At 70.4% G+C, this 360,435-nt stretch carries 340 protein-coding genes, 6 tRNA genes and 6 pseudogenes; 171 read left to right on the top strand and 181 right to left on the bottom strand.

Going from position 1 to position 360,435, the window contains the following annotated elements; translation table 11 throughout:
• Positions 1-338 precede the first annotated feature (338 nt).
• The 5 genes from G545_RS0106450 to G545_RS0106430 all read left to right on the top strand — a co-directional run bounded on the left by G545_RS0106450 (position 339) and on the right by G545_RS0106430 (position 3,645).
• Positions 339-1,205, top strand: a complete 867-nt coding sequence (locus G545_RS0106450) for an EamA family transporter (RefSeq protein ID WP_027069665.1) — start codon at positions 339-341, stop codon at positions 1,203-1,205.
• A 91-nt stretch (positions 1,206-1,296) separates the two neighbouring features.
• Complete coding sequence (locus G545_RS0106445) at positions 1,297-1,581, top strand: type II toxin -antitoxin system TacA 1-like antitoxin (RefSeq protein ID WP_027069664.1); 285 nt, start codon at positions 1,297-1,299, stop codon at positions 1,579-1,581.
• 1 nt (position 1,582) lies between these two features.
• Positions 1,583-1,873 (top strand): type II toxin-antitoxin system RelE/ParE family toxin, encoded by a 291-nt coding sequence (locus tag G545_RS0106440; RefSeq protein ID WP_027069663.1) that lies wholly within the window; start codon positions 1,583-1,585, stop codon positions 1,871-1,873.
• 55 nt (positions 1,874-1,928) lie between these two features.
• Positions 1,929-2,561, top strand: a complete 633-nt coding sequence (gene upp / locus G545_RS0106435; protein WP_027069662.1) for a uracil phosphoribosyltransferase — start codon at positions 1,929-1,931, stop codon at positions 2,559-2,561.
• Positions 2,562-2,571: 10 nt separating this feature from the next.
• Entirely contained in the window at positions 2,572-3,645 is a 1,074-nt protein-coding gene (locus G545_RS0106430) for a lipid A deacylase LpxR family protein (protein ID WP_231553169.1), read from the top strand.
• A gap of 9 nt (positions 3,646-3,654) precedes the next feature.
• On the opposite strand, the gene G545_RS0106425 is transcribed toward G545_RS0106430, so the two are convergent.
• Both G545_RS0106425 and G545_RS13870 read right to left on the bottom strand, forming a co-directional pair.
• Positions 3,655-3,966: an AzlD domain-containing protein gene (locus tag G545_RS0106425; RefSeq protein WP_027069660.1), complete on the bottom strand. Its 312-nt coding sequence runs from the start codon at positions 3,964-3,966 to the stop codon at positions 3,655-3,657.
• Positions 3,966-4,736 carry an AzlC family ABC transporter permease gene (locus G545_RS13870; protein WP_036136326.1) on the bottom strand — a complete coding sequence of 257 codons (771 nt, stop codon included), beginning with the start codon at positions 4,734-4,736 and terminating at the stop codon, positions 3,966-3,968. The genes G545_RS0106425 and G545_RS13870 overlap by 1 nt, the downstream gene beginning before the upstream one ends.
• Before the next feature lie 118 nt (positions 4,737-4,854).
• Here G545_RS13870 and G545_RS0106415 point away from each other — a divergent pair, with 118 nt between their 5' ends.
• Complete coding sequence (locus G545_RS0106415) at positions 4,855-5,535, top strand: SDR family oxidoreductase (protein WP_027069659.1); 681 nt, start codon at positions 4,855-4,857, stop codon at positions 5,533-5,535.
• Positions 5,536-5,574: 39 nt separating this feature from the next.
• Here the strand turns inward: G545_RS0106415 and G545_RS0106410 are convergent, their stop codons facing one another.
• From G545_RS0106410 to G545_RS13865, 6 genes are all read right to left on the bottom strand, one after another.
• Positions 5,575-7,059, bottom strand: coding sequence for an NAD(P)(+) transhydrogenase (Re/Si-specific) subunit beta (locus tag G545_RS0106410; RefSeq protein WP_036136324.1), 1,485 nt, complete (start codon positions 7,057-7,059; stop codon positions 5,575-5,577).
• Positions 7,056-7,397, bottom strand: a complete 342-nt coding sequence (locus G545_RS0106405) for an NAD(P) transhydrogenase subunit alpha (RefSeq protein WP_027069657.1) — start codon at positions 7,395-7,397, stop codon at positions 7,056-7,058. The genes G545_RS0106410 and G545_RS0106405 overlap by 4 nt, the downstream gene beginning before the upstream one ends.
• 25 nt (positions 7,398-7,422) lie before the next feature.
• Positions 7,423-8,544, bottom strand: a complete 1,122-nt coding sequence (locus G545_RS0106400; RefSeq protein WP_027069656.1) for a Re/Si-specific NAD(P)(+) transhydrogenase subunit alpha — start codon at positions 8,542-8,544, stop codon at positions 7,423-7,425.
• A 94-nt stretch (positions 8,545-8,638) separates the two neighbouring features.
• A complete protein-coding gene (locus tag G545_RS0106395; RefSeq protein ID WP_027069655.1) occupies positions 8,639-9,145 on the bottom strand; it encodes a beta-lactamase hydrolase domain-containing protein in 507 nt (168 codons plus the stop codon).
• A 93-nt stretch (positions 9,146-9,238) separates the two neighbouring features.
• A complete protein-coding gene (gene dsbG, locus G545_RS0106390) occupies positions 9,239-10,027 on the bottom strand; it encodes a thiol:disulfide interchange protein DsbG (protein ID WP_036136321.1) in 789 nt (262 codons plus the stop codon).
• Positions 10,024-10,869, bottom strand: coding sequence for a TlpA disulfide reductase family protein (locus tag G545_RS13865; protein WP_052106587.1), 846 nt, complete (start codon positions 10,867-10,869; stop codon positions 10,024-10,026). The genes dsbG and G545_RS13865 overlap by 4 nt, the downstream gene beginning before the upstream one ends.
• Before the next feature lie 152 nt (positions 10,870-11,021).
• On the opposite strand from G545_RS13865, the gene G545_RS0106380 reads away from it, so the two are divergent.
• Both G545_RS0106380 and G545_RS0106375 read left to right on the top strand, forming a co-directional pair.
• The gene (locus tag G545_RS0106380; RefSeq protein ID WP_027069653.1) at positions 11,022-11,687 is read left to right on the top strand and encodes a response regulator; all 666 of its coding nucleotides are present in this window, start codon (positions 11,022-11,024) and stop codon (positions 11,685-11,687) included.
• A complete protein-coding gene (locus tag G545_RS0106375; RefSeq protein ID WP_027069652.1) occupies positions 11,684-13,021 on the top strand; it encodes an ATP-binding protein in 1,338 nt (445 codons plus the stop codon). Before G545_RS0106380 ends, G545_RS0106375 begins: the two co-directional genes overlap by 4 nt.
• A gap of 10 nt (positions 13,022-13,031) precedes the next feature.
• Here G545_RS0106375 and G545_RS0106370 read toward each other — a convergent pair whose 3' ends face one another.
• From G545_RS0106370 to G545_RS0106355, 4 genes are all read right to left on the bottom strand, one after another.
• Positions 13,032-13,499, bottom strand: a complete 468-nt coding sequence (locus G545_RS0106370) for a DUF421 domain-containing protein (RefSeq protein ID WP_027069651.1) — start codon at positions 13,497-13,499, stop codon at positions 13,032-13,034.
• Positions 13,500-13,627: 128 nt separating this feature from the next.
• Entirely contained in the window at positions 13,628-14,044 is a 417-nt protein-coding gene (locus G545_RS0106365; RefSeq protein WP_027069650.1) for a DUF6691 family protein, read from the bottom strand.
• A complete protein-coding gene (locus G545_RS0106360) occupies positions 14,041-14,466 on the bottom strand; it encodes a YeeE/YedE family protein (protein WP_027069649.1) in 426 nt (141 codons plus the stop codon). Before G545_RS0106360 ends, G545_RS0106365 begins: the two co-directional genes overlap by 4 nt.
• Complete coding sequence (locus G545_RS0106355) at positions 14,463-14,834, bottom strand: MBL fold metallo-hydrolase (protein WP_027069648.1); 372 nt, start codon at positions 14,832-14,834, stop codon at positions 14,463-14,465. The genes G545_RS0106360 and G545_RS0106355 overlap by 4 nt, the downstream gene beginning before the upstream one ends.
• Positions 14,835-14,917: 83 nt before the next feature.
• On the opposite strand from G545_RS0106355, the gene G545_RS0106350 reads away from it, so the two are divergent.
• From G545_RS0106350 to G545_RS0106335, 4 genes are read left to right on the top strand one after another with little or no spacing between them, the layout of a single operon-like run.
• Positions 14,918-15,268 carry an ArsR/SmtB family transcription factor gene (locus G545_RS0106350; RefSeq protein ID WP_052106586.1) on the top strand — a complete coding sequence of 117 codons (351 nt, stop codon included), beginning with the start codon at positions 14,918-14,920 and terminating at the stop codon, positions 15,266-15,268.
• A complete protein-coding gene (locus G545_RS0106345) occupies positions 15,265-16,050 on the top strand; it encodes a sulfite exporter TauE/SafE family protein (protein WP_027069646.1) in 786 nt (261 codons plus the stop codon). Before G545_RS0106350 ends, G545_RS0106345 begins: the two co-directional genes overlap by 4 nt.
• Before the next feature lie 27 nt (positions 16,051-16,077).
• On the top strand, positions 16,078-16,518 hold the full coding sequence (locus G545_RS13860; RefSeq protein WP_052106585.1) for a beta-lactamase hydrolase domain-containing protein: 441 nt from the start codon (positions 16,078-16,080) through the stop codon (positions 16,516-16,518).
• Positions 16,515-17,279: an MBL fold metallo-hydrolase gene (locus G545_RS0106335; RefSeq protein ID WP_197050193.1), complete on the top strand. Its 765-nt coding sequence runs from the start codon at positions 16,515-16,517 to the stop codon at positions 17,277-17,279. Before G545_RS13860 ends, G545_RS0106335 begins: the two co-directional genes overlap by 4 nt.
• A gap of 37 nt (positions 17,280-17,316) precedes the next feature.
• On the opposite strand, the gene G545_RS0106330 is transcribed toward G545_RS0106335, so the two are convergent.
• Positions 17,317-18,237 carry a LysR family transcriptional regulator gene (locus G545_RS0106330; protein ID WP_027069644.1) on the bottom strand — a complete coding sequence of 307 codons (921 nt, stop codon included), beginning with the start codon at positions 18,235-18,237 and terminating at the stop codon, positions 17,317-17,319.
• 155 nt (positions 18,238-18,392) lie between these two features.
• On the opposite strand from G545_RS0106330, the gene G545_RS0106325 reads away from it, so the two are divergent.
• The 10 genes from G545_RS0106325 (at position 18,393) to G545_RS0106280 (ending at position 26,378) form a co-directional block, all read left to right on the top strand.
• Positions 18,393-19,574, top strand: a complete 1,182-nt coding sequence (locus G545_RS0106325) for a muconate/chloromuconate family cycloisomerase (protein ID WP_027069643.1) — start codon at positions 18,393-18,395, stop codon at positions 19,572-19,574.
• Positions 19,575-19,577: 3 nt separating this feature from the next.
• The gene (catC, locus tag G545_RS0106320) at positions 19,578-19,868 is read left to right on the top strand and encodes a muconolactone Delta-isomerase (protein WP_027069642.1); all 291 of its coding nucleotides are present in this window, start codon (positions 19,578-19,580) and stop codon (positions 19,866-19,868) included.
• Positions 19,869-19,890: 22 nt separating this feature from the next.
• Positions 19,891-20,829, top strand: a complete 939-nt coding sequence (gene catA, locus G545_RS0106315) for a catechol 1,2-dioxygenase (RefSeq protein WP_027069641.1) — start codon at positions 19,891-19,893, stop codon at positions 20,827-20,829.
• Between the two features lie 9 nt (positions 20,830-20,838).
• Entirely contained in the window at positions 20,839-21,510 is a 672-nt protein-coding gene (locus tag G545_RS0106310; RefSeq protein WP_027069640.1) for a 3-oxoacid CoA-transferase subunit A, read from the top strand.
• A complete protein-coding gene (locus G545_RS0106305) occupies positions 21,507-22,148 on the top strand; it encodes a 3-oxoacid CoA-transferase subunit B (protein WP_027069639.1) in 642 nt (213 codons plus the stop codon). The genes G545_RS0106310 and G545_RS0106305 overlap by 4 nt, the downstream gene beginning before the upstream one ends.
• A 34-nt stretch (positions 22,149-22,182) precedes the next feature.
• Positions 22,183-23,388 (top strand): 3-oxoadipyl-CoA thiolase, encoded by a 1,206-nt coding sequence (gene pcaF, locus G545_RS0106300; protein WP_027069638.1) that lies wholly within the window; start codon positions 22,183-22,185, stop codon positions 23,386-23,388.
• 13 nt (positions 23,389-23,401) lie between these two features.
• A complete protein-coding gene (gene pcaD, locus G545_RS0106295) occupies positions 23,402-24,175 on the top strand; it encodes a 3-oxoadipate enol-lactonase (RefSeq protein WP_027069637.1) in 774 nt (257 codons plus the stop codon).
• 64 nt (positions 24,176-24,239) lie between these two features.
• Positions 24,240-25,190, top strand: coding sequence for an aldo/keto reductase (locus tag G545_RS0106290; protein WP_027069636.1), 951 nt, complete (start codon positions 24,240-24,242; stop codon positions 25,188-25,190).
• A gap of 94 nt (positions 25,191-25,284) precedes the next feature.
• Entirely contained in the window at positions 25,285-25,686 is a 402-nt protein-coding gene (locus tag G545_RS0106285) for an MbcA/ParS/Xre antitoxin family protein (protein WP_027069635.1), read from the top strand.
• Positions 25,683-26,378, top strand: coding sequence for an RES family NAD+ phosphorylase (locus tag G545_RS0106280; protein WP_027069634.1), 696 nt, complete (start codon positions 25,683-25,685; stop codon positions 26,376-26,378). The genes G545_RS0106285 and G545_RS0106280 overlap by 4 nt, the downstream gene beginning before the upstream one ends.
• A gap of 16 nt (positions 26,379-26,394) precedes the next feature.
• On the opposite strand, the gene G545_RS0106275 is transcribed toward G545_RS0106280, so the two are convergent.
• Both G545_RS0106275 and G545_RS0106270 read right to left on the bottom strand, forming a co-directional pair.
• Positions 26,395-26,805: a hypothetical protein gene (locus tag G545_RS0106275; RefSeq protein WP_036137824.1), complete on the bottom strand. Its 411-nt coding sequence runs from the start codon at positions 26,803-26,805 to the stop codon at positions 26,395-26,397.
• Between the two features lie 26 nt (positions 26,806-26,831).
• A complete protein-coding gene (locus G545_RS0106270; protein ID WP_027069632.1) occupies positions 26,832-27,992 on the bottom strand; it encodes a zinc-dependent alcohol dehydrogenase in 1,161 nt (386 codons plus the stop codon).
• 145 nt (positions 27,993-28,137) lie between these two features.
• On the opposite strand from G545_RS0106270, the gene G545_RS0106265 reads away from it, so the two are divergent.
• The 7 genes from G545_RS0106265 (at position 28,138) to G545_RS0106235 (ending at position 41,306) form a co-directional block, all read left to right on the top strand.
• Positions 28,138-29,595, top strand: a complete 1,458-nt coding sequence (locus G545_RS0106265) for a Wadjet anti-phage system protein JetA family protein (RefSeq protein ID WP_244874616.1) — start codon at positions 28,138-28,140, stop codon at positions 29,593-29,595.
• Positions 29,592-30,239 carry a DUF4194 domain-containing protein gene (locus tag G545_RS0106260; protein WP_027069630.1) on the top strand — a complete coding sequence of 216 codons (648 nt, stop codon included), beginning with the start codon at positions 29,592-29,594 and terminating at the stop codon, positions 30,237-30,239. The genes G545_RS0106265 and G545_RS0106260 overlap by 4 nt, the downstream gene beginning before the upstream one ends.
• Positions 30,226-33,696 (top strand): SbcC/MukB-like Walker B domain-containing protein, encoded by a 3,471-nt coding sequence (locus G545_RS13855; RefSeq protein WP_052347273.1) that lies wholly within the window; start codon positions 30,226-30,228, stop codon positions 33,694-33,696. Before G545_RS0106260 ends, G545_RS13855 begins: the two co-directional genes overlap by 14 nt.
• A gap of 81 nt (positions 33,697-33,777) precedes the next feature.
• On the top strand, positions 33,778-35,286 hold the full coding sequence (locus G545_RS0106250; RefSeq protein WP_027069629.1) for an alkaline phosphatase PhoX: 1,509 nt from the start codon (positions 33,778-33,780) through the stop codon (positions 35,284-35,286).
• Positions 35,287-35,288: 2 nt separating this feature from the next.
• Positions 35,289-37,025 (top strand): sialidase family protein, encoded by a 1,737-nt coding sequence (locus G545_RS13850; protein WP_052106471.1) that lies wholly within the window; start codon positions 35,289-35,291, stop codon positions 37,023-37,025.
• A gap of 154 nt (positions 37,026-37,179) precedes the next feature.
• Positions 37,180-40,002 (top strand): TonB-dependent receptor, encoded by a 2,823-nt coding sequence (locus G545_RS0106240; protein ID WP_027069628.1) that lies wholly within the window; start codon positions 37,180-37,182, stop codon positions 40,000-40,002.
• 191 nt (positions 40,003-40,193) lie between these two features.
• A complete protein-coding gene (locus G545_RS0106235; RefSeq protein WP_052106475.1) occupies positions 40,194-41,306 on the top strand; it encodes an NHL repeat-containing protein in 1,113 nt (370 codons plus the stop codon).
• 44 nt (positions 41,307-41,350) lie between these two features.
• Here G545_RS0106235 and G545_RS13845 read toward each other — a convergent pair whose 3' ends face one another.
• On the bottom strand, positions 41,351-41,950 hold the full coding sequence (locus G545_RS13845) for a lipocalin family protein (protein WP_081677757.1): 600 nt from the start codon (positions 41,948-41,950) through the stop codon (positions 41,351-41,353).
• A gap of 134 nt (positions 41,951-42,084) precedes the next feature.
• Between G545_RS13845 and G545_RS0106225 the strand changes: the two genes are divergently transcribed.
• Complete coding sequence (locus G545_RS0106225) at positions 42,085-42,585, top strand: lipocalin family protein (RefSeq protein WP_027069626.1); 501 nt, start codon at positions 42,085-42,087, stop codon at positions 42,583-42,585.
• A gap of 42 nt (positions 42,586-42,627) precedes the next feature.
• Here G545_RS0106225 and G545_RS13840 read toward each other — a convergent pair whose 3' ends face one another.
• Both G545_RS13840 and G545_RS0106215 read right to left on the bottom strand, forming a co-directional pair.
• Positions 42,628-43,539 carry an acyltransferase gene (locus tag G545_RS13840; RefSeq protein ID WP_052106474.1) on the bottom strand — a complete coding sequence of 304 codons (912 nt, stop codon included), beginning with the start codon at positions 43,537-43,539 and terminating at the stop codon, positions 42,628-42,630.
• A gap of 62 nt (positions 43,540-43,601) precedes the next feature.
• Positions 43,602-44,576, bottom strand: a complete 975-nt coding sequence (locus tag G545_RS0106215) for an NAD(P)H-quinone oxidoreductase (RefSeq protein ID WP_027069625.1) — start codon at positions 44,574-44,576, stop codon at positions 43,602-43,604.
• Between the two features lie 135 nt (positions 44,577-44,711).
• On the opposite strand from G545_RS0106215, the gene G545_RS0106210 reads away from it, so the two are divergent.
• Positions 44,712-45,482: an SDR family NAD(P)-dependent oxidoreductase gene (locus G545_RS0106210; RefSeq protein ID WP_027069624.1), complete on the top strand. Its 771-nt coding sequence runs from the start codon at positions 44,712-44,714 to the stop codon at positions 45,480-45,482.
• Between the two features lie 6 nt (positions 45,483-45,488).
• Here the strand turns inward: G545_RS0106210 and G545_RS0106205 are convergent, their stop codons facing one another.
• The 4 genes from G545_RS0106205 to G545_RS13830 all read right to left on the bottom strand — a co-directional run bounded on the left by G545_RS0106205 (position 45,489) and on the right by G545_RS13830 (position 51,156).
• Positions 45,489-46,352, bottom strand: coding sequence for a glycerophosphodiester phosphodiesterase family protein (locus tag G545_RS0106205; protein ID WP_027069623.1), 864 nt, complete (start codon positions 46,350-46,352; stop codon positions 45,489-45,491).
• Positions 46,349-47,281 (bottom strand): glycerophosphodiester phosphodiesterase family protein, encoded by a 933-nt coding sequence (locus tag G545_RS14985; RefSeq protein ID WP_052106468.1) that lies wholly within the window; start codon positions 47,279-47,281, stop codon positions 46,349-46,351. Before G545_RS14985 ends, G545_RS0106205 begins: the two co-directional genes overlap by 4 nt.
• Complete coding sequence (locus G545_RS0106195) at positions 47,281-50,310, bottom strand: TonB-dependent receptor plug domain-containing protein (protein ID WP_154656522.1); 3,030 nt, start codon at positions 50,308-50,310, stop codon at positions 47,281-47,283. The genes G545_RS14985 and G545_RS0106195 overlap by 1 nt, the downstream gene beginning before the upstream one ends.
• A gap of 96 nt (positions 50,311-50,406) precedes the next feature.
• The gene (locus G545_RS13830) at positions 50,407-51,156 is read right to left on the bottom strand and encodes a PQQ-dependent sugar dehydrogenase (RefSeq protein WP_052106467.1); all 750 of its coding nucleotides are present in this window, start codon (positions 51,154-51,156) and stop codon (positions 50,407-50,409) included.
• Positions 51,157-51,309: 153 nt separating this feature from the next.
• Here G545_RS13830 and G545_RS0106185 point away from each other — a divergent pair, with 153 nt between their 5' ends.
• Positions 51,310-52,260: an SOS response-associated peptidase family protein gene (locus G545_RS0106185; protein WP_027069621.1), complete on the top strand. Its 951-nt coding sequence runs from the start codon at positions 51,310-51,312 to the stop codon at positions 52,258-52,260.
• A gap of 61 nt (positions 52,261-52,321) precedes the next feature.
• On the opposite strand, the gene G545_RS0106180 is transcribed toward G545_RS0106185, so the two are convergent.
• The 11 genes from G545_RS0106180 to G545_RS0106130 form a co-directional block, all read right to left on the bottom strand.
• Positions 52,322-52,747 (bottom strand): MAPEG family protein, encoded by a 426-nt coding sequence (locus G545_RS0106180; protein ID WP_052106466.1) that lies wholly within the window; start codon positions 52,745-52,747, stop codon positions 52,322-52,324.
• Positions 52,744-53,145, bottom strand: coding sequence for a YchJ family protein (locus tag G545_RS0106175; protein WP_027069619.1), 402 nt, complete (start codon positions 53,143-53,145; stop codon positions 52,744-52,746). The genes G545_RS0106180 and G545_RS0106175 overlap by 4 nt, the downstream gene beginning before the upstream one ends.
• A 1-nt stretch (position 53,146) precedes the next feature.
• The gene (locus G545_RS0106170; RefSeq protein ID WP_027069618.1) at positions 53,147-53,380 is read right to left on the bottom strand and encodes a hypothetical protein; all 234 of its coding nucleotides are present in this window, start codon (positions 53,378-53,380) and stop codon (positions 53,147-53,149) included.
• Between the two features lie 72 nt (positions 53,381-53,452).
• On the bottom strand, positions 53,453-53,971 hold the full coding sequence (locus G545_RS13825) for an adenine phosphoribosyltransferase (protein ID WP_052106465.1): 519 nt from the start codon (positions 53,969-53,971) through the stop codon (positions 53,453-53,455).
• A gap of 30 nt (positions 53,972-54,001) precedes the next feature.
• A complete protein-coding gene (locus tag G545_RS13820; RefSeq protein ID WP_052106464.1) occupies positions 54,002-54,484 on the bottom strand; it encodes a GNAT family N-acetyltransferase in 483 nt (160 codons plus the stop codon).
• 83 nt (positions 54,485-54,567) lie between these two features.
• A complete protein-coding gene (locus G545_RS0106155) occupies positions 54,568-55,578 on the bottom strand; it encodes an alpha/beta hydrolase (RefSeq protein ID WP_027069617.1) in 1,011 nt (336 codons plus the stop codon).
• The gene (locus G545_RS15255) at positions 55,575-55,838 is read right to left on the bottom strand and encodes a hypothetical protein (RefSeq protein WP_081677756.1); all 264 of its coding nucleotides are present in this window, start codon (positions 55,836-55,838) and stop codon (positions 55,575-55,577) included. The genes G545_RS0106155 and G545_RS15255 overlap by 4 nt, the downstream gene beginning before the upstream one ends.
• 323 nt (positions 55,839-56,161) lie before the next feature.
• On the bottom strand, positions 56,162-57,322 hold the full coding sequence (locus G545_RS14980) for a GGDEF domain-containing protein (protein WP_052106463.1): 1,161 nt from the start codon (positions 57,320-57,322) through the stop codon (positions 56,162-56,164).
• Between the two features lie 127 nt (positions 57,323-57,449).
• A complete protein-coding gene (gene ligD / locus G545_RS0106140) occupies positions 57,450-59,933 on the bottom strand; it encodes a DNA ligase D (protein ID WP_027069616.1) in 2,484 nt (827 codons plus the stop codon).
• A 300-nt stretch (positions 59,934-60,233) separates the two neighbouring features.
• Positions 60,234-60,308 (bottom strand) — tRNA-Val (locus G545_RS0106135).
• 57 nt (positions 60,309-60,365) lie between these two features.
• Positions 60,366-60,881: a DUF4142 domain-containing protein gene (locus G545_RS0106130; RefSeq protein ID WP_027069615.1), complete on the bottom strand. Its 516-nt coding sequence runs from the start codon at positions 60,879-60,881 to the stop codon at positions 60,366-60,368.
• Between the two features lie 212 nt (positions 60,882-61,093).
• Here G545_RS0106130 and G545_RS0106125 point away from each other — a divergent pair, with 212 nt between their 5' ends.
• Complete coding sequence (locus G545_RS0106125) at positions 61,094-61,465, top strand: hypothetical protein (protein WP_036135625.1); 372 nt, start codon at positions 61,094-61,096, stop codon at positions 61,463-61,465.
• 13 nt (positions 61,466-61,478) lie between these two features.
• Here the strand turns inward: G545_RS0106125 and G545_RS0106120 are convergent, their stop codons facing one another.
• Together G545_RS0106120 and G545_RS0106115 are read right to left on the bottom strand one after the other, a co-directional pair.
• Entirely contained in the window at positions 61,479-61,943 is a 465-nt protein-coding gene (locus tag G545_RS0106120) for a DUF2269 family protein (protein ID WP_027069613.1), read from the bottom strand.
• Positions 61,931-63,217, bottom strand: coding sequence for an NAD(P)H-binding protein (locus tag G545_RS0106115; protein WP_027069612.1), 1,287 nt, complete (start codon positions 63,215-63,217; stop codon positions 61,931-61,933). The genes G545_RS0106120 and G545_RS0106115 overlap by 13 nt, the downstream gene beginning before the upstream one ends.
• 48 nt (positions 63,218-63,265) lie before the next feature.
• Between G545_RS0106115 and G545_RS0106110 the strand changes: the two genes are divergently transcribed.
• Positions 63,266-63,691 (top strand): hypothetical protein, encoded by a 426-nt coding sequence (locus tag G545_RS0106110; RefSeq protein WP_052106462.1) that lies wholly within the window; start codon positions 63,266-63,268, stop codon positions 63,689-63,691.
• 75 nt (positions 63,692-63,766) lie between these two features.
• On the opposite strand, the gene G545_RS0106105 is transcribed toward G545_RS0106110, so the two are convergent.
• A complete protein-coding gene (locus G545_RS0106105) occupies positions 63,767-65,263 on the bottom strand; it encodes an FAD-dependent oxidoreductase (protein WP_027069611.1) in 1,497 nt (498 codons plus the stop codon).
• A 110-nt stretch (positions 65,264-65,373) separates the two neighbouring features.
• Between G545_RS0106105 and arsC (G545_RS0106100) the strand changes: the two genes are divergently transcribed.
• Positions 65,374-65,727 carry an arsenate reductase (glutaredoxin) gene (gene arsC / locus G545_RS0106100; protein ID WP_027069610.1) on the top strand — a complete coding sequence of 118 codons (354 nt, stop codon included), beginning with the start codon at positions 65,374-65,376 and terminating at the stop codon, positions 65,725-65,727.
• Here arsC (G545_RS0106100) and G545_RS0106095 read toward each other — a convergent pair.
• The 5 genes from G545_RS0106095 to G545_RS13800 all read right to left on the bottom strand — a co-directional run bounded on the left by G545_RS0106095 (position 65,722) and on the right by G545_RS13800 (position 70,611).
• Positions 65,722-67,347 carry an FMN-binding glutamate synthase family protein gene (locus G545_RS0106095; protein ID WP_027069609.1) on the bottom strand — a complete coding sequence of 542 codons (1,626 nt, stop codon included), beginning with the start codon at positions 67,345-67,347 and terminating at the stop codon, positions 65,722-65,724. The two genes, arsC (G545_RS0106100) and G545_RS0106095, sit on opposite strands and share 6 nt — an antisense overlap.
• A 56-nt stretch (positions 67,348-67,403) precedes the next feature.
• The gene (locus G545_RS0106090; protein ID WP_027069608.1) at positions 67,404-68,630 is read right to left on the bottom strand and encodes a lytic murein transglycosylase; all 1,227 of its coding nucleotides are present in this window, start codon (positions 68,628-68,630) and stop codon (positions 67,404-67,406) included.
• Positions 68,631-68,676: 46 nt separating this feature from the next.
• Positions 68,677-68,805 (bottom strand) — tRNA-OTHER (locus G545_RS15605).
• 275 nt (positions 68,806-69,080) lie between these two features.
• On the bottom strand, positions 69,081-70,121 hold the full coding sequence (locus G545_RS13805) for a hypothetical protein (protein ID WP_154656521.1): 1,041 nt from the start codon (positions 70,119-70,121) through the stop codon (positions 69,081-69,083).
• Between the two features lie 16 nt (positions 70,122-70,137).
• The gene (locus G545_RS13800) at positions 70,138-70,611 is read right to left on the bottom strand and encodes a DUF932 domain-containing protein (RefSeq protein ID WP_231553143.1); all 474 of its coding nucleotides are present in this window, start codon (positions 70,609-70,611) and stop codon (positions 70,138-70,140) included.
• Positions 70,612-70,989: 378 nt separating this feature from the next.
• On the opposite strand from G545_RS13800, the gene G545_RS0106080 reads away from it, so the two are divergent.
• Genes G545_RS0106080 through G545_RS0106060 form a run of 5 tightly spaced genes read left to right on the top strand, consistent with a single transcriptional unit; the run spans position 70,990 to position 77,472 of the window.
• On the top strand, positions 70,990-71,376 hold the full coding sequence (locus G545_RS0106080; RefSeq protein ID WP_027069607.1) for a hypothetical protein: 387 nt from the start codon (positions 70,990-70,992) through the stop codon (positions 71,374-71,376).
• Between the two features lie 56 nt (positions 71,377-71,432).
• Positions 71,433-72,713, top strand: coding sequence for a TolC family protein (locus tag G545_RS0106075; protein WP_027069606.1), 1,281 nt, complete (start codon positions 71,433-71,435; stop codon positions 72,711-72,713).
• The gene (locus G545_RS0106070) at positions 72,710-73,681 is read left to right on the top strand and encodes an efflux RND transporter periplasmic adaptor subunit (protein ID WP_027069605.1); all 972 of its coding nucleotides are present in this window, start codon (positions 72,710-72,712) and stop codon (positions 73,679-73,681) included. The genes G545_RS0106075 and G545_RS0106070 overlap by 4 nt, the downstream gene beginning before the upstream one ends.
• Before the next feature lie 22 nt (positions 73,682-73,703).
• The gene (locus G545_RS0106065; RefSeq protein WP_027069604.1) at positions 73,704-76,880 is read left to right on the top strand and encodes an efflux RND transporter permease subunit; all 3,177 of its coding nucleotides are present in this window, start codon (positions 73,704-73,706) and stop codon (positions 76,878-76,880) included.
• 1 nt (position 76,881) lies between these two features.
• Positions 76,882-77,472 carry a cation transporter gene (locus G545_RS0106060; RefSeq protein WP_081677753.1) on the top strand — a complete coding sequence of 197 codons (591 nt, stop codon included), beginning with the start codon at positions 76,882-76,884 and terminating at the stop codon, positions 77,470-77,472.
• A 7-nt stretch (positions 77,473-77,479) separates the two neighbouring features.
• Here G545_RS0106060 and G545_RS0106055 read toward each other — a convergent pair whose 3' ends face one another.
• Positions 77,480-77,875, bottom strand: a complete 396-nt coding sequence (locus tag G545_RS0106055) for a MerR family transcriptional regulator (RefSeq protein WP_027069602.1) — start codon at positions 77,873-77,875, stop codon at positions 77,480-77,482.
• Positions 77,876-77,969: 94 nt separating this feature from the next.
• Between G545_RS0106055 and G545_RS13795 the strand changes: the two genes are divergently transcribed.
• Positions 77,970-78,590 (top strand): cation transporter, encoded by a 621-nt coding sequence (locus tag G545_RS13795; RefSeq protein WP_036135634.1) that lies wholly within the window; start codon positions 77,970-77,972, stop codon positions 78,588-78,590.
• A 56-nt stretch (positions 78,591-78,646) separates the two neighbouring features.
• Positions 78,647-79,247: pseudogene (locus tag G545_RS13790) on the top strand (manganese efflux pump MntP).
• A gap of 19 nt (positions 79,248-79,266) precedes the next feature.
• On the opposite strand, the gene G545_RS15250 reads toward G545_RS13790, so the two are convergent.
• Complete coding sequence (locus G545_RS15250; RefSeq protein WP_036135621.1) at positions 79,267-79,698, bottom strand: MerR family transcriptional regulator; 432 nt, start codon at positions 79,696-79,698, stop codon at positions 79,267-79,269.
• Between the two features lie 43 nt (positions 79,699-79,741).
• On the opposite strand from G545_RS15250, the gene G545_RS0106025 reads away from it, so the two are divergent.
• From G545_RS0106025 to G545_RS15940, 3 genes are read left to right on the top strand one after another with little or no spacing between them, the layout of a single operon-like run.
• Positions 79,742-80,098 (top strand): mercuric transporter MerT family protein, encoded by a 357-nt coding sequence (locus G545_RS0106025; RefSeq protein ID WP_027069599.1) that lies wholly within the window; start codon positions 79,742-79,744, stop codon positions 80,096-80,098.
• 9 nt (positions 80,099-80,107) lie between these two features.
• The gene (locus G545_RS0106020; protein WP_027069598.1) at positions 80,108-80,398 is read left to right on the top strand and encodes a heavy-metal-associated domain-containing protein; all 291 of its coding nucleotides are present in this window, start codon (positions 80,108-80,110) and stop codon (positions 80,396-80,398) included.
• A complete protein-coding gene (locus G545_RS15940; protein WP_081677752.1) occupies positions 80,391-80,603 on the top strand; it encodes a GDCCVxC domain-containing (seleno)protein in 213 nt (70 codons plus the stop codon). Before G545_RS0106020 ends, G545_RS15940 begins: the two co-directional genes overlap by 8 nt.
• A 68-nt stretch (positions 80,604-80,671) precedes the next feature.
• Here G545_RS15940 and G545_RS0106015 read toward each other — a convergent pair whose 3' ends face one another.
• From G545_RS0106015 to G545_RS0105975, 9 genes are all read right to left on the bottom strand, one after another.
• The gene (locus tag G545_RS0106015) at positions 80,672-81,775 is read right to left on the bottom strand and encodes an acetate/propionate family kinase (protein WP_036135620.1); all 1,104 of its coding nucleotides are present in this window, start codon (positions 81,773-81,775) and stop codon (positions 80,672-80,674) included.
• A gap of 19 nt (positions 81,776-81,794) precedes the next feature.
• Positions 81,795-83,867, bottom strand: coding sequence for a heavy metal translocating P-type ATPase (locus G545_RS0106010; protein ID WP_231553141.1), 2,073 nt, complete (start codon positions 83,865-83,867; stop codon positions 81,795-81,797).
• A gap of 194 nt (positions 83,868-84,061) precedes the next feature.
• Positions 84,062-86,527 carry a phosphoketolase family protein gene (locus G545_RS0106005; protein WP_231553140.1) on the bottom strand — a complete coding sequence of 822 codons (2,466 nt, stop codon included), beginning with the start codon at positions 86,525-86,527 and terminating at the stop codon, positions 84,062-84,064.
• Positions 86,524-87,438, bottom strand: a complete 915-nt coding sequence (locus G545_RS0106000) for a ribose-phosphate diphosphokinase (protein ID WP_027069594.1) — start codon at positions 87,436-87,438, stop codon at positions 86,524-86,526. Before G545_RS0106000 ends, G545_RS0106005 begins: the two co-directional genes overlap by 4 nt.
• Positions 87,435-88,952: a thymidine phosphorylase family protein gene (locus G545_RS13780; RefSeq protein WP_036135614.1), complete on the bottom strand. Its 1,518-nt coding sequence runs from the start codon at positions 88,950-88,952 to the stop codon at positions 87,435-87,437. Before G545_RS13780 ends, G545_RS0106000 begins: the two co-directional genes overlap by 4 nt.
• Positions 88,949-90,334: an MBL fold metallo-hydrolase RNA specificity domain-containing protein gene (locus G545_RS0105990; protein WP_027069593.1), complete on the bottom strand. Its 1,386-nt coding sequence runs from the start codon at positions 90,332-90,334 to the stop codon at positions 88,949-88,951. Before G545_RS0105990 ends, G545_RS13780 begins: the two co-directional genes overlap by 4 nt.
• Positions 90,331-93,498, bottom strand: a complete 3,168-nt coding sequence (locus G545_RS13775; RefSeq protein WP_052106459.1) for an efflux RND transporter permease subunit — start codon at positions 93,496-93,498, stop codon at positions 90,331-90,333. The genes G545_RS0105990 and G545_RS13775 overlap by 4 nt, the downstream gene beginning before the upstream one ends.
• A 1-nt stretch (position 93,499) precedes the next feature.
• The gene (locus tag G545_RS0105980; protein ID WP_027069592.1) at positions 93,500-94,879 is read right to left on the bottom strand and encodes an efflux RND transporter periplasmic adaptor subunit; all 1,380 of its coding nucleotides are present in this window, start codon (positions 94,877-94,879) and stop codon (positions 93,500-93,502) included.
• The gene (locus G545_RS0105975) at positions 94,876-96,198 is read right to left on the bottom strand and encodes a TolC family protein (RefSeq protein WP_081677750.1); all 1,323 of its coding nucleotides are present in this window, start codon (positions 96,196-96,198) and stop codon (positions 94,876-94,878) included. Before G545_RS0105975 ends, G545_RS0105980 begins: the two co-directional genes overlap by 4 nt.
• A gap of 182 nt (positions 96,199-96,380) precedes the next feature.
• Here G545_RS0105975 and G545_RS15935 point away from each other — a divergent pair, with 182 nt between their 5' ends.
• Positions 96,381-97,379 (top strand): DUF305 domain-containing protein, encoded by a 999-nt coding sequence (locus G545_RS15935; protein ID WP_231553139.1) that lies wholly within the window; start codon positions 96,381-96,383, stop codon positions 97,377-97,379.
• A gap of 37 nt (positions 97,380-97,416) precedes the next feature.
• Here G545_RS15935 and tatA read toward each other — a convergent pair whose 3' ends face one another.
• The 13 genes and pseudogenes from tatA to G545_RS13760 all read right to left on the bottom strand — a co-directional run.
• Entirely contained in the window at positions 97,417-97,644 is a 228-nt protein-coding gene (tatA, locus tag G545_RS0105965) for a Sec-independent protein translocase subunit TatA (RefSeq protein ID WP_027069589.1), read from the bottom strand.
• A gap of 105 nt (positions 97,645-97,749) precedes the next feature.
• The gene (copD, locus tag G545_RS0105960; protein ID WP_027069588.1) at positions 97,750-98,679 is read right to left on the bottom strand and encodes a copper homeostasis membrane protein CopD; all 930 of its coding nucleotides are present in this window, start codon (positions 98,677-98,679) and stop codon (positions 97,750-97,752) included.
• A gap of 9 nt (positions 98,680-98,688) precedes the next feature.
• Positions 98,689-99,072 (bottom strand): copper homeostasis periplasmic binding protein CopC, encoded by a 384-nt coding sequence (copC, locus tag G545_RS0105955; RefSeq protein WP_027069587.1) that lies wholly within the window; start codon positions 99,070-99,072, stop codon positions 98,689-98,691.
• Positions 99,073-99,164: 92 nt separating this feature from the next.
• Positions 99,165-99,479 (bottom strand): four-helix bundle copper-binding protein, encoded by a 315-nt coding sequence (locus G545_RS0105950; protein ID WP_231553138.1) that lies wholly within the window; start codon positions 99,477-99,479, stop codon positions 99,165-99,167.
• A gap of 104 nt (positions 99,480-99,583) precedes the next feature.
• Positions 99,584-100,120 (bottom strand): DUF411 domain-containing protein, encoded by a 537-nt coding sequence (locus tag G545_RS0105945; RefSeq protein WP_231553137.1) that lies wholly within the window; start codon positions 100,118-100,120, stop codon positions 99,584-99,586.
• Between the two features lie 13 nt (positions 100,121-100,133).
• Positions 100,134-100,649, bottom strand: coding sequence for a YybH family protein (locus G545_RS0105940; RefSeq protein WP_052106458.1), 516 nt, complete (start codon positions 100,647-100,649; stop codon positions 100,134-100,136).
• 23 nt (positions 100,650-100,672) lie between these two features.
• Positions 100,673-101,830 carry a copper resistance protein B gene (locus G545_RS0105935; protein WP_027069583.1) on the bottom strand — a complete coding sequence of 386 codons (1,158 nt, stop codon included), beginning with the start codon at positions 101,828-101,830 and terminating at the stop codon, positions 100,673-100,675.
• A 5-nt stretch (positions 101,831-101,835) separates the two neighbouring features.
• Positions 101,836-103,677 carry a copper resistance system multicopper oxidase gene (locus tag G545_RS0105930; protein WP_027069582.1) on the bottom strand — a complete coding sequence of 614 codons (1,842 nt, stop codon included), beginning with the start codon at positions 103,675-103,677 and terminating at the stop codon, positions 101,836-101,838.
• A 100-nt stretch (positions 103,678-103,777) separates the two neighbouring features.
• Positions 103,778-104,203, bottom strand: a complete 426-nt coding sequence (locus G545_RS0105925; protein WP_027069581.1) for a CopL family metal-binding regulatory protein — start codon at positions 104,201-104,203, stop codon at positions 103,778-103,780.
• Positions 104,204-104,321: 118 nt separating this feature from the next.
• Positions 104,322-104,690 carry a hypothetical protein gene (locus G545_RS14975; protein ID WP_052106457.1) on the bottom strand — a complete coding sequence of 123 codons (369 nt, stop codon included), beginning with the start codon at positions 104,688-104,690 and terminating at the stop codon, positions 104,322-104,324.
• Between the two features lie 92 nt (positions 104,691-104,782).
• Complete coding sequence (locus G545_RS0105915; RefSeq protein ID WP_081677749.1) at positions 104,783-107,074, bottom strand: heavy metal translocating P-type ATPase; 2,292 nt, start codon at positions 107,072-107,074, stop codon at positions 104,783-104,785.
• Between the two features lie 32 nt (positions 107,075-107,106).
• Positions 107,107-107,514 carry a fluoride efflux transporter CrcB gene (gene crcB / locus G545_RS0105910; protein ID WP_231553206.1) on the bottom strand — a complete coding sequence of 136 codons (408 nt, stop codon included), beginning with the start codon at positions 107,512-107,514 and terminating at the stop codon, positions 107,107-107,109.
• A gap of 37 nt (positions 107,515-107,551) precedes the next feature.
• Positions 107,552-107,731: pseudogene (locus G545_RS13760) on the bottom strand (lipid-A-disaccharide synthase N-terminal domain-containing protein); the annotation flags it as partial.
• Here G545_RS13760 and G545_RS15235 point away from each other — a divergent pair.
• Entirely contained in the window at positions 107,715-107,921 is a 207-nt protein-coding gene (locus G545_RS15235; RefSeq protein WP_081677765.1) for a DUF4113 domain-containing protein, read from the top strand. The pseudogene G545_RS13760 and the gene G545_RS15235 overlap by 17 nt on opposite strands.
• Positions 107,922-108,204: 283 nt before the next feature.
• Here the strand turns inward: G545_RS15235 and G545_RS0105900 are convergent.
• The 4 genes from G545_RS0105900 to uvrC form a co-directional block, all read right to left on the bottom strand.
• A tRNA-Cys gene (locus G545_RS0105900) sits at positions 108,205-108,278 on the bottom strand.
• A gap of 94 nt (positions 108,279-108,372) precedes the next feature.
• Positions 108,373-108,448: transfer RNA gene (locus tag G545_RS0105895), tRNA-Gly, on the bottom strand.
• A gap of 43 nt (positions 108,449-108,491) precedes the next feature.
• Positions 108,492-109,055: a CDP-diacylglycerol--glycerol-3-phosphate 3-phosphatidyltransferase gene (gene pgsA, locus G545_RS13755; protein ID WP_036137564.1), complete on the bottom strand. Its 564-nt coding sequence runs from the start codon at positions 109,053-109,055 to the stop codon at positions 108,492-108,494.
• Positions 109,052-110,980 carry an excinuclease ABC subunit UvrC gene (gene uvrC / locus G545_RS0105885; RefSeq protein WP_027069578.1) on the bottom strand — a complete coding sequence of 643 codons (1,929 nt, stop codon included), beginning with the start codon at positions 110,978-110,980 and terminating at the stop codon, positions 109,052-109,054. The genes pgsA and uvrC overlap by 4 nt, the downstream gene beginning before the upstream one ends.
• Positions 110,981-111,079: 99 nt before the next feature.
• On the opposite strand from uvrC, the gene G545_RS0105880 reads away from it, so the two are divergent.
• Positions 111,080-112,369, top strand: coding sequence for a DUF445 domain-containing protein (locus G545_RS0105880; RefSeq protein ID WP_052106815.1), 1,290 nt, complete (start codon positions 111,080-111,082; stop codon positions 112,367-112,369).
• 20 nt (positions 112,370-112,389) lie between these two features.
• Here G545_RS0105880 and G545_RS0105875 read toward each other — a convergent pair whose 3' ends face one another.
• The 16 genes from G545_RS0105875 to G545_RS15840 form a co-directional block, all read right to left on the bottom strand.
• A complete protein-coding gene (locus tag G545_RS0105875) occupies positions 112,390-112,869 on the bottom strand; it encodes a low molecular weight protein-tyrosine-phosphatase (protein WP_027069576.1) in 480 nt (159 codons plus the stop codon).
• Between the two features lie 4 nt (positions 112,870-112,873).
• Positions 112,874-113,644, bottom strand: a complete 771-nt coding sequence (gene kdsB, locus G545_RS0105870; protein WP_027069575.1) for a 3-deoxy-manno-octulosonate cytidylyltransferase — start codon at positions 113,642-113,644, stop codon at positions 112,874-112,876.
• 69 nt (positions 113,645-113,713) lie between these two features.
• The gene (lpxK, locus tag G545_RS0105865) at positions 113,714-114,742 is read right to left on the bottom strand and encodes a tetraacyldisaccharide 4'-kinase (protein ID WP_052347272.1); all 1,029 of its coding nucleotides are present in this window, start codon (positions 114,740-114,742) and stop codon (positions 113,714-113,716) included.
• Positions 114,739-116,502, bottom strand: coding sequence for a lipid A export permease/ATP-binding protein MsbA (msbA, locus tag G545_RS0105860; protein ID WP_027069573.1), 1,764 nt, complete (start codon positions 116,500-116,502; stop codon positions 114,739-114,741). The genes lpxK and msbA overlap by 4 nt, the downstream gene beginning before the upstream one ends.
• Positions 116,499-116,930, bottom strand: coding sequence for an ExbD/TolR family protein (locus G545_RS0105855; RefSeq protein ID WP_027069572.1), 432 nt, complete (start codon positions 116,928-116,930; stop codon positions 116,499-116,501). The genes msbA and G545_RS0105855 overlap by 4 nt, the downstream gene beginning before the upstream one ends.
• A gap of 5 nt (positions 116,931-116,935) precedes the next feature.
• Positions 116,936-117,565: a MotA/TolQ/ExbB proton channel family protein gene (locus G545_RS0105850; RefSeq protein WP_081677748.1), complete on the bottom strand. Its 630-nt coding sequence runs from the start codon at positions 117,563-117,565 to the stop codon at positions 116,936-116,938.
• Positions 117,465-120,083, bottom strand: a complete 2,619-nt coding sequence (locus G545_RS13750; protein WP_081677747.1) for a DNA internalization-related competence protein ComEC/Rec2 — start codon at positions 120,081-120,083, stop codon at positions 117,465-117,467. Before G545_RS13750 ends, G545_RS0105850 begins: the two co-directional genes overlap by 101 nt.
• Before the next feature lie 18 nt (positions 120,084-120,101).
• Positions 120,102-120,797, bottom strand: coding sequence for a lipoprotein-releasing ABC transporter ATP-binding protein LolD (gene lolD / locus G545_RS0105840; protein ID WP_043711413.1), 696 nt, complete (start codon positions 120,795-120,797; stop codon positions 120,102-120,104).
• Complete coding sequence (locus tag G545_RS0105835; protein ID WP_027069569.1) at positions 120,790-122,034, bottom strand: lipoprotein-releasing ABC transporter permease subunit; 1,245 nt, start codon at positions 122,032-122,034, stop codon at positions 120,790-120,792. The genes lolD and G545_RS0105835 overlap by 8 nt, the downstream gene beginning before the upstream one ends.
• A gap of 6 nt (positions 122,035-122,040) precedes the next feature.
• Positions 122,041-122,505, bottom strand: coding sequence for a hypothetical protein (locus G545_RS0105830; RefSeq protein ID WP_027069568.1), 465 nt, complete (start codon positions 122,503-122,505; stop codon positions 122,041-122,043).
• Positions 122,456-122,713 carry an FAD assembly factor SdhE gene (locus G545_RS0105825; protein WP_027069567.1) on the bottom strand — a complete coding sequence of 86 codons (258 nt, stop codon included), beginning with the start codon at positions 122,711-122,713 and terminating at the stop codon, positions 122,456-122,458. Before G545_RS0105825 ends, G545_RS0105830 begins: the two co-directional genes overlap by 50 nt.
• A 3-nt stretch (positions 122,714-122,716) precedes the next feature.
• The gene (locus G545_RS0105820) at positions 122,717-123,508 is read right to left on the bottom strand and encodes a succinate dehydrogenase iron-sulfur subunit (protein ID WP_027069566.1); all 792 of its coding nucleotides are present in this window, start codon (positions 123,506-123,508) and stop codon (positions 122,717-122,719) included.
• A gap of 14 nt (positions 123,509-123,522) precedes the next feature.
• Positions 123,523-125,313, bottom strand: a complete 1,791-nt coding sequence (gene sdhA, locus G545_RS0105815; RefSeq protein ID WP_027069565.1) for a succinate dehydrogenase flavoprotein subunit — start codon at positions 125,311-125,313, stop codon at positions 123,523-123,525.
• A gap of 3 nt (positions 125,314-125,316) precedes the next feature.
• On the bottom strand, positions 125,317-125,712 hold the full coding sequence (gene sdhD, locus G545_RS0105810; protein ID WP_027069564.1) for a succinate dehydrogenase, hydrophobic membrane anchor protein: 396 nt from the start codon (positions 125,710-125,712) through the stop codon (positions 125,317-125,319).
• On the bottom strand, positions 125,709-126,104 hold the full coding sequence (gene sdhC / locus G545_RS0105805) for a succinate dehydrogenase, cytochrome b556 subunit (RefSeq protein WP_027069563.1): 396 nt from the start codon (positions 126,102-126,104) through the stop codon (positions 125,709-125,711). Before sdhC ends, sdhD begins: the two co-directional genes overlap by 4 nt.
• Before the next feature lie 81 nt (positions 126,105-126,185).
• Positions 126,186-126,389 (bottom strand): DUF1674 domain-containing protein, encoded by a 204-nt coding sequence (locus G545_RS15840; RefSeq protein WP_052106559.1) that lies wholly within the window; start codon positions 126,387-126,389, stop codon positions 126,186-126,188.
• A 29-nt stretch (positions 126,390-126,418) separates the two neighbouring features.
• On the opposite strand from G545_RS15840, the gene ygfZ reads away from it, so the two are divergent.
• Positions 126,419-127,291, top strand: a complete 873-nt coding sequence (gene ygfZ, locus G545_RS13745) for a CAF17-like 4Fe-4S cluster assembly/insertion protein YgfZ (protein WP_052106560.1) — start codon at positions 126,419-126,421, stop codon at positions 127,289-127,291.
• A gap of 54 nt (positions 127,292-127,345) precedes the next feature.
• On the opposite strand, the gene G545_RS0105790 is transcribed toward ygfZ, so the two are convergent.
• From G545_RS0105790 to G545_RS0105775, 4 genes are all read right to left on the bottom strand, one after another.
• Entirely contained in the window at positions 127,346-129,631 is a 2,286-nt protein-coding gene (locus tag G545_RS0105790; protein ID WP_027069561.1) for a thiamine pyrophosphate-dependent enzyme, read from the bottom strand.
• 55 nt (positions 129,632-129,686) lie between these two features.
• Positions 129,687-130,253, bottom strand: a complete 567-nt coding sequence (locus tag G545_RS0105785) for a GNAT family N-acetyltransferase (RefSeq protein ID WP_027069560.1) — start codon at positions 130,251-130,253, stop codon at positions 129,687-129,689.
• Between the two features lie 56 nt (positions 130,254-130,309).
• Positions 130,310-131,473 carry an acyl-CoA dehydrogenase family protein gene (locus tag G545_RS0105780; protein ID WP_027069559.1) on the bottom strand — a complete coding sequence of 388 codons (1,164 nt, stop codon included), beginning with the start codon at positions 131,471-131,473 and terminating at the stop codon, positions 130,310-130,312.
• A 254-nt stretch (positions 131,474-131,727) separates the two neighbouring features.
• Positions 131,728-132,543 (bottom strand): glycine zipper 2TM domain-containing protein, encoded by an 816-nt coding sequence (locus G545_RS0105775; RefSeq protein WP_027069558.1) that lies wholly within the window; start codon positions 132,541-132,543, stop codon positions 131,728-131,730.
• A 174-nt stretch (positions 132,544-132,717) separates the two neighbouring features.
• On the opposite strand from G545_RS0105775, the gene G545_RS13740 reads away from it, so the two are divergent.
• Both G545_RS13740 and G545_RS0105765 read left to right on the top strand, forming a co-directional pair.
• Positions 132,718-132,969, top strand: a complete 252-nt coding sequence (locus G545_RS13740) for a DUF6116 family protein (protein ID WP_231553162.1) — start codon at positions 132,718-132,720, stop codon at positions 132,967-132,969.
• A gap of 9 nt (positions 132,970-132,978) precedes the next feature.
• Positions 132,979-133,770, top strand: a complete 792-nt coding sequence (locus G545_RS0105765) for a TatD family hydrolase (protein ID WP_027069557.1) — start codon at positions 132,979-132,981, stop codon at positions 133,768-133,770.
• Here G545_RS0105765 and G545_RS0105760 read toward each other — a convergent pair.
• A complete protein-coding gene (locus G545_RS0105760; RefSeq protein ID WP_027069556.1) occupies positions 133,767-134,579 on the bottom strand; it encodes a tRNA threonylcarbamoyladenosine dehydratase in 813 nt (270 codons plus the stop codon). The genes G545_RS0105765 and G545_RS0105760 overlap by 4 nt on opposite strands.
• 82 nt (positions 134,580-134,661) lie before the next feature.
• Between G545_RS0105760 and G545_RS0105755 the strand changes: the two genes are divergently transcribed.
• Both G545_RS0105755 and G545_RS0105750 read left to right on the top strand, forming a co-directional pair.
• Positions 134,662-135,123: a hypothetical protein gene (locus tag G545_RS0105755; RefSeq protein ID WP_027069555.1), complete on the top strand. Its 462-nt coding sequence runs from the start codon at positions 134,662-134,664 to the stop codon at positions 135,121-135,123.
• A gap of 110 nt (positions 135,124-135,233) precedes the next feature.
• The gene (locus tag G545_RS0105750; RefSeq protein ID WP_027069554.1) at positions 135,234-135,695 is read left to right on the top strand and encodes a glycine zipper 2TM domain-containing protein; all 462 of its coding nucleotides are present in this window, start codon (positions 135,234-135,236) and stop codon (positions 135,693-135,695) included.
• A gap of 89 nt (positions 135,696-135,784) precedes the next feature.
• On the opposite strand, the gene G545_RS0105745 is transcribed toward G545_RS0105750, so the two are convergent.
• Positions 135,785-135,994: a cold-shock protein gene (locus G545_RS0105745; RefSeq protein ID WP_027069553.1), complete on the bottom strand. Its 210-nt coding sequence runs from the start codon at positions 135,992-135,994 to the stop codon at positions 135,785-135,787.
• 240 nt (positions 135,995-136,234) lie between these two features.
• On the opposite strand from G545_RS0105745, the gene G545_RS0105740 reads away from it, so the two are divergent.
• The 5 genes from G545_RS0105740 to G545_RS0105720 all read left to right on the top strand — a co-directional run bounded on the left by G545_RS0105740 (position 136,235) and on the right by G545_RS0105720 (position 141,669).
• Positions 136,235-136,720 carry a DUF456 domain-containing protein gene (locus G545_RS0105740; RefSeq protein ID WP_027069552.1) on the top strand — a complete coding sequence of 162 codons (486 nt, stop codon included), beginning with the start codon at positions 136,235-136,237 and terminating at the stop codon, positions 136,718-136,720.
• Positions 136,721-136,836: 116 nt separating this feature from the next.
• Positions 136,837-138,102, top strand: a complete 1,266-nt coding sequence (locus tag G545_RS0105735) for a phospholipase D-like domain-containing protein (RefSeq protein WP_027069551.1) — start codon at positions 136,837-136,839, stop codon at positions 138,100-138,102.
• 9 nt (positions 138,103-138,111) lie between these two features.
• The gene (locus G545_RS0105730) at positions 138,112-139,536 is read left to right on the top strand and encodes a mechanosensitive ion channel family protein (protein WP_154656520.1); all 1,425 of its coding nucleotides are present in this window, start codon (positions 138,112-138,114) and stop codon (positions 139,534-139,536) included.
• Entirely contained in the window at positions 139,533-140,711 is a 1,179-nt protein-coding gene (locus tag G545_RS0105725; RefSeq protein ID WP_027069549.1) for a phospholipase A, read from the top strand. Before G545_RS0105730 ends, G545_RS0105725 begins: the two co-directional genes overlap by 4 nt.
• 1 nt (position 140,712) lies before the next feature.
• Positions 140,713-141,669 (top strand): patatin-like phospholipase family protein, encoded by a 957-nt coding sequence (locus G545_RS0105720; protein WP_027069548.1) that lies wholly within the window; start codon positions 140,713-140,715, stop codon positions 141,667-141,669.
• Between the two features lie 60 nt (positions 141,670-141,729).
• Here G545_RS0105720 and G545_RS0105715 read toward each other — a convergent pair whose 3' ends face one another.
• Positions 141,730-143,289 (bottom strand): fumarate hydratase, encoded by a 1,560-nt coding sequence (locus G545_RS0105715; protein ID WP_052106561.1) that lies wholly within the window; start codon positions 143,287-143,289, stop codon positions 141,730-141,732.
• 100 nt (positions 143,290-143,389) lie between these two features.
• Here G545_RS0105715 and G545_RS0105710 point away from each other — a divergent pair, with 100 nt between their 5' ends.
• From G545_RS0105710 to G545_RS14965, 4 genes are all read left to right on the top strand, one after another.
• A complete protein-coding gene (locus G545_RS0105710) occupies positions 143,390-144,034 on the top strand; it encodes a trimeric intracellular cation channel family protein (protein ID WP_027069546.1) in 645 nt (214 codons plus the stop codon).
• A 139-nt stretch (positions 144,035-144,173) separates the two neighbouring features.
• Positions 144,174-144,896: a DUF4142 domain-containing protein gene (locus tag G545_RS14970; RefSeq protein ID WP_052106562.1), complete on the top strand. Its 723-nt coding sequence runs from the start codon at positions 144,174-144,176 to the stop codon at positions 144,894-144,896.
• Positions 144,897-144,956: 60 nt separating this feature from the next.
• Positions 144,957-146,837 (top strand): ABC transporter ATP-binding protein, encoded by a 1,881-nt coding sequence (locus G545_RS0105700; protein ID WP_027069545.1) that lies wholly within the window; start codon positions 144,957-144,959, stop codon positions 146,835-146,837.
• Positions 146,838-146,903: 66 nt separating this feature from the next.
• Positions 146,904-147,608, top strand: coding sequence for a BON domain-containing protein (locus tag G545_RS14965; protein WP_052106563.1), 705 nt, complete (start codon positions 146,904-146,906; stop codon positions 147,606-147,608).
• Between the two features lie 6 nt (positions 147,609-147,614).
• On the opposite strand, the gene G545_RS0105690 is transcribed toward G545_RS14965, so the two are convergent.
• From G545_RS0105690 to G545_RS0105680, 3 genes are all read right to left on the bottom strand, one after another.
• Positions 147,615-148,490, bottom strand: a complete 876-nt coding sequence (locus tag G545_RS0105690) for a universal stress protein (protein WP_043711409.1) — start codon at positions 148,488-148,490, stop codon at positions 147,615-147,617.
• Positions 148,491-148,500: 10 nt separating this feature from the next.
• Positions 148,501-149,967, bottom strand: coding sequence for a SulP family inorganic anion transporter (locus tag G545_RS0105685; RefSeq protein ID WP_425477183.1), 1,467 nt, complete (start codon positions 149,965-149,967; stop codon positions 148,501-148,503).
• A gap of 93 nt (positions 149,968-150,060) precedes the next feature.
• Entirely contained in the window at positions 150,061-150,615 is a 555-nt protein-coding gene (locus G545_RS0105680) for a DUF488 domain-containing protein (protein WP_027069542.1), read from the bottom strand.
• A gap of 97 nt (positions 150,616-150,712) precedes the next feature.
• Between G545_RS0105680 and G545_RS0105675 the strand changes: the two genes are divergently transcribed.
• The 4 genes from G545_RS0105675 (at position 150,713) to G545_RS13725 (ending at position 158,194) form a co-directional block, all read left to right on the top strand.
• Entirely contained in the window at positions 150,713-152,440 is a 1,728-nt protein-coding gene (locus G545_RS0105675) for an ABC1 kinase family protein (protein WP_027069541.1), read from the top strand.
• A 79-nt stretch (positions 152,441-152,519) separates the two neighbouring features.
• Positions 152,520-153,329: a ferredoxin--NADP reductase gene (locus G545_RS0105670; protein ID WP_027069540.1), complete on the top strand. Its 810-nt coding sequence runs from the start codon at positions 152,520-152,522 to the stop codon at positions 153,327-153,329.
• Between the two features lie 102 nt (positions 153,330-153,431).
• Positions 153,432-155,771 (top strand): Tex family protein, encoded by a 2,340-nt coding sequence (locus G545_RS0105665; RefSeq protein WP_027069539.1) that lies wholly within the window; start codon positions 153,432-153,434, stop codon positions 155,769-155,771.
• A 203-nt stretch (positions 155,772-155,974) separates the two neighbouring features.
• On the top strand, positions 155,975-158,194 hold the full coding sequence (locus G545_RS13725; RefSeq protein WP_081677745.1) for a M3 family metallopeptidase: 2,220 nt from the start codon (positions 155,975-155,977) through the stop codon (positions 158,192-158,194).
• A gap of 138 nt (positions 158,195-158,332) precedes the next feature.
• On the opposite strand, the gene G545_RS13720 is transcribed toward G545_RS13725, so the two are convergent.
• The 4 genes from G545_RS13720 to G545_RS0105640 form a co-directional block, all read right to left on the bottom strand.
• Positions 158,333-159,244, bottom strand: coding sequence for an RsiV family protein (locus G545_RS13720; RefSeq protein WP_154656519.1), 912 nt, complete (start codon positions 159,242-159,244; stop codon positions 158,333-158,335).
• Positions 159,245-159,327: 83 nt separating this feature from the next.
• Entirely contained in the window at positions 159,328-159,636 is a 309-nt protein-coding gene (locus G545_RS0105650; RefSeq protein WP_027069538.1) for a hypothetical protein, read from the bottom strand.
• Positions 159,637-159,703: 67 nt separating this feature from the next.
• A complete protein-coding gene (locus G545_RS0105645) occupies positions 159,704-160,306 on the bottom strand; it encodes a rhomboid family intramembrane serine protease (RefSeq protein ID WP_027069537.1) in 603 nt (200 codons plus the stop codon).
• A gap of 3 nt (positions 160,307-160,309) precedes the next feature.
• Entirely contained in the window at positions 160,310-161,878 is a 1,569-nt protein-coding gene (locus G545_RS0105640) for a POT-type proton-dependent oligopeptide transporter (protein WP_027069536.1), read from the bottom strand.
• 137 nt (positions 161,879-162,015) lie between these two features.
• Between G545_RS0105640 and G545_RS0105635 the strand changes: the two genes are divergently transcribed.
• A complete protein-coding gene (locus tag G545_RS0105635) occupies positions 162,016-163,797 on the top strand; it encodes a M14 family zinc carboxypeptidase (RefSeq protein WP_036136068.1) in 1,782 nt (593 codons plus the stop codon).
• Between the two features lie 45 nt (positions 163,798-163,842).
• On the opposite strand, the gene G545_RS0105630 is transcribed toward G545_RS0105635, so the two are convergent.
• The 3 genes from G545_RS0105630 to G545_RS14960 form a co-directional block, all read right to left on the bottom strand.
• The gene (locus G545_RS0105630; RefSeq protein WP_161625771.1) at positions 163,843-166,053 is read right to left on the bottom strand and encodes a TonB-dependent receptor family protein; all 2,211 of its coding nucleotides are present in this window, start codon (positions 166,051-166,053) and stop codon (positions 163,843-163,845) included.
• 78 nt (positions 166,054-166,131) lie between these two features.
• Positions 166,132-166,773 carry an RNA 2',3'-cyclic phosphodiesterase gene (thpR, locus tag G545_RS13715; RefSeq protein WP_081677743.1) on the bottom strand — a complete coding sequence of 214 codons (642 nt, stop codon included), beginning with the start codon at positions 166,771-166,773 and terminating at the stop codon, positions 166,132-166,134.
• A complete protein-coding gene (locus G545_RS14960) occupies positions 166,722-168,224 on the bottom strand; it encodes a 2OG-Fe(II) oxygenase (protein ID WP_052106538.1) in 1,503 nt (500 codons plus the stop codon). Before G545_RS14960 ends, thpR begins: the two co-directional genes overlap by 52 nt.
• Positions 168,225-168,237: 13 nt before the next feature.
• Here G545_RS14960 and G545_RS16105 point away from each other — a divergent pair.
• Positions 168,238-168,456, top strand: a pseudogene (locus tag G545_RS16105) (catalase); the annotation flags it as partial.
• Between the two features lie 55 nt (positions 168,457-168,511).
• Complete coding sequence (locus G545_RS13705) at positions 168,512-169,210, top strand: catalase-related domain-containing protein (protein ID WP_052106537.1); 699 nt, start codon at positions 168,512-168,514, stop codon at positions 169,208-169,210.
• A gap of 37 nt (positions 169,211-169,247) precedes the next feature.
• On the opposite strand, the gene G545_RS0105610 is transcribed toward G545_RS13705, so the two are convergent.
• Together G545_RS0105610 and G545_RS0105605 are read right to left on the bottom strand one after the other, a co-directional pair.
• Complete coding sequence (locus G545_RS0105610) at positions 169,248-171,146, bottom strand: ATP-binding cassette domain-containing protein (RefSeq protein WP_027069533.1); 1,899 nt, start codon at positions 171,144-171,146, stop codon at positions 169,248-169,250.
• A 40-nt stretch (positions 171,147-171,186) separates the two neighbouring features.
• The gene (locus tag G545_RS0105605; protein WP_027069532.1) at positions 171,187-172,749 is read right to left on the bottom strand and encodes a protein adenylyltransferase SelO; all 1,563 of its coding nucleotides are present in this window, start codon (positions 172,747-172,749) and stop codon (positions 171,187-171,189) included.
• Positions 172,750-172,909: 160 nt separating this feature from the next.
• Here G545_RS0105605 and G545_RS0105600 point away from each other — a divergent pair, with 160 nt between their 5' ends.
• Entirely contained in the window at positions 172,910-174,796 is a 1,887-nt protein-coding gene (locus G545_RS0105600; RefSeq protein ID WP_027069531.1) for a DEAD/DEAH box helicase, read from the top strand.
• A 10-nt stretch (positions 174,797-174,806) separates the two neighbouring features.
• On the top strand, positions 174,807-175,244 hold the full coding sequence (locus tag G545_RS13700; protein WP_036138799.1) for an MgtC/SapB family protein: 438 nt from the start codon (positions 174,807-174,809) through the stop codon (positions 175,242-175,244).
• A 1-nt stretch (position 175,245) separates the two neighbouring features.
• On the opposite strand, the gene G545_RS0105590 is transcribed toward G545_RS13700, so the two are convergent.
• Positions 175,246-175,710 carry a DUF421 domain-containing protein gene (locus G545_RS0105590; protein WP_027069530.1) on the bottom strand — a complete coding sequence of 155 codons (465 nt, stop codon included), beginning with the start codon at positions 175,708-175,710 and terminating at the stop codon, positions 175,246-175,248.
• Positions 175,711-175,907: 197 nt separating this feature from the next.
• On the opposite strand from G545_RS0105590, the gene G545_RS0105585 reads away from it, so the two are divergent.
• Both G545_RS0105585 and G545_RS0105580 read left to right on the top strand, forming a co-directional pair.
• Positions 175,908-176,441, top strand: a complete 534-nt coding sequence (locus G545_RS0105585) for a DUF2058 domain-containing protein (protein WP_027069529.1) — start codon at positions 175,908-175,910, stop codon at positions 176,439-176,441.
• A 183-nt stretch (positions 176,442-176,624) separates the two neighbouring features.
• A complete protein-coding gene (locus G545_RS0105580) occupies positions 176,625-177,407 on the top strand; it encodes a TerC family protein (RefSeq protein ID WP_027069528.1) in 783 nt (260 codons plus the stop codon).
• Positions 177,408-177,421: 14 nt separating this feature from the next.
• Here the strand turns inward: G545_RS0105580 and ada are convergent, their stop codons facing one another.
• Positions 177,422-178,342, bottom strand: a complete 921-nt coding sequence (gene ada, locus G545_RS13695; RefSeq protein ID WP_280513376.1) for a bifunctional DNA-binding transcriptional regulator/O6-methylguanine-DNA methyltransferase Ada — start codon at positions 178,340-178,342, stop codon at positions 177,422-177,424.
• 239 nt (positions 178,343-178,581) lie between these two features.
• Here ada and G545_RS0105570 point away from each other — a divergent pair, with 239 nt between their 5' ends.
• The 3 genes from G545_RS0105570 to G545_RS0105560 all read left to right on the top strand — a co-directional run bounded on the left by G545_RS0105570 (position 178,582) and on the right by G545_RS0105560 (position 180,126).
• Entirely contained in the window at positions 178,582-179,157 is a 576-nt protein-coding gene (locus G545_RS0105570) for a manganese efflux pump MntP (protein WP_027069527.1), read from the top strand.
• Between the two features lie 65 nt (positions 179,158-179,222).
• Positions 179,223-179,771 carry a YaeQ family protein gene (locus G545_RS0105565; RefSeq protein ID WP_027069526.1) on the top strand — a complete coding sequence of 183 codons (549 nt, stop codon included), beginning with the start codon at positions 179,223-179,225 and terminating at the stop codon, positions 179,769-179,771.
• A gap of 16 nt (positions 179,772-179,787) precedes the next feature.
• The gene (locus tag G545_RS0105560) at positions 179,788-180,126 is read left to right on the top strand and encodes a YnfA family protein (protein WP_197050215.1); all 339 of its coding nucleotides are present in this window, start codon (positions 179,788-179,790) and stop codon (positions 180,124-180,126) included.
• A gap of 68 nt (positions 180,127-180,194) precedes the next feature.
• On the opposite strand, the gene arsC (G545_RS13690) is transcribed toward G545_RS0105560, so the two are convergent.
• Both arsC (G545_RS13690) and arsH read right to left on the bottom strand, forming a co-directional pair.
• A complete protein-coding gene (gene arsC / locus G545_RS13690) occupies positions 180,195-180,665 on the bottom strand; it encodes an arsenate reductase (glutaredoxin) (protein ID WP_081677764.1) in 471 nt (156 codons plus the stop codon).
• 11 nt (positions 180,666-180,676) lie between these two features.
• Complete coding sequence (gene arsH / locus G545_RS0105550) at positions 180,677-181,417, bottom strand: arsenical resistance protein ArsH (RefSeq protein WP_231553197.1); 741 nt, start codon at positions 181,415-181,417, stop codon at positions 180,677-180,679.
• A 17-nt stretch (positions 181,418-181,434) separates the two neighbouring features.
• Here arsH and G545_RS0105545 point away from each other — a divergent pair, with 17 nt between their 5' ends.
• From G545_RS0105545 to G545_RS0105535, 3 genes are read left to right on the top strand one after another with little or no spacing between them, the layout of a single operon-like run.
• The gene (locus G545_RS0105545) at positions 181,435-181,785 is read left to right on the top strand and encodes an ArsR/SmtB family transcription factor (protein ID WP_027069523.1); all 351 of its coding nucleotides are present in this window, start codon (positions 181,435-181,437) and stop codon (positions 181,783-181,785) included.
• Positions 181,786-181,787: 2 nt separating this feature from the next.
• Positions 181,788-183,074, top strand: coding sequence for an arsenic transporter (locus tag G545_RS0105540; protein ID WP_027069522.1), 1,287 nt, complete (start codon positions 181,788-181,790; stop codon positions 183,072-183,074).
• Between the two features lie 29 nt (positions 183,075-183,103).
• Positions 183,104-184,327, top strand: coding sequence for a BaiN/RdsA family NAD(P)/FAD-dependent oxidoreductase (locus tag G545_RS0105535; RefSeq protein ID WP_231553198.1), 1,224 nt, complete (start codon positions 183,104-183,106; stop codon positions 184,325-184,327).
• On the opposite strand, the gene G545_RS0105530 is transcribed toward G545_RS0105535, so the two are convergent.
• Positions 184,324-184,731: a host attachment family protein gene (locus tag G545_RS0105530; RefSeq protein WP_027069520.1), complete on the bottom strand. Its 408-nt coding sequence runs from the start codon at positions 184,729-184,731 to the stop codon at positions 184,324-184,326. The genes G545_RS0105535 and G545_RS0105530 overlap by 4 nt on opposite strands.
• A 2-nt stretch (positions 184,732-184,733) precedes the next feature.
• Positions 184,734-184,877 (bottom strand): hypothetical protein, encoded by a 144-nt coding sequence (locus G545_RS15595; protein WP_154656518.1) that lies wholly within the window; start codon positions 184,875-184,877, stop codon positions 184,734-184,736.
• A gap of 141 nt (positions 184,878-185,018) precedes the next feature.
• Here G545_RS15595 and G545_RS0105520 point away from each other — a divergent pair, with 141 nt between their 5' ends.
• Positions 185,019-185,468 (top strand): FKBP-type peptidyl-prolyl cis-trans isomerase, encoded by a 450-nt coding sequence (locus G545_RS0105520; RefSeq protein ID WP_027069519.1) that lies wholly within the window; start codon positions 185,019-185,021, stop codon positions 185,466-185,468.
• Between the two features lie 40 nt (positions 185,469-185,508).
• On the opposite strand, the gene G545_RS0105515 is transcribed toward G545_RS0105520, so the two are convergent.
• Complete coding sequence (locus G545_RS0105515; RefSeq protein WP_027069518.1) at positions 185,509-186,495, bottom strand: LLM class flavin-dependent oxidoreductase; 987 nt, start codon at positions 186,493-186,495, stop codon at positions 185,509-185,511.
• A 160-nt stretch (positions 186,496-186,655) separates the two neighbouring features.
• On the opposite strand from G545_RS0105515, the gene G545_RS13685 reads away from it, so the two are divergent.
• From G545_RS13685 to G545_RS13680, 3 genes are read left to right on the top strand one after another with little or no spacing between them, the layout of a single operon-like run.
• On the top strand, positions 186,656-187,750 hold the full coding sequence (locus G545_RS13685; RefSeq protein ID WP_169449568.1) for an extracellular solute-binding protein: 1,095 nt from the start codon (positions 186,656-186,658) through the stop codon (positions 187,748-187,750).
• Complete coding sequence (locus tag G545_RS0105505; RefSeq protein WP_211220257.1) at positions 187,734-189,359, top strand: ABC transporter permease; 1,626 nt, start codon at positions 187,734-187,736, stop codon at positions 189,357-189,359. The genes G545_RS13685 and G545_RS0105505 overlap by 17 nt, the downstream gene beginning before the upstream one ends.
• Positions 189,349-190,422 (top strand): ABC transporter ATP-binding protein, encoded by a 1,074-nt coding sequence (locus G545_RS13680; protein ID WP_081677740.1) that lies wholly within the window; start codon positions 189,349-189,351, stop codon positions 190,420-190,422. Before G545_RS0105505 ends, G545_RS13680 begins: the two co-directional genes overlap by 11 nt.
• Before the next feature lie 3 nt (positions 190,423-190,425).
• Here G545_RS13680 and G545_RS0105495 read toward each other — a convergent pair whose 3' ends face one another.
• From G545_RS0105495 to G545_RS0105485, 3 genes are all read right to left on the bottom strand, one after another.
• A complete protein-coding gene (locus tag G545_RS0105495) occupies positions 190,426-191,994 on the bottom strand; it encodes a serine hydrolase (RefSeq protein WP_154656527.1) in 1,569 nt (522 codons plus the stop codon).
• Positions 191,995-192,110: 116 nt separating this feature from the next.
• Positions 192,111-193,268, bottom strand: a complete 1,158-nt coding sequence (locus G545_RS14955; protein WP_052106858.1) for a GGDEF domain-containing protein — start codon at positions 193,266-193,268, stop codon at positions 192,111-192,113.
• A gap of 91 nt (positions 193,269-193,359) precedes the next feature.
• Positions 193,360-194,031, bottom strand: coding sequence for a UdgX family uracil-DNA binding protein (locus G545_RS0105485; protein WP_027069515.1), 672 nt, complete (start codon positions 194,029-194,031; stop codon positions 193,360-193,362).
• 180 nt (positions 194,032-194,211) lie between these two features.
• Here G545_RS0105485 and lexA point away from each other — a divergent pair, with 180 nt between their 5' ends.
• From lexA to G545_RS13670, 5 genes are read left to right on the top strand one after another with little or no spacing between them, the layout of a single operon-like run.
• Positions 194,212-194,868: a transcriptional repressor LexA gene (gene lexA / locus G545_RS0105480; RefSeq protein WP_027069514.1), complete on the top strand. Its 657-nt coding sequence runs from the start codon at positions 194,212-194,214 to the stop codon at positions 194,866-194,868.
• Positions 194,868-195,500 (top strand): translesion DNA synthesis-associated protein ImuA, encoded by a 633-nt coding sequence (gene imuA / locus G545_RS0105475; protein ID WP_027069513.1) that lies wholly within the window; start codon positions 194,868-194,870, stop codon positions 195,498-195,500. The genes lexA and imuA overlap by 1 nt, the downstream gene beginning before the upstream one ends.
• Before the next feature lie 9 nt (positions 195,501-195,509).
• Positions 195,510-196,949, top strand: coding sequence for a Y-family DNA polymerase (locus G545_RS15835; RefSeq protein ID WP_027069512.1), 1,440 nt, complete (start codon positions 195,510-195,512; stop codon positions 196,947-196,949).
• On the top strand, positions 196,949-200,068 hold the full coding sequence (locus G545_RS0105465; protein ID WP_043711404.1) for an error-prone DNA polymerase: 3,120 nt from the start codon (positions 196,949-196,951) through the stop codon (positions 200,066-200,068). The genes G545_RS15835 and G545_RS0105465 overlap by 1 nt, the downstream gene beginning before the upstream one ends.
• Before the next feature lie 24 nt (positions 200,069-200,092).
• Positions 200,093-201,031 (top strand): EamA family transporter, encoded by a 939-nt coding sequence (locus tag G545_RS13670; RefSeq protein ID WP_052106905.1) that lies wholly within the window; start codon positions 200,093-200,095, stop codon positions 201,029-201,031.
• A 77-nt stretch (positions 201,032-201,108) separates the two neighbouring features.
• Here the strand turns inward: G545_RS13670 and pnp are convergent, their stop codons facing one another.
• From pnp to prmB, 36 genes are all read right to left on the bottom strand, one after another.
• Positions 201,109-203,217, bottom strand: coding sequence for a polyribonucleotide nucleotidyltransferase (gene pnp / locus G545_RS0105455; RefSeq protein WP_027069510.1), 2,109 nt, complete (start codon positions 203,215-203,217; stop codon positions 201,109-201,111).
• Between the two features lie 133 nt (positions 203,218-203,350).
• The gene (rpsO, locus tag G545_RS0105450) at positions 203,351-203,611 is read right to left on the bottom strand and encodes a 30S ribosomal protein S15 (RefSeq protein ID WP_027069509.1); all 261 of its coding nucleotides are present in this window, start codon (positions 203,609-203,611) and stop codon (positions 203,351-203,353) included.
• A 180-nt stretch (positions 203,612-203,791) separates the two neighbouring features.
• Positions 203,792-204,751, bottom strand: a complete 960-nt coding sequence (truB, locus tag G545_RS0105445; RefSeq protein ID WP_027069508.1) for a tRNA pseudouridine(55) synthase TruB — start codon at positions 204,749-204,751, stop codon at positions 203,792-203,794.
• A gap of 5 nt (positions 204,752-204,756) precedes the next feature.
• Positions 204,757-205,134 carry a 30S ribosome-binding factor RbfA gene (rbfA, locus tag G545_RS0105440; RefSeq protein ID WP_027069507.1) on the bottom strand — a complete coding sequence of 126 codons (378 nt, stop codon included), beginning with the start codon at positions 205,132-205,134 and terminating at the stop codon, positions 204,757-204,759.
• Positions 205,131-207,695 (bottom strand): translation initiation factor IF-2, encoded by a 2,565-nt coding sequence (gene infB / locus G545_RS0105435; protein ID WP_027069506.1) that lies wholly within the window; start codon positions 207,693-207,695, stop codon positions 205,131-205,133. Before infB ends, rbfA begins: the two co-directional genes overlap by 4 nt.
• Positions 207,696-207,810: 115 nt before the next feature.
• Positions 207,811-209,298 carry a transcription termination factor NusA gene (gene nusA / locus G545_RS0105430; RefSeq protein WP_027069505.1) on the bottom strand — a complete coding sequence of 496 codons (1,488 nt, stop codon included), beginning with the start codon at positions 209,296-209,298 and terminating at the stop codon, positions 207,811-207,813.
• Between the two features lie 4 nt (positions 209,299-209,302).
• The gene (gene rimP, locus G545_RS0105425; protein ID WP_027069504.1) at positions 209,303-209,902 is read right to left on the bottom strand and encodes a ribosome maturation factor RimP; all 600 of its coding nucleotides are present in this window, start codon (positions 209,900-209,902) and stop codon (positions 209,303-209,305) included.
• Positions 209,903-210,045: 143 nt separating this feature from the next.
• Positions 210,046-210,122: transfer RNA gene (locus G545_RS0105420), tRNA-Met, on the bottom strand.
• Between the two features lie 53 nt (positions 210,123-210,175).
• Positions 210,176-211,621, bottom strand: coding sequence for an NADH-quinone oxidoreductase subunit NuoN (nuoN, locus tag G545_RS0105415; protein WP_027069503.1), 1,446 nt, complete (start codon positions 211,619-211,621; stop codon positions 210,176-210,178).
• 45 nt (positions 211,622-211,666) lie between these two features.
• On the bottom strand, positions 211,667-213,163 hold the full coding sequence (locus G545_RS0105410; RefSeq protein WP_027069502.1) for an NADH-quinone oxidoreductase subunit M: 1,497 nt from the start codon (positions 213,161-213,163) through the stop codon (positions 211,667-211,669).
• A gap of 40 nt (positions 213,164-213,203) precedes the next feature.
• The gene (gene nuoL, locus G545_RS0105405) at positions 213,204-215,309 is read right to left on the bottom strand and encodes an NADH-quinone oxidoreductase subunit L (RefSeq protein ID WP_027069501.1); all 2,106 of its coding nucleotides are present in this window, start codon (positions 215,307-215,309) and stop codon (positions 213,204-213,206) included.
• Between the two features lie 13 nt (positions 215,310-215,322).
• Entirely contained in the window at positions 215,323-215,646 is a 324-nt protein-coding gene (gene nuoK, locus G545_RS0105400; RefSeq protein ID WP_036137062.1) for an NADH-quinone oxidoreductase subunit NuoK, read from the bottom strand.
• Positions 215,646-216,311: an NADH-quinone oxidoreductase subunit J gene (locus tag G545_RS0105395; RefSeq protein WP_027069499.1), complete on the bottom strand. Its 666-nt coding sequence runs from the start codon at positions 216,309-216,311 to the stop codon at positions 215,646-215,648. Before G545_RS0105395 ends, nuoK begins: the two co-directional genes overlap by 1 nt.
• Positions 216,312-216,320: 9 nt before the next feature.
• Complete coding sequence (gene nuoI, locus G545_RS0105390; RefSeq protein ID WP_027069498.1) at positions 216,321-216,809, bottom strand: NADH-quinone oxidoreductase subunit NuoI; 489 nt, start codon at positions 216,807-216,809, stop codon at positions 216,321-216,323.
• Positions 216,810-216,818: 9 nt separating this feature from the next.
• Entirely contained in the window at positions 216,819-217,871 is a 1,053-nt protein-coding gene (nuoH, locus tag G545_RS0105385) for an NADH-quinone oxidoreductase subunit NuoH (RefSeq protein ID WP_036137064.1), read from the bottom strand.
• The gene (gene nuoG / locus G545_RS0105380; protein ID WP_027069496.1) at positions 217,871-220,099 is read right to left on the bottom strand and encodes an NADH-quinone oxidoreductase subunit NuoG; all 2,229 of its coding nucleotides are present in this window, start codon (positions 220,097-220,099) and stop codon (positions 217,871-217,873) included. The genes nuoH and nuoG overlap by 1 nt, the downstream gene beginning before the upstream one ends.
• The gene (nuoF, locus tag G545_RS0105375; RefSeq protein ID WP_027069495.1) at positions 220,096-221,445 is read right to left on the bottom strand and encodes an NADH-quinone oxidoreductase subunit NuoF; all 1,350 of its coding nucleotides are present in this window, start codon (positions 221,443-221,445) and stop codon (positions 220,096-220,098) included. Before nuoF ends, nuoG begins: the two co-directional genes overlap by 4 nt.
• Before the next feature lie 8 nt (positions 221,446-221,453).
• Positions 221,454-221,981, bottom strand: a complete 528-nt coding sequence (gene nuoE / locus G545_RS0105370; RefSeq protein ID WP_027069494.1) for an NADH-quinone oxidoreductase subunit NuoE — start codon at positions 221,979-221,981, stop codon at positions 221,454-221,456.
• Positions 221,982-222,004: 23 nt separating this feature from the next.
• Positions 222,005-223,306 carry an NADH-quinone oxidoreductase subunit D gene (locus G545_RS0105365; RefSeq protein WP_027069493.1) on the bottom strand — a complete coding sequence of 434 codons (1,302 nt, stop codon included), beginning with the start codon at positions 223,304-223,306 and terminating at the stop codon, positions 222,005-222,007.
• A gap of 8 nt (positions 223,307-223,314) precedes the next feature.
• Entirely contained in the window at positions 223,315-224,058 is a 744-nt protein-coding gene (locus G545_RS0105360) for an NADH-quinone oxidoreductase subunit C (protein ID WP_027069492.1), read from the bottom strand.
• Positions 224,055-224,600, bottom strand: a complete 546-nt coding sequence (locus tag G545_RS13665; RefSeq protein WP_407059628.1) for a NuoB/complex I 20 kDa subunit family protein — start codon at positions 224,598-224,600, stop codon at positions 224,055-224,057. Before G545_RS13665 ends, G545_RS0105360 begins: the two co-directional genes overlap by 4 nt.
• A gap of 20 nt (positions 224,601-224,620) precedes the next feature.
• Complete coding sequence (locus tag G545_RS0105350) at positions 224,621-224,980, bottom strand: NADH-quinone oxidoreductase subunit A (RefSeq protein WP_027069491.1); 360 nt, start codon at positions 224,978-224,980, stop codon at positions 224,621-224,623.
• A 96-nt stretch (positions 224,981-225,076) separates the two neighbouring features.
• A tRNA-Leu gene (locus G545_RS0105345) sits at positions 225,077-225,161 on the bottom strand.
• A gap of 118 nt (positions 225,162-225,279) precedes the next feature.
• The gene (secG, locus tag G545_RS0105340; RefSeq protein WP_036137088.1) at positions 225,280-225,693 is read right to left on the bottom strand and encodes a preprotein translocase subunit SecG; all 414 of its coding nucleotides are present in this window, start codon (positions 225,691-225,693) and stop codon (positions 225,280-225,282) included.
• 29 nt (positions 225,694-225,722) lie between these two features.
• A complete protein-coding gene (gene tpiA, locus G545_RS0105335) occupies positions 225,723-226,475 on the bottom strand; it encodes a triose-phosphate isomerase (protein ID WP_027069489.1) in 753 nt (250 codons plus the stop codon).
• A 47-nt stretch (positions 226,476-226,522) separates the two neighbouring features.
• Positions 226,523-227,479: an isopenicillin N synthase family dioxygenase gene (locus tag G545_RS0105330; RefSeq protein ID WP_027069488.1), complete on the bottom strand. Its 957-nt coding sequence runs from the start codon at positions 227,477-227,479 to the stop codon at positions 226,523-226,525.
• A gap of 18 nt (positions 227,480-227,497) precedes the next feature.
• The gene (gene glmM / locus G545_RS0105325) at positions 227,498-228,865 is read right to left on the bottom strand and encodes a phosphoglucosamine mutase (protein WP_027069487.1); all 1,368 of its coding nucleotides are present in this window, start codon (positions 228,863-228,865) and stop codon (positions 227,498-227,500) included.
• A gap of 40 nt (positions 228,866-228,905) precedes the next feature.
• A complete protein-coding gene (gene accD / locus G545_RS0105320) occupies positions 228,906-229,790 on the bottom strand; it encodes an acetyl-CoA carboxylase, carboxyltransferase subunit beta (RefSeq protein WP_027069486.1) in 885 nt (294 codons plus the stop codon).
• 73 nt (positions 229,791-229,863) lie between these two features.
• Positions 229,864-230,676 carry a tryptophan synthase subunit alpha gene (gene trpA, locus G545_RS0105315; protein WP_027069485.1) on the bottom strand — a complete coding sequence of 271 codons (813 nt, stop codon included), beginning with the start codon at positions 230,674-230,676 and terminating at the stop codon, positions 229,864-229,866.
• Between the two features lies 1 nt (position 230,677).
• Complete coding sequence (trpB, locus tag G545_RS0105310; protein WP_027069484.1) at positions 230,678-231,889, bottom strand: tryptophan synthase subunit beta; 1,212 nt, start codon at positions 231,887-231,889, stop codon at positions 230,678-230,680.
• A gap of 52 nt (positions 231,890-231,941) precedes the next feature.
• Entirely contained in the window at positions 231,942-232,604 is a 663-nt protein-coding gene (locus tag G545_RS0105305) for a phosphoribosylanthranilate isomerase (protein ID WP_027069483.1), read from the bottom strand.
• Between the two features lie 43 nt (positions 232,605-232,647).
• Complete coding sequence (truA, locus tag G545_RS0105300; protein ID WP_052347269.1) at positions 232,648-233,493, bottom strand: tRNA pseudouridine(38-40) synthase TruA; 846 nt, start codon at positions 233,491-233,493, stop codon at positions 232,648-232,650.
• Between the two features lie 6 nt (positions 233,494-233,499).
• Positions 233,500-235,467, bottom strand: a complete 1,968-nt coding sequence (locus G545_RS0105295) for a FimV/HubP family polar landmark protein (RefSeq protein ID WP_027069481.1) — start codon at positions 235,465-235,467, stop codon at positions 233,500-233,502.
• Positions 235,468-235,546: 79 nt separating this feature from the next.
• Positions 235,547-236,578 carry an aspartate-semialdehyde dehydrogenase gene (locus tag G545_RS0105290; protein WP_027069480.1) on the bottom strand — a complete coding sequence of 344 codons (1,032 nt, stop codon included), beginning with the start codon at positions 236,576-236,578 and terminating at the stop codon, positions 235,547-235,549.
• Positions 236,563-237,672, bottom strand: coding sequence for a chorismate synthase (aroC, locus tag G545_RS13660; protein ID WP_052106496.1), 1,110 nt, complete (start codon positions 237,670-237,672; stop codon positions 236,563-236,565). The genes G545_RS0105290 and aroC overlap by 16 nt, the downstream gene beginning before the upstream one ends.
• A gap of 42 nt (positions 237,673-237,714) precedes the next feature.
• Positions 237,715-238,662 (bottom strand): 50S ribosomal protein L3 N(5)-glutamine methyltransferase, encoded by a 948-nt coding sequence (prmB, locus tag G545_RS0105280; RefSeq protein ID WP_027069479.1) that lies wholly within the window; start codon positions 238,660-238,662, stop codon positions 237,715-237,717.
• A gap of 85 nt (positions 238,663-238,747) precedes the next feature.
• Between prmB and G545_RS0105275 the strand changes: the two genes are divergently transcribed.
• On the top strand, positions 238,748-239,398 hold the full coding sequence (locus tag G545_RS0105275; protein ID WP_027069478.1) for an SCO family protein: 651 nt from the start codon (positions 238,748-238,750) through the stop codon (positions 239,396-239,398).
• A gap of 9 nt (positions 239,399-239,407) precedes the next feature.
• Complete coding sequence (gene asd / locus G545_RS0105270; RefSeq protein ID WP_027069477.1) at positions 239,408-240,265, top strand: archaetidylserine decarboxylase; 858 nt, start codon at positions 239,408-239,410, stop codon at positions 240,263-240,265.
• A 57-nt stretch (positions 240,266-240,322) separates the two neighbouring features.
• On the opposite strand, the pseudogene G545_RS13655 reads toward asd, so the two are convergent.
• A pseudogene (locus G545_RS13655) lies at positions 240,323-241,669 on the bottom strand (transglycosylase SLT domain-containing protein); the annotation flags it as partial.
• Between the two features lie 122 nt (positions 241,670-241,791).
• Between G545_RS13655 and G545_RS0105260 the strand changes: the two are divergent.
• The 3 genes from G545_RS0105260 to greB are packed head-to-tail and all read left to right on the top strand — an operon-like array spanning position 241,792 to position 244,373.
• Positions 241,792-243,306 carry a helicase HerA-like domain-containing protein gene (locus G545_RS0105260; RefSeq protein ID WP_027069476.1) on the top strand — a complete coding sequence of 505 codons (1,515 nt, stop codon included), beginning with the start codon at positions 241,792-241,794 and terminating at the stop codon, positions 243,304-243,306.
• Positions 243,307-243,351: 45 nt separating this feature from the next.
• Positions 243,352-243,870 carry a copper resistance protein NlpE gene (locus G545_RS13650; RefSeq protein WP_043711401.1) on the top strand — a complete coding sequence of 173 codons (519 nt, stop codon included), beginning with the start codon at positions 243,352-243,354 and terminating at the stop codon, positions 243,868-243,870.
• Positions 243,867-244,373 (top strand): transcription elongation factor GreB, encoded by a 507-nt coding sequence (gene greB / locus G545_RS0105250; RefSeq protein ID WP_027069475.1) that lies wholly within the window; start codon positions 243,867-243,869, stop codon positions 244,371-244,373. The genes G545_RS13650 and greB overlap by 4 nt, the downstream gene beginning before the upstream one ends.
• Positions 244,374-244,383: 10 nt before the next feature.
• Here the strand turns inward: greB and rimO are convergent, their stop codons facing one another.
• The gene (rimO, locus tag G545_RS0105245) at positions 244,384-245,778 is read right to left on the bottom strand and encodes a 30S ribosomal protein S12 methylthiotransferase RimO (RefSeq protein ID WP_027069474.1); all 1,395 of its coding nucleotides are present in this window, start codon (positions 245,776-245,778) and stop codon (positions 244,384-244,386) included.
• 151 nt (positions 245,779-245,929) lie between these two features.
• Between rimO and G545_RS0105240 the strand changes: the two genes are divergently transcribed.
• The 4 genes from G545_RS0105240 to G545_RS0105225 are packed head-to-tail and all read left to right on the top strand — an operon-like array spanning position 245,930 to position 248,743.
• Positions 245,930-246,355 (top strand): HIT domain-containing protein, encoded by a 426-nt coding sequence (locus tag G545_RS0105240; RefSeq protein ID WP_027069473.1) that lies wholly within the window; start codon positions 245,930-245,932, stop codon positions 246,353-246,355.
• Entirely contained in the window at positions 246,352-247,044 is a 693-nt protein-coding gene (pxpB, locus tag G545_RS0105235) for a 5-oxoprolinase subunit PxpB (RefSeq protein WP_027069472.1), read from the top strand. Before G545_RS0105240 ends, pxpB begins: the two co-directional genes overlap by 4 nt.
• Positions 247,041-248,000, top strand: coding sequence for a 5-oxoprolinase subunit C family protein (locus tag G545_RS13645; RefSeq protein WP_036135825.1), 960 nt, complete (start codon positions 247,041-247,043; stop codon positions 247,998-248,000). The genes pxpB and G545_RS13645 overlap by 4 nt, the downstream gene beginning before the upstream one ends.
• Positions 247,997-248,743, top strand: coding sequence for a LamB/YcsF family protein (locus G545_RS0105225; protein ID WP_027069471.1), 747 nt, complete (start codon positions 247,997-247,999; stop codon positions 248,741-248,743). The genes G545_RS13645 and G545_RS0105225 overlap by 4 nt, the downstream gene beginning before the upstream one ends.
• Positions 248,744-248,758: 15 nt before the next feature.
• On the opposite strand, the gene dcd is transcribed toward G545_RS0105225, so the two are convergent.
• Positions 248,759-249,334 (bottom strand): dCTP deaminase, encoded by a 576-nt coding sequence (gene dcd / locus G545_RS0105220; protein WP_027069470.1) that lies wholly within the window; start codon positions 249,332-249,334, stop codon positions 248,759-248,761.
• 133 nt (positions 249,335-249,467) lie between these two features.
• On the bottom strand, positions 249,468-249,902 hold the full coding sequence (locus G545_RS0105215; protein ID WP_027069469.1) for a DUF2147 domain-containing protein: 435 nt from the start codon (positions 249,900-249,902) through the stop codon (positions 249,468-249,470).
• Between the two features lie 188 nt (positions 249,903-250,090).
• On the opposite strand from G545_RS0105215, the gene apbC reads away from it, so the two are divergent.
• The gene (apbC, locus tag G545_RS0105210; RefSeq protein ID WP_081677738.1) at positions 250,091-251,152 is read left to right on the top strand and encodes an iron-sulfur cluster carrier protein ApbC; all 1,062 of its coding nucleotides are present in this window, start codon (positions 250,091-250,093) and stop codon (positions 251,150-251,152) included.
• 96 nt (positions 251,153-251,248) lie between these two features.
• Here the strand turns inward: apbC and G545_RS0105205 are convergent, their stop codons facing one another.
• Positions 251,249-254,164 carry a TonB-dependent receptor plug domain-containing protein gene (locus tag G545_RS0105205; protein WP_027069467.1) on the bottom strand — a complete coding sequence of 972 codons (2,916 nt, stop codon included), beginning with the start codon at positions 254,162-254,164 and terminating at the stop codon, positions 251,249-251,251.
• 90 nt (positions 254,165-254,254) lie between these two features.
• Positions 254,255-256,282, bottom strand: a complete 2,028-nt coding sequence (locus G545_RS0105200; RefSeq protein ID WP_027069466.1) for an alpha/beta hydrolase family protein — start codon at positions 256,280-256,282, stop codon at positions 254,255-254,257.
• A 203-nt stretch (positions 256,283-256,485) separates the two neighbouring features.
• Here G545_RS0105200 and G545_RS0105195 point away from each other — a divergent pair, with 203 nt between their 5' ends.
• A complete protein-coding gene (locus tag G545_RS0105195) occupies positions 256,486-257,928 on the top strand; it encodes an aldehyde dehydrogenase family protein (RefSeq protein WP_027069465.1) in 1,443 nt (480 codons plus the stop codon).
• Here the strand turns inward: G545_RS0105195 and G545_RS13640 are convergent.
• Complete coding sequence (locus G545_RS13640) at positions 257,918-260,839, bottom strand: EAL domain-containing protein (protein ID WP_052106498.1); 2,922 nt, start codon at positions 260,837-260,839, stop codon at positions 257,918-257,920. The two genes, G545_RS0105195 and G545_RS13640, sit on opposite strands and share 11 nt — an antisense overlap.
• A 138-nt stretch (positions 260,840-260,977) precedes the next feature.
• Here G545_RS13640 and G545_RS0105185 point away from each other — a divergent pair, with 138 nt between their 5' ends.
• Positions 260,978-261,589, top strand: a complete 612-nt coding sequence (locus tag G545_RS0105185) for an IMPACT family protein (protein WP_027069464.1) — start codon at positions 260,978-260,980, stop codon at positions 261,587-261,589.
• A gap of 4 nt (positions 261,590-261,593) precedes the next feature.
• Positions 261,594-263,408 carry an ABC transporter transmembrane domain-containing protein gene (locus G545_RS13635; RefSeq protein ID WP_081677737.1) on the top strand — a complete coding sequence of 605 codons (1,815 nt, stop codon included), beginning with the start codon at positions 261,594-261,596 and terminating at the stop codon, positions 263,406-263,408.
• An 18-nt stretch (positions 263,409-263,426) separates the two neighbouring features.
• Here the strand turns inward: G545_RS13635 and G545_RS0105175 are convergent, their stop codons facing one another.
• From G545_RS0105175 to G545_RS13630, 9 genes are all read right to left on the bottom strand, one after another.
• Positions 263,427-265,061: an acyl-CoA dehydrogenase family protein gene (locus tag G545_RS0105175; protein WP_027069463.1), complete on the bottom strand. Its 1,635-nt coding sequence runs from the start codon at positions 265,059-265,061 to the stop codon at positions 263,427-263,429.
• A 119-nt stretch (positions 265,062-265,180) separates the two neighbouring features.
• The gene (locus tag G545_RS0105170) at positions 265,181-265,387 is read right to left on the bottom strand and encodes a cold-shock protein (protein ID WP_027069462.1); all 207 of its coding nucleotides are present in this window, start codon (positions 265,385-265,387) and stop codon (positions 265,181-265,183) included.
• Positions 265,388-265,497: 110 nt separating this feature from the next.
• On the bottom strand, positions 265,498-266,262 hold the full coding sequence (locus G545_RS0105165; RefSeq protein WP_027069461.1) for an S-methyl-5'-thioinosine phosphorylase: 765 nt from the start codon (positions 266,260-266,262) through the stop codon (positions 265,498-265,500).
• A gap of 4 nt (positions 266,263-266,266) precedes the next feature.
• On the bottom strand, positions 266,267-266,833 hold the full coding sequence (locus G545_RS0105160) for a hypoxanthine-guanine phosphoribosyltransferase (RefSeq protein ID WP_027069460.1): 567 nt from the start codon (positions 266,831-266,833) through the stop codon (positions 266,267-266,269).
• A complete protein-coding gene (nagZ, locus tag G545_RS0105155; RefSeq protein ID WP_027069459.1) occupies positions 266,830-267,825 on the bottom strand; it encodes a beta-N-acetylhexosaminidase in 996 nt (331 codons plus the stop codon). Before nagZ ends, G545_RS0105160 begins: the two co-directional genes overlap by 4 nt.
• A gap of 57 nt (positions 267,826-267,882) precedes the next feature.
• The gene (locus G545_RS0105150; RefSeq protein WP_027069458.1) at positions 267,883-268,374 is read right to left on the bottom strand and encodes a CYTH domain-containing protein; all 492 of its coding nucleotides are present in this window, start codon (positions 268,372-268,374) and stop codon (positions 267,883-267,885) included.
• A 2-nt stretch (positions 268,375-268,376) separates the two neighbouring features.
• The gene (gene rlmD, locus G545_RS0105145; RefSeq protein ID WP_027069457.1) at positions 268,377-269,729 is read right to left on the bottom strand and encodes a 23S rRNA (uracil(1939)-C(5))-methyltransferase RlmD; all 1,353 of its coding nucleotides are present in this window, start codon (positions 269,727-269,729) and stop codon (positions 268,377-268,379) included.
• A gap of 64 nt (positions 269,730-269,793) precedes the next feature.
• Positions 269,794-270,402: a YdbL family protein gene (locus G545_RS0105140; RefSeq protein WP_027069456.1), complete on the bottom strand. Its 609-nt coding sequence runs from the start codon at positions 270,400-270,402 to the stop codon at positions 269,794-269,796.
• 29 nt (positions 270,403-270,431) lie between these two features.
• Entirely contained in the window at positions 270,432-272,474 is a 2,043-nt protein-coding gene (locus G545_RS13630) for a hypothetical protein (protein WP_052106499.1), read from the bottom strand.
• 35 nt (positions 272,475-272,509) lie between these two features.
• Between G545_RS13630 and G545_RS0105130 the strand changes: the two genes are divergently transcribed.
• A complete protein-coding gene (locus tag G545_RS0105130; RefSeq protein WP_027069455.1) occupies positions 272,510-273,208 on the top strand; it encodes a response regulator in 699 nt (232 codons plus the stop codon).
• On the opposite strand, the gene recO is transcribed toward G545_RS0105130, so the two are convergent.
• Both recO and era read right to left on the bottom strand, forming a co-directional pair.
• Positions 273,205-273,963 carry a DNA repair protein RecO gene (gene recO / locus G545_RS13625; RefSeq protein ID WP_052106818.1) on the bottom strand — a complete coding sequence of 253 codons (759 nt, stop codon included), beginning with the start codon at positions 273,961-273,963 and terminating at the stop codon, positions 273,205-273,207. The genes G545_RS0105130 and recO overlap by 4 nt on opposite strands.
• A 4-nt stretch (positions 273,964-273,967) precedes the next feature.
• Entirely contained in the window at positions 273,968-274,876 is a 909-nt protein-coding gene (era, locus tag G545_RS0105120) for a GTPase Era (RefSeq protein ID WP_027069454.1), read from the bottom strand.
• Positions 274,877-275,538: 662 nt separating this feature from the next.
• Here era and G545_RS0105115 point away from each other — a divergent pair.
• The 3 genes and pseudogenes from G545_RS0105115 to G545_RS0105105 all read left to right on the top strand — a co-directional run bounded on the left by G545_RS0105115 (position 275,539) and on the right by G545_RS0105105 (position 279,155).
• Positions 275,539-276,342, top strand: coding sequence for a thiazole synthase (locus tag G545_RS0105115; protein WP_027069453.1), 804 nt, complete (start codon positions 275,539-275,541; stop codon positions 276,340-276,342).
• A 215-nt stretch (positions 276,343-276,557) separates the two neighbouring features.
• A pseudogene (trmB, locus tag G545_RS13620) lies at positions 276,558-277,256 on the top strand (tRNA (guanosine(46)-N7)-methyltransferase TrmB); the annotation flags it as partial.
• Between the two features lie 60 nt (positions 277,257-277,316).
• A complete protein-coding gene (locus G545_RS0105105; protein WP_027069452.1) occupies positions 277,317-279,155 on the top strand; it encodes an SLC13 family permease in 1,839 nt (612 codons plus the stop codon).
• A gap of 4 nt (positions 279,156-279,159) precedes the next feature.
• Here the strand turns inward: G545_RS0105105 and G545_RS0105100 are convergent, their stop codons facing one another.
• Entirely contained in the window at positions 279,160-279,513 is a 354-nt protein-coding gene (locus G545_RS0105100; RefSeq protein ID WP_027069451.1) for a Rieske (2Fe-2S) protein, read from the bottom strand.
• A gap of 72 nt (positions 279,514-279,585) precedes the next feature.
• Here G545_RS0105100 and G545_RS0105095 point away from each other — a divergent pair, with 72 nt between their 5' ends.
• From G545_RS0105095 to G545_RS0105075, 5 genes are all read left to right on the top strand, one after another.
• On the top strand, positions 279,586-279,873 hold the full coding sequence (locus tag G545_RS0105095; protein WP_052106636.1) for a hypothetical protein: 288 nt from the start codon (positions 279,586-279,588) through the stop codon (positions 279,871-279,873).
• Entirely contained in the window at positions 279,870-280,583 is a 714-nt protein-coding gene (locus tag G545_RS0105090) for a fumarylacetoacetate hydrolase family protein (protein WP_407059627.1), read from the top strand. Before G545_RS0105095 ends, G545_RS0105090 begins: the two co-directional genes overlap by 4 nt.
• 66 nt (positions 280,584-280,649) lie before the next feature.
• The gene (gene mscL / locus G545_RS0105085; RefSeq protein WP_027069448.1) at positions 280,650-281,084 is read left to right on the top strand and encodes a large conductance mechanosensitive channel protein MscL; all 435 of its coding nucleotides are present in this window, start codon (positions 280,650-280,652) and stop codon (positions 281,082-281,084) included.
• Positions 281,085-281,156: 72 nt separating this feature from the next.
• Positions 281,157-282,584: a M28 family peptidase gene (locus G545_RS0105080; RefSeq protein WP_027069447.1), complete on the top strand. Its 1,428-nt coding sequence runs from the start codon at positions 281,157-281,159 to the stop codon at positions 282,582-282,584.
• 28 nt (positions 282,585-282,612) lie between these two features.
• Complete coding sequence (locus G545_RS0105075) at positions 282,613-284,352, top strand: EAL domain-containing protein (RefSeq protein WP_081677735.1); 1,740 nt, start codon at positions 282,613-282,615, stop codon at positions 284,350-284,352.
• Here G545_RS0105075 and G545_RS13615 read toward each other — a convergent pair whose 3' ends face one another.
• From G545_RS13615 to flgA, 4 genes are all read right to left on the bottom strand, one after another.
• Positions 284,353-285,624 (bottom strand): ATP-binding protein, encoded by a 1,272-nt coding sequence (locus tag G545_RS13615; RefSeq protein WP_154656517.1) that lies wholly within the window; start codon positions 285,622-285,624, stop codon positions 284,353-284,355. It lies immediately after the preceding gene.
• Positions 285,621-285,977, bottom strand: a complete 357-nt coding sequence (locus G545_RS13610) for a flagellar protein FlgN (RefSeq protein WP_407059625.1) — start codon at positions 285,975-285,977, stop codon at positions 285,621-285,623. The genes G545_RS13615 and G545_RS13610 overlap by 4 nt, the downstream gene beginning before the upstream one ends.
• The gene (gene flgM / locus G545_RS0105060; RefSeq protein WP_027069445.1) at positions 285,974-286,291 is read right to left on the bottom strand and encodes a flagellar biosynthesis anti-sigma factor FlgM; all 318 of its coding nucleotides are present in this window, start codon (positions 286,289-286,291) and stop codon (positions 285,974-285,976) included. Before flgM ends, G545_RS13610 begins: the two co-directional genes overlap by 4 nt.
• 76 nt (positions 286,292-286,367) lie before the next feature.
• Entirely contained in the window at positions 286,368-287,000 is a 633-nt protein-coding gene (gene flgA, locus G545_RS0105055) for a flagellar basal body P-ring formation chaperone FlgA (RefSeq protein WP_052347268.1), read from the bottom strand.
• A 147-nt stretch (positions 287,001-287,147) separates the two neighbouring features.
• Here flgA and G545_RS0105050 point away from each other — a divergent pair, with 147 nt between their 5' ends.
• The 51 genes from G545_RS0105050 to G545_RS0104795 all read left to right on the top strand — a co-directional run bounded on the left by G545_RS0105050 (position 287,148) and on the right by G545_RS0104795 (position 334,335).
• Positions 287,148-288,074, top strand: a complete 927-nt coding sequence (locus G545_RS0105050; RefSeq protein ID WP_027069443.1) for a chemotaxis protein — start codon at positions 287,148-287,150, stop codon at positions 288,072-288,074.
• A 131-nt stretch (positions 288,075-288,205) separates the two neighbouring features.
• Positions 288,206-288,568: a flagellar basal body rod protein FlgB gene (flgB, locus tag G545_RS0105045; RefSeq protein ID WP_027069442.1), complete on the top strand. Its 363-nt coding sequence runs from the start codon at positions 288,206-288,208 to the stop codon at positions 288,566-288,568.
• 11 nt (positions 288,569-288,579) lie between these two features.
• Positions 288,580-288,987 carry a flagellar basal body rod protein FlgC gene (flgC, locus tag G545_RS0105040; RefSeq protein WP_027069441.1) on the top strand — a complete coding sequence of 136 codons (408 nt, stop codon included), beginning with the start codon at positions 288,580-288,582 and terminating at the stop codon, positions 288,985-288,987.
• Positions 288,988-289,006: 19 nt separating this feature from the next.
• Positions 289,007-289,669 (top strand): flagellar hook assembly protein FlgD, encoded by a 663-nt coding sequence (locus G545_RS0105035; protein ID WP_027069440.1) that lies wholly within the window; start codon positions 289,007-289,009, stop codon positions 289,667-289,669.
• 30 nt (positions 289,670-289,699) lie between these two features.
• On the top strand, positions 289,700-290,920 hold the full coding sequence (flgE, locus tag G545_RS0105030) for a flagellar hook protein FlgE (RefSeq protein ID WP_027069439.1): 1,221 nt from the start codon (positions 289,700-289,702) through the stop codon (positions 290,918-290,920).
• 33 nt (positions 290,921-290,953) lie between these two features.
• The gene (locus G545_RS0105025; RefSeq protein WP_027069438.1) at positions 290,954-291,700 is read left to right on the top strand and encodes a flagellar basal body rod protein FlgF; all 747 of its coding nucleotides are present in this window, start codon (positions 290,954-290,956) and stop codon (positions 291,698-291,700) included.
• A 24-nt stretch (positions 291,701-291,724) separates the two neighbouring features.
• Positions 291,725-292,510 carry a flagellar basal-body rod protein FlgG gene (gene flgG, locus G545_RS0105020; protein WP_027069437.1) on the top strand — a complete coding sequence of 262 codons (786 nt, stop codon included), beginning with the start codon at positions 291,725-291,727 and terminating at the stop codon, positions 292,508-292,510.
• A 5-nt stretch (positions 292,511-292,515) separates the two neighbouring features.
• Positions 292,516-293,268 (top strand): flagellar basal body L-ring protein FlgH, encoded by a 753-nt coding sequence (locus G545_RS0105015; RefSeq protein WP_036136823.1) that lies wholly within the window; start codon positions 292,516-292,518, stop codon positions 293,266-293,268.
• A gap of 10 nt (positions 293,269-293,278) precedes the next feature.
• Entirely contained in the window at positions 293,279-294,394 is a 1,116-nt protein-coding gene (locus tag G545_RS0105010; protein ID WP_052106689.1) for a flagellar basal body P-ring protein FlgI, read from the top strand.
• A gap of 6 nt (positions 294,395-294,400) precedes the next feature.
• Positions 294,401-295,498 carry a flagellar assembly peptidoglycan hydrolase FlgJ gene (gene flgJ, locus G545_RS13605; RefSeq protein ID WP_052106691.1) on the top strand — a complete coding sequence of 366 codons (1,098 nt, stop codon included), beginning with the start codon at positions 294,401-294,403 and terminating at the stop codon, positions 295,496-295,498.
• Between the two features lie 2 nt (positions 295,499-295,500).
• Positions 295,501-297,384 (top strand): flagellar hook-associated protein FlgK, encoded by a 1,884-nt coding sequence (gene flgK, locus G545_RS0105000; protein WP_027069434.1) that lies wholly within the window; start codon positions 295,501-295,503, stop codon positions 297,382-297,384.
• Positions 297,385-297,407: 23 nt separating this feature from the next.
• Positions 297,408-298,601 carry a flagellar hook-associated protein FlgL gene (flgL, locus tag G545_RS0104995; protein WP_036136825.1) on the top strand — a complete coding sequence of 398 codons (1,194 nt, stop codon included), beginning with the start codon at positions 297,408-297,410 and terminating at the stop codon, positions 298,599-298,601.
• Positions 298,602-298,833: 232 nt separating this feature from the next.
• Positions 298,834-300,045 (top strand): flagellin, encoded by a 1,212-nt coding sequence (locus G545_RS0104990; protein WP_027069432.1) that lies wholly within the window; start codon positions 298,834-298,836, stop codon positions 300,043-300,045.
• A gap of 225 nt (positions 300,046-300,270) precedes the next feature.
• Positions 300,271-301,620, top strand: coding sequence for a flagellar filament capping protein FliD (gene fliD, locus G545_RS0104985; protein WP_052106694.1), 1,350 nt, complete (start codon positions 300,271-300,273; stop codon positions 301,618-301,620).
• Between the two features lie 34 nt (positions 301,621-301,654).
• Positions 301,655-302,071: a flagellar export chaperone FliS gene (fliS, locus tag G545_RS0104980; protein WP_027069430.1), complete on the top strand. Its 417-nt coding sequence runs from the start codon at positions 301,655-301,657 to the stop codon at positions 302,069-302,071.
• A 7-nt stretch (positions 302,072-302,078) separates the two neighbouring features.
• On the top strand, positions 302,079-302,369 hold the full coding sequence (locus tag G545_RS0104975) for a hypothetical protein (RefSeq protein ID WP_027069429.1): 291 nt from the start codon (positions 302,079-302,081) through the stop codon (positions 302,367-302,369).
• A complete protein-coding gene (locus G545_RS0104970) occupies positions 302,366-302,938 on the top strand; it encodes a PilZ domain-containing protein (RefSeq protein WP_027069428.1) in 573 nt (190 codons plus the stop codon). Before G545_RS0104975 ends, G545_RS0104970 begins: the two co-directional genes overlap by 4 nt.
• An 86-nt stretch (positions 302,939-303,024) precedes the next feature.
• Positions 303,025-303,651 carry a response regulator transcription factor gene (locus tag G545_RS0104965; RefSeq protein ID WP_027069427.1) on the top strand — a complete coding sequence of 209 codons (627 nt, stop codon included), beginning with the start codon at positions 303,025-303,027 and terminating at the stop codon, positions 303,649-303,651.
• Positions 303,652-303,805: 154 nt separating this feature from the next.
• Entirely contained in the window at positions 303,806-305,212 is a 1,407-nt protein-coding gene (gene rpoN, locus G545_RS0104955; RefSeq protein WP_027069426.1) for an RNA polymerase factor sigma-54, read from the top strand.
• Positions 305,213-305,225: 13 nt separating this feature from the next.
• Entirely contained in the window at positions 305,226-305,624 is a 399-nt protein-coding gene (locus tag G545_RS0104950) for a response regulator (protein WP_027069425.1), read from the top strand.
• On the top strand, positions 305,621-307,087 hold the full coding sequence (locus tag G545_RS0104945; protein WP_027069424.1) for a sigma-54 dependent transcriptional regulator: 1,467 nt from the start codon (positions 305,621-305,623) through the stop codon (positions 307,085-307,087). Before G545_RS0104950 ends, G545_RS0104945 begins: the two co-directional genes overlap by 4 nt.
• 76 nt (positions 307,088-307,163) lie before the next feature.
• Positions 307,164-307,538: a flagellar hook-basal body complex protein FliE gene (fliE, locus tag G545_RS0104940; RefSeq protein ID WP_027069423.1), complete on the top strand. Its 375-nt coding sequence runs from the start codon at positions 307,164-307,166 to the stop codon at positions 307,536-307,538.
• Positions 307,539-307,586: 48 nt separating this feature from the next.
• Positions 307,587-309,287, top strand: a complete 1,701-nt coding sequence (gene fliF, locus G545_RS0104935; RefSeq protein ID WP_027069422.1) for a flagellar basal-body MS-ring/collar protein FliF — start codon at positions 307,587-307,589, stop codon at positions 309,285-309,287.
• Positions 309,288-309,309: 22 nt separating this feature from the next.
• The gene (gene fliG, locus G545_RS0104930) at positions 309,310-310,296 is read left to right on the top strand and encodes a flagellar motor switch protein FliG (RefSeq protein ID WP_027069421.1); all 987 of its coding nucleotides are present in this window, start codon (positions 309,310-309,312) and stop codon (positions 310,294-310,296) included.
• A complete protein-coding gene (locus G545_RS13600; protein ID WP_052347267.1) occupies positions 310,293-310,949 on the top strand; it encodes a FliH/SctL family protein in 657 nt (218 codons plus the stop codon). The genes fliG and G545_RS13600 overlap by 4 nt, the downstream gene beginning before the upstream one ends.
• The gene (fliI, locus tag G545_RS13595) at positions 310,946-312,358 is read left to right on the top strand and encodes a flagellar protein export ATPase FliI (protein WP_052347266.1); all 1,413 of its coding nucleotides are present in this window, start codon (positions 310,946-310,948) and stop codon (positions 312,356-312,358) included. Before G545_RS13600 ends, fliI begins: the two co-directional genes overlap by 4 nt.
• Positions 312,355-312,801, top strand: a complete 447-nt coding sequence (gene fliJ, locus G545_RS0104915) for a flagellar export protein FliJ (RefSeq protein WP_027069420.1) — start codon at positions 312,355-312,357, stop codon at positions 312,799-312,801. The genes fliI and fliJ overlap by 4 nt, the downstream gene beginning before the upstream one ends.
• A complete protein-coding gene (locus tag G545_RS14950) occupies positions 312,798-313,907 on the top strand; it encodes a flagellar hook-length control protein FliK (RefSeq protein ID WP_052347265.1) in 1,110 nt (369 codons plus the stop codon). Before fliJ ends, G545_RS14950 begins: the two co-directional genes overlap by 4 nt.
• Before the next feature lie 168 nt (positions 313,908-314,075).
• Positions 314,076-314,588 carry a flagellar basal body-associated FliL family protein gene (locus G545_RS0104905; protein ID WP_027069419.1) on the top strand — a complete coding sequence of 171 codons (513 nt, stop codon included), beginning with the start codon at positions 314,076-314,078 and terminating at the stop codon, positions 314,586-314,588.
• A gap of 9 nt (positions 314,589-314,597) precedes the next feature.
• Entirely contained in the window at positions 314,598-315,602 is a 1,005-nt protein-coding gene (gene fliM, locus G545_RS0104900) for a flagellar motor switch protein FliM (protein WP_027069418.1), read from the top strand.
• Between the two features lie 26 nt (positions 315,603-315,628).
• A complete protein-coding gene (gene fliN / locus G545_RS0104895; protein ID WP_027069417.1) occupies positions 315,629-315,967 on the top strand; it encodes a flagellar motor switch protein FliN in 339 nt (112 codons plus the stop codon).
• Between the two features lie 206 nt (positions 315,968-316,173).
• Positions 316,174-316,626 carry a flagellar biosynthetic protein FliO gene (gene fliO, locus G545_RS14945; RefSeq protein ID WP_081677760.1) on the top strand — a complete coding sequence of 151 codons (453 nt, stop codon included), beginning with the start codon at positions 316,174-316,176 and terminating at the stop codon, positions 316,624-316,626.
• Positions 316,626-317,426, top strand: coding sequence for a flagellar type III secretion system pore protein FliP (gene fliP, locus G545_RS0104885; protein ID WP_027069415.1), 801 nt, complete (start codon positions 316,626-316,628; stop codon positions 317,424-317,426). The genes fliO and fliP overlap by 1 nt, the downstream gene beginning before the upstream one ends.
• A 4-nt stretch (positions 317,427-317,430) precedes the next feature.
• Positions 317,431-317,700 (top strand): flagellar biosynthetic protein FliQ, encoded by a 270-nt coding sequence (locus tag G545_RS0104880; RefSeq protein WP_027069414.1) that lies wholly within the window; start codon positions 317,431-317,433, stop codon positions 317,698-317,700.
• Positions 317,701-317,706: 6 nt separating this feature from the next.
• Positions 317,707-318,495, top strand: coding sequence for a flagellar biosynthetic protein FliR (fliR, locus tag G545_RS0104875; protein WP_027069413.1), 789 nt, complete (start codon positions 317,707-317,709; stop codon positions 318,493-318,495).
• Between the two features lie 42 nt (positions 318,496-318,537).
• Positions 318,538-319,689, top strand: a complete 1,152-nt coding sequence (flhB, locus tag G545_RS0104870) for a flagellar biosynthesis protein FlhB (protein WP_027069412.1) — start codon at positions 318,538-318,540, stop codon at positions 319,687-319,689.
• Positions 319,686-321,764, top strand: coding sequence for a flagellar biosynthesis protein FlhA (gene flhA / locus G545_RS0104865; RefSeq protein ID WP_036137869.1), 2,079 nt, complete (start codon positions 319,686-319,688; stop codon positions 321,762-321,764). Before flhB ends, flhA begins: the two co-directional genes overlap by 4 nt.
• Before the next feature lie 50 nt (positions 321,765-321,814).
• Positions 321,815-323,497, top strand: a complete 1,683-nt coding sequence (flhF, locus tag G545_RS0104860; protein ID WP_027069410.1) for a flagellar biosynthesis protein FlhF — start codon at positions 321,815-321,817, stop codon at positions 323,495-323,497.
• Positions 323,484-324,356, top strand: coding sequence for a MinD/ParA family protein (locus G545_RS0104855; protein ID WP_036137494.1), 873 nt, complete (start codon positions 323,484-323,486; stop codon positions 324,354-324,356). The genes flhF and G545_RS0104855 overlap by 14 nt, the downstream gene beginning before the upstream one ends.
• Positions 324,353-325,105 carry an RNA polymerase sigma factor FliA gene (locus G545_RS0104850; RefSeq protein WP_027069408.1) on the top strand — a complete coding sequence of 251 codons (753 nt, stop codon included), beginning with the start codon at positions 324,353-324,355 and terminating at the stop codon, positions 325,103-325,105. Before G545_RS0104855 ends, G545_RS0104850 begins: the two co-directional genes overlap by 4 nt.
• A gap of 16 nt (positions 325,106-325,121) precedes the next feature.
• Positions 325,122-325,514 carry a chemotaxis response regulator CheY gene (gene cheY, locus G545_RS0104845; protein ID WP_027069407.1) on the top strand — a complete coding sequence of 131 codons (393 nt, stop codon included), beginning with the start codon at positions 325,122-325,124 and terminating at the stop codon, positions 325,512-325,514.
• Positions 325,511-326,116 carry a protein phosphatase CheZ gene (locus tag G545_RS0104840; RefSeq protein WP_027069406.1) on the top strand — a complete coding sequence of 202 codons (606 nt, stop codon included), beginning with the start codon at positions 325,511-325,513 and terminating at the stop codon, positions 326,114-326,116. Before cheY ends, G545_RS0104840 begins: the two co-directional genes overlap by 4 nt.
• Positions 326,117-326,119: 3 nt before the next feature.
• Positions 326,120-327,904, top strand: a complete 1,785-nt coding sequence (locus tag G545_RS0104835; RefSeq protein ID WP_027069405.1) for a chemotaxis protein CheA — start codon at positions 326,120-326,122, stop codon at positions 327,902-327,904.
• A gap of 84 nt (positions 327,905-327,988) precedes the next feature.
• Positions 327,989-328,729 (top strand): flagellar motor protein, encoded by a 741-nt coding sequence (locus tag G545_RS0104830; RefSeq protein ID WP_027069404.1) that lies wholly within the window; start codon positions 327,989-327,991, stop codon positions 328,727-328,729.
• 1 nt (position 328,730) lies between these two features.
• Positions 328,731-329,621, top strand: coding sequence for a flagellar motor protein MotD (gene motD / locus G545_RS13585; RefSeq protein ID WP_036137497.1), 891 nt, complete (start codon positions 328,731-328,733; stop codon positions 329,619-329,621).
• 2 nt (positions 329,622-329,623) lie between these two features.
• Positions 329,624-330,397, top strand: a complete 774-nt coding sequence (locus G545_RS0104820; RefSeq protein WP_027069403.1) for a ParA family protein — start codon at positions 329,624-329,626, stop codon at positions 330,395-330,397.
• Positions 330,394-331,065: a chemotaxis protein CheW gene (locus G545_RS13580; RefSeq protein ID WP_052347262.1), complete on the top strand. Its 672-nt coding sequence runs from the start codon at positions 330,394-330,396 to the stop codon at positions 331,063-331,065. Before G545_RS0104820 ends, G545_RS13580 begins: the two co-directional genes overlap by 4 nt.
• Before the next feature lie 69 nt (positions 331,066-331,134).
• Positions 331,135-331,458 (top strand): STAS domain-containing protein, encoded by a 324-nt coding sequence (locus G545_RS0104810; protein ID WP_052106825.1) that lies wholly within the window; start codon positions 331,135-331,137, stop codon positions 331,456-331,458.
• Positions 331,455-331,820 (top strand): response regulator, encoded by a 366-nt coding sequence (locus G545_RS0104805; RefSeq protein ID WP_027069401.1) that lies wholly within the window; start codon positions 331,455-331,457, stop codon positions 331,818-331,820. The genes G545_RS0104810 and G545_RS0104805 overlap by 4 nt, the downstream gene beginning before the upstream one ends.
• Positions 331,821-331,830: 10 nt before the next feature.
• The gene (locus G545_RS13575) at positions 331,831-333,792 is read left to right on the top strand and encodes a chemotaxis protein CheA (RefSeq protein WP_052106824.1); all 1,962 of its coding nucleotides are present in this window, start codon (positions 331,831-331,833) and stop codon (positions 333,790-333,792) included.
• A 24-nt stretch (positions 333,793-333,816) separates the two neighbouring features.
• Positions 333,817-334,335, top strand: a complete 519-nt coding sequence (locus G545_RS0104795; RefSeq protein WP_052106823.1) for a chemotaxis protein CheW — start codon at positions 333,817-333,819, stop codon at positions 334,333-334,335.
• A gap of 104 nt (positions 334,336-334,439) precedes the next feature.
• On the opposite strand, the gene G545_RS13570 is transcribed toward G545_RS0104795, so the two are convergent.
• Positions 334,440-334,745 carry an energy transducer TonB gene (locus G545_RS13570; RefSeq protein ID WP_027069399.1) on the bottom strand — a complete coding sequence of 102 codons (306 nt, stop codon included), beginning with the start codon at positions 334,743-334,745 and terminating at the stop codon, positions 334,440-334,442.
• Between the two features lie 212 nt (positions 334,746-334,957).
• Between G545_RS13570 and G545_RS14940 the strand changes: the two genes are divergently transcribed.
• The 9 genes and pseudogenes from G545_RS14940 (at position 334,958) to G545_RS0104745 (ending at position 347,908) form a co-directional block, all read left to right on the top strand.
• Positions 334,958-337,648 carry a methyl-accepting chemotaxis protein gene (locus G545_RS14940; protein ID WP_052347261.1) on the top strand — a complete coding sequence of 897 codons (2,691 nt, stop codon included), beginning with the start codon at positions 334,958-334,960 and terminating at the stop codon, positions 337,646-337,648.
• Between the two features lie 177 nt (positions 337,649-337,825).
• A complete protein-coding gene (locus tag G545_RS0104780) occupies positions 337,826-338,617 on the top strand; it encodes an outer membrane protein OmpK (RefSeq protein ID WP_027069398.1) in 792 nt (263 codons plus the stop codon).
• Positions 338,614-340,878 carry a methyl-accepting chemotaxis protein gene (locus tag G545_RS16045; RefSeq protein WP_027069397.1) on the top strand — a complete coding sequence of 755 codons (2,265 nt, stop codon included), beginning with the start codon at positions 338,614-338,616 and terminating at the stop codon, positions 340,876-340,878. Before G545_RS0104780 ends, G545_RS16045 begins: the two co-directional genes overlap by 4 nt.
• 207 nt (positions 340,879-341,085) lie before the next feature.
• Positions 341,086-343,311 (top strand): annotated as a pseudogene (locus G545_RS13560) (methyl-accepting chemotaxis protein); the annotation flags it as partial.
• A gap of 4 nt (positions 343,312-343,315) precedes the next feature.
• Positions 343,316-344,182: a CheR family methyltransferase gene (locus tag G545_RS0104765; protein WP_027069396.1), complete on the top strand. Its 867-nt coding sequence runs from the start codon at positions 343,316-343,318 to the stop codon at positions 344,180-344,182.
• Between the two features lie 2 nt (positions 344,183-344,184).
• Positions 344,185-344,787: a chemoreceptor glutamine deamidase CheD gene (gene cheD, locus G545_RS0104760; protein WP_027069395.1), complete on the top strand. Its 603-nt coding sequence runs from the start codon at positions 344,185-344,187 to the stop codon at positions 344,785-344,787.
• A gap of 8 nt (positions 344,788-344,795) precedes the next feature.
• Entirely contained in the window at positions 344,796-345,884 is a 1,089-nt protein-coding gene (locus G545_RS13555; protein ID WP_052347274.1) for a protein-glutamate methylesterase/protein-glutamine glutaminase, read from the top strand.
• 55 nt (positions 345,885-345,939) lie between these two features.
• Positions 345,940-347,103, top strand: a complete 1,164-nt coding sequence (locus G545_RS0104750) for a methyl-accepting chemotaxis protein (RefSeq protein ID WP_027069394.1) — start codon at positions 345,940-345,942, stop codon at positions 347,101-347,103.
• 25 nt (positions 347,104-347,128) lie between these two features.
• Entirely contained in the window at positions 347,129-347,908 is a 780-nt protein-coding gene (locus G545_RS0104745) for a sensor histidine kinase (protein WP_027069393.1), read from the top strand.
• On the opposite strand, the gene G545_RS13550 is transcribed toward G545_RS0104745, so the two are convergent.
• The 4 genes from G545_RS13550 to G545_RS13545 all read right to left on the bottom strand — a co-directional run bounded on the left by G545_RS13550 (position 347,853) and on the right by G545_RS13545 (position 354,544).
• Positions 347,853-348,701 carry a TrmH family RNA methyltransferase gene (locus G545_RS13550; RefSeq protein ID WP_081677732.1) on the bottom strand — a complete coding sequence of 283 codons (849 nt, stop codon included), beginning with the start codon at positions 348,699-348,701 and terminating at the stop codon, positions 347,853-347,855. The two genes, G545_RS0104745 and G545_RS13550, sit on opposite strands and share 56 nt — an antisense overlap.
• Entirely contained in the window at positions 348,691-350,208 is a 1,518-nt protein-coding gene (locus tag G545_RS0104735; protein ID WP_027069392.1) for an alanine/glycine:cation symporter family protein, read from the bottom strand. Before G545_RS0104735 ends, G545_RS13550 begins: the two co-directional genes overlap by 11 nt.
• A 92-nt stretch (positions 350,209-350,300) precedes the next feature.
• Entirely contained in the window at positions 350,301-353,426 is a 3,126-nt protein-coding gene (locus tag G545_RS0104730) for an efflux RND transporter permease subunit (protein ID WP_027069391.1), read from the bottom strand.
• Positions 353,423-354,544 carry an efflux RND transporter periplasmic adaptor subunit gene (locus G545_RS13545; protein ID WP_244874614.1) on the bottom strand — a complete coding sequence of 374 codons (1,122 nt, stop codon included), beginning with the start codon at positions 354,542-354,544 and terminating at the stop codon, positions 353,423-353,425. Before G545_RS13545 ends, G545_RS0104730 begins: the two co-directional genes overlap by 4 nt.
• A gap of 238 nt (positions 354,545-354,782) precedes the next feature.
• On the opposite strand from G545_RS13545, the gene cysK reads away from it, so the two are divergent.
• Positions 354,783-355,739, top strand: coding sequence for a cysteine synthase A (gene cysK / locus G545_RS0104720; RefSeq protein WP_027069390.1), 957 nt, complete (start codon positions 354,783-354,785; stop codon positions 355,737-355,739).
• 21 nt (positions 355,740-355,760) lie between these two features.
• Here the strand turns inward: cysK and acs are convergent, their stop codons facing one another.
• The 3 genes from acs to pyk all read right to left on the bottom strand — a co-directional run bounded on the left by acs (position 355,761) and on the right by pyk (position 360,388).
• A complete protein-coding gene (acs, locus tag G545_RS0104715; RefSeq protein ID WP_027069389.1) occupies positions 355,761-357,704 on the bottom strand; it encodes an acetate--CoA ligase in 1,944 nt (647 codons plus the stop codon).
• Positions 357,705-357,825: 121 nt separating this feature from the next.
• Positions 357,826-358,836: a class I fructose-bisphosphate aldolase gene (locus tag G545_RS0104710; protein ID WP_027069388.1), complete on the bottom strand. Its 1,011-nt coding sequence runs from the start codon at positions 358,834-358,836 to the stop codon at positions 357,826-357,828.
• A gap of 88 nt (positions 358,837-358,924) precedes the next feature.
• Positions 358,925-360,388 carry a pyruvate kinase gene (pyk, locus tag G545_RS0104705; protein WP_027069387.1) on the bottom strand — a complete coding sequence of 488 codons (1,464 nt, stop codon included), beginning with the start codon at positions 360,386-360,388 and terminating at the stop codon, positions 358,925-358,927.
• Between the last annotated feature and the right edge of the window lie 47 nt (positions 360,389-360,435).

The raw sequence follows: 360,435 nt of genomic DNA, 5'->3' as shown, positions 1-360,435 counted from the left end.
TTCTAACGCCGCCAGCGCCGATGGCTGCACGTTCTCGTAGTCAATCAGCACATAGTTGGTGCGCAAACGAGATACTCTCCTTGGCTGCTAACACCAAGTAGCTGTAAAAGTTGCCGGATAGCGCCTACAGCTCACTGCCCCCGGCACCACATGGAAGCAAGGGACTAGTCGCTAGATCAGCCACTTGCGCGATCCCGTCCCCACGGCCGACTGACCCCCCTGCCGGCAAGTGTGGCAATTTTCCAGTGCTATGTCTTATCACCCAAAAAGTCAGGTGATATCCGACTCGCCAACGCGCCCAGCTACCATGCGCCTCCCCTCCAGCGCCGCGCCCATCAATGCACTTCATCCTCCTCAGCGCCCTCTGCAGCGTCTCGGTAGCCGTCCTGCTCAAGCTCGCGCCGCGCTGGCGCTTGGACATGCCGCAGTTGGTGATGTGGAACTACCTGGCGGCGGGCACGCTGTGCTGGTTCCTCCTGTCGCCGCCGCTGCACTCCCTTACCCAGCCGAGCACGCCGTGGTGGGCGCTCGCCGGCCTGGCGCTGGTCATGCCTTCCCTCTTCCTGGTGCTCGCCGCGAGCGTTCGCGTCGCGGGCATCGTGCGCACCGATGTCGCGCAGCGCCTGTCGCTGCTGCTTTCGCTCGTGGCCGCGTTCACCCTCTTTGGTGAACAGGCATCCACGCTCAAGCTGCTGGGGCTCGCCCTCGGCCTGGCTGCCATTGCAGGGATCGTGGTCCGGCCGGACCGCGGCGGTCCCTCCCCTGCTGGCGGCGGCAACGCGCTTTGCCTGCTGCTGGTCATCTGGGCTGGATTCGCGCTCGTCGACGTAATGCTGAAGCTGGTGGCGCAGTCCGGGACGGCTTCGATCGCGTCGCTGCAGGTGGTGTTCGTGGCCGCCTTCCTGTTGATGCTCGGCTGGCAGCTGGTGCGCCACTGGCGTGGCCAAGTCGAGCTGGATGGGCGCAACCTGGCCGGGGGGCTGGCGCTGGGGGTGCTCAACTTCGGCAACATCCTCTTCTACGTGTGGGCCCACCAGGCGCTGCCAGACAGCCCCGCGGTGGTGTTCGCGGCCATGAACATCGGGGTGGTGGTGCTGGGCACGGTGGTCGGGGTGTTCGCCTTCGGCGAGAAGACCGGGCGCTGGAACCGGCTGGCCATCGTGCTGGCGGTGGTGGCGATCGCGCTGATCGCGCTGGCGCCCTGAGGGTGACCGGCACCTCCGCGGCATTGCACGTGGCAAACCGTGTAGCACATGCGTGGTACATTCCCCGAAGGCACGGTCTTCGGAGCCAGTCATGAGCACCACCACCATCCGTCTTCCTGCAGAGCTCAAGGCCCGTGTTGCCGAGGCGGCGAGACAGGCCGGCACCACTTCGCACGGTTTCATCCTGGAGGCTATCGCGGAGAAGACTGAGCTCGTAGCCCGCCAGGCGGAATTCCACGCAGTGGCGGACCGGCGCTACGCCGAGTTCCTCGAGTCCGGCAAAAGCGTTCCGTGGGCCGAGGCGCGCGCCTGGCTCAAGGGCCGTGTGGCACGCAAAGCGGTGGAGCGGCCACGGGCCAGCGAGCTGGACCCCTGAGGTGACGCGCATCAGGTTGGCGCCCGGGGTGATCGATGATCTCGACCGCATCGTGGAGCACCTGGAGCTGCACGAAGCCGGTGACGTGCACGAACGGACCGGACAGATCATCAGCGCCTTCGACGTACTGTCCGACAACCCGCTCATCGGCCGGCCCGCCGGCGACGACAAGCGTGAGCTTCTGATCGGCCGGGGCACCCGGGGATACGTGGCGCTGTATCGCTACATCCCGCTGGTGGACACGGCACTGATCCTGGCCGTGCGGGCGCAGCGCGAGGCCGGCTACCGCTAAGAGTCCGCCCCCACCTCCGGCATACTTGCGCGCAGTCCACGCAAGGCAGCAGGCAATGAAGGTCGTCGAGGTCTCCCATCCGCTGGTCCAGCACAAGCTCGGCTTGATGCGCAAGGCCGAGAACAGCACCAAGACCTTCCGCGAGCTGTCGGCGGAGGTCGCCACGCTGCTGACCTACGAGGCAACGTCGGACCTGGAGACCGAAGAGGTCGAGACCGCCGGCTGGGCCGGGCCGGTGCGGGTGCGGCGGATCAAGGGCCGCAAGATCACGCTGGTGCCGATCCTGCGCGCGGGCATCGGGATGCTGCCGGGGGTGCTGGAGCTGGTCCCGGCGGCCAAGGTCAGTGCGGTCGGCTTCGTGCGCGACGAGGAAACCCTGCAGCCGACCGCGTACCTGGAACGGCTGGTCGGCAACATGGAGGACCGCATCGCGCTGATCCTCGATCCGATGCTGGCCACCGGCGGCACGCTGATCGCCACGGTCGACATGCTCAAGGCTGCCGGCGCCACGCGCATCAAGGGGCTGTTCCTGGTCGCGGCACCGGAGGGGCTGCGCGCGGTGGAGGCGGTGCATCCGGACGTGGAGATCTACACCGCCGCGGTGGACGAGCGGCTGGACGAGCACGGGTACATCCACCCGGGGCTGGGGGATGCGGGGGACAAGATCTTCGGGACGCGGGCGGACTGACGGCGGCATCGTGAAGCACGCGCTGCCTGCAAGGCGCGGCTGGACCCGGGTAGTTGCCGCGACGCTGCTCTCCACGCTCGCCCTGCCCGCTTGGGCAGCCGACGCCTGCCCCCGCGACAGCCGCCTGGCCGACTACCCGCCAATGGTCAGCCTGCGGGTCGACAACGACCTGTTCGCCGGCCGGGACGAGGGCTACACCAGCGGCGTCGGCCTGACCCTGGTCTCGCCGAACCTGCGCGACTACGTCGACGACCCCTGCCTCCCCGCCCCTGCGCGGCTGGTCAACCGCTATCTGGAATGGCTGCAGCCGGAGGGCTTCGAGCAGCAGAACATGGTCGTCACCGTCGGCCAGGGCATCTTCACCCCCGGGGACGGCACCCGCCGCGACCTGATCGTCGACGACCGGCCGTACGCCGGGGCGCTGCTGGTGGGCTTCGGCTACAACGCGCGGCAGGACAACCGGCTGCGCACCACGCAGCTGCTGATCGGCATGGTCGGCCCGGCCTCGCTGGCGGAGAAGACCCAGCGCCTGATCCACAAGTTCACCGGCTCGGACAACTTCGAGGGTTGGGACCACCAGCTGCACAACGAGCCGGTGCTCAACCTGGTGCACGAGCGCCTTTGGCGTTCGGAAGTGCGCCCGGTTGGCGGAGGCTCGCTCCAGTGGGATGCCATCAGCCACGCCGGTGGCGCGATCGGCAACCTCCACACGCTCGCCAACACTGGTCTGGAGCTGCGCCTGGGCCACCGCCTGCCGGACGACTTCGGCTCCAGCCCGGTACGCCCCGCCGGCAGCAACACCGCCCCGACGCGGACCGGGCCGGAGCTGTCCGGCTGGTCCTGGAATGCCTACATCGCGATCGACGCCCGCTGGGTACTGCGCGACATGACGCTGGACGGCAACACCTTCCGCAGCAGCCACAGCGTCGACCGCGAGCCGCTGGTGGGCGAGGCGGCGGTCGGGTTCGCGGTGACCCGGGGGCGCACCCGCTTCGCGCTGGCGCGCTACTTCCGCACCCGCGAGTTCAAGGGGCAGGACGAGCGGCCGTCGTACGGCAGCTTCACCATCACCCACGCGTTCTGAGGGGCGCCCTCAGCCGATGCCCGCAAGCCGCGCCAGCGCCGCCGTCCCCGCGCCCACGACCACCACGCCCAGGAACGGCACCCGCAGCCACAACGCAATGCCCGAGGCCAGCAGCGCGAGCACGCGCGCGTCCACCGCGAGGCCCTGCCCCGCGCTGAAGGTATTCATGGCCGTGAGCGAGGCCAGCAGGCCGATGGTCAGGGTGCCGGCCACTCGGGTCATGCGCGGGCTTTCCAGCCAGCGCGCCGGCACCAGGTAGCCGGACAGCTTGGTCGCGTAGGCGGCCAGGCTGGCGAGCAGGATCCAGGCCCACATGGACATCAGGCGCGCCCCGCCTGCTGACCGTCCACGACGCCCGCGCCGTCCGCGTGCTCACCGCCGCGCTCGTAGTCGGCCGGATCCACGTCCGGCTCCAGCCCCTCGTCGGCCGGGCCGCGCCCGAACCAGCCCCACAGCGCCGCGACGACGGCCGCCACCAGGATCGGCACCCCCGGCGGTGTCAGCGGTAGCGCAAGCATCGTCACCAGTGCACAGACCACCGCGACGGCAGCCGCGTCTCTCGCACGCAGCCGTGGCCACAGCAGTCCGAGGAACGCAGCCACCGCGGCGCCATCCAGCCCCCAACGGCCCGGGTCGCCCATCGCATCGCCAAGGACCGCACCGATCGCCGTGAACAGGTTCCAGAGGACGAACACACCCAGCCCCGCGGTCCAGAACCCGCGCCGTTGCTCGCCTGGATCCAGCTGCCCGCCGGCCGTGGCGGCGGACTCGTCGATGGTGACCTGCGCGGCAACGAACCTGCGCCATCCGGATGGCCTGAGCATCCGGTTCATCTGCATGCCGTAGACCGCGTTGCGCACGCCCAGCAGCGTCGCCGCACCAAAGGCGGCAGAACCCGCGCCGCCCCCCGCCACCACCCCGATGAAGGCGAACTGCGAGCCGCCGGTGAACATCAGCAGGCTCAGGGCCATCGTCTGCCAGACGTCGAGCCCCGAGGCGACGCTGAGTGCGCCGAACGACAGGCCATACAGCCCCGTCGCCATGGCGATCGAGAGGCCGATCTTCACGGCGGGGGACAGGCGCAGGTGCATCGCCAGGATTGTGCCCGTCGCCTCCCGGGAGATGAAGATGCCGTCGGCCAGCCGCCCGACCGGGCACGGCGCTTTAACCCCGCGGGGCGCAGTCTGGCCGTTCGCAAGGAGTACCCCTATGTCCGAATCCAACCGAGTGGTCCTGATCGGCGGCCACGGCAAGGTCGGCCTGCTGGCGGCCGGTACGCTGGGCGCGGCGGGCTTTGCCGTCGACTCGATCATCCGCAACCCCGACCACGCCGACGACGTGCGCGAGGCCGGCGGCAACCCGGTCGTGCTCGACATCGAGTCCGCCGACGTCGATGCGCTGGCCCGGGCCTTTGAAGGCGCGAAGGCGGTGGTGTTCTCGGCTGGTGCCGGCGGCGGTGATCCGAAACGCACCCATGCCGTCGACTACGAGGCGGCCGTCCGCGCCATGAAGGCCGCCGAGCGGGCCGGCGTCCGCCGCTTCGTGATGGTGTCCTACGCCGGGGCCGACCGGCACGTGCACGAACTGGACCCGTCCGATCCGTTCTACCCGTACGCCAGGGCCAAGCACGACGCCGACGCCGAGCTGCGCAAAACCGGCCTAGACTACACCATCCTTGGCCCCGCCCTGCTCACGCTGGAGCCGGCAAGCGGGAAGATCATGCGGGCCGAGGAAGGCGGCGAAGACTACCCCGAGGAGCGGCGCGTGACCTCGCGGGCGAACGTCGCCGAGGTCATCGCCCACGTGGTCCGCACCGGCGAGGCCAGCCGCCAGACGGTGAACTTCTACGACGGGGAAACCCCGATCGCCGACCTGATCGGCCAGGCATGACCGGAAGGCCCCCGCCGGTCTGGCGGGGGCCGGCGTCACTCAGTCCTGGTCGACCGCCTTGATCATGTCCTCGATGACCTTCTTCGCATCGCCGAAGACCATCATCGTCTTGTCCATGTAGAACAGCTCGTTGTCGAGTCCGGCGTACCCGGCCGCCATGGAGCGCTTGTTCACGATCACGGTCTTCGCCTTGTACGCCTCCAGGATCGGCATGCCGGCGATCGGGGACCCCGGATCCTTGGCGGCGGGGTTGACCACGTCGTTGGCCCCGAGCACCAGCACCACGTCGGCCTGCCCGAATTCGCTGTTGATGTCGTCCATCTCGACCACCTGGTCGTAGGGCACCTCCGCCTCGGCCAGCAGGACGTTCATGTGCCCCGGCATGCGGCCGGCCACCGGGTGGATCGCGTAGCGGACCGTCACGCCGGCGTCGGCGAGCTTCTCGGTCAGTTCCTTCAGGGCGTGCTGGGCACGTGCGACCGCCAGGCCGTAGCCGGGAACGATGATGACCGTCTCGGCGTTGGCCATGAGGAACGAGGCGTCCTCGGCCGAACCCGACTTGACGTTGCGCTGCTGCTGCCCGCCCTCGCCCGCCGTGGCGCCGGCGCCACCGCCGAACCCGCCCAGGATGACGCTGAAGAACGAGCGGTTCATCGCCTTGCACATGATGTACGACAGGATCGCGCCCGAGCTGCCGACCAGCGAGCCGGCGATGATCAGCATCGAGTTGTTCAACGAGAACCCGATCCCCGCGGCGGCCCAGCCGGAGTAGCTGTTGAGCATCGACACCACCACCGGCATGTCGGCGCCGCCGATCGGGATGATGATCAGGACCCCGAGCACGAACGCGATGGCCGCCATCGCGATGAACGGCTCCCATTGCTGGGTGAGCGCGAAGGCGATCCCGAGCCCGATCATCGCGACCGCCAGCGCCAGGTTCAGCAGGTGCTGGCCGGGGAAGACCACCGGCGCGCCCTGGAACAGGCGGAACCGGAACTTGCCCGCCAGCTTGCCGAAGGCGATCACCGAACCGGAGAAGGTGATCGCGCCGACCGCGGTGCCGATGAACAGCTCGAGCTTGTTACCCAGCGGGATCGGCTCGCCCTCGCCGCCGACGATGCCGAATGCCCACGGCTCCGCCACCGCGGCCACGGCGATGAACACCGCCGCCAGGCCGATCAGCGAGTGCATCGCGGCGACCAGCTCCGGCAGGCGCGTCATCTCCACCTTCTTCGCCAGCAGCGTGCCGATGGCGCCGCCGACCACCACGCCCAGCAGCACCAGCCACAGCCCAAGGCCGCCCCCGTCGGAAACCGCCGCGGGATCCGCCGCGGCATCCGCCTGCAGCTTCAGGATCAGCATCACGGTGGTGGCGACGGCGATCGCCATGCCGCCCATGCCGAACAGGTTGCCCCGCCGCGCGGTCGAGGGATGCGACAGCCCCTTCAGGGCCTGGATGAAGCACACCGACGCCGCCAGGTAGAGCAGCGTCACCAGGTTCATGCTGACGAAACCGAGGCTCATCGCCCGCCCTCCCCGCTGCCTTCGGCGTCGGACCGGGCGGGCCGCGCCCGCGGCTCCTTCTTGCGGAACATCCGGAGCATCCGCTGGGTGACCAGGAAGCCGCCGAACACGTTGACGGCCGCGAGCATGACGGCCAGCGTGCCCATCGTCTGCCCGAGCGCGCCCTCGGTGAGCGCGGCGGCGAGCATCGCGCCGACGATCACGATCGCCGAGATCGCATTGGTGACCGCCATGAGCGGGGTGTGCAGGGCCGGCGTCACGGTCCACACCACGTGGTAGCCCACGTAGATCGCCAGCACGAAGATGATCAGGTTGATGACGGCGGGGCCGACTTCCATCGCGGTTCTCCGGTGGGTCCAGGGGTCAGGCGGGTTTGCGCACCACGTCGCCGGCGTGGCACAGCAGGGTCGCGGCGACGATCTCGTCTTCCTGGTCCAGCACGAACCCGCCCTCGTCGTCGACTACCAGCTTCAGGAACTCGAGCACGTTGCGCGCGTAGAGCGCGGACGCGTCGGCGGCGACCAGCGCCGGCAGGTTCGGCTCGCCGATGATGTGCACGCCGTGGCGTGTGACCGTCCGGCCGGCTTCCGACAGCGTGCAGTTGCCGCCCTGTGCCACCGCCATGTCGACGATCACCGAGCCGGGCTTCATCGCCTCCACGGTTGCGTCGTGGATCAGCACCGGCGCCTTGCGGCCCGGAATCAGCGCGGTGGTGATGATGATGTCCGCCTGCCGGGCGCGCTCGTGCACCAGCTCGGCTTGGCGGCGCATCCAGTCGGCGGGCATCGGCCGGGCATAGCCGCCCACGCCTTCGGCGATCTCGCGCTCCTCGTCGGTTAGGAAGGGAACGTCGAGGAACTTCGCACCTAGCGAGTTGACCTGCTCCTTGGCCACGGGACGCACGTCAGAGGCCTCTACCACCGCGCCCAGGCGCCTGGCGGTCGCGATCGCCTGCAACCCCGCCACGCCAGCGCCCATGACCAGCACGCGCGCGGCCTTCACCGTGCCGGCGGCGGTCATCAGCATAGGCATGAAGCGCTGGTACGCATTGGCCGCGAGCATCACCGCCTTGTAGCCGGCGATGTTGGCCTGCGACGACAGCACGTCCAGCGCCTGCGCGCGGCTGATGCGCGGCGCCGCCTCGAGGGCGAAGGCGGTCAGGCCGGCGGACGCGATCGCCTTGGCCTGCATATCGTCGAAGGGATCGAGCATGCCGACCAGGACCGCGCCCGGCTCCATCATCGACAGCTCGTCCGTGGTGGGCGCGCGCACCTTCAGCACCATCCCGGCCCCGAATGCACCGGCGGCGGAGCCCACCACGGCGCCTGCATCGGCGTAGGCCTCGTCGGGCACGCTGGAAGCGATGCCCGCGCCGGCCTGGACGATCACGCGGTGGTTGGCCTTTGCCAGCTTCCTGACTGTTTCCGGCGTCGCGGCGACCCGGGTCTCACCTGGCCGCGTCTCGGCCGGGATGCCGATGTCCATCTGCCCCCTCCTGCCAACTGGTTGGTAACGCGAACTGCCTGGGACGGCGAGGCACTGGCCACCCACCTGCAGGGCAAGCCTGGTCCCCGGTGCATCAGCGGCCGTCCGCCTCGATACGGCGGCGGACGTCTTCCTCCAGCCCCGCCAGACCCCATTCCTTGCCGATGGCGATCGCCTCTTCCGTGGACCGGCCTTCCACCCAGGCGGCCCGCAGCGCGGCCATGGCGCCCACTCGGTTGCCGCTGGCGCAGTGCACCAGCACGGGGCGCTCGGCCTCCGCCAGCATCGTGTCGAAGGCCAACACGTTCTCCCGGGTCAGGTCCGGCGCGCCGGCAAGCGGGAGATTCGAGTAGCGCAGTCCGGCGGCGCGTACGGCCGCCGCCTCGTCGAAGCCGGGAGTCTCCGCGTCGGGCGTCAGGTCGATGACATGGCGGATGCCGGCGTCACGGACCCTCGTGATGTCGCCAGGGCCGATGCGGCCCGCGGCAATGACGCCCTGTTCGGGCGACACCGCGTTGGCCAGCTTCGGTAGCGGTTCGTGCGCCGCGGCGTTGCCCGTTGTTGCGGCGGCGAGCAGTGCGATGAGAAACAGTCGCTTCATGGATGACCTCCAACGAGCGTGCCGGCGTCGTGTGGCGCAGGGCGTGCTTCCCGAGCATACGGCCATCAAGCGATCGGTTTCGACCGACCGCCGCTACCGCGGCCCGAGCACGTTCGGCAGGTCGCCCGGTGCCGGCATCCCAGCACGGCGCTGGATGACGCCCTCCGCGTCCTGGAACAGGATCCCCGGCGTCCCCTGGAACCCGAGTTCATGCATCAGGCGCTGGTTGGCGTCCAGCTGCGTCCTCGCCCGCTGCGGTACGGTGGCCACGCCCTGGATCCCGCCTCGCGAAAAGTCGCGCTCGTTGCGGGCCAGCATCGCCTCGGGTGACGGCGCGGCCAGGATCGCGGCCGCCTTGTTGATGCTGTCGGGGCGGATCACGCCGACCATGACGTGCCGCAGCTGGACCTTGCCGGCCTCCACCCACGGCCGGGCGGCCTCCCAGAACCGGTTGCAGTACGGGCAGTTGGGGTCACTGAAGGTGTAGACCACCCGCGCCGCGTCGTCCGGCCCGTCGGCCACCCAGTGGCTGTCCTCCAGCTGCGCCCAGATCCGCTCGGTCATCGGCTTGGCGACCAGGCGCTGCAGGTGCGGCTGCCCGACGTCCTCGCCGTCGGCGTTGACCAGGGTTCCGACCATCGCGTGGTCGCCGTCGGGGGTGACGTAGACCGCCACCGGCTGCTGGCCGCCCGCCAGGCTGGCGAAGCCGCGCAGGCCGCCGGGCGCCTCGAACTCGCCCAGCACCTCCAGGCCGTGTGCCTCGACCGTTTCGATCACCCTGGGGCGCGGCTCGCCGCTCCCCGGTTCCTCGGCGTGGCTGCAGCTGGCGGTGCCGACCAACGCAAGGGCCAGCAACGCGGACGTGAGCTTGTAGTGGGTCATTGCATTGCCTCGTTCGAAAGTGGTGTGCCGCCCAGAGGTGTCGGGCCGAAGCGCTGCAGCTTCCGGGCCAGGCTGCCGCTGGTCAGTTCGCCCATGTGGACGTCCACCAGCCGGCCGTCGCCCTCGAAGAACAGGGTGACCGGGAGACCGCGTGCGCCGGTCGCCTGGGAGACGCTGGAGAATGGATCGAGCACGACGTTGTCCAGCTCCAGGCCGGCCCCGTCGAGGTACTCGCGGATCAGGTCACCGCCCTCGCCCTGGTTGGCGAAGACGAAGGTGACGTGCGGGTTGGTGGCCTGGCTGTCGGCGAGCACCGGCATTTCGCGCCTGCAGGGCGGGCACCAGGTCGCCCACAGGTTCACCACCTTCGGCTGGTCGCCCATGTCGGACAGCTGGACCGGCCCGCCCTCGAGGCGCGTCAGTTCCACGTCGGGCAAACGCACCACGGCCTGCTGCATCAGCAGCAGCGCGCCGGTGAGCACGCCCCCCACCGCCAGGCCTGCGCCGGTGCCCCACAGCAGCGGCTTGCGCAGTTCCACGGTGCGGCGCGCGCGCCACGCGGCGAACGCAAGGCCGGCGAGTACCGCGGCCCATATCGAGTACCCGCCGTCGCCGAAGCGCAGCAGCGACCAAGGGTCGGCCGCGTACTGTGGCCACCACTGCACGACGAACACCAGCCGGCCCGCGACCAGGCCCACCAACAACATGTCGAAGAACAGGCCGGCCACCGGCACCCGCGGGCCCTCCGGCCGTTTCGCCGCCCAGCGGCCGACCAGCGCCGCCACGCCCAGTGCGAGCAGCAGGATCACCAGCGTCATCGGGACCGGCCCAAGACCAAGCATCAGTACTTGGGCCGTTGAAGGAATGAATGCATGACGGGAAGCGTGGAGGAGCGGGATTAAGAGCAAATTAACAGCGGCAGGGATGCCGTGACGGGCGCATTCACGTACGGTGCCCTGCTCCCCCAGAGCGCTACTATCGCCCCGGAGCACGCATGCGCATCCTCGTGGTCGAAGACGACGACCTGATCGCCCGCGGCATCGCGGCCGGCCTGCGCGCGTACGGCTTCACCGCCGACACCGTCCCTTCCGCGGCGCAGGCGGAGCTCGCCCTGGCCAACGCCGAATGCGACGCCATGGTGCTCGACCGCGGGCTTCCGGACGGCGACGGGCTTTCGCTGCTCGCCCGCCTGCGTGAAGCCGGAAGCACCCTGCCGGTGCTGCTGCTGACGGCGCGTGACACCGTCGAGGACCGCATCGAGGGGCTGCAGGGCGGCGCCGATGACTACCTGGTCAAGCCCTTCGACCTGGGCGAGCTGGTCGCCCGGCTGCACGCGCTGATCCGCCGGGCGGCGGGCCGCAGCAGCAACCTGGTCGAGGCCGGGGCACTCCGCTACGACCCCAGCAGCGGCGAAGCCTGGCTGGACGGCGAACCGGTCGAGCTGTCGCGGCGCGAATCCACCCTGCTCGCCAGCCTGATCCGGGCCGACGGGCGCTGCCTGTCGGCCGAGCAGCTCAAGGACCGGCTGTACGGGCTGGACCAGGAAGTCGCCAGCAACGCGGTCAACGTCCACGTGCACAACCTGCGGCGCAAGCTCGGCGTCGACGTGGTCGAGACCGTGCGCGGGCTGGGCTACCGTTTCGGCTGGGCGCGCCGGTGAGCCTGCGGCTCCGCCTGCTGCTGACCATCGGCCTGGCCCTGGCCGTGCTGTGGGGTGGCGCCGCGGTGTGGATGTTCCGCCACCTGGACCGCAACCTGCAGGAGACGCTGGACGACCGGTTGGCCATGTCCGCGCGCATGGTCGCCGGCCTGCTCGACCAGTCCGGCGGGGCGAGCCTGTCCATGGCGGCGGTCGAGGGCACGCTGTCGGTGCCCGGCAGCCGGGGCATGGCCTGCCAGGTCCGCTCCCTGCGCGGCGAAGTGATCGCCACCACCCGCGGTCCCGACCGGGCGCCGCTGGCGGTCAGCGCACCGGGCTACCGCACCACCGTGATCGACGGCCAGCCGTGGCGCACGTTCACCCTGCGCACCGACTCCTTCGACATCACTACGGCCGACAGCCTGGACGAGCGCGCGCAGCTCCGCCGGCGAATCGCGCTGGCCGCGGGCGTACCGTTCCTGATTGCCTCCATGGGCGGGCTGCTGGCGCTCTGGTTCGGCACAGGCCGCGCGCTTGCACCGCTCGACGGGCTGCGGCGACGCCTGGCGCAGCGACATCCCGACGCCACCGATCCGGTCGACGGCAGCCAGCTTCCCGGCGAACTGCGGCCGTTGATCGCGGCCCTGAACGACCTGCTCGAGCGCATGCGCCAGGCCATCCAGCGCGAGCGCGGCTTCACCAACGACGCCGCCCACGAACTGCGTACCCCCCTGACGGTCATCGACACCCACCTGCAGGTCGCCCGGCTGCACGCCGGCCCTGAGGCCAGGCCGGCCCTGGACGACGCCGCCACGGGCGTGGACCGGATGCGAGCCACGTTGGAGCAGCTGCTGATGCTGGCCCGGGTCGAAGGACGGCTGCCTTTCGACGAGGGCATGCACATCACCGCCGCCGAGGCGGTCTCGCGCGCCATCGAGGTGGCAGGACATGACGCGGCAGCCCGGACCGACGTCCGGATCGAGGGGAACAGCGAAGACGCGGTGCTGGACGTGCCGCCGCAGCTGGCCGTCGTGGCCTTGCGCAACCTGATCGGGAACGCACTCCGGTACTCCCCTGCCGACGCCAGGGTGGCGGTAGAGATCGCCCGCCCCACCCCGGAACTGGCCGGGTTTGCGGTTTCGGATTCGGGGCCGGGCATGGACGTCGAGGCGGTACAGTCGGCGACCCGGCGGTTCTGGCGCGGTGCGGCCTCGCAACCCGGCAGCGGGCTTGGACTGACGCTGGTGGAGGCGATCTCGCAGCGGTTCGGCGGGGAGTTGGCACTGCTGCCCCGTCAGCCGCACGGGCTGAGGGTCGAGCTGCTGCTCCCGGTGCGGCGCGAAGCCGGCCGCTGACGCAGCAGCCTCAGGCCTTGGGCACGATGCTGATCTCACCGGTCGGCTCGACGGTGGCACGGGCCACGTCGCCCACGTCGACCAGGCCGGCGCGGCGGATCGCTCCTTCCAGCTCGGCTTCGGTGATCAGTTCGCGGCGCATTCCCCTGCGCAGCATGCGACCGTCGCGGACGATCTCCACCGGAGCCTCGCACAGCAGTTTTTCGATCCAGGGCACGCGGTACTGCAGCCAATCGATCACCCAGCCCCACACCAGCACCACGACCAGCAGCAGCAGGAAGTCGATCGGGGTTTCCGAGCCCACCGACATCGAGTCCGCCACGAGGCCGCCCGCGATCACGAGCGCCAGCAGGTCACTCGGGGAGTTGTCGCCTATCTCCCGCTTGGGCAGGAGGCGTGTCACCAGCGTCACCGCAAAGAAGATCACCGTGGCCCGTCCCAGCAGGGCCCAGAGGGTCAGTGTCGGCTCCAGTTCCATCGGGCGTTCCCTAATGGCGAACGAGCCCCATTTATGGGGTGCGCGCGTGGGCGGTCCGTGACAAAGCGCGGCGCGGGCCCTTTCGCGGGTCGCGGTCGCGGCGGAGCCGGCACCCTCCCCGGCCGCGGTCAGGCGCGATCGACCAGCCGGTGCAGCAGCATGCCCGCCATCATCGCCGGGACGAACCACAGCGCCTCGACTGACAACATTCCCAGTCCAGCCAGGGCGGGTCCCGGACAGTAGCCGGCGGCGCCCCAGCCGATGCCGAACAGGGCCGCGCCGCCCAGCAGCCGCCGGTCGACCCGCGTGAGATCCGACAACTGGAGCCGGTCGCCGAACAGCGAGCTGCCACGGCGCAGCACCGGCCGGAACAGCAGCACGGTGGTCAGCACCGCCCCGGCCAGGACGAACGCGAGCCTGGGGTCGAAGTCGCCAAAGATGTCGAGGAAGCCGAGCACGACCCGCGGATCGGTCATGCCGGACATCGCCAGCCCCAGCCCGAAGAGCGCGCCGGAGAGGAGGGCCGCGAGGGTGGTCCTGTTCATGCCCAGCTCCACAGGTGGCGTACGAAGAAGGTGGTGGCCACCGCCGTCGCCATGAAGGCCAGTACCGCGGCCAACGAGCGCCCCGACAGCCGCCCCAGGCCACAGACCCCGTGCCCACTGGTGCAGCCGTTGCCCATGCGCGCACCGAAGCCCACCAGCAGCCCCGCGACGATCAGCCCGGCCCGCGGGAAATCCGTCCGTGGCTGCGGCGCACCCGGCACGAAGGCCATGTACAGCCCCGCCGATACGACCAGCCCGACCAGGAAGGCCACGCGCCAGGACACGTCCCCGGCGCGCGGGAACACCACCCCGTTGAAGATGCCACTGGCGCCGGCGATCCGTCCGTTGAGCCACAGCAGGACGGTGGCGGACAGACCGATCAGGACCCCGCCGCCCAGCGCCATCCACCACTCGCCGGTCATCGGGCACCCCCCAGCTGGTTGAGCGGCAGGCGCAGGTAGCGGATGCCGTTGTCATCGGCAGGAGGCAGCTCGCCGGCGCGGATGCCGCGGCCGATGCCCGTCCGGGCGCCGGTCTTGCGCTTGATGTGGGCGGCTGCGGTCAGGTGGTCGGCATGGACGTGGGTTTCCAGCACCCAGCCCAGGGCCAGGCCGCGCTCGGCCACGAAGGCGAGCACGCGGTCGGCGGACTCCGTGGTGACGCGCGCGCTGGCCGGGTCGTAGTCCAGGACCGGGTCGATCACCGCGGCATGGCCTCCGTCGCGGTCGTACACCACGTGGGTGAACGTCGCGGTCGCGGGATCGTGGAAGCTCTTCACTTGCGGGTTCATGGCGTGCCCCTTGCCTACATGTTTAGCTTCGCCTAAATTAGGATCTGTACAATTTATTGTCAAGACGTCCCTAAAATACCCGTATGGGCAATCCAACAGACCAAGAAGCCACCACCCCGGCCACCCCGATGTCCGAGATGACGGTCCACGCCGGAGAGGCGGCCGCGCTGCTGAAGGCACTGGCCCACCCCGCCCGGCTGCTGGTGCTGTGCCAGCTGGTGGAGGGCGAGCGCTCGGTCGGCGAGCTCCAGCCCGTTACCGGCCTGAGCATGTCGGCGCTTTCCCAGCACCTGGCCGTGCTCCGGGAGATGTCGCTGGTGCGCACCCGCCGCGAGTCGCAGAGCATTTTCTACTCGCTCGCCGAAGGGCCGGCGGCAAGCATCCTCGACACCCTCCACGCCGCGTACTGCGCGCCCGGGAAGACCGGCAGTTGACCTCCCTGCAGCTCCTGCTGGGCGCGCTGTCCGGAGGCGCGGTGGGGTTCACGCTGGCCCTCGTCTGTGGCGGCGGATCCATCCTCGCCGTGCCGCTGATGGTCTACCTGGTCGGCGTCGGCGATCCGCATGTCGCCATCGGCACCAGCGCCCTCGCCGTTGCCGCCAACGCGCTGATCGGGCTCGTGAACCATGCCCGCAACGGGAACGTGAAGTGGCGGTGCGCGGTGACTTTCGCCATCGCCGGCTCGCTGGGTGCCTGGTTCGGTGCCATGGCCGGGAAGGCCATGGACGGGCAGCGGCTGCTGGCGCTGTTCGCCGTGCTGATGCTGGTAGTGGCGGGGCTGATGTTCCGCTCGCGCGGCCGCGAGGGCGACCCGGACGTGGTGCTCGACGGCGGAAACGCACCGAAGCTGCTTGGCTCCGGCGCCGCCACCAGGGCGCTGTCCGGCTTCTTCGGGATCGGCGGCGGGTTCCTGGTGGTCCCGGCGCTGATGGCTTCCACCGGCATGCCGATCCTGTTCGCGGTGGGCTCGTCGCTGGTCGCGGTCACCGCATTCGGCCTGACCACGGCCTCCAATTACGCGCTCTCCGGGCTGGTGGCCTGGCCACTGGCCGCCGTGTTCATTGCCGGCGGCGCGGCCGGGAGCCTGTCCGGCACGCGCCTTGCGACCCGGCTGGGTTCGCGCAAGGGCGCCCTCAACACCGTACTGGCCGGGCTCATCACCGTGGTCGCGATATACATGCTGTACCGGACCGCGGGCGAGCTGGGTTGGATCTGACCCCGCCTTCCCACATGGAGCACCCCGATGACCAAGACGACCTGCTACGCCGAAGGACACTACGCCAGCGGACAGCCCTCGCCCGACGAGTTGTCCCGACTGCAACGCGAGGGCGTCCGGACCGTGATCAACCTGCGCGGCCCGGACGAGCCGGTCGAATTCGACGAGTCCGCCGAAGCGCGCCGGCTCGGATTGCGGTACGTCGCCCTGCCGGTCCGTGGAGCGGACGACCTGGAAGCCGACCGCGTGCGCCGGTTCGGCCAGGCGCTCGACGAGGCGCGCAGTGAGGGCGGCGTCCTGATCCACTGCGCCACCTCCAACCGCGTTGGCGCGATGGTCGCCCTGGACCAGGCGTTGAACCGCGGCCAGCCGCTGGACGCCGCACTGGAGCTCGGGCGTGCCGCCGGCCTCGCCGCCCTCGAGCCTGCCGTCGTCGACGTGGTCCGCCGCGAGGAGACTTCGGAATGAAGACCGGCGGCATGATTTTCCAGCAGCTTTTTGAACCGGTCTCCTCGACGTTCACCTACCTGCTCGGCTGTCAGGAGACGGGCGAGGCGGTGCTGGTCGACCCGGTCATGCCGGCCTGGCAGCGGGACCTGAAGGCGGTCAATACGCTCGGCCTGCGGCTGGTGATGACGATCGACACCCACATCCACGCCGACCACATCACTGCCGCCAGCGTCCTCAAGCGCGAGGCGGGAAGCCGCATCGCAATCCCCGAACCCGACGCCCTGCCCTGCACCGACGTGCCGATGCGCGAGGGCGTGCCCCTGCAGGTGGGCGGCGTGCGCATCGACCCGATGCATACGCCCGGCCACACCGACAACCACTTCGCGCTGGTCGCCGGCGACCGGGTATTCACCGGCGACGCGCTGCTGATCGATGGCTGCGGACGGACGGATTTCCAGAGCGGCGATGCGCGCGCGCTGTACGACAGCGTGCGCGGCAAGCTGTTCTCACTGCCCGGCGAGACCCTGGTCTACCCGGCGCACGACTACAACGGCCGGCGGGTCTCCAGCATTGCCCAGGAAAAGCAGCGGAACCCGCGCCTGGGTGGGGACCGCACGGTGGAGGAGTTCGTCGAGCTGATGGACAACCTCGGCCTGCCTTACCCAAAGTTCATCGACTACGCGGTTCCCGGCAACCGCCGATGCGGCGAATGCCCGCCGGACCTGCCCGCGCATCTTCGCGAGTACTGCGAGGAGATGGCGCAGAGCCCGCAGGGCTGACGGCGCGGGCGTCTCGCGCGACGCGCGGTGCGGCGGGTCACGAGGGGCCCGGGTCCGGCTCCACCCACTCCGGCCGGCCCGCGTACAGCTCCTGCAGCAGCTCCTTCACGAGCCCGATATAGGGCGAGTCGTCATTGCGCCGATGGCTCAGGATCACCGGTGAAGTCGCATTCTGGTCGGCGATGAGGCGGTACTTCAGGTCCGCCCGGTGCCGGCTGCCCGCATACGGCACCAGGCACACCCCGACCTCCGCCGCGACCAGCCCCAGCGCGGTCTGCATTTCGCTGACCTCGTGCACCACGGTGGGCCGCACGCCGTGGTCCTCCAGCAGTGCCAGCACCTGGTCGGCGAAGGACGGGCGCGGCGCGCGGGGGTAGATGACCAGTTCCTCGCCGGCCATCTCCTCGATCCGCACGGGTGCATCGCTTTCCGCCAGCCGGGTGCCCGGCGCGACCGCCAGCACCATGCGCTCCTCGCGCAGCACGGTGCGCACCACCGCCGGATCGTTCTTGCGGACGCGGCCGAAGCCGATGTCGATGCGGCCGGTCTTGAGGGCTTCGATCTGCTGGCTGGACATCATCTCCAGCAGCTGGATGTCCAGTTCCGGGGCGTGCTTGCGCAGCTCGCGCACCAGGGCGGGCACGCCGCCGTAGAGGGCGGAGGCGACGAAGCCGATCGACAGCACGCGGCGCTCCTGCTTGCCCACCCGCTGGGTGGCGAGCTTGAGCTGCTCGACGCGGCCGAGGATCTGCAGTGCCTGTTCGTTGAACAGGCGCCCCGCGTCGGTCAGGCGCAGCGGGCGGGTGGCGCGCGAAATGAGCGTCACGCCCAGTTCCTCTTCCAGCAGCTGGATCTGGCGGCTGAGCGGGGGCTGGGCGATGTGCAGCTTCTCCGCGGCGCGGGTGAAGTTGCGTTCCTCGGCCACGGCGACGAAGTAGCGGAGCTGGCGGAGTTCCATCCGGCCTCCCGTTCATCTTCATACCCGGCGTGGGTTCATCCACCTCCAAACCCCGCCACGGATGGACTTAGCGGCACCACTATACCTTTCCGGTATCGCTAAAGAGCAATTCGGTGTTGGACGAAACGGGCTCCCCGGGCCGATAACAGGGGGCCATGAAGACCTCCCCCGCCCCCAAGTCCCCGCCTTCCGCGACCATCGAGCGCGTCGAGACCCTGCTGCTCGACCTGCCCACCATCCGCCCGCACCACCTGTCGGTCACGACCATGGACGGGCAGACGGTGATGCTGGTGCGGATCCACTGCTCCGACGGCGTTGTCGGCATCGGCGAGGGCACCACCATCGGCGGCCTGGCCTATGGCGGCGAGAGCCCCGAGGGCATGAAGCTGGCGGTCGACACCTACTTCGCGCCGCGACTGCTGGGCGCAGACGCCACCCGCGTGCCGGCGCTGATGGCGCAGCTCGACAGCATGATCAGGGAGAACCGCTTCGCCCGCAGCGCGGTCGAGACGGCCCTGCTGGACGCCCAGGGCAAGCGCACCGGGCTGCCGGTGTCGGAGCTGCTGGGCGGCCGCCTGCGCGACCGGCTGCCGGTCGCCTGGACGCTGGCCTCCGGCGATACCGCCCGGGACATCGACGAGGCCGAGCAGATGCTCGACCTGCGCCGGCACCGGATCTTCAAGCTGAAGATCGGCGCCCGGCCGTTGTCCGAGGACATCGCCCACGTGGCCGCGATCAAGCGTGCGCTGGGCGACCGCGGCGCGGTGCGGGTCGACGTCAACATGGCCTGGAGCGAGCTGGAGGCGGCCCGCGGCATGGCCGCGCTGGCCGACGCCGGTTGCGAGCTGGTCGAGCAACCGGTGGCCTCGGCCGCGGCGCTGGCACGGCTGGTCCGGCGCTTCCCGGTCGCGCTGATGGCCGACGAATCCCTGCACGGCCCGAAGTCGGCGTTCGAGCTCGCGCGGGTCGCCGGCGCCGACGTGTTCGCGGTCAAGATCGAGCAGTCCGGCGGCCCCTACGCCGCGCTGCAGGTCGCCGCCATCGCCGGGGCCGCAGGCATCGAACTCTACGGCGGCACGATGCTGGAGGCCGCCGTCGGCACGATCGCCTCGGCCCACGCCTTCGCCACCTTCCCCCGCCTGCAGTGGGGCACCGAGCTGTTCGGGCCGCTGCTGCTGACCGAGGAAATCCTCACCGAGCCGCTGGACTACAGCGACTTCCACCTGACCGTGCCGGACCGCCCCGGGCTGGGCATCGACCTGGACGAGGACCGCGTGCAGTTCTTCCGCCGCGACCGCGCCACCCGCACCGTCAGCGTTGCCAACCAGGAGGCCTGAACCATGCTTTTCCAAGTCCGGATGGACGTCGAGATCCCGACCGACCTGCCCGAAGACGTCGCCGCCGACATCAAGGCGCGCGAGAAGGCGTACTCGCAGGAGCTGCAGCGCAGTGGCAAGTGGCGCCACATCTGGCGCGTGGCCGGCGAGTACGCCAACTACAGCATTTTCGACGTGGACAGCAACGAGGAGCTCCACGGGCTCCTGACCGGCCTGCCGCTGTTCCCCTACATGCGCATCGCGGTGACGCCGCTGTGCCGCCACCCGTCGTCCATCCGCGACGACGACCGCTGAGACCGCGAGGGAGAAAGAACCGATGAGCGTGAAGATTTTCGATACACCCGAAGTGCAGCAGTTCCTGCGGGCCGTTGCCAACCTGGACGGCCAGGGCGGCGACCCGCGCACCAAGCAGATCGTCCACCGGCTGATGTCGGACCTGTTCAAGGCGATCGACGACCTGGACATCACCCCGGACGAGTACTGGACGGGGATCGCCTGGCTCAATGAGCTGGGCACCGCCGGCCAGGCCGGCCTGATCTCGCCGGGCTTGGGCGTGGACCACTTCATCGACCTGCGCCTGGACGCGGTGGACGAGCAACTGGGCGTGGAGAACAGGACCCCACGCACCATCGAGGGCCCGCTCTACGTCGCCGGGGCGCCGGTCGAGCACGGCTTCGCCCGGCTGGACGACGGCAGCGACGAGAGCGGCCACCCGCTGGTCATGCAGGGCACCGTGTACGACGCCGAAGGCAAGCCGGCCCCGGGCGCGCAGGTGGAGGTGTGGCACTGCGACACCCGCGGCTTCTATTCGCACTTCGACCCCACCGGCAAGCAGGCGCCGTTCAACATGCGCCGCACGATCATCGCCGACGAGCAGGGCCGTTACCGCTTCCGCAGCATCGTCCCCAGCGGTTACGGCGTGCCCCCGGGCAGCCCGACGGAGAAGCTGCTGACCGCCCTTGGCCGCCACGGGCAGCGCCCGGCGCACATCCACTTCTTCATCAGCGCCGACGGCCACCGCAAGCTGACCACGCAGATCAACCTGGCGCACGACCCGCTGGTCAACGATGACTTCGCCCACGCCACCCGCGACGGGCTGGTCTGCGAGGTGGTCGAGCGCACCGACGAGGCCAGCATCAAGGCCCACGGCATGGACGGCCCGTTCGGCGAGATCAACTTCGACTTCCACCTGACCGCGCTGGTCGACGGCGTGGACAACCAGATCAACGAGCGCCGCGTCCGCGCGGCGGCCTGAGGCCCCGGAATGATCGACAAGTCGCAATGGACCTGCGCCTCGGCGGTGGCCGACATCCCCGACGGCGCCACGGTGATGATCGGGGGCTTCGGCACCGCGGGGATGCCCGATGAGCTGATCGACGCGCTGATCGAGCACGGCGCCGGCGGGCTCACCATCATCAACAACAACGCCGGCAACGGCGACACCGGGCTGGCGGCGTTGATCGCCAACAAGCGGGTCAGGAAAGTGGTCTGCTCGTTCCCGCGGCAGACCGACTCCTGGCACTTCGACGCGGCGTACAAGGCCGGCGAGATCGAGCTGGAGCTGGTGCCGCAGGGCAACCTGGCCGCCCGGATCCACGCCGCCGGCAGCGGGCTGGGGGCGATCTTCACCCCCACCGGCTACGGCACCGAGCTGGCCGAGGGCAAGGAGACCCGCGAGATCGACGGCCGGCACTACGTTCTCGAGTACCCGCTGCACGCGGACTTCGCGCTGATCAAGGCGCACCGCGGCGACCGCTGGGGCAACCTGGTGTACCGCAAGACCGCCCGCAACTTCGGTCCGCTTATGGCGATGGCGGCCAAGTGCACCATTGCCCAGGTCAACGAAGTCGTCCCGCTGGGCGAACTGGACCCGGAGGCGGTGGTCACGCCCGGGATCTTCGTGCAACGCGTGGTCGACACCGGAGGTGCCGCATGAGCCGACTGAGCCGCGAACAGATGGCCGAACGGGTCGCCCGGGACATCCCCGAGGGCGCCTACGTGAACCTCGGCATCGGCCTGCCGACCAGCGTCGCCAACTACCTGCCGGCCGACAAGGAAGTGTTCCTCCAGAGCGAGAACGGCCTGCTCGGCATGGGCCCCGCGCCCGAGCCCGGGCAGGAGGACCCGGACCTGATCAATGCCGGCAAGGAGCCGGTGACGCTGCTGACCGGAGGCGCGTATTTCCACCACGCCGATTCCTTCGCGATGATGCGCGGCGGGCACCTGGACATCTGCGTACTCGGCGCCTTCCAGGTATCCCAGCACGGCGACCTGGCCAACTGGAGCACCGGCGCGCCCGACGCGATCCCCGCCGTCGGTGGTGCGATGGACCTGGCGATCGGCGCCAAGCAGGTGTTCGTGCTGATGCAGCTGCTGACCCGCAAGGGCGAGAGCAAGCTGGTCGCCGAGTGCACCTATCCACTGACCGGGCTGCGCTGCGTCTCCCGCGTGTACACCGACATGGGCGTGTTCACCGTCGGCAGCGAGGGCGCGCGGGTGCTGGAGCTGGTCGAAGGCGTGACCCTGGACGAACTGCGGGACCTCACGCGCCTGCCGCTGGAGATGGCCGGTTGAGCCACGGCACACGAACAAAGGGAGTGCAGACATCATGAATGCCGCTTTCATCTGCGACGCGGTGCGCACGCCGATCGGCCGCTATGGCGGCATCCTCGCCCGCGTGCGGGCCGACGACCTGGGCGCGCTGCCCATGAAGGCGCTGCTGGAGCGCAATCCGGGCCTGGACCCGGCGGCGATCGACGACGTGTTCTACGGCTGCGCCAACCAGGCCGGCGAGGACAACCGCAACGTCGCCCGCATGAGCGCGTTGCTGGCCGGGCTGCCGACCTCGGTCCCGGGCGTCACCATCAACCGGTTGTGCGCCTCCGGGCTGGAGGCGGTCGGGCAGGCCGGGCGCGCCATAGCGACGGGTGATATCGGCCTGGCGGTCGCCGGCGGCGTGGAGTCGATGACCCGCTCGCCCTTCGTGATCGGCAAGGCCGACTCGGCCTTCGGCCGCAACCAGAAGCTCGAGGACACCACCATGGGCTGGCGCTTCGTCAACCCGGTGCTCGACGAGCGCTATGGCGTCGAATCCATGCCGCAGACCGGCGAGAACGTGGCCCGGGACCATGGCGTCAGCCGCGAGGACCAGGACGCGTTCGCCCTGCGCAGCCAGCAGCGCGCGGCCGCCGCGCAGCAGTCCGGCTACTTCGCCGAGGAGATCATCCCGGTGACGGTGCCGGGCACGAAGCGCGGCGAGACCGTGCAGGTCGACACCGACGAGCACCCCCGCCCTTCCACCACCATGGAGGCCCTGGCGAAGCTCAAGCCGCTGTTCCCCGAAGGCAGCATCACCGCCGGCAACGCGTCGGGCATAAACGACGGCGCGGCGGCGCTGATCGTGGCCAGCGAGGAAGCGGCAACGCGCTTCGACCTGAAGCCGCGCGCCCGCATCCTGGGCATGGCCGCAGCGGGGGTGGACCCGCGGGTCATGGGCATCGGCCCGGTGCCGGCCACCCGCAAGCTGTTGGCGCGGCTGGGACTGGAAGTCGGGGACTTCGATGCGATCGAGCTCAACGAGGCCTTCGCCAGCCAGTCGCTTGCGGTGCTGCGCGGACTGGGCATCCCGGAGGACTCGCCCCACGTCAACGCACACGGCGGCGCGATCGCGCTCGGCCATCCGCTGGGCATGAGCGGCGCCCGCCTAGCGCTGACCCTGGTCCACCAGCTGGAGAAGACCGGCGGCCGCCTTGGCCTGGCCACGCTGTGCGTCGGCGTAGGCATCGGCGTGGCGCTCGCGGTCGAGCGGGTCTGAGGAGAGCGCGCGCATGGCATTCCTGGAGCTCCCGACCCACCGCCTGCACTACCGCGTCGACGGCGATCGCGGCCCCTGGCTGGTGTTCTCCAATTCGCTGGGCACCGACCTGCACATGTGGGACGCCCAGGCCGGCGCGCTGTCGGACTCCATCCGCGTGCTGCGCTACGACCGGCGTGGCCACGGACAGTCGACCGCCCCGCCCGCCCCCTACGCGCTGGCGGACCTCGGCAGCGACGTGCTCCGGCTGCTCGATGCGTTGGAGATCGAGCGCGCCCACTTCTGCGGCCTGTCCATCGGCGGGCTGGTCGGCCAGTGGCTGGGCGTCCACGCCGGTGACCGGCTCGAGCGCCTGGTGGTGTGCGCCACCGCGCCGAAGATCGGCACCGCCGAAAGCTGGGCGGCACGCCGCGACCAGGTGCGCGCGGACGGCCTGTCGCCCCTGGTGGAGGCCACCATCGAGCGCTGGTTCACCCCGGAATTCAATGCGAACCACCCCGGGGTCGTGAAGCGGGTCCTCGACGGTTTCACCGCCACCTCGGTCGAGGGCTATTGCGGCTGCTGCGACGCGTTGGCAGGCGCCGACCTGCGCGCGGAACTGGGCCGCATCACCGTGCCGGTCCTGGCGATATCGGGCGACGACGACCCGGTGTGCACCCCGGACGACCTGCAGGGCATCGCCGATGCCGTTCCCGACGGGCGGCACGTTTCGCTGCCCGGGCGCCACATCGTCAACGTCGAGTCGCCCGGCGGTTTCAACGCGGCGCTGGTCGAGTTCCTCGGCTGACGTGCTCCCCCACGCCGCCGCGCTGGATTAGAGTCCAGCTACCGCGTCCCGCGTGGAGATCCCGATGAGCACCCGCCGTGAGTTCCTGCTGTCCGCTTCCGTGGCCGCCGCCGGTCTTGCGCTCGCGCCACTGGCCCGGGCCGCTGCCGATCCGCTCGGTGTGCTCGGCCACGTCCCCTCGCCCGGTCCGGGCTCGCTGATGACTCGGGCGATTCCCTCCTCGGGAGAGCGGCTGCCGGTGATCGGCGCCGGTACTTCGGGCAGCTACGAGGTCGCGCCGGGCTCGGCCGAGTTCGAAGCACTCAAGGAGACCATCCGGATCTTCTTCGAGGGCGGCGGACGGGTGATCGACACCGCTCCCAACTACTCCAACGCCGAGCAGGTCCTGGGCGCGCTGCTGGAGGAAGGCGGCTGGCGCGACCGGTGCTTCCTGGCGACGAAACTCGCCGCCGGGGACCGCGCGACGATGGAAGCGCAGTGGAAGGCCTCGCTGCGCAACCTGCGCACCGACCGCGTCGAGTTGCTGCAGGTCCACAACATGCGCGCCTGGGAGGTGGGCCTGCCGTTCGCGCGCGAGCTCAAGGAGCAGGGGCTGGTGAAGTACATCGGCTTCACCCACGCCAGCAACGCCGAGCATGCGCGGATGGAGCAGCTGATGCGCGAGCAGAAGCCGGACTTCATCCAGGTCAACTACTCGGTGATGGCACCCGACGCCGCGCGCTCGCTGTTGCCGGCAGCACGGGACCAGGGCGTCGCGGTGCTCATCAACCGCGCCTTCAACGACGGCAAGCTGTTCGCGCGCGTGGCCGACCAGCCCCTGCCCGGCTGGGCACCCGAGGTGGGCGTGGACTCCTGGGCGCAGATGTTCCTGAAGTTCGCCATCAGCCACCCCGCGGTGACCGCGGTGATCCCGGCCACCGGCAAGCCGCACCGGCAGGCGGACAACCTCAAGGCCGGGACCGGGCCGCTGCTGGACCAGGCCCAGCGCGACGAGCTGGTGCGGATGTTCGCCTGAGGACGGTCGCGGCGCGCTGACCCAATCGGCACCAGGCGCTTGCAACGAGTCCCGATCGGGACTATCATGGCTTCGTGCCCAATGGAGCCACGAGATGAGCGCCGCCGTCCATGCCCTGCCCTCCGCCTCGCGCCGGGAACTTGCCGGACCGGCGCTGCGTGCCTTCTTCAACATCACCGGCCTGTGGGACCTCAGCGCCGAGCAGGAGCGCGTGCTGCTGGGCAGCCCCGGACGCTCGACCTTCTTCCGCTGGAAGCGCGACCTCGACGGCGCGCTGCCGCGGGACGCGCTCGAGCGCATCAGCTATTTGCTGGGCATCTACAAGACGCTGCAGATGCTGTTCCCCGAGCCGGCGCAGGCCGATGCCTGGGTGAAAAAGCCCAACCAGGCTCCGCTGTTCGGCGGCCGCAGCGCGCTGGAGCGGATGCTCGGCGGCCAGGTGGCGGACCTGTACGTGGTGCGCCAGTACCTGGACGCGCAGCGCGGGTGGGCGTGAGCGCGATCCCCCGCCGCAAGGTTTCGTGGCGGCCCTCGTACCGGATCGTCTCCAGCCGCTTCCCGCCGGTGGGCCTGTTCGACCGCATCGCCTCGGCGGAGGACCTGGACGCGGTCTTCGAGATCGAGTCGCTGACCAACCCCCGGCTGCGACAGGAATGGGGCGAGCTGTCGCTGGTACCGTCGTCACGCCGGATCTCGGGGCCAGGCACCACGCCGATCATGGCCGCCTTCACCCATGCCAATCCGGAAGGCTCGCGCTTCTCCGACGGGACCTACGGCGTCTACTACGCGGCCCGAGAGCGTGACACGGCGATCGCCGAGACCATCCACCACCGCCAGCGGTTCCTGCGCGCCACCGACGAACCGGCCACCGTGTTGCAGATGCGCTGCTACCTGGCCGACCTCACCGGCAGGCTGCACGACATCCGTGGTGGCTGGCCCGAGCTGCACGATCCCGACAGCTACGCGGCCAGCCAGGCGGCCGCGCGCGAGCTGCGCCGCGCCGGAAGCGACGGCGTGGTCTACGACAGCGTCCGCCGGCGGGGCGGCCAGTGCGTCGCGGCGTTCTACCCGGACCTGGTGGCGCCGGTCGTCCAGGGCCCGCACCTGCTCTACCACTGGGACGGCGAGCGGATCTCGCACTTCACGGTGGTGGAGGAGACCGGCACGGTGGACTCGCTGCAGGGCTGACCCCCCGCGCCCCGCTTCAGTCGCGCCGCAGCAGCCACCAGGCGGCCAGGCCGATGCCGCCGACCACCAGGGCCGTCTTCGCGGGCGAGCGGCGAACGTCGCCGGCCATCCCCTCGACGACGTTGACCCGGTCCGCGCGCATCAGCATCAGCCAGTGGCGCAGGTCGTTCTCGCTGTAGCGGAAGGCGGCGCGCCGGATCATCCCGCTCATGCCCTTGGGCGGCAGCCGGGTGCCGAAGGTGCGCGAGTGGTCCGGGCGCTCGATCGAGCGCAGCACCTCCACCCGCATCGGCTGCCGCGGCGGCGGATCCTCCCAGGGCACGTCCAGGCGCGGCGGGGTGCGCTCCATGGGGACGGCCGGGCGGTTCTCCTTCGGGATGTCGGAACCCCAGCCGGGGATGTTCGGGTGCGGATTCTGGGTGTCCATGGTGGTTCCCTGTTCGTTGCCGGCCATCACGCAGCCCCCATCGCCGACGGCGGGATGAGGACCGGCTTGATGCAGTTGTCGCGCTTGTTGACGAAGATGTCGTAGGCGTCCGCGACCTCTTCCAGCGGGATCCGGTGGGTGATGATCTCGCGCGGGGAGATGTGCCCGGCGCGGATGTGCTCGATCAATCGCGGCAGGTGGCGCTTCACGCTGGCCTGGTTCATCCGCAGCGTCAGTCCCTTGTTCATCGCGTTGCCGATCGGGATCGCGTTGAAGGTCGGGCCGTACACGCCGACGATCGAGACCCGCCCGCCCTTGCGCGCGCTGTTGATCGCCCAGTGCAGGGCGATGGCCGAACCACCCTGCAGCATCATCAGCTTGCCGGTCACGCTGTGCAGCAGGCTGCCGGTCGCATCGCAGCCCACCGCATCGATGCACACGTCGGCGCCCAGCCAGTCAGTCATCTTCTTCAGGTGCACCGCCATGTCGTCGACTTCCCTGAAGTTGACCGTCTCGCAGTGCGCGAACCTGCGGGCGAACTCCAGCCGGTAGTCCTCGCAGTCGACCACGATCACCCGGCCCGCGCCGAAGAACCAGGCACTCTTGGCCGCGAACAGGCCGACCGGGCCGGCACCGAACACGACCACGGTGTCCCCTTCCTCGATGTCGCCCATCTCCGCGGCCTGGTAGCCGGTCGGGAACGCGTCGGTGAGCATCACCGCGTCCTCGATGTGGATGTCGTCCGGGATCACCGTGGGACCCACGTCGGCATACGGCACGCGCACGTACTCGGCCTGGCCGCCGTCGTAGCCGCCCGCGGTGTGGGTGTAGCCGTAAAAGCCCCCAACGGCGCTGGATTGCGAATTGGCGTTCTGGCAGTTGCCGTACAGCTCCTTCTGGCAGTAGAAGCAGCTGCCGCAGAAGATGTTGAACGGCACCAGCACCCGGTCGCCGACCTTGAGGTTCTGCACCGAGGGCCCGACCTCCTCCACGACCCCGACGAACTCGTGGCCGATGATCTGGCCGACGCGGGTGTCCGGCACCAGGCCGTTGTAGATGTGGATGTCCGAGCCGCAGATGCAGGTCCGGGTGACGCGGATAATCGCGTCGTTGGGATGCTCGATTTCCGGTTCGGCGACGTTCTCGATGCGCATCCTGCGCGGGCGACGGTAGGTCGTGGCCAGCATGGGGGGACTCCGGTGGGGGGCGGAAGGCGCCGCGTGGGCGCAGGACCCCGACCTTGGCGCCTGGGCCGTTAAAGGGACGCGTGGGCCGCGTCGTGGCGGCGTGCAGGCCCCCGGCCGGGCGGCCCCAGGCGGTAGAATCGGCCGCTTGACCGCCTCCCGCGCCCGAATGGACTCCACCGCTCCGCCGGACCTGCTCTCGGTCGTGCCCGACGGCGTGTTCGGCCCCCTCGCCTCGCCCAACCGCCGCCACTACTGGCGCCTGCTGTGCCGCCTGTTCGGGGAGTTCTTCGGGCCCGACGCGCCGCTGCCGCCCAGCACCGGCCTGCCGCGGCGCGAGATCACCGCGGCGCTCGAGCGCTACCTGCTGACCGACGATCCCTGGGAGGACGCCGAGGGCGAGTCCCCGGACACTCCGCTTCCGGTCCGCGCGGCCGGCATCTACGAGCGCCTGCGGGCCGCCGGCTGGCTGCGCCAGGAGCGGATCGGCGCCCGCGAGATGGTCTCGATGACGCCGGTGGTCGCCCGGTTGCTGGCGACGCTGCTGGAGTTCAGCGAGCGCGGCCCGGCCTTCCTGGGCGCCAAGGTGCGCTCGATCGAACTGCAGCTGCAGCAGGTCGTGGACGGCCAGGCCGGCGGCGACACGCTGGACGAGGCCGCCGACCAGGCGCGCCAGTTGCTCTCGCATGTATCGGCCATCGGCGTGCAGGTGCGCGACCTGATGCCCGAGCTCAGCCGCGCCGAATCGACGGCGCAGTTCGCCCGGCAGTTGTTCGAGCGCTACGTCGGCGAGCTGTTCGTGGGCGACTACGCCGAGCTGCACCGGGCCGACCACCCGCTGGCGCGCCGCACCGCGATCCTGGCGATGGCCCGCCAGCTCGCCGAATCCCCGCTGCGCGAACGGCTGCTGGAGTGGTACCGCGACCGGGCCACCCACGGCGATCCCGACCGCGCCGCCCAGCGCCTGGAGCGCAGCCTGCGCCGGCTCCGGGAGATCGACCGCATCGACGAGTTCCTGGCCCGGCTGGACGACGACATCCGCCAGGCGAACCGGCGTGCGCTGGCCTACCTGGACTACCGCCTGCGCGCGCCCGACCGGCTCGACGCCCTGCTCCGGCGCGCCTGCCGCGGGGCACTGGCGGCGCCGCCGGGCGAGCTGCGCCTGCCGGCCGCCCCCGGCGGCCTGATGGACGAGACCCGCCTGCGCCCGCCGCGCAGCCGCCCTCGCCCGATCCCGCGCACGGCCAATGCGCAGCAGGCACCCACGCCGGAACAGATGGCCCGGCTCAACCTGCGCCGCGCAATCCAGCGCGCGCGCCTGGTGCTGCCCGACGACCTCGCCCGCTACGTGGACCGGCACCTGGACGGGCGCGAAGCGGTGCCCTCGGACGCCCTGTCCACCGGCAGCATCCAGGATCTGCGCGCCTACCAGACCCTGGCGACGCTGGCGCTGCGCAGCCACCGCCCCGGCGGCCTGCGCCGGGACGACCCGATCCGCCGGATGCTGCGCGGCTTCAGCGTGGAGCTGCTGCCCGGCACCCGCAGCGAACACCCCCACCTGCACTCGCCGCGCTTCACCCTGCGCCGCACGAGGAAGACCGCATGAAACGCTCCTGGGCCACGCTCAGCCAGCTCTCCGGCGGGATGTACGTCCCGCAGGATTTCGAGCGCACCGCCTACCGGCTGGTCACCGAGCAGGTGCTCTATGCCGCCGACCGGCGCTCGCGCAACGCCTACCACCTGGTGGAGACGTACCTGGCCGATTTCACCGCTGCGCTGGAGCCGCTCGGCATCCGCCTGGAGCGCAACGCGCACTACCGCTACGTGGTCGCCCTGCCCTCCCACGGCGAAGGCCTGCCGGTGACGCTGGAGGAGACCCTGCTGGTGCTGGTCCTGCGCCAGCGCTACGACCACGCCATGCGCGAGGGCCAGGTGGAGGAGCACGGCGAGGTCCTGGTCGAGCTGCCCGAGCTGCAGGAGGCCTGGCAGCACATGACCGGCCGGCCGATGCCGGACACCGGCAGCCTGCGCACCCTGCTGCGGACCCTGAGGCGCTGGTCACTGTGCCGCGAAGTCGACAGCGAGCCCGACGACCCGCAACCCTTCCGCATCCTGGTGCGCCCCGCGATCGTGGAGATCGCCGGCCCGCAGTGGCTGCAGCGGCTGGACCAGCACAACATGGACGAGGACGGGGAAGCCGAAACCAGCACCCCGCGCGCCATCGAGGACGAAGACGATGTTCCTGCTTGAGCGCGCCCACCTGGTGCAGTTCTTCCTGTTCCAGGCCCAGACCCTGGAGCTCGACCGCACCACCGCGATCATCGCCCCCAACGGTGCCGGCAAGAGCGCGCTGCTGGACGCGCTGCAGATCGTGATGCTGGGCGGCGACCGCAACCAGATCCGCTTCAACGCCCAGGCCGGCGGCAGCCATCGCGCCCGCACCATCCGCGACTACTGCCTGGGCGTGTACCGCGGTGGCGAGGACGGCCGGGTGCGCGACACCGCAACCACCTATCTCAGCCTGGTGTTCCGCGAGACGGACACCGACGAGGTGCTGACCGCCGGGATCGCCCTGGGTGCCTCCGCCGACGAGCCCGACCACCGCGTGCACGGTCTCTACCTGCTGCCGGGCGTCGCCCTGGAGCTGGAGGAACACCTGGAGCAGCTCGATGGCCGCGAGCTGCCGCTGGAATGGACCACCTTCCGCGAGCAGGCGGTCCGCCGCTGCAAGCAGGCGGGCACCCGCTTCGAGCAACACACCACGAGCGACCGCTTCGTGCGCGACCTGCTGGTGCGCCTGCGGCCCGGCCCGACCGCGTACCTGGACCCGGTGGCCTACCGCAAGGCGTTCCAGAACGCACTCAACCTGCAGCGCGTCACCGACGTCGACCTCTTCGTGCGCACCCTCGTCGCCGAGGAGCGCCCCACCGAGATCGCCCGCTTCCGCGCCCTGCTGGAAGGCTTCCGGCAGATCAAGGCGCGCATCGAGCAGGTCGCCCGGCGAATCGAGGAGGCGGAGCTGGTCGAGGCCCGTTACCGCAAGCTGGCCGGCCAAGCCACGCGCGCGGCCAGCTATCGGGCGCTTGCTGCCGAGTACCGGCGCGATGCCCACGAGGAACAGCTCGAGACCGTCGAGCAGTCGCTCGCCGATGCCCGCGATGCCGCCGCCCACGCCCAGCGCTCGCTCGCCCAGGCCCGCAGCGACCTCCAGGCCGCGACCGAGGAGTCTGCCCAGCTGCAGCAACGACTGCAGGGCATGCGTGGCTACGGCGAGCAGGCCAGCCTGGACCAGCTGGCCGCCAACTGGCGGGACCAGCTCGGCGGACTCAAGCAGGACCTGCTGCGCGAGGCCGGCTCCGTGCGCGAGCGGCTGGCCTCCGCCGGCGCGCTTGGCCTGCCTCGCATCGATCCGGCGGCAGTGCGCGAGCTCGCCCTGCCCTGGCAGGCGCTGTGCGATGAGCTGGACGCGTTGCCCGCGGACGGCGAGATCGAAATCGACCCGCAGGAGCTGCATGCCAGACTCCGCGAGGCCCTTGCCCGCGCCAGGCCGCTCATCGAGGCGGTCACCCGCCACGCCCGCGAGGCGCAGAACGCACTCGACGCCGCCCGTCAGCGCGCCGAGGCCGCGCGCCAGAACCTGGCGCGGCTGTCCGCCGGCCAGTCCGAGCTGCGTGCCGACGTCCTCCGCCTGATGGCCTACCTGCGCGAGGAAGGCATCGACGTACGGCCGGTCTGCGACCTGGTGCGGGTCACCGACACGCAGTGGCAGCCGGCCATCGAGGCCTACCTGCGCAGCCATGTCGAGGCGCTGCTGGTGCCGGCCGAGGACGAGGAGCGCGCCGTCCGCCTGTACCGCTCGCTCAAGGGCGGACGCGCGGTGTACGGGGTGAAGCTGGCACTGGCGAGCCAGGCCCGCCGCGAACGCGGCAAGGCACCGGCCGCCGATCAGGTCGCCGCACTGCTGGACGGGGACAACGCCGACGCCGTCGCCTACCTGCGCCGCCAGCTCGGCGACCTGCGCCAGGTTGAGACCGAGTCGCAGCTGGTGCGCGGCGACCGCGCCCTGAGTCGCGATGGCCTGGTGGTCAAGGGCGGCGGCATCGAGCGCCTGCGCCTGCCAGCCGCGGCCGAGCTGCGCATCGGGGCCAGCGGCAACCGCGAGCGCGCCCGCCTGCTACACGACCAGCGCGAGCAGGCCGAGGCGGAGGTGCGCCGGCTGGAGGCCGAAGGCAAGGCACTGGCTGCCTGCGCCGCCGGATTGGCGCGCATCGACGATCCCGACGCGGTCGCCGGCGCGGCCCACGCCACCCTACTTCGGCACCGCGAGGTCTCCGGTCGTTACCGCGCCCAGTTGCGCCTGCAGGCCGAGCAGTCCGACCCGGACCTGCTGCGGCTGAGCGAGGAGCATGCTGCGCTGAGGGAGCGCGTGGCCGTCTTGCAGGCTTCCGTGGAAAGACTGATCCGCGACGAGACCAAGGCGCAGTCCCAGGCCGAATCGATCGAGGGACTCCTCACCGGACTGCAGGCGCAGAGCGAGGCGATCGCCCGCGCCGCGGTGGACGCCTTCGGCCACGAAGACGTCGACCCCAACCTGGTCGAGCGGTACCGCGATGAACTGGACGAGCGCTTCCCCGAACCCGGCCCGCGCCTGGACCACTGCGACGAACGCGCCACCGCCGCCGAGCGCACGCTCGCCACCCAGCTGCCGGAGGCCTGGTCGGGCCTGGCCCAGTACGCCCGTGACCACGCGCTGTCGCTCGAGTTGGAGCCGGACCAGTGGCGCCCCGCGCACGCGCTGCTGGAGAAGGAGATCGCCCAGCTCAAGGGCACCGAGCTGGTGCAGCACCAGGCGGCCGCCGAGGAGGCCTACACCACGGCAGTGGAAACCTTCCGCGCCAATGTCGCCTCGGCGCTGTACGACAACTTCACCCGCCTGAAGCACCAGATCAACACGCTCAACCGGACCCTGCAGCGGAGCCCCGCGTTCTCCAACAACGAGCGCTACCAGTTCCGGTACGAGGTTGCGCCCGAGCTGAAGTCCCTGCACGACTTCATCAAGCGCGCCGCCGACGTGGGCGAGAGCGACACCCTCTTCGGCACCGCCGGCGAGCTACCCGCCGCCTTCCGCGACATCATCGAGGACCGCGCGACCGGCAAGTCCGGCCAGCCCTCCCCGCTCGATGACTACCGCCGCTTCTTCAACTTCGAGGTGGTGATCCGCCAAGAAGAGAAGGTCATCGGCACCCTGAGCGAGCGCATGCGCTCCGGCTCCGGCGGCGAGCACCGCGCCCCGCTGTACGTGATCGCGGGTGCCGCGCTCGCCGCGGCTTACGGCAAGGGCGAGGGCCTGCAGGGCGGACTGGGGGTGATCATGCTCGACGAGTTCGGCGACAAGATCGATTCCCAGAACGCCCGCGCCACCACCGACTACCTGCGCTCGCTCGGCCTGCAGCTGGTGCTGGCCGCCCCCGACACCGCCCAGGGCACCCTGACGGGCGTGCTCGACAGCTACGTCGAGCTCTTCCGCGACGGGCCACTGCTGCAGATGGAGCGGCACGTGGTGACCGCCGACGGGCGCGAGTTGCTGGCCAGCGATCAGTTCGAGCTGCATCCGGAGCTGCTCGAGCGCGAGATCGAGCGGATCAAGGCGCAACGTACTGCGGAGGAAACGATCAAAGGAGAACCCGGCCCACGCATTTCAGCTTGAGGCTCCCAGGCGCACGACTGTCATCCTCCTGTTATCCCGCTGTAGCAGACTCGCCGGCTCCACAGCAATGAGGGGCACGGCATGGCCGACTTCAACGTTTCCCGCCGCCAGATCCTGAAGGGCGGTGCGGCGGCCATGGCGATCGGCGCGATCGGCAGCCTGGGGGCGCTGCAGGCGCGCCAGGCGCGCGCCGCCACGGCGGGCGCGACCCGGCTGGGGCCGATCCCCGGGCCGTACGGGCCGCTGGCGCCGGTGGCGGACCAGGCGACCGGCCTGGAGCTGCTCCAGCTGCCGCCGGGCTTCAGCTACACCTCGCTCGGCTGGACCGGCGACCTGATGGACGATGGCCAGCCGGTGCCGGACCGGCACGACGGCATGGCGGTGCTGCAGCGCCCGCGCCCGGACGGCGGCGCCGACACCGTGATCATCCGCAACCACGAGCGCGGCATCGGCACCGCCATCCAGGCGCCGGGCATGTATGACACCGCCCGGATCCGCGACGGCGCGGCCGGCGGCGGCACCACCAACCTGACCTGGCGCGACGGCCGGCTGGAGCGGATGGAGGCCAGCCTCGGCGGCACCCTCATCAACTGCGCCGGTGGTCCCACGCCCTGGGGTACCTGGCTCAGCTGCGAGGAGATCAAGACCAACGAGGTCTCCGCCAATGGCAAGCGGCACGGGTACGTGTTCGAGGTCGACGCCGACCCGTCGAAGACCAGCGGCCAGCCGATCGTCGGCATGGGGCGCTTCTCGCACGAGGCGGTCGCACTCGATCCGCGCACCGGCCACGTCTACCTGACCGAGGACGACCGCAACCGAGCCGGCCTCTACCGCTACGTCCCCGACGACACCAGCCGCCGCAACGGGGCGTTGGCCAAGGGTGGGCGGCTGCAGGCGGCGTGCGTGCGCGGCCGGCGCAACGTCGACCTGACCGTCGCCTCCATGGGCGACGAGTACGCGCTGGAATGGGTCGACATCGACGATCCGGACCTGGACAACCTGCCCGCGCCCGCCAGCTTCCCGGACATCGACGCCGGCGGGACGCTGAGTGGCCCCTTTGCCCAGGCCTGGTCGAAGGGCGCGCTGCGGATGAGCCGTGGCGAGGGGATGTGGCACGCCGGCAACAGCATCTTCATCGTCGACACCTCCACCGGCGTCGATGGCGACGGTCGCAAGGGCCACGGAGACGGCGCGGTGTGGGTGCTGGACCTGTCGAGCCAGACCTTGCGCGCCCTGTTCGTCAGCGGCCGCCAGCTGGCGGCCAACAACCCGGACAACATCACCGTGAGCCCGCGCGGCGGCGTGGTGCTGTGCGAGGACGGCGGCGAGAGCGCCGACCAGTTCGGCCCGGGCGCACGGCTGCTGGGGCTGACCGGGGGCGGCGAGACCTTCTACCTGGCCAAGAACAACGCCGAGCTGACCGACACGCAGATCGCCCGCGCCGGCAAGCAGGTGCCCGAGGGCGACTACCGCCGCGGTGAATTCTGCGGTGCCTGCTGGGATCCGGAGGGCCGGACGCTGTTCGTCAACATCCAGACCCCCGGCATCACCCTGGCCATCACCGGCCCGTGGCAGCACGGAGGCCTCTGACCATGCGCCACGCGCCCCTCGCGCTCGCACTCGCGCTTGCCGCCGGCCTGGCCGCCACTGGCGACCTGGCCGCCACCCCGACGGCTTCGCCCGGCAACAGTGCCGCCCAGTGCGCCCTGACCGCGTTCCGCGTGCGCTCCGATTTCGAAGCCGACCTCAACGTCGATGCCGACTGGGCCGGCGCCACCGGCGCGAACGTCCCGGTCGCCACCGACCAGCCGTTCCGCATCCGCCTGGAAGTCGAGGCGGATGATCCGGAGGGCACCCCGCGCCGCTTCTGGCTGCAGTACCGCCACAACGGTGGGGAATGGAGCGACCTGTCGTCCGCCGAGTTCCCCTACCCACTCGCGGCACCGCCGATCAGCGTGGTCGCGAACGAGGAGTACGATCCGGGCGAGGCCACCACCGACCTGCTCGCGGGCTCGGGCGCGCCGTTCCGCGCCGGCGCGGGCGTGGTGCTGGACTCGACCACGCCGACCTGGAACAGCGGACGGGTCCACGGCGAGTGGGAGTGGCCGCTGGTGATCCGCCGCTTCGCCGACGGCGCCCACGCTAACGAGGCCGGCGACACCTACGAGCTGCGCGTGGCCGACACCTCGGGCGCCTGCACGAACGCGGTGGCGCCCGTACTGACCGTGGCGGTGCCCGACGGGCACCTGGGCGGCACCTTCGTCGAGACGCCCGGGCCGATCGGCCCGTGGCAGGCGTCGAACGGCGACCTGTACTTCGTCATCGAACCCGCCGAAACCAGCAACGTCCTGATGATGGTGAAGTCCACCGACGGCGGCCGCAGCTGGCACGAGGTCGACGGCGGCAACCGCCCGGCGGCCGACGACCTGGAAGGCTTCGCCACCACCGTGTCCGGCGACACCGTGTACATGCTGCACCAGACCTCCGACGACGTCTGGCTGCATGCCTTCAACACCTCCGACCACCCCACGGCGCCGGACCGCTGGTCGGTGCGCGACGAGCTCGTCGCCTCCCCGCCCGAGCCGCCGACGCAGGTCGCCGCCCTGGCCGCGCGCTCGGACGGCAGCCTGGTGGGGGTGTACGGCGGACCGGAGCAGATCCACCTGAAGACCCGCACCCCGGATGGACAGTGGAGCGGGGAAACCATCCTCGATGCCGACACCGGCCCGCGACTGTCCGGCCCGATGCTGGTGACCGGCCGCGACGACACCGTCCACCTGGCCTACACCGGCCACGATGGCACGGGCTGGTACCGCACCATCGGCACCGATGGCCAGCCCGGGCCCCGCCAGCAGGTCACGGACCGCCTCGGCACCGGTGAGGGCGACATCGGCTCGATCCTGCCACTGGTGTACCTGCCCCGGGACGACACCCTCATGGTGGTCTACCGCCAGGCGGACGGCCGGCTGCGCGAGCGCCGCTCCGTTGCCGGCGGGCCGCTGGGCGCCGAGCGCGTGGTGACCGACCTGCACGTGGTGCAGAACGCGGTCGATTCCGACCAGGCCGGTGCCGATGCCATCGCCCTGGACGGCACCGCGCACGTGCTCTTCATCGAAAACCACACTGGCCGCCTGTTCCATGCCGCCACCGACGCGGCCGGCGAATGGCAGCCCGCGAGCCTGCAGGCCGACGACGTGGAGGCGCAGTGGGTCCGTGGCCGGCCCGTGCGCCGCGCCGACGGCACCACCGTGTACGGCTACGTCTTCGACGCGGGGTCCAACGGCGGGTCCGGCATGAACCGCTTCGGGGAAGTCGTCCCCACCTCGTAGCACTGGACGACTCCGCAACCTGCCACGCGGAAGTGGCAGGAAGGCGGCAACGGGGTGACAGCTGTCATCGCCGGGTCATGGTCGGGAACTAGCGTTGAGGGATCGGCGGAACGGAGGTCGCCGCATCCCTTCGAACAAGACCGCTGGAGCCCCAATGACGCCCCGTACGCCCCTGCGCCGGCGCGCGCTCGCCTGCGCCGTTGCTACCGCCCTGCCCCTGCTCACCGCCGTCTCCACTGCAAATGCCGCCACCGTTACCGGCCGCGTCACCGACGCATCCGGCATGACCGGGTTCGGTGGTGCCACGGTTCGGGTACTGGAAGAAAACCGCCAGGCGGTGAGCGGGAATGACGGCAGCTTCCGCATCAGCGGCCTGCCCGCAGGCGAATACACCCTGCAGGTCGAGTACGTCGGCGCCAGCCCCCTGCAGCAGGCCATCGAGGTCGGCGAGCCGCTCGCCTCGCTCGGCAACATCACCCTCAGCCCCGCCGCGGCCAGCGCGACCACGCTGGACACGATCCTGGTGATCGGACAAGCCGCTGGCCAGGCCGCGGCACTGAGCCAGCAGCACGCCTCCGACAACCTGGTCTCGATCGTCTCCGCCGACGCAATCGGCCAGTTCCCGGACCAGAACGTCGCCGAGTCCCTGCAGCGCCTGCCGGGCGTGTCGCTGGAGCGCGACCAGGGCGAGGGCCGCTTCGTGGTCGTGCGCGGCCTGGACGCGGCGCTCAACACCACCAGCATCAACGGCATGCGCGTGCCGGGCCCCGAGGACGACTCGCGCGCGGTCAATCTGGACGTGATCTCCTCGGACCTGCTGGAGTCGCTGGAGGTCGTCAAGACGGTGACCCCGGACATGGACGGCGACGCCGTCGGCGGCCACATCGAGGTCAAGAGCCTCACCGCCTTCGACCGCCCGGGACGCAGCTTCAGCGGCCGCCTGGAGGGCAGCCACAACGAGCGCCGCGACACGACCAATCCGAAGCTGTCCGCCACCTGGACCGACCGCTTCGGTGCCAACGACGATTTCGGCGTGGCCGCCTCGGTGAGCTGGTACGAGCGCGAGTTCGCCACCGATGGCATCGAGACCGCCGGCGCCGACTGGCTCGAGGCGCCTGACGGCAGCGAGTACAAGGGCATCGCCGAGGGCGAGCAGCGCGATTACATGATCACCCGCGAGCGCACCAGCGCGAACCTCAACTTCGACTGGCGCCCGGACATGGACAACGAGTTCTACTGGCGCAACCTGTTCAGCCGCTTCAGCGACGACGAGGTGCAGTCCACCAACGTGTTCGTGTTCGACGACGGCGACACCGTGGCCCTGGACGGAACGGGCGGCCGCTTCGAGGACGCCACGGTCGAGAAGCTGACCGAAGCCCGCATCCAGACCCAGGACATCTTCGCCACCACGCTGGGCGGCAAGGCCTACCGCGGCCCCTGGACCATCGACTACAGCGCCGCATATTCCTACGCCGGAACCGAGGAGAGCGACTCCTTCGGCGCGATGTGGGTGCAGGAGGGCCTTGGCCTGGGCTACGACATCGGCGGTGCCGGCAAGCGCCCGCACTTCTTCGGCCTCGACAATGCCGCCTTCACCGACGCCGGCGCCTACGAGCTCGACGAGATCGTGCTCGAGCCGTACACCACGAAGGAGACGGAGACTGCGTTCAAGCTCGACCTGCAGCGCGAGTTCGAGCTGGGCGACACCTATGGCTACCTAAAGTTTGGCGGCAAGTCGCGCCTGCGCGAGAAGAGCGCCGACTTCGACTCCACCGTGTTCGGCGACTACGGTGCCGACTACAGCCTGGCCGACTTCGCCTCCTCGCGCGCCGACTTCCCGTACGCGCCGTTCCACCCGATCGCCGATGCGGGCGACCTGGAGCGCTTCATCGCTGCGAACCGGGGCCAGTTCGAGATCGACGAGGAGGAAACCGCGATCGAGCGCCAGGGCGGCGACTACCGCGTCGACGAGGACATCCACGCCGCCTACGTGATGGGCAAGCTGGACTTCGGCGACCTGCACCTGATCGGCGGCGTCCGCGCCGAGCGCACCGAGTACGACGCGGTCGGCACCCGGATCGAGATCGACGAGGAGTCCGGCGGCGGCGACCCGCTGTTCGTGCCGGTCGGCATGTCCAAGACCTACACCAACTGGCTGCCGGGGCTGCACGCCCGCTGGGAGCCGCGCGAGGGGCTGGTATTCCGCGCCTCGGCCAACAAGACCGTGTCGCGCCCGAACTTCGAGGACGCCGCCCCGTACCAGGTGATCGAGGTCGAGGAGGACGGCGACGGCTTCGAGCGCAAGGCCGAACTCGGCAACCCCGACCTGGACCCCATGAAGGCGACGAACGTCGACTTCTCCGTCGAGTACTACCCGGGCGACGTCTCGCTGCTGTCGGCCAGCCTGTTCTACAAGAAGATCCAGGACTTTATCGTCGTTGCCGACGTGGCCGGTACCGGTGCGTTCGTGGACTTCGACGAGGCGATCCAGCCGCTCAACGGCGAAGACGCCGAGGTCCGCGGCCTGGAACTGGGCTGGACGCAGAAGCTGTCGTTTCTGCCGGGTGCCTTCAGCAACCTGCTGTTCTCGGTCAACCACGCCTGGATCGACAGCGAGTCGAAGCTTCCGTTCCGCGAGGGCGAGTTCAGCCTGCCGCGCCAGTCCGACCGCGTTGGCAACGTCTCGCTGGGCTGGGAGGACGAGAAGCTCTCGCTGCGCGTGGCTGGCAACTACCGCAGCAGGTACCTCGACTCGCTGGAGGAACTGGACGACCCCGCCTTCGACCGCTACGTCGACGACCACTTCCAGCTCGACCTGACCGCGAAGTACCGGCTCAACCCGAACACCCAGCTGTACTTCAACGCCATCAATCTCAACGACCGTCCGCTGTACGCCTGGCTCGGCCAGCGCCGCTTCAACAGCCAGTTCGAGAGCTACGGCCGGACCTTCGAGCTAGGCGTGCAGGTCAACTTCTGACCCGTCGTCCCGCGAACGCGGGAACCCACCTCCGCACCCGTCATCCCCGCGCAAGCGGGGATCCACCCCGCCCGCATCCGTCATCCCCGCGCACGCGGGGATCCACCCCGCGGACACCCCACACCCCAAAACGAGGCCTGTACATGACCTCCCGCTTCTCCCTCCTTCCCCTCGCCGCCGCCCTCGCACTCATGCTTGGCGCCTGCGGCGGCGATGCCGCCCCCGCCTCCGAAGCCGGCACCCCCACTACTGGTGCTGCCACCAGCGCCGCCAGTGCCGGCGCAGCCCAGGCGACCAGCACCCACCCGGCCCTGGCCGAAGTCCCGGTCATCCCCGAGGCGTTCAAGAGCGCGATGACCCCCGAGGACAACATCGACTCCGTCGCCAGCTGGACCCACGCCGACGGCCGCACCTGGGTGTTCGCCACCGCCAAGTCGACCGACCGCCTGGTGGTGTACGACGGCGACACCGGCGAGACCCTGCGCACCCTGGGGGAGCGCGGCGAGGGGGACGGCCAGTTCAAGCGCCCCAACGGGGTCTTCGTGATCGACGACGTACTGCTGGTGGTCGAGCGCGACAACCGCCGCGTGCAGGGCTTCGCCCTCCCCTCGCTCGAGCCGCTGGGACACTTCGGCACCGACGAGCTCGTCAAGCCGTACGGGCTTTGGGTCGACAAGGCCGACGGCGGCTACCAGCTCTACGTCACCGACGCCTACATGGCCGGCGAGGACGCCGAGGGCGAGGACATCCTGCCGCCCTTCGAGGAGCTCGACGAACGCGTTAAGCGCTACAGCTTCACCGTTGACGGCGCGGACATACAGGGCGAGCTTGCCGGCGCCTTCGGCGACACCGGCGAGGCCGGTGCACTGCGCGTGGTGGAATCACTCTGGGGCGACCCGGCGAACGACCGCCTGCTGGTCGCCGAGGAGGACGAGACCTACGCCAACGAGTTCAAGGTCTACGACCTGGAAGGCGACTTCAGCGGCCAGGTCTTCGGCGGCGACACCTTCGCCGCGCAGGCCGAGGGCATCTCCCTGTACACCTGCGGCGACGGCGGCTGGTGGGTCACCACCGAGCAGGCCAGGGACGTGACCACCTTCCACCTGTTCGAGCGCGACAGCCTGGAGCACGCGGGCGCGTTCCGCGGGGAAATGGTCGCCAACACCGACGGCATCTGGCTGCACCAGGAACCCACCCGCAACTTCCCGCAGGGCGCGTTCTACGCGGTGCACGACGACCAGGGCATGGTCGCGTTCGACTGGCGCGACATTGCCCGGACCCTGGAACTGCCGGACTGCCGGTAATCCCCGCCGGCGGGTGGCGCGCGCCGCCCGCCGTTTGCCCCGGGTCAGCCCTGGCCGTCGCCGCCCGATGTCTGGCGCGTGCGGATCACGTCCTCGACCGGGTAGCCCATGGCGTCGGCCCGATCGAGCAGCCGCTGGACCACGTCTTCGTCGAGCCGGGGCTCTCGCGACAGGATCCACAGGTAGTCGGCGTCCGGGGCGCCGACCATCGCCCAGCGGTACTCCGGGTCCAGGTCGATCACCCAGTAGTCGCCCCAGACCATCGGCAGCCAGCCCAGCCACGCCGGAGCGAAGCGGACTTCCAGCATCGAGGTGCTGCCGTCGACCCGCCGGGCGACCGCGTCCGATTCGTCGAAGCTGCCGTCCTCGGCGCGGCAGCGGTTGGTCACCGCGATGGTGCCGTCGGGATTGAGCGCGTATTCGGCGGTCACGTCGCCGACGCACTTCTCCTGGAAGCGCTGCGGCAGGCGCGCCTGCTCGTACCACTTGCCGGCGTAGCGTTCCAAGTCGACGGAATCGACGGCGACGTTCGGCAAGCTGGCCTGGCCTTCTGCTGGCAGGGAGTCGTCCTGGGCGTTCGCTCCCAAGGCAATCGTTGCGGCGACGAACGCCGCGGAAACTCGGTACCTGGCTCGGATGGGCATGGGGGGACTCCGGTTGCGGTCGCAACGATTGTCCTCACCCGCCGCCGCGGGAAGGTGATGGCCGGCGCCGGACACACGGCCACTTCATTCCGTTCCCGCTACACAGGCGTTCCCCCATTCAACCGGAGGCCCGCATGAGCCGCGACGAACCCACTACCGTCCCTTCCGTCGACCTGCAGCGCTACCTCGGCACCTGGTACGAGATTGCCCGCCTGCCAATGCGGCACGAGCCGCCCGACTACCGGGACGTCACCGCCACCTATTCGCTGCAGGATGACGGCAAGGTACGCGTGGCCAACCGCGCGATCGACGGGGATGGAGAGCGGCAGGAAGCGATCGGCGAGGCGACGCCGGTCCGTGGCAGCCACAACAGCAAGCTTGAGGTCAGCTTCCTGCCGGAGGGCATGCGCTGGATCCCCTTCACAAAAGGGGACTACTGGATCCTGCGGTTGGATCCGGAGTACCGCGTCGCACTGGTGGGCAGCCCGGACCGCAAGTACCTGTGGCTGCTGGCGCGCGAGCCACGCATCGATTCGGCGACGCGGCTGGAGTACCTGGCCACTGCGCAGGCGCAGGGGTACGAGCTGGACGAGCTCATCGACACGCCCCAGAGCGGTGCCAAGAGCACCGCGTAAAGGACGCACCTCGCTCGCGGAGGTCGAACAGACGGACGGGACCTACGGGGCCTCCGCAGGCGGCACTTGCCCCGGCGTGCCGCCAAGCAGCTGCTCCAGGTCCTCGTCCTTCTCCAGCCAAAGCCCGTTCATCCACTGCTGGAAGCGGGCACGGAAGGCGCGGTCTTCCTGGTAGTTGCCGGCCAGCAGCTCCGCCGGGATCGGGCGCTGCTTCACCTGCACATGCACCGCGGGCACCCGCCCGGCCATCAGGTCGGTCATCGAAGGGAGGCCGCCGGGGTAGGCGATGGTCACGTCGAGCACCGCGTGCAACCCCCCGCCCATCGCGTCGAGCACGAACGCCACCCCGCCGGACCGCGGCTTGAGCAGGTGCCGGTAGGGCGAGGCCTGCCGGGCGTGCTTCTCCGCAGTGAAGCGGGTGCCCTCGACGAAGTTCATCACGGACACGGGGATCTCGCGGAACTTCTCGCAGGCGCGGCGGGTGACCTCCAGGTCACGACGCCCCAGCTCCGGGTTCCTGGCGATCTGGCTGCGGGTGTAACGGCCCATGAAGGGGAAATCCAGCGCCCACCAGGCCAGCCCCAGCACCGGCACCCAGAACAGCTGCCGCTTGAGGAAGAAGCGCAGCAGCGGGATGCGCCGGTTGAACACCTTCTGCAGCACCACGATGTCGACCCAACTCTGGTGGTTGGCCAGCACCAGGTAGTGCCCGTCGGTCCGCAGGTCGGCTTCGCCCGTCACATGGAAGCGGGTGCCGGTGAAGCGGTCGAGCATGGCGGTGTTGACGCCGATCCAGCTCTCCGCGATCGCCGGCAGCCAGCGGTTGCATGCCCGGCGTACCGGCTGGAAAGGTAGCACCGCCTTGACCAGCGCCACCACCAGCAGGGGCACCGCATGCAGCAGGGTATTGAGCGCGACGGCCACAAGAAGGACGGCCATGCGCAGCCAGGACATCAGGCGCACCGGGGGTCTCACTCCAATACGGGGGCGGCAGAGTAGCAGAGCCCTGCGGAGCGTCAGGGCACCAGGACGACCTTGCCCGTGTGCGCGCCCCCTTCCAGCCAGGCATGCGCCTGCGCGGCCTGCTCCAGCGGGAAGGTCCGGTCCACCACCGCCTTGACCTTGCCAGCCTCGATCCACGGCCACACGACGCGCTCGACCTCCGCCGCCAGCCTGGCCTTTTCGTCCGCATCGCGTGGCCGAAGGGTCGAGCCGGTGATCACCGCGCGCTTGCGCATGATCCCGAATACCGGCACCTGCAGCTCGTTCCCGCCCTGCCCCGCGATGTAGACGATCCGCCCGCCGGTGTTGAGCGCCTCGAGCGTCTGGGCGAAGTACGGTGCACCCACCATGTCCAGCGCCACATCGACGCCGCCGGCCTCGCGCGCCACCTCCGCAAAGTCCTGCGTGCTGGTGTCCACGGCATGGTCCGCCCCCAGCTTGCGCGCGGCCTCCGCCTTGTCGGCGCCGCGGCTGGTGGCGATCACCCGCGCGCCTGCCGCCTTCGCCATCTGGATCGCCGCCACGCCGATGCCCGAGGTAGCCCCGTGCACCAGGAGGGTTTCGCCGGCGCGGAGCCGCCCGTGCTCGAAGACGTTGGCGTATACGGTGAACACCGTTTCGGGCAGCGCGGCAGCTTCGACCGGCTCGAGTCCTGCCGGTAACGGCAGCACATGGCGCGCGTCCACCGCGACGTACTCCGAATAGCCCCCGCCGCCCAGCAGCGCGCACACGCGATCACCCTCCTGCCAGCGACCCGAGCCCTCGACCACCTCGCCCGCGACCTCCAGGCCCAGGGTGCCCGGCGAACCCGGGGGCGGCGGGTAACGGCCCTCGCGTTGCAGGATGTCCGGCCGGTTCACGCCTGCCGCCAAAACCCGCAACAGGACCTCGCCGTCGCGGGGAACCGGGCGCGGCAGCTGGACCACGTGCAGGGACTCGGCGGGACCGGAGCCGCCCCGTACGGCGATCGTCGTCATCATCTGTGGCATGGGAGTAATCCTGTGGCTTGCGGACGCAGCGTTTCCCCCACCGTAACTCCGCGCGCGAGCACGGCGCGATAACACCGTTCGCCGCATCGTGTCGCCCGCGGTACCACTCACTCCATCCCGCAACGGAGGCACGACATGGAACGGCTCCAGGACAAGGTCGCCATCATCACCGGCGGCGCAGGTGGCATCGGCAAGGCGACGGCGCGGCGGTTCCTCGAGGAAGGGGCATCGGTGGTGCTGGTCGACCTGGACCAGGACGCGGTGGACACTGCCGCCCGCGAGCTGGATGCAGGCGAGCGCGTCGTCGGGGTCCAGGCCGACGTCACGGACGAGGCGCAGGTGGAAGCCTACGTGGAGGCGACCATCGAGCGCTTCGGCCGCATCGACGTGTTCTTCAACAACGCGGGCATCGAAGGCAAGGTCGCACCGCTGGAGCAGCAGGACACGGCGATGTTCGACCAGGTGCTCGCCGTCAACGTCCGCGGCGCCTATCTCGGGCTGAAGCACGTGCTACCGCACATGTACCGGGCCGGCCGCGGCAGCGTGATCAACATGTCCTCCGTAGCGGGGCTGGAGGGCAGTGCCGGTGTGCTGCCCTACGTCACCTCCAAGCACGCGGTTACCGGCATGACCAAGGTGGCCGCCATCGAGGCCGCCAGGCACGACGTACGGGTGAACTCCGTCCACCCGTCGCCCGTGAACACCCGGATGATGCGATCGCTGGAGGCCGGCTTCGACCCGGACGATGCCGACGCTGCCAAGGCCGGGATGGAAGCCGCGATCCCGCTGGGCCGCTACGGCGAGTCCGGGGACATCGCCAACCTGGTGCTGTTCCTTGCCTCGGACGAGAGCACGTTCATCACCGGCGCGGCCTACCGGATCGACGGAGGCATGGGGGCGATGTAAGCGGACTCAGCGGCTGGCGCGCCCAAGGTACTCGATCACCCCCACCGGATCATTGGTGAAGATCGCATCGAACCCGTACTCCAGCGCCTGCTTCCAGTCCTCTTCCTTGTCGATGACCCCGGAAAACACCAGCACGCCATCGCGCTGGAATCCCCGCACCTGCTCCGGCGTCGCCTCCCGGGCCGCAAGCACGATGCAGCCGGCACCGAGCTCGCGGACGGTTTGCGCGTAGTCATTGCTGTACCGCGGCACGCCGAGGGGACACGTCCGCACCTGCGGGTTCAACTCGCGCATTGCGCGGATCGTCCGCCAGTCGAACGACTGCAGGATGACGCGATCCTCCAGCCCATATTCGCGGATCAGCTGTTCGAGCTTGGCGGTGTAGAGCGTGGTGTCGATCGGCTCCCCGGGTGCACCCTCCCTGGGCATCTTCGTCTCGATGAAGTACTTGATCCGGGTGTCGTCACGGAAGGCTTCGAACACCTCTTCCAGGCTCGGCATGCCGGCCACCCGCTTCTCGGCATCCGGGTAGATGTCCCGTGACCGGCTGCCGCAATCGAACGCGCGGCTCTGCTCCAGGGTGAGGACGCGCACCGCCTTGGGGACGATTCCCTGTCCGGCCGGTGCCGTGCAGAACCGGGGGTTGATGTCACTGTCGTGGGTCACCAGCAGCTCGTTGTCGGCGGTCAGCTGGAGGTCAAACTCCAGGTACTCGACGCCGGCGTCCGCTGCCCGCTCGAAGGCGTACATCGTGTTCTCGGGCCACAGCAGTGCGCCACCGCGGTGCGCGATGACCTCCGGCGAAGCCGAGGCGGCGAGCGGGAACGCGAGCGATACGGCGGCGAACGCAAGGGATGCAGTGAGCTTCATCGGGATTCCTCCTTCTCACGTTGCAGGAAGGACACCAGGTCCCGGGGCTTGTCGGTCAGGAACATCGTGGCGCCCGCATCCAGCAGCCGGCGGTACTCGGCGTGCCGCTGCGCCGGCGGCAGGTTGTCGATCTCCCACAGGGTTTCGGTGGACAGCCGGGTGCCGGGCGGCCGCTCGGCCGCATTGAAGGCTGCGAAGAACTCCGGCGTGCTGCGGTACCAGAGGAAGTAGCCGGCAGGGTCGTAGCGGGCAAACCCCATCAGGTCCCGCATGTCATTGGGCCGGCACGTGGCAGGGGCCCCCTCCGGACAATCCTGGATGCGCGCCATGATGGCCAGCGCGCGCACGTCCCCGGGATCCGGCTGGTGGCTGTCCTCCGGGGAGCCCGTAACCCAGGCGATGCCCTGCCCTTCCATTCCCAGTCTTTCCACCAGGTCCGCCACCTCGGCGTGGGTGGCGTCCTTGATGTCCAGGTGGACGATGAAACCGTGCTCCCGCGCCGCAAGCAGCATTTCCTCGACTGTTGGCAGATGCTCATCGGTTACCACGACGCTGCGTCCGCCGTTGCCGCGCCGCAGCCGCAGCTCGCGCAGCTCGGCCGCGGTGTGGTCCGCTACCCGGCCGCTGCCGTTGGTGGTGCGGTCGAGGGTTGCGTCATGGATCGCCACCAGCACGCCGTCGCTGGACTTCCGGATGTCGAGTTCGATTCCATCGATCCCCTTGCCGGCGCAGGCATGGATGGAGGAAACGGAAACCTCCGGTGCCTCGCCGACGCAGCCGCGGTGCGCGATCACCACCACGCGGGAGGGGTCGCGGAGCTTGGCCGCCGGATCCTCGGGTGAAGCCGCCTGTGCGAGCCCCCCGCCAGCCTGCATCAGCAGGCCGGCGGCGAGCGCGACGGCGGCAAGGCGCGTCGCATTGGCCGTCATCAGAAGTCCGCCTTGAACGTGAGGAAGAAGTAGCGGCCGACGCCGTCCATGTAGGCCGCGCCGTTGTTGGCGTTGACGCGGTCCGCCGTCAGGTGCGGGCTGGTGGCGTAGGCGCGCAGCACCGGATGCTTGACCTTGCTGTCGGTGGCGTTCTTGATACCGAGCGAAATCGAGTAGTCGGTCGCCGCATCCCAGTCGGGGTGCCAGGTGATGTTCACGTCGTGCTGCCAATACTCCGGCACGTACGGCATCTCGCGCGTCTCCAGCGACTGGTCGTTCACCGCGTACAGGCTCTTGCTGATGTAGCGGGTGTTCACGCCGAAGCTGAAGTCACCCACGTCGTACTTGTTGAGCAGGGTGAACTTGAAGTCGGGGTACTGGAACTGGCCCGCGTTGTCGGTCCCGGCGGTCCCGCGCTGGGAGATGATCCGGCGCTCCAGGTTGCGGGTCGCGCTGAAGCCCAGCCGGTAGTGGCCCGGGCCGAGCCCGCGGGCGTAGTTGAGCCCGAAGTCGATGCCACGCGCCTTGCGGCCGGCCAGGTTGGCGTACTGCGCCTGCACGTAATCGACTTCACCGGCCAGGTGCCCCGGCCCGTCGGTCGGATGACGGTGCACGAACTGGCAGTAGCCCATGTCGGGGCCACCAGAGGCGTTGACGCAGTTGTTCATGATCGTGCCGTAGGCGATGGCGGTGATCACGTTGTCGATGTCGATCTCCCAGTAGTCCGCGGTCAGGTCCAGGCCCGGGACGAAGGAGGGCTGCCACACCACACCGTAGGAGAACGAATCGGAGGTCTCCGGCTCCAGGTCCGGGTTGCCGCCGGTGAACACGCGCGGCGCATTCTGGTTCGGGGTCGGCAGCGGACCGGTCCAGCCCGGCACCGTCGCGGCGCAGTTGCCCGGCCGGTCATCGTCCTGGAGGATGCGGCCTTCCTGGCACGGGTCGCCGATGTGGCCCAGGGTGACCATGCTGATCGGCGAGTACAGCTCGCCGAAGTTCGGCACGCGCGTGCTGAAGCCCTTCACGCCACGCAGGCTGACGGTGTCGAACGGCGACCAGATCAGGCCGAGCTTCCAGGTGTCGGTGGACGGGTTGTCGCTGTAGTGGGAGTAGCGATACGCGGCTTCCACGTCGAGCCGGCGTGCGCCGGGCAGGTCGCTGAGCACCGGGACCACGACCTCGCCATAGACCTCCGAAACGCGGCGGCTGGCGCTCATGTCCGGGTGCAGGCCGTGGTCGTTGCCGGGCGACCAGACGATGTTGTGCAGCTTGACGGTGTCCGGGTCGTCGCGCGTATCCAGCTTCTCCTCGCGCCACTCCGCTCCAGCCGCGAAGCGCACGGTGCCGGCGGGCAGCTCGAACAGCTCGCCGTTCATGCCCAGGCCCACGTTGAGCATGCTGTTCTTCGTGCTCTCGTAGCGCTCATACGGCATGACGTAGTCCAGCCAGTCCTGGCCTGGCATCTCGGTGCTGTAGAGGTTCGTGGGTACGCAGCCGGCGGCCCGCGCATCCGCATCTGCGCAGATGGGGTTGCCGGTCGCGTCCACGGTGACGTCGCGCGCCAGCAGCCACTCATTGCGGCCCACCATGTTGGTGGTGGTGATGTCGTCCTCGACCGTGCCCCAGCGCAGGAAGCCTTTCCAGTCGATCCGGTCGGTCAGGCGGCCGGTGAGGTCGGTGCCGAAGCTGATCGCATCGCGGCGGTGGATCTCGCGCGACATGGGAAGGTGTGAGTAGTGCCGGTTCATCGGCAGCTCGGTCAGGCCTTCGGCCAGCATGTGCTCGCGGAGCGAGTCCGGCAGGAACGGATCATCGAGACGGGCGATGCCGCCCGGGTGCGCGGTGCCGGTCTCGGGGTTGATGCCCCACCAGTTGATGGGCCGCACATCATCGCGGTGCCCTGGCCACTGGGCGTGGCCGCTCACGTAGCTCGACGCGTAGCCCAGGCTCGTGTTCCAGACCACGTCTGGGGTGAGCTGGAACTCGAGGTTGCCGTAGGCCGAGCTCTTCTCCGACTTGTCGCGCAGCAGCATGTAGTCGTAGATGCCGAACGCCGTGTCGGGGCCGCCGTCCTGGGTGCCCGTGTCGTTGTTGGAGATGGTGCGGTAGCTGTCGCGCGGGATGTGCGTGACCTGCCCATCGATCAGCTGGTACCAGTCACCGTCCTTCGCGTTGGTACCGCACGGCGCCGTGCCCTCGAACACGCACCAGGTGGGGTAATGGGAGCGGTAGAACTGGCGGAAGTTGATGATGATGTTGTCCGGGATCCCGTCGTTCGGACCGGTGTTCTCCGGGTTGACCTGGTAGACCTGCCGGTCGGTGTAGCGGTCCAGCAGCGGGATCTCGTCGGTGAGCACGTAGTTGGCACCCACCACCAGATGCGCGCGTTCGTCCAGGAAGTCGAAGCCGGTTGCCACGGAGGCCTGCGTCTGGCGGGCGTCGCCCTCCTCCGCCAGGCCAGTGCTGACCGACGCGGAAGTGCCATCCATGCGCTTCTTCATCACGATGTTGACCGCGCCCGTTACGGCGTCGGCGCCGTAGATCGCGGAGGCACCGCCCGTCACGGTCTCGACGCGGTCGATCAGCGACGAGGGGATCGTGTTGAGGTCCACGGCCGCGGTGCGGGCACCGCCCGACACCCAACGCAAGCCGTCCACCAGCACCAGCGAGCGGTTGGTGCCCATGCTGCGCAGGTCGATGTTGGCCACGCCCTTGTCGTACTCCTGGCCCATCGAGTTCATCTCGCCCAGGCCGGGGCCGATCGCGGGATTCAACATCAGCGCGTCGTACACGGTGAAGCGACCGGTCTCCTTCACCTCGTCGAAGTCCACGACGGAGATGGGCATCACCGACTCGAGTTCCGGACGCGCGATGCGGGTTCCGGTTACCACGAGGGCGTCGAGGTCCGTGGCCTCGGGGGTGGGCTGTTCTGCGGACTCCGGTGCGTCCTGCGCAATGACGGCAGGGGCCTGCATGAGCAGCATCGCCAAGGCGATGCCCGAGGCCAGGCGGGACGAGGGCAAATGCACGTGGAACTCTCCTGGAAATCTGTTGAGCCGGCGGGCGACGGCGCGGACAGGTGTCCAGCGCCGCGCGCAGGCTATTTCCAGGCGATTGCGGGTTCGTTACTGCTGCTTTGCCCTGTAAGGCACTTCCCTCAATGTGCGGGCTGATTGCGTCACGCGAACGGACACAAGCCGGTCACAGCACGGATCATCCCCCGTCCGGCGCAGCAAACGTCCCCACCAGCGCGAGGACCCGTCCGGTTCGACGCGCAGCAGCGTGGCGTGCTCCGGGTTGGTCTCGTTGCAGGCGTTGCAGGTGGAACCGATGCTCACGTAAAGCTTGCCGTCCGGACCGAAGGCCAGCGTGCGGTTCGGATGCTGGCCGCCATCCGGCAGGTCATCGACGAGCAGCTCCGGCTCGCCCAGGCTGCCGTCCGGCTGGATCGGGGCGCGCAGCAACTCCTTGACCGTGGCGATGTACAGCGCGCCGTCGTGCACCTCCAGCCCGTGCACGGCCGGGCGGTGGAGCACCTGGCGCGGCTCGCCGTCCGCCCTGCCGTCCCCGTCCTCGTCGCGAAGCAGCAGCACGTCGCCCTGCTCGCGCCGGGACACGTAGACGTGCCCGGACGGGTCGACCGCCAGGATCCGCGGGTTCTTCAGCCCGGTGGTGAAGGGGGTGATCTCAAAGCCGTCGGGTAGTTCCACCTGCGCAAGCCGCGCGGCGGTTGCTTCGACCGGGGGCGGCTGGAACACGGTGTGGGTCACCGCCGTATCGGTGCCATCGTTCTGCTGGGCCGGGGCCGCGAAGGCCAGCGTGCAAAGGGCCGGGAGGACTGCTGCGGACAAGGCGCGACGGGGGAGGAAGGCCATGGCCCGTACCTGCGGGCGCCGGTCAGCCTGCCCGCCGGTGCGTCGATACCGCGCGAACAGCAGGTCGCAAGCGGCGCGGTAGCTTGGGTGGTCCCGTCCGGACCCGCTCGCTTCGCACGCTGTTCGCCCCGGTTCTGCTAGTCGGAACCCGCCATGTGCTACTCAGCCCAGATCCGCACCGAATACCAGAAGTTCACCCGCCATTTCGGGGCGGAGATCGACCTGGACGAGTACGTGCGCCTGTACTGGGAGCGCGCCGAGGGCGGCAACATCAAGACCCCGCGCGCGCTCGACTTGGCGTTGCGGGAGGCGCCCGGTGAACAGGGGCGCCGGCTGCGCGAGCTGATCGAGCAGCACGACCGCGAGCAGGAGATGGCGCTGGAGCAGGAACTGTTCCGCCAGCGCAAACGCCGGGCCGACGCGGAGCGCAGCCTCAAGACGCGAGTAACGAAGAAGGCGCAGGAGGACCTGCGGATCTCCAACGCCAACGTGGCGCGGATCAAGGCACGCCTGGCCGCGCTCGCCCGTAGCGAGCCGACCGCCGAGGACGCGCGCATCTACCCCGGCATGCACGCGCCGGTGATGATCCGGGAAGGCGGGCGCCGGGTCGTACGGCCGATGCGCTACCAGTGCCGGCCCGCGGGCAAGTCGGCGTTGTTCGACCGCAAGTATCCGGGCACCTACAACGCCCGCCGCGACAGCCTGGGCGGCTTCTGGAGGGACCAGTTCACGCACTCGCATGGGGTACTGGTGATCGGCGCGTTCTACGAGAACGTACGCCGCCCCGACCCGGACGCACCCCTCGACGGCCGCGGCAGGAACGTGGTGCTGGAGTTCCGCCCCGACCCGCCCCGGGACATGCTGGTCGCCTGCCTGTGGTCGCGCTGGCGTGCGCCCGGCGAGACGGACCTGCTGTCCTTCGCCGCCATCACCGACGAGCCGCCGCCGGAGATCGCCGCCGCCGGGCACGACCGCTGCATCATCCCGGTGCGGCCGGAGCGCCTGGACGAATGGCTGGAGCCCGACCCCGCGGCGCCGGAAGCGCAGTACGCGATCCTGGATGACCGGGAGCGGCCGTATTACCGGAACCGGGTGGCGGCGTGAGCCTCGCCTGCAGGGGATGCGAGCCAGTCCGTCCGCGCAGGCGAGAAGCAGGTTCGGGACCTCACGCCGTCAGGAAGGACACCGCGTACGCCACCCACATCCCGCCCAGCAGGAAGAACCCCATCAGGAACACGGGGAAACGATGCATCACCTTGTTGTAGGTGCACTGGATCGCGCTGTGCAGGATGCGCAGCCCGACAAACGCCCACGCCAGCACCGGCAGCCACGCGGGGATGTGCCCAGTGGCGAGCGCGGCCAGGCACAAAACGTAGAACAGCACCGGCAGCTCGAACAAGTGGTTGTAGTTGTCCGAGGCGCGGGCGTCCTCGAGCTTCTGCGAACGCTGCGCAGTGAGCGCTACCGACTGCGGATGGATGCGCCGCGCGCGCATCTCCTGCACGCGGACGACGAACAGGCGGATGCCCACCACGAAGGTGAGCAGCGCCAGGGCAGCGCAGGCAGCGAACAGGTGCTGCTGGGCGGTCATGACGTTCCTCGGGTTACATGCGTGGGGAACTCTCCGTCCACATACAACCAGCGCCCGTCCTCGCGCACGAACCGGCTCACCTCGTGCATGCGTACAGCGGGTGCGCCGCCGACCTTGTAGCGGGCGACGAACTCCACCACCGCGGTGCCATCGCCGGCGTCGGCGTGGCGCTTCACGTCCAGCCCGAGCCAGCGCAAGCCGGTGTTGTCATCCGGGTCGAGCACCGCCGGACAGGTATCGGGATGCCAGGTGGCGCGCAGGTAGTCGTGCAGGCCGAGCACGTAGGCGCTGTAGCGCGAGCGCATGAGGGCTTCGGCAGTCGCAGCCGGGGTGCCTTCGTGCAGGGGTTGGCAGCACCTGGCGTAGGGAGCGGACGGGGTGCAGGGGCAGGACTGCACGTCAGGGCCGGTTCCGGAGGACGGCCCTGCCGCCTGCGAAGCGGAATGCCAGGTATGCGGCGATCAGCGCGAGCAGCACCGACACGCAAAGGACTGCAGGCAGGAGCCATGCCGGAGAACCCTGGAACGCGGCGACGATACGCGGGCCGGCCACGATCCCGGTAATCGAGCCTGCCAGTGCGAACAGGAAGAACACGAAGAATCGGCGGGGCGTGGCCAGGCGTGCGCTGTTCATGGGCTGTCCCGGGCAGGTCGCCCGGCCTTCCTTGTGAGTCGAATGCAGGGTACAACGGGACAAAGTGCCGGCTCAGTACGCTGCCGCCGACAGCAACGGCGAAGGATCGCTCCAGCGCTCCCGTCCGGCAAGATCGCGGATCTCGAACAGGACCGCGGCCCCGGCGACCTCCGCACCCTGCCGGCGCAGCAACAGCAGCGCCGCCTCGAGCGTGCCGCCGGTGGCGAGCACGTCATCGACCACCAGGGCACGAGCCCCCGGCGGAAGCGCGTCGGCGTGGATCTGCAGCTGGTTGGTCCCGTACTCGAGCGCGTAGTCCTGCGAAAGCGTGCGCGCAGGCAGCCGGCCGGGCTTGCGCACGGGCACGAAGCCGGTGCCCAGCGCCTGCGCCATCGCCGCGCCCAGGATGAAGCCGCGGGACTCGATCCCCACTACCGCATCCAGGCCGGCGTCCCGCCAGGGCTCGATCATTTCCGCAATGGCGGCGACGAACGCAGCCGGGTCGGCCAGCACCGGCGTGATGTCCTTGAACAGGATGCCGGGCTTGGGGAAATCGGGGACGTCGCGGACCAGGTGCTGCCAAGCGGTCATCGGGCTGTGGGTTGCGCAGGGCGGTCCATGCTAGCGCGTGCCGCGCGGATCCAGTGTTCCAGCGGCCGCGCTGGAGCGGTCGAGCGGCGGCGTCCACGCCATGTGGATCACACCGTCGTCCACATACCGGGTTTCGAAGCCGAGGCGGAGGTAAAGCCTTGACGCCGGATTCTCCTCATACACCCTCAGCTGGACGCCGACGGAACCGCGCTCCAAGGCAAGCGCCTGCGTTTGGCGCACCGCCCAAGTACCGATCCCCTGCCCTTGCCGCTCCGGAACGACCTGCAGGTCGCGTAGACCGAGGGCTCCATCCTCGTTGCCCAGGCGCAGCAGGCCGACGGGTTCGATGTCGTCCAGGATCAACAGGTTGTCGAACTCTGCCCAACTCCTGCGGAAGCGCTCCGCGTCCCAACGGACTTTACGCACCGCGCGATAGCGGTCCATGTTGCGGCGGTTGAGTGCCTCGCAGAATGGCGCGTCGCCGTTGGTGGCCTGGCGGAGGGAGAGCTTCATGGGATCTCCAAGTGCGTGCCTGGGACACCGTCACCGCCGCGCCGGCGGCATGGCGAGATCCGGCGTGTGCGCTTCAATCACCTTCATCGCCTCGTCGGCGCGTCGTTGTAGTTCGCGCGCCCCCTGCCGACATCATCCCCTGCGGCGGCCGCCGGCGCCACGAACGGCGAACGCGGTGTTCTCGTTTGCTGTGGCGCCTCCGCGACGCTAGTGCGCCTGCCCACCCGAGCCAGCAGGTCCCTCAACGCCGCCCGGAACTCCGGCGACTCCGCCGCATCCATGTGGCCCCGCCCGGGTACCACGACCAGCCGCCGGTCGCCTTCGGGAAGCGGCGCAGACGCGTACAGCTCACGCGAGAACCCCGCGGGTGTCACATCATCCTCCGCGCCCACGACAAACAGCACCGGCTCATCAAGCGCGCCGGCCACGCCGGCATTGCCGAGGCCGGCCAGGCTGGCGTCCGGCTTCACCCTCCACACCAGGGCGCGAATCCACCAGCTCTGCTTGCTCCGGAGGTGGGCCGTCCACGCCTCTGCGGTCGTGACCGAGCTCTCGAGTACCACGCCGTCCAGGCGGCGGGCATCCGCCACTCCACCCGCCATGAAACTGCCAAGCGAATGGCCATGGACGACCACTGGAAGCGCGCCCAGCATGGGATCCACACGTATCGCGTCGTACACCTCGATCGCGTCGGACATCAACGCCGACAGGCTGGCCGAGCCGCCACTGCCTCCGTAGCCACGGTGGTCGACCAGCACCAGGTTGACCGGCAGCTCCCGGTACGTCCCGACGGTCCTTTGACCGTGCCGGGCAATGGTGTATCCGTTTCCACCGAAGTACAGCACGGTGGCGATCGCGTCCTGGCGAACCAGGCGGAGTGAGGACAGTTCCGTCCCATCCGCCATCTGCATCCCAGTCTGCTCGACCCGGTAGCCGGGCCAGGCCTGCTGCAAAACGGCGATTTCAACCGGCGGCGCCGACCGGCTGATGACCACGTTCGATTCTTTGACGTTGAAGGTGCAGCCAGCCAGTACAAGAAGAACCGGGAGCTGCATCAGGCGCATCCATAACCTCGAAAGCCCCAGGAGTCTCATGGCGCTTCTCCATTCAGCAGTTCGGCCATTGCGGCGGCATCCTCCCGGTGAAGAAAGAGATGGCAGAGTTGGCACGATCCGAACTCCCGTTCGAGCTCCGTCATCCTCACCGGATGATTTCCGTACCGGACCTGCCGGCTACCGCCGACGGAGAATGGCACCTTGTAGACGCCATAACTCCGGGGCGAAGTAAGCGCGCCGTCTGGCCTCACCGCGTGCGGCGAGATCGTCTTTTGCTCCAAGGCTTTCTTCAGATCCACGACATCCCTCCTAGCACGCCATCAGCTCGTGGCCGGAACTCACGCGGGTCGAGCTTGGCCAAGCGGTCGTCGCCATAATTGCCGACCCTTGAGCGTCTCCGGCTCAGGGCACCAGAGCGCCTCATGGACGCCCGCGACGCGAGATGATCGCCTCACTCCCCGAAATAATCGCTGTCCACCGCAGGCACGCTGATCCGCCGGGCCGACACTCCGACTTCGTAATCCATCATCAGTCCTGCCAGGGTCACACCGTCCACAAGAACGATCCCCTCGATCGAACGAGCGAACTCCACCGCGTGCCCTGGACGCCCTCGAGGTGCGCCTCAGGCGGCGTCCTGCATCACCCGGTCGCGCCCTGCCCGCTTCGCTTTGTACATCGCCCGGTCGCCGCGCGCCATCAGCTGGCTGAGGGTCTCGCCCGGCCGGTGCCAGGCCAAGCCGGCGCTGAAGGTGATGGGCGGGGTGTCGCCGCCCAGGTCGCGCTGCAGGCGTTCGGCCAGGCGGCGGGCGTCGTGCAGCGACACGTCCGGCAGCAGGCACACGAATTCCTCGCCCCCGATCCGGGCCGCGATGCTGCGCCCGTCCAGCCGTGCCCGGATGGCGCGACCCGTGCGCTGCAGCGCCAGGTCGCCGGCCTCGTGCCCGTGCGTGTCGTTGAAGCGCTTGAAGTGGTCCAGGTCGATGAACAGCAGGCAGGCGGTGCCGCCGTCCCTGCGCATCGCGTCGAGCCTTGCCCGGGCCGCGCTGAGCCAGCCCCGCCGGTTGAGCAGGCCGGTGAGCGCATCGGTGTTGGCGCGCAGCAGTGCGGACTCCACGGTGCGCAGGTGGCCGACGCTCATGTTCGAGCGGGCCCTGCGCAGCTTGAAGCCGGCCACCAGCGCGACGGCCAGGTACAGCAACACGTTCAGCCACTGCACGCGCAACTGGGGAATCAGCAGCAGGTAGATGCCGACCACCGCGATGCAGAACGCGCCCAGCAACAGCGCGGTGTGGCGCCGGACCAGCAACGGCACGCCAACCGCCGGCAGCAGCACCAGGCAGGCCAGGGTCACCCCCGGGTGGGCGAGGTCCCCTCCCGGTACGTCGACCAGCACCACGAGCAGGGCGAGCACGAACAGGGTGGCAGTGAGCGCATCGGTCCCGCGGCTCCGCCCCAGCTGGAACACCGCCAGCGCACCCAGCAGCACGAACAGCGCGCCTGCATACAGCAGTGGAGGGGCCGCGACCGGCCACGCGCCGGCCATCACCAGCGCCACCTTCACGGTCGCCAGCACTGCAAGCATCTGGAACAGGTGCAGCATCGCCGAGCGGGTCCGGACCTCCTGCCACTCCATCATCCGTCCGCGGTCGGCCGGGTGCACGCGGGCCAGGTCGCCGTCGAGCACATACGCGACCCACTCGCGCAGCGCGGCGGCGCGCTGCTGCCAGCTTGCAGGGGCGCTGCCCGCGGTCGCCACCGGCAGGTTGCTGCGGGGAGTATCCATCCCGGCCATTGTGCGGGCCGCGTGTGAAGGACTGCGCGGTGGGATGTGGCCGCAGCCCCTGTTCATGGCGGGAATACCGGGTGGTGTGTGACCGGCGGCCCGGATCCGACTTCCGGGCACATCTGCCTCAGTCGCCCGCGCTCCACCGGCCGAGGTCCTGCTCCACCCGGTCGATCCCCTCCCAGGGATCCTTGCGCCGCCGCTTCAGGCGCCTGGGTACCTCGCGGATGTCGAACTCGTGCCCGCTCTTGAGCCGCGCGAGTTCGTTCCACGAGATCGGCATCGCCACCGGGGCGCCCTCGTGCGCGCGCAGCGAGTAGGAGGCCACGGCGGTCGCGCCGCGCCCGTTGCGCAGGTAGTCCACGAAGATCTTCCCCGGCCGCAGCTTGAGGGTCGAGGTGGCGATGAAGCGCTGTGGCTGGGTCTGCGCGAGCGCCTCGGCGAAACCGCCGGCGAAGGACTTCACCAGGTCCCATTCGCAGCCGGGGTTGAGCGGCACCACCACGTGCAGCCCCTTGCCGCCGGTGGTGCGCAGGAAGCTCTCCAGCTCCATCTGCGCCAGCAGGCGGCGCACGTCCTGCGCGGCCTTCCTGACTTCGGCCCATGGCACGCCGGGACCGGGGTCGAGGTCGAACACCACGCGGTTGGCGCGGTCCGGATCCTCCGCGGTCGAGCCCCATGGGTGGAACTCCAGTCCGTTGAGCTGGACCAGTTCCATCAGGCCCTGATCGTCGCGCACCACCAGGTAGTTGGCGTTGTTGCCCGCCTCTTCCTTGAGCCGGACCAGGTCCACCCGTTCCAGGCCGGGGGTGTGGTGCTTCTGGAAGAAGCACGCCTTCCCGGCACCGTTGGGGCAGCGGATGATCGAGAGTGGCCGGTCGATGATGCCCGGCAGGATGTGCTCCATCACCGCCTGGTAGTACTCGGCCACCTCGCCCTTGGTGATGCCGCGGTCGGGATAGATCACCTTGGTCGGGCTGGAGATCTTCACCGGCGGCCGCTCCGGTTCGGGCGCCTGGTCGCCGTCCCGCAGGTCGGCGGGGTCCTTGTCCAGCCGGATCGCCTTGAGCGAGGCCTGGCGCAGCACGCCGGTGTTGGAGATGCCGCGGATGAAGACCTCGACCACGAACATCGGGTCGAACCACGCCGCGCCCTTCGCATCGAGCGTGGCCCCCTCCGGAATGTGCACGGTGGGCTTGCTCCCGCCCGCGTCGCCGATGTGCGCCTCCAGCTCGCGCAGCTGCTCGCCCGAGAAGCCGGTCCCTACCCGCCCGGCATACACCCAGCCATGCTTCGGGTCGGGACGGGCCAGCAGCAGCGAACCGATGCCCTGCCGGGTGCCCTTGCCGGGCGTGGCGCCGACCACGGCGAACTCCTCGCTCTCGATCCGCTTGGTCTTGCGCCACTCCTCGCTGCGGCCGTGATGGTAGGTGCCCTGCGCCTTCTTGGAGATGATCCCTTCGAACTTCTGCCCCGACGCGACCTCGTAGGCCGCCTGCCCCTGGCCGGGGATGTGCGAGCTGTAGGCCAGGTGCGCCGGCGGCTCGGCCAGCAGCTGTTCCAGCAGCGCCTTGCGCTCCACCAGCGGCGTGCGGGTGAGGTCGAAGCCGTCCAGGTGGATCAGGTCGAACAGCACCAGGGTGAGCATTCCCTGCTGCTCGCCCGACAGGGTGGCCTGCAGCAGGTTGAAGTCGGCCTGGGTGCCGGCGCCGGCGATCAGCTCACCGTCGAGTGCCGCGTGCTTGAGCCCGAGCTGCTCGATCGCGCTGCGGATCTCCGGGACCTTGTCGGTCCACTCCAGCGCGTTGCGCGACCAAAGGCGTACCCGGCCGTCGACCACGGTCGCGACCAGGCGGTAGCCGTCCCACTTGACCTCGTGCAGCCACTGGTCACCGGTGGGGGGCGCGTCGCCTAGCTTCGCCAGCTGCGGCGCGAAGGCCTGGTCCTTGAGCTTCGCCTTGCGTGCGCCGGGGAGCTTCCCGGCCTGCTTCGCCCAGTTACGCTTGCGGCGCTTCGGGGCTGGCGGCGTGGTGAGCTTCTTCTTGTCTTCCTTGCCGCGCCCGGAGCGTTTGAGGTCGGCCTCCGGCGCTGCGGTGACGTCGGCCAGTAGGTCGTCCGCCTCGATGTCCGAGGCGTAGGCATCGTCATCCTTGAACAGCAGCCACTGCGGTTGCCGGGCCGACTTGCCCGAGCGCACCAGGTGCCACCCGCCCTTGAGCTTGTCCCCGAACAGCTCGAAGCGCAGGTGCCCCTTGGCCAGCTGCGCCTCCGCGTCGCCACTCGTGGCCCACACCCCTTGGTCGAACCGGGCCACGTGCCCGCCGCCGTATTCGCCCTTGGGGATCTCGCCCTCGAAGCCGGCGTAGTCCAGCGGATGGTCCTCCACCTCCACCGCCATGCGCTTGACCGACGGATCGAAGCTCGGCCCCTTGGGCACCGCCCAGGACTTGAGCGCATCGCCCACCTGCAGGCGGAAGTCGTAGTGCCGACGGCTGGCGTGGTGGAGCTGCACGACGAAGATGGTGCGCGCCAGCTCCCCACCCGCCTTGCCCGGCTCCGGTTCGCGCGTCTTGTCGAACCGCCGCTTGCGGCGGTACTCGGTCAGGCTCACGTGATGGCGTCGGGAACGGTGGGGTGTGGGACCTATGGTGGTGGGGGGCGATGAAGTTGGCGCGAATTGCCCCCTCTCCCGCTCCGCCGTTCCTCCCCCTCCCCCTCCCCCGCTCGCGGGAGAGGGTTGGGGTGAGGGGCTTTTGCTTTTGCTTTTGCCCCTAAGAAATAAAAGCAACAGCAAAAGCAGCCCTCATCCGCCCTTCGGGCACCTTCTCCCGCAAGCGGGAGAAGGGATGCGCGGGAGGAGAAGGGAACAAACGAAAAAGGCCACCCGCTCGGGTGGCCTTTTCCGTCGTACTGGTGGGCGGTAGTGGGATCGAACCACTGACCCTTGCCGTGTGAAGGCAATGCTCTACCGCTGAGCTAACCGCCCCGGAACGGGCGCGCAGTATACGTCATTGTCCGGGGCTGGTGGCAAGCGCGTGGCTGCCTAGATCGTCGCCTGCGGTTCCGTCGAGCGGACCTCGCGCGGGGTGCGCTGCAGCTCCTCCACGCGGCGGGCGTGCTCGCGCAGCTTGGGCAGGGCCTTCGAGGCGACCTGGGCGCCGGGGCCTGCGTGATCGACGGTCTGCTGGTACAGGCGGATGGCCTTGGCGTGGCTGCGGGCCATGTGGCGCAGCCAGGCGCGGTCGTATTCGGCGCCCTGGTTGGCGTCGAGCTGGCGCAGCATGGCGAGCTGGCGCGCGTCGGGCTGCGGGACCTCCAGGCCACTGGCCTCGGACAGCTGCTGGTTGAGCTCGTTATGGTCGTGCTCCATCTCCTGCGCGAAGCGCCGCAGCTCGGCGGATGCCCCGCGCAGCTGGGCGGACTTCGATGCCTCCACCTCGGCCGCGCCACTGCGCAGTGCCTGCTCGTAGAACGAACCCGGGGCGTGCCGCGTCGCGGCCTTCCAGGCGGCGACGCCGGCGCCGGCGAGCAGTGCGAGCTTGAAGACTTTTCCGATCATTGGGGGACTCCTGGTTGCGCCAGTTCGTGGGGGATTGCGTGGGCGCCCAGAACACCAGCCCGCGGGTCGGGCGCACGTGAAGGCCACCGCGCCGGATTGCGGTGCGTTCACAGTCCCTTTGGCCACCCCGGCTTTCGTGCCCGCTTCACGGCCGTTCCCCGATCCTGCCGTCGACAGGCGGGGCCGCCCGCCATCGACACCGGAGGTCCTTGATGAAGCATCGCCATCCCCTCGCCTGCCTCGCCCTGTGCGCCGTGGTCGCGCTGGCCGCCTGTGACCGCCGCGACACCCACCCGCCCGAGGAGTCGCGCACCACCACCGACCAGGTGAGCCCGCCCGGGGTCCAGGCCGGCCATGTCACCGCGCCCGCGCCCAACAGCGCCGAACGGGACGGCCGCACCGGGCAGGACCGTTGCACCGGGCTGACTGGCGACGCGCTGCAGGAATGCACGCAGCGCGACGGTGGCGTGCCGATGATCCTCACCGACGACGACGCCGTGGACCGCCCGGACGATCCGCGGCAGCCGGCGGAGGATGCGCCCGCGGCCGAGAACCCGACCAGCGACCAGGAAGGCAACCTGTGACCGCCACCGGCCCTCAGGCCGGCTTGGCCACCATCAGGTAGAAGATCGCCAGGAACGCGAACAGCGCCGGGAAGCCCAGCGCGGTCCACCAGCGGAAGTAGCGCCAGTACAGCGGCGGCAGCGCCTCCCCGCGCTCCGCCGCTTCCGCCGACACATCGCGCATGCGCATCTGCAGCCAGACCACCGGCACCCAGCAGGCGACCGCCAGCACGTACAGCCCGACCGACCAGGCCAGCCAGCGCGCCTCCAGCGTGAGCCCCATCAGCCGCATCAGGTACCAGCCGGTCAGCGGCTGCAGCACGATGGTGGTGGCGGTGAAGATCCAGTCCGCGATCACCACGTAACGGCTGATGGTGGCCACCGCGCGGGTGTCCCGTCCCAGGCTGATCGCGAACAGGTAGAAGGCCGTGCCCACCCCGGTCCCGAACAGGACCGTGGAGGTGAGGATGTGGATCCACTTGGCGATCAGGTACTCCACCGGCGCCCCCTCTCCAGTTCGTGCAAGGCGATGATCAGCGCGATCACCGGCAGGTTCTTCAGGATCGGTCCGTACGGATGGAGCCAGAACTCCGGCAGCCTCAGGGTGATGATCACGGTGTAGCCGGCGATCAGCAGCAGCTGCGCGCGGTACAACCACAGTCGTCGCCGCCGCATCGCCAGGGTGGCCACGCCGAAGGCCAGGTCCAGCCCGGCCGCCAGGTACAACGAGGCCAGCGCGAGGCCTCCATGCAGCCCGGTGCGCGCAAGCAGCTCGAGGCTGTCGGCCACCGGGTACAGGCCAAGCGACACCACGCCGGTCACGATCCACATCACCGCCAGGGCGGCCCGCATCACCGGCAGCAGCCACTTGAGCCGCGCGGCCAGGCCGAGCGGCTCCATCGCATGCCTTGGATCGAACGCCGCGACCTCGAGCGGCGCGCGGCCGAGCAGGCGCGTCATCATGCCCGGATCGCCACAGGCGCCGCGCTCGAGCATGTCCAGCGTCTCCGGGTCGACCGGCGGGCCAGGCAGCAGGCCACCCATCCGGCTTCCCAGCCGCACCAGCACGCGCGGGACGGGCAGCACCGGAGCCGTACCCAGCCCCATCAGCGCGCGCAACTGCAGAAGGTAGTCGCGCAGCTCCAGCGGCCGCGGCCCCACCACCTCCACCCGCGCGGGCGGGTCCGGATCCTCCACGCAGGCCCGCAGCACCGCGCATACATCGTCGAGGTGCACCGGCTGCACGCACTGCCGGCCGCTGCCCGGCACCGGGATGACCGGCAGCGCCGCAAGCGCGGCGAACAGCCCGGTACTCGCGCCCTCCGGCGAGAACACCAGCGACGGCTGCACCACCACAGCCGACAGCCCCGAGGCCAGCAGCGCCTGGTCGGCCCGATGCTTGCTCCGGTGGTAGCCGGACGCCGCCTGCGGGTCCGCGCCGGTCGCCGAGACCTGCACGACGCGGCCTACACGGAGCCGCGAACACGCTTCGAACAGCGCAAGCGGCGCGCGCACGTGGATGGATTCGAAGTCCTGGCCAGGGGCCTCGGCGAGGATGCCGACGGCGTTGACCACGGCGTCGATGCCCTGCAGGCGCGGCAACCAGTCGGCGGCCTCGTGGTCACGGGCGAAGTCGACCTCCACCACCTGCACGCCGTCGGGGGCCTTCGCCCGGTCGCGCACGCCGAGGACCAGTTCATGCCCAGCCCGTCCAAGAACTTCCGCCAGCCGCCGGCCGATCAGGCCCGTCGCACCCAGCAGCAGCACGCGCATAGCTCAGGCACTCCCCGGCAGCGGCCGGCGCGCCGGTTCGCACTGCGGGTGCTGTTCAGCGGCAGCCTCGCGAGCGTCGCCTCGATCGCGGCCGCCAGCGTGTTGGCCCGCCGGCAGACCGGGTCCGTGGCCAGTGCGCCCAATGCCACCAGCCACTGGCTGTGGGGCGAGCCGGCCATGCATCGCCACCGCATGGACCTGCGGCATACGCTCGCCGGCTACGCGATCCACCATGCCAGCTCGCTGTTCTGGGCCACCTTCCACGAGGCGGGGCTGGAGCGCACGCGGGTGGCGCCATCGCGGCTCGCGCCTGCGGTCGCCGCGATGGCGCTGGTGGTCGACTACGGGGTGGCGCCCAGGCGGCTCACGCCCGGGTTCGAGCGCCACCTTTCGCGGACCGGGCTGGCGGTTGTCTACGCGGCATTCGCCGGGGGACTGGCGCTGGGGAGCCGGCTGGCGCGGCGGTTGGAGTGAGTGGGGGCGCATTGGGGGAGCCGTGGGTTCCCGCGTACGCGGGAACGACGTGGGTGGTCCTTGCGGGGTGCGCTCTTACCGGTTGACCTGGCGGCGCTCCAGTCCGGTCAGCGCCGGACCCTCGATGACCTGGCCTTCGGTGTCGAAGCGGCTGCCATGGCAGGGGCAGTCCCAGCTCTGTTCCGACTGGTTCCACTTCACGTGGCAGCCCATGTGCGGACAGACCGGTGACAAGGCGACGTAGCGGCCGTCGCGGGTGCGGTGGACGGCGCAGGTTTCCCCGTCCAGGCGCAGCACGCGGCCCCCGCCCAGCGGCACGTCGGCCAGGCCCTCGTCACTGCGCAACGCCTCCACCCGGTCGCCCACCATGTGCTTGGTGACGGTGGTGTTCTCGGCGACGAAGCTCTTCGCGGACTTGACCGGGGTGAAGCGACGCGGGGTAAGCAGCCGGGTGAGCGCGTCCTCGTCGCCCTTCACCAGCCGCTCGATCACGGCGCCGGCGACGGTGCCCCAGGTCAGCCCGTCGGCCCCCATGCCGGTGGCGATCAGGACGTTGTCGTGGGCGCTGCGGCCGATGTAGGGCAGCCCGTCGCCGCTGGTGTACTGCTGCGCCGACCAGGCATGGGTGAACTCGCCGAGCCGGAAGTGCCGTCGGCCGAAGTCACGCAGGCGGCCGAAGTAGTCGGCGTGCTCGTCGCCCTCGCCGGTCTTGTGCTTCTCGCCGACCATGACGATGTAGCGCCGCCCGCCCTGCTCGTGGGTGCGCACGGAGTGCTTGCCGTCCTTCACCCAGACGCTGGCATCGGACGGGCCCTCGCCCTCCAGTGGCGCGGCGACGCCGTACTCGCGGTAGACCTCCATCTCCGCCTGCAACGCATTGAAGCCGGCGGGGGTATGGGTGGCCAGCACGATGTGCCGCGCGCGCACCCTGCCCTCGCGCGTGATCACCAGCCCTTCGCTGGCGTCGATGTCGACCACGCGGCTGTGCTCGTACAGGGCCACGCCACGCTCGCGGAGGGCTGCCATGAGCCCGGCAACGAAGCGGTACGGATTGAAGTGCGCCTGGCGCGACAACGTGTGCACCGCCGCGGGGGACAGCGGCCAGCCGGGAACGGCATCGCCCCACTCCGCCGGCAGGCCCAGTGCCTCGGCGGCCTCGTGCTCTCTCCGCAGCTGCTCGTGCGCGGTGGAACCGGCGTTGAGGACGCACTGGTGCAAGGGCACCCGGCGCAGGCCGCAGTCGATTCCGAGCCTGTTCGCGGTCTCCTCGATCCAGTCGATGGCGGCGGCGCGCGCGGCGGTCGCCAGCCGTGCCTCTTCGTCGTCCCACTTGTCGCGCAGTGTCGCCAGGCCGGTGGACACGGTCGCGTAGAGGTTGCCGGTGGACCGCCCGGTGTTGCCCTCCCCGGCGCTGCGCGCCTCCAGCACCGCCACCTTCAGGCCGGCCTCGGCCAGCCGCAACGCCGTCACCGCCCCGGTAATACCGGCGCCGACGACGGCGACGTCCGCTTCCGCCTCGCCCGTGAGGCAGGCTGCTGGCGAGGGGACGCCGTCGATCCATACACTGTCCATCGCAACACCTCCGGTCGGGATTGGCCGCGCCGCGGCCACGCGAGATCCCGACCCTTGCATGGCCCCGGTTGAACACGCGTGATCGCCCGGCGATCCGCAGGAGAGTCCCCATGAGCGATACCCCCCGCCTCTACCACAACCCCCGCTGCTCCAAGTCGCGCGGCGCGCTGGAGCTGCTGAAGGAACACGGCATCGAGCCGGAAATCGTCCCCTACCTGGAGACCCCGCCCAGCGAGGCCCAGCTGCGCGAGCTGCTCGGCATGCTCGGCATCCCGGCACGCGACCTGCTGCGCAAGGGCGAGGAGGAGTACAAGGCGCTCGGCTTGGACGACCCTGCCATGAGCGAGGACCGGATCATCGCGGCGATGGCGTCGCACCCGCGCCTGATCGAGCGCCCGGTGTTCGTGCACAACGGCCGCGCCGTGATCGGCCGGCCGCCGGAGCTGGTGCTCGGGCTGCTATAGCGACTTGCTCATCCGCATCGACAGCACGTGCGCCGGCGCCTGGAAGGAGTCGGCCCGCGCGTCGGCCCAGTAGTCGCGGAACACCTGGTGGCGGGTCTCGCCGTCGAGCAACTCGCCCGGCTGCAGGAAGCGGTAGAGCGAGGAGAGCGAGCGGATCTCCGTCGCCGAAACCCGGCGCAGGATGTGCTCGGGGCCGATCTGGCCCGGGTTCTCCAGGCCGGCGGCGGCGATCAGTTCGCGCAGCGCGTGCAGGGTGTTGTTGTGGAAGCCCATCACCCGCACCGCCTTGTCCTCGGGGTCCAGGCCCTTCCAGCGGCGCGGGTCCTGGGTGGCCACGCCCGTCGGGCAGCGGTCGGTATGGCAGCTGAGCGCCTGGATGCAGCCCAGCGCGAACATGAAGCCGCGCCCGGAGTTGCACCAGTCCGCGCCCATCGCCAGCGTGCGGGCGATGTCGAAGGCGGTGGTGATCTTGCCGGCCGCGGCCAGGCGGATGTTGTCGCGCAACCGCAGCCCGACCAGGGTGTTGTGCACCAGCATCAGCGCCTCGTGCATCGGCACGCCGACCTGGTTCATGAACTCGGCCGGCGCCGCCCCGGTGCCGCCCTCCGAGCCGTCGACCACGATGAAGTCCGGCAGGATCCCGGTCTCGGCCATGGCCTTGGCGATGCCGAACCACTCCCAAGGGTGCCCGATCGCCAGCTTGAAGCCGGTGGGCTTGCCGCCTGAAAGTTCCCGCAGCTTGCGCACGAACTGCAGCAGGCCTATCGGGGTCGAGAACGCGCTGTGCTGCGGCGGCGACACGCACTCCACCCAGGGCCGCACGCCGCGCGTCAGCGCGATCTCCTCGGTGACTTTGGGCGCGGGCAGGACCCCACCGTGGCCGGGCTTGGCGCCCTGCGACAGCTTGATCTCGATCATCTTGACCTGCGGGTCGTGCGCGTTCTCGATGAAGCGCTCTTCGCTGAAGTGCCCGTTCCCGTCGCGGCAGCCGAAGTAGCCCGAGCCGATCTCCCACACCAGGTCGCCGCCGTGCTCGCGGTGGTACGGCGAGATCGAGCCCTCGCCGGTGTCGTGGTAGAAGCCGCCCATCTTCGCGCCCTTGTTGAGCGCGCGGATCGCGTTGGCCGACAGCGAGCCGAAGCTCATCGCCGAGATGTTGAACACGCTGGCCGAGTACGGCTGGGCGGTCTTCTCGCCGACCAGGATCCGGTAGTCCGGGTCCGACAGCGGCGCCGGGACCAGGGAGTGGTTGATCCACTCGTAGTCGTTGCAGTACACATCCTGCAGGGTCCCGAAGGGCCGGGTGTCGTTGACCGACTTGGAGCGCTGGTAGACCAGTGCGCGCTGCAGCCGCGAGAACGGCACCTCGGCGGTATCGGACTGGATGAAGTACTGCCGCATCTCCGGCCCGATCGACTCCAGCCCGTAGCGGAAGTGCGCCAGCAGCGGGTAGTTCTGCCGCAGGGTGCTGCGAGTCTGGGTCAGGTCGAAGATGCCCACCGCCACCAGCGCCGCCGTCACCGCCACCCCTGCGTACCAGCCGGGCGCGACGAACATCGCGAGTCCCAGGAAGACGACGAGAAGGACGATCGAGGCGGCGAACGGGACGTAGCGCAGCATGCGTGCTCCGTGTCAGGCGGGGAACGGGCAGGATAGCGCCCCTGCCATGGGCGGGCTCACAGGCCCGGGGCCGGTACCGACAGCGCGCGCAGCAGCTTCTGCCCGGCACGCCCGTCCACCGGCATTCCCAGGCGTGCCTGCTCGGCCCGGATCGCCTCGCGGCTGGCACTGCCGATGATCCCGTCCACCTCGCCTATGTCATGGCCGCGCGCGATCAGCAGCCGCTGCAGGTCGCGCCGTCCCTTGCGCGACAGCCCCGGATCATCGGTGGGCCAGGACGCGACCGGGCCCTCCTTCCCGCGCAGGCGGTCGGAGAGCAGCGCGATCGCGAACGCGTAGCTCTCCGCCGCGTTGTAGGAGTAGATCGCGTCGAAGTTGCGGTACACCAGCCAGGCCGGGCCCTCCCTGCCCGCCGGGAGGACCAGCGCGGAGCGGTCGTAGCCGGGCAACGCGCCGCCGTCGATCCGTTCGATCCCGCGGGAGGTCCAGTACGACACCGGCCGCCGGGTGGTGCGTCCGGACACGCTGGTATCGAAGCCGGCGGGCAGGCGCACCTCGTGGCCCCACGGCTGGCCGGTCCGCCAGCCGGACCGCTTGAGGTAGTTCGCCGTCGAGGCCAGCGCATCCGGGATGCTGCCGACCAGGTCGCGGCGCCCGTCGCCGTCGAAGTCCACGGCGATGCGCCGGTAGGTCGAGGGCATGAACTGCGTGTGCCCGAACGCGCCCGCCCAGGAACCGACCAGGCCCTCGGGACGGACGTCACCGTCCTGCAGGATGCGCAGCGTGGCGAGCAGTTCGCCGCGGAAGAAGTCCTGCCGCCGGCCCATGCACGACAGCGTCGTGAGCGACTCCAGCAGCGGGCGCTTGCCGAAGGTGGAGCCGAAGTCGCTCTCCACGCCCCAGACGGCGACAACGGTCTCCGGATCGACGCCGTACACCTCCTCGACCCGCGCGAGCGTGGTGGCGTGCTCCTCCAGCATGGCCTTGCCGTCGGCGACGCGCTCCTCGTCCACCAGGCCGGCGAGGTAGTCCCAGATCGGCGTGCGGAACTCGGGCTGGTAGTCGAGCAGCGCCAGCACCGAGGTGTCGGGCGTGACCGGGCGCACGTGCGCGTCAAAGGTGGCCTGGCTGATTCCTGCGGCACTCGCGTCGCGGGCGAGCCGGTCCACGCAGCGGGCGTAGGCGGCCGTGTCGTAGGGGGGTGGTTCCGCGGCAGGTGCGGCGCCGGTGGCGCCCAGGAGCGGGGCCGCGGCCAGGAGCAGGACTGGGGGCTGGAAACGCATGCGCGGTATCGTCGCGGCGCAGGCGTGAAGCAGTCGTGGCGCGTTGTGGTGCCCGGAGCCGGGGTCGAACCGGCACGGAGTCGCCTCCGAGGGATTTTCGTACCACTTCGGCTTTCGCCGCCGGCGCACGCACCGTTCGTGGTCTGGAGCACGCCTTCACCTTAGCCATCCGGCCTTAGGTGCCCGCCGTCTGCTCTCTACACCTTCCCCCACCAGCTGGGAGGGGCTTGGCTCGGCGTTGGCTCGGCGCAGGGCCAGGGCGTTCACCGAGTTTGACGGGTTACACCCCTGAGGTTTCCCTCAAGGGGCTCAAATTGCTCAAGTCCCTTGTGTCTACCAATTTCACCATCCGGGCAACGATGGGCAACCTCTCAGCTCCCAGTCGTCGGGCATTCTACACACGATGCGGTCGCAGTCCGCAGGGTGACAGATCTACCAACGCAAGCCATGTCACGTGGCGTCGTAAAAGGGGTCGGACTTCTTTACGGACCGGGATGCTGTCACCGGGCTCTGACTCAGAGAGCGTCGCAGCACACCAGCGAGCACGTCCTGGACTTCATTTCCCTTGAACCCCATGGCCGACAACTCGTCCATCGTGGCTATGTGCGATCGGGACCAGTGGGGACCTGCGGCGTCGGCCTGCGCATGTGCACGAATGATGTCCTTTGCCATCGTGATCAGAATTCCGAGCGGATCCGTCACATACGGCTCGCCATCGAACTCGCGCTCCAAGCCCAAGTTCGACGCAAGCGCCTTGAATGAAGTCGCACCGGGGCCGCGCCCCCATGCGTGCTTGGGGTCAATGACACGAAACACGACATTTCGGACTCTCTTGGTCTTGAATGCCCCCCCGTGCCTCGCCAGGAACTTGTCTACCATTTCTCTCGCCGCGCGTAGCCGCTCCTTGTCCTTCGGGGCGTTTCCCCGATGCAGAGCGGCGAGCGTGGCAGAGTACTTCTGGGCGGCACGATAGACATGAAGCACGGCCGGCGCATCGTGCCCGAGCCTGTGCCGATCATCGTCCGGGATGGCCCCAGCCACGAACGCCTTCAGCTCGTCAATGAAGTGGGTCTCCACCACGATGTTGTTGACATCGACCTTGACTTCAAACTCAGCAGCGTGCTGATAGGGGGGCGGGAGAATCCCATCTAAAGGATGTCCGGGGCGGAATAAGACCCTTGATGTCTCCCCCATCGGCCGAATGCACCGAAGAGTCCGGCCAGGTTGGCTCCGAACCAACACACCTGACTCGGCCGTGCACAGCCCCAGAAGAGAAAACCAATGCTGAGTGGCGCTCAGCGTATTACCGAGCGCATCAACCGTCTCCGGCGCCAATTGGAGGAAGCGCAGATCACGCCGGACAAGGGCTTCATCAATCAGCTCGCCTGCCCATTTTAGAGCGAGCGAGCCGTACGAGCGCGCTAGTTTGTACGCCTCCCCAGCCTTCATGGTGGGAAAGCAGACATCAGGAAGTCCCGATGCCCAGGCCACTGTTCACGAAACTTTGCTAAGCCGCACTCCCTCGGTTGCTGCGATACCCCGCGACGGAGTCAAGGAACCCTATCCAGTTCAATGGATTAGGTGTCGTGGAGAACATCGTGCTCTGGCCCGTCTTGGCCAGCGCCCAGAACTTCCGCCCCTGCCGCAGGACGCCGGCCGTCTCCAGCTCGAAGCCGCCGACCTCGGTCAGGTCCCGATAGAACTCCAGGATCTCCCCGGGCTGGACCACCTTGAAGCGCTTGCTGACTACCGACAGGGGGGCTTTGGTGTCAGAGCGGTACAGGACCTTCTGCTCAGGAAACGCGTTAATCGTGCCAATGCCGTTCTGCCCAGTGATGAAGCGGACCTCGGCCTCCTCGATCGACCAGTCCATACCGGCACTTCCCCTCCAGCCATCGATCGACTGATCGGCAGGCAACCTGTTGCCCAAGCCGTGCCAAGGCTTCTCGCCTGCGTACGCCATTGTCTCTACGAGATGCATGTCGAACTCCTTTCAAGCGGCACACAAACCCGAAAGGCCCGGGGGTTCCGGGCCTTTCGCGTCGTGCCTGTCAGTGTGAAATCAAGGGAACTTGGAGGTGCAACCCGCGCACTTGGCGAAGGCGACCAGTACAGCAGCCGTGACGACCAGCACGCAGGTCAAAGTGTCTGTCTTGTGTGGAAACATGGATGTCTCCTACGGGCGTTGCAGCCGGAACGCCGGTACGTAAACACAGGATCCCCTGAGCTCACTTTGGTGATATGTGTCCGAAATCTCCTTCAATCCACTAAGTTCGCTCGTCCAAGCGCGGGTGCGCGGCTCTTGATCTGCACCAATGAAATTGTGTAACGGACGTCCCGTGGGTATCGTGCCGCAGTCATGGTCCACGTGTCCCGCCATCGCTGGTTGCCGTTCCTGCGCGTTCTCGTGCTGGGGCTGTTTTCGCTGGGTTTGGTGCTGCAGCCGGTGATGGCAGCCGCTGGCGAGATGCACGAGTTCACACACGACCCTTCGGGCATGCACAGCCACGGCCTGCACGCCAACGGGCTAGACGCGGAACTCACCGCGGCCGGTGAGCACGACGGGTCAGAGACGTTGCACGTGCTGCTGGATTTTGCACACTGCTGCGGCACGGCCGCGGCAGTGCTGCCCGTGCTGGAACACGTTCCGGCCCTGGCCATGGCCGGACGGTTGGCAATCGCCAAGGCTTCAGCCCCGCCTGCAGTGCGCCTGCCAAACCCCTTCAAGCCTCCGATCTTCGGATGACCGCGCCGTCGGCCTGATGCCGACTCCCGTCAATTCGATTCATCGGAGCAACCCCCATGCGTTTGCGATCAGCGGCCCTGGCCGCCTTCGTCGCCGTGTGTGCCGTGGCATTCCCCACGCACGCCGCCGACCCCCTCAGCCTGGACGAGGCCTTCCTCCGCGTCTCTGAGGCCCATCCCAATCTGCGCCTGTTCGGCGCCCGCCAGGAGGCGCTGGAAGCCGAGCTGGATCGTGCCTCCCTGCGCCCGGCACTGGTCGCTGGAGCCGAGCTCGAGAACGTGCTCGGTACCGGCCCGGCCAGCCGCCTGGATGGCGCCGAAATCACGTTGAGCCTCGCCTCCGTGCTGGAGCGCGGCGGCAAGCTCGATGCCCGGCGCACGCTCGCGCAAAGCCGGATCGATGCGCTGGCCATCGGGCGCGAGGCGCGGCGGTTGGATCTCCTGGCCGAAGTGGCCCGTCGCTACCTGGCGGTGGTCGGTGCACAACGCCAAGGCGAACTTGCGCAGCTGGACATCGACCAGCGCGAGCGCACTGTCGCTGCGGCACGTCGGCGTCACGAAGCCGGCGCTTCGCCCGAGTCGGTCGTGCTCACCGCCCAGGCGGCCCTGGCGCGGGCCGAGCTGGATCACGCCCGAGCCCGGCAACGTGAGGAGGCTGCGCGCCAGCACCTTGCGGCCCTGTGGGGCGAGCGCGATCCCGCATTCGAGATCGCCGGGGGCGATCCGCTGGCGGTGCCCCAGGTCGCGGACTTCGCGGTGCTCGCCGACTGGCTGCAACGCACCCCCGAGCTGGCGCAGTTCGTCGACCAGCAGCGCATTGGCGAGGCGCGCCTGCAGCTGGCGCGCAGCGAGGCGACCCCCGACCTCGACTGGCAGGTTGGCGTCCGGCGGATGACCGATGGCGATGACTTCGGCCTGGTCGGCAGTGTCTCGATCCCGCTGGGCAGCACCCGCCGGGCACAGCCGGGTATCCGTGCCGCACGCGCCGAGCTCACCGCATTGGAAATAGAACGGGAAGCCGCGGGATTGTCGCTCTACTCCACCCTCGCCGAGGCGCATGGCCGCTTCATGGTGGCCCGCCTGGAAGCGCAGCGGCTGGGCGAGGACGTGCTCCCACGTCTGGCCAAGGCCGAAGCCGCAGCCGCCACCGCATACCGCGCAGGCGCCGCCAGCTATCTGGAATGGTCGAGCCTGCAGGCGGAGCACGCCGCCGCCCGGCAACAACAGCTGGAGGCGGCGCTGGAAGCCCAGCGCGCCCTGGTCGAGATCCAGCGGCTGACCGGCCAGGCATTCGTCGCCGGCTCCGGCCCGCAAGACAACCAAGGAGCAACCCCATGAAGCCTGTCCACCTGATCCCGGTACTCGCGCTGGCCTTGCTCCTCGCAGCCTGCGGTGGCGAGCCAGACCAGCCGGCGGAGGACGCTCATGCGGACGAGGCCGCCGACCACGGAACCGAGGCCGACGAACACGGTCATGAAGCGGATGAAGTCGCCAGCACGGTCATCGCTGCGGACGTCGCTGAAAAGTCCGGTATCAAGACCCAGCCCGCCGGCCCCGGCGTGATCGCCGACGAGCATGAGGTGCAAGGCCTGCTGACCCCGGTCGAGGGTCGTGTTGCGCAGGTCACCGCCCGTTTCCCTGGCCCGATCCGTTCGCTGCGCGCCAACGTCGGCGACCAGGTCCGCGCCGGCCAGACACTGGCGACGATCGAGAGCAACCTGAGCCTGAGCACCTACAGCGTCGCCGCGCCGATCTCCGGCGTCGTCGTCGAGCGCAGTGCCTCGGTCGGCGGCCTGGCCGGTGAGGGCGCGCCGCTGTTCGAGATCGCCGATCTCTCGCAGCTCTGGGTCGACCTCCACATCTTTGGCGCCGACGCCCAGCACATCCAGCCGGGCGTGCCGGTGACGGTCACCCGCGTGAGCGATGGCGAGACGGTCCTCACCACGCTCGAACGTGTGCTCCCGGGCATGGCCACGGCCAGCCAGAGCACGGTCGCTCGCGCAACGATCGACAACGCCGACAGCCAATGGCGGCCGGGTACGGCAGTCAAGGCACGGATCACCGTTGCACAGGAGCCGGTGGACCTGATGGTGCCGTTGACCGCGCTGCAGTCGATGGATGGCCGGGAGGCCGTGTTCGTACGTGAAGGCGAAACGTACCTGACGCGACACGTCGAACTCGGCGCCCGCGATGCCACGCAGGTGCAGATCCTATCGGGCCTGAGCGAGGGCGAGGAGGTGGTCATCGCGGAGAGCTACCTGATCAAGGCGGACATCGGCAAGGCGGGTGCGGCGCATGACCACTGACGCCGCAGCCCGCCAGCCCGGCCTGCTGGAGCGGATCGTCCGGTTCTCGATCCGGCATCGCTGGATGATGCTGGTGCTGACCCTCGGGCTGATCGGCGTGGGCATCTGGAGCTTCACCCGGCTCCCGATCGATGCAACCCCCGACATCACGAACGTCCAGGTACAGATCAACACCGAGGCGCCCGGCTACTCGCCACTGGAGTCCGAACAGCGCGTCACCTACCCGATCGAAACGGCACTCGCCGGCCTGCCCCGGCTCGACTACACGCGCTCGCTGTCGCGCTATGGCTTGTCGCAGGTCACCGTGGTGTTCGAGGACGGCACCGATCTGTACTTCGCCCGGCAGCAGGTGGCCGAGCGCCTGCAGCAGATCCGCTCGCAGATTCCTGAGGGGCTGGAGCCCGAAATGGGGCCGATCTCGACCGGGTTGGGCGAGATCTTCATGTACACCGTCGACGCGGCGCCTGACGCGGCCAAGCCGGATGGCACGCCGTGGACCGCCACCGACCTGCGCACCCTGCAGGACTGGGTCATCCGCCCGCAGCTGCGCAACACCCCCGGGGTGACCGAAGTCAACACGATGGGCGGCTTCGAGCGGCAGATCCACGTCACGCCGGACCCGTCCAAGCTGGTCGCACTCGACTTCACGCTGCAGGACATCGTCGACGCGGTGGCCGCGAACAACCAGAACATGGGCGCCGGTTACATCGAGCGCAATGGCCAGCAGTACCTGGTGCGCGTGCCCGGCCAGGTCGGCGGAATCGACGAGATCCGCAACATCGTGCTGGACCGGCGCGACGGTCTGCCGATCCGGGTGGCCGACGTGGCGCAGGTGGGTGAAGGCCCGGAGCTTCGTACGGGCGCGGCCACCCAGAATGGCGAGGAGGTCGTGCTGGGCACGGTGTCGATGCTGGTCGGCTCCAACAGCCGCAGCGTCGCGCAGGCCGCGGCGGCGAGGCTGCAGGATGCGAACCTGAGCTTGCCGGAAGGCGTCACCGCAACCGCGGTCTACGACCGTACCGGGCTGGTCGAACGCACCATGCGAACCATCTCGAAGAACCTGATCGAGGGCGCACTGCTGGTGATCGTGGTCCTGTTCCTGCTGCTGGGGAACTTCCGCGCCGCCCTCATCACCGCAGCCGTCATCCCCTTGGCGATGCTGTTCACCATCACCGGGATGGTGCGCGGCGGCGTCTCCGGCAACCTGATGAGCCTGGGCGCTCTCGATTTCGGGCTGATCGTCGATGGCGCGGTCATCATCATCGAGAACGTCCTGCGCAGGTTCGGCGAAATGCAGCACCGGCTTGGTCGGGCGCTGACACGCGAGGAGCGCAACGACCTGACCGCCACCGCCACGGTCGAGGTCATCCGGCCCAGCCTGTTCGGCATGTTCATCATCGCCGCGGTGTACCTGCCGATCTTCGCGCTGACCGGGATCGAGGGAAAGATGTTCCATCCCATGGCGATCACCGTGGTGCTGGCCCTCACCGGCGCCATGGTGCTGTCGCTGACCTTCGTTCCCGCATCCATTGCGATCTTCATGGGCCACCGCGTCGAGGAGAAGGAGAACCGGCTGGTCCAGTGGACCCGGCGCCGCTATGAGCCCTTGCTGGCCTGGTCGCTCCGCCGGCAGAACTGGGTCCTTGGCGGCGCACTCGCCCTGGTCGCCGTGTCCCTGCTGGTCGCCACGCGCCTGGGCAGCGAGTTCATTCCCAGCCTGGACGAGGGCGACATCGCCATGCATGCGATCCGCATCCCGGGCACGGGCCTGGAGCAGTCGGTCAAGATGCAGCTCGCCGTGGAGGAGCGGCTGATGCAGGTTCCCGAAGTGGAGCGGGTCTTCAGCAAGATCGGCACGGCGGAGGTGGCCACCGACCCGATGCCACCGAACGTCGCCGACACCTTCCTGATGGTGAAGCCACGCGGGCAATGGCCCGATCCACGCAAGCCCAAGGACGTGCTGATCGACGAGATCGAGGCGGCGGTGGCGACGCTTCCAGGCAACAACTATGAGTTCACGCAGCCGATCGAGATGCGGACCAACGAGCTGATCTCCGGCGTGCGTGCGGACGTGGCGGTCAAGGTGTTCGGCGATGATCTGGACACGCTGGTCGAGGTGGCCAAAGAGGTCGAGGCGGTTGCCAGGCAGGTCGAGGGCGCGGCGGACGTCAAGACCGAACAGGCCACCGGCTTGCCACTGCTGACGATCGTGCCGGACCGTGCGGCGCTGGCGCGCTTCGGCTTGAATCCGGGCATCGTGCAGCAGACCGTTGCCACCGCAGTCGGTGGACAGGTTGCCAGCCAACTGTTCGAGGGCGACCGCAGGTTCGACATCGTGGTCCGGTTGCCGGAACAGATGCGTGTCGATCCGACCGCCCTCCAGGATCTGCCGATCCCCTTGTCCGACGTTGCGAACGCGGACCGGTCGAGTCTGGAGCCACGGTGGGCGACCGCGCGGACCGTACCGCTGCGCGAGGTGGCGAAGATCGAGAGCCTGCTGGGGCCCAACCAGATCAACCGCGAGAACGGAAAACGCCGGGTGGTGGTCACTGCCAACGTGCGTGATCGCGACCTGGGCAGTTTCGTCGAAGAGCTGCAGCAGCGGGTGGGGCAACAGGTGAACGTTCCCGAGGGCTACTGGATCGACTACGGCGGCACGTTCGAGCAGTTGATCTCGGCCAGCCAGCGGCTCGCCGTGGTGGTGCCGGTGACCCTGATCCTCATCTTCGGCCTGTTGTTCATGGCGTTTGGTTCGGCCAAGGACGCGGTGATCGTGTTCAGCGGCGTGCCGCTGGCGCTGACCGGCGGCGTGGCCGCACTGGCGCTGCGCGGCATTCCGCTGTCGATCACTGCCGGGGTTGGCTTCATTGCGCTGTCCGGCGTGGCCGTACTCAACGGCCTGGTCATGATCGCCTTCATCCGAAACCTGCGCGAGCAAGGCCAGTCGTTGGACGACGCAGTCTTCAACGGCGCGCTCGGGCGGCTGCGGCCGGTCTTGATGACGGCGCTGGTGGCGTCGCTCGGGTTCGTCCCCATGGCGCTCAATGTCGGCGCGGGCGCGGAGGTGCAGCGTCCGCTCGCCACCGTGGTGATCGGCGGGATCGTGTCCTCGACGCTGCTCACCCTGCTGGTCCTGCCCACCCTCTACCGACTTCTGCACCGCGGCGACGCAGCGAAGCCGCAACTGGAGGCAATTTGACGTGAGCGAAGAGAAGATCGAGATACACGACGCGCGCCAGCGCCGGATCCTGTTGATCGTCCTCGCCCTGAACCTGGCGCTTGCCGCGGGGTTCGGGGTCACGGGCGTCGCCGCCGGCTCAAGCGCCCTGATCGCAAATGGACTGGACAATGCGTCCGACAGCGCCGTCTACATCATCACCCTGCTCGCACTTAGTCGCTCACAAGCCTGGAAACGGTCGGCGGCCAAAGTATCCGGCTGGTTGTTGATCCTGTTCGCCGCTGGGATCCTGCTCGACGTGGGCCGTCGGTTCCTGGGTGAGGCCGAGCCCATTGGCACGACGATGATGGTGACGGCGTTGGGGGCCGGCCTGGTAAACGCGACATGCGTGTGGCTGCTCAAGAAAATCCGGCAGGCCAACGTGAACGTGCGCGCCGCGACCACCTTCAGCACCAACGATTTCATCGCCAACGCAGGCGTGCTCGTGGGTGGCGGACTGGTGCTCTGGACCGGGCAGGCTTGGCCCGACTTGGTCGTCGGCCTCGCAGTGGCGGCAATCGCCCTGAAAGGTGGCATCGAGATCCTGCGGGATGCTCGTGGGGAGGATGCTTGATGTCAGCCTAGGATGGCGGGTGCCGCAGTGTGTCGAGGATGGCGCACTGGCCGCGCTCACCGCCGCTACAGCTGCCGATCACCCGCTCGAGCTCCGAGGCCATCCGCTGCAGGTCGCTGAGCCTGGTCTGGATGTCCAGCAGGTGCTCGCGGGCAAGCCGGTCAACATCCTGGCACGACAACTCGTCATCCTCGGCCAAGCCCAGCAGGCTGCGGATTTCCGCCAGGGAGAAGCCCAACTCGCGGCCGCGGGTGATGAAGCGCAATCGATCCGCGTCGGCGGGACGGTAGTCGCGATACCCGCCCGCCGTGCGCGGCGGGGCAGGCAACAAGCCGATGCGCTCGTAGTAGCGCACGGTTTCGGGATGGCACCCGCTGCGCTCCGCAACCTCTCCAATCTTCATGGGCTTGACCCTGTAGCGACTCCAGGGTTTAGGATCGTCGACCTGGAAGCGGGCCGCAAATCCTCGGACGCCCGCTCGACCTGGAGACATGATCATGAGTGATTCGTGCGGCTGCGGAAGCACGGTGGATGTCCGCGCCCTGGAGGCGGGGCAGCGGCGCGTGCTGATGATCGTTCTGGCGATCAACATCGCCACCTTCGTGATGATGATCACGGCGGCGATCTACAGCGGCTCGTCCTCGTTGCTGTCGGGCAGCCTGGATAACCTCGGTGATGCGTTGACCTATCTGCTGAGCCTGGCAGTGATCGGCGCGAGCCTGCGCGCCAAGGCCAAGGTCGCGCTGGTCAAGGGCTTGCTGATCCTCGGCGCCGCAGTCGCGGTCGCCATCCAGATTGGTTGGCGCCTTGCCCATCCGGAGGTGCCCATCTTCGAGGCCATCGGCATTGCCGCCGTGATCAACCTTGCGTTCAACGCCTTGTGCCTGTGGCTGCTGACCCCGTACCGCTTTGGCGACGTGAACATGTCATCGGCGTGGGAGTGCTCGCGCAACGACGTGTACGAAGGCTTTGCTGTGCTGCTCGCGGCTGCCGGTGTGTGGCTGTTCGATGCGGGCTGGCCGGACCTGGTCATTGGCGCGGCGTTGCTGGTGATGTTCCTGCGCTCGGCATTGCGCGTGCTGCGTTCGGCGTGGCGTGAGTACAGGGCCGAAGGATAGGACACGGTGCGCGTCTGCCGTTCGCGTGTCCGCCCGGTTCCGACCTTCCTGTTGCCATGACGCTGTTCTCCATTGTCCTGCTCGGCCTTGCCATGGCCACCGATGCCTTTGCCGCCGCCTTGGAGAAGGGGGCCGGCATGGCCAGGCCCCGCTGGTCCGAGGCGCTCCGCATCGGGCTGATCTTCGGTGACGTGTAAGCGCTCACGCCGGTCATTGGTTGGCTGCTCGGCTCGGTGGCAGCGCGTTACCTCGAGGCATGGGAGCATCGGATCGCATTCGGCCTGCACATGATCTACAAGGCCGTCCCCGGGAGCGGAGAGGACGAGGAAGATTTCGGATTCACGACAAACGGCAGCCTCCTTGCGGTGGCACTCGCGGGTTTGGCCACGATCATCGACGTCATGGCGGTGGGTGTCGGGCTGGCCTTTGTCGAGGTCAACATCGCTCTGGTTGCCGTGGTGGCCTATGCACGTTCACGCTGGTCACGTTGGGGTGATGGCTGGCCGGGTATTGGGTACGTTGATCGGAAAGCGTGCGGAGATCGCGGGCGGCCTGGTGCTTATCGCTGTGGGTGCGTTGATCCTCAACAGCCATATCAGTGCAGTCAGTGCCGGTGCCGGTGCCGCGATGTCGCTGCCGTTCGTCACGGGGATCTGACTGTGTCGTGCACCGGTGCCTATCGGGAACGCGGCTGATCCAGAGCGACGTTTCCCCCGCTCAGCACGTCAAGGGTTGGGCAGGGCGTTCCCGCGGGTGCCTGGACACACTTGCCGAGTTGCTTTTCCAGATCGGCCTCCAACTTCCGGAGACCGGAAATCCGTCTGCGGACATCGGCCAGCTTGCGCGCGGTGAGAAGTTGCGTCTGCTTGCACGAAGACGCCCCGACCACCTGTTGGAGCGCCTCGATCTCCGTGAGATTGAACCCCATGGCTTTCGCGCGGCAGATGAACTGGAGTCGCCTGACGTCATCAGGACCGTAACGTCGTATGCCGCCTGCCGGACGCTCAGGTTCCGGAAGCAACCCGCGGCGCTGGTAATAGCGGACCGTCTCCACGCTCACGTTGGCGGCCGTTGCGAGCCGCCCAATGGTCAGCGTCAGGATGCCCAATGTCTTGACTCCGTACCATGGTACGGAAGCTACTATAGCCAGCATGTCACGTGCGCGCCCGAAATCTCCGGTCACCGCCCTAGTTGGCGCTGGCCTCGCTACCGTCGGCGCCTCGGTCTGCTGCGTCGTGCCGTTGGTGCTCGTGCTCATGGGAATCAGCGGCGCCTGGATCAGCATCCTTACAGCGCTCGATCCCCTGAGGCCTTGGTTCAGCGCTGTTGCCGTCCTGTCCCTGGCCGTGGCGTTCTGGATGGTGTATCGACCGACGGCACCGTGCACAGTGGATGGCAGCTGCATCGATCCGAGTATCGTGCGACGCAGGCGGCGCTGGCTCTGGCTGGCGACGGCCATCATCGCCCTGTTGCTGCTCTTTCCCTATTACATCGTCTGGATTCTGTAGGTAGATGCAATGCGTAAGTGGATTTTGACCGCGATTGCTGTTTTTTCCCTGGGCTCCGCCCTGGCAGCTGCGCCTGCGACGGTCGTGGTGCTCGATGCCGAGAACATCACCTGCCCCGCCTGCGCCATCACCATCAGGAAGGCGCTGGAAAAAGTACCTGGCGTCACCGATACCAAGGTGGACACCCGGGAAGAATCAGTCACGGTGACCTTCGATTCGAACCGGACGGATACGTCCGCAATCGCGCGCGCGGTCACGGAGGCAGGATTCCCTGCTAAGGCGCGGACCGCAGGTGAGTGACGTCGAACTGGTCAGCACCTTGACCTGCCCGGAATGCGGGCACCGGGCGACCGAGACCATGCCGGTCACGGCCTGTCAGTTCTTCTACGAGTGCACGGGCTGTGGGGTGGTCCTGCGGCCCAACCAAGGCGACTGCTGCGTGTTCTGCTCGTTCGGGACCGTGCCATGTCCGCCCATCCAGCAACGCAGACCATGCTGCGGCTGATCTGATCTGCGGGCAGCGCCACCCGGCGCCTTTCGGATCAGCCCGGTAGTACGCGCGCCAGCGGGCCGCTAAAGCCAGGCCAACGCTGATTCGGCCAGTTCGCGCTCCTCGTCGATCGCGACGTTCCATATGGCCGGCCCGCTCCCGCTGTCGATCCTGGCGGCTCCCGCGTCATTGTCCCCAGCGGCGAGCTTCAGGCCGAGCCAGCCCAGATGCGCGACGATCCGGGCCCGCAGGCCGGGCGCACGATGGCCTATGCCGCCAGAAAACACGACATGGTCGAGACCGCCGATGCCCGTGGCCATGGCAGCGATCGATTGTGCAACCCGGATTGCAAAGAGCTCCACGGCAAGCTGGGCCTGGGGATCGGGATCGGCGAGCAGTACGCGCATGTCGCTATGCCCGGCGATGCCAGCGAGACCTGCAGCGCGGGACAGCTGATCTTCAAGCGTCTGCGCATCCAGGCGCTCGTGCCGCAGCAGGTACAGCAACGCACCGGGATCGATGTCCCCGGACCGGGTGGGACTGGGGATCCCGCCTATCGGAGTGAGCGCCATGGTGGTGTCGCGGCTGCGGCCGTCCTCGACGGCGCAGACGCTGCAGCCCCCTCCCAGATGCGCGAAGACGGCGCGTCCCTGCAAGATTCGGGCGTCGTGGCTGGCCACGATCCGAAGCGCGGAGGCGAAAGCGAGCCCGTGGAAACCGTAGCGGCGGACGCCGAGTGCATCCCATGCCTCAGGGATGGGCAGGCGCCGGCTCCAGGGCGCGAGTGAGGCGTGGAAGGCGGTATCGAAGGCCACGCCTTGGCGGGCGTGCGGCCAATGCATGCGCGCGGCACGCGCGAAAGCAAGGGCCGCCGGCTGGTGCACGGGTGCGAACGGCACCAATGCCTCCAATCGGCTAAGGATGCCATCGTCGAGTTCGCGGGCGTCGCGTAGGTCACCGCCATGTACAAAGCGGTGCACCACCGCGTCGAGGCCGCCAGTCGGCTCGGACAACGCCTCCACCAGGACGGCGAGCCGCTCTTGCGCATCCACGCCGACTGCAATCTCGGCCCGGGACTGCTCGACGACGCGAAGCTGTGCGCCAGTTCGCTCAGCGTTCAACAGGTATGACGCGCCCTTGAGGGTGGACGAGCCCACGTTGAGTGCCAGAAGCCGGCGCGTGGTCACAGGTGTCGCCAGGTCATGTTCATGGGGACCGTACCGCTCGGCGCAACAGCTGCGCGTTGATTGCCACAACGATGGTGCTCAGCGACATGAGCACCGCCCCGAGCGCAGGTTGCAGCAGGATCCCCCATGCGGCGAGAACGCCTGCGGCCAGAGGGATAGCGACGATGTTGTAGCCGGCGGCCCACCACAGGTTCTGGATCATCTTGCGATAGGTCGCCTTGCTCAATCCAATGATCGCCGGCACGTCGCGCGGGTCGCTGCGCACGAGTACGACGTCGCCGGCCTCGACCGCGACGTCCGTCCCTGTGCCGATGGCGATGCCGACGTCGGCCGTGAGCAGCGCCGGGGCGTCATTGACGCCGTCGCCAACCATCGCAACGCGCTTACCCAGCGCTTGCAGTTCCTCGACCTTTGCCACCTTGTCCTCGGGCAAGACCTCGGCGAACACCGTGTCGATATTGAGTTCCTTCCCGACCGCATTGCCGACCGCCTTGGAATCGCCAGTCAACAGCACAACCTCCAGTCCGTTGTCGTGCAGACGCTTGACCGCATCGAACGATTCTGGACGGATGGCGTCAGCAATCGCGAACACGGCGAGCACCCGGTCACCCTCCACCAGATAGCTGGCCGACTGACCGTCGGCTGCTGCCGACTCGGCGGCCCGGCGAAGCGCCTCCGGCGGTTCCACGGCGAGCATTCTCAAGAGCGCTGGCCCGCCAACGTGGAGTGAGCGCTCCTCGACGACCGCGCGTACGCCGCGCCCTGGCATGGACTCGAAATCCTGCGACACCGGAACGTCGATGCCATGTTCCTCTGCGCTGGTCATCAGCGCCTGCGCGATCGGATGTTCAGCGTCGCGCTGGACGGACGCGGCGACGCGAAGCACCTCGTCGTCGGTGAATCCATCGGCGGCGGTGGTCTTCACGACGCGGTGCGAACCGAGCGTGAGCGTGCCTGTCTTGTCGAACACGACCGTGTCCAGGAGACGAGCCTCTTCCAGACCGCGTCGATCGCGCACAAGCAGGCCGTTCCGTGCGCCAATCGTGGTCGAGATCGCAGTCACCAGCGGGATGGCCAGACCGAGCGCATGGGGACAAGCGATCACGAGCACGGTCACTACGCGCTCGATCGTGAAGCTCCACGGTCGACCGAGGAGTGGCCAGACGATGGCGGTGATGGCGGCGGAGACGATGGCGATGATCGTGAGGTAGAACGCCGCCCGGTCCGCCAAGGCCTGGGCGCGAGAGCGCGACGATTGGGCCTGCTCGACGAGCCGCATGATTCCCGCAAGTGCGGTCTCGTCGCCGGTTCCGGTTACCTCGACACGAAGCGAGCCTTGTCCGTTTACGGTGCCGGCGATCACCCGGTCGCCCGCTGACTTGTCCATCGGCTTGGACTCACCGGTGATCATCGCTTCGTTGACGGCGGTGGTCCCCTCCTTCACTACGCCGTCGGCGGGAATGCTTGCGCCGGGCCTGATGAGCAGCAGGTCACCGCGCTTCAGTTCTGCGACAGGGATTTCCTTCGTGGTACCGGCCTCATCCAACCGCACTGCCATATCAGGCAGCAGCTTCGCGAGCTCCTTGAGCGCGCCTTGTGCCTGGTTGATCGAACGCATCTCGATCCAGTGGCCGAGCAACATGATCGCTACCAGCGTCGCCAGCTCCCACCACAGGTCCAATCCCTCGACAACACCGAGCGTGACCAGGGCGCTGTAAAGGAAGGCAACGGTGATCGCAAGCGAGATCAGCGTCATCATGCCGGGCAGGCGGTTTCGCAGCTCGTGGTATCCGCCGCGGAGGAACGGCCAGCCGCCGTAGAAGTACACGATCGTGCCGAATACCGCCGGGACGTACGCCGATCCCGGAAACTGTGGTGCGGTGTAACCGAACCAGTGCTGGACCATCCCACTCCAGACCACGGTGGGGATTGCCAGCAGCAGCGTGAGCCAGAACTTGTCGCGGAAGCTCGCCACGCTGTGGCCAGCGTGCTTGTCGTGACCGGCATGGACGTTGCCATCAGCACCCTTGCGGGAATGCTGCGGCTGCTCACCATGCGCCTGATGTTCTTGATGATGATTGCGTTGCGTCATGGGTCTGCCTTCCTGGATGCACTGATGCACTGGGCATCAGCGGGGAGATCGATCTGTCGTCTGTAAAGGGCAGTCGTTCGGGCCCGCGCCGGCACAGGAGCAGCACGGCGCCCCAGAGCTTCAATCGGGCCCAGGCGATCTGGCCTCCGCCCCGCATCGTGTCCGCCAGCAGCGCGAGGCCCTAGCAGGCCGGCTCACGACGCGTTCCCCGCTTCCGAACGCAGGATGGTGACCGGATCGCCGCGACCATCCACTGCCGCCAGCTCCGCTTCAGACAGCAGGTTGCCGCGGGACTCGCCGAGGACGCCCGCAGCCGCGTCGACGACGTGAGCCCAGGTGCTGCGATTGGCGAACAGCAGGCCCGGCACGTCCAGTGTGCCGCCGCGGTTGATGAAGCCCAGCGCCGCGGTGGTGGCCGGGCCAGTGTCAAGCCGGCGCAGCGCGCCCAGGAACGGCTCGGGCCGGGTGTGGGTGACAAATACGCGCGGCCGGTCGACCGGGAACAGTGCGTGGACCGTGCTGTCGGGGTGCACGTAACGCGCCTCGTCCGGATCACGCGGCGTGCGGAACCGGCCGGGCTCGCCGAGGTAGACGATTGCGGCCGCTACACCACGGTCGACAAGACGCGCCTGCGCGCGGCGCACTTCCTGCAGTTGGTATGCGCCGGTGGTGACCAGCAGGATCACCGCCGCCGCCGGATCGCCGGCCACGCACGTCGCCCCGTTCACGGCCAGCGCCTGGGCCTGCTGTGGCGTCAGCTCATGGGGCACAGGCCGCTTCGGGACCACCAGGGTGGTGATTGTGCCGCGCTGCGCGTAGGCATGGCCCAGGGCAGCCGCGGTGCCGTTGGCGTCCGGGGGGAACACCACACGCGAGATGTCGGCCATCTCGCCGAGCAGTGCCTCGGCCATGGTCGGATCCTGGTGTGACTGCTCGTTCTTCGCGTTTTCCCAGGTATGCGAGGTGAGGACCAGCGGGACGCCTAACCAACCTGGCGGGTGTCCAGCCAAGGCCTGGTGGCGCGCGAAGATCAGCTCCTGGCGCACGGCGCCGAGCATTTTCGGTGCGAACGCCTCGTAGGTGACCACCAGGTTCAGCCCGCCCTTGTTGCCGAGCGCGGCGCAGACCACGGCTTCCTCGTTGAGTGCGGTGATGACCGCCCCAGTCGTCGACTCGGCGACCCCGGGCTCGGGTTCGTGCACCCGGTGCTTCATCGCGTCCAAGGTGCGGTCAAGCTTGTTGCTGCGCAGCTCGTCGGGATTGCCCACGCGCACCCGCAGCCCCGGGTTCGCCTCGGCGATCGCGACGAACTGCTCGTCGAGCGCGGTCATCGGCGAGCTCTCGCCGCCGGCGACGCGGTCGGCGATCGCGGGCACCCAAGGCGGGTCAACCTGGCGATCGGCCAGCGCGTGGTCGCGCTCGCGCAACCGCTGCTGATCATCGTGGCTGTTGAGCGCGGCGATGGCTTCTTCCAGCTCGGGGAAAGCCACGAACAGCGCTGCGGCGCCTTCATTGAAGAGCGCGCGCGCCTCCGCATCCTTCGCCGGGTTCCCGGGCAGCGGCAGGTTGTGCGAGGCGTTGGTCCCGGCGCCGGGGAAGCCGAAGCCCTTCACGGTTTCGGCGATGCCGTAGGGCAACCGCACGTCGGCATCGGGGACGGCGGTGCCCGCCTTCAGGCGAGACTCCATCACGTGGATGCCCCACGCGATGCTGGCCGGATCACGCCCGTCCAGCGCGATCGGATCAAAGCCGTTCAAGCGCAGGTGCCGGTCGAGCCAGCGCTCGCCGCCCTGCTGGGTGATCTGGCTGCGCTGCTCGATGCGCCGCCCGTTGAGGATGATGATCGGGCTGACCAAACCGCTGTCCTCCGCACGCCACCAGCGCGGCGCCCAGTCGCTGCCGCGCTGTTCCTCGAAGGCACCGTCGCTGAGGAAGGCGACCAGGCGCTCGTCCTTCAGCGGCGCGTGCACGTACTGCAGCTCAGCGAAGCCGAGATAGCCGCCTTCCATCACGCCGCCTGCCGTGTGCGCATTGACGTGGGAGCCCAGGGGCGAGGCCGGCGTCCCGTCGGGATTGATTGTGTAGGCGTAGAAGTCGCCGACGAACCGGCTCAGCCCGGCGTCGGACCGGTCATAGCGTTCGGCGTGCCGGTCGGTCATGTTGCCGACAAGCAGGTTGAGCGCGTCGATGGCGGCCACGCAATGCCCCTGGCCCATCATCCAGGCGCGGGTGACGCCATCCAGGGCGTCCATCAGCAGGTAGCCGGCATAGGCCGGCACCATGTTGAGGGACCCGCCGGTATGGCCTTCGGGCGTGGCCTTGAAATCACCGGCCTCCAACGCCGCACCGTCGCTGCGGACCCGTTGGCTGTAGGTCATGTGCGCCACCAGCCACATGCCGGCGCTGGTGACACGGTCGGCCGCGGCAAGCCGCTGCCAGGCGGTGGCGGCATCGGGCGTGCGGCCCAGCGCGACCAGTTCGTCCACCATCTGGCGCACCCGCAGCTGGGTGAGCGGGTCATGCCGGATCACGCCGTAGCCGGCAGCCCAACGCGCGAAAGCCGGGTCGGCATCCCGGTGGGCGGTGGCCAGCCCGGAGACCCGCTGGCGCTCGGCAGCCGACAGCTGGTCGGCAGTGCAGCAGTTCAGATGCAGGTTCATGGGTCCTCCGGGGAATCGGTCGAAACGGTCATCAGGCTTGATGCCGCGGCGGCGAGGTCCGCACCCAGCGCAATTGCGTTCGACGGGTGGGCAATGGTGTCCGTGCTGACGATCCGGGCCAGGCCCGCCTCCTGCAGGCGGGCGTGGGCATCGCCGGCGAACACCGGATGGATGGCGACCAGCAGCGGCGACGGCAGCGACAGCCGGCGCAGGTGCACGAGGGTTTCCAGGATGGTGTGGCCGGACGACACGATGTCGTCGATCAGGACCGGGGTCCGGCCGGCCACGGCCTGCGGGTCGGGCAGGCTCACGCGCACGTCGTAGTCGCCGTGGCGCTCCTTGGACAGCACCTGGTAGGGCAAGCCGGATCGGGCGGCGATGCCGGCCACCCATTGCTCGCTCTCGCTGTCGGGTCCGATCAGCACTGCGTCGGGGACGGTCTCCGCGATCCAGCGGGCCACTGCCGGTGTCGCCGAGACGTGGGCGGTCGGGATCCCATATAGCGACTGCAGGCGCTCGACGCGGTGCAGGTGCGGGTCCACGGTCACCAGCCAGTCGAATGACTCCTCCAGGAACTGCGCGAACAGCGGCGTGCTGATCGCCTCACCGGCGTGGAAGCGGGTGTCCTGGCGCATATACCCCAGGTAGGGTGCGACAAGGCCGACCGATCGCGCACCGAATTCGCGCGCCGTCCGCGCGGCAAACCGCAGCGGAAGGGCAAGGGCATCGGCATTTCGCAGGCTGGCCAGGATCGCTACATCGGCGCCGGACAAGCTGTCGTCCAGGGTGACCAGCGACTCGCCATCGGGGAAATGCCGCCAGGCCACGGGGGCGATCCGCGCCTGCAGGGGCTGGCTCATGGTGCCGGCCAAAGTTGCGTCGGCCGGGAAGGGCATCAGCACACGATTCATGCGACGTCTCCCAGGACAAAGGGTTGCAAGGGGGCGGCGTGCTCCAGGGCATAGTCCAGCTCACCCGGGGACTGTGCATGCAGGGTCAGCAAGGGCTGTCCGCGCTCCACGGTGTCGCCGACCCGCAAGCCGGTTTCCAGGCCGGCGGCAGGGGATGTCGGTGCGCCGGCCAGCTTGGCCAGCCTGGCCAGCCCGCGGTTGTCGATCCCGGCGATGCGGCCCGATGCTGTGGCCGTAACGTCGGCGGTGAATGCCGCGCGCGGCGGTTCGCGAAAGCCTCCCTGGGCCTCGCAGATCGCCAGGAACTTGGCCAGTGCGGCCCCGGAATCCAGCACGTTGCGCGCGCGCTCCAGTCCAGTGCCGGCGCTGCCGTCCGGTGCCATGTCCAGCAATGCCGCGGACAGCGCGAGTGCACGCTGACGAAGGTCGGCCGGTGCATCGGCGGCGTTGCGCAGCACCTTGAGCACATCGTGCGCCTCGAGCGCCGGCCCGATTCCCCGACCCACCGGTTGGCTGCCGTCGGAGCGATGCAGGCCCAGCTGCAACCCAAGCGCGCCGGCGGTGTGTGCAAGCCGCGAGCCGAGGCTGTCAGCCGCGGCGTCGCTGCGCACCTTGGCGGTCGGGCCCACCGGCATGTCGATCAGCACGTGGGTCGAGCCGGCGGCGATCTTCTTCGACAGCACGCTGGCGACCAGTTGACCGTCGCTGTCGAAGTCAAGGGGCCGCTGGACACGGATCAGGATGTCGTCCGCCGGGCTCAACCGCACGTTGCCGCCCCAGACGATGCAGCCGCCCTCGCGCTCCACCACCCGTCGCATCGCCGCCAGGTCGAGCGCCACCGGCGTCATGACCTCCATGGTGTCGGCGGTGCCCGCGGGCGAGGTGATCGCGCGCGAAGAGGTCTTCGGAATGCGGTAGCCCAGCGCAGCCACGATGGCCACCACGATCGGCGTGGTGCGATTGCCTGGCAGGCCACCGACGCAGTGTTTGTCCAGCACGGGCCCCTCGCCCCAGTCCAGGCGCTCGCCGACGGCGATCATGGCCCGCGTCAGCCCGGTCGTCTCCGCATGGTCCAGGCGATCGCCCGCGCTGGCGGTGACAAACGCGGCAAGCTCCAGGTCCGACAGCCTGCTTTCCATCACGTCCTGCACCAGACCGCGGTACTGCGCGTCATCCAATCGCGCCCCGAATACCTTGGCGCGCAGCGCGCCTGCCGACGCCGCGGGTTCCGCATGCCGGACCCGGGCCGGGGTATCCGGCACCGGCTCCAGCAGCGTCCACGCGGCTTCCGACAGCGCCACCTCATCCAGCCCGATGCGGTCGTCGACCACCACGTTCAGCGTCGCCACCAGCGTGCGCGCCCCGACGACGAGCCTGACGCGGGTCATCGCGGCAAAGCCTTCCGACCGGCAGACTTCGCAGTCGCGGTGCATGTAGACCACAGGCTGCTGGTAGGTGTCGATGCCGGCACGGGTGACGCGCAGGCGGGTGTGTGCCGGGGGCTGCGCGATCATCGTGCATCCTCCAGCCCAACGCGTTCCAGGTGCTCCGGCACGCGCGCGCGCCAGCCCAGTTCGCGCTGCACGCGCCCGCGCAGCGTGTCGGCTGCGTCGGGCTCACCGTGGGTGAGATAGACCATGCGCGGCGCGGACGGCGCGGTATCCATCCAGTCCAGCAGCTCTCCGGCGTCGGCGTGTCCGGAAAAGCCCTGCAACTGCACCACCTCGGCGTGGATGGACACCTCGCGGCCGAACATGCGCAAGCTACGTTTGCCCGCCGCGAGCGCGGCACCGCGTGTTCCTCCGGCCTGGTAGCCCGCCAGCAGGATCGCATTGCGGTCATTGGCTCCGAACGCCTCGATGTGATGCAGCACGCGTCCGCCGGTGATCATGCCGCTGGCCGAGATGATGATCATCGGTCCCCGCTGGCGATTGAGCGCCTTGGACTCCTCCACCGTGTTGACGAAGGTAGCCACCTCGAACATCCGCTCACAGTCCTCTTTGGATACGTGGTGTTCGGAATGGTGTGCGTGGTAGTGCTTCGTGGCGTTGATCGCCATGGGGCTGTTGAGGTACACCGGCACGCGAGGGATCTCCCCCCGCTCACTCAGCCGGGCGATATGGAGCATGAGTGCTTGTGCACGGCCTACGGCGAAGGCGGGGATGACGATTACGCCCCCGCGGGCGGCAACGCGACGGATGATGGGCGCCAGCTCGGCTTCCTGGTCGATCGGAACATGTTCGCGATTGCCGTACGTGGACTCGCAGACGAGCACGTCGCAGGCAGGCAGGGGCGTGGGCGGGTTCATCAGAGACTCGTGCTGCCGGCCCAGGTCGCCGCTGAAGTGCAGGCGCTGCCCGTGGACATCCAGGCTGACGTGGGCGGCGCCCAGGATGTGGCCGGCCGGATGGAAGCGGGCCGTAACCCCGGGGGCGACCTCGATGTCGCGCCCGTAATCATGACCTTTGAGCTGCTTCAGGCTCCGCCGCGCGTCGGCTTCGGTATAGAGCGCTCGCGGATCCTTGTGCTTCGAATAACCCTTGCGTGCGGCGTATTTCGCCTGTTCTTCGAGCAGGTGTCCGCTGTCGGGAAGCAGCAGGCCACACAGGGCGACACTGCCGTGGGTGCAGTGGACCCGTCCGCGGAACCCTTGCTTGACCAGTGCCGGCAGGTAGCCCGAATGGTCCAGGTGGGCATGGGTCAGGACCACCGCGTCGATGGACGCGGGCTCGACCGGGAACGGCGCCCAGTTGCGCTCGCGCAGCTGCTTGTAGCCCTGGAACAGGCCGCAGTCGACGAGCACGCGCTGGCCGTTGGCCTCGACCAGGTAGCGCGAACCGGTGACTGTGCCGGCGGCGCCGAGGAACTGGAGCGTGGGGCGGGTGTCGTTGTTCATGTGAGCTCCTGTGGATTGGCGGTTACGCCGCGGTGCCGGGTGCCGGGGGCGTCCTTAGCCAGCTGCCGCTGCTTGATCAGCGAGTACAGCGCCGGAATCACCACCAGGGTCAGGACGGTCGATGAAACCATGCCGCCGACCATCGGTGCGGCGATCCGCCGCATCACCTCCGAGCCGGTGCCGGTGCTCCACATGATCGGCAGAAGCCCGGCCATGATTGCGACCACGGTCATCATCTTCGGGCGGACACGGTCGACTGCGCCTTCGATGATCGCGTCGCGCAGGTCGCCGGCATCCAGAGGCCGGCCTTCCGCCTCGCGTTTGGCGGCACGCGCCTCGAGCGCGTGGTCGAGATAGATCAGCATCACCACGCCGGTCTCCGCAGCCACGCCCGCAAGTGCAATGAAGCCAACAACCACCGCGACGCTGGTGTTGTAGTCCAGCAGCCACATCAGCCAGATACCGCCGACCAGCGCAAAGGGCACCGACAACATCACGATCAGCGACTCGGTCACGCGGCGGAAGTTGAGGTACAGCAGCAGGAAGATCAGTACCAGCGTCACCGGGACCACGACGCGCATTTTCTCGGCGGCGCGCTGCATGTACTCGTACTGCCCGCTCCAGGTCGCGTAGTAGCCGGGTGGGAACTCCACGTGCTCTGCCACCGCCCTTTGTGCCGCCTCCACGTAGCGGCCGAGGTCGCTCTCGCGGGTATCGAGGTAGATGTAGGTCGCCAGCATGGCGTTCTCGGTGCGGATGCTGGGCGCGCCCATCTTTACCTCGATGTTCGCCAGCTCTCCCAGCGGGACCTGGGCGCCGCCCGGCACCGGCACCAGGACCTGGGTCGCGATGCGGTGCGGGTCGTCGCGCAGCTCGCGCGGGTAGCGCACGACCGCGCTGAAGCGCTCGCGGCCCTGGAGGATGGTAGTGACGACCTCACCCCCCAGCGCGGCGGCGACCACGTCCTGCACCTCGCCCAGGGTCACGCCGTACTGGGCCAGGCGGCCGAGGTCCGGGGTGATGTCGAGGTAGTAGGCCCCGGTCAGGCGCTCGGCGAACGCACTGGTCGTCCCGGGCACCTCGCGCACCACCGCTTCGATCTCGGTGGCCAGCGCGTCCAGTTGCTCCAGGTCGGTGCCGAACACCTTGATGCCCACCGGCGTGCGGATGCCGGTGGCCAGCATGTCGGTGCGGGCCTTGATCGGCATCGTCCAGGAGTTGGCCACACCCGGGAACGTCAGCGCCTCGTCCATCTCCGCGATCAACTTGTCGGTGGTCATGCCGTCCCGCCACTCGTCCTCGGGCTTGAGGTTGATGACGGTTTCGAACATCTCCAAAGGTGCAGGATCGGTGGCGGTCAGGGCGCGGCCCGCCTTGCCGAACACCGACTCCACTTCCGGGAAGCCCTTGATGATCCGGTCCTGCTGCTGCAGCAGCTCTGAGGCCTTGGTCACCGACATGCCCGGAAGCGATGTGGGCATGTACAGGAGCGTGCCCTCGTTGAGCGTGGGCATGAACTCGCTGCCCAGGCGAGACGCCGGCCACATGCTGGCGAACAGGGCGACCAGCGCGATCGCGATCGTGGCCACACGGTACCGGAGCACGACATTGATCACCGGGCGATAGGCCGCGACCAAGAATCGATTCACCGGGTTCTTCTGCTCGGGCACGATCTTGCCGCGCACGAACAGCAGCATCAGCACTGGCACCAGGGTCACTGAAAGCAGCGCGCCGCCGGCCATGGCGAAGGTCTTGGTGAAGGCCAGCGGCTTGAACAGGCGGCCTTCCTGCGCCTCCAGGGCAAACACCGGCAGGAACGAGACGGTGATGATCATCAGGCTGAAGAACAGCGCCGGCCCGACCTCGCGGCAGGCATCGATGATCAGTTGGGCCCGGCTCCGGGAGCCGTCGGAGCGCTCGATGTGCTTGTGCGCGTTCTCGATCATCACGATCGCCGCGTCGACCATCACGCCGATCGAGATCGCGATCCCGCCCAGGCTCATGATGTTGGAGTTCATGCCCAGCGCACGCATCGCGATGACCGCGATCAGCACGCCCACCGGCAGCATGACGATCGCGACCAGCGCGCTGCGCGCATGGAACAGGAACAGCAGGCACACCAGCGCGACGATCAGGCTCTCCTCGAGCAAGGTCGTGCGCAGGGTCTTGATGGCGCGCACGATGAGATCGGACCGGTCGTAGACCGCCTGGACGCTGACGCCCTCGGGCAGGCCCCGGGCAAGCTCGTCGATCTTGTCCTTCACCCCGCCGATCACGGCCAGCGCGTTCTCGCCGAAGCGCGAAATGACGATCCCGGCGACGACGTCACCCTCCCCGTCCAGATCGGCGATGCCGCGGCGTTCGTCGGGCACCAGTTCCACCCGGGCGACGTCGCCGATCAACACCGGCGCCCCGCCTTCGGCCCGCAGCACCAGGCTTTCGATGTCTTCGATCCCGCGCAGGTAGCCGCGCCCGCGGACCATGTACTCGGTCTCGGCCATCTCGATCACCCGGCCGCCGACATCGCGGTTGCTGTCGGCGATCACCTCCGACACCCGCGAGATCGGGATATCGAACTCGCGCAGGCGCACCGGATCCACGGTCACCGAGTACTGCCGCACGAAGCCGCCGACGCTGGCGACCTCGGCCACGCCGGGCGCGGTGGTCAGCTGGTAGCGCAGGTACCAGTCCTGCATCGCACGTAGTTCGTCCAGCGAATGCTCATCGCTCTGGAGCACGTACTGGTAGACCCAGCCCACGCCCGAGGCGTCGGGCCCCAGCGCCGGCGCTACTCCCGCTGGCAGGTTCTTGGTGGCGACGTTGAGGTTTTCCAGCACCCGTGAGCGAGCCCAGTACAGGTCGGTGCCTTCCTCGAAAATGACGTAGATGAAGGAGGCGCCGAAGAACGAGAAGCCACGGACATCCTTCGATTTGGGAACCGACAACAGCGCACTGGTCAGTGGGTAGGTCACCTGGTCCTCGACCACCTGGGGCGCCTGCCCCGGGTACTCGGTGAACACGATCACCTGGACATCCGACAGGTCCGGCTGCGCGTCCAGCGGCGTCTGCATCAGTGCGTAGACGCCGCCGGCGACCACGGCCAGCGTCATCACCAGCACCAGGAAGACGTTGCGGACCGACCATTCGATGAGGCGGGCGAGCATGTCAGTGCCCCTCATGGCCGGTGGAGGACGGCGGAGTCATCCCGGACTCGGCCGGCATGGCGTGGCCGGCATGCGGATCGGATGGATCATCGCCCTGCCCTACGCGCGGATCCTCGGCGGCGCCCGGGGGCGTCCCGTGATCTGCATGGCCCGCCAGACCCTCGAACGCGGATTGCAGATTGCTTTCGGCGTCGATCAGGAAGTTGGCGGAAACCACCACCTGCTCCCCTTCGGCGAGTCCATCCAGCACCTCGATGCGGTCGCCGCCGCGTCGGCCCAGGCTGACCTCGCGCGGTGCGAAGCGGCCGGGGCCGGTCTCGACCAGCACCGCCTGGCGCGTGCCGCTGTCGAGCACGGCCGAGCGCGGGATGGTCAGGACCGGTCCGTCCCCCGGCTCCTCGAGCAGCACCGTCCCGTAGAGCCCGGGCCGCAGCTCGCCGCCGGGATTTGGCAGCGCGATGCGGACATCGACCGTGCGCGTCTGTGCATCCACCACCGGCTGCACGAAGGTGACTTCGCCTTCCGTCGCCTGGCCCGGCAGTGCCACGGTTTCAAAGCGGGCCGGTTGGCCGACCATGATTCCTGCCGCTTGCGCGGCCGGTACCTTGGCAATGACCCACACCGTGGACAGGTCTGCCAGACGCAGGATGGTTTCGCCAGGTTCGAAACGGGCACCCTGGACCACCGGCTTCTCGATCACTACCGCATCCGCCGGCGCCGTGAGGACCAGGCCGTTGTTGCGGAGTTGGGAGTCGCTGACTTCCCAGTTGCGCAGGCGGGTGCGTGCGGCATCGCGCAACCGGGCCATCGACGCCGCGCCCGCGGGATCGGATTCGCTCAGCCGGCGAGCGGTCTCATCGGCCAGCCGGTATTCCTGCTGCGCCGCCGCCAGCTGCGGACTGTAGACCGACAGCAGGGGCTGTCCCTTGCGGACCTTCATGCCGGTCTGGTTGGCATACAGACGCTCCACCCAGCCCTCGAAACGCGGAGCGATCGCGTATTGCCGGGTTTCGTCTACCTCGACCGTGCCGCTGGTGCGCATGGTGCTCGCCAGCGCCCCGCGCTTGACCTCCACGGTGCGGACACCCAGCGCCTGCACCTTGTCGGGCGGCATCACCACCGTACCCGGGGCCGAAGGCGGTGCGTCGCCGGCATAGACGGGCACGTAGTCCATGCCCATCGAGTCCTTCTTTGGCACCGGCGAGGTGTCCGGCAGGCCCATCGGGTTGCGGTAGTACAGGACCTCCCGCTCGGCCGGGGCCGCGGCGGTGGTGGACGGGTCGGCAGCGTTGTCGCCGGTCGTGCGGCCGATCGTCCAGCCGAGCGCCATGGCGGCAAGGGCCGCGGCGACCGCGATGGAGAGGGTCTGGACACGGGTCATCGGATGTCTCCTTCAATGGCGCGCACGGCGGCGGCGCCCAGCAGTTCGTCACGCAGCGCGTCGACCCGTGCGAGGTCTGCGCCCTGCCATTCGTTGAGTGCTTCCAGCAGGGTCCCGAAGTCGACCTCGCCGACCTGGTAGCTGGCCAGGGCGGACTGGAAAGTGGCGTCCGCCTGCGGCAGCAATGTGTTTTCGATCAGCTCGCGGCGTTCGCGGGCACGGGTCCACTGGGCCCACGCCGTCGCGCCGCGGCTTTCGACCGTTCGACGCGCATGGTCCGCCCGGGCAAGCGCGGCCTCCTCAAGCAGGCGCGCCTCGCGTTCGCGCTCGCGGCGGGCGCGCTGCTGGAACGGGATCTCGACCTCCAGCATCAGCTCGGTGCTCTCGAGCCCATTGCCCAGCTGCATCGCGCCGATGCCGACGGTCACGTCCGGGAACCGGTTGCGCCGCTGCAGCACGGCGTTTGTGTGCGCGGCTTCGGCGCGCGCCAACTCGGACCGCACCGCCGGGTGCGCGTCCACCGCATCCAGCGCCTCGGCCAGGCGCGGGCTGTGAACCGGCAGTGCGGGTTGGGCGATCGGAGGCGCAAGTGGGGCGTCGCCCGGTCGCCCAAGGAGCGCATTGAGGCTCGCGGTCGCTTCCTGGCTTGCGGTCAGCCGCTCGATCCGCTCGCGCTGGAGGTTGGTCTGCTCCACCTGGGCCCGGATCGCATCCTGCTGCGCCGCCCGCCCCAGGGCATAGCGCACGCCGGCCATCTCCTCGATCTGGCGCAGCAATGCGATGCGGCGGTCGAGTACGTCGACCGCCACGTCGGCATGCCAGTAGCGCACGTAGGCGGTTTCGGCATCGGCGAGCAGCTCGCGTGCCGCGGCGTTGCGATCGAGCCCCGCGGCATCGGCCTGTTGTCCGGCCGCCGTCCGGGCCAATCCACGCTTACCCCACAGAGGAAAGCGCTGGCGCACCGCATAGTCGATTTCGCGCCCTGCGTCGGGGGTGCTCCAGGGCTTGCCGGGGTCGAGGCCACGGAGTGCGATCGAAGCCGATGGGTCGGGCAACGCGCCTGCAGGCAGGACACGGGCCCGGGCGGCTTCGGCCTCCAGCTCCAGGGCGCGGAGCTCCGGGTTCTGTTCAATCAGCCAGGTCCGTACCGATTCAACGGTGTCGCCCGGTACGGGGGGGGAAGCAAGGACCGGCAGGGCCAGCGCGCACAGCGTGCCGGCGATTGCCAGCCGTATCGATCGCGCGCGAAGCCGTCCGGCACGCGAGTCCGTGAGGGGTCGCGGGCTGCCTGCCTCGCGGGGGGTGGGTAGTAATGCCATGTCGAGCATCCTTCGGCGGCGTCATGGGACGCGGCGCAAGGGCCAGGGACATGCCGTGACGGGCACGGCGCGCACACGCGCACTGCGCTGCACCAGGGTGCAGGCAGTGCCGGGGCGGGCATCAAATCAGGAGGAGTGCTGCCGGGTGGGCCGTTGGACGGTTCCAGGAGGCTGTTGGTGGCGTGTCGATCGACGTGGCCGCCTGGGCTGGCACTCCGTTGGCCAGCAACGCCATTGGCGGTGCCAGTGCACTGGCCAACATTGGCGGTACAGGCGGGATCCGGCCGCTGTCGGCCGATTCTTCCCCGGCGCTGCAATGGGCGGCACAGGATGGTTGCCCCGCCGCCGGGATCTCCGCATCGCAGCCATGCTCGAGGGTGGCGGCTTGTGTCGGCACGCTCTGCGCCAGCACGCCAAGGCACTCCACGTGCCCCGCCATTGCCACCTGCGACCACAGCAGCGCCACCATCGTCAGCATGGCGATGCGCAGACACAACGATTGGCGGCGGAGTCGAATCATCGGGGCCAGTTTACGCGTAACCCGGCGAGTGGACCTGATCCAGGTCAAGTCTTGCACAGCACTCATGTCGAACCCCCGTCACAAAACATTCAATGCCGGTTTCACCCGCCGGGAATCAGCACCGCGTCATTCTTGCCTGCGCACCAGGATCATCGATCCCGGCCCGTCCAGCTTTGCCTTGGAGGCTATGAGAATGAACAGGAACCACGGACACACCAAAAAGGGCGCCTACCCAAGCCTTGCATTCCAGACCGCGATCAGCGGCATCATCATGTACCTGGTGATGTTCGTGATGATTGACGAGGCAAGCAGCTTCTACAACAACCTCAACATGTTCTACATGACGCTGATGATGGTCACGCCGATGATGGTGCTGATGATCTTCGCCATGCGCGACATGTTTCCAAAAAAGGCGCTGAACAGGGCACTGGTCGCAGCTTCGATCCTGGTTTTCTTCGGCAGCTTTGCGCTCATCCGCACCCAAACCACGATCGGTGACTCCGCCTTCATTACCTCCATGATTCCGCACCACTCCGGCGCGATCCTGATGTGTCAACAGGCTTCCCTCACAGATCCCGAGCTGATCGCGCTCTGTGACGAGATCATCATCGCCCAGCGCGAGGAGATCGCGCAGATGAAGCAGATCCTTGAACGCCTATGAACCCGCCCCATTCGCAGCAACCGGACGCCCGCAACGCTTAGCGCGGTGGCTTTTCGTCGTTGCGTGCCGCGTCGCGGGCGCCAATTTCGCGGCTCTCATGGCGCAATCGGGCCGGCGGTGACTCCTCGTCATCGGCCAGACCTTGCTTGAAACCCTTGATCGCCTCGCCGACGTCTTTGCCGGCATTCTTGAGCCGTTTGGTGCCGAACACCAGTGTCACGATCACAAGCACGACCAGCCAGTGCCAAATGCTGAAACTTCCCATGAAATCACCACCATGATTGACTGAGAACGCCAGGCACGTCGCCGATAGCCCGGCTGCTGCTTGACCGGCATTCGCCAGTTCACTGCCGTATGCCAAGGGCGGCGGCTATGCAGGACTGAGTGTCCCGAGCACCGAAACAACACCCAGGATCAAGACGGCAAGCGCTGTTTCTGCCGCTACGCTCTGCCGCAGGGCGCGCGCCGCCTCTCGCGGCCCCTCGCTGCTCAGCGCCCGTCCAAGGCGGGGCACCAGCACCCATCGGTGAAGCGCCCCCAGGCCCAGCATTCCAGCAAACAGGGCCAGCTTGAACAACAGCAACTTCCCGTAGTCCGTCTCGATCAGTGCCGAAAGTGACCATGCGGAAAGATCTCCGTAGTGCGCGATACCCGAAACGACCAGCGCGCCCACGAAAACCGTCCCAATGGCCGCAAATCCATGCAGCAGGTCATGTAGCGCGCGGAGCCGTTCGCCTTCGTTGGTGCCTTTACCGCGCAGCAGCATCACCAGGAACAGCAGGACCGCTGCTATCCAACCGCCGGCCGCAAGAAGGTGGACGATTCCGGCAACGAGCCGGACCACCCCTGCTGCGCCTTCGCCTGCCGCCGCGTGACCGTTCCACGCCAGTGAGGCAAGGGCGCCTGCCGCCAGAGCAACCGTAACCGGGAACAACGCGCGGCTGTTTCCGCGGCGACGGTGCCACCACAGGACAAACATCAGCACGGTCAGGAGCACACTCCTCGCCATTGCCGCCCGGCCTGACGAGGTTTCGAGCAGATACCAGCCAAGCGAGGCGCGATCAACCTCGTCGATCGCCATGCCCATGATGCCCGCGGTCTTGAAGATGACGTCGACACCTGTCAGCACGATCGCTATCGCGGCACTCGCCAACAGCGTGCCGACCACGGCCCGCCCCGCCAATCCTTCGCGCAGGGCCGGCCGACCCGAGCCGTACCATCCAAACAGCGGAATACCGAACAGGACCATTAAAGCGAGGTATTCCAGGAACCTCAGCATATAAACCGACACGTCGAACATGCCGATGCTCTAGCGGACAGTGAAGCTGAAGCTGCCCGTCATCGGATGGTTGTCGCTCCCGACCGCCCGGTAATCCACGCGATACTCACCGGCAGTCAGCGGTTGGGATAGCTTGGCACGCAGGGTTTTGCCGTCATTGATGATCTCGGTATTGAAGTTCTCGATGGGCATCGTGGAACTGCCGTGCATCATCAGGATCTCAACGCGCGAGGCGCGCGGCAACAATTTCTCGTTGAACACAAGATCAATTTCCTGCGGGCCAGACACCACTGCGTCCGCTGCCGGCGTTGACTGTTGCAGCGCCGCGTGGGCCTGCGCGACCTGCAGCGAAAGCTGACCTGCGGCGAGTACCAGGAACAGCACGGAGGAAAGAAAGAACTTTGACGACTTCATCTGGAGATTTCTCGTCGGGAACAAGGAAGGGTTAAATAGTTTCTGGAGCAAATTGGGGATCCCGCCGCTTCCGGCGGGATCCCCGCGGCGGATCAGGCCGCCATGGCGCTACAGCTGTCGGCACAGCGGCGACAAACCTCGGCGCAGCGCGCCATCTCGGGGTCGTTCATCGCCTCGCATGCTTCGGCGCACTGGCGGCAGATCTCCGCGCAGGCACCGCAAACGACGTTGTGGGCGCTGGAACCGCGCAGCATCGCATCGGCGCTGGTCGCGCAGATGTCAGCACATGTCGCAAGCAATGCGATGTGCTCAGGCGCCGCGTGTGCGCCACCCTTGGACAGGCAGTAATTGATTGTTTCCAGGCAGATGGCGTGGCACTGCGTGCAGTTGTCGATGCACTCGTTCATCTCCTGGGACCTGTGGGCTGAGGAATGGTGAGTCATGTGGATCTCCTTCTCGCTGACGGACAAGAATTCGGCGTGTCCGCAACACCGCCCCCTGTGGAACACGGTCAGTGGCTGGCAAACGGCTCGGTAGTGCCGTCACGCTTCACAAGTTCGACGGTGAAGGGCCGGCTGCGGCCGTCGGGCATTTCCATGCCGGGCGAGCCCATCGGCATGCCGGGGAGCACCAGGCCCAGTGCGTCCGGCTTCTCTTCCAGCAGGCGCTTGATGTCGGAGGCCGGCACGTGGCCTTCAATCGCGTAGCCCCCCACCTCGGCGGTGTGGCACGAGCCCTTGCCGTACGGGATGCCCAACCGCTCCTTTACCTCTCCGAGATCGTCCATTTCATGGACCTCCACTGGAAACCCGGCTTCGCGCACGTGATCCACCCAGGCGCCGCAGCATCCGCAGCTGGGGCTCCTGTGCACCATCATCACAGGCAGACCGTCTGCGTCGGCGGGGGCCTGGTCGACGTCCTGTGCGGCTGCGACGCCGGCTTCCGGCGTGGCGGCGACCTGGTGTGGAACCGTTTCTTGCGCGCATGCCGCAAGGGCCGCTATGGCAAGGGCAAACCCGACGCTTCGGGCAGCAAATCGCAGCTTCATGTTTCCTCCGTTCTCAACGCTTGGTCCGGGAGGACCAGTGGATGTGGGCGATGCGCCAGCCTTCCGCCGTCTTCCGCAGCACCATCGTTTCGGTGCTCAACAACGTCAGCGGCTTGTCATCGGCCTGGGTGTGCAACTCGCTTTCACTGCCGACCCAGGCGAGCCCGCCCGAGACACGTGCACGCTGCCGCAGCAACTGGCGGTGTGCACCCTTGAGAAACTCGGCGTCGCTCGCGGCGTGGTGACCCAGGTATTCCTCCCGACTGCGCTCCGCGCCGCCGGATTCCAAAACGAGCACGTCGGGCGCCAGGAGCTTCTCCACGGTTTCCAAATCGCCCGATCCGAGTGCGGCATTGAAGCGCTCGACCACGTCCACCGCTGCAACCGCCTCCTGTGGTATGTCCAGCTGGAGCGACTCATTTGATGCGTGGTGCGCGCGTGCCTCGGACGACTGTTGTGGCTGGGCGGAAACCAACGCGGTGGTGCCCACGCCGAGGCACAGCACCAGGCCTGTTGCGATGTACTTCATTCGTATGCTCCGTCGATCAGTAGTCAGAACCACACCCGGACGCCCGCGACGATCCGGGTGTCCTCGATATCCCTGGCCTGTGCACGAAGCTGATCCGCGGTACCGCCGTAGGCGCGCTCCCAGACCACGCCGACATAGGGCGCGAACTGCCGATGGAACTCGTAGCGCAGCCGGAAACCGGCTTCGACCGTGCTCAGCCCGCTGCCAATTCCGACCGCAGGATCGTCCTTGCTCCAGGCTTCGCCCTCGACCAGCCATTGGCCGATCAGCCGGTTGGTGAACAGCATCTCGTACTCGGCTTCCGCGCCGATCCCGACTTGGCCCGAGTCGCCCACGTAGGCGGTTGCCTCGACCTCGAACCAGTACGGGGCAAGACCGATGACGCCAAGCGCGGCATAGGTGCGCGACGGACCGCCGCCAAAGCCGAAGTCATGGCGGACGCCGGCGACTGCGTCCCACCACCGGGCGACGGCCCGGCCGTACAGGACTTCCACGTCCGCCGACTCGGTGGATCCGCCCGCACGCTCGCCCTCGCTGCGCAGCCAGAGCCGGTCCAGGTCGGTACCGATCCAGCCTTGCGCTTCCCAGGCCATGCCGGTGCCGTCCTCATCCGCGTCCCACGCCTCAAGCCGGTCCAGCGCCCAGTAGGAGTTGATCGATTCGCCGTGGATCACGTGCTCGTCGAGGTCCTGGAACGCGCCGGCTCGATCGGCCGGGGTGATAACGGGAATAGGCTCGCGCGGCTCGGCCGTGGCCGGAAGATCCTGGCTGGCAGCAGGCTCATGGCCCATGGAGCCATGGTCCATGGCGGAGTGGTCCATTCCCGAGTGGTCCCGGGAGTGATCCATCCCGGAGTGGTCCATCCCGGAGTGGTCCATCCCGGAGTGGTCCATCCCGGAGTGGTCCATCCCGGAGTGGTCCATCCCCGAGTGGTCCCGGGAGTGGTCCGTGTTCCCGTGGTCCATGGCCCCGTGATCATCGGAACTCGTGTCTGTCGGAGTCGGCTGGTGGCCGGCATGTGGGTCGACAGGCTTGGCCGACGCCGGTTTCGCAGCTGGCTTCGCTTCCGGGTGGTGTGAGGTGTGGTCCGTCTCCTGCGCCCACGCCGGCGCGAGCCCGGCTGCGAGCGTCAGTGCGGATGCCAAGCCGATGGCCAAGGGATGGCGGCGGGAAAGCGTCATGGCGTTCACTCCTCCACCCGCACTTCGCGGAACATGCCCGCTTCCATGTGGTAGAGCAGGTGGCAGTGGTACGCCCAGCGGCCGATCGCATCGGCGCGCACCCGGTAGCTGCGGGTGGTGCCGGGCGGCATGTCGATGGTGTGCTTGCGCACCATGAAGTTGCCGGATTCATCTTCGAGGTCGCTCCACATGCCGTGGAGGTGGATCGGGTGCGACATCATCGTGTCGTTGACCAGCACGATCCGCATGCGCTCGCCGTAGTTGAGGCGCAGGGGCTCCGCGTCGGCGAACTTCACCCCGTCGAACGACCAGGCGAAACGCTCCATGTGGCCGGTCAGGTGCAGCTCGACCGTGCGGCCCGGCGCGCGTCCGTCCGGGTCGCGGAACGTGCTGCGCAGGTCGGCGTAGGTCAGCACGCGGCGGCCGTTGTCGCGCAGCCCGATGCCGGGGTCATCCAGCCTGGGCGTGGGCGCCATCGTCTGCATGTCGACCAGGGGATTGCCGGTTTCGGTGGCAGGGTGTTCCTGCATCCCGCCGGCGCCGTGGTCCATGCCGGCCATGCTCGCACCGGCGGTCGCACCTCCGGCCATCGACGACATGTCGTGGCCGCTGTGATCCATGCCGGCCATCGAACCGTGTGACATCGCAGACATGTCATGACCACCGCCGCCCATCCCGCCGTGGCCCATGTCGTCCATGGTGAGCAGGGGCTTGGGGTCGACCTCGGGCACCGGCGCCCGCAAGCCTTCCCGGACGGCGAGCGTGCCGCTGACGTAGCCGGTACGGCCGCTGTCCTGGGCGAAAATGGTGAACGCATCCTGCCCGGTGGGTTCGACGATGACGTCGAAGGTCTCGGCGGTGGCGATGCGGAGCTCGTCGACCGAAACCGGATGCACGTACTGTCCATCGGCTGCGACCACGGTCATCTTCAGGCCCGGGATCCGCACGTCGAAGTACGTCATCGCGGAGCCGTTGATGAAGCGGAGGCGGACCTTCTCGCCCGACCGGAACAGCCCGGTCCAGTTGCCGAGCGAGGTCGTGCCGTTCATGAGGTAGGTGTAGGTGTTGCCGTTGACGTCCGACAGGTCGGTCGGCGTCATCCGCATCTGGCCCCACATCTTGCGGTCTTCGATCGTGGCGGCCAAGCCGTGCTGCTTCACGTCGTCGAAGAAGTCGCCGACCGTCTGTTTGGCGAAGTTGTCGAAATCCGACCGCTTCTTGAGCCGGGCGAACAGCTGGCGCGGATCGAGGTCGGTCCAGTCCGTCAGCATGACCACATAGTCGCGGTCGTACGCGAACGGCTCCGGTTCGATCGGATCGATCACCAGCGGCCCATAGAGGCCGGCCTGCTCCTGGAAACCCGAATGGCTGTGGTACCAGTACGTACCGCCCTGCACGACGTTGAAACGGTACTGGTACGTCTCACCGCGATTGATGCCATCGAAGCTCAGGCCCGGGACACCATCCATGTTGGCCGGCAACAGGATGCCGTGCCAGTGGATCGATGCCTGGTGGCCATGGATCGAGCCGGGTGGCAGGGCATTGCGGACCCGCAGGTTGACGGTGGTGCCTTCTCGCCAGCGCAGCAAAGGCGCCGGAATAGACCCGTTGACCGTGATCGCTGGCCGCGTGGCGCCGGTGAAGTTCATCGGCGTCTCGCCGATGGTCAGGTCGAACTCGGTGCCGGACAGTACGTTGGGAACCCCTTGGGTGCTGACAGCCCAACTTGAACGGGGCCACAGCCCCAGCGCAGCGACCGCGCCGCCGGCGGCCAGGCCCTGTACGAAGCGCCGGCGCGATGGCGCGGCCAGCCCACCACCGGGCGAGCGGAAGTAATCGGATAACATGGAAACTCCGGGAAGCATCGGGATGCTCGTGGAACGAGCAAATGCCGTCTGCCGCTGAACGCGCGGCAGGGGCTCACGGCGCCATGGGGCGCGACGATGCTTAGGCGATCGGAGGTCGGATCAGGTGAAGAAGAGGGGGCGGCGCATGTGCCGAGGTCAGCGCCCGGACATTCTGGCTATGCGTGGCCCAGGCCGGATTGAAGGCGATGACATGCACCAGCGCGGGGCAAGGGTGCACGCAGGCACCGCAGCCTGCCGGGTCACAGCACTCCTCGGACGACTGCAACTCTCCGTCTGGAACAACATCTGCGGGACCGCCCTGCTCCCCTGACGCTGCCGCCGCAGTCGATTCGTGGCACGTCTCGTGGGACGTGGCACTGGTGCTTGGCGCGACGGACTGGGCGGCAACACCCGCCGCATCAACGACATGCCCCATATGCCAGGCAGCCGCCGCGGCCACGCCCATGCCGTCGACCACCAGGACGACGATCAGGAACAACCGCAGCAGGACGGCGCGGACGGACATGCCGCGAGTATATCCGCGTGACGACCCTGCAGGTGAACGTGCTGTGTAGGAGGTCCCTCATCGAATCGCTGAAGAAAGTTCCGGGATCCGCGCAATCAAAGGTCCAAAAAACCAAAGCTCAAAGGCGTATGCGATCCCCGACCCTCGCTGCGCCCTGGATGATCTCCACGCGCGCGTAGTGTGAGTCGCTCAACTCCGCTACCCGTGCGGTGGCCACCTGCCTGGCCCGGCGCTTGCCCCCGCGCGAGTTGAGTGGAACGCGCTTGTGTCGGAGGATTGTCAGCTCGTCTCCTACCTGCGCTGCACCTTCATTGCCGATGCAGATGAGGGTCCTGTCGGCGATCTGCTCGACGACCTGTCCCCGCATCAGCACGCGGTGGTAAAGCGACGGCTGTGCAGCGTTCGCAGCGCCTGCGACGGTCAACACCAGCAGACCCGCACCAAGCGCCATGCGGTAGCGTGCCCGACCTGCAACCTTCATGACCATCTCCGAAGCTCCTTTGAATCCGTTGACCCGGATGCTAGGCGGCATCCGGGTCGCAGGGATTGATCTGGATCAACGAAAGCGTCGTGCCCTACTCACTCGATCCGGGCATTCCCCAGCCGCAGGGCATTGAACACGACCGAGACCGAGCTGAGGCTCATTGCCAACGCGGCGATCATCGGGCTCAACAGCAGCCCCGTCAGCGGGTACAACACGCCGGCGGCCACCGGCACGCCCAGTCCGTTGTAGAGGAAGGCGAAGGTCAGGTTCTGCTTCATGTTGCCCACCGTCGCCTGCGACAGTTGGCGGGCACGCGCGATCCCGCCCAGGTCGCCCTTCACCAGCGTCACCTGGGCGCTCGACATCGCCACGTCCGTGCCGGTGCCCATTGCGATTCCGATGTCCGCACCGGCCAAGGCCGGGGCATCATTGATGCCATCGCCGGCCATGGCCACCTTGCGGCCCTCGGCCCTGAGGCGCTGAACCAGGTCGACCTTGTCCTTGGGACGCACCTCGCCGTGGACCTCGTCGATGCCCAGCTCGCGGGCCACGGCGTGTGCGGTGGTGACCCCGTCCCCCGTGGCCATGACGATGCGCAGCCCCGCCTCGTGCAGCGCACGGATCGCGGCCGGGGTTGAAGCCTTGATCGGATCGGCCACCGCAACCAGGCCGGCCAGGCTGTCGTCCACCGCCAGGAACATCACGCTGGCACCTTCCTGGCGCAGGCTCTCGGCCTGCTCGCGTAGCGGCGAGGCGTCCACGCCTTCCTCGATCATCAGCTCGGTGTTGCCCAGTGCCAGGGTCCGGCCGCCGACCGTGCCGCGGACCCCGATGCCGGTTGAGGACTCGAAATGCTCTGGCTTCTCCAGATCGAGCTCGCGCCGGCGCGCCTCGGCAACGATGGCGTCCGCCAGGGGATGCTCGCTGCCCTGGTCGAGGCTCGCGGCGAGCCGCAGCACTTCCGTCTCGTCAAAGCCGGCCAGGCCGGCCGCGGTGCGGAACGCCGGGCGGCCCTCGGTCAACGTCCCCGTCTTGTCGACGATCAGCGTGTCGATGCGGCGGAAATTCTCGATGGCCTCGGCATCCCTGAAGAGCACGCCTGCCTGCGCACCTCGCCCGGTGGCCACCATGATCGACATGGGCGTGGCCAGCCCCAGGGCGCAGGGGCAGGCGATGATCAGCACCGACACGGCGTTGAGCACCGCGAACGTCCAGGAGGGCTCCGGCCCGAACAGGCCCCAGACGAACAGGGTGATCACGGCCACCGCAAGCACCGCGAGCACGAACCAGTACGCCGCTTTGTCCGCCATCCGCTGCATGGGCGCGCGCGAGCGCTGCGCTTGGGCCACCATCTGGACGATCTGTGCGAGCACGGTCGCTGATCCGATCTTTTCGGCACGGATCACCAGGCTGCCGTTGCCGTTGAGGGTCGCGCCGATCACCGTGTCACCGGCTGATTTCTCCACCGGGACGGGTTCGCCGGTCAGCATGGACTCGTCGAGATTGGAGCGCCCCTCCAACACCGTGCCGTCGACCGGCACCTTCTCGCCCGGTCGCACCCGCAGCCGGTCCCCCACGTGGACATGGCTCAGCTCGATGTCTTCTTCGGTGCCGTCATCGCGCAGCCGGCGCGCGGTCTTCGGTGCCAGGCCCAGCAGTGCCTTGATGGCAGCGGAGGTCTTCGAGCGTGCGCGCAGCTCCAGCAACTGGCCCAAAAGGGTGAGCGACACGATTACCGCCGCCGCCTCGAAGTACACGCCGACCCGCCCGTCCTCATGGAACGACGCCGGGAACAGGCCCGGCGCGACGGTGGCCACCACGCTGTAGAGGTAGGCGGCGGCAACGCCGATTCCGATCAGCGTCCACATGTTGGGGCTGCGGTTGCGGATCGACTGCACGCAACGCACGAAGAACGGCCAAGCCGCCCACAACACAACCGGGGTGGTCAGTACCAGCTCCGTCCAGGTTTGCGCGTCGACCGACAGCCAGGCCTGGAAGTACTGGCCGAACATGGCCAGCACCACGACCACGATGGTCAGCGGCAGCGTCCACCAGAACCGGCGGGAGAAATCCACGAGCTCCGGGTTCTCCTCGTCGTCGAGGCCCGGCATCTCCGGTTCCAGGGCCATACCGCAGATGGGGCAATTGCCCGGGTGGTCCTGGCGTACCTCCGGATGCATCGGGCAGATATAGATGGCACCCGCCGGCGCGGGCGCCGACCGCGCTGCCGGAGCGGGCGACAAGTGCCTTTCGGGGTCTGCAATGAACTTCTCGCGGCAACGCGCCGAGCAGAAGTGGTAGGTGGTCCCCTGATGGTCCGCGTGATGCGGCGTCTGCTCGGGGTCGACGTTCATTCCACAGACCGGATCGGTTGCCGGGACAGCCATGCACTACCTCCAAGTTGGAAAGACCACGCCTGCTATCGCATTGCTTGGACGGTCATCAACCCCGCCGCGGTCATGATGAACGACCCGAGCGTATGCGCGGCAACCGTCGCCAGGGCCCATGTGAACTGTTGCCGCCCCAGCAGCTGGACGACTTCGGCCGAAAAAGTAGAGAAGGTCGTCAGCCCGCCGAGCAGCCCAGTAATCGCGAACAGCCGCCATTCCGGCGGCACCTCCGGGTGCATGGCAAGCCACCCGACTGCAACGCCGACGCCGTAGCCGCCGATCAGGTTTGAACCCAGGGTGCCAAGCGGCAGCTGCGCGTTGAGCGGATTGAGCCAGGCGCTCAGGCCCCAGCGGATCCACGCGCCGAGTGCAGCGCCCACCCCCACGGCAATGAAGGATGGCAGCAAGAGTATCTCCCGCACGAGCAATGCGATCACGATACATCGCGAACTCGGCGGCAAGTGTCCGGTACGACTACTCCGGAACGCGGTTCTCCACCCTGCGACGATGCCGGATATCCAGCTGCAGGCTGTAGGCGGCGGTGAAGGCCGGGAACAGGTTCTGGATGACCACGACCGAATCCTGGTTGTGCGAGAAGATGAAGTAGGACAGCGTCATCCCGCTGCCCAGCAGGCTCATGTACCAAGCCGACCTGTTCGCGGACGTGGATCCGCGATCCGAAAAGCCCATGGTGGCGCTTGACCAAGCCAATCGGTGCTTCGGCCGGGGGACGGTGGGATTTGCGTCGGCGCACCGGCCAAGGCCGACGCGGTGCTCGATGCGCCGAGAGCACCTGTCGCCGGCCTACACCACACACTGGGACCAGCTGCTCAAGGTGAGATAGGCACACGCACATCGAGGCCGACTGGGTTGGACCCTCTTCTCAACCTCTCGCGAAACGGCAAACAAACGGCAAAGAAGCCATGGCGCACAGAAGACCGCCTCGGGGCATCCCCTTGCCTATAAACCACTTACAGGCCGAACGGCACGCAACTTTGAGGGATTTTAAGTCCGTTGCGTCTACCAGTTCCGCCATCCGGGCGCGGTGTGGAGTGTAGCGGGCGAAGGCGCCCTCCCGCCGGGCGGCGCCCAAGAAAAAACCCCTGACGGTGTCAGGGGTTTGATCCTGGAGGCCTGAGTCGGAATCGAACCGGCGTACGCGGATTTGCAGTCCGCTGCATAACCACTCTGCCATCAGGCCGGATGGCGTTACCGCAAAAAACAAAACCCCGCGAACGGGGCTTTGTTCTGCGCTGCCCCGGTGATCCGGAGCGCCGGCTTTGCAGCCGCTTGTTTGGAGCGGGAAACGAGACTCGAACTCGCGACCCCGACCTTGGCAAGGTCGTGCTCTACCAACTGAGCTATTCCCGCTTGGGAGCCGCCATTTTAGACATGCGGCGGAACCTGTCAACTGTTATTTCACATCTTCCTTCAAAGAGGGCCACGCGGCCCGCAGGTACTCGAAGCCGGACCACAGCGTGAGCAGCGCGGCGCCCGCCAGCAGCCACTCGCCGACGACGAACACCGGCAGCCCCAGGAGGTCTTCCTGGTACAGCAGCATCACCAGCGCGACCATCTGGACCACGGTCTTGAGCTTGCCCAGCGTGGCGACCTTGACCTTCGAGCGCTGGCCGACCTCGGCCATCCACTCGCGCAGCGCCGACACGGCGATCTCACGGCCGATGATCACCGCCGCCCACAGCGCCATCCACACCGTGGGGTGGGCCTGCACGATCAGCATCAGCGCCACCGCGACCATGAGCTTGTCGGCCACCGGGTCCAGGAAGGCGCCGAAGTTGGAGTACTGGTTGTAGCGCCGCGCGATCCAGCCGTCGGCCCAGTCGGTCAGCGAGGCGAACGCGAACAGCGCCGCGGCCGCGAAGTTGGCCCACTTGAACGGCAGGTAGAACACCAGGACCAGCACCGGGATCATCAGCATCCGCAGCAGGGTCAGAATGGTCGGTACGGTCAGTCTCATGGGTTGCTCCGCCCCTGCTCCGCGCCGGGCGGCGGGGCTGTTTCCAGGCCATGAAGGGTGGCATAGATCCGCTCGGCGAGGGCCGCGTTGACCCCTTCCACGCGGGCGATTTCCTCGACGCCGGCCGCCTTCAGCCCGCCCAGGCCGCCGAAGTGCCTGAGCAGGTTGGCGCGCCGGCGCGGGCCGATGCCGGGGATGTCCTCCAGCCGGCTGGTGTTGCGTGCCTTGGCGCGGCGGCCGCGATGCCCGGTGATGGCGAAGCGGTGGGCCTCGTCGCGGACCTGCTGGACCAGCTGCAGGGCCGGCGATTCCGGTCCCGGGCGCACCTTGCGGCCATCGGGAAGGAGTAGCTCCTCGTCGCCGGGGCGACGGGCCGGGCCCTTGGCGACGCCGACCACCGCGATTCCGGTGAGCCCCAGCTCGCCCAGCACCTCGTTGGCCTGGGCGACCTGCCCGGCGCCGCCGTCGATGAGCAGCACGTCGGGCAGCACGCCGCGCGCCTTGTCGGGCTTGCCCGCGGCCGGCGCGCCACCCTCCCCCGCTACCGCCACGGCGCGCCGGAAGCGCCGGGTCAGGGCCTGGTGCATGGCGGCGTAGTCGTCGCCGGGCTCGATGCCACTGATGTTGAAGCGCCGGTACTGGCTGCGCACCGGACCCTCGGCGTCGAACACCACGCACGAGGCCACGGTCGCCTCGCCCATGGTGTGGCTGATGTCGAAGCACTCGATCCGGCCGGGCAGCTCCGGCAGCGCCAGCAGTTCCTGCAGGCCCTCGGCGCGGGCGAGCTGGGCGGCGCTGCTGGTCATCTCGCTTGCCAGCGTGATCTGGGCGTTGCGGGCGGCCATGTCCAGGTAGCGGGCGCGGTCGCCGCGCACCCGGTGTCGAAGCTGGACCCGCCGCTCGCCGGTGGTCGACAGGGCTTCCTCGAGCAGCTCCCGGTCGGGGATGTCGCGGTCGATCACGATCTCCGACGGGGGCAGTTGCTCGCCATAGTGCTGGGACACGAAGGCGGCCAGCACTTCCGCGGGATCCTCCACGCCGTTGGTCTTCGGGAAGAACGAGCGCGTGCCCAGGTTCCGCCCGTCGCGAAAGCTCAGCAGCACCACGCAGGCGCTGGCGCCCTGCATGGCGATCGCCAGCACGTCCAGGTCGGCCGCGCGGCCATCGACGTACTGGCGGGCCTGCAGGGTGCGGATGGAGCTGATCAGGTCGCGAAGGCGGGCGGCCTCCTCGAAGTCCAGCCGGGTGCTGGCGTGCTCCATCTGCTTGCCCAGCTCGTCGGTCAGCTGGTCACTGCGGCCTTCCAGCAGCAGCGTGGCCTGGCGGACGCTCTCGGCGTAGTCGCGGGCATGCACCAGCCCCACGCAGGGCGCGCTGCAGCGGCCGATCTGGTACTGCAGGCAGGGCCGGCTGCGGTTGCGGAAGACGCTGTCCTCGCAGCTGCGCAGCTTGAACAGCTTGTGGATCAGGTTGAGCGTGTCGCGCACCGCGCCGACGCTGGCGTACGGCCCGAAGTAGCGGCCCGGGGTGGAGCGCGGCCCGCGGTGCATGGCGATCCGCGGCCACTGCTCGCGGGTCATCAGCACGTACGGGTAGCTCTTGTCGTCGCGCAGCAGCACGTTGTAGCGCGGCTTGAGCGACTTGATCAGCTCGTTCTCGAGGATCAGCGCCTCGGACTCGGTCCGGGTGACGGTGACCTCCATCCGCACCGTCTGCGCCAGCATCGACATGATGCGGGCGGACTTGGGCGTGGCGTTGAAGTAGCTGCCCACGCGGTTGCGCAGCGCGCTGGCCTTGCCGACGTACAGCGCCTGGTCGTCGGCGCCGATCATGCGGTAGACGCCCGGCGCGGTGCTCAGCTCGCGGGCGAAGGCCTTGCCGTCGAACGGCGGCGGATCGGGCGTCGGGGGCGGCTTCTGCTGCATGGATGGCGGCCATTATCGCCCGTCCGGGCCCACTCCCGCCTGCGCCGTTCAGGCGGCGGCGGGTGGCGCCCGGCCCTCGTGGGCTGCAATGATCCGGCCATGGCGCCTGCCGAACCGACCTCCCCCCGCGCGCTCGCGCTGGCCCGCCGCAAGCGCATCGCCGTCGCCATGCTGGTGGCGGCCGCGCTGGTGTTCATCGCCGGCAGCTGGCTCGAGCTGCGGTCGCCGCACTGGGGCTTCAGCCTGGTGGTCGCCATGGCCGAGGCGGCGATGATCGGCGGGCTGGCCGACTGGTTCGCGGTGGTCGCGCTGTTCCGCCACCCGCTGGGCCAGCGCTGGATCCCGCACACCGCGATCATCCCGCGGCGCAAGGCGCAGCTGGGCCGCGCCCTGGCCGACTTCATCTGCGAGCACTTCCTGGAGCGCCGCGAGGTGGTCCGCAAGCTGGAGGAGTTCGACCCGGCCTGGAGGATGGCCAACGCGCTGGCCGACCCGCGGCACGCGCAAAAGGCGGGTGCCCTGGTGGTCCAGCTGTCACCGCACGTGCTCGCCCTGCTCGACAGCGAACGGCTGCACGGCTTCCTGCAGCGCCTGACCCGCGAACAGCTGCAGCGCATGGATCTGGCCGGCCTGTCGGCGCAGGTGCTCCGGCTGATGACCCACGAGCGCCGGCACCAGGCCCTGCTGGACAGCGTGCTGCGCGATCTGGGCGCCTTCCTCGCCGACCCCGCGACCCAGGAGATGGTGGCGGCGCGGATCAGTCCGCAGATGTGGTCGGTCCTGCGGATCACCGGGTTGGACGAGCCGGTCGCACGCAAGCTGGCCGGCAAGGTCGTGGCCGGGGTGGCCGACCTGGTCGCGCAGATGGCAGCCGACCCGCACCACGAGATGCGGCTGCGCTTCGACCACTACGTCGAGGATTTCATCGAGCGCCTCCACCACGACGATGCCCTGCGCGCCCGGGTCGGGGAGCTGCGCGACCGCCTGCTGGACGACCCCGCCCTGCCCCGCTACATCCACGGCCTGTGGAACCAGCTCCTGGCCTGGCTGGAGGCCGACCTCCAGCGGGAGGATTCGCGCATCGCGGCCCGCGCCACTCGCGCCGCGCAGGTGCTGGGCGAGCGGCTGGTGGAGGACGCGGCGATGCGCGAGTGGATCAACCGCTGGCTCGCCGACACCCTCGGCCCGCTGGTGGAGCGCTACCGCGGAGGGATCCGCGACTTCATCGTCGAGCGCGTCGGGCGCTGGGACACCGATGAGCTGGTGCGCGAGCTGGAGCTGAGCGTGGGCAGCGACCTGCAGTACATCCGCTACAACGGGACCGCGATCGGCGCGCTGATCGGCGGGCTGCTGTTCGGGATCGTGCAGCTGCTTGCCTGGCTGGCCTGAGCCGGGGGTCAAGGCCGCCGTCAGCGGCCGCGCAGTTCGTCGCGCAGGCGGTGGACCACGCCATCGGCGGCCTGCTGCAAGAGGTCCCAGACCTGCTCGAAGTGCTCGGGCCCGCCGGTATACGGATCCGGGATCTCCCCATTGCGCCGCGCCCCCGACCAGTCCAGCAGCAGCGCGGCCCGGCGGCGGGCGTCCGGATCCGGGGCGAGCGCCTGCAACTCGCGCAAGTTGAAGCGGTCGGCGCACAGCAGCCAGTCGAAGCGATCGAAATCGCGCGCGTCCACCTGGCGCCCGCGCAGACCCGAGATGTCGATGCCGTGGTCCGCGGCCGACCGGATCGCGCGCGGGTCGGGAGGACGACCGACGTGCCAGGGACCCATGCCGGCGGAGTCCAGCTCGACCCGGTCGGCCAGGCCTTCCCGCTCGATGCGTTCGCGCAGCACGCCCTCGGCCATCGGCGAGCGGCAGATGTTGCCCAGGCAGACGAGCAGCAGCCGCACGGGCTCAGCCATTGGCCGAGATCCGCGCCTCCGCACGGGCGAGGTCTTCCGGCGTGTCCACGCCCGGAGGGAACGGCTCCGGGGTGATGCCGACGGCGATCCGCAGGCCCGCCTCCAGCACGCGCAGCTGTTCCAGGGCCTCGATCTGCTCCAGCCGCCCCGGCGGCATGGTGGCGAAGCGCTGCAGGAAGCCGGCGGTGTAGCCGTAGATGCCGATGTGGCGCAGCCAGTGGCCACCTTCCGGCATCCGGTCCGGCGCGCTGGCAAAGGCATCGCGCGGCCATGGCACGGGCGCGCGGCTGAAGTACAGGGCATCGCCGGAGGCGGCGCGGACCAGCTTCACCGCGTTGGGGTCGCGCAGGGTCTCGAGGTCCTCGACCGGAGTGGCGAGCGTCGCCATCTCCGCCCCGCTGGAGGCGAGCAGAGCCGCGACGGCACGGATGCCGGCCGCGGGCGCGAACGGCTCGTCGCCCTGCAGGTTGACCACCACCTGGTCGTCGGCCCATCCGGCGACGCGGGCGCACTCGGCGAGCCGGTCGGTGCCCGAGGCGTGGCCGCCGTCGGTCAGCGCGACCCGGACGCCGCTGCCCTCCAGCGCGCGCACGATGCGCTCGTCATCCGCGGCAACCCACACCTCGCGGGCACCGGACGCCAGGGCACGGCGCGCGACATGCAACACCAGCGGTTCGCCGGCCAGCAGGCGCAGGGGCTTGCCGGGCAGGCGGCTGGCGTCGTGGCGGGCGGGGATGGCGACTACGAAATCGGAGGTTTCCATGCGGGGGATTCTTGCATGTGCCGTCCGCCCGGCACGGCGCAATACGCCGCTGGGCGCGGCTATTGCGCCCTACGGGGTGCGCAGGGCGTCGAGGCGGTCGAGGAGCTTGACCCAGAACGCCTCTGGCAACTCGGCGCGCACCGGGACGGCGTAGAAGGCGTCGGTGGCGAAGCCCGCGCACTTGACCGCGTCCTTCTCCGTCATCAGCACCGGCAGCGCGCTGCCGAACTCGAAGTCGGACTCGCGGTAGCGGTGGTGGTCGGCGAAGGCGTGCGGGACCACGGCGATCCCCATGTCGCGCAGCATGCCGAAGAAACGCTCCGGGTTGCCGATACCCGCCACGGCATGCACGCGATGGCCGACGAAGGACTCCAGGCTGCGGGGGCGCCCGCCGCGCACCGGGACCGCACGATCGAAGACCAGCCGCATCGGCCATTCGCCGAACCCGGTGCCGGGCCCCTCGCCGTTCTTCGCGCCGGCGACGTTGACCACCCGGAAGTCGCAGCGCGCGGCGCGCGCGGGGAGCTCCCGCAGCGGACCGGCCGGGAGCAGCCGGCCGTTGCCGTAACGGCGGCGGGCGTCCACCACTTCGATCTCGATGTCGCGCTCCAGGCGGTAGTGCTGCAGTCCGTCGTCGCACAGGACGATGTCGCAGCCCGCTTCGGCCAGCGCGGCCGCCGCGGCGGCGCGGTCACGGTCGGCGCGCAGCGGCACGCCGGTACGTCGGGCAATCAGCACCGGTTCGTCGCCGCCCTGCTCCGGCGGCGTGTCGGCCTCGACCCAGGTCGGCCGGGAGGCGTCGGCGCGGCCGTAGCCGCGGCTGGCCACGCCGGGGCTCCAGCCTTCCGAGCGCAGGCGCTCGGCCAGGGCGATGGTCAGCGGCGTCTTGCCGGCGCCGCCGGCGGTGATGTTGCCGACCACCACCACCGGCACGCCTGGGTGGCGCCGGCGCAGCAGCCCCGCGGAGTACATGCGCCGCCGGACGCCGCTCAGCGCACCGTAGACCGGGGCGAGCAGGCGCATGTGGAGGGGAACGGGTGCCTCGCTGTACCAGTAGTGCGGCTGGTGCTCGCGGCGCACCGCAGGGGGCTGGCTCATTGCGCCTCGCGGAATTGCATGCGGTGCAGGTGCGCGTACAGTCCGCCGCGCGCCAGCAGTTCGGTGTGGGTGCCACGCTCGACGATGCGGCCTTCGTCCATGACCAGCACCTGGTCGGCGTCCTCGATAGTCGACAGCCGGTGGGCGATGACCAGGGTCGTGCGGTCCGGCATCAGTCGCTCCAGCGCATCCTGCACCAGGCGCTCGGACTCGGTGTCCAGCGCGGCGGTGGCCTCGTCCAGGATCAGGATCGGGGCGTCCTTGAGCATCGCGCGGGCGATCGCCAGACGCTGGCGCTGGCCACCGGACAGGCGGCCGCCCTTGGCGCCGATGCCGGTATCCATGCCCTCGGGCAGGCGCTCGACGAACTCCATCGCATTCGCGCCGCGCACCGCCTGCTCGAGCGCCTCCGGGCTCGCGTCCTCGAGCTCGCCGTAGGCGACGTTCTCGGCGACGCTGCCGTCGAACAGCATCACCTGCTGCCCGACCAGCGCGATCTGGCGGCGCAGGTCCGCGAGCCGGTAGTCCTGCACCCGCTGCCCATCCAGCAGGATCTCGCCCGACTCGGGCTCGTAGAAGCGCGGGATCAGCTTGATCAGGCTCGACTTGCCGCTGCCCGAGCGCCCCACGATTGCGGTGACCGTACCCGGGCGCGCGGTGAAGCTGACCCCGTCGATGGCGGCCCGCTCCTGGCCCGGGTAGCGGGCGACCACGTCGCGGAACTCGACCAGCCCGGTGGCGCGCTCCAGCGGCAGCGTACCGCTGTCGACCTCGTCCTCGGAATCGGTGATGGCGAACAGCCGGTCGGCCGAGGCCACCCCGCGCTGCAGCATGTTCTGTACGTTGGTCAGCGAGCGCAGCGCGGGGATGATCGCGATCATCGCCACCATCAGCGCCACGAAATCGCCGGCGCTCAGCCGGCCGGCCTGGGCTTCGTAGCCCGCCAGCAGCAGCAGGACGGCCAGCCCCACGGCACCGATCATCTGCACCATGGCCGAGGAGATGCTGCGGGTGGACTCGACCTTCAGGCTCAGCTTCAGGTGGTGGTCGGCCTGCTTGCGGTAGCGCTGCAGCTCGACGGACTGCGCGCCGTAGACCTTCACCTCCTGCTGCCCGCCCAGCGCCTGGTCGGCCTGCTGCATCAGCGCCGCCCCGCTTTCCTGGATCCGGTGGCTGATGCGGCGGTAGCGCTTGGCGACCTTGTCCATCACCCAGGCCAGCGGCGGCGCCAGCACCAGGATCGCGGCGGTGACTTGCCAGCTGGTCCACAGCATGACGCCGAGCATGACGATGGCCTGCAGCGACTGCTGGATCATCACCTTCATCGCGTCGATCGCGGCCTGGGCGACCTGGTCGCTGTCGGAGCCCAGGCGCACCAGCATCGAAGGCACCGGCTCGGCGTCGAAGCGCAGGCCCGGCAGGCGGAAGTACTTGCCCAGCACCTGCACCCGCAGGTCGCGGGCGATGCCGCGCCCGGCGCGCGCCATGTTGTAGTCGGTCAGGTAGCCGGCCACGCCGCGCAGCAGGAACAGGGCGATGATCACGCCCGGCAGCAGCAGGCTGGATGCCCCGTCCTGCTCGATGAAGGTCTCGTCGACCACCGGTTGCATCAGCCGGGCGAACGCGCCGGCGGCGAGCGCCTCGATGACCATGCCGGCCAGGGCGACCAGCAGCAGGCCGCGGTACGGCTGCGAGAAGCCGACCAGCCGGCGGTAGACCTGCCAGGGCGTCGCCTGGGCGGGAGGCGGCGGAGCGCTCATCCGGCCGCGTCCCCGGCGTCGTGTGGCGCGGTCGCGTTGAGGATGCGCCGGAACCCGAGCTGCCCCAGCGCGTCGTAGGCCGTCACGATGGCCTGCCAGGGCGTGCGTGCGTCGGCGCGCAGCATGACGGGGCGCTCGCGGTCGTCCCCGGCGACCTCGCGCAGGGTCGCCTTGAGCGACTCCACGTCGTCGCGCAGCACCTCGCGGTCGCCGACGAAATAGCGGCCCTGCGCATTCACCAGCACCAGCAGCGGTTGCGCGGCATCCACCTGCTCGCCGTCGGCGCGGGGCAGCTCCAGCCGGATCACCGAGCGCGCGTCGAAGGTCGCGGTGACCACGAAGAAGATGATCATCACCAGGATGACGTCGATCAACGGGACCAGGTTGATCTCCGGTTCGTCGTCGCGGCGATGGTCGCGGATGCGCATGGAGGTCAGCCCTTGGCCAGGGCCGGGGTGATCCCGTGGCTGCCCGGCGCGGTGGGTGCGGGCGCGGGAGGGCTGTCGAGCACGTCCAGAAGGCGGATCGCCTCCGATTCCATGTCGACGATGTAGCCGGCGATCCGCCCGCGGAACCAGCGGTGCGCCCAAAGCGCCGGGATCGCGACCACCATGCCGGTGGCCGTGCACACCAGCGCCTTGCCGATGCCGCCGGCCAGCTCGTTCACATCGCCGATCCCGAAGTCGAGGATCCCCATGAACATCTCGATCATGCCCACGACCGTACCGAACAACCCGAGCAGGGGCCCGGCCGCGGCGATGGTGCCCAGGGTGTTGAGGTAGCGCTCCATGCCGTGCACCAGGTGCCGGCCGGTGTCCTCGATGCGCTCGCGCACCTGGTCACGCGGGCGGTGCCGCACGTCCAGCGCCGCGGCGAGCAGCGCGCCCAGCGGCGCGGTGCCGCGCAGGGTGTCGATGTGCGCCGGGTCCAGCCGGCCGCCGGCCGCCCAGGTACGGACCTCCTCACCCAGGCCCGGCGGCAGCACCGCCGCACGCCGGAGCGTCCACGCACGCTCCACGATCAGCGCCAGCGCCAGCGCGGACAACATCAGCAGGGGGATCATCGGCCATCCGCCGGCCCGGACCAGTTCCAGCACCATCGGTCTCCATTCGGGGCCGGGGCGGCCCTCGATCAGCGCGATAGGATAGCGCGGCGTCCCGTCCGCCCGGCATCCCCGCCTTGCGCCGGCGGGCGTCCCACAGGCGCGGGTGTGTCGCCCGTCGCGGTTCGACCGCGATCCCGTCCGCATCCAGCCGCACCCGCAGCGCCCCGCCCTGCGCGGTCGAGTCCACCCGCGCGCCCGCCTCCCGCCATCGCTCCACCACCTCGGCGCGCGGGTGGCCGAAGCGGTTGCCGTGGCCCACCGACACCAGCGCGTGGCGGGCACCGGTCGCGGCGACGAACGCCGGGCTCGAGGAGCTGGTGCTGCCGTGGTGCGGCACGACGACGACATCGGCCGCGGCCGGCCCGGTCCCGTCGCCTCCGACCGCCCCGGCCACGCGGCCTTCGATCACCTCGCCGATGTCGCCCGGCAGCAGCACCGTGCCGTGGGCACCGCGGATGCGCAGTACGCAGCTCGCATCGTTGCCCAGGTACGGGAAGTGTGGACCGGGGTGCAGGTAGTCGAAGCGCACGCCGTCCCACTCCCAGGCATCGCCCGCGTGGCAGGGCCGCGCCTCCGCGATCCCACTGCCCTCCGGGGCATCCACGCGCGTAGCGGGCATGCCCAGCAGCACGGCGGGCAGGCCACCGGCATGGTCGCCGTGCCCATGGCTCACCACCACCCGGTCCAGCCCGCGCACCCCCAGCGCGCGCAGGGCCGGGAGCACCACCCGCTCGCCGGCGTCGAACCCCTCCGGCACCGCCGGGCCGGTGTCGTACAGCAAGACGTGCCCGGCGGTGCGGACCACGACCGCCAGGCCCTGCCCCACGTCCAGCAGGTGCAGGTCCAGGCCGCCCGCCTGCGGCAAATTCCGGTCGGGCCAAAGCAGCGGCAGCCATAGCAGCAGGGCCAACCCACGCCCCGGCAAGCCACGCGGGAGCAGGATCCAGAACGCGCCCGCCAGCGCCAGCGGCACCGCGAACCACGGCGCCTCCGGCAGCCACCACAACGCCAGCGGGCTGGCCGCGACCCACTCGAACAGCGGCCAGCTGAGGCCGAAGCACCAGTCCGCCGCCCGCCAGGCCCACGCCCCCGAGCCGGCAGCCAGCGCCTCCAGCCCGGTGCCCAGCAGCGACAGCGGCACCACCACCAGCGTCCACCAGGGGATGGCGACCAGGTTGGCCAGCGGTCCGGCCAGCGAGGCCTGGTTGAACAGCACGACCGTGAGCGGCAACAGCCCGACGCTGGCGACCCACTGCGCCTGCAGCAGGTCGCGCACGGGCCGGCGCCCCGCACGCGGCAGGCACCAGACCAGCCAGGCGACGCCCAGGAAGCTCAGCCAGAAGCCGGCCCCGAGTACCGCGAGCGGGTCCACCAGCAGGATCGCGATCGCAGCCAGCGCCAGGGTGTGGAAGGCGCCGGTCCGGCGGCGCGCGATCCGCAAGGCCGCGACCACCCCGATCATCAGCACGGTGCGCACCGTCGGCAGCGCGAAGCCCGCCGCGGCGGCGTAGAGCCCCGCGCCCGCCAGGGCCACGACCGCCGCGGCGACCGGCGCCGGCACCCGCCGTCCCAGCGAGGGCGACATCCACCAGGCCAGGCGCGCCAGCAGGGCGAAGAACCCCGCCACCAGCCCGACGTGGAAGCCGGAGATCGCGATGAGGTGGGTCAGGCCCGTGGCTCGCAGCACGTGCCAGTCCCCGTCGCCCAGGCCGCGGGTGTCGCCCAGGGCCAGCGCGCGGACGTAGTGCACCCCCGGCGGGTCGAGCGCCGCCTCCATCCGCGCGGCCATGGACTCGCGCCAGGCCTGCAGGCCGCGCGGCGGACCGAGCGGTCGCGCGGCGGCCGGCTCGCGCACGTACCCGGTTGCCGCCAGGCGCCGGGCCAGGGCGTGCTTCTCGCTGTCGTGGCCCCCGGGGTTGCGCAGGCCGCCCGGGGCCCGCAGCCGCAGCTCGAACTCCCAGTGCTGGCCGGCCTGCAGCTGGTCGCGACCAGTCGGGGCGCCATCGAATCCGTCGTACCAGGACAGGCGCACCAGGCGGCCGCCGAGGATCTGCCCGCCGGCCCGGCCCTCGTCGATCCGGAACAGGAAACCGGTGCGCCGGCCCCGGTGGTCGGGCAGCCCGGCCACCCGGCCGCTCACCCGGGCATCGAACCGCCCGTCGGCCGGCAGCTGCAGCGACAGCGCGTGCGCCGCGTGCAGCCCGGCGAACGCGAAGCCGCAGGCGAGGACGGCGGCCAGGCGCATGCGCCCTCCCCGCCACCAGCCGGCGAGGCCCGCCGCCAGCGCGCAGAGCAGCAACGGCCACGGCGGCAGCGCCGGAAGCAGCAGCACGCCCAGCGTGCCGGCGAGCAATGCCGCGGCCGTCGCGGGGCCGAACGGCCGCACGCACCAGCGCACCCCGCGCTCATCCGCGCGGGGCTCGCCTGTGCCATCGCTTGTGTTGCCGGACTGCGGCGTCCCTGCCGCTCGTTCCATCGGGGTTCCTTCCCTGGGTCAGTCGTCCTCGTCCACCCACTCGCGCAGGCGGCCGTCGTGCAGTTCCAGCACGCGGTCCATGCGGCGCGCCAGGCCGCGGTCGTGGGTCACCATCACCAGACTGGTGCCCTGCTCGCGGTTGAGCTCGAGCATCATCCCGAACACCTTCGCGGCGGTCTTCTCGTCGAGGTTGCCGGTGGGTTCGTCGCCCAGCACGCAGGCCGGGCGGTTCACCAGTGCGCGGGCCACCGCGGTGCGCTGGCGCTCGCCGCCCGAGAGCTCGCCGGGCTTGTGGCCGAGCCGGTGGCCAAGGCCGACCGCCTCCAGCAACGCCTGGGCGCGGTTGCGCGCCTCCGGGATGCCGCGGTTGGCCAGCATCACCGGCAGCATCACGTTCTCCAGCGCGGTGAACTCGGGCAGCAGGTGGTGGAACTGGTAGACGAAGCCCAGCGAGCGGTTGCGCAGCGCGCCGCGCTCGGCGTCGCTCAGGCCGCTCATGCGGTGGCCGGCGACGTACACCTCGCCGGCGCTGGGGGTGTCCAGTCCGCCCAGCAGGTGCAGCAGCGTGCTCTTGCCAGCGCCGGAGGGTCCGAGGATCGCCACGGTCTCGCCGGCGGCCACCGCCAGCTGCAGGTCCTCGAACACCGGCGTGACCAGCTTCCCCTCGCGGTAGGTCTTGGCCAGGCCACGCGCCTCGATCACCACCTCACTCATAGCGCAGCGCCTCCGCCGGCGGCGTGCGCGCCGCGCGCCAGGCCGGGTAGATCGTGGCCAGGAAGGCCATCGCCAGCGCCACCAGCGCGACCGCGGTGACGTCGCCGTGCTTGAGCTCGGTCGGCAGCCCGGTGATGTAGTAGACGTCGGACGGCAGCAGGGTCACGCCGAAGGCCTTCTCGATCGCGTAGAGGATGTTCTGCAGGTTGAGGGTCAGCAGGATCCCGCCGACGACGCCGAGCACGGTGCCGATCACCCCGATCAGGCTGCCCTGCACCATGAACACGTCCATCACCCCGCGCGGGCTGAGTCCCAGGGTGCGCAGGATCGCGATGTCGGCCTGCTTGTCGGTGACCAGCATCACCTGCGAGGACACCAGGTTGAAGGCGCCCATGGCGATGATCAGCGACAGCAGGATCGCCATCATCGTCTTCTCCATGCGCAGCGCGCGGAACATGTTGGCGTTGTCGCTGGTCCAGTCGGTGACCCGGTGCGGCCCGCCCAGGCGCAGCGCCAGGTCGCTGGCGACGTCGCTGGCCAGGTCCATGTCGTGCAGCCGCAGCCGGACCCCGGTGACGCCATCGCCCATGCGCAGCAGGCGCTGCATGTCGGCCATGCTGGTGAAGGCCATGCCGCGGTCGTACTCGTTGTAGCCGACCTCGAAGATGCCGCTGACGGTGAAGCGCTTCACCCGCGGCATCGCCCCGACCGGCGTGCTGGAAAACTCGGCGACGGTCATGACCACCTCGTCGCCCATGCCCACGCCAAGCCATGCCGCCAGTTCGCGGCCGAGCAGGATGTTGAAGCTGCCGGCCTCCAGGGATTCCAGCTCGCCTTCCAGCATCTTGTCGCCGATGACCGAGACGGTGCGCTCGTCCGCGGCGACCACGCCGCGCACCATCGCCGGCTGCTGGCGCGGGCCGTTGAGCAGGGCCTCCTTCTCCACGTACGGCGCGGCGCCGGCGACCCGCGGGTCGGTGAGCGCCAGGTCCACCGCCCGCTGCCAGCCGACCACCGGCTCGCCCCAGGCGCTGACCGTCGCGTGGGCGGCCATCTGCAGCATGCGGTCGCGGATCTCGGTCTGGAAGCCGCTCATCACCGCCAGCGTTGTGATGAGCGCCGCCACGCCCAGCGCGATGCCGAGGATGGAGGCCAGCGAGATGAAGGAGATGAAGCCGTTGCGGCGCTTGGCGCGCAGGTAGCGCAGGCCGATGGCTACGGGAATGGGCTTGAACATGCGGCGCTATGGTGCCACCGATGCGACCACCGGCGAAGCGCTTTCGTTGCCGGCCGCCAGCCGCAGGCGCCTGCGATCGCGGGGCCGCAGCACGTCGGGCCACCAAGTCCTGCGGTGCACGCGCCCGGCCGCGTCCCGCCATCGCAGGAAGGCCAGTGGCCCACGCCACTCGACCGCGACCGCCGCGACGCGGGCGCCATCCACCTCGGCACGCCCGGGCGCCAGCTCCAGGCCCAGCGGCGGGCGCCGACCCTCGCGGACCGCCAGCCAGCCGCCACGAACGGCCACGGCCGCGGCCACCGGAAAGGCGGCCACGGCCGGGAGTGCACAGTTGAGGACCGCCAGCACCGCGGCGGCGGTGAGCATCGCCAGCACGACCTGCTGCTGGCGCGACGGGTGCCAGGCGAAGGGCTGGCCCGGCTCAGGGCGGGAGCTGGCGGATGTACTCGACGAGGGCGGCAAGCTCGGCATCGGCGGGGCGTTCGCGTCCCATCAACCAGACCCAGAGCTTATCGTCCTCGGTTTCCAGCAGCCGTAGGAAAACCTCCCGCTGCGAGGCGGGACTGCCCCGCCACTCGCGCTCGAGCCAGCGCGTGAGCAGCTGGTCGAGCTCGCGCATGCCGCGCCGGCACTTCCAGCGCAGCCGGCGCAGCTCGACCTCGTCCGCCTGGTCCACCATCGGTCAGAGCGCGCGGCGCTCGAGCATCAGCTTCTTGATCTCGCCGATCGCCTTGGCCGGATTGAGCCCCTTCGGGCAGGTCCGGGTGCAGTTCATGATGGTGTGGCAGCGGTACAGCTTGAACGGATCCTCGAGGTCGTCCAGGCGGGCACCGGTGTCCTCGTCGCGCGAGTCGGCGATCCAGCGGTAGGCCTGCAGCAGGATCGCCGGGCCCAGGTAGCGCTCGCCGTTCCACCAGTAGCTCGGGCAGCTGGTCGAGCAGCAGGCGCACAGGATGCACTCGTACAGCCCGTCGAGCTTCTTGCGGTCCTCGGGGGTCTGCAGCCGCTCGCGGTCGGTCGGGGTCGGGCTCTGCGTGCGCAGCCAGGGCTTGATCGACGCGTACTGCGCGTAGAAGTGCGTCATGTCGGGGATCAGGTCCTTGACCACCTCCATGTGCGGCAGCGGGTAGATCGGCACCTCGCCGTCGCCCTTGCCGCAGTCCTCGATCGCCTTCGTGCACGCCAGCGTGTTGGTGCCGTCGATGTTCATCGCGCACGAACCGCAGATGCCCTCGCGGCAGGACCGGCGGAAGGTCAGCGTCGGGTCGATCTCGTTCTTGATCTTGATCAGCGCGTCCAGGACCATCGGGCCGCACTTGTCGAGGTCGACCTCGTAGGTGTCGGTCCGCGGGTTCATGCCGTCGTCGGGGTTCCAGCGGTACACCTTGAAGGTGCGCTTGCGCGTGGCCCCCTCGGCCGGCCAGTGGCGGCCGTCCTGGATGCGGGAGTTCTTGGGGAGAGTGAATTCGGCCATGGTCTGCGCTGCCCTCAGTAGACCCGCTTCTTCGGCGGGACCACGTCCACCTCGCCGGTGAGCGTGTACATGTGCACCGGGCGGTAGTCGATGCGGGTATTGCCGTCGGCGTCGACCCAGCACAGGCTGTGCTTGTGCCAGTTGGTGTCGTCGCGCTCCGGGTAGTCGTCGCGGGCGTGCGCGCCACGCGACTCGGTCCGGTTCTCCGCGCAGACGATGGTGGCCAGCGCCTGGCCCAGCAGGTTGTCCAGCTCCAGCGTCTCGACCAGGTCGGAGTTCCAGATCATCGAGCGGTCGCTGACCTTGACGTCGGCGAAGGAGGCGTGGATCTCGCGGATGCGCTGCACGCCCTCCTCCAGCGTCTCCTGGGTGCGGAACACCGCCGCGTCGGCCTGCATGGCGCGCTGCATGCGGTCGCGGATGACCGCGGTCGGGGTGTCGCCGCTGGCATTGCGCAGCTTGTCCAGGCGCGCGATGGAGAAGTCGCAGGCGTCCTTCGGCAGGTCGGGCTGGGCGGCGTCGGGCTTGATCGTCTCGGCGGCACGGTTGGCCACCGCGCGGCCGAACACCACCAGGTCGAGCAGCGAGTTGGAGCCCAGCCGGTTGGCGCCGTGCACCGACACGCAGGCCGCCTCGCCGATCGCGTACAGCCCCGGGACCACCGCGTCGGGGTTGCCGTCCTTCAGCTGGACGACCTCGCCGTGGTAGTTGGTCGGCACGCCGCCCATGTTGTAGTGCACGGTCGGGATGACCGGGATCGGCTCCTTCTCCACGTCCACGCCGGCGAAGATGCGGGCGGACTCGGCGATGCCGGGGAGCTTCTCGTGGATGACCTCCGGGCCCAGGTGGGTCAGGTCGAGCAGGATGTGGTCCTTGTGCTCGCCGACGCCGCGGCCCTCGCGGATCTCCATGGTCATCGAGCGGCTGACCACGTCGCGCGAGGCCAGGTCCTTGGCCGACGGGGCGTAGCGCTCCATGAAGCGCTCGCCGTTGGCGTTGCGCAGGATGCCGCCCTCGCCGCGGACGCCCTCGGTGATCAGGCAGCCGGCGCCGTAGATGCCGGTCGGGTGGAACTGCACGAATTCCATGTCCTGCAGGCCCAGGCCGGCGCGCAGCGCCATGCCGTTGCCGTCGCCGGTGCAGGTGTGGGCGGAGGTCGCGCTGAAGTAGGCACGGCCGTAGCCGCCGGTCGCCAGCACGGTGCCCTGGGCACGGAACAGGTGCAGCTGCCCGGTCTCCAGCTCCAGCGCCAGCACGCCGCGGCAGGCGCCCTCGGAGTCCATGATCAGGTCGAGCGCGAAGAACTCGACGAAGAACTGCGCGTCATGCGCCAGCGACTGCTGGTAGAGCGTGTGCAGGATCGCGTGGCCGGTGCGGTCGGCGGCGGCGCAGGTGCGCTGCGCGGCCGGGCCCTCGCCGTACTTGGTGGTCATGCCGCCGAACGGGCGCTGGTAGATCCTGCCGTCCTTGGTGCGCGAGAACGGCACGCCCTGGTGCTCGAGCTCGATGATCGCCGGGATCGCCTCGCGGCACATGTACTCGATCGCGTCCTGGTCGCCCAGCCAGTCCGAGCCCTTGACGGTGTCGTAGAAGTGGTAACGCCAGTCGTCCTCGCCCATGTTGCCCAGCGCCGCGGCGACGCCGCCCTGGGCGGCCACGGTATGCGAGCGGGTCGGGAAGACCTTGGTGATGCAGGCGGTCTTCAGGCCCTTCTGGGCCAGGCCGAAGGTGGCCCGCAGCCCGGCGCCGCCGGCGCCGACCACGAGCATGTCGAACTTGTGTTCCTGGATGGGATAGGCAGGCATGGATCAGGCTCCCAGCGCGATGCGGATGACGGCAAGTACGCTGGCGATGGCAGCGAGGATGCACACGAAACGGTTGGCCAGCTGCAGGAACACCGCCCAGCCGGGGGTATGGACGTAGTCCTCGATGATCACCTGCAGGCCCAGCTGGGTATGCCAGAACATCGCCACCAGGAACGCGATCAGCAGCGAGGCGTGGAGCGGATGGCCGACCGTGGCCCGGGCGGTGGCGAAGTCCGCCAGCCCGCCGGTGACCAGCAGCCAGACCACGTACAGGCCCAGCAGGATCAGCGCGATCGCGGTGATGCGCTGGATGATGAAGTGGCCGGTCCCGTCCTTTGCCGAGCCCAGCCCGCGCGCCACCTTCAGCGGGTGGCGCAGATGGTCGCCCGTGCGCTTCATGCCGCACCTCCCTGCATCATGGCCACGGCCCACACCAGCGCCGTCAGCACCAGGCTTCCGATCACCGCGATCCAGCTGTTGCGGATGAAGCCGGGGATGTCGAAGGACTTGCCGGCGTCCTGGAGCAGGTGCCGGATGCCGTTGATCAGGTGGAACGCGAACGCCCAGGTCCAGCCGAACAGCACCAGGAAGCCCAGCGGCGAACGCGCGGCGGCGGAGAAGTCCGCCCACTGCTCCGGGCCCGCCGCCAGCGCGACCAGCGCCCAGGCGACCAGCAGGCTGCCGACCGCGAGGATGATGCCGGTCGCGCGGTGCAGGATCGAGGTGACCATCTGGACCTGCCAGCGGTACACCTGCAAGTGGGGTGAGAGGGGTCGTTGGTGGTTCGCCATGAGCGGGAAGCCCTCTGGGCAAGGCGGCGACGACGCCGCGGGGGGACGGTGGTGCGGATGCAGCGGTATTGCGGGGGGGGGTCAGAAGTCGATGCAGCGGCCGTTCTTTTCCCAGTCGCCGTAGCGGACGGGGTCCGGGCCTTCCCGGCCACCGTATTCGACCGGCGGGTCGGGCGGCGTGTCCGCGGCCTCTCCGGTGTCCGGCGCCGGCGGCGGGACGGGATCGCTGCCCGGGACGGGCTGCGGCTCGCCGGGGGAGGCTTCGGGTGGGTTCTGACCTATCATCTGGACCCCGGATGTTAAGACTCGGTTCAATGCAACACAAGTCGCACGCTGCCGCGCAGCCCTTGCTGGAGCTGCCTTTTCACCGCCTACTGCGGCTGTCCGGCAAGGACGCGCTGGCATTCGCCAAAGGCCAGTTCATGAACGACCTGGAGGCCCTTGGGGAGGGCGAATGGCACTGGAGCGGGTGGCTCACGCCCAAGGGGCGGGTGATCGCCCTGTTCGCGGTGTTGCGCCAGCAGGACGGTTTGTTGCTGCTGCTCCCCGATGCGGATCCAAGGGCGGTCGGCGCCGCGCTGGCCCGCTTCGTGTTCCGGTCGAAGGTGACACTCGAGCTGCCAGCGGCCCGTGTGACCGGCCGCTTCGCTGCCCCGGAGTCGGCGCAGGGGAACCGCGCGGCGGAGCTGGGGGGCCAACTGGAGCTCGACATGGGCGGCAGCGGCGGTGCCCGGACCCTCTACATCGCGCTCGACGGCGAAGCCGACGAGCGGCCAGCGGAACGGGATGGCAGCGCGGACTGGGCGCGCGCCGACCTGGAGCATGGCCTGCCCCGCCTGCCGGGGGACGCGGAACCGCAGTGGACGCCCCAGCAGCTCTCGCTGGAGCGCCTGCAGGCCTTCAGCGTCCGCAAGGGCTGCTACCCGGGCCAGGAGATCGTCGCCCGCACCCATTTCTTGGGCAAGGCCAAGCGCGGGCTGGTGCTGCTGGACGCCGGGGCGCCCGTGGAGGTCGGCGCCGAGGTGCGCGCCGGCGAGGCCGCGGCAGGCACCATCGCCAGCGTCGCCCCGGCGGGTTCCGGTGCCCTGGCGCTCGCGGTGATGCCGCTGGAGCGGGAGCCGGCGCCGCTGACGGTCGGCGGGGCGGCGGTTAACGCCTTGCCGCTGCGCGAGGGGCTCGCGCGGTAGGCCGCGAGCCGCATACCTTCGGTGCAATACGCCGCCGGCGGCGGCTATTGCACCCTACGCCGTCGCCAGGGCGTCGGCGGCCGCGACGATGTCCTCTTCCCCCGGGATCACCAGGAAGGCAGCGCCCGCCAGCGGGGTGTAGGTGTCCACGCCGACCACGCGTCGCAGCGGGACCGCGCCGAGGCCGCCTTCGACCAGCGCGGTGATCACGCCCTCGCCCACGCCCGCACTCTGCCGGCCCTCGTCGACGACGATGATCCGCTTCGCCCCGCGCGCCTGTTCCAGGATGTACCCGGCATCGAGCGGGACCAGCCAGCGCAGGTCGACCACGCGTGCGGACCAGCCGTGCTTCTCCCGAATCGCCCGGACCGCGCGCAGGCTCATGGGCACGCCGTTGCCGTAGGTGATGACCACCAGGTCGTCGCCCGAGCTGCCGTCCTCCGGCGCGTACACCCTGCCCTCGCCCGGCGGCATGGCCTCGCCCGGCGCCGGGTACTTCGTCAGCCAGCCGCCGTCGCCCGGCTCGTACAGGTCCTTGGTCATGTACAGCGCGATCGGCTCGAGGAACACGCTGACCCGGCCGTCGACCTTCGCCAGCGCGGTGAGCGTGCGCAGCATGGTGGCCGCGTCGTCGCCGCGCGAGGGGCAACCGACCACCAGGCCGGGGATGTCGCGCAGCGCCGTGATCGAGTTGTCGTTGTGGAAGTGCCCGCCGAAACCGCGCTGGTAGCCCAGCCCGGCGATGCGCACCACCATCGGATTGGCGTACTGGTTGTTGCTGAAGAACTGCAGGCTGGCGGCCTCGCCGCGCACCTGGTCGGCGGCGTTGTGCAGGTAGGCCAGGTACTGGATCTCCGGGATCGGCAGCATGCCGACGTTGGCGAAGCCCTGCGCCATGCCCAGGATCATCGTCTCGTCCAGCAGCGTGTTGAACACGCGGCGCGGACCGAAGGCCTTCTGCAGCCCCTTGGTCACCGTGTAGACGCCGCCCTTCTGCGCGACGTCCTCTCCAAAGAGCAGGGTCTCCGGGTACTTGGCGAACAGGTCGTGCAGGGCGTTGTTGATCTGGATCGCCAGGTGCCGCGGCGGCTGGTTCTCGGGCAGCCTGTCCTCGCTGCCGAAGGCCTGCAGGCGGGCCTCGTCGTAGCCGGTCCTCCCGGCCTCGGCGCGCACCTTGTCGGGGGTGTACGGCGCCAGCGGGGCGACCACGTCGGCGAGCCGGTCGAGCTTGGGCCGGCGGTCGGCCTCCTCGGCGGCGGCGAAGCAGCGCTTGCGGGTCGACTCGTACAGATCGAGCACCTCGTCCCTGGTCATCAGCCCGGATTCCAGGGCGATGGCGGCCGAACGCAGCAGCGGGTCGGTCGCCTCCACGGCGCACAGCTCCTCGATCGAGCGCCACTCGATCTCGAAGTCGGTGCCGGCGTGCCCCATGATCCGGGTGGTCTTCAGGTGCAGGAAGGTCGGGCGCCGGCTGCGGCGGCAATGCTCCACCGCGGCCTGCACCTGCGCGTAGCCTTCCGCCAGGTCCAGGCCGTCCGCGTAGAAATAATCCAGGCCGTCCATCTGCCGGAAACGGTTGGCGATCCAGCCGCTGGGCGTCTTGACCGAGATGCCGATGCCGTTGTCCTCGCACACGAACAGCACTGGCGCGGGCAGCTTCTGGTAGGCGGTCCAGGCGGCGGCGTTGAAGGCGGTCTGCGCGGTGGCGTGGTTGGCCGAGGCATCGCCGAAGGAGCAGATCGCGATGCTGTCATCGGGGATCGGCAGCGCGTGCCCGAGCCGCCGGCCGGCTTCGATCGCGATCGCGGTGCCCAGCGCCTTGGGCAGGTGCGAGGCGATGGTCGAGGTCTGCGGCAGCACCCACAACGGCTTGCTGCCCCACACTTTGTGCCGTCCGCCGCTGGCGGGGTCCTCGCTGCTGGCGGCGAAGCTCAGCGCCGAATCCATCACCGGGTCCATGCCCGGAAGCTTGCGGAAGCGCTCGGCCATGAAGCCGCCGGACCGGTAGTGCAGGAACGCCGGGTCGGTATGCCGGGTCAGCCGCGCGACCATCGCGTTGCCTTCGTGGCCGGAGCTGCCAATGGTGTAGAAGACCTTGTTCTGCACCCGCAGCACGCGCGCCATCAGGTCGAGGTGGCGGCTGATGAGCTGGGACTCGAACAGTTCGCGGAAGCCCTGCGCATCCAGCGCACTGCCTTCGAGGATCGCCTCCCCCGGCGCCGGGCGGGCGTCGGCGCGGCCCTCCCAGGCCCGGACGTATTCGCTGAAGTTGACGTCGCAGATCTCCGCGCGGTTGAGGCCGCGCATGCGGGCGGGGATGGGGCTTGCGTGGTTCGACATGTGGTGCGGATCCAGGAGCTTTTGTGGGGAGCGGCTTCGGGGCTGGGACGGGCTCTTACGTCGGCGCCCGGGGCGGGGAAGCGGCACGGTGCGCCATCCACTGCTCGCGGGTCTGGCCCCAGATCTCGGCGTGCCTGTCCCCATAGGGCGGCGGCATCGGGCCGGTTCGCAGCAGGCGCGAACCCAGCCGCTCCGCCACCTTCTTCGAGGCGTGGTTGGCCGGGTCGATGCAGTGGATGATGTCCTGCCAGCCGAGCGTGTCGAAGGCCCAGTCGATGGCGGCGGTGGCGGCCTCCACGGCATAGCCGTGGCCCCAGGCGTCGGGATGCAGCGAGTAGCCGATCTCGTTGCCCGGCCAGCCCTCCGGCCGCCAGGGCCCCATCTGTCCCAGCCAGCGGCCGCTCTCGCGGTCGATCACCGCGAACATGCCAAAGCCCTGCAGGGCCCAGGCACCGGGTTGCCACAGGAAGCGGCGCCAGGCAGCGGCGCGGTCGACGTGGCCGCCGATGTAGCGGGCGGCCCGTTCGTCGGCGTGGAGCTCGGCGAAGCGGTCGAAGTCCTCGCTCCGCGGGAGGCGGAGGATGAGGCGGTTGGTTTCAAGCACTGGACCGGTGTTGGTCATTTCGAGGCCCTCACCCCGGCCCTCTCCCGCAAGCGGGAGAGGGGGCAATGCGCTTTCTAGAAGGCATTGATGCCGGTGAGTTCGCGGCCGATCACCAGCTGGTGGACGGTCTCGGTGCCCTCGTAGGTGATCACCGACTCCATGTTGAGCGCGTGGCGGATGGCGGCGTGCTCGGTGGTGATGCCGGCGCCGCCGAGCAGGTCGCGGCACTCGCGGGCGATGTCGATGGCCATGCGGCAGTTGTTCCACTTGGCCAGCGAGACCTGCTGCGGCTTCATGGTGCCGGCGTCCTTCAGCCGCCCCAGCTGCAGGCTCAGCAGCTGGGCGTTGGTGATGCGCCGGGCCATGTCGGCCATCTTGATCTGCGCGCTCTGGGTCGCGGCGACGGGGCGGCCGAACAGGATGCGCTCCTTGGTGTAGTCCAGCACCTCGGTGAGGCAGGCCACCGCGGCGCCGATCGGACCCCAGGTGATGCCGTAGCGGGCCTGGGTCAGGCAGCCGAGCGGACCCTTGAGGCCCTTGACGTTCGGCAGGCGGTTGGCCTCGGGCACGCGCACGTTGTCGAAGAACAGCGCGCTGGTCACCGACGCGCGCAGGCTCATCTTGTGCTTGACCTCCTGCGCGGCGAAGCCCGCCATGCCCTTCTCGACCACGAAGCCCTGGATGCCGTCGTCGGTCTGCGCCCAGACGATGGCGATGTCGGCCAGGTTGCCGTTGGTGATCCACATCTTCGAGCCGTTGAGCACCCAGTCGTCGCCGTCGCGGCGGGCGTGGGTCTTCATCGTCGCCGGATCGGACCCGCCATGGGCCTCGGTCAGGCCGAAGCAGCCGATCACCTTGCCCGCGGCCATGTCGGGCAGCCAGCGCTGCTTCTGCTCCTCGGTGCCGTAGGCGAAGATCGGGTACATGCACAGCGAGGACTGCACCGAGACGAAGCTGCGGATGCCGCTGTCGCCGCGCTCCAGCTCCTGGCAGATCAGGCCGTAGCTCACCGAGTTGAGGCCGGCACAGCCGTACTCCTCCGGCAGCGAGGAACCCAGCAGGCCCATCTCGGCGATCTCGCCGACAAGCTCCCGCGGGAACCGCCCCTCGTCGAAGGCATCGCCGATGATCGGCAGCACCCGCTCGTCCGTGAAGCGCGCGACGGTGTCCTGGACGGAGCGCTCCTCTTCGGTCAGCAGCGAACGGACGTCGAACAGGTCTACGGGATTCAGGGCCATGGCGCGCTCAGCGAAGTTCAGGTGGAAGCGCGCCATTGTACGGAGCGTGGCCGGAAACAGAACGGGGCCGGATTCCTCCGGCCCCGTCCTCGCGCTTAACCCTCCCCCGCTCGCTCTTCCCCCTCTCCCGCTTGCGGGGTGAGGGGATGCGCTTGCGAGCCACTGGCTCGCCCATCCCAGAACGCCCTCGCGCCCTCGCGAGGGCCGGGGTGCGGAGCAGGGCCGGGGTGAGGGCCTGCAAGTGAAGGCAGCCCCTACCGGAGCGGCCCCTCCGCCTCCAACGCAGCCGTCTGCACCACGACCTCCCCACCCACCACCGGCAGGCGCTCACCAGGGCGGTCGTTCATCCGCACGCTGCGCTCCAGCCCGTCGTAGCGATAGGTCACGTCGTAGCCGACCACCCGGTCCTCGCTGCCCAGCGAGATCCGCTCGCCCGGCTTGCTGCCGGTGCGCATGGTGGCGGTCTGGCCATCGGGGGTGCGGTAGGTGACGTTGTAGCCGACCACGGCGGTCGACTGGGAGGACTCGTTGACGGTGTGGCACTGGGTCTCCACCCGCTCGACCACGCGGCCGCCAACATGGTTGCGGTCCATGCGGTTGCCGACGTAGCCGCCCGCGACCGCGCCGGCCGCGGTCGCGACCTTCTTGCCGCTGCCGCCACCGATCTGGTTGCCGATCAGCCCGCCCACGACGGCGCCGGCGACGGTGCCGCCCACGTTGCCGTCGCGCTCGGGAAGCCGCTCCTGCACCACGACGTCCTCGCACACCTGGCGCGGCGTGGAACTGGTGGTGGTCTCGCGGATCGGGTCGGTGCCGATCACCGTGGCGTACAGCTCGCGCTGCTCGGTCACCGGGATCACGTTCACCACGTCGGCGTAGTCCAGCCCGCGCGTGTCGATGCTCGCGTCGGCGGGCGCATCACCGTCGAGGCCCACCGCGAGGCCTTCCTGCAGCGGATCGCTGGCGGTCGTCGCGCCCGTGTCGGGGGCGGTGAAGCTGTTGTAGGCCGCCACGGCGACGCCGCCCACCAGGAGCGCGGCCACTGCAACGGCGATCAGGTTCTTGTTCATCGCTTTCCCCTCCTCACTTCGGCGGCTCGCGCCTGGATGTACCTGTGCGCATTCCACCACTCCCAACCTGAATGGATGTGCCACCGGGCGGCAATCTGTGACGCACGGGGACAAATGCACGGTGCGGCGCGGGGCCGTGCTAGCGTCGGGACTCCCGTCCCGGTGTTTCCCGCCATGGCCACTCCCCTGCTGCTGCCCGTGCTCGCCTGGGCCCGGCGGCTCCGCTACCCCACCCTGTTCAAGGTCACCGCGGCCCTGTTCGTGCTGAGCGTGCTGCTCCCGGATCCGATCCCGATGATCGACGAGATCCTGCTGGGGCTGGGCACCCTGGTGCTGGCCAACTGGAAGAACCGCAACGCCCGGGTGATCGAGGGCGAGGTGGTCGACGACTACAACTCGCCCCGGGAGCAGCGGAACCGCCACTAGGAGCCCAACGTGCAGCCCGACCTCGTCGACAGCCACTGCCATATCGACGTGGCCGACTTCGAGCCGGACCGCGGCGAAGTGCTGTCCCGCGCCCGCAGGGCCGGCGTGCGCCGGATCGTGGTCCCGGCGATCGCCGCCGACGGCTGGGACCACCTGGAGGCGACCTGCGCAGGCCATCCGGGGCTGTTCCCCGCCTACGGACTGCATCCGATGTTCCTGGACCGGCACCGGCCGGGGCACCTGGATGCGCTCGCCGACCGGATCGCCCGTCCCGGCGTGGTGGCCGTGGGCGAATGCGGCCTGGACCACTTCGTACCCGGGCTCGACCACGCGGTGCAGCTGGAGTTCTTCGAGGCGCAGCTGCGGCTGGCGCGCGATGCCGGCCTGCCGGTGATCGTCCATGCCCGACGGGCGGTGGACGAGGTGACCGCGGCGATCCGCCGCATCGGCGGGCTGCGCGGCGTCGTGCACAGCTTCTCGGGCAGCGCCCAGCAGGCACAGACCTTGTGGGACCTGGGGTTCCTGGTCGGCATCGGGGGACCGGTCACCTGGCCGCGGGCGCAGCGGCTGCGCCGGCTGGTGTCCTCGATGCCGCTCGAGTTCCTGCTGCTGGAAACCGACGCACCGGACCAGCCGGGTGCAGGCAACCGCGGCCAGCGCAACGAACCCGGGTACCTGCCGGTGGTGCTGGACGTGGTCGCGGAGCTGCGCGGCCAGGACCGGGACGACGTGGCCCGCGCCACCACGGCGAACGCCGAGCGCCTGTTCGGGGGCCTGGCGCTGCCCGCGCCGGCGGCCTAGATCGGCGGGCGGCGCTTGAGCAGGATCTCCAGCGCCTTCCCCGCCATGACGAAGGCGAACGCACCCGTGACCTGGGTAGCCGCCCCCAGCCCCGCCCCGCAGTCGAGCTTCAGCGCCTCGTCCGGCCCCAGGCTGGGCCGCAGGCCGCACACGCTGCCGTCGGCCTGCGGGTAGCGCACGTTCTCCAGCGAGTACACCGCGGGCACGCCGAAGTAGCGGTCGCGGTTGCGCGGGAAGTGGAACTCCGCGCGCAGCTTCTTGCGCACCAGCGCCAGCATCGCGTCGTGCTCGGTGCGCGACAGGTCGCGCACGCGCACCTGGGTGGGGTCGACCCGTCCACCGGCCGAGCCGCACACCACCACCGGCAGCTTCCTACGCCGGCACCAGGCGATCATCTCGACCTTGCTGCGGAAGCTGTCGCAGGCATCCAGCACCAGGTCAAAGTCCCGGTCCAGCAACAATTCGAGGTTCGACGGGGTGAGGAAGCTCTCGACCGCATCGACCTCGATGCGCGGGTTGATCGCCCGGCAACGCTCCGCCATGGCGGCCACCTTGGGCCGGCCGAACTGCCCCTCGTGCGCGGGCAGCTGGCGGTTGCTGTTGGAGACGCAGATGTCGTCGGCGTCGATGAGGGTCAGGTGCCCCACGGCGCTGCGGGCCAGCGCCTCCACCAGCCACGAACCCACCCCGCCCATGCCCACCACCGCCACCCGGCAGGCGGACAGGTGGCGGATGGAACCGGCGCCGTACAGGCGATCGATACCGGCGAAGCGTTCGAGCAGGACGGGGTCGAGGGCGGGCGAATCCATGGCGCGATTGTAGTCGTCGCGCCCGCCTTGCCCGTCATGGGCGCATGGTATCTTCACGCCGGTATCCACTGGAGCGCTTTCGATGGCCGACCCGCAGTCGACCGGCACCCCGCCGGCCAAACCCAACACCAACGCACGCTACCTGTTCCTGTTGCTGATCGGGCTGGTGCTGGGCATCGTCGGGACCGTCATGACCCTGCAGGCGATCGACAGCGGCAAGACCTGGAGGGACCGCTACCCGATGGCCACGATGCACCTGCTGCAGGCCCACTCCGCCCAGATGGCGGGCAAGCTCAAGGGCAACCGCTGCGAGGTCACCGATTCGCTTCCGCACCTGCAGGCCCTGCGCACGCTGGCCAACGACCTGGAGCCCGCCTTCCCGGGCCTGGCCGACGACAGCCGCTTCGCCGACCACGCCGCCGGCATGCGCGCGCGCCTGGACCAGGCGCTGGCGAACCCGCCCGCGGGCTGCGAGGCACTGAAGGAAGCGGCCTCCTCGGTGGGCGAGAGCTGCCGCGCCTGCCACCTCGATTTCCGCACCTGAACGGTCCCCGCGCCACTTGATGGGGAGTTCACCGCGGCGCTCCTAGCGTGGGCGGCGTGGCCCGATGTCGGCCACCTGCCCCCTTCCAGCAGGAGACGCACATGAACATGATCCGCCCCAGCCTCATCAGCGTCGCCGCCGCGGCCAGCCTGGCCCTCGCCGGCTGCGCGACCCCCGGCTACAACTCGGGCTATTCCAGTGGCGGCTACGCGCCCGGCCCGGCTTCCGCCAACTGCATGGACTGCGGCACGGTGACCCGCATCGAGCAGGTCGCCGGCAGCAATGCGCCGCAGGCAACGGGCGCCGTGATCGGCGGCCTGGTGGGCGCCGCAGCAGGTCGCGAGCTGGCCGACGACGAGAGCACCGGTCGGCGCAACACCGCGACCGCCGCGGGCGCCGTGGCCGGCGCGCTGGCCGGCAACGCGATCCAGAACCGGGTCGAGAACGCCACCTACAACGTGCATGTCCGCATGAGCGACGGCCGCACCACGGTGGTCACCCAGAACGACCTGGACGGCCTGCGCGTGGGCTCCCCGGTTCGCGTCTACAACGGCCGCGCCTGGGCGCGCTGACCCTCGACCCACTCCGATCCGCCGCACAAAACAGGAGCGGCCCGCACAGGCGGGCCGCTCCTTGTTTTTTCCTCAGCGAAGGCAGTCGCTCAGAGCGGCTGCACCGCGTCGGCCTGCAGGCCCTTCTGGCCCTGCACTACCTCGAACGACACCTGCTGGCCTTCCTGCAGGCTCTTGAAGCCTTCGGTCTGGATGGCACGGAAGTGGACGAACACGTCCTCGCCGTTCTCGCGGCTGATGAAGCCAAAACCCTTGGCATCGTTGAACCACTTGACGGTTCCGGTCTCTCGGTTGGACATCGACTTGCTCCCTGGAGCACTGGCTGGTTTGGTTTACACCCTGCGGGTGGTGCTGGTTGCAAGGAGGAAGCGAGTGCAACGATGTAGCGATCGTCGATCAGCCGCATCGGGCCACGATTCACGGTGACCCCGGCAAACAGCAACGCCGAAACTACAACGCGTTCCGGCAAAATGCAACGGCGGCTGAACGCAACCGCGCCGCGGCGAACCGCCACGACCGGCACACCCCGGGGGAGTCGAATGGAACTGCAAGCCCTGTACTACGTGATCGCCCTGGTGATGGTCGTCGTCGGGGTCGCCGGCGTGATCCTGCCGGTCCTTCCGGGGCTGCCGCTGGTGTTCTTCGGGATGCTGCTGGCCGCCTGGGCGGGCGGTTTCGAGCGCATCGGGGCGGTGACCCTGGTGGTGCTGGGCCTGCTCACCATCCTGTCGCTGGTGGTCGACTTCCTGGCCTCGGCGATGGGGGCCAAACGGGCCGGGGCGAGCCGGCTCGCCGTCATCGGGGCGCTCGTCGGTTCGGTCGTGGGCATCTTCTTCGGGTTGCCGGGGCTGCTGGCGGGTCCCTTCATCGGCGCGCTGGCAGGCGAACTGATCCACGCGCGCAGGCTGGCGCAGGCAACGCGCGTGGGCGTCGCGACCTGGATCGGGCTGCTGCTGGGGACCGCGCTCAAGGTCGGGCTGGCGTTCGCGATGCTGGGGCTGTTCGCCTTTGCCTGGTTCTTCTGACCGCCCCGCCCCCGGCTTGCCCTCTTGCGGCCGCCTTCACGCCGGTTTGTTCAGGCGGACGCCACAGTCCCAAAGCTGAACGGGAGGGCCCGATGCCGCACTGGAGCCGCAGACGCATGAGCTGGATCATCGTGTTGACCGTGCTGGCGACCGCCGTCGCGGTGGTGCTGGCGATCAATTTCGTCACGCCCGAGAAGAAGCTGGAGCGGCGCATCGAGCACCGCTACGACACCGCCGACGAGCAGTTCGTGCGCGAGATGGGGGTGATGCTCGGGCCCTCGGTGATCGAGGGCAACCACGTGGTTGCCTACAACAACGGCGCGGAGATCTTCCCGGCGATGCTGGAGGCGATCCGCGGCGCGCGGGTGTCGGTCACCTTCGAGACCTACGTCTACTGGTCGGGCGAGATCGGCGAGCTGTTCGCCAAGGCACTGGCCGAGCGTGCGGAGGCTGGGATCCCGGTGCACGTCACCATCGACTGGGTCGGCAGCATCAAGATGGACCCCGCATTGCTGGACCTGATGGAGGACGCCGGTGTCGAGGTCGAGCGCTACCGGCCGCTGCACTGGTACAACCTGGGCCGGATGAACAACCGCACCCACCGCAAGCTGCTGGTGGTGGACGGCCGGATCGGCTTCACCGGCGGGGTGGGCATCGCCGACGAATGGAAGGGCAACGCCCAGGACCCGGACCACTGGCGCGACATCCACTTCCGCATCGACGGACCGGTGGTGGCGCAGATCCAGGCCGCCTTCAACGACAACTGGATCAAGACCACCGGCCGCGTGCTCAACGGTCCCGACTATTTCCCGCCGCTGGAGCCGGCCGGGGACATGAAGGCGCACCTGTTCATCGCCTCGCCCGCCGGCGGCAGCGAGAGCATGCACCTGATGTTCCTGATGGCCATCGCGGCCGCCGAGCACACCATCGACCTCGCCGCCTCCTACTTCATCCCCGACGAGCTGGTCATGGGCGCGCTGCTGCAGGCCCGCAAGCGCGGGGTGCGCATCCGGGTGGTGCTGCCCGGCCCCTACATCGACTCGAGCGTGGTGCGGGTCACCTCCAAGGCCGACTGGGGTCCCCTGCTCCGCGCCGGCGTGGAAATCCACGAGTACCAGCCCACGATGTTCCACAACAAGCTCCTGATCGTGGACGACGAGATGGTGTCGCTGGGTTCGACCAACTTCGACATCCGTTCCTTCCGGCTCAACGACGAGGCGAGCCTGAACGTCTACGATCGCGACTTCGCCCTGCAGATGACCCGGGTGTTCGAGCGGGACCTGGAACGGTCGAAGCCGTATACGTACGAGCAGTGGCTCTCCCGGCCCTGGCGCGAGCGGATCGCCGAGCGGGTGCTGCTGCCGATCAAGTCGCAACTCTAGGGAACCCAGATGACGTCCAGACCCGGCCTCCTGTTGTCCAGCGTGCTGGCACTGCTGCTGGCGCTCCCCGCCGGCCTCGCGGCGCAGGAGCCAGGTGAAGCCGGCGAGGCCACCAGCGCCCCCGCGCCGGACGTGGCCCTGCAGTCCGCGGAGCCGCCGATGGACGACGACGTGCCGCCGGAGCCCGACCCGGCCGAGTTACGGGAAGTCGTCGCACAGGCCGAGGCCCAGGCCCAGGAGCAGCAGCGCACCGAGCTGGAAGCCGGTGAGACCATCGCGCGCCGCCTGCGCGCGATCCCGGGAATGGAAGAGGTGACCGTCACCGTGCAGGGCGGGACCGCCCGGCTTACCGGCGAAGTAATGGACGTGGAGGCGCGCCAGCTGGCCGAGCAGGTCGCCACGCAGCAGGAAGGTGTCGCCACGGTCGACAACCGCATCACCCTGAGCACCCATGTCGGTGCCAGGCTGGAGGCGGCGATGCGCGAGGTCGTGGAGCGGCTTGTCCAGCTGGTCGCGGCGCTGCCGGTGCTGGCGGTTGCCATCGCCCTGGTGCTGCTGGGCTGGTGGATCGGCAAGTGGCTGGGCCGCCGTGCCGGCAAGCGGAAGTGGCGCGGGGAGAACCCCTACACCGCCAGCCTGGTCCAGCGCTTCGTCACCTGGGCCAGCCTGCTGGTTTCGGTGCTGATCGCGCTGAACCTGCTGGGGCTTACCGGGGTGGCCGGGGCGGTGCTGGGTTCGGCCGGCGTGGTCGGCCTGGTGATCGGCTTCGCGTTCAAGGACATCGCCGAGAACTACGTGGCCGGGGTGCTGCTCAGCCTGCGCCGGCCGTTCGCCCCCGGCGAGGTCGTGCGCATCGACACCTACGACGGCACCGTGGCCGCGCTCACCTCGCGCACCACGGTGCTGGTCACCTTCGACGGGAACCAGCTCAACCTGCCCAACGCGCTGGTGTTCAAGTCGGTGGTGCTGAACGTCAGCCGCAACCCGAACCGGCGTTTCGACTTCGTGGTCCCGATCGACAGCTGCGAATCGATCATGCAGGCGCAGGAGGTCGCGCTGAAGGCCATCGCCTGCGTCGAGGGCATCCTCCAGGATCCAGCCCCCTCGTGGACGGTGAAGGAGTACGACGGAACCGCGGCGCACCTGCAGTTCTTCGCCTGGATCAACCAGCGCAGCACCGACCTGGGCAAGGCGCGCAGTGCCGCGATCCACGCGGTGCGCACGCACTTCGCCGAAGCGGGGATCCTGGATGCCCCGCGGTCGGTGCAGTACCTGTCGAGGCTGCGCGAGGACGTCCCGGTACAGCCCCGGGTCCAGGACTCCTCGGCGGTGCCGCTGCCGGAAACCTCGGTCAACCGGGAACTGGACGCGCAGGTGGAAGCCGAGCGCCGTGCCCACGCGGACGTCGACCTGATCCGGGCGGAGACGCCATGAGCCCGCTATCCGCCACCTTGCCGGGCGCCGGCGCGCTGCTGCTGGCACTGGCTGCCGTTCCCGCCTTGGCGCAGGAGCCCGCTGCCGCGGCGCCGGACCCGTCCGCCTGCACCTCCATCACCATCGATGCCGAGCGCCTGCGCTGCTACGACGATGCGCTCGGCCGCGTTGCGCCGACCCCGGAGCAGGCCGACGCGATGGCCGAGCAGGCGCGCCAGCTCGCGGCGGAGCTGGACGGGGCGAAGGTGGAGGCGCGCCGCGACATGCCGACGCGGGACCGGGCGCGGCTTGCACTGAGCGACCTGTTCCGCTCCGAGGGCGGCAGCGAGATCGACGCCTACATCGCCGATGCCGGCAAGGGCGGCCTGCTCGACCGCCGCTGGGAGCTGGCCCGCAGTTCCAAGCTGGGCACCTTCAACTTCCGCGGCTACAAGCCCGTCTACCTGCTGCCGGTGTTCTGGTCCGCGGACCCCAACGACCGCCCTTCCCCGTCCGGCGGCGGCGACGAGCAGGGCAACGTCGACGGTGTCTCGCTCGACGAAATCGAGGCCAAGTTCCAGCTCAGCTTCAAGACCAAGGCGGTCGAGAATATCCTCGGCGACAACGGCGACCTGTGGCTGGGCTATACGCAGAGCTCGCGCTGGCAGGTGTTCAACCACGAGGCCTCGCGGCCGTTCCGCGAGACCAACTACGAGCCCGAGGCGATGCTGGTGTTCCGCACCGGCTATTCGATCGGCGACTGGCGCGGGCGGATGTGGGGCATCGGCATCAACCACGAGTCCAATGGCCGTGGCGACCCGTACTCGCGCAGCTGGAACCGGGTCGTCGGGATGGTCGGCTTCGATCGCGAAAACTGGGCGCTCACGATCCGGCCGTGGTGGCGCATCAGCGAGAACGGCGAGGACGACAACCCGGACATCGAGGACTACATCGGCCGGGGCGACGTGACCCTGGTCCACGTGCGCGGCGGACACGAGTTCTCGCTGATGGCGCGACACTCGCTGCGCACCGGCGAGGACTCGCGCGGCGCGCTGCGTTTCACCTGGGCGTTCCCGCTGGGCGACAACATCCGCGGGCACCTGCAGGTGTTCGACGGCTACGGCGAGAGCCTGATCGACTACGACCACCGCTCCACCCACGTCGGCCTGGGCGTCTCGCTGCTCGAGTGGTTCTGAGGTGCACGCCCGGCGCATCCTCTCGATCGACGGCGGCGGCATCCGCGGGCTGGTGAGCTGCACCTGGCTGGAGGCGGTGGAAGCCAGCCTCGCCAACGCCGGCAAGCCCGGCCTGCTCGGCAGCTTCGACCTGCTGGCCGGCACCTCCACCGGGGCGCTGGTGGCCTGCGGCCTGGGCCTGGGCTGGTCGCCCGACACCCTCGCCCGGCTGTACCGCGAGCGCAGGGCGGAGATCTTCCCTGGCGTCCCCGGCAAGCTGTGGTCGCGGGTGCGGCGGGTGTTCCGGCATGGCGTGTCGGCTCCGCGCTATGACGGCAAGGGCCTGGAGGCCGTGCTCAGGGAAGTGTTCGGCGACCGGCGCATGGGCGAACTCCAGCGCCCCACCCTGATCACCAGCTACGACACGCTGGCGAGGCGCCCCGTCATCTTCAAGAGCTTCCTGCCCGAACATGCCGGACTGCGGCTGTGGGAGGTCTGCCGCGCCTCGACCGCCGCGCCGTCCTACTTCCCCGCCCACGGCATGGAGGTCGAGGGGCGGCTTTGCTCGCTGATCGACGGCGGCATCGTCGCCAACAACCCGACCGCCTGCGCGATCGCCGAGGCCCTGCGCCGCGACCGCGAGGTCCGGCAGTGCGGCGACCTGGTGGTGCTGTCGGTCGGCACCGGCGAGCGCAACCAGCCGATCCCGCTGAAGTCGGCGCAGGAATGGGGCGCGGTGGAGTGGGCGATCCCGATCATCGACGTGCTGTTCGACGGCAACGCCGACTCGGTCGACTACATCGCCCGCCAGCTGGTCGGCAAGGGCTATTTCCGGCTGCAGGCCGAGCTGCTGGCCGGGCTCGACGACCTCGACGACACCAGCGCCGCCCACATTTCCGCGCTGGAGCGGCTGGCCCGCGACTACCTGCTCAAGCCGGAGACGCAGCAGAAGCTGCGCCAGCTGGCCGCGCGGCTGTAAGCCGCCCGGTCCCGGGCTGCCCGGCTCGCGGCCGGAGCCGCGCCCACGGTCGACCGGATATCAGGCGAGCACGTCCAGCGGGATCTTCCCGATGCGCGCCTGCCATTCGCGCGGGCCGCTCTCGTGGACCGAGTCGCCGTTGCTGTCCACGGCCACGGTCACCGGCATGTCCTGCACGGTGAACTCGTAGATCGCCTCCATGCCCAGGTCCTCGAAGGCGACCACGCGCGAGGCCTTGATCGCCTTGGACACCAGGTAGGCCGCCCCGCCCACCGCCATCAGGTAGGCGGACTTGTGGCGGCGGATCGCCTCGCGGGCCACCGGCCCGCGCTCGGCCTTGCCGACCATGCCCAGCAATCCGGTCTGCTCCAGCACCTGGCCGGTGAACTTGTCCATGCGGGTGGCCGTGGTCGGGCCGGCGGGGCCGACGACCTCGTCGCCTACCGGGTCGACCGGGCCGACGTAGTAGATGAAGCGGCCAGCCAGGTCCACCGGCAGCGGCTCGCCGGCGTCCAGCATCGAGACGATGCGCTTGTGCGCGGCGTCGCGCCCCGTCAGCAGCCGGCCGTTGAGCAGCAGGGTCTCGCCCGGCTTCCAGCTGGCCACTTCCTCGCGGGTGACGGTATCCAGGTCGACCCGGCGCCCCTTGGACGCGTCGTAGGTCAGCCGGGGCCAGTCCTCCAGCGACGGCGGATCCAGCATCACCGGCCCGCTGCCGTCCAGGGTGAAGTGCGCGTGCCGGGTGGCGGCGCAGTTCGGGATCATCGCCACCGGCAGGTTGGCCGCGTGGGTCGGGTAATCCTTGATCTTCACGTCCAGCACCGTGGTCAGGCCGCCCAGGCCCTGGGCGCCGATGCCCAGCGCGTTGACCTTCTCGAAGATCTCCAGGCGCAGCTCCTCGACCCGGTTCGACGGGCCGCGGGCCACCAGCTCCTGGATGTCGATCTCCTCCATGAGCGACTCCTTCGCCAGCAGCATCGCCTTCTCGGCCGTGCCGCCGATGCCGATGCCCAGCATGCCCGGCGGGCACCAGCCTGCGCCCATGGTCGGCACGGTCTTCAGAACCCAGTCGACGATCGAGTCGGACGGGTTGAGCATCGCGAACTTGCTCTTGGCCTCGGAGCCGCCGCCCTTGGCGGCCACGATCACGTCGACCTTGTTGCCCGGCACGACCTTGACGTTGACCACGCCCGGGGTGTTGTCCTTCGTGTTGATGCGCTTGCCCGCCGGGTCGGCGAGCACGCTGGCGCGCAGCTTGTTGTCCGGATGCGCGTAGGCCCGCCGCACGCCCTCGTGGACCATCTCCTCGACGCCCATGGTCGCGTCGTCCCAGCGCACGTCCATGCCGATCTCGAGGAACACGGTCACGATGCCGGTGTCCTGGCAGATCGGCCGGTGGCCCTCGGCGCACATGCGCGAGTTGATCAGGATCTGCGCCATCGCGTCCTTGGCCGCCGGCGATTCCTCCCGCTCCCAGGCCGCGGTCAGCGCGCGGATGTAGTCGACCGGGTGGTAGTAACTGATGTACTGCAGCGCATCGGCGATCGACTGGACCAGGTCCTCCTGGCGGATCACGGTGCTGGCGCGGGAAAGGACGGCGGACTCGGCGGGCAGGTTCACGGCAGGCGGGGCGGCTGGGGACAAGACGCCCATTGTACCGGGCGGCGGCGTGGCGACGCCCGCCGGAACACTGCGTCGCCCGCTGGCCCACAATGGGGCGATGCACACGCTGGTACTCATCCTCGACCTGGTCGGCACCTTCGTCTTCGCCCTCAGCGGCGGGATGATGGCCGCGCGCCGCCGGCTGGACCTGTTCGGCGTCCTGGTGCTGTCGTTCGCCGCCGCCAGCGCCGGCGGCATCACCCGCGACCTGCTGATCGGCGCCGTCCCGCCGGCGGCGCTGGTGGACTGGCGCTACCCCGCGGTGTCGCTGGCGGCGGGCGTGGTCACCTTCCTCTGGACCCCATGGATCGAGCGGCTCCAGACCCCGGTCCGGATGTTCGATGCACTGGGGCTGGCGGTATTCGCCGTGGCCGGCACCCACAAGGCGCTTGCGTTCGGGCTCGCGCCGCCGATGGCGGCGGGCCTGGGCATGCTCACGGGGATTGGCGGCGGGATGCTGCGCGACCTGCTGATGACGGAGGTCCCGCTGGTACTGCGGGCCGAGTTGTACGCCGTGGCCGCGCTGGCCGGTGCGTTCGTGGTCGCCGCCGGCGACACGCTCGGGTTGCACGACACCGCCACCGCGGTGGCCGGTGCGCTGGTCTGCTTCGGCCTGCGGATGACCGCGTTGCGGCTGGGGTGGCACCTGCCGGTCGCGCTGACCTCCCGTAACGGGCGCATCCCGCCGCGCGACCGCCGCTGAGCGGGGCCGCCCACGCGGCCGCAGCGGTTTCTTCACCGCGCCTTGCGACCCCGGGTTCCTAAGCTGCGGAAGCCGGTCGGACCGGGCCGGCGTGCCGTGCGTATGCACCCCAACAGCAAGCCTAGTCCAGGAGCACCACATGAATACGAGGATCCCCCTCACCCTCGCCGCCAGCGCCCTTGCCCTCGCGCTCGCCGCCTGCAACGCGGACCGGACCGACAACGACACCATGGCCGGCGCGGACGGGACGGCCGCGATGAACGATCCCGCCGCACCCGGCGCCGACCGCATGGGCAACGACCCCATGGCCAACGACCCGCTCGCCACCCGAGCCGATGGCACCCCGGGCGACGGCATGGCCGGCCCGGCAGGCGGAACGGTCCACCGCGACGCCGCGCTCGCGATGGTGATGGCGGTCGACCAGCACGAGATCGCCGCGGCCGAGCAGGCGCAGGCCAAGGAACTGTCCAGCGAGGCGGCCGAGTACGCCGAAACCCTGCTGGCGGACCACACCCGCAACCTCGAGGCCACGCGCGGGCTGATGGGCCTGGAGGGCGAGCCCGGCACCGCGAACGAAGAGGTGCCCGGCGCCGACCACGACATGGTCGCGCAGATGCGCGAGAAGCACGCCTCCGAGCGCGAGCGCCTGGGCCAGCTGGACGGCGAGGAGTACGAGCGGGCCTGGATCGACGCCATGGTCGCCGGCCACACCGAGGCCCTCCAGATGCTGGACAACCAGCTGATCCCCTCGGCCAACAACGACAACGACCTCAGCAGCCATCTGCAGAACACCCGCCAGGCGATCGCCCGCCACCTGGAGACCGCCCAGCAGCTGCGCGACAACAACGGCAACAACGGGTAATCCCGCTCGCCGGCGGCGGCGTTCACCGGTCGCGGCCCGGCATCCATGCACAATCGCCGGATGCCGCAAGCCCCGACAAGGACCGCCGCCGCATCCGGCACCGATCCACGCCCCAGCCTGCGCGACCGCTTCCACGCGCTGCGCAACATCCCCCCTTTCCTCCGGCAGATCTGGGCCACCAGCCCGCTGCTGACCCTCTTCACCCTCGGCCTGCGCCTGGTGCGTGCGCTTATGCCGGTGGTGACGCTGTACATCGGCAAGCTGATCATCGACGAGGTCGTGCGCCTGGTCGGCGTTGGCGTGGGTTTCGACAGCCTCCTCGCCGCCTGGCGCAGCGGCGTGCTCGACCACCTCGCCTGGCTGGTGCTGGCCGAGCTGGGCCTGGCGGTGCTGTCGGACCTGCTCGGCCGGCTGGTCAGCTACGGCGACTCGCTGCTCTCGGAGCTGTTCACCAATGCCACCAGCGTGCGCCTGATGGAGCACGCGGCGACGCTGGACCTCGCCGACTTCGAGGATCCGGAGCTGCAGGACAAGCTCGAGCGCGCCCGGCGCCAGACCATGGGCCGCTCGAACCTGATGAGCCAGCTGTTCGGCCAGGTACAGGACGCGATCACCGTGGTCAGCTTTGCCGTCGGCCTGCTGGTCTACGCCCCGTGGCTGATCCTGCTGCTGGCAGTGGCGCTGATCCCCGCCTTCGTCGGCGAGTCGCACTTCAACGCCCTGGGCTATTCGCTCAACTTCGCCTGGACGCCGGAGCGGCGCCAGCTCGAGTACGTGCGGCAGATGGGCGCCAGCGTGGAAACGGCGAAGGAGGTGAAGATCTTCAACCTCCACCGCTACATGATCACGCGCTACCGCGAGCTGGCCGAGGCGTTCTTCCGTGCCAACCGCGCGCTCGCCCGCCGCCGTGCCTTGTGGGGCACCCTGCTGGCCGCGCTGGGCACGCTCGGCTACTACGTCGCCTACGCCTACATCGCCTGGCGCACCGTGCATGGCGACTTCACCATCGGCGACCTGACCTTCCTGGCCAGCAGCTTCCGGCGCCTGCGGCAGCTGCTGGAAGGGCTCCTGGTCGGGTTCTCCCAGGTCGCCGGCCAGGCGTTGTACCTGGACGACCTGTTTTCCTTCTTCGCGATTAAGCCCGGAATCGCCTCCCCGCCCGATGCGCTGCCGGTCCCGCGGCCGATCGCCGAGGGCTTCCGCTTCGAGAACGTGGGCTTCCGCTACCCGGGCACCGAGCGCTGGGCGCTGCGCGGGCTGGACTTCGAGCTGCGCGCCGGCGAGGTGCTGGCGCTCGTCGGCGAGAACGGGGCCGGCAAGACCACCCTGGTCAAGCTGCTGGCACGGCTGTACGACCCCGACGAGGGCCGGATCCTGCTCGACGGGCGCGACCTGCGCGAGTACGACCTGGACGACCTGCGCGCCAACATCGGGGTGATCTTCCAGGACTTCGTGCGCTACCACCTGACCGCGGCGGAGAACATCGGCGTCGGGCAGGTCGATGCAATGGACGATCGCGACCGGATCGAGGAAGCCGCCCGCCGTGCGATGGCCGACGAGGTGATCGCAGGGCTGCCGCAGGGCTACGAGCAACTGATCGGGCGCCGCTTCCGGACCGGCGTGGACCTGTCGGGCGGACAGTGGCAGAAGATCGCCATCGCCCGCGGCTACATGCGCGATGCGCAGGTCATGATCCTCGACGAGCCGACTGCCGCGCTGGATGCGCGCAGCGAGTTCGAGGTGTTCCAGCGCTTCCGCGAGCTGTCCGACCAGCGAACCGCGGTGCTGATCTCGCACCGCTTCTCCAGCGTGCGGATGGCCGACCGGATCCTGGTGCTGGCCGAAGGGCGGCTGGAGGCCAGCGGCACCCACGAGGAGCTGATGGCCGCGGGCGGCCGCTATGCCGAACTGTTCGAGCTGCAGGCCGCGGGCTACCGCTGAGCGCTTGCCGCGGCACTAACGCGGCCGGCGCTAGCGTCGGGTCTCCCCCACTGCGGAGTTCCTCCAATGCCAGACCGCAACCGCGATCGTGACCACGACCGCTCCCGGGGCCGGCGTCCCGACCCCCGCTACCAGGACATGCCGTCGGTCTCCAACGGCCCGCTGCGCAACAGCGGCAATGCCTCGGAGTCGCAGACCTTCGGCTACCCCGGCCAGAGCGGCCACGACGTCTTCAGCCACGATGACGACTACCAGCGCGGCCAGGGCGGCTACGGGCAGGACCAGGGGCGGCACGCGCAGAGCGGCCACGGCCGCGGCGCCCCGCGTCCATCCGACGACAGCCCGCGTGCGCACGGTACCGGTGGGCACCGCGGTCGCGGCCCCCGGGGCTACCGGCGCTCCGACGAGAGCATCACCGACGAGCTGATCGACCGCTTCACCGACCACCCGGACCTGGATGCCACGCAGATCCTGTTGCAGGTCGAAGGCGGCGAAGTCACCCTGACCGGCGAAGTGCCGGAGCGCCGGATGAAGCACCTGGCCGAGGACATCGCGGCCGAAGTACGCGGCATCGGCGAGCTGCACAACCGGATCCGCGTCGACGACGGCCGCTCGTGGCTGGGCCCCGCGGGAGAGGCCGTGCGCAGCGGGAACCACGGCGGCGAGGCCCAGACCGGCAGCGGCTTCGCCAGCTCCGACCGCTTGCGCGACCCGATCGGCGTGGACGAACGGACCGAGGACGGCACCCGGGACCGCGGGCCCGGCTCCTGACCGGCCTCAGCGCACCAGCAGGACCGGCACGCTGGCGCTGCGCAGCATCGCGGTGGTGGTGCTGCCCACGATCAGCTGCCGGATCCTGGACCGTCCGTAGGCCCCCATCACCAGCAGGTCGATGCCCTGCTCGGCGACGTACTCGCTGATCACTTCCTCGGGGTCGCCGGACAGGCGGACGGCGGTGGCGTCCCGCCCCGCGCCCGACAGTTCCCGTCGCGCCGACTCCAGCAGCCCATCCTCGGCTTCGCCGCCGTGGGCCACCATCACCAGCTGCAGTTGCAGGCCGTCGAACAGCGGGCTCCCAGCCACCACCCCCACCGCCTTGCGGGCGGTCGGACTGCCGTCGAAGGCGAGCAGTGCGCGCCGGATCGGCCGGAACCCGCCGGCCGCCACCAGCACCGGCCGGCGCGCGGCGCGCACCACGCGTTCAAGCTGGCTGCCCAGGTGCCCGCGCGCGAAGCCGTCGCGCTCGCCGCGCTTACCCAGCACGAACAGCCGGACGCCGGGTTCCTGCTCGCCCAGCACGTCGACCAGGCCGCCATGGCGGAGCAGCGTGGTGGCGTCGGCGCCCTCCTTGGCCGCGAAGTTGCGGGCCTGCTCCAGCAGCAGCCGCCCGCGCTCCTGGGCCAGGCGCCCGCGGCGCTCGTCCAGGTCGGCCAGTTCCGCCAGCAGCGCCTCGCTGGTGCCCAGCACGAGGTTGCCGGTGAGGTCCACCGCCGGGCTGCGCAGGTCGCGGTCGAGCACGTGCACCAGTTCCAGCGGCGCGTCCAGTTTGGCCGCCGCCCAGGCCGCGTGGCGGCAGACGCTCTCGGTGTAGGCCGACTCGTCGATCGCGGCCAGCACCTTGCCGTGCGGGTTGGTGGTCGGGAACTCGTTCATCGCTGGCTCCTCAGTGGTCGCCCATCAGGCGCTCGGCCCCGGGCTTGTCGTGGACGCCAAGCCGGCTGACCAGGGTGGCGCTCGCTTCGTCCATCCCGACCACCTCGACCTGTGTTCCCTCTCGCCGGAACTTCAGCACAACCTTGTCCAGCGCGCCAACGGCGGTCAAATCCCAGAAGTGCGCGTTCGACACGTCGATGCGCACCCGCTCCACCGCCTCGCGGAAGTGGAAGCGGGAGATGAAGTCCTGCGCCGAGGCGAAGAAGACCTGCCCGGTGACCTCGTAGCTGCGCCCGCGCCCGCCGTCGATCGGCGCGGTGTCCACGTGCAGCACCTGGCCCACCTTGCGCGCGAAGAACAGCGCCGACAGCAGCACGCCGGTCAGCACGCCCTTGGCCAGGTCGTGCGTGGCCACGGTCACCACCACGGTGGCGACCATCACGATGCTCGAGGTCGGCGGGTGCTCGCGCAGGTCGCGGATCGACGACCAGCTGAAGGTGCCGATGGAGACCATCACCATCACCGCGACCAGCGCCGCCATCGGGATCCGGGCCACCCAGGGGCCGGCGAACACCACCAGGATCAGCAGCACCACGCCCGCGACCAGCGTGGAAAGGCGCCCGCGCCCGCCGGACTTCACGTTGATCACCGACTGCCCGATCATCGCGCAGCCGGCCATGCCGCCGAGGAAGCCGGTGGCGACGTTGGCGATGCCCTGCCCCTTCGCCTCCTGGTTCTTGTCGCTGGGGGTGTCGGTCAGGTCGTCGACGATCTGGGCGGTCAGCATCGACTCCAGCAGGCCGACGATCGCCAGGGTCACCGAGACCGGCAGCACGATCATCAGCGTCTCCAGGTTCAGCGGCACGTCCGGCAGCAGGAACACCGGCAGGCTGTCGGGCAGCTCGCCCATGTCGCCGACGGTGTTGATGTCCAGCTTGAGCAGCAGCGAGACGATGGTCAGCACGACGATCGCGACCAGCGGCGAGGGGACCGCGCGGGTCACCCGCGGCAGCAGGTAGATGATCGCCAGTCCCGCGGCGACCATCGGGTACACGGCCCAGGGTACGTCGATCAGCTCGGGGAGCTGGGCCATGAAGATCAGGATCGCCAGGGCGTTGACGAAGCCGGTGATCACCGAGCGCGAGACGAAGCGCATCAGCGCCGGCAGTTTCGCCAGCCCGGCGGCGATCTGCAGGACACCGGTCAGCACCGTCGCCACCAGCAGGTACTGCAGGCCGTGGTCACGGACCAGGTCGACCATCAGCAGCGCCATTGCGCCGGTGGCCGCGGAGATCATCGCCGGCCGCCCGCCGGCGAAGGCGATCACCACCGCGATGGAGAAGGAGGCATACAGCCCGACCTTGGGATCGACGCCGGCGATGATCGAGAACGCGATCGCCTCCGGGATCAGCGCCAGCGCGACCACCAGGCCCGAAAGGACATCGCCACGGACGTTGCCGAACCATTGCTGGCGCAGCTTCTGCAAATCGAACACGGATACGGCTCCTGCCCGCGCATGGCGCAGGCTACCGGTGGGGTCGGGAAAGCCCGCCAGTTTACCGGCCGGCCCTCAGAACAGCGGCTTCTGGGGCGGTTCGGGCGCCGAATAATCCAGCCGGCCATCCACGATCCGCGCCGCCGACGTGTAGGGGTGCTCCTCCACGCGCCCGGGCGCGGCCAGGTGCAGCACCTGCCAGCCGCGCGCCTTGAGGTCGTCGGAGATCAAGCTCCGGTGGCACTGCCACCACAGCGCCTCGGCGCACATCATCGCCACGCGCCTGCGGGTGGCCAGCGCGGCCAGGCCGTCGCGGGCGGCCTGCCACTGCGGGGTCATCATGTAATCGGCGTAGCCGCGGAAGCTGTCGTTGCGCCAGGCGTCGTTGGGGCTGTCAGGCGCGGGCCGGCGGCGGCCGCCCAGGTCGGGCACCGGCCGGTAGTCGATCCCGGCCCCGGGCAGCGCGTGCGCCATGGCCTCGCCGGAAAACTGCGGATTGCGGCGCGAGCCGGCGAAGCGCCGCACGTCCACCAGCGCCTCGATCCCCGCGTCGGCGAGCATCGCAACGAACACCTCCCACTCGCGGGTCGAGTGGCCGATGGTCCAGATGGTCGGCTTGTCGTCCTCCATGCCCCCATGCTGGCGCCGCGTGGGTGAAGCCACCTTGACGCGGGCCCGGATAGGCTCCCGCCCAGCACCGTGGCCCTTCCCCACGCTGGAGAATCCGATGGAACACACCGGCGCCGCCCGGCGCGACGAGGCGCACCACGACGGCGGCGCGATGCGCACCGCGCGGATCCTGGGCTTCCTGTTCAAGTACCGGAAGGCGGGCGTGTTCGAGGGGCTGTACCTGGACGACCTGCACGAGCACGCCGACCATCCGGCGAACCGGGACACCCGGCCCGAGCAGTTCGTCAACGACCTGGAGGAACTGGGCCCCACATTCGTGAAGATCGGCCAGGCGCTGTCGACGCGCCCGGACATGGTGCCGCCCGACTACCTGGCCGCGCTGGAGCGGATGCAGGACGACGTCGCCCCGATCGACCCGGCGGTGGTGCGCGGGCTGGTGGAGGAAGAGCTCGGCGTTCGGCTGGCCAAGGTGTTCACCGAATTCGACGATGCCCCGCTCGGCTGCGCCTCGCTCGCCCAGGTCCATCGCGCCGTCCTTCGCGACGGGCGCGAGGTGGCGGTCAAGGTCCAGCGGCCCGAGGCGCTCGAGCGGATCCGCGGCGACCTGGACGCGCTCGCCGCGATCGCCCGCCGGGTCGACCACAACACCCGGGTCGGACAGCGGATGCGCTTCACCGACTGGATCCACGAGTTCCGGCGCACGCTGCTGGCCGAGCTCGACTACCGCGCCGAGGCGGACAACCTGTCCCGATTCGCCGAGCACCTGCGCGCCTATCCGGAGCTGGTGGTCCCCGCCCCGATGCGCGACCTGTCCACCGGCCGCGTGCTGACCATGGAGCTGGTGACCGGCACCAAGGTCACCTCGATCACCGGCCTGCGGCGGACGGAGTGCTCGCTGGGCGGCGTCGCCGAAGCGCTCATGCGCGGGTACCTGGACCAGGCCTTCGTGCACGGCGAGATCCACGCCGACCCGCACCCGGGCAACCTGCTGCTGACCCCGGACAACCGGCTGGCGATCTTCGACCTGGGCATGGTGGCGCACATCCCGCCGCGCCAGCGCGACCACCTGCTCAAGCTGCTGTTCGCCGCCGTCGATGGCCGCGGCGAGGACGTCGCCGGCGAAGGCATCGCCATGGGCACGCGCCTGAGCGACTTCGACGAGGAGCGCTACCTGCGCGAGATCGGGCAACTGGTCGCCCGCTACGCCGCGCGCCAGTCGACCCCGGGCGGCGGACACCCGCTGTCGGAGGGCCGGCTGGTGCTGGACCTGACCCGCATCGCCACCGCCTGCGGCCTGCGCACGCCCCCGGAGCTGAGCCTGCTGGGCAAGACCCTGCTGAACCTGGAGGCGGTCTCCACCGCGCTCGACCCGGACATGGACGTCAAGAGCGTGGTCCGCGACCACCTGGAGAGCGTGATGCGCCAGCGCATGCGCCGGACCTTCTCGGCGGCCGCGCTGGCCGGGGAGATGATCGAGGTGCAGGAGCTGGTCCGCGAAGCCCCGCGCCAGCTGACCAACATCCTCTCGCTGCTGGGCGACAACCGGATGCAGGTCCGGGTCGCCGGCCTGGACGATTCGCAGTTGCTGGAGGCGCTGCAGAAGATCGCCAACCGGATCACCACCGGCGTGGTCATCGCCGCGCTGATCCTGGCCTCGGCGCTGGTGATGCGCGGAGGGCCCGGCAGCGGGCCGACGCTGTTCGGGTACCCGGCGATCGCGCTGGTGCTGTTCCTGATCGGCGCCGGCCTGGGCCTGTACGTCGTGGTCAGCGCGCTGGTACGGGACCGCCGTGCCCGCCCGCGGGAACAGCGCGCGCCACGCTGAACCGATGCGGCCCTGACGGCCGGTCGGACCAGGCCGATCGGCTAGAATGGGCGGCTGACACCGCTGCAGATTCCCGTGTATGTCCTCCCCCTTCGGCACCGAGACCGTGCTGGACGTCCACCACTGGACGGACGCCTACTTCAGCTTCACCACGACGCGCGACCCGGGCTTCCGGTTCGACAACGGCCAGTTCGTCATGATCGGCCTGGAAGTCGAGCAGCCCGACGGCCGGGTGAAGCCGCTGATGCGCGCCTACTCGGTCGCCAGCGCGAACTGGGAGGAGGAGCTGGAGTTCTTCTCGATCAAGGTGCAGGACGGCCCGCTGACCTCGCGGCTGCAGCACGTCAAGCCTGGTGACAAGATCCTGGTCGGCCGCAAGCCCACCGGCACCCTGCTGATCTCCGACCTGCACCCCGGCCGCAACTTGTACCTGCTCGGCACCGGCACCGGCCTGGCGCCATGGCTGTCGATCATCAAGGACCCGGAAACCTACGAGCGCTTCGAGCGGGTGATCGTGTGCCACGGCGTCCGCCACATCGCCGACCTGGCCTACCAGCAGCACATCAACCACGACCTGAAGCAGCACGAGTTCCTCGGCGAACTGATCGGCGACAAGCTGCTGTACTACCCCGCCGTCACCCGCGAGCCCTTCACCCACGAGGGTCGCGACCACCGCGGCCGGCTGACCGACGCCATGGCCAGCGGGGTGATGATGCAGAACCTGGGCATCGAGCCGCTGGATGCCGAGCACGACCGCGCGATGATCTGCGGCAGCCCGGCGATGCTGGCCGACTTCCGCACCCTGCTGGACGGGCGCGGCTTCCAGGCCTCGCCGCGGATCGGCAGCCTGGGGACCTACGTGTTCGAGCGGGCATTCGTCGAGAAGTAGCGCGCCGGCAGGCGCGCATGCCTGCTTCGGGGTGCCTGTCAACCCGTGACGCGCCGGCAGCCGGGGGCCAGAATCGCGCTTCCCGTTGAACCGCGCCCCGCCATGCCAGACCCCAGCCGTACGCTCGCCGCCCGGATCGCCCGCACCATTGCAGAGGAGATCGGCGCCCAGCCCGCGCAGGCCACCGCCGCCATCGCCCTGCTGGACGAAGGCGCGACCGTTCCCTTCATCGCACGCTACCGCAAGGAAGTCACCGGCGGGCTGGATGACACCCAGCTGCGCAACCTGGAGACCCGGCTGGCCTACCTGCGCGAGCTGGAGGACCGGCGCGCGTCGATCCTGGCCAGCATCGACGAGCAGGGCAAGCTGAGCGACGAGCTGCGCGCCGACATCGAGGCCGCCGACAGCAAGTCGCGGCTGGAAGACCTCTACCTGCCCTACAAGCCCAAGCGCCGCACCCGGGCCCAGATCGCCCGCGAGGCCGGGCTGGAGCCGCTGGCCGACGGGCTGCTGGCCGACCCGGGGCGGGTGCCCGAGGAGTTCGCCGCCGGCTTCGTCGACGCCGACAGGGGCGTGGCCGACGCGAAGGCCGCGCTGGAGGGCGCCCGCGCGATCCTGATCGAGCGCTGGGGCGAGGACGCGGCCCTGGTCGGCAGCCTGCGCGAGTGGCTCACCGAAGTCGGCCTGATCCGCGCGCGCGTCGTCGAGGGCAAGGAGGACGAGGGCGCCAAGTACCGCGACTACTTCGACCACGCCGAACCGCTGTCGAAGATCCCGTCCCACCGCATGCTCGCCCTGCTCCGCGGCCGCCGCGAGGAGGTGCTGGCGCTGGACCTGGACCCGGGCAGCGATGCCGAGGCCGGCCATGCACAGGGCGCCGGGCGCGTCGCCGCCCACGTCGGCATCGCCGACCGGGGCCGTCCCGCCGACGCCTGGCTGCTCACCGCCTGCCGCCTGGCCTGGAAGGCGCGCCTCCACCTGCACCTGATGCTCGACCTGTTCAACCAGGCGCGCGAAAAGGCCGAGGCGGAGGCGATCGAGGTCTTCGGCGACAACCTCAAGGACCTGCTGCTGGCCGCCCCGGCGGGCCCCAAGGCGGTGCTCGGCATCGATCCGGGGATCCGCACCGGCTGCAAGGTGGCTGTGGTCGATGCGACCGGCAAGCTGGTCGCCACCGACACCATCTACCCGCACGAGCCGCGCCGGCAATGGGACCAGTCGCTGCAGGTCCTGGCGCGCCTGTGCCGGCAGCACCGGGTGCAGCTGGTCGCCATCGGCAACGGCACCGCCAGCCGCGAGACCGACCGCCTCGCCGCCGACCTGCTCAAGCTGGCGCCGGAACTGGGCATGCAGAAGATCGTGGTCAGCGAGGCCGGCGCGTCGGTGTACTCGGCCTCGGAGACCGCCGCGCGCGAGTTCCCGGACCTGGACGTGTCGCTGCGCGGCGCGGTTTCGATCGCGCGACGGCTGCAGGACCCGCTGGCGGAGCTGGTCAAGATCGAGCCCAAGGCGATCGGCGTGGGCCAGTACCAGCACGACGTCGACCAGGTCCGGCTGGCGCGGACCCTGGACGCCCGCGTGGAGGACTGCGTGAACGCGGTTGGCGTCGACGTGAACACCGCCTCCGCCGCCCTGCTCTCCCGGGTCGCGGGGCTCTCCTCCACGGTGGCGACGAACATCGTCGTGCACCGCGACGCGAACGGCCCGTTCCGCAGCCGAAAGGCGCTGATGGAAGTGCCGCGCCTGGGCGCACGTACGTTCGAGCAGTGCGCCGGCTTCCTGCGCGTCCGCGACGGCGAGCAGCCGCTGGATGCCTCCGCCGTTCACCCGGAGGCTTACCCGGTGGTCGAGCGCATCGTAAAGGCCAGCGGCCGCCCGGTGTCCGCAATCATCGGCGACGGCAACTACCTGCGCGGGCTGCGCCCGGAAGACTTCACCGACGACAGCTTCGGCGTGCCCACCGTCCGCGACATCCTGCGCGAGCTGGAGAAGCCCGGCCGCGACCCGCGCCCCGAGTTCAAGGCCGCCCGATTCGCCGAGGGCGTCGAGGACATCCGGGACCTGCGCCCCGGGATGGTGCTGGAGGGCGTCGTCAGCAACGTGGCGGCGTTCGGCGCCTTCGTCGACATCGGCGTGCACCAGGACGGCCTGGTCCACATCTCCGCCCTCGCCGACCGCTACGTGAAGGACCCGCGCGAGGTGGTCAAGGCCGGCGACGTGGTGAAGGTGAAGGTGCTGGAGGTGGACGTGGCCAGGAAGCGGATCGCGCTGACGCGGCGGCTGGAGGATGAACCGGGCCAGCAACGCCCGGCCGCGGCCGAGGGGCGTGGCGGTGCGCGCCCGGGGAACCGCGGGCGCGGTGGCGCGAGCGGGGCGAAGCCGGTGGCGCCTCCGGCGAACAATGCGTTGGCGGCGGCGTTTGCTCGGGCGAAGGGCGGATGAAGGCCGCTCCCGGATCCCGCAAAAGCTAAAGCAGCCCTCACCCCAACCCTCTCCCGCAAGCGGGAGAGGGGGTAGTGCGGGGAGAAGGGAATTGCGCGGGCCGTGCCCAATCGGGCCGCTGGGCCGCGGGTGCCTTTCGTCATGGGTGGCGCGGCGCCCGTTCCGTTACGATCAGGTGGTTTTCACCAAGACGGGACAACCGCATGAAGCATCCTCTCGCACTGGCCCTTGCCATTGCCCTGTCCGGCACCCTGGTCGTCGGCTGCTCCGCTGACGCGCAGGACGACGCCGCGCAGACCCAGAACGTGAACGAAGCCAACCCGCTGTTCGCCGAAAGCACCCTGCCGCTGCACTACCCGCACTTCGACAAGATCCAGGACAGCCACTTCGGGCCGGCCTTCGATCGCGGCATGGAAGAGCACCTGGCCGAGATCGAGGCGATCGCCAGCAACGACGAGCCGGCGACCTTCGAGAACACCATCCTCCCGCTGGAGAAGTCCGGCGAGATCCTGAGCCGCACCTCGCGCGTGTTCTTCAACCTGGCCGGCGTCGAGAACAACGACGAGAAGAAGGCGATCCAGGCCGAGTACGCGCCCAAGCTGTCGGCGCACCGCGACGCGATCAGCCTCAACCCGGACCTGTTCGCCCGCATCAAGTCGCTGTACGAGCAGCGCAACGACCTGGGCCTGGACGCCGAGGCGGTCCGCCTGATCGAGCGCTACCACACCGACTTCGTGCGCGCCGGCGCCGAGCTCGACGAGACCCAGAAGGCGCGCCTGAAGGAGATCAACGGCGAGCTGGCGAAGCTGGGCACCCAGTTCAGCCAGAACGTGCTGGCCGAGGTGAACGATTCGGCGGTCCTGGTCGACACCCGCGAGGAGCTGGCCGGCCTGACCGACGAGCAGATCGAGGCCGCCGCCAAGGCCGCCGCCGATCGTGGCGAGGACGGCAAGTTCCTGATCACCCTGCTCAACACCACCGGCCAGCCGCCGCTGGCGCAGCTGGAGAACCGGGACCTGCGCGAGCGCATCTACAAGGCCTCGATCACCCGTGGCGCCCGCGGCAACGAGTACGACAACCGCGAGATCGTCTCCAACGTGCTGAAGCTGCGCGACGAGAAGGCCCGCATGCTCGGCTACGACACCTACGCCGCCTACGTGCTGGCCGACGAGACCGCCGGCACCCCGGAGGCCGTGAGCGCCATGCTCGACCAGCTGGCCCCGGCCGCCGTGGCCAACGCCCGCCGCGAGGGCGAGGCGCTGCAGGCCATGATCGACCGCGAGCAGGCCGCCAAGGGCGAGCCGAGCTTCGAGCTGCAGCCCTGGGACTGGGCCTACTACACCGAGAAGGTCCGCGCCGACCAGTACAACTTCGACGAGGGCCAGCTGCGTCCGTACTTCGAGATGACCAGCGTGCTCGAGGATGGCGTGTTCTACGCCATGAACAAGTTCTACGGCCTGGACTTCAAGCGCCGCACCGACCTGCCGGTCTACAACCCGGACGTGATGGTGTACGACGTGTTCGACGCCGACGGCGAGCAGCTGGCGATCTTCCTGTTCGACCCGTACGCCCGCCCGTCCAAGCGCGGCGGTGCGTGGATGAACTCCTACGTCTCGCAGTCCGGGCTGACCGGTGACCTGCCGGTCGTGGCCAACCACCTCAACATCACCAAGCCCACCAGCGGCCCGACCCTGCTGACCTGGGACGAGGTGACCACCACCTTCCACGAGTTCGGCCATGCGGTGCACGGCATGTTCTCGGACGTGGAGTACCCGTACTTCAGCGGCACCAGCGTCCCGCGCGACTTCGTCGAGTTCCCGTCGCAGGTGCACGAGATGTGGGCCGACTGGCCGGAGGTGCTGGCCAACTACGCCAAGCACCACGAGACCGGCGAGCCGATGCCGCAGGAGCTGCTGGACAAGGTCATCGAGACCTCGAAGTTCAACCAGGGCTTCGCGACCACCGAGTACCTGGCCGCGGCCATGCTCGACCAGCGCCTGCACCGCGTGAACGGCGAGGAGATCCCGTCGGCCGACGAGATCCTCGACTTCGAGGCCGCCGCGCTGAAGGCCGACGGCTTCGATTACCACGCCGTCCTGCCCCGCTACCGCACCACCTACTTCAGCCACATCATGGGTGGCTACGCGGCCGGCTACTACGCCTACATCTGGTCGGAGGTGCTGGACGCGACCACGGTGGAGTGGATCAAGGAGAACGGCGGCCTGACCCGCGCCAACGGCGACCGCTTCCGCCAGACCCTGCTGTCGCAGGGCGGCAGCAAGGACGCGATGGAGCTGTTCCGCGACTTCACCGGGCAGGAGCCGGACATCAACGCACTGCTGGTGCGCCGCGGCCTCGACGCCCCGGTGTCCGACGACAGCGCGGTCCCCGGCGGCCAGGAAGCCACCCCGCCGCAGGGCTGATCCCGCAGCCTGCAAGTGACAAGGCCGCCCGGAGCAATCCGGGCGGCCTTTCTTTTTCTTCCCTTCCCCCGCTCCTTCTCCCTTCTCCCGCTCGCGGGAGAAGGTGCCCGAAGGGCGGATGAGGGCCCTCCGCGCCCCTCAACTACTCTCCGCAGCAACAGCCCCCGACACCCCCGCCGCATCCGCACCCTCGCCACCCTCGAACAGCACCTGCAGTTCCGGCGCGACGCTGGGCAGCAGCACCGGCGCCGGCACCTCGACCGCCTGCATGCCCTCCGAATAGGGCGCGACCTGGTACGGCGGGAACACGAAGCGCAGCCCGGACAGCCGGCCGCGCTCACCGGCGAGCGGCTCGAACGCGGCGAAATCCTCCGCGCCCCCCGAGGTGCCCTGCTCGATCATCTCCCGGCCGGTGCGCTGCTGGCCGTCCCGGTCGACCGGGTCGGCGTCGGCATCCGCAAGACGTTCGCCCAGCTGCTCGGACAGGCGCTCGCGCACGTACTCCGCGATCGGCCCCCATCCTTCCGGCTCCGGCACCAGCCGCTCGGCCGTCAGCATCCGCCGCTGGGGCGGCAGCCAGACGAACCGCGCGACCAGGGGGATGCTGTGCGCGCCACCGGTGTAGGTGCTGCCGTCGGCGGCGTAGGCGACCACGTTCGGGGTCACCAGCACCTCCGAGAACGCCAGCGAAAGGTCGTACATGGCCTCGGAGGGATCCACCCCGCTCCTGGCGCTGCGTGCCTCCACCGCTTCCATCAGCTCCTGGCGGGCCTCCTCGGCGTACTCCGCCATCGCCGCGGCCAGCCCGGGATACTGCTCCGCCGATGGTGCGTAGCTGATGCCGATGACGTAGGTGGACGTGATCTCGCTGACGTCCTCGAGCTTTACCGGCTCGGCCGGCTCCGGGTCGGGAGGCGCCTGCCGGGCGTCGGCCGTCGCCGCGTTGGCCTCCGGCGCCGGCGCCGCCTCCTCGCGCCCGCAGCCCGCGAGTGCGACCGCCAGGGCCAGTGCCACCGCGCCTGCCGCACGGGTCGAAGTCGTTGCGCTCATCAATCGGTCCCTCCTGTGGGGAGGAACGTATCGATGCGGGCGTGACGCACGGATGCAGGCGAGCCACCCGTCACGGCAAAGCATCAGCGGCTGTCGCGGCGTCCCTGGTTGTGGCGGTCGCGGGTGCTGATGCTGCCCTGGTTTGCCTGCAGGCGCATCTCGCCGTGGTGCAGCTCCTGCGCCTTCAAACGGGCCTGTTCATCCTGGTAGCGGCCCGCGTCCGACCCCGGCTGGTCCTGGCTCGCCTGCTGCTGCGCGGCCTCGTTCTTGCGCTCCAGCAGCTCGCGGGTGTTCTCCATCGCCTGCTCGGGGGTGATCGACTGCCGATCCCGGCTGTCCTGCTGCTCGTTGGCGGGTTGCTCGTCGTTGCGGTTTTCGTCCTGGCTGCCCATGGGAGCCTCCACTGGTGGGTTTGGCCCCATCGATAGCACCGCGCCCATAAGAGCACGGTGAGCGCGACTAGAACGAAGGATTCATCAGCGCCGACAGGAAGTGCCCGGCGATCCGCGGCTCCATCAGCAGCATGAACAGGACACCGTAGATCGCGCCCGACAGGTGCGCGCTGTGGTTGACGTTGTCGGTGCCCTGGCGGTCCATCCAGAACGAGTAGCCGACGTAGAACACCCCGTACAGGATCGCCGGCACCGGCAGGAAGAACACGAAGATCAGCCCCCACGGGTTGAACAGGATGAAGGCGAACAGCACCGCCGACACCGCCCCGGAGGCACCCAGGCTGCGGTAGCGGGCGTCGTGCCGGTGGCGCAGGTAGCTGGGCAGGATCGCGATCACGATCGCCGACAGGTAGAACAGCACGAACCCGACCGGGCCGATCATCTGCGTGACCAGCTGCTCGGCGAAGCGCCCGAAGAAGAACAGCGTGATCATGTTGAACAGCAGGTGCTGCCAGTCGGCGTGGACGAAGCCGTGCGTCACCAGCCGGTCGTACTGGCGCTGGCGGTCGATCGCCGGCGGCCACAGCATCAGCCGGTCCAGCAGGCGCGGGCGCTGCCAGGCCTGCCAGGAAACCAGCACGGTGATCGCGATCAGGACCAGGGTGATCATGGCTCAGGCCTCCCGGTAGTTGTCGGCCATGCGGTAGCGCCGCGCGTACAGGCCGAACACCAGCGCCGCCACCAGCGCGAACGCGGCGAAGAAGAACATCTGGAAGGCCGCGGTACTCAGCCCGGTCGTGGCGATGCTCCCCGTGACCGCGTCGTTGCGCACCGCCGCGTTGGCCAGCAGCACCCACAGGTTGCCGATGGTGGTGGTCAGGTTCCAGAAGCTCATCACCACGCCCTTCATCGCCTGCGGCGCCTGGCTGTAGGCGAACTCCAGCCCGGTGGCCGAGACCAGCACCTCGCCGAAGGTCAGCAGCGCGTAGGGCAGCACCTGCCAGACAATCGACATCGCGTTGCCGGTGTCCATCGCCACCTGGATGCCGCCCACCACGATCCAGGCCAGGCCGCTGAAGGCGATGCCCGCGGTCATCCGGCGCAGCGCCGTCGGCTCCCACCCGAAGCGCTTGAGCGCCGGGTACAGCACCAAGTTGTTGAACGGGATCAGGATCATCACCAGCGCCGGATTCAGCGCCTGCATCTGCGAGGCCACGAACCAGTCCGGCTTGGTCATGGCCGTGCCCTGGATCACCCAGGTCGAGGCCTTCTGGTCGAACAGCGAGTAGAACGGCGTGGTCAGGGCGAAGATCACCAGCACCCGCAGCACGTTACGCACGCCGTCGACCGCCTCCGGCGGGTGCACGCCGCGGGCGCGGTCGAGCTGGATCCACGCTCCGCCACCGATGCCCGCCAGCAGCGCCACCAGCGCCACGCAGAAGGCGATCACGAAGCCCAGCGACGGGATCAGCGCGGTCGAGGCCGCCGCCAGCACCAGTCCGGCGATCGCCACCCACAGGCCCGGGCGCCCCTTGCCGGGCACCTCGCGCATCAGCGCGGTGCGGATCACGTTGGAGAAGGAATTCGGATCGGCGGTAGTCGCCGGCGGCACCATCACGTAGTGCTTGCGGCCCAGCCAGAACACGAAGGTGGCGATGAACATCAGCAGCCCCGGGATGCCGAACGCCACGCTGGGCCCGAAGTTTTTCAGGAACAGCGGCATCAGCAGCGAGGCGAACAGCGAGCCGAAGTTGATGATCCAGTAGAAGCCGTCGAACACCACCTTGGCCAGGTGCTTGTTGGACTGGTCGAACTGGTCGCCCACGAACGAGGCCACCAGCGGCTTGATGCCGCCCGCGCCCAGCGCGATCAGCCCCAGGCCGGTGAAGAAGCCGGTGCGGTTGTCCTCGAACAGCGCCAGGCAGGCATGGCCGGCGCAGTAGACCAGGCTGAACCACAGGATGGTGTTGTACTTGCCGAAGAAGCGGTCGGCCAGGTAGCCACCCAGCAGCGGGAAGAAGTACACCCCGATCATGAAGGAGTGCATCAGGTCCTTCGCGGCCAGCTCCCGCTCCCCCGCGTCCAGGATGTGCTGGAGCAGCGTGGAGGTGATCAGGAACTGCACCAGGATGTTGCGCATCCCGTAGAAGCTGAAGCGCTCGCAGCCCTCGTTGCCGATGATGTAGGGGATCTGGCGCGGGAAGCGGCCCGTGCGGGCGGGCGCGGCGGGAGTCGACGACATCGTGGTCCGGTTCCGGGGCGAAAGCGCCCAAGAGTACCGGAAGCCCGCCTGCGCCCGTACGTGACCACCGGCTCTTGTGCCCGGGCGCGGCACGGCCGGTACCATCGCCGGCTCCCATGTTCATGGACAGGATCCGGATGACCCTTTCCCGCCTCGCCGCCCCCGCCCTCCTCTGCCTGGCGATCGCCGCCGCGCTGCCGGGTGCCGCCCGCGCCCAGGCCCCGCTCACCACCCACGCCGAGCGCAGCGGCTTCCTCGAGACCGGCCGCTACCCGGAGGTGATCGAGCTGTGCGAGGCCTTCGCCACGCGCTACCCCGACGCGGTGCGCTGCACCGACTTCGGCACCACCCCGCAGGGCCGGCCGATGAAGGCGCTGGTGGTAAGCCAGTCGGGCGCCTTCACCCCCGAGCAGGCACGCGAACGGGGCCTGCCGGTCACGCTGATCCAGGGCGGCATCCACGCCGGCGAGATCGACGGCAAGGACGCGGGCTTCCTCGCCCTGCGCCAGCTGCTGGAGGGAGAGGCCTCGCCGGGCGTGCTGCAGATGCAGGTGTTCGTGTTCGTGCCGGTGTTCAACGTCGACGGGCACGAGCGCTTCAAGGCCTGGAACCGTCCGAACCAGCGCGGACCGAAGGAGATGGGCTGGCGCACCACCGCCCAGAACCTCAACCTCAACCGCGACTACCTGAAGGCCGAGGCGCCGGAGATGCAGGCGATGCTGCGGCTGATGGAGGCCTGGGATCCGCTGGTCTACGTTGACCTGCACGCGACCAACGGCGCGCAGTTCGAGCACGACATCTCGATCCAGGTCGAGCCGGTCAACAGCGGCGATCCGGCGCTGCGCGAGGCCGGGCGTGCCCTGCGCGACGGCACCATCGCCGCGCTGTCGGAGGCCGGCTCGCTGCCGCTGCCGTTCTACCCGTCCTTCGTGCAGCACGACAACCCGGCCTCGGGCTTCGAGGACGGGGTATCGCCGCCGCGCTTCTCACACGGTTACATGCCCTACCGCAACCGCTTCGGGATGCTGGTGGAGACGCACTCGTGGAAGGAGTACCCCGAGCGGGTCCAGACCACCCGCAACACCATCCTCGCCGTGCTCGACCTGGTGGCCGCCAACGGTGCCCGCTGGATGGGCCTGGCGCGCGAGGCCGATGCGCGCGCGGAGCGGCTCGGCGGCAGCCCGGTGGAGCTGGACTACGGCGCGACCGACGCGTGCCGGCGATTCGACTTCCGTGGCTACGAGTACACCCGGACCCCGTCCGAGGTGTCGGGCGGGATCATGACCCGCTACGACGAGGCCACGCCCGAGGTCTGGAACGTGCCGCTGTGCGACGACATCGCACCGGCGCTGGTGGTGGACGCGCCGAAGGCGGGCTACCTGGTCCCGGCCGAGCAGGCAGACCGGGTGGCACCGAAGCTGGACCTGCACGGCGTGCAGTACCGGCGCCTGGAGCAGCCGTTGCAGGGCGCGCGGGTGCAGGCGTTCCGCGCCGTCGCGGCGAACCTGGCCGCGCGCTCAATGGAAGGCCTGCAGAGGATCGAACTGGAAGGCGACTGGGAGGCGGAGACCCACGACCTGGTCGCGGGCGCCCTGTACGTGCCGATCGCGCAGGCCCGCTCGCGCATGGCAATGGCGCTGCTGGAGCCGGAGGCGCCGGATTCCCTGGCCGCCTGGGGCTGGTTCAACAACGCCTTCGAACGCAAGGAATACATGGAGGCCTACGTCGCCGAGCAGGTCGCCCGCGAAATGCTGGGCGACCGGCGGACGAAGGCCGAGTTCGAGCGCCGCCTGCGCGAGGACGAGGAGTTCGCCTCGAGCGCGCAGGCGCGGCTGGACTGGTTCTACCGGCGCCACGACGCCTGGGACGACCGGCTGGACCTGTATCCGGTGTTCCGGACCGATCGCGCGCCGCGTTGACGAAGGCCGGGGGCGTGCCGCTGGCGCGCCCCCGGTCCCCACTGCTCAGCGGAACGAATACCCGGCCGACAGGCCGATCATCCAGTTCCGCCCCGGCGCCGGCTCGTAGTACCGGCCGTTGCCCTCGTTGACGATGACCGAGCCGATCACGTCGCGGTCGAACAGGTTGTTGATCCGGGCGAAGCCGCGCCACTCCAGCCCGGCCCACCGGAAGCGGCGCTCGGCAGCCAGGTCGAAGCTGGCGTAGGCCGGGGCCGATTCGGTGTTGTCGTCGTTGACCCACACGCGGTCGGAGAACCGGCCCTCGAGCATCACGTCGGTGTCGGCCAACGGGCTCCAGCGCAGTTGCCCCCAGGCGAAGTGCTTGGCCAGGCCCGGGATGTTGCGGCCGCCCTGGATGATCAGGTCGTCGACCGCGCAGGGCGGCGCGCCGCACAGGGCGAAGTCGTCGGCGTATTCGGCGTCCAGGTAGGTGTAGGCGGTGGCGAAGTGCCAGTCCGGTGCCAGCTCGCCGGCCAGCGCCAGTTCGACGCCCTGCCGCCGCGATTCCTCGGCATTGGCGTAGGTGCTGCGCCCGCCCTCGTTGGCGGCCACCACGATCTCGTCCTCGGTGCGGCTGTGGAACAGCGCCGCCGAGTACTCGAAGCGCTCGTTGCGTCCGCGCAGGCCGACCTCCGCATTGCGCGAGCGCGCCGGGTCCAGGTTGGAGTTGAGGCCGCTCAGGCCGTCGCTGCGGTAGGCGAGCTCGGCGAAGGTCGGGGTCTCGAACCCGGCACCGGCGTTGGCATAGAGGCTCAACGTCGGGGTGGCGCGGTACAGCACGCCGATCACCGGGGAGGTCCTGGAGTACTCGAGGCTGCCGCTGTCGTCGGGGTTGGCGGCGGTGACGAAGCGGTCGCGCGACTCGAACTCGATGCGGCTGTGGCGCGCGCCCACGTTGACGCGCCAGCGCTCGGCCGGTGCCCAGTCGGCCTGCACGTACACGTCGCGCCCGGTGACCTGGTTGTCCTCGTCGCGGCGCAGCGCGCCGATCACGCCGACGCGGTCGCCGATGAAGTTCTCGAAGCCCAGCCGGCGCTCGTCCGATACCTCGTGCGAGTAGCCAGCCGTCAGCGAGAACGGCCGGTCCAGCCAGTCCCCTTCCCAGCGCCAGCGCAGGTCGCCGCCGAAGTAGTCGCGGTCCAGGTCGATCGCCCCGCCGCCATGCAGCGGCCGCTGCTGGACGAACACCGGGATCGACAGCATCTGGGTGGTCTCGCGGTTGCCGGTATAGGCGGTGAAGGCAAGCCCGTGCCCGCCCCCGAGCGCCTGCTCCAGGTTCAGGCCGACCTGGTCCTGGCGCACCGTCTTGCGGGTATCGAAGGTCCACGCGCCGTCGCTGGCCGCGCGCCGGTCGCCCGAAAGCTGCTCCCGGGTGAGGCCCTGCGGGTCGTCCGCCTCCAGATCGATGGAGTTGGCGAGCACGGTGTAGCGGCCGCCGGTCCCCAGCGCGCCCTTGAGCACCATCTGGCCCTGCCTGCGGCTGGCCGCGCTGTGGTCGCGGTACCCGTCGGTGTCCAGGTCCACCAGGTCGACCAGGAAGCTGCCCTCTCCGTCCGCGCCCCAGGGCGCGTGGTAGCTGAGCGAGCCGCGGCGCAGGCCATCGGAGCCGGTGACGTACTCGCCGCGCAGGAACGGATCCACCGGCGCGTCGGCGGTGAACAGCGAGATCACGCCACCGGACGCATTGCCGTACAGGGCGGAGAACGGCCCGCGCAGGACCTCGATGCGGTCGGCCGCGTCCAGCAGGAAGTGCGAGACCTGGCCCTGCCCGTCCGGCATCGTGGCCGGGATGCCGTCGGTGTACATGCGGATGCCGCGCACGCCGAAGGTCGCGCGGGCACCGAAACCCCGGATCGAGATCTGCTGGTCCTGGGCGTAGTTCTGCCGGTCGCGCGCCACCACGCCGGGAATGCGCTGCACCGACTCGGACAGGTTGATGCGCGGCTGCGCCAGGCGCACGTCGCGCCCGTCCACCACGTCCACCGCGGCCGGGACCACCAGGTCGTCGGACGGCTGGCGGGTGGCGGTCACCACGACGTGGTCGAGGGTGACCGGGTCAGCGGAAGCGGCGTCCTGACCGGACTGGCCGGCAGGCGCGGCCAGCAGCGGCGGCGACGCCAGCGCTGCGCCAAGGGCAAGGACCAGGGGAACGCGGCGGGGGAGAAGGAGGGATCGGGGGAGATCGGGCATCCGGCCCGGCTGGGGCTGATTCAAGGCGTCTCCGGAAAACTGTGGGGGACCGGCCATTATCGGCCCCGGGGACGGTCGCATGCCCCGGCGTGATGGCACTGTTCATTCCATCCCGGGCTTCAGCACCCAGCTCCCCAGGCGGGCGTAGGCGTGGCCCGCGGCCGCATCGCTGTGGACCAGCACCAGCTCCGTGGCGTTCCACTCCAGCGGCCCGATCGCCAGCGACGGCAGCGGTCGGCGGGCGTCGCGGACCACGGTGACGTGGGGTACGAACGCCGGGGCCGGCGCGAGCGGCAGCATGCTGGCGCCGAGCGAACGCTCCAGCGCACCCTGCAACGCCGCCAGCGGAGGCGGCACGTCCGCGCAGCCAAGCCACCACGGGATCGAGCGGTTGCGGAAACTCCCGGCCCGGTCCAGATGGAAGGTGAACGGCTCCAGGGGCAGCGTCCCTGCCGCGGCGCGAAACGTGTCCAGCAGTCCAGCGGCGAGCGAATCGAAGCCCCCGAGGAAGCGGAGCGTCATGTGGTAGCGCTCGGGCCGTATCCGGCGGCCTGCACCGGGCTGCGTCGCCTCAAGGTCGGCGGCGATCCGTGCCATCGCCTCCCGCAGTGCCTCGTCCGGCATCAAGGCGAAGAACAGGCGGTGGCGGCCCGGCGGGGGACTCGCCGCGGAGCGGATTTCCCGGCGCCCGTTCAGCGCGGCACGTCGAGGTAATGCTCGCGCAGGGTCGAACGCCACAGCCATTTCTCTCCGTCCCGCACCGGCATGCCCGTGTGCAGCGACATCGGGTCGGGCTGGCCGTCGGGGCCCACGTTGTAATGCAGCACGCCCTGGCCGCGCCGCCCCGCGACGCTGAGTCCGGCCTTGTCGTACACCGTCTCCCCTCCGGCCGCCGGAGCGCGCAGGCAGACCAGGAACGTGGCGATGCGCTGGCCGCCGAAGTCCCGTCCCTCGCGCCGGTCGCGCTCGATCTGGTCCGGACTGAAGAAATCCACGTGCGGCCGGTACTCTTCCCCCGGCAGATAGCGGATGACCGAGCACGGTTCCAGCGCACGCGGCGACCAGTCCGTCATCCGCGCGATCCGCTGCTCCACGATCCGCACCACCGAAGTAGCGGCCATGGCGTTGATCGCCTGTCCGCTGCCGCTGAAATAGAGTGCCTCCGCATCGTCGTTGTCGCGGCCCGCGCGCCGGTACTCCCCGGCCTTGCGCAGGGTTCCCGCAACCCGGGACATGAGGTGGTCGCACTCCTCGCGGCTGGCGAAGTCGGTACTGGTCGCCACCCTGGGCGCATGCGAGAGCCAGTGCCAGTTGCCGGGCTGGTGGGCGGCGGGCCGTGCCCCGCCGGGAGCGACCCGGAGCCGCCCACCCGCGTCGAGCCGCAGCGCCGGATGACCGATCCGGCTGAAGTGCGCCTCAAGCGCGAGCGTGGCGGCTCGCCGCTGGGCCGCACCGGCCCGGCCGGGACCGAGCGCCTCCAGGGGGGCGCTGTCCATGTTCGACTTCAGGCGACGGTGCCACTCCGTCGCACGCGGCGAAGGAGCGCCGGGAACGAGCTCGTCGGCGGCCTCCGCCGCACCGGGGTAGCCGCCGTCGGCGGCCCGGGACAGGAGGGCACGGCCGAAATCGGGATCGGCCGCAACCCCGGTACCGGCGGCGAACCTCAATCCCAGCGAGTAATAGCCCGCGGGATCGCCCAGCGCGCTCGCACGGGCGAAGAAGGTGCAGGCGGTGTCCCCTTCCCCGCCCGGGCCACCGGGTTCCACCCCGGCATGGTCGAGGAGGTAACCGGCCTCCCATGCGGCGCGGGAATGCCCCTGGCCGGCCAGTTCCTTATGCAACTCGAAGGCACGCGCCGGGGACGGTTCAACGCCGCGGCCGGCCAGGTACATCTCCGCGAGCCGGTCCATTGCGGCCGGCATGCCCGCGTCCGCGGCCCGGGACATCCAGCGCGCGGCCTCGGCCGCTGCCCCGGGTCGCACCGCCAGCTGGACGTAGTACGCGGCGAGGAACCAGTGCGCCTGCACCGCCAGCGGCCCTTCCGAAGCGGCCAGCAGGAGCTCCAGCCCACGCTCGTGCTCGGGCGTCCCGTACCGGTGGCGGCTGAGCCAGCGGTTGCCCAGTTCCAGTCGCGCAGCGTCGTCCCCGCTGCGAACGGCCTGTTCGAGGACTTGATCGGCAACGGCTGTCGACATTCGCCGGGCTCGCGTGGGGTTCCTGGTGCATCGTACGCGCTTGTGCCGCGCCCGCAATTCGGCCCCGCGCTGCTCCGTCCCGGTGGTCGGCAACAACCTGGCGATCTTCTTCATCCGCGACGCGATCTGGTTCCCCGACGTCATACATTCGCTCAAGCCCGACCCGGTCACCTTCCGCCAGGAGCCCAACCGCATCTTCGACTTCATGAGCCAGACGCCGGAGTCGATGCACATGCTCACCCACCTGTTCAGCCCGCGCGGCATCCCGGCCAGCTACCGGCACATGGATGGAGGACCACGAGCATCCCGAACTGGAGTGGGACCCGCTCGACGACCCCAAGATCTGGCCGGAGAAGGACTTCCCGCTCCTCCACGTCGGCGTGATGACCCTCAACCGCAACGTGGAGGATGTCCACAACGAGAACGAGCAGATCGCGATGGGCACCGGCGTCCTTGTGGACGGCCTGGACTGCTCCGGGGCAGAACTCGCACGTGAACTACGAGCCCTCGATCCACGGCGGCCTGCACGAGGCACCGGACCCGGGGCCGAACAATACGCCGGAGATCCGCGGCAAGCTCACCGCAGCGTCCTCGAGCGCCGCAACGACTACCAGCAGGCGCGCGCCCGCTTCATGACCATGATGGACTGGGAGCGCGAGGACCTGGTCCACAACATGGGCACCCTGCTGGACCAGTGCGAGCGCGACGTGCAGGAGCGCATGCTCTGGCACTTCTTCCTGATCCACGATGCGTACGGCCAGGGCGTGGCGGAGCGCCTCGGCATGTCGGCCGACGACGTCCGCCACCTGGAGCCGCTGCCGGGCCAGGTCCTGACCGACGAGGACCAGCGCCGGCTCCGCAGCCTCGGATCGAACGGCGACGGGATGGACGGCGAGGCCTGGGGCCAGTGGACGAGTTCGGTCAGGAACCACCCGGCCACGGCGGAGGAAGTGCTGGGCGGGACGCTGCCGTCGGCGCGGAGCTAGGACTCCCCCGCCGGCCGCGGCTGCGCGGCCGCGGCGCTCATCCGTCGAGTTCGGCCCAGCGGGCGTAGGCGGCGTCGAGTTCCGCCTGGACCCTCGCCACTTCCGTCGTGTGGGCGGTGATCGCGGAGGCGTCGCGCTGGTAGAAGGCCGGCTCGTTCATCTCCGCGGTCATCGCGGCCAACGTCGACTCGAGCGCCTCGATGGTGCCAGGCAGCTGCTCAAGCTCGCGTGCCTCCTTGAAGGCCAGTTTCCGCTTCGCGGGCGGCGGCGGAGCCGGCGCGGGTGCGGACGCACCGCCGCCAGCCACAGGCGACACTGGCATCGAGCGCTTGCCCGGGGCCGATTGGGCCGCCGGCGCTGGCCGCTGGCGCAGCCAGTCCGTGTAGCCGCCCACGTACTCGCCTACCCTGCCCCCGCCCTCCATCACCAGCGTGGAGGTCACCACGTTGTCGAGGAAGTCGCGGTCATGGCTGACCAGCAGCAGGGTGCCCGGGTAGTCGCCGAGCAGCTCCTCGAGCAGTTCGAGTGTCTCCACGTCCAGGTCGTTGGTCGGCTCGTCCATCACCAGCAGGTTGGACGGTTGCGCGAACAGCTTGGCCAGCAGCAGCCGGTTGCGCTCACCGCCCGACAGGCGGGTGATCGGCGCGCGGGCGCGCTCGGGGGTGAACAGGAAATCCTGCAGGTAGCCGACGACGTGCTTCTGCCGGCCGCCGACCTCGACGAACTCGCGGCCCTCGGACACGTTCTCCAGCGCGTTCCAGTCCTCGCGCAGGGTCGCCCGGTACTGGTCGAAGTAGGCGACCTGCAGGTTGCTGCCCAGCCGCACCTCCCCTTCCGTCGGCTTCAGCTCGCCCAGCAGGGTCTTGAGCAGGGTGGTCTTGCCGCTGCCGTTGGGACCGATCAGGCCGATGCGGTCGCCGCGGAACACGGTCGTGGACACGTCGTCCAGCAGCTTGCGGCCGCCGTAGTCGAAGGAGACGCGCCTGGCCTCGATCACCTTCCTGCCGGAGCTCTCGGCCTGGGCGAAGTCCATCTTCACGTTGCCGGTGTGCGCCCGGCGCTCGGCACGTTCGGCGCGCATCGCCTTCAGGCGGCGCACGCGGCCCTCGTCGCGGGTCCGCCGCGCCTTGATGCCCTGGCGGATCCAGACTTCTTCCTGGGCCAGCAGCTTGTCGAAGCGGGCGTTCTCCTGCGCCTCGGCGTTCAGGCGCTCCTCGCGCCGGCGCTCGTAGTTGGGCCAGTCACCGGGCCAGCTGGTGACCTGGCCCCGATCGATCTCCACGATCCGGGTCGCCAGCGCACGCAGGAAACGCCGGTCATGGGTGACGAACACCAGGGCGCCCTGCCAGGACTTGAGGAACTGCTCGAGCCAGTCGATCGACTCGATGTCCAAGTGGTTGGTCGGCTCGTCCAGCAGCAGCAGCTCGGGGCCGGACACCAGCGCGCGGGCCAGCAGCACCCGGCGCTTCATGCCGCCGGACAGCCCGGCGAACGGCGCATCGCCATCGAGCCCGAGCTTGTCCAGGGTCTCGGCGACGCGCTGGTCGGCGCTCCAGCCCTGTGCGGCGTCGATCTTCGCCTGTACCGCGGCCATGGCGTCGGCGTCGAAGTCGGCGGCGTGGCTGATCCGGTGGAACTCGGCCAGCCAGGCACCCAGCTCCCCCATCCCGGCGGCGACCACGTCGAACACCGCGCCCTGCGCGTCGGCGGGCACCTCCTGCTCGAGGCGCGCGATGCGGGCGCCGTCCTGGCGGCGGATCTCCCCGTCATCGGGTTGCAGCTCGCCGGCGAGCAGCTTGAGCAGGGTCGACTTGCCGGCGCCGTTCCGGCCGATGAGGGCCACCCGCTCGCCGGGATCGATGGAAAGCGCGACGTTCTCGAGCAGCAGCGGACCGCCGACGCTGTAGTCGACGTCCTGGAGGGTGATCAGGGGCATGGCGTGATTGTACGTGGGTGCGGAGGACGCCCGGCGCGGTTCACGAGCTGCAGGACAGCATCGAGCACCCCGCCCTGGTGCGTGCCCACTCCGGGCGTTTCCCGGCGAAGGCCTCCCGTCCCGGCTGCTCGTCGTACGGCCGCCGCATCACCTCCAGCAGCTCGTGCACGCCGGACGGGTCGCCCTGCGTCGCCAGGTCGATCGCCTGCTGGGCGAGGTAGTTGCGCAGCACGTAGCGCGGATTGGCCAGGCGCATGCGCTCCCGGCGTGCCTCCGCGTCAAGCGGGTCGTCAGTGAGCCGGGCGCGGTACCCGGCGAGCCATTCATGCAGTGCCGGCCAGCCCGCCTCCCCCTTTGCGGGGTCGTAGAAGACCACGTCGAACAGCTCGTGCTCCCTCGCGGGATCCGCACCGGCCGGCAGCTCGCCCAGCGCACGGAAGAACAGGGTCATGTCGACCTCGTGGCCCGCCATCCACTCCTGCAGGCCGCGCATCAGCGCTTCGTCGCCTTCCCGTAGCTCCGCCAGCCCGAGCTTGCGGGCGGTGACTTCGCCATCCGCTGCCTCCCAGGCATCCACGTAGGCGGCCAGGCCCTCCTGCAGCGGGGCGACGTCCCCGAACAGCGGCGACAGCGCGCCGGCGAGGCGTCCCAGGTTCCAGTACGCGACCGCCGGCTGCTGGCCGAAGCGGTACCGACGGCGCTCGGCGTCGGTGGTGTTGGGCGTCCAGTCCGGGTCGTAGTCGTCGATCCAGCCGTAGGGGCCGTAGTCGATGGTCAGCCCCTGGATCGACATGTTGTCGGTGTTCATCACGCCATGGACGAAGCCCACCCGCATCCACTCGGCCATCAGCCGCGCCGTGCGCCGCGCGACCTCGGCGAACCAGGTGGCGTACAGGTCCTCCCCCTCGCCCTCCAGGTGCGGGAAATCACGGCGGATGCAGAACTCCACCAGCTGGCGCAACAACGCGGCGTCGCCCCGGGACGCCGGCAGCTCGAAACTGCCGAAGCGCAGGAACGAGGGCGCGACGCGCACCACCACCGCGCCAGGCTCGGGCGCCGGATGGCCGTCGTAGAACATGTCGCGCACGACCTCCTCGCCGGTCGTCAGCACCGCCAGCGCGCGGGTGGTCGGGATGCCCAGGTGGTGCATCGCCTCGCTGCACAGGAACTCGCGGATGGAGGAGCGCAGCACCGCGCGACCGTCGGCCCCGCGCGAGTACGGCGTGCGTCCCGCGCCCTTGAGCTGGAGCTCCCAGCGCCCGGCGTCGTTGACCACCTCGCCCAGCGAGATGGCCCGGCCGTCCCCCAGCTGGCCGGCCCAGTGGCCGAACTGGTGCCCGCCGTAGTTGGCGGCGAACGGCTGCATGCCCGGCAACAGCCGGTTGCCGCCGAACACCTGGGCGAACTGCTCCGAACGGACGTCCCCCTCGTCCAGCCCGAGGCACGAGGCCATCTCGCGGGAGTGCGCCAGCAGCTCCGGCGCCTCCACCGGGGTCGGCATGACCGGCGACCAGGCCTGGTGCACCTCGCGCACGCGGGGTCCGTGGACCGGGTCGCCGGGCAGGTCGCGGACGAACGCGTTGTCGTAGCGGAAGTCGAGCATCGTGCAAGCGTACGCGCCCGCGTGTGTCGCCCGGGTGGGCATGGCCGCGCCACCACGGGGCGGGCATGAACGGCCGATCCTGCGGCCACGGGCGGCACACACGAAGCCCATTAGACTACGCGCCCCCACACGCCACACCGGCGCAACAAGAGAGTCCCCGATGAGCGCCGAGACGCCCGCCACCCCCGACGACGCACCGACCACCCGCTTCACCGACCTGCAGCTCCCGGAAGCGCTGCTGCGCGCGCTTGCCGACCTGGGCTACGAGAGCCCGTCGCCGATCCAGGCCGCCACCATCCCGCCGCTGCTGGAAGGCCGCGACGTGCTCGGCCAGGCCCAGACCGGCACCGGCAAGACCGCCGCCTTCGCCCTGCCCGTCCTGGCCCAGCTCGACCCGGACCAGAAGATCCCGCAGGCACTGGTGCTGGCGCCCACGCGCGAGCTGGCGATCCAGGTCGCCGAGGCGTTCCAGAGCTACGCCGCCCACCTGCCCGGTTTCCAGGTACTGCCGATCTACGGCGGCCAGGGCTACGGGCCGCAGCTCAATGCATTGCGCCGTGGCGTCCAGGTCGTGGTGGGCACGCCGGGGCGGGTCATCGACCACCTCACGCGCGGCTCGCTGGACCTGTCGCAGCTGCGCTGCCTGGTGCTGGACGAGGCCGACGAGATGCTGCGCATGGGCTTCATCGACGACGTCGAGGCGGTGCTGAAGAAGACCCCGGAGAACCGGCAGGTCGCGCTGTTCTCGGCCACCATGCCGCCGCCGATCCGTCGCATCGCCCAGACCTACCTCAACGAGCCGGTCGAGGTGGCGATCAAGGCGAAGACCAGCACCGCCGCCAACATCCGCCAGCGCTACTGGGCGGTCAGTGGGGTCAACAAGCTGGATGCGCTGACCCGGATCCTGGAGGCCGAGCCGTTCGAGGCGATGATCGTCTTCGCCCGCACCAAGCTGGGTACCGAGGAACTGGCCGACAAGCTGGCCGCGCGAGGCATCGCCGCCGCCGCCATCAACGGCGACGTGCAGCAGGCGCAACGCGAGAAGACCATCCAGCAGCTCAAGGACGGTCGCATCGACGTGCTGGTGGCGACCGACGTGGCCGCGCGCGGCCTGGACGTGGAGCGCATCAGCCACGTGCTCAACTACGACATCCCCTACGACACCGAGAGCTACGTCCACCGCATCGGCCGCACCGGCCGCGCCGGCCGCAAGGGCGAGGCGATCCTGTTCGTGACCCCGCGCGAGCGCGGGATGCTGCGCGCGATCGAGCGCGCCACCCGGCAGCCGATCGAGCCGATGGCACTGCCGACCGTCGAGACCGTCAACGAGCAGCGGGTGTCGAAGTTCCTGGCCCGCATCGGCGAGGCGCTCGGGGGCGACGACCTCGGGCTGTTCCGCGAGCTGGTCGAGCGCTACGAGCGCGAGCACAACGTTCCCGCCGTCGAGATCGCCGCCGCGCTCGCGAAGATCGTGCAGGGCGACACCCCGCTGTTGCTGACCGCCCCCCCGCGCGCGGTCCCACGCGAGCGCGAGCCCGGCCCGCGGGAGCTGGGCCACCGGGGCCAGCCGCCGCGCCCGCCACGCCAGCAGCGCCCGTCGAACGCCGGCGAGGCCCTGTTCGCCGACGCCGACGAGGCGGCCCCGCCGCGCGCATCGCGGAGTCCTTCCGACGGCGCAGCCGGCGACCGCGACGAGTACCCCAAGGAAACCTTCCGCATCGAGGTCGGCCATGCGCACGGGGTCAAGCCGGGCAACATCGTCGGGGCGATCGCCAACGAGGCCGAGCTGGACAGCAGGCACATCGGCCGCATCGACATTCGCGACGACTACAGCCTGATCGACCTGCCCGAGGGCATGCCGCGCGAGCTGATGGAGCACCTCAAGCGCGTCTACGTCGCCGGCCAGGCGCTGAGGATCCAGCGCGCCGGCCCCCGCGATATGGAGGGCGGGCGCAGCGGCCGGCCGGGGGGGGCGCGCCCGCCGCATCGCGGCAAGCCGCACAGTGCGGGCCCCCGCAGGCCCTTCAAGCCGCGCCCGCCGCGCTGAGCCTCGGCCGATGGACGCGCTGCTCGAGCACGCCAGCCCCTACCTCGCCCTGCTCGGCGCGCTGGTGCTGGCGTTCCCGATCGGCTGGAACCGCGAAAGGCACGGCAAGAACATCATGGGGGTGCGCACCTTCCCGCTGGTCGCGGTGGGTGCCTGCGGCTACATCCTGATCGCCCGCGAGTTCATCGGCGATGCCTCGCCCGACGCCACGGCGCGGGTACTGCAGGGCCTGATGACCGGCATCGGCTTCGTCGGCGGCGGCGCGATCCTCAAGCACGATGACCATGTCACCGGCACCGCCTCGGCGGCGAGCATCTGGCTGGTGGGGGCGGTGGGCGCCGCGGCCGGCTTCGGCTACTGGGGCCACGCGATCGCGCTGGCGGCGCTCAACTGGGCCGTCATCACCTGCTTCGGCTGGCTGAAGGGCCGCGGGTCCGCGAAGGGCTGAACTAGCGCGCGATCACGCTGAAGCTCCCGTCGGTCTCCAGCACCACGCAGCGCGCCTGCGAGGGGTCGTCGATCCCCGCGTTGCGCAGTCCCTGCAGGATCTCGTCGCGGTTGATCCGCTCCCTGCGCATCGCGTCTTCCAGGAACTCTCCTTCGTGCAGGAGCAGCCGCGGCTCGCTGGCGACGAGGTCCTGCACCAACTTCCAGCGCACCGCGGACCACGTGATCGCGAACTGCAGCGACATCAGCAATGCAAGGGCCAGTACTCCCTCGGACAGGGAGACATCCCGGTTGAGCAGGATGGTGGCGAGGATGGAGCCCAGCGCCACCGTCACCACCAGGTCGAATGCATTCATCTTGCTCAGGGTGCGCTTGCCGAACGTCCTCAGCAGGAGGATCAGGCTCGCGTAGGCGCACACGCCCACCACCACCACCCGCAGCAGATCGTTCCAGGAATCGAAGAACATCGCTCGCTCCCTTCTGGACCGCCTGCATGGAACCGCAGCCGGTGCGCCGCGGGCGTGAAGTGGCACCGGCCGCGCCATGGGCATCGTGGCTCGCCATCCGGCGCGGCCGGCGTTCCGCCTGTTGCGCCCTGCCCCTGCCGGTGGCTCTGCCGGCGCTCCGCTACACTCGGGTGCCCCGCACTCCCCCCGTTTTCGCAATGCGCAATCCCCTGCAGGACCAGCTGCTCAAGGCCGGCCTGGCCAAGAAGAGCCCGGTCGCCGACGCACTCCGCGAACAGAAGCGCAAGCGCAAGGGCAAGGCGCCGTCCTCGCAGGAGGAGGTAGACGTCGAGCGCCTACGGGCGGAGAAGGCCGAGCGTGACCGTGCCCTGGCCGCCGAGCGCAACGCGAAGGCGCGCGAGCAGGAACTGCGCGCGCAGGTGCGGCAGATCATCCTGGACCACCGGGTCGCCCGCGACGGCGAGATCCCGTACCGCTTCACAGACGGCAGCCACATCCGCACCGTCTACGTGGACGCCGCCCAGCGGGCCCAGCTGGCGAAAGGTGGCCTGGTGATCGTGCGCGCCGGCGAGGACTACGAACTGCTGCCGCGGGCAGCCGGGATGAAGGTCGCCGAGCGCGACCCGGCGCTGCTGGTACTCGACAACGCGGCGGTGGAGGAGTCCGCGTCCAGCGACGCGGACGACGAGTACTACAGCCGCTTCAAGGTGCCCGACGACCTGGTCTGGTGAGGCCACGCGCAGCGCGCAACGGCCGTGCTAGTCTCGCCGCCCGAAGGGGAGTAGCTCCCGCGCTGTCGCCGTCAATACGGGCCCCGGCCCCGGTGCAGCGGTGCTTCCGTGTGGAGGCACGAGCAAGACCTTCGCGACGCGCCGGCACCCGCCGGCGCGATCCCTGTTCGCGAAGGAAACCCGATGGAAGCACTTGCAAACCCCGAGATCTGGATCGCTTTGGCGACCCTGACGGCCCTGGAACTGGTCCTGGGCATCGACAACATCATCTTCATCTCGATCCTGGCCTCGCGCCTGCCCGAGCACCAGCGCGACCGAGCGCGCAAGCTGGGTATCCTGGGCGCGGCCGTGACCCGGCTGGGCCTGCTTTTCATGATCGCCTGGATCATCGGCCTGACCGCGCCGCTGTTCACCGCCTTCGGCAATGAGTTCTCCTGGCGCGACCTGATCCTCATCGGCGGCGGGCTGTTCCTGATCGGCAAGGCCACCCACGAGATCCACCAGAAGCTCGAAGGCGCCTCCGAGGAAGTGGCACCGGGCGCGGCGACCAGCTTCATGGCGGTCATCGCCCAGATCATGGTGCTCGACATCGTGTTCTCGCTGGACTCGATCATCACCGCCGTGGGCATGGTCGACGAGCGCTGGGTGATGGTCACCGCCATCGTCGCCTCGATCATCTTCATGCTCGCCTTCGCGCGGCCGATCAGCGAGTTCGTCGAGCGCCACCCCACCGTAAAGGTGCTCGCGCTGAGCTTCCTGATCATGATCGGCCTGGTGCTGATCGCCGACGGCTTCGACGTGCACATTCCGAAGGGCTACGTCTACGCGGCGATGGCGTTCTCGGTATTCGTGGAGTCGATCAACCTGTGGATCAGGCGTCGCGAGTCACGCAAGCGCGAGCCGGTGAAGCTGCACGAGAAGTACGTCGAGGCGGACACGCCCGGCTCGTCCGCGGACTCCGCCTGACCCTGGAGCGGCGGTCAGCGCCGCTCCCGCCGCAGCAGCTCCCGCTTGCGCTCCACGCCCCAGCGGTAGCCGGACAGGTCCCCGTCCCGCCGCACCACGCGGTGGCAGGGGACCGCCACCGCCAGCCGGTTCGCCGCGCAGGCGCCGGCCACCGCTCGGACCGCGGCGGGGCTGCCGATCCGCTCGGCCAGCTCCGTGTAGGACACGGTGCTGCCGGCCGGCACCTGGCGCAGGGCCTGCCACACGCGTTCCTGGAAGGCGGTGCCGCGGATGTCCAGCGGCAGGTCGAGCCCGATGGAGGGATCCTCGACGAAGCCCACCACCCTGGCGACGAGCGCTTCGAAGTCGGCATCCCCGCCCACCAGCTCCGCGCGCGGGAACTGGTCCTGCAGTCCGCGCACCAGCAGCTCCGGGTCGTCCCCCAGCGTGATCGCGCAGATCCCCCGGTCGCCCTGCGCCACCAGCAACGCGCCCAGTGAGCACTCGGCCACGGCGAAGCGGATCTCGCTGCCGGCGCCGCCCGCCCGGTACCGCCGCGGCTCCATGCCCAGGCGCGCCCCGGCCGTCTCGTAGAAGCGGCTGGTGGAGCCGAACCCGGCGGCGTGGATCGACTCGGTGACCGCGTCGCCGGCACCCAGCCGGCCGCGCACCCTCTCGGCGCGGACGGCATGCGCGTACTGGCGCGGCGTCAGCCCCGTGGATGCCTTGAAGAGGCGGTGGAAATACGAGGGGCTCAGCCCTGCCCCATCGGCCAGCTCCGCCAGGGTCGGTGTGGGATCCGCGCCTCGAATGCGGCGGCACGCCTCGGTGACGAGTCCGGAAAGATGCGCGTTGGCTGGACTGGCATTCATGGGGTGTCCGTATCGGTTGCCATGCCGGAATCCTAGGCCTCCGCCCGTCCCGGGACACTCCGTTTCTTGCTCTTCCCTGCGGATCGGCGCCAGTCAGGCCGACCGGTTATACTTGCGAGTGCCGTCCCGCACCCGGGCACGGCAATCTCCTTGGGGAGTAGCCGGCCTCCGATTCCCGGAGGCGCGTCCGTCAACACACTCGGCCTGAACCGGCCGTGGCGGCGCAACCTGACGGTTGGCGAGACCAACGAGCCGCAGGCGTAGGCCCGGTCGGGCGCGCCTGCCGTTCGTGCGTCCGCCCAGTCCCGACCGTCCCTGCTGCCATGACCCCTGTTTCCATCGTCCTGCTCGGCCTCGCCATGGCCACCGATGCCTTCGCCGCGGCCCTGGGCAAGGGGGCCGGGATGGCGCGCCCACGCTGGGGCGAGGCACTGCGCATCGGCCTGGTCTTTGGCGTGGTCGAAGGCCTGACGCCGGTCATCGGCTGGCTGCTCGGATCGGCCGCTGCGCCGTTCATCGAAGCCTGGGACCACTGGGTCGCCTTCGCGCTGCTGACCGGCCTCGGGCTGCACATGATTCACAAGGCCAGGCCCGGCGATGGGACGGACGAAGAACCGGGCTTCTCCGCCAATGGTGGCTTGCTGGCCATCGCGATCACGGGCCTGGCCACCAGCATCGATGCGATGGCCGTCGGCGTGGGGCTGGCCTTCGTCGAGGTCAACATCGCCCTGGTGGCCGCCGTCATCGGACTGTGCACGTTCGCGCTGGTCACGATCGGCGTGATGGCCGGGCGGGTCCTTGGTACGCTGGTCGGCAGGCGCGCCGAGGTCGCCGGCGGCCTCGTGCTGATCGCAGTGGGAGCCTGGATCCTCTACGGCCACCTGCAAGCCCACGGCTGAGGGTTCCAGTCGGTGGCGCGACCGAGGCGCTAGACTGGCGGACTTTCCCGTCAAGGCGCCTCCCCATGGCCCTCACCTCCACCGTGGTCAAGGCCGAGCTCCAGGTCAGCGACATGGACCGGCACTACTACGCGACCCACAACCTCACCCTCGCCCAGCATCCGTCCGAGACGGACACCCGGCTGATGGTGCGGCTGGTGGCCTTTGCCCTGTACGCGGACGAGAAGCTGGAGTTCGGCCGCGGGCTGAGCGACGAGGACGAACCGGCCCTGTGCCGGCGCGGCTACACCGGCGACGTGGAGCTCTGGATCGACGTCGGCCACCCCGACGAGACCAGGATAAAGAAGACCTGCGCGCGCGCGGACCAGGTGGTGGTGGTCAACTACGGTGGCCGCGCGTCCGATATCTGGTGGGACAGGATCGCCAGTTCGCTGACCCGTCTGAAGAACCTCACCGTGCTCGACATCCCCGCCGATGTGGTCGAGGCCCTGCCCGGCATCGGCGAGCGCGGGATGCGCCTGAACGCACTGATCCAGGACGGCGAGCTGCAGCTGATGGGCGACCGGGGCAGCGTGTCGCTGCGACCCGCCGTGCGCATGGCCCCGGCGGGCTGACCGGGCGGGCGACGCCGTGCTGTTGACGCTCAAGATCGCGGCGCTGTTCTCGGTGACCGCACTGGCGGAGATCGTCGGCTGCTGGCTGGTGCTGCTGTGGCGCAAGGACGGCGGCTCGGCCTGGCTGCTGGTGCCGGCGGCGCTGAGCCTCGCGCTTTTCGCCTGGCTGCTCACCCTGCACCCGGTGGCGTCGGGGCGGGTCTACGCGGCCTACGGCGGCATCTACGTCGCCACCGCGCTGGGCTGGCTGGTCTGGGTCGACAAGGTGCCACTGAACCGGATCGACGTGCTCGGTGGCGGATTGATCCTGCTGGGCGCGCTGGTGATGGTGGCCGGGCACTGGTCGCGAGCTTGACGGTTCCGGTGGTGTGCGTACGCACGTCCGCATCTTCGCCGTCCCGGTTGCCGGGCACGCGACGGTAGCTACTCCGGAGTCGTAGGAGCCCCCTTCCGAACTCGGCGCGCAGGCCCTCGGGGAACAGTGGGCCGATCAGCTTCGTCGATGACCACCTCACCGTCTTCCTTGGTGAAAGGACGGGTGACCGGCGGCAGGATCTCCAGCACGACCTCCGACGGCCGGCACAGGCGTGTGCCCAGCGGCGTCTCCACGAAGGGCCGGTTGATCAGGATCGGCTCGGCCATCATGGCGTCGAGCAGTTGATCGTCCGACAGGGATGGGTCGTCAAGACCCAGCTCGGCGTAGGGGGTTCCCTTTTGGCGCAGGGCGTCCCGCACTCGCAGGCCGGCGGCTGTAATCAGGCTGGCCAGCCGCTCGCGCGTGGGCGGGGCCTCCAGGTACTCGATGACCGTGGGCTCGACGCCCGCATGGCGGATCAGCGCCAGCGTGTTGCGCGAGGTTCCGCAGGCGGGGTTGTGGAAGATCGTGGTGTCCATGGTCATGGGCCTCACTCCACCGCGCCGGCGGCTTCGGCCAGCGCCGCAGCGGCCAGGTCACCCTTGCGCTCGCTGTAGCGGCTGGTCAGGTACTCGCTGCGGTCGCGGGTCAGCAGGGTGAACTTCACCAGTTCCTCCATCACGTCAACCACGCGGTCGTAGTAAGGCGAGGGTTTCATCCGGCCCTCGTCGTCGAACTCCTGCCAGGCCTTGGGGACCGAAGACTGGTTGGGGATGGTGACCATGCGCATCCAGCGGCCCAGCTGGCGCAGGGCATTGACCACGTTGAACGACTGCGAGCCGCCGCAGACCTGCATCACCGCCAGGGTACGGCCCTGGGTGGGGCGCACGCTCCCGATCTCCAGCGGCAGCCAGTCGATCTGGTTCTTGAACACCGCGGTGAGCGTGCCGTGCCGCTCCGGACTCACCCACACCTGGCCCTCCGACCACTGCGACCACTCGCGGATCTGCTGGACCTTGGGATGGTCCGGCTTGACGCTGTCCAGCAACGGCAGGTCGTTCGGGTCGAATACCCGGGTCTCCGCGCCGAAGTGGCGCAGCAGCCGCTCGGCTTCGAGTGCGAGCTTGCGGCTGAAGGACTGCGGCCGCAGCGAGCCGTACAGGATCAGGATCCGTGGGGGGTGCCCGGCGCCTTCCACCCCGAGGCGGTCGCGGGTGGGGATGTCCACGGCTGCGGGGGCCAGGTTGGCCAGGTCGGGAGGTGCGGTCATGCTTGCTTCGGTCGAATTCATTCGAATATTCTAGAAAAATGGAATTGAAAGACGCAAGCACTGCGCTGGCTGCCCTGGGGCACCCCACCCGACTCTCCGTCTTCCGCTTGCTCGTTGAGGCCGGCCATGAAGGACGTACGCCGGGTGACATCGCCGAGGTGCTGTCGCTGGCCGGCGCCACGCTGTCGTTCCACCTCAAGGAGCTCACCACGGCGGGCCTGATCCAGGGCGAGTCGCAGGGGCGGCACATCCGCTATCGCGCCGACTTCGATGCGATGACCGGGCTCATCGAGTTCCTGACCCGCAACTGCTGCGGCGGCGACCAGGGTCGTTGCCTCCCTGGCTCCGCGCCCTCCCCGACGAGCGCCACGAAAGAAGGGAAGACCTAGCCGTGCTGGTCGCGCTGGGAATCTTCATCGCCACCCTTGTCCTGGTCATCTGGCAGCCGAGAGGCCTGGGCGTGGGTTGGAGCGCCATGTCCGGTGCTGGACTGGCGCTGCTGACCGGGGTAGTCGGGCTGGCCGACATTCCGACGGTCTGGGGCTTCGTCTGGAACGCGACGTTTACCTTCGTGGCGGTGATCATCATCAGCCTGGTGCTGGACGAGGCCGGTTTCTTCGAGTGGGCGGCGCTGCACGTGGCGCGCTGGGGCAAGGGCAGCGGACGGCGCCTGTTCGTCTATCTGGTGCTGCTCGGCGCGGCAGTGGCGGCATTGTTCGCCAATGACGGCGCGGCGCTGATCCTGACGCCGATCGTGATTGCCATGCTGCTGGCGCTGCGGTTCTCCCCGGCGGCGACGCTGGCGTTCGTGATGGCGGCCGGGTTCATCGCCGACACCGCCAGCCTGCCGCTGGTGGTGTCCAACCTGGTCAACATCGTCTCGGCGGATTACTTCGGGATCGGCTTTTCGGAGTACGCCTCGGTCATGGTGCCGGTGAACCTGGTTTCCGTCGCCGCGACGCTGGCCATGCTGATGTGGTTCTTCCGGCGCGACATTCCGGCCAGCTACGACGCGAGCCAGTTGAAGGACCCGCGTTCGGCCATCGTCGACCGCACCACTTTCAACGCCGGGTGGGCGGTGCTGGTGTTGCTGCTGGTGGGGTTCTTCGGGCTGGAACGGCTTGGCATCCCCATCAGTGCGGTGGCCGGCGCGGGGGCGCTGGTGCTGCTGGCGATGGCGGCGAAGGGGCACGTGATCTCGACACGCAGGGTGATCCGCGAAGCGCCGTGGCAGATCGTGGTGTTCTCGCTGGGCATGTACCTGGTGGTCTATGGCCTGCGCAACCAGGGATTGACCGACCACCTGGCGGGACTGCTGGATGTTTTCGCCGGTCATGGCCTGTGGGGCGCGACGATCGGGACCGGCCTGCTGACGGCATTCCTGTCGGCGGTCATGAACAACATGCCCACCGTGCTGGTGGGCGCGCTGTCGATTGATGCCAGCCAGGCCGAAGGCGCCGTGCGCGAGGCGATGATCTACGCCAACGTCATCGGCAGCGACCTGGGCCCGAAGTTCACCCCGATCGGGAGCCTGGCCACCCTGCTGTGGTTGCACGTGCTGGCGCGCAAGGGCATCAGGATCACCTGGGGCTATTACTTCAAGGTCGGGATTGTCCTGACCCTTCCAGTGCTGCTGGTGACGCTGGTGGCGTTGGTACTGCGGCTGGGCGCTGCTTGACTGCCGTCTGACGGGCTGGCCTGCGTAGAATGACGGGTTTCCTGCAGGGCCGGCGGGTGGTGATGTCCGGACACTACGACGTGGTGGTGATCGGCGCCGGCGCCGCCGGGCTGATGTGCGCGCTCACCGCGGGGCGACGCGGGCTGCGGGTGCTGGTCGTCGAGCACGCCAACAAGGTGGGCAAGAAGATCCTGATGTCGGGCGGCGGACGCTGCAACTTCACCAATACCGGGACCACGCCGGCCAACTACCTCTCCGCCAACCCCCACTTCTGCAAGTCGGCGCTTGCGCGGTACACGCCCTGGCACTTCATCGAAATGGTCGAGCGCCACGGCATCGCCTACCACGAGAAGGAACTCGGGCAGCTGTTCTGCGACGGCTCCTCCAAGCAGATCGTGCGGATGCTGCTGGACGAATGCGAGGCGGCCGGGGTGGAGATCCGCACCCTGTGCAGCACCGAACGCGTGGCTGCGGGTGACGACGGCGGATTCCGCCTGCACACAAGCCAGGGAAGATTCGCAGCCCCGGCCCTGGTCGTGGCCAGCGGAGGGCTGTCGATCCCCTCGATGGGGGCGTCGGGGTTCGGTTACGAACTCGCGCGCCAGTTCGGCCACGAGGTATTGCCGACCCGCGCCGGCCTGGTGCCGTTGACCCTCAGCGGCAAGCACCAGGAGCGCTTCGCCGACCTGAGCGGGGTCTCGCTGCCGGTGACCGCATCCTGCAACGGGCAGTCCTTCAGCAACTCGATGCTGGTCACCCATCGCGGCATCAGCGGCCCGGCCATTCTGCAGGTCTCCTCCTATTGGCAACCCGGCGACGACCTGCGGCTGGACCTGCTGCCGGGCACGGATGCCTTCGAGCAACTCCGGCAGTGGCAGGCCGAACGCCCGGCGGCGGAGCTGAAGACCGTGCTGGGCGAGGTCCTCCCGAAGCGTTTCGCCCAGCGCCTGTGCGAGGTCTGGCTGCCGAGCCGCCCGATGCGCCAGTACAACACGCCGCAGCTGCGGGAGCTCGCGTCGGTGTTGGAGGGCTTCGCCCTGGTGGCGAGCGGAACCGAGGGCTACCGCACCGCCGAGGTGACCCTCGGCGGCGTGGACACCGACGGGGTGTCGTCCAGCACCATGCAGTCGCGGCACGTCCCGGGGCTGTACTTCGTCGGCGAGGTGCTCGACGTCACCGGATGGCTGGGCGGCTACAACTTCCAGTGGGCATGGGCGTCCGGGCACGCCGCCGCCCAGGCGCTTGCCTCCTAGTCGCGTGGCGGCGAGAGGATGCGCTGGATGTCGTCCAGCGGCGTGTTGGTCAGCGTCTTGGCCACCTCGCCACGCATGCGGTCCAGCGTCTCCTTGTGCAGCAGCGGGCGGATCGCGCCGAGGGTCTTGTCGTCGGCGACCAGCACCACGTCGTCGTACTGCTGCTTCAGCGCGCCATCGTTGAGGCGCTCGGCCAGCTGCTTGGCGAAGGTGGCCTCGTCGATGCGATAGCCGGTGGCCCCATCGGGCATCACGCCCGCGGGACCATCGTCGTTGGCGTTGACGAGCTCGAGGATCTCGAACTGGTGCAGCATCAGGTCACGCTCGTTGCCGCGGTTGCGGAACAGGCGCGCCTGGCCACCGTCGGCGACCACCACCAGGGCCTCGTGCGGGATCACGGCCATGGTCAGTGCCCACCCGCCCCAGCGGCGCCAGTGCGCTCGGTATCTATTTCCTCGAGCTTCTGCTCGTGGGGCGTGGCCGTGCCGGACATCGCCAGCAGGCCTGCGGCGACGGCAAGCGCGAGCTTCGGTGTAACGGGGTTCGCCATGTCGTGTCTCCCGTGCGGTGGGGCCGACATCCTCCCGTGGCGCCGGTTAGCGGGGCGTGTAACCCCCGTCACGGCCGTCGCTGGACCATGGCGCAGGTGCGGAATCGGCTACGCTGCCCGTCCACATCCCCGGAGTACGCCATGCGCCTGCCGTCGCCCCTCCTGCCCTTCGCGGGTTGCGCCCTGTTGCTGCTCGCCGCTTGCGGAGAGCCGCCACCGCCGCCCGGTGGCACGGTCGCGGAGCTGCAGCGCATCGAGGTCTCGACGGGCGAAGGAACGGTGGCGGCGGCCGGTGACGAGGTCACGGTCCACTACACCGGCTGGCTGTACGACGAGGACGCGCCGGACCACCGCGGCGAGCAGTTCGACAGCTCCCGCACGCGCGGGGAGCCGTTCACCTTCCTGCTGGGGGCGGGCCGGGTGATCCGCGGCTGGGACGAGGGCGTTGCCGGGATGCGCGTGGGCGGCCAGCGGGTGCTGATGATCCCGCCCGAGCTGGGCTATGGCCGCAAGGGCGCCGGACGGGCGATCCCGCCGCAGGCCTCCCTCGTGTTCGAGGTCGAGCTGCTCGACGTCGAGAAGCGCCGCTAGCCGGGCAGGCCCGGCGTCTGCCGGGGCAAGGCGGCACCCGCTACAGCGATCGCATCACCTCGGCCGCCTTTTCGAACGAGGCCAGCCGCGCCCCGTGGTCGTGCAGGTTCGCGGTCAGCAGCATTTCGTTGGGCCGGTGGCGCTCCACGAACGCGGCGATCTTCCCGCGCACCTGGTCCGCGTCGCCCACCGCGCTGACCGCCAGCGAGCGCTCCACGCCGGCCTTCTCCACCGGCGTCCACCACGACTCGATGTCGTCGATCGGCGGCGGGACCGGGCCCAGGTCGCCACGGCGCAGGTTGACGAAGCTCTGCTGTTGGCTGGTGAACTGGCGCCTGGCCTCGGCCTCGGTGTCGGCCACCACCACGTTCATCGCCAGCATCACGTAGGGCTCGCGCAGGCGCGCCGAGGGCGTGAACTCGCGGTGGTAGACCGCCAGCGCCTCGTCCAGGGCGTCGGGCGCGAAGTGCGAGGCGAACGCGAACGGCAGCCCCATCCGCGCCGACAGGGTGGCGCTGAACAGGCTCGAACCCAGCAGCCACACCGGCACCTCGATGCCGGCGCCGGGCACAGCGCGGACGGCCTGGCCCGGCCGCGCCGGCTCGAAGTAGTGCAGCAGCTCCGCCACGTCCTGCGGAAAGGCGTCGGCGCTGTTGAAGTAGCGGCGCAGCGCGCGGGCGGTGGCGGTGTCGGTACCCGGCGCCCGGCCCAGCCCGAGGTCGATCCGGTCGCCGTGCAGCGAGGCCAGGGTGCCGAACTGCTCGGCCACCTGCAGCGGCGAGTGGTTGGGCAGCATGATCCCGCCGGCCCCCACGCGGATGGTGGAGGTGCCGCCGGCGATGTGGCCGATCAGGATCGCCGTGGCCGCGCTGGCGATGCCGGGCATGTTGTGGTGCTCGGCCAGCCAGAAGCGGTTGTAGCCGGCCCGCTCGGCGGCTCGCGCGAGCTCGAGCGAGTTCGCGAAGGACTGGCGGATGTCGCTTCCTTCCGGAACCGGGGCCAGGTCGAGTAGCGAGTAAGGAATCATGCGTGTGCCTCCCGGGGTGCTCCCTGGCACATGGGGGCCAGAGGACGGGATTGCCACCCGGGACGGCCGGCCGACCGCGGCGCGCAAAGACTGAACGCGACAACGGCGCGAAATTCAAAGATAATACCGATTCTCATTTACCCCATCCCGAGGAACGCCCGTGCGCAACCTTCTGCTGCCCGCCGCCATCCTGCTCGCCCTCTCCCTCTCCGCATGCTCCGGCAACGACAACGCCCCGGCCGACGGCGCCGACGCCACCGCCGCCGCGGACGCGGGCCAGGACGCCGGCGCCGATGCCGCCGCCAACGGCGAAGCCGGAGAGCTGGTCGTCTACACCTCGCGCAACGAGCAGCTGGTCAAGCCGCTGTTCGACCGCTACACCGAGGAGACCGGCGTCGAGATCACCTACATGACCGACAAGGCGCCGCCGCTGATGGAGCGCCTGAAGGCCGAGGGCAGCCGCACCCCGGCGGACGTGTTCATCACCGTGGACGCCGGCAACCTCTGGCAGGCCGCGAACATGGACCTGCTGCAGCCGATCGAGTCCGAGGTGCTGGAGGCCAACATCCCCGAGAACCTGCAGGATCCGGAGAACCGCTGGTTCGGCCTGTCGGTCCGCGCCCGCACGATCATCCACAACCCCGAGCGCGCCCCGGCGTCCGAGCTGTCCACCTACGAGGACCTGGCCGACCCGAAGTGGAAGGGCCGCCTGTGCCTGCGCACCTCCGGCGCGGTCTACAACCAGAGCCTGGTGGCGACGATGATGGCCACCCTCGGCGAGGAAGAGACCGAGCGCGTGGTGAAGGGCTGGGTGGAGAACCTGGCCGCGCCGCCGATGGGCAACGACAACGCGGTCATCGAGGCGATCGCGTCGGGCCGCTGCGACGTGGGCATCACCAACACCTACTACCTGGGCCGTGCGCTGAAGCAGGACCCGGAACTGCCGGTCACCGTGTTCTGGCCGAACCAGGCCGAGGGCGGGCGCGGCGTGCACGTGAACGTGTCCGGTGCCGGCGTGGTCAAGCACTCCGACCAGCCCGAGGCCGCCCAGGCGTTCATCGAGTGGCTGTCGGGCGGCGAGGCGCAGGAGCTGTTCGCCGGCGAGAACCTGGAGTACCCGGCCAACCCGGAGATCCCGATGGCCGACCTGATCAGCGAATGGGGCGAGTACCGCCAGGACCTGATCAACGTCTCGCAGGCCGGTGCGATGCAGGCCGAGGCGGTCAAGCTGATGGACCGTGCAGGCTACAACTGATCCGCTCCTGATCCGCAAACCGGTCGCGGCCGCCGGCGGCAGGCGGTGGTGGGCGTGGCTGGCGGTGTTGCTGACACTGCCCAGCCTGGTCCCGCTGCTGGCCACCGCCGGCGCCCTGCTGCGCCCGGACGTGGAGATCATCGGCCACCTGTGGCACTACGTGCTGCCGCAGGTGGCCGGCAATACCTTCTGGCTGCTGCTGGGCGTGGGGCTGGGCACCGCGGTGCTCGGCACCTGCCTGGCGGCGCTGGTTTCGCTTTGCGAGTTCCCGGGCCGCCGGGTGTTCTCGTGGCTGCTGGTGCTGCCGCTGGCGATGCCCGGCTACGTGCTGGCGGTCGCCTTCATCGGGCTGTTCGACTACAGCTCCCCGCTGGCCGGGTGGCTGCGCGAGACCGCCGGCTGGCAGCTACCGGAGATCCGGTCGCGGGCCGGGCTCATCGGGGTCATGACGCTCTCGCTCTACCCCTACGTCTACCTGGTCGCGCGCGAGGCCTTCGCCAGCCAGGGCGCGCGGGCGATGGAGGCGGCACGGGCGCTGGGGATGGGGCCGTGGCGGGCGTTCTGGCGCGCCAGCGTGCCGATGGCGCGGCCCTGGATCGCCGGCGGCGTGCTGCTGGTGCTCATGGAGACGCTGGCCGACTTCGGTGCGGTCTCCGCCTTCAATTACGACACCTTCGCCACCGCCATCTACAAGGCCTGGTTCGGGCTGTTCTCCACCGACACCGCGCTGCAGATCGCCGGGGTGATGCTGGTGGTGCTGCTGGTGCTGGTGGCGCTGGAAGTGGCCTCGCGCCGCCGCCAGGCGTTCACCGCCATTGGCCAGGCCCCGGCCACGCGGCGGCGGCTCGGGCAGCGCGGCTGGTGGGCCACCGCGGCCTGCGCGCTGGTGGTGCTGCTGGCCCTGCTGCTGCCGCTGGCGCAGCTGGCCTGGTATGCCTCCGACCACCTGGCCGACCTCAACACGCGCTACTTCGCCTCGATCCGCAACGCGCTGTCGCTGTCGGGGATGGCGGCGGGCCTGACCACCGCCGCGGCCTTCGTGATCGCCCTGGCGGCACGCGAACGCCCCGGCCCGCTGACCACCGCGACCACCCGCATCACCACCCTGGGCTACGGCCTGCCCGGTTCGCTGCTGGCGATCGGGCTGTACGTGCCGGTGGCGACGTTCTCGACCTGGCTGTTCGAGCGCCACGGCATCGAGATGCTGCTGGAGGGCGGGCTGCTGTTGCTGCTGGTCGCCTACGGCATCCGCTTCCTAGCGGTCGCCCATGCACCGGTCTCCGGCGGGCTGCTGCGGATCCGCCCCTCGCTGCTGGAGGCCAGCCGCAGCATGGGCGTCACCGGTGCCCGGCAGCTGCGCCGCGTGCACTGGCCCCTGCTGCGTGGCAGTTTCGCCACCGGCGCACTGCTGGTCTTCGTGGACACGATGAAGGAAATGCCGATCACCCTGATGATGCGCCCGTTCGGCTGGGACACCCTGGCTACCCGGGTGTTCGAGCTCACCAGCGAGGGCGAGTACGCCCGCGCCGCCCTGCCCTCGCTGGCCATCGCCCTGGTCGGCCTGGTGCCCGTGATCGCGCTGACGCGCAGGGGCCGTGATGCGGCTTGAGATCGACAACGCCACGGTCGGCTACGACGGGCGCCCGGTCCTGGCCGGTGCCACGCTGGCGCTGGAGCAGGGCGAGATCGGCTGCCTGCTGGGCCCGTCGGGTGCCGGCAAGACCACCCTGCTGCGCGCGGTGGCCGGTTTCGAACCGCTGATGGGCGGGCGGATCCACGCCAACGGCGAAGCGCTGGCCGACGACCGCACCCACCTGCCGCCCGAGCGGCGGCGGATCGGCATGGTGTTCCAGGACCACGCGCTGCTGCCGCACCTGAGCGTGCTCGACAACGTGTGCTTCGGCCTGTTCCGGCAGCCGCGCAGGAAGGCGCAGGCGCGCGCCCGCGAGGTGCTCGAGCTGGTCGGCCTGGCCGACACCGCCGCGCGCCTGCCGCACCAGCTGTCCGGCGGCCAGCAGCAGCGCGTCGCACTGGCGCGTGCGCTGGCGCCCCAGCCACGGCTGGTACTGCTCGACGAGCCGTTCTCGAGCCTGGACCCGGACCTGCGCGAGCGCCTGGCGGTGCAGGTGCGCGAGGCCCTGAAGGCCACCGGCATCGGCGCGCTGATGGTCACCCACTCCCAGGCCGAGGCCTTCGCCATGGCCGACCGGCTCGGCGTCATCGGCGAGGGCCGGCTGCAGCAGTGGGCGACCGCCTACGACCTGTACCACCTGCCGGCCAACCGCTTCGTCGCCGGCTTCGTCGGCGAGGGCGCGCTGCTGCCGGCCCGGGTGGTCGACGACTGGCACGTCGACACCCCGCTGGGCGTGCTCTCGGCCGACCACCGGCTGCCCGACCCGGTCGGGACCGACGTGGAGATGCTGCTGCGCCCCGACGACGTCGTCCACGACGACGACGCCCCGCTGCAGGCCGAGGTGGTGCGCCGGCACTTCCGCGGGGCCGACTTCCTCTACACCCTCCGGCTCGCCAGCGGCGAGCTGGTGCAGGCGCTGGTGCCCTCGCACCATGACCACGCCCGCGGCCAGCGGATCGGCATCCGGCTGGACCTGGAGCACGTCATCGTGTTCGACCGCGCCGGCCGCGACGAGGACAGCGGCAGCCTGATCGGGTGAGGCCTACGGTTCGACCGGCGCCAGCCGCAGGTGGTGGAAGTCGAAGCTGAAGTCCGTCAGCGGCGAGACCGCCTCCATCCGCGCTTCGCGCACCCTGTTGTCCGGGTCCAGGTCGAAGGTGATGAAGGCATCGGCGTTGAGCCAGCGCTGGTCCCAGCGGACGATGAAGGTGTTGGCCTGCCAGTGCTCCAGCCTGCCGGCCAGGTCCGGCGTGCGGGTGAAGTCGATCCGCAGGCCGCCGTCGGCCTCGCGTACCGCCACGTCGCCGTACCAGGGGTCGCGGTAGGTCGCGGCGTAGCCGGACAGCGGCAGTGACGGACGGCTGCGCGGGTCGCGGGCGTCCAGGTGCTCCTGCCAGTCCTTCTCCGCCTTCTCCTCCTCGCTGCCGCGCGCGGCGGCGAAGGCGCCGATCCAGTCGTGCTCCGGGGCGCCCAGGAAGGCATCGACCACCTCGTGGGTGATGGCGTTGAAGGCGGCGCCGCTCTCGGCGCTGGTCAGCACGATCACGCCCAGCTCGTGCTCCGGCACCAGGGTGATGCGCGAGACGAAGCCCGGCCAGCCGCCGGTGTGCCAGACCAGCTTCTCGCCACGGAAGTCGCCCAGGCTCCAACCCTCGCCGTAGCCACGGAAGTTGGGCTGGGCCGGCTCCAGTTCCGGCACGGCCGGCGGGTTGACCGGGATCGGGGTGACCATCTGCCACATCGCCCGCTGGCGCTCCTCGCTGAAGAGCCTTTCGGCCTCCTCGCCCTCGCCGGCAATCACGCCCTGGTCGAGCTGCACCCGCACCCAGCGGGTCAGGTCGTGCACGCTGGAATACAGGCCGCCGGCACCCGACACGTTGTGCCAACTCACCCGCGGGGCCGGCACCAGCTCGGTGAAGTCGGCCTTGGAGTAGCCGGTGGCGACGTTGTCGCCCGGCCGCAGGTGGTCGGAATTGAAGCGCGTGTCCGCCATGCCCAGCGGGTCGAAGATGCGCTGCTGCAGGAAGTCCTGGTAGGACTGCCCGCTCACCTCCTCGACCACCAGCTGGGCGATGCCGAACAGGATGTTGTCGTAGGCGTACTTCTCGCGGAAGCCGCCCTCGATCGGCACCTCGGCCAGGCGTTCGGCCACCTCGCGGGTGCTGTAGTCGCTGGTCGGCCAGTACAGCAGGTCGCCGGCGCCCAGCGGCAGCCCGCTGCGGTGGACCAGCAGGTCGCGCACGCGCATCTCGCGGGTGATGTACGGATCGGCCATGCGGAACCACGGCAGGTGGTCGATCACCCGGTCCTCCAGCTCCAGCTTGCCCTCGTCGGCCAGCATCGACAGCGCCGCCGAGGTGAAGGCCTTGGTGTTGGAGGCGATCGCGAACAGGGTGCGGGCGTCCACCGGCTCGCCGCTTTCCAGGTCCTTCACCCCGTAGCCGCGCTCGAGCAGCACCTCGCCGTCCTTGACGATCGCCACGGCGATGCCCGGGACGTCGAAGCGCTCGCGGACCTGCCCGACATACTCGTCCAGCGACTGGAGCCGCGCCGGGAGGGCGGGTGCCGCGGCGCCGGTGGCGGGAGCGGCACCGGCGTCCTGCACCGGCATGGACGTGGCGGCGACCGGAAGCGACAGGACGAGGGCGAGCGCGAGCGCCGCGGGGCGCAGGCGGAAGCGAGGGTGCTGCATCGGGGTTCCCCTGGATCAGGCCAAAGTAAGGAACCTTACCCCGCCGACGCCGCCTCGGGTTCCAGCATCACCCGGTCGCGCCCGCCGGTCTTGGCCTCGTACAGCGCCGCATCGGCGCGCGCGACGAGAGTGTCCAGCGTGTCGTCCGGCCGCAGCGTGGCGACGCCGATCGAGACCGTGACCGCGGTGTCCTCGCCGCCGCGCCGCGAGCGGACCGCGCGGCGGACCCGCTCCGCCTTCTCCCGTGCGCCCTCGAGCGGCGCATGCGGCAGCACGAGCAGGAACTCCTCCCCGCCGTAGCGCCCCAGCGAATCGGTGCAGCGCAGCGTGGCGGCCAGCGTGGTGGCGACCTCCCGGAGCACCACGTCGCCCGCCTGGTGGCCGTGGCGGTCGTTGACCTTCTTGAAGTGGTCGACATCCAGCATGCAGACCGAAAGCGCGAGCTTGCCGCGACGGCTGCGCTCCAGTTCCTCCTCCAGCCGCTCCAGCACGCGCCGGCGGTTGTAGATCCCGGTCAGCGGGTCGCGTTCGGCCAGGACCTCCAGCTCGGCGTTGGCCTCGTTGAGGCGCGCCATCGTCCTGCGCAGGTCGACGTTGCGCTCGTGCAACTGGTGCCGCAGCTGGCTGATGAAGCCGCCGACCACCGCCAGCTGCACCATCAGCACGATGAAGGCCAGCAGCACGATCAGCTCGTGGGCCAGGTCGAAGCCGCCCGGTTCCCGCTGCCAGATGGCCAGCTGCAGGAGCAGGTAACCCACCAGGAAGGCACCGGCCAGCCGCAGCAGCTGCCGGGTCCCCAGGGCCAGGATCGCGTAGATGGCGGGGATCGCCACCAGCATCGGGATCACCGGCCGCAGGGCCGGCTCGGTGACGAAGTAGGCGGCCCACAGGCCCATCGGGATCGGCGCGAAGACCTGCCAGAAGGTCATGCTGGGATCGCGGAACCCCAGGTTCAGGTGCAGCCGGAAGATCCGGTGGAAGACCGCCTGGGTCAGGGCGGTGGCGCCGACGTAGCAGCCCGTCACCCACCACGGCAGCATCCCCAGGGCGCTGCACAGGACCAGCAGCAGCCATACCACCGCGTGCGACACCAGCCCCATCCGCATGCGCCGCAGCCGGAGCGCCTGGTGGGCCCGGATGGCCTCGTCCAGTCCTGCGCCGGTGTTCGCGCGCTCGATTCGAGGTGGTTTCATGTCGTGCTCTTCCGCGGAAGGCTCTTGCCCACCAACGTTAACGGCCCGGGCGCGGGAAACCTGAGACCCCGATCGGAACTTCGGCCGCCGGCTACCCGCGCGGGGCGGCCCCGCCCGCCGCCCCGACCGCCTCCGCCACCCGCCCCAGGTCCTCCACCAGTTCCTGGTACCCGGTCTCCCGGCGCGGGCCGGGCATCCGCAGCACCGCCGAGGGATGCCAGCTGGCGATGCCCCGCGCCCTGCCGGGGAGCTCGCGCCATTGGCCGCGCTCGCGGGTGACGCGGAACTGCCGTCCGAATACCGTCTGCGCCGCCATCGCGCCCAGCGCGACTACCACCTTCGGGCGCAGCTGCAGCATCTCGGCGGCCAGCCAGATCCGGCAGGCCTCCTGCTCGGCCGCGTTGGCCCGCTTGTGCAGGCGCGCCTTGCCGCGCTGCTCGAACTTGAAGTGCTTGACGGTGTTGGTCAGGTACAGGCGTCCCCTGTCCAGGCCCACCTCCTGCAGCGCGCGGTCGAGCAGTTGCCCGGAAGGACCGACGAACGGCGCGCCGGCGATGTCCTCCTGGTTGCCGGGCTGCTCGCCGACCAGCATCGCCACGGCATCGGGCGGTCCGTCGCCGAACACCACCTGGGTCGCCGGCCGCCACAGCGGGCAATTGCGGCAGCCGCGGGCCTTGCGCTCGAGCGTGCGCAGGTTGCCCGTGGGGATCGGGTCGGCCAGGGGCCTGGCCAGCGGCAGCAGGAGGTCCGGCTCGGAAGGCATGGCGCGATGGTGGCGCCGGCGGCGTGGCCCGCCCGTGGAGGCGCGCCGGGCGTCCAAACCGGTGAGACGGAGCCTCCCGAGACTGCCCCGGCTCCGGTTCCACCCGAGCTTCGCCCGGCAAGTTCCTGATCCGCCTGCCTTCAGTCTTTGCACGCCCGGTTGTTACTAGAATTAGTACCCATGCACCTCACCGACACCCAGCGCCGGCTGCTCGACTACCTGCGCGGGCACATCGCCCGCCACGGCTACCCGCCCTCGCAGATGGAGATCGCGCGCGCCTTCGGTTTCCGCCAGAACCGCTCGGCGCGCTACCACCTGGACGCCCTCCGGGACGCCGGGCTGGTCGAGCTGGCGGACGGGCGCGCCCGGGGCATCCGGCTGACCACGGCGGGCGCGGCGGCGGCTTCCGTCGCCGACGGCGTCCTGCCGGCCGGGCCCGGCGATCCGGACGGCCTCCTGCAGGTGCCCCTGTTCGGGCGGGTCGCCGCGGGCACGCCCATCGGCTCGGACCCCGAGGTCCGCCGCGAGGTGCAGCTCGACCCGACCCTGTTCCGCCTGCGCCCGGACTACCTGCTGGAGGTCGAGGGCGAGTCGATGCTGCTCGACGGCATCCTGCCCGGCGACCTGATCGGGGTGCACCGCACGCCGCAGGCCCGCAACGGCCAGACGGTGGTCGCGCGGGTGGAGGGCGAGCTGACCGTCAAGCGCCTGGACCACGGCCCCGGCCACCTGCGCCTGCTGCCGCGCAATCCCGCCCATGCGCCGATCGAGATCGGCCCGACGGTGGCCGACTTCGCCATCGAGGGCCTCTTCGCCGGCCTGGTGAGGCCTTCCTGATGGGCGCGGTGGTCGCCCTGGACAGCCTGCTGGCCTCGCGCCGGGTCTGGCGCGGCGGGCAGCCGGCCGGACGCGCGCCCTCGCGGCAGCCGACCGGTCACGCTGGCCTGGACGCAGCCCTGCCCGATGGCGGCTGGCCCGAGCATGCGCTCACCGAATTGCTGCTGCCGGCCGACGGGGTCGGCGAGCTGCGCCTGCTGTGGCCGACCCTGGCGCGGCTGTCGCAGGCCGACGGGATGGTGGTGCTGGTCGCCCCGCCCTACCTCCCCTTCGCCCCCGCCTGGGCGGAGGCCGGCGTGCGCCTGCAGCGGCTGCAGGTGGTCCGGGCGGAGGGCCGCGACGCGCTGTGGGCGGCCGAGCAGTGCCTGCGCTCGGCGGCCTGCTCGGCGGTGCTGTGCTGGCCGCAGGAGGCCGATGACCGGGCGCTGCGCCGGCTGCAGGTGGCGGCCGAGACCGGCCAGTGCCTGGGCTTCGCGATGCGGCCGCTGCGCGCGGCGGCCAACCCCTCCCCGGCCGCGTTGCGGATCGCGGTGGAGGCCGACCCGGCGCAGCTGCGGGTACTCAAGTGCCGTGGCGGCAACCCGCCACCGCGGCCGCTGCCCCTCCCCGCCCCGGCCCGACGGGTGCAATGAGGCCGACCGATGCTCTGGGCCTGCATCCTCCTGCCGCAGCTGGCGCTCGATGGCGTCCTGCGGCGCCACCCCGACCCCGCGGCGCCGCTGGCGCTGGTCGACGGGCCGGCACAGCGCCGCGTGCTGCGCGCGGTCAACCCGGCGGCACGGGCGGCCGGGCTACGACCGGGCCAGTCGCTGGGCGCGGCCCAGGCGCTGTGCAGCCGCTTCGCCGCCGTTTCCCATGATCCGGCCGAGGTCGAGCGCTGGCACGACTTCCTCGCCGCCTGGGCCTACCGCTACAGCTCGCTGGTCTGCCGCACCCTGCCCTCGACGCTGCTGCTGGAAGTGGAGGCCAGCTTCAAGCTGTTCGGGCCCTGGCCCCGGTTCGAGGCCAGGCTGCGCGGGGACCTGGCCGCGCTGGGCTTCCGCCACCGCATCACCCTGGCCCCCAACCCCTGGGCGGCGCGGGTGCTGGCCAACGTCCACGACGGGCTGGCGGTCACCGCCGAAGCCCCGTTGCGCAACGCGCTGGGCCAGTTGCCGGTGGAGCGCAGCGGGCTGGAGCCGGCGGTGGCGGCCAGCCTGCGGCGGATGGGCCTGCGGCGGCTGCGCCAGGTGTTCGCCCTGCCGCGCGCGGCGCTGGGCAAGCGGATCGGCCCGGAGGCGCTGGCCCACCTGGACCGGCTGGACGGCAGCCTGCCCACCCCGCTGGAGTGCTACCAGCCGCCGGATGTGTTCGCGGCGCGGATCGAGCTGAACTTCGACGTCGAGTCCAGCCAGGCGCTGCTGTTCCCGCTGCGCCGGCTGACCGGCGACCTGGCCGCCTTCCTCGCCGGCCGCGACGGCGGCGTGCTGCGTTTCGAGCTGCGGCTGGAGCACGAGGGCCGCGCCGACACCGTCGTGCCGGTTGGCCTGCTCGCGCCCGAGCGTGACGCGGCGATGCTGTTCGAGCTCGCCCGGGGCCGGCTGGAGCAGGCCCGCGTCCCGGCGCCGGTGCGCGGGGTGCGGCTGGTGGCGCGCGACCTGCCGGCATTCGTGCCGGCCGGACGCGACCTGTTCGACACCCGGCCGCAGCAGGCGGTGCCCTGGGAGCAGCTGCGCGAACGCCTGCGCGCCCGTCTGGGCGAGGACGCGGTGCACGGGCTGGCGGTGCGCGCCGACCATCGCCCGGAGCGGGCCTTCACGCCCGAGGCCGCGCCCCCGCGCGCCGGGGCCGTCCCGGTTCCCGCCCCGGGCAGCCGCCCGGGATGGCTGCTGACCCGCCCTTCGCCCCTGCGCGACCACCGGGTCGGGATCCTCGCCGGCCCGGAGCGCATCGAGACCGGCTGGTGGGAAGGCGACGTGCGCCGCGACTACTACCGCCTGCGCACCAGCGCCGGCCAGCAGGCCTGGGCCTGGCGCCCGGCCGGGGATGCGCCGGTCGACGACAGCGGCGACGGCTTCATGCTGCACGGGTGGTTCGGCTGATGGACTACGCGGAGCTCCACTGCCTGTCCGCCTTCAGCTTCCAGCGCGGCGCCTCGGTCGCGGCCGAGCTGTTCGAACGCGCGGCCAGGCTCGGCTACCAGGCCCTGGCGATCACCGACGAGTGCTCGCTGGCCGGCATCGTCCGCGCGCTCGAGGCCTCCGAACGCCACGGCGTGCGGCTGGTCGTGGGCAGCGAAATGCAGGTCCAGGGCGGACCGAAGCTGGTGCTCCTGGTCGAGGACGCGACCGGCTACACCGCCCTGTGCGGCCTCATCACCCGAGCCCGCCGCCGCGCCCGCAAGGGCGAATACCGCCTGCTGCGCGAGGACTTCGAGGCCACCGACGGCCTGCTCGCATTGTGGGTACCCGGCGCGGAGATCGACGACGGGGACGCCGCCTGGGTCCGGGCCACCTTCCCCGATCGCGCCTGGCTGGCGGTCGAGCTGCACCGCGGCCCCGACGACGAGGCGCGGCTGCGGCAGCTGCACGCGGCCGGCGGGCGCCTCGGCCTGCCCCTGGTCGCCGCCGGCGACGTCCACATGCACGTGCGCGGCCGGCGCGCCCTGCAGGACACCATGACCGCGATCCGCCACCACGTCACCGTGGCCGAGGCCGGGCACCTGCTGTTCCCCAATGGCGAGCGCCACCTGCGCAGCCGCCGTGCGCTGTCGGCCATCTATCCCGGAGACCTGCTGGCCGAGACCGTCCGCATCGCCGCGCGCTGCCGCTTCGACCTGCGCAAGGACCTCCGGTACCAGTACCCGCACGAGCTGGTACCGGCCGGCCACGACGCGAGCAGCTGGCTGCGCCACCTAGTCGAGGAAGGCGCACGCTGGCGCTGGGCGGAAGGCCCCAGCCCCAGGGCACGGGAGCTGATCGAGAAGGAGCTCGCCCTGGTCGCCGAACTGGGCTACGAGTCCTACTTCCTGACCGTCCACGACATCGTCCGCTTCGCCCGCTCGCGCGGGATCCTGTGCCAGGGCCGCGGCTCGGCCGCCAACTCGGTGATCTGCTACACCCTGGGCGTGACCGAAATCGATCCGGCCCTGATGGGCATGCTGTTCGAGCGTTTCATCTCCAGGGAGCGCAACGAGCCGCCCGACATCGACATCGACTTCGAGCACGAGCGCCGCGAGGAGGTCCTCCAGTACGTCTTCGAGCGCTACGGCCGCGAGCGCGCGGCGCTGACCGCGGTGGCGCCCCAGTACCGGGGCCGGGGCGCGGTGCGCGACGTGGGGCGGGCCCTCGGCCTGCCTCCGGACATGGTCGCCGAGCTGGCCACGACCGTCGGCCAGTGGAGCGGCCAGGCGCCCCTGCCCGACCACCTGCGCGAGCGCGGCTTCGACCCGGATTCCCCGGTGCTGCGCCGGCTGGTGGCCCTGACCGCCGAGCTGGTCGGCATGCCCCGCCACCTGTCCCAGCACCCCGGCGGCTTCGTCATCAGCGAACGCCCCCTGTCGACCCTGGTGCCGGTGGAGAACGCGGCCATGGACGGGCGCACCGTGATCCAGTGGGACAAGGACGATCTCGACGAACTGGGCCTGATGAAGGTCGACTGCCTGGCGCTGGGCATGCTGACCGCCGTGCGCAAGACCCTGGAACTGCTGCGCGACACCGGCCGCCGCGACCTCACCCTGGCCACGATCCCGATCGAGGACAAGCCGACCTACGACATGATCAGCCGCGCCGACACCATCGGCGTGTTCCAGATCGAGTCGCGCGCGCAGATGGCGATGCTGCCGCGGATGCAGCCGGAGACCTTCTACGACCTCGTGATCCAGGTCGCGATCGTCCGCCCCGGCCCGATCCAGGGCGACATGGTCCACCCCTACCTGCGCCGGCGCCGTGGCGAGGAGCCCGTCGACTATCCCTCGGCCGCGCTCCAGGCCGTCCTGGAGCGCACCCTCGGCGTGCCGCTGTTCCAGGAGCAGGTGATGCAGATCGCCATCGTCGCCGCCGGCTACAGCGGCGGCCAGGCCGACCAGCTGCGCCGTTCGATGGCGGCCTGGAAGCGCCGGGGCGGACTGGAGCCGCACCGGGAAAAGCTCACGCAGGGCATGCTCGAGCGCGGCTACACCCGGGAGTACGCCGAACGCATCTTCGAACAGATCAAGGGCTTCGGCGACTACGGCTTCCCCGAGTCCCACGCCGCCAGCTTCGCCCTGCTGGCCTACGCCAGCAGCTGGCTGAAGTGCCACGAGCCGGCCGCGTTTGCCTGCGGCCTCATCAACTCCTGGCCGATGGGCTTCTACTCGCCCGACCAGATCCTCCAGGATGCCCGCCGGCATGGACTGCGCGTGCTGCCGGTGGACGTGCGCCACAGTGCGTGGGACTGCAGCCTGGAGTCGCTGACCGCGGATCCCCGCGTGCGCGGGGATGACGAAGGGGGGCGGCGCGGGGATGGGCAGCCGGCCATCCGGATTGGCCTGCGGATGATCCGCGGCTTTTCCGCCGCGGCCGCCGGGCGCATCGAGGCCGCGCGCCGGCAACGGCCCTTCAGCGGCGTGGCCGACCTGTGCGCCCGCGCGGGGCTGGACCGGCGCGAGCAATCGCTGCTGGCCGACGCGGGTGCCCTGCGCGCGCTCGCCGGCCACCGCCACCGCGCCCGCTGGGCGGTCACCGGCGTGGAGCCGCAGCTGCCCCTGTTCGCCGGAGCGCCTGCCCAGGACGACGCCGACGCCATCGCCCTGCCCCTGCCCAGCGCCGGCGAGGACCTGCAGGCCGACTACGCGATGCTCGGCACCACGCTCGGCCGCCACCCGCTGTCGATGCTGCGCCGGGCGCTCACCACCCGCCGTTGCCGCCGCTCCAGCGACCTGGACGCGGTGCCCCATGGCCGCAACGTACGCGTCGCCGGCCTGGTCACCCTGCGCCAGCGGCCGCAGACCGCCAGCGGGGTGATCTTCATGACCCTGGAGGACGAGGCGGGCATGACCAACGTGGTGGTCTGGCGGGACCTGGCCGAGCGCCAGCGCCGCGAACTGCTGGAGTCCCGGCTGCTGGCGGTGGAGGGAAAGCTGGAGCGCAAGGATGGCGTCCAGCACCTGGTCGCCCGCCGGCTGGAGGACCTGACCCCTCTCCTGGGGGGCCTGGATGTACGCTCTCGCGACTTCCATTGACCTTCGCCCAAGGAAAGCCCGACGGTGTCCCCCCTGAATCCCTCTCCCGCCACCGGCGTACTGCTGGTGATCGGCTCGTGCCTGTCACTGCAGTTCGGTGCCGCGCTGGCCGACGGGCTGTTCCCCCATCTCGGCCCGTGGGGCGTGACCACCCTGCGGCTGGGGCTCGCCGCCCTGTTCCTGCTGGCGGTGGCCCGCCCCGCCGCCTGGGGATGGAGCCGCCAGGCCTGGACCGGGGTGGTGCTGCTGGGCGCCAGCCTGGGGGCGATGAACGGCTTCTTCTTCGCCTCCATCGAGCGCCTGCCGCTGGCGGTGGCGGTCTCCTTCGAGTTCATCGGCCCCCTGGTGCTGGCGGCGCTGCTGTCGCGCAGCGCACGCGACATGCTGTGGGTGGGCATCGCCACCGCCGGGATGGTCCTGCTGGGCCTGGAGTCGGCGCTGGGCGCGGAGTCGCTCGACCCGGTCGGCATCGCGTTCGCCCTGGTCGCCGGCGGGTTCTGGGCCGCGTACATCCTGTGCTCCGCCCGGGTGGGGCGGGAAGTGCCCGGGGTCGGTGGCCTGGCCGTCGCCATGGCGATCGGCGCGCTGGGCACGGCGATCCTGGGGGCGCCCGGGGCGATGCAGGCGCTCCACCACCCGGAACTGGCCGGCCTCATCCTCGGGGTGGCCCTGCTCTCCTCGGTCGTTCCCTACACCCTGGAACTGGCCGCGCTGCGCCGGCTGTCGAAGCCGACCTTCAGCGTGCTGCTGAGCCTGGAGCCGGTGTTCGCCGCCGCGGTGGCGTGGGTGATGCTGGACCAGACCTTCGGCTGGCTGCGCGCGCTCGCGATCGCCCTGGTGGTCGCCGCCAGCATCGGCACCACGCGCACCGCCGTGCAGCTCTCGCGCAGGCGCGCCCGGGAGGCGCTGCCGCCGGCCGCGATCCGGCACACCGATCCGGCCGCGCCCGAGGACGCCCGGTAAGCCCCGCCGCCCGGTCGTCCCAAAAGGAAAAAGCGGGCCGGAGCCCGCTTTTCCATGCCTCGCAAGTACGCGCCGGTTTACTCGGCCGACGCGCCCTCGCCTTCTTCCACGGCCTTCATCGACAGGCGGATGCGGCCCTGCTTGTCGACTTCCAGCACCTTGACCTTGACCACGTCGCCTTCGCTGAGCTTGTCGGAGACCTTCTCCACGCGCTCGCTGGAGATCTGCGAGACGTGCACCAGGCCGTCCTTGCCCGGCAGGATGGTCACGAACGCGCCGAAGTCCATGATCTTGGCGACCTTGCCCTCGTAGATCCGGCCAGGCTCGACGTCCGAGGTGATCTGCTCGATGCGCTCCTTGGCGGCGTTGGCGGCGGCGGCGTTGACCGAGGCGATGACGATGGTGCCGTCGTCCTGGATGTCGATCTGGGTCCCGGTCTCCTTGGTGATGGCCTGGATGGTCGAGCCGCCCTTGCCGATCACCTCGCGGATCTTGTCCGGGTGGATCTTCATGGTCAGCAGGCGCGGCGCGAACTCGGAGAGCTCCTCGCGCGGCGCGTTCAGCGCCTTGGCCATCTCGCCGAGGATGTGCAGGCGGCCCTGCTTCGCCTGGGCGAGCGCGGCCTTCATGATGTCCTCGGTGATGCCCTGGATCTTGATGTCCATCTGCAGGGCGGAGATGCCCTCGCTGGTGCCGGCCACCTTGAAGTCCATGTCGCCCAGGTGGTCCTCGTCACCGAGGATGTCGGACAGGACCGCGAAGTCGTCGCCTTCCTTGATCAGGCCCATGGCGATGCCCGCCACCGGGGCCTTGATCGGCACGCCGGCGTCCATCAGCGCCAGCGAGCTGCCGCAGACCGAGGCCATCGAGGACGAGCCGTTCGATTCGGTGATCTCCGACACCACGCGGATGGTGTACGGGAACTCCTCCATGGTCGGCATCACCGCCAGCACGCCGCGCTTGGCCAGGCGCCCGTGGCCGATCTCGCGGCGCTTCGGGCCCATCATGCGGCCGGTCTCGCCGACCGAGTACGGCGGGAAGTTGTAGTGGAACAGGAAGTGTTCCTTGTACTCGCCCGACACGGCGTCGATGACCTGGCCGTCACGGGCGGTGCCCAGGGTAGTCACCACGATGGCCTGGGTCTCGCCGCGGGTGAACAGCGCCGAGCCGTGGGTACGCGGCAGGATGCCGGCCTTGGCGCTGATCGGGCGCACGGTGTCCAGGTTGCGGCCGTCGATGCGCACGCGGGTCTTGAGGACCGACTGGCGCATGGTCTCGTACTCGAGCTCGCCGAACTCCTTGGCCAGCTCCGCCGGCTCCCAGCCGTGCTCCTCGCACTGCGGGGCCATGGACTCGAGCACTTCCTTGCGCAGCGTGGCGATCGCCTCGCGGCGCTCCTGCTTGACGCGGATCTGGAACGCCTGCTCCAGGCGGTCGCCCAGGGCGGCCTTGAGCGCGCCGGTCATGGACTCGTTGCGCGGCGCCGGCTGCCAGTCCCACTTCTCGGTACCGGCTTCGGCGACCAGCTCGTTGATGGCCTTGATGGCGACCTGCATCTGCTCGTGGCCGAACATCACCGCGCCGAGCATGACCTCCTCGGACAGCACGTCGGCTTCCGATTCGACCATCAGCACGGCCTTCTCGGTGCCGGCGACGATCAGTTCGAGCTTGGAATCCTCCAGCTCGCTGGTGCTCGGGTTCAGCAGGTACTCGCCGTCCCTGTAGCCGACCTTGGCGGCGGCGATCGGGCCCTGGAACGGGGCGCCCGTCAGCGCCAGCGCGGCGGAGGCGCCGATCAGGGCCGGGATGTCGCCGTCGATCTCCGGGTTCAGCGACATCACCGTGGCGATGATCTGGACCTCGTTGCGGAACCCGTCGGGGAACAGCGGGCGGATCGGACGGTCGATCAGGCGGGAGGTCAGGGTTTCCTTCTCCGTGGCACGACCTTCACGCTTGAAGAAGCCACCGGGGATGCGGCCGCCGGCGTAGAACTTCTCCTGGTAGTCCACGGTGAGGGGGAAGAAGTCCTGCCCTTCGCGCGCGGTCTTCTGCGCGACCGCGGAGACCAGCAGCACGGTGTCTTCGACCTTGACGATGACCGCGCCGCCGGCCTGGCGGGCGATCTCGCCGGTTTCCAGGGTGACCTGGTGCTTGCCGTACTGGAAGGTCTTTGTGATTTTTGCCACGTTGGATTCCTGTCTTATCTAAGCGGACCGGATGCGGCCCTTGCCTGTCCGGGTGGCCGCCGGTTCGCGGCCGGGGGTCGGTCGACCCCATAAAAAACCGCGGCGCATCACTGCGCCGCGGTGGCATTCCTGGTCAGCGACGCAGGCCGAGCTTTGCGATCAGCGCCTTGTAGCGCTCGGCATCCTTGCGGTGCAGGTAGTCGAGCAGGCTGCGGCGGCGGTTGACCATCATCAGCAGGCCGCGCCGGCTGTGGTGGTCCTGCTTGTGCTCCTTGAAGTGGCTCTGGAGCTGCTCGATGCGAGCGGTAAGCAGGGCGATCTGGACTTCCGGGGAACCGGTGTCGTTCTCACCGCGCTTGTGTTCTTCAATGACCTTGCTGGTATCGATGGACATGTGTTGCCTCGTTGACGCGCGACCTGCAGAAGAACGCCCGGAGCCGGAAAACACGACACCGGCGCACCGCCTGGTCCGCCGCTTGCTGGAAGGAAGTATCCGCCTTTCCTGTGCGAAAAAGCGGGCAGATTGTATCCCGGCCGCCGGCGCCGCCACAAGCGCGGTCGCGAGAAGGTTCCGTTAGCGCGGCGTAAAGCTGAACAGGCGCCTGGGGCGCAGTACGCCACCCTCGAACTCGGCCAGTCCCAGCGGCTCCCCGTCCGGACCGAAGGCGGCGACCTCGAGCGCGGCTGCGCCGCCGTCCAGCGGGACGGCGTCGGCACCCTGCACGGCCGGGACCGGCAGCCGCTGGCCGTGGCGCAGGCGCGCCGCTTCGCTGGCGTCCAGGCGGACCCGGGGGAACCCGGCCAGCCCCGCCTCCAGTGGGAGCAACAGCCGGTCCAGCGCCTCCTCGCCCCCGCTCGCGGCCACCTGTTCGAGCTCATCCAGCGTGTGCATCCGCGGCTCGTGGAACGGCTCCACCCACAACCGGCGCAGCTGCGCCACGTGGGCGCCACAGCCCAGCGCCTCGCCGAGGTCGCGGATCAGGCTGCGCACGTAGGTGCCCGAGCCGCACTCGATTTCCAGTTCCAGCCTCGCGCCATCCAGGCGCAGCAGCTCGAGCCGGTGGACCTCGACCTCGCGTACCGGTGCCTCGATCGCCTCGCCGCGGCGTGCACGCGCGTACAGCGGCTCGCCACCGCTCTTGAGCGCCGAATAGATCGGGGCCCGCTGGGCGATGCGCCCGCGCAAGGGCGCCAGCGCGGCCTCGATCAGGGATTCGCCCAGGGCGGGCACCGGGCGCTCCAGCAGCACCTGCCCGTCGGCGTCGTCGGTATCGGTGGTGGCGCCCAGCACCGCCACGGTGCGATAGGCCTTGCGGGACCCGAGCAGGTGCCCGGCGATCTTGGTCGCCTCCCCCAGGCACACCGGCAGCAGCCCGGTGGCGAGCGGATCCAGGCTGCCGGTGTGGCCCGCCTTCGCCGCCCGGTACAGCTGCTTGACCCGCTGCAGGGCCTGGTTCGAGCTGGGGCCGGACGGCTTGTCCAGCAGCAGGATGCCGTCGAGCGGGCGCAGCTTCCTGCGCGGGGGGCGCCTCATCCGGCTCAGGCGGCGGGGCCGTCGCCGTCCGGGTCCCCGGACGGCGGATTCTCGCGCAGCAGGGTCTCGATGCGCTCGCCGCGGTCGAAGGAATCGTCGTAGTGGAAGTGCAGCTCGGGCACGTGGCGCAGCTTCACCGCCCGGCCAAGCTCGAACCGGATCTGCCGGGACAGCTCGCGCAGCCCCGCCAGCGCCTCCTTCGAACGCTCCGGCTGGAGCGCGGTGAAGAAGACCTTGGCGTGGGCCATGTCGCGGGTGACCTCGACGTCGGACACGCTGACCGACGGCAGGCCATGCTCGCGTACCGCCGCGTGCACCAGCGTGCCCAGCTCGCGGCGGAGCTGGGCGGCCACGCGGTCGGTGCGGGCGAAGGACTTGCTCACAGCGACCTCTGCACCTCGTGGCGCTCGAAGCACTCGATCTGGTCGCCGACCTTGACCTGGTCGTAGCCCTTCACGCCGATGCCGCACTCGGTGCCTTCCTTGACCTCTTCGACGTTCTCCTGGAACCGGCGCAGCGAGTCCAGTTCGCCCTCGAAGATGACGGTGTTGTCGCGCAGCACGCGCACCGGCTTGCCGGCGCGGAACACGCCCTCGACCACGCGCGAACCGGCGATGGAGCCGAAGCGGGAGTGGCGGAAGACCTGCAGCACCTCGGCGGTGCCGATGATCTCCTCGCGGATTTCCATGCCCAGGATGCCCGAAGCCACCTGCTTCACCTGGTCGATCACGTCATAGATGATCGAGAAGTAGCGCAGGTCGAGGTTGTTGGTCTCGATGACCTTGCGGGCGGTAGCGTCGGCGCGGACGTTGAAGCCGATGATCGTGGCCTTCGAGGTCGCCGCCAGGCTGGCGTCGGACTCGGTGATGCCGCCCACGCCGGCGCGGATCACGTTGATGCGGATCTCGTCGGTGCTCAGGCCGGTCAGCGCCTCGCGCAGCGCCTGCACCGAGCCGTGGACGTCGGCCTTGACCACCAGGTTCAGCGACAGCTGGCCGGCGCCCTCGCCCATCTGCGCCATGATGTCCTCCATCCGGTTGCCACCCTGGGCAACCAGGCGGGACTCGCGGCGCTTGGCGTCGCGCTGCTCGGCGACGTCCTTGGCCAGGCGCTCGTCCTCGACCACGACGAAGTCGTCGCCGGCGTCGGGCACGCCCGACAGGCCCAGCACCTGCACCGGGATGGACGGGCCGGCCGACTCGACCTGGGAACCGGTCTCGTCGAACAGCGCACGCACGCGGCCGTACTGCACGCCGCACACCAGGTAGTCACCCTTCCGCAGCTGGCCCTGCTGCACCAGCACGGTCGCGACCGGGCCCCGGCCCTTGTCGAGCGCGGACTCGATGACGGTGCCGCTGGCGCGGCCGTCGGCCACCGCCTTGAGCTCGAGCACCTCGGCCTGCAGCGAGATGGCGTCCAGCAGGCCGTCGAAGTTCTGCCCGGTCTTGGCCGAGATCTCGACCATCTGCGTGTCGCCGCCGAACTCCTCGGCCACGACGTCGTGCTCGAGCAGCTCGTTCTTGACCCGCAGCGGGTCGGCGTCGGACTTGTCGATCTTGTTGATGGCGACGATCAGCGGCACGCCGGCGGCGCGCGCGTGCTGGATCGCTTCGATCGTCTGCGGCTTGACGCCGTCGTCGGCGGCCACCACGAGGACCACGATGTCGGTCAGCTTGGCACCGCGCGAGCGCATCGACGAGAACGCCGCGTGGCCCGGGGTGTCGAGGAAGCTGATGATCCCCTTGTCGGTCTCGACGTGGTAGGCGCCGATGTGCTGGGTGATGCCGCCGGCCTCGCCCGAGGCGATCCGGGTCCGGCGGATGTAGTCCAGCGTCGAGGTCTTGCCGTGGTCGACGTGGCCCATGATGGTGACCACCGGCGGACGCGGGGTCTCCTCGCCCTGCACGTCCTCCAGCTGCGCCAGCAGCGCGTCCTCGGCGTCGTTGCCGGTGGCCGCGACCGGGGTGTGGCCCAGCTCCTCGGTCACCAGCACGGCGGTGTCGTGGTCGATGGACTGGGTGATGGTGGCCATCACGCCCATCTTGAACAGCGCCTTGACCACCTCGCCGCCCTTGAGCGCCATCTGCTGCGCCAGGTCGGCCACGGTGATGGTCTCGCCGATCTGCACCTCGCGCACGATCGGCGCGGTCGGCCGTGTGAACCCGGTGCCGGTGCGGGCCTGGTCGGGGTGGCGGCGCGACTTGGAACGGCCACGGGCGCCGGCGCCGGTGGAACGGCGGGCACGGTCGGACTCGCTCAGGTGCATGCGGCCGGCGAAGCGCTTGCCGCGATCGCCGTCGCCGGCCCCGGCGCCGGCACGCTCGCGCTGGCCGCGGCCACCGTCGCGCTCGCGGGTACGCGGCGCTGCGGGCTTGGGGTCCGGAATCGGCGCGGCGACCGGCTCCACCGGCTCTTCGGGCGCGGCCTTGGCGGCGGCTTCTTCCTCGGCCTTGCGGCGGGCGGCCTCCTCGGCCTCCTTCTTCGCCCGCTCGGCCTCCTCGGCGCGGCGGCGGTCGGCTTCCTCGAGCGCCTTCTGCTCGGCCAGGTTGCGCTGGCGCGACTCCTCGAGCTTGCGCAGGATCTCGGCACGCTCGTCGTCCCCGCCGGCAGCCGCCGGCGCGTCGGTGCCCGGGGGCACCAGCGTAACCTTCTTGCGCACCACCACGTCGACGGTGGAGCGGTTCTTGCCGCCACCGACCGTCAGCTCCTGCTTGCGGTTGCGGCTGAGGGTGATCTTGCGCGGGGCGGCGGCCTTCTCGGTGCCGGCCGCGCCCTTGCCGTGGGTCCGCCTCAGGAAGCCGAGCAGCTTGACCTTCTCGGTGCTGGAGACCACCTGGTCGGGGTCGCTGAACTCCATGCCGGCCTCGGCCAGCTGTTCCAGCAACTTCTCGACCGGCGTGTTCACCAGTGCGGCCAGCTTGCGGATGGTGGTTTGCTGCGACATTCGGTTTCCGTTTCCTGAGGCGCCAGTACGGCCGGCGCGGTTATCGGTCAATTCTATCCCTGCGGTTACATGGGCGCAGTCCCGTGTTCATTCCATGGCGGCGGCAGGCACGGGTTCACTCGAACCAGTGCTTGCGCGCCTCCATGATCAGCGCGGCGGCGCGGGCCTTGTCCACGCCCTCGTAGACGGTCAGCTCGTCGGTGGCCAGGTCGGCCAGGTCGTCGCGGGTGACGACGCCATTGGCGGCCAGCGCGTAGGCCAGCACCTCGTCCATGCCTTCCATCGACAGCAGGTCCTCGGACGGCTCCTGCGAGGCGAGCTCCTCCTCGGCGGCCAGCGCCTCGTTGAGCAACGCGTCGCGGGCGCGGGCGCGCAGTTCCTCGACGATGTCCTCGTCGAAGCCCTCGACCGCCAGCAGCTCGCCCACCGGAACGTAGGCGATCTCCTCGACGGTGCCGAAGCCCTCCGAGACCAGGATGCCGGCGATCTCCTCGTCGACCTCGAGCTTTTCCTGGAACAGCTCGCGCGCGGCGGTCTGCTCGGCCTCGCTCTTGGCCTGGACCTGCTCGGCGGTCATCACGTTGAGCTGCCAGCCGGTCATGCGGCTGGCCAGGCGCACGTTCTGCCCGCCCTTGCCGATCGCCTGCGCCAGGCGGTCCTCGGCCACGGCCAGATCCATGGAGTGCTTGTCCTCGTCGACGATGATCGACTGCACCTCCGCCGGCGCCATCGCGTTGATGACGAACTGGGCGGGATTGTCGGACCACAGCACGATGTCCACGCGCTCGCCGTTGAGCTCGTTGGTCACCGCCTGCACGCGCGAACCGCGCATGCCGATGCAGGCGCCGATCGGGTCGGTGCGGTTGTCGTGGGCGAGCACCGCGATCTTGGCCCGGTCACCCGGGTCGCGCGCGCAGGCCATGATCGAGACCAGGCCCTGCCCGACCTCCGGCACCTCGAGCTTGAACAGCTCCATCATGAACTCCGGCGCGGCACGGCTGATGAACAGCTGCGGCCCACGCGGCTCGGGGCGCACGTCGTAGAGATAGCCGCGGACCCGGTCGCCGGTGCGCAGCACGTCGCGGGGGATGCCCTTGTCCTTGGGGATGATCGCCTCGGCGTTGCCGCCCAGGTCGACGTAGATGTTGCCGCGCTCCACGCGCTTGACGATGCCGGTGACCAGCTCGCCGACGCGGTCCTTCCAGGCATCGATCACCTGCTGGCGCTCGGCCTCGCGCACGCGCTGCACGATCACCTGCTTGGCGGCCTGGGCGGCGATGCGACCGAACTCCGGGTTCTCGATCTGCTCCTCGATGTAATCACCGACCTCGACGCCCTCGACCTCGTCGAGCGCGTCCATCAGGCGCAGCTGGCGGTCCGGGGACTCCATCTCGGCGTCGTCGGCGATCACCTCCATCCGGCGGAAGGTCTCGTAGCTGCCGTCCTTGCGATCGATGGCGACCCGCACCAGCACGTCCTCGTCGGTGTAGCGCTTCTTGGCGGCGGAGGCCAGCGCGGCCTCGATGGCCTCGAAGATCACCGATTCGGGCACGCCCTTTTCGTTGGCAACCGCGTCAACGACCAGCAACAGTTCCTTGCTCATCTCGTTACTCCGCCGAGTCGGGCCCGTCGGCCGCCGGCTTGTTGGTGGATTTGTTGTTGTGGGCCCGGCCGGGACGCTTGCCGGGCTTGTTCGGTGCGAGACCCAGCGCCGCCCAGTCGGGGACCAGCCGCGCCTTGTCGATGTTGTCGAAGGACACCCGGAACGGACTGCCGTCGACGTCGAAGGTGATGTCGCCCTCCTCCACCGCCACGATGCGCCCGGTGAGGCGGCGCCGGCCGTCCTGCGGCAGCCGCAGGGTCACCTTCGCGGTCTCACCGGCGAAGCGCCGGTAGTGATCAAGCGTGAACAGCGGACGATCCAGGCCCGGCGACGACACCTCCAGGGTGTAGTTGCCGCTGATCGGGTCCTCCACGTCCAGCTGCGCCGAGACCTCGCGGCTGACCGCCTCGCAGTCCTCGATGCCGACCGCGCGCGGCGCGTCGCCGTTGGACCCGTCGCCGGCGGCGCCGGCCGGAAGGTCGATGTACAGGCGCACCACCGCACCGCCGGGTGCGGGCAGGTACTCGACGCCAAGCAGCTCCAGCCCCATCGACTCCACGGTCGGGGCGAGCAGGCTGGCAATGTCGGTGGCCTTGTCTGTCATGCGGTCTCCGGAAACGACAAAGGGCCCAACCGGGCCCCTTGTCCATACCTCGGATGTAGGGCGGTGCGTGAGCAGAACGCACCACCGGGCCCGGCTGGCTGAAAAAAGAAAGCCTCGCGAGGAGGCTTCCTTTCAACCGAAGCTGGTAGCGGGGGCAGGATTTGAACCTGCGACCTTCGGGTTATGAGCCCGACGAGCTGCCAGACTGCTCCACCCCGCATCAGGCCGCCCATTATATCGACGGCTGGAACTATTGCAAGCGTTTTTCAGCGGTCAGGCGAATGCCCGCTGGCACCACTCCATGATCGGGCTCCAGGCCATGCCGAGCACCAGCAGGCCCAGGGCGTTCACGCCGAACACGACGCGCATCGGGCGGTGGTCGACGCGGGCCGGCAGCTCGCCCACCGGCTCGTCGAAGTACATGTGCTTGACCACCTTCAGGTAGTAGAACGCGCCCACCACCGCGAACACGATGCCGACGATGGCCAGCCACAGCATGTCGTTCTGGATCGCCGCCTGCAGCACCGCCAGCTTGGCCCAGAAGCCCAGGAACGGCGGCACGCCGGCCAGAGACACCATCACGCACAGGATCAGGCCGGCCATCCACGGGCTGCGCTGGTTCAGGCCGCGGTAGTCGGCCAGCTCGTCGGCCTCGAAGCTGCGGCTGGACATCACCACGATCGCGCCGAAGCCGGCGGTGGCCATCAGCGCGTAGCTGATCGCGTAGAACATCGCCGCCGCGAACCCGTCCGCGCCGCCGCCGGCGAAGCCGATGAACACGAAGCCGACGTGGGAGATGGTCGAGTACGCGAGCAGCCGCTTGAAGTTGGACTGCATCATCGCGCCCAGGTTGCCCAGCACCAGCGAGATCACCGCCAGCCAGGCCAGCGCCAGCTGCCAGCTTTCGGCCATCGGGCCGGCACCGACCTCGAGCAGCCGGTAGGTCATGCCGAAGGTCGCCAGCTTGGGCGCGGAGCCGATGAACAGCGAGATCGCGGTCGGGGCACCGTGGTAGACGTCCGGCAGCCACATGTGGAACGGGGCGGCGCCGAACTTGAAGGCGATGCCCGCGACCATGAACACCACGCCGGTCACCAGCATGGTCGACATCCCGCCAGCGCCCATGGCCGCGGCGATCTCGTCCAGGTAGAGGCTGCCGGTCGCGCCGTAGACCAGCGACATGCCGTACAGCAGCAGGCCGGAGGCCAGCGAGCCGAGCACGAAGTACTTGATGCCCGCCTCGGAGGCGATCGGGCTGTCGCGGTCGGCCACCACCAGCGCGTAGGAGCACAGCGCCAGCATCTCCAGGCCCACGTAGACCATCACCAGGGTCCCGGCGGACACCAGCAGCATCATGCCGACGGTGGCGAACAGCATCAGCACCGCGACCTCGCCCTGCCACAGCCCGCGGTCCCGCAGGTACGGCCACACGAACACCATCGACAGCACGCCGACCAGGCACAACGCGATCTTCAGGACGTCGGCCGCGGTGTCGCGCACGAACATGCCGTTGAAGACCTCGCCCTGCCCGCCCACCCCGGCGGCCAGCAGCACACCGGCGAGCACCAGCAGCGCGGTGGCCAGCACATGGGTCACCACCTTGTGCCGCTGGGACAGGAACAGGTCCAGCATCAACAGGGCGAAGGCCCCGCCGACCAGTACCAGCTCGGGCAGCAGGGGCATCAGGTCGGCAGCGGAACGGACAGGTACGGCGATCATCTGGAATCTCGCATTGGTCGGCACGCCCGGGGGCGGTCGCCGGTCTTAGAGCTTGGAGGTGGCGATCTGCATCACCAGGTTGGCGACGGTGGGCTCCATCAGGTCGGTCAGCGGCTTCGGGTAGACGCCGATCAGCAGGGTGCCGATGGCGAACACGCCCAGGACCGTCCACTCGCGCCCGTTGATGTCCTTGAGCCGGGCCACGTTCTCGTTGGCGACCGGACCCCACAGCACGCGCTTGACCAGGTACAGCGAGTAGCCCGCGCCGATGATCAGCGTCATCGCGGCGAACAGGGCGATCAGCGGGTGCAGCTGGAAGCTGGCGACCACGACCATGAACTCGCCGACGAAGCCCGAGGTGCCCGGCAGGCCCGAGTTGGCCATGGCGAACAGCACGTAGAACAGCGCGAACCAGCGCATCGGGCCGGCGACGCCGCCGTAGTCGGAGATCCGCCGCGTGTGCATGCGGTCGTACAGCACGCCGATGCTGGTGAACATCGCGCCGGAGATGAAGCCGTGGCTGATCATCTGCACCATCGCGCCCTGCAGGCCCAGCTGCGCGCCGTCGACGTTGCCGTACTCGCGCACCAGCCCGAAGGCGATGAAGATGCCCAGGGTCACGAAGCCCATGTGCGACACGGACGAGTACGCCACCAGCTTCTTCATGTCGTCCTGCGCCAGCGCGACCAGGCCGACGTACACGACAGCGACCAGGCTGAGCAGGATCAGCAGCCAGGCCCACTCGGCGCCCGCGTCCGGGGCGATCGGCAGCGCAAAGCGCAGGAAGCCGTAGCCGCCGATCTTCAGCATGATCGCCGCCAGGATCACCGAGCCGGCGGTCGGCGCCTCCACGTGCGCGTCCGGCAACCAGGTGTGCACCGGGAACATCGGCACCTTCACCGCGAAGGCCAGCACGAACGCGAACAGCAGCCACATCTGCTCGGTCGCCGACAGCTGCAGCTGCACCATGTCGGCGATCTGCCAGCTGCCGCCCTGCATGTACAGGTAGATCAGGCCCAGCAGCATGAACAGCGAGCCCAGGAAGGTGTACAGGAAGAACTTGATCGACGCGTACACCCGGCGCGGGCCGCCCCACACGCCGATGATGATGAACATCGGCACCAGCATGAACTCGAAGAACACGTAGAACAGCATCGCGTCCAGGGCCGCGAACACGCCGATCATCAGGCCTTCGAGGATCAGGAAGCAGGCGTAGTACTGGCTCACCCGGCTGCCGACGTTCCAGGCGCCGATCAGCACCAGCAGCGAGGTCAGCGCGGTCAGGCCGATCAGCGGCACCGAGAAGCCATCGACGCCCATGTGGTAGCGGATGTCGAACGCCGGGATCCACGCCCGGTCCTCGACGAACTGCATCGCCGCGGTGCCGTACTCGAAGCCGGTGAACAGCGGGATGGTCAGCAGCAGCGTGGCCGCGGCAACGAAGGTGGCGAACCAGCGCGCCGCGTTGTCGCGCGGGCCGATGGCGAGGGTCACCAGGCCGCCGAGGATCGGCAGCCAGACAAGCAGGCTCAGCAAGGGCATCGCGCTGTGGAGAGGCTCAGGGGTCACGTCGCGGTCCTGGTCAGTTCAAGGTACGGATGAGCACGGCCAGCATCAGGATCAGGCCGAGGATCATCGCGAAGGCGTAGTGGTAGAGGTACCCGGACTGGGCGCGGCGGCTGACGCTGGCCGCCAGGTCGACGACCCGGGCCGAACCGTTGACGAACAGCCCGTCGATGATCCAGGTATCGAACCAGCGGAACACGCGGCCCAGCGCGTAGCTGCCACCGGCCAGGCCGTCGATCCACAGCCGGTCGAAGCCGTACTTGTCCTCGAGGATCCGGACCGGCATCGCCATCGCGCGGCGCGCCTTGCCCGGCAGGTCGGGGCGGAACAGGTACATGAAGGTCGCCAGCGCGAAGCCCGCCAGGCTCAGCCAGAACACCGGCGCCTGGAAGCCGTGGATCGCGTACGCCACCGGCCCGTGCCATACCGCCGCGCCGACCTGCGCGACCGTGTCGCGTGCAGCCGCCAGGTCGATGGCGCCGAGGAAGAACGGCAACTGTTCCTCCGAGCCGCTCCAGTTGGTGCCGAACAGCATCGGGCCGGCGGTCAGGAAGCCGATCACCACCGACGGGATGGCGAGCAGCACCAGCGGCAGGGTGACCACCCACGGCGACTCCTTCGGCTCGTGGTCGTGGTGCGGATCGTGCCCGTGCGCGTCCTCGTGGGCCGGCTCGTGCTTCGTGTGCTGGCCGTGCTCGTCCACGGTCGCGACCGCGTGCGAGGGGGCCGCGTTGCGGAAGCGCTCGGCGCCATGGAAGGTCAGGTACAGCAGGCGGAAGCTGTAGAACGCGGTGACGAAGGCACCCAGCAGGACCGCCCAGTGCGCGTACTGCGCGACCCAGCCGCCACCATCGGCCGCCACGGCGGTCGCCTCGATGATGGTGTCCTTGGAGTAGAAGCCGCTGAAGAACGGCGTGCCCACCAGCGCCAGGGTGCCCAGCAGCATGGTGACGTAGGTCACCGGCATGTAGCGGCGCAGGCCGCCCATCTTCCGCATGTCCTGCTCGTGGTGCATGGCGATGATCACCGAGCCCGCGCCCAGGAACAGCAGTGCCTTGAAGAAGGCGTGGGTCATCAGGTGGTAGACCGCCGCCGAGTACGCCGAGACGCCTAGCGCCACGGTCATGTAACCCAGCTGCGACAGGGTCGAGTACGCGACCACGCGCTTGATGTCGTTCTGCACGATGCCGATCAGGCCGGTGAAGAACGCGGTGGTGGCACCGATGAACAGCACGAACGCCAGCGCGGTCTCGCTCAGCTCGAACAGCGGCGACATGCGGGCGACCATGAAGATGCCCGCGGTGACCATGGTGGCCGCGTGGATCAGCGCCGAGATCGGGGTCGGGCCCTCCATCGAGTCGGGCAGCCAGACGTGCAGCGGCACCTGCGCCGACTTGCCCATCGCGCCGATGAACAACAGGATGCAGATCAGCGTCGCGACCGACCACTCGTAGCCGGGGATCACCGCGATCGACAGGTCCGCCATCATCGGCGCGTTCGCGAACACGGTCGCGTAGTCCAGCGAGCCGAACACCAGCACGATGCCGGCGATGCCCAGCAGGAAGCCGAAGTCGCCGACGCGGTTGACCAGGAACGCCTTGAGGTTGGCGAACACCGCCGAGGGCTTCTTGAACCAGAAACCGATCAGCAGGTAGGACACCAGGCCCACCGCTTCCCAGCCGAAGAACAGCTGCACGAAGTTGTTGCTCATCACCAGCATGAGCATCGAGAACGTGAACAGCGAGATGTAGCTGAAGAAGCGCTGGTAGCCGTCGTCCTCGTGCATGTAGCCGATGGTGTAGACGTGCACCAGCAGCGCGACGAAGGTCACCACGACCATCATCATCGCCGTCAGGTTGTCGACCATGAAGCCGACGTGCGCCTCGAGCCCGCCCACCTGGAACCAGGTGTAGATGTTCTCGTTGAACGGCGCGGCGCCCTGCCCGACCAGTTGCCACAGCACCCAGCACGACAGCGCGCAGCTGATGCCTACGCCCAGGATGGTCGCGGTGTGCGCACCGGCGCGCCCGATCCAGCGGCCGGCGAACCCGGCCAGCATCGCGCCGGCGAGCGGTGCCAGCACGATGGCCAGCAACACCGACTTGGAAAGCGTGAACTCCATGCCCGGCATCGGATCAACCCTTCATCATGTCGATTTCGGCCACGTTGATCGTGCGCCGGTTGCGGAAAAGCGTGACCACGATCGCCAGGCCGATGGCGGCCTCGGCAGCGGCGACGGTCAGGATGAAGAACACGAACACCTGGCCGGCCGGGTCGCCGAGCTGGCGCGAGAACGCGACGAAATTGATGTTCACCGCCAGCAGCATCAGCTCGATGCACATCAGCAGCACGATCACGTTCTTGCGGTTGATGAAGATGCCGGCGACCGAGATGCAGAACAGCACCGCGCCCAGCGTCAACAGGTGGCCCAGGGCGAGCCCGGAGGAAAACAGGTCCATCAGTTGGGTTCCTCGTTGTCGGCGGCCGGGTTGCCTCGCAGCGAACGCGGCGCGGGGCGCGGCGCGGAGGACTCGGCCTTCATCCCGACCAGGCGCAGGCGGTCGGAAGGACGCACGCGGACCTGCTCGGACGGGTTCTGGCGGCGGGTGTTCGGACGGCGGCGCAGGGTCAGCATCACCGCCGCGATCACGGCCACGGTCAGGATCACCGCCGCGGTCTCGAACGGCAGCAGGAACTCGGTGAACAGCGCCATCGCCAGCCACTTGGTGTTGCTGATCTCACCGGTCGCAGACGGATGCGCCGGCAGCGGGTCACCGGTCAGGGCGAGCACGCCGATCAGCAGCAGGATCTCGGCCAGCATCACCGCCGCAACCAGGATGCCGAACGGCAGGTAGCGCACGTAGCCCTCGCGCAACGGCGCAAGGTCCACCTCGAGCATCATCACCACGAACAGCAGCAGCACCATCACCGCGCCGACGTAGATCACCACCAGCGCAACGCCGAGGAACTCCGCCCCCGAGATCACCCATACGGCGGCGACCGAGAAGAACGTCAGCACCAGCGACAGCGCCGCGTGCACGGGGTTGCGGAAGCTGATCACCCCTACGGCCGCGGCGACCGCGACCAGGGCGAAAACCAGGAAAGCCAGGGAAGCCAGTTGCATGTCGGACACTCAGCGGTAGGGCGCGTCGGCGGCGCGGCGCTCGGCGATCTCCGCCTCCAGGCGGTCACCGATGGCCAGCAGCTGCGGCTTGGTCACGATGTTCTGGCCACGCCGGTCGAAGTGGTACTCGTGCACGTGGGTTTCCACGATCGAGTCCACCGGGCACGACTCCTCGCAGAAGCCGCAGTAGATGCACTTGAACAGGTCGATGTCGTAGCGCGTGGTGCGGCGGGTGCCGTCCTCGCGGCGCTCGGAATCGATCGTGATCGCCAGCGCCGGGCACACCGCCTCGCACAGCTTGCACGCGATGCAGCGCTCCTCGCCGTTGGGATAGCGGCGCAGCGCATGGATGCCGCGGAAGCGCGGCGACATGGGCACCTTCTCCACCGGGTACATGAGCGTGTACTTGGGCCTGAACATGTACTTCAGCGTGAGCCACATGCCCTGCAGCATCTCGATGAGCAGCAGGCTCTTGAGGAACGAAAAGATCCGGTTCATGTCCTTGTCCTATCGCCCCGCCTCGAAGACGCCGAAGTACGCCATCAGCGCGGTGACCACAATCCAGAAGATCGCCAGCGGCACGAACACCTTCCAGCCCAGCCGCATGATCTGGTCGTAGCGGTAGCGCGGGAAGCTGGCGCGCAGCCAGACGAACGCGGTGGCGAACAGGAACACCTTCGCCAGCAGCCACCACCAGCCGTCCACCGACAGCAGCGGGATGCCCCAGCCCTGGAACGGGCTCAGCCAGCCGCCGAGGAAGAAGATCGAGACCAGGAAGCTGATCAGGATCATGTTCGCGTACTCGGCCAGGAAGAACAGCGCGAAGCCCGAGCCCGAGTACTCCACCAGGTGCCCGCCGGTGATCTCCGACTCGCCCTCGACCATGTCGAACGGCAGGCGGTTGGTCTCGGCCACGCCGGACACGAAGTAGATCACCGCCAGCGGCAGCAGCGGCAGCAGGAACCAGTCGAACAGGCCGCTGTCGCCCGACTGGGCCATCACGATCTCGCTCAGGTTCAGGCTGCCGGCCGCGACCATCACGCCGACCAGCGCGAAGCCCATCGAGATCTCGTAGGAGACCATCTGGGCCGCGCCGCGCAGCGCGCCCAGAAGCGCGTACTTGGAGTTGGTCGCCCAGCCCGCCAGGATCACGCCGTACACGCCCAGCGAGGTCATCGCCAGCAGGTACAGCAGCCCGGCATTCGCGTTGGACAGCACCACTTGGTAGTCGAACGGGATCACCGCCCAGGCCGCGAAGGCCGGGATCATCGCCAGCAGCGGCGCGACCCGGAACAGGAACTTGGACGAGGCCGCCGGCTGGAACAGCTCCTTGAACAGCAGCTTGAAGACATCGGCGAAGGTCTGGAGGATGCCGAAGCCCACGTGCTTGGGACCGACGCGCGCGTGCATCCAGCCGATCACCTTGCGCTCCCACAGCACGTAGAAGGCGACCGCCAGGATCACGGGCACGACGATTGCGAGGATCTTCAGGACGATCCATGCGGCCGAGCCGGCCATGCCGAACTCGAACAGCCAGTCGCGGAACGGGTCAAACATCATCAGGCCCTCCCGACCTGCAGCCGGCCCGCGCGCAGGGGCGCGGTCGCGGCATGGCCGGTTTCAATCCAGACGGTGCCGGGTGCGACACGCGGGTTCAGTTCCACCGGGAGGGTGGCGGTGCCGCTGGCCGTGGAGAAGCGGCCGGTGCCGCCCGGTGCCAGGCCGGCGGACTCCGCGTCGGCCGGGTTCACCACCGCGCGCGGCGGCTGGTTCAGCGGATGCGACTGCAGTGCCTGCGAGCGCCGCACCACCGCGTCGACGCGGTAGATCGCCTCGCTGGCCGCCACTTCCATGCCCTCGCCCGCCGGCACCGGGGTGCCCGCGACCGGGGTCACGTCACGCACGGCCATGCCTTCGCGCAGCCCGGCCAGGTCGGTGAAGCCGAAGCCGTCGGCCTGAAGCATGCCGGCCAGGGCGCGCAGCACCTTCCAGCCCTCGCGCGCCTCGCGCGGCAGGCGGCCGCCGGCGACCGTGGACTGCTCGCGGCCGTCCAGGTTGACCAGCGTCCCCTCGATCTCGGGAAGCAGGCCGATGGGCAGGATCACGTCGGCGACCGCGCGCGTGGACTCGCAGGCGAAGTGGCTGAAGGCCACCACCTGGGCGCCGCCCAGGGCCTGCATGGCAGCGGCGGTGTCGACGAAGTCCAGGCCGGGCTCGATGCCGTACAGGACGTAGGCACCACGCGCTTCCGCCAGCATGCCGCGGGCATCCCGGCCGGTCGGCAGCACGCCGAGCCGCGACAGGCCGACCGCGTTGGCGCCCTGCGGGATGCGGCACAGCGCGGCGCCGGTGGCGGTCGCGAACGCGCGCGCGGCCTCGCGGATGGCGGCGGCGTGCGGGCCGTTCTCGGCCAGCGCGCCGACGATCACCACGGCGCGCGACTTGCCCTGCAGCGCCTCGCGCAGCGCGGAACCGCCGAGGGTCTCGGCGATCCGCGACGGCGCGACGATGTGCTTGCCGGCGAGGTCGAAGGTCTGGTCGAAGTCGACCGGGTTGACCACGTGGACCTTCGCGCCGTTGCACCAAGCCTTGCGCACGCGGGCGTTCACCAGCGGCAACTCATGGCGCAGGTTGGTGCCGACCAGGACGATCGCGTCGGCCTTCTCGATGTCGGCGACCGGCATCTGGAACGGCTCGGCGACCGCCGAGTCGGTCAGGTCGAGCTGGCCGATGCGGTGGTCGAGGTTGCCGGTGCCCAGCGCGGTGGCCAGGCGGGCCAGCAGCTCGCCCTCCTCGTTGGAGGTCGCCGGGTGCACCAGCATGCCCAGCTGGTCGCCACCGTTGGCGCGCAGGATGTCCGCGGCACGGCCGAGGGCCTCTTCCCAGCTGGCCTCGCGCCACTGGCCGTTCTCGCGGATTTCCGGCAGCACGGCGCGGTCTTCGGCGTACAGGCCCAGGTGTGAGAAGCGGTCGCGGTCCGACAGCCAGCACTCGTTGACGTCGTCGTTGTCGCGCGGGACGGTGCGCATGACCTCGCCGCGGCGGACGTGCAGGAACAGGTTGCTGCCCAGCGCGTCGTGGTAGCCCAGCGACTCGCGGGCGAGCATCTCCCAGGCGCGGGCGCGGAACTGGAACGGCTTGTTGGTCAGCGCGCCGACCGGGCACACGTCGATCACGTTGCCCGACAGCTCGGTCATCAGCGGCTTGCCGTCCCAGGTGCCGATGGCCAGCCGGTCGCCGCGGTACATGCCGCCCAGCTCGTAGGTGCCGGCGATCTCGCCGGTCACGCGGACGCAGCGCGTGCAATGGATGCAGCGCGTCATCTCGGTGGCGACCAGCGGGCCGATGTCCTCGTCCGGGACCACGCGCTTGCGCTCGACGAAGCGGCTCACGGAGCGGCCGTAGCCCATCGACAGGTCCTGCAGCTCGCACTCGCCGCCCTGGTCGCAGACCGGGCAGTCCAGCGGGTGGTTGATGAGCAGGAACTCCATCACGTTGCGCTGCGCGCCCAGCGCCTTGTCGCTGCGCGTGCTGACCTTCATGCCGTCCATGACCGGGGTGGCGCAGGCCGGGGCCGGCTTGCCCATCTTCTCCACGTCCACCAGGCACATGCGGCAGTTGGCGGCGATGGAGAGCTTGTCGTGGTAGCAGAAGCGCGGGATCGGGATCCCGGCCTTGTCGGCGGCGTGGATGATCATCGACCCCTTGGGGGCGAACATCTCGACGCCGTCGATCTCGATGGTGACGTGGTCGGGTGGAACGTTCGGGTTGCTCGGCTGGGCGCTCATGCCGCCACCCGGCCTTCGCGCTGGTCGTCGACCAGGAAGCGCTTGTTCACGATCGCGTACTCGAATTCATCCCAGAAGTGGCGCAGGAAGCCCTGGATCGGCCAGGCGGCCGCCTCGCCGAAGGCGCAGATGGTGTGGCCCTCGATCTGCCCGGCCGCGTTGCGCAGCATCTCCAGGTCGGCCAGCGTCGCCTTCATGTCGACCACCCGGTTGACCATGCGGTGCATCCAGCCGGTGCCCTCGCGGCACGGGGTGCACTGCCCGCAGCTCTCGGCGTGGTAGAAGCGCGCGATGCGCTGGCAGGCTCGGACCATGCAGGCGTGCTCGTCCATGACGATCACCGCGCCCGAGCCCAGGCCGGAGCCGGCCTTCTGCAGCGCGTCATAGTCCATGGTCAGGCCCATCATGGTGTCGGCCGGCAGCACCGGCATCGACGAACCACCCGGGATCACCGCCTTCAGCCTGTGGCCGTTGCGCACGCCACCGGCCAGCTCGAGCAGTTCCGAAAACGGAGTGCCCAGGCGGATCTCGTAGTTCCCCGGCCGGTTCACGTGCCCGGACACCGCGAACACCTTGGCGCCGCCGTTGTTGGGCTTGCCCAGGTTGAGGAACCACTCCGGGCCGTTGCGGATGATCGCCGGCACCGAGGCATAGGTCTCGGTGTTGTTGATGGTGGTCGGCTTGCCGTACAGGCCGAAGTTGGCCGGGAACGGCGGCTTGAAGCGCGGCTGGCCCTTCTTGCCCTCCAGCGACTCCATCAGCGCGGTTTCCTCGCCGCAGATGTAGGCGCCGGCGCCCAGCGCGTTGTGGATGTCCACGTCGATCCCGCTGCCGAGGATGTCCTTGCCCAGCCAGCCGTTCTCGTAGGCCTCCTTCAGCGCCTGCTCGATGCGCTCGAAGGGCTCGTGGTGGAACTCGCCGCGCAGGTAGTTGTACGCCACGGTCGAACCGGTGGCGTAGCAGGCGATCGCCATGCCCTCGATCACCGAGTGCGGGTTGTAGCGCAGGATGTCGCGGTCCTTGCAGGTGCCCGGCTCGGACTCGTCGGAGTTGCACAGGATGTACTTCTGCACGTCGCCGCCCTTGGGCATGAAGCTCCACTTCAGGCCGGTCGGGAAGCCCGCGCCGCCACGGCCGCGCAGGCCGGACTGCTTGACCATCTCGATCACGTCGGCGGGCGGGATCTTCTCGCTGAGGATCTTCCGCCAGGCCGCGTAGCCGCCGGTCTTGAGGTAGTTGTCGTACGACCACGGCATGTCGAAATGCAGGGTCGTGTAGACGACGTTGTGCTCCTGCGGGGCCGGGCCCACCGGGCCGGTCGCCTGGGAGTAGTCGCGATGCGCCATGAACTGATTCACTCCAGCCCGTCGAGCAGCTCGTCGACCTTCGCCAGGTCGAGCTTCTCGTGGTAATGACCGTTGATGATGGCCACCGGGCCGCCGGTGCAGGCGGCCACGCACTCTTCTTCCAGCTTCAGGTAGACGCGGCCGTCGGCGGTGGACTGGCCGCGCTTGCAGCCCAGCTTCTTCTCGGCGTGCGCGACGAGCTCGTCGGCGCCGTTGAGCCAGCAGCTGATGTTGGTGCAGAAGGCCACGTTGTTCCGGCCGACCGGGGCGGTCTGGAACATCGAGTAGAAGCTCGACACCTCGAAGGCCCAGACCTTCGGGATCTCCAGGTACTTCGCCACGGCCACGATCAGGTCGTCGCTGAGCCAGCCCCCGTTCTGCTCCTGGGCCTTGAACAGCGCCTGGATCACCGCCGAACGCTTGCGGTCGGGCGGGAACTTGGAGACCCAGTGGTCGATGTACGCGCGGGTCTCGTCCGACAGCAGCGCGATCGGGTCGACGTCCTGGGTGGCTTCGTAGGTACCGGTGGGTTTCATTCAGTCAATTCCTCGCGACCGCGTCAGCGGTCCACCTCGCCGAAGACGAGGTCGTAGGTGCCGATCATCGCCACGGCGTCGGCCAGCATGTAGCCGCGGATCACCGCGTCCATCGAGGACAGGTGGGCGAAGCCCGGGGCGCGCGCGTGCAGGCGGAACGGCTTGTTGGCACCGTCGGAGACCAGGTAGATGCCGAACTCGCCCTTCGGCGCCTCGACCGCGGCGTAGGTCTCGCCGGCCGGGACGCAGTAGCCCTCGGTGAAGTGCTTGAAGTGGTGGATCAGCCCTTCCATGGACTCCTTCATCTCCTCCCGGCTCGGCGGGCGGATCTTGTAGTTGTCCACCATCACCGGGCCCGGGTTGGCCCGCAGCCAGGCCACGCACTGCTTGATGATCCGGGCGGACTGGCGCATCTCCGCGACGCGGACCAGGTAGCGGTCGTAGCAGTCGCCGCCGCTGGACACCGGCACGTCGAAGTCGACCTCGGCGTACTTCGCGTAGGGCTGCTTCTTGCGCAGGTCCCACTCGATGCCGGAACCACGCAGCATCACCCCGGTCATGCCCCACTGCTTCGCGAGCTCGGGGCTGACCACGCCGACGCCGACCGTACGCTGCTTCCAGATGCGGTTCTCGGTCAGCAGCGTCTCGTATTCGTCGACGCGGGTCGGGAAGTCATCGGCGAATGCCTCGAGGAAGTCCAGCAGCGAGCCTTCGCGCCACTCGTTGAACTTCTTCAGCGTCTTGCCCTTGCGCCACGGCGATTCCTTGTAGCGCGGCATGTGGTCGGGCAGGTCGCGATAGACGCCGCCGGGACGGTAGTAGGTCGCGTGCATGCGTGCGCCCGACACCGCCTCGTAGGCGTCCATCAGCTCCTCGCGCTCGCGGAACGCGTACAGCATCACCGCCATCGCGCCCAGGTCGAGCGCGTTGGAGCCCAGCCACATCAGGTGGTTGAGGATCCGGGTGACCTCGTCGTACATGGTCCGGATCCACTGGGCGCGCTCGGGCGCCTCGATGCCCAGCAGGTTCTCGATGGCGCGCACGTAGGCGTGCTCGTTGCACATCATCGAGACATAGTCGAGCCGGTCCATGTAGCCGATCGACTGGTTGAACGGCTTGGACTCGGCGAGCTTCTCGGTGCCGCGGTGGAGCAGGCCCACGTGGGGGTCCACGCGCTGCACCACCTCGCCGTCCATCTCCAGGATCAGGCGGAGCACGCCGTGGGCCGCCGGATGCTGCGGCCCGAAGTTCATCGTGTAGTTCCGGATCTCCGGCGCCGGCTCGGCGGCCGGGCGCAGGTCGAGACCGGGGCGCATGTCGTTCATGGCGGCACTCATTGCTTCACCTCGCCGGCGGCCAGCGTGGGGCGCGCGGCCGATTCACGCTCCGCGGTCTCGTAGCGGGTATCGTCGCGGATCACGCGCGGCACCAGCACGCGCGGCTCGATCGAGACCGGCTCGTAGACCACCCGGCCCTTCTCGGCGTCGTAGCGGACCTCGACGTTGCCGATCAGCGGGAAATCCTTGCGGAACGGATGGCCGATGAAGCCGTAGTCGGTCAGGATGCGGCGCAGGTCCGGATGGCCCTGGAAGACGATGCCGAACAGGTCGAAGGCCTCGCGCTCGAACCAGTTGGCCCCGGCCCAGACCGGCGTCAGCGAATCCAGCAACGGCAGCGCGTCGTCCGGCGCGAATGCGCGCATGCGCAGGCGCTGGTTGTGCTGGTAGCTGATCAGGTGCGCCACCGCGGCGAAGCGGTGCTCGGGCATCACGGTGCCGGGATTGGGGTACTGGCCGGCCTTGAAGCGGCCCGGGCCGTTCCCGCGCACGCCGCGCGAGAAGCCCTCGGAAGAAACACCGACGTCCCACTCGACGCTGCCGTAGCCGAGGTAGTCGACACCGGACACCGCGGTCAGCTGCTCGAAGCCGAACTCGTCGCGCAGCGCGAACGCGACGTCCAGCCACTTGCCGTCCGCCACCTCGAGGGTGACCTCGTTGCTGAAGCTGGAAACGACGACGCCGGCGGTCGGGAAGCGCTCGCGCAGGCGGTCGGCGAGCGACTGGCTGTCCTGGTTCATCCGCGCACACCCTGGCGCTCGGGCCCGAAGTTGGTGCCGCGGCGGATCTTCTTCTGCAGCTGCAGGATGCCGTAGACCAGCGCCTCGGCGGTCGGCGGGCAGCCCGGCACGTAGATGTCGACCGGCACGATCCGGTCGCAGCCACGCACGACCGAGTAGGAATAGTGGTAGTAGCCGCCGCCGTTGGCGCAGCTGCCCATGGAGATGACCCACTTGGGGTCCGGCATCTGGTCGTAGATCTTGCGCAGCGCCGGGGCCATCTTGTTGACCAGGGTGCCGGCCACGATCATCACGTCAGACTGGCGCGGCGTCGGGCGGAAGATCACGCCGTAACGGTCCAGGTCCATGCGCGCGGCACCGGCGTGCATCATCTCGACCGCGCAGCAGGCCAGGCCGAAGCTCACCGGCCACATCGAGCCGGTGCGCGCCCAGTTCCACAGCGCGTCCAGGCTGGTGGTCACGTAGCCCTGCTGCATGACCGGGTTGTCGGCCTCGGGCAGCAGGATGTCGTCCAGGCGCCCTTCGGGGACCGGATTGCTCATCCGGCCCAGGATGGTCTCGGTCATTCCCATTCCAGGGCTCCCTTCTTCCACACGTAGATGAAGCCGATCAGCAGCATGCCGGCGAAGATGCCCATCTCGATCAGGCCCAGCAGGCCGAGGTCGCGGAACACCGTCGCCCACGGCACGATGAAGATGATTTCCAGGTCGAAAATGATGAACTGGATGGCGATCAGGTAGTACCTGATGTCGAACTGCATGCGGGCATCGTCGAAGGCCTCGAAGCCGCACTCGTAGGCCGACAGCTTCGCGTCGCTGCTCGTCGCGCGCGGGCCCGCGAGGTAGCCCACCGCCAGCAGGACGACACCGATGACGGTGCTCACGACGAGGAACAGAAGGATCGGCAGGTATTCGCCCAGCACGTTTGCTCTCTCAGGCTACGCCGCGGGTCGCGGCCTTGGCTCCGGCGTCGGGCCGGCATGCGGCAACGGGTTGCCTCTGTCTGGATGAGTCTGGAGTGGTGCCCAAGGGGGGACTCGAACCCCCACGACCGAAGCCGCTACCACCTCAAGGTAGTGCGTCTACCAATTCCGCCACCTGGGCACGTTTTTCCAGCCTTCCTCCTGGTCGGCCGCGTCATTGCTTCCGCGACCTCCGGTCCTTGCGACCGGTCGCCCGTTCATCCGTGCCGGGCGTCGACTTCCTATTGTACCGCTTCGGATCAGTTTTCCGCAGTACCCGATGGTGCACTTTCAGGCGGTTCCGCGGCCTGCGGCGCCACCGGCACCTCGCCCGCGGGGGCCTGCTGCGGCGCGGCGGGGACCTGGCCGCCATCCGCCGGCGTGGCGGGCGCGACCGGGACCTGCGACATCACGCCCAGGTCGTCCCCGATGTTGGCCGGGGCGTTGCGGGTGGCGTTCCAGGCCATGAACAGGCTGATGGCGAAAAACGTGATCGCCAGCCACTTGGTGCTCTTGCTCAGGAAGCTGGAGGCACCGCGGGAACCGAAGACGGTCGCCGAGGCCCCGCCGCCGAAGCCGCTGCCGGCCTGCGCGCCGGCACCGCGCTGCATGAGGATCAGCGCGATCATGGCGATCGCGAGCAGGACGTAGATGACGTTGAGGAACAACAGCATCGGGGGATTCTCGTGGAATGGGTGCGGGGTCAGCGCGCTGCAGCGGCCGCGATGGCGTTGAAGTCCTGCGCCACCAGCGATGCGCCGCCGACCAGGCCGCCGTCGACGTCGGGCTGGCTGAACAGCTCGGCGGCATTGGAAGCCTTCACGCTGCCGCCATAGAGGATGGGCAGCGAGCCGGCAATTCTAGCATCGTGGCCGGCGATTTCACCACGCAGGAACGCGTGCACCTCCTGGGCCTGCTCCGGGCTGGCGGTCTTGCCGGTGCCGATCGCCCAGACCGGCTCGTAGGCCAGCACCGCGCCGTCCAGGGCGTCCAGGCCCAGCTCCAGCACGGGCCGCAGCTGCTCTTGGAGGCGCCACTCGGTCTTGCCGCCGTTGCGCTCGTCCCAGGTCTCGCCGACGCACAGCACCGGGACCAGGCCGGCGGCGCGGGCGGCCCTGAACTTGGCCGCAACGAGGTCGCTGCTCTCGCCGTGGTACTGGCGGCGCTCGGAGTGGCCGACCAGCACGTAGCGGGCGCCCACGTCGGCGAGCATCGCCGCGGAGACCTCGCCGGTGTAGGCACCGCTGTCGTTCGCGCTCACGTCCTGGGCGCCGAACCCCAGCCCGCGCTCGCCGTAGCGGGACACCAGTTCGCCCAGGATCGGCAGCGGCGGGAAGACCAGCCGCTCCACCCCGGCGGGGGCGGGCGCGCCGGCCACCTCGTCCAGCAGCGTGGTGGCGAAGCGGCGGTCGCCGTGCAGCTTCCAGTTGCCGGCGACGATCCTGCGACGAGACATGGCTACTCCCCGGGGAAAATGCGATTGCCCATTCTAGCCGAGCGCGCCTACTTGAGCTTGATCTCGCGCAGCCGCTCTTCCAGGTAGCCCTGGGCGGTGATCGGCTCCGGGTACCGGCTGGGGTTGTCCTCGGTGACGCACGAGGGCAGCGGGTCGATCACGAAGTCCGGGTTGGGGTGCAGGAAGAACGGCGTCGAGTAGCGCGGCTGGCGTGCCCGCTCCCCCGGCGGGTTGACCACCCGGTGGGTGGTGGACGGGTACACGTGGTTGGTCAGGCGCTGCAGCATGTCGCCGATGTTCACCACGATGGTGTCCTCGTCGGCGGTGAACGGCACCCATTCACCCGAGTGCGACAGCACTTCCAGCCCCTCCGCGCTGGCGCCGACCAGCAGCGTGATGAGGTTGATGTCCTCGTGCGCCCCGGCGCGTTCGTTGGGCACGTCCGGGGTGGTGATCGGCGGGTAGTGGATCGGCCGCAGGATCGAGTTGCCGCAGTCGGTCTTGTCGGCGAACCAGTCCTCCGGCAGGTCGATGTGCAGGGCCAGCGCCCCCAGGACCCGCGAACCGACGGCATCCAGCGCCTGGTACAGCCCGTAGGCCTTCTCGCGGAAGTCAGGGACTTCCGCGGGCCAGACGTTGGGGGGCATCACCGGCGCGTACTTCGAGTCGCGCGGGATCTCGCGGCCCACGTGCCAGAACTCCTTCAGGTCGTAATGCTGCGCCCCCTTGGCGGTTTCCACGCCGAACGGCGTGTAGCCGCGGGCCCCGCCACCGCCCTCGACGTGGTACTTGCGCTTGACCTCCTCGGGCAGCGCGAAGAAGCGCTGGAAGACGTCGTAGCAGTCGGCGATCTGCTCCTGGCTGATGCCGTGGCCGCGGATCCCGGCAAAGCCCCACTCGCGGTAGGCGTTGCCCAGCTCGGCCACGAAGGCCTTGCGGTCGATCTGGCTGGACGGGTCGGTGAAGCGGCGCAGGTCCAGGGTGGGGATGCGGGTCTGGCTCATGTCGTCCTCGTATTCGGGTCAGGCGGCTTCGGCGGCTTCGCGCACCGCGGCGGCCAGCGTTTCGACCGTCTGCTGCATCAGGGCCTCGTCGTCGGCCTCGACGGTCACGCGCACCACCGGCTCGGTGCCGGACGGGCGCAGGAAGGCGCGGCCCCTGCCCTCCACGGCCGCCTGGGCGTGCGCCAGCGCGGCGGCGACCGACGGGGCCTCGGCCGGGCGGGCGCCATTGGAGTAGCGCACGTTGATCGTGCGCTGGGGCAGCTTGGCCAGGCCCTCGCAGGCCTGCTCCAGCGAGATGCCGCGGCGCTGCAGGACTTCCAGCACCTGCAGGGCGCTGACGATCCCGTCGCCGGTCCCGGAGCGGTCCAGGCACAACAGGTGGCCGGAGGTTTCCCCGCCCAGCACGCCGTCGTGCGCCACCAGCTGCTGGTGCACGTGGCGGTCACCCACCTTGGCGCGGACGAAACCGATCCCCGCGCGCGCCAGGGCCTGCTCCAGCCCGTAGTTGGTCATGATCGTCCCGACCACCGGCCCGCGCAGGCGACCGGTGGCGCGCCAGTCGTTGGCCAGCACGTACATCAGGTCGTCGCCGTCGCGGACCCGGCCGGCGGCGTCGACGAACAGGACCCGGTCGCCGTCGCCGTCGAAGGCGATGCCCAGGTCGGCGCCGGTCCCGACCACGCGCTCGGCGAGCTGTTGCGGGTGGGTGGAGCCCACCCCGTCATTGATGTTCAGCCCATCGGGGTCGACCCCGATCGCGTCGACCTGGGCGCCCAGCTCGCGCAACACCATCGGGCCCAGGCGGTAGGTGGCGCCGTGGGCGCAGTCGACCACCACCTTCATGCCTTCCAGGTCGAAGCCGCGCGGCACCGAGTTCTTGCAGGCCTCCACGTAGCGGCCGATCGCGTCGCGGGTGCGCTCGGCCTTGCCCAGCTCGGCCGAGTCCACGGTCCGGAACGGCTGCTCCAGCGCGGCCTCGATGTCGAGCTCGGTCGCGTCGTCGAGCTTCTCGCCGTCGGCGGAGAAGAACTTGATGCCGTTGTCGTAGTGCGGGTTGTGCGAGGCCGAGATCACGATCCCGCCGTCGGCGCGCATCGAGCGGGTCAGGTGCGCAACCGCCGGGGTCGGCATCGGGCCCATCAGCTGCACGTCCACGCCCGCCGCCACCAGGCCCGCCTCCAGCGCGGCCTCGAACATGTAGTTGGAGATGCGGGTGTCCTTGCCGATGATCACCACCGGCTTGCGCCAGCGGCGCCGGCTGCCCCGGCCCTCGCGGACCAGCGCGTGGCCGTACGCATTGCCCAGGCGCAGGACGAAGTCGGCCGAAATCGGCCCCTCGCCGACGTGGCCGCGGATGCCGTCGGTGCCGAAGTACTTGCGGGTCATGGTGTGTCCGTGTGCGTCGGCCGGTCGCCCGGCCGGGGGGTCAGGCCGCCTCGGCGGGACGCGGCTGCTTCATCATCATCGCCATCAGGGTGGCGATGCGGTCGCGCAGCTCGCGGCGGTCGCAGATCTGGTCGATGGCGCCGTGCTCGAGCAGGAACTCGCTGCGCTGGAAGCCCTCCGGGAGCGTCTCGCGCACGGTCTGTTCGATCACGCGGGGCCCGGCGAAGCCGATCAGCGCCTCCGGCTCGGCGATGTTGATGTCGCCCAGCATCGCCAGCGAGGCCGACACGCCGCCGGTGGTCGGGTGGGTCAGGACGGCGATGTAGGGCAGCCCGGCCTCGCGCATGCGGCCCAGGGCGGCGGAGGTCTTGGCCATCTGCATCAGCGAGAACAGGCTCTCCTGCATGCGCGCACCGCCGGTGGCGGTGAAGCACACCAGCGGGCAGCGGGCTTCCAGCGCCGCCTCGGCGGCCAGGGCGAAGCGCTCACCGACCACCGAGCCCATCGAGCCGCCCATGTAGGCGAAATCGAAGGCGCAGGCCACGATCGGGTTCCCCTTCAGCGCGCCGGACATCGCGATCAGCGCGTCGCGCTCGCCGGTGGCCTTCTGCGCCGCCTTGATCCGGTCGGAGTAGCGCTTCTGGTCGCGGAAGCGCAGCACGTCGGTCGGGCCAAGGCGCGCACCGAGCTCCTCGCGCGGGTGGTCGGCGTCGAGGAACGCATCCAGCCGCGCGCGGGCACGGATGGGATGATGGTGGTCGCAGCGCGGGCAGACCTCCAGGTTCTCCTCCAGCTCGGGCCGATAGAGCACCGCGCCGCAGCCGCCGCACTTCTCCCACAGGCCCTCGGGGACGTTGCGCCGCTTGGCGTTGGTGGCCGCGTCGGTACGGATGCCGGCGGGCATGAGCTTCTTGAGCCAGGACATGTCTGTGTTCCCGTGATGTTGCGCGGCCGCGGGGCCGCCTTGCGGAGGCGAAGTCTAGCGCAGCGCCCGGCGCTCAGCCGGGACCCGCCCCGTCCAGGCCGTCCCGCAGCGGCCGCAGGAAGCCCGCGGCCAGGCGCGCGGCCTCGTCCGCTCCTTCTGCCGCGGCCATCACCGAGACCAGGGCGCTGCCGACCACCACCCCGTCGGCCTCGGCGGACATCCGAACCGCGCTTTCCGCATCGCGGATCCCGAAGCCGACCACCACCGGCACCGGGCTGCCCTGGCGCAGCTCGCGCAGGCGGGTGCCGGCCTGGCCGCTGTCGAGCCGGTCCGCTCCGGTCACCCCGGCGTAGCTGACGTAGTACAGGTAGCCGCTGGCCTGCGCCCGCAGCCGGGCCATGCGCGCGGGGGTGCTGGTCGGCGCCGCCAGGAGGATCAGGTCCAGCCCGGCGGCGGCAAAGGCGTCGCGGTAGTCGGCAGCCTCCTCGGGCGGCAGGTCCACCAGCAGGGTGCCGTCCACGCCGGCGTCCACCAGCGCGGCCGCATAACGCCCGGCGCCCCGCACCTCCACCGGGTTCAGGTAGCCCATGAAGACCACCGGGGTATCCGGGTCGTCGCGGCGGAACTCGCGCACCATCCCGAGCACCCGCTCCAGGCCCGCACCGCGCGCCAGGGCGCGCTCGGAGCTGGCCTGGATGACGGGGCCGTCCGCCATCGGGTCGGAGAACGGCACCCCCAGCTCGATCACGTCGGCGCCGGCGGCGACCAGCGCGTGCATCACCGGCACCGTCGCCTCGAGCGAGGGGTCCCCGGCGGTGATGAACGGGACCAGCGCCTTGCGTCCGGCGGCGCGCAGCTTCGCGAAACGCTTTTCGATCCGGCCCATGTCAGACCTCGATCCCTTCGCGGGCGGCGATGGTGTGCACGTCCTTGTCGCCGCGCCCCGAGAGATTGCACAGCACCAGCGCGTCGGCCGGCAGCTCCCGGGCCAGCTTGATCGCCTGGGCAACGGCATGGCTCGACTCCAGTGCCGGCAGGATCCCTTCGGTGCGGATCAGCCGGTGGAAGGCCTCCAGCGCCTCGTCGTCGGTGACGCCCACGTAGTCCGCGCGCCCGGTTTCCTTCAGGAAGGCGTGCTCCGGCCCGACGCCCGGATAGTCCAGGCCGGCGGAGACCGAGTGGGTCTCGGTGATCTGGCCGTCGTCATCGCAAAGTACGTAGGTGCGGTTGCCGTGCAGCACGCCCGCCCGCCCCGCCGACAGCGACGCGGCGTGGCGCCCGCTGCCGACGCCCTCGCCCGCCGCCTCCGCGCCCACCAGGCGCACGCCGGGGTCGTTGAGGAACGCATGGAAGATGCCGATCGCGTTGCTCCCCCCGCCCACGCAGGCGGTTACGGCATCCGGCAGGCGCCCGTATTCGGCGAGCATCTGTGCCCGCGCCTCGCGGCCGACCACCGCGTTGAAGTCGCGCACCATCCGCGGATACGGATCCGGGCCCGCCACCGTGCCGATGATGTAGAAGGTGTCGGCGATGTTGGTGACCCAGTCGCGCATTGCCTCGTTGAGCGCGTCCTTCAGCGTCGCCGAGCCGCTGGTCACCGGGACCACCTTCGCCCCGAGCAGTTGCATGCGGTAGACGTTGATCTTCTGCCGCTCGATGTCGGTGGCGCCCATGTAGACCACGCACTCCAGGCCCAGCCGCGCGGCCACGGTGGCGCTGGCCACGCCGTGCTGGCCGGCGCCGGTCTCGGCGATGATGCGCGGCTTGCCCATGCGCGCGGCCAGCAGCGCCTGGCCGATGGTGTTGTTGATCTTGTGCGCGCCGGTGTGGTTCAGGTCCTCGCGCTTGAGCAGGATCCGCGCCCCGCCCACCTCCGCGCTCAGGCGGCGGGCGTGATAGATGGGGCTGGGGCGACCGACGTAGTGGGCCAGGTCCTGCTCGAAGGCGCGCAGGAACCCGGGATCGTTGCGGGCCTGGTCGTAGGCGTCGGCCAGCTCCTGCAGCGGACCGGACAGGGTCTCGGCGACGAAGCGGCCGCCAAAACGGCCGAAGTGGCCCGATGCATCGGGCTGGGCGTGGTAATCGATGGAGTGCGGCATTGCGGGCGGGCTGCGGCGGCGGGACGCCGCCGGGCCGGCCATTGTCGCAGGCTCAGTCGGGAACGTGGCAGTCCACGCGCCGCACTTCCTCGACGAAGCGCCGCATCAGCTCGCCATCCTTGACCCCCGGCTCGCTTTCGATGCCGGTGGACACGTCCACCCCCCAGGGCAGCGTGGCCAGGATCGCATCGAAGACATTGTCCGGCGTCAGCCCGCCAGCCAACAGGTAGGGCTTCTGAACGCCGGTGGGGATGCGGGCCCAGTCGAAGGTCTTCCCGGTCCCGCCCTCGCCGCCCGCGACGTGGCTGTCGAAGAGGAACCCGGCGGCGCCCGGGTAGCGCTCCTGCAAGGCGGCCGGGTGCTGGCGCACGATGTCGTCGCCCATGCCGATCGCCTTCAGGTACGGCACGCCGAACCCCCGGCAGAACGCGTCCTCCTCGTCGCCGTGGAACTGCAGCAGGCTCGGGCGGACCTTGCGCACCACATCGCGCACCTCGTCGATGGTGTTGTCGCGGAACAGCGCCACCGCGTCGACCATCGGCGCCAGCGCCTGGCGCATGGCGCGCGCCTCCTCGGCCGCGACCCGGCGCTTGCTGCCGTGCGCGAACACGAAGCCGATCGCATCCGCCCCGAGCTCACAGGCCAGGCGCACGTCGCCGGCGCGGGTGAACCCGCAGAACTTGATTCGGGTGCGGAACAGGATCTTCTGGTTCATCGGAACCGTTGCGGCGTCGCGTGGCGTAAGGGGCGGCGGGGCCTCAGAGCGTGACTTCCGCCGGGAGACCCCACTGTGAAGGGTAACGCGCTCCGAGGAAAACCAGGCCGGACGCGGGTGCGGTCGGACCGGCCAGGTTGCGGTCGCGCCCGGCGAGGACCTCGCCGATCCAGCCGGCGGGCCGCTCGCCCGCGCCCACCTCGAGCAGGCTGCCCACGATGTTGCGGACCATGTGGTGCAGGAACGCGTTGGCCTGGACCTCCACGTCCACCACGTCGCCGCGCCTGGTGACCGCCACCTCCTGCAGTTCGCGGCGGGCGTGGGGGGCCTGGCAATGGACGGTGCGGAAGGCGGAGAAGTCGTGCTCGCCAACCAGCGCCTGGGCCGCCTCGTGCATGGCGGCGGCATCCAGCGGGCGCCGCTCCCAGGCCAGGTACTGGCGGTGCAGCGCCGGCCGCACCGGTCGGTTGAGGATGCTGTAGCGGTAGCGCCGGGCACGTGCGCTGAACCGGGCGTGGAAATCGTCGGCGACCGGCACGCACCAGCGCACCGCGATCGCGCGCGGGAGCCGCGTGGTCACCCCCAGCACCCAGCCGCGCGGGTCCCGCCCCGCCGGGCCGTCGAAGTGGACGACCTGGCAGGCGGCATGCACCCCGGCGTCGGTGCGGCCGGCGCAGGTCACCTGCACCGGGCAGCCGGCGACGAACGAGACCGCCTCCTCGACCGCGGCCTGCAGGGTCGGCTCGTCCGGGCGGCGGTCCGGCTCCCCGGGACGGCTCAGGCGCTGCCAGCCGGAGAACCCGCCGCCGTCATACTCGACGCCCAGCGCCCAGCGCCGCGTGGGCGCGGCCCGCGGGTCCGGGTCCTGCGTTTCCCCGCCTTCCGACACCTGGCTTCAGTCCAGTTCGCGCAACATGCGCGTGGCTTCCTGGCGGGCCGCCAGGTCGCCGTTGACCACCAGCTCGGTGAGCAGCTGGCGCGCGCTCTCGGAGTCGCCCAGCTGAACGAACGCGCGCGCGAGCTCCAGGCGCTCGTTGCCCGGAACGGCGCCCTCGTCGGGGGCGTGCCTGGAGGCGGGGGAATCGGGAGCCCCGGTGGTCGGAACCGGCGGCTCTTGCTCCGGCTCCGGCTCCGGCTCCGGGTGCAGCTCCGGCTTCGCCTCGAGCGCCACGGGACCCCCGGGCTCCTGCGTCTCCTCCGTCGCGTCTTCCTGCACCTCGTCCGGTGCCGCGGCAATGGCGGGCTCCGGCGGCAACGGCGACGCCGGGGCCCCCGCCGGCTCGGCCTCCGCCGGCGCGGCCCAGGGCACTGCTGCCCCCGCAACCGCGCCCGACCCGCTGGACACGCCGGCCGGAGCGGACGCGGGCGGCGGGAACGCGGCCGCCATCGAGCCCGGCGCCGGTGGGGAGGCAGGCTCCGTCCGTGGCGGGGGCGCCCGGAAGCGCGGCGCCTGGTCGGCGCGGCGCTGCAACAGCCAGGCGCCGAGCAGGACGAGGGCCAGCAGCACGCCGCCGCCGATCCACCAGCCGGCCACTCCGGCATCCGCAGGCGCCCCGCCCTGTTCGCGGGCCTGGGCGAGTTCGGCCTGCACCGAGGCCAGCTCGTTGTCCTTCATTTCGATCAGCTGCTGCTGGTCGGCCTGGATCTCCTCCAGTTCGGCCAGTCGGCTCTTGATCTCTTCCAGTTCCGCCTCGCGGGCGGCCAGGGCCTCGTTGGCCTGCTGCAGTTGCTGTCGCATGGTGTCGCCTTCGCCCCCATCGGAGATCCCGGAGCGGTCGCCCGCCGCGGTCGCGTCGCTGGCGCCCGGCGGGACGATCTCCAGCCTTGCGTCGGTAGCCGGCGCCGCCGGGTCCTGTTCCGCGCTGCTGCCGGCGGCTGGATCCGCTTCGGCCACCGCGTTTGCGGCCTCGTCCGCCGCCCCTGTTTCGGGCTGGGCCACCGCCTGCGTCGCCTGGCGCCAGGCACGGGTCTGGTCGCGCACCTGGGCCAGCGCCTGGGCGGCGTCGACCGCGGCAACGTCCGCCTCCCCCGGCACCCGCAGCAATGCGCCCGAGCGCACCATGTGCACGTTGCCGTCGATGAAGGCGCCGGGGTTCGACCGCAGCAGGGCCACCATCGCCTGCTCCAGGCTGGCCTGGAAGCCGAGGTCCCGGGCGATTTCCGAAAGCGTGTCGCCGGCCTGGACCCGCAGCTCGCCGGGCCGGCCCTGCGCGGGCATCGAGGGCGACGGTGAAGCCACCGCAGCCGGGGCCGGCGGCGGCGCCGCCATCGGCGGATCCTCCGCAGTGGCATCTCCGGCGGCGGGATCGGCCGCAGCGGTCGCCGCGGCGTCCTGCTCGCCGGCGGCCCTCGCCTCTTCGCCGCTTTCCGGCCGCGCCGGCACCGGTTCGGCAGGCGGACGGATGATGGTGTTGGAAGGGGCCGCGACGGGCGCTTCCACCGGCGGCGCCAGCGGCGCCGAAACGGTACGCGGGGCGTCGACGAGCGCGGAGTACTCACGCACCAGCCGTCCCTGCCCCCAGTCGACCTCGACCAGGAAGTTCAGCACCGGCTCTTCGATCGGCTGGCTGCTGGTGACCCGGACCACCGGCCGCCCGTCGTCGCCGAGCGCCAGGTTGAACCGCAGGTCCGCCACGACCCCGCGCGGCGGCTCCAGGCCGATGCGGGCGAAGGTCTCGGGCGAGGCCAGGCCCACGTGCAGGCGCTCGAGCTCGCCCGGCACGCTGGAGACGATCGGGATTTCGGCCAGCAGCGGCTCGCCCAGCCCGGACTTCACGCGCATCTGGCCGAGCCCGAGCGCGATGGCGGCCTGGCTGGCCAGCAGCACGAGCGCTGCGAGCGCGATACGGAACGCGTTCTTCATAGTCAACGGCGGACCTCCCCTGGCGGCGACTCTAGCCGCGCCGGGACCGTGCGGCAATGCAGGGCCGGCGCGGCAGCGCTCAAGCGCGCGTCCCGTCGCGCCCGGCCAGGACCAGCTCGGCCAGCTGCACCGCGTTGAGCGCGGCCCCCTTGCGGATGTTGTCGGCGACCACCCACAGCGACAGCCCGCGCGGGTGCGACAGGTCCTCGCGGATGCGGCCGACGTACACCGGGTCGTGGCCGGATGCATGGGTCACCGCGGTCGGGTAGCCACCACCGCGCGGCTCGTCGACCACCTCCACCCCCGGCGCGTCCTGCAGCAACTCCCGCGCCTGGCGGGCGGTGAGCTTTTCGCGGGTTTCGATGTGCAGCGCCTCGGAATGGCCGTAGAACACGGGCACCCGGACCACGGTGGCGTTCACCCCGATGGAGTCGTCGCCGAGGATCCGGCGGGTCTCGTGGACCAGCTTCATCTCCTCGGTGGTGTAGCCGTTGTCGCAGAAGTCGCCCCCGTGCGGGATCACGTTGAACGCGATCTGCACCGGGTAGACCTCGCACTTGGCCTCGCGGAAGTTCAGCATGCCCGCGGTCTGCCGGCCGAGTTCCTCCAGGGCGCCGCGCCCGGTGCCCGACACCGACTGGTAGGTCGCCACGTTGATGCGCTCGATGCCCGCGGCGCGATGGATCGGCGCGAGCGCGACCAGCATCTGCATGGTCGAGCAGTTGGGGTTGGCGATGATGCCGCGCGGCCGGTCGGCGATCGCCCCCGGGTTCACCTCGGCGACCACCAGCGGAACCTGCGGGTCGTCGCGGAAGGCCGAGGAGTTGTCGATCACCGTGGCCCCCGCGGCGGCGAAGCGCGGCGCGTGCTCGCGCGCCACGTCCGAGCCGGCGGAGAACAGCGCGACGTCGATGCCTTCCGGATCGAAGGTGGCCAGGTCCTCGACCAGCAGCTTGCGGCCGGCGAACTCGACCCGCTCGCCCGCCGAGCGCTCGCTGGCCAGCAGCCGCAGCTGGGCCACGGGGAAGCCACGCTCATGGAGGATGGCCAACAGGGCCTCGCCGACGACGCCGGTGGCGCCGACGACGGCTACGTTCACGGGGTTGTGCATTGGGTACTCGCGTTGAAGAGGGAAGGCACGGCGACGTCGCCGCACTGCGCCCGGTGGCGCAATGCCTGGTCCATCAGCACCAGGGCGACCATGGCCTCGCAGATGGGGGTGGCACGGATGCCGACGCAAGGGTCGTGGCGGCCGGTGGTGACCACCTCGACCGGGTTGCCCTCCACGTCCAGGCTGCCGACGGGAAGGCGCAGGCTGGAGGTGGGCTTGAAGGCGACCGAACAGCGCAGCGGCTGCCCGCTGCTGATCCCGCCCAGCACGCCCCCGGAATGGTTGGACTCGAAGCCGCCGGGGCCGATCGGGTCGCGGTGCGCGGTGCCGCGCTGGGCGACGGATGCGAATCCATCGCCGACCTCGACGCCCTTCACCGCGTTGATGCCCATCAGGGCGCCGGCGAGCTCCGCGTCGAGCTTGCCGTACACCGGCTCCCCCCAGCCCGCCGGAACGCCTTCGGCCACGACCTCCACGCGCGCGCCGACCGAGTCACCGGACTTGCGCAGCGCGTCCATGTACGCCTCCAGCTCCGGCACCTGCGGGGCGTGCGGCCAGAAGAACGGGTTGCCCTCGATCGCGCCGGCATCGAAGCCGGCCGGCACCAGCTCGCCCAGCTGCGACAACCAGCCCTGGACGCGCACGCCATGGCGCTGGGCCAGCCACTTCTTCGCGATCACCCCGGCGGCCACGCGCATGGTGGTCTCGCGGGCGGAAGAGCGGCCACCGCCGCGCGGGTCGCGCACGCCGTACTTCTGCCAGTAGGTGTAGTCGGCGTGGCCCGGGCGGAAGCGGTCGGCGATCCTGTCGTAGTCGCGGCTGCGTGCATCGGTATTGCGGACCAGCAGCGCGATGGGGGTCCCTGTGGTGACGCCTTCGTAGACCCCGGACAGGATCTCGACCTCGTCGGCCTCCCGCCGCGCCGAGGTGTGGCGGGTGCGGCCGGTGGCGCGGCGCTCCAGGTCATGCCGGAAGTCCTCCGGCCCAAGCGCGAGCCCCGGGGGGCAGCCGTCGACCACGCAGCCGATGGCCGGCCCGTGGCTTTCGCCGAAGGTGGTGACCGACAGCAGTTTTCCGAAGGTATTGCTGGCCACGGGGACTCCGGTTGCGGGCAGCGGCGATGCAGCCGGCGGCGGTCAGCCGCGGGCGTCCGCGAGCGCCCTGATCCTCTCATGGTGGGCGACCAGGTCGTCGCGCCCGACGGCGAACACGCCCATCTGCCCGACGCGGAATTCCACCCAGGCCAGCGGGACCTCCGGCAGCAGGGCCGCCAGCGCGTGCTCCGCCTCGCCCACCTCGCACACCAGCAGGCCGTCCTCCGACAGGTGCTGCGGGGCGTCGCGCATGATCTTCAGCGCCAAGTCCAGGCCGTCGTGCCCGGCGCGCAGGCCCAGTTCGGGCTCGTGGCCGTATTCGGCCGGCAGCGCGTCGGTCTCCTCGTCGGTGACGTAGGGCGGGTTGGTCACGATCAGGTCGTAGACCTCCCCTGCCAGGTCCTCGAACAGGTCCGACCGGCGCAGCTCGACGTTGTCGGCCTGCAGCCGCTCGCGGTTCTCCGCGGCCAGCGACAGCGCCTCCTCGTTGATGTCGGCGCCGGTGACCTCCCAGTCCGGGTTGTAGTGGGCCATCGCGATCGCGATGCAGCCCGAGCCGGTGCACAGGTCCAGGGCACGGCGCACCTCGCGCCCCCCCAGCCAGGGCTCGAACCCGGCCTCGATCAGCTCGGCGATCGGCGAGCGCGGCACCAGCGCGCGCGGGTCCGACTTGAAGCTCAACCCGGCGAACCAGGCCTCGCCGACCAGGTAGGCGGCCGGCACCCGCTCGTTGATGCGGCGCTCGAACAGCGCCATTACCCTCGCCTTTTCCTCGCCGGTCACCTTGCCCGCGCCGTAGGCCGGTGGCAGGTCGTGCGGCAGCGACAGCGCGTGCAGGACCAGCTGGGTCGCCTCGTCGATGCTGTTGTCGTAGCTGTGGCCGAAGGTCAGGCCCGCCTCGCCGAAGCGGCTGGCCCCGAAACGGATCAGGTCGATGATGGAGACCGGCTCGAAACCGGCATTGGAGAAATCGACGCGCTCTGCGCTCATGTGCGGGGGCCCTGCGGAAGACCGCCGATTATAGCGGGCGCCCCCGGCTATCATGGCCGGCGCAGTCGCTCACGAGGCCTTCCGGATGTTCAACCGCACCGCCCTTGCCGTCGTCATCATCGCCGTGGCGGCCGGGCTCGGCCTGGTCGCCGCGCAACGCTTCTTCCAGCAGGCGGAGGTTCCGTCACGGTGGCCGCAGACCAGCGCGGTGCGCCTGTTCGAGCCGGCGCGGGAGATCCCGCCGTTCAGCCTGCGCCAGTCCGACGGCACCGACCTGCTGCCGGGCGAACTGCACGGGCACTGGACACTGGTGTTCATCGGCTTCACCCACTGCCCCGATGTGTGCCCGATGACGCTGGCCCAGCTGTCGCAGGCGCAGAAGGAATGGGAGGCACTGCCGGAGGCCACGCGGCCGCGCGTGCTGTTCGTCTCCGTCGACCCGGAGCGCGACACCCCGGACCGCATCGGTGAATACGCCCACCATTTCCACCCCGACACGCTGGCCGCCACCGCCGACATCCCGGCGCTGGAGGACTTCACGCGTTCGCTGAGCCTGGTGTTCGCCAAGGTGCCGCTGTCCGCTGATGCCCCGGCCGACCAGTACACCGTCGACCACAGCGCCTCGATCGCCGTGCTGGATCCGCAGGGCCGCATGACCGGCGTGGTGCAGCCTCCGCTGGACATCCCGGCGATCGCCGCCGACATGCGGGCCCTCACCGAAGCCAGCGCCCCCTGACCTGCCCCCATGAGCCTGAGCACCCGCCTGACCCACGTCCTCCCGCACCGCCTGCTGTCCTCGCTGGCGCGGCGGCTCGCGTACTCGGAGAACCCGCGTACCAGCCGCTGGCTGATCGACACCGTGACCCGCCGCTTCGGCGTCGACCTGTCGGAGGCCGAGCAGAGCGACCCGCGCGCCTACCCGAGCTTCAATGCCTTCTTCACCCGCGCCCTGCGCGAGGGCGTCCGGATGCCCGACCCGGACGCACGGGCACTGCTGATGCCGGCCGACGGGCGCATCAGCCAGGCCGGCACCATCGGCAGCGACGGGGAGGCGGGCCGGATCTTCCAGGCCAAGGGCCAGTCTTTCACCGCCGCCGAGCTGCTGGCCGACGAGGAGTACGCGCGGCGCTTCCACGGCGGCCTGTTCGCGACCGTCTACCTGTCCCCGCGCGACTACCACCGGGTGCACATGCCCTGGACCGGCACCCTGCTGGAGACCGTGCACGTGCCGGGCCGGCTGTTCAGCGTCGGCCCCGCCGCGGTCGCCCACGTGCCCAGGCTGTTCGCGCGCAACGAGCGCCTGGTCTGTCACTTCGAGACCAGCTTCGGGCCCATGGCGGTGGTGCTGGTGGGCGCGATGCTGGTCTCCGGGGTGGAAACAGTCTGGAGCGGCGTCGAGATCCCGCAGTACGGCAAGTCCGTGCGCCTGGTCGACTACCGCCGCCGCGGGGTCACCCTGGAGCGTTTCGCCGAGATGGCGCGCTTCAACTACGGCTCCACCGTGATCGTGCTGCTGCCGCCGGGCGTGGCGGAGCTGGCGCCGGGACTGGAAGCCGAAGCCGCGGTGCGCCTGGGCCAGCGGCTGGCGACGATACGCAGCTGAGGTCCAGCGCGAACGCAGGCGCGGCCGGTCCGTGGCGGCGCCCGGCGCCTACTCGGTGGCAGGCGCCAGCTCCGGCGCGACCGCCGGAACCCGGTCGCCGACGATGGCCGCGGCGGGGTTGCTGTTGACCAGCGTGCGCGCCAGTTCCGCCCGCCTGCCCTCCAGGCAGTGGCGCCGGTACAGGGTATTGATGCGGCTGGTCGCCATCAGCGTGGTGCCCGCCGGGATCACGTCGTCGGCGCGGTAGCGCGGGTTGAGGTTGCGCAGCGCGCGCATGTAGCCCTCCCGCACGCCCGGGTTGCCCAGGCAGATGGTCAGCTGGTAGATCGACGCGGGCTGCTCGAGCACGAGCGCCGCGGGCCTGACGTTCACCTTCGGCAGTTCCAGGCCGTACTCCTTCGGGTGCAGGAACAGCCAGGCCGCCGCGATCACCATCGGCACGTAGTCGCGCGACTCGGCCGGGAACTGGTGGTAGACGTCCTCGTGCCAGAAGCTCTTGCCCGGGTTCTCGCGGTGGATGCGGCGCGCCCGCCCCTCGCCTCCGTTGTAGGCGGCCAGCGCGAGCTCGATGCTGCGGTTGAGCTCGCCCATGCGCTCGTTGAGGTAGGCCACGCTGGCTCCCGACGCGGCGTAGGGGTCGTAGCGGGTATCGAAGCCGGTGCTGTCCTCGCCCAGGCCGAAGCGCGCTCCGGTGGCGTACATGAACTGCAACGGCCCGGCCGCTCCGGCGCGGGAAACCGAGTGCACCCGGCCGCCGGACTCCTTGGCCAGGATCCCGAACAGCAGCGCCTCCGGCAGCCCGGCGCGCTCGTAGTGCGGCCACATGCGGTGGCGCAGGTACTGGTAGTTCTCGTAGGCGGTGACGAAGTTGCCGCGCATGTCGGTGAGCCAGCGCCGGATGCCTTCCTGCACCGCGGGGTTGAACTCGACCATGCGGTCGAAGTCATGGCGGTTGTCGTCGCCGATCAGGGCGGCAGCGCGCGCCGCTTCGGGTACGTCGCGATGGAGCGCCGGTATGTGGTGGTCGAGCTCCTCCTCGGCAAGCACCTCGTCGCCGGCGGCCTCCTGGTCGACCTGCAGCTTGAGCAGGCGCTTGTAACTGGTGGCCAGCGACGGCACCGAGCAGCCGCGCCGGGCCTCGCAGGCGGTGAGGATGTCCTCCATGTCCTCCAGCGCGGCATCGGCCTCCGCGCTGCCACGCGGGTCGGCATTGGCGACGTGGACCAGCGCCTGCCGGTAGCGCTCCTCGGCCGCCTCCATGCGCTCCGCCAGCTGCTGCGCGGCCTCGCGGTCGCGCCGGGACTGCGCCTCCGCCTCCGGGGCCGGGAACACGAGTGCGAGTGCAAGCGCGAGGGCGGGCACCAGCCGGGCGGCCGGCGGTCGGAAGGACTTGGGAGGAGGCATCTGCAGCGGCACCAGGACAGGCAGCCGGCAGGGTAAGCCGCCTCGTCGCGAACGGGCAACGGGTGGCAGCGCTCGCGCCGGAAGCTGCCTAGAATCGCCCCGTCCCCCACGCGGAACCCGGCATGCCCAACCCGCCCGATCCGATCCTCCTCGGCAAGTCCGTCACCACCCCCGGAAGCGGCCAGGTGTTCCTGCAGCCACGGCTGGGCAACCGCCATGGGCTGGTCGCCGGCGCGACGGGCACGGGCAAGACGGTCACCCTCATGACGCTGGCGGAGGGCTTTTCGCGTATCGGGGTGCCCGTGTTCCTGGCCGACGTGAAGGGCGACGTTTCCGGGCTTGCCGCCGCCGGCAGCACCAGCGATACGCTGCAGGCGCGAATCGACCGGATCGGCGTCGACGGCTATCGCAACGAACCCAACCCGGTGGTGTTCTGGGATCTGTTCGGCGCCGCCGGCCACCCGGTACGGACGACCATCAGCGAGATCGGTCCGGCCCTGCTGGCCCGGATGCTCGAGCTCAACGACACCCAGTCGGGCGTGCTCGACATCACCTTCCGACTGGCGGACGAACGCGGCCTGCTGCTGCTCGACCTGGCGGACCTGCGGGCGCTGCTGAACCTGGTCGCCGAAGAGCGAAAGGCCGTCTCAACCCGGTACGGGCTGGTCAGCACCGCCTCCATCGGCGCCATCCAGCGCGCATTGCTGCGGCTGGAGTCGGACGGCGGCGACCGGTTTTTCGGCGAGCCGGCGCTGGAGCTGGCCGACCTGATGCGCACCAGCCTGGACGGGCGCGGGATCATCAACATCCTCGCCGCCGACCGGCTGGTGCTGAAGCCGCGGCTGTACTCGACCTTCCTGCTGTGGCTGCTGTCCGAGCTGTTCGAGGAACTGCCCGAGGCCGGCGACCTCGACAAGCCGAAGCTGGTGTTCGTGTTCGACGAGGCGCACCTGCTGTTCGACGGCGCCCCGCCTGCGCTGCGGCAGCGGATCGAACAGGTGGTGCGGATCATCCGCTCCAAGGGCGTGGGCGTGTACTTTTGCTCGCAGTATCCCGACGATGTCCCCGACGAGATCCTCGGCCAGCTCGGCAACCGCATCCAGCACGCGCTGCGCGCCTTCACCCCGCGCGACCAGAAGGCGCTGCGCGCGGCGGCCGAGACCTTTGTACCCAACCCGGACCTGGACACCGTCGCCGCGCTCGGGACCCTGGGCACCGGCGAGGCGCTGGTTTCCACCCTGCAGGACAAGGCCGTGCCGATGCCCGTCGAACATACCCTCATCGCACCGCCGCGATGCCGCATGGGCACGATCAGCGACGAGGAACGCAGCGTCGTGCGTGCACGCAGTCCGATCGGCGCCAAGTACGACCGGGCCGTCGACCGCGAGTCCGCCGAGGAAATCCTGGCCCGTCGCGCCGAACAGGTCGCCGAGCAGGTCCAGGCGCCACCCGCGAAGGAGGCGACCAACGGGGGCGGCATCGGCCAGGCCATGCGCGACGCAGTGTTCGGCAACGGACGCCGCCAGGGCGTGGTCGAGGCGATGGCCAAGCAGACCGCGCGCACGGTGGGCAGCCAGATCGGCCGGCAGATCGTCCGCGGCCTCATGGGCGGCCTGTTCCGCGGCGGGCGCCGCTGATCCCGGGCGCCGCTGATCCTTTGAACCCACATGCAAGGAGCCTTCATGCAATCCCGACTGATTCCCCCGATCCTCGCGGTCGCACTGGCCCTGGGCGCCTGCAGTTCCGCCGACCAGGAAGCAGCCCGCCCCGCCGCCACGGGTGCCGATGCCGTCGATCCCGACGCGCAGTTCGATGCCAGGGATCCCGAACTGCTGCCACCCGACGCGCCGCTTTCCCCGGACGGTGGCGCCAGCTTCGACATGAGGGGCTTCGCCGGCACCTTCACCGGCACCCTGCCCTGCGCCAGCTGCCCCGGCATTGACACCACGCTGGTGCTGGGCGCCGACGGTACCTACGAACTCACCGAGGCGTACCAGGACGAGCCCGGTCCTGCGATCGCGACCGAGGGAAGCTGGAGCGTCGAGGAGGACGACACCCGTATCCGTCTCGACCCCGCCAGCAAGGCCGCCGAGGACCGCCTGCTGGAGATCGAATCCCGCGATCGCGTGGTGTTCCTCACCCCGGCCGGGGAGCGGGCGGAGAGCGGCCTCGACTACGGTCTGGAGCGACGGGCGCAGTGAGCCGCTGGCGCCCCCCCGGCGAGCGCAGCACGGCGCTGATAACCCGCGCCGGCCACGACCGGCTGAAGGCGGAACTGGACGACCTCTGGCGGGTGCAGCGGCCCGAGGTGGTCAGGGCGTTGGCCGCCGCCGCGGCCGAGGGCGATCGCTCCGAGAACGCCGAGTACACCTACCGCAAGAAACAGCTCGGCGGGATCGACCGCCGGGTGCGCTACCTGGGCAAGCGCATCCCGTCGCTGAAGGTGGTCGAGGCGGCGCCCGCCGATCCCGAAGCGGTGTTCTTCGGCGCGTGGGTGGAGTTGGAGGACGTGGAAAGCGGCGACACCGCGCGGTACCGCATCGTCGGCCCCGACGAGACCGACGCGAAGCAGGGCTGGATCAGCATCGACTCGCCGCTCGCCCGCGCGATGCTGAAGAAGCGCATCGACGACGAGTTCACCGCGGAGCTCCCCGGCGGCCCGCGTGCCTACGCCATCGTCGCCGTCGAGTATCCCGACGCGTAGGCGCCCGCGCTCAGACCAGGACCGCGGGCAATTCGCCGGGGCGCAGCGGGCGCTCTGCCTCTTCGTCGAAGGCCACTTCGCCGAACAGGTCGTGCTCGTCGCTGCCCATGATCTCCACGTCGACGAAGTCGCCGGGCTTGAGGCCGGCGAACCAGCCGTTCTGGATCTGCACCGTGCCGTCGATCTCCGGCGCGTCGGCCATCGACCGGGCGATCGCCAGCTCGCCGTCGATCGCATCGACGATGCAGCGCTGCACGGTGCCGACCTTCGCCTCCAGGCGGGCGGCGGAGATCCCGGCCTGGCGCTCCATGAAGCGCGCCAGCCGCTCGGCCTTGACCTCCTCGGGCACCGGGTCCGGCAGCTCGTTGGCGCGCGCGCCTTCCACCGGGGAATAGGCAAAGGCACCGACGCGGTCCAGCTGCGCCTCGTCCAGGAAGTCCAGCAGTTCCTCGAACTCGGCCTCGGTCTCGCCGGGGAAGCCGACGATGAAGGTCGAGCGCACGGTCAGCTCCGGGCACATGGAACGCCAGTTCCGGATCCGCTCGAGCGTCCGGTCCACGGCACCCGGGCGCTTCATCAGCTTCAGCACCCTAGGCACCGCGTGCTGGAACGGGATGTCCAGGTACGGCAGCACCTTGCCTTCGGCCATCAGCGGGATGACCTCGTCGACGTGCGGGTACGGGTAGACGTAGTGCAGGCGCGACCACACGCCCAGCTCGCCCAGGCCCTCGCAGAGCGCCTTCATCCGGGTCTGGTAGGCCTTGCCGCGCCACTCGCGCGGCTCGTAGCGCAGGTCGGCGCCGTAGGCCGAGGTGTCCTGGGAGACCACCAGCAGTTCGCGCACCCCGCCGCGCACCAGCCGCTCGGCCTCGCGCAGCACCTCGTCGACCGGGCGGCTGGCGAGCTTGCCGCGCATCGAGGGGATGATGCAGAAGCTGCAGCCGTGGTTGCAGCCTTCGGAGATCTTCAGGTAGGCGTAGTGCTTCGGCGTCAGCTTCAGGCCGTAGTCCGGCAGCAGGTCCACGAACGGGTCGTGGCGCGGCGGCACTGCGGCATGGACCGCCTCCATCACGCTCGCATAGTCCTGCGGGCCGCTGATCGACAGCACGCCCGGGTGCGCTTCGCGGATCACCTCGGCGCGCTTGCCCAGGCAGCCGGTGACGATCACCTTGCCGTTCTCCGCCATGGCCTCGCCGATGGCGTCGAGCGACTCGGCCACGGCGGAATCGATGAAGCCGCAGGTGTTGACCACCACCGCGTCGGCGTCCTCGTAGGTCTGCACCAGCTCGTAGCCCTCCACCCGAAGCTGGGTGAGGATGCGCTCGGAATCGACCAGCGCCTTGGGGCAGCCGAGGCTGACGAAGCCCACGCGGGGGGCGGGACTGGGGATGGACGGCTGCTTCATCGGGAAACCTGGGCGTTGGGCCATGCGCGGCCGTGCGCGGGCGGCCACGAGGGGCGGCACCGGCGGGGCCGGAGGAAAGGCGGCCGATTATACGGCCGGCGCTAGAATCGAAGCCCAACGGCAGCGGAGCGCTTCCGCACGGAGAACCCGCATGACCCCCGACGCCCCCGGCGGCTGGCAACTCGACCCGGTCCTGGCCAACGACACCCACCCGCTCGCCCAGCTCGGCCTGTGCGAGGCCCGGCTGATGGACGATGCCAACCACCCCTGGCTGATCCTGGTGCCCCGCATCGCCGGGGCGGTCGAGTGGATCGACCTGGACACGGCCCAACAGGCGGCGCTGTCGGCGGACATCACCCGCGCCAGCCGGGCACTGCGGGCGGAGTTCAAGCCGGACAAGCTGAACGTCGCGGCGCTGGGCAACCAGGTACCGCAGCTGCACGTGCACGTCATCGCCCGGTTCCGCGACGACATCGCCTGGCCGCGCCCGGTCTGGGGCAGCGCCACCGCCCTGCCCTACACGCCAGAACAGCTGGTGGAGCGGGTCGGCCGGCTGCAGGCCGCCCTGGACGGGTGACCGCGGTCGCGCCACGGATCGAGCCCCTCGCTGACGACGCCTGGCTGGTCACGCTGGGCGCCGGGGCCGACCCGGCCACCAACCGCCGCGTGCACGGGCTGGCTGCGCGCATCGGGGCTGCAGCCCCGGAGTGGCTGGTCGACCTGGTCCCGGCCCATTCCTCGCTTGCAGTGTTCTTCGACCCGGCGCACGGCTCCGCGGGCGGGGTCCGTGCGTGGCTGCTGGCGGTGGCGGCCGAGCCGCACGCGTTACCCACGGGCGAGGTGCGCGTGGTGGAGGTACCGGTGGCCTACGGCGGGGACTTCGGGCCGGACCTGGAACCCGCAGCCGCCCGCCTGGGGCTGGATCCGGACGAACTGGCCGCCGCGCACGCCGGCGCCGAGTACACGGTCGCCATGGTCGGGTTCGCGCCGGGGTTCCCCTACCTGTCGGGGCTGGACCCCTGCCTGGCGCTGGAACGCCATTCCACCCCCAGGACGCGGGTGCCCGCCGGAAGCGTAGGCATCGGCGGTGCGCAGACCGGCATCTACCCGCGCGAGGGCCCGGGTGGATGGCAGCTGCTGGGCCGCACGCCGCTGCGCCTGTTCGACCCCGGTGCGGACCCTCCGGCGCTGCTGCAGCCGGGGGACACCGTCCGCTTCCGCCGCATTGACGCCACGGAGTTCGCCCGCCTGGAGGCGCGGCAATGAGCATCGAGGTGCTCGCGCCGGGTCCGCTGACGACGGTGCAGGACCTGGGGCGCCGCGGCCACCGGCACGTCGGGGTGCCGCTCGCGGGCGCGCTGGACCCCGGCGCCGCAATGGTCGCGAACTGGCTGGTCGGCAACGACGGCGGCGCGGCCCTGCTCGAGTTCACCCTGGCCGGCCCTGCGCTCCGGTTCGACCGACCAGCGCGAATGGCGCTCACCGGCGCGACGGCGGAAGCCTGGTTCACCGCCTCGGATGGCACCCGCGACCGGGTTCCCCATGGGCGGCCGGTCACCCTGCCAGCCGGGGACCTGCAGGTATCCGGCATCCGGTCGGGCGCCCGGGGGTTGCTTGCGGTCGGCGGCGGTGTCGACGTGCCCGTCGTGCTTGGAAGCCGCGCCACTGACCTGCGGGGCGGTTTCGGCGGCATGCACGGGCGCGCCCTGCGCCGCGGTGATCGGCTGGCCTTGCTCGACCCGCCCCCGCTGGATGTCGCCGCCACGACCGCACCTGGCTGGTGGGTGGATCCCCACGCCCGGGAACCCCACGCAGCACCGATCCGCTTCGTGCCCGCGCCCGGCACCGACCGGGCACTGCTGCGTGGGTTCTCCTCGGGCTACTGGCACGTGGCCACCGACAGCAACCGCCAGGGAGTGCGCCTCCAGGGCCATGCGCTGGGCTCGCCCGCCGCTGCCGGGGCGTCGGCGCCCGTCGCACCGGGCACGATCCAGCTACCACCCGACGGCCAGCCCATCGTCCTGCTGGCCGACGCGCAGACCATGGGCGGGTACCAGCGGCTGGGCCACGTCGCCAGCACCGACCTGCACCGGCTGGCCCAGGCGGCACCGGGCACCACGCTGCGCTTCCGCCCCTGCACCGCCTCCCACGCACGGCGGCTGGCGGCGGCCGCGAGTGCCCGGCTCGCGCGCCTGCGCCTGGCACTGGAGACACGGCCATGACCCGCACGATCGACTTCAATTGCGACCTGGGCGAGGGCTGCGGCAACGACGCCGGGATCATTCCCCTGGTCAGCTCCGCCAACATCGCCTGCGGCGGTCACGCCGGGGACGAGGCCACGATGCGCGCCACGCTGCGCCTGTGCCGGGAGCATGGCGTTGCCGCCGGCGCCCATCCCGGCCACGAGGACCGGGCGGGCTTCGGACGACGCGCCGTGGACCTGCGGGCCGACGCGATCGCCGCGCTGGTGACCCGGCAACTGGAGCGCCTGGCGCGCCTGGCGGACTCCGAGGGCGTGCGGCTGGTGCACGTGAAGCCGCACGGCGCGCTCTACAACCAGGCCGCCGATGCGCCGGTGGTCGCCACCGTCATCGCCGACGCCGTCGCGGCGTTCGACCGCCGGCTGGTGCTGGTGGGCTTGTCCGGGTCGGCGCTTCCCTCCGCCGGCGAGGCCGCTGGCCTCCGTGTCGCGCACGAGGTGTTCGCCGAACGCGGATATGGCGCGGATGGCCGGCTCCTGCCACGAGGCACGCCCGGTGCGGTGCTCGAATCCGTGGACGCAGCGGTCGCGCAGGCCGTCGCGCTGGCCGGGGGAACCGGCGTGGCGTGCCCCGACGGGACGCGTCTGTTCCCCCGGGCCGACACGCTGTGCCTGCACGGCGACCGGCCCGACGCGGCCGGCCTCGCCCGCGCGATCCGGCGCGCGCTCAGCGGCTCGGGGATCCAGGTACAGCCGCTGGGATAGCGCGGCGCGGGCCGGTCAGGTACGCGGCAGGGTGACCCCGGTCTGGCCTTGGTACTTGCCGCCGCGGTCGCGGTAGCTGGTCTCGCAGACGTCGTCGCTGGCCGCCTGGAGGAACAGCATCTGCGCGACGCCCTCGTTGGCGTAGATCCGCGCCGGCAGGGGCGTGGTGTTGGAGAACTCGAGGGTCACGTGGCCCTCCCACTCCGGCTCCAGCGGGGTGACGTTGACGATGATCCCGCAGCGCGCGTACGTGCTCTTGCCCAGGCAGATCACCAGCACGTCGCGCGGGATCCGGAAGTACTCGACCGTGCGCGCGAGTGCGAACGAGTTGGGCGGGATGATGCACTCGTCCCCGGTCACGCCGACGAAGCTCTTCGGGTCGAAGTTCTTCGGGTCGACGATCGTGGAGTTGATGTTGGTGAAGACCTTGAACTCGCGCGAGCAGCGCACGTCGTAGCCGTAGCTGGAGGTGCCATAGCTGACGATGCGGTGCCCGTCGACCTGCTTGACCTGCCCCGCCTCGTAGGGCTCGATCATGCCCTGCGGCCGATCGGACATGCGGCGGATCCAGCGGTCGGACTTGATGCTCATCGGCTTCCCCGTGGCGATGCTCGGGCGCGCGGCCGCGCACCCGTGGGCCGGCGATTGTAGGCCATCGCCCCCGCCAGCCGGAAACAGGACGGCCCGCACTCGGCGGGCCGTCGGTCACGCGATGCAGCGCGCCTCAGCGGCGCTGCCACTCCTGGGTGCGGCCCAGCAGCGAGAAGCCCATGAAGCCGCGCACCTCCAGCTTCTGGCCGTTGTCCGCGGTCGACATCTTGACCGAGTAGGTCTTGCCGCTGGCCGGGTCGAGGATCTTGCCGCCGCCCCACTCCCCGCCGCGGCCCTCGGTGACCCCCCAGATGATCTGCATCCCCTCGATCGGCTGGTCCTTCCGGTCCCCGGTGCACTTGCTGCAGACCGGGTTGGGTCCCTGCTCGGACTGCAGGACCTCCACGACGGTGCCGACCAGGCTGCCGTCGGCGGCCTCGCTGATCTCCACGACCGACTTGGGCTGGCCGGTCTCGTCGTCGATGGTGGTCCAGGTACCGACGGGCGACTGCTGGGCGAACGCGGCCATCGGCAGGGCCAGCAGCAGGGCAAACAGGATCTTGCGCATTTCTCGCCTCCGTTGAAGTTGCCGCCGGCGGGTCGGCGACCCGGAGCGGTTCGCGCAGTTATAACTGATCCGCCGGAGATGCGCGCAGGTCGCGGTGCCCCGGGGCGGGCGCCCTGCTGACCTGGGTCAGGCACGGGGCCGCCCGGAGTTGCGACAATGGCCGGCCCCACCCCACGAGCGCGACCACCATGAGCGACCTGCAGGAGCGCATCGGCGCCCTCCCGATTCCCGGTACCGACGTCACCCTGGCGCAGTCACAGGCGCGGATCCGGGCCGCCGTGAGCGATGGCAACGCGGCCGTTTCCCTCCAGGTCGGGGTGCCGCTTGCCGGCATCCGCCAGGACCTGGAGGCGGCAGTCGCCGGCGAAGCCGCGCAGGCCGGCCTGCAGCTGGGCCGGCTCGAACTGCTCCAGCGCATCGTTCCCCACGCGGTGCAGCCGAATGTCCAGCCACTTCCGAACGTGCGCAACATCATCGCCGTGGGCTCGGGCAAGGGCGGGGTCGGCAAGTCCACCGCCGCGGTGAACGTCGCCCTGGCACTTGCCCGCGACGGGGCGGCCGTGGGGGTGCTCGACGCCGACGTGTACGGCCCCAGCGTGCCGATGATGCTGGGACTGGAAGGCCGGCCCGAGAGCCCCGACGGCAAGTCGATCGAGCCGATGCGCGCCCACGGCATGGAAGCGATGTCGATTGGCCTTCTCGTCGACCAGGACACGCCGATGATCTGGCGCGGGCCAATGGCGACCGGCGCGCTGACCCAGCTGCTCAACGACACCCGCTGGGGCGACCTGGACTACCTGGTCGTGGACCTGCCGCCGGGCACCGGCGACATCCAGTTGACGATGGCGCAGAAGATCCCCGTCGCCGGCGCGGTCATCGTCACCACGCCACAGGACATCGCGACGCTGGATGCGCGCAAGGCGCTGAAGATGTTCGAGAAGGTCCAGGTCCCGGTGCTCGGCCTGGTCGAGAACATGGCCGTCCACACCTGCAGCAACTGCGGCCATGCAGAACATGTCTTCGGCAGCGGCGGCGCCCGGAAGATGGCCGAGGCGTACGGCGTGCCCATGCTGGGCAGCCTTCCGCTGGAAGTGGCCATCCGTGAACACGGCGACGCCGGGACGCCGGTGGTGGGAGCACGGCCGGACAGCGACGCCGCCGGCGCCTACCGCGCAGCCGCACGCCGCCTGGCTGCCCTGCTCGCCGCACGCCCGCGGATTGCGCCGTCGATCTCGGCAGCGCTGTTGTAACGACTCCAGGCAACCCAATGCGGCCTGTGCGCCGAGCGCACAAAAAAAGAAGGCGGCGCTGGTGCGCCGCCTTCCACTACCACTGCTTTCGACCGGTCAGAACTTGAAGGTCACCCGCGCGAACGCGGTGCGGCCATACAGGTCGTACTGGGTCGCGAAGGCCGGGATGTTGCCGTAGCGGGTGGCAACACCGTCGGACACTTCTGCCGGCGACTTGTCGAACAGGTTGCGCACGCCCACCAGCAGCGACCAGTCACCCTGGTCATAACGCACCGAGGCGCTGTGGTAGATGCGGCTCTCCGCCCAGATGTCGCGGTACGCGTTCTGGTAGCCGAAGTAGGTGTACGTCGGATCCAGGTCCAGGTTCTCGGTACCACCGACGTAGTCGACGCCCCACATGTACGTCAGGTCGTTGCGCTCCAGCGAGGTGGTCAGGGCGCCCACCAGCTCCGGACGGCCGATGCGCCCGACCAGGTCGGCGGACGAATAGCCGCTGGCCTCGGCCGTGTCGAACAGCTCCTCGATGTCCTCGATGGTGTAGGTCACCTGGCCTTCCACCGACAGGCGGCCGAACGAGAAGTCCTCGTCGTAGTTCACCGTCAGGTCATAACCGCGGACCTTCTGGCGGTTGACGTTGATGTACTGGCTGCGGATCTGCTCGATCTTGAACGGGTCGGTCGGGTGGTCGCCCGGGTTCCGGTCGAACAGGTCGCAGAAGTTGTTCGGGAAGACCGCCGACCCGTAGCAGCCACTGATGATCGCGCCTGCGGTGAGGTTCGCGATCTGCTCGCGGATCTCGTAGTCGAAGTAGTCAACCGCGACGCTGACCGGCGCGAAGGACGGCGTGAACACGATGCCCGCGGTGAACGCGGTGGAGGTTTCCGGCTCCAGCACGCCCGCACCACCGCCCGAGACCACGGTGGCCGACGAGGAACCGGCGGCGCTGTAATCGTCGGGAATACCGATGGCGGCACAGTTCGCGCGCAGGAAGTCGTTGTTGCTCTCACCCCACAGGATGCACGGATCCACCGCCAGCTGGGACTGGAAGCCGGTCTGGTCGCCCAGGTACAGCTCGTACAGGCCCGGGGCCCGGAACGAGGTGCCCTTGGTGGCACGCACGCGCAGGGTCGGGTTGATCTGCCAGTTCATGCCCAGCTTCCAGACGTTGTCCGAACCGTCGATGGAGTCGTACTCGAACACACGGGCCGAGCCGTTGACCGTCAGCGATTCGAAGCCGGTCACGCCGGACAGCAGCGGGACCTCGATCTCGCCGACGATCTCGCGGACGCTGTCGTCGCCCTTGGTCTGCTGTGCGGAGGAGGAGCCCCAGAGGTCACCGCCGGTCGACAGCGCGGAGGGCTGGTCGTCGATGCTGTAGCGGCGGTACTCGACGCCGATGGCCGCGCCTACCGCGCCGGCCGGCATCTGGAACAGCTCGCCGGTGGCGAAGGCGTTCAGGACCGCCTGGTCGTACACGGTCTCGCCGGTGTGCCACTCGCCCAGCGCAGCGACCAGTTCGTCCATCCGCTCGCCGCTCAGGAAGCCCGGGTCGAAGTAGTCCAGGGTCGGGGCGGTATCGGAGTACTGCCAATCACCGGTGCGGCTGGCGACGATGCCGAGGTTGCTGTACTCGCCCTCGGAGCGCGAGTAGTTGGCATTGACTTCCCAGGCCCAGGTGTCGGTCGAGTTGAAAAGCCCGTCCAGCTTGGTGGCGCCGTAGAAGTAGTCGACCGTGACGTCCGTGTCGGAACGGAACGGCATGACCGGCTGCGCGATGCCCGACTCGACCGGGGCGGAGAACTCCGGCGAGTTCGCGTACTGGTAGGCCGGAATGACCGCAGTCGCGCCGCCGATCAGCGGGAAGAACTGGCGGAACCCGCGGTTCTCGGTCTCGCGGCGGTTCACCAGCCACTGGGTCTTCCAGTTGAACGCGTCGAAGCCGAAGTCGGTCGCGGCATAGACGCTCATGATCTCCTGGCGATCGATGATGTTCTCCTGGTCGGAGAACGGGAAGTTCAGCTGGTCCTCGTACCAGGCGGCGCCATCGACGTCGTAGCGACCGCTGTAACGCGGGCGGTAGCCGGGAATCATCCCGACGGTGCTCCCGTCCGGCGAAGGGATGTAGCGGGTGCCGTAGCCGGCGTCGATCACGGTGTTTGCGTACAGGTTCCCGGTGGAGCAGCCACCCAGGCTGGTGCCGCCGATGATCGAACGATCCTCGCGATCGAGCCGGTTGCCATTCTCGTCCCATGCCATGTCCTGCCCGCAGCGCAGGAAGTCGCGGTCGCCCAGCTTCAGCGCCTCGTGCACGTACCACTCACCGGCCAGCACGACGCTGCCGTTGTCGAAGTCCCAGCCGTTGGCGCCCGACACGCTGTAGACCTCGCCGCCACCGTCGAGGGGGGCGCGCATGTTGAAGGTCAGTTCCGGGCGGTCGACGTTCTTGCGGGTGATGATGTTGACCACGCCGGCGACGGCGTCGGAGCCGTAGATGGACGACGAGCCGTCCTTCACGATCTCGGCGCGCTGGATGATCGAAGTCGGAAGCACGTTCAGGTCGAACGCGCCGACCTGGCCGCGGGTGCCTGCGGGGCCGGGACGCTGCCCGTCCAGCAGCACCAGGGTGCGGTTCGCACCCATGCCGCGCAGCGACAGGGTCTGCACGCCGGTGCCGCCCTCGACCACGAACCCGCCGAACTGGTGGTTGATCTGGGTCGAACCTGCCGCGACGCTCGACTTCTGCAGGAACTCGGCCGCGTTGACCTGTCCCATCGAGATGTTGGTGTCGGCGGTGATGACCTGGATCGGCGAGGTGGTTTCGTACTCGGTACGGCGCAGCAGCGAACCGGTGACCGTGATCTTGTCCAGCTGGACGGCATCGGCCTCGGTCTGCTGGTCCTCTTCGGCCGGCGCGGCGGTGGTGTCCTGCGCGAACGCGGCACCGGTGTACAGGCACGCGATCACCGCGGCGGTAAGCGGCACGCGCCGGAACTTGCTGTTTCGATTCGACATCTAATATCCCCTGCTGTTTCGTTACGCTGCGGTTAATAAATTGTAGATATACCGTCCAGCGGGTTGCAAAGAATGTGACCGGGTTGGCTGTTACAGGCCGCCCGGGCCACAGTCGTTGGCCAGGAAGTCCTCGATCAGGCCCAAGGTGGCCTCCTGGTGCCTCGGGTACCACGGCATGCTGTGCGGCATGTCCGGGATCAACTCGAACTTCGCGGGCACGGTATTGCGCACCGCGTTGTAGAAGTCCCTCGCGTGGAAGGACGGGGTGCGCACGTCACGGTCGCCCACGTACAGGAGGACCGGGATGTTGGCCTTCGCGGTTTCCCGCATCGGGTCCATCCCCTTGACCGTGCGTCCCTGCATGATCCTTTGCAGGCGATTGCTGCTCCAGGTGGTGCCCAGCCGGCCAAGGTCCGTCACCGGGGCCCCCGAAATCGCACACTGGTACGGGGAGTCGGGGCGGACCACCGCGGCAGCCGCCGCGAACCCGCCGTAGGAGTAGCCGAAGATCGCCAGCCGGTCCGGATCCGCGATGCCCTGCTCGACCAGCCAGGCGGCGCCGTCGTCCTTGTCGTCCTGCATGGCGAGGCCCCACTGCGCATCGCCGGCGATCCACAGGTCGCGGCCCAGGCCGGAGGAACCCCGGTACTGCGGGCGCAGCACCGCGTAGCCGCGCGAGGTAAGGAACGGGACCCAGCCGGAAGCATCCCAGCCGCCCATGTCGCGGGACCACGGTCCTCCATGCGGGTGGATGATCGCGGGGAGCGCGGGGTCGCCCTGCTTCCAGCCGGCGGGGAGGTCCAGCAACGCGGGAATGGTGCGGCCGTCGCGGGCGGTGTAGGTCACCCACTTCTGCTCGCCGATCGCCTCGGGGTCGATCCAGGGCCGCGAAGCTCCCAGGGGGACCAGGCGCGTCCGGTCGAACAGGAGGTGGTAGGACGGTGCGTGGCGGTTGTCGGATACGCTGAACAGCACCGTCGACAGGCCGTCGGTGTAGTCCATGATCCCGACGTTCATGCCCGCGAACGTCGACTTGAGGCCGTCGTGGATGGCCTTCATCTCGGGATCGACGTAGACCTGCTCGTTCACCGGGCCGGCCACGGTGAACCCAAGCACGCGGTTGAAGTTGGACGGTTGCGAGCCGAGGATCACGCTGCCGATGTCGAACTCGGGATGCGCCACCAGCGGCTCGTCGTCGAACGTGCGGGTCCGCGGGTCGTACATCCGCGCCTGGACGCGGTCCGAGAACCGGTCGGTCAGCACGTACATTTTCCCGGACTGCTCGTCGACCCCGCTGATGGCCACCGTGTGGCGCTCGCTCAGCCGGCTCGTGAGGGGATCGTGCTTCTCGAAGGCGCCCGTGTCGGGGTTCCGGACCTGTACCTGGATCTCGTATTCGTCGGCGCCGGCGGACTCGATCTGGGTACGGACAACCAGTTCGCCCGTACGGGGGTCGAACAGCGCCGGGTTCGCGCGCCCGCCCCCGCGGAACAGCAGCTCGGTCTCGCCGGTGCGGAGGTTGTACAGGTAGTAGTTGGAGGAAAAGCTGAGCTCGTTCAGCTGGGCGATGATGACGCGCTCGGGATCCAGCGGCAGGTCGTGGACCAGCTCGGAGGTACCGGCGAGCTCGAGGCAACGCTGCGTCTGCTGGCTGATGCCGAGCTTGCGCGTGTTGTCGGCGAATGCCTCTTTGAAGTCATCGTGGCTGGAGTCGGTCAGGTACGTCTTGGTGACGAAGGTCTTGGTCGCGCCGGAAACGCTGCCCTCTCCGCAGCCACCCAGCTGGCCGGTCCACTCCTGGCGGCCGAGCACGAGCAGCTTCCCGGCCTTCAGCGCGCTCGCGTAGATGAACTTCATGCGGTCGCCCGAGGGGGTGATCGTCGGCCCGGCGTCGAGGTCTTCGACGTCCCAGGTCGCCAGCGCCGTTTCCCGGTTGTCGCTGCCGGGCAGCGCGATGATGGCCGCGAGGTGCTTGCCGTCGGCACTCAGCGACGGGGACTGGAGGTCCGGTACCTTTGCGATGTCTTCGATGGCGATCGGCTCGGCCGCACCGGCCACGCCTGCAAGCATCATCAGTCCACACGCTTGCAGCGCGCGGCGGACAAGGGGTTTCTTCATCCCGTACGGACTCCTTGAGGGCTTTTGTCTGGCTTTGGCCGGTGCCGATGACGTTGCGCGTGCGGGCCGGCACCTCACTGAACGTTAACAGAACATCAACGGAAATTGTCGAATTCGTGACCTGGAACAACCTGAATAGGCGATGACCATCCGCGGACGACGGCCCTGCCAGACTGTCGGCATCCTTCGAAGGACCCTCCCCCATGGCTCCCTTGCGAAACGACTGGCCTTACTACATTGCGGGTCTACCCCGCCCTTCCTCCACGACACTGGAGGTCCGCGACAAGTTCACCGGCGAGTGCGCCGCGCGCGTCGCATTCGCGGATGCGGACGCCGTGGACCAGGCCATCAGCGCCGCATGGGACGCCCGGCCGGCCATGGCGGCATTCCCGCCGGATGCACGCCGCGACGTGCTCGAGCACTGCGCCGCCCGTTTCACCGAGCGCCGTGAGGAGCTTGCCCACGCGCTGTGCGTCGAGGCCGGCAAGCCGATCCGGGATGCGCGCGGCGAGGTGGACCGCCTGGTCGACACCTTCCGCATCGCCGCCGGCGAGGCAACGCGGATCGGGGGCGAGGTGCTCGAACTGCAGCTGTCGGAGCGCACCCGCGGCTATCGCGGCATGACCCGCCGCGTGCCCGTGGGCGTGTGCAGTTTCATCACCCCTTTCAACTTCCCGCTCAACCTGGTCGCGCACAAGGTCGCCCCGGCGATCGCGGCGGGCTCCCCGTTCGTGCTCAAGCCGGCAGCCAAGACGCCGCTGGGCGCGCTGATCATCGGCGAGGTGCTCGCGGAAACCGACCTGCCCCCCGGCGCGTTCTCGATCCTGCCGTGTTCCAACGAGGACGCGGCGGCGCTGGTGGAAGACGAGCGGATCGCGCTCTTCAGCTTCACCGGCGGCGAGGTCGGCTGGGAGCTCAAGTCGCGCGCCGGCCGCAAGAAGGTGGTGCTGGAGCTGGGAGGCAACGCGGCCTGCATCGTCGACGCCGACCCGGGGCGCGGCCTCGACGACGTGGTCTCGCGCCTGGTCAGCGGCGCCTACTACCAGTCCGGCCAGAGTTGCATCAGCGTGCAGCGGATCCTGGCCCACTCCTCCGTCTACGGGGAGCTTCGGGAGCGCCTGGGCGCCGCCGTCGACAAGCTCGTGGCCGGGGATCCGCACCGGGAGGAGACCTTCATCGGGCCGATGATCGACGAGGACGCCGCGTGCCGCGTGGAGGAATGGGTGGCCGAGGCCCTGGACGGCGGCGCCACCGCGATCGTGCGCCCCCGGCGGGACGGCAACCTGCTCACCCCCGGCCTGCTCGAGGGCGTCCCCCGCGACGCCCGACTCTACCGCGACGAAGTGTTCGGCCCGGTCGCGCTGATGGAGCCGTTCGACGACTTCGACGACGCCCTGGCGCGGGTCAACGACAGCCGCTTCGGCCTGCAGGCCGGCGTGTTCACCGGCAGTCTGGACCACGCCATGCGGGCGTGGGACACGCTGGAAGTCGGCGGCGTGGTGGTCGGCGACGTGCCCAGCTTCCGCGTCGACAACATGCCCTACGGCGGCGTCAAGGCATCCGGCCTGGGCCGCGAGGGCGTGCGCAGCGCGATCGAGGACATGACCGAGCCGAGGCTGCTGGTGATCCGGGACCTCACGCGCTGACCGCGTCCGCCCTGGAGGCCATCGCCTCCGCCGGCCGGCCCAGCAGGTAGCCCTGGCCGTAGCCGCAGCCCAGTTCGAGAAGGGCCTCGAGCTGCTCCGGCGTCTCGACGCCCTCGCCCACGGTATGGATGCCCAGCGTGCCCGCCAATGCCTGGATCGCCCGGACCACCGCGATGCTCTCGTGGCGGTTGGGGCCGATCAGTCCGGCCACGAAGCTCTGGTCGATCTTCAGGCACTCGATCGGGAACCGGTGCAGGTAGGACAGCGCCGAGTAGCCGGTGCCGAAGTCGTCGAGCTGCGCCATGACCCCGTGCTCGCGCAGCACCGACAGGGTATGCACCGCCCGCGGCGCGTCGTCCAGCAGCGCGACCTCGGTGATCTCGATGCGCAGCCTGGAGGGATCGGCGCCCGCCGTATGCACCAGCCGCAGCAGGCGGTCGGCGAAGTCCGGTGAGCGGAAGTGACGGGGCGAGACGTTGACCGAGATGTAGCCGGTGCCGACGGTGGACAGGCGGCTGATCACCTGCGCGTACATCAGCCAGTCCACTTCCTCGATCAGGCCGCTGTCCTCGCCCAGGCCGATGAACTCGCCCGGGCTCAGCAGGCCGCGGGTCGGGTGGCGCCAGCGCAGCAGGGCCTCGTGGCCGATCACCTCGCCGTCGGACAGGCGCACGATCGGCTGGTAGAAGGGCACGAAGCTGTCGGAGTTGATCGCCCGGCGCAGGTCGGCCTCCAGGTCGAGGATGCGCATCGCCTCCTCGCGCATGTCCTCGTCGAACACCGCACAGCGGTCGCGCCCGGCCGCCTTGGCCCGGTACATGGCGGCGTCCGCGTCGCGCAGGAGCTCGGCCCCGCTGCGGTAGCGCGGATGCCACATGGCGATGCCGAGGCTCGCGGAGGGGAATACCTCGCGGCCCGCGACCCAGCACGGCCGGCCCAGCGCGATCAGTACGCGCTGCGCGAGTTCCTCGGCCATCTCCAGCCCGTCGATGCCCTCGACCAGGATGGCGAACTCGTCCCCGCCCAGGCGCGCCACGGTGTCCCCCTCACGCATCGCGCCGACGATGCGGCGGCCGGCCTCGACCAGCAGCTCGTCGCCGGCGGAGTGGCCGACGCTGTCGTTGACCAGCTTGAAGCGGTCCAGGTCCAGGAACAGGACCGCGAAGCCGGGTGCCGGCTTGCCACCCGCGGCCAGGCGGGCGCTGCGCGCCACGGTGATCGCCTCGGTCAGCCGGTCCAGCAGTTGCTGGCGATTGGGCAGGCCGGTCAGGGCGTCGTGGCGGGCCTGGTGGGTCAGGCGCTGCTCGGCGCGCAGGCGCTCGCCGATCTGCTCGAGCAGCTCGGCATTCGCGCGCGCCAGCTCGCCGGTGCGCTCCTCCACCCGGTGCTCCAGCTTGGCGTGCGCGGCGACCAGGCGGTCCTGGGACTGCTTGCGCATCAGCCCGATGCCGATGTGGTGGGCGACGAAGGTCAGCAGCTCCTGGTCGCGGCGGGTGAAGCTGATCGCCGGGGAATAGCTCTGCACCGCGATCACGCCCACCACGGCCTCCTCGCGGTAGAGCGGCACGCCCAGCCAGCAATGGGACAGCGTGCCATGGCTGCGGACCAGGCCGGCGTCCTCGAGCTCCTGGATCCTGCGCCGGTCGGCCAGGATCGGCGCACCCGTGGACAGCACGTACTCGGTCATGCCGGCGCCCAGCCGGCGCGAATCGCGGCGCGCATCGCGCTCGTCGATCGAATACGGGAACTCCAGGTGCTCGCCGTCCTGCGAACGCACGGCGATGTAGAAGTTGCGCGCGTACAGGAGCTCGCCGACGACGTCGTGCACCTGGGCGTAGAAGCGCTCCAGCGTCTCGGAAGTGATCGAGAGCTCGGCGATGCGGAACAGCGCGCGTTGCAGGCGCTCGCCGCGCTGGCGCTCGACGATCTCCGCCTGCAGGTCGCGGTTGCTCTGCTGCAAGGCCTGGGTACGCTCCTCGACCCGGCGCTCGAGCTCCTCGCGCGCCTGGTGGCGGTCCAGCGCGGTCAGGATGTGCTGGGCGACGAAGGCGAGCAGCGCGCGCTCCTCCGGGCCGTAGCTGTCGGCCCGGTCGTAGCTCTGCACCACGACCGCGCCGCAGACCCGCTCGTCCCGGCGCATCGGCACGCCCAGCCAGTCGTGGCTGTCGGGGCCGTTCGCTGCGTCGGCCGGCACTCCGAGCTGCTCGCGCACGAGCGCGGCCGGGCCCTGCGCCGGCTCGCCCCGGCGCAACAGCGCCAGGGTCAGGCTGTTCGGGTTGTCGGCGCCGCGGATCACGTAGTCCGGATCAGCGATGAACGGATCGATCCGGTCGGCGAAGTACAGGAAGCGGTACGAGTCCTCCACGTCGTCGTACAGGGCGATGTAGAAGTTCTCGGCATACATCAGCCCGGCCACGACCTGGTGGATGCGCTCGAGCATCTCTTCCAGCTCCAGGTCGGACCCGGCCAGGTCCGCGATCCCGTACAGCGCCTGTTGCAGGCGCTCGGACTTCTCCAGCGCGCGGACGCGCAGCCGCAGGCGGTGCAGCCCGGCCGCGTCCTCCAGCATGCCGGTGCCCAGGACACGCCAGGCGTGTTGGGCGGCGGGATCCAGCGCGGCCTGCGTCTCGGCCACCACGGCGACCGCGGAGTCCCCGGGCCCCTGCCAGTGCAGCGCCATCCGCCCCGGGTCGGCCTCCACGGCCGCCAGGCTGGAAGGATCGTCGAGCACGCCGCCAGCCAGCGCGGCGAGCGGAGCCGGGGCGCCCTCGCTGGCCACGACCTCGCGCGCGCCCCCATCCAGCCAGCACACGGCGATGTGCGAGCCGGATGGCAAGGCGTCCTGCAGCCGCTTCGCAAGCGAGGCCCCAACCTCGCCCGGCGCCATGGGCCTGCCGGGTTTCCCCTCCATTCCCCTCATCCAACGTCGATCCATCAGTGGACCGGCAGCATAACCGGATCAGCGCCGGCTGGCGGCACGCGATGCTTGCCAGCCGGGTCCCAGGCCCTACCCTGCCCGGATGCGCACTCCGAACACAGCCCGAAGCCCATGAGCCGCCAGACCCTGCAAGGCGAGGCCAGCCACGAACTGGTGGTCAAGCACAGCCGGTTCCTGGCACTGGCCGGGCCGGCCGGCAACCCGGAGGCCGCGGCGGAGTTCATCGCGCGCGTCTCGACCGCCGACGCCACCCACAACTGCTGGGCCTGGCGGATCGGGGGGCTGTACCGCTCCAGCGACGATGGCGAGCCCGCCGGGACCGCCGGCCGGCCGATCCTCGCCGCGATCGATGGCCAGGGCCTGGACGAGGTGGTGGTGGTGGTCACCCGCTGGTACGGGGGGATCAAGCTGGGCGCCGGAGGCCTCGTGCGCGCCTACGGAGGCTGCGCCGCCGAATGCCTGCGCACGGCCCCGCGCCGCACGCTCATCGAGTACGTCCACCTGCGGCTGGCGTACCCCTTCGAACACACCGGCGCGGTGCACGGGGCGCTCGCACAGCACGGGGCCGACAAGCTGTCCGAGGATTTCGCGGCCGATGGCGGGAGTCTGCTGCTGAGAGTGCCGGCGGACGCGGCCGGCCCGCTGCGACTGCAACTGCGCGACTCCACGCGCGGGGAGGTCCGCGTCTCCGATGCACCGGACGACGCCGATGACGGACAATAGCCGGATGAATGCCGCCTCCCCCGCGCCCGGAAGCGCACGTCCCGACCCGGCCCCCGGCGGGAGCCCCGGAACAACCGGCAAGGCGCCTATCGGCAGCCTCAAGACGCTCTGGCCCTTCGTCCGGCGCCACCGGGGTCTGTTCACCGCCTGGCTGGTCGCCCTGGCGGCCTCTTCCACCGCGACCCTGACCCTGCCGCACGCGTTCCGGATCATGATCGACCAGGGCTTCGCGCAGGGCGGTGGGGGCGCCATCGACCGGGCCTTCATGCTGCTCTTCGCGGTTGCGGTGGCCCTTGCGCTGGCGACCGCGGCGCGCTTCTTCTTCGTTTCCCTGCTCGGCGAGCGGGTGGTCGCGGACCTGCGCGGGCAGCTGTACGCACACCTGGTCTCGCTGGATGCGGGCTTCTTCGATCGCACCCGCAGCGGCGAGCTGGTCTCCCGGCTCACCGCCGACGCCGAGCTGCTGCGCGGGGTGATCGCCACCAGCATGTCGGTGGCGCTGCGCAGCGCGGTGACCTTCCTGGGCGGCATCGCGATGCTGTTCGTGACCGCACCGCACCTGGCCGCCTACACGCTCGTCGGGATCCCGCTGGCGGTGGTGCCGATCGTGATCGGCGGGCGCCGGCTGCAGAAGATCTCGCGCTCGGCCCAGGACCGGGTGGCCGATGCCAACGCGCTCGCCAACGAAACCCTGGGCGCGGTGCGCACGGTGCAGGCGCACGCGCGCGAGCCCTACGAGCTGGGCCGCTTCGGCGAGGCGCTGAAGGTCGCGGTGGCGACCGCGCGCCGGCGCATCCAGGCCCAGGCCTGGGTGACGGCGATCGCCATCGTGCTGGTGTTCGGCGCCATCACCCTGGTGCTGTGGTCGGGCGCCCACGACGTCGCCGACGGCCGCATGAGCGCGGGCACCCTGGCCCAGTTCGTCCTGTACGCGCTGATCGCCGGTGGCTCGGTCGGGGCGCTGGCCGAGGTCTGGAACGAGCTGCAGCGCGCCGCCGGTGGCATGGGGCGCATCTCCGAGCTGCTGGTGGAGCAACCCGCGATCCGGGAACCCGCCCACCCGGTGGCCCTGCCCCGGCCGGTCCGCGGCGAGATCACTTTCGACGGGGTGACCTTCCACTACCCCATGCGCCCCGACCTGCCGGCGCTGGACGGATTCGACCTGCGCGTGCGGCCGGGCGAGACCGTGGCGCTGGTGGGTCCCTCCGGTGCCGGCAAGAGCACGGTGTTCTCCCTGCTCCTGCGGTTCCACGACCCGGAGTCGGGGATCGTGTCGGTGGACGGGCACGACATCCGCTCGCTGCCGCTGGCGGGGCTGCGCGGGGCCATCGGGCTGGTGCCACAACAGCCGGTGATCTTCGCCGCCAGCGCCCGCGACAACATCCGCTACGGGCGGCTTGAGGCCTCCGACGCGGAGCTGCAGGCGGCGGTCGCCGCCGCCCACTCCACCGACTTCCTCGAGGCACTGCCGGAAGGGCTCGACACGGAGCTGGGCGAGCGGGGCGCGCGGCTGTCCGGTGGCCAGCAGCAGCGCATCGCGATCGCCCGCGCCCTGCTCAAGGACGCGCCGATCCTGCTGCTCGACGAGGCCACCAGCGCGCTGGATGCGCAGAGCGAGCGCGCCGTGCAACAGGCGCTGGAGACGCTGATGGAGGGTCGCACCACGCTGGTGGTGGCGCACCGGCTGGCGACCGTGCTCAAGGCCGACCGGATCGTGGTGATGGACCACGGGCGGATCGTCGCCGAGGGCACCCACGAGGAGTTGCTGGCCCAGGGTGGGCTCTACGCCGAGCTGGCACGGCTGCAGTTCCTGGACTGACGCGCCAGACGCCCCCGGTCAGTCCGGGAGCGCCCGGGCGAGCAGTTCCTCCAGCGGCAATCCGTCCGGCAACGTGCCCATGGCCAGCCCGTGCTCGCCGTCCAGCCGGCTGCGGCAGAACGCATCCGCCGCCGGACTGCCGCATCGCAGCAGCAGGCTCGCCTGCAGGGCGAGGGCAAGCTGCTCCACCAGACGCCGTGCACCCGCCTCGCTCGCTCCCGCGAGGAGGGCCGGCAGCGCCGCGGCAGCCCGGTCCAGCGCCGGATGAAGGCCACGGGCGGCGCCGATCTCCGCGAGCAGCGCGTCGGCGGTCGCGGGCTCCTTCGCCAGCGCGCGCAGCACGTCCAGGCACTGGACGTTGCCGCTGCCTTCCCAGATGGAGTTGAGCGGCGCCTGCCGGTACAGCCGCGCCAGCAGCGATTCCTCGACGTAACCGTTGCCGCCAAGGCACTCCTGTGCCTCGTTGACGAAGGCGGGCGCGCGGCGGCACAGCCAGTACTTGCCGGTCGCGGTGGCGATGCGGGCGAGCGCGGCCTCGGCCGGATCCCGCGGCGCGGCGTCGACCGCACGGGCAATGCGCATCGCCAGCACGGTTGCTGCCTCGGACTCGATCGCGAGGTCGGCCAGCACGTTGCGCATCAGTGGCTGCTCCACCAGCGGCCGGCCGAACGCACTGCGATGACGACAATGGTGGAGCGCCTGCGCCTGCGCCATCCGCATCTGCGCGGCGGCGCCGAGCATGCAGTCCAGCCGCGTCAGCATGACCATCTCCAGGATGGTCGCCACGCCCCGGCCCTCTTCCCCCACTCGCCAGGCAAGCGCGCCCTGGAATTCGACCTCCGAGGACGCGTTCGACCAGTCGCCGACCTTGTCCTTGAGCCGCTGCAGGTGGAAGGCGTTCCGCGACCCGTCCTCCAGCAGCCGCGGCATCAGGAAGCAGGTCAGGCCGCCCGGGGCCTGGGCGAGCACCAGGAAGCCGTCGCTCATCGGCGCCGAGAAGAACCATTTGTGGCCCACCAGGCGCCAGGCGGTCCCGTCCGGCGTCGCACGCGTGGTGTTGGCGCGCACGTCGCTGCCGCCCTGCTTCTCGGTCATCCCCATGCCGACGGTGATGCCGGCCTTCTCCATTGCCGGGACTTCGCGCGGGTCGTAGTGGGGCGCGGCGGCGCGTTCCGCCCACCCGGCCAGTGCCGGCTCGCGCCGCAGCACCGGCACGGCGGCATGGGTCATGGTCAGCGGACAGCTGGTACCCGGCTCGACCTGGTGGTGCAGGTAGCTCAGGGCCGCCCGGGCCACGTGGGCACCGGGGCCGCCGTCGCGCCAGGACAGGCCCGCCACCCCGTGGGTGACGGCCGCGTCCATCAGCGCGTGGTAGTTCGGATGGAAGGCGACGCGGTCGACCCGCCGGCCGCTGCCGTCGTGGGTGCACAGGCGCGGCCGGTCCCGATGGGCATCGAAGGAGAGCTCCAGCAGCCGGCCGCCGGCCAAGGTGCCGTAGCGCGCGACGTGCTCCACGAGCCGCCCGCCACCCTCCCGTTCGAGGCTCTCGCGCAACACGCGGTCATCGTGCCAAAGGTCGCGCGGCGCGAACGGTGGCGGCTGGTTGCCGACTTCGTGGGTCCGGAAGCGTTCGGGGCGTGGAGCGGTGTCCATCGCGGGGGCTCGGTGTGGATCCGCCCCGAATCTAGCGCACAACGCAAAAGGCCCCGCTCTTGCGGGGCCCTCCGGGATCGTCCGGCGGCCGGATGCACCCGACCGCATGCCCCGCCGGCTCAGTCCGCCGGGGTGATGTCCGAGGCCTGCGCCCCCTTCGGCCCCTGGGTCACCTCGTACCGCACCCGCTGGCCTTCCTGGAGACTGCGAAAACCCTTTGCATTGATCGCGGAAAAGTGGGCGAACACGTCCGCACCGCCCTCCTCCGGGGTAATGAAGCCAAATCCCTTGGCGTCGTTGAACCACTTCACGGTGCCGTACTGCATATCCTTTGTGACCTCGTCGACTGGGTTTCGTGCGCACTCCCCGTCCGGGGCGAACGCCCGCGCAGTATGCAAACTGAACCCGCGCTTGACAACGGACCGCCGGCCCGTACTCAGCGCGGCCGCGTGGCCAGGAGCGCCTCGAGCAGCGCGGGCAGTCCCCTGGAAGCGGCCGCCACGTTGTCGAGCACATCCTGCAGGGTGATCACCTCGTCGGGGTCGGGTCCGGCCCCGGCGGCCCAGTTCGCCACGATCGCCAGGCAGGCGTAGTCCAGTCCCATCTCCCGCGCCAGCGCCGCCTCCGGCATGCCGGTCATGCCGACCAGGTCGCAGCCATCGCGCCGCATGCGGGCGATCTCGGCGCGGGTCTCCAGCCGCGGCCCCTGGGTGGCTCCGTAGCAGCCGCCGTCCACGAGTGCGGTGCCACTGGCGCGGGCGGCCTCGAGCACGGCGGCGCGCAGGGCGCGGTCATACGGCTCGCCGAAGTCCACGTGCACGACCTCCCTGCCTTCCTCCTCGCAGATGGTCGAGACCCGCCCCCAGGTGTAGTCGATCAGCTGGTCCGGGCAGGCCAGCACGCGCGGCCCATAGGCGGCGGTGATGCCGCCCACGGTGTTGAGCGCCAGCACGCGGCGCGCACCCAGCGCCTGCAGCGCTGCGAGGTTGGCGCGGTAGTTGATCCGGTGCGGCGGGACCGAATGGCCCTCGCCGTGGCGGGCCAGGAACGCCACGCGGTGGCCGTGCAGGACGCCCACGCGGGCCGGACCGGACGGCATCCCGTAGCGAGTGGCCGGCTGGTGTGCCTCTGCCTCTTCCAGTCCGGCCAGCTGGTACAGGCCGGTGCCGCCGATCACGGCAAGCTCGATCCCCTGCTCCATGGCCCTACTCCGCCATCGCGTAGATCGCGGGCAGGTTCCGCCCCTGCTCGTGGTAGTCCATGCCGTAGCCGAACACGTAGCGGTCCGGCACCCGCAGGCCGACGTAGTCCGCGCACACGCCCTCGACGCAGCGGTCGTGCTCCTTGACGGTCAGCACCGCGACCCGCACCTCGGCCGCGCCCTGCGCCCGGCACCACTCGATGATGCCGGCCAGCGTATGGCCCTCGTCGAGGATGTCGTCGACCAGCAGCACCCGGCGGCCCTGCAGCGGCGTCGCCGGCTCGTGCATCCAGCGCAGCTCGCGGCCCGAGGTCGAGCCCCGGTAGCGGCTGGCATGCAGGTAGTCGAGCGCCAGGTCCAGTCCGCGCAGGCCCAGCTCCATCGCCAGCCGCGCGGCGAACGGGAATCCGCCGTGCATGATGGTCAGGAACAGCGGCCGCCCGTCGATGTCGTCCGCATCCGGGTAGTCGGCGCGGATCTCGCCGGCCATGCGGGCGATCGCCGCTTCCACGCCCGCCTGGTCGTGGAGCAGGTCCGCGGTGGCCAGCACCTGCTTCAGGTCGGCCTTCATGCCATCCCCTCCAGCCGGCCGCGGCCACCGGAATAGCGCGCATCGGCGATCAGCCCGTCCCAGCCCATCGGTCCGCGGCCGATCAATCCGGTGAGCGCCATGGTGTTGAGCGCGCGCCCCTCGACGGACTTCAGCGACTCCTCCACCAGCTCAGGGTGGCAGACCAGCACCACGTCGCAGCCGGCGTCCAGGTGCAGTTCCACCCGCTGCCCGATGCCGCCGGCCGAGAACGCCGCGGCCATGCCGATGTCGTCGGAGAACACCACCCCGCGGAAGCCCATCCGCCCGCGGAGGATGTCCTGGATCCACACCCGCGAGTAGCCGGCCGGCTCCGGCGCCACCGCCGGGTACGCGACGTGGGCCATCATCACCGCGTCGGCGCCGGCCTCGATGCCGGCGGCGAAGGGCACCAGGTCCAGCGCCTGGATCTCCTCCAGGCTGCGCGGATCGACGGCGTCGTCGTGGTGGGTGTCCTCGAGCACCGAGCCGTGCCCCGGGAAATGCTTGAGCGTGGCCGCCATGCCCGCCGACTGCATGCCCTGGACGTAGGCGCGGGTGAACTCGGCGACCACCTCCGGATCGGCGTCGAACGCACGGTCGCCGATGGCGCGGTTGCCGCGGCCCAGGTCGACCACCGGCGCGAAGCTCAGGTCCACCCCACTGGCGCGCACCTCGCTGGCCATCACCCAGGCGTGTTCACGCGCCAGCCCCAGCGCACCCTGCGGATCCGTGCGGTACTGCCGGCCGAAGCGCTCCAGCGGCGGCAGCGCGCTGTAGCCTTCGCGGAAGCGCTGCACGCGGCCGCCTTCCTGGTCGACGCAGACCAGCTGCGGCCGCGGCGCGGCCTCGCGGATCGCCTGCGACAGCTCGGCGACCTGCGCGCGCGAGGCGAAGTTGCGGGTGAACAGGATCACGCCGGCGCAGGCATCGTGCTGCAGCCAGTCGCGCTCCTGCGCGGTGAGTTCGGTGCCGGCGATGCCGATCACGAGCATGCGGGGACTCCAGGCGGTGCCACGCGGGGCGGCCGCTGATTGTCGCGCAATTGCGCCCTACCGGGGCCAGCGGGAGTAGGGGGTCGTGGCAAGTGCGAGGTTGTAGTAGCGGGTGTCATGGGTGACCTCGTCCCCCAGCCACTCCGGTCGTTCGAACGCCTCGTCGACGCTCCCCAGCTCGACCTCGGCGACCACCAGGCCGGCGTTCTCGCCCAGGAACTCGTCGACTTCCCACAGGTGCCCGCCATGGCGCACCAGGTGGCGGCGCTTGTCGATGCTGCCTCCGACGCACAGCGCCAGCAGCGCCCGCGCATCCGCGACCGGGATCGGGTAGTCGAACTCCTGCCGGCTGGCGCCGACCTCGACCGACTTGATGTTCAGCCAGGCCTGCCCGCCGGAGATCCGTACCCGGACCGAGGACCGCATGGCGCCGGAGTCCAGGCTGGCGGAGTCGTTGAGGTAGCCCTGCGCCATCGGCAGCACCTCGTGTGCCGCCGCACGCCAGCCGTCGCCGATGACCAGGAACTTGCGTTCGACCTCGATCGCCATCGCTATTCCCCCGGCTCGAACATCGCGATCGACTCCACGTGCCCGGTGTGCGGGAACATGTCCATCACCCCGGCGGCGCGCAGCTTCCAGCCCTTCTCGTTGACCAGGAAGCCGGCATCGCGCGCCAGCGAGGCCGGGTGGCAGCTGACGTAGACGATCCGCCGGAACTGCGCCAGAGGCAGCTCGGCGAGCACGAAGTCCGCGCCCGAGCGCGGCGGGTCCAGCAGCAGTCGGTCGAAACCCTCGCGCATCCACGACTCGCCCGACAGGTCCTTGCCCAGGTCCGCGGCGAAGAAACGCGCATTGCCGATCCCGTTGCGCTCCGCATTGGCCCGGGCCCTTGCGACCAGCCCGGGCTCGCCTTCGACCCCGACCACCTCGCGCACGCCGCGCGCCAACGGCAGGGTGAAGTTGCCCAGGCCGCAGAACAGGTCCAGCACGCGGTCGCCGGGACCCGCGTCGAGCAGGTCCAGCGCGCGCTCGATCATCCGCCCGTTGAGTCCGGCGTTGACCTGGATGAAGTCCAGCGGCTGGAACGCGAACGACAGGTCCCACTGCGGCAGGTTGAAGAACAGTTCCGGCGCCTGCGGCCACAGCGGGTGCACGCTGTCGACTCCGCCCGGCTGCAGGAAGATGGCGAAGCGGTGCTCCTGTCCGAATGCCACCAAGCGCGCGCGATCGGGCTCCGACAGCGGTTCCAGGTGACGGAAGGTCAGGGCCACGCCGTCGAAGTCGGGGGTGGGCTCGCCGGCGATGAACTCGATCTGCGGGATCGTGGCACGCGCCTCCAGGCCGTCGACCAGCCGGGCCAGCGCGCCGATCTTCGTGCCGATCCGCGGCACGACGGTCCGGCACTCCTCGAGCTCGGCGACGAAACGCGGATCACGCTCGCGGAAGCCGACCAGCGTGCGGCCCTTCTTCTCCACCCGCCGCACCGAGAACCGCCCCTTGCGGCGGTAGCCCCAGGCACTGTCGACCAGCGGTTCGAGCACCCGCTCGGGGGTGACATGGCCGATGCGCTGCAGGTTCTCCAGCAGCACCCGCTGCTTGGCGAGGATCTGTTGCCCCTCTTCCAGGTGCTGCAGCGAGCACCCCGAGCAGATGGCGTAGTGGCTGCACAGCGGGTCCACCCGGTGGGGGGACGCCTCCAGCACCTCGACCACCTGCGCCTCGTCGAAGCTGCGATGGCGCCGGGTCTGCACCGCCCGGACCCGTTCGCCGGGCAGCGCGCCGGTGACGAACACCGCCTTCCCCGGCTCGCCCGGTGCCGTGGACGGGCGCCGCGCCACGCCCCGGCCGTCGTGGGTCAGGTCGGTGATCTCGGCTTCGAAGGGAGTCTTGTCGATGCGGGCCATGGGCGGACTGCTGCTGCGCGGAACCGCCCATTGTAGTGGCCGGGAGGACCCGGTCGGGAGCCGGCTACTTCTGTTTCCAGACCCCGCCCTGCTGGTACCACCAGCCCGGCCGCGCGCTCGAGATCCACTGCTGGGCGAAGACCTCGCGGATGCGCGGCTCCCACTCCGGGTGGCCATTGGCAACCGCGATCTCCCGGTAGACCGCCTTCCGGTCCCGGTTGTCCTCGGCGACCGCCTGCTGGATCGCGGCGCGGTCGCGCAGCGGCAGGGCGGAGGCGTCGCGCACGACGATGGTGCCGTCGGCCGCGAAGCCCAACGCACCGGCGTCGAAACCGGCCCGCAGGGTCGAGTCGAAGCGCTGCGCCATCCGCGACTGGATGGCCTGGATGCTCGGGGTGCGGATGGTGATGTCGGGCGTCTGCGCGTGCGCGCTGCCGATGCCGGCCAGCGCGTACCAGTCCACCCGGCCCGCCAGTTCGCCCAGGCTGGGCCACTGCCGCGATGCGCCGGGGTCGCCGTCGCCCGGGAGCGCCTCGTCGGCGCCTTCCCCTACCACCCCCTCGACGAATTCGCGGGCGGCCTCGCGGGCTTCGGCCGCGGGGAAGTAGACGTTGATGGTGACGCACGCGGTGGCGGCCACCGCGGCCAGGGGGAATGCGATCCAGCGACTCATTGCCTGCCTCCAGGAATCATCCGCGTACCCTACTCGACCACGGGTTTCACGTCGCCCTTGCCGAGCGCGGCCAGCCGCTCGACCAGGGTGGGCCAGTCGACCCGGCGGTTGTAGCCGACCACCGTCAGGCGCGGTAGCCCGGAGCCGGCCACGATCACGAAGCCGTCGTTCGCCGCCGGCCGCAGACCCCGCATGCTGCAGACCTCGTCGCGCAACTCGCAGCCGATGCCGATCCGCGAGTAGCGGAAGTCGTCGAACAGGCCGATCAGCTGTCCCTGCAGGCTGCTGACGAGGGAGGCGTCACCGACGCTGGAGATGTCCTGCACTGCCCGCTGGCTGATCCGCCGCCGGTCCGGGTGCGCCGGGTCGGTCTCCAGCCAGGCATCGAAGGCCACCGGTTGCCACTCAAGCAGCCGCAGGCCGTCGATCCGCCCGTCCAGGCGCCCCGTCACCCCGCCCACGTCCAGCACGGCGGTCAGCGCCGCCAGGTCGATGTCCTCCAGCCGCACGTCGGCACGCAGCGTCGGCGCGACGCCGAACGGCCGCTCCATGGACAATCCCGAGGCACTCAGGCGCCCGCCGAACAGCCCCACCTCGAGACCGCCGGCCAGCTCCAGGCGATCATCGGAATAGCGCGCCTCCGGGATGCTGCCGCTGAGTCGGCCCGTGAACGCCGGCCAGTCCATCGCCGCCGCGAGCGTGCCCACGTCGAGCGCGTCCAGGCCAAGGCCGAACCGGAGTTCCATTGACTGGCCCGCCGATGGCGGCCGGAGCCGGAAGTGCTCCAGGCGCGCCTGTCCCTCGAGCAGGTGGACCGTGGCCTGTTCGGCCAGCCACAGCTCGCCGCCCGCGCTGTGCAGCGGGAGCCGGGAAGGACCGAACGGGACCCGGTGCAGGTAGCCGCCGCTCCAGGCGAGCGCGCCCTCCTCCAGGGCGCCGCCGGAAAAGCGCAGGTCGCCCTGCAGCCCTTCGAACCCGAACCGGCCACGCCCATCGGCGAGGTCGACGCCATCCAGCACCAGGCGCGCGTCCTGCAATCCACCGCCGGCCAGCGAAACCGAACCGCGGGCCGTCCCCGCCAGCTGCATCCCGCCCAGCCCCGCGACGGCCAGAAGGCCATCTAGGTAGTGCCGGCCTACCGGGGCGAGGCCCGGCGCATCCAGCACCAGGTCCACCGCCGGTGGCCCGCCATCGGGGAGGCGGGCACTGCCGCGCAGGGACAGGATGCCCGGATCCTCCCACCGCCAGGCGGGTAGTGCCCAGCCTCCGGCCCCGCTCCGCGCCTGCACCGCCAGGGCGATGTCGCGGTCGTCGAGTGCCAGGTAGGCGGGCCCTAGCAGCAGCCCGCCACCGGCCAGGCGTCCTTCCACCCCGAACGAGGGGTGCTCGCCGAAGGAGGCCTGCAATTCGATCCGCGCGTCCAGCCCCTCACCGGCGAGGCGACCGTCGCGGCTGTCGAAGCCCGCATCCGCCAGCTCCACCGTCCCGGCGAGCTCCATGGCACCGTCGGCGGGAACGTGCAACTGCAGGTCCGCGGCACCGGTACCCGCCGTCAGCACGCCCTCCGGCCAGGCCGTGGCCAGCAACTGCTGCAACCAGGCCAGCGGCACCCCGGTGAGGTCGATCGACCACAGGTCCGGCGTCCCGGCATCGCGCGCCAGCGCGGCCCGGGTGCCATCGCCGTCCAGGAGCGCGTGCAGGTCGCCCGAGTCGAGTGCGACCGACAGGTCCATGTCGCCACCCTCGGCGACCACCGGCCCGGCGCAGTCCCAGCGTTCGTTCCGCATGCGCCGCAGGCGGCAACTCCAGTCAACGCCGCGCAGCGTGTAGCCCAAGGTGGTGTCGAGGGTCGCCGCCCGCAGCCGCAACTGCCCGTGCGCGCTGTCCTCCGGCCACTCCAGGCGCACCCGGACATCGTCCAGCGTCGCCGCCGCGGTCTCGATGCGCTGGATGCGCGCCTCGGCCACGCGTCCCCACGCCGTTCCGCTTGCCAGCAGCGCGCACAGCGCCAGCGCCGCCGCGACCGCGGCGGGACCGATGGCAAACGGCGCGGGTAAGATCGGGCGCGACATCCGCCGGAGCATACCCGCGCACGGACGCGTACCCGATGATCGCCGACACCCCGCCCGTCCGCCTGCTGCTGGTCGAGGACGACCCCATCAGCCGCGCCTACCTGGCCCATGCGCTGGAAGCCCTGCCGGCGATCGTGGACCAGGCGGCCGACGTGGCCGCAGCCCTTGCCCTGGCCTCACCCGGGCGGCACCAGGTCTGGCTGCTGGACGCGAACCTGCCCGACGGCAGCGGCGCCTCCTTGCTGGCGCGGCTGCGCGCGCAGGACCCGGGGGTTCCGGCGCTGTGCCATACCGCCGGCGACGACGCGGCCTCCCTCGCGGCAGTCGCCGGACAGGGTTTCGACGGGCTCATCCGCAAGCCCGTCGCGCCCGCCGCGCTGCGCGAGGCGGTGCGCCGGCACCTGCCCGCCGCGCCACTGCGCGTGGCCGACCAGCCCCTGCGCTGGGACGATGAATCGGCGACCCGCGCGCTCAACGGCGAGCGTGCCCATGTGGACGCGCTGCGCAAGCTCTTCCTCGACGAACTGCCCGCCACGCGCAATCGCATCCGCGGCGCCATCGCCGGGGGCAGCGTCGTGGAGGCCGAGACGGAGCTGCACAAGCTGCGCGCGAGCTGCGGCTTCGTCGGGGCACCCCGCCTGGATGCCGCGGTGCGGGCACTGCAACAGGAGATCGGTAGCCCGGACGCACTGCGGAGCTTCGAGGCGGCGGTCGACGAACTGCTCGATCCCTAGTCCCCGCCCTGGTCCCGGAGAGCTGGATCAAACCCGGCGCGGCCCGGGAGGCCGGAGAGCATCTCCCACGACTTCAGCCCACGCGGGCCCAGGTGCGCGGCCAGCACCGCGCGCAGCACGTGCCGCAGCCCGGCCAGGTCACCCGCCTGCGGGAACTCATCGGCCGCCAGCGCGAGCAGTCCACGCCCGGTCGCGCCCTGGCGCCGGTCCTGCGCGCCACGGTCGCTCAGCATCCGCACCGGTCCTGCTTCCGGATCGACCCGGTACCGCGCCGCCGGATCCACCGGACCACCACCGGCCTCCAGGCTCCAGTCGAACCCGATCCCCAGCGCGTCCAGCAGGTCGCGCTCGTAGCGGCGCAACGTCCACGCCAGCGGCTCGCCGTCGCGCAGCCGCTGGCGGGTGTTCGCGTAGGCGAGGAACAGCTCCGGCAGCGCGTCCCCGCGCGGGACCAGCCGCAGGGTCAGCTCGTTGAGGTAGAAGGCCGACACCATCGCATCGCCCGACAGGCGCGGGGCCGCGTCCATGGCCTCCGCTCCGCGCAGCTGCGCCAGCTCCCCGCGCTGGACCGCATCGAACCGGATCGACTGCAGGGGCTGCAGGGCCGCGCGCAGGGCATGCCGCTTCGGCCCCTGCACGCCGCGGGCCACCAGCCCGACCCGGCCGTGGTTGGCGCTGAGGACCTCCACCAGCAGGCTGGTCTCGCGCCAGGCCCGGGCATGCAGCACGAATCCCGGCTCGCCCGAGATCCTCACCGCGTTACTCGTGGTAGCCGAAGGCGCGCAGCGCGGCCTCGTCGTCCGACCAGCCCTCGCGCACGCGCACCCAGGTCTCCAGGAACACCTTCGAATCGAACAGCCGCTCCATCTGCTGCCGCGCGCGGGTACCGATCTCGCGCAGGCGCTCGCCACCCTTGCCGATCACGATCGCCTTCTGTCCCTTGCGCTCGACCCAGATCACCGCGCCGATGTTCACCAGCCCGGGCTGCTCCTCGTAACGCTCGATCTCCACCGTGGTGGCGTAGGGCAGTTCCTCGCCCAGCTGGCGCATCAGCTGCTCGCGCACCATTTCCGCGGCCAGGAAGCGCTGGCTCTTGTCGGTGATCTCGTCCTCGCCGTACAGCGCGGGCTGCTCCGGCAGCAGCCGGAGCACGTCGGCCACCAGCGCCTCCAGCCCCTTGCGCTTGAGCGCCGACACCGGATGCACCGAAGCGAACTCACGCCCTTCGCTGACCTGCGCCAGGTAGGGCAGCAACTGCGCCTTGTCCTTGATCCGGTCGACCTGGTTGACCACCAGCACCACCGGAATGCCCGCCCCGTGCAGGGCCTGGTAGGCGAAGGTGTCCGACTCGTCCCACTGTCCGGCGCGCACCACCAGCATCGCCACGTCCACCCCCTCCAGCGCACCGCGCGCGGCCCGGTTCATCCAGCGGTGCATGGCGGTCGCGGTGGAACGGCCGTGGTCGCGATGCAGGCCGGGCGTATCCACCAGCACCAGCTGCCCCTCCGGGAAGGTGGCGATGCCGAGCAGGCGGTGGCGGGTGGTCTGCGGTCGCGAGGAGACGATGCTGACCTTGGCGCCGACGAGGGCGTTGGTCAGGGTCGACTTGCCGACGTTCGGGCGGCCGATGACGGCGACGTGGCCGGCGCGGTGGGGGGTCTGTTCCATGCCGCGATTGTAGGGCCTGCGGGATCGTTCGATGCGTGATCCCGGGGAGGGGGCGTGGGCTTCGGGCTGAGCGTCGCGCGCGTGGCGTGCTTGCTGGCCGGTTCGGTCGCGCCATCCATGGCGCGACTCACCGGGCGCAGGCCATCCATGGCCTGCTCCAGCAACACACCACGCGCACGCCGCCCCGGCGGTTTGGTTGTCTTGGTGTAATGGGTAGCCACCACCGCACAGCCTGACACGCTGCCGGTTGGTGCACTTTGTGGCAGGCGTGGCCCGCCGGTGCCTGCGGTCCTGCACCGGGAAGAGAAAGACACCCGTTCACTGCACCTCGATCCGAGCTTCTGGGGCTCTGCCGCGTATGTCGGCACGTCGACCGCTCCCGGTCGGGTCGCAAGCCTGTCCCCCCTCTTGTGCCACGCCAACCAAACCGCCGGGGCGGCGTGCGTGCAGGGTGTTGCCGGAGTGGGCCATGGGTGAAGCCGGGCTGCTTGCGCGGCACTGCCGCGCGCCCGGCTGAACGCCCGGCGCGCTGCGCCGGGCCGGACCCGCGTAGCGGGGCCCACGCTCGGTGAGTCGGGCCATGGATGGCCCGACCGAACCGACCGGCAAGCACCCTGCACGCGCGACGCTCCCTCCGGAGCCCACGATGCGATAATCGCGGAATGAGCGAAAACAGCCCCCACATCGCAAACGACCCGCTGGTGATCGCCGGCGTATCCTATGGATCGCGCCTGCTGACCGGCACCGGCAAGTTCAAGGACCTGGACGAGACCCGCCGCGCCACCGACGCCGCCGGCGCCGAGATCGTCACCGTCGCCATCCGCCGCACCAACATCGGCCAGGAACCCGGCGAGCCGAACCTGCTCGACGTGCTGCCTCCGGACAAGTACACGATCCTGCCCAACACCGCCGGCTGCTACACCGCCGAGGAGGCCGTGCGCACGCTGCGGCTGGCGCGCGAGTTGCTGGACGGCCGCAAGCTGGTGAAGCTGGAGGTCCTGGGCGACCAGAAGACCCTCTACCCAGACGTCGTGCAGACTCTCAGGGCGGCCGAGATGCTGGTCGCCGACGGCTTCGACGTGATGGTCTACACCTCCGACGACCCGATCCTGGCCAGGCAACTGGAGGAGATCGGCTGCGTGGCGGTGATGCCGCTGGCCGCTCCGATCGGCTCCGGGCTGGGCATCCAGAACAAGTGGAGCCTGCTGGAGATCGTCGAGAACGCGAAGGTGCCGATCATCGTTGACGCCGGTGTCGGCACGGCGTCGGACGCGGCGATCGCCATGGAGCTGGGCTGCGACGGGGTGCTGATGAACACCGCGATCGCGGGGGCGAAGGATCCGGTGCTGATGGCGCGGGCGATGAAGCTGGCCGTGCAGGCGGGACGCGACGCGTTCCGCGCCGGGCGGATCCCGCGGAAGCGGTTTGCGAGTGCATCGTCGCCGGTGGATGGGCTGATTGGATGAAGCGGCCTTCTTCCCTTCTCCCGCCTGCGGGAGACAAATCGGCAGGGACTGCCGATTTGGACGGCGAAGCCGCCCGGAGGGCGAGCCACATGGATGTGGCGAGTCAACGCGCCCGAAGGGCGGATGAGGGCCCCCGCGAAGAGCAAGAGCCCCTCACCCCGGCCCTCTCCCGCGAGCGGGAGAGGGAGAGGGACGCGGAGGGGGAAAAGCACGCCCCGCCCAAGCCCTTCACCGTTACCGAGGGCCATCGCCAGGTCCGCAGCTTCGTGCTCCGCCAGGGGCGCTTCACGCCGGCGCAGCAGCGGGCGTTCGATGAGCTCTGGCCGCGCTTCGGGATCGAGTACGACGGGAAGCCGCGCGACTTCGACGCGGTCTTCGGGCGCAGTGCGCCGCGGGTGCTGGAGATCGGTTTCGGCAACGGCGAGGCGCTGCGCTTCTCGGCCGCGCGCGATCCGGACCGGGACCACATCGGGCTGGAGGTGCACGCGCCGGGTGTCGGGCGGCTGTTGAACGCGCTGGCCGAGGACGACGCCCGCAACGTGCGCCTGTACCACCACGATGCGGTCGAGGTGCTGGCGAGCGAGGTGGCGGACGGCAGCCTGGACGAGGTGCGGATCTACTTCCCCGATCCGTGGCACAAGAAGCGCCACCACAAGCGCCGGCTGGTGCAGCCGGAGTTCGCCGCGCTGCTGGTGCGCAAGCTGGCGCCGGGCGGCCGCTTGCACCTTGCCACCGATTGGCAGGACTATGCCGAACACATGTGGGACGTGCTCGACGAAACCCCGGGCCTGTCCAACCGCGCCGGTCCGCGCGGCAGCGTGCCAAGGCCGCCCTGGCGGCCGCAGACCCATTTCGAGTCGCGTGGCCTGCGGCTCGGCCACGGGGTGTGGGACCTGCTCTACGACCGCAGTTGAGGTACCCGGCGCCGGCGGAGGGCCGGGCCGCCGATTGACACGAGGCAGTTGAAGCAGGGCATGGACACCGCGCTGGCGCTCACCACCGACATGAAGCTCGTCCTCGGGCTGGTGGGCTTCACGATGGTGATGTTCGTCTTCGAGCGCATCCGCCCGGACGTGGTCGCGCTGGTGGTGCTGGTGCTGCTGGGCCTGAGCGGCCTGGTCGCGCCGGAGGAGATCTTCAACGGCTTCTCCTCCAACGCGGTGATGAGCATCATCGCAACCATGATCCTGGGCGCCGGGCTGGACCGCACAGGCGCGCTCAACCGGCTGGCCTCGTGGCTGCTGCGCCGCTCGCACGGGCGCGAGGAGCGGCTGTTGATGCTCACCGGCGGCATCGCCGGCATCAACTCCTCGATCATGCAGAACCCGTCGGTGATGGCGCTCTACCTGCCGGTCGCCTCGCGCCTGTCCTCGCGGACCGGGCTGACCCTGCCGCGCCTGCTGCTGCCGCTGGCCTGCGCGATCGTGATGGGCGGCTCGCTGACCATGGTCGGCACCTCGCCGCTGATCCTGCTCAACGACCTGCTGCTGGCCGCCAACTCCAACCTGCCCTCCGGCGCGGCGGTGCTCGAGCCGCTGCAGATGTTCGCCCCGCTGCCGATCGGCGCGGCCCTGCTCGCCACCTGCCTGCTGTACTTCCGCTTCTGGGGCAACCAGCGCCTGCACGAGGGCAACGGCAAGGGCGCCACCCCGGCCCGCACCCAGAGCTACTTCGCCAAGACCTATGGCATCGACGGCGACGTCTACGAGCTGACCGTCACCGCCGACAGCCCGCTGGTCGGCATGTCGCTGGGCGAGGCGGAGGCGCTGCACGGCGCCCCGCTGCTGCTGGCGCTCAAGACCAAGGACGAATCGCGCCTGTCGCCCCCGGCGGACGCGCGCATCTGGGTCGGCAGCGTGCTCGGGGCGATGGGGCCGAAGCAGCAGGTCGCCGACTTCGCGCAGAACCAGATGCTGCGGCTGTCGAGCCGGCTGCGGAACTTCGGCGACCTGTTCAACCCCAGCCGCGCGGGCATCTCCGAAGCCGTGGTGCCGGCGACCTCGCGCTTCATCGGCAAGACCGCCAGCGACCTGGCGATCCGCAAGAACCTGCGGCTGAGCCTGCTGGCGGTGAACCGCGACAAGCAGGTGCTGCGCGAGAACGTGCGCGACGTGGCCCTGCGGGCCGGCGACATGCTGGTGCTGCACAGCATCTGGGCCGACCTGGGCGAGGCGGCCAAGGGCCGCGACCTGGTGGTGGTGACCGATTACCCGAAGGGCGAGCAGCGCCCGCACAAGCTCAAGGTCGCGCTGGGCATCTTCGCGGTGACCATGCTGGTGGCGCTGTCGTCCAACCTGCCAGTCTCGGTGGCACTGATGACCGGCGTGGCCGGGATGCTGCTGGCCGGGGTGATCCACATCGACGAGGCCTACGCGGCGATCAACTGGAAGACGGTGTTCCTGATGGCCTGCCTGATCCCGCTGGGCTGGGCGATGGACTCCTCCGGCGCGGCGGCCTGGGTGGCCGGCCACAGCATCGAGCGCCTGCCCGAAGCCACGCCCACCTGGCTGCTGCAGGTCGCGCTGGGCCTGCTGACCACCGCGTTCTCGCTGGTGATCAGCCACGTCGGCGCGGCGATCGTGGTGGTGCCGCTGGCCATCAACCTGGCCCTGGCGGCGGGAGGCGACCCCACCGCGTTCGCCCTGATCGTGGCGCTGTCGGCCTCCAACAACTTCATGACCGCGTCGAACCCGGTGATCTCGATGGTCACCGGGCCGGCGGGCTACACGGCGCGCGAGCTGTGGAAGGTCGGCGCGCCGTTGTCGCTGCTCTACACGCTGGTGGCGGTGGTGATGGTGAACCTGCTGTTCTGAGGGGTCAGGCCAGCCACACCGCGCCGTCGCGGACCTCCACCGGCACCGCGCGCAGTGATTCCCCGCGGCAGGGGCCGGCAACGCACTCGCCAGCGCCCAGTTCGAAGCTGGCGCCGTGGGCGGCACAGACCACCAGCCCGTCCTTGCTGCGCAGGAACTCGCCGGGGGCCCAGTCCAGCCGCCGTCCCGCATGCGGGCAGACGTTGTACCAGGCGCGGACGGCCTCGCCGTCGCGATGGAGGATCAGCGACTCCGCGTCACCGTCCACGACCGCCTCCACCTCGAGCAGGGCGCCGTCGGCGAGCGCGTCCAGTGCCACGACGGGAGCTGTGCCTTTCGTGTCGTTTAACGGTTTCATCACACTCGACCTCGGAGGGGACTGGTACGTTTCACATCCGCTACACACCGGCATTGTCCCACGACCTCACTGATGACCGTCCACGCTTTCCGCTTCCACACCCACCAGTTCCAGTCCCGCGTGCGCGCCGCCTTCGAGCCGCGCAAGCCGCGGCACCGCCTGCTGCGCGTTGCGCTGGGGGTGCTGGGCCTGGTCGTGCTGGCGGGCCTGGTCGTGGTCGGGGCCGTGGTGGGCGCCGCGATGCTCCTTGGGGGCCTCGCGGTGGCGATGCTGCGCAACCTGCGCGGCCCTCGCCGTTCCGCGGACGTAATGTCCGCCGAATACCGCGTCGTCGACAGCCCGCGCCTGCCGCGCAACTGATGGCCGACCTGGTCGCCGCGCCGGCACCGGTCCGCATTCCGGTGCGCTCGCCTGGGGGCGCGACCTTCCCGGTGCGCCGGATCTTCTGCGTGGGCCGCAACTTCGCCGACCACGCCCGCGAGATGGGGGCCGCCCCGGCGGACCGCGCCGCGCGCGGGCGCCCGGTGCTGTTCTGCAAGCCGGCCGATGCGATCGTCACCGATGGCCGGGTGCCCTACCCGCGCGGCTCGCGCGAGCTGCACCACGAGGTCGAACTGGTCGTGGCGCTGGGCCGTGATGCCCCGGACGGACCGCTCGACCGCGACACCGCCTCCAGCATGGTGCTGGCCTACGGCGTAGGCCTGGACCTCACCCGCCGCGACCTGCAGGCGCAGGCCAAGGCCGCGGGCATGCCGTGGGACACCGGCAAGGCCTTCGACCATTCCGCCCCCGTCAGCGAGCTGGTGCCCGCCGATGAGGTGGGCCCGCTGGCCGGCCGCATCCTGCGATTGGAGGTCAACGGCGACACGCGCCAGCACGGTTCGCTCGACGACCTGATCTGGGACGTGCCCGACATCCTCCACGAGCTGTCGCTGCTGTTCGCGCTCAAGGCCGGCGACCTGGTGTTCATGGGCACGCCCGCGGGCGTCGCGGCGCTGCAGCCGGGGGACCGCTTCACCGCGGCGCTGGAGGGCGTGGTGGAATTCTCAGGCGAGGTCACCGCTGGCTGAGCGCCGGCCGCCGACCGTATAGTGCCTGCACCCGGGAACACCCCGCACCTGCATGGAGACGACGCGATGGGGATGGTCAGCGAGTTCAAGGAGTTCATCGCCCGCGGCAACGTGGTCGACCTGGCGGTCGCGGTCGTGATCGGCGGCGCGTTCGGGCAGATCACCACCGCGCTGGTGGACGGCGTGATCACCCCGGTGATCGGGCTGGCTCTGGGTCGGGTGGACTTCTCCCAGCTGTTCATATCGCTGGACGGCAACGAGTACGAGACGCTCGCGGCCGCGCAGGAGGCGGCGGCGCCCGTGATCACCTACGGGGCCTTCATCCAGACCGTCCTGGACTTCCTCCTGATCGCCTTCGTGATCTTCATGATGCTGCGGGCCTACAACCGGCTGAAGAAGAAGCAGGAAGAGGCGCCGGCGGAGGAGAAGCCCGCCGAGCCGAGCGAGGAAGTGGTCCTGCTGCGCGAGATCCGCGACGCCCTGCGCCGCCCCGGCGCGTGACTTGAGGCACAACTGCCGCCCGGCGCGTCGCTGCTAAGCTCGACGGTCCACCCGCAACCCGGTAGATCGTCGATGCGCCTTGCACCGCTGCTGCTTTCCGTCGCCCTGGCTTCCGGCCTGGGCCTGGCCACCGCCCCCGCTTTCGCGGCCGGCGCCACCGACCAGCAGGAGACGCGCATCCCGCAGGCCAGCTTCGCCACCGCGGAGCGGCTGCGCGAACAGGCGCTGGAGAGCGACCTGGGCTACCGCATCGTCGAGTCGCTGACCACCGAGATCGGCCCGCGCATGGCCGGCAGCGAGGCCGACGCCCGCGCCGTGGAATGGGCCATCGCGAAGTTCCACGAACTGGGCTACGACAAGGTCTGGACCGAACCGGTCACCTTCCCCAAGTGGGTCCGCCACGGCGAAAGCGGCGCGGTCGTGGGCGACCACGCGCAGCCGCTGACGCTGACCGCGCTGGGCGGCAGCCCCGGCGGCAGCGTCGAGGGCGAGATCGTGCGCTTCGACGACCTGGAGGCACTGGAGGCGGCGCCGGAAGGCGCGCTGGCCGGCAAGATCGCCTTCGTCGACTACGAGATGGAGCGCACCCGCGACGGCTCCGGCTACGGCCTGGGCGGCCGGCTGCGCAGCCGCGGCCCCTCCGCCGCGATCCGCGCCGGCGCCGAAGGCTTCCTGATGCGCTCGGCGGGGACCGACCTGCACCGCAACCCGCACACCGGCAACACGCGCTTCGACGAGGGCCTGGAGCCGATCCCATCGGCCGCCCTGTCGCTGCCCGACGCCGAGCAACTCACCCGGTTGCTGGCGCTGGGCAAGCCCATCCGCGTGCGGATGGACCTGGACGTGGGCTGGGACGGCGAGTACACCTCGCAGAACGTCATCGGCGAGATCACCGGCAGCAGCCGCCCCGACGAGCTGGTGCTGATCGTCGCCCACCTGGACTCCTGGGACCTGGGCACCGGCGCGGTCGACGACGGCGCCGGCATCGGCATCACCATGGCCGCGGGCAAGCTGATCGGCGACCTGGAACGGCGCCCGGCACGCACCATCCGCGTCATCGCCTTCGCCAACGAGGAGCAGGGCCTGGTGGGCGGCCGCGCCTACGCCGAGAAGTACGCCGGCGAGGTCACCCGGCACATGATCGCCGCCGAAAGCGACTTCGGTGCCGGGCGCATCTACGCGCTCAGCTCCGGTGCGCCGGAGTACGCCCGCGGAGCAGTAAAGCAGATCGCCGAGGCACTCGCGCCGCTCGGCATCGAGTACGCCGGCGACGCCGGTGGCCCCGGCCCGGACCTGATCCCGTTTGCCGGCAAGGGGCTGATGTGGGCGCGGCTGGCGCAGGACGGCACCGACTACTTCGACCTGCACCACACCCCGGACGACACGCTGGACAAGATCGACCCGGAGGCGCTGGCGCAGAACGTGGCCGCCTACGCCGTGTTCGCCTACCTGGCCGCCGAGGCGGAAGGGGATTTCGGCTCCGCGCCGAAGGACGAGTGAAGCGGAATCCAGGACCGGGACCGCGGCGATGACGAGCGAACGCTACGACGAATTCGGGCACGTCTCGCAGGACCCGGTCTCGGGCGTGCACCGGCTGGGTGCCAATGGTCCCAGCCTGACCACCGCCCTGGCCGCGGCCAGCGCCACCCGCCGCAAGGTGGCGCTGCTGCACATCGACATCGACATGTTCCGTTCGATCAACGTGAACATGGGCGAGGAAGTGGGCGACCAGGCGCTGGCGGCGATCGGCCAGCGGCTGCGCCAGGCCCTGCCGCCCGATGCCTGGCTGTGGCGCCGCGGCAGTGATGAATTCGTCGCCGGACTCGGGTATCGCGAGGGCGAGCCCGACGGGACCGCCGTGGCGGACGCGCTGCGCGACGCCTTCGACACCCCGCTGTACCTGCCGCCGTACACCATCCCGGTGACCCTCTCGATCGGCGTCGCCGTCTTCCCCGACCACGCACGCAACTCCGCCGAACTGCTGGCGCGCGCCGAGCACGCGCTGTTGCAGGTCAAGGAGGAAGGCCTCGACAGCGTGGCGCTGTACGAACAGCGTGATGCACGGCTGCCCGTCGGCGACGGCTTCGCCGCCCGGTTCACCGCGGCGCTCGAGGAAAACGAGCTGGAGCTGCACTACCAGCCGACCGTGGCCGCGACCGACGGTGGCATCTGCGGCTTCAGCGCCCTGCTGCGCTGGAACCATCCCGAGCGCGGGGTCCTGCTGCCCAACCGTTTCATGGACATGGTCGAGCGCGTCGGCCTGGCCCAGCGGCTGGGCTGGCGGACCACTGCCGAGGCCATCGGCCAGCTCGCCCGCTGGCGCGCGCAGGGGCTGGACTACCTGGGCGTGGCGGTGCACCTGCCCGAATCGCTGCTGGCCGACCACGACCTGGTCGACCGGCTGGGCGCGCTGATGCACGAGCACGGGCTGCCCCCCGCCGCGCTGGAGCTGGAGATCCCGGAACAGGTGCTGGCCCAGGACACCCGCCAGGTCTTCCTCAACCTGGCCGGCCTGCGCGAGTTGGGGGCCACGCTGACGATCATGGACTTCGGCCTGGGCGGGCTGAGCCTGTCGGCGCTGGCCCAGCACCCGATGGACCGACTGAAGATCGACCGCAGCTTCATCCGCAACGCGCCCAGCGACACCCGCAGCGCCGCGATCGTGCGCGGCATCATCGCGATGGGCCACCGGCTGGAGATGAAGATCATCGCCAAGGGCGTGGAGAACGAGGCCGAGCTCGGCTTCCTGCGCCGCAACCAGTGCGACTTCTTCCAGGGCTTCCTGTTCGGTGCGCCGCAGCCGGCGCACCAGCTCGACGAGCTGATCGGCCGCCGCTTCCCCAAGCCGGAGGCCTTCGCCAGCGAGCGCCCCGAGCGCACCCTGCTGCTGGTGGACGACGAGGAGAACGTGCTGCGCTCGCTGGTGCGCCTGTTCCGCCGCGACGGCTACCGGGTGCTCGCCGCCAACAGCGTGCGCGAGGCCTTCGACCTGCTGGCCTCCAATCCGGTCCAGGTGATCGTGTCCGACCAGCGCATGCCGGACATGAGCGGCACCGAGTTCCTCGGCCGGGTGCGCGACCTGTACCCGGACACGGTCCGCATGGTGCTGTCGGGCTACACCGACCTGAAGAGCATCACCGAGGCGATCAACCGCGGCGCGATCTACCGCTTCCTGACCAAGCCCTGGGACGACGACGAGCTGCGCGGGCACATCCAGGCCGCGTTCGCCGACCACGAGGCGCGCGCGCGCAAATCCGCCGGTTTCTGATCAGGCCTCGCCGGGCGCCTGGGCGCGAGGCTGGGTCACCGGCAGCACCACGCGGAAGGTACTGCCCACCCCGAGCGTGCTGGACACCTCGATGCGCCCGTTGTGCTTGGCGATGATGCCGTAGCAGATCGCCAGCCCCAGCCCGGTGCCGTGACCGACCGGCTTGGTGGTGTAGAAGGGGTCGAAGATCCGCTCGATCACCTCCTTCGGCATCCCGGACCCTGAGTCGGTGATGCTGATCCAGGCCTCGCCGTCGCCCGAGCCGGTCGCGATCACGATGGTGCCCTGGTCGTCGATCGCCTGGCCGGCGTTGATCAGCAGGTTCATCAGGACCTGGTTGATCTCCGAGCGGTGGCACTCCACCAGCGGCATCGGGGTGAAGTGCTTCTCGATGCGCGCCTTGTACTTGAGGTCGTTCCAGACGATGTTGAGCGTGGACTCCAGGCCCTGCTGCAGGTCGGCGGGGCGCATCGGCGCATCGCGCTCGACGTGGGAGAAGTCCTTCAGGTCGCGGACGATGCGCGTGACCCGCTCGATGCCCTCGCGCGACTCCTTGAGCAGCGGCGGCAGGTCGCCGGCGATGAAGTCGATGTCCAGCTGCTGCCGCGTGGCGGCCAGGGACTCCCGGTGGCGGACCGGATCCTCGTCCTCCATCGCCTCGGCGTACGCGTCGATCAACCCGAACAGCGCGCTCGTGTACTCCTGCAGCGTGCCCAGGTTGGAGTGCACGTAGCCGATGGGGTTGTTGATCTCGTGGGCCACGCCCGCGGCAAGCTGGCCGATGGAGGCCATCTTCTCGGCCTGCAGGAGCTGTTCGTGGGTCCCGGCGAGCTTCTTCTTCGCCCGGCGCAGGGCATCCTCGCGCTTGGCGCCCGCGGTGACGTCGCCGAACACCGCCATGCGCTTGGGCGGTTCGGCGCCCAGGTCGCAGTACAGCTTGATCTCGAGCACGACCTCGGGGTCGCCGACGGTGACGCGGCCGCGCCAGCGGCCCTCGTCGCAGGCGGTGTCCCAGCCGCCGTCGGGTACCAGCGCCAGGAGCTGGCGGGCGGCCTCGCCGGCGGGATGGATCGACGGGCGCGCCGCCTCGACCGGGTCCTCGCTACCGCCGGCCAGCCGCCGTGCGATGCGTCGGGCCGCGCTGTTCTCGTGGAGGGGTTCGCCTTCAGGGTCGAGCAGGACGACGGCCGCGTCGGCCATCGCCAGCGCCCAGCGCGCGTCGGCGCTCCAGGCGGAAGGATCCGGTGCTTCGTCGGTCGGCTGCTGGCTCATCCCACTCCGAGGCTTCGGGCCTGTGCACGCGCGGTGGACCTGCCACCCGCATCGTACACGCCCGTCGCTTCGGTGCGGCCCAGGTGCCGCAGCGCCCAGGTGACCTCGCGCCGGCGCCGTGCCAGCAGCACGCTGTTGGCGCGGTTGAATTCGCTCAGGGCGCTCACCCGCGCGCCCGCGGCGGCGTCCAGCGCCTGGCCCTCGACCTGGCGCAGCGCGGCCAGCTTGGCCCGCGTGGACTCCAGCAGGGCACCGACGTCGTGCTCGAGCAGCGCACGACGCTCGGCCTCCAGCGCGCCCTCGAGCGCGTCCAGCGGATCAGCGGGAGCCAGCGGCTGCGCCATCGCGTTCATTTCAGCAGTTCGTTCTCGAAGGCCAGCAGCCGGTCGGCGATCTGCTGCGCGTCGATGCGGTAGCTGCCGTCGGCCAGCGCGGCGCGCACCTGGTTGACCTTCTCGACGTCGATCGACGCCGGGGCGCTGCCGATCTCGCGCTGCAGCGCCTGCAGGCCGGCGGCCTCGCCGGTCAGGCGCATGCTGTCGATGGCCGGCGAGGCTTCCACCGGCTGCGAGCGCTCGGCGCCGGCCAGGCCACGCGCCGGCGTGCCGGCACCTGCCTCGACGCCGCGCGCGATGGCCGGCGGCACGCCCTGGATCTTGTGGTTCATGACACGCTCCTGATTGCTCGGTCAACCCGGGTAACGACCGTCGCACCGGCAACTTTAGCGTCGTCGCACTTCCCGTTCAGCGCATCACCTCCACCACTCCGTCGCCCACCAGGCGCCCGCGCACGATGCGGCGCGAGCCGGTGTTCTCCACCGCGACTGTGTCCCCCGGGGCGGCGCGCCCGAGGGACCGTCCGGGCATGCGCACCTCGATCCCGCCCTCGCGCGAAACCAGGACCACCGGATCGCCCCGCTGCAGCAGGCGGCCCTCCGCGAGGTCGCCGCCGGCAAGCGCGGCACCAGGGGCCAGCGCGCGCGTGGCGGTCTGCCCCACGACCTGCTCCGGATCGACCCAGTCACCGGGGCTGGCGGCGCCGATCCCGCGCTGGCGCACGGCCACGTCCGCGGCCGTGATCGCCTCCCCGGCCGCGACCGGACGGGTGAGCACGGCGACCTGCGCCTGGCGGCTGACTCGGACGGGTACATAGATCCGCCAGCCGGGCGCGTCGTTGCACGCCACCTGCACCGTGCGCGGACCGGTCGCCGACGCGGCCAGCGGCGTGCTGCAGGCCGCCAGCCGCAAGGCCTGGTCGACCCGCGCCTCCGACGCCGTGCCCTCCAGGCCCAGTGCCGCCAGCGCCGCGGCCTCGATATCGGCCGGAGGCGTGATTTCCTGCGCCACGGCGCGTCCGCCCGCGAGCAGCAGGAGCATGGCGACGAGTACAGCAACGGGTCGAATTACGGTGGCAAGCATCCTGGCCTTCCGGAATGGACTACCCGCCGCCATGCAATCCCCGTGCCCCGCGATGCCGGGCGCACGCTCGTTCAAGTCCGCGCGCGGGTGGCCGTCAATTGCGGCATGAGCCAGCAACTGCTTGACCGCATCGACCAGCGCACCCGGCTGGCCGGCCACAACCGGCTGGCCCTGCTGCTTTTCCGCCTCGGCGCGCGCCAGCTTTTTGGCGTCAACGTGTTCAAGGTGCAGGAAGTGATCCCGCGCCCGGCGCTGTTCACCCTGCCCCAGCTGCCCCGGGCCTTCAGCGGCGCGGCGGACGTGCGCGGGCGGACCGTGCCGGTGCTGGACCTGGCGCGGGCGGTCGGCCACGACACCGGCGGCGCCGAGCCGGGCTACCTGGTGGTCACCGAGTTCAACCGCAGCGTGCAGGGCTTCCTGGTCGCCGGCGTGGACCGCATCGTCAATATCGCGGTCGAGGAGATCCAGCCGCCGCCGGACATGGGCCGAGAGGGCCACTACCTCACCGGCGTGACGCGCTACCAAGGCGAGCTGATCCAGCTGATCGACGTCGAAAGCGTGCTGGCCGAGTCCGCGCCCCGCGGCAGCGACCTGGATGCGATCCGGCCGCTCGGCAAGGTGGCCGGGCGCAGCGACGAGGTGCTGGTGGTGGACGACTCGCGGGTCGCGCGCAACCAGATCCGCCAGGTGCTCGACCAGCTCGGCCTGCGGGCCACGCTGCTGTCGGACGGCCGGCAGGCGCTGGAGCACCTGCGGCAGCTGGCCCAAGGCGGCATCGCCCCGTCGAGCCGCTATGCGATGGTGATCTCCGACATCGAGATGCCGTCGATGGACGGCTACACCCTGACGACGGAAATCCGGCGCGACCCGGCCCTGTCCGACCTGTTCGTGCTGCTGCACACCTCGCTGTCGGGCGTGTTCAACCACGCGATGGTCGAGCGCGTGGGCGCCGACGACTTCGTGCCCAAGTACTCCGAAACCGAGCTGGCAGAACGCATCGCGGCCCGCATGGGGGCAATGCAGGCCGCCTGACCGTCATTCCCGCGGACGCGGGAATCCATGCGGCAAGTCCCTGGATTCCCGCGTGCGCGGGAATGACGGAGTACCCACTTCTGGCACGCGAATTGCCTGACCCACGGGGAAGAACCGTCCCGGAGGGTCCGATGTCCGATTTCCTTGGTATCCATGGCACCGCCCTGGCGCTGCGCGAGCAGCGGCTGCAGGTGCTGGCGGCCAACATCGCCAACGCCGACACCCCGGGCTACCGGGCGCAGGACGTGGACTTCAACGCCGCGCTGCGCCTGGCGACCTCGTCGCTGCAGTCCCCCGGTGCCGATCCCATCGCCGCGGCCGTCGACGCCGCGCGCCATGACGCGCCTTCCTCGCAGCCCAGCCTGGACGGCAACACCGTCGATCCCGAGCGCGCCCGCGCCGGCTTCGCCCAGGCGGCGCTGGAGTACCGCGCCTCGATGTCCTTCGTCGAATCCAAGGTGCGCGGGATGCTGACCGCGATCACCGGGCAGTAGGGGGCCGCCGCATGAGCAACCTGCCCATCTTCGACGTCGCCGCCGGTGCCATGACCGCGCAGTCGGTGCGACTGAGCACCGTGGCCAGCAACCTGGCCAACGCCGATTCGGTCGCCGGCAACCCCGACGAGGTCTACCGCCCGCTGCAACCGGTGTTCGCGGTGCAGCCGGTCGCCGGCAAGCCGGAGCTGGCCGGGGTCGGCGTGCTGGAGGTCACCGAGTCCGACGCCGCCCCCATCCGCCGCTACGAGCCCGGCCATCCGCTGGCCGACGGTGACGGCTACGTCTATGCCCCCGCCGTCGACCCGGTCGCGCAGATGGTCGACATGATCTCCGCCTCGCGCAGCTACCAGGCCAACGTCGAGGTCTTCAACACCGCCCGCGAGCTGGCCACCGCCACGCTCGGGATGGGCAAGTGATCCCTGACCGGAGCCCGCGATGACCGCGATCGGCAGCACCCGCAACGACAATCCCTGGGGCGCCCTCGCCGCCCAGGCCCCGCAGCGCGACACCAACCTCGGCCAGGCCGACTTCCTGCGCCTGATGACCGAGCAGCTCAAGCACCAGGACCCGCTCAACCCGCTGGACAACACCCAGTTCCTCGGCCAGCTGGCGCAGTTCTCGACCGTCCAGGGCATCGGCGACATGCAGGCCGCCATGGGCTCGATGGCCAGCGTGATGGAGTCCGACCAGGCCCTGCGCGCCGCCGCGCTGGTCGGCCACGACGCGCTGGTCGATGCGGAAACCGTCGGCCTGGCCAAGGGCGCCGGGATGTCGGGCGAGATCCTCGCCGACGCCTCCGGTCCGCTGACGGTGGAGATCGTCGACGCCGCCGGCGCCACCGTGCGCCGGCTGGAGCTGGAATCCGACGGTGCCGACCCGGTGCCGTTCGCCTGGGACGGCCGCGCCGACGACGGCTCGGTCGCACCCGCCGGCGAGTACACCATCCGCGCCACCGCCGGCGCCGGGGAGGACACCCGGTCCCTGCAGGCCCGCCTGGCCGCGAAGGTCGAGAGCGTCTCCATCGAGGCCACCGGCCTGGTGCTGAACCTCGAAGGCCTCGGCAGCCATCCCCTTTCCTCGGTCCGCCGCGTCGGCTGACGACGCACCCCAACACCCAAGGAGCACGCCATGAGCTTCCACGTCGCCCGCAGTGGCATGAACGCCGCCACCCAGGACCTCAACGTCACCTCGCACAACATCGCCAACTCCAACACGACCGGCTTCAAGCAGTCGCGCGCCGAGTTCGCCGACCTGTTCCCGGTCTCCACCTACGGCCTGTCGGGCAACGCCGTCGGCGCCGGCGTGAAGCTGGCCACCGTCGCCCAGCAGTTCGGCCAGGGCAACGTCGAGTTCTCCGGCCGGGCGCTGGACCTGGCGATCAGCGGCGAGGGCTTCTTCACCCTGTCCGACCGCGGCGCCACCGTGTACTCGCGCGCCGGCAACTTCGGCGCCGATGACGAGGGCTACGTCGTGAACCCGGCCGGCCACCGCCTGCAGGTGTTCCCGCCCAACGCCAGCGGCACCGGCTTCGACACCGGCCGCCTGGGCGACCTGCAGCTGGCCACCGGCGACGCCCCGCCGCGCGCCAGCAGCCGCGTGGGCATCGGCACCAACCTGCCGGCCAACGCCGAAGTGCCGGCGGTCAGCCCGTTCGATGCCGCCGACCCGGACAGCTGGAACCAGACCACCTCGCTGACGGTGTACGACTCGCTCGGCGCGGCGCACACCCAGACCCTGCATTTCGTGAAGACCGCCAACCCGAACGAGTGGCAGGTGCACACCTCCATCGACGGGCAGCCGGTCGGCGCCCCGACCACCCTGCAGTACTCCGACACCGGCACCCTCGCCTCGCCTTCGCCGGCCACGGTCGCGCTGGACGCCTTCGATCCGGGCAACGGCGCCGCGCCGATGCAGATCAGCCTCGACATGGGCGGCTCGAGCCAGTACGGCGACCGCTTCTCGGTGTCCTCGCTGTCGCAGGACGGCCACGCCACCGGGCGGTTGACCGGCATCGAGGTTACCGGCGAGGGCGTGGTGCAAGCGCGCTACACCAACGGCGTATCCACCCCGCTGGGCCAGGTGGCGATGACCAACTTCGCCAACCCGCAGGGGCTGCAGTCGATCGGAGACAACGCCTGGGCGCAGACCGCCTCCTCGGGCGACCCGCGCGTGGGCACGGCCGGCTCCTCCGAGTTCGGGCTGGTGCAGGGCGGTGCGCTGGAGGCGTCGAACGTCGACCTGACCGAGCAGCTGGTGAACATGATCACCGCGCAGCGGAACTTCCAGGCCAACGCCCAGATGATCTCCACCCAGGACCAGGTCACCCAGACGGTGATCAACATCCGCTGAGGCGGTAGCCGGTAACCGGAGGGACGCGCCATGATCGACAAGGCCATGTACGTGGCGATGACCGGTGCCAGCGCCACCCTGCGCTCGCAGGCGGCGGTCTCGCACAACCTCGCCAACGCCGACACGGTCGGCTTCCAGGCCACGCTGGCCGGCACGATCGCCAGGCAGGTGGAGGGCGAAGGGCATGCCTCGCGCACCGCCGCCAGCTTCCAGCCGTTGGGGGTGAGCGCGGCGCCGGGTGCGATCAACGCCACCGGCAACCCGCTCGACATCGCCCTGGACCAGGACCACTGGCTCGCGGTGCAGGCGCCCGACGGTGGCACCGCCTACACCCGCGCCGGAAACCTGACGCTCACGCCCAACGGGCTGCTGACCACCGCCTCCGGCCTGCCGGTCCTGGACCAGCAGGGCGCCCCGGTGGCGATCCCGCCGCACGAGCGCCTGCACATCGGGAACGACGGCACGATCTCGGTCGTACCGCTGGGCGAACCGGCCGCCAACATCGCCGAGGTCGCCCGGCTCCAAGTCGCCAACACCCCGACCGCCGCCCTGCAACGCGGGGAAGACGGACTGATGCGCCTGCCGCCCGGCGCCGAACCGCTGCCGCCCGCCGCCGGCGAGGTGCTGACCACCGGCGCGCTCGAGCAGAGCAACGTCGACGCGACCGGCGCACTGGTCTCGATGATCCAGCTGCAGCGCCAGTTCGAAATGCAGGTACGGGTCTTGCAGAGCAGTGACGAGAACGCGCAGGCCGCCAATTCCCTGCTGTCGGCGCGCTGACCCGAACACCCGGAGGACTGACCGATGACCCAGGCCCTGTGGATCGCCAAGACCGGCCTCGACGCGCAGCAGACGCGCATGGCGGTGATCTCCAACAACCTCGCCAACACCAACACGACCGGCTTCAAGCGCGACCGCGCCAGCTTCGAGGACCTGCTCTACCAGACCGTCCGCCAGCCCGGCGGCGCGACCAGCGAGCAGACCCAGCTGCCGTCCGGCCTGTCCACCGGCACCGGCGTGCGCGTGGCGGCGACCGCAAAGCAGTTCACCCAGGGCAACCTGTCGCAGACCGGCAACGCGCTGGACGTGGCGATCAACGGCCGCGGCTTCTTCGAAGTCCTGCTGCCCGACGGCAGCCCGGCCTACACCCGGGACGGCAGCTTCCAGATCAACGCCCAGGGCGAGATGGTCACCAACGCGGGCTATCCGGTGCAGCCCGGCCTGCAGTTCCCGGAGGGCGCGCAGAGCGTGACGATCGGCGCCGACGGCACCGTCAGCGTCCAGGTCGCCGGCCAGCCCGAGGCGATGCAGATCGGCGCGCTCACCATCGCCGACTTCATCAACCCCGCCGGCCTGCAGGCCAAGGGCGAGAACCTCTACGTCGAGACCGGCGCCAGCGGCCCCGCGCAGCTGGGCGCCCCGGGCGAAAACGGCGCCGGCCTGCTGGTGCAGGGCGCGCTGGAGAGCTCGAACGTCAACGTGGTCGAGGAACTGGTGTCGATGATCGAGACCCAGCGCGCGTACGAGACCAACGCCAAGGCGATCTCGACCACCGACCAGATGCTCGGCTTCCTGAACCAGAACCTGTGACGGCCATGAAGCGGATCCTTGTCGCCGGCGCCAGCGCCGCGCTGCTCACCCTCGCCGGCTGCGCCTCCGTGATGGGCGACGTGCGCCCGTTCGAGCCCTACGCCCCGGTGGGCATGGCGCCGGGCATGGCACCCGACATGAACCACGCCGCCGCCCACGCGGCACCGGCCGGCCATCCGCCGCCCGCCTCCCAGGCCGGCGGCTCGATCTACGCCGGCACCGCCCACGCCGCGCCGCGCCCGATGTCGCTGTTCGAGGACAACAAGGCGCGCCACGTCGGCGACCTGCTGACCATCGTGCTGGTCGAGCGCACCTCTTCGTCCAGCCGCGCGCAGACCGCGGTGACCAAGGACAGCGGCTTCAGCCTGGGCGCACCGATCATCGGGGGCCGCCCGGTCACCTACAACGGCACCCCGATCCTGCAGGCCGAGGTCGAGGCCGGCCGCGACTTTGCCGGCGCCGGCGACTCCACCCAGAGCAACCGCCTCGATGGCGAGATCACCGTCCAGGTGGTCCGCGAGCTGGGCAACGGCAACCTGCTGGTCAGCGGCAGCAAGCAGATGCGCCTGAACCAGGGCGACGAGCTGGTCCAGGTTCAAGGCATCGTGCGCACCGCCGATATCGGTCCCGACAACCGCATCACCTCCGACCGCGTCGGCAACGCGCAGATCGCCTATGGCGGCCGCGGCACGCTGGCGCGCTCGAACGCGATGGGCTGGCTGGGGCGCTTCTTCAACTCCGCCGCCTTCCCCTACTGAGGCCACGACCATGCACATCTTCAAGAGCCTGCTGGTCCTCGCCGCCCTGGTCCTTGCCACCGGTCCGGCGCATGCCGAGCGGATCAAGGACCTGGCGCAGGTGGCCGGCGTACGCGGCAACCCGCTGGTCGGCTACGGCCTGGTGGTGGGACTGGACGGGAGCGGGGACCGCACCAGCCAGACGCCCTTCACCGTGCAGAGCCTGAAGACCATGCTCGACCAGCTCGGCGTCAGCATCCCGCCGGGCGTGAACCCGCAGCTCAAGAACGTGGCCGCCGTGGCGATCCACGCCGAGCTGCCCCCGCACGCCAAGCCCGGCCAGGCGATCGACGTCACCGTGTCCTCGATCGGCAACGCCGGCTCGCTGCGCGGCGGCAGCCTGCTGATGGCGCCGCTGAAGGGCGCCGACGGGCAGGTCTACGCGATCGCCCAGGGCAGCCTGGTGGTGTCGGGCTTCGGCGCCTCCGGCCGCGACGGCTCGCGGATCTCGGTCAACGCGCCCAACACCGGCCGCATTCCCAATGGCGCAATCGTCGAGCGCGCGGTCGCCGCGGGCATGGGCGGGGCCGGCGGTGCACCCGGCGTGGTCACCCTCAACCTGCACGAGTTCGACTTCACCACCGCCTCGCGCGTGGTGGAGGCGATCGACCGCGCCTTCGGCCCCGGCCACGCGCGCGCGATCGATGGCGTCACCATCGAGGTCGACCCGCCGATGGGCGACCGGATCGGCTTCCTGGCCCGGCTGGAATCGCTGGAAGTCAGCCCCGGCGCGGCGGCGGCCAAGGTGATCGTCAACTCCCGCACCGGCACCGTGGTGATGGGCGGCCAAGTCAGCGTGCTGCCGGCGGCGGTCTCGCACGGCTCGCTGACGGTGTCGATCACAGAGAACGCGGTGGTCAGCCAGCCCGGCGCCTTCGGCGGCGGCCAGACCGTGGTCGCCCCGCAGTCCACCATCGAAGCGACGGAAACCGGCAGTGACCGCATGTTCCTGTTCGAGGGCGGCAGCTCGCTGGAGGCGATCGTGCGCGCGGTCAACGCGGTCGGCGCCGCCCCGGGCGACATCGTCGCCATCCTCGAGGCACTCAAGCGCGCCGGCGCGCTGCGGGCGGAGCTCGAGGTGATCTGACCCGCCATGCAGCTGCCCTCCGCCACCGCCGTGTCCCTGCAGCAACCCGCTTCGGCCACCTCGCCGGAGCGGGTGCGCACGGCCGCGCGCGAGCTGGAGTCGCAGTTCGCGCGGATGATGATCAAGTCCATGCGCGAGGCGGGCATGGGCAACGCGATGTTCGGCGGCGACACCACCTACCGCGACATGCACGACCAGAAGCTGGCGGACCAGCTGACGAAGGGCCGCGGCTTGGGCCTGGCGCCCGTGATCGAGCGCCAACTCAACCGCAGCCTCAATCCGCCGCCGGCCGCCACCGGCGGTGCCCCGCTTCCGCTCCCGGGCCGCAACGCGGCCGGGGGCATGTCGCTGGGCGCGGCTCCGGTCGCGACCTCCTTGGCGGCCCCTTCGGCCGGCATGCCGATGCCCGCCCGCAACCCGACGCTGGTGCACCGCGGCCTGGTGCAGGACCTGCCGCTGCAGGAGCCCGGCCTGCGCCTGGCCCGCACCGACAGCGGCACCTCCCTGGATGTCACCGCGCCGGTTGCGCCCCCGCCGCTGCCTGAACCCGTGTCGCGTCCGGTGAAGCTCGACGCCAGCAGCCCCGAGGCCTTCGTGAAGTCGATCTGGCCGGCGGCGCAGGAAACCGCGAAGGAGCTCGGCGTCTCCGCCCGCGCCCTGGTCGCGCAGGCGGCGCTGGAAACCGGCTGGGGCCGCAAGCTGGTCGGTGGCAGCGACTCGCACAACCTGTTCGGCATCAAGGCCACCGGCGGCTGGCAGGGCGGCAAAGTCACTTCCGGCACCCACGAGTACTTCGGCGGCAAGCGCGTGGACCTCCGCGACGACTTCCGCGCCTACGACTCGGTGCAGCAGAGCTTTGACGATTACGCCCGGCTGATGCGCAGCAAGCGCTACGCGGGCGCGCTGGCCGCCGGCGACGACCCAGCGCGCTTCGCCCGGGCGCTGCAGAAGGCCGGCTACGCCACCGATCCGTCCTACGCCGCCAAGATCACCTCGATCGCCAACGGACCGACGCTGCGCCGCGCCCTCGAGTCGCTGCCGGCGGACGGCCTGCCGGCCGGTCGCATGGTGGCGATGGCCGGCACCCACGGTAAGCAGGGCTGACGATGAGCTCACTCCTTTCCACCGGCAGCTCCGCCCTGCTTGCCTTCCAGCGGGCCCTCAACACCGTCGGGCACAACGTCGCCAACGCCAGCACGCCCGGCTACAGCCGCCAGCGTGTCGACCTGGAGGCGCGGATCGGGCAGAACACCGGTCCCGGCCAGTTCGGCGCCGGCGTGGACGTGGCGAAGCTGCAGCGCCTGGCCGACGGCTTGGTGCTCGGCCGCCAGCTGGACAGCAGCGGCGAGATGGGGCGCCTGCAGCAGCTTTCCGGGCTGGCGACCCGCCTCGACATGGCGGTGTCGGACAGCGTCAGCGGACTGGCCGGGCCGTGGTCGGAGTTCTTCGGCGCCGCCGAGGGGGTGACCGCCGAGCCGACCTCGCCCGCCGCACGCAACGCGCTGCTGTCGGCCGGCACCCAGCTGGCCACGCGCTGGAACCAGCTCGACCGGCAGCTCGGCCAGCTCGACGGGGAGGTCAACGATCGCCTGGTCGCACAGGTCGCCACCGCGAACCGCCTGGCCGGCGAGCTCGCCCACCTCAACCGCGACATCGCCGCCGCCGGCCCGAACGTCTCGCCCGACATGCTCGACCAGCGCGACCTGCGCCTGGGCGAACTCGCCGGCCTCGTGGGCGTGGAAACCGTCGCCCAGGACGATGGCTCGGTGAACGTCTTCACCACCGGCGGGCAGGCCCTGGTGCTGGGCGCGCGCGCAATGGAGCTGGGGACGAGCCCGGACCCGTATCGCAGCGACCGCCTGCAGCTGTCCCTGCAGAACGCCGCCGGTGAGTCGATGCCGCTGCGCTCGTCCGTGGTATCCGGTGAGATCGGCGGCCTGATGGAGTTCCGCGAGCGCGTGCTGGATCCCGCGCGCGCCGAACTGGGCCGCCTCGCCGCGAGCTTCGCCGAGGGCTTCAACGCCACCCAGCGCGCGGGCGTCGACTACAACGGCCGGCCCGGCGCCGACATGTTCCAGGTCCCTGTCCCACAGGTGGACCGCCACGCCGGCAACCGCGGCGACGCGACGCTGGCCACCCGCATCGGCGATACCGGCGCGCTGACCGGGCGCGACCTGGTGCTGCGCTTCGACGGCGGCAACTGGAGCGCGACCCGTGCCGATACCGGCCAGCCCGTCGCCCTCAGCGGTGCCGGCACCGCCGCGGACCCGCTGGTGGTCGAGGGCGTCGAAATGGTGGTCGGCGGCACGCCGGCCGACGGCGACCGCTTCTCGCTGCGCCCCACCGCCGGTGCCGCCGCCGGGATCAGCATGGTGCTGGAGGATCCCTACGCGATTGCCGCCGCGGCCCCGCTGGAGACCAGCGTGGACGGTGGCAACGTCGGCAACGCGGTTCCCGGTGCGAGCCGCATCACCGACCGCGCGGCCTTCGCGGGGTCGGCAGGCGCGCGCATCGAGTTCATCGATGCCGGCCAGTACACCATCGATGGTGGCGCGCCGATTGCCTGGGAGCCCGGCCAGCCCATCCGCGGCAACGGCTGGGAGCTCGACCTGGGCGGCACCCCGGCCGCCGGCGACAGCTTCGCCGTCACCCCCACCCCGCCGCGCTCTGCCGACAACGGCAACGCCCGCCAGCTGGCCGGCCTCGACGAACTCGACCTGCTCGCCGGCGGCACCCTGGACCTGAACACCGCGCTGGCGCAGTTCACCGGCAAGGTTGGCGGCGAGGCGCGGCACGCCGACCTGGCGCTGGAAGCCCAGACCGCGATCGACACCCAGGTGACCGCCGAGCGCGAGTCGATCTCCGGCGTCAACCTCGACGAGGAGGCCGCCAACCTGCTGCGCTACCAGCAGGCCTACATGGCCGCCGCGCAGGTCGTCGCGACCGCCGACACCCTGTTCCAGAGCCTGCTCGGCGCGGTCCGCCGCTGAGCCACTGAGCGATTGAGGCCGACATGAGGATCTCCAGCAACGGGATGTACATGCAGAGCCTGCAGGCCATGCTGCAGCGCCAGACCGAGCTGGCCCGCACCAGCGAGCAGATGAGCAGCGGCGTGAAGTTCTCGCGGGCGGGGCAGGACCCGGCCGGCGCCACCGCGGCGCAGCGGCTGGACCATACGCTGGCCTCGCTCACCCAGCACGAGAGCAACGCCGGCCACGCCCAGCGCCGGCTCGAGCTGCAGGAGCATGCACTGACCGCCGCCGGCGACCAGCTCGGCCGCGCCCGCGACCTGGTCATCCGTGCCAACACCCCGACGCTGTCCGACCAGGACCGCAAGCTCATCGCCGTCGAGATCCGCCAGATCCGCGGCGAGATGATCGACATCGCCAACCGCCAGGACGGTGCCGGCCGTGCCCTGTTCGCCGGCACCCGTGACGGCGTGGTGCCATTCACCGACAACGCGGGGAGCGTGGGGTACGCGGGCAACGACGGCCGCAACGAGATCGAAGTCGCGCCCGGCCTGCTGGTCGCCGACAGCGACCCCGGCAGCGCCTTGTTCATGAGGATGCCCACGGGCGACGGCATCGTGCGCGCCAGCGCCGGCGCCGCCAACACCGGTAGCGGCGTGCTCGGCAGCGCCGGCGTGGTCGACCATGCCGCCTGGAACGGCAGCGGCATCACGGTCGAGTTCACCGCCGCGGACCAGTACCGCGTGCTGGATGGTGCCGGCACCGAGATCGCCACGGGCACGTGGGAGGCCGGCCAGTCCATCAGCGCCGGCGGCGTGCAGATGAAGATCAGCGGTGCGCCCGCGGCGGGCGACAGCTTCAGCCTCGCCCCCTCGGGCGAGCGCGATGTGTTTGCCACGCTGGACGCCATCGCGGACGCGCTGGAGGCCCCAGGTGCCAACCCGGCCGCCGATGCGCGCCGCACCAACCTGCTCAATGGTGCGCTGGGCGATCTCTCCAGCGGCCAGGAACACCTGCTCGCCGCCCGCGCAGGCACGGGCGCGCGCCTGTCCACGCTGGACAATGCAGCCGAAAGCCGGGAGTCCACCGCGCTTTCGATCGAGTCGACCCTTTCGGACCTGCGCGACACCGATTACGCGGAAGCGGCGACCCGCTTCGCACAGCAGCTGACCGCCCTCGAAGCCGCGCAGCAGGTCACCGTGCGCCTGCAGGGCCTGTCGCTGTTCAACAAGCTGTAGCGCGATCCCACCCTTCAGTTCCGCATGCCTCGTCCGATAACAGGGGCGAGGCATGCGGCCGCCTTTGCGCCTAGCACGAGTTCCAGAAGAAAGCAAAAAAAGTTGCAAATCGCCCTAAAGCCCCCCGGCACCGGGCCGATACCAAATACAGCAGCGGACAGGACCGGATCACGGCAAGCCACTGCGACGCCAACCGGCGCAACGCCGGACTTCCGAATCCAGGAGACTTCAAATGTCTGTCATCAACACCAACGTGATGTCGCTCAACGCGCAGCGCAACCTCGCCACCAACAGCGCGGACCTGGGCACCACCATCCAGCGCCTGTCCTCGGGCCTGCGCATCAACAGCGCCAAGGACGACGCCGCCGGCCTCGCCATCAGCCAGCGCTTCACCACCCAGGTCCGCGGCATGGACCAGGCTGCCCGCAACGCCAACGACGGCATCTCCCTGGCGCAGACCGCCGAGGGCGCGCTCGGTGAGATCGGCAACAACCTGCAGCGGATCCGTGAGCTGGCCGTGCAGTCGCGCAACGCGACCAACAGCGCCGACGACCGCGCCGCGCTGCAGAAGGAAGTCGACCAGCTGAAGTCCGAGATCGGCCGCGTTGCCGAGACGACCAACTTCAACGGGACCAAGCTGCTGGACGGCAGCTTCACTGCACAGTCTTTCCAGGTTGGCGCCAACCAGGGCGAAACCATCGATATCGCCAACATCGCGAATGCGTCCACCGAGGCGCTGGGCACGTGGACTGCCGAGCACGCCGTCGCTACTCAAAGCACGGTCAGCGGTGCCTTCGGGGAAACCGCCGCGGCTACGGACGCTGCGAACACGTTCTCGATCGAGTTGGATACGACCTCGGCAGTCAACATCACAGTCACGACCGGCGAAACCCTGACTGGCGCCGATATCGACGCAGCTCTGCAGAACAACGCAGATACGCTGAGGGATGCGGGTTATACCTTCACCGGCTCCGCGGCCGCCGGAGATCTTAGGTTCTCGAAAACCGATGGCAGCGACATGACCATCGCCGTAACGAACGAGGTCGGCGGTACTCCTGAAGGCGGTTTTGCCAACAACGACACTTTTGCTGCAGCGCATACGAATGGCGAAGCCGCGGGGTCGACCATCACCGGCTTCGCTGGCCTCGATATCTCGACGGTCGAAGGTGCCGACAACGCCATGCTCGCCATGGACGCCGCACTGAAGTCGGTCAACGACGCCCGCGCCGACCTGGGTGCGATCCAGAACCGCTTCTCCTCGGTCGTGACCAACCTGCAGACCGGTTCCGAGAACCTGTCGGCCGCCCGCAGCCGCATCATGGACGCCGACTACGCCAAGGAAACCGCCAACCTGTCGCGGACCCAGATCCTGCAGCAGGCCGGTACCGCCATGCTGGCCCAGGCCAACCAGTCCTCGCAGAGCGTGCTCAGCCTGCTGCGCTGATCACAAGCAGTACTGCGGGAGATTGATGTCTCTCCGAACCGGCCGGTGGCATTGCCACCGGCCGGTTTTCTTTTGCCTGCCCGATACGCGATTGCGGTCACGGAACCGCTAAAGCTTCCATGGCAGGCGCCGTTAGGTAAAGCAGGCCCGGAGGGCACGCCAGGAGAACGCCGGAACGGTTCTTGCTGGTCCGTTTGATCCCCCGGAACACGAACAGGAGGCGCAGTGGCCACCATCTCCAGTCCAGGCGTCGGCTCCGGCCTCGACGTGCACACCATGGTCAGCCAGCTGGTGGCAGCGGAGCGCTACGGAACGGACACGCGCCACGACCGCATCGAGAGCACCGCCAAGGCGCAGATCTCGGCCTTCGGCAAGATCAGCAGCGGGTTGTCAGGATTGCGGGATGCGCTGGCCAAGTTCGAGGGCATGGGCGCGTCGCCCGGCCGCAAGGTGGTCGTCGCCGAAGACGCGGGCTTCACCGCCACCGCCAACAGCAAGGCGGCGCTGGGCAGCTACCGGGTTTCGGTGGAAAGCCTGGCCAGCACCCACAAGCTGCACTCCGCGCCGGTCGCCGGCGATGAGCAGCTGGGCCACGGCACGCTGTCCATCGACTTCGGCGGCGAGGAGCCACTGGCGGTGGAGATCGCCGAAGGCAAGGGTTCGCTGACCGACGTCCGCGACGCGATCAACAAGGCCGCGGAAGGCAAGGGCGTCACCGCCACCCTGGTGCGCGGCGACGAAGGCGACGTACTGGTCCTGGCCTCCACGACTACCGGCAGCGAAGGCCGGCTCTCGATCACCGCGAGCGGGGGTGATGGCGGGCTGGCAGCGCTCGGCACCGAGGGCGGCACGCTGACCGTGGCGGACCCGGGCAACGACGCGGTCGTGGTCGTCGACGGCATCACCCGCACCAGCAGCAGCAACCGCCTCGACGACCTGATCGACGGCGTCACCGTGGACCTCACCGAGGCCAGGCCGGGCGAGTCCTTCAGCCTTGAGCTCAAGTCCGACGCCAGCACGCTGAAGGCGACCATGCTCGGCTTCATCAGCGCCTACAACACCGCGCTCAGCGCCCTGCGCGCGCAGAGTGCGGCCGGCAGCGAGAACGCGGCCGGCGCCGCCCTCAGCGGTGACTCCGCACCGCGCGGCATCACCTCCAGCCTGCGCAACCTGGTCAGCCGGAGCTATGCCGAGCTGTCTGCGCTCGGGCTGGAGACCAAGGTGGACGGCTCCCTCAGCCTCGACGGCGCCGAGTTCGACAAGGCCATTGCCGAGGCGCCGGAAGCGGTCGTCCGCCTGTTCGGCGACGAGGGCAGCTTCCAGCAGCCGCTGAAGGACTCGCTCAAGTCCTGGCTGGGCGACGACGGCCTGATCAAGGGCCGGACCGAGGCGCTGGACACGCGCCTCAAGCGCCTGCAAACCGACCGCGAGTCGTTCGACCGCCGGATCGAGCGCGTGCAGGCCAACTACCTCCGCCAGTTCACCGCGCTGGACGCGATGGTCGCGCAGATGTCGTCCACCAGCAGCTTCCTGGGCCAGCAGCTGTCGCAGCTGACCAACCTCAACGCCAAGTAGCCCCGACCCAGCACCCAAGATTCCCGGAACCGCCATGCACGCCAACGCCTACGCCAACCAGTACCGCCACACCAGCACGACCAGCGCCGTGCTGGACGCCAGCCCGCACCAGCTGGTGCTGCTGATGCTCAGCGGCGCTCGCGAGCGGGTTCGCCTGGCGGGCGCCTGCATCGACCGCGGCGACATCGTCCGCAAGGCCAAGGCCATCTCCGAAGCCAGCGCCATCATCGCCGGCCTCTCCGGCACGCTGGACATGAAAGCCGGCGGCGACATCGCGGCGGGCCTGCAGTCGCTCTACGACTACTTCCAGCGCAAGCTGGTGGAAGCCAACGCGGGGAACAATGCCGCGGCCCTGGCCGAAGTCGACGACCTCCTCGGCGACATCGAAGGCGCCTGGAAGGCCATCGACCCCGATGCCCCCGCCACCGCGCCAGAACCGATGGCACAGTGAGCCCGCCATGGTCCCCCAGCTCCCCACCGCGCTGATCCGCGATGCCATCGCCCAGGACCGCCTGGACGAGGCCAGCGAGCTGATCGGCGAGCACGCCCGCCAGGTGCAGCTGGCGATCACCGATGGGCGGCTGGATGCCAGCCGCCGCGAAGCCTGGCAGGAGCTCCTGGACCAGCAGCGACTGTTGCTGACCGAGCTGCAGCGCGCGCGTGACGAATCGTCCGAGGCCCTGAAGCGCATGCGCGGCCAGCGCCGTGGCAGCGATGCCTACCGCCGCGCGGCGGGAGGCGCGGGATGAACGGTCACGCTGGACGCGAGTCCGTCTTCGGCGACGCCCTCGCCTGTGGCGAGCTGCGTCCCGCCGCCTTCGTCGCCGGCACCGGCGACGCCGAAGCCGACCGGCTGGCCTGCCTGCGCAGCGAGGCCCTGCTGCGCGCGATCGCCGTAGTCGAGGACAGCCACGGCCGCGAGGAGCCGGAGGAGCGCGGCCTGCACGACCTGGCGGTCCAGCGCATCGAGGCCAAGCTCGACCTGCTCAGCGCCCTGGTCGCCAGCCTGGTCAACCGCCAGGTCGGCTCCGATCCGGTCCGACCGCTGGAGTGGTCCGCGCATGGCGCCTGTCTGGTCCTGCCGGAGGCCCCCACCGCCGCCCCGGGCCAGCCCGGCATGTTGCGCGTGCGCCCCTGCGACTGGCTGCCGGAAACGCTGGAACTGCCCGCGACCGTGGTCGGCGTGGACCACGACGGCGACGGACACCAGCTGTGGCTGCGCTTCATCCACCACAGCCCCGCCCTGACGGCCGCGCTGGAACGCCACCTGTTCCGCATCCACCGCCGCGCGGTGGCGGAAAGCCGCCGGCCGCGCTGACGGCCGGCAGCTGCAGCGCGCCCGCCGCTCCGCTAAGGTTTCCCGCTGGCGCCGGAATCCCGGCGGAGCGGGAAGACCTCGGCGTGCTGCGTGTCCTGATCTGCGATGACCACACCCTGATCCGTGCCGGGCTGCGCCGGCTGCTGGAATCCTTCGACGGGATCGAGGTGACGGCCGAGGCCGCCAATGCCGACGAGGCGGTCATCCGCGCCTGCGAGCACGCACCCGACGTGGTCGTCCTGGACCTGTCGATGCCCGGCCGCAACGGCTTCGAGGCGCTGGCCGAGCTGCGCCTGCGCTGCCCGGACAGCGCGGTGGTGATCATGTCCATGCACGACGACGCCAGCCACGTGCGCGAGGCGCTGGACCGCGGTGCGGCGGGCTTCGTGGTCAAGGAAGCGGCGCCGGCCGAACTGGAGATCGCCGTCCGCGCCGCCGCCGCCGGCCGCACCTACCTCAGCCCGCAGGTGTCCGCCCCGCTGCTGCGCACCGTGGCCCAGCCCGCCACCGGCGTGGAGGCGCTGCCGCCCCGGCAGCGCGAGATCCTGTCCGCGCTCGGGGCCGGGCAGACGAGCAAGCAGATCGCCGCCAACCTCGGCATCAGCATCAAGACCGTGGAAACCCACCGGGCCCGGATGATGGCCACCCTGGGCTGCCGCAACGCCACCGAGCTGCTGCGCCTGGCGATGCGGCTGGACGCGGGCGCGCTGTAGCGTGACGGGGTTCCGGCGCCGGGTAAGGTTTTCCCCTACCGCGCACGGGAATGCCCCTACCGGCGTCAGGTTCCTCCCGATTCGGTTTCTGGCACCGGCGTCGCAGCATGTTCCCTGCAGGATCCGTTCCACTGCGGCGTCCGCAGGAGCAGCCATGAAGGCCACCGTTTCCACCCGACTCACCCAGGGTCTCAACCTCACTCCGCAGCTGTTGCAGTCGATCCGGCTGTTGCAGCTGACCGCGCCCCAGCTGGAGCTGGAACTGCGCCAGGCACTGGAGCGCAACCCGTTGCTGGAACAGGACGAGGACGACGAGGCCGGGGAGACCACGCTCGACGGCCACGACGCTCGGGTGGAGGACGCAGCGGTCGAAGTGGCCTCCTTCGACGAGCTGCCCGACCCCGCCTTCCTGTCCGGCGGCGCCAGTGGCGGGTCGATGGACGACGACGGAATGGCCCGCATCGCCGCCGGCAGCTCCACCGATCCACGCGTGCGCCTGCTGCAGGAACTGGCACTGGAGTGGGCTGCGGGCGACCTGCCGCTGGCCCAGTGGTGGCTGGACCACTGCGACGACCGCGGCTACCTGGAAGCCCCGGTGGACGAACTGGCCCGCGAAGGCGCGCAGGCACTGGCGGTCGAGGCCGACGCCCTGCTGTACGTGCGCCAGCGCCTGCTTGCCGGTCCATGGCCCGGCATGGCGGCGGCGGATCCGCCCGAGTGCCTGCGGGCCCAGCTGGCGCGCCTCGAGGATTCGCCCGCCTGCACGCTGGCCGCGCGCATCGTGTCCGGCCACCTGGACCTGCTCGCCCGACACGACCACGCCGCGCTTGCCAAGGCCCTCGGCACGAATGCAGAAGCGGTAGCCGAAGCCTGCGCCCTGATCCTTTCGCTCCGCCCGCAGCCGGTCGAGGACGCGCCCGATGCTCCCGACGGGGCGATCATCCCCGACGTGGTGGTGCGCCACCTCGACGGCGCCTGGCGGGTCGCCGTGAACACCCGCGGCACCCCGCGCGTACGGGTGTCGGCCCATTGCGAGGCGGCCCTGGCAGGCGCCAATGGCCACGCGGAGCTGCGCGGGCTGCTGGAGGAGGCCCGCTGGCTGGTACGCGGCGTGGCGATGCGCGACGACACCCTGCTGCGCACCGCCAAGGTGCTGGTGGAGCGCCAGGCCGGGTTCCTGGCCCGCGGCGAGGAGGCCCTGGTGCCGCTGACGCTGCGCGAGGTCGCCCACGAAATCGGCATGCACGAGTCCACCGTCTCGCGCATCACCACCGGCAAGTACATCCAGACCCCACGCGGCACCTTCGAGCTCAAGCGCCTGTTCGCCGTGCGCCTGGAAGGCGCGGAGGTCTCCGGCGCGGCGGTCAGGGCGATGGTGAAGCGCCTGATCGACGACGAGCCCCCGCACGCCCCCCTGGCCGACGACACCATTGCCGCCCTGCTCGCCCGCCGCGGCATCCGTATCGCGCGGCGGACCGTGGCCAAGTATCGTGACCAACTGCAGATCGGCCCCGCCCGTTCGCGCCGGCGTCCGGCGCAGGCGCTGCGGGCCGCCGGCTGACCGGAGAGACACCATGCGCACACTCGAAATCCTGCTGGTGGACGACCACGAGGGCTTCATCAACGCCGCCCTGCGGCACCTGCGCCGGGTCGACTGGATCCGCGTCGCCGGCACTGCCCACAACGGCATCGAAGCCGTCGACCAGTGCGAGAAGCTGCGCCCGGACGTGGTGCTGATGGACCTGGCCATGCCGGAGATGGGCGGGCTGCAGGCCACCCGGCTGATCAAGGCCCAGGACCGCCCGCCCTACGTGGTCATCGCCAGCCACTTCGACGACGCCGAGCATCGCGAGCACTCCCTGCGCGCCGGGGCCGACGCCTTCGTCAGCAAGCTTGCGTACGTGAACGAGGTGCTGCCGCTGCTGGAGGCACTCGCCGGCGTGGAGGCCCCCGGGGAGGACGCCGCCCCATGAGCGAGTCCCGCATCCTGGTGCTCGACCGGGACATGGAGCGGGCCGAACGCCTGGCGACCCTGCTCGAGTTCATGGACTTCAACCCGCGCCTGGCCGAGCCGGGCGACGTCGACCTCGCGCGCGCCCGTCCCAGCGACTGGGTGGCGGTGGTGGTCGGCGACGTCGCCGGCGACCCGGCCTGGCCGGCATTCGTCGACTGGCTTGGCGCGCAGGCCCTGCACCCGCCGCTGATGCTGCTGCCCGGGCACGACGACCAGGCCGGCTGGAGCGACCGCTTCCACCCGGAAACCGTCTGGCCGCTGGACTACCCGGTGCGCCGCACCCAGCTGCAGGAAGCCCTGCGCCGCGCCAGCCTCAAGCGCCTGAGCGACGATGCCGAGCGCGAGCGCACCGCCGAGGACGGCCCCACCGGCACCAGCGACGCGACGCTGCGCCTGAAGCGGATGATCGACCAGGTCGCGCCGTTCGACACCACCGTGCTGATCCTGGGCGAGTCGGGCACGGGCAAGGAGGTCGCCGCCCGCGCGATCCACGATCGCTCCAAGCGCGCCGGCAAGCCGTTCGTGGCGATCAACTGCGGCGCGATCCCGCCCGACCTGCTGGAAAGCGAGCTGTTCGGCCACGAGAAAGGCGCCTTCACCGGCGCGCTTACCCAGCGCAAGGGCCGCTTCGAGATGGCCGAGGGCGGCACCCTGCTGCTCGACGAGATCGGCGACATGCCGCTGGCGATGCAGGTCAAGCTGTTGCGCGTGCTGCAGGAGCGGTCCTTCGAGCGCGTGGGCGGCAACAAGCTGATGGAGTGCGACGTGCGGGTGATCGCGGCCACCCACCGCAACCTTGAGCAGCACATCGCCGAGGGCAAGTTCCGCGAGGACCTGTTCTACCGCCTCAACGTCTTCCCGGTGGAGATGCCGCCCCTGCGCGAGCGCGCCGACGACCTGCCGGCGCTGGTGTCCTCCATCACCGCCCAGCTGGCGGAGTCCGGCCGCGGACGCGTCGCGCTGGCGCCGGACGCCATCGAGGTCCTGCGCCACTACCGCTGGCCCGGCAACGTGCGCGAGCTGGCGAACCTGCTCGAGCGCCTCGCGGTCCTGCACCCGGGCGGCACCGTCCGCGCCGACGACCTGCCCGCCCGCTACCGCTCCGATGCGCCACCCGCACCCGAGCCCGAGCCGCTGCGCCCGATGACCGCGCCGGAGCCGGCGCCCGAACCCGCCGCGCCCAGGGAGCCATCGGCACCCGGCGCCCCCGTCAATGTCACCGACCCCAGCCAGGTCTCCCCCCTGGCCACGCTCCCGCCCGGCGGCCTGGACCTGAAGTCGCACCTGGCCGACATCGAGCTGGAGCTGATCAAGCAGGCCCTCGAGGAAGCCGACGGCGTGGTCGCCCACGCCGCCCCCAAGCTCGGCCTGCGCCGCACGACCCTCGTCGAGAAGCTCCGCAAGTACGGCATCGATCGATAGCCAAAACTCCGTCACCCATCGTGGCACGCGTCTTGCCTGAACACCGGCAGCAGAACCTGGACTCCGTGCCCCGGCCATGACCGACATCTCCTCCATCCTCAGCCAGATCCGCGCCCATGAAATGCGCATGGGTGCGATGGGTCGCGATGCCGCGCCCGCCAAGGCGATCGACCCCTCGCTCCTCAACCCCGGCGCCCAGCGCCCCGGCGAGGTGGGGCGCAGCGAGGCGCCCGGGTTCATGGAGACGCTCAACAAGGCGATCGACGGGGTCAGCGGGGCGCAGAACCATGCCGGGGCGATGCAGAAGGCGTTCGAGATGGGCGACCCCAATGCCGACCTGGCGCGGGTGATGGTCGCCATGCAGCAGTCGCAGGTCGCCTTCCGGGCCACGGTCGAGGTGCGCAACCGGATGGTCCAGGCCTACCAGGACGTGATGAACATGCCGGTGTAAGGCCGCGCGCCCCACCGACCCCTTGGCCCCCTTTGACCGGCAGACCCGATGAGCGTCATCCCACTTCCCAAGAACGCCGCTGAAAGCCTGAAGGAACTCGGCCCGCTGCAGGAGATCCCCGTGGTCCGGCAGCTGGGCGTGTTCGCGCTGGTCGCGGCCGCCATCGCGCTGGGCCTGTGGCTGTTCTTCTGGACCCAGGAGCCGGACTACGTGCCGGTGTTCGCCGGTCCGGACGCCGCCAGCTCGGCGGAGGCCTCCGACCTGCTGCGCGGTGCCAACATCCCGTTCCGGATCGAGTCGGGCAGCGGGGCGCTCTCCGTACCGACCGACCAGGTCGGGCCGGCGCGCCTGGCGCTCGCCGCCTCGGGGCTGACGGGCGAACTGACCGGCAACGGTTTCGAGTCCTTCCAGGGCGACCAGGGCTTCGGCACCAGCCAGTTCGTCGAGAGCGCGCGCTACCAGCACGCCATGGAGGTCGAGCTGGCCCGCACCATCGCCACCCTGCGCCCGGTGCGCGAGGCGCGCGTGCACCTGGCTATCCCCAAGCCCAGCGCCTTCACCCGCGAGCGGCAGCCGGCCTCGGCCTCGGTGGTGTTGAACATGGCCGGTGGCGCGTCGCTGGAGCGCGGCCAAGTCAACGCCATCGTGCACCTGGTCGCCAACTCGATCCCGATGCTGGCGCCGGAGCGGGTCACCGTGGTCGACCACCTCGGGCGGATGCTGTCGGACTCCGACCCCAACAGCGAGGACGCGATGGGGGCACGCCGCTTCGAGCAGCAGCGGCGGCAGGAAAGCACCTACGTACAGCGCATCCAGGAGCTGCTTGCACCTTTGACCGGCCCCGGCCGGGTCAGCGCGCAGGTCAGCGTCGACATGGACTTCGCCGAGACCGAGCAGGCGCGCGAGCAGTACGGGCCCGAGCGCGGCATCGTGCGCAGCGAGCAGACCTCCGAGTCCAGCCAGGGCGCGGCCGTGCCGCCCTCCGGCGTGCCCGGCAGCGCCAGCAACAACCCGGACGCGAACGCGCTTGCCGGGGAGGCGATCGCCCAGGCCGATCCCGCCAACCCGGCCGCGCCGGCGGCCGACCTGCCGGATCCGGTCGCGACCGGCCCCAGCGCCCGCACGGCGGTGCGCAACTACGAGATCGACCGCACCCTCACCCACACCCGCCAGGCGCCCGGCCGCATCAACCGCGTCACCGCCGCGGTGCTGGTCGACAACATCCCCGGCCCGCCGGATGAGAACGGCAACCCGACCCAGCGCCCGCTCACGGCCGACGAGCTGGCCCGCGTCGAGGCGCTGGTCCAGCAGGCGGTCGGCTTCGATGCCCGGCGCGGTGACAGCGTCACCGTGGTCAATGCGGCGTTCGCCCCGGTCGAGCAGGGGGAGCCGATCGGTCTGCCGTTCTGGGAGAACCCGCGCGTGCGCGAGCTGCTGCGGGTCGCCCTGGGCGGCATCGCGCTGCTGGTCCTGATCCTGGCCGTGCTGCGCCCGGCCTTCCGCCAGATGCTCGGCCCGCGCACGCCGCGCAAGGCCACGCCGCCGGTCGCCACCCTGGTGGAGGAGGACGAGGAGATCCCGGTGACCCTCACCGCGCGGCCGGAGAAGGAGACCGCGCGCCTGTCGCCGGGAGCCGTCGACGCGGCGATGGATTTCGACGAAAAACTGCAGGTGGCCAAGACCGCCGTGGGCAACGATCCGCGCCGGGTCGCCAACGTGGTGCGCAACTGGATGCAAGACGATGAGTGATCCCCGCCCCAAGCGCGAACCGTTGACCGGCTCGCAGCGCGCCGCCCTGGTGCTGCTGTCGCTGGGCGAGGCCCAGGCCGCGGAAGTGCTCAAGCACATGGGTCCGCGCGAGGTGCAGAAGCTCGGCATGGCGATGACCACCGTCAGTGCGGTCGGCCGCGACACCGTGGCCGAGGTCTTCGACGACTTCGTCGACTCCCTGGCACAGCCGGCGGCGATCGGCGCCGGCGCCGACGACTACATCCGTGCCGTGCTCACCCAGGCCCTGGGCGAGGAGCGCGCCAGCGGGCTGATCGACCGCATCCTGGCCGGCCGCAACACCTCCGGGCTGGACACCCTGAAGTGGATGGAGCCGCGCGCGATCGCCGAGCTGGTCCGCAACGAGCACCCGCAGATCATCGCCATCGTCATGGCCCACCTGGACGAGGACCAGGCCGCCGAGGTGCTCAAGTGCCTGGCCGACCGCGTGCGCGCGGACGTGCTGCTGCGCATCGCAACCCTCGACGGGATCCCGCCCAACGCGCTCAACGAGCTCAACGAGGTGATGGCGCGCCAGTTCTCCGGCAACCAGAACCTGAAGTCCTCGACGATCGGCGGCGTGCGGATGGCGGCCAACATCCTCAACTTCATGGACTCGGGCCAGGACGAGGAGATCCTGACCAGCATCAACCGCATCGACGAGCCGCTGGGCGCGCGCATCCGCGACCTGATGTTCGTCTTCGACAACCTCGCCGACCTGGACGACCGCGCGATCCAGGCGGTGCTGCGCGAGATCCCCAGCGACAAGCTGGCGATCGCCCTGCGCGGCGCCGAGGCCGGGGTCCGCGAGAAGATCACCGCCAACATGTCCCAACGCGCCGCGCAGATCCTGCTCGAGGACATGGAGGCCCGCGGGCCCGTGCGCCTGGCCGAGGTCGAGGCCGCGCAGAAGGAAATCCTCGCCGAAGTCCGCCGCATGGCCGACGCCGGCACGATCCAGCTGGCCGCCAAGCAGGAGGCCTTCGTATGAGCGCGGCCACCGCCCCGCACCTGCAGGTGGTGCGCTGGACCGCGCCGGACCTGGAGACGGCGACGTTCGAGCCACCCGTCCCGGAGCACGAGCCGGAGCCGGAACCGATCCCGCAGCCACCCAGCGTCGAGGAACTGCAGGCGCTGGAAGAGGCCGCGCGCGAGGAGGGCTACCGCAATGGCTACGAGGCCGGCCACGCCGAGGGCCTGGCCACCGGAGAGGCCGAGGTGCGCCGCACGATCGCCCAGATGCGGGGGATCCTGGACGGCTTCACCCGTCCGCTGGCCCGGCTCGAGGGCGAGGTCGCGGACGCCCTGGGCGACCTGGCGGTGCGCATCGCCGGCACCCTGCTCGGGCGAACCTACAAGGCCGACCCGACCCTGCTGGCCGACCTGGTGCGCGAGGCGCTGGACGCGGTCGGCAGCACCTCGCGCGAGATCGAGCTGCGCCTGCACCCCGACGACCTCGGCGTGCTGGCACCGCACCTGGCCGGCCTCAGCGGCGTGCGCCTGACCGCCGACACCGGCCTGGCGCGCGGCGAGCTGCGCCTGCACAGCGAGAGCGTGCGCGTCGACGGCACCCTCGCCGCGCGCCTGCAGGCCTGCCTGGACGCCCTGGCCGACGCGCAGCCGGCGGAAGGGGAGCTGGAATGAGCAACGTCGCCGCCGAACACTGGGAAGAGCTGCGCAACCTGCGCCTGGCCGCACGGCTGTCGCAGGCCCGTCCCCAGCCGCCCTCGCTCGGCCTGGCGCGCGAAGGCGTGCTGCGCCGTGCGGTCGGCCTCACCCTGGAGGCCTCCGGCTGCAGCGCGCCGCTGGGTTCGCAGGTCCGGGTGGAGACCGCCGGCGGCCGCTGGATCGACGCCGAAGTGGTCGGCTTCTCCGGCGAGCGCACCTTCCTCATGCCCACCGACGACGTCGCCGGGTTGCTGCCCAACGCGCGCGTGATCAGCAGCCGCCAGCGCGGCGAGGTCGCGGTCGGCGAAGGCCTGCTCGGCCGCGTCATCGACAGCGACGGCGTGCCGCTGGACGGCCGCGGGCCGATCCGCCCGGAACGCTGGATGGGCCTGGGCGGCAAGAGCATCAACCCACTCATGCGCGAGCCGATCACCCAGTCGCTGGACGTGGGCGTGCGGGCGATCAACGCGCTGCTGCCGATCGGCCGCGGGCAGCGCATCGGCCTGTTCGCCGGCTCCGGTGTCGGCAAGTCGACGCTGCTGGGCATGATGACCCGCTACACCAAGGCCGACGTAATCGTGGTCGGGTTGGTCGGCGAACGTGGCCGCGAGGTGCGCGACTTCGTCGAGGCCACCCTCGGCGAGGAGGGCATGCAGCGCGCGGTGGTGGTCGCCGCCCCGGCCGACCGGCCGCCGCTGGCCCGCCTCAACGGCGCGCTGCGCGCCACCGCCATCGCCGAGTACTACCGCGACCAGGGCCTGGACGTGCTGCTGCTGATGGACTCGCTGACCCGCTTCGCCCACGCCCAGCGCGAGATCGGGCTGTCGGTGGGCGAGCCGCCGACCACCCGCGGCTATCCGCCCAGCGTGTTCGCCCGGCTGCCAGCCCTGGTCGAGCGCGCCGGCAACGGCGCCGACGGACGCGGCTCGATCACCGCCTTCTACACCGTGCTGACCGAGGGCGACGACCAGCAGGAGCCGATCGCCGACGCGGCACGCGCCATCCTCGACGGCCACATCGTGCTGACCCGCCGCATCGCCGATTCCGGGCAGTACCCGGCCATCGACGTCGAGGTCTCGGTCAGCCGCGTGATGCAGGACATCACCGACGCCGCGTGGCGCGCCCGCATCCGCAAGCTCAAGCAGCTGATGGCGGCCTACAACACCCAGCGCGACCTGATCGCGATCGGCGCCTACCAGCGTGGCAGCGACCCGCTGGTCGACGAGGCCCTGGCGCGCTGGCCCGCGATCCAGGCCTTCCTCGGCCAGGACGTGACCGAGGCCGCCGACGTGGCGTCCAGCCGCGAGGCACTGGCCGCATTGCTCGACGACGTACCCGCCCGCCCGGCTGCCCCGGCGGCAACGCAGGAGATGACCACCCCATGACCCGATCGGAACGTCTGCAGCCGCTGTTGAAGGTGAAGCAGCAGCACCAGGACGAGGCCGCGCGCCAGCTGGCGGCGCAGGAGCAGGCACTGGCCGACCAGCAGGCCCGGCTGGAGGCCCTGCGGCAGTACGCCGACGAGTACGCGCTCACCGGCAGCGGCAGCGTCACCAATCCGGCGCTGCTGGCCAACCGGCTGGCGTTCCGGGCGCGGCTCGACCAGGCGATCGCCCAGCAGGCGCGGGTGGTCGATGCCAGCCGCGAGCGCAGCGACATCGAACGCACCCGCCTGCTGCTGGCCAGCCGCGAAACCCACGTGCTGGAGAAGCTGTCGGCGAGCTACCGCGCCGATGAGGTGCGCGCCGACGAGCAGCGCACCCAGCGTGAGCTCGACGACCTCGGCGGCCGCCGCAGGGCGAACGGCGGGGAGGATCCGGCGCCGTGATCGCGGGCGGCGTGGGCGCCGGCGCTTCCGCGCAAGCCGTGGGCCAAGGCACGCCTCGCCCTGCCGGCACGCAGGTCGACGAGGCCGGGACGAGCGACTTCGCCGGGCTGCTCGGCGAAGCCGCGCCGCCCGCGCACGCCGCGGGCACGGCGCCGCGCCAGCGCGGGGCCGGCGAGGACACGTCCGGGGAACCGGACGGGCGGGAACCCGGGACCGATGCCTTGCCGACGACCGGCACCGTCGCCGGCACTCCTGCACTTCCTCCCGCCGAACCCGCTTCCGGCGGGCCGGAATCGCTTGCCGGACAGATGCTGGCACTGCTCGGCATCACCGTGCCCGGCGCGGGCGCCGACCCCGAGCCCGCGCCGCCGCATGCAACCGGCGCATTGGCTCCCCGGGCCGCCCAGGTGACCGGCGGCATGCCGGTGCTGCCCGGCCTGGCGCAGCCGGCCGCCGCTGCCGAGCTGGCGGCCACGGTCGCCGGCAACGCGGCCGGTTCCGCGTCGTCGGCTGCCTCCGGCGACGCCCTGCCCTCCGCCGCGCAGCCCTTCGCCGCTCTGGAAGCCCTCGATGCCTCCGTGCTGGAGACCGGGCGGGACACTTCCGCGAGCCAGACCGCCGCGCAGCCGGCGGTCCAGGCCCGTGCGCCGGCTCCCGCGCTTCCCCCCGCGCTCGCCGCGCCGCTGTCGATGCCGGCAGATCCGGACGGCGGCTTCGACGACGGCCTCGGTGCGCGCATCGGCTGGATGGCCGGCCAGCAGCTGGGCCGCGCCGAGATCCGCCTCAACCCCGAGCAGCTCGGGGTCATCGACCTGCGCCTGGAGCTGGACGGCAACCGCGTCAGCGTGGAGCTGGCCTCGGGCAGCCAGGACGTGCGCCAGGCCCTGGAGGCCAGCCTGGCGCGGCTTCGCGAGATGCTCGCCCAGCAGGGGCTGGACCTGGCCCGCGCCGACGTGGGCAGCGGCCGCCGCGAGGACGGCGGCGGGCAAGGCGCCCCCGCCAACGGTCTTCCGGCCGGTGGCTCCGCCGAGTCCGGCGAGCATGCGACCGACCCCGCGGCCATGGTGACGCTCCGCCGCCACGGCCTGCTCGACGAGTACGCCTGACCCCGGGCCGCCTGGCGCGGCCCCTGGACGTCAAAGTGCCGGCACCGGCGCCGCCGCGGGCGACGTCAAGACCCCGGCACCCCAGCGTGGGCGGGCCCGGCGCCGACCCGCGCATTCCGGCACGCGCCTTGCAGGACTCCGGCACACCCGATCCACCGGAGTTCCCGCGTGTCCAAGCAGGCCCCCGCCACCCCCGCCCCCAAGGCCAGCAAGCTGCCCTGGATCCTCGTCGCCGTACTGCTGGCCGCGCTGGCCGGCACCGGTGCCTGGGCATGGTTCTCCCGTGCCGACGCCCAGCCGGCGCCCGCCGAGGGTACGGAGGGCGAGGACGGCGTCCGCGCCCCCGTCGGCGGCAAGCGTGGCCCGGCGATCTACTTCGCACTGGATCCCGCCTTCGTGGTGAATCTGGCCGACCCGGACATGGTGCGGTACCTGCAGGCCGACGTGCAGCTGATGACGCGCGACGCGGCCACGGCCGCCGCCATCGAGCTGCACGCGCCGGCCATCCGCAACCGGCTGCTGCTGATGTTCGGCGACCAGACCGTGGCGGCGCTGTCCCAGCGCTCCGCCCGCGAGCGCCTGCAGGAGACCGGCCGCGACGAGGTCCGCGCGGTGCTGGAGGCCGAGGGCGCGCCGGCGGACGTCGAAGCCTTCTACTTCACCAGCTTCGTCACCCAGTAGGCCCCCGCCATGACTGCCGACCTGCTGTCCCAGGACGAGATCGATGCCCTGCTCCACGGCGTCGATTCCGGCGCCGTGGAAGTCGAGGAAGACGAGCCGGCGCCGGGTGAGGCGCGCGAGTACGACTTCACCAGCCAGGACCGGATCATCCGCGGCCGGATGCCCACCCTGGAGATGATCAACGAGCGCTTCGCCCGCACCTGGCGGGTCGGGCTATTCAACCTGCTGCGGCGCTCGGCCGACCTGTCGGTGCGCGGCGTGGACCTGGTGCGCTTCGGCGAGTACATGCACTCGCTGCAGGTGCCCACCAACATCAACCTGGTGAAGATGAAGCCGTTGCGCGGCACCGGGCTGGTGCTGTTCGAGCCGCGGCTGGTGTTCACCGTGGTCGACAACTTCTTCGGCGGCTCCGGCAAGTACCACACACGCATCGAGGGCCGCGAGTTCACGCCCACCGAGATGCGCGTGATCCAGCTGCTGCTGCGGCAGACCTTCGCCGACCTGGCCGAGGCCTGGGCGCCGCTGATGCCGGTCGAGTTCGAGTACCTCAACTCCGAGGTCAACCCGCACTTCGCCAACATCATCAGCCCGCGCGAGTACATCGTGGTCAGCCGCTTCCACGTCGAGCTGGAGGGCGGCGGCGGCGAGTTCCACGTCTCGCTGCCCTACTCGATGCTCGAGCCGATCCGCGAGCAGCTCGACACCGGCCTGCAGAGCGACCGCGTCGAGCGCGACGAGGGCTGGATCCGCGCCATGCGCCAGCAGCTCATGGAGGCGCCGGTGGAACTGAGCAGCGCCCTTGCCCGCCGCGAGATCACCCTGGGCGAGCTGTGCCGGCTGAAGGTCGGCGACGTGATCCCGATCGACCTGCCGGACACGGTGACCCTGGAGGTGGAACGCACCCCGGTCTTCACCGGCCGCTTCGGCACCCACAACGGCGTCAACGCGGTGAAGGTCACCGCGGTCCGCCCGCCGCGCGCCGTTCCCGACATCAAGGAGCTCGCCAGCACATGAGCCAGACCGACCAACAGGACATGGAAATGGAACCGACCATGATCGAGGACCCCACCCCGCGGGCCTCCTTCGACGACCTTACCGCCGACGCGTCCAACGCGCCGGAGCTGAACCTGGACGTGATCCTCGACGTCCCGGTGTCCCTTTCGCTCGAGGTGGGCCGGGCCCGGATCCCGATCCGCAACCTGCTGCAACTCAACCAGGGCTCGGTGGTGGAGCTCGAGCGCGGCGCCGGCGACCCGCTGGACGTCTACGTCAACGGCACGCTGATCGCCCAGGGCGAGGTGGTCGTGGTCAACGACCGCTTCGGCGTGCGCCTGACGGACGTGGTCAGCCCGTCCGAGCGGATCAAGCGGCTGCGGTGAGCACGATGGCGGCAAGCGCGGTGCAGACCTGGCCGGTGGCGATGAGCGTGGCCGCGGTGGCGGAGCCGTTGCCGGCAGAACGTCATCCCCGCGAAAGCGGGGATCCAGACGCTGCGGTGACGTCCGTGGATTCCCGCGTGCGCGGGAATGACGGCGAGGTGGTACCCGGGGAAGACGCCGCGGTGGCACGTGGGAACGACGCCCCGATGGCGGATGCCGCTGGCACGGCGCCCGCCGCCGCCAGCGACGGGCTGGCGACCTTCGCGGCCCCGGCCACTACCACGGCCTCGGTCGGAACGCCCGCGCCCGCCCCCGCGTTCGCGCCCTCCAGCTCCGGCACCGGCTCCGTGGGCGGCGCACTGGTCGCGCTGCTGCTGGTCGTCGGGCTGATCCTGGCCCTGGCATGGCTCGCGCGCCGCCTGCCCGGCATGGGCGCGGCGACCGGCAACCGGAACCTGAAGCTGGTCGGCTCGCTGTCGATCGGGCCGCGCGAGCGCGTGGTGGTCGTGGACGTCGGCGGCACCCAGCTGCTGCTGTCCACCGGCGCCGGCGGCACCCGCACCCTGCACACGCTGGAGCAGCCGCTGCCTGAACCGGAAGCCGGCCCGGCCTCCCCCTTCGCGCAGGTGCTTGCGCAGCATTTCGGAAAGAACAAGTGATGGACATGCGCGCCCCGCGCCTGCTGGCGCTGCTCGCCGGCCTCATGCTGGTCCTGCTCATGGCGGGCCCGGCGTTCGCCCAGGCCGCGCCGGATCCCGCCCCCGCCACGGCGGCCCAGCCGATGCCGGAACTGCCCGACGTGACCGTGGGCAACATCGGCGGCGAGCCGGTCAGCCTGCCGCTGCAGGTGCTGCTGCTGATGACCGGCATCACCCTGCTGCCGGCGGCGCTGCTGGGCCTGACCGCCTTCACCCGCATCATCATCGTGCTCGGCCTGCTGCGCCAGGCGCTCGGCACCGGCCAGACGCCGTCGAACCAGGTGCTGCTGGCGCTGGCGCTGTTCCTGACCGTGATGGTGATGATGCCGGTGTTCGACGGCGCCTGGGTCGCCGGCATCTCGCCGTACCTCAATGGCGAGATGGAGTTCCGCCAGGCCTGGACGGCGGCGCTGGAGCCGTTCCGCGGATTCATGCTGGCCCAGGTCCGCGAGAACGACCTGATGACCTTCGCCAACCTGTCGGGCACCGGGCCGTACGCGACCGGGCAGGACGTGCCCTTCGGCGTGCTGGCGGCCTCGTTCCTGACCAGCGAGCTCAAGACCGCCTTCGAGATCGCGTTCCTGGTCTACATCCCCTTCGTGATCATCGACCTGGTCGTGGCCAGCGTGCTGATGTCGATGGGCATGATGATGCTCTCGCCGATGCTGATCTCGGCGCCCTTCAAGATCCTGCTGTTCGTGCTGGTGGACGGCTGGATGCTGGTGGTCGGCTCGCTCGCCGCCAGCTTCAACCTGGCCTGACGCCATGAGTCCGGAAACCGCCGTCACCGAGATCGGCCGGGGCCTGCAGATGGCCCTGATGCTCGCCGCCCCGCCGCTGCTCGCCGTGCTCGTGATCGGCGTCGTGGTCGGCATCATCCAGGCCGCCACCCAGGTCAACGAACAGACGATCGGCTTCGTCGCCAAGGCCATCGCGCTGGCCGCGGTGCTGGCGCTGACCGGCCACTTCCTGCTCGGGCGCATGGTGGCCTTCACCACCGAGCTGTTCCACCGGATCCCGCACCTGATCGGCTGAGCCGCCGTGGACCCGGTCACCGCCGCCACCATCGACGGGCTCGACCTGTTCGGCATGCTCGGCACCGTGCTGTGGCACCTGCTGCGCATCGGTGCCGCGCTGCAGGTGCTGCCGGTCATCGGCGGCCAGGGCATGCCGATGCGCGCGCGGCTGATCGTCGCGGTGGCGCTGGCGGCGGCAATGTCCTCGGTGCTTCCCGCGCCCCCGGTTGCGGGGCTGGACGCGGCGACGGTGCTGGGCGTGATGCGCGAGATGGCCGTCGGCATCGCCATCGGCCTGGTGCTGCGGCTGGCCTTCGAGGCCGGGCGGCTGGCGGGCGAACTGATCAGCCAGGGCATGGCGCTGTCGATGGCGACCCTGGCCGACCCGCTCAGCGGCGCGTCCTCCAACGTCCTCTCGCAGTGGTTCTACCTGATGTTCGCGCTGCTGTTCTTCGCCGTGGACGGGCACCTGGCGCTGGTGCAGCTGCTGGCCGACAGCTACCGGACCCTGCCCATCGGCACCGCGCTGCCCGATCCGATGCACCTGGCCTCCGCCTTGCCGGTGTTCTTCTCCACCGTGCTGCGCACCGGGGTGTTGCTGGCATTGCCGGTGATGATGGCGCTGCTGGCCTCCAACCTCGCCTTCGGCGTGCTCTCGCGCGCGGCCGCGGCGCTGAACCCGATCGTGATCGGCATCCCCGTCGCACTGCTGGTCGGGCTGGTGCTGATCACCTTCGCGGCACGGGAAATGCAGGCACCGGTGGAAGCGCTGTTCCAGGAGGCATTCCTGGCAGCGCGCGCACTCACCGCCTGACGCCCGCCCCGCGGGCGCGATGCCCGACCCGGAGGCCGGCAGATGTCGCAGGACAGCGGCCAGGACCGCACCGAAGAACCTACCGAAAAACGGCTGCGCGAAGCCCGCGAGAAGGGAGACGTCCCCCGATCGCGCGAGCTGGCCAACCTGGCGGTGCTGGGCATGACCGCGCTGGCGATGCTGGCCATGGCCTCCTCGATCGGAAGCGCGGCGCAGGGCTGGCTGCGTGGCGCGCTGACGTTCGAGCCGGGCCTGCTGGGCAACCCGGACCAGCTCGCCGGGCACTTCGCGCGCCTGCTGGCTGGCCTGATGGTGCCGTTCCTGCCGGTGCTGGGCGTGGCCCTGCTGGCCTGCCTGGTCTCGCCGGCGGTGATGGGCGGGCTGCGCTGGGCGAGCAAGTCGCTGCAGCCGGACTTCAAGCGCCTGAATCCCGCCAGCGGGCTCAAGCGCATCTACGGCAAGGAAGGTTTCGCCGAGCTGCTGCGCTCGCTGCTGCGGGTGGTGCTCGTGGCCGGCGTCGGCGCGCTGGTGATCAGTGGCGCGATGTCGAAGCTGCTGGCGATTCCCCGGATGAGCCTGGAGGGGGCGATCGGCACCGGGCTGGACGTCGCCGCGATGACGCTGGTGTCGATCGTCGGGTCGCTGGCGCTGCTGGCCGCGATCGACGTGCCGTGGCAGAAGTTCCAGCACCGCAGCAAGCTCAAGATGACCAAGCAGGAGGTCCGCGACGAGCTCAAGCAGACCGAGGGCAACCCCGAACTCAAGGCGCGCATGCGCCAGGTCGCCCGGCAGATGTCGCAGCGCCGGATGATGGAAGCCGTCCCCACCGCCGACGTGGTGGTGATGAACCCGACCCACTACGCGGTCGCGCTCAAGTACGACTCCGGCACCATGCGCGCCCCGCGCGTGGTCGCCAAGGGCGTCGACGAGATGGCGCTGCGGATCCGCGAACTGGCGACCAGCCACCGGGTCGCGGTGGTCGAGGCGCCGCCACTGGCACGCGCCTTGTATAGGCAGGCACAGGTCGACCAGGAGATCCCGGTGAAGCTGTACGCCGCCGTCGCGCAGGTGCTGTCCTACGTCTACCAGTTGCGCCACTGGAGCCCGGGCCGCGGGGATGCCCCGCGCCTGCAGCAGCCCGACCTGGGCGCCGACGGCGCGCCGGATGCCGACGCCCCGGAGGCCGGCCGATGAGCGCCCAGCCGCAGCGCATGCCGCTGGCCGGCGTGGTCTCCGCGATGCGCGGCGGACTGGCCGCGCCGGTGGTGGTGATGGCACTGCTGGCCATGGTGGTGGTGCCGCTGCCGACCCCGCTGCTGGACGGGCTGTTCACCATCAACATCGCGCTGTCACTGGTGCTGATGCTGGCGGTGGTCTACGTCAAGCGGCCGCTGGAGTTCTCGATCTTCCCGTCGGTCCTGCTGATGATCACCATGCTGCGGCTGGCGCTGAACGTGGCGTCCACCCGCGTCGTGCTGCTGCACGGGCACGAGGGCCCGGGCGCGGCCGGCAAGGTGATCGAGTCCTTCGGCAACTTCGTGGTCGGCGGCAGCTTCGCGGTTGGCATCGTGGTGTTCGCGATCCTGACCATCATCAACTTCGTGGTGGTGACCAAGGGTTCCGGGCGCATCTCCGAGGTGTCGGCGCGCTTCATCCTCGACTCCATGCCTGGCAAGCAGATGGCGATCGACGCCGACCTCAACGCCGGGCTGCTCAGCCGCGAGGAGGCCAAGGCGCGCCGCCAGGAAGTCGCCGCCGAGGCCGACTTCTACGGCTCCATGGACGGTGCCAGCAAGTTCGTCCGCGGTGATGCGATCGCCGGGCTGCTGATCCTGTTCGTCAGCATCATCGGCGGCCTGCTGATCGGCACCCTGCAGCACGGCCTGTCGTTCGGCGAGGCGGCCGAGATCTACACCCTGCTGACCATCGGCGACGGCCTGGTGGCGCAGCTGCCCGGCCTGCTGGTCTCCACCGCGGTCGCGATGCTGGTCACCCGCGCCAGTGGCGAGCAGGAGATGGGCGAGGCGGTCGGCACCCAGGTGTTCGGCCAGAAGCGGGCCCTCATCGTGGCCGCCGCACTGCTGGGGATCATCGGCGTGGTCCCCGGCATGCCCAACCTGCCGTTCCTGCTGCTGGCCGCCGCGCTCGGCTTCACCGCCTGGAGGCTGCACCGGAAGGAGACGACCGCCGCGGCCGGTCCGGCCGACGCCGCCGCTCCCGCGGGCGAGGCCGCCCCGGTCCCGGAGCTGAGCTGGGACGAGGTGCGCCCGGTCGAGCCGCTGGCGCTGGAAGTCGGCTACAAGCTGATCGCGATGGTCGACAAGAGCCAGGGCGGCGAGTTGCTGGCCCGACTCAAGGGCATCCGCCGCAAGCTGACCCAGGACCTGGGCTTCCTGATCCCGGCCGTGCACGTGCGCGACAACCTGGAGCTGGCGCCGGGGCAGTACCGGTTGCTGGTGCACGGCGTGCCGGTCGCCACCGGCGAACTGCACCCCGACCGCGACCTGGCGCTGGACCCAGGCCAGGTGTTCGGGCCGCTGGAGGGCATCCCGGGCAAGGACCCGGCCTTCGGCCTGGACGCGGTGTGGATCGCGCCGTCCCAGCGCGCGCATGCCGAATCGCTCGGCTACACGGTGGTGGACGCGGCGACCGTGGTCGCCACCCACCTGTCCCACGTCGTGCGCGAGCGCGCCACCGAGCTGCTCGGCCACGACGAGGTCCAGCACCTGCTCGACAGCGTCGGCAAGGCGACGCCGAAGCTCGTCGAGGATTTGACGCCCAAGTTGCTGCCGCTTTCCACCATCGTCCGCGTCCTGCAGTCGCTGCTGGCCGAGAAGGTCCCGCTGCGGCAGATGCGCCAGATCGTCGAGGCCCTGCTCGAGCACGGCGCCCATACCCAGGACGCGACCGCGCTGACCGCCGCCGTCCGCACTGCTCTGGGCCGCTTCATCGTCCAGGAGATCAACGGCATGGAGCCGGAGCTGCCGGTCTACACCCTCGCCCCGGCTCTGGAACGGGTATTGCAGGAGTCGGTCAGCGGCAATGGTGCCGCGCTGGAACCGGGACTGGCCGAACGCCTGCACACCAACCTCAGCGACTGCGTGACCCAGCAGGAAGGCCGCGGCGAGCCGTCGGTGCTGCTGGTCCCCGGGGCGATCCGCCCCACGCTCTCGCGGCTGGTACGGCACAGCGTTCCCGCCCTTTCGGTACTGGCCTACGGCGAGGTCCCCGAGGACAAGCGCCTGCGGCTGGTGGGGTCGGTTGGATAGCCGCCCGGTCCCGGCAATGACGAGCAGAACGAACGGATGAGCAGCCAGGCATGAGAATCAAACGCTTCATCGCCCCCGACATGCGTACCGCCCTGCGCATGGTGCGCGAGGAACAGGGCGCCGACGCGGTGATCCTGTCGAACCGCCCGGTGCCGCAGGGCATCGAGGTGGTCGCTGCCACCGACTACGACGAGGTGCTGGTCCAGCAGGCACTGCGCACCGCCGGTGCTGCCGCCCCGGCCGCCGCCGCGCCTGCTGCCGCGCCCGCGGCTCCGGCCGCGGCCGGCGAGTCCACGCCCGCCCCGTCCCCCGCTGCACGCGACGCCGGCCCGGTCCCGCCTTCGGTGCGGGAAACCCTCGCCACCCGCGCCCGTGCCGTGTTCCGGCTTGGCGAGGCGCGCGTCCGCGACAGCGAGCCGACGCTGGCCGAACTCACGACCCCGGCTGCGCCGGCGGCGACGGACGTGGCTGCGCCTGCGGCACGCCCGGCCGACGAGCCCGCCACCGGGGAAGCCGCCGCGGCGCCGATTCCCAGGGAGGTCCCCGCCTACTTCGAAGCGATGATGGCCGCCCTGGCCGATCCGGACACCAGCGATCGCCTGATCGCCGCGGCCAACGGCGAGCCGCTCGCCCCGCGCGCGCCGCAGCCGGAGGCGGCAGCCGCCGCGCCGAAGGAGCCGAAGGAGCCGAAGGAGCCGAAGGCCGCCGCAACGCCGGCGCGCACGGAGCCGGAAGCCGCCACATCGCCCCCGGCCGCAGCGGCAGCCGTGGACGCGACCGCCCCCGCCGGCCGCCCGGCTCCGCAGCTGCAGGCCCTCCCCGACCCGGACCCGGCGATCGTCGCCCTGCGCGCCGAGCTGACCGGCATGCGCCAGCTGATCGAACAGCAGGTCGGCCAGCTCGCCCTGGAGCGCCTGCGCGGCTCTCCTGCCCGCGCCGCGGCCTACGACGTGCTCACCGGCTACGGCTGCGACGAGCAGCTAGCCCAGCAGGTCGCGGCCCGCCTGGACCCGGCGCTGGACCCGGAGCGCATCCACCCGCCGATGCTGGCCGAGCTGGCCCGCACGCTCACGGTGATCCGCAGCGAGCCGATCGACGACGGCGGCGTGATCGCCCTGGTCGGCCCGACCGGCGCCGGCAAGACCACCACGGTCGCCAAGCTGGCGGCACGCTTCGCGGCCCGCCACCGCGCCCGCGACGTGGCGATGGTCACCACCGACGCCGAGCGCATCGGCGCGCGCGAGCAGCTGCACGCCCACGGCCGCCGCCTCGGGATCACCGTCTGCGAGGCGGAGGGCCCCGAAGGCCTGGCGCAGACGCTCGAGCAACTCAAGGACTACCCGCTGGTGCTGGTCGACACCGCCGGCTACGGGCCGCGGGACCGTGCCCTGCTCGGCCAGGTCACCTGGCTGCGTGCCACCGGGAACCTGCGCAGCCTGCTGGTGCTGCCCGCCAATGCCCACCCGCACGACATGAACGAGGTCGTGCGCCGCTACCGCATGGCCGGCCCCGAGGGCGTGGTGCTGACCAAGACCGACGAGACCGGCCGCCTCGGCGCCGCGCTGTCGATGCTGGTCCGCAACGGCCTGGGCCTGGCCTACACCACCTGCGGACAGCAGGTGCCTGGCGACCTGGACGCCGCCAGCGCATCGGCGCTGGTCCTGCAACTGGAGAAACTGCGCCGTGCTGCCGATAACCCCTTTGTCACCGAGGACCGTCATGTCAGCGCCTGATCCCGACATCGCCGTCACCCGCCGCCATGAGCCGGGCAATCCGCCCGTGCGGGTCATCGCCGTGGCCAGCGGAAAGGGCGGCGTGGGCAAGACCAACGTCTCGGTGAACCTGGCGCTTTCGCTGTGCAACGCCGGCCAGCGCACGCTGCTGCTGGACACCGACCTGGGCTTGGCCAACATCGACGTGCTGCTGGGCCTGTCGCCACGGTTCACGCTGGCCGACGTGTTCGCCGGCCGCTGCGAGCTGCGCGACACCCTGGTCAAGGGCCCGGCCGGGCTGTGGGTGGTCCCCGCCGCCTCGGGCAAGCGCCACATGACCGAACTCACCCCGGCCGAGCACGTGGGCCTGGTGCACGCCTTCAGCCAGCTGGACGTGCCGCTGGAGGCGATGGTGATCGACACCGCCGCCGGCATCGCCGACGGGGTGCTGACCTTCTGCCAGGCCGCGCAGGACGTGGTCGTGGTGGTGTGCGACGAGCCAGCGTCGGTCACCGACGCCTACGCGCTGATCAAGGTGCTCAGCCGCGACCGCGGCGTGCGCCGGATCCAGGTGCTGGCCAACCAGGTCCACCACCCCAACGAGGGCAAGGCGCTGTTCGCCAAGCTCGAGCGGGTGACCGCGCGCTTCCTCGACGTCACCCTCAACTACCTGGGCGCGGTGCCCCGCGACGAGTGGCTCCGCCGCGCCGTGCAGCGCCAGGAGGCGGTGGTCGAGGCCTTCCCGTCCAGCCCGTCGGCACGCGCCTTCACCGACATCGCGCGGCGTGCGCGGCAGTGGCAGTCGCCCCCCGGCCAGCGCGGCCACATCGAATTCTTCGCCGAGCGGCTGGTGGCGCAGCCGGGGAGCGCCCTGGCATGAGCACCGCGACCGCCGCCTACCGTGCCAGCCAGCCGCGCGAGGACGCCGCGGCCGTGGTCGAGCGCCACGCCGAGCTGGTCCGACGCATCGCCCACCACCTCGCCGCCCGCCTGCCCTCCAGCGTCGAGATCGACGACCTGGTGCAGGCCGGCATGCTCGGCCTGCTGGACGCCGCGAAGAACTTCCAGGACGACCAGGGCGCCAGCTTCGAGACCTACGCCTCGATCCGCATCCGCGGGTCGATGATCGACGAGATCCGCCGCGGCGACTGGGTGCCGCGCTCGGTGCACCGCAAGTACCGCGACGTGGTGTCCGCCACCCGCGCCGTCGAGCAGCGCACCGGCCGCGCCGCCACCGCGCCGCAGGTCGCCGCCGAGCTGGAGGTGTCCCTGGAGGAATACCACCGCATGCTCGAGGAGTCGGCCCGCGGCCAGCTGGTCAGCCTGGAGGCGATGGTCGACGAGCACGATGGCGAGCCCCGGCTCTCCGGCCACGATGCCGCCACCCCGCTGCGCTCGGTCGAGCACGACGCCTTCCGCGCGAGCCTGGCGGAGGCCATCGGCGACCTGCCCGAGCGCGAGCAGCTGGTGATGTCGCTGTACTACGAGCAGGACATGAACCTTCGCGAGATCGGCGCCGTGCTGTCGGTCAGCGAATCGCGCGTCTGCCAGATCCACGGCCAGGCCATGCTCCGGCTGCGGGCGCGGCTGGGCGAATGGCGCGGAACCATCATGCACGATCAGGACTGAGGCCCCACCCGACCCCATGGACAAGAACATCCGAATCCTCATCGTCGACGACTTCTCGACGATGCGGCGCATCGTCAAGAACCTGCTCAACGACCTCGGCTTCACCAACACCGCCGAGGCCGACGACGGCACCACCGCGCTGGTGGAGCTGCAGAAGGCGAAATTCGACCTGGTGATCACCGACTGGAACATGCCGGGCATGCCGGGCATCGACCTGCTCAAGGCGATCCGCGCCGACGCCTCGATGGCCTCGCTGCCGGTGCTGATGGTGACCGCCGAGGCCAAGCGCGAGCAGATCATCGAGGCCGCGCAGGCGGGCGTGAACGGGTACGTGATCAAGCCGTTCACCGCCGGCACGCTCAGCGACAAGCTCAACAAGATCTTCGAGCGCCTCGAGGCGTCGGCGTGAACACGGGCTTCGACCGGGAGGCACTGAGCCGCCACCTGCTGGCCGCGCTCGCCGCGCTGGAGCAGGACGACGAGACCGGCTGGCGCCGCAACGTCGACGAGCTGATCCAGTGGCGCACGCAGCCGCTGGTGCAGGGCATTACCCGGCTGGCCAGGGAGCTGGAGCAGGCGCTCGGCGAAACCGGCCCGGCCGCGTCCCCGACCTCGCTCCCGGAGGCGTGCGCGCGCCTGGAGCACGTGGTCGCGCTGACCGAGAACGCCAGCATGCGCAGCCTGGACCTGATCGACGAGTGCGGCGCGCTGCTGCGCAGCCTCGAGACCGCCGTCCCGGAGCAGGCCGGGGTCGTGCAGGACATCCGCGGCCGCCTGTCCGAACTGACCGCGACGCAGGGCTACCAGGACCTCACCGGCCAGATCATCCTGCGCGTGGTCGGGCTGGTCCGCGCCGTGCACGCCGGCCTCGGCGAGATCATCGGCGAGGACGAAGCGCCGGTGCGCCTGGCGCAGGACAACCGCGGCCACGGGCCCGCCGTCGCCGGGCTGGACGCCGCGCCCGCGTCGCAGGACGAGGCCAACCAGCTGCTGTCCTCGCTGGGGATCTGAAGCGTGGACGCGAACAGCGACATCTGCGCCGACTTCCTGGTGGAGGCGCGCGAGATCCTCGACCAGCTCGGCGAGCAGATGGTCGTGCTGGAACACACGCCCGATGACAGCGAAGGGCTCAACGCGGTCTTCCGCGGCTTCCACACCATCAAGGGCGGGGCGGGGTTCCTGGACTTCGCGCCGATGGTCAAGCTCTGCCACGCCTTCGAGGACCGCCTGAACCTGGCCCGCACCGGCGAGCTGCCGCTGGATGCGGTGGCCTTCGACGGCGCGCAGCAGGCGATCGACCTGCTGGTGGACATGATCGACGCGGTCGCCTCGGGCGAGCCGCTGCCGGAAGCACCGCAGGCGCTGATCGACAGCCTGCACCCGGACGCCACGGCACCCGCGCCGTCACCGGCACCGGCACCGGCGGTCCCGACCGAACTGCTGGAAGGCGACCTGGACGACCTGGATTTCGACGCCCTCCTGGACAGCCTGCACGGCTCCGGTGGGGTCCCGGGTGCGCCCGCATCCGCACCTGCGCCTTCGCCCGCGCCGGCTCCTGCCCCGGCACCGCCTCCCGCGCCGCCGCCGAAGCCCGCCGCCCAGGCAGCACCCAAGCCGCCCGCCTCACCGGAGGAGCAGACCGTCCGCGTCGACGTCCGCCGCCTGGATGCCATGGTCAACCTGGTCGGCGAGATGGTCCTGGCGCGCAACCGGCTCAAGACTTTGCGCCCGCGGCTGCGGGACGAGGAACTCGACCGCGCCGTCGCCTCGCTGGACGCGACCACCTCGCGCCTGCAGGCGGCGGTGATGACCGCGCGCATGCAGCCGGTCGGGCGGGTGTTCGCCCGCTTCCCCAAGCTCGCCCGCGACGTGGCCCGCCAGCTCCAGAAGCAGGTGGACCTGGAGGTGGTCGGCGCGGACACCGAGCTCGACCGCAACCTGGTCGAAGCGCTGTCCGACCCGCTGGTGCACCTGGTCCGCAACGCCATCGACCACGGCATCGAGTCGCCGGAGCAGCGCCGCCTGGCCGGCAAGCCCGAGCGCGGCCAGGTGCGGCTGTCGGCGCAGCAGGAAGGCGACCACGTCGCCATCGAGGTGCGCGACGACGGCGCCGGGATCGACGCCGACCGGATCCGCGACAGCGCGGTCCGCAAGGGCCTGGTCGAGCCGGACGCGGCCGCGCGCATGTCGCCGGAGGAGTGCCTGCAGCTGCTGTTCCTGCCCGGCTTCTCGACCCGCAGCGAGGTCAGCGACCTCTCCGGGCGCGGGGTCGGCATGGACGTGGTGCAGAGCAAGATCCGCGAGCTGTCGGGCCTGGTGCAGATCCACTCCGAGCCCGGCGTCGGCAGCCGCTTCGTGATCCGCGTCCCGCTGACGCTGGCGATCCTGCCCACGCTGCTGGTGGAGATCGCCGGCGACGTGTACGCACTGCCCCTGGTGCGCGTGGTGGAGGTCCTGCCCTACGCGGCAGGCGACGCCCCGATGCGCATCGACGGCCAGCCGGTGCTGGACCTGCGCCAGCAACCGCTCCCGCTGCTGGACCTGCGCCACTGGCTGGGCCTGCCCGATGCCGGCGGCGAGCGCACGGCGGTGGTGCTGCAGGCGGGCGAGCAGCGCTTCTGCCTGGTGGTCGACCGCGTGCGCGGCCGCGAGGAGGTGGTCATCAAGGCGCTGCCGCGCAGCCTGCGCGGGCTGGACGGCTACGCCGGCGCGAGCCTGATCGGCGACGGCCGCATGGCCCTGATCCTCGACGTCGACAGCCTCTACCGGAGCGGCCTGGCGCCTGCCCGCGCCGCCTGATCGCGTCCCCGGCCTGGCCGGGAGACGCGCCTGGCAGCCCCGCCCGCACTCAAGCATTCCCCCTACGCACCGATATCGAAGGCAATGGACAAGCTCACCGCAATCGGAAGCGCGCTGGCGCTCATCGCCCTGGTAGGCGGCAGCCTGCTCAAGGGCGCGGGCCTGTCCGGCCTGTGGTCGCCGGCGGCCTTCGTGATCGTGATCGTCGGCACCGTCGCGGCCGTGTTCATCCAGACCCCGATGGACACTTTCCGCCGTGGGTTGAAGATCGTGCGCTGGGTCTTCCAGCCCCCGTCCAGCGACCGGGCCGCGCTGATCGAGCGCATCGTCGAGTGGAGCGGCACCGCGCGCCGCCAGGGCCTGCTCGGCCTGGAGGCGGAGGTCGAGGCGATCGAGGACCCGTTCCTGCGCAAGGGCCTGCAGATGGTGGTCGACGGCGTGGAGCCGGAGACCCTGCGGCAGATGCTGGAGATCGACCTGGAGGGCCAGCAGGAGCGCGACCTGGCCGCGGCGAAGATGTTCGAGGGGGCGGGCATCTACGCACCGACGCTCGGCATCGTCGGCGCCGTGCTCGGCCTGATGGCGGTGATGAAGAACCTGGCCGACCCGAGCAAGCTCGGCCACGGCATCGCCGCCGCGTTCACCGCCACCGTCTACGGCATCGGCAGCGCCAACCTGGCCCTCCTGCCGGCCGCCGCCAAGCTCAAGGGCATCATCGGGCGCCAGGGCACCGACCGCGAGATGATCATCGAGGGCCTGGCGGCCATCGCCCAGGGCGAGAACCCGCGCAACATCGAGACCCGCCTGCAGGGCTTCGGCGACTGAGATGGCGCGCCGCAAGCACCACGAGGAGCACACCAACGCGGAGGCGTGGGCGATCCCCTACGCCGACCTGATGACGTTGCTGCTCGCCTTCTTCGTGGTGATGTACGCGATCTCCTCGCTCAACGAGGGCAAGTACCGGGTCTTGGCCGATTCACTGTCGTCGGCCTTCGGCGGGCCACCGCGCACGGTCAGCCCGATCCAGCTCGGCCAGACCCAGCTGCGCGGATCGGCCTTCGACCGTCCGTCGATCCAGACGGCGGCCGCCAAGGCCGGGCCGGCGGCCGCGACGCCGATCAACGCCCCGCGCATGCTGCAGGTGCTCGACATGCCCACGCTGGGCCGGCAGCCCACGGTCGCCGAGGCCAACGCCGCCCGGATCGAGGCCGAGAAGCGCCGCCACGTGGAACTGCAGGTGCTCGGCCGGCGCATCGAGGAGGCGCTGGCCGACCTGGTCCGCGAGCAGCTGGTGACGGTGCGCCGCGGGCCCGACTTCCTGGAGGTCGAGATCCAGAGCGACATCCTGTTCGCCAGTGGCGTGGCGGTCCCCAGCCCGGTGGCGATCGACACCATCCGCCGCCTGGCCGGCATCCTGCGCGACGAGCCGAACTCGCTGCGGGTCGAGGGCTACACCGACGACGTACCGATCGCCAGCGCGCGCTTCCCCTCCAACTGGGAGCTCTCGGCCGCGCGCGCCGCCAGCGTGGTGCACGAGCTGGTGGACGCCGGCGTGGAGCCCCGCCGGCTGGCCATGGTCGGCTATGGCGAACACCAGCCGATCGCCGACAACGACACGCCGGAGGGCCGCAATTCCAACCGCCGGGTGCTGCTGGTGATCCTCGCCTCCCCGCTGGGGCCGGATGCGCTGGTGGCGACCGCTGAAGGAGCTGGATGAACATGCAGATCTGGGCAATCGCCAACCAGAAGGGCGGCGTCGGCAAGACCACCACCTCGCTGCTGCTCTCGCGCGGCCTGGCGCAGATGGAGCAGCGCGTGCTGCTGGTCGACCTGGACCCGCATGCCTCGCTGACCCGCGCCTTCGGCGTCCCGACGGACCCGCCGCCGCCGGGCACCCACGACATCTTCTCCGACCTGGGCGGGGCCGACCTGGGCAACCTGGCCCGGCGGACCCCGATCCCGGGGCTGCTGATGGTGGCGGCGCAGCCCGCGCTCGCCACCCTGGAGCGCCGCGGCGCCACCCAGCCCGGCCTCGGGCTGGCGCTTGGCCGGGCGCTGCACGCCGCGCGCGGGCGCTATGACTACGTGGTGCTGGACTGCCCCCCGACCCTGGGCCTGCTGATGGTCAATGCACTGGCCGCCGCCGACCGGCTGGTGGTCCCGAGCCAGACCGATCCGCTCGCCATGCACGGCCTGGCCGACATGCTCCGCACCGCGGAGATGGTGGAGCGCTCGCGCCGCCGTCCGTTGCCGAGGCACATCATCCCCACGCTGTACGACCGGCGGACGCGCGCCGGCGTGCAGGTACTCGGCCAGCTCAAGGACATGTACGAGGGCATGGTCTGGCCCAGGGCGATCCCGATGGACACGCGGCTACGCGAGGCGCAAACCCTCGTGGCCGAAGAGCCGCCGACCGGTCGAGGTGCCGAGGCGTACGAGTCCGCGCTGCGGTGGCTGCTGGCTGCACTGCCGCGGCAGCAGGAGGCCGCGTGAACCATCCTGCCGTCGACAGCTACCTGGAAGAGCTGCTGGCACCGGTGGCGCAGGCCGCCGGGGGCGAGCGCGACGCGGCCAACGAGCCCGATGCGAACACCGCGCGGGAGGCTGCGCCAGCGCCCTCGCCCGCGCGGCCGGCCCACCCGCTGCCGGTGGCGGCCCCCGCTCCCGTCGAAGCACCGGTCGCCGCACCCGCACCCGGCCACGCGGCGGTGCGGCAAGCCCCGGTCGACGAACCGAAGCGCCGGGTCGCGCCGGCCTCGGCGCGCTGGCTGCGCGCCCGGCTGGGCGCGGACAGCTACGCCTTCCAGCTGCTGAAGGTGCAGGAAGTGGTGCGGGTCTCGCCCGTCGTCGCCATGCGCGGTGCCGCGGTGCACGTGCTGGGGGTGATGAACCTGCGCGGCCGCATCGTCCCGGTCACCGACCTGGCGCTGTGGCTGGGCACCGGGCGCGTCGAGGCCGACGAGCAGTCGCGGATCATCGTGCTCGAGCACCAGGACGAACTGATGGGCGTGCTGGTCTCGGCGCTGGACGACGTCACCAGCATCGAGGACGACGACATCGAGCAGCCGTTCGCGGCCACCGCGCCGGGTGCGGTGCTCGGCATCGCCCGTTCCGACCGCACCCCGACCGTACTGCTGGACGCCACCGCGCTGTTCGGCTGATCCGCTCAAGTCCCCCGGCCACCCGCCGTTACCGGGTTCGATGGCCCCCGGGCCGCGAGACTGGCATCCATGGCTGACACCCCCAACCCGCTGATGCTCCCGCCCGACCTGGGCATCGAGCACGTGGCCGACCTGCAGGCGCTGCTGGCGCCGCATCTTGAAGGGGAGGCCCCGCTTGCCCTGGACGGCTCGCAGGTGCGCCGCGTGCACACCGCCGGCCTGCAGCTGCTGCACGCCTTCGTGCGCGAGCGCGCGGGCACCGGCCGCGGCACCGCCATCCTCGACCCGTCCCCCACCCTCTCGGACGCCGCGCGCCTGCTGGCGCTGGAGGCGACCCTCGGGACCGGGAACACCCCACAGGCACACGCCAGCACTACCGGAGAAAACGCGTGAGCGCACAGTTGTTGATCGTCGACGATTCCACCTCCATGCGGCAGATGGTCGCCTTCGCCCTGTCGTCGGCCGGCTACGCCGTGCACGAGGCCGAGGACGGCCAGGCGGCACTGGAGAAGGCGCAGGGGCAGAAGTTCGACGCCGTGGTCACCGACGTCAACATGCCGCGGATGGACGGGATCGAGCTGATCCGCCAGCTGCGCCAGCTGCCGGCCTACAAGTTCACCCCGCTGCTGATGCTGACCACCGAGTCGGGCGCCGACAAGAAGCAGGAAGGCCGCGCCGCCGGTGCCACCGGCTGGCTGGTCAAGCCGTTCGAGCCGGCCCAGCTGGTCGCCACCGTGGGCAAGGTGCTGGGCTGAGGGCCCGACCATGGACATCAGCCGCTTCCACGCCGCGTTCTTCGAAGAAAGCCGCGAAGGCCTGCAGGCCATGGAGGCCGGCCTGCTGCGCCTGGAGTCGGCCGAGCCGGACCTGGACACGATCAACGTGGTGTTCCGCGCCGCCCACTCGATCAAGGGCGGCGCGGCGACCTTTGGATTCCGCGCGGTCACCGACCTGACCCACCTGCTGGAGACGCTCCTCGAGGAGGCCCGTGCCGGCAGCCGCCGGCTGGACGGCGCCTCGGTGGACGCGCTGCTGGAGGCCGTCGACGTCCTTGGCGGGCTGCTGCAGGTGGCCGAGCACGGCGGGGAGGCCGACGGCGCGGCGCTCAACCGGGTGCAGGCGAAGCTGCAGGCCCTGCTGGACGGCGCGGCCGCGCCGCAGGCAGCGGCCGAGGCCCCGGAGGAGTCGGCCCCCGACAAGTGGCGGGTCGGCTTCACCCCCGAGCCGTCGCTGTTCATGAGCGGCAACGACCCGCTGCGGATCTTCCGCGACCTGGCCGAGCACGGTGAGCTGGAGACGACCGTCGACGACGCGCGGCTGCCGCCCTTCAGCCAGCTCGACCCGTTCGAGGCCCACCTGGCATGGGACCTGATGCTGCCAGGGTCGGTGCCCCGCGACGCGATCGAGGACGCCTTCGCCTGGGTCGACGACCAGTGCGCGCTGGAGGTCGAGGCCGTCCGTGCCGAAACGCCGGCCCCCGCGCCGTCGCTTGCCGCCGCCGACCCTGCCTTGCCTGCCACGGCCGCCGACCCGGCCCGCCACGCCGAAGCCGACAGCTCGATCCGGGTGGCCGTCAACAAGGTCGACGCCCTGATCAACCTGGTCGGCGAGCTGGTGATCACCCAGGCCATGCTGACCCAGCGCGCCGAGGGATTGGACCCGGTGGCGCACGAGTCGCTGCTGTCCGGCCTTGCGCAGCTGGAGCGCAACACCCGCGACCTGCAGGAAGCGGTGATGAGCGTGCGCATGCTGCCGGTGGAGTTCGCCTTCAGCCGCTTCCCGCGGATGGTGCGCGACCTCGCCGCGCGGCTGGACAAGAAGGTGCGCCTGCGCACCAGCGGCGAGGCCACCGAGCTGGACAAGGGCGTGATCGAGAAGATCGTCGACCCGCTGGTGCACCTGGTCCGCAACTCCATCGACCACGGCCTGGAGAGCCCGGCCGAGCGCCGCGCCGCGGGCAAGGACGAGACCGGCACGGTCACCCTCAGCGCCGCCCACCAGGGCGGGCACATCGTGATCGAGGTCGGCGACGACGGCCGCGGCATGGACCGCGAGCGGATCCTGGCCAAGGCCGCCGAGCGCGGCCTGCAGGTGCCCGACAACCCCACCGACGCGCAGGTCTGGGACCTGGTGTTCCAGCCCGGCTTCTCCACCGCCGACACGCTCACCGACGTGTCCGGCCGCGGCGTCGGCATGGACGTGGTCAAGAGCAACATCCTGGCCCTGGGCGGCCAGGTCGAGGTCCGCAGCACGAAGGGCGCCGGCAGCACCGTGGTGGTCCGCCTGCCGCTGACCCTGGCGATCCTCGACGGCATGACCGTGGCGGTGGGCGAGGAGGTCTTCATCGTCCCGCTCAACATGGTCATCGAGTCGCTGCAGCCCGGCCCCGGCCAGATCCGCACCATCGCCGGCGACACCCGCGTGCTGCGCATGCGCGAGGACTACGTGCCGCTGGTCAACCTGCGCGAGCAGTACCGGCTGCCTTCGGCGGCCAACGCCAGCGGCAACCCGATCGCCGTGGTGGTCGAGGCCGATGGCCGCCGGCTGGCACTGGAGGTTGACGACCTGCTCGGCCAGCAGCAGGTCGTGGTGAAGAACCTGGAATCCAACTACCGCCGCATCCCCGGCATCTCCGGCGCGACCATCCTCGGCGATGGCCGGGTCGCGCTGATCGTCGACGCCGGCAGCCTTGGCAACGTGGCCCCGGCACCCGCCGCCGCGGCCTGATCCCACCCGTATCCGAGAAACGCAATGAACACCACCGCCCCCTCCCCCGCCGCCGACGGTACCGAAGCCACCCTGGCCGGCAGCGCCGAGTTCCTCACCTTCGCCCTGGGCGAGGAGGAGTACGGCGTCGACATCCTGAAGGTGCAGGAGATCCGCGGCTACGACTCGGTCACCCGGCTGCCCGACGCCCCCGACTACATCAAGGGCGTGATCAACCTGCGCGGCACCATCGTGCCGGTGGTCGACATGCGGCTGAAGTTCCGCCTCGAAAAGGCCGAGTACACCGCAGTGACGGTCATGATCGTCCTCAACGTCGGCGAGCGCGTGGTCGGCATGGTCGTCGACAGCGTGTCCGACGTGGTGCGCCTGTCGGCCGAGCAGATGCGCGCGGTGCCGGAGATCGGCGCCACCATCGACCGCCAGTTCCTCACCGGGATCGGCACCCTGGACGAGCGCATGCTGATCCTGCTCGACATCGAGCGGCTGATGACCAGCCCGGAGATGGGCCTGGTGGCGGAGGCGGCGGCGCGGGCGGCCGCCTGAGCCCCGAACCCACGATCCGTCGCCCCTGGCGGGGCCGCGGATCGCCGGAAACGAAAAACGCGCCCCTGGGGGCGCGTTTTTGTTTACCTCGGCGTGGCGCCGGATTACAGCTTGAAGTCCAGCCGCACCTTGCCGCGGCCGCCGCCCGGGGCGAACTCCCACTGCTTCACGGCACGGACCGCCGAGGCCTCGAACACGCGCGAGGGACGGGCGTTGACGACCGACACGCTGTCGACCTTGCCGTCCGGGGTGACGGTGAACTCGACCTCGACGAAGCCCTCGGTGCCGTTGCGGGCCGCTTCGGCGGGGTACTGCGGGTCGACGCGCTTGGTCGGGCTCAGGTTGGCATGCGCCGGCAGGGCGATGGCCATCGCGAGCAGGGCGGGAACAAGGATGCGGAAACGCGGCATGGGGAAACTCCTGGAAACGTTCGGCCGGGGAGAGCCTGGGGAATACGGGGGCACCGGGGATGCGCCCTCCTGTCCCACCGATCGGCCGCGTGCGCGGGATCTTTACCCCGGCGCAGCCAGGACGTGACCGCGATCACACCCGCCGTCGCGGGCGATTAAAGATCGTGGGTCCGGTGCCGTTGCCGCGGGAGACCCACCCATTCGAGGCTCCGATGTCCGCACGCCACTCCCCCTCCTTCTCCGACCGGATGCTCGCTCCGGCCATCCGGCTGATGGCCAGCCTGCGCTTCGGGCACAAGGCACTGGTGATCGGCGCGGCCTTCATGGTGACCTGCGGCGTGCTGGCCGGGATCCTGATGGTGCGCTCGAACTCCGAGATCCAGGCCGTCGAACGCCAGCGCAGCGCGGTGCAGGGCCTTTCGCACCTGCAGCAGTCGATGCTGGCCATGCAGGCCCACCGCCAGAAGCAGGTGCGGGTCTCCGCCGGCAACGAGGCCGCGGCCGCGGAAATGGCGACCGACGCCGCCAATGCCAGCCGGCACCTGCAGGCGGCATCGCGCTGGGCCGCCGCAAACGTCGGCGACGCCACCCTGGCGCAGTCGATGGACGCGGCCACCGAGGCCTGGACGGCGGCCGCCAGCGACAGCAGCACGACGGCATCGGACGAGGCGATCCGGCAGGTCAACGGGCTGATGAACCTGGTCGCCGAGCGCACCGGGCTGTCGCACTCGCAGGAGCCCACCGTGCTCTACATGGGCCGCGCCGCGAGCGACTGGCTGCCGACCCTGGCCGAGTACACCGCCCAGCAGGGCGTGGTCGGCCTGCGGGTGCTGGGCGAGGGCGCGATCTGGGTCGAAGACCGCACCGGGCTGGCGATCTCGCGGACCATGCAGGAGTTCCTGCGCGGTCGCATCGAGCTGGAGCTCGCCAACGCCGAGCAGCGCATGCCGGTCCTGGCCGGCACCGGCGGCAAGCCGATCCGCACCGCGCTGGACGCCATGGGCAAGCAGAACCAGGCGATCACCACGCATATCCTCGATGCCGACATGCCCGAGCTGCCGGTCGAGACCCTGGCCGCGCGCGAGCACGCCACCCACCTCGCCATGGCCGCGGCCATGCTGGGCAGCATCAACGCCCTCGACGCCGCCGCTGCCGCACAGCTTTCCTCGCTGCGCACCACCGCGTGGGTGACCGCGCTGGTGGTCGTGCTGGTCCTGCTGGTCGCCGGCTACCTGTTCCTGGGCTTCACGCGCAGCACCCGCCACTCGCTGCACACCATCCAGGGCGCCGCCGAGGCGATCGCCGCCGGCGAGTTCCCGGACGAGGTCCGCACCGATAGCCAGGACGAACTGCGCGACATCGCCCGCGGGCTGCAGCGCGCGGTGGTTTCGCTGCGCTCCTTCGCGACCGCCCAGCGCAAGGTCTACGACGCCCACGAGGCCGGCGAGATCCACGAGCGACTGGACACCAGCGCCTTCCCCGGCGCTTACGGGACGATGGCCGAGGAGATCAACACCCTGGTCGAGTCGCACATCGCCCTGGCGCGCGAGACCATCGAAATCGTCGGCGCGTACGCCCGCGGCGACCTGTCGCGCGATATCACCCGCTTCCCGGGCGTGAAGGCCGAGGTCACCGCTGCCGTGGACGCGGTCAAGGCCGGCAACCAGGCCGTCACCGCCGAGATCCGGATGCTGGTGGAGGCGGCCGTGGCCGGCGACTTCAGCAAGCGTGGCGACGCCGAGCGCTTCGAGTTCATCTACCGCGAGATGATCGAGGACCTCAACGAGCTGATGGCCAGCGCCGACCGCGGCCTCGACGAGGTCGGGCAGCTGCTGGCCGCGATGGCCGACGGCGACCTGACCCGCCGTGCCGATGCCACCCTGCCCGGCCGCTTCGGCGCGCTGGTCGGTGACGCCAACCACACCGTCGAGCGCCTGGCCGGGATCGTCGGCCGCATCCGCAAGGGCAGCGACTCGATCAGCGCCGCCGCCGGCGAGATCTCCTCGGGCAACGAGGACCTGTCCCGCCGCACCGAGCAGCAGGCCGCCTCGCTGGAGGAGACCGCCTCGTCGATGGAGGAGCTGACCTCCACCGTCCAGCACAACGCCGACAATGCCCGCCAGGCCAACCAGCTCGCCATCGGCGCGGCCGGCGTCGCCACCCAGGGCGGCGAGGTCGTGGGCGAGGTGGTCAAGACGATGGAAGGCATCAACGCCGCCTCGCGCAAGATCGTCGACATCATCGGCGTGATCGACGGCATCGCGTTCCAGACCAACATCCTGGCGCTCAATGCCGCCGTGGAAGCGGCGCGCGCCGGCGAGCAGGGCCGCGGCTTCGCCGTGGTCGCCTCCGAGGTGCGTTCGCTTGCGCAGCGCTCGGCCGCGGCCGCCAAGGAGATCAAGGTGCTGATCGACGACTCGGTCGCGAAGGTCGACGACGGCAGCGCCCTGGTGAACCGCGCCGGCAAGACCATGGACGAGATCGTCGCCAGCGTGAACCGCGTGGCCGAGATCATCGCCGAGATCAGCGCCGCCTCCGCCGAGCAGAGCAGCGGCATCGAGCAGGTCAGCCAGGCCATCACCCACATGGACGAGGGCACCCAGCAGAACGCCGCGCTGGTGGAGCAGGCCTCCGCCGCGGCCCGCTCGCTGGAGCAGCAGTCCTCGGTGCTGGTCGAGACCGTGGCCGCGTTCCGCCTGGACAGCTCGCTGGACGAGGACCTGGAGCGGATCGAGGCCGAGGCGGCCGGGATGGTGCCGGGCGCCACGAAGCCACGCCCGTCCGCGGACCGCACCGCAGTCGCCGAAGCGTCCTCCGCATCGTCCAACGCCGGCAAGCCACCCCGCTCCGTGCCGCGCCCGGCGACGGCGGCCAGCAACGACCAGCACTGGCAGGAGTTCTGATCCGCGGTACATCGCTGGAAGCCTGGGGCGCGCCGGAGACGGCGCGCCCTTTTTCCTTCCGGCCGCAAGGTGAACAACGGCCCACCATCGTTCCATTCCGGCATGGCTTCGCCTCAAGGCCGACCCTGCGCGGGCCGTTAGGAAACGGGTTGTTCCTCCCCTCCCCCGAGTACCCGAATGAACCCGAACCACGTGCTGGCCGCCGCCCTGATCGGCGCCGGCCTGCTGGCAGCTACCCCGGCGAACGCCGGAGAGTGGCTGCACTGGCAAACCAGCAGCCTGAGCTACCTCAACGGCCGCAACCACGCGGTCGATCCCTCCAACCAACAGACCCTCACGTTGGAGCACGCCAACGGCTGGAAGTACGGCGACACCTTCGCCTTCATCGACATCACGGCCTTCAACGGCGAGCCGCACCCGGAAAGCGGCGGCACCACCTACTACGGTGAATTCGCGCCCCGCTTCTCACTCGGGAAAACCCTCGGACGCCACGTTGGCGCCGGAGCGGTGACCGACGTGCTGCTCGCCACCGGGTACGAGTTCGGCGAGGCCGACGTCGAGACCCTGCTGGTGGGCGCCGGCATCGACCTGGACATCCCCGGCCTCAAGTACCTGCAACTCAACGCCTACCGCCGGATCCCCCGGAATGGCGGCGGCAACCAGTGGCAGCTAACGCCGGTGTGGGCCTGGAGCATGCCCGTCGGGCGATCCGATCTCCTCGTCGACGGATTCATCGACTGGGTCGTCGACAACAGCGGCACCCGGCACGCGCACCTGCACGTCAACCCGCAGGTCAAGTACGACCTTGGAAAAGCCCTCGGCGGCAGCGCGGAGACCCTCTACGTGGGGGTCGAGTACGACTACTGGAAGAACAAGTACGGCATCGCCCACCGCGGCCCCCTTGGCCGGGCACTGGGCGGAACCGACCAGAACACAGCAAGCCTCCTGATCAAGGTACACCTGCCATGAAGTGGTTCAAGGACATGTCCGTCGCACGCAAGCAGCTGCTTGGCGTAGCGGCATCCGTACTGTTGACGATCCTGCTCGGCGTGCTCGCGCACGCGCAGATCACCTCGTCCAACCAGCAGATCCAGCGCGTCGTGCAGAACCAGATGCCGTCGGTGCGCGCCATTGCCGAGACGTTCGCCTGGATCTCCGAGCTGCGCACCAACGAGCTCGTGCTGCTGCAGGACCGCGATTACGAAGCGGCCCTGGAAGGCTTCCGGTTCGCCCGCGACGGCGCGCACGCGTCCAACGAGCTGTACCAGTCGCTGCTCACCGACGACAGCTCGCGCGAGCTCTACGCCGCGGTCGACCCGCTCTTCAAGGCCTACATGCAGGGCAACGAGGCGTTCCTTGCGGCGGCGCAGGCGGGTGACTACGACGCCGCGGCGGTGATCGCGACCGAAACCCTGCAGCCGCTGCGCCTCAAGATGTTCGACGCGCTCAACGGCCTGAAGCACAACGACGACCGCCTGCTGCAACAGGAGCTGGAAGCATCGGCGGCCGCGTTCGAGCGGTCCATCCAGGTGATCACCGGACTGACCATCGCCGCTTCCGTACTGGCACTCGGCTTCGGCCTGCTGCTTGCGCGGATGATCGGCCGCGCCCTCGGGCGTGCCAAGGACATCTCCGCCGCGATCGCCAGTGGCAACTTCGACAGCGAGATCACGGTGGACTCCCGCGACGAGATCGGCCAGCTGCTGGAGTCCATGCGCGTGATGCAGCAGAGCCTCCAACGCTTCACCGGTGCACAGCATGAGATGTGCCGCCAGCACGCGGCGGGTGAGCTCGACTTCCGGATGGATCCGGACGACTTCTCCGGGTCCTACCGCGAGATGGCGGAACGGATCAACGAGCTGGTCTCCACCCACATCGCCGTGCAGGCCAGGGTCGTGGACGTCGTGGCGCGATACGGCCGCGGGGACCTGTCGGTCGACATGGACCGTCTCCCTGGCCGGCAGGCCCGCATCACGGAGGCCGTCGACGCGGTGAAGGAAGGCATGCAGCGGGTCAACTCCGAGATCGCGGAGCTGGTCGACGCCGCAGTGGCGGGCGACTTCAGCCGGCGGGGCGACGCGGAGCAGTTCGAATTTGTTTACCGCGACGCGATCAACGGACTGAATACGCTGATGGCGACCGCCCACAGCGGTCTCGGCGAAGTTGGCGAGTTGCTCACCGCCGTCTCCGAAGGCGAGCTGCGCCGTCGCGCCGACGAAACCCTGCCCGGCCAGTTCGGCCAGCTGGCCGCCGACGCCAACCGCACCGTTGAGAAGCTCGCGCAGATCGTCGGCCAGATCCGCCAGGGCAGCGACACCATCAACGCCGCCGCCGGGGAGATCGCCGCCGGCAACGCGGACCTCTCGCGCCGCACCGAGCAGCAGGCCGCCTCGCTGGAGGAGACCGCCTCATCGATGGAGGAGCTCACCTCCACCGTGCAGCACAACGCCGACAACGCCCGGGCTGCCAACCAGCTCGCCCGTGGCGCCGCCGAGGTGGCCGGCCAGGGCGGCGAGGTGGTCGGCCGCGTGGTGCGGACCATGGACGAGATCAACGAGGCCTCGCGCCGCATCGTCGACATCATCAGCGTGATCGACGGCATCGCCTTCCAGACCAACATTCTGGCGCTCAATGCCGCCGTCGAGGCTGCCCGCGCCGGCGAGCAGGGCCGTGGCTTCGCTGTGGTCGCCTCCGAGGTGCGCTCGCTGGCGCAGCGCTCGGCGGCCGCCGCCAAGGAGATCAAGGTGCTGATCGATGACTCGGTGGCCCGGGTCGACACCGGCAGCGAGCTCGTCAGCCAGGCGGGCCGGACGATGGACGAGATCGTCACCAGCGTCGCGAAGGTCACCGAGATCATGTCGGAGATCGCCGCGGCCTCGGCCGAGCAGAGCGCCGGCATCGAGCAGGTCAGCCAGGCGGTGGTGCAGATGGACGAGGGCACCCAGCAGAACGCCGCGCTCGTCGAGCAGGCGTCCGCCGCTGCACGATCGCTGGAGCAGCAGGCCGGCGGCCTGGTGCAGACCGTGGCGATCTTCCGCATCGAGGGAGGCCGCTCCGACCTCGAAGGCTTCGAACGGCACCTGCGCGAATCCGGAGCGGTGCCCGCGGTGCCCGCGCCCGTACGCAGCCCGCAGGCGCATACCGACCGCGCGGCCAACGCGCTCCCCGCCGGTGCCGGGCCGAGCCGCCGGGTGGCCGCGGGTGGCGACGCGCACTGGCAGGAGTTCTAAAGCACGCACGCACTCCGCGTGACGGAGGGGGCGCACCGGCAACGGTGCGCCCCCCTTCGTTTCCGGGCCCGCTTCAGATGCCTTGCCGGCGGCCGATATCCCGTACAGCTGCAAACCATTCCAGGCCGGCACCCCCACGCCGGCAGAGCCCTCACCATGCGGACCAACCTTCCCGTCACCGGCGGGGCCATCGAACTCGACGACGCCGACATCCTCGTCTCGGCCACCGACACCCGCGGCGTGATCCGCATGGTGAACCGGGACTTCGTCCGGATCAGCGGCTTCAGCGAGGACGAACTGCTTGGGCAGCCCCACAACCTGGTGCGCCACCCCGACATGCCCCCGCAGGTGTTCGCCGACCTGTGGCGGACCCTGCAGGCCGGGCGTCCGTGGGAAGGCATCATCAAGAACCGCGCGAAGGACGGCGACCATTACTGGGTGCGCGCCAACGTGGCCCCGGTGCACGAGGACGGCCAGCTCACCGGCTACATGTCGGTGCGGCGCCGCGTGGGTGCGCGCGACATCGCCCGGGCCGAACGGGCGTATGCCGCGTTCCGTTCGGGGCGCAGTGATGGGCTTCGGCTGCAGGTGGGGCGCGTGGGCCGGCGCGACCGGCTAAAGGAGCTCAATCCGCTGTGGCGGCTCTCGCTCCGCCAGCGGCTGGTGCTGGCTGCCCTCGGCACAACCGCGGCCGGTGCCGGGCTGGCGTGGCTCGCCGGCACCGGAGCCGGCGCCCAGGCGATCTGGCTGGCCGTGGCCGCGCTCGGCGCGTTCTCGCTGTACTGCGCCTGGTGGCTGTCGCGCGACGTGGTCGACCGGCTCGAGGGCGCGGTGGGCCATTTCCGCCGAATCGCCAGCGGCCACTACGACGATCACATCCCGATCGACCGCAACGACGAGATCGGGCGGGTGATGCAGGGGCTCAAGTCGATGCAGGTCCGGCTCGGATTCGAGGTGATCGAATCGCGGCGCCGCGCGCGCAGCACCGCACGCATCCAGCGCGCGCTCGACGTGGCGCCCGCGAGCGTGCTGGTCGCCAATCATGAGCTTCGCGTGGTCCATGCGAACCAGGCTGCCCGGGACCTGCTGGCGCGGATCGCCGGCGACGTGCGCGACACGGTGGCGGGGTTCGATCCGGACCACCTCGCCGGCGTCGACCTGGCGGCCCTGGTTGCCGGGACCGGAATGGACCGCGCTGCGCTGCAGGCGCTCGAAGGCACGCGCGCCCACCGTCTGCGGCTGGGCAGCCGCGAGCTGGACCTGACCGTCACCCCGGTGCTCGAGGGCGGCGTGCAGATCGGCGTCGTCACCGAACTGCGCGACCGCACCGAGGCGCTGGCGATGCAGGACGAGGTGGCCGAGGTCCTGCGCGCGGCCGCGGCCGGCGACTTCAGCCGGCGGATCCGGGTCGACGACAAGCACGGCTTCCTGCGCGTCATCGCCGGCAACATCGACCAGCTGCTGCAGGCCACCAGCCAGAGCCTGGAGGCGATGCAGCAGGTCCTGTCGGCGATCGCCGGCGGCGACCTGACCCGCCGCATCGACTCGGACATGCAGGGCGTGTTCGGGCGCATGAAGGACAGCACCAACCGGACCGTCGACCAGCTCTCGGCGATCGTGTCGGGCATCCAGGGCGGTGCGCGCGGAATCGACGCGGCGGCGGCGCGCATCGCCAGCGGCAACGCCGACCTGTCGCGCCGGACCGAGGAACAGGCCGCCGCGCTGCAGGAGACGGCCGCCTCGCTGGAGTCGCTGACCGCAACGGTGCGGCAGACCGCCGGCAACGCCCTGCAGGCCAGCGAGCTGGCGCGCGGCACCGCCCAGGCGGCACGTCACGGCGGCGAGCTCACCGCGCGCGTGGTGGACACCATGGGCGACATCGACGCCGCCTCCCGCCGGATCGTCGACATCATCGGCGTGATCGACGGGATCGCGTTCCAGACCAACATCCTGGCGCTGAACGCCGCGGTCGAGGCCGCGCGCGCAGGCGAGCAGGGACGCGGCTTCGCCGTGGTCGCCTCGGAGGTGCGCAGCCTGGCCCAGCGCTCCGCCGGGGCCGCCCGCGAGATCAAGGACCTGGTCGAGACCTCGGTCCGCACCGTCGGCAACGGCACCCGGCTGGTCGGCGAAGCCGGTGGCGCGATCAACGAGATCGTCGCCGGCGTCCAGCAGGTCGCCGGCCTGATCGCCGAGATCAGCTCGGCGGCACAGGAGCAGTCCACCGGCATCGGCCAGGTCAACCAGGCCATTTCGCAGATGGACGAGGGAACCCAGCACAACGCCGAGCTGGTCGAGCACGCCCGCCGCGCCGCCAACGAGCTGGAGCGGCAGTCCGGCCAGCTGGTGGACTCGGTCGCCGCGTTCCGCCTCGCTGGGAAGACCCCGCAGACCGCCGCCACCCCCGCCGCCCCCCGGGAGCGGGCCAGGGCCACTGTCCATGGCTGACACCCTTGTCCCCGCCGCCACCAACGCGGACGTGCGCGAGTTCGAGTTCGACGAGCGCGACTTCCGCCGGGTGGCGAAGCTGATCCACGCCCGCGCCGGGATCCACCTCAACCCGCACAAGCGCGACATGGTCTACAGCCGCCTGGCGCGCCGCGTGCGGGCGCTGGGACTGTCGCGCTTCCGTGACTACCTGGACCGGCTCGAGTCCGGCGGCGGCGCGGAGTGGGAAGCCTTCACCAATGCGCTCACCACCAACCTGACCTCGTTCTTCCGCGAAGCGCACCATTTCGACACCCTTGCCGGCCACCTGGCCGCGATGCACGCGCGCGACGGCGGCACGCTGCAGGTGTGGTGCAACGCGGCCTCCACTGGCGAGGAGCCCTGGTCCATCGCCATCACCGCATGCGAGGCCTTCGGCACGCTGTCGCCGCCGGTGCGGATCCTCGCGACCGACATCGACACCAGCGTGCTGCGGACCGCGGCGGCGGCGACCTACCCACTGGAGCGCATCGCACGGCTGTCCCCGCAGCGCCGGCGTGCGTTCTTCCAGCGCGGCACCGGCCCCAACGAGGGACTGTGCCGGGTGCGGCCGCAGCTGCAGTCGCTGGTGCAGTTCCGTCCCCTCAACCTGCTGGGCGGCGACTACGGGTTGCGCGGCGGGTTCTCCGCCGTGTTCTGCCGCAATGTGATGATCTACTTCGACAAGCCCACCCAGCGCCAGGTGCTGGAGCGGATCGTGCCCCTGCTCGCACCCGGCGGGCTGCTGTTCGCGGGCCACTCGGAGACCTTCACCCATGCCGCCGACCTGGTCGCGCCCTGTGGGCAGACGACCTACCGCGCCGCCGGGGCACGGCGATGAACATGGCCGCCGCGGCCCCGGTGACCGAAGCCGGCAGCTACTGGGACGCGGAACTGTCCACCCACGCGGTGCGGCTGCTGCCCGCCGACTACCGCGTCAGTGGCGAGCCGCTGGCGCTGGTGACCCTGCTCGGCTCCTGCGTTGCGGCCTGCCTGTACGACCCGGCGGTCGGGGTCGGCGGCATGAACCATTTCCTGCTTCCCGGCGGCCATGCCGGCAGCGGCGAAGACCCCAGCGCCCGCTACGGCGTGCACGCGATGGAACTGCTGGTCAACGCCCTGCTCAAGCGCGGGGCCCGGCGGCAGCGCCTGCAGGCGAAGGTGTTCGGGGGCGGCAACGTGCTCAGCGGGTTCCACCTGGACCCGGTTGGCACCCGCAACGCACGCTTCGTGCTGCAGTACCTGGCGGCCGAGGGCATCCCCGTGGTCGCGCAGGACCTGGACGGCATCCAGGCCCGCAAGGTGTGCTTCTTCGTCCAGACCGGGCGCACCCTGGTCAAGCGGCTGCCGCCGACCCGCGGCGACGACGAGATCGTGCGCGCCGAGCGCGCCTACCTGGGCAACCTCAGCCGGGCCCCGGTGGCCGGCAGCGTGGAGCTGTTCTGATGGACACGATGCAGGCCGCGGGTGCGGTGGACGGGCGCCCGGTGCGGGTGCTGGTGGTCGACGACTCCGCGGTCATGCGCCAGCTGGTGCCGGCGCTGCTGCGCGAGGACCCGAGGATCGAAGTGGTCGGCACCGCCGCCGACGCGTACATCGCCCGCAACAAGATCCAGCGGCTCGACCCGGACGTGCTCACCCTGGACGTGGAAATGCCACGCATGGACGGGCTGAGTTTCCTGCGCAACCTGATGCGGCAGCACCCGATGCCGGTGGTGATGGTGTCCTCGCTCACCGAGCAGGGCGCCAGCGTGACGCTGGATGCGCTGGCCTCCGGCGCCGTGGACTTCATCGGCAAGCCCCGGGCGGAAGCACCGGAAGCCCTTGCCGCCTACGCCGCGGAGCTGCGCGCCAAGGTCCTGGCGGCGGCGCAGGCGCGGGTGCGCGCCACCGGCCCGGTTCGCCCGTCCGGCCCGGGAACGCCCCCCGCTACCCGGCTGGCCCCCGCCCGGTCGCAGGCACCGGGACTGGTCGTGATCGGCGCCTCCACCGGCGGCACCGAGGCGATCCGGCAAGTGCTCGCGCCGCTGCCGGCCGATATGCCACCGGTGGTGATTGCCCAGCACATCCCGGCGACCTTCAGCGCCGCGTTCGCCGATCGGCTGGACCGGCACTGCGCCCTGGACGTCGCGCAGGCGGTCGACGGCGAGCCGCTGCAACCGGGCCGCGCCTACGTGGCACCCGGTGGCCGGCACCTGCGCGTGCGGCGGCAGCACGGCGCGCTGCGCTGCGTAATCAGCGACGAGCCGGCGCCGTTCCGGCCCAGCGTGGATGCGCTGTTCGAGTCCGCCGCCGAACACGCCGGCGCCGCCGCCTGCGCCGCCCTGCTGACCGGGATGGGGAGCGACGGGGCCCGCGGCATGCTCGCGCTGCGCCGCGCCGGTGCCCGGACCATCGCCCAGGACAAGGCGAGCAGCGTGGTCTGGGGCATGCCGGGGGCTGCGGTCGCGCTGTCGGCGGCCACCGACGTGGTGCCCCTGGGCGAGGTGGCCGCGATGCTGCTCACCCGCTTCCCGGCCGGTTCCGTGACCGGCGGCACCTAAAGACGGGGCGCCCGGGGCCGTTACATCGGGTACACCGTCCCCGACGAGAGCAATGATGGATTCCCGTGTAGTCGTCCGCCTCGCAGCGCCCGTGGCGCTCACCCTCCTGGTGCTTGTCGCCCAGGTGCTCGACTGGCCCCAGGCCGCCCGGCTGGGAGCCACCGTCGCGATGGCCGCGGCATGGCTCGTGCTCGCCTGGTACGTGCACCGTCCAAGCGCCCAGTCCGCGCTGGTGCGCGAGCAGAGCAAGCTGCTGGATGAACTGCGCAGCTTCGTCGGCGCCGAGGTCGACGGCTCGCGCACCGAGATTGACCGCACCCGCGAACTGATCCGCGAGTCGGTCGCCCGGCTCGGCGGCAGCTTCGACGCGATGAACCGCCAGTCCCGGCGCCAGAGCGAGGTCGTCACGCGGATCCTGGACCGCAGCGGCTCCGAGGGCGGCATGGACGTGCACCAGTTCGCGGTGCAGGCCAGCGGGAAGATGGAGCAGCTGGTCGAGGCGCTGGAGGAAGTCGCGGGCCAGAGCGGCACGACCGTGGGCCACATCGACGCGATGGCCGAGCACCTGGACGGCATCTTCGCCCTGCTGGAGGACGTGAAGTCGATCGCCGACCAGACCAACCTGCTGGCACTCAACGCCGCCATCGAGGCCGCGCGCGCCGGCGAGGCCGGCCGTGGCTTCGCGGTGGTGGCGGACGAGGTACGGAACCTGTCGGAGCGCTCGACCGCCTTCAACGAGCAGATCCGCAAGCTGGCGCACAGCTCCAAGGACGCCATCGCCAAGGTCCGCGACACCGTGACCACGATGGCCTCCCGCGACCTGGACCGCTCGCGCGGTGCGCGCGCCGAGGCCGCGGCGATGGTCCAGCGCGTGGAGGGCATGAACCGCGGCCTGGACGAGGGCATGCGCGAGATCGCCGGCTGCGGCCAGTCGATCGACGGCTCCGTCGCCGAGGCGGTGCGGGCGCTGCAGTTCGAGGACATCGCCACGCAGTCGCTGGGTGCGGCCACCCTGCACCTGGACCGCCTGATGGAAATCAACCGCGAGGCGACCGCCCTGCACGAGCTGCTGCACCGCGGCATCGACGACGACGAGATGCAGAAGGCGTTGCGCAAGCTGCTGGGCCGCATCGGCCAGCTGCGCGGCGAGTGGGAGCGCCCGCCGCACAAGCCGGTCGCGCAGCAGAGCATGGATGCCGGGAGCGTCGAGCTGTTCTGATCCGCTCCGTGGCAGACTGCCCCCCATGGCGCCTGCCCCCCTGTGGTACATCCTGGCCGCGGCACTGCCGGCACTCGGTGCCGGCTACCTGCTGGGCCGCAGGCGCGGCGCCTCGGCCCGCCACACGGTGGAGCGCCAGCGCCGTGAGCTGCAGGCCCTGGCCCGGCGCGTGATCACGCTGCAGGAAGACGAGCGGCGCAGCCTGTCGCGTGAACTGCACGACGACATCGGCCAGGACATCACCGCGATCAAGCTCTCGGTGCAGATGCTGGCCGGTGACGGGGACCCGGCGCGGCGCGCGGAGGCCGTCGCCGACATAGGCGCGATCACCGACCAGACCGTGGTCAAGCTGCGCAACATCTCGCTGCTGCTGCGCCCGCCGCAGCTCGACGAGCTTGGCCTGGTCCCCGCGCTGCGCTGGCAGGCGGAATCCCTGCTGCGCAAGGGCGGCCCGGAGCTCGGGCTCGACCTTGCGTCGTTGCCGGTACGCCCGTCACCCGCGACCGAGGTGGCCTGCTTCCGGATCGCGCAGGAAGCGTTCACCAATGCCCTGCGCCACTCCGGCGCGACCCGGGTCGAGCTGCGGCTGGCCTGCACCGACGGGCTGCTGGTGCTGGAGGTTTCCGACAACGGCCGCGGGCTGCCGCCCGAGCACCGCAGCGGCCTGGGGCTGGTCACCATGCGCGAGCGCGCCAGCCAGCTGGGCGGCGAGGTCGGGATCACCACGCCCCCCGAAGGGGGAACCCGTGTCAGCGCACGGCTGCCCATGCAGCCAGCAGCACCGCCGTCGCCGCCGCCACGTTGAGGCTCTCGACCGCCCCGGTCCCGGGGATCGACAGCTGCAGGTCGCAGCGTGCCGCCAGCCCGCGGTCCATGCCCTCGCCCTCCGCGCCCAGGACGTAGACCAGGCGCTCCGGCAGTGCGGCGTCGAACAGGCCCGCGCCGCCCTCCACCACGGTCGCGGCAAGGGTGAAACCCGCCGCGCGCAGGGCTTCCATCGCCAGGGACGCGGCCGGCAGGCGCACCATGGGAACCGCCTCCGCCCCGCCTTCGGCGACCCGGGCGGCGGCGCCGGACAGGCCCAGTTCCGAGCCTGCCGGCAGCAGGATCGCCCCGACGCCGAAATGGGCCGCCGAGCGCAGGATCGCGCCCAGGTTGTGCGGGTTGCCCACGCCGTCCAGCCACAGCAAGCAGGCAGGGCCCTCCGGTAGGGCCGCCAGCCACGTTTCCAGCGACGCAGGCTCCACCCGGCGCACGTCCGCGACGACGCCCTCGTGGTGCGCCGAGGCCGCCAGCTTGCGCAGGTCCTCCTCCGGCACGACGCGGTAGCCAACGCGGTTGGCCACGCACCACTTCAGGAGCGCCTTCAGCGCCGGGATCCGTTCCTCGGCCAGGTACAGCTTGCGCAGGTCGGCCGGGCGGTGCCGGAACACCGCCAGCACCGCGTTCAACCCGTGGATCCGCAACTCGCGGCCGCGGGCCGGCGCCGGGCGCTCACGCCCCTCCCCCGAGGACCCGTCGCGCCCCGCCGGGCGCTCACGGCGCGGGCCGCCGCGTCCGCCGCGGAACGCGCCGTACGGGCCACGCTCACCGGCCATCGGGCGAGCCGGGATCCGGCGGGTCGACGCTGCCGCGGACGGCGGCGCCCACGACCGGATCCTCGCCATCGCCGCGGTGGCGGCGCTCCCAGAATTCGGCGCGGCGGATGCCCAGCGCCTCGGGATCGAACGTGACGTCCGTGCCGCCCTTCCGGCGTGCCTCGTAGTCCTTCAGCGCGCGCAGCGCGGGCCGCTGGAGGATCAGGATCGCGACGATGTTCAGCCACGCCATCAGGCCGACGCCGATGTCGCCCAGCATCCACGCGGCCCCGGCGGTGCGCACCGCACCGAAAGTCACCGCGGCCAGGATCGCCACCCGCAGCGCCCAGGTCAGCCACGGGCGGTGCACCTTGCGGTTGATGTAGGCGATGTTGGTTTCGGCCATGTAGTAGTAGGCGACGATCGTGGTGAAGGCGAAGAACAGCAGCGCCAGCGCCACGAACCCCGCCCCGTAGCCGGGCAGCACCGACTCCACCGCCGACTGGGCGAAGCTGGCCCCGGCCTCGATGCCCGGCAGCGCGTGCACCAGCATCGTGCCGTCCGGCCCCGCCACGTTGTACATCCCGGTGGACAGGATCATGAAGGCGGTGGCCGAGCACACCAGCAGCGTGTCCACGTAGACCGAGAACGCCTGCACGAAGCCCTGCTGGGCGGGATGCTGCACCTCGGCGGCGGCGGCGGCGTGCGGGCTGGTGCCCTGCCCGGCCTCGTTGGAATAGATGCCGCGCTTGACGCCCCACTCCACCGCCAGGCCGAGCATCGCGCCGAAGCCCGCCTCGAAACCGAAGGCGCTGCGGAGGATCAGCATGAACATCTCCGGGACCTGCTCCCAGCTCAGCAGCATGATCACCAGCGCGACCAGCATGTAGGCCAGCGCCATGAACGGCACCACCAGCTCGGCGAAGCGGGCGATGCGCTTGACGCCGCCGAAGATGATGAACCCCAGCGCCACCACCACGAACGCCGCGGTCACCGCCGGGGGCAGGTCCCAGGCCACGGTCATGCTCTGGGCGATGCCGTTGGCCTGCACGCCGGGCAGCAGGAAGCCGGTGGCGACGATGGTGACCATGGCGAAGGCCCACGCGTACCACTTCAGCCCCAGGCCCTTCTCGATGTAGTAGGCCGGGCCGCCGCGGTACTTCCCCTCGTCGTCCTTCTCCTTGTAGATCTGCGCCAGGGTTGCCTCCACGTACGCCGTGGACGCCCCCAGGAACGCCATCACCCACATCCAGAACACCGCGCCCGGCCCGCCGGCGGCGATCGCCGTCGCGACGCCGGCGATGTTGCCGATGCCGACCCGTCCCGACAGCGACATCGCCAGTGCCTGGAACGAGGACACGCCCGCCTGCGAGGACTCGCCGCTGAGCATCAGCCGGATCATCTCCCTGAACCCGCGCACCTGCATGAAGCGGGTGCGGATGGAGAAGTACAGCCCCGCGCCCAGGCACAGGAAGATCAGCGCCGGGCTCCAGATGATGTCGTTGAGTGTGGTGATCAGGTCTTCCACGTGCCCCCCTCAGAGCAGTGCCGGCCACGCCGGCGCAAGTCCCGCACGATACGGGCAGGGCGCCACCACCGCCACAGGCGGAGTGTGGCGCCTTACGCGTGGCCCCCGACTTCGGGCGTCTCCGCCTCGAGCTTCTCCAGCTTGCGGGTGACCGCGAGCGGGGAATCGGTGAAGCGCGCCAGCAGCATGTAGAAGGCCGGCACCACGAACAGCGACAGCAGGGTCGCCAGCGACACGCCGGAGATGATCACCACGCCGATGGTGCTGCGGCTCGCCGAGCCGGGGCCTCCGGCCAGAACCAGCGGCAGGGCGCCGAAGGCGGTCGCGATCGAGGTCATCAGGATCGGCCGCAGGCGGATGCGCGCGGACTCGATAATCGCCTGCTGGATGCTGCGGCCGTCGTCGCGCAGCTGGTTGGCGAACTCGACGATCAGGATGCCGTTCTTCGCCGCCAGGCCCACCAGCATGACGATGCCGATCTGGCTGAACAGGTTGAGCGTGCCGCCGGTGAGCGCCAGGCCCACCAGCGCGCCCAGCACCGCGAGCGGCACCGTCAGCATGATCGTGAACGGATGCACGAAGCTCTCGAACTGCGCCGCAAGCACCAGGTACACCACCAGCAAGGCCAGGGTGAAGGTCAGCACCACCGCGCCGCCGGCCTTCTGGAACTCGCGCGACTGGCCCTTCCAGTCGATCTGCGCGTACTCGGGCAGTTCCTCGCGGGCGACCTGCTCCAGGAACGCCATCGCCTCGCCCATGTTGTAGCCCGGCGCCAGGCCGGCGCTGATGGTGATCGCCCGCATCCGGTTGAAGCGGTTGAGGGTGCCGGCCTCGGCGACCTCGGTCAGCGTCACCAGGTTGGACAGCGGAACCAGCTCGCCACTGCGGGACCGCACGCGGATCTGCGACAGGTCGGCCGTGCTGGCGCGGTTCTCGCGTCCGGCCTGCACCACCACGTCGTACTCCTCGCCGTCCTGCACGAAGGTGGTGACCCGGCGGCTGCCCATCATGGTTTCAAGCGCCTGGCCGATCGCGGCCACGCTCACGCCCAGGTCGGAGGCACGCTGGCGGTCGATCTGCACCCGCATCTGCGGGCGGGTTTCCTTGTAGTCGGAGTCGACCGAGAAGAAGCCGGGGTTGGCTTCCATGCGCTCGACCATGGTGTCGCGCCACTCGGCGATCTCGCTGTACTCGGGGCCGCCGAGCACGATCTGGATCGGGTGCCCGCGCCCACCGACCAGGCCGCCGCCCACGCGCGGCTGCGCCTGCACGCCCGGCAGCACCGATAGCTCCTGGCGCATGCGCTCGGCGATCTCGGCGGTGCTCTCGTCGCGCTCGTCCCAGTCCTGCAGGAAGACGATCACGTTGCCGGTGTGCATCTCCTCGCTCGCGCCCCAGCCGCCCGGGACGCGGCTGTTGAACCGGCGGATCGACTCCTCCGGCCCGGTGTTGCGCATGAAGATGTCCTCCACCTGCTGCATCTGGCCGACGGTGTAGTCGAAGCCGGCACCCTCGGGCCCCAGCACGGAGACGAAGAACGACCCGCGGTCCTCGGACGGGGCAAGTTCGGAGGGCACGAAGCGGATCAGCCCGTAGCTCAGCGCCAGCGCACCGAGCATCACCGCTGCCAGCAGCCAGCGGTTGGACAGGTGCCGCTCCAGCAGCCCGGCGTAGCCGTTCGACAGCGCCGACAGGCGCTCGTTGACCCAGTTGTTGATGCGCCCGGAGTTCTCCTTGCCGTGCGGGCGCACCAGCTTGGAGGACATCATCGGCGTCAGCGTCAGGGCCACGAAGGCGGACAACGCCACCGCACCGGCCAGGGTCACCGACAGCTCGCGGAACAGCCGCCCGGTGTTGCCCTCCATGAAGCCCACCGGCAGGAACACCGCGACCAGCACGGTGGTGGTGGCGATCACCGCGAAGGCGACCTGCTTCGTACCGCGCGACGCGGCCACCAGCGGCGGCTCGCCCAGGTCGGCGCGGCGCTGGATGTTCTCCAGCACGATGATCGCGTCGTCCACCACCAGCCCGATCGCCAGCACCAGCGCCAGCAGGGTCAGCAGGTTGATGGAGTAGCCGAACAGGTACAGCGGGATGAACGCGGCCAGCAGGCAGACCGGCACCGTCACCGCCGGGATCAGGGCGGCGCGGAAACTGCCCAGGAACGCCCAGATCACCAGCAGCACCAGCGCCATGGCCTCGGCCAGGGTCCAGTAGACGCGCTTGATCGAGGCGTCGATGAACACCGTGTCGTCGTAGGCGACGAAGATCTCGGTGCCTTCGGGAAGGGTGGCCTGGATCCGCTCGGCCTCTGCGCGGGCCGCTTTCACCACGTCCAGCGCGTTGGCGGTGGAGGTCTTGACGATGCCCAGGCCGACGTTGGACTGGCCGTTGCTCTTGTAATAGGCGCGGCGCTCGGCCGAGCCCAGCTCGACCTCGGCGATGTCGCCGATGCGCACCACGTAGCCATCCGGCCCCTCGCGGATCGGCACCTGGGCGAACTGCGCCGGCTCGCGGTACTGGCGCTCCACGCGCAGGGTGAAGTCGCGGTCGGTCGACTCGATCCGGCCGGCGGGGAGCTCCACGTTCTCGGCGCGCAGCGCGGCCTCCACGTCGCCGGGCGTGATGCCACGCGCGGCCATGGCGGCACCGTCGAGCCAGATCCGCATCGCGTAGCGCTGGCGGCCGCCGAGGCGCACCTGGGACACGCCGTCCAGGCTCGACAGGCGGTCCTCCACGTAGCGCTCCGCGTAGTCCGACAGCTCCATGGTGTCCATCGTCGTCGAGCTCATGTTGAGCCAGACCACGGTGTCGGAGTCGCTGTCGGCCTTGCGTACCTCGGGCGCGTCGGCCTCGTCGGGCAGGCGGTCGACGATGCGGCTGATCGCGTCGCGCACGTCGTTGGCGGCGGCCTCGATGTCACGCTCCAGGGTGAACTCCAGGGTGACCCCGGCGCGGCCGTTGCGGCTGTTGGCGGAGATCAGCTCGATCCCCTCGATGCCCGACAGCGCATCCTCCAGCACCTGGGTGACGCGGGTTTCCACCACCGCGGCCGACGCGCCCGGATAGTCGACGCTCACGGAGACGATCGGGGGATCGATCGCGGGCAGCTCGCGGAGGGTCAGCTTGGAGTAGGCAGTCAGGCCCAGCACCATGATGAGCACGCTCATCACGGTGGCGAAGACCGGCCTGCGGATGGAGAGCTCGGAGAGTTTCACTGCGCGCCACCGGCCAGTGCGGGTGCCACCGGGGCCTCACCGGAGGATTCGGGAAGGGCCGGCGCGGGCGCGCCAGTGACCGGGGTCGCGTCGACCTGCATGCCCGGGCGCAGCTTGCCGGTGCCGTCGACCACGATCCGGTCGCCCGGCTCAAGGCCCTCCACCACCTCGGCGCGCCCTTCGACCCGGCCGCCGACCAGCACGTCGGCCCTCTCCACGGTGTCGTCCTCGCGCAGGCGGAACACGTAGGAGCTGCTGCCCACCTGCACGATCGAAATCTCCGGAACCACCAGTGCCTCGCGGGTCGGGCGGATCAGCGTGGTCTGCATCAGCATGCCGGGGCGGAGCAGGTGGTTGGGGTTGGCGAAGGCGCCGCGCACGGTGAGCGAGCGGGTTGCCGGATCGATGCGGGTGTCGATGTGCTCGACGATGCCTTCGAACACCCGGTCCGGCCAGGCGGAGCTGATGCCGACCAGCCGCTGCCCCACGCTCAGGCTGGACAGGAAGGTTTCCGGCACCGGGACGTCGGCATAGACGCGGTCGATCGCATCCAGCGTCGCAATCGGGGTGCCCGGGGTGACCAGCGCACCCGGGCTGACCTGGCGGGTACCGAGCACGCCGGCGAACGGCGCGCGCACGACGCGGTCCGCCAACTGGGTACGGATCTGCTGCACCCGCGCGCGTGCGCTGTCGCGGATGGCGCGCTGGGAGTCCAGCTGGGAGCGCGCGATGAGCTGCCCGCTGTCGAGCTCGGCCAGGCGCGAGTACAGCTGGGCCGCCTCGGCCGCCGCGGCCTCGGCCTCGGCCAGCTCGGCGCGCTGGCGATCGCCGCTCAGGGTCACCAGCGGCGCGCCGGCCGTGACCACGTCGCCGCTCTCGAAGTGGACCTGCTCGACCGTCTCGCTGACCTTGGCCGTGATCGTCACCGACTCCCTCGCGGTCACCGTGCCCAGCGCCCGCACCGTGTCGTTCCAGGGCTGCAGGTCGACGCGGGTCGCGGTCACCGGTACCGCCGCGGGTCCTCCGTCCGGGCCCTCGGGACCTTCGCCACAGGCCACCAGTGCCGTGATGGAAAGGAGGACACAGGCGGCACGCAGCAGGAAGGGAGGCATCGGCATCATCGGGCAGGGGAAATTGGGAGGGCCGCACGGGCCGGAATGGCAGGCGGACGGTGCAGTCTAGGTGCCCCCGGGTAACGGGTGCGTAGGCCAAAGGTTGACGGAAGCACAGGCTCGCCCGATCCGGCAAAGCGGCCGTCCCATCCCGGACAACCCGTTGTTCCCGTGGCGTTGTCACGGGCTGCCGGACCGCTGTGGCAGTCTGGCCGCCCACGTCGAACCGGCACGGAGCCCCCCCATGATCCACGACAGCATCCTGGACACCATCGGCCGCACCCCGGTGGTGCGCCTGAACAGGCTCGCCCCCGAGGGCATCGAGCTCTACGCCAAGGTCGAGGCGTTCAATCCCGGCGGCTCGGTCAAGGACCGGCTCGCCCTGGCCATCATCCTCGACGCCGAGGAGCGCGGGCTGCTCAAGCCCGGCGACACGGTGGTCGAGGCCACCAGCGGCAACACCGGCGTCGCCCTGGCGATGGTCTGCGCCGCCCGCGGCTACAAGTTCGTCGCGGTGATGACCGAGACCTTCTCGATCGAGCGCCGCAAGCTGATGCGCGCCTACGGAGCCAAGGTGATCCTGACCCCGGCCGCCGAGCGCGGCACCGGCATGGTGCGCAAGGCCGCCGAGCTGGCGAAGGAGAAGGGCTGGTTCCTGGCCAACCAGTTCGCCAACCCCGCCAATCCCGCCTGGCACCGCAACACCACCGCGGCGGAAATCCTGCAGGACTTCGCCGGCCGCCGGCTCGACCACTTCGTCAGCGGCTGGGGCACCGGCGGCACCCTGACCGGCGTCGGCCAGGTGCTGAAGGTGGCGCGGCCCGGCGTGAAGATCACCGCCTGCGAGCCCGCCGTCGCCTCCATGCTGGCCGGCAAGGAATGGAGCCCGCACAAGATCCAGGGCTGGACGCCGGACTTCGTGCCGGAAGTGCTCGATCGTGAAGTGGCCGACCAGCTCCTGGCGATCGACGACACCGTCGCCCGCGACACCGCGCGCAGGCTGGCCGCGGAGGAAGGCATCTTCTGCGGCGTGTCCGCCGGCGCCACCGTGGCGGCGGCGCTGGAGGTGGCGAAGTCGGCGCAGCCGGGCGCGGCGATCCTCGCCATGCTCCCGGACACCGGCGAGCGCTACCTGAGCACCTTCCTGCTGGAAGACCTGCCCGAAGGCTCCGACGACGAGTGGCTCGCCGGCCTCCCCTGAGGCCGGCCCGGGCCGGCGGGCTCAGCGGTTCCGCCGGCCCGCCAGCAGTCCCTCGACCACGCCGGGATCCGCCAGCGTGCTGGTGTCGCCGAGCTGGTCCGGCGCGCCCTCGGCGATCTTGCGCAGGATGCGTCGCATGATCTTGCCCGAGCGGGTCTTGGGCAGTGCCGGCGCCCACTGCAGGATGTCCGGCGTGGCCAGCGGCCCGATATGGCTGCGCACGTGGGCGACCAGTTCGCGGTGCAGCTCCTCGGTCTCCGTCTCCCCGGCGACCAGGGTCACGAAGGCGTGGATGCCCTGCCCCTTCACCTCGTGGGGGAAACCCACCACCGCCGCTTCCGCCACCTTCGGGTGCAGGACCAGCGCGCTCTCGACCTCCGCGGTGCCGATCCGGTGCCCGGAGACGTTGATGACGTCGTCCACCCGCCCGGTGATCCAGTAGTAGCCGTCGGCGTCGCGCCGGGCGCCGTCGCCGGTGAAGTACATCCCCGGGTACGCCGCGAAGTAGGTGTCGAAGAAGCGCTTGTCGTCGCCGTATACAGTGCGCATCTGCCCGGGCCAGGAGTCCAGGAGCACCAGGTTGCCCTCGGCCTCCCCTTCCAGCAGCTTGCCTTCGGCGTCCACGATCCCCGGCTGCACGCCGAAGAACGGGCGGGTCGCCGAGCCGGGCTTCGCCGGCCAGGCGCCCGGGAGCGGCGAGACCAGGATTCCGCCGGTCTCGGTCTGCCACCAGGTGTCGACCACCGGGCAGCGGCCGCCGCCGACCACCTCGTGGTACCAGCGCCAGGCTTCCGGGTTGATCGGCTCGCCGACGGTGCCAAGCAGGCGCAGCGACTTGCGCGAGGTCTTCTCCACCGGTCCGCTGCCCTCGCGCATCAGCGCGCGGATGGCGGTCGGGGCGGTGTAGAAGATGGTGACCTGGTGGCGGTCGACCACCTGCCACGGGCGTGAAGCATCCGGCCAGGTCGGGATGCCTTCAAACACCAGCGAGGTCGCGCCGTTGGCCAGCGGTCCGTAGACCACGTAGCTGTGCCCCGTCACCCAGCCGACGTCGGCGGTGCACCAGTAGACGTCGTCCTCCTTGAGGTCGAACACGCACTCGTGGGTGTATGCCGCGTACAGCAGGTAGCCCCCGGTCGTGTGCAGCACCCCCTTGGGCTTGCCGGTGGAACCAGAGGTGTAGAGGATGAACAGCGGGTCCTCCGCGTTCATCCGCTCCGGCTCGCAGGTGTCGGGCTGGCCGTCGACGACCGCGTGGTACCAGCGGTCGCGCGGCTGCTGCATGTCGATGGCGCCGCCGGTGTGGCGCACGACCAGCACGGTGGCCACGCTGTTGGTCCCCGGCAGCTTCAGCGCAGCGTCCACGTTGTCCTTCAGCGGCACCCGGCGGCCGCCGCGCACGCCCTCGTCGGCGGTGATCACCAGCTTGGCGCCGCTGTCGCGGATGCGCTCGGCGATGGAGTTGGCCGAGAAGCCGCCGAACACCACGGTGTGCACCGCGCCGATCCGTGCACAGGCGAGCATCGCCACCACCGCCTCCACGATCATGGGCAGGTAGACGATGACCCGGTCGCCCTTGCCGATCCCCAGGTTGCGCAACGCGTTGGCCAAGCGGCAGACACGGGCATGCAGCTCGCGGTAGCTGACGTGCGTGGCCTCGCCGGACGGGTCGTCGGGCTCGAAGACCAGGGCGGCCTTATTCCCTCGCGTGGCCAGGTGCCGGTCCAGGCAGTTCACGCTGGCGTTGAGCTCGCCGTCGGCGAACCAGCGGATGTGGAAGTCCTCGCGGTCGAAGCTCGCCTCGCGGATGCGGGTGGGCGCCTTCATCCACTCCAGCCGCCCGGCGATCCGGCCCCAGAACGCGTCCGGATTCCGGATGGACTCCGGGTAGTCGCGCTCGTAGTCGGCCGCGGTGACATTGGCCCGGGCGGCAAAGTCCGCGGGCACGGGGTACAGGTCGGTCATGGCTTCACCCTGGAAACGTGCGGGTCCAGTGTGCCGCATGTACCCGGCACCGGCACCGGGCGCGGAAACGAAGACGCCGGCACTGGGCCGGCGTCCTCCGGTCACGCGGGTGCAGCTGGGATCAGGCGTCCTTGCTCCACTCGCCGAGCGCGGCCAGGCCGTTCTCGCGGGCGCGGGCGTAGACGGTCTCCTGCGCCTTGGCGACGTTGCCGGTCATGTCCTCGGCCCAGATCTTCAGGGCGGCGGACTGCATGGCGCGGCCGTAGCTGAAGCTCAGCGGCCAGGGCTTCTCACCCATGCGGTTCATCGCGTCCAGGTGCGCGGTGGCGTCCTCGTCGGACTGGCCGCCGGACAGGAACACGATGCCCGGCAGGGTGGCCGGCACGGAGGCCTTCAGGCAGTGCAGGGTCGCCGCGGCGACTTCCTCGATGGAGGCCTGCTCCTCGGCGTCCTTGCCCGGCAGCACCATCGAGACCTTCAGGATGGTGCCCTCGAGCATCACGTTGTGCTCGTACAGCGCCGAGAACAGCGTGCGCAGCACGACCTCGGTGACCTCGTAGCAGGTATCGATGTCGTGGTCGCCGTCGAGCAGGATCTCCGGCTCGACCATCGGCACCAGGCCCTGCTCCTGGCACAGCGCGGCGTAGCGGGCCAGCGCGTGGGCATTGGCGTCGATGCAGGTGCCGGTCGGGATGTCCTCGCCGATCCGGATCACCGCGCGCCACTTGGCGAAGCGGGCGCCGAGCTTGTAGTACTCCTCCAGGCGGGCGCGCAGGCCGTCCAGGCCCTCGGTGACCACCTCGTCCGGGAAGCCGGCCAGCGGGTGGGTGCCCTTGTCGACCTTGATGCCCGGGATGATCCCGGCGTCGTTCATGATCTTGGTGAACGGCACGCCGTCCTTGGTGGACTGGCGCAGGGTCTCGTCGAACAGGATCGCGCCGGAGATGTACTCGCCCAGCTTCGGCGTGGTCAGCAGCATCTCGCGGTAGGCGCGGCGGTTCTCCTCGGTGCTCTCGACGTTGACGCTGTCGAAGCGCTTCTTGATGGTGCCGGTCGACTCGTCGATCGCGATGATGCCCTTCCCGGCGGCCACCATGGCCTGGGCGGTTTCGGCAAGCTGTTCGATGCTCATGGACGTCCTGTTGGGGGTGGGTTCGATGGCCGGCCAGTATAGCCGCGCCGCCCCCGTAAAGGCCATTGCGATCAGGCAGTTGCGGCACTCACAGCGCTGCGACCGGCTCCGCCCGTCCGCCCGGGCCGACCTGCAGCAGGCGCAGGGTGTTGGTGGCGCCGTGGGTTTCCATGTGGTCGCCGCCGGTGAACAGCAGCCGGTCGCCTTCCGACAGCAGGTTGACGGCGAACAGCTCGGCGATCGCGCTCTCGGTGGCCTGCCGCAGGTCCATGCCGCGGCTGTCGAAGGGCAGCGGCACCACCGAGCGCATCAGCGCCATCTGCCGGCGCGCCGGTGCGTGGCGCGACAACCCGAAGACCGGCGCGCTGGAACGGAAACGCGACAGGAAGCGCGCGGTGCCGCCGGACTCGGTCATGGCCACGATCGCGCGCACGTCGATGTGCTCGGACAGGAACATCGCCGCCATCGCGATGGCGTGGTCGGCGCGCTGCAGCCCGCGCGGGGCCGCCTCGAAGTCGGTGTCGTGGTGGAACTGGCGCTCGGCGCCCAGGCAGATGCGCGCCATCGCCTCGACCGCCTTGACCGGGTACTCGCCGGCGGCGGTCTCCGCCGACAGCATCACCGCGTCGGTGCCGTCGATCACCGCGTTGGCCACGTCCAGCACTTCGGCGCGGGTCGGCAGCGGACTGTCGACCATCGACTGCAGCATCTGGGTGGCGGTGATCACCACCCGGTTGCGCGCCAGCGACTCGCGGATGATCTTCTTCTGCAGGCCGGGCAGCTCGGCGTCGCCGGTCTCCACGCCCAGGTCGCCGCGGGCGACCATCACCACGTCGCTGGCCTCGATGATCCCGGCCAGGTTGGCGATCGCCTCGGCGCGCTCGATCTTGGACACCAGCGCCGCGTTGCTGCCGGCGGCCCGGGCCAGGCGCCGCGCCTCTTCCATGTCCTCGGCGTTGCGGCAGAACGACACGGCGATGAAGTCCACGCCCATGTCGGCCGCTTCCGCGATCAGCCGCCGGTCGTGGTCGGTGATGGCACCCAGGGACAGGCCGCCGCCCTGCTTGTTCAGGCCCTTGCGGTCCGACAGCGGCCCGTCGTTGAGCACGGTGGTGACGATGCGCTCGCCCTCGATGCGCTCCACCCGCAGCTGGACCATGCCGTCGTCGAGCAGCAACACGTCGCCGGCGGCGAGGTCGCCGGGCAGGCCCAGGTAGCTGACCCCGACCTGCCGGTCGTCGCCCGGGGGCGCGTCGTTGCTGGCGACCAGGTCGAAGCGGGCGCCGGAGCGCAGCTCCACCTTCCCGTCGGCGAACTGCTCGATGCGGATCTTCGGGCCCGGCAGGTCGGCGAGGATGCCGACCTCGCGCCCGACGCGCCGCCCCGCCTCCCGCACGGCTTCGGCGCGTGCGCGCTGCTCGTCGGGCGTGCCGTGCGAGAAGTTCAGCCGCACCACGTCCACGCCCGCGGCCAGTATCGCGTCGAGCACGCCGGGCGCGTCCGTCGCCGGGCCGAGGGTTGCGAGGATCTTGGTGCGGCGCAGGTCGGCCATGGGCGGTGGGTCCGTCAGCTCACGATGCGCCGCAAGCTAGCACAGCC

This window comes from Lysobacter defluvii IMMIB APB-9 = DSM 18482, from assembly GCF_000423325.1.
GTDB classification, from domain to species: domain Bacteria; phylum Pseudomonadota; class Gammaproteobacteria; order Xanthomonadales; family Xanthomonadaceae; genus Novilysobacter; species Novilysobacter defluvii.
Note: the sequence above shows the minus strand (reverse complement) of the source record. Positions and strands in the feature narration are given on the sequence as shown.

Coding starts and splice junctions, on each gene's coding strand:
- G545_RS0106450 (WP_027069665.1), top strand. CDS start 339: ATGCACTTCATCCTCCTCAGCGCCCTCTGCAGCGTCTCGGTAGCCGTC.
- G545_RS0106445 (WP_027069664.1), top strand. CDS start 1,297: ATGAGCACCACCACCATCCGTCTTCCTGCAGAGCTCAAGGCCCGTGTT.
- upp (WP_027069662.1), top strand. CDS start 1,929: ATGAAGGTCGTCGAGGTCTCCCATCCGCTGGTCCAGCACAAGCTCGGC.
- G545_RS0106425 (WP_027069660.1), bottom strand. CDS start 3,966: ATGTCCATGTGGGCCTGGATCCTGCTCGCCAGCCTGGCCGCCTACGCG.
- G545_RS13870 (WP_036136326.1), bottom strand. CDS start 4,736: ATGCACCTGCGCCTGTCCCCCGCCGTGAAGATCGGCCTCTCGATCGCC.
- G545_RS0106415 (WP_027069659.1), top strand. CDS start 4,855: ATGTCCGAATCCAACCGAGTGGTCCTGATCGGCGGCCACGGCAAGGTC.
- G545_RS0106410 (WP_036136324.1), bottom strand. CDS start 7,059: ATGAGCCTCGGTTTCGTCAGCATGAACCTGGTGACGCTGCTCTACCTG.
- G545_RS0106405 (WP_027069657.1), bottom strand. CDS start 7,397: ATGGAAGTCGGCCCCGCCGTCATCAACCTGATCATCTTCGTGCTGGCG.
- G545_RS0106400 (WP_027069656.1), bottom strand. CDS start 8,544: ATGGACATCGGCATCCCGGCCGAGACGCGGCCAGGTGAGACCCGGGTC.
- G545_RS0106395 (WP_027069655.1), bottom strand. CDS start 9,145: ATGAAGCGACTGTTTCTCATCGCACTGCTCGCCGCCGCAACAACGGGC.
- dsbG (WP_036136321.1), bottom strand. CDS start 10,027: ATGACCCACTACAAGCTCACGTCCGCGTTGCTGGCCCTTGCGTTGGTC.
- G545_RS13865 (WP_052106587.1), bottom strand. CDS start 10,869: ATGCTTGGTCTTGGGCCGGTCCCGATGACGCTGGTGATCCTGCTGCTC.
- G545_RS0106380 (WP_027069653.1), top strand. CDS start 11,022: ATGCGCATCCTCGTGGTCGAAGACGACGACCTGATCGCCCGCGGCATC.
- G545_RS0106370 (WP_027069651.1), bottom strand. CDS start 13,499: ATGGAACTGGAGCCGACACTGACCCTCTGGGCCCTGCTGGGACGGGCC.
- G545_RS0106365 (WP_027069650.1), bottom strand. CDS start 14,044: ATGAACAGGACCACCCTCGCGGCCCTCCTCTCCGGCGCGCTCTTCGGG.
- G545_RS0106360 (WP_027069649.1), bottom strand. CDS start 14,466: ATGACCGGCGAGTGGTGGATGGCGCTGGGCGGCGGGGTCCTGATCGGT.
- G545_RS0106355 (WP_027069648.1), bottom strand. CDS start 14,834: ATGAACCCGCAAGTGAAGAGCTTCCACGATCCCGCGACCGCGACGTTC.
- G545_RS0106350 (WP_052106586.1), top strand. CDS start 14,918: ATGGGCAATCCAACAGACCAAGAAGCCACCACCCCGGCCACCCCGATG.
- G545_RS13860 (WP_052106585.1), top strand. CDS start 16,078: ATGACCAAGACGACCTGCTACGCCGAAGGACACTACGCCAGCGGACAG.
- G545_RS0106335 (WP_197050193.1), top strand. CDS start 16,515: ATGAAGACCGGCGGCATGATTTTCCAGCAGCTTTTTGAACCGGTCTCC.
- G545_RS0106330 (WP_027069644.1), bottom strand. CDS start 18,237: ATGGAACTCCGCCAGCTCCGCTACTTCGTCGCCGTGGCCGAGGAACGC.
- G545_RS0106325 (WP_027069643.1), top strand. CDS start 18,393: ATGAAGACCTCCCCCGCCCCCAAGTCCCCGCCTTCCGCGACCATCGAG.
- catC (WP_027069642.1), top strand. CDS start 19,578: ATGCTTTTCCAAGTCCGGATGGACGTCGAGATCCCGACCGACCTGCCC.
- catA (WP_027069641.1), top strand. CDS start 19,891: ATGAGCGTGAAGATTTTCGATACACCCGAAGTGCAGCAGTTCCTGCGG.
- G545_RS0106310 (WP_027069640.1), top strand. CDS start 20,839: ATGATCGACAAGTCGCAATGGACCTGCGCCTCGGCGGTGGCCGACATC.
- G545_RS0106305 (WP_027069639.1), top strand. CDS start 21,507: ATGAGCCGACTGAGCCGCGAACAGATGGCCGAACGGGTCGCCCGGGAC.
- pcaF (WP_027069638.1), top strand. CDS start 22,183: ATGAATGCCGCTTTCATCTGCGACGCGGTGCGCACGCCGATCGGCCGC.
- pcaD (WP_027069637.1), top strand. CDS start 23,402: ATGGCATTCCTGGAGCTCCCGACCCACCGCCTGCACTACCGCGTCGAC.
- G545_RS0106290 (WP_027069636.1), top strand. CDS start 24,240: ATGAGCACCCGCCGTGAGTTCCTGCTGTCCGCTTCCGTGGCCGCCGCC.
- G545_RS0106285 (WP_027069635.1), top strand. CDS start 25,285: ATGAGCGCCGCCGTCCATGCCCTGCCCTCCGCCTCGCGCCGGGAACTT.
- G545_RS0106275 (WP_036137824.1), bottom strand. CDS start 26,805: ATGGACACCCAGAATCCGCACCCGAACATCCCCGGCTGGGGTTCCGAC.
- G545_RS0106270 (WP_027069632.1), bottom strand. CDS start 27,992: ATGCTGGCCACGACCTACCGTCGCCCGCGCAGGATGCGCATCGAGAAC.
- G545_RS0106260 (WP_027069630.1), top strand. CDS start 29,592: ATGAAACGCTCCTGGGCCACGCTCAGCCAGCTCTCCGGCGGGATGTAC.
- G545_RS13855 (WP_052347273.1), top strand. CDS start 30,226: ATGTTCCTGCTTGAGCGCGCCCACCTGGTGCAGTTCTTCCTGTTCCAG.
- G545_RS0106250 (WP_027069629.1), top strand. CDS start 33,778: ATGGCCGACTTCAACGTTTCCCGCCGCCAGATCCTGAAGGGCGGTGCG.
- G545_RS13850 (WP_052106471.1), top strand. CDS start 35,289: ATGCGCCACGCGCCCCTCGCGCTCGCACTCGCGCTTGCCGCCGGCCTG.
- G545_RS0106240 (WP_027069628.1), top strand. CDS start 37,180: ATGACGCCCCGTACGCCCCTGCGCCGGCGCGCGCTCGCCTGCGCCGTT.
- G545_RS0106235 (WP_052106475.1), top strand. CDS start 40,194: ATGCTTGGCGCCTGCGGCGGCGATGCCGCCCCCGCCTCCGAAGCCGGC.
- G545_RS13845 (WP_081677757.1), bottom strand. CDS start 41,950: ATGCCCATCCGAGCCAGGTACCGAGTTTCCGCGGCGTTCGTCGCCGCA.
- G545_RS0106225 (WP_027069626.1), top strand. CDS start 42,085: ATGAGCCGCGACGAACCCACTACCGTCCCTTCCGTCGACCTGCAGCGC.
- G545_RS13840 (WP_052106474.1), bottom strand. CDS start 43,539: ATGTCCTGGCTGCGCATGGCCGTCCTTCTTGTGGCCGTCGCGCTCAAT.
- G545_RS0106215 (WP_027069625.1), bottom strand. CDS start 44,576: ATGCCACAGATGATGACGACGATCGCCGTACGGGGCGGCTCCGGTCCC.
- G545_RS0106210 (WP_027069624.1), top strand. CDS start 44,712: ATGGAACGGCTCCAGGACAAGGTCGCCATCATCACCGGCGGCGCAGGT.
- G545_RS0106205 (WP_027069623.1), bottom strand. CDS start 46,352: ATGAAGCTCACTGCATCCCTTGCGTTCGCCGCCGTATCGCTCGCGTTC.
- G545_RS14985 (WP_052106468.1), bottom strand. CDS start 47,281: ATGACGGCCAATGCGACGCGCCTTGCCGCCGTCGCGCTCGCCGCCGGC.
- G545_RS13830 (WP_052106467.1), bottom strand. CDS start 51,156: ATGGCCTTCCTCCCCCGTCGCGCCTTGTCCGCAGCAGTCCTCCCGGCC.
- G545_RS0106185 (WP_027069621.1), top strand. CDS start 51,310: ATGTGCTACTCAGCCCAGATCCGCACCGAATACCAGAAGTTCACCCGC.
- G545_RS0106180 (WP_052106466.1), bottom strand. CDS start 52,747: ATGACCGCCCAGCAGCACCTGTTCGCTGCCTGCGCTGCCCTGGCGCTG.
- G545_RS0106170 (WP_027069618.1), bottom strand. CDS start 53,380: ATGAACAGCGCACGCCTGGCCACGCCCCGCCGATTCTTCGTGTTCTTC.
- G545_RS13825 (WP_052106465.1), bottom strand. CDS start 53,971: ATGACCGCTTGGCAGCACCTGGTCCGCGACGTCCCCGATTTCCCCAAG.
- G545_RS13820 (WP_052106464.1), bottom strand. CDS start 54,484: ATGAAGCTCTCCCTCCGCCAGGCCACCAACGGCGACGCGCCATTCTGC.
- G545_RS0106155 (WP_027069617.1), bottom strand. CDS start 55,578: ATGAGACTCCTGGGGCTTTCGAGGTTATGGATGCGCCTGATGCAGCTC.
- G545_RS14980 (WP_052106463.1), bottom strand. CDS start 57,322: ATGGATACTCCCCGCAGCAACCTGCCGGTGGCGACCGCGGGCAGCGCC.
- G545_RS0106130 (WP_027069615.1), bottom strand. CDS start 60,881: ATGATCGGAAAAGTCTTCAAGCTCGCACTGCTCGCCGGCGCCGGCGTC.
- G545_RS0106125 (WP_036135625.1), top strand. CDS start 61,094: ATGAAGCATCGCCATCCCCTCGCCTGCCTCGCCCTGTGCGCCGTGGTC.
- G545_RS0106115 (WP_027069612.1), bottom strand. CDS start 63,217: ATGCGCGTGCTGCTGCTGGGTGCGACGGGCCTGATCGGCCGGCGGCTG.
- G545_RS0106105 (WP_027069611.1), bottom strand. CDS start 65,263: ATGGACAGTGTATGGATCGACGGCGTCCCCTCGCCAGCAGCCTGCCTC.
- arsC (WP_027069610.1), top strand. CDS start 65,374: ATGAGCGATACCCCCCGCCTCTACCACAACCCCCGCTGCTCCAAGTCG.
- G545_RS0106095 (WP_027069609.1), bottom strand. CDS start 67,347: ATGCTGCGCTACGTCCCGTTCGCCGCCTCGATCGTCCTTCTCGTCGTC.
- G545_RS0106090 (WP_027069608.1), bottom strand. CDS start 68,630: ATGCGTTTCCAGCCCCCAGTCCTGCTCCTGGCCGCGGCCCCGCTCCTG.
- G545_RS13800 (WP_231553143.1), bottom strand. CDS start 70,611: ATGCATCTCGTAGAGACAATGGCGTACGCAGGCGAGAAGCCTTGGCAC.
- G545_RS0106080 (WP_027069607.1), top strand. CDS start 70,990: ATGGTCCACGTGTCCCGCCATCGCTGGTTGCCGTTCCTGCGCGTTCTC.
- G545_RS0106075 (WP_027069606.1), top strand. CDS start 71,433: ATGCGTTTGCGATCAGCGGCCCTGGCCGCCTTCGTCGCCGTGTGTGCC.
- G545_RS0106070 (WP_027069605.1), top strand. CDS start 72,710: ATGAAGCCTGTCCACCTGATCCCGGTACTCGCGCTGGCCTTGCTCCTC.
- G545_RS0106055 (WP_027069602.1), bottom strand. CDS start 77,875: ATGAAGATTGGAGAGGTTGCGGAGCGCAGCGGGTGCCATCCCGAAACC.
- G545_RS13795 (WP_036135634.1), top strand. CDS start 77,970: ATGAGTGATTCGTGCGGCTGCGGAAGCACGGTGGATGTCCGCGCCCTG.
- G545_RS0106025 (WP_027069599.1), top strand. CDS start 79,742: ATGTCACGTGCGCGCCCGAAATCTCCGGTCACCGCCCTAGTTGGCGCT.
- G545_RS0106020 (WP_027069598.1), top strand. CDS start 80,108: ATGCGTAAGTGGATTTTGACCGCGATTGCTGTTTTTTCCCTGGGCTCC.
- G545_RS0106010 (WP_231553141.1), bottom strand. CDS start 83,867: ATGACGCAACGCAATCATCATCAAGAACATCAGGCGCATGGTGAGCAG.
- G545_RS0106005 (WP_231553140.1), bottom strand. CDS start 86,527: ATGAACCTGCATCTGAACTGCTGCACTGCCGACCAGCTGTCGGCTGCC.
- G545_RS0106000 (WP_027069594.1), bottom strand. CDS start 87,438: ATGAATCGTGTGCTGATGCCCTTCCCGGCCGACGCAACTTTGGCCGGC.
- G545_RS13780 (WP_036135614.1), bottom strand. CDS start 88,952: ATGATCGCGCAGCCCCCGGCACACACCCGCCTGCGCGTCACCCGTGCC.
- G545_RS0105990 (WP_027069593.1), bottom strand. CDS start 90,334: ATGAACAACGACACCCGCCCCACGCTCCAGTTCCTCGGCGCCGCCGGC.
- G545_RS13775 (WP_052106459.1), bottom strand. CDS start 93,498: ATGCTCGCCCGCCTCATCGAATGGTCGGTCCGCAACGTCTTCCTGGTG.
- G545_RS0105980 (WP_027069592.1), bottom strand. CDS start 94,879: ATGACCCGTGTCCAGACCCTCTCCATCGCGGTCGCCGCGGCCCTTGCC.
- G545_RS0105975 (WP_081677750.1), bottom strand. CDS start 96,198: ATGGCATTACTACCCACCCCCCGCGAGGCAGGCAGCCCGCGACCCCTC.
- tatA (WP_027069589.1), bottom strand. CDS start 97,644: ATGGGAAGTTTCAGCATTTGGCACTGGCTGGTCGTGCTTGTGATCGTG.
- copD (WP_027069588.1), bottom strand. CDS start 98,679: ATGTTCGACGTGTCGGTTTATATGCTGAGGTTCCTGGAATACCTCGCT.
- copC (WP_027069587.1), bottom strand. CDS start 99,072: ATGAAGTCGTCAAAGTTCTTTCTTTCCTCCGTGCTGTTCCTGGTACTC.
- G545_RS0105950 (WP_231553138.1), bottom strand. CDS start 99,479: ATGAACGAGTGCATCGACAACTGCACGCAGTGCCACGCCATCTGCCTG.
- G545_RS0105945 (WP_231553137.1), bottom strand. CDS start 100,120: ATGAAGCTGCGATTTGCTGCCCGAAGCGTCGGGTTTGCCCTTGCCATA.
- G545_RS0105940 (WP_052106458.1), bottom strand. CDS start 100,649: ATGAAGTACATCGCAACAGGCCTGGTGCTGTGCCTCGGCGTGGGCACC.
- G545_RS0105935 (WP_027069583.1), bottom strand. CDS start 101,830: ATGACGCTTTCCCGCCGCCATCCCTTGGCCATCGGCTTGGCATCCGCA.
- G545_RS0105930 (WP_027069582.1), bottom strand. CDS start 103,677: ATGTTATCCGATTACTTCCGCTCGCCCGGTGGTGGGCTGGCCGCGCCA.
- G545_RS0105925 (WP_027069581.1), bottom strand. CDS start 104,203: ATGTCCGTCCGCGCCGTCCTGCTGCGGTTGTTCCTGATCGTCGTCCTG.
- G545_RS14975 (WP_052106457.1), bottom strand. CDS start 104,690: ATGGTCATGAAGGTTGCAGGTCGGGCACGCTACCGCATGGCGCTTGGT.
- G545_RS0105915 (WP_081677749.1), bottom strand. CDS start 107,074: ATGGCTGTCCCGGCAACCGATCCGGTCTGTGGAATGAACGTCGACCCC.
- G545_RS15235 (WP_081677765.1), top strand. CDS start 107,715: ATGTACCAAGCCGACCTGTTCGCGGACGTGGATCCGCGATCCGAAAAG.
- pgsA (WP_036137564.1), bottom strand. CDS start 109,055: ATGAGACTGACCGTACCGACCATTCTGACCCTGCTGCGGATGCTGATG.
- uvrC (WP_027069578.1), bottom strand. CDS start 110,980: ATGCAGCAGAAGCCGCCCCCGACGCCCGATCCGCCGCCGTTCGACGGC.
- G545_RS0105880 (WP_052106815.1), top strand. CDS start 111,080: ATGGCGCCTGCCGAACCGACCTCCCCCCGCGCGCTCGCGCTGGCCCGC.
- kdsB (WP_027069575.1), bottom strand. CDS start 113,644: ATGGAAACCTCCGATTTCGTAGTCGCCATCCCCGCCCGCCACGACGCC.
- lpxK (WP_052347272.1), bottom strand. CDS start 114,742: ATGAGCCAGCCCCCTGCGGTGCGCCGCGAGCACCAGCCGCACTACTGG.
- msbA (WP_027069573.1), bottom strand. CDS start 116,502: ATGAGCGCTCCGCCGCCTCCCGCCCAGGCGACGCCCTGGCAGGTCTAC.
- G545_RS0105855 (WP_027069572.1), bottom strand. CDS start 116,930: ATGCGCATCCGCGACCATCGCCGCGACGACGAACCGGAGATCAACCTG.
- G545_RS0105850 (WP_081677748.1), bottom strand. CDS start 117,565: ATGATCCCCCTGCTGATGTTGTCCGCGCTGGCGCTGGCGCTGATCGTG.
- G545_RS13750 (WP_081677747.1), bottom strand. CDS start 120,083: ATGGAACGAGCGGCAGGGACGCCGCAGTCCGGCAACACAAGCGATGGC.
- lolD (WP_043711413.1), bottom strand. CDS start 120,797: ATGAGTGAGGTGGTGATCGAGGCGCGTGGCCTGGCCAAGACCTACCGC.
- G545_RS0105835 (WP_027069569.1), bottom strand. CDS start 122,034: ATGTTCAAGCCCATTCCCGTAGCCATCGGCCTGCGCTACCTGCGCGCC.
- G545_RS0105830 (WP_027069568.1), bottom strand. CDS start 122,505: ATGCCGAGCTTGCCGCCCTCGTCGAGTACATCCGCCAGCTCCCGCCCT.
- G545_RS0105825 (WP_027069567.1), bottom strand. CDS start 122,713: ATGGTGGACCAGGCGGACGAGGTCGAGCTGCGCCGGCTGCGCTGGAAG.
- G545_RS0105820 (WP_027069566.1), bottom strand. CDS start 123,508: ATGGCCGAATTCACTCTCCCCAAGAACTCCCGCATCCAGGACGGCCGC.
- sdhA (WP_027069565.1), bottom strand. CDS start 125,313: ATGCCTGCCTATCCCATCCAGGAACACAAGTTCGACATGCTCGTGGTC.
- sdhD (WP_027069564.1), bottom strand. CDS start 125,712: ATGAAGCGCACGGGCGACCATCTGCGCCACCCGCTGAAGGTGGCGCGC.
- sdhC (WP_027069563.1), bottom strand. CDS start 126,104: ATGGCGAACCACCAACGACCCCTCTCACCCCACTTGCAGGTGTACCGC.
- G545_RS15840 (WP_052106559.1), bottom strand. CDS start 126,389: ATGATAGGTCAGAACCCACCCGAAGCCTCCCCCGGCGAGCCGCAGCCC.
- ygfZ (WP_052106560.1), top strand. CDS start 126,419: ATGCAACACAAGTCGCACGCTGCCGCGCAGCCCTTGCTGGAGCTGCCT.
- G545_RS0105790 (WP_027069561.1), bottom strand. CDS start 129,631: ATGTCGAACCACGCAAGCCCCATCCCCGCCCGCATGCGCGGCCTCAAC.
- G545_RS0105785 (WP_027069560.1), bottom strand. CDS start 130,253: ATGACCAACACCGGTCCAGTGCTTGAAACCAACCGCCTCATCCTCCGC.
- G545_RS0105780 (WP_027069559.1), bottom strand. CDS start 131,473: ATGGCCCTGAATCCCGTAGACCTGTTCGACGTCCGTTCGCTGCTGACC.
- G545_RS0105775 (WP_027069558.1), bottom strand. CDS start 132,543: ATGAACAAGAACCTGATCGCCGTTGCAGTGGCCGCGCTCCTGGTGGGC.
- G545_RS13740 (WP_231553162.1), top strand. CDS start 132,718: ATGGCCACTCCCCTGCTGCTGCCCGTGCTCGCCTGGGCCCGGCGGCTC.
- G545_RS0105760 (WP_027069556.1), bottom strand. CDS start 134,579: ATGGATTCGCCCGCCCTCGACCCCGTCCTGCTCGAACGCTTCGCCGGT.
- G545_RS0105755 (WP_027069555.1), top strand. CDS start 134,662: ATGGCCGACCCGCAGTCGACCGGCACCCCGCCGGCCAAACCCAACACC.
- G545_RS0105745 (WP_027069553.1), bottom strand. CDS start 135,994: ATGTCCAACCGAGAGACCGGAACCGTCAAGTGGTTCAACGATGCCAAG.
- G545_RS0105740 (WP_027069552.1), top strand. CDS start 136,235: ATGGAACTGCAAGCCCTGTACTACGTGATCGCCCTGGTGATGGTCGTC.
- G545_RS0105735 (WP_027069551.1), top strand. CDS start 136,837: ATGAGCTGGATCATCGTGTTGACCGTGCTGGCGACCGCCGTCGCGGTG.
- G545_RS0105730 (WP_154656520.1), top strand. CDS start 138,112: ATGACGTCCAGACCCGGCCTCCTGTTGTCCAGCGTGCTGGCACTGCTG.
- G545_RS0105725 (WP_027069549.1), top strand. CDS start 139,533: ATGAGCCCGCTATCCGCCACCTTGCCGGGCGCCGGCGCGCTGCTGCTG.
- G545_RS0105710 (WP_027069546.1), top strand. CDS start 143,390: ATGCACACGCTGGTACTCATCCTCGACCTGGTCGGCACCTTCGTCTTC.
- G545_RS14970 (WP_052106562.1), top strand. CDS start 144,174: ATGAATACGAGGATCCCCCTCACCCTCGCCGCCAGCGCCCTTGCCCTC.
- G545_RS0105700 (WP_027069545.1), top strand. CDS start 144,957: ATGCCGCAAGCCCCGACAAGGACCGCCGCCGCATCCGGCACCGATCCA.
- G545_RS14965 (WP_052106563.1), top strand. CDS start 146,904: ATGCCAGACCGCAACCGCGATCGTGACCACGACCGCTCCCGGGGCCGG.
- G545_RS0105690 (WP_043711409.1), bottom strand. CDS start 148,490: ATGAACGAGTTCCCGACCACCAACCCGCACGGCAAGGTGCTGGCCGCG.
- G545_RS0105680 (WP_027069542.1), bottom strand. CDS start 150,615: ATGGAGGACGACAAGCCGACCATCTGGACCATCGGCCACTCGACCCGC.
- G545_RS0105675 (WP_027069541.1), top strand. CDS start 150,713: ATGGAACACACCGGCGCCGCCCGGCGCGACGAGGCGCACCACGACGGC.
- G545_RS0105670 (WP_027069540.1), top strand. CDS start 152,520: ATGTCCTCCCCCTTCGGCACCGAGACCGTGCTGGACGTCCACCACTGG.
- G545_RS0105665 (WP_027069539.1), top strand. CDS start 153,432: ATGCCAGACCCCAGCCGTACGCTCGCCGCCCGGATCGCCCGCACCATT.
- G545_RS13725 (WP_081677745.1), top strand. CDS start 155,975: ATGAAGCATCCTCTCGCACTGGCCCTTGCCATTGCCCTGTCCGGCACC.
- G545_RS13720 (WP_154656519.1), bottom strand. CDS start 159,244: ATGAGCGCAACGACTTCGACCCGTGCGGCAGGCGCGGTGGCACTGGCC.
- G545_RS0105650 (WP_027069538.1), bottom strand. CDS start 159,636: ATGGGCAGCCAGGACGAAAACCGCAACGACGAGCAACCCGCCAACGAG.
- G545_RS0105645 (WP_027069537.1), bottom strand. CDS start 160,306: ATGATCACCCTGGTCCTGATCGCGATCACCGTGCTGGTTTCCTGGCAG.
- G545_RS0105640 (WP_027069536.1), bottom strand. CDS start 161,878: ATGTCGTCGACTCCCGCCGCGCCCGCCCGCACGGGCCGCTTCCCGCGC.
- G545_RS0105635 (WP_036136068.1), top strand. CDS start 162,016: ATGACCCTTTCCCGCCTCGCCGCCCCCGCCCTCCTCTGCCTGGCGATC.
- thpR (WP_081677743.1), bottom strand. CDS start 166,773: ATGGCTGTGGCGTTCGACCCTGCGCGAGCATTACCTCGACGTGCCGCG.
- G545_RS14960 (WP_052106538.1), bottom strand. CDS start 168,224: ATGTCGACAGCCGTTGCCGATCAAGTCCTCGAACAGGCCGTTCGCAGC.
- G545_RS13705 (WP_052106537.1), top strand. CDS start 168,512: ATGGAGGACCACGAGCATCCCGAACTGGAGTGGGACCCGCTCGACGAC.
- G545_RS0105610 (WP_027069533.1), bottom strand. CDS start 171,146: ATGCCCCTGATCACCCTCCAGGACGTCGACTACAGCGTCGGCGGTCCG.
- G545_RS0105605 (WP_027069532.1), bottom strand. CDS start 172,749: ATGCTCGACTTCCGCTACGACAACGCGTTCGTCCGCGACCTGCCCGGC.
- G545_RS0105600 (WP_027069531.1), top strand. CDS start 172,910: ATGAGCGCCGAGACGCCCGCCACCCCCGACGACGCACCGACCACCCGC.
- G545_RS13700 (WP_036138799.1), top strand. CDS start 174,807: ATGGACGCGCTGCTCGAGCACGCCAGCCCCTACCTCGCCCTGCTCGGC.
- G545_RS0105590 (WP_027069530.1), bottom strand. CDS start 175,710: ATGTTCTTCGATTCCTGGAACGATCTGCTGCGGGTGGTGGTGGTGGGC.
- G545_RS0105585 (WP_027069529.1), top strand. CDS start 175,908: ATGCGCAATCCCCTGCAGGACCAGCTGCTCAAGGCCGGCCTGGCCAAG.
- G545_RS0105580 (WP_027069528.1), top strand. CDS start 176,625: ATGGAAGCACTTGCAAACCCCGAGATCTGGATCGCTTTGGCGACCCTG.
- G545_RS0105570 (WP_027069527.1), top strand. CDS start 178,582: ATGACCCCTGTTTCCATCGTCCTGCTCGGCCTCGCCATGGCCACCGAT.
- G545_RS0105565 (WP_027069526.1), top strand. CDS start 179,223: ATGGCCCTCACCTCCACCGTGGTCAAGGCCGAGCTCCAGGTCAGCGAC.
- arsC (WP_081677764.1), bottom strand. CDS start 180,665: ATGGACACCACGATCTTCCACAACCCCGCCTGCGGAACCTCGCGCAAC.
- arsH (WP_231553197.1), bottom strand. CDS start 181,417: ATGAATTCGACCGAAGCAAGCATGACCGCACCTCCCGACCTGGCCAAC.
- G545_RS0105545 (WP_027069523.1), top strand. CDS start 181,435: ATGGAATTGAAAGACGCAAGCACTGCGCTGGCTGCCCTGGGGCACCCC.
- G545_RS0105535 (WP_231553198.1), top strand. CDS start 183,104: ATGACGGGTTTCCTGCAGGGCCGGCGGGTGGTGATGTCCGGACACTAC.
- G545_RS0105530 (WP_027069520.1), bottom strand. CDS start 184,731: ATGGCCGTGATCCCGCACGAGGCCCTGGTGGTGGTCGCCGACGGTGGC.
- G545_RS15595 (WP_154656518.1), bottom strand. CDS start 184,877: ATGGCGAACCCCGTTACACCGAAGCTCGCGCTTGCCGTCGCCGCAGGC.
- G545_RS0105520 (WP_027069519.1), top strand. CDS start 185,019: ATGCGCCTGCCGTCGCCCCTCCTGCCCTTCGCGGGTTGCGCCCTGTTG.
- G545_RS0105515 (WP_027069518.1), bottom strand. CDS start 186,495: ATGATTCCTTACTCGCTACTCGACCTGGCCCCGGTTCCGGAAGGAAGC.
- G545_RS13680 (WP_081677740.1), top strand. CDS start 189,349: ATGCGGCTTGAGATCGACAACGCCACGGTCGGCTACGACGGGCGCCCG.
- G545_RS0105495 (WP_154656527.1), bottom strand. CDS start 191,994: ATGCCGGTGCAGGACGCCGGTGCCGCTCCCGCCACCGGCGCCGCGGCA.
- G545_RS14955 (WP_052106858.1), bottom strand. CDS start 193,268: ATGAAACCACCTCGAATCGAGCGCGCGAACACCGGCGCAGGACTGGAC.
- G545_RS0105485 (WP_027069515.1), bottom strand. CDS start 194,031: ATGCCTTCCGAGCCGGACCTCCTGCTGCCGCTGGCCAGGCCCCTGGCC.
- lexA (WP_027069514.1), top strand. CDS start 194,212: ATGCACCTCACCGACACCCAGCGCCGGCTGCTCGACTACCTGCGCGGG.
- imuA (WP_027069513.1), top strand. CDS start 194,868: ATGGGCGCGGTGGTCGCCCTGGACAGCCTGCTGGCCTCGCGCCGGGTC.
- G545_RS15835 (WP_027069512.1), top strand. CDS start 195,510: ATGCTCTGGGCCTGCATCCTCCTGCCGCAGCTGGCGCTCGATGGCGTC.
- G545_RS0105465 (WP_043711404.1), top strand. CDS start 196,949: ATGGACTACGCGGAGCTCCACTGCCTGTCCGCCTTCAGCTTCCAGCGC.
- rpsO (WP_027069509.1), bottom strand. CDS start 203,611: ATGTCCATCGATACCAGCAAGGTCATTGAAGAACACAAGCGCGGTGAG.
- truB (WP_027069508.1), bottom strand. CDS start 204,751: ATGAGGCGCCCCCCGCGCAGGAAGCTGCGCCCGCTCGACGGCATCCTG.
- infB (WP_027069506.1), bottom strand. CDS start 207,695: ATGTCGCAGCAAACCACCATCCGCAAGCTGGCCGCACTGGTGAACACG.
- nusA (WP_027069505.1), bottom strand. CDS start 209,298: ATGAGCAAGGAACTGTTGCTGGTCGTTGACGCGGTTGCCAACGAAAAG.
- rimP (WP_027069504.1), bottom strand. CDS start 209,902: ATGACAGACAAGGCCACCGACATTGCCAGCCTGCTCGCCCCGACCGTG.
- nuoN (WP_027069503.1), bottom strand. CDS start 211,621: ATGATCGCCGTACCTGTCCGTTCCGCTGCCGACCTGATGCCCCTGCTG.
- G545_RS0105410 (WP_027069502.1), bottom strand. CDS start 213,163: ATGCCCTTGCTGAGCCTGCTTGTCTGGCTGCCGATCCTCGGCGGCCTG.
- nuoL (WP_027069501.1), bottom strand. CDS start 215,309: ATGGAGTTCACGCTTTCCAAGTCGGTGTTGCTGGCCATCGTGCTGGCA.
- nuoK (WP_036137062.1), bottom strand. CDS start 215,646: ATGGACCTGTTTTCCTCCGGGCTCGCCCTGGGCCACCTGTTGACGCTG.
- G545_RS0105395 (WP_027069499.1), bottom strand. CDS start 216,311: ATGCAACTGGCTTCCCTGGCTTTCCTGGTTTTCGCCCTGGTCGCGGTC.
- nuoI (WP_027069498.1), bottom strand. CDS start 216,809: ATGAACCGGATCTTTTCGTTCCTCAAGAGCCTGCTGCTCATCGAGATG.
- nuoH (WP_036137064.1), bottom strand. CDS start 217,871: ATGATGTTTGACCCGTTCCGCGACTGGCTGTTCGAGTTCGGCATGGCC.
- nuoG (WP_027069496.1), bottom strand. CDS start 220,099: ATGAGCGCCCAGCCGAGCAACCCGAACGTTCCACCCGACCACGTCACC.
- nuoF (WP_027069495.1), bottom strand. CDS start 221,445: ATGGCGCATCGCGACTACTCCCAGGCGACCGGCCCGGTGGGCCCGGCC.
- nuoE (WP_027069494.1), bottom strand. CDS start 221,981: ATGAAACCCACCGGTACCTACGAAGCCACCCAGGACGTCGACCCGATC.
- G545_RS0105365 (WP_027069493.1), bottom strand. CDS start 223,306: ATGAACGACATGCGCCCCGGTCTCGACCTGCGCCCGGCCGCCGAGCCG.
- G545_RS0105360 (WP_027069492.1), bottom strand. CDS start 224,058: ATGAACCAGGACAGCCAGTCGCTCGCCGACCGCCTGCGCGAGCGCTTC.
- G545_RS13665 (WP_407059628.1), bottom strand. CDS start 224,600: ATGAGCAATCCGGTCCCCGAAGGGCGCCTGGACGACATCCTGCTGCCC.
- secG (WP_036137088.1), bottom strand. CDS start 225,693: ATGCTGTTGTTCCTCAACGTCATCTACGTCCTGCTCGCGATCGCCATG.
- tpiA (WP_027069489.1), bottom strand. CDS start 226,475: ATGTCTCGTCGCAGGATCGTCGCCGGCAACTGGAAGCTGCACGGCGAC.
- G545_RS0105330 (WP_027069488.1), bottom strand. CDS start 227,479: ATGAGCCAGACCCGCATCCCCACCCTGGACCTGCGCCGCTTCACCGAC.
- glmM (WP_027069487.1), bottom strand. CDS start 228,865: ATGACCCGCAAGTACTTCGGCACCGACGGCATCCGCGGCCACGTCGGC.
- accD (WP_027069486.1), bottom strand. CDS start 229,790: ATGTCCTGGCTCAAGAAGCTCATGCCCGCCGGCATCCGTACCGACGCG.
- trpA (WP_027069485.1), bottom strand. CDS start 230,676: ATGGGCCGGATCGAAAAGCGTTTCGCGAAGCTGCGCGCCGCCGGACGC.
- trpB (WP_027069484.1), bottom strand. CDS start 231,889: ATGCCGCACTCCATCGATTACCACGCCCAGCCCGATGCATCGGGCCAC.
- G545_RS0105305 (WP_027069483.1), bottom strand. CDS start 232,604: ATGAACCAGAAGATCCTGTTCCGCACCCGAATCAAGTTCTGCGGGTTC.
- G545_RS0105295 (WP_027069481.1), bottom strand. CDS start 235,467: ATGAAGAACGCGTTCCGTATCGCGCTCGCAGCGCTCGTGCTGCTGGCC.
- G545_RS0105290 (WP_027069480.1), bottom strand. CDS start 236,578: ATGCACAACCCCGTGAACGTAGCCGTCGTCGGCGCCACCGGCGTCGTC.
- prmB (WP_027069479.1), bottom strand. CDS start 238,662: ATGAGCGCAGAGCGCGTCGATTTCTCCAATGCCGGTTTCGAGCCGGTC.
- G545_RS0105275 (WP_027069478.1), top strand. CDS start 238,748: ATGTTCAACCGCACCGCCCTTGCCGTCGTCATCATCGCCGTGGCGGCC.
- asd (WP_027069477.1), top strand. CDS start 239,408: ATGAGCCTGAGCACCCGCCTGACCCACGTCCTCCCGCACCGCCTGCTG.
- G545_RS0105260 (WP_027069476.1), top strand. CDS start 241,792: ATGCCCAACCCGCCCGATCCGATCCTCCTCGGCAAGTCCGTCACCACC.
- G545_RS13650 (WP_043711401.1), top strand. CDS start 243,352: ATGCAATCCCGACTGATTCCCCCGATCCTCGCGGTCGCACTGGCCCTG.
- rimO (WP_027069474.1), bottom strand. CDS start 245,778: ATGAAGCAGCCGTCCATCCCCAGTCCCGCCCCCCGCGTGGGCTTCGTC.
- G545_RS0105240 (WP_027069473.1), top strand. CDS start 245,930: ATGACCCCCGACGCCCCCGGCGGCTGGCAACTCGACCCGGTCCTGGCC.
- G545_RS13645 (WP_036135825.1), top strand. CDS start 247,041: ATGAGCATCGAGGTGCTCGCGCCGGGTCCGCTGACGACGGTGCAGGAC.
- G545_RS0105225 (WP_027069471.1), top strand. CDS start 247,997: ATGACCCGCACGATCGACTTCAATTGCGACCTGGGCGAGGGCTGCGGC.
- dcd (WP_027069470.1), bottom strand. CDS start 249,334: ATGAGCATCAAGTCCGACCGCTGGATCCGCCGCATGTCCGATCGGCCG.
- G545_RS0105215 (WP_027069469.1), bottom strand. CDS start 249,902: ATGCGCAAGATCCTGTTTGCCCTGCTGCTGGCCCTGCCGATGGCCGCG.
- apbC (WP_081677738.1), top strand. CDS start 250,091: ATGAGCGACCTGCAGGAGCGCATCGGCGCCCTCCCGATTCCCGGTACC.
- G545_RS0105205 (WP_027069467.1), bottom strand. CDS start 254,164: ATGTCGAATCGAAACAGCAAGTTCCGGCGCGTGCCGCTTACCGCCGCG.
- G545_RS0105200 (WP_027069466.1), bottom strand. CDS start 256,282: ATGAAGAAACCCCTTGTCCGCCGCGCGCTGCAAGCGTGTGGACTGATG.
- G545_RS0105195 (WP_027069465.1), top strand. CDS start 256,486: ATGGCTCCCTTGCGAAACGACTGGCCTTACTACATTGCGGGTCTACCC.
- G545_RS13640 (WP_052106498.1), bottom strand. CDS start 260,839: ATGGAGGGGAAACCCGGCAGGCCCATGGCGCCGGGCGAGGTTGGGGCC.
- G545_RS0105185 (WP_027069464.1), top strand. CDS start 260,978: ATGAGCCGCCAGACCCTGCAAGGCGAGGCCAGCCACGAACTGGTGGTC.
- G545_RS13635 (WP_081677737.1), top strand. CDS start 261,594: ATGAATGCCGCCTCCCCCGCGCCCGGAAGCGCACGTCCCGACCCGGCC.
- G545_RS0105175 (WP_027069463.1), bottom strand. CDS start 265,061: ATGGACACCGCTCCACGCCCCGAACGCTTCCGGACCCACGAAGTCGGC.
- G545_RS0105170 (WP_027069462.1), bottom strand. CDS start 265,387: ATGCAGTACGGCACCGTGAAGTGGTTCAACGACGCCAAGGGATTTGGC.
- G545_RS0105165 (WP_027069461.1), bottom strand. CDS start 266,262: ATGGAGCAGGGGATCGAGCTTGCCGTGATCGGCGGCACCGGCCTGTAC.
- G545_RS0105160 (WP_027069460.1), bottom strand. CDS start 266,833: ATGAAGGCCGACCTGAAGCAGGTGCTGGCCACCGCGGACCTGCTCCAC.
- nagZ (WP_027069459.1), bottom strand. CDS start 267,825: ATGCTCGTGATCGGCATCGCCGGCACCGAACTCACCGCGCAGGAGCGC.
- G545_RS0105150 (WP_027069458.1), bottom strand. CDS start 268,374: ATGGCGATCGAGGTCGAACGCAAGTTCCTGGTCATCGGCGACGGCTGG.
- rlmD (WP_027069457.1), bottom strand. CDS start 269,729: ATGGCCCGCATCGACAAGACTCCCTTCGAAGCCGAGATCACCGACCTG.
- G545_RS0105140 (WP_027069456.1), bottom strand. CDS start 270,402: ATGAGTCGCTGGATCGCATTCCCCCTGGCCGCGGTGGCCGCCACCGCG.
- G545_RS13630 (WP_052106499.1), bottom strand. CDS start 272,474: ATGTCGCGCCCGATCTTACCCGCGCCGTTTGCCATCGGTCCCGCCGCG.
- G545_RS0105130 (WP_027069455.1), top strand. CDS start 272,510: ATGATCGCCGACACCCCGCCCGTCCGCCTGCTGCTGGTCGAGGACGAC.
- era (WP_027069454.1), bottom strand. CDS start 274,876: ATGGAACAGACCCCCCACCGCGCCGGCCACGTCGCCGTCATCGGCCGC.
- G545_RS0105115 (WP_027069453.1), top strand. CDS start 275,539: ATGAGCGAAAACAGCCCCCACATCGCAAACGACCCGCTGGTGATCGCC.
- G545_RS0105105 (WP_027069452.1), top strand. CDS start 277,317: ATGGACACCGCGCTGGCGCTCACCACCGACATGAAGCTCGTCCTCGGG.
- G545_RS0105100 (WP_027069451.1), bottom strand. CDS start 279,513: ATGAAACCGTTAAACGACACGAAAGGCACAGCTCCCGTCGTGGCACTG.
- G545_RS0105095 (WP_052106636.1), top strand. CDS start 279,586: ATGACCGTCCACGCTTTCCGCTTCCACACCCACCAGTTCCAGTCCCGC.
- mscL (WP_027069448.1), top strand. CDS start 280,650: ATGGGGATGGTCAGCGAGTTCAAGGAGTTCATCGCCCGCGGCAACGTG.
- G545_RS0105080 (WP_027069447.1), top strand. CDS start 281,157: ATGCGCCTTGCACCGCTGCTGCTTTCCGTCGCCCTGGCTTCCGGCCTG.
- G545_RS0105075 (WP_081677735.1), top strand. CDS start 282,613: ATGACGAGCGAACGCTACGACGAATTCGGGCACGTCTCGCAGGACCCG.
- G545_RS13615 (WP_154656517.1), bottom strand. CDS start 285,624: ATGAGCCAGCAGCCGACCGACGAAGCACCGGATCCTTCCGCCTGGAGC.
- G545_RS13610 (WP_407059625.1), bottom strand. CDS start 285,977: ATGAACGCGATGGCGCAGCCGCTGGCTCCCGCTGATCCGCTGGACGCG.
- flgM (WP_027069445.1), bottom strand. CDS start 286,291: ATGAACCACAAGATCCAGGGCGTGCCGCCGGCCATCGCGCGCGGCGTC.
- flgA (WP_052347268.1), bottom strand. CDS start 287,000: ATGCTCCTGCTGCTCGCGGGCGGACGCGCCGTGGCGCAGGAAATCACG.
- G545_RS0105050 (WP_027069443.1), top strand. CDS start 287,148: ATGAGCCAGCAACTGCTTGACCGCATCGACCAGCGCACCCGGCTGGCC.
- flgB (WP_027069442.1), top strand. CDS start 288,206: ATGTCCGATTTCCTTGGTATCCATGGCACCGCCCTGGCGCTGCGCGAG.
- flgC (WP_027069441.1), top strand. CDS start 288,580: ATGAGCAACCTGCCCATCTTCGACGTCGCCGCCGGTGCCATGACCGCG.
- G545_RS0105035 (WP_027069440.1), top strand. CDS start 289,007: ATGACCGCGATCGGCAGCACCCGCAACGACAATCCCTGGGGCGCCCTC.
- flgE (WP_027069439.1), top strand. CDS start 289,700: ATGAGCTTCCACGTCGCCCGCAGTGGCATGAACGCCGCCACCCAGGAC.
- flgG (WP_027069437.1), top strand. CDS start 291,725: ATGACCCAGGCCCTGTGGATCGCCAAGACCGGCCTCGACGCGCAGCAG.
- G545_RS0105015 (WP_036136823.1), top strand. CDS start 292,516: ATGAAGCGGATCCTTGTCGCCGGCGCCAGCGCCGCGCTGCTCACCCTC.
- G545_RS0105010 (WP_052106689.1), top strand. CDS start 293,279: ATGCACATCTTCAAGAGCCTGCTGGTCCTCGCCGCCCTGGTCCTTGCC.
- flgJ (WP_052106691.1), top strand. CDS start 294,401: ATGCAGCTGCCCTCCGCCACCGCCGTGTCCCTGCAGCAACCCGCTTCG.
- flgK (WP_027069434.1), top strand. CDS start 295,501: ATGAGCTCACTCCTTTCCACCGGCAGCTCCGCCCTGCTTGCCTTCCAG.
- flgL (WP_036136825.1), top strand. CDS start 297,408: ATGAGGATCTCCAGCAACGGGATGTACATGCAGAGCCTGCAGGCCATG.
- G545_RS0104990 (WP_027069432.1), top strand. CDS start 298,834: ATGTCTGTCATCAACACCAACGTGATGTCGCTCAACGCGCAGCGCAAC.
- fliS (WP_027069430.1), top strand. CDS start 301,655: ATGCACGCCAACGCCTACGCCAACCAGTACCGCCACACCAGCACGACC.
- G545_RS0104975 (WP_027069429.1), top strand. CDS start 302,079: ATGGTCCCCCAGCTCCCCACCGCGCTGATCCGCGATGCCATCGCCCAG.
- G545_RS0104970 (WP_027069428.1), top strand. CDS start 302,366: ATGAACGGTCACGCTGGACGCGAGTCCGTCTTCGGCGACGCCCTCGCC.
- rpoN (WP_027069426.1), top strand. CDS start 303,806: ATGAAGGCCACCGTTTCCACCCGACTCACCCAGGGTCTCAACCTCACT.
- G545_RS0104950 (WP_027069425.1), top strand. CDS start 305,226: ATGCGCACACTCGAAATCCTGCTGGTGGACGACCACGAGGGCTTCATC.
- G545_RS0104945 (WP_027069424.1), top strand. CDS start 305,621: ATGAGCGAGTCCCGCATCCTGGTGCTCGACCGGGACATGGAGCGGGCC.
- fliE (WP_027069423.1), top strand. CDS start 307,164: ATGACCGACATCTCCTCCATCCTCAGCCAGATCCGCGCCCATGAAATG.
- fliF (WP_027069422.1), top strand. CDS start 307,587: ATGAGCGTCATCCCACTTCCCAAGAACGCCGCTGAAAGCCTGAAGGAA.
- G545_RS13600 (WP_052347267.1), top strand. CDS start 310,293: ATGAGCGCGGCCACCGCCCCGCACCTGCAGGTGGTGCGCTGGACCGCG.
- fliI (WP_052347266.1), top strand. CDS start 310,946: ATGAGCAACGTCGCCGCCGAACACTGGGAAGAGCTGCGCAACCTGCGC.
- fliJ (WP_027069420.1), top strand. CDS start 312,355: ATGACCCGATCGGAACGTCTGCAGCCGCTGTTGAAGGTGAAGCAGCAG.
- fliM (WP_027069418.1), top strand. CDS start 314,598: ATGACTGCCGACCTGCTGTCCCAGGACGAGATCGATGCCCTGCTCCAC.
- fliN (WP_027069417.1), top strand. CDS start 315,629: ATGGAACCGACCATGATCGAGGACCCCACCCCGCGGGCCTCCTTCGAC.
- fliO (WP_081677760.1), top strand. CDS start 316,174: ATGGCGGATGCCGCTGGCACGGCGCCCGCCGCCGCCAGCGACGGGCTG.
- fliP (WP_027069415.1), top strand. CDS start 316,626: ATGGACATGCGCGCCCCGCGCCTGCTGGCGCTGCTCGCCGGCCTCATG.
- G545_RS0104880 (WP_027069414.1), top strand. CDS start 317,431: ATGAGTCCGGAAACCGCCGTCACCGAGATCGGCCGGGGCCTGCAGATG.
- flhB (WP_027069412.1), top strand. CDS start 318,538: ATGTCGCAGGACAGCGGCCAGGACCGCACCGAAGAACCTACCGAAAAA.
- flhA (WP_036137869.1), top strand. CDS start 319,686: ATGAGCGCCCAGCCGCAGCGCATGCCGCTGGCCGGCGTGGTCTCCGCG.
- flhF (WP_027069410.1), top strand. CDS start 321,815: ATGAGAATCAAACGCTTCATCGCCCCCGACATGCGTACCGCCCTGCGC.
- G545_RS0104855 (WP_036137494.1), top strand. CDS start 323,484: ATGTCAGCGCCTGATCCCGACATCGCCGTCACCCGCCGCCATGAGCCG.
- G545_RS0104850 (WP_027069408.1), top strand. CDS start 324,353: ATGAGCACCGCGACCGCCGCCTACCGTGCCAGCCAGCCGCGCGAGGAC.
- cheY (WP_027069407.1), top strand. CDS start 325,122: ATGGACAAGAACATCCGAATCCTCATCGTCGACGACTTCTCGACGATG.
- G545_RS0104830 (WP_027069404.1), top strand. CDS start 327,989: ATGGACAAGCTCACCGCAATCGGAAGCGCGCTGGCGCTCATCGCCCTG.
- motD (WP_036137497.1), top strand. CDS start 328,731: ATGGCGCGCCGCAAGCACCACGAGGAGCACACCAACGCGGAGGCGTGG.
- G545_RS0104820 (WP_027069403.1), top strand. CDS start 329,624: ATGCAGATCTGGGCAATCGCCAACCAGAAGGGCGGCGTCGGCAAGACC.
- G545_RS0104810 (WP_052106825.1), top strand. CDS start 331,135: ATGGCTGACACCCCCAACCCGCTGATGCTCCCGCCCGACCTGGGCATC.
- G545_RS13575 (WP_052106824.1), top strand. CDS start 331,831: ATGGACATCAGCCGCTTCCACGCCGCGTTCTTCGAAGAAAGCCGCGAA.
- G545_RS0104795 (WP_052106823.1), top strand. CDS start 333,817: ATGAACACCACCGCCCCCTCCCCCGCCGCCGACGGTACCGAAGCCACC.
- G545_RS13570 (WP_027069399.1), bottom strand. CDS start 334,745: ATGCCGCGTTTCCGCATCCTTGTTCCCGCCCTGCTCGCGATGGCCATC.
- G545_RS14940 (WP_052347261.1), top strand. CDS start 334,958: ATGTCCGCACGCCACTCCCCCTCCTTCTCCGACCGGATGCTCGCTCCG.
- G545_RS0104780 (WP_027069398.1), top strand. CDS start 337,826: ATGAACCCGAACCACGTGCTGGCCGCCGCCCTGATCGGCGCCGGCCTG.
- G545_RS16045 (WP_027069397.1), top strand. CDS start 338,614: ATGAAGTGGTTCAAGGACATGTCCGTCGCACGCAAGCAGCTGCTTGGC.
- G545_RS0104765 (WP_027069396.1), top strand. CDS start 343,316: ATGGCTGACACCCTTGTCCCCGCCGCCACCAACGCGGACGTGCGCGAG.
- cheD (WP_027069395.1), top strand. CDS start 344,185: ATGGCCGCCGCGGCCCCGGTGACCGAAGCCGGCAGCTACTGGGACGCG.
- G545_RS13555 (WP_052347274.1), top strand. CDS start 344,796: ATGCAGGCCGCGGGTGCGGTGGACGGGCGCCCGGTGCGGGTGCTGGTG.
- G545_RS0104750 (WP_027069394.1), top strand. CDS start 345,940: ATGGATTCCCGTGTAGTCGTCCGCCTCGCAGCGCCCGTGGCGCTCACC.
- G545_RS0104745 (WP_027069393.1), top strand. CDS start 347,129: ATGGCGCCTGCCCCCCTGTGGTACATCCTGGCCGCGGCACTGCCGGCA.
- G545_RS13550 (WP_081677732.1), bottom strand. CDS start 348,701: ATGGCCGGTGAGCGTGGCCCGTACGGCGCGTTCCGCGGCGGACGCGGC.
- G545_RS13545 (WP_244874614.1), bottom strand. CDS start 354,544: ATGCCGATGCCTCCCTTCCTGCTGCGTGCCGCCTGTGTCCTCCTTTCC.
- cysK (WP_027069390.1), top strand. CDS start 354,783: ATGATCCACGACAGCATCCTGGACACCATCGGCCGCACCCCGGTGGTG.
- acs (WP_027069389.1), bottom strand. CDS start 357,704: ATGACCGACCTGTACCCCGTGCCCGCGGACTTTGCCGCCCGGGCCAAT.
- G545_RS0104710 (WP_027069388.1), bottom strand. CDS start 358,836: ATGAGCATCGAACAGCTTGCCGAAACCGCCCAGGCCATGGTGGCCGCC.
- pyk (WP_027069387.1), bottom strand. CDS start 360,388: ATGGCCGACCTGCGCCGCACCAAGATCCTCGCAACCCTCGGCCCGGCG.